Source organism: Bradyrhizobium sp. STM 3562, assembly GCF_045571435.1.
In the GTDB taxonomy this organism is placed as follows: Bacteria; Pseudomonadota; Alphaproteobacteria; order Rhizobiales; family Xanthobacteraceae; genus Bradyrhizobium.
In genome coordinates, this window is sequence record NZ_CP120694.1 from 6,514,827 (window position 1) to 6,974,897 (window position 460,071).

410 protein-coding genes, 1 tRNA gene, 20 pseudogenes and 1 riboswitch (2 of these 432 running past the window's edge) are annotated in these 460,071 nt (G+C 62.3%); of the genes and pseudogenes, 177 read left to right on the plus strand and 254 right to left on the minus strand.

Going from position 1 to position 460,071, the window contains the following annotated elements; genetic code table 11:
* From P6U23_RS30015 to P6U23_RS30025, 3 genes are all read right to left on the minus strand, one after another.
* Nucleotides 1–480, minus strand: partial view of an ABC transporter permease gene (locus tag P6U23_RS30015; protein WP_407181631.1) — the 5' portion only. It extends 303 nt beyond the left edge of the window; the window shows 480 of its 783 coding nt (coding positions 1–480); its start codon is at nt 478–480; its stop codon lies off the left edge, out of view.
* 261 nt (nt 481–741) lie between these two features.
* A complete protein-coding gene (locus P6U23_RS30020; protein ID WP_407175999.1) occupies nt 742–1,449 on the minus strand; it encodes a TetR/AcrR family transcriptional regulator in 708 nt (235 codons plus the stop codon).
* A 73-nt stretch (nt 1,450–1,522) separates the two neighbouring features.
* Entirely contained in the window at nt 1,523–2,368 is an 846-nt protein-coding gene (locus P6U23_RS30025; RefSeq protein ID WP_407176000.1) for a VOC family protein, read from the minus strand.
* A gap of 243 nt (nt 2,369–2,611) precedes the next feature.
* Here P6U23_RS30025 and P6U23_RS30030 point away from each other — a divergent pair, with 243 nt between their 5' ends.
* Nucleotides 2,612–3,505, plus strand: a complete 894-nt coding sequence (locus P6U23_RS30030; protein ID WP_407176001.1) for a sugar kinase — start codon at nt 2,612–2,614, stop codon at nt 3,503–3,505.
* 17 nt (nt 3,506–3,522) lie between these two features.
* Nucleotides 3,523–4,440 (plus strand): ribokinase, encoded by a 918-nt coding sequence (locus P6U23_RS30035; RefSeq protein WP_407176002.1) that lies wholly within the window; start codon nt 3,523–3,525, stop codon nt 4,438–4,440.
* 89 nt (nt 4,441–4,529) lie between these two features.
* On the opposite strand, the gene P6U23_RS30040 is transcribed toward P6U23_RS30035, so the two are convergent.
* Nucleotides 4,530–5,750, minus strand: a complete 1,221-nt coding sequence (locus tag P6U23_RS30040) for an NAD(P)/FAD-dependent oxidoreductase (protein WP_407176003.1) — start codon at nt 5,748–5,750, stop codon at nt 4,530–4,532.
* Between the two features lie 250 nt (nt 5,751–6,000).
* On the opposite strand from P6U23_RS30040, the gene P6U23_RS30045 reads away from it, so the two are divergent.
* Nucleotides 6,001–6,801: an enoyl-CoA hydratase/isomerase family protein gene (locus P6U23_RS30045; protein ID WP_407176004.1), complete on the plus strand. Its 801-nt coding sequence runs from the start codon at nt 6,001–6,003 to the stop codon at nt 6,799–6,801.
* A 44-nt stretch (nt 6,802–6,845) separates the two neighbouring features.
* Here P6U23_RS30045 and P6U23_RS30050 read toward each other — a convergent pair whose 3' ends face one another.
* From P6U23_RS30050 to P6U23_RS30070, 5 genes are all read right to left on the minus strand, one after another.
* Nucleotides 6,846–8,186: a TRAP transporter large permease gene (locus tag P6U23_RS30050; protein ID WP_407176005.1), complete on the minus strand. Its 1,341-nt coding sequence runs from the start codon at nt 8,184–8,186 to the stop codon at nt 6,846–6,848.
* On the minus strand, nt 8,183–8,770 hold the full coding sequence (locus P6U23_RS30055) for a TRAP transporter small permease (protein ID WP_407176006.1): 588 nt from the start codon (nt 8,768–8,770) through the stop codon (nt 8,183–8,185). Before P6U23_RS30055 ends, P6U23_RS30050 begins: the two co-directional genes overlap by 4 nt.
* Nucleotides 8,771–8,898: 128 nt before the next feature.
* Nucleotides 8,899–9,903 (minus strand): TRAP transporter substrate-binding protein, encoded by a 1,005-nt coding sequence (locus P6U23_RS30060; RefSeq protein ID WP_407176007.1) that lies wholly within the window; start codon nt 9,901–9,903, stop codon nt 8,899–8,901.
* A 103-nt stretch (nt 9,904–10,006) separates the two neighbouring features.
* The gene (locus P6U23_RS30065; RefSeq protein WP_407176008.1) at nt 10,007–11,710 is read right to left on the minus strand and encodes an IlvD/Edd family dehydratase; all 1,704 of its coding nucleotides are present in this window, start codon (nt 11,708–11,710) and stop codon (nt 10,007–10,009) included.
* 146 nt (nt 11,711–11,856) lie between these two features.
* Nucleotides 11,857–12,669, minus strand: a complete 813-nt coding sequence (locus tag P6U23_RS30070) for an NAD-dependent epimerase/dehydratase family protein (RefSeq protein ID WP_407176009.1) — start codon at nt 12,667–12,669, stop codon at nt 11,857–11,859.
* 106 nt (nt 12,670–12,775) lie between these two features.
* Here P6U23_RS30070 and P6U23_RS30075 point away from each other — a divergent pair, with 106 nt between their 5' ends.
* Entirely contained in the window at nt 12,776–13,762 is a 987-nt protein-coding gene (locus P6U23_RS30075; RefSeq protein WP_407176010.1) for an SMP-30/gluconolactonase/LRE family protein, read from the plus strand.
* Nucleotides 13,763–13,924: 162 nt separating this feature from the next.
* On the opposite strand, the gene P6U23_RS30080 is transcribed toward P6U23_RS30075, so the two are convergent.
* Entirely contained in the window at nt 13,925–15,355 is a 1,431-nt protein-coding gene (locus P6U23_RS30080; RefSeq protein ID WP_407176011.1) for an aldehyde dehydrogenase family protein, read from the minus strand.
* Nucleotides 15,356–15,900: 545 nt separating this feature from the next.
* On the minus strand, nt 15,901–18,267 hold the full coding sequence (locus P6U23_RS30085) for a transketolase (protein ID WP_407176012.1): 2,367 nt from the start codon (nt 18,265–18,267) through the stop codon (nt 15,901–15,903).
* A 137-nt stretch (nt 18,268–18,404) separates the two neighbouring features.
* Here P6U23_RS30085 and P6U23_RS30090 point away from each other — a divergent pair, with 137 nt between their 5' ends.
* Nucleotides 18,405–18,866, plus strand: coding sequence for an Lrp/AsnC family transcriptional regulator (locus P6U23_RS30090; protein ID WP_407176013.1), 462 nt, complete (start codon nt 18,405–18,407; stop codon nt 18,864–18,866).
* Between the two features lie 838 nt (nt 18,867–19,704).
* On the opposite strand, the gene P6U23_RS30095 is transcribed toward P6U23_RS30090, so the two are convergent.
* The 9 genes from P6U23_RS30095 to P6U23_RS30135 all read right to left on the minus strand — a co-directional run bounded on the left by P6U23_RS30095 (nt 19,705) and on the right by P6U23_RS30135 (nt 31,519).
* On the minus strand, nt 19,705–20,877 hold the full coding sequence (locus tag P6U23_RS30095) for a fumarylacetoacetate hydrolase family protein (protein WP_407176014.1): 1,173 nt from the start codon (nt 20,875–20,877) through the stop codon (nt 19,705–19,707).
* Between the two features lie 118 nt (nt 20,878–20,995).
* Entirely contained in the window at nt 20,996–21,952 is a 957-nt protein-coding gene (locus P6U23_RS30100; RefSeq protein ID WP_407181632.1) for a DMT family transporter, read from the minus strand.
* Nucleotides 21,953–22,164: 212 nt separating this feature from the next.
* Nucleotides 22,165–23,004, minus strand: a complete 840-nt coding sequence (locus P6U23_RS30105) for an aldo/keto reductase (RefSeq protein WP_407176015.1) — start codon at nt 23,002–23,004, stop codon at nt 22,165–22,167.
* Nucleotides 23,005–23,207: 203 nt separating this feature from the next.
* Nucleotides 23,208–24,107, minus strand: coding sequence for an SMP-30/gluconolactonase/LRE family protein (locus tag P6U23_RS30110; RefSeq protein WP_407181634.1), 900 nt, complete (start codon nt 24,105–24,107; stop codon nt 23,208–23,210).
* A gap of 191 nt (nt 24,108–24,298) precedes the next feature.
* Nucleotides 24,299–27,004, minus strand: a complete 2,706-nt coding sequence (locus P6U23_RS30115; protein WP_407176016.1) for a molybdopterin-dependent oxidoreductase — start codon at nt 27,002–27,004, stop codon at nt 24,299–24,301.
* A 13-nt stretch (nt 27,005–27,017) separates the two neighbouring features.
* Nucleotides 27,018–28,202 carry an NAD(P)/FAD-dependent oxidoreductase gene (locus P6U23_RS30120; protein ID WP_407181635.1) on the minus strand — a complete coding sequence of 395 codons (1,185 nt, stop codon included), beginning with the start codon at nt 28,200–28,202 and terminating at the stop codon, nt 27,018–27,020.
* Nucleotides 28,203–28,244: 42 nt separating this feature from the next.
* Nucleotides 28,245–28,670 carry a globin family protein gene (locus tag P6U23_RS30125; RefSeq protein ID WP_407176017.1) on the minus strand — a complete coding sequence of 142 codons (426 nt, stop codon included), beginning with the start codon at nt 28,668–28,670 and terminating at the stop codon, nt 28,245–28,247.
* 78 nt (nt 28,671–28,748) lie between these two features.
* Nucleotides 28,749–30,131 (minus strand): MFS transporter, encoded by a 1,383-nt coding sequence (locus P6U23_RS30130; RefSeq protein WP_407176018.1) that lies wholly within the window; start codon nt 30,129–30,131, stop codon nt 28,749–28,751.
* 473 nt (nt 30,132–30,604) lie between these two features.
* Complete coding sequence (locus tag P6U23_RS30135; RefSeq protein WP_407176019.1) at nt 30,605–31,519, minus strand: intradiol ring-cleavage dioxygenase; 915 nt, start codon at nt 31,517–31,519, stop codon at nt 30,605–30,607.
* A gap of 143 nt (nt 31,520–31,662) precedes the next feature.
* Between P6U23_RS30135 and P6U23_RS30140 the strand changes: the two genes are divergently transcribed.
* Nucleotides 31,663–32,937, plus strand: coding sequence for a serine hydrolase domain-containing protein (locus P6U23_RS30140; RefSeq protein WP_407176020.1), 1,275 nt, complete (start codon nt 31,663–31,665; stop codon nt 32,935–32,937).
* Between the two features lie 141 nt (nt 32,938–33,078).
* Nucleotides 33,079–34,587, plus strand: a complete 1,509-nt coding sequence (locus P6U23_RS30145; protein WP_407176021.1) for a sensor histidine kinase — start codon at nt 33,079–33,081, stop codon at nt 34,585–34,587.
* Nucleotides 34,588–34,642: 55 nt separating this feature from the next.
* Here the strand turns inward: P6U23_RS30145 and P6U23_RS30150 are convergent, their stop codons facing one another.
* The gene (locus P6U23_RS30150) at nt 34,643–35,377 is read right to left on the minus strand and encodes a cytochrome c biogenesis CcdA family protein (RefSeq protein WP_407176022.1); all 735 of its coding nucleotides are present in this window, start codon (nt 35,375–35,377) and stop codon (nt 34,643–34,645) included.
* 245 nt (nt 35,378–35,622) lie between these two features.
* Entirely contained in the window at nt 35,623–35,850 is a 228-nt protein-coding gene (locus P6U23_RS30155) for a hypothetical protein (protein WP_407176023.1), read from the minus strand.
* Nucleotides 35,851–36,556: 706 nt separating this feature from the next.
* Here P6U23_RS30155 and P6U23_RS30160 point away from each other — a divergent pair.
* From P6U23_RS30160 to P6U23_RS30180, 5 genes are all read left to right on the plus strand, one after another.
* The gene (locus P6U23_RS30160) at nt 36,557–36,952 is read left to right on the plus strand and encodes a helix-turn-helix domain-containing protein (RefSeq protein ID WP_024511487.1); all 396 of its coding nucleotides are present in this window, start codon (nt 36,557–36,559) and stop codon (nt 36,950–36,952) included.
* Nucleotides 36,953–37,242: 290 nt separating this feature from the next.
* Entirely contained in the window at nt 37,243–38,190 is a 948-nt protein-coding gene (locus P6U23_RS30165; RefSeq protein ID WP_407176024.1) for an IS630 family transposase, read from the plus strand.
* 325 nt (nt 38,191–38,515) lie between these two features.
* Nucleotides 38,516–39,334 (plus strand): enoyl-CoA hydratase, encoded by an 819-nt coding sequence (locus tag P6U23_RS30170; protein WP_407176025.1) that lies wholly within the window; start codon nt 38,516–38,518, stop codon nt 39,332–39,334.
* 139 nt (nt 39,335–39,473) lie between these two features.
* Nucleotides 39,474–39,737: a hypothetical protein gene (locus P6U23_RS30175; protein ID WP_407176026.1), complete on the plus strand. Its 264-nt coding sequence runs from the start codon at nt 39,474–39,476 to the stop codon at nt 39,735–39,737.
* Between the two features lie 134 nt (nt 39,738–39,871).
* The gene (locus P6U23_RS30180) at nt 39,872–40,255 is read left to right on the plus strand and encodes a hypothetical protein (protein WP_407176027.1); all 384 of its coding nucleotides are present in this window, start codon (nt 39,872–39,874) and stop codon (nt 40,253–40,255) included.
* 39 nt (nt 40,256–40,294) lie between these two features.
* Here P6U23_RS30180 and P6U23_RS30185 read toward each other — a convergent pair whose 3' ends face one another.
* The 4 genes from P6U23_RS30185 to P6U23_RS30200 form a co-directional block, all read right to left on the minus strand.
* Nucleotides 40,295–41,374, minus strand: a complete 1,080-nt coding sequence (locus tag P6U23_RS30185) for an isocitrate/isopropylmalate dehydrogenase family protein (RefSeq protein WP_407176028.1) — start codon at nt 41,372–41,374, stop codon at nt 40,295–40,297.
* 83 nt (nt 41,375–41,457) lie between these two features.
* Entirely contained in the window at nt 41,458–42,603 is a 1,146-nt protein-coding gene (locus tag P6U23_RS30190) for an IS4 family transposase (RefSeq protein WP_407176029.1), read from the minus strand.
* A gap of 201 nt (nt 42,604–42,804) precedes the next feature.
* The gene (locus tag P6U23_RS30195) at nt 42,805–43,872 is read right to left on the minus strand and encodes an alcohol dehydrogenase (protein WP_407176030.1); all 1,068 of its coding nucleotides are present in this window, start codon (nt 43,870–43,872) and stop codon (nt 42,805–42,807) included.
* Nucleotides 43,873–44,008: 136 nt separating this feature from the next.
* A complete protein-coding gene (locus P6U23_RS30200) occupies nt 44,009–45,208 on the minus strand; it encodes a CaiB/BaiF CoA transferase family protein (RefSeq protein ID WP_407176031.1) in 1,200 nt (399 codons plus the stop codon).
* A 230-nt stretch (nt 45,209–45,438) separates the two neighbouring features.
* On the opposite strand from P6U23_RS30200, the gene glgA reads away from it, so the two are divergent.
* Nucleotides 45,439–46,827 carry a glycogen synthase GlgA gene (gene glgA / locus P6U23_RS30205; protein ID WP_407181636.1) on the plus strand — a complete coding sequence of 463 codons (1,389 nt, stop codon included), beginning with the start codon at nt 45,439–45,441 and terminating at the stop codon, nt 46,825–46,827.
* Nucleotides 46,828–46,853: 26 nt separating this feature from the next.
* On the opposite strand, the gene P6U23_RS30210 is transcribed toward glgA, so the two are convergent.
* The 14 genes from P6U23_RS30210 to P6U23_RS30275 form a co-directional block, all read right to left on the minus strand.
* Nucleotides 46,854–47,372, minus strand: coding sequence for a DoxX family protein (locus P6U23_RS30210; RefSeq protein WP_407181637.1), 519 nt, complete (start codon nt 47,370–47,372; stop codon nt 46,854–46,856).
* Nucleotides 47,372–48,160 (minus strand): putative DNA-binding domain-containing protein, encoded by a 789-nt coding sequence (locus P6U23_RS30215; protein ID WP_407176032.1) that lies wholly within the window; start codon nt 48,158–48,160, stop codon nt 47,372–47,374. The genes P6U23_RS30210 and P6U23_RS30215 overlap by 1 nt, the downstream gene beginning before the upstream one ends.
* Complete coding sequence (locus tag P6U23_RS30220) at nt 48,147–49,067, minus strand: DUF692 domain-containing protein (RefSeq protein ID WP_407176033.1); 921 nt, start codon at nt 49,065–49,067, stop codon at nt 48,147–48,149. Before P6U23_RS30220 ends, P6U23_RS30215 begins: the two co-directional genes overlap by 14 nt.
* A 49-nt stretch (nt 49,068–49,116) precedes the next feature.
* Nucleotides 49,117–49,422 carry a DUF2282 domain-containing protein gene (locus tag P6U23_RS30225; protein ID WP_024511498.1) on the minus strand — a complete coding sequence of 102 codons (306 nt, stop codon included), beginning with the start codon at nt 49,420–49,422 and terminating at the stop codon, nt 49,117–49,119.
* A gap of 367 nt (nt 49,423–49,789) precedes the next feature.
* On the minus strand, nt 49,790–49,972 hold the full coding sequence (gene ccoS / locus P6U23_RS30230; RefSeq protein ID WP_407176034.1) for a cbb3-type cytochrome oxidase assembly protein CcoS: 183 nt from the start codon (nt 49,970–49,972) through the stop codon (nt 49,790–49,792).
* Nucleotides 49,972–52,221: a cation-translocating P-type ATPase gene (locus P6U23_RS30235; protein ID WP_407176035.1), complete on the minus strand. Its 2,250-nt coding sequence runs from the start codon at nt 52,219–52,221 to the stop codon at nt 49,972–49,974. The genes ccoS and P6U23_RS30235 overlap by 1 nt, the downstream gene beginning before the upstream one ends.
* Before the next feature lie 12 nt (nt 52,222–52,233).
* On the minus strand, nt 52,234–52,680 hold the full coding sequence (locus P6U23_RS30240) for a FixH family protein (RefSeq protein WP_407181638.1): 447 nt from the start codon (nt 52,678–52,680) through the stop codon (nt 52,234–52,236).
* Between the two features lie 70 nt (nt 52,681–52,750).
* Nucleotides 52,751–54,214, minus strand: coding sequence for a cytochrome c oxidase accessory protein CcoG (gene ccoG, locus P6U23_RS30245; protein ID WP_407176036.1), 1,464 nt, complete (start codon nt 54,212–54,214; stop codon nt 52,751–52,753).
* 101 nt (nt 54,215–54,315) lie between these two features.
* Nucleotides 54,316–55,188: a cytochrome-c oxidase, cbb3-type subunit III gene (gene ccoP / locus P6U23_RS30250; protein WP_407176037.1), complete on the minus strand. Its 873-nt coding sequence runs from the start codon at nt 55,186–55,188 to the stop codon at nt 54,316–54,318.
* Nucleotides 55,189–55,191: 3 nt separating this feature from the next.
* Nucleotides 55,192–55,356 carry a cbb3-type cytochrome oxidase subunit 3 gene (locus P6U23_RS30255; RefSeq protein WP_407176038.1) on the minus strand — a complete coding sequence of 55 codons (165 nt, stop codon included), beginning with the start codon at nt 55,354–55,356 and terminating at the stop codon, nt 55,192–55,194.
* A 13-nt stretch (nt 55,357–55,369) separates the two neighbouring features.
* Nucleotides 55,370–56,104, minus strand: coding sequence for a cytochrome-c oxidase, cbb3-type subunit II (gene ccoO, locus P6U23_RS30260; protein WP_407176039.1), 735 nt, complete (start codon nt 56,102–56,104; stop codon nt 55,370–55,372).
* Between the two features lie 11 nt (nt 56,105–56,115).
* Nucleotides 56,116–57,765 carry a cytochrome-c oxidase, cbb3-type subunit I gene (gene ccoN / locus P6U23_RS30265; protein WP_407176040.1) on the minus strand — a complete coding sequence of 550 codons (1,650 nt, stop codon included), beginning with the start codon at nt 57,763–57,765 and terminating at the stop codon, nt 56,116–56,118.
* A 143-nt stretch (nt 57,766–57,908) separates the two neighbouring features.
* Complete coding sequence (locus P6U23_RS30270) at nt 57,909–58,337, minus strand: HPP family protein (RefSeq protein WP_407176041.1); 429 nt, start codon at nt 58,335–58,337, stop codon at nt 57,909–57,911.
* Nucleotides 58,338–58,365: 28 nt separating this feature from the next.
* Nucleotides 58,366–58,710 (minus strand): hypothetical protein, encoded by a 345-nt coding sequence (locus P6U23_RS30275; protein WP_407176042.1) that lies wholly within the window; start codon nt 58,708–58,710, stop codon nt 58,366–58,368.
* A 271-nt stretch (nt 58,711–58,981) separates the two neighbouring features.
* On the opposite strand from P6U23_RS30275, the gene fixL reads away from it, so the two are divergent.
* From fixL to P6U23_RS30295, 4 genes are all read left to right on the plus strand, one after another.
* The gene (fixL, locus tag P6U23_RS30280; protein ID WP_407176043.1) at nt 58,982–60,484 is read left to right on the plus strand and encodes a sensor protein FixL; all 1,503 of its coding nucleotides are present in this window, start codon (nt 58,982–58,984) and stop codon (nt 60,482–60,484) included.
* A 10-nt stretch (nt 60,485–60,494) separates the two neighbouring features.
* Complete coding sequence (gene fixJ / locus P6U23_RS30285; RefSeq protein ID WP_407176044.1) at nt 60,495–61,112, plus strand: response regulator FixJ; 618 nt, start codon at nt 60,495–60,497, stop codon at nt 61,110–61,112.
* 44 nt (nt 61,113–61,156) lie between these two features.
* A complete protein-coding gene (locus P6U23_RS30290; RefSeq protein ID WP_407176045.1) occupies nt 61,157–61,582 on the plus strand; it encodes a response regulator transcription factor in 426 nt (141 codons plus the stop codon).
* 139 nt (nt 61,583–61,721) lie between these two features.
* Entirely contained in the window at nt 61,722–62,420 is a 699-nt protein-coding gene (locus P6U23_RS30295; RefSeq protein WP_407176046.1) for a helix-turn-helix domain-containing protein, read from the plus strand.
* Between the two features lie 25 nt (nt 62,421–62,445).
* On the opposite strand, the gene P6U23_RS30300 is transcribed toward P6U23_RS30295, so the two are convergent.
* The 4 genes from P6U23_RS30300 to P6U23_RS30315 form a co-directional block, all read right to left on the minus strand.
* Nucleotides 62,446–63,756 carry an MFS transporter gene (locus P6U23_RS30300; RefSeq protein WP_407181639.1) on the minus strand — a complete coding sequence of 437 codons (1,311 nt, stop codon included), beginning with the start codon at nt 63,754–63,756 and terminating at the stop codon, nt 62,446–62,448.
* 23 nt (nt 63,757–63,779) lie between these two features.
* Nucleotides 63,780–64,250 carry a PRC-barrel domain-containing protein gene (locus P6U23_RS30305; RefSeq protein WP_407176047.1) on the minus strand — a complete coding sequence of 157 codons (471 nt, stop codon included), beginning with the start codon at nt 64,248–64,250 and terminating at the stop codon, nt 63,780–63,782.
* A gap of 30 nt (nt 64,251–64,280) precedes the next feature.
* A complete protein-coding gene (locus tag P6U23_RS30310; protein ID WP_407176048.1) occupies nt 64,281–66,488 on the minus strand; it encodes a glycogen debranching N-terminal domain-containing protein in 2,208 nt (735 codons plus the stop codon).
* Between the two features lie 69 nt (nt 66,489–66,557).
* A complete protein-coding gene (locus tag P6U23_RS30315) occupies nt 66,558–68,321 on the minus strand; it encodes an ABC transporter ATP-binding protein (RefSeq protein ID WP_407176049.1) in 1,764 nt (587 codons plus the stop codon).
* Between the two features lie 321 nt (nt 68,322–68,642).
* On the opposite strand from P6U23_RS30315, the gene P6U23_RS30320 reads away from it, so the two are divergent.
* Nucleotides 68,643–69,713 carry a glycosyltransferase family 4 protein gene (locus P6U23_RS30320; RefSeq protein ID WP_407176050.1) on the plus strand — a complete coding sequence of 357 codons (1,071 nt, stop codon included), beginning with the start codon at nt 68,643–68,645 and terminating at the stop codon, nt 69,711–69,713.
* Nucleotides 69,714–69,734: 21 nt separating this feature from the next.
* On the opposite strand, the gene P6U23_RS30325 is transcribed toward P6U23_RS30320, so the two are convergent.
* Nucleotides 69,735–70,484: a GntR family transcriptional regulator gene (locus tag P6U23_RS30325; protein ID WP_407176051.1), complete on the minus strand. Its 750-nt coding sequence runs from the start codon at nt 70,482–70,484 to the stop codon at nt 69,735–69,737.
* Nucleotides 70,485–70,663: 179 nt separating this feature from the next.
* Between P6U23_RS30325 and P6U23_RS30330 the strand changes: the two genes are divergently transcribed.
* From P6U23_RS30330 to P6U23_RS30350, 5 genes are read left to right on the plus strand one after another with little or no spacing between them, the layout of a single operon-like run.
* Nucleotides 70,664–71,920, plus strand: a complete 1,257-nt coding sequence (locus P6U23_RS30330) for an ABC transporter substrate-binding protein (protein WP_407176052.1) — start codon at nt 70,664–70,666, stop codon at nt 71,918–71,920.
* Nucleotides 71,921–71,935: 15 nt separating this feature from the next.
* Nucleotides 71,936–72,805 carry a branched-chain amino acid ABC transporter permease gene (locus tag P6U23_RS30335; RefSeq protein ID WP_407176053.1) on the plus strand — a complete coding sequence of 290 codons (870 nt, stop codon included), beginning with the start codon at nt 71,936–71,938 and terminating at the stop codon, nt 72,803–72,805.
* Nucleotides 72,805–73,815 carry a branched-chain amino acid ABC transporter permease gene (locus tag P6U23_RS30340; protein ID WP_407176054.1) on the plus strand — a complete coding sequence of 337 codons (1,011 nt, stop codon included), beginning with the start codon at nt 72,805–72,807 and terminating at the stop codon, nt 73,813–73,815. Before P6U23_RS30335 ends, P6U23_RS30340 begins: the two co-directional genes overlap by 1 nt.
* Nucleotides 73,812–74,564: an ABC transporter ATP-binding protein gene (locus P6U23_RS30345; protein ID WP_407176055.1), complete on the plus strand. Its 753-nt coding sequence runs from the start codon at nt 73,812–73,814 to the stop codon at nt 74,562–74,564. Before P6U23_RS30340 ends, P6U23_RS30345 begins: the two co-directional genes overlap by 4 nt.
* Nucleotides 74,557–75,261: an ABC transporter ATP-binding protein gene (locus tag P6U23_RS30350; protein ID WP_407176056.1), complete on the plus strand. Its 705-nt coding sequence runs from the start codon at nt 74,557–74,559 to the stop codon at nt 75,259–75,261. Before P6U23_RS30345 ends, P6U23_RS30350 begins: the two co-directional genes overlap by 8 nt.
* Nucleotides 75,262–75,363: 102 nt before the next feature.
* Here P6U23_RS30350 and P6U23_RS30355 read toward each other — a convergent pair whose 3' ends face one another.
* The 5 genes from P6U23_RS30355 to P6U23_RS30375 all read right to left on the minus strand — a co-directional run bounded on the left by P6U23_RS30355 (nt 75,364) and on the right by P6U23_RS30375 (nt 82,524).
* Nucleotides 75,364–77,310: an alkyl/aryl-sulfatase gene (locus P6U23_RS30355; RefSeq protein WP_407176057.1), complete on the minus strand. Its 1,947-nt coding sequence runs from the start codon at nt 77,308–77,310 to the stop codon at nt 75,364–75,366.
* A gap of 39 nt (nt 77,311–77,349) precedes the next feature.
* The gene (locus P6U23_RS30360) at nt 77,350–78,408 is read right to left on the minus strand and encodes an isocitrate/isopropylmalate dehydrogenase family protein (RefSeq protein ID WP_407176058.1); all 1,059 of its coding nucleotides are present in this window, start codon (nt 78,406–78,408) and stop codon (nt 77,350–77,352) included.
* 160 nt (nt 78,409–78,568) lie between these two features.
* A complete protein-coding gene (locus P6U23_RS30365) occupies nt 78,569–79,672 on the minus strand; it encodes an ABC transporter ATP-binding protein (RefSeq protein WP_407176059.1) in 1,104 nt (367 codons plus the stop codon).
* A 22-nt stretch (nt 79,673–79,694) separates the two neighbouring features.
* Entirely contained in the window at nt 79,695–80,723 is a 1,029-nt protein-coding gene (locus tag P6U23_RS30370; protein ID WP_407176060.1) for an ABC transporter substrate-binding protein, read from the minus strand.
* A gap of 25 nt (nt 80,724–80,748) precedes the next feature.
* Nucleotides 80,749–82,524 (minus strand): ABC transporter permease, encoded by a 1,776-nt coding sequence (locus tag P6U23_RS30375; RefSeq protein ID WP_407176061.1) that lies wholly within the window; start codon nt 82,522–82,524, stop codon nt 80,749–80,751.
* Nucleotides 82,525–82,746: 222 nt separating this feature from the next.
* On the opposite strand from P6U23_RS30375, the gene P6U23_RS30380 reads away from it, so the two are divergent.
* The 8 genes from P6U23_RS30380 to soxA all read left to right on the plus strand — a co-directional run bounded on the left by P6U23_RS30380 (nt 82,747) and on the right by soxA (nt 90,320).
* Nucleotides 82,747–84,147, plus strand: a complete 1,401-nt coding sequence (locus P6U23_RS30380; RefSeq protein WP_407176062.1) for an MFS transporter — start codon at nt 82,747–82,749, stop codon at nt 84,145–84,147.
* Between the two features lie 166 nt (nt 84,148–84,313).
* A complete protein-coding gene (locus P6U23_RS30385; RefSeq protein WP_407176063.1) occupies nt 84,314–84,763 on the plus strand; it encodes a (2Fe-2S)-binding protein in 450 nt (149 codons plus the stop codon).
* 10 nt (nt 84,764–84,773) lie between these two features.
* Nucleotides 84,774–86,957 (plus strand): molybdopterin cofactor-binding domain-containing protein, encoded by a 2,184-nt coding sequence (locus P6U23_RS30390; RefSeq protein WP_407176064.1) that lies wholly within the window; start codon nt 84,774–84,776, stop codon nt 86,955–86,957.
* Nucleotides 86,958–87,011: 54 nt separating this feature from the next.
* On the plus strand, nt 87,012–88,289 hold the full coding sequence (locus P6U23_RS30395; protein WP_407176065.1) for an FCSD flavin-binding domain-containing protein: 1,278 nt from the start codon (nt 87,012–87,014) through the stop codon (nt 88,287–88,289).
* A 52-nt stretch (nt 88,290–88,341) separates the two neighbouring features.
* The gene (gene soxX, locus P6U23_RS30400; protein WP_407176066.1) at nt 88,342–88,734 is read left to right on the plus strand and encodes a sulfur oxidation c-type cytochrome SoxX; all 393 of its coding nucleotides are present in this window, start codon (nt 88,342–88,344) and stop codon (nt 88,732–88,734) included.
* 13 nt (nt 88,735–88,747) lie between these two features.
* The gene (locus tag P6U23_RS30405) at nt 88,748–89,224 is read left to right on the plus strand and encodes a SoxY-related AACIE arm protein (protein ID WP_407176067.1); all 477 of its coding nucleotides are present in this window, start codon (nt 88,748–88,750) and stop codon (nt 89,222–89,224) included.
* The gene (soxZ, locus tag P6U23_RS30410) at nt 89,224–89,544 is read left to right on the plus strand and encodes a thiosulfate oxidation carrier complex protein SoxZ (protein ID WP_407176068.1); all 321 of its coding nucleotides are present in this window, start codon (nt 89,224–89,226) and stop codon (nt 89,542–89,544) included. Before P6U23_RS30405 ends, soxZ begins: the two co-directional genes overlap by 1 nt.
* Complete coding sequence (gene soxA, locus P6U23_RS30415; RefSeq protein ID WP_407176069.1) at nt 89,541–90,320, plus strand: sulfur oxidation c-type cytochrome SoxA; 780 nt, start codon at nt 89,541–89,543, stop codon at nt 90,318–90,320. The genes soxZ and soxA overlap by 4 nt, the downstream gene beginning before the upstream one ends.
* Nucleotides 90,321–90,354: 34 nt before the next feature.
* On the opposite strand, the gene P6U23_RS30420 is transcribed toward soxA, so the two are convergent.
* Entirely contained in the window at nt 90,355–91,062 is a 708-nt protein-coding gene (locus P6U23_RS30420; protein ID WP_407176070.1) for a cysteine hydrolase family protein, read from the minus strand.
* Nucleotides 91,063–91,284: 222 nt separating this feature from the next.
* Here P6U23_RS30420 and P6U23_RS30425 point away from each other — a divergent pair, with 222 nt between their 5' ends.
* Nucleotides 91,285–94,761: an indolepyruvate ferredoxin oxidoreductase family protein gene (locus P6U23_RS30425; RefSeq protein WP_407176071.1), complete on the plus strand. Its 3,477-nt coding sequence runs from the start codon at nt 91,285–91,287 to the stop codon at nt 94,759–94,761.
* A gap of 707 nt (nt 94,762–95,468) precedes the next feature.
* Here the strand turns inward: P6U23_RS30425 and P6U23_RS30430 are convergent.
* A pseudogene (locus tag P6U23_RS30430) lies at nt 95,469–96,415 on the minus strand (IS630 family transposase).
* 221 nt (nt 96,416–96,636) lie between these two features.
* Between P6U23_RS30430 and P6U23_RS30435 the strand changes: the two are divergent.
* The gene (locus P6U23_RS30435; protein WP_407176072.1) at nt 96,637–97,626 is read left to right on the plus strand and encodes an alpha/beta hydrolase family protein; all 990 of its coding nucleotides are present in this window, start codon (nt 96,637–96,639) and stop codon (nt 97,624–97,626) included.
* 59 nt (nt 97,627–97,685) lie between these two features.
* On the opposite strand, the gene P6U23_RS30440 is transcribed toward P6U23_RS30435, so the two are convergent.
* The 7 genes and pseudogenes from P6U23_RS30440 to P6U23_RS30470 form a co-directional block, all read right to left on the minus strand.
* On the minus strand, nt 97,686–98,222 hold the full coding sequence (locus P6U23_RS30440; protein WP_407176073.1) for a sugar O-acetyltransferase: 537 nt from the start codon (nt 98,220–98,222) through the stop codon (nt 97,686–97,688).
* A 177-nt stretch (nt 98,223–98,399) separates the two neighbouring features.
* Nucleotides 98,400–99,422 carry a S1C family serine protease gene (locus tag P6U23_RS30445; RefSeq protein ID WP_407176074.1) on the minus strand — a complete coding sequence of 341 codons (1,023 nt, stop codon included), beginning with the start codon at nt 99,420–99,422 and terminating at the stop codon, nt 98,400–98,402.
* Nucleotides 99,423–99,814: 392 nt separating this feature from the next.
* Nucleotides 99,815–101,053 carry a cytochrome c gene (locus P6U23_RS30450; RefSeq protein WP_407176075.1) on the minus strand — a complete coding sequence of 413 codons (1,239 nt, stop codon included), beginning with the start codon at nt 101,051–101,053 and terminating at the stop codon, nt 99,815–99,817.
* A gap of 8 nt (nt 101,054–101,061) precedes the next feature.
* Nucleotides 101,062–102,825 (minus strand): GMC family oxidoreductase, encoded by a 1,764-nt coding sequence (locus P6U23_RS30455; protein ID WP_407176076.1) that lies wholly within the window; start codon nt 102,823–102,825, stop codon nt 101,062–101,064.
* Complete coding sequence (locus tag P6U23_RS30460) at nt 102,825–103,616, minus strand: gluconate 2-dehydrogenase subunit 3 family protein (RefSeq protein ID WP_407176077.1); 792 nt, start codon at nt 103,614–103,616, stop codon at nt 102,825–102,827. Before P6U23_RS30460 ends, P6U23_RS30455 begins: the two co-directional genes overlap by 1 nt.
* Nucleotides 103,617–103,703: 87 nt before the next feature.
* Nucleotides 103,704–104,174 carry a hypothetical protein gene (locus tag P6U23_RS30465; RefSeq protein WP_407176078.1) on the minus strand — a complete coding sequence of 157 codons (471 nt, stop codon included), beginning with the start codon at nt 104,172–104,174 and terminating at the stop codon, nt 103,704–103,706.
* 7 nt (nt 104,175–104,181) lie between these two features.
* Nucleotides 104,182–105,783, minus strand: a pseudogene (locus P6U23_RS30470) (GMC family oxidoreductase).
* Nucleotides 105,784–106,058: 275 nt separating this feature from the next.
* Here P6U23_RS30470 and P6U23_RS30475 point away from each other — a divergent pair.
* A complete protein-coding gene (locus P6U23_RS30475; RefSeq protein WP_407181640.1) occupies nt 106,059–106,772 on the plus strand; it encodes a thermonuclease family protein in 714 nt (237 codons plus the stop codon).
* An 89-nt stretch (nt 106,773–106,861) separates the two neighbouring features.
* Here P6U23_RS30475 and cyoD read toward each other — a convergent pair whose 3' ends face one another.
* The 4 genes from cyoD to P6U23_RS30495 are packed head-to-tail and all read right to left on the minus strand — an operon-like array spanning nt 106,862 to nt 110,718.
* The gene (gene cyoD, locus P6U23_RS30480) at nt 106,862–107,254 is read right to left on the minus strand and encodes a cytochrome o ubiquinol oxidase subunit IV (protein WP_407176079.1); all 393 of its coding nucleotides are present in this window, start codon (nt 107,252–107,254) and stop codon (nt 106,862–106,864) included.
* On the minus strand, nt 107,251–107,889 hold the full coding sequence (locus tag P6U23_RS30485) for a cytochrome (ubi)quinol oxidase subunit III (RefSeq protein WP_407176080.1): 639 nt from the start codon (nt 107,887–107,889) through the stop codon (nt 107,251–107,253). Before P6U23_RS30485 ends, cyoD begins: the two co-directional genes overlap by 4 nt.
* Nucleotides 107,886–109,892, minus strand: a complete 2,007-nt coding sequence (locus P6U23_RS30490) for a cbb3-type cytochrome c oxidase subunit I (RefSeq protein WP_407176081.1) — start codon at nt 109,890–109,892, stop codon at nt 107,886–107,888. The genes P6U23_RS30485 and P6U23_RS30490 overlap by 4 nt, the downstream gene beginning before the upstream one ends.
* The gene (locus P6U23_RS30495) at nt 109,882–110,718 is read right to left on the minus strand and encodes a cytochrome ubiquinol oxidase subunit II (protein ID WP_407176082.1); all 837 of its coding nucleotides are present in this window, start codon (nt 110,716–110,718) and stop codon (nt 109,882–109,884) included. The genes P6U23_RS30490 and P6U23_RS30495 overlap by 11 nt, the downstream gene beginning before the upstream one ends.
* 216 nt (nt 110,719–110,934) lie before the next feature.
* Between P6U23_RS30495 and P6U23_RS30500 the strand changes: the two genes are divergently transcribed.
* Nucleotides 110,935–111,735 carry an SDR family NAD(P)-dependent oxidoreductase gene (locus tag P6U23_RS30500; protein ID WP_407176083.1) on the plus strand — a complete coding sequence of 267 codons (801 nt, stop codon included), beginning with the start codon at nt 110,935–110,937 and terminating at the stop codon, nt 111,733–111,735.
* A gap of 273 nt (nt 111,736–112,008) precedes the next feature.
* On the opposite strand, the gene P6U23_RS30505 is transcribed toward P6U23_RS30500, so the two are convergent.
* Complete coding sequence (locus P6U23_RS30505) at nt 112,009–113,490, minus strand: amino acid permease (RefSeq protein WP_407176084.1); 1,482 nt, start codon at nt 113,488–113,490, stop codon at nt 112,009–112,011.
* A 76-nt stretch (nt 113,491–113,566) separates the two neighbouring features.
* Nucleotides 113,567–114,904, minus strand: coding sequence for a PQQ-dependent sugar dehydrogenase (locus P6U23_RS30510; protein ID WP_407176085.1), 1,338 nt, complete (start codon nt 114,902–114,904; stop codon nt 113,567–113,569).
* A gap of 306 nt (nt 114,905–115,210) precedes the next feature.
* Here P6U23_RS30510 and P6U23_RS30515 point away from each other — a divergent pair, with 306 nt between their 5' ends.
* On the plus strand, nt 115,211–116,404 hold the full coding sequence (locus tag P6U23_RS30515; RefSeq protein WP_407176086.1) for a urate hydroxylase PuuD: 1,194 nt from the start codon (nt 115,211–115,213) through the stop codon (nt 116,402–116,404).
* Between the two features lie 15 nt (nt 116,405–116,419).
* Here P6U23_RS30515 and P6U23_RS30520 read toward each other — a convergent pair whose 3' ends face one another.
* From P6U23_RS30520 to P6U23_RS30545, 6 genes are all read right to left on the minus strand, one after another.
* On the minus strand, nt 116,420–116,761 hold the full coding sequence (locus P6U23_RS30520; RefSeq protein ID WP_407176087.1) for a hypothetical protein: 342 nt from the start codon (nt 116,759–116,761) through the stop codon (nt 116,420–116,422).
* Between the two features lie 129 nt (nt 116,762–116,890).
* Nucleotides 116,891–118,684, minus strand: a complete 1,794-nt coding sequence (locus P6U23_RS30525; RefSeq protein ID WP_407176088.1) for a chloride channel protein — start codon at nt 118,682–118,684, stop codon at nt 116,891–116,893.
* Between the two features lie 9 nt (nt 118,685–118,693).
* Nucleotides 118,694–119,299 (minus strand): class II aldolase/adducin family protein, encoded by a 606-nt coding sequence (locus P6U23_RS30530; RefSeq protein WP_407181641.1) that lies wholly within the window; start codon nt 119,297–119,299, stop codon nt 118,694–118,696.
* Between the two features lie 252 nt (nt 119,300–119,551).
* A complete protein-coding gene (locus P6U23_RS30535; RefSeq protein WP_407176089.1) occupies nt 119,552–119,851 on the minus strand; it encodes a DUF1330 domain-containing protein in 300 nt (99 codons plus the stop codon).
* Nucleotides 119,852–119,907: 56 nt separating this feature from the next.
* Nucleotides 119,908–121,029, minus strand: coding sequence for an amino acid ABC transporter permease (locus P6U23_RS30540; protein ID WP_407176090.1), 1,122 nt, complete (start codon nt 121,027–121,029; stop codon nt 119,908–119,910).
* A gap of 2 nt (nt 121,030–121,031) precedes the next feature.
* Complete coding sequence (locus P6U23_RS30545; protein WP_407176091.1) at nt 121,032–122,219, minus strand: amino acid ABC transporter permease; 1,188 nt, start codon at nt 122,217–122,219, stop codon at nt 121,032–121,034.
* 96 nt (nt 122,220–122,315) lie between these two features.
* Here P6U23_RS30545 and P6U23_RS30550 point away from each other — a divergent pair, with 96 nt between their 5' ends.
* The 4 genes from P6U23_RS30550 to P6U23_RS30565 are packed head-to-tail and all read left to right on the plus strand — an operon-like array spanning nt 122,316 to nt 126,292.
* Entirely contained in the window at nt 122,316–123,203 is an 888-nt protein-coding gene (locus P6U23_RS30550) for a MurR/RpiR family transcriptional regulator (protein WP_407176092.1), read from the plus strand.
* A gap of 2 nt (nt 123,204–123,205) precedes the next feature.
* Nucleotides 123,206–124,555, plus strand: a complete 1,350-nt coding sequence (locus P6U23_RS30555; RefSeq protein ID WP_407176093.1) for an aspartate aminotransferase family protein — start codon at nt 123,206–123,208, stop codon at nt 124,553–124,555.
* A 24-nt stretch (nt 124,556–124,579) separates the two neighbouring features.
* Nucleotides 124,580–125,596, plus strand: coding sequence for an amino acid ABC transporter substrate-binding protein (locus P6U23_RS30560; protein ID WP_407176094.1), 1,017 nt, complete (start codon nt 124,580–124,582; stop codon nt 125,594–125,596).
* 54 nt (nt 125,597–125,650) lie between these two features.
* The gene (locus tag P6U23_RS30565; RefSeq protein ID WP_407176095.1) at nt 125,651–126,292 is read left to right on the plus strand and encodes an aspartate/glutamate racemase family protein; all 642 of its coding nucleotides are present in this window, start codon (nt 125,651–125,653) and stop codon (nt 126,290–126,292) included.
* A gap of 175 nt (nt 126,293–126,467) precedes the next feature.
* On the opposite strand, the gene P6U23_RS30570 is transcribed toward P6U23_RS30565, so the two are convergent.
* Nucleotides 126,468–127,172 (minus strand): TetR/AcrR family transcriptional regulator, encoded by a 705-nt coding sequence (locus P6U23_RS30570; protein ID WP_407176096.1) that lies wholly within the window; start codon nt 127,170–127,172, stop codon nt 126,468–126,470.
* A gap of 101 nt (nt 127,173–127,273) precedes the next feature.
* Here P6U23_RS30570 and P6U23_RS30575 point away from each other — a divergent pair, with 101 nt between their 5' ends.
* The 4 genes from P6U23_RS30575 (at nt 127,274) to P6U23_RS30590 (ending at nt 131,375) form a co-directional block, all read left to right on the plus strand.
* A complete protein-coding gene (locus P6U23_RS30575) occupies nt 127,274–128,506 on the plus strand; it encodes an HlyD family secretion protein (protein ID WP_407176097.1) in 1,233 nt (410 codons plus the stop codon).
* 4 nt (nt 128,507–128,510) lie between these two features.
* Nucleotides 128,511–130,136 carry a DHA2 family efflux MFS transporter permease subunit gene (locus tag P6U23_RS30580; RefSeq protein ID WP_407176098.1) on the plus strand — a complete coding sequence of 542 codons (1,626 nt, stop codon included), beginning with the start codon at nt 128,511–128,513 and terminating at the stop codon, nt 130,134–130,136.
* Between the two features lie 246 nt (nt 130,137–130,382).
* Nucleotides 130,383–130,835 (plus strand): Hsp20 family protein, encoded by a 453-nt coding sequence (locus tag P6U23_RS30585; protein WP_407176099.1) that lies wholly within the window; start codon nt 130,383–130,385, stop codon nt 130,833–130,835.
* A 99-nt stretch (nt 130,836–130,934) separates the two neighbouring features.
* Nucleotides 130,935–131,375 (plus strand): hypothetical protein, encoded by a 441-nt coding sequence (locus P6U23_RS30590; RefSeq protein ID WP_407176100.1) that lies wholly within the window; start codon nt 130,935–130,937, stop codon nt 131,373–131,375.
* Between the two features lie 144 nt (nt 131,376–131,519).
* Here P6U23_RS30590 and P6U23_RS30595 read toward each other — a convergent pair whose 3' ends face one another.
* The gene (locus tag P6U23_RS30595; RefSeq protein ID WP_407176101.1) at nt 131,520–133,139 is read right to left on the minus strand and encodes a DHA2 family efflux MFS transporter permease subunit; all 1,620 of its coding nucleotides are present in this window, start codon (nt 133,137–133,139) and stop codon (nt 131,520–131,522) included.
* On the minus strand, nt 133,136–134,308 hold the full coding sequence (locus tag P6U23_RS30600) for an HlyD family secretion protein (protein ID WP_407176102.1): 1,173 nt from the start codon (nt 134,306–134,308) through the stop codon (nt 133,136–133,138). The genes P6U23_RS30595 and P6U23_RS30600 overlap by 4 nt, the downstream gene beginning before the upstream one ends.
* A 174-nt stretch (nt 134,309–134,482) precedes the next feature.
* Here P6U23_RS30600 and P6U23_RS30605 point away from each other — a divergent pair, with 174 nt between their 5' ends.
* Nucleotides 134,483–136,270: a thiamine pyrophosphate-requiring protein gene (locus P6U23_RS30605; RefSeq protein ID WP_407176103.1), complete on the plus strand. Its 1,788-nt coding sequence runs from the start codon at nt 134,483–134,485 to the stop codon at nt 136,268–136,270.
* A 61-nt stretch (nt 136,271–136,331) separates the two neighbouring features.
* Here P6U23_RS30605 and P6U23_RS30610 read toward each other — a convergent pair whose 3' ends face one another.
* The 6 genes from P6U23_RS30610 to P6U23_RS30635 form a co-directional block, all read right to left on the minus strand.
* Nucleotides 136,332–137,558, minus strand: coding sequence for a c-type cytochrome (locus tag P6U23_RS30610; RefSeq protein ID WP_407176104.1), 1,227 nt, complete (start codon nt 137,556–137,558; stop codon nt 136,332–136,334).
* Complete coding sequence (locus P6U23_RS30615) at nt 137,551–139,329, minus strand: GMC family oxidoreductase (RefSeq protein ID WP_407176105.1); 1,779 nt, start codon at nt 139,327–139,329, stop codon at nt 137,551–137,553. The genes P6U23_RS30610 and P6U23_RS30615 overlap by 8 nt, the downstream gene beginning before the upstream one ends.
* Before the next feature lie 8 nt (nt 139,330–139,337).
* Nucleotides 139,338–140,066, minus strand: a complete 729-nt coding sequence (locus tag P6U23_RS30620; protein ID WP_407176106.1) for a gluconate 2-dehydrogenase subunit 3 family protein — start codon at nt 140,064–140,066, stop codon at nt 139,338–139,340.
* Nucleotides 140,067–140,137: 71 nt separating this feature from the next.
* Entirely contained in the window at nt 140,138–140,572 is a 435-nt protein-coding gene (locus P6U23_RS30625) for a PPC domain-containing DNA-binding protein (protein WP_407176107.1), read from the minus strand.
* A 78-nt stretch (nt 140,573–140,650) separates the two neighbouring features.
* Nucleotides 140,651–142,000 carry a sensor histidine kinase gene (locus P6U23_RS30630; protein WP_407176108.1) on the minus strand — a complete coding sequence of 450 codons (1,350 nt, stop codon included), beginning with the start codon at nt 141,998–142,000 and terminating at the stop codon, nt 140,651–140,653.
* A gap of 48 nt (nt 142,001–142,048) precedes the next feature.
* The gene (locus P6U23_RS30635) at nt 142,049–142,786 is read right to left on the minus strand and encodes a Crp/Fnr family transcriptional regulator (RefSeq protein ID WP_407176109.1); all 738 of its coding nucleotides are present in this window, start codon (nt 142,784–142,786) and stop codon (nt 142,049–142,051) included.
* A gap of 160 nt (nt 142,787–142,946) precedes the next feature.
* Between P6U23_RS30635 and P6U23_RS30640 the strand changes: the two genes are divergently transcribed.
* Nucleotides 142,947–143,273, plus strand: coding sequence for a response regulator (locus P6U23_RS30640; RefSeq protein WP_407176110.1), 327 nt, complete (start codon nt 142,947–142,949; stop codon nt 143,271–143,273).
* Between the two features lie 119 nt (nt 143,274–143,392).
* The gene (locus P6U23_RS30645; RefSeq protein ID WP_407176111.1) at nt 143,393–143,650 is read left to right on the plus strand and encodes a hypothetical protein; all 258 of its coding nucleotides are present in this window, start codon (nt 143,393–143,395) and stop codon (nt 143,648–143,650) included.
* Between the two features lie 326 nt (nt 143,651–143,976).
* On the opposite strand, the gene P6U23_RS30650 is transcribed toward P6U23_RS30645, so the two are convergent.
* A complete protein-coding gene (locus tag P6U23_RS30650) occupies nt 143,977–144,339 on the minus strand; it encodes a PRC-barrel domain-containing protein (RefSeq protein ID WP_407176112.1) in 363 nt (120 codons plus the stop codon).
* Between the two features lie 150 nt (nt 144,340–144,489).
* On the opposite strand from P6U23_RS30650, the gene P6U23_RS30655 reads away from it, so the two are divergent.
* Complete coding sequence (locus P6U23_RS30655; protein WP_407176113.1) at nt 144,490–144,756, plus strand: hypothetical protein; 267 nt, start codon at nt 144,490–144,492, stop codon at nt 144,754–144,756.
* Between the two features lie 5 nt (nt 144,757–144,761).
* Here the strand turns inward: P6U23_RS30655 and P6U23_RS30660 are convergent, their stop codons facing one another.
* Both P6U23_RS30660 and P6U23_RS30665 read right to left on the minus strand, forming a co-directional pair.
* Nucleotides 144,762–144,965, minus strand: coding sequence for a hypothetical protein (locus tag P6U23_RS30660; protein WP_407176114.1), 204 nt, complete (start codon nt 144,963–144,965; stop codon nt 144,762–144,764).
* Nucleotides 144,966–144,991: 26 nt separating this feature from the next.
* Nucleotides 144,992–145,210: a DUF6894 family protein gene (locus tag P6U23_RS30665; RefSeq protein ID WP_024507829.1), complete on the minus strand. Its 219-nt coding sequence runs from the start codon at nt 145,208–145,210 to the stop codon at nt 144,992–144,994.
* A 177-nt stretch (nt 145,211–145,387) separates the two neighbouring features.
* Between P6U23_RS30665 and P6U23_RS30670 the strand changes: the two genes are divergently transcribed.
* Both P6U23_RS30670 and P6U23_RS30675 read left to right on the plus strand, forming a co-directional pair.
* The gene (locus P6U23_RS30670) at nt 145,388–145,627 is read left to right on the plus strand and encodes a hypothetical protein (RefSeq protein ID WP_407176115.1); all 240 of its coding nucleotides are present in this window, start codon (nt 145,388–145,390) and stop codon (nt 145,625–145,627) included.
* A gap of 477 nt (nt 145,628–146,104) precedes the next feature.
* Entirely contained in the window at nt 146,105–146,995 is an 891-nt protein-coding gene (locus P6U23_RS30675) for an SDR family oxidoreductase (protein ID WP_407176116.1), read from the plus strand.
* A 3-nt stretch (nt 146,996–146,998) separates the two neighbouring features.
* Here the strand turns inward: P6U23_RS30675 and P6U23_RS30680 are convergent, their stop codons facing one another.
* From P6U23_RS30680 to P6U23_RS30695, 4 genes are all read right to left on the minus strand, one after another.
* The gene (locus P6U23_RS30680; protein ID WP_407176117.1) at nt 146,999–148,075 is read right to left on the minus strand and encodes a flavodoxin family protein; all 1,077 of its coding nucleotides are present in this window, start codon (nt 148,073–148,075) and stop codon (nt 146,999–147,001) included.
* Between the two features lie 47 nt (nt 148,076–148,122).
* Nucleotides 148,123–148,668, minus strand: a complete 546-nt coding sequence (locus tag P6U23_RS30685; protein WP_407176118.1) for a DUF4142 domain-containing protein — start codon at nt 148,666–148,668, stop codon at nt 148,123–148,125.
* Nucleotides 148,669–148,850: 182 nt separating this feature from the next.
* On the minus strand, nt 148,851–148,985 hold the full coding sequence (locus tag P6U23_RS30690) for a hypothetical protein (RefSeq protein ID WP_407176119.1): 135 nt from the start codon (nt 148,983–148,985) through the stop codon (nt 148,851–148,853).
* Complete coding sequence (locus tag P6U23_RS30695) at nt 148,982–149,170, minus strand: hypothetical protein (RefSeq protein ID WP_407181642.1); 189 nt, start codon at nt 149,168–149,170, stop codon at nt 148,982–148,984. Before P6U23_RS30695 ends, P6U23_RS30690 begins: the two co-directional genes overlap by 4 nt.
* A gap of 55 nt (nt 149,171–149,225) precedes the next feature.
* On the opposite strand from P6U23_RS30695, the gene P6U23_RS30700 reads away from it, so the two are divergent.
* On the plus strand, nt 149,226–149,792 hold the full coding sequence (locus tag P6U23_RS30700; RefSeq protein ID WP_407176120.1) for a DUF4142 domain-containing protein: 567 nt from the start codon (nt 149,226–149,228) through the stop codon (nt 149,790–149,792).
* A gap of 87 nt (nt 149,793–149,879) precedes the next feature.
* Here the strand turns inward: P6U23_RS30700 and P6U23_RS30705 are convergent, their stop codons facing one another.
* Complete coding sequence (locus P6U23_RS30705) at nt 149,880–150,182, minus strand: hypothetical protein (protein ID WP_407176121.1); 303 nt, start codon at nt 150,180–150,182, stop codon at nt 149,880–149,882.
* A 196-nt stretch (nt 150,183–150,378) separates the two neighbouring features.
* Between P6U23_RS30705 and fdhD the strand changes: the two genes are divergently transcribed.
* Together fdhD and P6U23_RS30715 are read left to right on the plus strand one after the other, a co-directional pair.
* Nucleotides 150,379–151,149 carry a formate dehydrogenase accessory sulfurtransferase FdhD gene (gene fdhD / locus P6U23_RS30710; RefSeq protein ID WP_407181643.1) on the plus strand — a complete coding sequence of 257 codons (771 nt, stop codon included), beginning with the start codon at nt 150,379–150,381 and terminating at the stop codon, nt 151,147–151,149.
* Between the two features lie 37 nt (nt 151,150–151,186).
* Nucleotides 151,187–151,894: an MgtC/SapB family protein gene (locus P6U23_RS30715; RefSeq protein WP_407176122.1), complete on the plus strand. Its 708-nt coding sequence runs from the start codon at nt 151,187–151,189 to the stop codon at nt 151,892–151,894.
* A 7-nt stretch (nt 151,895–151,901) separates the two neighbouring features.
* On the opposite strand, the gene P6U23_RS30720 is transcribed toward P6U23_RS30715, so the two are convergent.
* The 5 genes from P6U23_RS30720 to P6U23_RS30740 form a co-directional block, all read right to left on the minus strand.
* Nucleotides 151,902–152,060: a hypothetical protein gene (locus P6U23_RS30720; protein WP_407176123.1), complete on the minus strand. Its 159-nt coding sequence runs from the start codon at nt 152,058–152,060 to the stop codon at nt 151,902–151,904.
* A 732-nt stretch (nt 152,061–152,792) separates the two neighbouring features.
* Entirely contained in the window at nt 152,793–152,999 is a 207-nt protein-coding gene (locus tag P6U23_RS30725) for a hypothetical protein (protein ID WP_407176124.1), read from the minus strand.
* 56 nt (nt 153,000–153,055) lie between these two features.
* Nucleotides 153,056–153,991, minus strand: a complete 936-nt coding sequence (locus tag P6U23_RS30730) for an NADP-dependent oxidoreductase (protein WP_407176125.1) — start codon at nt 153,989–153,991, stop codon at nt 153,056–153,058.
* A gap of 154 nt (nt 153,992–154,145) precedes the next feature.
* Nucleotides 154,146–154,706 (minus strand): type 1 glutamine amidotransferase domain-containing protein, encoded by a 561-nt coding sequence (locus P6U23_RS30735; RefSeq protein ID WP_407176126.1) that lies wholly within the window; start codon nt 154,704–154,706, stop codon nt 154,146–154,148.
* Between the two features lie 75 nt (nt 154,707–154,781).
* Nucleotides 154,782–154,991 (minus strand): hypothetical protein, encoded by a 210-nt coding sequence (locus tag P6U23_RS30740; RefSeq protein ID WP_407176127.1) that lies wholly within the window; start codon nt 154,989–154,991, stop codon nt 154,782–154,784.
* Between the two features lie 179 nt (nt 154,992–155,170).
* Here P6U23_RS30740 and P6U23_RS30745 point away from each other — a divergent pair, with 179 nt between their 5' ends.
* Nucleotides 155,171–155,377 carry a hypothetical protein gene (locus P6U23_RS30745; protein ID WP_407176128.1) on the plus strand — a complete coding sequence of 69 codons (207 nt, stop codon included), beginning with the start codon at nt 155,171–155,173 and terminating at the stop codon, nt 155,375–155,377.
* 236 nt (nt 155,378–155,613) lie between these two features.
* Here the strand turns inward: P6U23_RS30745 and P6U23_RS30750 are convergent, their stop codons facing one another.
* A complete protein-coding gene (locus P6U23_RS30750; RefSeq protein WP_407176129.1) occupies nt 155,614–157,449 on the minus strand; it encodes a thiamine pyrophosphate-dependent enzyme in 1,836 nt (611 codons plus the stop codon).
* A 138-nt stretch (nt 157,450–157,587) separates the two neighbouring features.
* On the opposite strand from P6U23_RS30750, the gene P6U23_RS30755 reads away from it, so the two are divergent.
* From P6U23_RS30755 to P6U23_RS30770, 4 genes are all read left to right on the plus strand, one after another.
* Entirely contained in the window at nt 157,588–158,787 is a 1,200-nt protein-coding gene (locus P6U23_RS30755) for an oxalate decarboxylase family bicupin (RefSeq protein ID WP_407176130.1), read from the plus strand.
* 73 nt (nt 158,788–158,860) lie between these two features.
* Nucleotides 158,861–159,112 carry a hypothetical protein gene (locus P6U23_RS30760; protein WP_407176131.1) on the plus strand — a complete coding sequence of 84 codons (252 nt, stop codon included), beginning with the start codon at nt 158,861–158,863 and terminating at the stop codon, nt 159,110–159,112.
* Nucleotides 159,113–159,341: 229 nt separating this feature from the next.
* Nucleotides 159,342–160,406: a YeiH family protein gene (locus P6U23_RS30765; protein ID WP_407176132.1), complete on the plus strand. Its 1,065-nt coding sequence runs from the start codon at nt 159,342–159,344 to the stop codon at nt 160,404–160,406.
* A gap of 51 nt (nt 160,407–160,457) precedes the next feature.
* On the plus strand, nt 160,458–161,363 hold the full coding sequence (locus P6U23_RS30770) for a LysR substrate-binding domain-containing protein (protein ID WP_407176133.1): 906 nt from the start codon (nt 160,458–160,460) through the stop codon (nt 161,361–161,363).
* On the opposite strand, the pseudogene P6U23_RS30775 reads toward P6U23_RS30770, so the two are convergent.
* Nucleotides 161,364–161,852 (minus strand): annotated as a pseudogene (locus P6U23_RS30775) (NuoB/complex I 20 kDa subunit family protein); the annotation flags it as partial. It lies immediately after the preceding gene.
* A 315-nt stretch (nt 161,853–162,167) separates the two neighbouring features.
* Here P6U23_RS30775 and P6U23_RS30780 point away from each other — a divergent pair.
* From P6U23_RS30780 to P6U23_RS30800, 5 genes and pseudogenes are all read left to right on the plus strand, one after another.
* The gene (locus P6U23_RS30780; protein WP_407181644.1) at nt 162,168–163,313 is read left to right on the plus strand and encodes an MFS transporter; all 1,146 of its coding nucleotides are present in this window, start codon (nt 162,168–162,170) and stop codon (nt 163,311–163,313) included.
* Nucleotides 163,314–163,409: 96 nt separating this feature from the next.
* A complete protein-coding gene (locus tag P6U23_RS30785) occupies nt 163,410–163,661 on the plus strand; it encodes a hypothetical protein (protein WP_407176134.1) in 252 nt (83 codons plus the stop codon).
* Nucleotides 163,662–163,733: 72 nt separating this feature from the next.
* Nucleotides 163,734–163,979, plus strand: a complete 246-nt coding sequence (locus P6U23_RS30790; protein WP_407176135.1) for a hypothetical protein — start codon at nt 163,734–163,736, stop codon at nt 163,977–163,979.
* Between the two features lie 288 nt (nt 163,980–164,267).
* On the plus strand, nt 164,268–164,684 hold the full coding sequence (locus tag P6U23_RS30795; protein ID WP_407176136.1) for a hypothetical protein: 417 nt from the start codon (nt 164,268–164,270) through the stop codon (nt 164,682–164,684).
* Nucleotides 164,685–164,901: 217 nt separating this feature from the next.
* A pseudogene (locus tag P6U23_RS30800) lies at nt 164,902–165,129 on the plus strand (MFS transporter); the annotation flags it as partial.
* Nucleotides 165,130–165,198: 69 nt separating this feature from the next.
* Here the strand turns inward: P6U23_RS30800 and P6U23_RS30805 are convergent.
* Together P6U23_RS30805 and P6U23_RS30810 are read right to left on the minus strand one after the other, a co-directional pair.
* Nucleotides 165,199–165,489: a hypothetical protein gene (locus P6U23_RS30805; protein WP_407176137.1), complete on the minus strand. Its 291-nt coding sequence runs from the start codon at nt 165,487–165,489 to the stop codon at nt 165,199–165,201.
* Between the two features lie 88 nt (nt 165,490–165,577).
* Nucleotides 165,578–165,799, minus strand: a complete 222-nt coding sequence (locus P6U23_RS30810; protein WP_407176138.1) for a hypothetical protein — start codon at nt 165,797–165,799, stop codon at nt 165,578–165,580.
* A gap of 30 nt (nt 165,800–165,829) precedes the next feature.
* Here P6U23_RS30810 and P6U23_RS30815 point away from each other — a divergent pair, with 30 nt between their 5' ends.
* Together P6U23_RS30815 and P6U23_RS30820 are read left to right on the plus strand one after the other, a co-directional pair.
* Complete coding sequence (locus P6U23_RS30815) at nt 165,830–165,994, plus strand: hypothetical protein (protein ID WP_407176139.1); 165 nt, start codon at nt 165,830–165,832, stop codon at nt 165,992–165,994.
* A 120-nt stretch (nt 165,995–166,114) separates the two neighbouring features.
* A pseudogene (locus P6U23_RS30820) lies at nt 166,115–167,715 on the plus strand (alpha-amylase family glycosyl hydrolase).
* A gap of 55 nt (nt 167,716–167,770) precedes the next feature.
* On the opposite strand, the gene P6U23_RS30825 reads toward P6U23_RS30820, so the two are convergent.
* The 8 genes and pseudogenes from P6U23_RS30825 to P6U23_RS30860 all read right to left on the minus strand — a co-directional run bounded on the left by P6U23_RS30825 (nt 167,771) and on the right by P6U23_RS30860 (nt 171,600).
* Nucleotides 167,771–167,992 carry a hypothetical protein gene (locus tag P6U23_RS30825; RefSeq protein ID WP_407176140.1) on the minus strand — a complete coding sequence of 74 codons (222 nt, stop codon included), beginning with the start codon at nt 167,990–167,992 and terminating at the stop codon, nt 167,771–167,773.
* A gap of 31 nt (nt 167,993–168,023) precedes the next feature.
* Nucleotides 168,024–168,506 (minus strand): hypothetical protein, encoded by a 483-nt coding sequence (locus P6U23_RS30830; RefSeq protein WP_407176141.1) that lies wholly within the window; start codon nt 168,504–168,506, stop codon nt 168,024–168,026.
* Nucleotides 168,503–168,727 carry a hypothetical protein gene (locus P6U23_RS30835; RefSeq protein ID WP_407176142.1) on the minus strand — a complete coding sequence of 75 codons (225 nt, stop codon included), beginning with the start codon at nt 168,725–168,727 and terminating at the stop codon, nt 168,503–168,505. Before P6U23_RS30835 ends, P6U23_RS30830 begins: the two co-directional genes overlap by 4 nt.
* 4 nt (nt 168,728–168,731) lie before the next feature.
* The gene (locus P6U23_RS30840; RefSeq protein WP_407176143.1) at nt 168,732–168,914 is read right to left on the minus strand and encodes a hypothetical protein; all 183 of its coding nucleotides are present in this window, start codon (nt 168,912–168,914) and stop codon (nt 168,732–168,734) included.
* Between the two features lie 16 nt (nt 168,915–168,930).
* The gene (locus tag P6U23_RS30845) at nt 168,931–169,383 is read right to left on the minus strand and encodes a DUF2267 domain-containing protein (RefSeq protein ID WP_407176144.1); all 453 of its coding nucleotides are present in this window, start codon (nt 169,381–169,383) and stop codon (nt 168,931–168,933) included.
* A gap of 119 nt (nt 169,384–169,502) precedes the next feature.
* Nucleotides 169,503–169,909: pseudogene (locus tag P6U23_RS30850) on the minus strand (DUF302 domain-containing protein).
* A gap of 74 nt (nt 169,910–169,983) precedes the next feature.
* Nucleotides 169,984–170,316 (minus strand): cytochrome c, encoded by a 333-nt coding sequence (locus P6U23_RS30855; protein WP_407176145.1) that lies wholly within the window; start codon nt 170,314–170,316, stop codon nt 169,984–169,986.
* 9 nt (nt 170,317–170,325) lie between these two features.
* Nucleotides 170,326–171,600, minus strand: coding sequence for a molybdopterin-dependent oxidoreductase (locus P6U23_RS30860; RefSeq protein ID WP_407176146.1), 1,275 nt, complete (start codon nt 171,598–171,600; stop codon nt 170,326–170,328).
* Nucleotides 171,601–172,576: 976 nt separating this feature from the next.
* On the opposite strand from P6U23_RS30860, the gene P6U23_RS30865 reads away from it, so the two are divergent.
* The 3 genes from P6U23_RS30865 to poxB all read left to right on the plus strand — a co-directional run bounded on the left by P6U23_RS30865 (nt 172,577) and on the right by poxB (nt 177,622).
* Nucleotides 172,577–173,725, plus strand: a complete 1,149-nt coding sequence (locus P6U23_RS30865) for a Spy/CpxP family protein refolding chaperone (RefSeq protein WP_407176147.1) — start codon at nt 172,577–172,579, stop codon at nt 173,723–173,725.
* 134 nt (nt 173,726–173,859) lie between these two features.
* Nucleotides 173,860–175,644 carry a metallophosphoesterase family protein gene (locus tag P6U23_RS30870; protein ID WP_407176148.1) on the plus strand — a complete coding sequence of 595 codons (1,785 nt, stop codon included), beginning with the start codon at nt 173,860–173,862 and terminating at the stop codon, nt 175,642–175,644.
* 247 nt (nt 175,645–175,891) lie between these two features.
* Complete coding sequence (gene poxB, locus P6U23_RS30875; RefSeq protein ID WP_407176149.1) at nt 175,892–177,622, plus strand: ubiquinone-dependent pyruvate dehydrogenase; 1,731 nt, start codon at nt 175,892–175,894, stop codon at nt 177,620–177,622.
* Nucleotides 177,623–177,803: 181 nt separating this feature from the next.
* Here the strand turns inward: poxB and P6U23_RS30880 are convergent, their stop codons facing one another.
* Complete coding sequence (locus P6U23_RS30880; RefSeq protein ID WP_407176150.1) at nt 177,804–178,577, minus strand: ferredoxin--NADP reductase; 774 nt, start codon at nt 178,575–178,577, stop codon at nt 177,804–177,806.
* 146 nt (nt 178,578–178,723) lie between these two features.
* On the opposite strand from P6U23_RS30880, the gene P6U23_RS30885 reads away from it, so the two are divergent.
* Entirely contained in the window at nt 178,724–179,920 is a 1,197-nt protein-coding gene (locus P6U23_RS30885; RefSeq protein WP_407176151.1) for an amidohydrolase family protein, read from the plus strand.
* 194 nt (nt 179,921–180,114) lie between these two features.
* Here the strand turns inward: P6U23_RS30885 and P6U23_RS30890 are convergent, their stop codons facing one another.
* The 8 genes from P6U23_RS30890 to P6U23_RS30925 form a co-directional block, all read right to left on the minus strand.
* Complete coding sequence (locus P6U23_RS30890; RefSeq protein WP_407176152.1) at nt 180,115–180,570, minus strand: MarR family winged helix-turn-helix transcriptional regulator; 456 nt, start codon at nt 180,568–180,570, stop codon at nt 180,115–180,117.
* Nucleotides 180,571–180,598: 28 nt separating this feature from the next.
* Nucleotides 180,599–181,303, minus strand: a complete 705-nt coding sequence (locus tag P6U23_RS30895) for an ABC transporter ATP-binding protein (protein WP_407176153.1) — start codon at nt 181,301–181,303, stop codon at nt 180,599–180,601.
* Nucleotides 181,300–182,091 carry an ABC transporter ATP-binding protein gene (locus P6U23_RS30900; RefSeq protein ID WP_407176154.1) on the minus strand — a complete coding sequence of 264 codons (792 nt, stop codon included), beginning with the start codon at nt 182,089–182,091 and terminating at the stop codon, nt 181,300–181,302. The genes P6U23_RS30895 and P6U23_RS30900 overlap by 4 nt, the downstream gene beginning before the upstream one ends.
* Nucleotides 182,088–183,977, minus strand: coding sequence for an ABC transporter permease (locus tag P6U23_RS30905; RefSeq protein ID WP_407176155.1), 1,890 nt, complete (start codon nt 183,975–183,977; stop codon nt 182,088–182,090). Before P6U23_RS30905 ends, P6U23_RS30900 begins: the two co-directional genes overlap by 4 nt.
* A 67-nt stretch (nt 183,978–184,044) precedes the next feature.
* Nucleotides 184,045–185,250: an ABC transporter substrate-binding protein gene (locus P6U23_RS30910; protein ID WP_407176156.1), complete on the minus strand. Its 1,206-nt coding sequence runs from the start codon at nt 185,248–185,250 to the stop codon at nt 184,045–184,047.
* Between the two features lie 27 nt (nt 185,251–185,277).
* Nucleotides 185,278–185,862 (minus strand): amino acid synthesis family protein, encoded by a 585-nt coding sequence (locus tag P6U23_RS30915; protein WP_407176157.1) that lies wholly within the window; start codon nt 185,860–185,862, stop codon nt 185,278–185,280.
* Nucleotides 185,863–185,883: 21 nt separating this feature from the next.
* Nucleotides 185,884–186,780 carry a UPF0280 family protein gene (locus P6U23_RS30920; RefSeq protein ID WP_407176158.1) on the minus strand — a complete coding sequence of 299 codons (897 nt, stop codon included), beginning with the start codon at nt 186,778–186,780 and terminating at the stop codon, nt 185,884–185,886.
* A complete protein-coding gene (locus P6U23_RS30925; protein ID WP_407176159.1) occupies nt 186,777–188,225 on the minus strand; it encodes a 6-hydroxynicotinate reductase in 1,449 nt (482 codons plus the stop codon). The genes P6U23_RS30920 and P6U23_RS30925 overlap by 4 nt, the downstream gene beginning before the upstream one ends.
* A 269-nt stretch (nt 188,226–188,494) precedes the next feature.
* On the opposite strand from P6U23_RS30925, the gene P6U23_RS30930 reads away from it, so the two are divergent.
* The 6 genes from P6U23_RS30930 (at nt 188,495) to pncB (ending at nt 196,843) form a co-directional block, all read left to right on the plus strand.
* A complete protein-coding gene (locus P6U23_RS30930; RefSeq protein WP_407176160.1) occupies nt 188,495–188,977 on the plus strand; it encodes a (2Fe-2S)-binding protein in 483 nt (160 codons plus the stop codon).
* Nucleotides 188,978–189,000: 23 nt separating this feature from the next.
* Nucleotides 189,001–192,519: a molybdopterin cofactor-binding domain-containing protein gene (locus P6U23_RS30935; RefSeq protein WP_407176161.1), complete on the plus strand. Its 3,519-nt coding sequence runs from the start codon at nt 189,001–189,003 to the stop codon at nt 192,517–192,519.
* Nucleotides 192,520–192,745: 226 nt separating this feature from the next.
* Entirely contained in the window at nt 192,746–193,528 is a 783-nt protein-coding gene (locus P6U23_RS30940) for an ABC transporter ATP-binding protein (RefSeq protein ID WP_407176162.1), read from the plus strand.
* On the plus strand, nt 193,525–194,376 hold the full coding sequence (locus P6U23_RS30945) for an ABC transporter permease (RefSeq protein ID WP_407176163.1): 852 nt from the start codon (nt 193,525–193,527) through the stop codon (nt 194,374–194,376). Before P6U23_RS30940 ends, P6U23_RS30945 begins: the two co-directional genes overlap by 4 nt.
* Nucleotides 194,377–194,398: 22 nt before the next feature.
* Complete coding sequence (locus tag P6U23_RS30950; protein ID WP_407176164.1) at nt 194,399–195,367, plus strand: ABC transporter substrate-binding protein; 969 nt, start codon at nt 194,399–194,401, stop codon at nt 195,365–195,367.
* A gap of 168 nt (nt 195,368–195,535) precedes the next feature.
* A complete protein-coding gene (pncB, locus tag P6U23_RS30955) occupies nt 195,536–196,843 on the plus strand; it encodes a nicotinate phosphoribosyltransferase (RefSeq protein ID WP_407176165.1) in 1,308 nt (435 codons plus the stop codon).
* A gap of 92 nt (nt 196,844–196,935) precedes the next feature.
* On the opposite strand, the gene P6U23_RS30960 is transcribed toward pncB, so the two are convergent.
* The 6 genes from P6U23_RS30960 to P6U23_RS30985 are packed head-to-tail and all read right to left on the minus strand — an operon-like array spanning nt 196,936 to nt 203,510.
* On the minus strand, nt 196,936–197,475 hold the full coding sequence (locus tag P6U23_RS30960) for a VOC family protein (RefSeq protein WP_407176166.1): 540 nt from the start codon (nt 197,473–197,475) through the stop codon (nt 196,936–196,938).
* Nucleotides 197,472–198,692 carry an FAD-dependent oxidoreductase gene (locus P6U23_RS30965; protein WP_407176167.1) on the minus strand — a complete coding sequence of 407 codons (1,221 nt, stop codon included), beginning with the start codon at nt 198,690–198,692 and terminating at the stop codon, nt 197,472–197,474. Before P6U23_RS30965 ends, P6U23_RS30960 begins: the two co-directional genes overlap by 4 nt.
* Before the next feature lie 10 nt (nt 198,693–198,702).
* Nucleotides 198,703–199,809: a ring-opening amidohydrolase gene (locus P6U23_RS30970; RefSeq protein ID WP_407176168.1), complete on the minus strand. Its 1,107-nt coding sequence runs from the start codon at nt 199,807–199,809 to the stop codon at nt 198,703–198,705.
* On the minus strand, nt 199,806–202,154 hold the full coding sequence (locus P6U23_RS30975) for a molybdopterin cofactor-binding domain-containing protein (RefSeq protein ID WP_407176169.1): 2,349 nt from the start codon (nt 202,152–202,154) through the stop codon (nt 199,806–199,808). Before P6U23_RS30975 ends, P6U23_RS30970 begins: the two co-directional genes overlap by 4 nt.
* Nucleotides 202,151–202,642: a (2Fe-2S)-binding protein gene (locus P6U23_RS30980; RefSeq protein WP_407176170.1), complete on the minus strand. Its 492-nt coding sequence runs from the start codon at nt 202,640–202,642 to the stop codon at nt 202,151–202,153. Before P6U23_RS30980 ends, P6U23_RS30975 begins: the two co-directional genes overlap by 4 nt.
* Nucleotides 202,632–203,510, minus strand: coding sequence for an FAD binding domain-containing protein (locus P6U23_RS30985; protein WP_407176171.1), 879 nt, complete (start codon nt 203,508–203,510; stop codon nt 202,632–202,634). The genes P6U23_RS30980 and P6U23_RS30985 overlap by 11 nt, the downstream gene beginning before the upstream one ends.
* A gap of 386 nt (nt 203,511–203,896) precedes the next feature.
* Between P6U23_RS30985 and P6U23_RS30990 the strand changes: the two are divergent.
* The 4 genes and pseudogenes from P6U23_RS30990 to P6U23_RS31005 form a co-directional block, all read left to right on the plus strand.
* Nucleotides 203,897–204,064: pseudogene (locus P6U23_RS30990) on the plus strand (ABC transporter permease); the annotation flags it as partial.
* Between the two features lie 287 nt (nt 204,065–204,351).
* Complete coding sequence (locus tag P6U23_RS30995; protein ID WP_407176172.1) at nt 204,352–205,242, plus strand: TauD/TfdA dioxygenase family protein; 891 nt, start codon at nt 204,352–204,354, stop codon at nt 205,240–205,242.
* Nucleotides 205,242–206,504, plus strand: a complete 1,263-nt coding sequence (locus P6U23_RS31000; protein ID WP_407176173.1) for an MFS transporter — start codon at nt 205,242–205,244, stop codon at nt 206,502–206,504. Before P6U23_RS30995 ends, P6U23_RS31000 begins: the two co-directional genes overlap by 1 nt.
* Nucleotides 206,505–206,842: 338 nt before the next feature.
* Entirely contained in the window at nt 206,843–209,668 is a 2,826-nt protein-coding gene (locus tag P6U23_RS31005; protein WP_407176174.1) for a PAS-domain containing protein, read from the plus strand.
* Nucleotides 209,669–209,748: 80 nt separating this feature from the next.
* On the opposite strand, the gene P6U23_RS31010 is transcribed toward P6U23_RS31005, so the two are convergent.
* From P6U23_RS31010 to P6U23_RS31060, 11 genes are all read right to left on the minus strand, one after another.
* Nucleotides 209,749–210,669: a DUF1932 domain-containing protein gene (locus tag P6U23_RS31010; protein WP_407181645.1), complete on the minus strand. Its 921-nt coding sequence runs from the start codon at nt 210,667–210,669 to the stop codon at nt 209,749–209,751.
* 5 nt (nt 210,670–210,674) lie between these two features.
* Entirely contained in the window at nt 210,675–211,544 is an 870-nt protein-coding gene (locus P6U23_RS31015; RefSeq protein ID WP_407176175.1) for a hypothetical protein, read from the minus strand.
* A 44-nt stretch (nt 211,545–211,588) separates the two neighbouring features.
* Entirely contained in the window at nt 211,589–211,711 is a 123-nt protein-coding gene (locus P6U23_RS31020) for a hypothetical protein (protein WP_407176176.1), read from the minus strand.
* Nucleotides 211,708–212,421, minus strand: a complete 714-nt coding sequence (locus tag P6U23_RS31025) for a PIG-L deacetylase family protein (protein WP_407176177.1) — start codon at nt 212,419–212,421, stop codon at nt 211,708–211,710. Before P6U23_RS31025 ends, P6U23_RS31020 begins: the two co-directional genes overlap by 4 nt.
* A gap of 44 nt (nt 212,422–212,465) precedes the next feature.
* Nucleotides 212,466–213,764: a C4-dicarboxylate transporter DctA gene (dctA, locus tag P6U23_RS31030; RefSeq protein ID WP_407176178.1), complete on the minus strand. Its 1,299-nt coding sequence runs from the start codon at nt 213,762–213,764 to the stop codon at nt 212,466–212,468.
* Between the two features lie 34 nt (nt 213,765–213,798).
* Nucleotides 213,799–214,680: an amidohydrolase family protein gene (locus P6U23_RS31035; RefSeq protein ID WP_407176179.1), complete on the minus strand. Its 882-nt coding sequence runs from the start codon at nt 214,678–214,680 to the stop codon at nt 213,799–213,801.
* Nucleotides 214,681–214,867: 187 nt separating this feature from the next.
* Nucleotides 214,868–215,581 (minus strand): TetR/AcrR family transcriptional regulator, encoded by a 714-nt coding sequence (locus tag P6U23_RS31040; RefSeq protein WP_407176180.1) that lies wholly within the window; start codon nt 215,579–215,581, stop codon nt 214,868–214,870.
* A gap of 122 nt (nt 215,582–215,703) precedes the next feature.
* Nucleotides 215,704–216,669: a catechol 2,3-dioxygenase gene (locus P6U23_RS31045; RefSeq protein WP_407176181.1), complete on the minus strand. Its 966-nt coding sequence runs from the start codon at nt 216,667–216,669 to the stop codon at nt 215,704–215,706.
* 141 nt (nt 216,670–216,810) lie between these two features.
* Nucleotides 216,811–217,668 carry a 3-hydroxybutyryl-CoA dehydrogenase gene (locus tag P6U23_RS31050; RefSeq protein WP_407176182.1) on the minus strand — a complete coding sequence of 286 codons (858 nt, stop codon included), beginning with the start codon at nt 217,666–217,668 and terminating at the stop codon, nt 216,811–216,813.
* Entirely contained in the window at nt 217,661–217,798 is a 138-nt protein-coding gene (locus tag P6U23_RS31055) for a hypothetical protein (RefSeq protein WP_407176183.1), read from the minus strand. The genes P6U23_RS31050 and P6U23_RS31055 overlap by 8 nt, the downstream gene beginning before the upstream one ends.
* Nucleotides 217,799–217,841: 43 nt before the next feature.
* A tRNA-Gln gene (locus P6U23_RS31060) sits at nt 217,842–217,916 on the minus strand.
* 257 nt (nt 217,917–218,173) lie between these two features.
* Here P6U23_RS31060 and P6U23_RS31065 point away from each other — a divergent pair.
* The gene (locus tag P6U23_RS31065) at nt 218,174–219,955 is read left to right on the plus strand and encodes an acyl-CoA dehydrogenase (RefSeq protein ID WP_407176184.1); all 1,782 of its coding nucleotides are present in this window, start codon (nt 218,174–218,176) and stop codon (nt 219,953–219,955) included.
* Nucleotides 219,956–220,911: 956 nt separating this feature from the next.
* Here P6U23_RS31065 and P6U23_RS31070 read toward each other — a convergent pair.
* Entirely contained in the window at nt 220,912–221,772 is an 861-nt protein-coding gene (locus tag P6U23_RS31070; RefSeq protein WP_407176185.1) for a helix-turn-helix transcriptional regulator, read from the minus strand.
* Nucleotides 221,773–221,868: 96 nt separating this feature from the next.
* Here P6U23_RS31070 and P6U23_RS31075 point away from each other — a divergent pair, with 96 nt between their 5' ends.
* On the plus strand, nt 221,869–222,753 hold the full coding sequence (locus P6U23_RS31075) for an SDR family oxidoreductase (RefSeq protein ID WP_407176186.1): 885 nt from the start codon (nt 221,869–221,871) through the stop codon (nt 222,751–222,753).
* Between the two features lie 88 nt (nt 222,754–222,841).
* Here the strand turns inward: P6U23_RS31075 and P6U23_RS31080 are convergent, their stop codons facing one another.
* A complete protein-coding gene (locus tag P6U23_RS31080) occupies nt 222,842–223,465 on the minus strand; it encodes a CGNR zinc finger domain-containing protein (protein WP_407176187.1) in 624 nt (207 codons plus the stop codon).
* 150 nt (nt 223,466–223,615) lie between these two features.
* On the opposite strand from P6U23_RS31080, the gene P6U23_RS31085 reads away from it, so the two are divergent.
* On the plus strand, nt 223,616–224,482 hold the full coding sequence (locus tag P6U23_RS31085) for an alpha/beta fold hydrolase (RefSeq protein WP_407176188.1): 867 nt from the start codon (nt 223,616–223,618) through the stop codon (nt 224,480–224,482).
* Between the two features lie 202 nt (nt 224,483–224,684).
* Here P6U23_RS31085 and P6U23_RS31090 read toward each other — a convergent pair whose 3' ends face one another.
* A complete protein-coding gene (locus tag P6U23_RS31090; protein ID WP_407176189.1) occupies nt 224,685–225,257 on the minus strand; it encodes a TetR/AcrR family transcriptional regulator in 573 nt (190 codons plus the stop codon).
* Between the two features lie 383 nt (nt 225,258–225,640).
* Here P6U23_RS31090 and P6U23_RS31095 point away from each other — a divergent pair, with 383 nt between their 5' ends.
* Nucleotides 225,641–226,273 carry a PepSY domain-containing protein gene (locus tag P6U23_RS31095; RefSeq protein WP_407176190.1) on the plus strand — a complete coding sequence of 211 codons (633 nt, stop codon included), beginning with the start codon at nt 225,641–225,643 and terminating at the stop codon, nt 226,271–226,273.
* Between the two features lie 12 nt (nt 226,274–226,285).
* On the opposite strand, the gene P6U23_RS31100 is transcribed toward P6U23_RS31095, so the two are convergent.
* Complete coding sequence (locus P6U23_RS31100) at nt 226,286–226,486, minus strand: DUF2905 domain-containing protein (RefSeq protein ID WP_407176191.1); 201 nt, start codon at nt 226,484–226,486, stop codon at nt 226,286–226,288.
* Nucleotides 226,487–226,742: 256 nt separating this feature from the next.
* Between P6U23_RS31100 and P6U23_RS31105 the strand changes: the two genes are divergently transcribed.
* Entirely contained in the window at nt 226,743–227,360 is a 618-nt protein-coding gene (locus P6U23_RS31105; RefSeq protein WP_407176192.1) for a TetR/AcrR family transcriptional regulator, read from the plus strand.
* Between the two features lie 130 nt (nt 227,361–227,490).
* Here P6U23_RS31105 and P6U23_RS31110 read toward each other — a convergent pair whose 3' ends face one another.
* Complete coding sequence (locus P6U23_RS31110) at nt 227,491–228,285, minus strand: transglutaminase-like cysteine peptidase (RefSeq protein ID WP_407176193.1); 795 nt, start codon at nt 228,283–228,285, stop codon at nt 227,491–227,493.
* An 88-nt stretch (nt 228,286–228,373) separates the two neighbouring features.
* Here P6U23_RS31110 and P6U23_RS31115 point away from each other — a divergent pair, with 88 nt between their 5' ends.
* On the plus strand, nt 228,374–228,604 hold the full coding sequence (locus P6U23_RS31115) for a hypothetical protein (protein ID WP_407176194.1): 231 nt from the start codon (nt 228,374–228,376) through the stop codon (nt 228,602–228,604).
* Nucleotides 228,605–228,728: 124 nt separating this feature from the next.
* On the opposite strand, the gene P6U23_RS31120 is transcribed toward P6U23_RS31115, so the two are convergent.
* From P6U23_RS31120 to P6U23_RS31130, 3 genes are all read right to left on the minus strand, one after another.
* The gene (locus P6U23_RS31120; protein WP_407176195.1) at nt 228,729–230,333 is read right to left on the minus strand and encodes a DHA2 family efflux MFS transporter permease subunit; all 1,605 of its coding nucleotides are present in this window, start codon (nt 230,331–230,333) and stop codon (nt 228,729–228,731) included.
* Nucleotides 230,330–231,631 (minus strand): HlyD family secretion protein, encoded by a 1,302-nt coding sequence (locus P6U23_RS31125; RefSeq protein WP_407176196.1) that lies wholly within the window; start codon nt 231,629–231,631, stop codon nt 230,330–230,332. Before P6U23_RS31125 ends, P6U23_RS31120 begins: the two co-directional genes overlap by 4 nt.
* A gap of 231 nt (nt 231,632–231,862) precedes the next feature.
* Entirely contained in the window at nt 231,863–232,066 is a 204-nt protein-coding gene (locus tag P6U23_RS31130; protein WP_407176197.1) for a hypothetical protein, read from the minus strand.
* A gap of 51 nt (nt 232,067–232,117) precedes the next feature.
* On the opposite strand from P6U23_RS31130, the pseudogene P6U23_RS31135 reads away from it, so the two are divergent.
* A pseudogene (locus P6U23_RS31135) lies at nt 232,118–232,282 on the plus strand (LysR substrate-binding domain-containing protein); the annotation flags it as partial.
* 20 nt (nt 232,283–232,302) lie between these two features.
* Here the strand turns inward: P6U23_RS31135 and P6U23_RS31140 are convergent.
* Nucleotides 232,303–233,436, minus strand: a complete 1,134-nt coding sequence (locus P6U23_RS31140; RefSeq protein WP_407176198.1) for a mandelate racemase/muconate lactonizing enzyme family protein — start codon at nt 233,434–233,436, stop codon at nt 232,303–232,305.
* A 144-nt stretch (nt 233,437–233,580) separates the two neighbouring features.
* Between P6U23_RS31140 and P6U23_RS31145 the strand changes: the two genes are divergently transcribed.
* The 10 genes and pseudogenes from P6U23_RS31145 to P6U23_RS31190 all read left to right on the plus strand — a co-directional run bounded on the left by P6U23_RS31145 (nt 233,581) and on the right by P6U23_RS31190 (nt 243,896).
* Entirely contained in the window at nt 233,581–235,251 is a 1,671-nt protein-coding gene (locus P6U23_RS31145) for a bifunctional metallophosphatase/5'-nucleotidase (protein ID WP_407176199.1), read from the plus strand.
* Between the two features lie 125 nt (nt 235,252–235,376).
* On the plus strand, nt 235,377–236,306 hold the full coding sequence (locus P6U23_RS31150) for a histone deacetylase family protein (protein WP_407176200.1): 930 nt from the start codon (nt 235,377–235,379) through the stop codon (nt 236,304–236,306).
* A 78-nt stretch (nt 236,307–236,384) separates the two neighbouring features.
* Nucleotides 236,385–236,636 (plus strand): exodeoxyribonuclease VII small subunit, encoded by a 252-nt coding sequence (locus P6U23_RS31155; protein WP_024510348.1) that lies wholly within the window; start codon nt 236,385–236,387, stop codon nt 236,634–236,636.
* A gap of 175 nt (nt 236,637–236,811) precedes the next feature.
* Complete coding sequence (locus tag P6U23_RS31160) at nt 236,812–238,167, plus strand: hypothetical protein (RefSeq protein ID WP_407176201.1); 1,356 nt, start codon at nt 236,812–236,814, stop codon at nt 238,165–238,167.
* Between the two features lie 319 nt (nt 238,168–238,486).
* Complete coding sequence (gene dxs / locus P6U23_RS31165) at nt 238,487–240,436, plus strand: 1-deoxy-D-xylulose-5-phosphate synthase (RefSeq protein ID WP_407176202.1); 1,950 nt, start codon at nt 238,487–238,489, stop codon at nt 240,434–240,436.
* A gap of 16 nt (nt 240,437–240,452) precedes the next feature.
* Nucleotides 240,453–240,998, plus strand: a complete 546-nt coding sequence (locus P6U23_RS31170; RefSeq protein ID WP_407176203.1) for a nucleoside 2-deoxyribosyltransferase — start codon at nt 240,453–240,455, stop codon at nt 240,996–240,998.
* A gap of 35 nt (nt 240,999–241,033) precedes the next feature.
* Complete coding sequence (locus tag P6U23_RS31175; protein ID WP_407176204.1) at nt 241,034–241,768, plus strand: TlyA family RNA methyltransferase; 735 nt, start codon at nt 241,034–241,036, stop codon at nt 241,766–241,768.
* Complete coding sequence (locus P6U23_RS31180; protein WP_407181646.1) at nt 241,761–242,996, plus strand: class I SAM-dependent RNA methyltransferase; 1,236 nt, start codon at nt 241,761–241,763, stop codon at nt 242,994–242,996. Before P6U23_RS31175 ends, P6U23_RS31180 begins: the two co-directional genes overlap by 8 nt.
* 72 nt (nt 242,997–243,068) lie before the next feature.
* Nucleotides 243,069–243,191, plus strand: a pseudogene (locus tag P6U23_RS31185) (nucleotidyltransferase domain-containing protein); the annotation flags it as partial.
* A 93-nt stretch (nt 243,192–243,284) separates the two neighbouring features.
* The gene (locus tag P6U23_RS31190; RefSeq protein WP_407181647.1) at nt 243,285–243,896 is read left to right on the plus strand and encodes a DNA polymerase subunit beta; all 612 of its coding nucleotides are present in this window, start codon (nt 243,285–243,287) and stop codon (nt 243,894–243,896) included.
* 22 nt (nt 243,897–243,918) lie between these two features.
* Here P6U23_RS31190 and P6U23_RS31195 read toward each other — a convergent pair whose 3' ends face one another.
* Nucleotides 243,919–244,551, minus strand: a complete 633-nt coding sequence (locus P6U23_RS31195) for a hypothetical protein (protein WP_407176205.1) — start codon at nt 244,549–244,551, stop codon at nt 243,919–243,921.
* 172 nt (nt 244,552–244,723) lie between these two features.
* Nucleotides 244,724–245,575 carry a DUF1194 domain-containing protein gene (locus P6U23_RS31200; RefSeq protein ID WP_407176206.1) on the minus strand — a complete coding sequence of 284 codons (852 nt, stop codon included), beginning with the start codon at nt 245,573–245,575 and terminating at the stop codon, nt 244,724–244,726.
* A 255-nt stretch (nt 245,576–245,830) separates the two neighbouring features.
* On the opposite strand from P6U23_RS31200, the gene clpS reads away from it, so the two are divergent.
* A complete protein-coding gene (gene clpS, locus P6U23_RS31205; RefSeq protein WP_407176207.1) occupies nt 245,831–246,136 on the plus strand; it encodes an ATP-dependent Clp protease adapter ClpS in 306 nt (101 codons plus the stop codon).
* 48 nt (nt 246,137–246,184) lie between these two features.
* On the opposite strand, the gene P6U23_RS31210 is transcribed toward clpS, so the two are convergent.
* The 5 genes from P6U23_RS31210 to fabI form a co-directional block, all read right to left on the minus strand.
* Nucleotides 246,185–246,673 (minus strand): DUF4399 domain-containing protein, encoded by a 489-nt coding sequence (locus tag P6U23_RS31210; protein WP_407176208.1) that lies wholly within the window; start codon nt 246,671–246,673, stop codon nt 246,185–246,187.
* 21 nt (nt 246,674–246,694) lie between these two features.
* Nucleotides 246,695–248,224: an SUMF1/EgtB/PvdO family nonheme iron enzyme gene (locus tag P6U23_RS31215; RefSeq protein ID WP_407181648.1), complete on the minus strand. Its 1,530-nt coding sequence runs from the start codon at nt 248,222–248,224 to the stop codon at nt 246,695–246,697.
* Between the two features lie 447 nt (nt 248,225–248,671).
* A complete protein-coding gene (gene aroC / locus P6U23_RS31220) occupies nt 248,672–249,760 on the minus strand; it encodes a chorismate synthase (RefSeq protein ID WP_407176209.1) in 1,089 nt (362 codons plus the stop codon).
* Between the two features lie 192 nt (nt 249,761–249,952).
* Nucleotides 249,953–250,552, minus strand: coding sequence for a histidine phosphatase family protein (locus P6U23_RS31225; RefSeq protein ID WP_407176210.1), 600 nt, complete (start codon nt 250,550–250,552; stop codon nt 249,953–249,955).
* A gap of 12 nt (nt 250,553–250,564) precedes the next feature.
* Complete coding sequence (gene fabI / locus P6U23_RS31230; RefSeq protein WP_407176211.1) at nt 250,565–251,383, minus strand: enoyl-ACP reductase FabI; 819 nt, start codon at nt 251,381–251,383, stop codon at nt 250,565–250,567.
* Nucleotides 251,384–251,583: 200 nt separating this feature from the next.
* Between fabI and P6U23_RS31235 the strand changes: the two genes are divergently transcribed.
* Nucleotides 251,584–252,072 (plus strand): sigma-70 family RNA polymerase sigma factor, encoded by a 489-nt coding sequence (locus P6U23_RS31235; protein WP_024510363.1) that lies wholly within the window; start codon nt 251,584–251,586, stop codon nt 252,070–252,072.
* 40 nt (nt 252,073–252,112) lie between these two features.
* Nucleotides 252,113–252,883, plus strand: a complete 771-nt coding sequence (locus P6U23_RS31240) for an anti-sigma factor family protein (RefSeq protein WP_407176212.1) — start codon at nt 252,113–252,115, stop codon at nt 252,881–252,883.
* 410 nt (nt 252,884–253,293) lie between these two features.
* On the opposite strand, the gene P6U23_RS31245 is transcribed toward P6U23_RS31240, so the two are convergent.
* Nucleotides 253,294–254,277, minus strand: coding sequence for a DnaJ C-terminal domain-containing protein (locus tag P6U23_RS31245; protein ID WP_407176213.1), 984 nt, complete (start codon nt 254,275–254,277; stop codon nt 253,294–253,296).
* A 174-nt stretch (nt 254,278–254,451) separates the two neighbouring features.
* Nucleotides 254,452–254,820, minus strand: coding sequence for an RT0821/Lpp0805 family surface protein (locus tag P6U23_RS31250; protein ID WP_407176214.1), 369 nt, complete (start codon nt 254,818–254,820; stop codon nt 254,452–254,454).
* Nucleotides 254,821–254,980: 160 nt separating this feature from the next.
* Between P6U23_RS31250 and pdxH the strand changes: the two genes are divergently transcribed.
* Together pdxH and P6U23_RS31260 are read left to right on the plus strand one after the other, a co-directional pair.
* Nucleotides 254,981–255,622, plus strand: coding sequence for a pyridoxamine 5'-phosphate oxidase (pdxH, locus tag P6U23_RS31255; RefSeq protein ID WP_407176215.1), 642 nt, complete (start codon nt 254,981–254,983; stop codon nt 255,620–255,622).
* A 192-nt stretch (nt 255,623–255,814) separates the two neighbouring features.
* Nucleotides 255,815–256,567, plus strand: a complete 753-nt coding sequence (locus P6U23_RS31260; protein WP_024510368.1) for an SDR family NAD(P)-dependent oxidoreductase — start codon at nt 255,815–255,817, stop codon at nt 256,565–256,567.
* 137 nt (nt 256,568–256,704) lie between these two features.
* Here P6U23_RS31260 and P6U23_RS31265 read toward each other — a convergent pair whose 3' ends face one another.
* Nucleotides 256,705–257,646, minus strand: coding sequence for a LysR substrate-binding domain-containing protein (locus P6U23_RS31265; protein ID WP_407176216.1), 942 nt, complete (start codon nt 257,644–257,646; stop codon nt 256,705–256,707).
* A gap of 111 nt (nt 257,647–257,757) precedes the next feature.
* On the opposite strand from P6U23_RS31265, the gene P6U23_RS31270 reads away from it, so the two are divergent.
* Both P6U23_RS31270 and P6U23_RS31275 read left to right on the plus strand, forming a co-directional pair.
* A complete protein-coding gene (locus P6U23_RS31270; RefSeq protein WP_407176217.1) occupies nt 257,758–258,306 on the plus strand; it encodes a hypothetical protein in 549 nt (182 codons plus the stop codon).
* A gap of 27 nt (nt 258,307–258,333) precedes the next feature.
* Nucleotides 258,334–258,657, plus strand: a complete 324-nt coding sequence (locus P6U23_RS31275) for a carboxymuconolactone decarboxylase family protein (RefSeq protein ID WP_407176218.1) — start codon at nt 258,334–258,336, stop codon at nt 258,655–258,657.
* 207 nt (nt 258,658–258,864) lie between these two features.
* Here P6U23_RS31275 and P6U23_RS31280 read toward each other — a convergent pair whose 3' ends face one another.
* The 4 genes from P6U23_RS31280 to P6U23_RS31295 all read right to left on the minus strand — a co-directional run bounded on the left by P6U23_RS31280 (nt 258,865) and on the right by P6U23_RS31295 (nt 262,882).
* Nucleotides 258,865–259,206 carry a hypothetical protein gene (locus P6U23_RS31280; protein WP_407176219.1) on the minus strand — a complete coding sequence of 114 codons (342 nt, stop codon included), beginning with the start codon at nt 259,204–259,206 and terminating at the stop codon, nt 258,865–258,867.
* Between the two features lie 208 nt (nt 259,207–259,414).
* Nucleotides 259,415–261,100 carry a methyl-accepting chemotaxis protein gene (locus P6U23_RS31285; protein WP_407176220.1) on the minus strand — a complete coding sequence of 562 codons (1,686 nt, stop codon included), beginning with the start codon at nt 261,098–261,100 and terminating at the stop codon, nt 259,415–259,417.
* Nucleotides 261,101–261,424: 324 nt separating this feature from the next.
* Entirely contained in the window at nt 261,425–261,655 is a 231-nt protein-coding gene (locus tag P6U23_RS31290; protein ID WP_407176221.1) for a hypothetical protein, read from the minus strand.
* A 249-nt stretch (nt 261,656–261,904) separates the two neighbouring features.
* Complete coding sequence (locus P6U23_RS31295; RefSeq protein WP_407176222.1) at nt 261,905–262,882, minus strand: magnesium transporter CorA family protein; 978 nt, start codon at nt 262,880–262,882, stop codon at nt 261,905–261,907.
* A 369-nt stretch (nt 262,883–263,251) separates the two neighbouring features.
* Here P6U23_RS31295 and P6U23_RS31300 point away from each other — a divergent pair, with 369 nt between their 5' ends.
* On the plus strand, nt 263,252–263,938 hold the full coding sequence (locus tag P6U23_RS31300) for a L,D-transpeptidase (RefSeq protein ID WP_407176223.1): 687 nt from the start codon (nt 263,252–263,254) through the stop codon (nt 263,936–263,938).
* Between the two features lie 199 nt (nt 263,939–264,137).
* Here the strand turns inward: P6U23_RS31300 and P6U23_RS31305 are convergent, their stop codons facing one another.
* Nucleotides 264,138–265,211, minus strand: coding sequence for an extensin family protein (locus tag P6U23_RS31305; protein WP_407176224.1), 1,074 nt, complete (start codon nt 265,209–265,211; stop codon nt 264,138–264,140).
* A gap of 93 nt (nt 265,212–265,304) precedes the next feature.
* Between P6U23_RS31305 and P6U23_RS31310 the strand changes: the two genes are divergently transcribed.
* The 3 genes from P6U23_RS31310 (at nt 265,305) to P6U23_RS31320 (ending at nt 269,489) form a co-directional block, all read left to right on the plus strand.
* Nucleotides 265,305–266,933: a fatty-acid--CoA ligase gene (locus P6U23_RS31310; RefSeq protein ID WP_407176225.1), complete on the plus strand. Its 1,629-nt coding sequence runs from the start codon at nt 265,305–265,307 to the stop codon at nt 266,931–266,933.
* 324 nt (nt 266,934–267,257) lie between these two features.
* Complete coding sequence (locus P6U23_RS31315) at nt 267,258–268,466, plus strand: ABC transporter substrate-binding protein (RefSeq protein ID WP_407176226.1); 1,209 nt, start codon at nt 267,258–267,260, stop codon at nt 268,464–268,466.
* A 165-nt stretch (nt 268,467–268,631) separates the two neighbouring features.
* On the plus strand, nt 268,632–269,489 hold the full coding sequence (locus P6U23_RS31320) for a DUF1499 domain-containing protein (protein ID WP_407176227.1): 858 nt from the start codon (nt 268,632–268,634) through the stop codon (nt 269,487–269,489).
* Between the two features lie 210 nt (nt 269,490–269,699).
* On the opposite strand, the gene P6U23_RS31325 is transcribed toward P6U23_RS31320, so the two are convergent.
* The 3 genes from P6U23_RS31325 to ribB all read right to left on the minus strand — a co-directional run bounded on the left by P6U23_RS31325 (nt 269,700) and on the right by ribB (nt 273,256).
* Nucleotides 269,700–270,620 carry an MBL fold metallo-hydrolase gene (locus P6U23_RS31325; protein WP_407176228.1) on the minus strand — a complete coding sequence of 307 codons (921 nt, stop codon included), beginning with the start codon at nt 270,618–270,620 and terminating at the stop codon, nt 269,700–269,702.
* 153 nt (nt 270,621–270,773) lie between these two features.
* Nucleotides 270,774–271,988 carry an acyl-CoA dehydrogenase gene (locus P6U23_RS31330; protein ID WP_407176229.1) on the minus strand — a complete coding sequence of 405 codons (1,215 nt, stop codon included), beginning with the start codon at nt 271,986–271,988 and terminating at the stop codon, nt 270,774–270,776.
* A 191-nt stretch (nt 271,989–272,179) separates the two neighbouring features.
* Entirely contained in the window at nt 272,180–273,256 is a 1,077-nt protein-coding gene (ribB, locus tag P6U23_RS31335; RefSeq protein WP_407176230.1) for a 3,4-dihydroxy-2-butanone-4-phosphate synthase, read from the minus strand.
* Nucleotides 273,257–273,462: 206 nt separating this feature from the next.
* Here ribB and P6U23_RS31340 point away from each other — a divergent pair, with 206 nt between their 5' ends.
* Entirely contained in the window at nt 273,463–274,701 is a 1,239-nt protein-coding gene (locus tag P6U23_RS31340) for a PLP-dependent aminotransferase family protein (RefSeq protein ID WP_407176231.1), read from the plus strand.
* Between the two features lie 125 nt (nt 274,702–274,826).
* Nucleotides 274,827–275,468 (plus strand): HAD family hydrolase, encoded by a 642-nt coding sequence (locus P6U23_RS31345; protein WP_407176232.1) that lies wholly within the window; start codon nt 274,827–274,829, stop codon nt 275,466–275,468.
* A 71-nt stretch (nt 275,469–275,539) separates the two neighbouring features.
* Here P6U23_RS31345 and P6U23_RS31350 read toward each other — a convergent pair whose 3' ends face one another.
* Nucleotides 275,540–275,869, minus strand: a complete 330-nt coding sequence (locus P6U23_RS31350) for a helix-turn-helix domain-containing protein (protein WP_407181649.1) — start codon at nt 275,867–275,869, stop codon at nt 275,540–275,542.
* Between the two features lie 282 nt (nt 275,870–276,151).
* On the opposite strand from P6U23_RS31350, the gene P6U23_RS31355 reads away from it, so the two are divergent.
* Nucleotides 276,152–277,426 carry a serine hydrolase domain-containing protein gene (locus P6U23_RS31355; RefSeq protein ID WP_407176233.1) on the plus strand — a complete coding sequence of 425 codons (1,275 nt, stop codon included), beginning with the start codon at nt 276,152–276,154 and terminating at the stop codon, nt 277,424–277,426.
* 182 nt (nt 277,427–277,608) lie between these two features.
* Entirely contained in the window at nt 277,609–277,815 is a 207-nt protein-coding gene (locus P6U23_RS31360; protein ID WP_407176234.1) for a hypothetical protein, read from the plus strand.
* A 79-nt stretch (nt 277,816–277,894) separates the two neighbouring features.
* Here P6U23_RS31360 and P6U23_RS31365 read toward each other — a convergent pair whose 3' ends face one another.
* The 14 genes from P6U23_RS31365 to cbiE form a co-directional block, all read right to left on the minus strand.
* Complete coding sequence (locus P6U23_RS31365; RefSeq protein ID WP_407176235.1) at nt 277,895–278,713, minus strand: aldo/keto reductase; 819 nt, start codon at nt 278,711–278,713, stop codon at nt 277,895–277,897.
* A 325-nt stretch (nt 278,714–279,038) separates the two neighbouring features.
* Nucleotides 279,039–279,488 carry a hypothetical protein gene (locus tag P6U23_RS31370; protein ID WP_407176236.1) on the minus strand — a complete coding sequence of 150 codons (450 nt, stop codon included), beginning with the start codon at nt 279,486–279,488 and terminating at the stop codon, nt 279,039–279,041.
* 161 nt (nt 279,489–279,649) lie between these two features.
* Nucleotides 279,650–280,891, minus strand: a complete 1,242-nt coding sequence (locus P6U23_RS31375; RefSeq protein WP_407176237.1) for an ABC transporter substrate-binding protein — start codon at nt 280,889–280,891, stop codon at nt 279,650–279,652.
* Nucleotides 280,892–280,953: 62 nt separating this feature from the next.
* The gene (locus P6U23_RS31380) at nt 280,954–282,372 is read right to left on the minus strand and encodes a M20/M25/M40 family metallo-hydrolase (RefSeq protein WP_407176238.1); all 1,419 of its coding nucleotides are present in this window, start codon (nt 282,370–282,372) and stop codon (nt 280,954–280,956) included.
* A gap of 224 nt (nt 282,373–282,596) precedes the next feature.
* Nucleotides 282,597–283,545 (minus strand): IS630 family transposase gene (locus tag P6U23_RS31385; RefSeq protein ID WP_407176239.1). Its coding sequence is split into 2 segments (ribosomal slippage): nt 282,597–283,208 and nt 283,210–283,545, totalling 948 coding nucleotides; the frame shifts between segments, so codons are not numbered across the junction.
* Between the two features lie 346 nt (nt 283,546–283,891).
* Nucleotides 283,892–284,329: a c-type cytochrome gene (locus tag P6U23_RS31390; protein ID WP_407176240.1), complete on the minus strand. Its 438-nt coding sequence runs from the start codon at nt 284,327–284,329 to the stop codon at nt 283,892–283,894.
* Nucleotides 284,326–285,921 (minus strand): NAD(P)/FAD-dependent oxidoreductase, encoded by a 1,596-nt coding sequence (locus P6U23_RS31395; RefSeq protein WP_407176241.1) that lies wholly within the window; start codon nt 285,919–285,921, stop codon nt 284,326–284,328. The genes P6U23_RS31390 and P6U23_RS31395 overlap by 4 nt, the downstream gene beginning before the upstream one ends.
* 123 nt (nt 285,922–286,044) lie before the next feature.
* Nucleotides 286,045–287,100: a nicotinate-nucleotide--dimethylbenzimidazole phosphoribosyltransferase gene (gene cobT, locus P6U23_RS31400; protein WP_407181650.1), complete on the minus strand. Its 1,056-nt coding sequence runs from the start codon at nt 287,098–287,100 to the stop codon at nt 286,045–286,047.
* Nucleotides 287,101–287,122: 22 nt separating this feature from the next.
* Nucleotides 287,123–287,872, minus strand: coding sequence for a precorrin-6A synthase (deacetylating) (gene cobF / locus P6U23_RS31405; RefSeq protein ID WP_407176242.1), 750 nt, complete (start codon nt 287,870–287,872; stop codon nt 287,123–287,125).
* Between the two features lie 47 nt (nt 287,873–287,919).
* Complete coding sequence (locus P6U23_RS31410) at nt 287,920–288,597, minus strand: energy-coupling factor ABC transporter permease (protein WP_407176243.1); 678 nt, start codon at nt 288,595–288,597, stop codon at nt 287,920–287,922.
* Nucleotides 288,598–288,636: 39 nt separating this feature from the next.
* Entirely contained in the window at nt 288,637–289,362 is a 726-nt protein-coding gene (gene cobA / locus P6U23_RS31415; protein WP_407176244.1) for a uroporphyrinogen-III C-methyltransferase, read from the minus strand.
* A complete protein-coding gene (locus P6U23_RS31420) occupies nt 289,359–290,696 on the minus strand; it encodes a cobyrinate a,c-diamide synthase (RefSeq protein WP_407181651.1) in 1,338 nt (445 codons plus the stop codon). The genes cobA and P6U23_RS31420 overlap by 4 nt, the downstream gene beginning before the upstream one ends.
* Nucleotides 290,696–291,478, minus strand: a complete 783-nt coding sequence (cobM, locus tag P6U23_RS31425; RefSeq protein WP_407176245.1) for a precorrin-4 C(11)-methyltransferase — start codon at nt 291,476–291,478, stop codon at nt 290,696–290,698. The genes P6U23_RS31420 and cobM overlap by 1 nt, the downstream gene beginning before the upstream one ends.
* Entirely contained in the window at nt 291,475–292,668 is a 1,194-nt protein-coding gene (gene cbiE / locus P6U23_RS31430) for a precorrin-6y C5,15-methyltransferase (decarboxylating) subunit CbiE (RefSeq protein WP_407176246.1), read from the minus strand. The genes cobM and cbiE overlap by 4 nt, the downstream gene beginning before the upstream one ends.
* On the opposite strand from cbiE, the gene P6U23_RS31435 reads away from it, so the two are divergent.
* Nucleotides 292,667–293,416, plus strand: a complete 750-nt coding sequence (locus P6U23_RS31435; protein ID WP_407176247.1) for a cobalt-precorrin-6A reductase — start codon at nt 292,667–292,669, stop codon at nt 293,414–293,416. The genes cbiE and P6U23_RS31435 overlap by 2 nt on opposite strands.
* Here the strand turns inward: P6U23_RS31435 and cobJ are convergent.
* From cobJ to P6U23_RS31470, 7 genes are read right to left on the minus strand one after another with little or no spacing between them, the layout of a single operon-like run.
* Complete coding sequence (gene cobJ / locus P6U23_RS31440) at nt 293,392–294,123, minus strand: precorrin-3B C(17)-methyltransferase (RefSeq protein ID WP_407176248.1); 732 nt, start codon at nt 294,121–294,123, stop codon at nt 293,392–293,394. The genes P6U23_RS31435 and cobJ overlap by 25 nt on opposite strands.
* Nucleotides 294,120–294,851, minus strand: a complete 732-nt coding sequence (locus P6U23_RS31445) for a precorrin-2 C(20)-methyltransferase (RefSeq protein ID WP_407176249.1) — start codon at nt 294,849–294,851, stop codon at nt 294,120–294,122. The genes cobJ and P6U23_RS31445 overlap by 4 nt, the downstream gene beginning before the upstream one ends.
* 2 nt (nt 294,852–294,853) lie before the next feature.
* Nucleotides 294,854–295,483: a precorrin-8X methylmutase gene (locus tag P6U23_RS31450; protein WP_407176250.1), complete on the minus strand. Its 630-nt coding sequence runs from the start codon at nt 295,481–295,483 to the stop codon at nt 294,854–294,856.
* Nucleotides 295,483–296,646, minus strand: coding sequence for a precorrin-3B synthase (gene cobG, locus P6U23_RS31455; RefSeq protein WP_407176251.1), 1,164 nt, complete (start codon nt 296,644–296,646; stop codon nt 295,483–295,485). The genes P6U23_RS31450 and cobG overlap by 1 nt, the downstream gene beginning before the upstream one ends.
* Nucleotides 296,643–299,891 (minus strand): cobaltochelatase subunit CobN, encoded by a 3,249-nt coding sequence (gene cobN, locus P6U23_RS31460; RefSeq protein ID WP_407176252.1) that lies wholly within the window; start codon nt 299,889–299,891, stop codon nt 296,643–296,645. The genes cobG and cobN overlap by 4 nt, the downstream gene beginning before the upstream one ends.
* Complete coding sequence (gene cobW / locus P6U23_RS31465; protein ID WP_407176253.1) at nt 299,891–300,940, minus strand: cobalamin biosynthesis protein CobW; 1,050 nt, start codon at nt 300,938–300,940, stop codon at nt 299,891–299,893. Before cobW ends, cobN begins: the two co-directional genes overlap by 1 nt.
* The gene (locus P6U23_RS31470; RefSeq protein ID WP_407176254.1) at nt 300,937–301,311 is read right to left on the minus strand and encodes a DUF1636 family protein; all 375 of its coding nucleotides are present in this window, start codon (nt 301,309–301,311) and stop codon (nt 300,937–300,939) included. Before P6U23_RS31470 ends, cobW begins: the two co-directional genes overlap by 4 nt.
* 93 nt (nt 301,312–301,404) lie before the next feature.
* A riboswitch (cobalamin riboswitch) is annotated at nt 301,405–301,628 on the minus strand.
* Between the two features lie 39 nt (nt 301,629–301,667).
* Here P6U23_RS31470 and cobO point away from each other — a divergent pair.
* Together cobO and P6U23_RS31480 are read left to right on the plus strand one after the other, a co-directional pair.
* Nucleotides 301,668–302,324 (plus strand): cob(I)yrinic acid a,c-diamide adenosyltransferase, encoded by a 657-nt coding sequence (cobO, locus tag P6U23_RS31475; protein ID WP_407176255.1) that lies wholly within the window; start codon nt 301,668–301,670, stop codon nt 302,322–302,324.
* A gap of 7 nt (nt 302,325–302,331) precedes the next feature.
* Nucleotides 302,332–303,780 (plus strand): cobyric acid synthase, encoded by a 1,449-nt coding sequence (locus P6U23_RS31480; RefSeq protein ID WP_407176256.1) that lies wholly within the window; start codon nt 302,332–302,334, stop codon nt 303,778–303,780.
* Between the two features lie 68 nt (nt 303,781–303,848).
* Here P6U23_RS31480 and cobD read toward each other — a convergent pair whose 3' ends face one another.
* Nucleotides 303,849–304,814: a threonine-phosphate decarboxylase CobD gene (cobD, locus tag P6U23_RS31485; RefSeq protein WP_407176257.1), complete on the minus strand. Its 966-nt coding sequence runs from the start codon at nt 304,812–304,814 to the stop codon at nt 303,849–303,851.
* A 10-nt stretch (nt 304,815–304,824) separates the two neighbouring features.
* Complete coding sequence (gene cbiB, locus P6U23_RS31490; RefSeq protein WP_407176258.1) at nt 304,825–305,748, minus strand: adenosylcobinamide-phosphate synthase CbiB; 924 nt, start codon at nt 305,746–305,748, stop codon at nt 304,825–304,827.
* A gap of 148 nt (nt 305,749–305,896) precedes the next feature.
* On the opposite strand from cbiB, the gene cobU reads away from it, so the two are divergent.
* From cobU to P6U23_RS31505, 3 genes are read left to right on the plus strand one after another with little or no spacing between them, the layout of a single operon-like run.
* The gene (gene cobU / locus P6U23_RS31495) at nt 305,897–306,400 is read left to right on the plus strand and encodes a bifunctional adenosylcobinamide kinase/adenosylcobinamide-phosphate guanylyltransferase (RefSeq protein ID WP_407176259.1); all 504 of its coding nucleotides are present in this window, start codon (nt 305,897–305,899) and stop codon (nt 306,398–306,400) included.
* 13 nt (nt 306,401–306,413) lie between these two features.
* Nucleotides 306,414–307,184, plus strand: coding sequence for an adenosylcobinamide-GDP ribazoletransferase (gene cobS, locus P6U23_RS31500; protein ID WP_407176260.1), 771 nt, complete (start codon nt 306,414–306,416; stop codon nt 307,182–307,184).
* Nucleotides 307,185–307,191: 7 nt separating this feature from the next.
* Complete coding sequence (locus P6U23_RS31505; RefSeq protein WP_407176261.1) at nt 307,192–308,778, plus strand: AMP-binding protein; 1,587 nt, start codon at nt 307,192–307,194, stop codon at nt 308,776–308,778.
* Nucleotides 308,779–308,863: 85 nt separating this feature from the next.
* Here P6U23_RS31505 and P6U23_RS31510 read toward each other — a convergent pair whose 3' ends face one another.
* Nucleotides 308,864–310,429 (minus strand): winged helix-turn-helix domain-containing tetratricopeptide repeat protein, encoded by a 1,566-nt coding sequence (locus P6U23_RS31510; protein ID WP_407176262.1) that lies wholly within the window; start codon nt 310,427–310,429, stop codon nt 308,864–308,866.
* Nucleotides 310,430–310,577: 148 nt separating this feature from the next.
* Here P6U23_RS31510 and mddA point away from each other — a divergent pair, with 148 nt between their 5' ends.
* Entirely contained in the window at nt 310,578–311,354 is a 777-nt protein-coding gene (gene mddA, locus P6U23_RS31515; protein WP_407176263.1) for a methanethiol S-methyltransferase, read from the plus strand.
* Between the two features lie 53 nt (nt 311,355–311,407).
* Nucleotides 311,408–311,830, plus strand: a complete 423-nt coding sequence (locus P6U23_RS31520) for a GFA family protein (RefSeq protein WP_407176264.1) — start codon at nt 311,408–311,410, stop codon at nt 311,828–311,830.
* A 24-nt stretch (nt 311,831–311,854) separates the two neighbouring features.
* Here the strand turns inward: P6U23_RS31520 and P6U23_RS31525 are convergent, their stop codons facing one another.
* Nucleotides 311,855–313,423: a winged helix-turn-helix domain-containing tetratricopeptide repeat protein gene (locus P6U23_RS31525; RefSeq protein ID WP_407176265.1), complete on the minus strand. Its 1,569-nt coding sequence runs from the start codon at nt 313,421–313,423 to the stop codon at nt 311,855–311,857.
* 335 nt (nt 313,424–313,758) lie between these two features.
* Here P6U23_RS31525 and P6U23_RS31530 point away from each other — a divergent pair, with 335 nt between their 5' ends.
* Nucleotides 313,759–313,965 (plus strand): hypothetical protein, encoded by a 207-nt coding sequence (locus tag P6U23_RS31530; protein ID WP_407176266.1) that lies wholly within the window; start codon nt 313,759–313,761, stop codon nt 313,963–313,965.
* 11 nt (nt 313,966–313,976) lie between these two features.
* Nucleotides 313,977–314,867 carry an alpha/beta fold hydrolase gene (locus tag P6U23_RS31535; protein WP_407176267.1) on the plus strand — a complete coding sequence of 297 codons (891 nt, stop codon included), beginning with the start codon at nt 313,977–313,979 and terminating at the stop codon, nt 314,865–314,867.
* On the opposite strand, the gene P6U23_RS31540 is transcribed toward P6U23_RS31535, so the two are convergent.
* A complete protein-coding gene (locus P6U23_RS31540; RefSeq protein WP_407176268.1) occupies nt 314,816–316,993 on the minus strand; it encodes a transglycosylase SLT domain-containing protein in 2,178 nt (725 codons plus the stop codon). The genes P6U23_RS31535 and P6U23_RS31540 overlap by 52 nt on opposite strands.
* A 663-nt stretch (nt 316,994–317,656) precedes the next feature.
* Here P6U23_RS31540 and P6U23_RS31545 point away from each other — a divergent pair.
* The 4 genes from P6U23_RS31545 to P6U23_RS31560 all read left to right on the plus strand — a co-directional run bounded on the left by P6U23_RS31545 (nt 317,657) and on the right by P6U23_RS31560 (nt 323,001).
* Complete coding sequence (locus tag P6U23_RS31545; RefSeq protein ID WP_407176269.1) at nt 317,657–319,723, plus strand: ATP-dependent helicase; 2,067 nt, start codon at nt 317,657–317,659, stop codon at nt 319,721–319,723.
* A gap of 129 nt (nt 319,724–319,852) precedes the next feature.
* The gene (locus tag P6U23_RS31550) at nt 319,853–320,587 is read left to right on the plus strand and encodes an SDR family NAD(P)-dependent oxidoreductase (RefSeq protein ID WP_407176270.1); all 735 of its coding nucleotides are present in this window, start codon (nt 319,853–319,855) and stop codon (nt 320,585–320,587) included.
* Between the two features lie 231 nt (nt 320,588–320,818).
* On the plus strand, nt 320,819–322,549 hold the full coding sequence (locus tag P6U23_RS31555) for a peroxidase family protein (RefSeq protein ID WP_407176271.1): 1,731 nt from the start codon (nt 320,819–320,821) through the stop codon (nt 322,547–322,549).
* Between the two features lie 41 nt (nt 322,550–322,590).
* Complete coding sequence (locus tag P6U23_RS31560; RefSeq protein WP_024508196.1) at nt 322,591–323,001, plus strand: hypothetical protein; 411 nt, start codon at nt 322,591–322,593, stop codon at nt 322,999–323,001.
* Nucleotides 323,002–323,010: 9 nt separating this feature from the next.
* Here the strand turns inward: P6U23_RS31560 and P6U23_RS31565 are convergent, their stop codons facing one another.
* Both P6U23_RS31565 and P6U23_RS31570 read right to left on the minus strand, forming a co-directional pair.
* Complete coding sequence (locus tag P6U23_RS31565; RefSeq protein ID WP_407176272.1) at nt 323,011–325,116, minus strand: BTAD domain-containing putative transcriptional regulator; 2,106 nt, start codon at nt 325,114–325,116, stop codon at nt 323,011–323,013.
* Between the two features lie 36 nt (nt 325,117–325,152).
* A complete protein-coding gene (locus P6U23_RS31570) occupies nt 325,153–326,487 on the minus strand; it encodes a YcaO-like family protein (RefSeq protein WP_407176273.1) in 1,335 nt (444 codons plus the stop codon).
* An 81-nt stretch (nt 326,488–326,568) separates the two neighbouring features.
* Between P6U23_RS31570 and P6U23_RS31575 the strand changes: the two genes are divergently transcribed.
* Entirely contained in the window at nt 326,569–327,123 is a 555-nt protein-coding gene (locus tag P6U23_RS31575) for a hypothetical protein (RefSeq protein WP_407176274.1), read from the plus strand.
* A gap of 250 nt (nt 327,124–327,373) precedes the next feature.
* Here P6U23_RS31575 and P6U23_RS31580 read toward each other — a convergent pair whose 3' ends face one another.
* From P6U23_RS31580 to P6U23_RS31620, 9 genes are all read right to left on the minus strand, one after another.
* Nucleotides 327,374–327,727, minus strand: a complete 354-nt coding sequence (locus P6U23_RS31580; RefSeq protein WP_407176275.1) for a hypothetical protein — start codon at nt 327,725–327,727, stop codon at nt 327,374–327,376.
* Between the two features lie 466 nt (nt 327,728–328,193).
* Nucleotides 328,194–328,565 (minus strand): hypothetical protein, encoded by a 372-nt coding sequence (locus P6U23_RS31585; RefSeq protein ID WP_407176276.1) that lies wholly within the window; start codon nt 328,563–328,565, stop codon nt 328,194–328,196.
* A 912-nt stretch (nt 328,566–329,477) separates the two neighbouring features.
* Nucleotides 329,478–329,936, minus strand: coding sequence for a DUF3788 domain-containing protein (locus P6U23_RS31590; RefSeq protein ID WP_407176277.1), 459 nt, complete (start codon nt 329,934–329,936; stop codon nt 329,478–329,480).
* A gap of 157 nt (nt 329,937–330,093) precedes the next feature.
* Entirely contained in the window at nt 330,094–330,756 is a 663-nt protein-coding gene (locus P6U23_RS31595; protein WP_407176278.1) for an FMN-dependent NADH-azoreductase, read from the minus strand.
* A gap of 47 nt (nt 330,757–330,803) precedes the next feature.
* On the minus strand, nt 330,804–331,349 hold the full coding sequence (locus P6U23_RS31600; RefSeq protein ID WP_407176279.1) for a carboxymuconolactone decarboxylase family protein: 546 nt from the start codon (nt 331,347–331,349) through the stop codon (nt 330,804–330,806).
* A 35-nt stretch (nt 331,350–331,384) separates the two neighbouring features.
* A complete protein-coding gene (locus tag P6U23_RS31605; RefSeq protein ID WP_407176280.1) occupies nt 331,385–332,065 on the minus strand; it encodes a nitroreductase family protein in 681 nt (226 codons plus the stop codon).
* A gap of 94 nt (nt 332,066–332,159) precedes the next feature.
* Nucleotides 332,160–333,137, minus strand: coding sequence for an AraC family transcriptional regulator (locus P6U23_RS31610; RefSeq protein ID WP_407176281.1), 978 nt, complete (start codon nt 333,135–333,137; stop codon nt 332,160–332,162).
* Nucleotides 333,138–333,572: 435 nt separating this feature from the next.
* Nucleotides 333,573–334,061 carry a bacterioferritin gene (bfr, locus tag P6U23_RS31615; protein ID WP_407176282.1) on the minus strand — a complete coding sequence of 163 codons (489 nt, stop codon included), beginning with the start codon at nt 334,059–334,061 and terminating at the stop codon, nt 333,573–333,575.
* A gap of 160 nt (nt 334,062–334,221) precedes the next feature.
* Complete coding sequence (locus P6U23_RS31620; protein WP_407176283.1) at nt 334,222–334,512, minus strand: hypothetical protein; 291 nt, start codon at nt 334,510–334,512, stop codon at nt 334,222–334,224.
* A gap of 227 nt (nt 334,513–334,739) precedes the next feature.
* Here P6U23_RS31620 and P6U23_RS31625 point away from each other — a divergent pair, with 227 nt between their 5' ends.
* The 5 genes from P6U23_RS31625 to P6U23_RS31645 all read left to right on the plus strand — a co-directional run bounded on the left by P6U23_RS31625 (nt 334,740) and on the right by P6U23_RS31645 (nt 338,954).
* Entirely contained in the window at nt 334,740–335,171 is a 432-nt protein-coding gene (locus P6U23_RS31625) for a hypothetical protein (RefSeq protein WP_407176284.1), read from the plus strand.
* A 71-nt stretch (nt 335,172–335,242) separates the two neighbouring features.
* Nucleotides 335,243–336,520, plus strand: coding sequence for an MFS transporter (locus tag P6U23_RS31630; protein ID WP_407176285.1), 1,278 nt, complete (start codon nt 335,243–335,245; stop codon nt 336,518–336,520).
* 100 nt (nt 336,521–336,620) lie between these two features.
* Nucleotides 336,621–337,538 carry an NADP-dependent oxidoreductase gene (locus tag P6U23_RS31635; protein WP_407176286.1) on the plus strand — a complete coding sequence of 306 codons (918 nt, stop codon included), beginning with the start codon at nt 336,621–336,623 and terminating at the stop codon, nt 337,536–337,538.
* Nucleotides 337,539–337,755: 217 nt separating this feature from the next.
* Nucleotides 337,756–338,451, plus strand: a complete 696-nt coding sequence (locus P6U23_RS31640) for a glutathione S-transferase N-terminal domain-containing protein (RefSeq protein ID WP_407181652.1) — start codon at nt 337,756–337,758, stop codon at nt 338,449–338,451.
* A gap of 32 nt (nt 338,452–338,483) precedes the next feature.
* Complete coding sequence (locus P6U23_RS31645) at nt 338,484–338,954, plus strand: pyridoxamine 5'-phosphate oxidase family protein (protein ID WP_122401530.1); 471 nt, start codon at nt 338,484–338,486, stop codon at nt 338,952–338,954.
* A 774-nt stretch (nt 338,955–339,728) separates the two neighbouring features.
* Here P6U23_RS31645 and P6U23_RS31650 read toward each other — a convergent pair.
* The 4 genes from P6U23_RS31650 to P6U23_RS31665 form a co-directional block, all read right to left on the minus strand.
* Nucleotides 339,729–339,938, minus strand: coding sequence for a hypothetical protein (locus tag P6U23_RS31650; protein ID WP_271587717.1), 210 nt, complete (start codon nt 339,936–339,938; stop codon nt 339,729–339,731).
* Nucleotides 339,939–340,269: 331 nt separating this feature from the next.
* Nucleotides 340,270–341,505, minus strand: coding sequence for an ATP-dependent Clp protease ATP-binding subunit ClpX (gene clpX / locus P6U23_RS31655; protein WP_407176287.1), 1,236 nt, complete (start codon nt 341,503–341,505; stop codon nt 340,270–340,272).
* A 91-nt stretch (nt 341,506–341,596) separates the two neighbouring features.
* A complete protein-coding gene (locus P6U23_RS31660) occupies nt 341,597–342,184 on the minus strand; it encodes a hypothetical protein (protein WP_407176288.1) in 588 nt (195 codons plus the stop codon).
* A 795-nt stretch (nt 342,185–342,979) separates the two neighbouring features.
* Nucleotides 342,980–344,245: an IS256 family transposase gene (locus P6U23_RS31665; protein WP_407176289.1), complete on the minus strand. Its 1,266-nt coding sequence runs from the start codon at nt 344,243–344,245 to the stop codon at nt 342,980–342,982.
* Nucleotides 344,246–344,517: 272 nt separating this feature from the next.
* On the opposite strand from P6U23_RS31665, the gene P6U23_RS31670 reads away from it, so the two are divergent.
* Entirely contained in the window at nt 344,518–345,570 is a 1,053-nt protein-coding gene (locus P6U23_RS31670; RefSeq protein WP_407176290.1) for a LysR family transcriptional regulator, read from the plus strand.
* 80 nt (nt 345,571–345,650) lie between these two features.
* Here the strand turns inward: P6U23_RS31670 and P6U23_RS31675 are convergent, their stop codons facing one another.
* On the minus strand, nt 345,651–346,604 hold the full coding sequence (locus tag P6U23_RS31675; protein ID WP_407176291.1) for an AraC family transcriptional regulator: 954 nt from the start codon (nt 346,602–346,604) through the stop codon (nt 345,651–345,653).
* A 507-nt stretch (nt 346,605–347,111) separates the two neighbouring features.
* Here P6U23_RS31675 and P6U23_RS31680 point away from each other — a divergent pair.
* From P6U23_RS31680 to P6U23_RS31690, 3 genes are all read left to right on the plus strand, one after another.
* Nucleotides 347,112–347,420: a hypothetical protein gene (locus P6U23_RS31680; protein WP_407176292.1), complete on the plus strand. Its 309-nt coding sequence runs from the start codon at nt 347,112–347,114 to the stop codon at nt 347,418–347,420.
* Between the two features lie 347 nt (nt 347,421–347,767).
* The gene (locus P6U23_RS31685) at nt 347,768–348,145 is read left to right on the plus strand and encodes a c-type cytochrome (RefSeq protein ID WP_407176293.1); all 378 of its coding nucleotides are present in this window, start codon (nt 347,768–347,770) and stop codon (nt 348,143–348,145) included.
* A 684-nt stretch (nt 348,146–348,829) separates the two neighbouring features.
* Nucleotides 348,830–349,363 carry a DUF1993 family protein gene (locus P6U23_RS31690; protein WP_407176294.1) on the plus strand — a complete coding sequence of 178 codons (534 nt, stop codon included), beginning with the start codon at nt 348,830–348,832 and terminating at the stop codon, nt 349,361–349,363.
* 941 nt (nt 349,364–350,304) lie between these two features.
* Here the strand turns inward: P6U23_RS31690 and P6U23_RS31695 are convergent.
* From P6U23_RS31695 to P6U23_RS31720, 6 genes and pseudogenes are all read right to left on the minus strand, one after another.
* Nucleotides 350,305–352,509, minus strand: a complete 2,205-nt coding sequence (locus P6U23_RS31695; protein ID WP_407176295.1) for a molybdopterin cofactor-binding domain-containing protein — start codon at nt 352,507–352,509, stop codon at nt 350,305–350,307.
* Between the two features lie 4 nt (nt 352,510–352,513).
* Entirely contained in the window at nt 352,514–352,969 is a 456-nt protein-coding gene (locus P6U23_RS31700) for a (2Fe-2S)-binding protein (RefSeq protein WP_407176296.1), read from the minus strand.
* Nucleotides 352,970–353,058: 89 nt separating this feature from the next.
* Nucleotides 353,059–353,954, minus strand: a pseudogene (locus P6U23_RS31705) (NADP-dependent oxidoreductase).
* Between the two features lie 75 nt (nt 353,955–354,029).
* Nucleotides 354,030–357,203, minus strand: a complete 3,174-nt coding sequence (locus P6U23_RS31710) for an efflux RND transporter permease subunit (protein ID WP_407176297.1) — start codon at nt 357,201–357,203, stop codon at nt 354,030–354,032.
* Nucleotides 357,200–358,321 carry an efflux RND transporter periplasmic adaptor subunit gene (locus P6U23_RS31715; protein ID WP_407181653.1) on the minus strand — a complete coding sequence of 374 codons (1,122 nt, stop codon included), beginning with the start codon at nt 358,319–358,321 and terminating at the stop codon, nt 357,200–357,202. Before P6U23_RS31715 ends, P6U23_RS31710 begins: the two co-directional genes overlap by 4 nt.
* A gap of 146 nt (nt 358,322–358,467) precedes the next feature.
* The gene (locus tag P6U23_RS31720) at nt 358,468–358,617 is read right to left on the minus strand and encodes a hypothetical protein (RefSeq protein ID WP_407176298.1); all 150 of its coding nucleotides are present in this window, start codon (nt 358,615–358,617) and stop codon (nt 358,468–358,470) included.
* Nucleotides 358,618–359,312: 695 nt separating this feature from the next.
* On the opposite strand from P6U23_RS31720, the gene P6U23_RS31725 reads away from it, so the two are divergent.
* Nucleotides 359,313–360,353: a hypothetical protein gene (locus P6U23_RS31725; RefSeq protein ID WP_407176299.1), complete on the plus strand. Its 1,041-nt coding sequence runs from the start codon at nt 359,313–359,315 to the stop codon at nt 360,351–360,353.
* A gap of 716 nt (nt 360,354–361,069) precedes the next feature.
* On the opposite strand, the gene P6U23_RS31730 is transcribed toward P6U23_RS31725, so the two are convergent.
* Nucleotides 361,070–361,549, minus strand: coding sequence for a redoxin domain-containing protein (locus tag P6U23_RS31730; protein WP_407176300.1), 480 nt, complete (start codon nt 361,547–361,549; stop codon nt 361,070–361,072).
* A gap of 735 nt (nt 361,550–362,284) precedes the next feature.
* Here P6U23_RS31730 and P6U23_RS31735 point away from each other — a divergent pair.
* Nucleotides 362,285–362,701 carry a cupin domain-containing protein gene (locus P6U23_RS31735; RefSeq protein ID WP_407176301.1) on the plus strand — a complete coding sequence of 139 codons (417 nt, stop codon included), beginning with the start codon at nt 362,285–362,287 and terminating at the stop codon, nt 362,699–362,701.
* A gap of 501 nt (nt 362,702–363,202) precedes the next feature.
* On the opposite strand, the gene P6U23_RS31740 is transcribed toward P6U23_RS31735, so the two are convergent.
* Both P6U23_RS31740 and P6U23_RS31745 read right to left on the minus strand, forming a co-directional pair.
* Complete coding sequence (locus tag P6U23_RS31740; protein ID WP_407176302.1) at nt 363,203–363,676, minus strand: cytochrome b; 474 nt, start codon at nt 363,674–363,676, stop codon at nt 363,203–363,205.
* A gap of 65 nt (nt 363,677–363,741) precedes the next feature.
* The gene (locus P6U23_RS31745) at nt 363,742–364,032 is read right to left on the minus strand and encodes a hypothetical protein (RefSeq protein WP_407176303.1); all 291 of its coding nucleotides are present in this window, start codon (nt 364,030–364,032) and stop codon (nt 363,742–363,744) included.
* Between the two features lie 616 nt (nt 364,033–364,648).
* Here P6U23_RS31745 and P6U23_RS31750 point away from each other — a divergent pair.
* From P6U23_RS31750 to hemC, 6 genes are all read left to right on the plus strand, one after another.
* Nucleotides 364,649–364,888 (plus strand): hypothetical protein, encoded by a 240-nt coding sequence (locus tag P6U23_RS31750; RefSeq protein ID WP_407176304.1) that lies wholly within the window; start codon nt 364,649–364,651, stop codon nt 364,886–364,888.
* A gap of 24 nt (nt 364,889–364,912) precedes the next feature.
* Complete coding sequence (locus tag P6U23_RS31755) at nt 364,913–366,310, plus strand: cbb3-type cytochrome c oxidase subunit I (RefSeq protein ID WP_407181654.1); 1,398 nt, start codon at nt 364,913–364,915, stop codon at nt 366,308–366,310.
* Nucleotides 366,307–367,635, plus strand: a complete 1,329-nt coding sequence (locus P6U23_RS31760; RefSeq protein WP_407176305.1) for a c-type cytochrome — start codon at nt 366,307–366,309, stop codon at nt 367,633–367,635. The genes P6U23_RS31755 and P6U23_RS31760 overlap by 4 nt, the downstream gene beginning before the upstream one ends.
* A 9-nt stretch (nt 367,636–367,644) precedes the next feature.
* Nucleotides 367,645–367,887, plus strand: a complete 243-nt coding sequence (locus P6U23_RS31765) for a hypothetical protein (RefSeq protein WP_128956830.1) — start codon at nt 367,645–367,647, stop codon at nt 367,885–367,887.
* Between the two features lie 4 nt (nt 367,888–367,891).
* Nucleotides 367,892–368,347 carry a cytochrome C gene (locus P6U23_RS31770; protein ID WP_407176306.1) on the plus strand — a complete coding sequence of 152 codons (456 nt, stop codon included), beginning with the start codon at nt 367,892–367,894 and terminating at the stop codon, nt 368,345–368,347.
* Between the two features lie 594 nt (nt 368,348–368,941).
* On the plus strand, nt 368,942–369,877 hold the full coding sequence (gene hemC, locus P6U23_RS31775) for a hydroxymethylbilane synthase (protein ID WP_407176307.1): 936 nt from the start codon (nt 368,942–368,944) through the stop codon (nt 369,875–369,877).
* 291 nt (nt 369,878–370,168) lie between these two features.
* Here the strand turns inward: hemC and P6U23_RS31780 are convergent, their stop codons facing one another.
* The 3 genes from P6U23_RS31780 to P6U23_RS31790 all read right to left on the minus strand — a co-directional run bounded on the left by P6U23_RS31780 (nt 370,169) and on the right by P6U23_RS31790 (nt 372,773).
* Nucleotides 370,169–370,489, minus strand: a complete 321-nt coding sequence (locus P6U23_RS31780; protein WP_407176308.1) for a DUF6894 family protein — start codon at nt 370,487–370,489, stop codon at nt 370,169–370,171.
* A 98-nt stretch (nt 370,490–370,587) separates the two neighbouring features.
* Nucleotides 370,588–372,453, minus strand: a complete 1,866-nt coding sequence (gene nhaA / locus P6U23_RS31785) for a Na+/H+ antiporter NhaA (protein WP_407176309.1) — start codon at nt 372,451–372,453, stop codon at nt 370,588–370,590.
* On the minus strand, nt 372,450–372,773 hold the full coding sequence (locus tag P6U23_RS31790; RefSeq protein ID WP_407176310.1) for a hypothetical protein: 324 nt from the start codon (nt 372,771–372,773) through the stop codon (nt 372,450–372,452). Before P6U23_RS31790 ends, nhaA begins: the two co-directional genes overlap by 4 nt.
* 966 nt (nt 372,774–373,739) lie before the next feature.
* On the opposite strand from P6U23_RS31790, the gene P6U23_RS31795 reads away from it, so the two are divergent.
* The 4 genes and pseudogenes from P6U23_RS31795 to P6U23_RS31810 form a co-directional block, all read left to right on the plus strand.
* Nucleotides 373,740–374,219 (plus strand): hypothetical protein, encoded by a 480-nt coding sequence (locus P6U23_RS31795; RefSeq protein WP_407176311.1) that lies wholly within the window; start codon nt 373,740–373,742, stop codon nt 374,217–374,219.
* A 195-nt stretch (nt 374,220–374,414) separates the two neighbouring features.
* The gene (locus tag P6U23_RS31800) at nt 374,415–375,128 is read left to right on the plus strand and encodes a caspase domain-containing protein (RefSeq protein ID WP_407176312.1); all 714 of its coding nucleotides are present in this window, start codon (nt 374,415–374,417) and stop codon (nt 375,126–375,128) included.
* Nucleotides 375,129–375,290: 162 nt separating this feature from the next.
* A complete protein-coding gene (locus P6U23_RS31805) occupies nt 375,291–375,575 on the plus strand; it encodes a bacterioferritin-associated ferredoxin (RefSeq protein ID WP_407176313.1) in 285 nt (94 codons plus the stop codon).
* Between the two features lie 99 nt (nt 375,576–375,674).
* Nucleotides 375,675–375,855: pseudogene (locus tag P6U23_RS31810) on the plus strand (bacterioferritin); the annotation flags it as partial.
* 25 nt (nt 375,856–375,880) lie between these two features.
* Here P6U23_RS31810 and hemE read toward each other — a convergent pair.
* Complete coding sequence (gene hemE, locus P6U23_RS31815; RefSeq protein ID WP_407176314.1) at nt 375,881–376,915, minus strand: uroporphyrinogen decarboxylase; 1,035 nt, start codon at nt 376,913–376,915, stop codon at nt 375,881–375,883.
* A 111-nt stretch (nt 376,916–377,026) separates the two neighbouring features.
* On the opposite strand from hemE, the pseudogene P6U23_RS31820 reads away from it, so the two are divergent.
* A pseudogene (locus tag P6U23_RS31820) lies at nt 377,027–377,223 on the plus strand (hypothetical protein).
* A 494-nt stretch (nt 377,224–377,717) separates the two neighbouring features.
* On the opposite strand, the gene P6U23_RS31825 reads toward P6U23_RS31820, so the two are convergent.
* From P6U23_RS31825 to P6U23_RS31835, 3 genes are all read right to left on the minus strand, one after another.
* Nucleotides 377,718–378,812 (minus strand): hypothetical protein, encoded by a 1,095-nt coding sequence (locus P6U23_RS31825; RefSeq protein ID WP_407176315.1) that lies wholly within the window; start codon nt 378,810–378,812, stop codon nt 377,718–377,720.
* A 69-nt stretch (nt 378,813–378,881) separates the two neighbouring features.
* Nucleotides 378,882–379,451 (minus strand): cytochrome P460 family protein, encoded by a 570-nt coding sequence (locus P6U23_RS31830; RefSeq protein ID WP_407176316.1) that lies wholly within the window; start codon nt 379,449–379,451, stop codon nt 378,882–378,884.
* A gap of 11 nt (nt 379,452–379,462) precedes the next feature.
* Nucleotides 379,463–380,137, minus strand: coding sequence for a cytochrome P460 family protein (locus P6U23_RS31835; protein WP_407176317.1), 675 nt, complete (start codon nt 380,135–380,137; stop codon nt 379,463–379,465).
* Between the two features lie 1,019 nt (nt 380,138–381,156).
* Here P6U23_RS31835 and hemA point away from each other — a divergent pair.
* From hemA to ccmB, 3 genes are all read left to right on the plus strand, one after another.
* The gene (gene hemA, locus P6U23_RS31840) at nt 381,157–382,422 is read left to right on the plus strand and encodes a 5-aminolevulinate synthase (protein WP_407176318.1); all 1,266 of its coding nucleotides are present in this window, start codon (nt 381,157–381,159) and stop codon (nt 382,420–382,422) included.
* Nucleotides 382,423–382,797: 375 nt separating this feature from the next.
* Complete coding sequence (gene ccmA / locus P6U23_RS31845) at nt 382,798–383,424, plus strand: heme ABC exporter ATP-binding protein CcmA (protein ID WP_141934459.1); 627 nt, start codon at nt 382,798–382,800, stop codon at nt 383,422–383,424.
* Nucleotides 383,425–383,554: 130 nt separating this feature from the next.
* Nucleotides 383,555–384,217, plus strand: coding sequence for a heme exporter protein CcmB (gene ccmB / locus P6U23_RS31850; protein WP_407176319.1), 663 nt, complete (start codon nt 383,555–383,557; stop codon nt 384,215–384,217).
* An 82-nt stretch (nt 384,218–384,299) separates the two neighbouring features.
* On the opposite strand, the gene P6U23_RS31855 is transcribed toward ccmB, so the two are convergent.
* The 6 genes from P6U23_RS31855 to P6U23_RS31880 form a co-directional block, all read right to left on the minus strand.
* Complete coding sequence (locus P6U23_RS31855) at nt 384,300–384,776, minus strand: cytochrome c-type biogenesis protein CcmH (protein WP_407176320.1); 477 nt, start codon at nt 384,774–384,776, stop codon at nt 384,300–384,302.
* Nucleotides 384,773–386,770, minus strand: coding sequence for a heme lyase CcmF/NrfE family subunit (locus tag P6U23_RS31860; RefSeq protein WP_407176321.1), 1,998 nt, complete (start codon nt 386,768–386,770; stop codon nt 384,773–384,775). The genes P6U23_RS31855 and P6U23_RS31860 overlap by 4 nt, the downstream gene beginning before the upstream one ends.
* 40 nt (nt 386,771–386,810) lie before the next feature.
* Nucleotides 386,811–387,263, minus strand: coding sequence for a cytochrome c maturation protein CcmE (gene ccmE / locus P6U23_RS31865; protein ID WP_370988350.1), 453 nt, complete (start codon nt 387,261–387,263; stop codon nt 386,811–386,813).
* A 3-nt stretch (nt 387,264–387,266) separates the two neighbouring features.
* Nucleotides 387,267–387,965: a c-type cytochrome biogenesis protein CcmI gene (ccmI, locus tag P6U23_RS31870; RefSeq protein ID WP_407176322.1), complete on the minus strand. Its 699-nt coding sequence runs from the start codon at nt 387,963–387,965 to the stop codon at nt 387,267–387,269.
* Nucleotides 387,966–388,177: 212 nt separating this feature from the next.
* Nucleotides 388,178–388,801, minus strand: coding sequence for a DsbE family thiol:disulfide interchange protein (locus P6U23_RS31875; protein ID WP_407176323.1), 624 nt, complete (start codon nt 388,799–388,801; stop codon nt 388,178–388,180).
* A gap of 153 nt (nt 388,802–388,954) precedes the next feature.
* Nucleotides 388,955–389,728, minus strand: coding sequence for a heme ABC transporter permease (locus tag P6U23_RS31880; protein ID WP_407176324.1), 774 nt, complete (start codon nt 389,726–389,728; stop codon nt 388,955–388,957).
* Nucleotides 389,729–390,768: 1,040 nt separating this feature from the next.
* Between P6U23_RS31880 and tnpA (P6U23_RS31885) the strand changes: the two genes are divergently transcribed.
* From tnpA (P6U23_RS31885) to tnpC (P6U23_RS31895), 3 genes and pseudogenes are all read left to right on the plus strand, one after another.
* Entirely contained in the window at nt 390,769–391,221 is a 453-nt protein-coding gene (tnpA, locus tag P6U23_RS31885) for an IS66-like element accessory protein TnpA (protein WP_407175595.1), read from the plus strand.
* On the plus strand, nt 391,218–391,568 hold the full coding sequence (gene tnpB, locus P6U23_RS31890; protein ID WP_407175594.1) for an IS66 family insertion sequence element accessory protein TnpB: 351 nt from the start codon (nt 391,218–391,220) through the stop codon (nt 391,566–391,568). The genes tnpA (P6U23_RS31885) and tnpB (P6U23_RS31890) overlap by 4 nt, the downstream gene beginning before the upstream one ends.
* A gap of 53 nt (nt 391,569–391,621) precedes the next feature.
* Nucleotides 391,622–393,245, plus strand: a pseudogene (tnpC, locus tag P6U23_RS31895) (IS66 family transposase).
* On the opposite strand, the gene P6U23_RS31900 reads toward tnpC (P6U23_RS31895), so the two are convergent.
* Nucleotides 393,246–393,683, minus strand: a complete 438-nt coding sequence (locus P6U23_RS31900) for a hypothetical protein (RefSeq protein WP_074279456.1) — start codon at nt 393,681–393,683, stop codon at nt 393,246–393,248.
* A gap of 1,435 nt (nt 393,684–395,118) precedes the next feature.
* Between P6U23_RS31900 and P6U23_RS31905 the strand changes: the two genes are divergently transcribed.
* On the plus strand, nt 395,119–396,018 hold the full coding sequence (locus P6U23_RS31905) for a helix-turn-helix domain-containing protein (protein ID WP_407176325.1): 900 nt from the start codon (nt 395,119–395,121) through the stop codon (nt 396,016–396,018).
* 581 nt (nt 396,019–396,599) lie between these two features.
* Here P6U23_RS31905 and P6U23_RS31910 read toward each other — a convergent pair.
* From P6U23_RS31910 to P6U23_RS31925, 4 genes are all read right to left on the minus strand, one after another.
* Nucleotides 396,600–396,992, minus strand: a complete 393-nt coding sequence (locus P6U23_RS31910) for a response regulator transcription factor (RefSeq protein ID WP_407176326.1) — start codon at nt 396,990–396,992, stop codon at nt 396,600–396,602.
* A gap of 341 nt (nt 396,993–397,333) precedes the next feature.
* A complete protein-coding gene (locus tag P6U23_RS31915; RefSeq protein WP_407176327.1) occupies nt 397,334–397,990 on the minus strand; it encodes a response regulator transcription factor in 657 nt (218 codons plus the stop codon).
* A 64-nt stretch (nt 397,991–398,054) separates the two neighbouring features.
* A complete protein-coding gene (locus tag P6U23_RS31920) occupies nt 398,055–398,567 on the minus strand; it encodes a molybdopterin-dependent oxidoreductase (protein WP_407176328.1) in 513 nt (170 codons plus the stop codon).
* A 277-nt stretch (nt 398,568–398,844) separates the two neighbouring features.
* Nucleotides 398,845–399,381 (minus strand): PAS domain-containing protein, encoded by a 537-nt coding sequence (locus P6U23_RS31925; protein WP_407176329.1) that lies wholly within the window; start codon nt 399,379–399,381, stop codon nt 398,845–398,847.
* Nucleotides 399,382–399,712: 331 nt separating this feature from the next.
* On the opposite strand from P6U23_RS31925, the gene P6U23_RS31930 reads away from it, so the two are divergent.
* A complete protein-coding gene (locus P6U23_RS31930) occupies nt 399,713–400,717 on the plus strand; it encodes a helix-turn-helix domain-containing protein (protein ID WP_407176330.1) in 1,005 nt (334 codons plus the stop codon).
* 223 nt (nt 400,718–400,940) lie between these two features.
* The gene (locus P6U23_RS31935) at nt 400,941–401,348 is read left to right on the plus strand and encodes a globin domain-containing protein (RefSeq protein WP_407176331.1); all 408 of its coding nucleotides are present in this window, start codon (nt 400,941–400,943) and stop codon (nt 401,346–401,348) included.
* 121 nt (nt 401,349–401,469) lie between these two features.
* Here P6U23_RS31935 and P6U23_RS31940 read toward each other — a convergent pair.
* Nucleotides 401,470–401,620 (minus strand): annotated as a pseudogene (locus tag P6U23_RS31940) (IS5/IS1182 family transposase); the annotation flags it as partial.
* Between the two features lie 161 nt (nt 401,621–401,781).
* Between P6U23_RS31940 and P6U23_RS31945 the strand changes: the two are divergent.
* Nucleotides 401,782–406,593 carry an AAA family ATPase gene (locus P6U23_RS31945; protein ID WP_407181655.1) on the plus strand — a complete coding sequence of 1,604 codons (4,812 nt, stop codon included), beginning with the start codon at nt 401,782–401,784 and terminating at the stop codon, nt 406,591–406,593.
* A gap of 844 nt (nt 406,594–407,437) precedes the next feature.
* A complete protein-coding gene (locus P6U23_RS31950) occupies nt 407,438–408,493 on the plus strand; it encodes a LysR family transcriptional regulator (RefSeq protein ID WP_407176332.1) in 1,056 nt (351 codons plus the stop codon).
* Between the two features lie 97 nt (nt 408,494–408,590).
* Here the strand turns inward: P6U23_RS31950 and P6U23_RS31955 are convergent.
* Nucleotides 408,591–408,647, minus strand: a pseudogene (locus P6U23_RS31955) (hypothetical protein); the annotation flags it as partial.
* A 325-nt stretch (nt 408,648–408,972) separates the two neighbouring features.
* On the opposite strand from P6U23_RS31955, the gene P6U23_RS31960 reads away from it, so the two are divergent.
* Nucleotides 408,973–409,386 (plus strand): hypothetical protein, encoded by a 414-nt coding sequence (locus P6U23_RS31960; protein WP_407176333.1) that lies wholly within the window; start codon nt 408,973–408,975, stop codon nt 409,384–409,386.
* A gap of 895 nt (nt 409,387–410,281) precedes the next feature.
* Here P6U23_RS31960 and P6U23_RS31965 read toward each other — a convergent pair.
* Nucleotides 410,282–411,199 (minus strand): NADP-dependent oxidoreductase, encoded by a 918-nt coding sequence (locus P6U23_RS31965; protein ID WP_407176334.1) that lies wholly within the window; start codon nt 411,197–411,199, stop codon nt 410,282–410,284.
* Nucleotides 411,200–411,778: 579 nt separating this feature from the next.
* Between P6U23_RS31965 and P6U23_RS31970 the strand changes: the two genes are divergently transcribed.
* Nucleotides 411,779–412,462 (plus strand): antibiotic biosynthesis monooxygenase family protein, encoded by a 684-nt coding sequence (locus P6U23_RS31970; protein WP_407176335.1) that lies wholly within the window; start codon nt 411,779–411,781, stop codon nt 412,460–412,462.
* 535 nt (nt 412,463–412,997) lie between these two features.
* Here the strand turns inward: P6U23_RS31970 and P6U23_RS31975 are convergent.
* Nucleotides 412,998–413,545: pseudogene (locus tag P6U23_RS31975) on the minus strand (carboxymuconolactone decarboxylase family protein).
* A 17-nt stretch (nt 413,546–413,562) separates the two neighbouring features.
* Nucleotides 413,563–413,736, minus strand: a pseudogene (locus P6U23_RS31980) (nitroreductase family protein); the annotation flags it as partial.
* A 230-nt stretch (nt 413,737–413,966) separates the two neighbouring features.
* On the opposite strand from P6U23_RS31980, the gene P6U23_RS31985 reads away from it, so the two are divergent.
* Entirely contained in the window at nt 413,967–414,365 is a 399-nt protein-coding gene (locus P6U23_RS31985) for a hypothetical protein (protein WP_407176336.1), read from the plus strand.
* A gap of 1,128 nt (nt 414,366–415,493) precedes the next feature.
* On the opposite strand, the gene P6U23_RS31990 is transcribed toward P6U23_RS31985, so the two are convergent.
* The 5 genes and pseudogenes from P6U23_RS31990 to tnpA (P6U23_RS32010) all read right to left on the minus strand — a co-directional run bounded on the left by P6U23_RS31990 (nt 415,494) and on the right by tnpA (P6U23_RS32010) (nt 420,149).
* Nucleotides 415,494–416,234, minus strand: coding sequence for a Crp/Fnr family transcriptional regulator (locus tag P6U23_RS31990; protein WP_407176337.1), 741 nt, complete (start codon nt 416,232–416,234; stop codon nt 415,494–415,496).
* Between the two features lie 847 nt (nt 416,235–417,081).
* Nucleotides 417,082–417,717, minus strand: coding sequence for a UPF0149 family protein (locus P6U23_RS31995; protein ID WP_407174545.1), 636 nt, complete (start codon nt 417,715–417,717; stop codon nt 417,082–417,084).
* Nucleotides 417,714–419,272: pseudogene (gene tnpC, locus P6U23_RS32000) on the minus strand (IS66 family transposase). The gene P6U23_RS31995 and the pseudogene tnpC (P6U23_RS32000) overlap by 4 nt, the downstream one beginning before the upstream one ends.
* A 50-nt stretch (nt 419,273–419,322) precedes the next feature.
* Nucleotides 419,323–419,676: an IS66 family insertion sequence element accessory protein TnpB gene (gene tnpB, locus P6U23_RS32005; protein ID WP_407174547.1), complete on the minus strand. Its 354-nt coding sequence runs from the start codon at nt 419,674–419,676 to the stop codon at nt 419,323–419,325.
* Entirely contained in the window at nt 419,673–420,149 is a 477-nt protein-coding gene (gene tnpA / locus P6U23_RS32010) for an IS66-like element accessory protein TnpA (protein WP_407174548.1), read from the minus strand. Before tnpA (P6U23_RS32010) ends, tnpB (P6U23_RS32005) begins: the two co-directional genes overlap by 4 nt.
* Nucleotides 420,150–420,684: 535 nt before the next feature.
* Between tnpA (P6U23_RS32010) and P6U23_RS32015 the strand changes: the two genes are divergently transcribed.
* Nucleotides 420,685–421,503: a YiiX/YebB-like N1pC/P60 family cysteine hydrolase gene (locus P6U23_RS32015; protein WP_407176338.1), complete on the plus strand. Its 819-nt coding sequence runs from the start codon at nt 420,685–420,687 to the stop codon at nt 421,501–421,503.
* 447 nt (nt 421,504–421,950) lie between these two features.
* Nucleotides 421,951–422,838 (plus strand): LysR family transcriptional regulator, encoded by an 888-nt coding sequence (locus tag P6U23_RS32020; protein WP_271587663.1) that lies wholly within the window; start codon nt 421,951–421,953, stop codon nt 422,836–422,838.
* Nucleotides 422,839–423,243: 405 nt separating this feature from the next.
* Here P6U23_RS32020 and P6U23_RS32025 read toward each other — a convergent pair whose 3' ends face one another.
* From P6U23_RS32025 to P6U23_RS32050, 6 genes are all read right to left on the minus strand, one after another.
* Nucleotides 423,244–423,657, minus strand: coding sequence for a cupin domain-containing protein (locus P6U23_RS32025; RefSeq protein ID WP_407176339.1), 414 nt, complete (start codon nt 423,655–423,657; stop codon nt 423,244–423,246).
* 348 nt (nt 423,658–424,005) lie between these two features.
* Entirely contained in the window at nt 424,006–429,531 is a 5,526-nt protein-coding gene (locus tag P6U23_RS32030; RefSeq protein ID WP_407176340.1) for an AAA family ATPase, read from the minus strand.
* Between the two features lie 16 nt (nt 429,532–429,547).
* Nucleotides 429,548–429,994, minus strand: coding sequence for a hypothetical protein (locus P6U23_RS32035; protein ID WP_407176341.1), 447 nt, complete (start codon nt 429,992–429,994; stop codon nt 429,548–429,550).
* An 837-nt stretch (nt 429,995–430,831) separates the two neighbouring features.
* Nucleotides 430,832–431,809, minus strand: a complete 978-nt coding sequence (locus tag P6U23_RS32040) for a LysR family transcriptional regulator (RefSeq protein ID WP_407176342.1) — start codon at nt 431,807–431,809, stop codon at nt 430,832–430,834.
* Between the two features lie 89 nt (nt 431,810–431,898).
* On the minus strand, nt 431,899–432,267 hold the full coding sequence (locus P6U23_RS32045; RefSeq protein ID WP_407176343.1) for a response regulator transcription factor: 369 nt from the start codon (nt 432,265–432,267) through the stop codon (nt 431,899–431,901).
* A gap of 88 nt (nt 432,268–432,355) precedes the next feature.
* Entirely contained in the window at nt 432,356–432,925 is a 570-nt protein-coding gene (locus P6U23_RS32050) for a response regulator transcription factor (protein WP_407176344.1), read from the minus strand.
* Between the two features lie 721 nt (nt 432,926–433,646).
* On the opposite strand from P6U23_RS32050, the gene P6U23_RS32055 reads away from it, so the two are divergent.
* Nucleotides 433,647–434,552 carry a sensor histidine kinase gene (locus P6U23_RS32055; protein ID WP_407176345.1) on the plus strand — a complete coding sequence of 302 codons (906 nt, stop codon included), beginning with the start codon at nt 433,647–433,649 and terminating at the stop codon, nt 434,550–434,552.
* 332 nt (nt 434,553–434,884) lie between these two features.
* Here the strand turns inward: P6U23_RS32055 and P6U23_RS32060 are convergent, their stop codons facing one another.
* Nucleotides 434,885–436,291 (minus strand): MEDS domain-containing protein, encoded by a 1,407-nt coding sequence (locus P6U23_RS32060; protein WP_407176346.1) that lies wholly within the window; start codon nt 436,289–436,291, stop codon nt 434,885–434,887.
* 256 nt (nt 436,292–436,547) lie between these two features.
* Here P6U23_RS32060 and P6U23_RS32065 point away from each other — a divergent pair, with 256 nt between their 5' ends.
* From P6U23_RS32065 to P6U23_RS32080, 4 genes and pseudogenes are all read left to right on the plus strand, one after another.
* Complete coding sequence (locus P6U23_RS32065) at nt 436,548–436,997, plus strand: transposase (RefSeq protein WP_407176347.1); 450 nt, start codon at nt 436,548–436,550, stop codon at nt 436,995–436,997.
* 25 nt (nt 436,998–437,022) lie between these two features.
* Nucleotides 437,023–437,640 (plus strand): annotated as a pseudogene (trbF, locus tag P6U23_RS32070) (conjugal transfer protein TrbF); the annotation flags it as partial.
* Between the two features lie 566 nt (nt 437,641–438,206).
* Entirely contained in the window at nt 438,207–439,010 is an 804-nt protein-coding gene (locus tag P6U23_RS32075) for a tyrosine-type recombinase/integrase (RefSeq protein ID WP_407176348.1), read from the plus strand.
* Nucleotides 439,011–439,148: 138 nt separating this feature from the next.
* Nucleotides 439,149–440,360, plus strand: a complete 1,212-nt coding sequence (locus P6U23_RS32080; protein WP_407176349.1) for an IS91 family transposase — start codon at nt 439,149–439,151, stop codon at nt 440,358–440,360.
* Nucleotides 440,361–440,748: 388 nt separating this feature from the next.
* On the opposite strand, the gene P6U23_RS32085 is transcribed toward P6U23_RS32080, so the two are convergent.
* Nucleotides 440,749–441,732, minus strand: coding sequence for an ABC transporter substrate-binding protein (locus P6U23_RS32085; protein WP_407176350.1), 984 nt, complete (start codon nt 441,730–441,732; stop codon nt 440,749–440,751).
* A 256-nt stretch (nt 441,733–441,988) separates the two neighbouring features.
* On the opposite strand from P6U23_RS32085, the pseudogene P6U23_RS32090 reads away from it, so the two are divergent.
* Nucleotides 441,989–442,942: pseudogene (locus tag P6U23_RS32090) on the plus strand (IS110 family transposase); the annotation flags it as partial.
* Nucleotides 442,943–443,362: 420 nt separating this feature from the next.
* On the opposite strand, the gene P6U23_RS32095 reads toward P6U23_RS32090, so the two are convergent.
* On the minus strand, nt 443,363–444,361 hold the full coding sequence (locus P6U23_RS32095; RefSeq protein ID WP_407176351.1) for an ABC transporter substrate-binding protein: 999 nt from the start codon (nt 444,359–444,361) through the stop codon (nt 443,363–443,365).
* 424 nt (nt 444,362–444,785) lie between these two features.
* On the opposite strand from P6U23_RS32095, the gene P6U23_RS32100 reads away from it, so the two are divergent.
* Complete coding sequence (locus P6U23_RS32100; protein WP_407176352.1) at nt 444,786–445,808, plus strand: alpha/beta hydrolase family protein; 1,023 nt, start codon at nt 444,786–444,788, stop codon at nt 445,806–445,808.
* Nucleotides 445,809–446,077: 269 nt separating this feature from the next.
* On the opposite strand, the gene P6U23_RS32105 is transcribed toward P6U23_RS32100, so the two are convergent.
* The 3 genes from P6U23_RS32105 to P6U23_RS32115 all read right to left on the minus strand — a co-directional run bounded on the left by P6U23_RS32105 (nt 446,078) and on the right by P6U23_RS32115 (nt 450,071).
* The gene (locus P6U23_RS32105; protein WP_407176353.1) at nt 446,078–447,142 is read right to left on the minus strand and encodes a Cache 3/Cache 2 fusion domain-containing protein; all 1,065 of its coding nucleotides are present in this window, start codon (nt 447,140–447,142) and stop codon (nt 446,078–446,080) included.
* A 364-nt stretch (nt 447,143–447,506) separates the two neighbouring features.
* Nucleotides 447,507–448,469 carry an ABC transporter substrate-binding protein gene (locus tag P6U23_RS32110; protein WP_407176354.1) on the minus strand — a complete coding sequence of 321 codons (963 nt, stop codon included), beginning with the start codon at nt 448,467–448,469 and terminating at the stop codon, nt 447,507–447,509.
* Nucleotides 448,470–448,649: 180 nt separating this feature from the next.
* Entirely contained in the window at nt 448,650–450,071 is a 1,422-nt protein-coding gene (locus tag P6U23_RS32115; protein WP_407176355.1) for a DUF1254 domain-containing protein, read from the minus strand.
* A gap of 349 nt (nt 450,072–450,420) precedes the next feature.
* Between P6U23_RS32115 and P6U23_RS32120 the strand changes: the two genes are divergently transcribed.
* The 3 genes from P6U23_RS32120 to P6U23_RS32130 are packed head-to-tail and all read left to right on the plus strand — an operon-like array spanning nt 450,421 to nt 452,809.
* Nucleotides 450,421–451,347, plus strand: a complete 927-nt coding sequence (locus P6U23_RS32120; protein ID WP_407176356.1) for a tyrosine-type recombinase/integrase — start codon at nt 450,421–450,423, stop codon at nt 451,345–451,347.
* Nucleotides 451,348–451,358: 11 nt separating this feature from the next.
* Nucleotides 451,359–452,570: an IS91 family transposase gene (locus tag P6U23_RS32125; RefSeq protein ID WP_407176357.1), complete on the plus strand. Its 1,212-nt coding sequence runs from the start codon at nt 451,359–451,361 to the stop codon at nt 452,568–452,570.
* Complete coding sequence (locus P6U23_RS32130; protein ID WP_407176359.1) at nt 452,567–452,809, plus strand: hypothetical protein; 243 nt, start codon at nt 452,567–452,569, stop codon at nt 452,807–452,809. The genes P6U23_RS32125 and P6U23_RS32130 overlap by 4 nt, the downstream gene beginning before the upstream one ends.
* 125 nt (nt 452,810–452,934) lie before the next feature.
* Here the strand turns inward: P6U23_RS32130 and P6U23_RS32135 are convergent, their stop codons facing one another.
* Entirely contained in the window at nt 452,935–453,960 is a 1,026-nt protein-coding gene (locus P6U23_RS32135; RefSeq protein WP_407176360.1) for a helix-turn-helix domain-containing protein, read from the minus strand.
* A 53-nt stretch (nt 453,961–454,013) separates the two neighbouring features.
* On the opposite strand from P6U23_RS32135, the gene P6U23_RS32140 reads away from it, so the two are divergent.
* Nucleotides 454,014–454,457 carry a hypothetical protein gene (locus P6U23_RS32140; protein ID WP_407176361.1) on the plus strand — a complete coding sequence of 148 codons (444 nt, stop codon included), beginning with the start codon at nt 454,014–454,016 and terminating at the stop codon, nt 454,455–454,457.
* Nucleotides 454,458–454,899: 442 nt separating this feature from the next.
* Nucleotides 454,900–455,172 carry an adenylate/guanylate cyclase domain-containing protein gene (locus P6U23_RS32145; protein WP_407176362.1) on the plus strand — a complete coding sequence of 91 codons (273 nt, stop codon included), beginning with the start codon at nt 454,900–454,902 and terminating at the stop codon, nt 455,170–455,172.
* A gap of 1,043 nt (nt 455,173–456,215) precedes the next feature.
* Here the strand turns inward: P6U23_RS32145 and P6U23_RS32150 are convergent.
* Together P6U23_RS32150 and P6U23_RS32155 are read right to left on the minus strand one after the other, a co-directional pair.
* Nucleotides 456,216–457,919 (minus strand): amidohydrolase, encoded by a 1,704-nt coding sequence (locus P6U23_RS32150; protein ID WP_407176363.1) that lies wholly within the window; start codon nt 457,917–457,919, stop codon nt 456,216–456,218.
* 89 nt (nt 457,920–458,008) lie between these two features.
* Nucleotides 458,009–459,190, minus strand: coding sequence for an ABC transporter substrate-binding protein (locus P6U23_RS32155; protein WP_407176364.1), 1,182 nt, complete (start codon nt 459,188–459,190; stop codon nt 458,009–458,011).
* A gap of 212 nt (nt 459,191–459,402) precedes the next feature.
* Here P6U23_RS32155 and P6U23_RS32160 point away from each other — a divergent pair, with 212 nt between their 5' ends.
* Nucleotides 459,403–459,996 (plus strand): MarR family winged helix-turn-helix transcriptional regulator, encoded by a 594-nt coding sequence (locus P6U23_RS32160; RefSeq protein ID WP_407176365.1) that lies wholly within the window; start codon nt 459,403–459,405, stop codon nt 459,994–459,996.
* A gap of 12 nt (nt 459,997–460,008) precedes the next feature.
* Here the strand turns inward: P6U23_RS32160 and P6U23_RS32165 are convergent, their stop codons facing one another.
* Nucleotides 460,009–460,071: the end of an NAD(P)/FAD-dependent oxidoreductase gene (locus P6U23_RS32165; protein WP_407176366.1), read on the minus strand. It continues 1,176 nt past the right edge of the window; only the last 63 of its 1,239 coding nucleotides appear in the window; its start codon lies beyond the right edge, outside the window — the gene reads right to left on this strand; the stop codon is at nt 460,009–460,011.

Sequence of the window (460,071 nt, forward strand, 5' to 3'; positions counted from 1 at the left end):
GCTGCCCTGCATCGCGCGGGCGAGATCGACCATGTCAGGGTCGACCGACTTGAATCCCTGCACCGCCGAAACAACGACGGGAAAAAATCCGAGCAGGAAGGCGGAAATCACCTTTGGAATGATGCCGAAGCCGAACCACACGACGAACAGCGGCGCGATCGCGACCTTCGGGACCGACTGCGAAAACACCAGCAGCGGATAGATATAGCTCTCGACGGTTTTCGAGCCGGCAATCAGCATGGCCACGGGGATGCCGAATGCAGCCGACAGCACGAAACCATAGATCGTCGCATACGTCGTGGGCCAAGCTTGGCCCAGGAGTTCCGGCCAGTCGTTCCACAATACCGCGACGACATCGGCGGGCGCAGGAATCTGATAGGCTGGAATCTTGAAGATCCGGATCGCCAGGTCCCAGGCGACCACGATGAAGATCAGAAACAAAAACGGCCGCACCCAGGCGGCGTTCAGCGCCTTCGCCATAGCGCCTTGGGCTCTCGCCTCCGCCACGTGTCTCTCCCCGGCTTTTTTCTCTATTCGGCAAGAAATTAACCCGCTGGATAAATACTGTCTAGCGACAATTGCGCGCGGTGCCGCGCGGTCTGACCGGTGCATCCATATCCACCGTCATTCCGGGATGGTCCGAAGGACCAGACCCGGAATCTCGAGATTCCGGGTTCGCTGCTTCGCACCGCCCCGGAATGACGGTGGTAAATGAGAGAAGCTCGGCTTGTCTCGCGACGCTCAAACCGTCTGCGGCAGCGGAACGCGCAGCTTTGCCTGCTTGTTCCGGCCGAAAATGGCGAATGATTTTCCGGTCAGGGCCGCGAGCACGAGGCCGACCATGTGGTCGAGCCGCTCCTCCTTGGCCTGCTGGGACAGCAGGTCGCGGCCGAAGATCACGCTCAAGGTCGCGCTGTTGGAAAGATAGAAGAAGGCGAGCGCAGCGATCGAAATATAGAGCTGCACCGGGTCAACCGCGACCTGGAAATCGCCGCTCTCGACGCCGCGAGTGACCACCGTGCGGATCATCTCGACGAAGGGCGAGTGCAGCGACTTGACGTTGGTCGAGCGCTTCAGATGCCGCGCCCGTTGCAGGTTCTCGGTGTTGAGCAGCGCAAGGAATTCCGGGTTGCGCAAAAAGTAGTTCCAGGTGAACTCGATGAGCCGCTTGATCGCCTCGGGCGGATCGAGATGTTCGAGATCAAGCCCGCGTTCCTCGGCACGGATTTTCTCATACGCGCCCTCCAGCACCGCGAGATACAGGTTCTCCTTGTTGCCGACATGGTAGTACAGCATGCGCTTGTTGGCGCCGGCGTTGGCCGCGATGCGGTCGACACGGGCGCCGGCAAGGCCGTGCGCGGCAAATTCCTGCTTGGCGGCCTCGAGTATGCGAAGCCGCATACCCTCAGGGTCGCGCTGCCATTTCAAGATGCGTTTTGCCTTGGCCAAAACGATCGCTCAAATCTGTTCGCACGACGCATGTAGCATGCTCACCCGCCTTTGTCCTGCCGCGCGCGGCGTCTCACGGCTCCCGCGGCGTTTGTTCCAGGAACAGCGTATTGATGCCGCAAGTGCCTGAGCGCAGGTTCATCACCCGCGTGCCCGGCTTGCGGCCGTCGCGCACCTCCGAGACATCGATGCCGCAAGCCACCAGTCGTTCCCGCACCGCCTCGATGTCAGCCACACGCCAGCTCAATCCCCACAATTTGTCGTGCAGCCGATCGCCGCTTGTCCCCGGGCGGCGCACGAGTTCGACGATGAGATCGCCGCAGCGGAAGAACATCAACTGCCCCCAGTCCGCATGCGTGCGGTCGAGCGCCATGTCGAGCCCAAGCCGCGCACCATAGAGTGCGGCCGCCCGCTCGGACTCCTCGGTCGCGATCACGACGTGGTCGAGCCCGAGCACGGGCGTCGGCACGGTCGCGACCGAGCGGGGGCGCTCGCCTGCAAGCTCAAGAAAGAACATCCGCACGCCGCGGGTCAGATCGGTCGCGGCACGGGTGCGCCTCCAGCGCAAGGTCGCGCCCGAGACGGAATCGCGGTTTTCAAGCTCCGCGATCGGCTCCGGCCTGAGCGCGACACGATCGAGCCTGCGATGCATCTTGGCGATATCGGGGGTACGGAAACAGATGCTGGCGAGGCCCTCACCCGAACCCTTAATCACGCTGCGGATGCGGTCGGCCTCGGCGCTGGAGCCGTGCGGCGCCATCAATTCCAGGCTCATATTGTCGAGCGTGAACAGCACGCGATCGGCGCCGTCGCCACTGTTTTGCCACGACGGCGCGCGACCGAACAGCACTTCGTAGGCCGCTGTCCCTGCCTTGACATCCTCGAGCAGGACGACGATGTGGTCGAGACCGGTGATCACGGCCAAAATCCCACTTGGAAGTAGACGGTCATTGATCCCTCCCTGTAAGCGCGCGTCCGGAACCCGGCTCTGCCGGCGGCCGTTGACGGGCTGCTCGGCAAGTCGACGATGCCCGGGGATGGTCGTGACCTCAAGCGATCGAGACGGCACAATTGCGAATAATTTCAGCGTTTGAAGTATATTTGCAGTGCTAATCTCGGGCGGCGGCCGGGACCACCCATCAGCGCATGACGGATAAGCTAAATGCAGGCCCTCTTTATCGGACAAACCTATATCGACGTCACCTTCATCACCGACCATTTGCCGACCGGCGATGAGAAGCACGTCGCGGAAGCTTACGCGGTCTCGTTCGGCGGCAACGCGGTCACCGCCGCCTTCTGCTGCGCCAAGCTCGGCATCGTGCCCGACCTGATCGCGACCGTCGCCAATGACTGGCTGGGGCGGATGTTTCAGGACATGTGCGCGAAATACGGAATTTCCCTGCACGGGCGCAAGGTCAACTCCTCCTCGCTGTCCTTCATCATGCCGAAGGACGGCAAGCGCGCGATCGTGCGCTGCCGCGACGACAAGCACATCCATCCCTTTCCGCATCTCAATCTCGGCAATTGTCGCGCGCTGCATATCGACGGTCACCAGCCGGATGCCGCGATCTATTATGCCAAGCTGTGCCGCGAGGCCGGCATTCTGACCTCACTTGACGGCGGCGGCTTGCGCACCAACACCCATGAACTTCTGCAGTTCATCGACGTCGCTATCGTCGCCGAGCGGCTATGCGAGCAGATGGACCTGACGCCGGAGAAGATGCTCGATTACCTGAAAAGCCGCGGCGTCCGGGTCGGCGGGGTCACCATGGGCGAGAAAGGCCTGCTCTGGTACGACGAGACCGGCGCGGTCCAGGCCATGCCGGCATTGCCGATCCCGCGCGAGCGCGTCATCGACACCAATGGCGCGGGCGACGTCTTTCACGGCGCCTATGTCTACTCCTACCTCGCCAATCCCGGCAAAAGCTGGCAGGATCATTTCGACTTCGCCCGCGCGGCGTCCACCTACAAGATTCAGCGCCTCGGCAATGAGGCGGGCCTGCCGACACTTGCGGATATCGAGCAGGTGCGGCAAGAATTCGAGGTTCGGGTTTAGCCTATTGGAATCAGCACATGGGGCGCGTCTTCGTCGCGGGTAGCATCAACATGGATGTGGTGGCGACGGCGGAGCGCCACCCGCAGGTCGGCGAAACGGTTGCCGGGAGCGCGGTGCTCTATTTCCCTGGCGGCAAGGGCGCCAATCAGGCGGTCGCCGCCGCCAATCTCGGTGCAAAGACGACGCTGATCGGCCGGCTCGGCAACGATGCCTTTGGCGCGGAGCTGAGGGGCTTTCTTCAGGCCCAAGATGTCGATGTGAGCCTGATTGCCCAGACGGGGCAGCATACCGGGACGGCGATCATCACGCTCGCCAATGCCGACAACACCATCGTCGTGATACCCGGCGCCAACGGCCTGGTCAGTCCCGACGACGTCACCCAGGCAGCGCTGGCCGAGGGCGACGTCGCGGTCAGCCAGTTCGAGATTCCGTTGCCGGCCATCAAGGCCTTTTTCCGCAAAGCGCGCGTCGCAGGTAGCCTCACCATCCTCAATCCGGCGCCGGCACGCGCTTGCGACTGGGAGCTGCTTGACCTGGTCGACATCCTCGTGCTCAACGAAACCGAACTTGGTTTGCTTGCGAACATCAAGCTGCGCGAGGATGATGAGATCGCGCATATCATCGATGCGGCCAGGACACTGGAAACAGATCGCGCCAGGGTCATCTGCGTGACCCTCGGCAGCCGCGGCGTGGTGGCGCTCGCGGGTGGCGAGCACCATGTGATTGCCGGACGCAAGGTGAAGGCGGTCGATACCACCGGCGCAGGCGATTGCTTTGTCGGCGCGTTGGCCGCCCAACTCGCGAGCGAGGCCACGCTCCACGATGCCCTGGTTTACGCGAACGCGGCCGCGTCGGTCTGCGTGCAACGAATGGGCGCCGCGCCGTCGATGCCGACGGTCATGGATGTGAACGAGGCTCTCCGTCCAGAATTGTAGGGTGGACAAACGCCGCGCACGCGCCGTTGCTTACCGTTCTTCACGCTCGTGGGCACGTCTTGCCTTGCTCGCCTGACGAATTCCTCGGGCTACGCCAACGCCTTCTTTAGATCAAAACCCTGATCCGCCGCCTGCTCGGGCGCAATCGAACGGTCCATCCCGAGCAACCGCCGACCGAACATGTGGTCGCCGGCGCGGTTGATGGACTCGATGCCGAGAAGTTTGTCGCCCTTGTAACAGAATGCCGAGAACGCTTTTTGCGCCGGCTCGCCGCGCAGCACCACGCGATCGTAACCGGTGGTGAGGCCTGCGATCTGCAGCTTGTCGTCGCCCTGATCGCTCCAGAACCAGGGCTGGCCGTCGTAGGGCTCATCGTCGCCGGTCAGCCGTGCGGCCACGCAGCGGGCGTGGTCGGTGGCATTCTGCACCGACTCCAGCCGCAGCGAACCGCCGAAGCGCGGGCTTGCGAACAACGCGCAATCGCCGATCGCCGAGATGTTGGGATCGGCAGTCAGCAGATGCTCGTTGACGATAATGCCGGACGCAACCGGCAGGCCGGCCTCCGCCGCAAGTTCGACGTTCGGCAGCACCCCGACGCCGACCACCACAAGGTCGGCCGGCAGATGGCGGCCGTCGCTGAGGCTGACGCCCGTGACTTTGCCATTCGTGGCCTCGATGCTGGTCGCCTGCACGCCGAGATGGATGCGGATACCGGCCGCGCGATGGCGTTCCTGGAAATAGTCCGAGACTTCCGCAGTCACCGCGCGCGCCATGACGCGGCTGGCGAGCTCGATGACATCGACCTCAAGCCCCTTGATGCGTGCGGTTGCGGCAAACTCCAGCCCGATGAAGCCGGCGCCGATAATCACGACGCGCTGGTGCGAGGGAAGGCAGGCGCGCAACGCATCGCTTTCGTCGAGGATGCGCAAATACTTCACATCAGGCAGGCTCGCGTTGGGCAGATCGAGCAGTCGATTGCGGGCGCCGGTCGCGAGCACCAGATGGCCGTAACCGAGCGAGCGGCCTGAGGCGAGTTTGAGCTTGCGCGCGGCGCGGTCGATCGCGACGGCACGATCGGAGACCAGCTCGATCTTCTGGTCGGCATAGAATTTCTCCGGCCGGAAGAACAGGCTGTCCGGGCCGACGGCGCCCTTGATATAGGCCTTGGACAAAGGCGGCCGCTGATAGGGCAGATGCGCTTCGTCGTTGATCAGAAAGACAGGCTCGGCGAAACCGAGCTGGCGCAGGGAGGCCGCGACCTGAAAGCCCGCATGCCCGGCGCCCACGATCAGAACCGGTCCTTGTGTCATCGGGACAGCCCAATTGCTAGGGCACAGGAATTACCCATGTCGTATCCTCTCACCGATTTTGGCTGGCTATCCTCGCCCGACAGAGCGGCGCTCGTGTCCGTCCCGAACGATGATCGTTCCATTTGGCCCCATAATTCGGGCGGACGCAAGAGCGCTTGCCGGCGGAAACCCATCGGCGGGACTGGTGGGGATTGTCACCCCGCGCCTTCTGCGATCTATTTGCAGCACAATCTCATGCCGGGATTTCACCATGCCGACACCAGCCCCCACGTCCCTGCCCGATGATCCCGCACTCTTGAGCATCGATGGCGCGATCGCCACCATCACGCTCAACCGCCCCGCGGCCTTCAATTCGATCGATCTGTCGATCGCCAGGAAGCTCGAACAGTTGGGCGCCCATGTCGAAGCGTCCGACGATATCAGGGTGCTGGTGATCCAGGGCGAAGGCCGCGCCTTCTGCGCCGGCGGCGATTTGCAGACCATCGGCGCGGCGGCCGCCGCGGACAATATCGCGCCCGTCGTCGGGGAGATGCTGGCGCATTATCACGCCTTCATCACCGGCCTGCGGCGGATGCCGAAGATCGTGCTCTCGAGCGTGCATGGCTCGGCGGCCGGCGCCGGATTGTCGCTCGCCTTCGTCGCCGATCTCTGCATCGCGGCCGACGATGCCCGCTTCACGCCGGCCTATGGGAAGATCGGCGTGTCGCCCGACGGCGGCGGCACCGTCGGCGTGGTCGCCAGCGTCGGCGTGCGCCGCGCGCTCCAGATCTTTCTCGCAGAGGACAGTTTTACCGCGCAGCAGGCTTATGAATGGGGACTGGTCGCAAAGGTCGTTCCCGCGACCGAACTGAAGGCGGCAACCCGCGAACTGGCGCTGCGCCTGGCGCAAAACGCGCCGGCGGGGTTGGCTGCGACGAAAGCGCTGATCTATCGCTCACCCGCGACGCCGATCGAACAGCAGCTCAACGCCGAGCGCGACGCGATCATCGACTGCATGCAAACCGAAGACTTTCGCCTCGCGGTGAAGAAGTTTCTGAGCAAGGGGAAGTGATGTAGTCGTCCCTGCGAAAGCAGGAGCCCATACCGCGAAATCTGTCAATTCGGGCAAATGTACCCCGTCCCTGCCGGTGATTTGAAACATCCCACCGATTCCGGGATCACATGCTTGGGCAGCCACAGCACCACGTTCGGGAAGTAGATCGTGAAGGTGATCGTTGCCAGGAACACCACATAGATCGGAAGCGCGGCGCGCAACGCCTTGCTGAAGCTGATGCCGACGAATTTCGAGGCCATCAACAGCACAAGACCATAAGGCGGCGTGATCAGACCGAAGGCGAGCGTTGCGATCAACACCACGCCCATATGCACGCCGTTGATGTCGCCGGCCTGCGTCAACGCATTCACCAGCGGCATGAAGATGATGATGGTCGGCACCGGCTCGATGAAGTCGCCCACGACCGTGAACAACGCCACCATCAGCAGCATGATATAATGCGGATCGTTACCGGCGATCGAGGTGATCCAGTCGGCAATCACCATGGCGCCGCGCAGGTAAGCCAGCATCCAGCCGAAGGCGTTGGCTGCACCGATCGTGATCAGCGGCAGCGAGAAGATCAATCCGGCGAGGCAAAAGTCATAAGGGATCTTCTTCAGATGCCCGCGGTTGAGCACGGGAATCACGACCAGGATGATCCAGACCACAGCGACCACGCCGGCTTCAGTCGGCGTGAACCAGCCGGTCAGGATACCGCCGAGCAGGATCACCGGGATCATCAGCGGCAGCGCCGCGTCCGCTGTTGCGAAAGCCACCTGTTTGAAGGTGGCGCGCGGCTTGCGTAACCCCGAGGGGCCGAAGAAATAGCAATAGATCATCAGCCCGAAGCCGATCATGAAGCCGGGCACGACGCCCGCCATGAACAGGCCGGCGATGGAGACATTGCCGACGGCGCCATAAACGACAGCGGTGATGCTCGGCGGCACCAGGGCCGCGATGGTCGACGCGGAGGCGATGATCGCCGCGATGAAGGCGGACTCGTAGCCCTCGCGCCGCATCGGCCCGCCGAGTGCCCGGCTCATCACCGCGACGTCAGCGGTGGTCGATCCCGACATTTCCGAGAAGAACATGCTGAAGACGACAACGACCTGCGACAGCCCACCTCTAATATGGCCGACCAGCGAGACCGACAGATTGGCGATCCGCACCACCACATTGGCCGAGCTCATGAGCTCGCCGACCAGGAGGAAGAAGGGAATCGCGAGCAAGGCCTCGGAGTCCACGCCGTCAAAGATCTTCTGGATAATTGCGGCGAGCGACACGTCCGCCAAGGTGGCCCCGACGAACACGCCGGCCATCAGCGAGAACGGTACGGGCACGCCGAGATAGCCGAAGAAAAGGAAGCAGAACGACATCAGCGCCAGGATGGCAGGCGCGCTCACGGGCCCGATCTCCGCCGAATGCCGGCCTCGATCGGCGACGTGGTGGCGTCATCGTCGTCCGCGGGCTCCGGATGATCGAAACCGTTGATGACGCCGTTGACGAGCTGCTCGACCGTGAACAGCGCGATCAACAGGCCTGAGATCGGGATCACCGCATAAAGCGAGGCGATCGGTGTACCCGACGGCAAGCGAAAGCTGCCGAAGCCGCGGAGATAATTGAGATAGCCATACCAGATCAGGCACGCCGCGACGCCGAGCACCGCGATGCGGATCGCGATCTCGACGACCAGGCGCGGCGTGCCATGCATCGCCTCCGAAATCGCGGTGAGATAGAGGTGATCGTTGCGCCGCGTGGCCACTGCAGCACCGATGAAGATCGCGTAGATGAAGAGCGTCGAGGTGACTTCCTGCAGCCACAGCCAGGGATGGCCGCTGGTTCGCGTCACGATGTCGGCGGTGACCGACAGCGAAAAGCCGAAGCAGAGCACGCCGCACAGGATCATCAGCACCAGTTCGAGCCGATCCAGCGCCCGCCATTTCAAATGACGCTGCCGCTGCAACACCAGTCTGTCGGCGATGGACATTCCCTAAGCGCTCCCCCACCGCATCCGCTTTCGTCATGGCCGGGCTTGTCCCGGCCATCCACGCATTCGTGCTCGGGTGAAGCTACGTGGATGCCCGGGACAAGCCCCCGGGCATGACGGCCTTCGCGTCAATTAATCGACCGGATCAGGTCCTTGATCTTTTCCGCATGCGGCCCGAGATCGTGCGCGAGCTTGTCGAGATAGGGATCGGCGATCTTCCGAAAGCCGGCCTTGTCGACATCCTTGACGATCTTGACGCCCATCTTCTCGAGCTTGGCGCCTGCCGCATGTTCCAGCTCGAAGCCGCGCTTGGGCTCCTGCGTGCTGACATCGCGCGCCGCCGTCACCACCCATTGCTTCTGCTCGACCGACAAGCTCTGCCAGAGTTTGTCGCTGATCCAGAGGATGGCATTATTGGCTTCGTGCTCGGTGAGCGACAGCACCGGTGCGACTTCATAATGTCGGTTGATCAGATAGACATTCTCGCCGTTCTCGGCGAAATCCACGACGCCGGTCTGCAGCGAGGTGTAGACGCTGCCGAAAGGCATGTGCACCGTCTGCGCGCCATAGGCCGGGAACATGGTGTCCTCGGTGGCGGTCGCCTGGACGCGGACCTTATATCCTTTCACGTCATCGACCCTGTGCACCTCCTTCCGGCCGTACATGTAGCGAAAGCCCTGGGTGCCGAGCCCGATGGCGTGAATGCCCTGCACCGTCTGGTCGATCATGTCGCGGATCGCGGCAAACACCTTCTCGTCGCCGAGCGCCTTGACGATGTGGTCCTCGTCGCGAAACAGGAAGTGCAGCGACATCACGCCGGCCTGAGGCGAGATGGTCGAGGTGTTGGCGGAGGAGACGATTGCGAAATCGATATCGCCAGACTTGACAAGTTGCAGGATCTGCGGCTCCTGCCCGAGCTGCGCGCCGGGATACTGGTCGACCAGCACGGTGCCCTTGCTCAACTCTTTGAGCTTTGCGGAGAAGATGTCGTAGGCGATGCTGTAGCCGGAATTGAGCTGCTGATCGTGGGCGAAGCGGTAGTGCTTCACATCCTGCGCATTTGCGCCCGCAGCGAAACACACCGCCGCGAGCGCGATCAGCCCACGGACGAGCTTGGCCGCAATAGCCATCATTCCCTCCCCGGTTTTGATTTTTCGCGATCATCCCATCGTGTTTGCCGGATTGTCAATTGACCATCCGGAATCTCCCCGAGAGGGAAGCGAGATCCGCCGCCAGCTATTTTCCGCTGCGCCGCATGAAATCGAAGTCACAGCCCTCGTCGGCCTGCAGGATCGTTTCATTGAACAGGTGCGCATAGCCGCGCCGGGCCCAGTCGGGCGTCACAGCAGGCTTCAGCGCCCCGCGACGCCGTTCCAGTTCGGCAGGCTCGACCAGCAGATCAATGCTGCGGGACGCGACATCGAGCCGGATCATGTCGCCGGTCCTCACCAGCGCCAGCGGACCGCCGACCGCGGCTTCCGGCGTAATGTGCAGCACGATAGTGCCGAAGGCCGTGCCGCTCATGCGCGCATCCGAAATGCGCACCATGTCCTTCACCCCACCGCGCGCGAGCTTTTTCGGGATCGGCAGATAGCCCGCTTCCGGCATGCCCGGCGCGCCCTTCGGCCCGGCATTGCGTAGCACCAGGATATCATCCGCGCTGACGTCGAGATCGGGATCATCGACGCGCAGCGCCATGTCCTCGACGGATTCGAATACCACCGCGCGCCCGGTGTGCTGCAACAGTTTCGGCGTTGCGGCGGCATGCTTGATCACCGCCCCGCGCGGCGCAAGATTGCCGTGCAGGACGGCGAGCCCGCCTTCCGGCTTGATCGGGTCATCACGCCCGCGGATCGCATCCTGTCCGGGGACCTCTTCCGCCGCGGCGACCACGTCGCGCAGCGTCCCGCCCGCGATCGTCCTCGCATCGAGGTCGATCAGGTCTCCGAGTTGCTTCATCAGTTTTGGCACGCCGCCGGCGTGGTGGAAATGCTCCATGTAATGCTCGCCTGACGGCTTGAGATCGACCAGCACCGGCACCTCGCGGCCGATCCTGTCAAAGGCGTCGAGATCGATGCGATGCGGCGTGCGGTTGGCGATCGCGGTCAGATGGATGAGCCCGTTGGTCGAGCCGCCGATCGCCTGCAGCACGACTTGCGCATTGCGGAACGAGGCTTCGGTGAGGATTTCGCTCGGCCGCGGCCCTTTCGTAGCCGCCATCGCGGCCGCGACCTTGCCGCTGGCCTCGGCCAGACGGAAGCGTTCGGCATGGGGCGCGGGGATGGTCGCGCTCATCGGCAGCGACAGGCCGAGCGCCTCGGTGATGCAGGCCATGGTGGAGGCCGTGCCCATCACCATGCAGGTGCCGACCGACGGCGCGAGCCGCCCGTTCACCGCCTCGATTTCCTGGTCGTCGATCTCGCCGGCGCGGTATTTCGCCCACAGCCTGCGGCAATCGGTGCAGGCGCCCAGCACCTCGCCCTTGTGATGCCCGACCACCATCGGACCGACCGGGATAACCACGGTCGGCAGATCGGCCGAGACCGCAGCCATGATTTGCGCCGGCAGCGTCTTGTCGCAGCCGCCGATCACGATCACGGCATCCATCGGCTGCGCCCGGATCATCTCTTCGGTATCCATCGCCATCAGGTTGCGCAGGTACATCGAGGTCGGATGCGCAAAGCTTTCCGCAATCGAGATGGTCGGGAACACGAACGGCGTGGCGCCCGAGAGCATCACCCCGCGCTTGGCGGCTTCGATGATGTCAGGCACATTGCCGTGACAGGGATTGTAGTCGCTATAAGTGTTGGTGATGCCGACGATCGGGCGATCCAGCGCGTCGTCGGAATAGCCCATGGCCTTGATGAAGGCCTTGCGCAGGAACAGCGAGAATCCGGCATCGCCATAGCTGGTCAGTCCCTTGCGCAATCCGTCGGTCATTGTCTTTTTCCTTTTCACTCCGTCATTCCGGGGCGCCTCGGAGAGGCGAACCCGGAATCTCGAGATTCCGCGTTCGCGCCTATTGGCGCGCCCCGGAATGACAACCTGGGTTAGCAGTCCCGCGGCGACGTAAACAACTGATCATTTCAATCGAAGATCCGGCGCATGTCGCCGGAGAACTCCATGCCGCAGAACGCTCCGCCCTGGTAAAAGTCGCCGACCGGGTCGGGCGGCAGCTTCGCCTGCTCGGCAAAGGCATGCGCGGCGAAATCCTCCGCGCGCCCTGTGGGTCGATAGCCGAGATCGTAGGCGCGGTGATTGTCCCACCAGGAGCGCTCGTTGTGGGACGCCCCGTACAGAATTTCGAAATGGATATCGGCATGTTCGAGCCCGATGCGGCAGAGCTGCACCAGATCCTCGGGCTTGAGCCAGATCGACAGGCGCCGATGGTCGATCGGCTTGTCGCCGAAATTACCGATGCGGATGCAGGTCACCTTGATCCCGTGCTTGTCGGCATAGAGCGCGCCGACCGCCTCGCCGAAGGCCTTGCTCACCCCATAACGACTATCGGGCCGCGTGGTCACGTCGGTGCCGATGCGGTGATAGCGCGGATAGAAGCCGACGGCGTGATTGGATGAGGCGAACACCACGCGCTTGATGCCCTTTTTGCGGGCGGCTTCGAAAAGGTTGTAGCAGCCGATGATGTTCGACTGCAGGATAGCATCCCAGGGCCCCTCGACCGAATAGCCGCCGAAGTGCAGGATGCCGTCGATGCCTTCGCAGATCGCCTCGACTTGCGCGGGGTCGGACAGATCCGCCGCCTTGAATGTCTCGTTGGGAGAGAGATCCGCGGGCTTGTTGATGTCACTGAGCACAAGGTCTGGATAGATCGGCGGCAACAGCTTGCGCAGTGACGTGCCGATTCCCCCCGCAGCGCCGGTCATCAAAATACGTGGCATTTCTTCCCTCGCCTTCCCTCATTGTTGACGGCGACCGGTTTGCGGTCGTCCGCCGACGATGATAGCAAACTCAACGCTCGAGGAAACGCAACAACGAGAATTGCAAATGTCCGATGCAACGTCCCACGCCGAAGCTTCTTCTCATGGACAAGGCTGGCGGCCGGCAACCTGTTATCCCGACCCGGCCATCCATGCGCTCGACCCCCGGTTCGAAAAATACTGGCTGAAATTGTCGGCTGTCGAACGGCTGACCACCGGCCTGCGCTGGGCCGAGGGCCCGGTCTGGTTCGGCGACGGCCGCTATCTGTTGTGCAGCGACATTCCCAACCAGCGCATCATCAAGTGGGAAGAGGAGACCGGCGCGGTCAGCATCTTCCGCAAGCCCTCCAATTTCGCCAACGGCAATACCCGCGACCGCCAGGGGCGGCTGATCACCTGCGAGCATGGCGGCCGCCGCGTCGTGCGCACCGAATATGACGGTTCCATCACCGTGCTGATGGATGCTTTTGACGGCAAGCGGCTGAACTCGCCCAATGACGTCGTGGTCAAGTCCGACGGCTCGATCTGGTTCACCGACCCCATCTTCGGCCTGCTCGGCAATTACGAGGGCTACAAGGCGGAGCAGGAGATCGATGCCAATGTCTACCGCATCGATGGTGATACCGGCAAAGCCGCGATCGTCGCGGAAGGCGTGCTCGGGCCCAACGGGCTCTGCTTCTCGCCTGACGAAAGAGTCCTCTACGTCGTGGAATCCCGCGGCGTGCCGAACCGCAAGATTCTGGCCTACGACGTCTCGCCTTCCGGCGACAGGCTCAGCAACAAGCGCGTGCTGATCGATGCCGGTCCCGGCACGCCCGACGGCATGCGCTGCGATGTCGACGGCAATCTCTGGTGCGGCTGGGGCATGGGCACGGCGGAGCTCGATGGCGTCATGGTGTTCGCGCCCGACGGCGCGCCGATCGGCCGCATCGCCCTGCCCGAACGCTGCGCCAATGTCTGCTTCGGCGGCTTGAAGCGCAACCGCCTGTTCATGGCGGCGAGCCAGTCGATCTACGCGCTCTATGTGAACACGCAAGGTGCGCTGGGGGGATGACCAACCATAGCCGTCGTCCCGGCCAAGCGAAGCGCGAGCCGGGAGACCCATACCACGGAGGCTCTCGATAAGCTCCACTGGCCGACGTTCCTCGCAGGAACGCCGGCCTGTGGTTATGGGTCCGAGCTTTCGCCAGGACGACAGTCTCTATTTGGCTGCCGCTTACGCCGCGTTGTAACCCGCAACCGCCTTCGCCTCGAGATATTCCTCGAGACCATACTTGCCCCATTCACGGCCGTTGCCGGACTGTTTGTAGCCGCCGAACGGCGCGGTGCGGTCGTTGGGCGAGCCCTGCAGGTTGACGTTGCCGGCGCGGATCTGCCGGGCCACCTTGCGCGCATGCTCGACCGTGCCGGCGGAGACGTAGCCGGCAAGCCCGTACGGCGTGTCGTTGGCAATGCGCACTGCGTCGGCTTCGTCCTTGGCGCCGATGATGGTGAGCACCGGCCCAAAGATCTCCTCGCGCGCAATCGTCATCTCGTTGGTGACATCGGCGAAGATGGTCGGGCGCACGTAGAAGCCCTTGTTGACGCCTTCGGGCAGGCCCGGGCCGCCGGCGACCAGGGTTGCGCCCTCGTCAATGCCCTTCTTGATCAAGGCCTGGATCTTGTCCCACTGCGTGCGGTTCACCACCGGACCGATGGTGGTGCCCTCGCCGCGCGGATCGCCGGCCTTGGTCTTGTCCGCCACCGCCTTCGCGATCGCGGCCACTTCCTTCATCTTCGACAGCGGCACGATCATGCGCGAGGGCGCGTTGCAGGACTGTCCGGAATTGTTGAACATGTGCGCCACACCGCCGGTCACGGCCTTGGCGAGGTCCGCATCCTCCAGGATGATGTTCGGCGACTTGCCGCCGAGTTCCTGGCTGACGCGCTTCACAGTCGGTGCCGCGCGCTTGGCGACATCGATGCCTGCCCGCGTCGAGCCGGTGAACGAGATCATGTCGATGTCAGGGTGTTCGCTCATGGCGGCGCCGACCTCGGGGCCGAGGCCGTTGACCAGGTTGAACACGCCCTTCGGCACGCCGGCCTCATGCAGGATCTCGGCGAAGATCAGCGCGCAGGTCGGCGTGAACTCGGACGGCTTCAAGATCATGGTGCAGCCCGCGGCGAGCGCGGGGGCGACCTTGCAGGCGATCTGGTTCATCGGCCAGTTCCAGGGAGTGATCATGCCGACCACGCCGACCGGCTCGCGCAGCACCACGGCGGTGCCGACCGGCTCCTCGAAGTGATAGTTCTTCAGGACCTCGAGGGTGGAGGCGAAATGGCCGAGCCCAGCGCCGGCCTGCAGCCGCTCCGCCATCGGCAGCGGCGCGCCCATCTCGTCGGAAATGGCGGCGCCGATCTCTTTGGCACGGCCCTTGTAAATTTCGATGATCTTCGAGAGCAGCGCGACGCGCTCTTCCTTGCTGGTCTGCGAATAAGTCTCGAACGCGCGTTTTGCCGCGGCTACCGCCTTGTCGACGTCGGCCTTCGAGCCGAGCGCGACCTCATACATCGCCTCTTCGGTGGCCGGGTTGACGACGGGCGTGGACTTCTTGACGGCGGGATCCACCCAGGCGCCATCGATATAGAACTGGAGACGGTTGACCATCGAAAACCTCGTGATTTCAGTGCGAACGGATGGGAAGCTAAAGCGTTCGGCAACTATCCTTGCACGAAAGCCAGGCCAGTTGAACCCGCCATATGCGGACGCCTGCGATGCCGCAGGTGCTGGATATAAGAGCGGGAACGCGATGGTGGCAAGATGACTTGGCTCCCTTTCACCTTACGCTGGAAGTTCGATTGGCTAACCATGAGCACAACAGGGTTGCAAGAAGACCTGCAATGCCGGATAGCCACGAGCGTAAGACGAGCACGCACAACAGATAGCCAGAGAGAGATGCGTATCCCAGCCGCCAGCGATCGTGTCTGAGAAGGTAATCGACTCCTGCGGTCGGGAGCGCAAGCATCATCCCCACGGGATAAGCGAACCACAACACCTTCGTTAGGTCCACGGAAGCCTGAAATACCGTACCAAGCCAGCCAGCATGGCGCGGGTCACTATACAACAACAAGAAAGTCCATCCCCCAATCAAGGGTCCCAGCATAAGAAAGATCAGGAATCGCCTCATCTTGGAGAATGCCTTTGAGCAGCTCTCAGACGGCCATTTTGCGGTGCATCACGGGCGCCCCGGCGGTGAGGCTTTCGGCCGCATCGATGATGGCATTCGCATCGATGCCATAGGCCCGGTAGAGCTCATCGATCGAGCCGGTCTGGCCGAAATGCTCGACCCCGAGCGCCTCGACCCTGTGGCCACGGACGCTGCCGAGCCAGCCGAGCGCGGCCGGATGGCCATCGATCACGGTGACGATGCCGCAATCGCGCGGCAGCGGCGCGAGCAGCTTTTCGACATGGCTCAGATGCTGCACGCCGCGGCGGTCACGTCGCAAATTCCGTGCGGCGGTCCACCCCGAATGCAGACGGTCGACCGAGGTGATCGCGAGCAGCCCGATGTCGCGGCGGCTCTCGCCGATGAAGCCGGTCGCCTCGATCGCTTCAGGCGCGACCGCGCCGGTGTAGGCGACCACGACCTCGGCATTAGGGCCGGGCTTGCGCAACCAATAGGCGCCTTCGGTGATGGCCTCCCGCAGTTCGGGACCCAAGAGCCGCTGCGGCTGTTCGATCGTGCGCGTCGACAGCCGCAAGTAGACCGAACCGCCCTCGCCACCTTCACGCTGCATGTGCTTAAAGCCCCAGGCCATGATCGCGGCGAGCTCATCGACAAAGGCAGGCTCGAACGACGCGAGCCCGTCCTGCGCCATGCCGATCAAGGGCGTTGCGATCGACTGATGCGCACCGCCTTCAGGGGCGAGCGTGATGCCCGACGGCGTCGCCGCCAGCATGAAGCGCGCATCCTGGTAACAGGCATAGTTTAGCGCATCGAGGCCGCGCTCGATGAAGGGATCATAGAGCGTGCCGACCGGCAGCAGCCGCTCGCCATTGATGTGGTGCGAGAGCCCGAGCGCCGACAACAGGATGAACAGGTTCATCTCGGCAATGCCGAGCTCGATGTGCTGGCCCTTTGGCGAGGCGTCCCAATTATAGGTCGATGGGATTTTCTCGCTGCGGAAGGTGTCGGCCTTCTCCGCGCGCGCGAACAGGCCACGACGGTTGACCCAGGCACCGAGATTGGTCGACACGGTTACGTCGGGTGAGGCGGTCACGATGCGCGCGGCGAGCGCGCTGTCATCGCGCGCGATCTCGTTGAGCACGAGGCCAAAGCCTTGCTGCGTCGACATCTGTGCCGCAGGCTTGAACGCAAGCTCGCGCGGCACCTCGACCGTAGGCGCGCTGAGGCGGCGCTGGCTGTCGCGATTGAATGGCACATCTTGCAGGAATGCCTCAAGCACGGCCGGCTCCTGCGCCAGGCCCTCGAACCTGTCCCACTCGTGGCCGGGCCGGATGTTCTGGCTGCTGCGCCATTTCTCCATCTGCGCCACCGTCATCAGGCCTGCGTGATTATCCTTGTGACCCTGGAACGGCAGGCCGACGCCCTTGATGGTGTAGGCGATGAAGCAGACCGGGCGATCGTGGTCGATCGCCTCGAACGCCTCGATCATGCTCGCCATGTCGTGGCCGCCGAGATTGGACATCAGCGCGAGCAGTTCATCATCGCTGCGGCGATCGATCAGCGCCGACACGACGCCCTGATCACCGATCTCATCTTGAAGATGCTTGCGGAAGGCGGCACCGCCCTGGAAGCACAAAGCCGAATAGAGCGCGTTCGGGCAATTGTCGATCCAGCGCTTGAGCGCCTCGCCGCCGGGCTCGGCAAAGGCCCGCCGCATCAGGTTGCCGTATTTAACGATCACCACGTCCCAGCCGAAATTGCGGAACATGGTCTCGAACTTTTCCCACAAGCCCTCGCGCACCACGGCGTCCAGGCTCTGGCGGTTGTAGTCGACCACCCACCAGGTGTTGCGCAGGCCGTGCTTCCAGCCCTCGAGCAGCGCCTCGAAGATGTTGCCTTCGTCCATCTCGGCGTCGCCGACCAGCGCGATCATACGCCCCTCGCGGCGATCCTTCATCCAGCCATGCGCCTTGACGTAATCCTGCACCAGCGAGGCGAACAGCGTCTGTGCGACCCCGAGCCCCACCGAGCCGGTGGAGAAATCGACATCGTCGGTGTCCTTGGTGCGCGAGGGATAGGACTGCGCGCCCTTGAAGCCGCGAAAATTCTCCAGCTTGTCGCGGGTCTGGCGTCCGAACAGATATTGAATGGCGTGAAAGATCGGGCTCGCATGCGGCTTCACCGCGACACGGTCCTCCGGCCGCAGCACCGAGAAATAGAGCGCCGACATGATCGTGGCGAGCGAGGCGGACGAGGCCTGATGCCCGCCGACCTTTAAGCCGTCCTTGTTGGGGCGGATATGATTGGCGTGATGAATGGTCCAGGACGACAGCCACAGCACCTTGCGGGCCAGTGCCGACAACATTTCCAGACGTGCGGGTTCGATGGCCATGGCGTCGCCTCCGGGACTCAAGTGATGGCGCCATGTTAGTCCTGGAACGGGCAGGAAAATTCTCAATTTTTCGCGCATAGGCCGATCTAATTAGTATAAATTCCCAACCTGCCCTCCATTTAATCGAGTTCATCCCAATGTCCGCCCTCGACGCCATCGACCGAAAAATCCTCTCGCTTCTGCAAACCGACGGCCGCATGACCATGCAGGAGCTGGCCGACAAGGTCGGGCTTTCCGTCTCGCCCTGTCACCGCCGAGTGAAGCTCTTGGAAGAGCGCGGCGTGATCACGCGCTACATTGCAACCGTCGACCAAAAATCGGTTGGCCTCCATGTCAGCGTCTTCATCTCCATCAAGCTTGCGCGTCAGAAGGAGGAGGATCTCTTGCGCTTCGAACGAGCGATCTCGAAATGGGACGAAATCCTCGAATGCTACCTGATGACCGGCAACCGCGACTACCTGCTCCGCGTGGTCGCCGCCGACCTGTCCTCGTATGAAGCATTCCTGAAGAACAAGCTGACCCGCCTCGACGGCATCGCCTCGATCGAGTCCAGCTTCGCGCTGAGCCAAGTGAAATACTCCATCGCGCTGCCGGTGTGATGCTTGTTGTCGCGCGCTCGCCTCACACTCAGTCGTCATACCCCGCGAAAGCGGGGTATCCAGTAAGCCGTGCTCTCTCGATTCAGTCACTGACGTCTCTGGAATACTTCATCGCCCGCCTTCGCGGGCGATGACGGCGGAGGTTATGGGCCCGCTCTCATCGGATACACCGTCCCGTTCTCGCGGCGCGATTGGCGCCCGAGTTTTGCTCTCTATCACCCTCCAAAAATACAGAGGGCGCAGGGAAGGCCGGGTGGCCGCTGCACCCGGGGCCCTCGCGCCAGAAAAGATGCGCAAAGGGCGCGTGACCACAGGTACAGGCGGAGACACACCGGCCTTCCCTGCGCAGTGGTTTACGGCTTACTTCGGGCTCTCCCCGGTGAACCAGCTTGATTGCCACCGTCGCCGGCGCGAGCATTGAGCATCGTCGCCAACTTGGCGCCTGCATGGGCGCGCCAGGACCACACGACTTCGCCGTCCGCGATCAGTGCTGCTCGTCCATCAGCACCATCACGGCCACCGCACCCTGCCCCACGTTTCGTGACGATCGGCCGTAACGCCCCTCTTGCCGGGACAGGATGCGCGGGACGATGGCGGTGATTTGCCCGACGGCGCAAGGCGACGGCATGCGACAGATTAACGCGACGGGCAAAATCACTCCTCTTGATCGGGACGCCCCTGGCCGCCAGATAAAGACCCGTCATGCCGGGCTCGACCCGGGCATCCACGCCTTTCCTTTCGCGCCTGCCAAGGAGTGGATGGCCTGGCCTTCGCCCCGCCGTAGCCCGGCCACGACGCTGTGGTGCAGCCCCGCAGAACTCCGCTAGAGACGCGCGGGTCAGAGAAGCTTCCGCTCCGCCAAACTCCTCATCAACGCCCCGACGCCGAACGTCCACGGCTCGCATTCGTCGCTGGGCCGCATGCGGTTGACGAGCTTGCCGAGCTGCGGCGCGGCGATGGTGACGATGTCGTCGCGCTTGTGCGTAAAGCCCTGCCCCGGCGCATCGCGGTCCTTTACAGGCGCGAACATGGTGCCGAGGAACAGCGCAAAGCCGTCCGGGTATTGATGCACGGGCCCGATGGTCTGCGCCACGAGATCGGTGGGATCGCGGCTGATCTTGGCTATTGAGGAATGACCGTCGAGCACAAACCCGTCCTGCCCGGTCACGGTCAGTCCCACGTCCATCTTGCGCACATCGTCGAGCGAGAAGGTCGCGTCGAACAGGCGCAACAAGGGGCCGACGGCGCACGAGGCGTTGTTGTCCTTGGCCTTGGACAGAAGCAGCGCCGAGCGGCCCTCGAAGTCGCGCAGATTGACGTCATTGCCGAGCGTCGCACCGACGATCTGGCCGCGGCTCGACACCGCGAGCACGACCTCCGGTTCCGGATTGTTCCAGGTCGATTTCGGATGCAGCCCGGCATCCATGCCGGTGCCGACCGAGGACAGGACCGGCGCCTTGGTGAAGACCTCCGCATCGGGACCGATGCCGACCTCCAGATACTGGCTCCAGGCATTGTGCTCGATCAGCGCCTGCTTCAGCCGCATCGCCTCGGCCGATCCCGGCTTAAGCTTTGAAAGGTCGTCGCCGACCAGCCGCACGACTTCCTGGCGAATGGCCTCGGCGGAGGCCGGGTTGCCGCGCGCCCGCTCCTCGATCACGCGCTCCAGCATCGAGATGGCGAAGGTCACGCCGGCGGCTTTCAAGACCTGTAGGTCGACGGGCGCAAGCAGCCAGGGTTTCTGCGGGTCGCGGCGGTCGGGCGGCGTATTGGCCAGCAGCTCATCGAGCTGCCCGATGCGCTCGCCCTTAAAGCCGCGCAGCGCCCGCGCCGGATCTTCATCATCGCACAGCGCGCTCACGGTCGGAAATCGCGCAGTGACGTCGAACACGCCGTCATCGCGAACCGCCACCACGGCCGGACCGCCGACCCGCGGCAACCAAACGCGCCCCACGAGTGTACCGCGGGTGCCGTCCTCAGGCAGGACGTCTTTTTGTGTGAGTGTTATCATGGACCGATCTCCTCCAATGTTCTTGTTATAGCGGATCGGATACGTTGAACCAACGTGTCGCGCGAACGCGCGCCCGATGACAGGCTCCGTGAAACCCACGTGGGACCATCGTGATGGTTTACGCGTTTGGCGCCGGCTCGGCCGCGGTCAGCAGGACTTGCGAGCGCCGCACGCGCTCGCGATGGGCGGTGTAGAGGCCGCTGGCGACAATGCAGGCCGCGCCGATCACGGTCCAGATATCGGGCACCTCCCCGAAGACAAGAAAACCGAGAAAGCTGACCCACACGAGTTGGGTGTAGGAAAACGGCGCCAGCACTGACGCATTGGCATAGCGAAAGGCCAGCACGACGATCCATTGGCCGGCTGTCGAGGCGAGGCCAATGATGATGCCGAACAGAATGTCGTGCCAGCTTGGCGTAACCCAGACGAACGGGACCAGCGCGGTGAGGATGGCGAGCCCCGAAAGCGCCGAATAGGTCATGGTGGTGATGGCATGCTCGCGGCCGCTCATCATGCGCGTCATGACCAGCGTCAGCGCCCAGCACAGCGCCGAGACGATCGGAAAGAACGCCGCCACGTTGAAGGCGCTTGTCCCCGGCCGCAGAACGATTAGCACGCCGATCAGGCCGAATGCGGTCGCGAGCCAGCGGCGCAGGCCGACACGCTCGGACAGGAAAATGATCGACAGCGCCGTGACGAAGAGCGGCGACACGAAGCTGGTGGCGGAGGCCACCGCCATCGGCAGATAGCGCAGGCCCGAGATGAAGAGCAGCGACGAGCCGAGCAGAGCTGCGCCTCGCAGCAATTGCAGATCAAGCCGCTCGGTCTTGAGCGCATAAAGCGGCGTGCCCGGCAGCATCGCCGGTACCATGATCAGCACGAAGACGACAAAGCGGATCCAGGTGATCTCGACCGAGGGCAAAGTGGCCGACAGATATTTTGACGTGACGTCGGAGGTGCCGAGAAAAACCGTCGACAGCAGGATCAGCGCGATGCCCTTGAAGGGATGGTCCGCACGCGCCGGCGCGCGAGCCCGCGCGGCGGTTCCCTGTTTGGGCAAGGTCTTTTCCGGCAAGGCAATGGATGCACTGTCGCGCCTTGCGGCAACGGCGGGCGGCGGCGTCACGGCGAAACTCGGCGAGGGAACAAACGAATCGAGAAGGTCTGACAAAACGCCAATTGGCGCGCATCGACAACACCTGAAAACAGGACGCCGATATGCGCCAGCCGTTGAAAGGTTTCGTTAAGAAACGTGTGTTGCGCATGCGCGAGGAATGACCGAGCCCATCACAACATCGGCAGGCTGCGCGGTTTCGGCCCAAGCGGAAAGGCGCGATCCAGCGCCGCAATCTCGCTTTCGCTCAAGGCGAGATCGACGGCGGCGGCATTGTCCGCCGCATGCTCCGCGCTTGAGGCCTTCGGGATCGCAAACACCGTAGGTTTACGGGTGAGGAACGCGAGCGCGACCTGGCGCGGCGTTGCGCCGTGCGCCTGTGCAATCTGTCGCAGCACCTCGCCGCCCTTGCTCCCTGGCGTCGGAAAATCATCGTGGCCGAATGGGGAATAGGCGACGACGGCCACCTGATGCTTTTCGCACCAGGGCACCACTGCATGCTCGATCGCACGTTCTTTCAAGTGATAGAGCACCTGGTTGCAGGCGATCTTGCCTTCACCCGCGACACCAAGCATCTCGTCGAGATCGCCTTCATCGAAATTGCTGACGCCCCAGCTTCGGATCTTTCCGGCGCGCACGAGTTCCTCGAACGCTGCGACCGTCTCGGCAAGCGGGTAAGAGCCGCGCCAGTGCAGGAGATAGCAATCGAGATAATCTGTTCTCAGACGCTTGAGTGAGCGCTCGCAGGCGGTGATGGTGCCCTTGCGCGAGGCGTTGCTCGGCAGCACTTTCGAGACCAGAAACAATCCGTCCCGCTGGCCGGCGATGGCTTCCGCAATCACCAGCTCCGCATCGCCATACATTTCGGCGGTGTCGATATGGGTCATGCCGAGCTCGACGCCGCGGCGGAGCGCGGCCACCGCCGCCTTGCGGTCGCCGCTATCGATGTACCAGGTGCCTTGTCCGATGACGGACACGCTGGAGCGAGTGCTGCCGAAGACATGGGATCTCATGGTGACGTCGAGCTCCGTTCAGCTCTCCCGTTGGGAGAGCTCGGATCGCATCGCGTGATGCGATCCGGGTGAGTGGTTAAAGTCCATCGTGCAGATACGGCCCCTCACCCGGCGCTGCGCGCCGACCTCCCCCCGTCGGGGAGAGGTGGACCGAACCCGCGGTCGACCAATTTCGGCACGAGCCATGCGCTAACGCGCCTCTCTCAATTCAGTTCATTGAGGTCCGCGACCAGCACCGTACCGCTCGCGGATTCGGTGATGTAGAGGCGGTCGCGGTTCGGCCCGCCGATCGCGACATTGGTGCAGCTATGGCCGGCGCAGGATTTGATGCGCGCAACCATCTCGCCATTCGCCGCGAACACGAAGACATGGCCGAGCGAGGCATGCGCCACGAACAGGCGGCCCGCTTTGTCCATGGTTATGCCGTCGGGCCCACTGGTGCCGAACATCGAGCAGAAGCGGCCGACCTTGGAGACGCTGCCGTCCTTCATGAAGGGCAGCCGCCACACCGCGTTGTCGCGCGTCATCGCCACGAACAGCACCGTTTCGCTCGGATCGAGCACCAGCCCGTTCGGGCTGATGCCGGTGTTGAGCAGGCAATCGAGCCGGCCGCTGGCTGCGAGGCGATAGACGCGCCCGCTCGGATCGTGCAAGCCGGTCTGGCCCTGATCGGTGAAATAGATGTCGCCATTGGAAGCGATGTGCAGATCGTTGCAGCCGCGGAATGATTCCGAATTGCGCGAGCGCAACAACGGCAGCATGCGCCCGGCTTTCGCATCGAGCTGCATCAGCCCGTGCCGGTAGTCGGCAACGAGAATACGGCCGCCCGCGTCGATCTTCAGCCCGTTCGGCCAGCCGTCATATTCGGCCACCAGCGTCCATGCGCCGCCCGGCGAAATTCTGAAGACACGGCCGAAGGGAATGTCGACGATGTAGAGGTTGCCTGCCGCGTCGAATGACGGGCCCTCGATGAAGCAATCCGTGGCAAGGCCGGGACGATTGGCATCGGCCCATTCGGTCGCTTCCTTGCGGCGAAATTCCTGCGGCATCGCCGAGAACACGCGCGTCTCGATCAGCCGCGGCGGCGTTTCCAGATAGAGCATTTTTGTTGGGTCACCTGCATTTCGAGCAGGCGCACCATAGAGCAGTTCGTTCAGCGCGTCGATTAGCGAACTTCCGCAGCCCATGCACCGTCATTCCAGGGCGCCTCGAGGAGCCGAACCCGGAATCTAGAGGTGCGGCGCGAGATTCCGGGTTCAGTCGCGTCGCGACTGCCCCGGAATGACGGGACAAATCAACCAGCCGCGCTGGCGAGGCGGGCCTTTTCCGAACCTGCCCCCGCCTGCGCAATCAGGCGCTTCAGTTCGGGGACGCAGGAGCCGCAATTGGTGCCAGCTTTCAGCTTTGTGCCGATCTCCGCCGCGGTGGCTGCACCGCCTGCGATCGTATCGCAGATAGTGGCGCGGCCGACGCCGAAGCAGGCACAGACGATCGGGCCCGTGCTGGCAAGCCCCTCGCTGGAATGCCCCGAGAGCAGCATGGCGCGCGCGGCGTCACTGAGCGCAGCTTGCGCGAACATGGTCTTGACCACATCCCAATCGCCGGCGTCATGCGCAGGACCGACGAACAGGCAGGTATCGATCCGCTCGCCGGCAAAGCATGCCGCACGGTAAACGCCGCCTCCAAAATCCCTGTAGTCGGCAAGATCATCGCCGGCGATGTCGCGCAGCCAGGCCGGCCAGCGGGTCAGATCGCCATTGTCGGCGAACAGATAGCCATACCCGCCGGTCACCGCCGCGCGCGCCCACCAGACATTGTCCGGCAGCGTGATCTCCTTGCGCGACAGCACAAAGCCGCGGAAGACATATTCGTAGGGAGCAATCGAAACCGGCGTCGATTTCGATTCCGGCTGACCCGAATAAGGATCGGTGAAGGGCGCGACCAGCGCGCCGACCCGCGCCCCCGAGGTCGTCGCCGCGCTCCAATGGATCGGCGCAAACAGCATGCCGCGCTGCTGCCGCTCGCTGACGACAACTTTCAAGATGCACTGACCGTAGTCGGTGGTCACACGTGCAAAACTGTCATCGATGATGCCGAACCTGCTGGCGTCATCAGGATGAATCTCAACGAACGGCTCCGCCAGGTGCGACCCCAAGCGCGGGCTCAGACCGCTGCGGGTCATGGTGTGCCACTGGTCGCGAATGCGCCCGGTGTTGAGCCGCAATGGCCGGCCGGCACTGGTTTCGGTGCGCAGCGCCGGCACTTCCGGCGCGACGAATCGCGCCTTGTGGTCGGTCGCATAAAACCGGCCGTCCGCGAAAAACCGACGCCGCGGCTCGAGTTCGCCCCAGCGCAGCGGCCAGTGCATGGGCGACATCGTATCGAACGCTTCGTCCGAGATCTCCTTCAGGCCGCCGATGTCGAAATCGCGGCTGCCATCGTTCTCGAAGGCGGAGAGCGCCGCATGCTCGCGGAAAATCTCGGCGGCCGATTTGAAGTCGAAAGCCGCGGCGAAGCCGAGGCGCTTGGCGACCTCGCACATGATCCACCAGTCGGGCCTCGCCTCGCCGGGCGCGGGCAGGAAGGCGCGCTGGCGCGAGATGCGCCGCTCGGAATTGGTGACCGTGCCCGATTTCTCGCCCCAGGCCAGCGCCGGCAGCAGGACCTGCACGCCGGCCGTGACGGTGTCATTCTCGCGAACGTTTTCCGAGACGATGAAAAGCTCGAGCTTCTTCAGGGCCTCGCGCACGACATCGGCGTCGGGCAGCGAGACTGCCGGGTTGGTGCCCATCACCCACAGCGCCTTGATCTCGCCGCGCGCGATCGCCTCGAACATCTGCACCGCCTTCAGCCCCTCATGGGTGGCGATGCGCGGCGCCTGCCAGAACCGCCGCACGCGATCGATGTCCGGCGGCGTAAAACCCATGTGGGCGGCGAGCTGATTGGCGAGACCACCGACCTCGCGCCCGCCCATCGCATTGGGCTGGCCGGTCAGCGAGAACGGCGAGGCGCCGATCTTGCCGATCCGCCCCGTCGCGAGATGGCAATTGAGGATGGCGTTGACCTTGTCGGTGCCCTGCGCCGATTGGTTCACCCCTTGCGAATAGAGCGTGACCACGCGCTCGGTCTTCGCGAACATCTGGAAGAATGCCGCGACATCACCTTCCGGCAAGCCCGTCGCGAGCGCGGTCGCCGCAACGCCGCCGGCGATGGCGCGCGCGCGCACCAAGGCCTCGTCAAAGCCCACCGTGTGAGATTCGATGTAGCTCTTGTCGAGCGCGCCGTTGTCGGCGAGATGCACGAACAGCCCGCAGAACAGCGCGGTGTCGGTGCCGGGCCTCACCCCTAAGAACAGGTCGGCCTCGCTTGCGCTGTCGGTGCGGCGCGGATCGATCACCACCATCCGCGCGCCGCGCTTCTGCTTGTTCGCGAGCATGCGCTGATGGAGGATCGGGTGGCACCAGGCGGCGTTGGAGCCGACCAGCACCAGAAGATCGGCCTGGTCGAGGTCTTCATAGCAGCCGGGCACGGTGTCGGCGCCGAAGGCGCGGCGGTGGCCGGCGACGGACGATGCCATGCACAGGCGCGAATTGGTGTCGACATTGGCCGAGCCGATGAATCCCTTCATCAGCTTGTTGGCGACGTAATAGTCCTCGGTCAGGAGCTGACCCGAGAGATAGAAGGCGACGGCATCGGCGCCGTCGCGGGCGATGATGTGCTTGAGCCGATGGGCGACATGATCGAGCGCATCGGGCCAGGCGACGCGCTCGAGCGAGCCCTTGCAGCGGATCATCGGATGGAGCAAGCGGCTCTCCAGCCCGATCGTCTCGCCGAGCGCTGAGCCCTTGGAGCAGAGCCGGCCGAAATTGGCGGGATGCTCGCCATCGCCCGCGATGGTCGCGCCGCCCTTGCCGTCGGGCGTCGCCAGCACGCCGCAGCCGACGCCGCAATAGGGACAGGTGGTGCGCGTGGCGGATAACGTTGGATCGGTCGATGTCATCGCAGTCGGGGCTTCATGCGGCTTTGGCGGCCAGCGCCAGCGCGCGGCCGAACATCATGGCTTTGCGGATCCGCGCGACCGGCTCGCGCGAGCGGATCAGTTCGAGATACCAGAGCGCATCGGTGACATCGCCGATCAGCACCGCGCCGGTCAGCCGGCCATCGGCGATGACGAGCTTCTTGTAGGTGCCGCGCCTCGCGTCGCTCAGCACGATGCTTTCGCTGCCTTCCGCTCCCAGAAAATCGCCCGCGGAGAACACGCTGACACCTGATACTTTCAGGTTCGTCGCAACCACGCTGCCCTCATAGGCGACCTCGCGGCCGGCAAGATGCCGCGCCAGCATGCGCGCCTGCTCATAGGCCGGCTCGACCAGGCCGTAGCAGATGCCGCGATGCTCGGCGCATTCGCCAAGCGCGAAAACACCTTCCGCGCTGGTCTGCAGGCAATCGTCGACCACGATGCCGCGATTGACCGAGATGCCTGCTTCTTTCGCGAGCGTCACGTTCGGCCTGATGCCGGCGGCGAAGATCACCGCATCCGCCTCGATCCGGCGGCCATCGGCCAGTTCGACGCCTTCGACGCAGGCTTCTCCGAGAATGCGCGCGGTGCTGGCGTTGAGCAGGATGTCGATGCCCTTGCGCTCGACCAGCGATTTCAAGAGCTGAGCTGCCGGCGCATCGAGCTGGCGCTCCATCAGGCGGTCCATCAGATGCACCAGCGTCACCGGCGCGCCCGCCTTGGCGAGACCATAGGCCGCCTCCAGCCCGAGCAAGCCGCCCCCGATCACGACCACGCGCTTCTTGTTCGCGGCGAGCGTCAGCAGGAGATCGACATCGCGGCTGTCGCGGAAGGTGTTGACCCCTGGCAGATCGGCGCCGGGCACGTTGAGGCGGATGGCGGTCGAGCCGGTCGCCAGCACCAGTTTGGAGAACTCGACGCTCTCGTCATTCTCGATCTTGAGCTCGCGCCGCCCGATGTCGATCTCGGTGACGCGCGAGCCGTATTTCAGGGTGACACCGCGCTCGCGCCACCAGGACGCAGGCTTGAGCTCGATGTCGTGGGAGGCGGTCTCGCCGGCGAGCACCGACGACAGCAGCACGCGGTTATAGGCAAGCCGTGGCTCCTCGCCGATGACGGCGATGGCATAACGGCCAAGCGCGGATTTGACGAGCTCGTCGACCAGGCGCGCGGCCGCCATTCCGTTGCCGACGATGACCAGCGGTTCGCTCACGAGAGGCTCCTATTCCGCGGCTTCACGCCGGCCATAGGCCTGTTCGATCATGAAGGCGGAGAGCGTGCCATAGGCAGCGCTCCAGGCCTCGGCGACATCGCTCGTCCAGGCCTCGCCGAGCCCCTTCTCCAGCGTCCACAGCAGCGCGGAGCCGACCACCGGATAATGCTCGGGCTTGGCCCCATAGGCGACGTGGCGCTGGGCCAGAGCGGCGGCCGCCGGGAGAACCGCTTCCAGGTTTGACAGGCCGTTCACCACCACGGCCAACGTCGCCATCAGCTTCTTGCGCTGCTCGCTCATGTCGCCCGGAAACATCGCCCTCACCTGCGGCGCGACCTCGAACAGGCGGTCATAAAACATCACCGCGGCCTGGTCGGCGATCGGCGCCACCTTGGAAAAGCTCTGCTGCACGAGTGTGACCTGCTCCGGTGTCATCTTGTTCTCCTGCTTGGTTGGTCTCCCTCGCCCGACCAGCCGGGCGAGGGCAACGATCGAACGATGACGCGCGGCGGCTTACACGCGCGCCTCGGCAAGGCTGGTTGCGCCGGCGGCCGCGGGCGAGCGGCGCAGGTAGTACCACCAGGTCAGCGCCAGGCATGCCGCGTAGAAGCCGAGATAGATGACGAGCGCGAGCTGCGGGCCGCCGGTCAGCGCGATCGACTTGCCGAAGCCGCTCGGGATCAGATAGCCGCCGCAGGCGCCGATCGCGCCAATGAAGCCGAGCGCGGCGCCGCTTTCGATGCTGGCCGCCTTGAGCGCGGCAGCACGGGCCGCATCGCCCTGTCCTTTCACCTTCTGCAGGTTCTGCTCGCGGAAGATCGAGGGGATCATGCGGTAGGTCGAGCCGTTGCCGACGCCGGTGGTGACGAACAGGATCAGGAACGACGCGAGGAAGCCGGCGAAATCCTTGTTGCCGACGAAGTACAACACGCCGATCGTCGCCGCCGCCATGACGATAAAATTCCAGAAGGTGATGATCGCGCCGCCGACCTTGTCGGCGAGCAGACCGCCGATGGGGCGCGCCAGCGAACCCACGAGCGGTCCAAGAAATGCGATTCCGATGGTGACGGCCGGGAATTGCGTCTTGAGCAGCAGCGGGAACGCCGCGGAATAGCCGATGAAGGAGCCGAACGTCCCGATATAGATGAAGGACATGATCCAGGTATGCTTGCGCTTGACGATCGCAAGCTGGTTCTTGATCGAGGCCTTCGCGGTGGTCAGGTTGTTCATGAAGAAGGTGGCGCCGAACACCGCGATCGCGATCGGCAGCACCCACATCAGGCCGGCATTCTGCAGGTACACGCCGCCGACCGGGGTGGCCTGATAGAGATTGATGATGCCGAGCCCCATCAGGATGGGCGTTAGAAGCTGCACGCTGGAGACGCCGATATTGCCGCCGGCGGCATTCAAGCCGAGCGCCCAGCCCTTCATCCTGTCCGGATAGAAGAAGGAGATGTTGGTCATGCTGGAGGCGAAATTGCCGCCGCCGAGTCCGGCGGTGGAGGCGACCAGCAGCATCAGCCAGAACGGCGTCTCCGGATGACTGACGAAATAGGCGAGCGCGAGCGTCGGAATGAAGAGAACGGAGGCACTGAAGATGGTCCAGTTGCGGCCGCCGAAGGTGGTGACCGCAAACGTATAGGGAAAGCGCATGAAGGAGCCGATGAGGCCCGGCAGCGCCACCAATTGAAACAGCTCGTCGGTGGAATAATGGAAGCCGGCCTGCGGCAGCTTGGTCGCGACGATGCTCCAGATCAGCCAGACCGAGAACCCGATATGCTCGGCAACGATCGACCAGATGAGATTGCGGCGGGCAACGAGCTTGCCCTTTGAGTTCCAGAACGTTTCGTCTTCAGGATTCCAGTCCGATATCCAGGTCGGGTTCTGATCGCTCATAAATCTTCCTTTCATCGTGCGGCAATGCACGAGCGCGCGCCCTGGGGAGGCCCCAGTCGTGGCGGTGTCACAATTCGGATGAGGTTTTGCGAAGGACGGCGTCGGTGGCGTCAGAAGCTCTATTTCAAGCTTCGTGCCAAACCAGACCAACCGGAAATCATCAACAAATACAGAGCATTACTTGATATGCACAAGCATTGTGCAGGCCTAATTTCGCATCAAAAATTGGCGCCACGCTTATTTCTTGAATGCCGATTCGCTCATTTCTTGTGCGGCGCACAACAAATGGGCATCGACTCCGACCCAACACCGACCGGTCTCTCTCCGTCACCCCTCAAGGACGCGAGCGCAGCGCGCCTCGAAGGATGAGCGGGCCGTTTATTCTTCGAGGCTCGCTTCGCGAGCGCCTCAGGATAACGGAGAGAGTGTGTGTCTGTGTGGTGTCCGCCTCAGTGCAAAGGGCGGACGAACCGTTAGGCCGGCTCAGCGACCTTCGCACCCAGCGGCTTGGGCGCGAGGCCCTCGCCCGGCTTGAGATGGAAGTCGTAAGTCATCAGGTGCCACGGCCCGGTCGCCTTCGTGCCATCCGGCATCGCGGCGTCGCTGCGGGTCTCGACCTGAGCCACCAGTTCATCCTTCACGCCGAACACCACGTCGGAATCGAGATATTTGTCGCCGCCGATGAAGACGTGGGTGATCAGCGGCTCGTATCCGGGCGCGTTGACCAGGAAATGGACATGGGCAGGCCGCATTGGGTGGCGGCGGGTCTGCATGATCATCTCGCCGACAGGACCATCGGTCGGGATCGGATAGCTGCACGGCAGGATGGTGCGGAAGAAAAAACGGCCATCGGCGTCGGTGATGAAGCGCGCCCGCGACGAGGCCCCTTCCGTGGCGAAGGAGGGTTTTTGCGAATCGTAAAAGCCGTCGCCGTCGGCATGCCAGACGTCGACGGGAACGTTCGCCAGCGGCCTGCCGGCGAGATCCGTGACCCGGCTTTGCACGAACATCCGCTCGCCCTCGAGCTTGGCCGAGATGTCGGTGCCGTGCGGCGTCACCTTGTGCTCGCCGACATAGAACGGGCCGAGCACCGTGGTCTCGGTTGCGCCGTCGCGGTCGCGGTGATTGACCGCATCGACCAGCATGGACACGCCCAGCACGTCTGACAACAGGATGAACTCCTGGCGGATGTCGGAGCATTTCTGTCCGGTGCGGGTCAGGAAATCGATGGCATATTCCCATTCCGCGAAGGTCAGGTCGGTCCTGCGGACATAGTCATGCAGCGACTTCACCAATTCCTGCAGGAGGAATTTCGCGCGCGGGTTCGGCGTCTGCTCGAAGCTCTTCACGACGGCGGCGGTCAGTTCGGTTTCGTTGAATTGCGCCATTTTGATTTCCTACCCGGGATCTTTTTAGGTTACGTCGTAGCCCCAACCTACACCAGTTGTGCAGCTTCGTAAGCAGCCGGTTGGAGTGAGAGCCGGTTTCGGCTATCAAATCCATGTATCCAGCTTCCGCGACAAGAGGTCCGATGCTAGCCCCGCCCCTCGTCTCGCCCGAATCCGCCGGCATGTCCGGCGCCGCCCTCGCCCGCCTCGAAGCGCATCTGAAGCAGCGCTATGTCGACGCCGGCCGTTTTCCCGGAACCCAGCTCCTGGTCTATCGCCGGGGCAAGTTGGTGCACTCGACCGTGCAGGGCTATGCCGACATCGAGCGCAAGGTGCCGGTCAAGGACGACACCATCTTCCGCATCTATTCCATGACCAAGCCGATCACCTCGGTCGCCTTCATGATGCTGCTTGAGGAAGGCCGCGTCGCGCTGGACGAGCCGGTCGTCAAATACATTCCGGAATGGAAGGATCTCGGCGTGTTCGTGGCCGGCACGCCGCCCGCTTTCCTGACCCGCCCGCCATCGCGACCGATGCTGATCGTGGACCTTTTGCGGCATACCTCCGGGCTTACTTACGGATTTCAGCAGCGCTCCAACATCGACGCGGCCTATCGCGCCGGCAAAATCGGCGAGATCGAAAAGGCCGGAACGCTGCAATCGATGATCGAGGCGCTGGCCAGCATTCCGTTGGAGTTCTCGCCGGGCGAGGCCTGGAATTACTCCGTCTCCACCGACGTGGTGGGCTATCTCATTGAAAAGATCGCCGACCGGCCTTTCGAGCAATTCCTGAAGGAGCGGATTTTCGATCCGCTCGGCATGAACGACACCGATTTCTACGTACCGGCCGAGAAGGCGCATCGACTTGCTGCCTGCTATTCGGCCGATCCCCAGGGCGGCATGACCTTCCACGCCGGCCAACGCCGAAACGGGCTGACGCTGCAAGACGATCCGGCCACCAGCTCTTTCCTGCAGCCCCCTTCCCTGATCTCCGGCGGCGGCGGATTGTGCTCCACGGCTTCCGATTATCTGATTTTCTGCCGCGCCCTGCTGAACGGCGGTGAGCTCGGCGGAGTGAGGCTGATCGGGCCGAAGACGCTGGCGCTGATGACATCAAATCATCTGCCGAATGGGCTCGATCTGCCGAGCATGTCGCGCTCACTGTTTTCGGAAGCAACCTACAACGGCATCGGGTTTGGGCTCGGCTTTTCGGTGACGCTCGACCCTGCCAAGACGCTGATCCCGGGCAGCCGCGGCGAATATTCCTGGGGCGGCGCGGCGACGACCTCGTTCTGGATCGATCCGGCTGAAGAGTTGATTACAATTTTCATGACCCAGGTGTTGCCCTCGAGCGCCTACCCGCTGAGACGGGAGCTGCGCACCATGGTCTATGCGGCCATTACCGAGAGCAATCTCTAGGGTGGAACTCCGCAAACCCAGTTGCGTCGCGCCGACGAACCGCGCGGCGCAATCCGGGCCGGCCTGTTGCGCAAAATGTTTGGCCGAGTCGGCGCGGTTCTCCTATGCTACCAGTGGTTGGGCGGCCAATCTGGGGCGCTTGTGTCAAAGCTCTCACTGCCAGTGCGTCTTGTCCTTCTGGTCGCGGGCACCACGCTGCCGCTGATCCTGTTTGCGGTCGGCATCGTCTATCACGATTACGAGAAGGACCGCAGAGAGGCGACCCAGCGCGTGCTGGAGACGGCGCGCAGCATCCGCATCACGCTCGACGCCGAGATGCGTCGCATGACGGGCGGATTGCAGGTGCTGGCATTGACCAACGCGCTGCGAAGCGGCGATTTCGCCAATTTCGGGGCGATGGCCTCGGGCTTTCTCGACCAATACGCCAAGGACGGCGTCATCCTGGTCGCGGACCGCAACGGCCAGCTCGTGTTTTCGTCGCGCAAGCTCGACACGCTCAACTTGCCGGTGCGCAACAACCGCGAGATGGTCGATCAGGTGTTTGCGAGCAGGCAACCGCAATATTCAAACCTGTTCGAAGGCGTGGTGAAAAAGCGGACGGTGTTGACAGTCGAGGTGCCGGTGTTTCGCGACGGCACGGTGGTTTACGACATCTCCTTCAGCCCGCCGCTCGAGGTATTCCAGGGCATCATCGAGAAGCAGCGCCCGAGCGCCGACTGGACCGTCACGATGCTCGACCGCGAAGGCAAGGTCTTCGCGCGGATCCCGAACCCGGCGGCGACTTTCGGAAAACGCGCAACGTCGTCACTCTATGACCAGATGTTCCAGACGAACGAAGCCACGCTGACGAGCACCTCGCTGGAGGGCGTGCCGCTCATCACCGCCTACTCCCGCTCTCCGCTCACGGGTTGGACGGTCGCGGCCGGCGTTTCCGAGGGCTCGCTGGTCGCCCCGCTCTGGCGTGACCTTGCGATCACGAGCCTCACCGGCCTCCTGCTGCTTCTCGTCGGCCTCGCCTTTGCGGTGCGGATGGCCACTACAATCGCGCGCGGTGAAATGCTGCACAACCTTCTGATCGAGGAACTCAACCACCGCGTCAAGAACACGCTGGCGATCCTGCAGGCGATCGCGGTGCAGACCTTCCGCGGCGCCACCAAGACCGAGCGCGAGAAATTCGAGGGCAGACTCGGCGCTCTGGCCGAAGCGCATAACCTGCTCTCGAGCGAGAAATGGCAGGGCTCGGAGCTCAAGGACGTGCTCGAGCGCGTGCTGCAGCCCTATCTGATCAGCGGTCCCGACCGGATCAGGATGGTTGGCCCGCGCGTGCCCCTGCCGCCACGGGTCGCGGTCGTGCTTTCGATGATCGTGCACGAGATCGCGACCAATGCCGCCAAATATGGCGCGCTGTCCAATGACACCGGCACGGTTGCGGTCGAGTGGGAGATCTTGAGCGAGAACAACAATCCCCAGCTCAGGCTGATCTGGAGGGAGAGCGGCGGACCTCCGGTCACCGCACCGGTGCAGCGCGGCTTCGGCTCACGGCTGATCGAGCGCAGCGCCCGCGACCAACTCGGCGGCGAGGCCACCGTGGATTTTCTGCCGCGCGGCGTGGTCTGTACGATCACCTGCGCGCTGGCGGACACGGAGTAGAGCGAATGAGGTTCGCTCGAGTCCGCTGAAGGTGGCTCTGCCAAACGTCACAGCTTCAGCCGATGTTCTGCAGCATCGGGAAGGTTTCCAGAAGCCAGATGCTGACGCTCGACACCGCACCGGTCAGAAAACCGATGCCGGTGATGATCATCAGGACTCCCATCGCGCGCTCGACCGTGACGAGGTGCTTCTTCATGCGCGCAAACAGCGCCGAGAATTGCTCGACCATCAGGGCCGCGATCAGGAAGGGAATGCCGAGGCCGGCGGAATAGACCGCCAGCAGGCCGGCGCCCTTGGTCACCGTGGCTTCGGCCGCTGCAATCGACAGGATCGCCGCGAGGATCGGACCGATGCAGGGCGTCCAGCCGAAGGCAAAGGCGAGCCCCATCACATAGGCGCCCCACAGCCCGACCGGCTTTGGGATGGGCAGACGGCCTTCCCGCATCAAGAGCCCGATCCGGGTCAGCCCGAGGAAATGCAGCCCCATAAGGATGATCACGATGCCGGCCAGGATCGAAAGCTGCGCCGACCAGGCGCGGATCAGTGCGCCGATCAGGGAGGCGCTGGCGCCAAGCAGGATGAAGACCGTGGAGAAGCCGAGCACGAAGAGGGCGGCGGACAACATCACCGCGCGCCGTGAGCTCGATGCCGGCTCGTCGCTTTCGATATGCTCGATGGTGGCGCCGGTGAGATAGACCAGGTAGGGCGGCACCAGCGGCAACACGCAGGGCGAAAGGAAGCTGACCAAGCCCGCGATCAGCGCCGCCGGGATCGTGACATTCTGGATCATGCGCTTGTCGATGTCTCCTGCCCGATTCCTGAAGGCTCTTGCCTGGAGGGTTCAAGCCTTGAGGTGGAGCAATTCGGCTTCATGTAACGGATAAAGATAGTTGCGCAACGAACGCCGTTGTCGGCTACTCGCCAGAGCTACCGAAGCAACGGGGCGAGCTCCAGCGCATGGGGACCTCACATTCGGGATGTCGGGATCACAAATGCGGCATCGCGCCCGCCCGCCGCGCTCAACAGGAGTCTCAACTACTTCACGACGCGCAGCAGCGGCCGCCCATGCAACCCCTGAGCTTGCTCCGCCTCGCGCGATCCCCCTTCCGTGTTCGCCGCCATCTCTTCGCACAACGCCTTCAGCTCGGCGTCGCCGATATGGTAAAGCCGCATCCGAAGATCGAGAATGGCGACAGAGACCAGGTTGGCCGTATCGCGCTTCCCGCCCGCGGCGAGCATGCCGCGGCACTCCTCGAGCTTCACGAGAGCCGCAAGCAATTGTTCGTCTGAATTCGCCACCGTCTTTGTTTCCATTCCCGGGCTTGCGAGATGTGGTCGAAGCCTCCGCAACGATAACATGAGCGACAGGAGGATTCGAATACCATTTCGCTGCGACGCAGCCTGCGCGCCTGATCCTTTCGACCAAGGGCCTGTCTGAGGGGCCTAACGCCCGACGTGGAATAACGACGCACCCCCACGTCCACGAATCCACCGTAAAATCATGGCGATAACTTCCCAAAACCGACCGTAAGACTACGGATGGGCGATGAAATGGCGACGACAGAGACCCGTTCAGGTTGTGATTTGCGCAGTATTCTGCCAATTTAGCAGTTCGAGACGATGATGCGGTTGCTGATGGAACGAGGCGGTTCGCAACGGAAACACACGCTCACGCCGGTGGGTCACACTGACCGGCATGTCACCATCAACGCTGTACCGCACAAGAAAATAATACCACTGAGGCGCAAGCCGAGTTGGTCCGACACTTGGTCCTACTACCATCGCACCAATATGCACAGCCTTAAGCTGCGCTACATTGTTGTATGGACAAGTAGAGCCTCCAATCCCGCTGAAGACCCGTGATTTGGAAACAAATTCATACATTCACGGGAACTCAAAGCGGTATATATGGGTGCACCCCTGACCCATTGATCCAGGGGCTTTTCGACCGAAGGACGGTAACACCAGAATGAACAAATCAGCGGCGAAGAAGATGAAGCAGCGCAGTGCCGGCAAACCCGACATTGAGCTTGGTAAGCGAATCCGGTTGCGGCGCGTCGAACAGAAGATCTCGCAGGCGGAGCTGGGCGAAAAGCTCGGCGTCAGCTTCCAGCAGGTGCAGAAGTACGAGAAGGGCGTTAATCGCGTCGGCGCCGCTCGCCTTCAGCAGATCGCAGCCGCGCTCGATGTGCCCGTCACGTTCTTCTATGACGGCGACAACAAGTCGCGGGAAGTTGAGAGCCTGCTGTTTCTCGACAGCGCATTCAGCCTGAGGCTGCTCCGGGCCTACAGCAAGATCAAGGATCAGACGGTTCAGCGCCAGCTCGTGTCCTTGATGGAATCGATCGCGGCCAACGAAGAGTAAGCCTCGCAGCGAGCGGCCGATGGCCCCGGGTGCGAGCATGATCCTCTGCGCCATGATGGCGATTGACCAAGGCTGCCCGACCAGCCAGCAAACGATCGCATCGCCAGGCCACATATCCGCCCGGCGGAGTCCTTAGTGGCCTGCCGCGAGCGAGCGTGACGGCTTCGAGCTGTCCAACCAATAGAACTTTTCAGCGCTAGAGCAATTCATGGCTAGGCTGAATCGGGAGGGATTCCCCTGAGGGTTGGTTTGTGATTCAAGATGCTGGCTGGGCTGGGGGCCAGCATCTGATGAGCCGACCTCTTTCCAATGATCTGCGAGAGCGAGTGGTGGCGGCGGTGGCAGCTGGCGAGAGCTGCCGTACGGTAGCGGCACGGTTTGGTGTTGCAGTGTCGTCGGTGGTGAAGTGGTCGCAGCGCCATCGGGCGACCGGCTCGGTGAGCCCGGGCAAAATGGGCGGGCATCGCAAGCCGGTGCTGGAACCACACCGCGCTTTCATCAAAGAGCGGATCCGACAGACGCCGCATCTGACGCTGCACAAGCTGAAGGACGAACTCGCCGCGCGCGGGGTCAAGGTCTCGCACAATGCGGTCTGGACATTCCTGCGGCGCGAAGGACTGCGATTCAAAAAAACGCTGTTCGCCCTCGAGCAAGGCCGCGCTGACGTTGCGCGTCGGCGGCGACGCTGGCGGTCATGGCAGGCCAGCTTGGATCCCCAGCGCCTGGTTTTCATCGACGAGACCTGGATCAAAACCAGCATGGCCCCGCTGCGCGGATGGGGACCGAAGGGCGAGCGGGTGCGAGGTTTTGCCCCGCACGGCCACTGGCGAACGCTGACTTTTCTCGGCGCTCTGCGCTGCAATGGTCTCACGGCCCCTTGCGTCTTCGACGGGCCGATCAACGGCGAGTGCTTCCGAGCTTATGTCGAACAGCAACTCGTTCCCGTTCTCAAGCCCGGCGACATCGTCATCATGGACAATCTCGGCAGCCATAAGTCGGCCGCTCTGCGCCGCATCATCCGCGGCGCCGGCGCCAGGCTCTGGTACCTGCCGCCTTACTCACCAGATCTCAATCCGATCGAGCAGGCCTTTGCCAAGATCAAGCATTGGATGCGCATCGCCCAGAAGCGCACCATCGAAGACACTTGGCGTTGCATCGGCGACCTCGTCACAACTATCCAGCCCCGCGAATGCAGCAACTATTTCGCCAACGCAGGTTACGCTTCCGCCAAATCGTGAAACGCTCTAGCCGCTCTCGCGCGCCGCAGCGTTATGCGCGGCCGCAAATTTATGATCACGCAACAGTGTGAGCCCGGCCATCGTCGGCGCATTTGGTGCGGCAGGATTCGGGACGTTATGCCTAGCCTGCATGCGCAACGCGGCCATCCTCGCCAAGCATCTTTCGGTGGTCCGCTGACCGCATCTGGCGCGGTCGATGCAAGCTCCCTCGCGAGGACGGCAGCTCAGCGGTGCATATAAATCATCCCTGGCCCGGCGGCCGATGAGCTAAGCTTCGGCTGGCCTTCACTGAGGGCCGGCCCTTCCTTTAGCGAAAGCCGCTTTCATGCTGGATACGCCCCACAAGTCCAAGTCCTACGCCGACGGCAAGATCCTGCAGGAGATCACGGGCGGCATCGGCGTCATCACCTTCAACAATCCGGACAAGCGCAATGCGATGTCGCTTGCGATGTGGGAGGGGCTCGGCCTCGCGCTGACCGAATTGCGCGATGATCCTGACGTGCGCGTCGTGATCCTCACCGGCGCCGGCGACAAGGCGTTTGTCTCCGGCGCCGACATCAGCCAGTTCGAGAAGGAGCGGCACAACGCGCAAGCCTCGGAGGAATATTCCAGGCGCAGCGCCGCACAAAGGGCCCTGCTCGCCGACTACCCGAAGCCGACGATCGCGTGCATCCGCGGGTTCTGCCTCGGCGGCGGCATGCTGGTGGCGATGCTCGCCGACATCCGCATCGCCGCGGACGACAGCCAGTTCGGCATTCCCGCGGCCAAGCTCGGCATCGCCTATGGCTATGATGGGCTCAAGCATCTGGTCTCGCTGGTGGGGCCGTCCTGGGCGCGGCTTCTGATGTACACGGGCATGCGGATCGATGCTTCGGAGGCGCTGCGCATCGGCCTGGTCGAGCGCGTGCTCCCCGACGGCGAGCTGTGGAATGCGACCATGGAGATCGCGCGCGCCATCTCCCACAATGCGCCGCTGGCGATCAAGGCCGCTAAGATCACCATTGCGCAAGTGCTGAAGGACTCCGGCGATCGCGACATGGCGGCGATCAAGGACATCGGCATCGCCTGCATGGATAGCGAGGATTTTCGCGAAGGCCGCCGCGCTTTCATGGAAAAGCGCAAGCCGCAATTCCAGGGACGGTAGCGGCGCGATGCACTCGAAAAGCCTGAACCGCGCTTGGCTGAACCGATGTTCAGGTAGATTAAATCGCGGACAGTATCGCGACAGCACCGCAACTAACTGATCTCGCAGAAGTTCTGGAGTCTCGGAGGAGGAGACATCCATGAACGTGAAATCTGCTTTCATTGCTTTGGCCGCACTTGGCGGCGTCGCATTCAGTGCAGGTTCGGCTTTCGCCATGCCAAATGGCATTCCGCAAGCCGGCCAGATCATCGGCCAGAGCGCAAACATCCAGGAGGCCCGCTGGGTCTGCAATCCTTGGGGCCGCTGCTTCTGGCGTCCGAACTGGTATGGCGCCTACGGCTACTACGGTCCACGCCCGTACTGGCGGTGGCACCGCTGGCATCGTTGGCACCACTGGTATTAGAACGTGAGGGGGCGCAAGCCCCCTCTCTTTTTGACGCAAGCGGACTGGAGTGCGAGCAGCGCTTTCGCAACGTCGGCGCTGCAACCAAAAGCTGTTTTGCTGGTTCTTGGAGTCTCCAACAAGGGAGACAGCCCATGAAACTGAAAGCTGTTGTTGTTGGCTTGACCGCGCTCGGCGGCGTCGCGCTCACCGCCGGTCCGGCTGCCGCCGCGATGCCAAACGGCCTTCCTCAGGCCAAGCAGATCACCGGCCAGACTGCAAACGTCGAACAGGTCCGCTTGGTCTGCAATCGCTTTGGTCGCTGCTGGCGTACCGGTCCGCGCGTGGCCTGGGGTCCGCGCCGCGTGTGGCGTCCCGGCTGGCGCCGCACCTATGCCTTGGGGCCGGGCTGGCGCCGCTCCTATGCCTTCGCTCCGGGCCCGGCGTGGGGCCCACGCCCAGCCTGGGGTCCGCGGCCGGTCTGGGGCCCGCAGCCAGGTTGGGGCTGGGGTGGCGGCTGGAATAGTTGGGGCTGGTGATCAGATCGGGCGCCAAGCCCCTTTCGATCGCCGCTCACGCTACAGCGCCGCCAGCACCGCTTCGGCAATATCGGCCGTTCCGTTGCTGCCGCCAAATTCAATGGGCTTGATGCCATCGGCATAGGCCTTGTCGACCGCGCGCTCGATACGTTCGCCCGCATCGGCCGCGCTCGTGAGGCCATGCCTGTCCGCAAGCCAGTCCAGCATCATCGCGGCTGAGAGGATCATCGCGGTGGGGTTGGCCTTGCCCTGCCCCATGATGTCGGGCGCGGTGCCGTGACACGGCTGGAACACCGCATGGCGATCGCCGATGTCGGCTGACGGCGCCATGCCCATGCCACCGATGAGGCCGGCGGTGAGATCGGAGAGGATGTCGCCGAACATGTTCTCCGTCACCATGACGTCGAAATCCCAGGGCCGCTTGACCAGCATGGCCGAGCAAGCATCGACATAGAGGTGTTCGGCTTTCACTTGCCGATGACGTTGAGCCGCCTCATCGAACATCTCGCGAAAGAAGGCGAAGGCCTTGAACACATTGGCCTTGTCGACGCAGGTCAAGATCCCGCCACGCCCCCGCGCGCGCCGCCGCTCGGCGAGCTTGAAGGAAAACTCGAACAGTCGCTCCGAGGTCTTGCGCGTGATGAGAAGCGTCTCACGGGCCTCATCATACGTGACCACGCCCTTGCCCATCGACGCGAACAGTCCTTCCGTGGACTCGCGGATCAGCACCAGGTCGATGCCGCGCGCATCCGCGCCGAGGATCGGGCTGGGTACGCCCGGAATGAGCCGCGCCGGACGCACGCCGGCATAGAGATCGAAGTGAAAGCGCAGCTCGATCTGCGGCGCGATCTCGGTATTGTCGGGATAGCGCACCGATGGCAGCCCGCAGGCGCCGAGCAGGATCGCGTCCGCCTCCTCGCACAGCTTGAGGGTGGAATCCGGCATCGACTTGCCGGTTTCGCGATAATGGTTGGCTCCGGCCGGCGCCTCGGTGAAGCGAAATTTCAGATCCGATTTCGCCGCGACCTTGCGCAAGACCTCCAGAGCGGGCGCCATCACTTCGGGCCCGATGCCGTCACCAGGCAGCACGGCGATATGGAGCGCGTTGTTGGCGGACATGGGATTCCTCAGGAGATATTGTTCGAACGAAGTTGGAGGCCTCCGTCATGCCCGGGCTTGTCCCACGGCTGTCCGGTTGAGAGTTAGCATAGAGCAAGGCTCATCTGTTGCTGATCTTGAAGGAGCGGTGGCGGATCGAGCAGATTGTGGATTGATCTGCGGTGCAAGAGGTTGGCGCGGACCAACCTGGCGAAGACGAGCGGGCTTCGGACGGCTTTTTGGGCAGCTTGAGCCAGACGTAGCAGCAGGAAGGCGATCAGAGCGACGGCGATCTGGATGCGCACCGCATTCTCGGAGGTGCCGACGAAGCGGGTGATCTTCAAGGTTTGCTTGACCCAGCGGAAGAACAGCTCGATGGCCCAGCGCCGGCGATAGAGCTCGGCGATTTCCTCGGCGGGGGCATCGAGATCGTTCGACAGGATGCGCAGGACCTTGCCGGTGTCGGTCCTGACCCGCACCTCGCGCACGGCATCCTGCATCGGATTGCGGCGGCTCTTGGCCTGGCGCGCGGGCAAGAAGCCGATACGGTCGGAGAGGATGTTGCTGGTGGGAACGACCGCAAGCTCCTCGATGACGTCCAGCGGCGTATTGGATTTGAAGCGGGTGACGATCCGGCATCCGGCGGCATCAAGCGCGGCCCACCAAAGATAGTCGTAATAGCCGAGATCGAAGACATAGGTCGCACCCGGCTCGACCGGCATCTGATGGGCTGCCGTGATATCGTTGACATTGGCCGCGGTGACCGCCGCATAGATCGGCTGATCGGCGTCGGCGTCGTAGATCACATGCACCTTGGCGCCGCAGACGCCGGCCGAAAACTGCGCCCAGTCGGCACTATATCTGTTCAGCCGCACGCTGGTGGCATCGATCAGATAGACCGCCTCGGCCATATTGCGGCGCAAGCCACGGTGGGCCTGCTTCATCATCAACTCCAGCAGCCCGGTAAACACCGTGAAAGGCCGGTTGGCGTTGGCGTCGGACAAAGTTGATCGCCGGACCGGCGCTGCGCCAAGGTGGTAGAGCCGCGCCTCATGGCTCGAAAGAGCCGTCACAATCTCGCGCAGCCCCGCCGCCCCCGAAAGTTGGCCGTACAGCAATGCCAGGAACTGCACCTTGGTCGGCAGCCGCCGCACGCGCGCATCCGCATCATGTCCTTCCACAAGCGCTTCAAACCGATGCCACGGCACGAGCTTCAGAACCTCGCGGAATACTGTATTGTGATGCGGCATGGCGCTGATCTCCTGTCGTGTCCCGGAACGCTTGCAGACGTCCAGAACAGACTAGAATCAACGCCATGCGCCTTGTCCACAAATTCTAAACCGGACAGCCGTGGGCTTGTCCCGGGCACCCACGTATTACCACGGGCTCGCCGAGAAGACGTGGATGGCCGGGTCAAGCCCGGCCATGATGTTAAGGCGGCAGCGGAAGCCCTAAGGCACCAACACCGCGCGGCCGACCAGGCGTCCCTTCTGCAAATCGACCAGCGCATCGTTGGCCTTGGCGAGCGGCAGCGTCGTCACCGGGATCGGCGGGATCTTCTTGGCGCGGACGAGATCGAGCAATTCCTGCGTCTCGCGCAGGTTTCCGACGTAGCTGCCCTGGATGGTGATCGCCTTGATCGGAATCAGCGGCAGCGCCCACGGCGCGCCGCCGCCGAACAGGCCGACGATCACGAGCTTGCCGCCCTTGGTCAGGCAGTCAAAGCCGAGCTGGGTGGTGGCGGCATTGCCGACAAGATCGATCACCGCGCGGATCGGCTCGCCCGCCTTTTTCGTCAATTGCTCTAGCGCATCCGGGGCGCTGCCGTCGACGGTCGCGAGCGCGCCGGCCTTCTCCGCCGCCTCGCGCTTGCGCGCGTCGATATCGACGACGATGGCGCCTCTGCCCCCCATCGCCTTCAATAGCGACAGCGCCATCAGGCCGAGCCCGCCGGCGCCGAAGATCACGATCGGCGTATTGAAGTCTTTCTCGACCTTTTTCAGCGCGCTGTAGGTGGTCACGCCCGAGCAGGCGTAGGGCGCGGTGGTGACGGGATCGAGGCCCTTCAGGTTCAACAGATACTTTGGATGCCGCACCGTCATGTGATCGGCATAGCCGCCGTCGCAATAGACGCCGAGCGATTGCGGCCGCAGGCACATGTTCTCGTCGCCGGCAACACAGGTCGTGCATTGGCCGCAGCCGAGCCAGGGATAGACCAGCGCGATATCGCCGACCTTCAGATCGCCCTTGTCGGCCTCCTTCACATCCGGCCCGAAGGCGAGGATCTCGCCGACCGTCTCATGGCCCATGGTACGCGGCAGCGACACGCCGCGATCCTTCAAGGACAGCGGCTTGCGGCCGTGGCCGAGATCGTAGCCGCCTTCCCAGATGTGCAGATCGCTGTGGCAGACGCCGGCCGCCTTGACCTTGATCAGCACCTGCGTCCCCGAGGGCTGCGGCGTCGGCTGCTCCACCTCTTTTAGGGGCGCGTGGAAATCGGCAACCTGGAAACTCCTCATGATTCCTCTCCCGTCTTCTTGCTCTTTTGCTTTAAAGCCACTGCGCCGACGGCGCTGACCGCGCGAACCTGCTTATTGAGAACAAAGCCCCGTGGCAAGGCAAGGGCCGTATTGCCTCCCATGCGGGCCTGCGCCGCTATTCGGCCGCAGCCTGCTTGCCTGAAAGGGCCGCAATCTTCTGTTCGGAAAGGCCGGCCTCCTGGAGCAGTAGGCTCGTGTGCTCGCCAAGCGCGGCGATCCGCCGGCCGGCCGCGACCCTCGCACCCGACATCCGGAACGGCAGGTTGAGCACCTTGAAGGCACCGCCGCCATCCTCCACCTCCGCCAGCGCGCCGCGATGGGCAAGCTGCGGATCGGCCAAGGCTTGCGCGACGGTGCGGTAGGCGGATGAGGGGACGCCTTCCTTGTTCAACTCGGCCAGGCATTGTTCCGTCGTCACGGTGCGCGACCAGGCCTCCACGCCGTCCATCAAATCGGCCCAGTTGTTGCGGCGATCGGCGTAGAGCGCAAAGCGGGGATCGCCGACCCATTCGGGGTGGCCGATCACCTTCACGAGGCTCTGAAAGGTTTTTTCGCTGGCGACCGCGACCATGACATAGCCGTCCGCCGTTTCGATCGGCCCGAACAGCGGACGCGAAGTCTGCTTCACCGGGAATTGCGACCACTGCACCTCGTTGAGCGTCAGGCTCAGCATCGATTCCAGCATCGACACGTCGATATGCTGGCCGCGCCCGGTCTGGCTGCGCTGGTACAGCGCCGCCGAAATCGCTCCGAAGGCATAGACGCCGGTCAAGACATCGGCATGGTAGATGCCGCAATAGTCCGGCCGCTCGCGGCCGGGCTGATAGGCCAGATGCGCCATGTCATAGCCGGACGCGGCATGGATGACCGGCGCATAGGCTGGCAGTTCGGCCGATGGCCCATTCTGGCCATAGCCGGAGATCGAGCAATAGATCAGCCGCTCGTTGAGCTGATGTAGCGCATCGTAATCGAGCCTGAGCCGCCGCATCACGCCCGGCCGGAAATTCTCGACCAGGATATCGGCGCTTGCGACCAGCCGCCGCACCGCCTCGATGCCTTCGGGCGACTTCAGGTCCAGCACCAGGCTCTTCTTGCCCGCATTGAGCTGACCGAACGCGGTCGAGTATCCGTTGCGCACGGGAGGACGACTGCGCATGGTCTCGCCTTCGACCGCTTCGATCTTGATCACCTCGGCGCCCATGTCGGCAAGCATGCGCGCACAATGCGGGCCTGCGATCGTGGTCGAAAAATCGAGAACGCGAAGGCCGGCAAGGCAACCTGTCAAATGGCCCTCATCGTTTTTCGTTATGGTCATTCTCAAGTCTCCCTAGACTCAAAACGCTCGCCTTCGAGGCGCGCGGCGCAAGCGACCCTAAGGCTTGAAATCCTGTTGGGGAAGCTTTCCGCCGCACGGGCTTTCGGCGCGCAGCTTTGAATTGAGAGAAACTGGACCTTTTCTTGCATGGCAGCATCTGACAGCGCGACCCTCGGCAACGGGGCACTCGTACGGGGCATTGTTTGAAGGTCCTTTTTGTCACGACGGAGATGGACGACTTCGTCCGCGTAGGCGGACTGGCCGCCGTTTCCGCCGCCCTTCCCCGGGCGCTGCGCCCGTGGAGCGACGTGCGCATCCTCCTTCCGGGATACCGGGACGTCGTCGAACAGTTCACGCATATTCAGATCGTTGGCCAGTGCGCTCCGTTCGCACAGATGCCGGCCTGCACGCTCGGCCGTTCGTCGACCAAGGACGGCCTGCCGATCTACCTGCTGCTTTGCCCGGAGCTCTACGATCGGCCGGGCAATCCTTACGGCGACGAACAAGGGCGCGACTGGCCGGACAACGACATCCGTTTCGGTCGCCTCGCCTCCGCCGCTGCCGAACTTGCGATGGGCAAGCTGGACAAGAATTGGGCAGCCGACCTCGTCCACGCCAATGATTGGCAGGCTGCGCTGGTGCCGGCCTATCTCGCCTGGCGCAGCGCCGGGATCCCCACCATTCTGACCATTCATAACCTCGCCTATCAGGGTCTCTTCCCGAAGGAATCGTTGCGCCGGATCGGCGCACCCGACAACGTCTTCCATATCGACGGGCTCGAGTTCTACGACAAGCTGTCCTTCCTCAAGGGCGGCCTCGTCTACGCCTCGCATTTGACGACGGTCAGCGCGACCTATGCGAAGGAGATCACGAGCGCCGAGTTCGGCTGCGGATTGGAAGGCCTGTTGCGCATCCGCTCGGAGGCCGCGCAGCTCACCGGTATTCTCAACGGCATCGACGAAAGCTGGGATCCGCGCTTCTGCGCGCAACTGGCGCAACCGTTCGGCGCCGGCGACTGGGAGGGCAAGCAGGCCAATGCCGACTATGTGCGCAAGCAGTTCGGGCTCGCCGTCTCGCGCGGCCCGATGTTTGGCCTGGTCGCGCGGCTCGTGCACCAGAAGGGCATCGACCTCGTGCTCTCGGCCGCCGACGAAATCGTCGAAGCCGGCGGCCAGATCGTGGTGACAGGCTCCGGCGAGATGCAATTCGAGCAGGCGCTGGTGGATGCGCATCGGCGCAGGCCGGATGCAATCGCGGTCGCGATCGGCTTTAACGATGCGCAGGCCCGACGCATCTTTGCCGGCAGCGATTTCACCCTGATGCCGTCGCGCTTCGAACCTTGCGGACTGAGCCAGATGTATGCGCAGCGTTTCGGCTCGCTGCCGATCGGCCGCCAGACCGGCGGGCTCGCCGAAACCATCACCGACGGCGAAACCGGATTCTTGTTCGAACAGCCGTCGGCCGAGTCGTTTCTCGGCGGCATCCGCCGGGCGTTTGCCGCCTTCACCGCCAAAGACCGCCTCGACTCCATGCGCCGCAGCGCCATGGCACGCAGTTTCAGTTGGAGCCTGTCGGCCGCCTGCTACAGCGCGCTGTACCGAAAGCTGGTGTTGCCGTAAGGCGGCGCCTGCCTTTCGCCGCGCGCCTAATGGCGATCCTCCGGTAGCTGCAGGAACCGGCGCAGCAGATAGTCGATGGAGATCCGGCCCGGTCCCCACACCATGATGCCGAGCGCCATCGCCGCCCATGTAAGATGGATCGGCCAGCCATCGGGCACCGTGAGTTCGACAATGGCCGTCATCAGCAGCAATCCGAGCCCGGCAAAGCGGGTGGCAAGCCCGAGCACCAGTAGAACCGGAAACACGATCTCCCCCGATCCCGAGAGAAAGGCCACCACGGTCGGTGCCGGAAAATGGTAGGGGCCGCCCGGCAGGTGCAGCATGAACTCGTCGGTAAACAGCGTCACGGCGGTGTCGCTCAACCGCAGAAAACCGTCCCATTTGAGGATGCCGGAGCGCCAGAACGGCACCGCGAGTGCCACGCGCATCACGAGCTGAACCAGGGAAGGCGATGCCACCGTCTGCACTACGCCGCTCGCTCTGTCGACCAGTCCTACCACCAATTGCAACGGCTCGACAGCGGCAGTTCGTTGATCACTGAGCATCATGCGTCTCCAAGGGTGGCCATGGTGAATGCGCCGGCCTCGATCATCCCTGCGATGGCGGAAGCGATATCGAACGAGGGCGACACCTGCAGCGCCGAAGCAGCCGCTTCGCCGAGCGGTCGTCCGGAGATCAGGTCCAACAGCAATACGGCCCCACCCGGCGGCAGGCGCCTGACGACGACATCGATATCGGGTCTTGTAATCAGGGCATCTTCCGGCGAAGAGGCATCGATCGCGCCTACAGGATCGTCGCCGCGGTTGGCGGCGAAGATCGTCAGCGCCGAGAAACGCGACCGAACGATCCGGGTTGCCGGGTGGACGGTAAAGACAACATCGGCCGTGCGATCCGACGGGAGCACGGCCAACGCAGCCGGCGACAGCGGCGCGGCATCGGCGGCATGATAGGCGTCGAGCCAGGCCCGTTCGATCCGCGCGGTGTCGGCAAGCCATGGCATCGCGCGGGCATATTCGTACTCATCGATGAAGGCCGGGAAATCACGTCCATATTCGAACAGCAGCGGCGAGGTCGGCGGATTTCTGCGAATATGGACGCGCGCCATGGCGCGGAAGAAGTCGACGCCGGTGATACGCTGGACCGCGGGATAGATCGCAGCGAGTGCGTCGATGAGGCTGACCGTGACATTGTTGCGGTAGACGTTGTAACGCCTGGCTGCAGCCTTGCCACCAGGACCGGTAACGGCGAGCGGCGTTGGCTGGCCCGGATCGAGGAGCCCCAGCGTCAAGGCGCTCGCGTAGCTTGGCTCGCGAGCGTCTTCAAGCGACAGCATGGCGATCCTTCCGCGCGATGGCTGCGTAACGGTCAATGATTGCCTGAGCTGCAGCAGACTCGGCCTTCAGGATCGGCCAGTCGGGAATGTTGCTATCCCACTCGATCAATGTCGGAACGGGTCCACACCGTCCGATGACGATCTCAAACAGCTTCCATACCGCGTCCCCAACAGGCGCATCATGGCTGTCGATCAGCAGCAGGGCGCCTTCATCGTCACCCTGCTCGGCATGACCGGCCAGATGTATCTCGCCGACGAACGCGAGCGGAAAGGCGGAGAGATAGTCCAGTGCTGAGAAGCCGTGATTGGTCGCGGAGACGAAGACGTTGTTGATATCGAGCAGCAGGCCGCAACCGGTGCGCTGGGCGATGCGGCGGATGAATTCGGACTCGCCCATGGTCGATTCGCGGAAAGCGAGATAGGTAGCGGGGTTTTCGAGCAGCAAGGGCCTGCGGATCGCCTCCTGCACCTCGTCGATGTGGTCACAGACCAGGCGTAGCGTGGCCTCGGTGTAGGGCAGCGGCAGGAGATCGTTGAAATAGGTGGTCTGGTGCGTCGACCACGCCAGATGCTCGGAGACCAGAGCCGGCTCATAGCGCTCGACAAGCGTTCGGAAGCGCGCCAAATGCTTCCTGTCGAGCGGTTGCGGTCCGCCGATGGACATGCAGACGCCGTGCAGCGAGACCGGATGGTCGCGACGCACCGCTTCCAGCGCCCGATGAGGAGCTCCGCCCTCCCCCATATAATTTTCGGCGTGAATTTCGAAGAAGCCGCGCTGTTTGCCCTCGCCAAGGATTGCGGAGAGGTGCTGGGGCTTGAAGCTCGTCCCTGCAAGGCCATCGACTGAAAAAGCCGGAAAGCGGAGAGGAGTAGGCGCAAACGCCGAAGGACTGACCGTTAAGCTCATATCCGTCTCCGCTTTCCAGCAACCGCCGCTTCTAATTCAGCCAGCCCGATCAGATCGGCTTGAGGGAGCCGTGCTTGCCGTTCGGCAGCTCGATGCTGGCGCAGGTGCCGCCCTGAACGAACTTCCACGCGTTGCCCTGGAAGTCGACCGTCGAGGTGCCTTGACAGGTGGTGCCCGGACCCGCCGCGCAATCGTTCTGGCCTTTCAGCGCGACGCCGAAGCACTTCTCCTTGTGGGCGGCGACGGCGGCGTCCGCCTCGGCCTTGGTCAGCGGAGCGGCCGCGGCCATCGTCGCAAGCGCCGTGCTGACGGCGCCGGCGAGAACAAGCGAACTGACGGTATTTTTCACAGACATGGTTTCTCTCCAGACATTGGCATCGCCGTCTTCGGCGAGGTGCAATGTCTCCTTCGTCGGCGCGCAGCCGCCCATTACGTCTCGGCTTGTCACGAATCCGTGACAGCCCGGCGAATGATCTCGGGAGAGAGGCAATCGTTGTTTCAGATCGAGCGCTGTAAGAGGCGAAGAGCGATTCGCGCCTCTCCACGGTCACTGCGAGCAGCGAAAGCGACGAAACAATCCAGAGTGCATCTGCGGAGAAAGTCTGGATTGCTTCGCTTGCGCTCGCCATGACGGCGTGCGCTGCTTGAAAATTGAATCGGAATGTCTCACGCCGCCGTCCCGGCGAAGGCCAGCACGACACAGACACACAACACGCGTCGCCTTACGCCCGCCCTGCCGCTTTTCCGGACGGCGTTGGCTCCGGCGGATCGTCGTCGGTGATGGCACGCCAGGCGGCGCCGTCGAGATCCTCGTATTGGCCGCTCTTCAGCGACCACAGGAAGGCGAGCAGGCCCGCAAGCCCGAGACAAAGCGCAAGCGGCACGAGAATGACCATCACTTCCATCAGGAATCCCCGTAGCTCAAGGCGCGCGCTTGCGCAAAACCGCGGATCGCGCGTGCCGACCGCACTCGATCATCTGCGCGGCGCGCTCGCAGCGCATTCAGCATCACCAGAATCGACGAGCCAGACATCGCGGCCGCCGCGATCAAGGGCGTCACGAATCCGAGAATGGCGATCGGCACCGCGAGCACATTGTAGCCGACGGCGAGATAGAGGTTCTCCCGCATCAGATGCAGCGCCTTGCGCGCATAGTCGATCGCCGAAACGACAGGTGCAAGCGGCTTGCCGAGAAAGACGAGATCGGCGGTCGACTGGCTCAAATGCGCGGCGCTGATCGGCGACATCGAGACGTGGGCGGCGGCGAGCGAGGGCGCGTCGTTGATGCCATCGCCCACCATCATGACCTTGAAGCCGCGCCGCTTCAGCGCCTCGATCCGCGCGATCTTGTCGGCGGGCGTCACGCCTGCGCGCCAGGAATTGACGCCGAGCGCATCGGCCGCAGCCCGCACCGCCGCCTCGCGGTCGCCAGACAGGATTTCGACTTCAATGCCGCGCTCCTGCAACGCCGTGACCACGGCCTTGGCGTCGGGACGCAGGCCTTGGCGAACCGAAAACAGATATCTTTCCTCGCCCCGGCTGAACGCCACGATCGAGGCTTCCGGATCGATGACCGCGCTGTTTTCGACCAGTTGCTCTGCACCGCAGAAGGACGGCTTGCCCAGCCTGATCTCGATGCCGTCGATCTTTCCGCGCACGCCCTGCCCCGGCTCCTCGACCGCGCCGACCACGGGCGCTTTTGCTCCAGCGGCCTGCGCCACCGCGGCAGCCACCGGATGATGGCTCGACAAGGCAAGCTGACCGGCGAGCGCGAAGACGTCAGGCGGAATCTCGGCTGCATTCGTCACCTCGAGCTCAGGCAGCGTGAGCGTGCCGGTCTTGTCGAAAATCACATGGTCGACTTCGGCAAGCCGCTCGATGGCATCGCCCGCATTGAGCAGCACGCCCGCCTTGAACAGCGCGCCGGATGCGACCGTCTGCACGGTCGGGATTGCCAGACCCAGCGCGCAGGGGCAGGTGATGATGAGCACCGCGACGCCGGTGACGATGGCGTCATGCCAGCTCGCGCCAAGAAAAACCCAGCCGAGAACCGTCAGCAGCGCGGTGGCGTGCACGACCGGCGCATAGAGCCGCGACGCACGATCCGCGAGCCGCATGTAACGCGAGCGTGTCTGCAGCGCATTCTCGAGCAGTCTCGTGATCTCCGCAAGCAGCGTGCCTTCGGACGCCGCGAACACCCGCACCCGCAGCGTTCCGTCGATGTTGAGCGAGCCGGCGTAGATCGGGCTGCCCGGGTCGACCGCGGCGTAAAGCGTCTCGCCGGTGATCAGGCTCTGGTCGACCTGGGATTGTCCCTCGATGACGGTGCCGTCGACGGCGCAGCGCTCGCCGGGCCTGAGCAGAACAATGTCGCCAGGCGCAATCGCCGCGACCGGCACGTCGCGAACTTCGCCCCCGCCGACGAATTTGGTCGCGGTTTCCGCCTTCAGCGCGGCGAGATTGGCGGCAACGGCGCGGGTTTTGCGCCGCATGCTCTGATCGAGATAGCGGCCGACCAGAAGAAAGGTGAGCAGCATGATCGCCGCATCGAAATAGGCGTGCTCGGCGTGGTTGATGGTCTCGATCATGCTCATGCCGAGCGCCAGGATCACGCCGATCGAGATCGGCACATCCATATTGACCCCGCCGGCCTTCAGCGCGCGAAGCGCGGAGCGGAGGAACGGCTGGCCGGCATAGGCCGCTGCCGGCAAGGCGATCAGCGCCGACAGCCAATGGAAGAAATCGCGCTGCTCGGGCAGCATGTCGCTGACATTGCCGGACCACACCGGGATCGACAGCATCATCACGTTCATGGTGGCGAACGCCGCAACGCCAAGGCAGCGCAGAAGAAAACGCGTGTGCTCGGCTTCGGAGTTCTCGGCGCTGGCCTTCTCGAACGGATAAGCCTTGTAGCCAAGCTCGGCGAGACGATCGATGAAGCGAGCGGGATCGAGCGTGCCTTCCTTCCATTCCACCGCGACGCGGCGGTCGGTCAGATTGACGCGTGCCAGCGTGACGTCGGACAGCGCGGAAAGCCCGCGCTCGATCTTGGCCATGCAACCGGCGCAGTTCACCCCTTCGACCGCAAGGTCGATGTGCGCAAGGCCAGGACCTGCGTGTCTGACGTAATGCGAGAAGTCGCGCGTGGCCTGCATGATGCGCCCCCTTCAGTTAAGGACCACGCGGTTCTTCGACAGGAACATGCGCCGTCCCTTCGCGTCACCTTCCAGCACCAGGTCCCATTGCCCCGGCGCGATCGCCTCGGCCTGCCCGCGATAAATGCCGATGCCGACCTCCTCGAGCGTCACGGCGAGATCCGCGCGCTTGTCGGTCGGCCGTTCGAAACGGCCCTCGAACTTCAATCCCGTGACCGGCCGGCCCGCCTTGTCGCGCGCCTCCACCTGCAATACGGCCGCACCATCTGCGACGCGCTCGATATGGACGTCGACCTCCCACTTCCGTCCGTCCTGGTCGCGGGCGGCGGCGATCTCCTTCTCATAGCCGAGGCTCGCGCTGTAGGCGCTGTCGACCTCGGTTCCCGGCAGGGTCGCGATCGCAAGCTTCACCATGGTGACGTTGACGGCGATCACGATGCCGAAAAACGCCACCAGCATGAGAAGCACGTGAACTCCGGTGAGCTGGCTGGGCGGGACGCTTGTCGACATGAACGAAACTCCGAAAATGCTAAGGCGCCACGAAGTTGTCGGTGGCGGAGGCCATCACGCCAAGCCCGATATCGGTGACGTGGAAGTTGACCGGTGTCGACTTCTCCGGATTGCTCTCTTCCGGCGCGGTGACGAGCAGGCGCAGCTCGGTCGTGGTGTCGCGCGGGATCACGATCTGCGGCCGGTCGGGGGTCACCGAATCGGCACCGACCACGTGCACGGCGGCATTGACCGGACCGTCGACGTCGAACGCGATGACACGATCAAAGCCGCTCTTGTTGAGCAGGCGAACCGTATAGGCGTTGCGGATCGAGCCGTCGCTGAGCTTGATCGCAACCGGGTTGCGGTCGTGCAGCACGTTGACGTCGAGCAGCGAGCGCGTGGCCAGCGTGTACAGCATGATGCCGCCAACCGCCGCGATGATCGCGCTGTAGGCGAGCGTGCGTGGCCGGACGATCCGGTAAATCGGGGCCTTGCCTTCCTGACGGAGGTGGATGTTGATGTCATTGTCGTAGCCGATCAGGCCGGTGGGGCGGCCGATCTTCTTCATCACGGTGTCGCAGGCATCGATGCACAGGCCGCATTGGATGCATTCGAGCTGCGGGCCGTTGCGGATGTCGATGCCGGTGGGGCAGACGGCGACGCATTGATTGCAATCAACGCAGTCGCCGGCATGTTCCCCGAGCGCGCGCAATTCGGCCGCCTTCTTCACCGAGCAGCGCTTCTCGCCACGGTCATAGCGGTAGGTGACGTTGAGCGCCCATTCGTCGGTGAGCGATGCCTGGATGCGCGGCCACGGGCACATATAGACGCAGACCTGCTCGCGCATGTAGCCGGCCAGCAGATAGGTCGTCGTGGTCAGGATGCCGATCCAGACATAGGCGAGCAGCGGCGCCTGAAACGTAGCAAGATCCTTCACCAGCGTCGGCGCATCGCTGAAATACAAGACCCAGGCGCCGCCGGTCCACCAGGCGATCATGAGCCAGATCGAGTGCTTCAGCACGACTTCAGAGATGCGCCTGGCCGTCCATTTGTGTGCCGCGGCATCCTTCTTCATGCGCTCGCGGCGGTCGCCTTCGACCAGACGCTCGACGGCGTAGAACAGATCGGTCCAGACGGTTTGCGGGCAGAGATAGCCGCACCAGATGCGGCCGCCGATCGAGTTCATCAGGAACAGGATGACGGCGGCGAGAATCAGAAGGCCGGTGAAGTAATAGACCTCCTGCGGCCACAGCTCGATGAAAAAGAAATAGAAGCGCCGATTGGGGAAATCGAGCAGCACCGCCTGGTCGGGTGCGCCAAGCCCCCTATTCCAGCGCACGAAAGGCAGGAAGTAATAGACGCCGAGGCAGGCCGCCATCAGCGCCCATTTGATGCGGCGGAAGGTCCCGGAAACGCTCTGCGGATAGACCTTCTTACGAGCCGCATAAAGCGGCCCGTAGTTGTCGTATTGCAGCTCTTCGGGGGTCACGGGCTTGTTCATGGCTGGTTGCCGTCTCGCTTCTGCAGCTTAAACCTAGTGCAGGCACCAAGGCCGCAGTTGATCCAGCTCAAACACCGTCCAGCTTTTCGCCCGCCTTCCGGCTATTTTCCTCCACCCAGCGAGTGGACGTAGACCGCCATCGCCTTCAGCGTCACCGGATCGAGGCGTCCCTCCCAGGCGGGCATGACGCCGGCCCGGCCGTTGGTGATGGTCTCGATGATGGTTGCCTCGTCGGAGCCATAGAGCCAAATCCTGTCGGTGAGATTGGGCGCACCGAGCTCCGGATTTCCCTTGGCGTTCTCCCCGTGGCAGGCGACGCAGTTCTCGGCAAAGATCTTCGCGCCCGCGGCGGCATCATATCCGGGACGCGTGGGCAAGCCAGATAGCGAGCGGACGTAGTTCGCGACCGTGACGATCTCGTCCGGCTTCAGCGTGCCGTCCTTGCCGAAGGCGAGCATCTGGCCCTGGTGGCCGTTGTCATTGCCCGAGCGCGCGCCGTAGCGAATCGTCTGCTCGATCTGCTCGAGGGTGCCGCCCCACAGCCAGTCGTCGTCGTTGAGGTTGGGGAAGCCCTTCGAGCCGGCGGCACCCGAGCCGTGACACGGCGCGCAATTGTCGCCGAATACGGTCCTGCCGCGGGCGCGTGCCAGCGCGAGCAGGGCCGGATCCTTCTCGATGTCGGCGAGCGATGCCGCCCCGAGCGCCGCCATCTTGTCACCGCGGATCCTGTCGAGATTGGCAAGCTCGACAGCAACGTTGGCGCGCGAGGAGTAGCCCAGCAGGCCCCGCGTATTGCTCGTGATCAGCGGCCAGGCCGGATAGAGGACCCAGTAGCCGATCGCCCAGACGATGGTGAGATAGAAGGTATAGACCCACCAGCGCGGCAGCGGCGTGTTCAACTCCTTGATGCCGTCCCACTCATGCCCGGTCGTGGCGGTGCCGGAGACGCTGTCGATTTCGCTATAATCGGTCATGATTCAATCCTCTCGCAAGGGCAAGCGCGCCGCTTCGTCGAAAGCGGCCCTGTTGCGAGGCCAGAGGGCGTAAGTCACGATCCCGACAAAGATCGCGACGAAGAGCGGCGTCCAGAGAGTCGTCACCAGGTCGGATGCGATGTTCTGGATGGTGATGATGGCTTGCATGGTCAAAGCCTTCTCAACGCAGGTTGGCTTTTTCGTTGTAGAGCTTGAAATCGACCAGCGTGCCGAGCATCTGCAGGTACGCGATCAGGGCGTCCATTTCGGTGGGCGCACCGCCGTTGCCATCGAAATTGCGCACCGCCGCCTTCGGATAGCGCTTGGCGAAGGCATCCGCGCCCGCGCTGTCCGGATCGTCCTGGGTCTTCAGATCCGCAACCGCATTGGCGATCTGCTCGTCGGTGTAGGGCACGCCCACGTCGCGCAGCGTACGCATGTTGTCGGCGACCATCGCCGGATCGATTTCGGTCTTGGCGAGGAAGGAATAGGCCGGCATCACCGATTGCGGCACGATGGAGCGCGGATCGGTCAGATGCCGCACATGCCAATCGTCGGAATATTTGCCGCCGACCCGGGCAAGATCGGGCCCGGTCCGCTTCGATCCCCACTGGAAGGGATGGTCGTACATGCTTTCGGCTGCGAGCGAGAAGTGGCCGTAACGCTCGACCTCGTCGCGCAGCGGGCGGATCATCTGCGAGTGGCAGAGATAGCAGCCTTCGCGGACATAGATGTTGCGGCCCGTGAGCTCGAGCGGCGTGTACGGCCTGACGCCGTCGACCACCTCGATGGTGCTCTTCAAGTAGAACAGCGGAGTGATCTCGACCAGACCACCGATCGCAATCACGACAAGGATGCCGACGATCAGGATGATCGAGTTCTTTTCGAAGACTTGGTGGCGTGTCCAGAATGACATTGAAGAGCTCCTCACTCCGCCGGCTGAAGAGCGACGGGCGCCTGCACTTCGGCCTCACCGACGCGTACGGTCATCCAGAGATTGTACGCCATGATCAGTGAGCCGATCAGGAACAGCGCTCCTCCCGCGGCACGGATGATGTAGAAGGGATGCATCGCCTCGACGGTCTCGATGAAGGAATATTCGAGGAAGCCGAGCGATGTGTAGGACCGCCACATCAGGCCCTGCAGGATTCCGGACACCCACATCGCGGAGATGTAGAGCACGATGCCGAGGGTGGCGGTCCAGAAATGCCAGTTGACGAGCTTGAGACTGTAGAGACCCTTGCGATTCCACAGCCAGGGCACGAGGCAGTACAGCGCGCCGAAGGAGACGAAGCCGACCCAGCCCAACGCGCCGGAGTGGACGTGACCGATGGTCCAGTCCGTGTAGTGGCTGAGCGAGTTCACCACCTTCACCGACATCATCGGACCCTCGAAGGTGGACATGCCGTAGAAAGCAACCGACACCACCAGCATGCGCAGCACCGGATCGGTCCGCAGCTTGTCCCAGGCGCCCGAGAGCGTCATCAAGCCGTTGATCATGCCGCCCCACGAGGGCATCCAGAGCATGACGGAGAATGTCATGCCGAGCGTCTGCGCCCAATCGGGCAGCGCCGTGTAGTGCAGGTGATGCGGGCCGGCCCAGATATAAAGGAAGATCAACGCCCAGAAATGCACAATGGAGAGCCGGTAGGAATAGACCGGCCGCTCGGCGCGCTTCGGCACGAAATAATACATGAGGGCCAGGAAGCCGGCGGTCAGGAAGAAGCCGACCGCGTTATGGCCGTACCACCACTGGAACATCGCGTCCTGCACGCCGCCCCAGACGATGTACGACTTGGAGCCGAACACCGACACCGGCAACGCAGGGTTATTGCCGAGATGCAGCACAGCGATGGTGATGATGAAGGCGAGATAGAACCAGTTGGCGACGTAAATGTGCGGCTCCTTGCGCTTCATGATCGTCGCCAGGAAGACGAGGAGGTAGGTTACCCAGACGATGGTCAGCCACAGGTCGGAGTACCATTCCGGCTCCGCATATTCCTTGCTCTGGGTGACGCCGAGCAGATAACCCGTGCCGGCGATGACGATGAAGAAATTGTAGCCGAGCACGACGAACCAGGGCGCGAGATCTCCGGCGAGCCGGGTGCGGCAGGTTTTCTGCACCACATAAAACGAGGTGGCGATCAACACATTGCCGCCGAAGGCAAAGATCACGGCCGATGTGTGCAGCGGCCGCATCCGGCCGAAGCTCGTCCACGGCAGGTCGAAATTCAGCGCCGGCCAGGCCAACTGAGACGCGATGAGCAAGCCGACGGTGAAGCCGGCGATCCCCCAGAACATCGCCATCACGGAGGCGAACTTGATCGGGCCCACATTGTAATTCGGCCGGCCGTTGATCTCCTGCGGCGGCAGTTCGGCGGGACGATCGAAGTAGCGGTTGAGGATCGCAAACACCGCCGCGACGCTGGCCGCAGCCGCGAGAGAGGCATGGAAAGCGAAGGGCGCATCGACGGCTTTGGCCGCGCCGACCATGCAGAGAAAGGCGCTCGCGGCGAAGATGAGCGCCAAGCCGCTCTCACCGATGGTCATGGACTTGGAAATTGATGGCTGGCTCATGCGAATTCTCGCTGGAGGGATACGCGCTCACCAACCACATTCCGCCACAATGTGAATTGATCTCGATCAAGGCTGACCACTTCTGGGGCGCGGCCAGGACGTGCGATGATGCTCAGAAGATTCTTGGCACGGCGGCGAGGCCGTTACGGATCGAGCGCCGCGACCGCAAGCGCCTTGAGCACATCCTCGCGCGAAATGATGCCCGCGAGATGCTGGTCGAAATCGATCACCGGAATACTACGGATGCGATGCTGAACCATGAGCTGCAGCACCCGCGTCAATTTGGTGTCGGGACGCACGTAGATGAACTCCGTGGTCATGATGTCGGCGACGGTCCTCACCATCAGCTCGGCATAGCGCGGCACCATCTGGTTCGGCGTGAAGGCAAAGCACTTCAACAGGTCGAACTTGGTGATGATGCCGACCGCCTGCCCGTCCTCCTCGACCGGATAGGTGTTGAAGTCATCGCGCGCGAACATGCCGTTGACCTCGTCGATGGTGAGGTCACGCGTCACCGTCTTGACCTCGCGCGTCATGTAGGTTCCGGCGGTCTCCTCGAGAAATCTGTACATCGGATCCGTCCCACTATTTTCGGGCGCGTCAGTGCGACAGCCGCACGCAGCGCATGGACTGGGTCAATAGATGTTGCGTCATTCCGCCAACAATCAGCTCGCGGAAGCGCGAATGGCCGCAGGCGCCTGCCGCGATCAGGCCGGCCCCGACGGCACCCGCGATCTCGTCGAGCGCGGCCGCGGCTCCGCCCTGGCGCTTCGGCTCGCCGATCCGCTCGGATGCGGTCATGCCGTGACGCGCCAACCAGGCAACCACGTCGCGCAGGCGGGATCGCGCGGCGTCGTAGCCGTCGCCCTCCTCCACAATTTCGGCGAGCCGGGCCTGGTTGGGCTGGTCAAGGGCCAGGCAAACCATGACGGTCTCAATTGTCATCGTGCTCTCCGCTCCGTGGCAGTCACTCGCCCTTCTAGGCGCGGCGAGGAGCGGCAGGATGAGTTAGATCAAAGCGGGTTTAAACTCCGGAACATCCCTGAGGTCCGGCCGGCAGGAAGATCGGCCCAAATATCGGAGGCGGCGAGGCGCCCGGAGCTTGCACCGGGATCGCCCATAGGCGAAATTGCGGCGCCGGCAACTTGTCGTATTGATCGTATTGAGCCTGGCTGCGAGTGAGCCCGGAATTGAAGATTTGGACGTGACCAGCCTGATGCGCCCTTCCAAAGATGAAGCACTCCGGGATGAGCATTACCGCCTGCGGATCGAAGGATTCGGCGTCGGCACCTGGGATCTGGATGTTACCACGCGCGAATTGGAGTGGTCCGAGACCGCGCGCAGCCTGTTCGGCGTCCCGCGCAACCAGCCGGTGACCTACGAGCTGTTCGTTTCTCTGCTCGAACCGCCAGACCGCGACCGCATCGAGGCGGCCATCAAGCGAGTTGCGGAGGGTCAAGGCAACCTCGATGTCTCCTTCAAAATCCCCCTCGCCGCCGGGCGCATGCAATGGATTCGGGCCCGCGGCGGCCTGATCAGGGACGATGCCGGCGTTGCCAGTCACATCAGCGGGATCTTTCTCGACATCGGCGAGATGAAGCTGCTCGAGGAGGCGCTGCGCACGCGGGAAAGTCACCTCCGCTCGATTCTCGACACCATCCCCGATGCCATGATCGTGATCAACAGCCGCGGCATCATGCAATTCTTCAGCAGCGCTGCGGAGCGGCTGTTCGGCTATACCGAGCGTGAGGCGATCGGGCAGAACGTCAGTATATTGATGCCCGAGCCGGATCGCTCGCGCCACGACGGCTACATCGCGCGCTACCGCTCGAGCCGAGAGCCGCACATTATCGGCATTGGCCGGATCGTGACCGGAAAACGCAGGGACGGAACGACCTTCCCGATGCATCTTTCGGTCGGCGAGATGCAGTCGGCCGGAGAGCCCTATTTCACCGGCTTTGTGCGCGACCTCACCGAGCATCAGCAGACCCAGGCACGCTTGCAACAGCTCCAGTCCGAACTGGTCCACATTTCGCGCCTGAGCGCGATGGGCGAGATGGCGTCTGCGCTTGCGCATGAACTCAATCAGCCGCTCGCCGCTATCAGCAATTACATGAAGGGCTCGCGCCGCCTGCTCGAGGGCAGCACCGATGCCAATGCGGCCAAGATCGAGAATGCCATGGACCGCGCCGCCGAGCAGGCGTTGCGCGCGGGCCAGATCATCCGCCGCCTGCGCGACTTTGTCTCGCGCGGCGAATCGGAAAAGCGCGTCGAAAGCCTGTCCAAGCTGATCGAGGAAGCGGGCGCGCTGGGGCTAGCCGGTGCGCGCGAGCAGAACGTGCAACTTCGCTTCAATCTGAACCCGGACGCCGACCTGGTGCTGGCGGATCGCGTGCAAATTCAGCAGGTTCTGGTCAACCTGTTTCGCAATGCGCTGGAGGCGATGGCGCAATCGGAGCGACGAGAGTTGGTGGCGGTCAACCGCAAGGTGGCGGACGACATGATCGAGATCGAAGTCTCCGACACCGGCCCCGGTTTTCCGGACGACGTGTTGCCAAACCTGTTCCAAACCTTTTTCACGACCAAAGAGACGGGCATGGGGGTTGGCCTCTCCATCAGCCGTTCGATCGTCGAGGCCCATGGCGGCCGGATGTGGGCCGAGAACAATGCAGCCGGCGGCGCGACCTTCCGTTTCACTCTGCCGGCGGCGACGAACTGAGAGTTGAGAGATGTCTGCAAAAGGAAAGGTTTACGTCATCGACGACGACGAGGCGATGCGGGAATCGCTCGATTTTCTGCTGAATTCCGCAGGCTACGACGTTTCGCTGTTCGAGACCGGGATAAACTTCCTTAAAGCGCTGCCGCAGCTTGAATTCGGCTGCGTCGTTTCCGACGTGCGGATGCCTGGGCTCGACGGAATCGAGTTGCTGAAGCGCGTGAAAGCCGATCACAGCTCCTTTCCGGTTCTGATCATGACAGGTCACGGTGACGTGCCGCTCGCGGTCGAAGCCATGAAGCTCGGCGCCGTCGATTTTCTCGAAAAGCCGTTTGAGGACGACCGCCTGATCGCGATGATCGATACGGCGCTTCGACAGGCGGAGCCCGCGGCCAGGAACGAGGCACTCACACAGGAAATCGCTACGCGGATCGCCACCTTGAGCCCAAGGGAACGCCAGGTCATGGAGGGGCTGGTCGCCGGGCTCTCCAACAAGCTGATTGCCAGGGAATATGACATCAGTCCCCGTACCATCGAGGTTTACCGAGCCAACGTCATGACAAAGATGCAGGCAAACAGCCTGTCGGAACTGGTGCGGCTGGCCATGCGTGCCGGCCTGCTCAACGATTGAGCTACATCAACGCCGCTTTTGCCATCCTTGCTACATGAGGGCCGATGATTCAGATCGGCTCACAAACCGCACCGGCTGTGACCGCGGCTGCCGCCAAACCAACAATCTATGTGGTTGACGACGATGTCGGCGTGCTCGGCTCGCTGCGCTTTCTCCTGGAGACGGACGGCTTTTCCGTCCGGACCTTCCGGAGTGGCGGTGCGCTGCTGAACGTGCCCGCGCGGGGCGAGATCGATTGCTTCGTGATCGACTATAAGATGCCCGACATCAACGGCATCGATCTGGTAACAGAATTGCGAAAACGAGGCGAGGATGCGCCCGTCGTTCTGATTACCGGCTATCCCGACAAGAACATCGCCGCTCGAGCCGCCGCCGCCGGCGTGAAGCATGTGATGCGCAAGCCGCTGCTGGAGGACAGCTTGATCAAGCAGATCCGAGGCGCAATCGACGCGCATCGGCCGAGCACGTGACGGCTGGTCTTCGAGCCGTCGTCGAATCCGTCCTGACCTCCGGGAATCTACGTAGGTAAAGGCCCTTAAGATACCGCACGAATTTTCAGCCGAGCGGTTAAGTCGTACCAAGTCGCCATCCGCCGCACAGGAGATGGCCATGTTGAACGCCTCGCTCACTCCCCTCAACACCGTCGTTATTGGGAATAAGGCACCACCCGTCGCTCCCGCCTCGATGGATCCGTTCGCGGCCGTTACCGGCCATGCGGGGCTGGTGGCGAGCGAGTTCACCTATCGGAAGGACGAGGAAATCTACGGCGAGGACGAACCGGCCGAATACGTCTACCAGGTCGTTTCCGGTGCAGTACGCACCTACAAAATGCTATCCGATGGGCGCCGCCAGATCGGCGCCTTCCACCTTCCCGGCGACGTGTTCGGCCTCGAGTCGGGCCCCTCGCATCGGCTGGCGGCGGAGGCCATCATCGATACCACCGTTCGCCTGGTGAAGCGCAAGAGCCTCGAACACGCCGCGGGCGTTGATGTCCAGGTCGCGCGCAAACTCTGGGCGATGACCGCCGGCGAGCTTCGTCACGCCGAAGACCACATGCTGCTGCTCGGACGCAAAACCGCGATGGAGCGGGTCGCCACCTTCCTGCTGGAAATGGATCGCCGCCTCGCCGTCGCCGGCATGATGGCGCTCCCGATGTGCCGCCGCGATATCGGGGATTATCTGGGTCTCACGCTTGAGACGGTCTCCCGCGCGCTGTCGCAGCTTCATGCGGAGGGGATCCTCGGCTTCTCAGGCGCCCGCCAAATCGTTCTGCGCAACCGCCAGCGCCTGCGTAACATGGATGCCTGACAAGCTTCGCTTGCTTTCGGTGCCCTCAATATGCGCTGCGCCGCGTCTCCGGCATGATCAGGGCGATCAGGGCCAGGCCGAGCGCGGCAATGCAAGCCAGGCTCATGAAGGCAACGGAGCTTCCGAACTTGTCGCTGATATAGCCGGCAAGCACGGTCGAGAGCGAGGCACCGATCCCGGTTGCGGTGCCAACGATCCCTTGCGCCAGATTGAAATGGCCGGTTCCGAACGCAACATCGGCCACGATCAACGGCACCATCACGCTGAAGACCGCCGCGGTGACGCCATCGAAGATCTGCACCGCGACCAGCAGGTATGGATCATGCACGACGGCGAACAGCAGTCCGCGCACGGTCAGCGCCGCAAGACCCAAGAGCAGGATCGGCCGGCGGCCCCAAGCCTGCGCTTTGGCGCCGACCGAAGGCGATACCAGCGCAACGATCGCCTGCGGCACGATGATGCAGGCGGCGATCAAGACCGGCGCCCACTGGCTTGACCGCGTCGTAACCACGCCCGCCATCAGCGGAAGCATTGCCGCATTGGCGAGCTGGAGCAACAGCACGCTGCTCGCAAAGATCAGCAGCGGACGCTGGCGCATCAGGCTGAAAACGCTGGTCGCCTTTGCCTCCGGCGCCTCGCGCGGAACGCTGCCATGGCAACGCGAAGCATCAACCTCCTCTTCCCGGATGCGCGCGAGCGCCAACAAAGCCGGAACCGCCAGCGCGAAGGTGACGAGGAAGACCGAGCGGCTGGAGATCAGATAGCCGGCGGTGCCCATCACCGCCGCGGCGACGCCGTTGCCGAGCGACGCAAAGCGGGCGTTGCGGCCGAGTCGTTCGCCCATGGCCACCGGCCCGACCAGGCCCAAGGTGATGGCCGCGATCGCCGGCCCCAGCACGCAGCTTGCGGCCGCATGCAACACCGCAGCCGTGATCACCACCGGGAAAATGGGCAACGCCGCATAGCAGAGCGCGGCGAAGGCGATGGTCGTGACCGCGAGCGCGGCAACCAGCCGTTCGGAACGAGCTGCGTCCACGATCGCGCCGCCCGGCATTTGCCCGAGCAGGCCGACTACGCCGCCGATCGACAGCACCAGACCAATCTGCGCTTGGGTCCATTTCTGCGTGGTCAAATAGACCGCAATGAACGGGCCGAACCCGGTCTGGACGTCGGCCAGGAAGAAGATGAACCAGTCCAATCCGCGCAGGCTTTGGCGCGACGGTGCAGGCATCATCGTCACGGCCGTGCCCGGTGCGCGTGGCGCGGCATCGCCGCCGCCGAACGCCCCTTCGCGACGGTTCTTATCGGTACGATCGAGCGAATGCGACAACAGCATCACCGCACGATTCCCTGCCCCGCTCAGTGATCTTCCAGCGGCTGCAAATTGCCGGCCGCCCCCAAAACCACGATCGGCTTGTCCTCCTTGTATTCGGGTGCCGCAGCGACCTGCGCTTTGCTCAATTCGAGCGTTATGGCCTCGGTATTGTTGCCGAGCCGCCCGAAATGCAGCGCGTTCCAATCGACGACGATCTTCCGGCTGCCGACGCCGAGGAAACCGCCGAAATCGATCACCGCGGCGCGCACGGTTCCGGTACGATCGACGATGACATCGACGATATGGCCCATGTCCTCATTCGTGGGACTGCGAACATCCTTGCCGAGCACGCCACGCGCGTCCTTTGGGCCGATGATGGTGACGGAGGGCGGCGGCGCGTGCTCATCCGTGGCGGCGGGCGGCTTGGCTTGCGGCTCGTCCGCCGCGTAGGACCGCGCGCCGTTAAGGGACGCGAGCGCGACCGCAAGCAGGATCACCGATGCTCTGCAACGCATACGCCCTCCTTACGTATCGAAGGCCGCGCGTCAATGCGCCAAAACGATCGATACCTGAATTTGCCCGCGCCGGCGCAGCACCTCCATCGACACGTCCTCGCCATGACGGCGCATGTGCAGGTCGACGCTCGACGGGCCCAATCGCAGTTCGCGCAGGATGACCTCGTTGAGGAAAGCCGGGAGTCGCGGATTGCGCAACCGTATCTCGTTACGATCGACATCGAACTCGATGCCGAGCGCCGCTTCCAGCAAGGTGAAGGGTGTCGCGCTGGCCCAGGCCTGCGGCGCGCAAGCGACCGGATAGAGCGTCGGCCCACGACTCCTTTCGCGGCGGAAGCCGCAGAACAGTTCCGGCAGCCTGCGCAGGTCCATATAGGTCGCCGCGTCGAACAGACCCTTGAAGACCTGCTCGACCGAATGTTTCAAGCCGTAGCGCGCCAGCCCCGCCGCGATCAGCGCATTGTCATGCGGCCAGATCGAACCGTTGTGATAGGACATCGGATTGTAGCGCGCCTCGCCGAGCGCGATGGTGCGGATGCCCCAGCCGGTAAAGAAATGCGGCCGCATCAGGTCGGCCGCGACCCTGCGCGCCCGGTCCTCGCGCACCATTCCGCTGAACAGAAGCTGTCCCGCATTGGAACTACGCACCTTGCACGGACGCTTGTTCCCGTCCAGCGCCAGCGCATACGTACCGAGATCCTCGCACCAGAAGGCCTCCTCAAATCGCTCGGCGAGCCGCAGCGCTTCCAGCTCCAGCTTTTGCGCGACTTCACGCCGGCCGAGCCGCAGCGCGCAGCGCGCCGCCATCCGTTTGGCGGCGAACACATAACCCTGCACCTCGGCGAGCGCGATATGACCTTCGGCTAACTTGCCATCCGCATGGAAGATCGCGTCGTAAGAATCCTTCCAGCCCTGGTTGGCCAGGCCCTGCTCGGAGGCGCGCAAGTATTCGACAAAGCCGTCGCCATCGGGATCAGCGGCGCCGTCGATCCAGCGTAGCGCCAGTTCGATCGCCGGCCACAATTCAGCTAATGTTTCCTCGTCGCCCGTGCGCTCGACATAGAGCCCCGCCAAAAGGACGAAAAGCGGCGTCGCATCGACGCTGCCGTAATATTGCGCAAACGGCACCTCGCGCAGCGCGGCCATCTCGCCACCGCGCATTTCATGCAAGACCTTTCCGGGCTCCGCGTCGGCGAGAGGATCGGTCGCGTGCGCCTGATAATGAGCGAGCCGTCGCAGCACGCCGCGCGCGACCCGCGGGTCGATCCACAACATCTGCAACGCGGTGATGATGCCGTCGCGGCCGAAGGTCGTGGAATACCAGGGTATCCCGGCATAGGGATATCGTCCCTGCGGCGTCTCGGTCATGAGCATGTTGAGGTCGGCCATCGCCTGACACAACACCTCATTGAAGATGTCGTTGGAGGTTTCGATGCTCGCGGCGCTCGCGGCCGAGCAGCGCATCTCCCGGCGATGCGCCAGCAGCGCCGGGAAGAACCGCGCCGGCCGGAAACTCATGGGCTTGTTGCAGGATGCCGCAACGAACAGCGAACTCGTCTGCTGCGGGCCGAGTTCGAAATGATACGTCGCAGAGTTGACTGCAAGCCGCGTGGGCCGCGGATCAAAATGCAGCGCAGTGCAACGGCCGGCGCCGTCGAGGCCCCTGTATTCGAAGATCACATCGGAGGGACTGAGCAATTTCGCCGAGCCGACGCCACGCCGCGCACGCTTCTCGCCACGCACCTCGAACAGATCGGCAAAATCGTTGTCGAACAGGAAGGTCAGATCGAAGCTCGCCGGATAATCGCCATGGTTTTGCAGGCCGACGCGCTGATAGGCAGTGCCGTGCCAGAGAAAGATCGTGCGCACGATGTGCAGCACGTCCTTTGGCAGGACGATGCGGCCCTGCCGATAGACGTCGGGATTGGTCAGATCAACCGTGAGGGCCGAGTTGTCGTCGCGCAGATTGGAGCCCAGCAGCAACGGCTGCACGTCATCGAGCACAAGCTCGAGGCGCGCCAGATAACGCGTGTCGTGGTTGAACAAGCCATCTGGTCCGCCGGCGGAAGCACCGATGTCGCCATGGCTGTCGAGCACGATGAACGTATCGTCATGCTTGAGCGAGCGCCGCGGCCGCGCCGCGGGCCCCGTCATCGGGATATAAAAGGCCTGTTCCGCAACGAAGGTTTCGGACGTGCGGGAGGTTGCAACGACCTGGGTGACGACTTCGGCTGCCATGTTGACCTCGTGCGAATCCGCTCACGCCCGCCCCACGATACGCAACCGGACCTGTACGCCAATGGGCTATTATGCCGCGAATCTTGCCAGTCGCATCATTTCTTGCGTGACCAGCTCGCGATAAGGGCCCTGCCCCTGCATCAGGCGATCCGGCGAACCATCTTCGATGATCTTGCCGGCTTTCAGCACCACGACGCGATCGAAATTGCGCAAAGTGGCAAGGCGGTGGGCAATCGCAATCACGGTGCGCCCTCGCATCAAGCGGCCAAGCGCTTCGCGGATAGCTTCCTCCGATTCACTATCAAGAGCCGCGGTGGCCTCGTCGAGCAGCAGGATCGGCGCGTCCTTGAGGAACGCGCGCGCAATGGCGATGCGCTGACGCTGCCCGCCAGAGAGCTTGACGCCGCGGTCGCCCACCATCGTATCGAGCCCGGCGGGCAAGGTCTCGACGAAATCGCAACGCGCCGCGATCGCCGCGCGCAGCACCTCGTCGTCGGTGGCGTTCGGCCGTCCGTAGCGGATATTCTCCAGAATCGAGCGGTGGAATAGCGAGATGTCCTGCGGGACGACCGAGATCGCCTCGCGCAGGCTCTGCTGGGTGACGCGCGAAATATCCTGGCCGTCAATGGTGATGCTGCCTTCCTGGACGTCGTAGAAACGCTGCAGCAGTACGAACAGCGTGGACTTGCCGCCGCCGGACTGGCCGACCAGGCCGACGCGCTGCCCCGGCTGCAGCCGCAGGCTGAAGCGCTCGAACACCGTGTGCCCGCCGGGATATTGGAAGGTGATGTTGTTGAACGCGATCGCGGCACCGCTCCTGACCAGCGGCTCCGCCTCCGGATGATCGCGCATCTCGTGCGGCATCAGCAGCGTCGCAATCGCTTCCGTCAGTCGCGCGACATGTTGCGTGACGTCGACGAGCGCGACAGCCAGATCGCGCGTAGCGCTCAGGATGGAGATGCCCAATGTACAGACCAGAACGACGTCACCAGTGGTCGCGTTTCCATTTTGCCACAGCATGATCACCCATGCGAGCAACGCGATCGTCAGCAGCAGCGTGACCGCGGCATGGATCAGCCGCAGCTTTTCCAGATAACGCAGGCTGCGGCCGCGCGCCACCAATTCGCGGGCAACGGTGGCATCAAACCGCTGGTGTTCGTGCGCCAGCCCGCAGAATGCCCGAACCAACGGCATGTTGCTGATGACGTCGACCATCTCGCCGTCGACGACAGCCGCCTTGTCGGCAAAGTCGTCGTGCAGGGGCTTGCCGGCGGCTGCCAGGCGAAACATCGCGACGACCATCGTTCCGGCAATCACAATCATCGCGGCCGACATCGTCAGGCTGACGGTTCCGATCAAGGCAATCGCCGCAACCGTGGCGATGCATGGCGGCAGCACATTCCAGACGAACATGTTCTCGACCGTGAACACCGCGTTCGACGTCGCCGTGATGCGACTCGTCAGCATGCCGGGCAACCGGTCGGAGAAGTAGCTTGGCGCATGACCGGTCAGATGGCGGAACATGTCGCGCCGCAAATCGCCGGTCACGCCGACAAACGTGAAGCTCGCGATCCAGCTTGCGATGCGCCACAGAAAGTTATCGGCGGCGATCAACGACATGAGAAATGCGAATGCCAGCCATACGCCGCCCGCGCGAGCGGGCCCTCCGGCAAGACAGTCGACCAGAAATTTCACGCCGTATTGGGTGCCTACAGAGCAGGCAACGGCAGCCATGACCGCCATCAAAATGGCGAGATGTGAGGCCGGTCGCTGACGCAGATAGCGCAACACGAACGGAAAGGGACGGTGCGCGTATCCTGAAAGCTGATCCATTTCTATGCAAACCCCTGTCGGTTGGTGATGAGAGCCTCAGCGGCCTGCGCGCCCCGGCCTTTTTGAACGGTTGAGCGCCGATCCGGTTCCCGCGACCCACCATGCGCGCGCCGCATTCCGAGGGCACGCATGCGCAAAAAATCTGCTCCGGACTGATGGCATCATCAAGTCCGCATCAAGTCCGCCGGGCGGAGATGGCGAAGAAGTAACGTTCGGCACTGGGAACTTCGCAGATGGGGGAACGTTCCCTCTTCCGGCATGCCAGTGCCTACTCGAAGCAGGGGGCTAATACTTCCATGATCGCAGACAGGAGAAAGTGAGATGCGCATCGCGCAGGTTGCTCCGTTGACGGAGGCTGTTCCCCCGAAGCTCTATGGCGGCACGGAACGGGTCGTGCACTGGCTGACCGAGGAGCTCGTGGCTTTGGGGCACGATGTGACACTATTTGCGAGCGGGGATTCGCGGACCTCGGCGAAGCTGGAAGCGACCTGGCCGAAGGCGCTGCGGCTCGACGGCTCGGTGCGCGATCCCTATGCACTGCACATGGTGATGCTGGAGCGGGTACGACGGAAATGTGACGACGAGGAATTCGACTTCCTGCACTTTCATCTGGACTACTATCCCTGGTCGCTGTTCATGCGGCAGCCCACACCCTTTGTGACGACCTTGCACGGCCGTCTCGACCTGCCCGAACATCAGCCGGTGTTCGATACCTTTTCGACGCCTCCGGTGATCTCGATCTCGAATGCCCAGCGGCGGCCGGTGCCGCAGGCCAATTGGGTGCGCACCATCCATCACGGCCTCCCGGAAAATCTGCTGACTCCGAGGCCATGCAGCCAGGACTATCTGGCGGTGCTTGGTCGGATCGCGCCGGAAAAAGGCGTCGATCGCGCCATCAAGATCGCAGCGCGCTGCGGTATTCCGCTAAAGATCGCGGCAAAGGTCGATCGGGCCGATCAGGATTACTATGATCAGGTCATCAGCCCATTGATCACGGGCAACCCGCTGGTCGACTATATCGGCGAGATCACCGACAACGAGAAGTCGGAATTTCTGAGCGGCGCTCTGGCGCTGCTCGTTCCCATTGATTGGCCCGAGCCGTTCGGGCTTGTCATGATCGAGGCCATGGCCTGCGGCACGCCGGTCATTGCGTATAATCGTGGCTCGGTGCCCGAGATCATCGAGGACGGCCTGACCGGCTTCATCGTCGAGGACGAGACCAGCGCGGTCGCGGTCGTCAGTAAGGTCCCGCAGCTATCGAGGGCCGTGATCAGGCAGCAGTTCGAGGCACGCTTTACCGCACGCCGCATGGCCTTGGACTATCTCGCAACCTACCGCGGCCTCATGGAGGCGACGGAGCCGCGGATCAAGCTCGTAAGCAGCGCCGAATAGGCGCACCCACCACGCGCCCCCTCAGGCGCCAGTCGGCGTGGATTTGCCGAAGCGCAGTTCGTAGGCCTTGATGTAGGCTTCGGGCGAGGGCTTGAGATGCCGCCGCGTGAGCGCGATCAGCTCGTCGCGGCGGCCGCCGCGCAGCGCCTTGATCATCTCCAGATGATCGCGCCGCGCGCGGTCGAGCGATTGCGGAAATGCATTGGCATAGAAACGAATGCCGTGGACCTTCTGCGCCAAAAGCTCGATGGTCTCGATCAGACAGGGATTTCCGCAGAGGCCGAACAGCACCTGATGAAAGCGCAGGTTGCTGTAGAACACGGTGAGCAAATCGCCCGCCGCGACGGCCGCACCATGCTGCCGCTGGAGCTCTTCGAGGCGGCCGATATCGCGTGCGCCGACCGGAAACGGAATGATGCGCACCGCCATCACCTCGAGTTCCTCGCGCACCGCGTAAATCGCCCTCACCTCCCCGGGCGTCAATCCGCGCACCATCGCGCCGCGATTGGGAATGCGCTCGATCAGCCCCTTTCTCTCCAATTCAGACAGCGCAAGGCGCACGTCGCCGCGATGGGTCTGGAAGAGATCGCAGAGGTCCTGCTCGATCAGGCGCTCGCGTGGATGGCGCCGCCCCAGCACGATGTCTTCCTCGATGCGCCTGGCGATGATCTCAGCCGCGACCGCCTGGCGCACGGAGCCGGCCGCGCCGTCGACCGCCCTTGCAGCGGATTTCGCGCCTGACCTGATCTGCTTAACAGCCTTTGCAGCCATTGCTCCCGACCTGTCCGCGCCGTGCCCGACGCAACCGACGGGCGCAGCGGCCAATCCCTGATCGCGATCATAAGATTGCAGACGATATTGTAAACAATCTTCGGAGGCGCTACGCTCCCGCTTCATAAGGCGGACGGCAGGCGAAAGCTCAGCGACAGATCCGCTCGGGAGGAAACGGCATGAGCAAACGTCGCCACAGATCCGTTCGCGAGTCCGGGAACGGCGCGAATTCAATTCTCTCCAAGCAACAGAGCCGCCGCAAATTTCTCGCAAACGCGAGCGGCGCGCTGGCCGCTTCCGCCTTTGGCGCCGTGCCGCTGCGCGGCCTTGCCGCCGAGCCGGTCAATATCGGCGCGCTCTATCCGACGACCGGCAGCATGGCCCAGATCGGCGTCGGCTGCGTGGCCGCAGCCAAGCTCGCCGTCGAGATGATCAACGAGGCCGGCGGCATCAAATCGCTCGGCGGCGCCAAGCTCAACCTCATCGTCTCGGACGTGCAGAGCGACACCACGGTCACCCGTACCGAGACCGATCGCCTGATCACCGGCAACAAGCTGTCGGCCATTCACGGCTGCTACGCCAGCGCACTGACGCTGATCGCAAGCGAAGTCTGCGAGCGCGCGAAAGTGCCGATCATCACCGGGTCGAGTTCGGACCAGCTCAACAAGGGGCGCAGTTATACCTTCACGCCGTTCGCCCGCGCCTCGCAGTTTGCCAAGACGCAGCTCCAGATGTCGAAACTGGTCAGCGACAAGCCGAAGGTCGCCGTGATCTTCGAAAATACCGCGTTCGGCACCTCCACCTCGAATGGATTGAAGGAACTCGCGCCTGGTGAAGGCGTCGAGATCGTCATGTTCGAGCCCTACTCGGCCGGCTTCACCGACGCGAGCCCGCTGATCAACAAGGTGAAGGCGTCGGGCGCCAACATGCTGTTCTCGGTTTCCTATCTCAACGATCTCATCCTGATCGTCCGCACCGTGAAGCAGGTCGGCCTCGACATCGGGATCAACGGCGGCTCTGGCGGCTTCGTGATGCCGGACTTCTACAAGAACGTCGGCAAGCTCGCCGAGGGCCTGCAAGGTGTCGCGCATTGGAACCATGACATCGACGCCAACGCACAGAAGGTCAACGAGGAATACAAGAAGCGCACCGGCGAGTTCCTGTTCGAATATGCGGGCGGCCTCGTGGCGCAGACCTTCATGCTGGCCGACGCGCTGGAGCGGGCCGGCTCGGCCGATCCGAAGAAGGTGCGTGACGCGCTCGCTGCCCTCGATGTGTCCTCGGGTTACGCCGCGATGGCGCCGGGCGGGAAAGTGAAGTTCGGGCCCGACGGCAAGAACGTCTACGGCCGCCCCGTCGGCGTGCAGTGGCAGGACGGCGATCTCGTCAGCGTCTTCCCGAAGGAAGATGCCCGCAAGCCCCTGCTCAAGACCTGAACGCTGGTAGATCCGATGCTGGAAACTGTGGTCCAGGCCGTCATCAACGGCCTGCTCATCGGCGGCATCTACGCGCTCGTCTCCATCGGAGTGACGCTGATCTTCGGCGTGGTCAAGATCGTCAACTTCGCTCAGGGCGAATTCGTGATGATCGGCATGTATATCAGCTATTTCCTCGCCACTTATCTCGGCATCGACCCGATCGTCTCGCTGCTCATGTCGATGCCGACGCTGTTCGTGGTCGGGGTGCTGGTCCAGCATTTCCTGATCCGCAGGGTGCTGGGGCCGAACGACATGCCTCAGATATTCCTGACCTTCGCGCTGTCGCTGCTCCTGCTCAATCTCGCGCTGCTCCTGTTCACCGCGAACTACCGGACAGTTCACACCTTCTATTCGGACGAGGCGCTCCATCTCGGAGGCCTCTATATTCCGGTGGCAAAACTGATCGCCTTCGTGGTCGCGATGATCTTGAGCGGCGCACTTTGGCTTTTCCTGCACACCACCGACCTCGGCAAGGCGATGCGAGCTGCGGCGCAAAACCGGGACGTCGCGACCTTGATGGGCATCAACCCGAACCGCGTATTCTGCGTCGCCTTCGGCGCGGCACTGGCGCTTGCCGGGGCTGCGGGCTCGCTCTTGATGCCTTTCTATTCGGCCTATCCCTTTGTCGGCCAGGTTTTCGTGCTGATGGCCTTCGTCGCGGTGGTTTTGGGCACGCTGGGCAATGTGCTCGGCGCGCTGGTGGCCAGCCTGATGATGGGCATTGCGGAATCGCTCGGCATTCAGTTCGTCGGCGCCGATTCCGGGCTGATCGTGGTGTTTGCCATGCTGCTGCTGACCCTAGCGTTCAGGCCGCAGGGCCTTGGCGGCGGGAGAATGCGCTGATGGGCAAGATCACGACCGAGGTCGCCAAATGGAAATTGCCGGCGCTCGCCGCGCTTGTCGTCGTCGTGCTCCTGCTTCCGCAATTTGTCGACAATGCCTTCGCGCTCGACATCTTCATCCGCATCCTCCTGTTCTCGTTCATCGGTGTCGCCTGGAACCTGATGGGCGGTTATGCCAAGCAGCTATCGCTGGGACACGCGGCCTATTTCGGCCTGGGCGCCTACACCTCCACCCTGATGCAGATCGATTTTGGCATCTCGCCCTGGATCGGCATGGTGGCGGGCGGGATCGTCGCGATGCTGGCGAGCCTGCCGATCGGCTGGCTCTGCTTCCGCCTGCGCGGTCCCTACTTCACCATTGCCACCATCGCGACCGCGCAGGCCTTGATGCTGATCTTCCTGAAATTCCGCGATTTCGCCTGGGGCGCCGAAGGGACGACGATTCCCAACCTCGGCAGCTCGCCGCTGATGATGCAGTTCGAGAGCAAGGCAGCATATTATTACGTGGTGCTCGGCCTGCTTGCGCTCGCGCTTCTCATCACCTGGCGTATCGAGCGGTCCTGGATCGGCTATTATCTCGTCGCTATCGGCGAGGACGAAGATGCGGCAGAGGCGATCGGCGTCAACGCGCCGCGCATGAAGCGCGACATCTATATGCTGAGTGCGTTCCTCACCGCGCTGGCCGGCACCTTCTATGTCCAGTACATCTACTTCATCGATCCCGCGACCGCGTTCAACTTCAACATCTCGATCGAGGCCGCGCTGGTCTCGATCGTTGGCGGCATCGGCACGCTGTGGGGCCCGGTGATCGGCACCGTGCTGCTCGAGACGACATCGGCGTTGTTGCAGAGCTGGCTCGGCTCCTCGACCGGCGGCATTCAGCTCACCGTTTACAGCCTGATCCTGATGGCGGTGATCCTGTGGCGGCCGACCGGGCTGATGGGCCTGTTCAACGAAGCCTGGCAGCGTCACCTCGATCGCAAACCGGCGCGCGTGAGGACATCGTCATGACGGACGCGCTGGTGGTCAAAGGCCTGAGCAAGCGTTTTGGCGGCCTGCGCGCCGTGCAGGATGTCAGCTTCACCGTGAAGGAGAACGAGACGGTGGCGCTGATCGGCCCGAACGGCGCGGGCAAGACGACGAGCTTTCATCTCATCACCGGATTTCATCGCGCCGATTCCGGCTCGGTCCTGGCGTTCGGGCAGGAGATTGTCGGCCTCGAGCCGCACGATGTCTGCGCACTCGGGCTGGCCCGCACCTTCCAGGTGGCAAAACCGTTTGGCGCGATGACCGTGCTCGCCAATGTCATGACCGGCGCCTTCTTGCGCGATCGCCATGTCGCCGCCGCCCGCGAGCGGGCACGTGAGGCGATCGACTTTGTGGGCCTGTCGGCTCGCGAACGGACGGCGGCAAAGGATCTGACCACGATCGACCAGCGCCGGCTGGAAATGGCGCGTGCGCTCGCGACCCAGCCGCGCATCCTGCTGCTCGACGAGGTGATGGCCGGGCTCAATCCGGCGGAGATCGATCAGGCAGTGGCGCTGGTCGGCAAGCTGTCGCAGCGCGGACTGACCATCGTCATCGTCGAGCATGTGATGCGGGCGATCATGGCGGTCGCGCGCCACATCGTGGTGCTCGATCACGGCCAGAAGATCGCTGAAGGCCCGCCCAAGGAGGTGGTCCAGAATCCGGAGGTGGTCCGCGCCTATCTGGGCTCGGGCTATGCGCATGCGGCCGTGGGCGGAGGTGGGCATGCTTGAGCTCAAGGGCGTCAGCGCCGCCTACGGGTCGGTGCCTGCCATCTCCCAGGTCAGCATCAATATCAATGCGGGGGAAGCGGTCGGCCTGCTCGGCGCCAACGGCGCCGGCAAGAGCACGACGTTGCGCGCGATCTCGGGCCTCGTCGGACTGACGTCCGGTTCGATCAGCTTCGACGGCATCGATGTCGCTTCGCTGCCGCCTTACAAGATTCCGGAATTGGGCATCGCCCACGTGCCCGAGGGCCGGCAGGTCTTTCCGGAAATGACCGTGCAGGAGAATCTCGAAATCGGCGCCTTCGTGCCGAAAGCCAAGGCGGAACGCGCGCGCACCATGGAGCTGGTCTACGACATCTTCCCGCGCCTGGCCGAACGCAAAAAGCAGCTCGCCGGCACCATGAGCGGCGGCGAGCAGCAGATGCTCGCGGTCGGCCGCGGGCTGATGCTGAAGCCAAGGCTGCTGATGCTGGACGAGCCCTCGCTCGGACTTGCTCCCGTGATGACCGACGTGACCTTCGAGAAGATCGCAGAGATCCACAAGATGGGCACGGCGATCCTGCTGGTCGAACAGAATGTCGGCCGCGCGTTGTCGCTGGTCGATCGCGCCTATGTGCTGGAGAGCGGTCGCGTCATCATGCAGGGAAAGAGCGAGGAGCTCGCCAACAACAAGCAGGTGCAGGCGGCGTATCTGGGGATATAGCCGTCATTGCGAGCGAAGCGAAGCAATCCAGGCTCCCACCGCATCGGCGGTCTGGCTTGCGTCGCTTCGCTCCTGGCAATGACGACCAACTGCACCAGCGTGCTACGTAATAAGCGTCCGCTTCGGCTCGATGATCTCGAACATGCGCGGAAACTCGTCCATAAGCCCCATCAGCTCGGCAAGCCGCATCGGATCGCCGCTGACCTCTATCTTTCCGGCCGCGACTGCTTCCGGGAAGCTGGTCTGCTTGGCGATCACTTCGTCCAGGGTGCTGCGTGCCAGCACGAAACCGGCATCGGCCGACGGCGCCTGCGCCCCTTCGCTATAGGTCAGCGTGCAATTCTCCAGCGTCAGCACAAAGTCCTCGGCCGTGTCGGTGAACCTCCAGTTCAGCACGATATGTTTGCCTTCCGCTTTCGGGCCGTTCAGCCGTACGCCGAGCACGTCCCATAACTGCTCCGTGCGCAGCGCCGCCAGTGTTTCGCGCGGCATCGGCGGCCGCGGCGGCGCTTTCGGCATGCCCTGCCGCAGCTCCTGCGCGCCGAACAGATAGGCGTTGCGCCAGGTCGCGCTTTCGGCGGCATAGCCGAGCTGCTCGAAAGTGTCCGCAAGCAAGGCGCGCGCCGCCTGGTTGTCGGGATCGGCAAAGACCAGATGGCTCACGGCCTGCGCGACGAAACGGAATTCGCCCTTGGCGAAGTCGGTTTTCGCCCGCGCCAGCAGCGCCTCGGCGCCGCCCATATACTCGACATATTTCTTGCCGGCCTCGACCGGCGGCAGCGGATCCAGATTGACGGGATTGGCGTCGTACCAGCCGAGATATTTCTGATAGATCGCCTTCACATTGTGCCTGATGTGGCCGTAATAGCCGCGGGCATGCCACGCGCCTTCCAGGCTCTTGGGCAGGCGAATGGTCTCGGCAATCTCACTGGCCGTCAGTCCGTGGTTCATCAGGCGAACGGTCTGATCATGGGCGAACTTATAGAGATCGCGCTGCTGCCGGATCATGGTGCCGATGCGCTCGCGCCCCCACACCGGCCAGTGATGCTGGCCGCACATCACTTGCGCCTTGCCGCCCCATAGCCGCAGCGCCTCGTTGAGGTATTTGGACCAGGCCAGCGCATCGCGCACGTCGGCGCCACGGAAGGGCAGAAGATTGTGGAAGTTGTGCGTGCAGTTTTCCGCGAGGTTCAGCAGCTTGTAGCGGGGCACGTAAAAGTGCATCTCCGCCGGCGCCTCGCTGTTCGGTGCCATCTGGAATTCGAACTCGACCCCGTCGATCACGCGCGTGTCGCCGGTCGCCATGACCAGATCGGTCGGCCGCAGCAGCGCCACCGCTCCCGCAGCCATGGATTTGCCCAAGCCACAATCGACCTGACCGCGCGGCCCTTTGGCGAGGAACGGCCCGAACTGATATTGCGCGCGGCGGATCATCGCGGGACCTGCGATGATGTTCTCCGACACCGCGTGCTCCATGAGCAGATTCGGCGCGATAATCGGAACCTTCCCGCTCGCGAGCACATCTTCATCCAGCACACCGCGCGCACCGCCCCAATGGTCGGTATGGGTGTGGGTAAAAATGACTGCAACGACGGGCCGCGCGCCGCGATGTTTGAAGTACAGCTCCATTGCCGCGCGCGCCCCTTCGATCGAGGTCAGCGTGTCCACCACGATGACGCCGCTGTCGCCCTCGATCAGCGTCATGTTGGCGATATCCAGTCCGCGCACCTGGTAAACGCCGGGTACGACCTCGAACAGGCCATGCTGCATGTTGAGCCGCGCCTGCCGCCACAGGCTGGGATTCACCGTAGCCGGCGCCACGGCGTCCGACAGAAAGCCATAAGCTTCGAGGCTCCAGACCACCCTGCCCTGGGGCGAGGTGATCCTGGCGTTCTCGATCGTGCCGAGGAAGCCGCGAGAGGCATCGTCGAAATCGGCGGTGTCCTCGAACGGCAGCGCCTCGAGCATTGCCTGGTGCTGTGCGATGACCGCACTCGATGCCTGCTTGGGAGTCTCGCTGGATGGTTCGCTGGCGACGGGCTCGTTCATGGATTCTGCCCTCGAAAACCGGATACGACGATTTTTCAACTATTCGTTCAAATTGTCGGCGATCGCCTGGCCGGTTGCGGCCGTGCCGCGGCTGCCCCCGACGTCGCGCGTCACCTGCCCGTCTCGCATCGCGGCGGCAACGGCGCTTTCGATCGCGCGGGCGGCTTCCTCGAATCGCGGAGCGCCTGCGCGTTCGCCATGCCAGGAGAGCAGCAGCGCCATCGATAGGATGAGCGAGATCGGATTGGCGATGTCCTTTCCGGCGATATCGGGCGCCGATCCATGCGCCGCCTGCGCCATCGCATAGTGCGCCCCTATATTGAGCGAGCCGCCAAGGCCAAGGCTTCCCGAAAGCTCGGCGGTGAGATCGGAGAGGATGTCGCCGAACATGTTGGTCGCGACGATGACGTCAAAGCGTTCCGGCTGCCGCACCACATGCGCCATCATGGCGTCCACCAGCACATCGTCGATAGCCAATCCGGAATAGCTCCGCGCCACCTCGCGGCAGACGTCCAGAAACAGGCCATCGCCAATCTTGAGCACGTTGGCCTTGTGCACGATGGTGAGATGCCTGCGCCGCTTCATCGCCAGTTTGCAGGCTGCGTGCGCAATGCGCTCGCAGCACGGCCGCGTGATCCGCCGCAGCGAGATTGCGACATCGGGCGTGACCAGGAGCTCGGCATTGCCCTGCTCCATATTCCGGTCGGCATAGAAACCTTCAGTGTTCTCGCGCACCACGACCAGGTCGAACGCGCCGAACCGCGTCGAACGGCCGGGATAGGTGCGCGCCGGTCGGACATTGGCGAACAGGTCCAGATTTCTGCGAAAGTATCTGGACGGATTGATCTCGCCGCGCGCCTCGTCCTTGAAGTCGAATGTGGCGGTGGGCCCGAGGATCAGGCCATCTGCCGTGCGCACGCTGTCCAGCAATTCGGGACGGACCGTGGTGCCGAACTGCTCGAGGCTCGCGTGCCCCACCGCGTGTTCCTCGACGGACACCCCGAGCTGAAATCGTTCGGAAGCGGCCCGCAGCACGACCGAAGTTGCGGCTGTAATCTCCGGTCCGATCCCGTCGCCGGGCAGAACGACAATGCGCATGATGGTTCCTTGAGCTCCTGTATTAGTCCGTCACGCTGAGGAGCGCGCATCGCGCGCGTCTCGAAGGGCAACGGCCCGGCTCTCGCACCGGGGCCGTTCGTCCTTCGAGGCTCGCTGACGCAAGCACCGCAGGATGACGCATATCGCAGCTTATGTCTCGCTAGTCGTACGACGAAGGCCCAGTGTCGCGATAGGCCCAGCAGGCCTGCGGCGGCAGTGTCACCGGCGCTTCCACGCCGACCGTATGCCGCGCCGCGGTGCCGAGCTCAAGGACCTCGAGATGGTGTCCGAACAAATTGATGTCATAGACGGTTTGCGTCCCCTGATAGCGCCGATCCGTCACCGTTGCGGTAAAGGAATTGGCGCCCTCCTGCCGGCCGATGGCAATATTTTCCGGACGCAGCGCGATCCGCACCTTCTCGCCCACCTCGAGCTGCTGCAGCAGCGCGGCTTCGGCGCGGCGTCCATCGCCAAAATCGATCACGCCGAATTTTCCGTTGCGCGAAACCAGCGTGCCCGCGAGCTCATTGGTAGCGCCGGTGAAGTTGGCAACGAACAGATCAGCCGGCCGGTTATAGATCTCGTCCGGCGTGCCGATCTGCAACAGCCTGCCGTCGCGCATCACCCCGATGCGATCGCCGAGCACGACGGCTTCGGCCTGGTCGTGGGTGACGTAAAGCGCCGTCATCCCGGTCTGCTTCAGGATCAGGCGGAGATCGTCACGCAGGCGCAACCGCAACTTGGCATCGAGATTCGATAAGGGTTCGTCCAGCAGCAAGAGCTGAGGCCGATAGACGATGCTGCGCGCCAGCGCCACGCGCTGCATCTGCCCACCAGACAGCGCCACCACCGGCCGCTCGGCATATTCCGACAGGCCCACAAGCGCCAACGCTTCGTCGACCTTCTTGTTGGCCTCATCGCGCGCTATCTTGCGATGTTTCAACGGGTAGATCACGTTCTGCCGCACCGTCATATGCGGCCAGACCGCATAGGACTGGAACACCATGCCGAGGTCGCGGGCGCGCGGCGGCACCAGCACGCCACGCGCTGGTGAGGACACCAATTTGCCGCCGATCGAGATCTCGCCGCCGGTCGGATGTTCAAGTCCGGCGACACATCGCAAAGTCGTCGTCTTGCCGCAGCCGGACGGCCCGAGCAGCACCAGGATCTCGCCGCCCGGCACGGCAAAGCTGACGCCGTCGATTGCCGGTCGGCCGATCGCAAACTGCTTGCACAGGTCGGAGACCTCAAGCGTTGCGGTCATCCTTCAAAACTCCACGCCCGGATCACTGCCGATAGCCGTAGATCTTGTCCCAGTCGGCGACCCAGACGGCATGCAGCTTCACATACTGATCGAAGTTAGGATACCAGACCTTGACCACCTTGGGATCAAAGCCCTCGGGGTAGACCGGCGCCACCTTCAGCGAGGTGAGATTGCCGAGCTCCTTGATCATGAAGGTCTGGCCCTCCTTCGAGAGGCACCAGTTCAAAAACAGTTTTGCCGCGTTGGGATGCGCGGCGGTCTTCGGGATGCCGGTCGCGTAAGGATTGACCGGCGCACCCTCGGGCGGAAAGAAAATCTGGATCGGCGCGCCTTCCTTCTGCTTCGGATAGATCGCGTTATAGAGCAGCGGCGCAATCGCGACCTCGCCGCGCACCAGAGCATCGGACGTCGGCGCGCCCGAAGGGTAAAGGACCGGATGGGTCGCGGCCTGCTTGGCCCAATAGTCTTCGCCGAGCACCTGGCGCTCGAACATGATGCGGGTCCAGGTCGTGCCGCCGGATTCGGCAAAGACCTGGCCGATCATCTTGTCATATTGCGGCTTTGTCAGATCCATCCAGCTTTTCGGCGGATCTTTGACCAGCTCGGTGTTGTACGCAATCGACCACACCAGCGTGGCGCGCGGCCAAAGTTTGGGTGAGATCTGTGCGGCCGGGTTGTAATCGGCGGCGTTCGGCGGCGTGTAGTCCTGGAACAAATCGGTGAGTTCAGCCATCAGCGCGCGGTCGGAATGATCGACCACGTCGGCGATCAGCTTGCCCGCGGCGGCTTCCGTTTTCACGCGGGTGATGAGCTGGCCGCCGGGCGCGCGGACCATCTCGACCTTAATCTCCGGAAAGTGCTTGTTGAACTCCTTGATCACCTGCTGTTCGACTTCAGCGAAATTCGCGGTGTAATAGACAAGCCTGCCTTCCGCCTTTGCAGCGGCGATCAATTCGGGCGAACCAAAATTTTCTTCCGCCTTCGCGGGCACCTGGGCGAGCGCGGCGGCCAAGCCGATCATGGCGGCCATTGCCGCGACCTTTCCCTTCATGGCGATCCTCCTTCTTGCTGCTTTATCATCTGATCCGTTGCGCAACGGTGCCTTGCGATGCGCCGCGCGCCAGCCAGTTGGCGCCGCCGATCAGCAAGCCGAGCAAGACCGTCTGCACCAGGCTGAACGCCGCAGTCTTTCCGATATTGCCGCCCTCGTAATAATCGAGCAGCAGCACCGACATCACCATGGTGTCGCTGGTGTAGAGAAACAGCGACGAGCCGAGTTCGCGGATCGCCAACACGAACAGCAGTGTCATCGAGGCGATCACGCCGGGTCGCGCAAGCGGCAGCACCACGGTTCCGATTGTCCCCAGCGTGCCCTTGCCGCAGACCCAGGCGGCTTCCTCGAGCTCGCGGTGGATTTGCAGGAACGAGGTCGATAGCGACTTCACTGTATCCGGCATGAAGCGCGCGATAAACGCCAGCGCTAAAATCCAGATCGTGCCATAGAGACCGCCCGGAATGCCGATCCACGCCCACAAATACGCAACACCGATCACGAGCCCTGGGATCGCCACGGGCAGGGTCGCAATCAAATCGATGGCGCGCCGGCCCGGCACGCGCGTGCGATGGATGGTGTAGCCGATCGCAAAGGCAAGCCCGCCTCCGATCACGGCCGTGATGATGCCGACCTCGACCGCGTTGTAGATCGACTTGAAAGTCAGCGGATTGTCGAAGATGCTGTTGAAATGCATAAGGGAATATTGCCGCGCGTCGAACAGGCTCGCGACGTCGCGGATGAACATGAATTTTCGAAACGCCGCCACGATCAGCGCCAGCATCGGCAGGGCCACGACGACCAGCAAATAAAAGAGGCCGAGCGCGAAGGTGACCCAGCGCCAGGGACCGAGATCGAGGCTGCGCGGCCGAAACGCCTTGCCGGCGACGGTGGTGAAGCTGCGCCCGCTCAAGACCTTCTGCTGCAGGTAAACCAGCAGGCCGGTGACAAGCATCAACAGCATCGCGACCGCTGCGGCCGTATTGTAGAGCGGCGGCGACCAGTTGGTGAGCTTGAAAATATAGGTCGTCAGCACGTTGATGTTGCTGGGCGCTCCGAGCACGGCCGGTATGCCATAGATGCCGAGCATCACGATGAAGGACAGCAGCATGCCGGAAACGATCGCCGGCATGATCAGGGGGAACGTCACCGAGAACAAGGTCGAGAAGGCGCTGGCGCCGGAAATCTCCGCCGCCTCCTCCAGACTCGGGTCCATGTTGCGCAGCGCGGACGCCGCGAACATGTAGACATAGGGCGCGTAATAAATACCGAACACGAACACCAATCCCGGCATCGAGTAGAAATCGACATGCCAGTCGAGGCCACCCCATTTGAAGACGGTATTGATCAGACCTGTCTTCGGTGAGCCGAGGATGGACCAGGCGACACCCGCAACCAGCGGCGGCGCGAACAGCGGCAGAATGCTTGCCGCGGCGATGAAGCCCTTGAACGGCGTGTTGGTGCGGACCACGATCCAGGAAAAGAGCAGCCCGATTGCGACCGCGATGAGCGTGCCGCCGCCGCAGGCGATCAACGTATTCAGCAGCGCTTCCGCAACATTGGGATTGGCGAGCACGGCAAGGAAATTGGCGACTGACAGGTGCTGCAGGCTGAGACCGTCCACCACGGGATTGGCGTCGGTGAGCGCGCCAAATAAAAGCGTCAGCACGGGATAAATCACAAGAAAGGTGAGGATCGCCAGCAACAGCGCGACCCACAGCTCGGCCATGACGCCGCTCCGGCGCTTTGCCTCAATGCCGACGGTGGCGGCCTCGATGCGCCGGACTGCCTGGGCTTTCAAGCGCGTTTCCCCTCAAGAGCGGCTTGTTTTATGGCCGCCATTGCGGACAAGGCTAGTCGATCAGCCTGCGGGCGGGAAGTAGCCGAAAGTCGCCCAAAAAAACCGATGCAGAGGCGATCGCATGCCCATCATGCATCCGCACGGCTGTGGTGCGCCGCACAGGCGTATTAAATGGCGGGGACTACCGCCCACCCAGCCTCCGACGCGGAGAGATTTTCAAGCATGTACGTCGATCGCAACGCCGCGAAAGCTCCCGCGACACCGGTGACCGACGGCTTGCCATGGGAGCGCAGGCGCTGGGCAGTTGCCGCAATTTTCACCGCCTTGGCGATGGCCTCGCTCGACACCGCCATTGCGAACGTCGCCCTGCCCGCGATCTCCGCCGAACTCCATGTCAGCCCCGCGGAAGTTGTCTGGGTGGTGAATGTCTACCAGATCGCGCTGGTGGCGACTTTGCTGCCGCTGGGCGCGCTCGGCGAAATCGTCGGCCATGAGCGAATCTATCTCGGCGGACTCGTGCTGTTTACACTGGCGTCCCTCGGCTGCGCCTTGGCGTGGTCGCTGCCGAGCCTGTTGGTGGCGCGCGCCCTGCAAGGATTAGGGGCGAGCGGCGTCATGAGCGTGAACACTGCGCTGGTCCGCTTCGTCTATCCAAGCCGCATGCATGGCCGCGGCTTCGGCCATAATGCGCTGGTGGTGGCGACCGCCTTCACCTTCGGCCCGACCATTGCGTCCGGAATCCTGTCGATCGGCTCGTGGCCATGGCTGTTTGCGATCAACATTCCCTTTGGCCTCACCGCGATCCTGATCGGACTGCGGACCTTGCCGCCGACACCGCGGGCCAAGCATGATTTCGATTTCCCCGGCGCGATCCTGGCCTCCGCCTGCCTCGGCCTGTTCATCATCGGGATCGGCAGCGCGGCGCATCAGGCCTGGCCGACGCTGGTCGTGATCGAACTTGTTGCCGCGTTCTTGCTCGGCTGGCTGTTGACCCGGCGGCAAGCGGATCATCCCGCACCGATGCTGCCGACGGATCTGGTCCGCCGACCGCTGTTTGCGCTCTCGGCGGCGACCGCGGTCTGCTCATTTGCCGTGCAAGGCCTGGCCTTCGTCTCCCTGCCCTTCTACTTCGAGGATGTCTTATTACGATCGCAGGTGGAGACTGGCTTCTTTATGACGCCGTGGCCGCTGGTGGTCGCCATCATGGCGCCGATCGGCGGACGGCTGTCCGATTGCTTTCCCGCCGGCCTGCTGGGCGGCCTTGGCCTGATGCTGCTTGGCGTCGGAATGCTCCTGCTCGCGATGCTGCCCGCAAGCCCGAGCATCCCCAATATCGTCTGGCGCATGGTGATTTGCGGCATTGGATTTGGTTTCTTCCAGACCCCGAACATGAAAGCCATCATGTCCAGCGCGCCGCCCCACCGCAGCGGCGGTGCCAGTGGCATTGTCGCCACCGCTCGCCTGATCGGACAAACGACCGGCGCGGCGCTGGCCGCCTTATGCTTCAGCCTGGCAGGGCGGAACGGTGCGACCGTGGCGCTGGCTCTCGGCGCCGGATTTGCCGGAATTGGCTGCGTGATGAGCTTTCTGCGCCTGGCGGTCGACCCAAAGCGCGCGACTTGAAGTCGCGATTGCGGCGTAACACCAACAAGTCAATTTTCTTCCGCTCTTGCCCATTTTTTTCTTTGGCCGTGCAAGCGCGGAATATTGATTTGAACCATTCAAAATTTGGCGCTCAAACGTCGCGGCGAAGTCCAATCGGTGGGTTGGACCAATCAGGGGATCTGCGATGGCAAACCTCAATATCAATGGCAAAGTTTTCACAATCGATGTCGAGCCGGATACGCCGCTGCTCTGGGCAATCAGAGAGAATGTCGGACTCACCGGCACCAAATATGGCTGCGGCATCGCACAATGTGGCGCCTGCACCGTCCATATCGACGGGGTCGCGACGCGCTCCTGCGGCGTCGCGGTGAGTGAAGCCGAGGGCAAGCAGATCACGACCATCGAAGGCCTGGCCAACGACGGAACCCTGAACAAGGTGCAGCAGGCCTGGATCGATAACGACGTCCCGCAATGCGGCTATTGCCAGAGCGGGATGATCATGGCGGTGGCGGCGCTGCTGAAGGACAATCCCAAGCCCACCGACCAGGACATCAACGACAACGTCACGAATATCTGCCGATGCGGCACCTTCCAGCAGGTGCGCGAGGCGATCCACGCGATCGCAAACGCATGAGGAGTGATCCATGAACAAGCATGTCGCTCCCCAACTCAACCGCCGCGCCTTTGTCATCGGCAGCGCCGCGCTCGGTGCCGGCCTCGCGCTCGGCTTCGATCTCCCCTTTGGCGGACCGCGCGTCGTTCGTGCCGCCGACGGCTCACCCGAAGTCAACGCCTGGGTCGTGGTGCGTCCCGACGACACCGTCGTGATCCGCGTCGCCCGATCGGAAATGGGCCAGGGGACGTTGACCGGTCTCGCCCAACTCGTCGCCGAAGAGCTGGAATGCAATTGGTCGAAGGTCACGACCGAATTTCCGTCGCCCGGACAGAACGTCGCCCGCAAGCGCGTCTGGGGGGATTATTCGACCGGCGGCAGCCGCGGCATCCGTACCTCGCAGGATTATGTGCGTAAGGGCGGCGCAACCGCGCGCATGATGCTGATCCAGGCCGCGGCCAACGAATGGAAGGTGCCGGTCGCCGAGTGCACCGCTGCCAACAGCATTATCACGCATCAGCCTTCGGGCAGGACCACGACGTATGGCAAGGTGGCCGAGGCCGCCGCCAGGCTGCAACCGCCAACCGACGTCAAGCTCAAGGATCCGAAAGACTGGAAGCTCATCGGCAAGGCCGTCAAGCGGCTCGATACCGCCGACAAGACCACCGGCGCATTGGTCTACAGCATCGATCTGAAACTGCCCGGCATGCTCAACGCCGCGATCAAGGATTGTCCGGTCACGGGCGGCAAGCTGAAGAGCTACGACGAAGCCAAGATCGCCAACATGAAAGGCGTGAAGAAGGTGGTGCGTGTCGGCGATTCCGCCGTCGCCGTCGTCGCTGATACCTGGTGGCACGCCAAGACCGCGCTCGATGCCCTGCCGATCGTCTGGGACGAAGGCGAGAATGCGAAGGTTTCCAGCGCCTCGATCGCCAAATGGCTGGCGGAAGGCCTGGAGTCCGGACCGGCTTATGTCGGCAACCAGAGCGGCGACATCAATACGGCCCTTGCCGGCGCCGTCAAAAAGGTCGAAGCCGTCTATAACTATCCCTACCAGAACCACGCTACGCTGGAGCCGTTGAACGCGACGGCGCTCTATACGGCCGACAAATGCGAAGTCTGGTGCGGCACGCAGAACGGCGAAGCGGCTCTTGCGGCCGTGCTGGAAGGATCCGGCCTTCCGGCTGAAAAATGCGACGTGCACAAGCATCTCGTCGGCGGCGGCTTTGGACGCCGCGGCCAGACCGATTATGTCCGGCAGGCGGTCGATATCGCCAAGCAGATGCCGGGCACGCCCATAAAACTGTTGTGGTCGCGCGAAGAGGACATGACGCACGGCCGCTACCACCCCATCACGCAATGCAAGCTGACCGCCGGCCTCGACGCCGATAACAACCTGACGGCGCTGCATATGCGCATCTCCGGCCAATCCATCCTGTTCAGCCTGCGTCCCGAAGCGCTGGTCAACGGCAAGGATCCAGCCACCTTCGCAGGCCTCAACTCGTCTGGCGAAGCTGCGATCGGCTATTCAATCCCGAATGTGCTGATCGAGCACTCGATGCGCAATCCGCACATCATCCCGGGCTTCTGGCGCGGCGTGAATGTCAATCACAACGCGATCTACCTCGAATGCTTCATGGATGAGCTCGCGCATGCCGTGAATGAAGATCCCCTCGCCTTCCGTCGCAAGCTGATGGCGCAGCATCCGAAGCACCTTGCGGTGCTCAATGCGGTGGCGGAAAAGATCGGCTGGGAGCAGCCTGCCCCGCAAGGGGTTTTCCGGGGCATCGCGCAGTTCGCAAGCTACGGCAGCTACGTCGCGGGCGCGGCGGAAATTTCCGTCGTCGATGGCAAGAACATCAAGGTGCATCGCGTGGTCGCCGCCATCGACCCCGGCTATGCCGTCAACCCGGCGCAGATCGAACGGCAGACCGCCGGCTCCTTCGTCTACGGCTTGAGCGCGCTGGTCTATGGCGGCTGCACCGTGAAGGACGGCCGCATCGAGCAGACCAACTTCGACACTTACAATTCGATGCGGATCAGCGAGATGCCGAAGGTCGAGGCGATCGTGATGCCGAGCGGCGGGTTCTGGGGCGGCGTCGGCGAGCCGACGATCGGGGTTGCCGCGCCCGCGGTGCTGAACGCCTATTTCGCAGCGACGGGTAAGCGTCTGCGCTCGGTGCCGCTGCGCGACCAGAACATCACCTTTGCCTAGGGGATCAGCGGCGGCTCCAAGCGAGCCGCCGCTTTCGTTGTTCGGATCATGCTCATGAACACGCTGCGGCAGGTCGGGCGAAGAGACGCCCTTCGCGGCGTCGCGGCGCTCGCAGCTTCCCTGGCGCTGCCATCCATTGCGCATGCGCAGCCAGCCGCGCGCATCATCGTCGTTGGCGGCGGATTTGGCGGCGCGGCCTGCGCGCGGGCCTTGAAGCGGATCGATGCGAAGCTAGAGGTGACGCTGATCGAGCCGAACAAGACATTCACGGCTTGTCCGTTCAGCAACGAGGTCATTGCCGGCTTGCGGAACATCGAGGCCCAACAATTCGGTTACGGCAAGATTGTCGCTGGTGGGATCAATGTCGTGGCGCAAGCCGCGGAGGCGATCGATCCGCAACGGCGCACTGTGATGCTCGCGGACGGCACGAGCCTTTCCTACGACCGCCTGGTGCTCGCGCCCGGGATCGAGCTGCGCTTCGACGCCCTGCCCGGCTACGACGAACAGGCAGCCCAAAAGATGCCGCATGCCTGGCAGGCCGGCGAACAGACACTGCTGTTGCGCCGGCAGATCGAGGCCATGGAGGATGGCGGCCTGGTCGCGATCGCCGTGCCTGCCAACCCCTCGCGCTGCCCGCCCGCGCCTTACGAGCGCGCCAGCCTGATTGCGCATTATCTGAAGTCGCGAAAGCCGCGCTCGAAGGTGCTCATCCTGGATGCGAAGGACAATTTCTCGCAGCAGCGGCTGTTCGAGAAGGCCTGGAGCGAGCTCTATGACGGCATGATCGAGCGGATAGCGCTGTCGGACGGCGGCCGCGTCACCTCGGTCGATCCCTCAACCAACACCATCATCACCGAATTTGGCGATCATAGCGCGGCGGTCGCCAATATCATCCCGCCGCAGCGCGCCGGCCGCATTGCGGCGATCGCGGGCGCTGCGGACAAGACCGGCTGGTGCCCGATCGATCCGGTAAGCTTCGCGTCGAAACTTCTGCCTGACGTCCACGTGATCGGCGACGCCTGCCTCGGCGGCGCCATTCCGAAATCGGCCTCTGCCGCGAGTGCGCAAGGCAAAGCCTGCGCCAGGGCGATTTTCGATCTGCTGTCCGGCAGGGCACCTGAGGCGCCCAAGCTGAGGGGCATCTGCTACGACACGGTTGCTCCCGGCTATGCGTTCTCGCTTGCCGGTCTCTATCAGCCGAAAGACGACATTTTCGCCGAGGTCGAAGGCGGCGGCAGCAGCTCGGTCGATGCGCCGCGCGAGGTGCGGGCGCGCGAGGCGGAGGCCGCGCGGAACTGGTACACGACGATCACGGAGGAGACGTTTGGCTAATTCGCTCGTCTCTGTTGTCCTGGCAGCGGCAGGCGCCTTGGCGATCACATCCATGGCCACGGCGGATGCGCTCGTGCCTTACGCCGTGATCGGCGACGGCATCCCCGAATCGCTGACAGGCAGCCCCGGCGATGCAGCACACGGCCGCGCGCTGGTGGTGGATCGCACCAGCACCTGCATCCTTTGCCACTCCGGACCGTTTCCGAACGTGAAGTTCCAGGGCGATCTGGCGCCCAATCTCGCCGGCGCCGGCAGCCGCTGGAGTGCAAGTCAGCTCCGCCTGCGTCTGGTCGACGCCGCGCGCTTCAATCCGGCGACCATCATGCCGTCCTTTTACCGCGTGGACGGGCTGGTGCGCGTCGGCCAGAACTGGCGCGACAAGCCGATCCTGTCGGCGGAACAAATCGAGGATATCGTGGCCTATCTGGCAACGCTGCGCGACTAGAGAGCAAGAGATCATGCCGAACCAGGATCCATCCACGCGCCGCAATTTCCTGAAAGTTGCAGGCAGCGCCGCCGTTCTCGGCGCGATGTCGCGCGTGACGCTGCGGCCTGCCGAAGCAACGCCCGCGATGCTCAATTCCGCCATTCGCAACATCGTCGGCGAAGCGCAGGTGCAGACCGGCAGGGTCAAGCTCGAGATCCCGCCCCTGGTCGAAAACGGCAATGCGGTGCCGATGACCGTGAGCGTCGCGAGCCCGATGACGGCGGACGATTACGTGAAGAGCATTCATGTCTTCAACGAGAAGAATCCGCAGCCCTACATCGGCAATTTTTATCTCACCCCCGCATCCGGCCGCGCCCAGGTCTCGACCCGCATCCGGCTTGCCGACAGCCAGAAGGTGGTGGCGATCGCGCAGATGTCGGACGGCTCGTTCTGGTCGGCCAGCGTGGACGTCGTGGTGACGCTGGCAGCCTGCACGGAGGAGCTGTGATGGCTTCCGCTCTGATCAACGTTCCCAAACGGGCGAAGCGCGGCGACCTCATCGAGATCCGGGCGCTGACCTCGCATATCATGGAAACCGGATACCGCCGCAAGGCCAGCGGCGAGATCGTTCCACGCGACATCATCACGAGCTTCACCTGCCGCTTCAACGGCCAGGAAATCTTCCGCGCCGATCTGTTCCCGGCCATCGCCGCCAATCCCTATTTCTCCTTTTTCACGACCGCGACCGAGAGCGGCAAGTTCGAGTTCGAATGGACCGGCGACAACGGCTTTTCCCAGACCGCATCCGCCGCGATCACCGTCGAATGAGATACGCCTGCGCGATCCTCGTTGCGGCACTAGTGGTCGCGGCCGCGCCGCTGCACGCTGGCGAGATTCCGCCGGACCAGCGCCGCTCCGGCTACAGCTTCATGGGACCCGACAGCAAGGCCATGCAGGACGACGACAGCACCAATCCCGGCATGCTCTGGGTGCTCGACGGCGAAGCGCTCTGGAACGAGAGGCTTGGCACCGCGAACAAGTCCTGCGCCGATTGCCACGGCGACGCGCGCGCCAGCATGAAAGGTGTCGCGGCCCGCTATCCCGCCTTCGACAAGGCGCTCGGCCGTCCCGTGGATCTCGAGCAGCGCATCAATCTCTGCCGCGCGCGGCACCAACAGGCGCCTGCGCTCGACTATGAAGGCCACGACCTGCTGGCCTTGAGCGCCTTCGTCGCCAACCAGTCGCGCGGCATGCCGATTACGCCCGACGGCGATCCGCAACTCGCGCCATTCATCGCCAGAGGGCACGAGCTTTTCATGCAGCGGCAGGGACAGCTCAATCTTGCCTGCGCCAACTGCCATGACGACAATTGGGACAAGCATCTGGCGGGCGCCGCGATCACGCAAGGACAGCCGACCGGCTACCCGATGTATCGACTGGAGTGGCAGACGCTGGGCTCGCTGCAGCGCCGCCTGCGCGGCTGCATGACCGGCATCCGCGCGCAGACCTATAATTATGGCGCGCCCGAACTGGTCGAGCTCGAGCTTTATTTGATGTCGCGCGCGGCCGGCATGCCGATTGAGACTCCGGCGGTCAGGCCTTGACCGCAGGCGCCGTTCATCTCCCACGCTCCCGCTGTCACACGATGTTGGTCGTCTCCGCTTGCATTGCCTTGAGAACCGCGGCCGAGTCGGCGACCCAGCCGAAGATGCCACCCTGGGCCTTGATCATTTTCAGGCCCATGTCGTGGAATTCGGGGAAGTAGGAGGCGCAGCCGTCGGCGATGACGACGCAGCGATAGCCGCGGTCATTGGCCTCGCGCACCGTGGTGTTGACACAGACCTCGGTGGTGACCCCGCACACCAGCAGATTTTCGATGCCGCCTTTCCGCAAGATATCGCCGAGTTCGGTGGCGTAGAATGCGCCCTTGCCGGCTTTGTCGATGACGATCTCGCCATCGAGCGGATAGAGCTCGGAAATGATGTCGTGTCCCGGCTCGCCGCGAATCAGAATGCGTCCCATCGGGCCGGGATCGCCGATGCGCAAGGATGGCGCGCCGCGCCTAAGCTTGGCACGCGGCACGTCCGAGAGATCAGGCAGATGCCCCTCGCGCGTATGAATGACCAGCATTCCCATCGCGCGCGCGGCGGCCAGCACCGAAGCGATCGGCCCGACCGCGGAGCCAAGCCGGGAGACGTCATTGCCCAGCGACTCGCCGAAGCCGCCAGGCTCGAGAAAATCACGCTGCATGTCGATGACGACGAGCGCGGTCGTCGACCAGTTGAGCTCGATCGGCTCCGGCTCGGCAACGACCGTACCCGTTGAGGCTTGATTTGAGTCCATCATGAACGACGCGGCCCCCACACTCCAGAAAGGCTAAGCAAGCACCGTGCCATCAAGACCCCGTCCAACATCCTCTAACGCAGCCATGTCATGAAATTCTTCCACAGCGGCTATGCCGCGCCCTCCGAAATAAGCCAGCGATATTGACTTTAGCGGCGCATCCTTTTCACTGGCTTGCCGCATCGATCCGCCGAGCGCCAAGAAAACCAAACGGAGCAAACCCAAATGACGCTGCTGCAGGTTGAGCTGGAGGACAAATACCGGCTCGAGGCCAAGCGGATCTATCTCTCCGGCGTCCAGGCTCTGGTGCGGCTCCCGATGTTGCAGCGCGAAATTGATCGCGCGGCCGGCCTCAACACCGCGGGCTTCATCTCCGGCTATCGCGGCTCGCCGCTTGGCATGTACGACCACGCGCTGTGGCGGGCCAAATCGCACCTCAAGGCGCACGATATCGCCTTTGTGCCCGGCCTGAACGAAGACCTCGCGGCGACCGCGGTGTGGGGCAGCCAGCAGGTTGGGCTGTTCCCGGGCGCCAAGGTCGATGGCGTGTTCGGCATCTGGTACGGCAAGGGACCGGGCCTCGATCGCTCGGTCGATGCGCTCAAGCATGCCAATTCCGCCGGCACCTCGCGCCATGGCGGCGTGCTGGCGCTCGCCGGCGACGACCACGGCTGCCAATCGTCCACGCTGGCCCATCAGAGCGAGCAGGTGTTCGCCGCGGCGCTGATGCCGATCATCAATCCCGCGACGCTGCAGGACTATCTCGACCTCGGCCTCTACGGCTTTGCGCTGTCGCGCTATTCCGGCTGCTGGGTCGGTTTCAAGGCGATCGGCGAAACCGTGGAGAGCTCGGCCTCGGTCTACAGCGATTCCGCGCGCGTGCAGATCGTGCTGCCTTCCGATTTCGAAATGCCGCCGGGCGGGCTGAATATCCGCTGGCCCGATCCGCCGATGGAGCAGGAGAAGCGGCTGTTCGGCCCGAAGATGGAAGCCGTCGGCGCCTTCGTGCGCGCCAACAAGCTCGATAAGATCGTGCTCGACGGCAAGCCGGCGCGGCTCGGCATCATCACGACGGGCAAGGCCTATCTCGATCTGCGCCAGGCGCTTGCCGATCTCGGGATAACCGATCGCGATGCGCAGGCGCTGGGCTTGCGCATCTACAAGGTCGCGCTGACCTGGCCGCTCGAGGAAGAGGGCGCCAAGCGCTTCGCCGAGGGCCTGCAGGACGTGCTGGTGGTCGAGGAGAAGCGCGGCTTCATCGAGGACCAGCTCAAGCGCATCCTCTACAACATGGATGCATGGAATCGTCCTGCCGTCGTCGGCAAGCGCGACGAAGCAGGCAAGGTCCTGTTGCCGAGCGAGGGCGAACTCACCCCGACGATCGTCGCCTCGGCCTTGGTCGCACGGCTGCGCAGGCTCGGCCACCATAGCCCGGTGCCGGAGCAACGGTTGGCGCGGCTGGAAGCGTTCGAACGGCCCGCCCCGGCACAGGCGCCGATCACACTGCAGCGCACGCCGTTCTTCTGCTCGGGCTGTCCGCACAACACCTCGACCAAGATCCCCGAAGGCAGCCGCGCCATGGCCGGCATCGGCTGTCACGGCATGGCGCTCAACGTGCCGGCGCGGCGCACCGCGACCATCACGCATATGGGCGGCGAAGGCGCGAACTGGATCGGGCAAGCGCCCTTCACGAGCGAGCAGCACATTTTCCAGAATCTCGGCGACGGCACCTACACCCATTCGGGCCTGCTCGCGCTGCGCGCGGCGGCCGCCTCCGGCGTCAACATCACCTACAAGATCCTCTATAACGATGCCGTCGCGATGACCGGCGGCCAGCCGGCCGAAGGCAGCTTTACGGTTTCGCAGATCGCACATCAGGTGTGGGCCGAAGGCGTCAAGCGTCTGGCCATCGTCTCCGACGCCCCCGGCAAATACCCGCCCTCCGGCTATTTCCCGCCTGGTACGACGGTGCATCATCGCCGCGAGATGGACCAGGTGCAGCGCGAGCTGCGCGAGATCAAGGGCCTGACGGTCCTCATCTATGATCAGACTTGCGCCGCCGAAAAGCGCCGGCGCCGCAAGCGCGGGCTCTATCCCGATCCGCCCAAGCGGGTCTTCATCAACGATCTCGTCTGCGAGGGCTGCGGCGACTGCTCGCAAGCCTCCAACTGCGTCTCGGTGCAGCCGCTCGATACGGAGTTCGGCCGCAAACGCCAGATCGATCAATCCAACTGCAACAAGGATTTTTCCTGCATCGAGGGCTTCTGCCCGAGCTTCGTCACCGTTCATGGCGGCAAACTGAAGCGCATCGAATCCTCCGCGATCGATTCCGGCCAGCTCTTCGCTGACCTGCCTTTGCCTGTGACACCCAAGCTGGACGCCCCCTACAACATCCTCGTCACCGGCATTGGCGGCACCGGCGTCATCACCATCGGCGCGCTGCTCGGCATGGCCGCCCATGTCGACGGCCGCGGCTGCTCGGCACTGGACTTCACCGGTCTTTCGCAGAAGAACGGCGCGGTGATGAGCCACGTCCGCATTGCCCCCAAGCCCGAAGATATCGCGGCGGTGCGCATCACGACCGGCGGCGCAGACCTGATCCTCGGTTGCGATATCGTCGTCTCCACCAGCGCAAGCGCGCTCAGCCGCGTCGAACGCGGGGCCACAAGAGCGTTCGTCAATGCGGACCTGCAGCCGACCGCAAGCTTCGTGCAGAACCCGGACCTCGATTTCGAGATGGGCGCGATGCAAACGACGTTGCGTGACGCGATCGGCGAACGCAATCTCGACATCATCGACGCGACCGGAATTGCCTCGACCCTGATGGGCGACAGCATCGCCACCAACTCCTTCATGCTCGGCTTCGCCTTCCAGAAGGGCGCGATTCCGCTGTCCCTGGACGCCATCCTGCGCGCGATCGAGATCAACGGCGCGGCGGTCGAGATGAACAAGCAGGCCTTCACCTGGGGCCGGCTCGCCGCGCACGACATGGCGCGCGTGCGCAGCGTGATCCAGTTCCGCAACCGCGCCGCGCAGCCGACCCGGACGCTTGACGACATCATCGACGTCAGGGCGAGGTTCCTTACCGATTATCAGGACAAGGCCTATGCGGCGCGCTATCTCGCGGCGCTCGACAAGGTGCGAAAGGCGGAGGCGGCTGCCTCGCCCGCATCGACCGAGCTGACCGAGGCGGTCGCGAAAAACCTGTTCAAGCTGATGGCCTACAAGGACGAATACGAGGTCGCGCGGCTCTACAGCGACGGCAGCTTTGCAAAAAAACTGTCGGAGAAGTTCGATGGCGACTACCAGCTCAAATTCTATCTCGCGCCGCCGATCTTCGCCCGCCGCGATAAGGCGACCGGCCATTTGCAGAAGAAGGAGTTCGGCGGCTGGACCATCCACGCCTTCCGCCTGCTCGCCCGCCTGAAATTCTTGCGCGGCACTGCGTTCGACCCATTCGGGCGCACGGCTGAGCGTAAGGCCGAGCGCAAGCTGATCGAGGATTATCTTGCGATGCTCGATGAGCGCATTGCGGATTTGCGACCCGAACGGATTCCGCTGCTCATAAAACTCGCGCGGATCCCCGAGACGATCCGTGGCTATGGGCACATCAAGGAAGCGAGCCTGGTCAAGGCGATGGCGGAGAAGGCTCGCCTTGAGGCGGAGCTTGAGAACACCCGCTTCGCGGCAGCAGCGGAATGAGTTGTGCTTTGGTGCCATTGGCCTGTATTAAGTTGCGCCGCCCGGTCCACGACAGGTCGTCATACCCCGCGCATGCGGGGTATCCAGTACGCCGCGCTGTCTCGGATTGATCACTAAGGTCTCTGGAATATTGGATGCCCGCCTTCGCGGGCATGACGAAGAGAGGGTGCGACCCCGCCTTCCCGCGGCGCGATGAGCGTCCGAGTCTTGCATCATCCTTGTCCCTCGACATACAAGGGCGCAGGGAAGACCAGGTGCCCGCGTGCACCCATGGGCCTCCGCGCAAAAAGGTTGCGCAAAGGCGCGAAGACCACAGGTGAGCGCGGAATCACTCCGGCCTTCCCTGCGCAGTGGTTTACGGCTTACTTCGCGCTCTCCTCGGTGAACCAGCTTCTTGCCACCGTCGTCTCGCGGATCATCACGTCCGCAGGACTTGGCGCCTGCATGGGCGGGCCAGGACCACACGACTTCGCCATCCGCAAAGGCGCCGCTCGTCAGTCAGCGCCTTCGCGTCCACCGCATTCCGCTCCACGTTCGTGACGACGCGTACGCCCCTTGTGTAGGCGCGGAACGGGCGTGACTGTATTTCTGATTTCCAGAAATTGCAAGAGGGCCCGCTGCGGCGGATTGGCGCGACGGGCAATTTGCGGCTGGCTGGTATGCCGAAAACAACACGATGCTGCAGCAGTAGCGGCCGCTAGAGCGTTTCACGATTTGGCGGAAGCGTAACCTGCGTTGGCGAAATAGTTGCTGCATTCGCGGGGCTGGATAGTTGTGACGAGGTCGCCGATGCAACGCCAAGTGTCTTCGATGGTGCGCTTCTGGGCGATGCGCATCCAATGCTTGATCTTGGCAAAGGCCTGCTCGATCGGATTGAGATCTGGTGAGTAAGGCGGCAGGTACCAGAGCCTGGCGCCGCGCCGCGGATGATGCGGCGCAGAGCGGCCGACTTATGGCTGCCGAGATTGTCCATGATGACGATGTCGCCGGGCTTGAGAACGGGAACGAGTTGCTGTTCGACATAAGCTCGGAAGCACTCGCCGTTGATCGGCCCGTCGAAGACGCAAGGGGCCGTGAGACATTGCAGCGCAGAGCGCCGAGAAAAGTCAGCGTTCGCCAGTGGCCGTGCGGGGCAAAACCTCGCACCCGCTCGCCCTTCGGTCCCCATCCGCGCAGCGGGGCCATGCTGGTTTTGATCCAGGTCTCGTCGATGAAAACCAGGCGCTGGGGATCCAAGCTGGCCTGCCATGACCGCCAGCGTCGCCGCCGACGCGCAACGTCAGCGCGGCCTTGCTCGAGGGCGAACAGCGTTTTTTTTGAATCGCAGTCCTTCGCGCCGCAGGAATGTCCAGACCGCATTGTGCGAGACCTTGACCCCGCGCGCGGCGAGTTCGTCCTTCAGCTTGTGCAGCGTCAGATGCGGCGTCTGTCGGATCCGCTCTTTGATGAAAGCGCGGTGTGGTTCCAGCACCGGCTTGCGATGCCCGCCCATTTTGCCCGGGCTCACCGAGCCGGTCGCCCGATGGCGCTGCGACCACTTCACCACCGACGACACTGCAACACCAAACCGTGCCGCTACCGTACGGCAGCTCTCGCCAGCTGCCACCGCCGCCACCACTCGCTCTCGCAGATCATTGGAAAGAGGTCGGCTCATCAGATGCTGGCCCCCAGCCCAGCCAGCATCTTGAATCACAAACCAACCCTCAGGGGAATCCCTCCCGATTCAGCCTAGCCATGAATTGCTCTAGAGTTGCCTGGGCGCCTCCGCCCGGATTTCTCTTGTGGCGCGGTGAGGCGGGATCAAAGGGCGGTGTGAATTCGACACAATTCTGTTGTCATTCTTCGGTTTTCCGCCGCTTGGCGATGGGGAGGTTGATGGTGCTTAGGGCGTTCTGGGCTTACGCCATCATCTTCTGTTGCTTGGGCTCGCCGGTCGAGGCCGCGGGCATCCAGCTTCTCGATTCCGACGAAGGCTTGGCAGGTGCCATCTGGTATCCATGCGCAGAGGAACCGAAGGATGTCCCGCTCGGCGATCTTGCAGCAATCCCCGAAATTCGACTGATGGGTGTGAAGGACTGCCCCGTAACAGGGACGAAGCTGCCATTGGTTATTTTCTCGCACGGTCGGGGCGGATGGTTCACCATGCATCATGACACCGCAGAGGCGTTGGCTGATGCCGGATTTGTCGTCGCGGCGATCAACCACCCGGGCGACAACGGCAACGACTCCTCGCAGCGCGATAAAATGTCCGTCTGGGCGTCGCATCCGGTGGATATGGTTCGATTGCTCGATTTCATGCTGCACGGCTGGAAAGACAAAGATGTCATCGATCCCGGCGGGGTCGGGTTCTTCGGCTTTTCCTTGGGCGGATACACGGGGCTTGTTCTCGTGGGGGCCCATGCAGATTTCCGCAGGCTGGCTTTGTTCTGCAAGGAGGCAGACAAGACGGAGAATTGCGAGAGAGCGCGCAGCGGCGATGTCCCGCCTAGCCCGCAGCCTGATCAACGCATCAGAGCCGCTGTCCTGGCCGACGCTGCAATGACATTCGCCTTTACACCCGAAGGCTTGAGCGGCATCAAAATCCCGCTACAGATTTGGCGGTCGGAGCTTGGCGGCAACGGCGTCGGCGCAGCGAGCACCGCGCTCACTGCCAGCCAACTGCCCGGTTCGCCCGAAATCCACACCATTCCAGCCGGCCACTACGCATTCCTGGCGCCCTGCTCAAAGCAACTCGCGACTGCCATTCCGCGCATTTGCACTGATAATCCGCCGGGCTTCGATAGAGCAGCCTTTCACCGCGAGTTTGATGCGAGCGTTGTACGCTTTTTTCGAGAGCATCTTGTCAGTGACGGCAAGACCCGCTGAGTCTGCCGCGCCGCTGGTTTGCTTCCCACCGGCTGAACGTGGATCGATAGGCAACCCACCTACTCGGTGATCTCGCGGATCACGCGACAGGGATTGCCCGCGGCGAACACGCCCTCCGGAATATCTCGGGTCACAACGCTGCCGGCGCCGATCACCGCCCGCGATCCGATCCGGACACCCGGCATGATGAGCGCCCCTCCACCTACCCATACATCGGATCCGATCTCCACCGGCTTGCCGCACTCCTCTCGCCGACGCAATTCAGCGTTGAGCGGATGCAGAGGCGTGTAGATCTGCACCGCCGGACCGAAGAGCGTGAAGCTGCCAATGCGCACCGGGCACACGTCGAGCACGACGCAGTTGAGGTTGAAGAACACCCGCTCCCCGAGCTCGATGTTTGAGCCGTAGTCGCAGAAGAAGGGCGGCTGCATCCACACCGTGTCGCCGCCCGCACCAAACAGCTCACGTAGAATGCGCCTGCGTTCTTCCTGCTCCGCTTCGCGCGTGCTGTTCAGAGCCTGGCAGAGATCTCGCGCACGTTCGCGGGCGGCGACGAGCTCAGGATCCATCGGATCGTAAAGTTCGCCGCCAAGCATCTTGGCCCTCTCAGTACGTCCGCCCTGCTCTCCCATCGAACCCGCTTCCCTCGCTCAACCCCACTTGGGCAATGGTCGCGACAAACACGCCTTTTCGGGCCTGCCCTCGACGATGCAAAGCCCCTCATTGGGCGCGTTCGCGCGACTCATTGCTATCGCCAGAAGCAATCGGACGCCTTACCGCCCCGCCGGCTTGCGCTCCACGGGATGGATATCGATCGCCCGCAGCCGCCCCATGCGCAGCACGTCCATGGCGAGCGTACGGCCGATGCGGTCGCGGTCGAGCACGCGGATCAGGTCGTCGACGCCGTTGATCTCGACGCCATCGAGCTTGATCACGACGTCACCCGGCAGAAGCCCGGCCTTGGCCGCCGGCCCGTCCGGCTCGATCTGCGCGACCAGCGCGCCCATCTTGTTGTCGACGCCGGCGAGCACCGCGTGCCGGCGCGGGATCGGCGCGGTCTGGCCGGAGACGCCGATATAGGCGCGCCGGACGTAGCCGTGCCGAATGATCTCGGACAGCACGAATTGCGCGGTGTTGGAGGCAACCGCAAAGCAGATGCCTTGCGCGCCGTTGATGATAGCGGTGTTGATGCCGATCACCTCGGCTTTCGACGAGACCAGCGGCCCGCCGGAGTTGCCCGGGTTGAGCGCGGCGTCGGTCTGGATCACGTCCTCGATGGTACGCCCCGAGACCGAGCGGATCGAACGGCCGAGCGCGGAGACGACGCCCGCGGTGACTGTCGATTCAAAGCCGAGCGGATTGCCGATCGCGACCACGAGCTGGCCGCGGCGCAGCGTCTTGGAATTGCCGAGCGCGGCGTAGCGCAGGTCACGCGCGCCGTTGGCGCGGAGCAGCGCCAGATCGGTGTCGGGATCGACGCCCAGCACACGCGCGTCGGTGACAACGCCCTCGATATCGCGGAGGCGAATCTCCTTCGCCGATCCCACGACATGGCTGTTGGTCAGCACGAGTCCATCAGGCGAAATCACAATGCCTGAGCCGAGCCCGCCGCGCTCGCCCGGAGTGCGCACTTTCGGCCCCGTCTCGACGCGGACCACGGCCGGGCCGACCCGCTCCGTCACGCCGATCACGGCGTTGGAGTAGGCATCCAGCAGGATCTGGTCGTCGACGGGTGTTTGTTCGGTCGCCTTCGATGACAGGCCGTGATCGAAGGTATCGGAGGTAAAATCCAACATGGCAGGTTCCTCAAGGCCATGTCAGATGGTCATCCAGCGGGCGCTGCGCAAGGCCGGCCGCGGGGGCCTCTGGAGCGGGATGAGATCAAGCAATCGCTGCAGCGATTCACCTCTCCCATTGGGAGAGGTCGGATCGCATCGAATGATGCGATCCGGGTGAGGGGTTACGGTCCCTCGAGAGAGCAGCGCCCTCACCCGGATTACATCTGACGATGTAATCCGACCTCTCCCCGCTGGGGAGAGGTGATGCGCAGCAAATCGGGTGAGGGGTTACGGTCTCGTGAGAGCTGCGGCCCCTCACCCGGATTGCATCTGACGATGCAATCCGACCTCTCCCCGCTGGGGAGAGGTCGACCGAGTTCGCGGCCCGATTGACCGATCATCATCCCGCTTCAGTCCGCGGCGCCGGTCACGCGGTTACGCAGAGCCTTGACGGTGTCGGCCGTCACCGGCGATGCGGCATTACCCCAGGAATTGCGGACGTAGGTCACGACGGCGGCGACCTGCGCATCATTGAGGCGGAAGCCGAGCGAAGGCATCGCAGGCCCTGTCGGCCGCTCGTTCGTCGCCGCCGCGCGCCCGCCCGCGATGATAATGCGGATCAGCGATGCCGGATCGTCCTGCGTGGCGATGGCATTGCCGGCGAGCTTGGGGAAGATATGTTCGACGCCGCCGCCATTGCTGGTGTGGCAGGCCGAGCAGGTATCGGCAAAGATCGCTTCGCCCGCCTGCATGCGCGGATCGGAGGCGGAGAGCGGCGCGGGCGGCGGAGAGCCTGCGGCGCCGCGCTCCTTCAAATAGACCGCGATAGCGCGGAGATCGGCATCCGGCATCTTCGATGTCGAATTCTCGATCACGTCCTTCATCGGCCCGCTGGCGAGCGTTGTCGCAGTCTGTCCGGTCTTCAGATAGTGCACGATGTCGTCGACCGACCATTTGCCCAGACCCGTGTGCATATCATTGGTGATGTTGGGCGCGGTCCAGTTGTCGATCTGGCTCCCTTCGAGATAGCGGTCGGCCTTGGCTGCGCCGAACGAATTGAGCGGCGTGTGGCAGGCGCCGCAATGGCCGAGGCCTTCGACGAGATAGGCGCCGCGATTGTATTCGTCCGAGCGTTTCGGATCCGGCACGAAGACGCCCGGCGTAAAGAACAGCCTGTTCCATCCCAGCATCGACTCGCGGATGCTGAAGGGAAACGGCAGCGTGCTGCGGTTCACGGCGTTCGTGACTGGCGCAAGCGTCCGCAAGTAAGCGTAGATCGCGTCCAAGTCGGCGCGTGTCACCTTGCTGTAATAGGGATAGGGAAAGGCCGGATAGAGATAGGCGCCGCCGGGCCGCCTGCCCTCATGCATCGCACGGGCGAAATCGTCCGCTGACCAGCTCCCGATGCCGGTCACGCTGTCAGGGGTGATGTTCGGCGTCATGATCGCGCCGAACGGCGTCTGCAGCGCAAGCCCGCCCGCGAACGGCGCACCGCCGCTGGCCGTGTGGCAGGTGATGCAGTCTCCGGCGGTCGCCAGCGCCTTGCCGCGGGCGATCTCGACGTAATTATCGGGTTCAGCGGCTGCTCCGCTTGCAAGCAGCGGCAGCAGCAGCAGAGCGTGGCGCAGCCGCGCCCATCCACCGTTCACGACGCGCCTCATGACTGCACCAGCGCGCGCGGCGATTTCAGGTAATCGAAGATCGCGTCCAGCGCCCAATAGGTCAGCGCGCCGACGGTGCCCGTCGGATTGTAGCCCGCGTTCTGCGGAAAAGCGGACGCGCCCATCACGAAGACATTATGGACGTCCCAGGACTGCAGATAACGGTTGAGCACGCTGGTCTTGGGATCGTTGCCGAACACGGCCCCGCCGGTGTTGTGCGTGGTCTGGTAAGGAATCACCGACCAGGGACCATTCAGGCGATTGATCTGGGTCGTCTTGGCGCCCATCGCTTTCGCAATCTCCTCGCAGCGCTCGGCCATCCAATTCGCCATCTTGCGCTCGTTGTCCTGATAATCGAACGTCATGCGCATCAGCGGCCGACCGAGCGGATCCTTATAGGTCGGATCGAGGTCGAGATAGTTGTTGCGATAGCTCATGACGCTGCCTTGCGCGCCGACATTGGTGACCTTTTGATAATTTTCATGGACGGCCTTCTTCCAGGTGCTGCCCCAGGTGGGCGTGCCCTTCGGCGTCGGGTGATAGAGGATCGGCCGTCCGTTGGTGTAGGCGCAGGTGATGCTGGCGCCGCCGACAAAGCCGTGCGGGCCGTGATCGAAATTGTCGCTGTTGTAGTCATCCAGCGCGGCGCCGAGCGAACCGGCGGCGGCGAACGGATTGAACTTCACGTCGGCGAAAAAGCCGGTCGCGCCGGACCCGGTCTGATAGGCGTAGTTGCGGCCGACCACGCCTTCATCCCTGACCGGATCGTAGGGCTTGCCGATGCCCGACAACAGCAAAAGCCGCACGTTGAACAGGCTGAACGCGCACACCAGCACCAGATCGGCCGGCTGCTCCCATTCCTCGCCGTTGGCATCGACATAGGTGACGCCGGTCGCCGTCTTGCCGTCGCCCGAAAGGTTCACTTTCGTCACTTCGCACTCGGTGCGGGCCTCGAACGTCGGCTCGCGGACCAACGCCGGCAGCACGCAGGTCTGCGGCGAGGATTTCGAATAATTCGCGCAGCCGAACCGCTCGCAGAAGCCGCAATAGGTGCAAGGCGCCATGGTGCAGCCGTAAGGGTTGGTGTAGGCCACCGAGATGTTCGCCGAGGGCCGCGGAAACGGATGCAGCCCGAGGCTGGTCGCAGCCTTCGTGAACAGCTCCTGCGCATAGCCCTGTGTCATTGGCGGCGTCGGATACTCGTTCGAGCGCGCGCCCTCGAACGGATTGCCGCCGGGCTGGATCTTGCCCTTGAGATTGCCGGCCTTGCCGGAAATGCCCAAGACCCGCTCGAACTTGTCATAGTAGGGCTCGAGCTCGTCGTAGGAGACCGGCCAATCCTGGATGTGATTGCCTTCAGGCAGGATCTTCTCGCCGTAGCGCTCGATCATGTGGCTGCGGATGCGGAAATCGTCGGGCAGGAAGCGCCAGGTCTGGCCGTTCCAATGCACGCCGGCGCCACCGACGCCGTTGCCGGGGAGAAAGCTGCCCCATTTGCGGATCGGCAGCGCCGTCTGCGAGGGGTTGTTGCGCATCGTCAACGTTTCCTGCCGCGGGCGGAGGAAGACGTCGTGGCGGACGCCGTAACGCAATTCGTCCGGCGCGGTGCCGATGTTGAAGTCGGTGGCGGTGTCGCGCCACGGGCCGCGCTCGATCGCGACGACTTCAAGTCCGGTGCGCGAGAGCTCGTAAGCCAGGATCGATCCGGTCCAGCCGAGACCGACGATGACGACATCCTTGCGGGGGAGACGGCGAGCCATCAGCGTCCTCCCCAGGCCGCGCGGCCCTGCAGGCCGACGGGCGGCAGCGTATAAGCCTGGTTGGGCTTTGCCATCACGTCGCGGAAATCGTAACGCGCGCCCGGAAAGCCGACGAGCTTCCAGCCGACCATGTCGCGATTGCCGCCATAGATCGGGTCGGCGAAATAGCCTTCCATCGTGTTGGCATAGATCGCCGAGAACAGCATCCGGCTGCTGAAGCCCTGGAACTGGGCTTCGCCCTTTTCCATCGCGCCGATCAGCTTGTCCTGCTCGTCCCCCTTGAGCTCCACAAAACCGCGCCCGCCATAATTCGCCTTGCAATAGGCCTCCAGCGCCGCGAGCCCCGAGCGATATTGCTGACGCGGCGTCAGCGGCGACTGCAGGCCTTGGCTCGGCAACGGCTTGTCGGAGAACGGCCCCTGCATATAGAGCCAGTCGTGACCGCCGTAGGGGCCGGTCAACTGCCGGTCGATGAAGGTGGTTACGCCTGCATCTTTGGCGCCCGCACCGAGATCATCGGTCGGGATCAGGCGCTCGACGAAGGCATCGACGATCGCGGCCTCTTGAGCTGTGAAGAACAGATATCCGCCGGGAACGACCGGCGTCACCGGATAAGCCTCGTTCGGCTTCCAGGGCAGCACTTTTGTGACCACCCCTGCCCCGGCACCGCTTGCGGTAAACAAGAGCGCTGCGCTTGCGAGCAGACTCCGGCGCGTTACGCCAGCGTGCTTACGCTTCGCCGCCGCGGCGGCATCTCCGCCCCGCGGCAAACGACCATTCATATCTGTCATCGTACCCTCAGCCGAACCCCAGTGCCCGGTGAGAGCTTCTTTAGACAGATTCGTAAAGAAATCTGTACTCGTTCTAATGCAAATCGCTCATGGCGCTCTGCGCCACATCGGCGGCTTGGCCTTCACCGGTTCCAGCAGCGACCAGTCGCCCTGCTCCAACGCATGGCCTTTCGGAAAAGGCGGCCGCTGTTCCAGTCCCAACGAGCGCAGCACGCGATCGTCGCGGTAGTAGCACTGCAATACAACGCGGACGAGCGTTGCCGCCGCAACGCCTCCGCTCGCACGAAACTCCTTCGCCACCGCATCGCGCCTGATTGGATCGAGAGCAGCAAGCGGGGAGCCTGCGAGCCGCGCGATGCGATCGAGCGCCTCGCGAACGCGCATCGTATCGCGGCCGAGCGTCGCCAGGATATCGGCCTGAATGGCAGGATCGTCGGCGCCGGGGACGCCATATTCGGCGCTCGCCGGGATCATCGTGGCGGCGATGACGCGCAGGTCGTCGCGCTGTGCGGGAGTGAGGCCGCTCTCGGCTGTTGCTCTGGTCTCGACGATGCTCATTGCGGTCTCAATCAAACAGGTTGGCGAGGCGCTGTTTCATCTGGTCGGCGATGTAGAGTGCAATCGCCTGGATGGTGGAGGTCGGATTCACGCCGCCGGAGGTGACGAATACGCTGCCATCGACGATGAACAGATTTTTCACGTCATGCGAGCGGCCCCATTCGTTCACCACGGAACGTTCGGGGTCCGTGCCCATCCGCGCGGTGCCGAGCAGATGCCAGCCGCCGTAAAGGATCGGACTGCTGACGCAGATGTCGGTCGCACCGGCCGCGGCCAGAATCTCCCTGGCGCGCGCGATGCCGTGCTCCATCATCTTCGCGCTGTTCTCGCTGATCGTGTAATCCACGCGCGGCGCCGGAATGCCGTGGCTGTCCTTCAGCACGGGATCCAGCGTCACGCGATTATGCTCCTCCGGCAGATCCTCGCAGATCGCGGCCAGCGCCAGCCGATGGCCGTTGAGCTTGCGAAAGACGCGGTGATGATCGGCGCCCCAGGGCAGGACGCCCTTGGCCTCGCTCATGACCGCTTCCATGATGGGACCGGCGCCGCGACCAAACTGGATCGCGTAGCCGCGGACAAAGCCGCGCGAGAGGTCGGTCTCGTAGAATTCCTTGCTCCACAGGCAGGTCGGCGGCGCGCGGTTGCTGTCGGTTTCCTCCTCGACATAGCCGTAGACCTGGGCATAGGGGTGAAACATCAGGTTCTTGCCGACGAGCCCTGACGCGTTCGCAAGGCCGTTGGGAAAGCGCCTGGAAGCGGAATTGAGCAACAGACGCGGCGTGCCGATGCCGTTGCAGGCGATCACGACAACTTCGGCCGGCTGGAATTGCTCGACGCCATCCTTGTCGTAATAGACGACGCCGGACGCCATGCCATGCTCGTTGGTGGTGATCTCGCGCACCCGGCAATGCGTGCGCAGCTCGACGCCGGCGCGCAGCGCGGCGGGCCAATAGGTGATGTCGGTGGACGCCTTGGCGCCTTGCGCGCAGCCGGGCGTGCAATGGCCGAGATTGATGCAACGCGCCCGGCCCTCGTAATCGAGCGTGGCAACCGTCGTATCCGACGGCCATCAGTGCCAGCCGAGCTTGTTCATCGCCTTGGCCAACAGCACGCCGGATTTGCCGAGCGGCAAAGGCGGCATCGGCGGCGGCTCGCGCTGCGGAAAAGCGGGATCGCCAGCGAGACCGGAGACGCCCATCATGCGGTCGTTCTCGGCGAAGAACGGCGCAAGCGTCCCGTAATCGATCGGCCAGTCGTCGGCGACGCCGTCCAGCGTCTTGACGCGAAAATCGGAAGGATGCAGGCGCGGGAAATGCGCCGTGTACATGACGGTCGAGCCGCCGACGCCGTTGAAGTTCACCACCTTGATCGGCGAGTTGTCGTCGTTGATCGGATAGTCCTCGGGGCGGGCGCGGATATTGGGGCTCGGCGAATAGTCGCCGTAAAAGCGCGCCTCCCAATCCCGCCCGGTGGAAGGATAGGCGGCCGGATTCATCCAGCCGCCCTGCTCCAGACAGAGGATGTGCATCCTGGTCTCGGCCAGACTCCAGGCGACCGCGGCGCCGGACGCGCCGGCGCCGATGATCAGAACGTCGACAGGATCGTTCATTTCAGACGTTTCACTCCCGCAGGCCGCCGCCACTTGCGGGCGATCGGCCCCCCGCCGGCGGCCTCACGGGCCACCCCGGCAGACTAGACGATAGGATCAGACCAGGCGGCGAGTAAAGCCACCGGAAAGCGGGGACATCCATGCGAAGCATGCGTGCAAGGCGCGCAGTTTTGTGACATGCCGTTGTCCGGCGAAATCCCTCCCCCGCGCTTCCGGTCATGCGACGACATAACCCGCTTTTTCCGATCTGGTCGGTCTTCATCCTTCTTGCTCTCATGCTCGGCCCGGCACACGCCGCGACCGTCATGGTTCGGGACGGCGACACCATCCAAGTTGGGGACGTCACCTATCACCTCGATGGCGTCGATGCGCCCGAGCTCGACCAGATGTGCATCGACGACCATGCCGATCCCTGGAGCTGCGGCATCGATGCGCGCGACCGCCTGTCGAAGTTGATCGCCGGACGCGCCGTCCATTGCGACGATCTGGGACCCGACAAGACCTTCAGGACCAGGCGCGCCGGCATCTGCCGCGTGGACGGCGATACGGCGAGCCTCAACCAGCAGCTCGTGCGCGAGGGTCTCGCCGCGAGCATCGAGCCGGCGATGAGGCTGCATCTGAACGATGATGCCGCGGCCGCCAGGGCCGACAACAAAGGCCTTTGGAAAGGCTGTTTCGTCGCGCCGCAGGATTTTCGCACCGGCAAGAAGGACAGCGCGCTCCTAGGCGCAGCATGCCGCGCCGACCGCGACCGCGAAATCCGCGCCATCCTGTTTCCGGAGGATCCCGCCATGCCTCCAAGCTGCAGCATCAAGGGCAAGTTCGCGGTCCGCGCACGCGTGACCGGCAATCTCGGGATCTATCATTTGCGGGGCTGCAGCAGCTATGCCGGCCTGACCAGGCCCGATCGCTGGTTCTGCTCGGAGGATGACGCGCGGGCCGCCGGCTTCCGCCGCGCCTACAACTGCCGCGCCAGTCGCGGCAAGTGAGCGAAACGAACCCGGGCTGACGCATGACGAGATTCGAGCTGCTGCCGCATCGACGGTACATCACCTCTCCTGAGGGAGAGGTGAACAAATCAGCGCTGCATCTGCATGATCTGATCCATCGGCGGCATGTTCTGGTTGAGGTTGCTCATGATCCAGAGCGATCCGCCGATCACCAGGAATACGATCAACAGCCCGAAGGCGAGCGCCATCACGTTGTTGGTGTTGTCGGGCCCCGTGGTGATGTGCAGGAAGAACACGAGATGCACGCCCATCTGGGCGATCGCCAGCACGACGAGCGCCACGGGAATCGAGGGCTGCCAGACGAGGTTCGTACCGGCGACAAAGAAGGAGGTTGCGGTCAGCAGGATCGCAAGGCCGAGACCCACGACATATCCGAGCAGCCGCGGACCGATGCGGACTTCCTCTTCCTCGCCGGGCGCAAGGTCGGCCGGATGATGCAAGTCGTGACTCTGATCGCTCATGCGGCACTCCCGATGAGATAGACGACAGAGAAGATCGCGACCCAGATGATGTCAAGCGCATGCCAGAACAGCGCGAAGCAAACCAGGCGGCGCATGATGTCGGCGCGAAAGCCCTTGGCAAAAACCTGTGCCATCATGGTCAGCAGCCAGAGAATGCCCGCCGAGACATGCGCGCCATGGCAGCCGACCAAGGTGAAGAAGGCGGTGAGAAACGCGCTGCGCGTCGGACCTGCATCGCGCGAGACGAGGTCGGCAAATTCGCGTGCCTCCAGCGCAAGAAAGCCGAGCCCGAACAGGCAGGTCACCGCCATGCCCGCCTGGAACCAGAACGCGTTGCGCACGTCTGCGGCGATCATAGCGAGCCCGCACACGAAGCTCGATATCAATAGAAACGCCGTCTCGGCCGCGACGCTTCTGAGGTCGAACAGTTCTGCGCCCGTCGGCCCGCCCGCGGTCTGCCCTAGCAGCACCGCATAGGCCGCGAAGAAGCACGAGAACATCACGATGTCGCTGAGCAGGAAAATCCAGAAGCCATAGGCGGTGACGATGCGCTTGGGCGCCGGCCCCTCGTGGACCGCGGCCACACGAATATGGTGAGGATCGCCGTGAGCGTAGGCCAGTGCCGCGTCGCTCATGCCGCAGCCTCCGTGAGGTTCATTGCGGCCCGCCGTTCCGCCAGAATGGCGCGATCGATCCGGGCGACCTCCGCGGCGGGAATGACGTATTCCTCATGGTCGCGCCAGGCGAAGGCAACAAAGGTCGCGAACGCGCCGACGCCGCCGAGCGCGACCATCCACCAGATATTCCAGATCAGCGCGAATCCCATGATGGTCGCGAAGAAGGCGCAGACGAATCCGGTCGGCGAGTTGCGCGGCATTTCGATGTCCGTGTACTCGCGTTCCTCGTGCTCGGCGGTCTGCTGCTGCTTCGCATGGGCCTTGATCAGCCAATAAGCATCCTCGCCACGAACATCCGGCGGGATGGCAAAATTGAACACGGGCGGTGGCGACGATGTCGCCCATTCCAGCGATCGTCCGTCCCAGGGATCGCCCGTCAGGTCGCGCAACTCTTCGCGACGACGAATGCTGACAGCAAGCTGCAGGACCTGAGCGAGAACGCCGATTGTCATCAAGATGGTGCCGATGCCCGCGGCAATCATCCATGGCCGCCACGCCGCAACATCGTAGTGCTGCATGCGTCGCGTCATGCCCAGGATGCCCGCCGCATAGAGCGGGATGAACGTGACCCAGAAGCCGATGAAAGTGAACCAGAACGCGGTCTTGCCAAGGCCCTCGTGCAGGCGGAAGCCGAAGGCTTTCGGAAACCAGTAGGTGTACCCGGCGAACGCGCCGAACAGCACGCCGCCGATGATGACGTTGTGGAAATGCGCAACCAGGAACAGACTGTTGTGCAACAGGAAGTCCGCAGGCGGCACCGCGACCAGAACGCCGGTGAGGCCGCCGATGATGAAGGTCACCATGAAGCCGACCGACCACAGCATCGGCGTCTCGAACCGAACGCGGCCGCCATACATCGTGAACAGCCAATTGTAGATCTTCACGCCCGTAGGCACCGCAATGATCATGCTGGCAATTCCGAAGATCGCGTTCACGTTCGGACCGGCGCCCATCGTGAAGAAATGGTGCAGCCAAACCATGAACGAAATGATGCAGATCGCCATTGTTGCAAGCACCATTGAACGATAGCCGAACAGCGGCTTGCAGGAGAAGGTGGGGACGATTTCGGAGAAGATGCCGAAGGCGGGCAGGACGAGGATGTAGACCTCCGGATGACCCCATGCCCAGATCAGGTTCATGAACATCATCACGTTGCCGCCGGCCTCGTTGGTGAAGAAATGGAAGCCGAAATAACGGTCCAGCATGAGCATCGTCAGCGTCGCGGTCAGGATCGGGAACGCCGCAATGATCAACAGATTCGACGCAAGCGTGGTCCAGCAGAACATCGGCATGCGCAGATAGGTCATGCCCTTGGTGCGCAGCTTGAGTACCGTGGTGACCAGGTTGATGCCTGCGACAAGCGTGCCGACGCCCGAGATCAGCAATGACCAGAGATAATAGTCGACCCCGACGCCGGGCGTGTACCTCAATTCCGAGAGCGGAGGATAGGGAAGCCAGCCCGTGCGCGCGAATTCCCCGACGACGAGAGAGATGTTGACCAGGAGCGCGCCTGTGGCTGTGAGCCAGAAGCCCACCGAGTTCAGCGTCGGAAACGCGACGTCACGCACGCCGAGTTGCAGCGGCACCACGAGGTTCATCAGCCCGATCACGAACGGCATGCCAACGAAGAAGATCATGATGGTGCCGTGGGCGGAGAATATCTGGTTGAAATGCTCGGGCGGCAGATAGCCATCGGACCGATATGCGATCGCCTGCTGCGCCCGCATCATGATGGCGTCGCTGCCGCCGCGCAGCAGCATCACCAGCGCAAGCAGCGTGTACATGACGCCGATCCGCTTGTGATCGACGCTGGTGATCCATTCATGCCAGAGATACGGCAGATGACCGGCGATGACGATCCAGGCGAGCACCGCCAGGATGACCACCAGCACCACGGCGCCCACAATCAGCGGGATCGGCTGATCGAGCGGAATCGCCTGCAAAGTCAGCTTACCGAACATTGCCCACTCCGGTTTGCGGTCTCGCCAAATTGCTGCTGGTCAATTGCGGTCCCGGTCCCGGCGGGATGCGTAGCGTTGCAATGTCGTCGAACAGCCTCGGATCATCCAGACGATAGGTCGGCCGGCCGGTTTCGATCGACTGCTCCGCCAGTTTCTTGTAGCTGTCCTCGTTCAGCACATTGCCGCTTCGCGCGGTCGCCGCGACCCAGTTCGGAAAGTCGAGCGGGGAGATGACGTGAACGTCGAACAGCATATTTGGAAAGCCGTCACCGCTGAAATGCGCGGAGAGGCCCTGGAGATCGCCCTCCTGATCGGCGCGCAGGTTGAGGCGCGTGACCATGCCGTTCATGGTGTAGATCATGCTGCCGAGCTGCGGGATGAAAAACACGTTCATCACGCTCGATGAGGTGAGCTGAAGCTCGAGCGGCGCGCCGACCGGAACGGTCAGGCTGTTGACGGTTGCAATGCGCTGGTCCGGATAGATGAAGAGCCACTTCCAATCGAGCGAGACGACCTGGATCCGGACGGGACTTCCGGTGCCCGCGACAGGGACCCTCGGATCCAACTGGTGCGAGCCGATCCAGGCCACGCCGCCGAGCAGAATGATGGTGAGCGCAGGTATCGACCAGACAACGAGTTCAAGGCGGCCGGAATAGGCGAAATCCGGAAGATAGAATGCGCGGTGATTTGACTGGCGAAAGTAGAACGCGAAAGCGAGAATGGCGACGATCGTCGGCACCACAATCGCCAACATGATCGCGATGGAATCGATCAGAATGGTGCTGTTGGCGGCTGCAATCGGACCTTGCGGCTCGAGGATATTCATTCCGCGCTTCCCCTTCGGCCAACCCAAAACGCGCCGCGTCAGGTGTGGTTCCAAAGAAGCCTTCTGCAGCCTACGGTCGGCCTCGCCCCCCCGATATCAAATTCGCACGATCCGTCATGCCGCAGCAGCGGTCGCTCGCGCGCTTAACTTCCAGCCGTCACGCTGCTAACGTGCCCTGCTATAAAGGAAAAAAACTGCCGAAGGGAGCGAAGTGACATGCGCCTGAAGGATCGCGTCGCCATCATTATCGGCGCCGGGCAAAGCCCTGGTGAAGGTATCGGCAACGGCCGCGCCACCGCACTCACCTTTGCGCGCGAGGGCGCCAAAGTGTTGTGCGTCGATCACAATCTCGCCTCTGCTCAGGAGACGGTCGATATGATCGCGGCGAAGGGCGGAACGGCAGCCGCGTTCAGGGCCGACGTGACAAAGGAGGTCGAGATCAAGGCGATGGCGGCGGATGCGCTGGGCCGTTGGGGCCGCGTCGACGTGCTTCACAATAATGTCGGCGTCAGCCTCGCCGGAGGCGATGCCGAATTGCTGGCGATCACCGAAGACGCATTCGACCGCTGTGTGGCGATCAACCTGAAGAGTTGTATCCTCGCCGCCAAACATGTGATCCCGATCATGCGGCAGCAGAAGAGCGGCGCCATCATCAACATCTCCTCGATGGCGGCGATCACGACCTATCCTTACGTCGCCTACAAGGCGACCAAGTCGGCGATGATCGCATTCACCGAGCAGCTCGCTTACCAGAACGCCGAGTACGGCATTCGCGCCAATGTCATCCTTCCCGGCTTGATGGACACGCCAATGGCAGTCGACACGCGTGCCCGCGAATTTGGCAAAAGCCGCGCGGAGATCGCCGCCGAGCGCGACAGCAAGGTGCCGCTGCGGCACAAAATGGGCACCGCCTGGGATGTCGCCAACGCCGCGCTGTTTCTGGCGTCCGACGAGGCCAATTTCATCACCGGCGTGACGCTGCCGGTTGATGGTGGCGCCAGCGTGCGACGGGGATAGGCCGGGCGATCAGGGCAGTCGCGCTGAGGGAAACGGCGGGCGCGCGCCCAAGCTCCGCCGCCATTGCGAGGGAAGTGATCCAGCGTCGCCCAACATGTCGTTCCGGGGCGCGCGTTAGCGTGAACCCGGAACCTCGATATTCCGGGTTCGCCTCTGTCGAGGCGCCCCGGAATGACGAACGGGACTCTGGAATGCTTCGGGGAGCCTGTCATCGGGGGCGCGTTCGCGCGACCCGTTGGCTCGCACGGCGGAGGTTTGGCGCCTCTCGGTGTCCTATCCCGCGAGCGCGAGGCGGCTGCGCTTTGCGCCGTAGCCGAAATAGATCACAAGCCCGATCACGAGCCAGATGGCGAGCCGCACCCAGGTGTCGACCGGCAGACCAAACATCAGGAAGATCGCGGTGGCTGCGCCCAAGGGCGCCACGATCCAGATCGCGGGCGCCCTGAACGGCCGATTCAATTCGGGATCGACGATGCGCAGCACCAGCGTGCCGATCGATACCACCGCAAACGCAAACAGCGTCCCGATGCTGACGAGTTCGCCGACCAGCCCGATCGGCAACAGCCCGGCGAGAACGGCAACGACGGCGCCGGAAGCGATGGTCGCCACATGGGGAGTGTGGAAGCGCGGATGGATTCTGGCCGCGGCCGACGGCAGCAGCCCGTCATAGGCCATGGCGCGGAAGATGCGGGGTTGCCCGAGCAGCAGCACCAGAATGACCGAGGTCAGGCCGAAGACGATGCCGAGCTTGATCAGCGGCGCGAGCCAGCCGACGCCGGCATTGTCGATGCCGACCGCAATGGGGTCCGGCACGTTCAGCCGATCGAAGGGCACGATCCCCGTCAGCACGACACCGACCGCGACATAAAGGATGGTGCACACGACGAGCGAGCCCAAAATGCCGATCGGCATGTCGCGGTTTGGTGCGTTTGCTTCCTGCGCTGCGGTGGAGACCGCATCGAAACCGATATAGGCGAAGAACACCACGGCAGCGCCGCGGATCACGCCCGACCAGCCATAGACGCCCTGGCCCGCATTCGGCGGGATGAAGTAGCCCTGCGGATTGCTCGCTGTGATCCAGTTCGACGTGCTGAAATGCGGCGCGCAAAAGATGATGAAGAGAAAAATCACCGTAAGCTTCACCGCGACGATGAAATTGTTGAACCGCGCCGATTCCCTGATGCCGATCACGAGCAGCCAGGTGACGACGACGACGATCGCCACGGCCGGCGCGTTGACAATGGCGCCGGTCGCCGACCAGGCATGGCGGCTGGAGTCGTAGACCAGCGGGGACGAGGCAAATTCGGGGGGAATGTTCACCCCAAAATCCCTGGCGAAGCTGACGGCATAGCCGGACCATCCGATCGCCACCGCAATGGCGCCGACGGCATATTCGAGGATCAGGTCCCAGCCGATGATCCAGGCGACGAGTTCGCCGAGTGTGGCATAGGCATAGGTATAGGCGCTGCCGCTGATCGGCACGGTCGAGGACATCTCGGCATAGCAGAGGCCGGCGAAAGCGCAGGCCACCGCGCCCAGCACAAAGGACAGCGAGACGGCGGGACCGGCATTCGCGGCAGCGGCATGGCCGGTCAGGACAAAAATGCCGGCACCGATGATGCCGCCAATGCCGAGCGCGACGAGATTGAGAGCCGACAAGGTCCGCCTCAGCGGCCGAACCTCACTGCTGGGGTCGCTATGGGCCGCTTCCTTGGCCAGTTCGTCCGTCGACTTCCGCGCCCAGATCTTTGCCAAATCAGCCCGCCTTTCGAAGTCGCCCCGCTGCGAACGTTTGAAAACTGCCGCTTTAGCTCGCCTCCCGCAAGCAAATTCAGTGACTGACCCGCCAGATCGTTCCGTTGCCATCCTCCGCGATCAGAAGCGCGCCGTCCTTCGCAACTGCAATGCCGACAGGGCGTCCCCAAACTTCGCGATCGTTGACGACAAAACCGGTGACAAAATCCTCGTACTCGCCGCTCGGCACACCGTCCTTCAGGCGAATGCGGATCACCTTGTAGCCGGTGCGCTTCGACCTGTTCCACGAGCCATGCTCGGCCGCGAAGGCATCGCCGCGATACTCCGATGGGAAATTGTTGCCGTCGTAGAATGTCAGGGCCATCGAGGCCGAATGCGCTTCGATCAGCACGTCGGGGATTGTGACCTTCTCCTTCAGGTCATCGCGTTCGCCGGCGTGGTGCGGATCTGGATGGCCGCCGATGTAAAACCACGGCCAGCCATAGAAAGCCCCTTCGCGCACGCGCGTGACGTAATCCGGTACCAGATCGTCGCCGAGCCCGTCGCGCTCGTTGGTCGAGCACCAGGGCATACCCGTCGCCGGCTGGATGGCGAGGCCGACGCAGTTGCGAATGCCCGTTGCGAACAACTTTCGGTCCTTCCCATCGGGATCAAAGGAAAGCACCGCCGCGCGATCGGTCTCCTCGCCCCAGGCCGCCCCGAGTGGATGGCGCTTGATCCATGCCTCCAATCCGCCCGGCGGGGTATCCATTCCCTCGCCATCATTGCCCGCAGAGCCGACCGAGACCAGCATGCGTCTGTTATCGGGCGTGAACACGATGTCGCGGGTGGAATGCCCGTAGCCGCGCGCGAGATTGGGCACCACCGTTTCGGGCCGTGCCGTCGCGCGCAGATCGCCGAAATGATAGGGAAAGCGGACCACGCTATCGGTGTTGGCGACGTATATCCATCGCGGGTCATCGCCCGTGGGGAAGAACGCAATGCCGAACGGGCGATTGAGGCCGCTGGCGAAAACCTCTTTCTGAATCGGCTGCGACGGGCCGTGCGCCGCACGAAGCACGCGAATGCGCCCGGCCCGCGTCTCCGCAACGAAGATATCGCCGTTCGGCGCGACTCTGATCGTACGCGGGCCGCTTAAGCCTGCCGCAAACGGTTCGATCTTGAAGCCGGGCGGCACCTGCAGCTCCGCGCCGGGAGGTTTTGCGACAACGCGCGACACGTTGGCGACCGAGCGCGTCGCCCCGGGCGCCGGCAGATCCTGCGGCCTGATCAAGCGGACCGTCCCGGGCTTGTCAGCCTGCCAACCGCCGAACGCGTCCTTGCCTTGCAGGACGGTGGGCTCGGCGCCGGCCGCTGCGATGAATGCAGCCATCATCATGACGAACGCCGCGCTCCGCAGCGAGGGCTTTGGCATGACCGGCCGTCCTCCATTTGCACTTCCGCCCATGGCTCGCGATCATAATGTCGGATCATTGCAAATTGTTCGGTCGGTCGCGATCAATTTGCCTCCGGCCAAACGTGAGCCGTGCGCTGTCGCGCAGGCTCTTTTGCCGGCCCAAACATGACTTGGACTGCCTCAAAGCTGTGCAGAGCTTGCCCCTCAGAAGCGCTGGAAAACCAAAACGATCGATGCAACAGATGAGTTTGGGGCCGCAAACGCCCATTTGCAGGCATCTCGGGCGCAAGCCTCGATCGCAAAAGAAGACATGTGGAAGCGGGAATGTGGGAATCCATATTGACGGAGTGGCTGAGCCTGATCTTCCGCTGGCTGCATGTGGTGGCCGCGATCGCATGGATCGGCAGCTCGTTCTACTTCATCCATCTCGACCTCGGCCTGAAGCCCAGCGCTGACCTGCCGGGCGGCGTCCAGGGCGAGGCATGGCAAGTCCATGGCGGCGGCTTCTATCGCATCGTCAAATATCTGGTCGCGCCGGCAAAGCTGCCGGACGAACTGACCTGGTTCAAATGGGAAGCCTATACGACCTGGCTGTCGGGCTTCGCGCTGATGGTCGTGGTCTACTATTTCAATGCCGATCTGTTTCTGGTCGACAAATCCGTTCTCGACCTCACGCCGCTGCAAGCCGGCCTGTTCAGTTTCGCAAGTCTCGTGCTCGCCTGGCTGCTCTATGAAGGCGCCTGTCGCTCGGGGCTCGCCAGGCATGAGCTTGCGTTTGCGCTGGGCGGCTATGTTTTCCTGGTGGCATTGACTTACGCCTTTACCCACGTCTTGAGCGGGCGCGGCGCCTTCAACCAGATCGGCGCGATCATCGGCACCATCATGGTCGCGAACGTCTTTCTGGTGATCATTCCGAACCAGAAGAAGATCGTGGCGGCGCTCTTGGCGGGAGGGTCGCCTGATCCCAGGCTCGGCAAGGCTGGCAAGGAGCGCAGTGTCCACAACAACTATCTGACATTGCCGGTCCTGGTGCTGATGATCAGCAACCACTATCCGCTGCTGTTCGCCACGCGTTACAACTGGCTGATTGTCGCGATCGTGCTCGCGCTCGGTCCGATCATCCGCCACTTCTTCAACGAGCGGCACGCCGGGCGCGCATCGCCATGGTGGGTGTGGGGCGTCGCCGCGGTCGGAATGATCGCCATCGGATTGTTGTCGGCGGCCGGGCCGCGCCAGCTCACGACGGGCGCTGTCTCGGCCGAACCCAGCTTTGCCAACGCCCAGGAGATCATCCTGTCGCGCTGCAGCATGTGCCACGCCGCCGAGCCGGTGTGGGCGGGCATCACAACCGCGCCGAAAGGCATTTTGCTCGACGATGCCGATCACATCCGCCGCAACGCCCGGCTGATCGGCCGCAATGCCGCTTGGGCGAGCGCGATGCCGCCCGGCAATGTCACGGAGATGACGGCGGACGAGCGCGCCCTGCTTGCGGCCTGGATCGCATCTGACGTCCGCTGACGGCGGTCCATCAACTCACTTGCGGGATTTTCCCACGGTTTGGGAATTTCCACTCTCCCCTTGCGCGTTTCGCGCGTCGCGCGCCATCTCAAGGCAGGTCAAGTACTCGACATAGCTCCCGGTGCCGTCCATCGTGGTTTCCGACAGGCAACGTTGCCTGTCGCCCGCGGTGAACTGCGACCACTGCTTGTGCACCTGCTGAAGAGCCTGATTCTCATCGTCCTTGCAGTGGTCCTGGTTGGCACCGGTCCCACCCTCCAGGGAGCACTCGCGCGCAATGTCGAATTTCGGCACATTGTCGGCAACAGGGCTGACGGGCAAGGCCGTGAGAATGACGATCGGAAGGTGCATCAGCATAGCTTCCTCCATGTCGAAAGCGCGTTCCGGATCGCAAAAGGCCCGGGAAGTCAGCGGCAAAGGCTCACGCGAAAAAAAATCCGGCCGACGGTTATCGGTTCCATCTTCGGGGATTTGAACGGTTCAATTCTATGACAGCGCGCCCAGCACGCCGCGCGTGGCCTGGTCGATTTCCTCGACATAACGGCGCCGCGCATAGGATTCCGTCAGGAAGCCGATCACCTTGCGGCTGTTTTCCGACTCCAGCACGGCCAGCACCTCGGCCTCGGCGTCGTCGAAGATCTTCATCGCGGTCTTGACGTTCATTTCCGGCAATAGGCTGACATCGGCGTAACGCGCAAGCTCCACCACCTGGATCTCGTCCGCGATGGAATCGAGCTCGCCCGAAAACAGCTCCGGCAGCAGCACCAGGCCGCAATAATCATCGGAATTGTTGACCACCACGATCGCCGGCCGCGATCCCAGCACGAACTCGCGCCGGCAGGCCGCGATGCTGGTGGTGCTAGGGACCTTGCCGACGTCGGCGCGCATCATGCGCTCCACCGTGAGATTGCGCAGCCAGCCCACGTCGTTCGCGCTGCGGATGGTCTCGCCGCGAAGATGAAGGCGCCAGGTGGAGAATGAGTGGCCGAACATGAAGCGGACGAAGATGCTGGTGACGATGCAGGCGGCCAGCACGACCGCGGTGACATCGACGCTGCGCGTCATCTCCAAGACCAGGAACGACATCGTGAGCGGACCGCCCACGATCGCCACGCCCAGGGTCGCCATCCCCGTCAGCATGGCGACCAGGGGATCGACCGCGATGTCCAGCCCCGAAGCCTGCACCACCGCGGCATAGAACTTTCCGAGCAGGCTGCCGACGAACAGCGAGGCAAAGAACAGGCCGCCGCGGAAGCCCGATGACAGCGAAATCAGGCAGGCGATCACCTTCAGAGCGATCACGGTGGCGATGAAGCCGATCGCCATCTCGCGATGCAGATCCAGCACCATGGCGCCGTGGCCGGCCGCCAGCACTTGCGGCGTCACGATGGCAAGCCCGCCGACGCACAAGCCCCCGATCACGGGCCGGATCCAGACCGGCAGCTTCGGATGCGCAAAGATGCGCTCGAACCACACCGAGCTGCGCATGACGGCAATTCCGATCGCCGCGGAAATCAAGGCCAGCGCGATCAGTGCCAAATATTGTTCGAGGCCGACGCTGTTGACGTGGGGCACTTCCAACGAATACGGCGCGCCCCCGAGATACTGCGCGGTCAGGGCCGCCGACAACGATGCCGCAAGGATCGGCGCGGCGCTGCCGACCGAATAGACCCCGACGATCAGCTCGCAGGCGTAGAAGGCGCCGGTGATCGGCGCACCGAATGCCGCCGCGATGGCGCCCGCCGCACCGCAACCGACGATCAGGCGGAGGTCGTTGCGGCGCAAATTGAGGACCTGCCCGAGCAGCGAGGCCGCGCCGGAGCCGATCTGGGTGTAACCGGCCTCCAATCCAACCGATGCGCCGCAGCCGTTGGAGACCAGGGTCTGACCGCTCACCACCATGCTGTCGCGCAGCGACAGCCGGCCGCCACGCAGCGCGTTGGCCTCGATTGGGTCGACCGCATTGGCGATCTTCCAGCGCCGCCGCAGCCATTCCATGATACCGAGCGAGAGCCCCCCGATGGCCGGCGCGATCATGGCAGTGGCCGGGTTGACCCAGGCGTTCGCGCTCAGGCGCACGTCGATCGGGATGCCGTAGATCAGGACATGGGCGATCTGGGCGATCTCGCTCATCAAGGTCACGATGGCGCCGGCGACAACCCCGACCACCAGCGCCAGCGGGATCAGATAGAATTCATTGCTGCGCAGAAGCGCGCGCAGGCGTGTCAGCACCCGGTTCGAGCTCTTCCGATCGATGATTTGCGCGATCTGTGCGAGCACCGGGGCGTCCTATTGGTCCGAATTGCGGTCCGTATGTCCGTAGCCAACCATCTTCTGCCGAACCCGTTCGATCTCATCGCTATCGAGTAGCGGCGGCTTTCCGATCTGCAAGCACCCATGATACTGCCGCGCCAGCGTCTCGACCTCCACGGCCAGCCAAAGCGCGCGATCGAGCGAGGGGCCGATCGCAATCATGCCGTGGTGGTCGAGCAGGCAGGCGAGCCGGCCTTCCAGGGCCTTGACCGCATGTTCCGACAACTCTGGCGTGCCGAACGTGGCGTATGGCGCGCAACGGATGTTGTCGCCGCCGGCGGCAGCGATCATGTAATGGACCGGCGGGATGTCCAAACCCATGATCGCCAGGATCGTCGCATAGGTCGGATGGGCGTGGACCACCGCGTGAACTTCCGGCCGGGCGCGCAGGATGTCGAGATGAAAGCGCCATTCGCTGGAAGGCCGCTGGCCTTCCGCGAACGAGCCGTCGATCGTCATGAACACCATCTGTTCCGGCGTCATCCAGTCGTAGGGCACGCTGGTCGGCGTGATCAGCATGCCCTCGCCGTGACGGACACTGATGTTGCCTGACGTGCCCTGGTTGATGCCGAGCGCATTCATCCGGCGGCAAGCATCGATGATGGCCTGCCGCTTCTCATTCTCGGCCCCGCTGATCGCATACCCTAATTTGGTCGCGCCGCGGGCCCTTTTTGAGGCGGAAATCTTGGGGCTCATTGCCGCAGATAATGGTGCAACGCGGTGCGGGTCAAGCCGCATAAAACAAGCGAGAATTCAAAAAGCCGAAGCGTTCATCAGCCATTCAGGATGCTGTGCGACGCACGGCGAACCGTCTCCTTTCGGCCCTCGAGCCTGTCATGATTTGTGGCCGAAGCCGCGCGCCAATATCACCACCGCATCAGCGCCGGCTTTGCGGTCCGCGGCAATCTCGACATATTCGGGCGACTCCTGAAACTCCAGCGCCGCGGCACTGTCCGGAAACTCGAGCACGACCACCTTGTCGCGCTCGAAGGCTCCTTCCAGCACCTGCGGCTGTTCATCGGCGACCACCACTCTGCCCTTGAACTTGCGAAAGACGTCGAAGAAGCGCGACTGGTAGCGATCGTAAAGCTCGCGGCGGGTGAATTTGAGTTGCGCGATGATGTAGACGGCCATGACGTTTCCAATCGAATAGTTAAGTTGTCGTCAGTTGGACGAGAGCGGGCAACCCGTCAGGCCTTCCTGCCCTGCGCCTCCAGATGCCGGCTGTAGCGCGACATCGCAAAGCAGAACGCGAAATAGATTATCCCGACGAAAACATAGACCTCGACGCTGAACGACTGCCAGGCCGGATCGATGATCGCGGTCTTGGCGGTCGTGAGCAGATCGAAAATGCCGATGATCAGCACCAGGCTGGTGTCCTTGAAAAAGGCGATGAACGTATTCACCAGGGGCGGGATCACGTGGCGGATCGCCTGCGGCAGGATGATGAGGCGATGCTTCCGCCAATAGGACAGGCCGAGCGCGTCGGCGGCCTCGTGCTGGCCCCGCGGCACCGCCTGCAAGCCGCCGCGAATGACTTCGGCAAGGTAGGCGCCGGCGTAGAGCACGATCGCGATTTGTGCCCGCAAGAGCTTGTCGATGTTAACGCCATCAGGCATGAACAGCGGAAACATCACGCTGGCCATGAACAACAGGCTGATCAGCGGCACGCCGCGGATCAGCTCGACATAAAGCACGCAGAGCGAGCGGATCGCCGGCAGCTTTGAGCGCCGGCCCAGCGCCACGACGATCCCGAGCGGAAAGCCGAAGGCGAGCCCGAAGGTCGCCAGGATCAGCGTCACCGGAAGACCGCCCCAGCGGTCCTGCGAGACGAAAGGCATGCCAAGCACGCCGCCCCACATCAGAACGCCGATGAGAACCAGTGCCGCCACCCAGATATAAACCAGCTCGCGCCGCCAGAAGCCGCGGCGGCTCGACACATAGAACAGCGCGATGAACACCAGTGTCGCGGCCGCCGGCCGCCACTGCTGGTCGAACGGATAGGTGCCGAACAGGATGAAACGATATTTCTCGGGGATGACAGCCCAGCAGGCGCCGAGCCCACGCGCCGCGCGGCACGCGCTGGTGTTGTTGCCGGGCACCGTCCAGACGGCATCCCAAAGGCCCCATTGCACGAAGCTGATCAGCGCCTTGGCGAGCAGCACGATCAGCAGCAGCGTGATGATGCTCGAGGCGATCGAGGAGAACAGATTGGCGCGCAGCCAGCGCAGTGCGCGCTGCCCTGCTCCCCAGCCCGATTGCACCTGGCCGAGCGAGCGAGGATTTCGCGGGGCTTCCAGCGCCGAGCTCATGGTCAGCGCTCCACCAGCGCGATGCGCGCGTTGTACCAGTTCATGAACAGGCTGATGCCGAGGCTAATGGTCAGGAACACCGCCATGATCAGCGCAATCGCCTCGATTGCCTGTCCCGTCTGGTTGAGCGTCGTGTTCGCGATCGAGACGATGTCCTGATAGCCGATTGCGACGGCAAGCGAGGAATTCTTGGTCAGATTGAGATACTGGCTGGTCATGGGCGGCACGATGACGCGCAGCGCCTGGGGCAGGACAATGTGCTGGAGCACAAAGCTGCGGCGCAAGCCGAGCGCGAGCGCGGCGTCCCATTGGCCCCTCGGGACGGCCTGAATGCCGCTGCGAACGATCTCGGCGATGAAGGCCGACGTGTAGGTGACAAGCGCGATCAGCAACGCGAAATATTCCGGCGCCAGCGTCAGCCCGCCGACGAAGTTGAATCCGCGCAGCTCCGGCAATGTCACCGTCCAGGACACGCCGAGAGCCCATGACACGAGAGCCGGCCCGGCGATGACCAGAACGAGGCCGTAGGGCCAGACGTAACGCGGCTTGCCGTCCTGCATCTGTCGCGCGATCAGATAACGGCGCAGCAAATAGAACACGAGGAGGCCGGCCGCGGCCGTGCCGAGCAACCAAAGCTGCCCCTCTCCGATCGGGATCGACGGCAACATCAGTCCGCGGTTGGAAAGATAGACGCCTTCGATCGGTCTCCAGGCGGCGCGCGCGCCCGGAAGGCCCTGCATCAGCACGTACCAGAACAGGAGCTGCAGCAGCAGCGGAACGTCGCGCAGTACCTCGACGTAGACCGCGGCCAGGCGGGACAGCAGCCAGTTGGCCGACAGCCGCGCGATGCCGATCATCGTGCCGAGCACTGTCGCGAGCACGATCCCGATCACCGCGACGCGCAGCGTATTGACGATGCCGACCATGAAGGCGCGCAGGTAGGTGTCCTTCGGACTGTAGGACAGCCAGGTGTCGGCAATCGGCATGCCGGCCTCACGGCCGAGAAAGGCAAAGCCGGTCGAGATGCGGCGCACCGAGAGATTGTGAGCGGCGTTCGACCAGAGCCAGGCCACCACGGCAATCGCGATCCCGACCACCAGGATCTGCCAGAGCAGGCCAGTGAGCGCCTCGCGGCGCAGCGAGATGCGCAAGCCCTTCCGGGGCGGCAGTTTGGGCGTGGCGGTCGTCACAGCACAGGAATCCTCTTGAAGCAGCGATTTCCGGCCATGCGCTTGCGGCGCGCATCATATGTTGCACCGTTCCCGCAATCATGCAACAAATGTTTCATGATCGGCCTGCTGAAATCCCAGCCCTCACGCCCCTCGCCGCTGAGCGAACTCTGCAGCGCATTGCCCTCGCTCCCGCTGCGGCTGCAGGAGGTCGGACGGTTCGTCGCCGCCAACGATTACGACGCCACCACCCGCTCGATGCGCGATCTCGCGGCGGAGGCCGGCGCCGATCCCGCCGCCTTCACGCGACTCGCCAAGGCGCTGGGCTATTCGGGGTGGGACCAGCTTCGCGCCGCGCTGACCGAGGCGCGGCGGCCGTCGCAAGCCTCGCCGTTCTCGGGCCGCGCCAAGGGGCGCCGCTACGGCCCCGATTCCGACGTCGCACTGATCAATGCGAAGCTCGAAGCCGAAGCGGCAGGCCTCGCGCGCATCTCGGCCGTTTCGATTGCAGACGCGGCCAAGGCGCTGCACGCAGCCAGGCGCATCTGGATCGCCGGCTTCCGAAGCTGTCGCAGCGTTGCGGAACTGCTCAATTATGAGCTGCGGCTGTTTCGCCCGGACAGGGTGCAATTGGTCGGCGGTTCGGGGCCGGAGGATCTCGACCTCGGCGCGTTTCATGCTGGCGAGGCCGTCGTGGTGATCGGCTTTGCGCCCTACTCTCGCGCCAGCGTATTGTCCGCGCGCGCCGCGCATGGTGCCGGCGCCACGCTGATCGCGATTGCGGATTCGCCCGCCGCACCGATGACGGAAGGCGCCGATCATGTCCTGCTCTACGAGGCCGCCGCTTCGCCCGGATTTTTTCCCAGCCTCACCGGCGCCATCGCAATTGCGCAATCGCTTGCGGCGGTGACGTTTTCGCTCGGCGGGGCAAGCACACGAAAGCGCCTTCGGGAGACCGAGGTGCGCCTTGCCGCGACCTCGCAATATGTCGCGGAGAAAGGTTGACCATGGCCGCTCGCAACAGCCGCGTGCTGCACCGAAGCCTGCGCGAAACCCCGCCGCTAGCGATCGGCGGCGAGGGCGCCTGGCTGATCGCCAGGGATGGCCGACGGGTTCTCGATGCCTCGGGCGGCGCGGCTGTTTCGTGCCTGGGTCATCAGCATCCGCGCGTGCTCGACGCGATCGCGCGGCAGGCTTCAAAGCTCGCCTATGCACACACCGCGTTCTTCTCCTCCGAGCCCGCGGAGGAATTGGCCGATCTTCTCGTCGGCCACGAGCCCGGCGGCCTCGCTTGCGCCTATTTCGTCAGCGGCGGGTCGGAAGCGATCGAGGCCGGCATCAAGCTGGCGCGGCAATATTTCATCGAGCGCGGCGAGGCGCAGCGGCGCCACTTCATCGCGCGTCGACAGAGCTATCACGGCAATACGTTGGGCGCGCTCGCCGCAGGAGGCAATGCCTGGCGTCGCGAACCCTATGCACCGCTGTTGTCGTCCGCATTCAGCCACGTAACGCCGGCCTTCGCCTATCACGAGCGGCGCGACAGCGAGACGGATGCTGATTTTGTCGCACGTCTCGCGGCCGAGCTCGAAGCCGAATTCCAGCGGCTCGGACCTGAGACGGTGGCTGCCTTCATCGCCGAGCCGGTCGTCGGCGCCACCGCCGGCTGCGTGCCGGCGCCGGAGGGCTATTTTCGGCGCGTCCGCGAGATCTGCGACCGTCATGGTGCGCTCCTTGTCCTGGATGAAGTGATGTGCGGCATGGGCCGCACCGGCACGACGCATGCCTGGGAGCAGGAAGGCGTCGCGCCCGACATTCAGGCAATCGCCAAGGGACTCGGCGGCGGCTACCAGCCAATCGGCGCGATGCTCGCGCGCGGCGAGCTCGTCGAGACGATCCGCCAAGGCTCCGGCGCGTTCCAGCATGGTCACACCTATCTGGCGCATCCGCTCGCCTGCGCGGCGGCGCTCGAAGTGCAGCGCGTCATCCACGACGAAAACCTGCTGGATCAGGTCAGAGAGCGCGGCAAGCAGCTTGAACGGCGCCTGACCGAACGCTTCGGCAACCACCGCCATGTCGGAGATATCCGCGGCCGCGGCCTGTTCCAGGCCATCGAGCTGGTGGCCGATCGCGCAACAAAGGCGCCGTTCGATCCCGCGCTCAAGCTGCACCAGAAGATCAAGGCGGCCGCACTCGCGGAAGGACTTGCCTGCTATCCGGGCGGCGGGACCGTGGACGGCCGCAGCGGCGATCACGTGCTGCTGGCACCGCCCTACATTGCGACGCACGACGACATCGACATAATCGTCGACCGCCTCGGGGCCGCCGTCGACACGGCATTGCAAAGCATCAATCAATAATCAATCGCTTGAGGGGAGACGCCAATGAAGGGAACAGTGCTTATCGCTCTCGGCCTGCTCGCCGCGCCGACCTACGCGGCATCGGCTGCGACGCTGGATGCGGTCAAACAACGCGGCACGCTGGTGTGCGGCGTGAGCACCGGCTTTGCCGGCTTCTCCGCACCGGACTCGCAGGGCAATTTTAGGGGGCTCGACGTTGATTATTGTCGGGCGTTGGCCTCGGGCGTGCTCGGCGACCCCAACAAGGTCCGCTATGTCGCGCTGACCGCGCAGAACCGCTTTACCGCCCTGCAATCGGGCGAGATCGACGTGCTCTACCGCAATTCGACCCAGACATACTTGCGCGGAACGACGCTCGGCCTGCGGCAGGGTCCGATCAATTTCTACGACGGTCAGGGATTTGTGGTCCGCAAGGACGCCGGCGTGAAGGACATCAGGGCGCTCAACGGCGCCACGGTCTGCGTTGCGCAGGGCACCACGCACGAGGTGACGCTCGGCGACTATGGTCGTGCCAACAATATCGACTGGAAGCCGCTGGTGTTCGACCGTGTCGACACCATGTACCAGACCTTCTTCGGCGGCCGCTGCGATGCCATGACCCAGGACGCTTCCGCACTGGCCGGCGCAGTCGCTACCGCCGCCCCGAATGCGGCCGACTATATCGTGCTGCCGCAAACCATCAGCAAGGAGCCGCTCGGACCGTTCACGCGCAACGGCGATGAGGTGTGGAGCGACATCATCACCTGGCTGCACTACGGGCTGATCGAGGCGGAAGAGCTCGGCGTGACCCAGGCCAATGCCGAGGAGATGGCGAAGTCGAGCGCTTCGCCGGCGATCCAGCGCCTGCTGGGCACATCGGGCGATCTGGGCTCGCGGCTCGGGCTCGACAACAAATGGTTGCTGCTGGCGATCAAGGCCGGCGGCAATTACGGCGAGATCTTCGAGCGCAATGTCGGCCAGCAAGGTCCGCTGAAGCTCGAGCGCGGCCTCAACGCGCTCTGGAGCAAGGGCGGCTTGATGTACGCCCTTCCGTTCAAGTAACAGGAGCTGGCGTGGCGCCGGTTGTTGCCGCCGCGCCAGCTTGAGACGGATCCAATGCGCATCGCCCTCATTCATGCCTTAAAGCATTCGCCCGCGCCGATCGCGGCCGCCTTCGCAAGACTTTGGCCACAGGCGCGGCTGATGAACCTGCTCGACGACAGCCTGTCGGCCGATCTGGCGCAGGAGGGCCGGCTGACCGATCGCATGACCGAACGCTTTCTCACGCTCGGCCGCTACGTGGCCGGGACCGGCGCCGACGCGATCCTGTTTACCTGCTCGGCCTTCGGCCCGTGCATCGAGGCGGTGGCCCGCGCGCATGCGCCGATGCCGGTACTCAAGCCGAATGAGGCCATGATCGAGCAGGCTATCGGAAAAGGCCGCAAGATCGGCCTGCTCTCGACCTTTGCGCCGACGCTGGCGTCGATGCCGCGCGAATTCCCGGCTTCCGTGGAGATCGTGCCGAAGCTCGCCGCAGGCGCGCTGGCCGCGCTCGATCGGGGCGAGCGCGAGCAACACGATCGCCTGGTCGCGGAAGCCGCGATAGATCTGCGCGGCTGCGATGTGATCGCGCTCGCCCAATACAGCATGGCGCCCGCGGCCCCGCTGGTTGCGGAAGCCACGGGCCGGCCGGTGCTGACGACGCCGGACAGCGCGGTCGAGAAGCTGAAGCGATTGCTTACGGCTGAGCGCATCTAGCGCAGTCACCGCTCCGAGCGCGCGAGCGCGCTAAACCCGACCCGTCATTGCGAGGAGCGAAAGCAACGAAGAAATCCAGACTATATCCGCGGAGAAAGTCTGGATTGCTTCGCTTCGCTCGCAATGACGGCGGAGAGGCTGGACGCTCCCCGATTCGCTCAGCTTGGCTGATGACTCAGTGCGCGTACCCTCGCAGAAACAGTATGGCGCAAGCCTGCGCGCGCCGCATGATGTCCTCGCGGCCCGGCGGCGGCGCGTGGCCGAACATCACCGCGCGTTGCGGCTGGAAGGCGAGCATGCCGAGCAACATGCCGGCGGCTGCGTCCGCATCATCGACCGCGACGAGGCCGCGCTTGTGCTGCGCCCGCAGCCATGAGGCGAGCGTGCTTTCGGTACGCTTGATCGCCTTGTGATAAAATGTCTCCGCGACATCCGGAAACTTGTCGCTCTCTCCCAGGATCATCCGCTGAAGCGCAATCACGTCGGCATCGAGGATCAACTCGCCGCAAACCAGAAGCGCCTCGCACAAGGCGGCCTCAATGTCGGTCCCATCGCAGGCGCGCAAGCGCACGACGGAGGCGAACCGGTCGATGCGATCGGTAATCATCGCCTCGAACAGCGCCGCTTTGTTCGGAATCAAGCGGTAGAGCGTTTTCGTTGACACCCTGGCACGCCGCGCCACGCTATCCATGCTCGTTGCCGCGTAACCGTTTGAAGCGAACTCGCCGCGCGCCGCATCCAGAATGAGTGCGCGCGTCTCCTCGTCCGATCGGGCCTGCGGCCGGCCGCGGCGCACCTCCGAGACTTCCCCCTCGCTCTGCACTTTCGGCGTCCTGGTCGTCATGCCCTTCGAGCCATGCTTTTGGATGATGACTGTCATTCCATTGACAGAAGCAATATGCGATCTATTTTGGAAAACGTCAAGTTTCCTAATTTCACATCCGGCCTGGCGACACCCGATCCGGGTGTCGGGGCAAGAGGATGAACAAGAACGAGGTCGCCATGAGCCTGCAGTCCACGACTTTCGAGGCCGAACGCCAGCTCCCGGCTGGAACTGTCCAGGAGCTGGTGCCCTCTTCCTCTCCTGCCAAGGAAGCGGTTCCTCTGGCGGCCAAGACCGCGAAAGCGGGCGCGTTTCGCCGGCTGCTGATGATCGGAACCGCGGTCGCGCTGCTTGCCGGGGCATCGTGGTATGGCTGGGACTACTGGACCGTGGGCCGTTTCGAGGTTTCGACCGACGACGCCTATGTGAAGGCGGACAACACCACCATCGCGCCCAAGGTCTCCGGCTATCTCAGCGCGGTTCTGGTCGGCGATAACGAGCATGTGAAAACCGGCCAGGTGCTGGCGCGGATCGACGATCGCGACTTCAAGGTGGCGCTCGACCAGGCCAAGGCCGACGTCGCGGCGGCGCAAGCCGCGGTCGCGAGCAAGCAGGCCCAGCTCGACGTGCAGGGGGCCGTCATTGAAGCGGCCAGGGCAACGCTGGACGTCGACACCGCGGCGGAGACGTTCGCGAAGCAGGAGAACAAACGCTACACCGACCTTGCCGCCACCGGTTTCGGCAGCCTGCAAAATGCGCAAGCAGCGCAATCGCGCGACGCGAGCGCGGTCGCAGCCATCGCGCGCGACAGGGCGAATCTCGCATCCGCGATCAAGCAGCAGGAGTTGCTCAAGGCGGAGATCGCGCAAGCCGTCGCTGCGGCGGCCCGCGCCACTGCGCTTCGGCAGCAGGCCGAACTCAATCTCTCCTACACCACCATCGTGGCGCCGATCGACGGCGTCGCCGGAAATCGCACCTTGCGCACCGGCCAGTTCGTCCAGGCCGGGACGCAATTGATGTCGCTGGTCCCCTCGAGCGGCGCCTACGTGATCGCAAACTACAAGGAGACCCAGCTCACCGACGTGCATCGAGGACAGCGGGTCGATATCGAGGTCGACATGTTTCCGGGCAGGATCGTCCACGGGCATGTCGACAGCCTTGCTCCGGCGAGCGGCCAGGAGTTCGCCCTGCTGCCGCCGGACAACGCCACCGGCAATTTCACCAAAGTGGTGCAGCGCATACCCGTGAAGATCGCACTCGACAGCCCGGATGTTGAGCTGCGGCCTGGCATGTCGGTGATCCCCACCATCCAGACCAAGGCGGACACTCGCGACGTTCCGCAGCATCGGAGCGCCGAACCCAGCGTCGCGCTGCTCGCCTCGCAAAGGTGATGTCATGTCAGACCTTGCGCTCTCCACCTCGACGCCGGCGGGTGCCGCGATCCGCAACGCCTCCGCGCAGGTCACGCCGTCACCGGCGCGCGCCAGCGCCACCGTCTGGATCTCGATCCTTGCCGCCATGATCGGAGCGTTCATGGCCATCCTGAACATCCAGATCACCAATGCCTCTCTGCTCAACATCGAGGGCGGCATCGGGACGGGCGTCGACAACGGCTCGTGGATTTCCACGTCATACCTGATCGGCGAAATCGTGGTGATACCGCTCACCGACTATCTCAGCCGGGTGTTTTCCTTCCGCAACATCATCATCTCATTCGCGAGCCTGTTTGCGGCCTTCTCCGTCGCCTGTGCCTTCACCCATGACCTGCCCTCGATGATCGCGATGCGCGCACTGCAAGGTTTCTTCGGTGGCGTGCTGATCCCAATGGCGTTCACGCTTGTGTTCACCAAGCTACCGAAGCCGCAGCAGCCGATCGGGCTCGCGATGTTCTCGCTGGCCGTGACCTTCGCGCCAGCGATCGGCCCGACCATCGGCGGCTACCTCACCGAGAACTACGGCTGGCAGGCCATCTTCTTCGTCAACGTGGTGCCGACGGCCGTGATGGTCACGATGCTCTATGTCACACTCGAGCAACAGCCGCTGCAGCTCGGCCTGCTCCGCGAGGGCGACTGGTTCGGCATTGCCACCATGGCGGTCGGACTTGCCGCATTGCAGTCCGTGCTGGAGGAAGGCAACAAGGACGATTGGTTCGGCTCGCCCTTCATCGTGAAGCTGGCGATTGTCGCCGCAATCGGCCTCTCGCTTTTCATCGTCAACGAGCTCCTGGTCGAAAAGCCTCTGGTTCGCCTGCGGCTGCTGACGCAGCGCAGCTTCGGGCTGGGCACCATCGCCGCCGTCTTCCTCGGCTTCGCCCTGTTCGGCTCGGTGTATCTGCTGCCGGCGTATCTCGGACAGGTGCAGGGCTACAATGCCGAGCAGATCGGCAATGTGCTAGCCTGGACCGGGCTGCCGCAGCTCATCCTGATCCCGCTGGTGCCAAGACTGATGCAACGGATCGACATCCGCTATATCGCCTTCGCGGGCCTTGGCATCTTCGCGCTCAGCTCCTTCATGAACACGGCGATGTCGCTCGACTATTCCGGCGACCAGCTCTTCGCCCCCAATATCGTGCGCGCGGTCGGCCAGGCGCTGACGCTGGCGCCCTTGAGCGCCATCTCGCTCGGCAGCGTGGCGCCGCAGGACGCCGCCGCGGCCTCGGGTATCTCCAACATGATGCGCAACCTTGGCGGCGCGATCGGCACCGCCCTGCTCTCCACTATCGTCACCAAGCGCGAGCAGTTTCATTCCAACATCATCGGCCAGGCCGTCGACCTCGGACGTGACGAGGTGCGCGAGCGCATCGCGCGGCTGACCGATTATTTCATGGCTCACGGCGTGACCGACGCCGCCGGCGCGCATCACCAGGCGATCATCGCGCTCGGCAAGATCGTAAAGCGCCAGGCCATGGTGATGGGCTTCAGTGACACTTTTGCGGTCATCGGGATCGTGCTGGTCCTCGCCGGCATTGCCATCCTCTTGACCGGGAAGCCGAAGGGCGCGGCGGCCGGCGGCGGGCATTGAGGCGCGGCGGCCGGACCGCACGCGGGGATCGGCGGCGGGTCGGCGCCCCTCGCAGACTTAACCCGTCTTACGCCATCCTAGATTTTTTTCGTGCCCCCTCTTGAAAGCGGGAGCCTTGCTTCTAAGTGGATTTTCGCCGCCGAGCAGCGGTGCCGGGCGCCAATTTCGGGTCCGGCGAGCCAAGCGGGCGCCGGCCAGGTCTCCGACGCCCCTTCGTATCCATTTTGCTCTTAGGAGGACATGGTTATGAGGACCTACGACTTCGCTCCCCTGTGGCGTTCGACCATCGGCTTCGACCGCCTGTTCGATCTCCTCGACGACACCCAGCGGGCGACCGAGGACAACTATCCGCCCTACAATATCGAGCGGCTTGGCGAGGATCGCTACCAGATTTCGCTCGCGCTCGCCGGTTTCAACCCGGATGAGATCGCCATCACGGCGGAGCAGAATGTGCTGACGGTGGAGGGCCGCAAGGCCGACAAGGAGCAGCACGAATATCTCTATCAGGGCATTTCGGCCCGGCCGTTCAAGCGGCAATTCAACCTCGCGGATTATGTCCAGGTGAAAGGCGCGTCGTTCGACAACGGCCTCCTCCGTGTCGAACTCTTCCGCGAGATCCCCGAGGCAATGAAGCCCCGCCGTATCCCGATCGGCGACGGCGCGCCTGCCCAGCAAATCGAGCAGAAGAAGGCCGCCTAGAGCGGCTTCGGGCAATCAGCCAGCTTGGAGGGAGACGGCAATCCGGCCGTCTCCCTCCAGTAACCGATTTTCGAGAAAGGAGCAGCGAGGAATTTCGACATGAGCCAGGCTGAACGCGCATCCCACGGTCTTGATGCTCTGTTTCATTCTGTATCCCACTACGACTCACCCTCGGAGGTCCTGCTCGATCCCGAGCTTTCGGCCCCTGAGAAACGGGCCATCCTCTCGTCGTGGGCTTCCGACATGTATGCCGTGGAATCCCAACCCGCGCTGCGCAAGATTCCGGGCATCGCACGGCAAATGCGTCTTGGCGAGATTCTCTCCGCGCTGAGACAGCTCGATGGGGGAGATGAGGCGCGATCCGACGCCTCGCGCGCAACCGACATCCGTCTGCGGTCGCTTCCGCCGCTCGCGTTCAACCGGGCGCGCTGGAGCCGGGAGGCCAACGTCAGGCGGTACCGCAAGTTGCTCCGCACGCGTCTCACCGACCACGAGCGTCGGTTCGTCGAGCAGCGGCTCGCCGAAGAGCTGCAGAGCTGAAAAAGACAGGCCCGGAAGACGGTGCAGTCGCGGCAGCGCGCTCCTCGAGCATGATCCGGAAAAGTGGGAAGCGGTTTTCCGAAAAGATCATGCTCAAGCAACGATCTAAAGCGCGATGGCGCTTCAACCTAATCCCATCGCGCTTTAGTGCGCCGCCCTCGCAGCGGCCGGGTCGACCCGCCTGAGGATCAGCGCGGTCGGAATCATCGCGACGCCCACCATGGCGAGCGCCCAGAACACGTCGATATAGGCCAACAGATCGATCTGGTGCTGCAGGGTCTGGCCGACCCAGGCGACCGCCTGGCCGGCCGCATCCGAGGCGTTCGACCCTTGTGCCTCAAAGAAGCGCGTCATTGCATCGACCGTCTGTTGATAGCCGATGTCGGACGGCGCGAGATGCTCGACCAGCCGGCTCTGGTGGAATTGCTGGCGCTGCGCAAACAGCGTTTGCGCGAGCGCAACGCCCATTGAACCGCCGAGATTGCGCGCGACGTTGATCAGCGCCGACGCCTGGTTGGTCTTCTCCGGCGGCATGCCCTCGTAAGAGGCGGTCGTGACCGGCAGAAACAGCAGGGGAAGGCCGACCGCCAGATAGATGCGCGCCATCGCGGCATAACCGTAGGAGACGTCGCCGGTGAGCCCGGTGAGGTGCCACATCGAAAGCGCCGCGATCGTTGCACCGGCCATGATCAGATATTTCGGCTGCACCATTCCGATCAACTGTCCGGTGATCGGCATCATGACCATCGTCACCAGACCGCCCGGCGACAAGGCCAGCCCCGCCAGCATCGCCGTGTAACCCATGTCCGTCTGCAGGAATTGCGGCAGGATCTGCGTCGTGGCGATGACGATCGCACCGGTGCCGAGCATGAGCAGGAAGCAGCAGCCGAACTGGCGCTGGCCCAACAGACGGATGTCGACGATGGGATCGTCGTGGATCAGCTCCCAGACGACAAACGTGACGAGGCAGAACGCCGACGTCAGCGCGAAGCCCAGGATCATGCTCGATCCGAACCAGTCATTGCGCTGGCCTTCGTCGAGCACGAATTCGAGCGAGCCGAGCCCGGCCGCGATCAACAGAAAACCGACATAGTCGACGCGCAGGCCGTTCTTCAGCAGCTCTCTGCGCTCCTCCTCCGCGCCCGACGGCTCGCTGACGAGTGTTCCGACCAGAAACAGCGAGATCACGCCCATCGGCACGTTGATCAGGAACACCCAATGCCAGGAATAGGTGTCGCTGATCCAGCCGCCCAGCGTCGGGCCGATCACCGGCGCAACCACCACGGCGATGCCATAGATCGCGAATGCCTGGCCACGTTTCTCCGGCGGGAAGGAATCGGCGAGGATCGCCTGCTCGCTGGTCGCCATGCCGCCACCGCCAAGTCCCTGCAGAATGCGGAACAGCACCAGCGCCTCCAGGCTCCAGGCGAAGCCGCACAACAGCGAGGCGAAGGCGAAGGTCGCAACGCAGATCATGTAGAAGCGCTTGCGGCCGATCACGGTCGAAAGCCAGCCCGAGATCGACAACACGATCGCGTTGGCGACGAGATAGCTGGTCACGATGTAGGTGCTTTCGTCGAGACCGACCGCCAACCCGCCGGCGATGTAGCGCAGCGCGACATTGGCGATCGTCGTATCGAGCACCTCCATGAAGGTCGCGATCGAGACGACGAAGGCGATCAGATACGGATTGTGTCCACCGGCCGCCGAACGCTCCGGCGACCAGCCGCGTGATGCACCGCCGCCTTCTGCAAGGTCCGTCATCGCACTTTGGTCCAGGGCACGACCGACATGCCGGGCCCGATCGCCACGTCGCTCGGCCATTGATCGACGACGATCTTCACCGGCACGCGCTGCACCACCTTGACGTAGTTGCCAGTGGCGTTTTCGGCGGGCAGCAGGCTGAAGGCGGTGCCGGAGCCGGGCTGCACCGAATCCACATGACCGGTCAGCTTGCGGTTCGGATAAGCGTCGATGGTGAACTCGACCGGCTGGCCCGGGCGCATGTCTCTGAGCTGCGTCTCCTTATAGTTCGCGACGATCCAGACATCGTCCGGCACGAACATCATCAGGCTCTGTCCCGCGGTGGCAAAAGTTCCGACCGCGCCGGTGAGCCTCACGACACGCCCGGACTGGGCCGCCTTGACCTCGGTATATTGAAGGTTGAGCTTCGCCTGATCGAGCTGGGCCTGCGCCTGCTGCAGGTTGGCGCGTGCACTTTCGAGCTGTGCTTGAAGCGTCTTGATACCGAGTTCGGCCGCGATCAAGCCGGCCTTGGCGCGCGCGGTGTTGGCCTGCTGCGACTGCAGGTCGGACCGCGTCTGCTGCTCGCGCTGCACGGTGCCGGCACCCTTTTTCACCAGGTCCAGCGCGCGGTTCTCCTCCTGCTGCGCGAATTGCAGTTGCGCCTGGGCCTGATCGAGCTGGGCCTTGGCCTGGTTGATCTGCTCGCGCTGGCTGTCGATCTGCGCCTGGATATTGTCGATGTTGGCTTGGGCCACCGCGACCTGCGCTTGGCTCTGGTCGAGCGCGTTCTTGTAGTCGCGATCGTCGATCCGGGCCAGCAGGTCACCGGCATTGACATGCTGGTTGTCGGTCACGGGGACAGCGGTGACGTAGCCGCCGACCTTCGGCGCGACCGAAAAGCTCCGCGCGGCGATGAAGGCGTCGTCGGTCGACTCGTAGTTGCGCACCTCGAGCCAATAGGCGGTGCCGCCAATCAGCGCGGTCAGGAACAGAATAGCCGCGACGGATACGGCCATCCAGTGCTCGCGCAACCGGTCGCGCAGCGAAGGCGGCGCCTTGTCGCCCGCATCATGCGCGCCGGCGCCTGTTTTTCGATTCTGTTCTCGCGCGGGCGCCTGATCGGAACGGCGCTCAAGCTGCTCCGGCCTTTCCGCCGATGGCCCACGCTCTTTTGCGTGCGCGTCCAATTCCATCACCTCGGGCAGTGGTTGATGGCATCCCTGCACCTCAACCCCTCAGGGCCTAATTGCAACTGCGAAACATGGTTCCCGCAGAGGCGGACGATTGATCGAAATGGTGACGGAACTGCCTTCCAAAGCCGTCGTTGAGCCGCTGTCATCCCTGCAAAGCGAGCTCACACAATGTCTCAGACCGTCGGCGACTTTCTTGTTCAACGGCTGCACGAATGGGGCGTGCGGCACATGTTTGGTTATCCCGGTGACGGCATCAATGGCGTGTTCGGCGCGCTCAATCGCGCCAACGGCAAGATCCGTTTCATTCAGACCCGCCACGAGGAAATGGCCGCCTTCATGGCCTCCGCTTACGCGAAATTCACCGGACGGCTCGGCGTCTGCATCGCAACGTCGGGGCCGGGTGCGTCTCACCTCATCACCGGTCTCTACGACGCGCTGCTGGATCACCAGCCGGTGCTCGCCATCGTCGGACAACAGGCGCGCAATGCGCTGGGCGGACAATATCAGCAGGAGCTCGACCTCTGCTCGATGTTCAAGGACGTCGCAGGTGCCTATGTCGAGCAGGCCGCCTCTCCCGCCCAGGTCCGCCACCTGATCGATCGCGCCGCACGCATCGCGCTCGCGCGCCGTGCCCCGACCGCCGTCGTGCTGCCCAACGACCTCCAGGACGAGACCTACAGCGATCCGCCTCGTGCACATGGCACATTGCGGTCAGGCATCGGCTACAGCATGCCGAAGATCAGGCCGAGCGACGACGATCTCGACCGCGCCGCCGATGTCCTCAACGCAGGCAAGAAGGTTGCCATGCTGGTCGGCGCCGGCGCCCTTGGCGCCACCGACGAAGTCATCGCGGTTGCCGATTGCCTCGCCGCCGGTTGCGCCAAGGCGCTGCTGGGCAAGGCAGTGCTGCCGGACGATCTGCCCTGGGTCACCGGCTCCATCGGCCTGCTCGGAACCGAGCCGAGCTGGAAGCTGATGACCGAATGCGACACGCTGCTGATGATCGGCTCCGGATTCCCCTATTCGGAATTCCTGCCGAAGGAAGGCCAGGCCCGCGGCGTGCAGATCGACATCGATGCCGGCATGCTGTCGATCCGCTACCCCATGGAAGTGGGACTCGTCGGCGACACCGCGGAAACCCTGCGCGCGCTGTTGCCGCGACTGAAGCAGAAATCCGACCGTGGCTGGCGCGACGGCATCGAAGCCGGCCTCAAGGACTGGTGGAAGACGCTCGAGGAACGCGCGAAGCAGCCTGCCAACCCGGTCAATCCGCAGCGTGTGGCCTGGGAATTGTCGCCGCTGCTCCCGGACCGCGCGGTCATCACCAGCGACTCCGGCTCATGCGCGAACTGGTACGCCCGCGACCTGAAAATGCGGCGCGGCATGAAGGCGTCGCTCTCCGGCGGGCTCGCCTCGATGGGCGCGGCCGTTCCTTACGCGATCGCCGCCAAGTTCGCCAATCCCGACCGCCCCGTGATCGCGCTCGTCGGCGATGGCGCCATGCAGATGAACAACATGGCCGAGCTGATCACGGTGGCCAAATACTGGCGCGACTGGCCGGATCGCCGCTGGATCGTCTGCGTCTTCAACAATGAAGATCTCAACCAGGTCACCTGGGAGCAGCGGGTCATGAACGGCGACCCCAAGTTCGAGGCATCGCAGACGATCCCGAATGTTCCTTATTCGCGCTTTGCCGAGATGATCGGACTGCGCGGCATCTACGTCGACAATCCCGACTCGCTCGCCTCGGCCTGGCAGCAGGCGCTGGCAAGCGACGCTCCGGTGGTTCTCGAAGTCAAGACCGATCCGGAAGTGCCGCCGCTGCCGCCGCACATCAAGTTCGAGCAGGCGAAGGCATTCTCGACCGCGTTGCTGAAGGGCGACCCGAACGAGGCAAGCGTCATCAAGGGGACCGCGCGACAGGTGCTTGAATCGGTATTGCCCGGCAAAAAGTGAAGCGAGAAGCAGTAGGGAAGCTGGAGATGACCGGCGCGAAAGTGCCGGTCATCTCGTCTCTTCATTCCGTTTTTGCAAGCGTTGCGCGCATCTTCCGCACCTGCTCTGCGGTGACCGCGGGCGCGTGAGCGAAATGACTGCGCACGTAGGTCGCAACCGCCGCGACCTGCTCGTCGTCAAGCTGCCAGCCGAAGGCCGGCATGCCGGGTCCGGTCGGTTCGCGGTCGGTGGCGACGGTTGGTGTTCCCTGCAGGATCACACGCAACACCGTGGTGGGATCCGGCGTCGCAACGGTGGCGGCATCCGAGAGCCTCGGAAACAGGTGCGGGATTCCCTGGCCGTCCTGGCGATGGCAGGCCGCGCAGAGATCCTGGAAGATCGCGCCGCCCGCGGTGAGCACGTTCTGGTCGACCGAGCCCGGCCCCGGAGACGCCGCGCCCTGAATGTCCTTCAGATACACCGCCATCGCGCGCACGTCCTCCTCGGTCATGTTCGAAGTCGAGAGCTGAACGACCTCCGCCATCAGGCCGGCGGCGGCGGCGTATTTGTTATGGCCGGTTTTCAGATATTCGGCGATGTCATCGACCGACCAATCGCCGAGCGGCCCCTGTCCGCTGGTGATGTCGGGGGCGACCCAGCCCTGCAAGGTGTAACCGCGCAGCGCGTCCGAACTCTTGTCTCCGCCGAGCAGAGTCTTCGGCGTATGACAAGCCCCGCAATGCGCCGGTCCTTCCACGAGATAGGCGCCGCGATTCCACTCCGCCGATTTCGAAGGGTCGGGGCGGAACTCGCCGGGTTTGAAATAGAGCCGGTCCCACACGATCATGGAGGAGCGCAGATCGAACGGGAACGGCAGTGTGTCCGATGTTACCGCATTGTGGACCGGCGGGACCGTGCTGAGATAGGCGCGGATAGCTTTCACGTCCTCGCGCGACATGCGGCTGTAGTAGGGAAACGGCATTGCGGGGTAGAGCCGCGCCCCACCGCGCTGCCGCCCTCCCCGCACTGCGGCGTCGAATTCCTCGTCGGTCCAGGTGCCGATGCCTGTGTCGCGGTCCGGCGTGATGTTCGGGGAAACCAGATTGCCGAACGGCGTCTCAATCGGCCGTCCACCGGCAAAAGGCTGATTGCTGCCTGGAACGGTGTGACAACTGGCGCAATCCGCCGCATTGGCGAGATAGCGGCCGCGCTCGATCTCAGCAAAATCCTGCAGGCTGGCGCTGCGGCTCGCGCCGACAGTTGCGGTCAGCGCAAACAAGGCGATCGCAATCGTCGACCGCTTACGCATTGATCAACTGCCCGGGATTTTTCAGATAGTGGGTGCGAACGGCATTCGCCGCCCAGAAGGCAAGTGCCGCGAGCGTGCCGGTCGGATTGTAGCCGGCGTTTTGCGGGAAACCGCTGGCGCCGGTCACGAACAGGTTTGGCACATCCCAGCACTGCAGATAGCGGTTGATGGCGCTGGTGTTGCGATCGGTGCCCATGACGGCACCGCCGCACAGATGGGTCGTTTGATATTGCGTGACGTCGTAAGGACCCTTGCGATAGTGCTTGACCACCTGCTTGGCGCCCATCGCCTGGAAGATTTCCGCAAATTTATCGGTCAGGAAGGCGTTCTGCTTGATCTCGTTGTCATGGAAATCCATCGTGATGCGCGCCAGCGGCCGGCCGAAGCGATCCTTGTAGGTGGGATCGAGATCCATGTAGACGTCGCGATAGCTATACATGCTGCCATGCACGCCGGTGCCCGGCTTCAGCGCGCTCAGGTAATTTTCCTTGACCGCCTTCTTCCACGCAGCCCCCCAGCGCGGCGTGCCCGGCGGCACCGGCGTGGTCTCGATAGGGCGGCCGTTGGTCTGCACCTGGCCCATGTAAGCGCCGCCGACGAAGCCGTGCGGCCCGTGATCGAAATTGTCGCCGTTGAACTCGTCGATACACATCCCGATCGCGCCGGATGCGATGAAGGGGTTGAAGATGAACTTGCCGGGCTCGAAGAAGCTGTCGACGCTCGAGATCGTCTGGTGAGAGAAATTACGCCCGATCACGCCGGTGTTGGCGACAGGATCGTAGGGCTTGCCGATGCCCGAGAGCAGCAAGAGTTGGACGTTGAAGATCGTATAGGCCGAGAGAATGACGAGATCGGCCGGCTGCTCCCATTCGTTGCCCTCGGCATCGACGAAGGTGACGCCGGTGGCGCGCTTGCCGGTGCTATCGAGGTTGATGCGCGTGACCTCGCTGTTGTCGCGCGCCGAAAAGGTCGGCTTGCGCAGCAGCGCCGGCAGGATCGTCGTCTGGGGCGATGCCTTGGAATAATTGCCGCAGCCGAACCATTCGCAGAAGCCGCAGAAGGTGCACGGGCCAAGCCGGACGCCGAGCGGATTTTGATAGGGTCGGGACAGATTTCCCGAGGGCTGCGGAAACGGCTTATAGCCGAGATCACGCGCCGCCTTGGCGAAGAGCGTGTGGCTGAACGGCTGATCCTGGGCCGGCGTGGGATAGGGGCGCGAGCGCGGGCCCTCAAAAGGATTGCCGCCGTCGATGATCTTGCCCTTGATATTGCCGGCCTGCCCCGATGTGCCACAAAGATATTCGAAGCGGTCGTAATAGGGCTCGATCTCGTCGTAAGTGACGCCCCAATCCTGAATGGTCATATCCTCAGGCAGAAAGCCTGCGCCATAGCGCTGAGTCAGATGCGTGCGCAGCTCGAAGTCGGACGGCAGGAACCGCCAGGTTTCGGCGTTCCAATGCACGCCACCGCCTCCGACGCCGTTGGGCGGCATGAACGCGCCCCAGGTGCGGATCGGCAGCGCCGTCTGATTCATCTTGTTGCGAAACGTGAACGTGGTCTGCTCGGGACGCAGGAAGAGCTCGTGGCGAATCCTGTAGCGCAGTTCGTCGGGCGCGAAGTTGGGTGGGAAATCGGTCGGCGTGTTGCGCCATGGACCGCGCTCGATCGCGACCACCTCGAGCCCCGCATCGGCGAGTTCGTAGGCCATGATGGACCCGGTCCAGCCGAGTCCTATGATTGCCACGTCCTTTGCCGGCAGCTTGCGGGCCATTGCAGCATTCAGCCTTTGCGTGGAGTCCAGTCGCTTCGCCCGCCGATGCTGACGGGCGGATAAGGATAGCGCTCGTTGTGGCGGTTGACCCAATCACGGTAATCGTAACGAATTCCGGGAAATCCAATCATCTTCCAGCCGACCATGTCGCGATTGCCGCCATGGATCGGATCGGAGAAAAACCCTTCGGGAACATTTTGCAGAAGCGCGCTGAAGAAGCCCTCCGCATCGACCTCCTCGAACTTGATCTTGCCGGCTTCGATTTGCTTCAGGACATCATCCTGCTCGTCGCTGGAAAGGTCCGCAAATGCCTTGCCGCCGCGGTTGGTCCTGCAATACGCGTCGAGCGCGGCCAATCCCTTGCGGTACAGTTCGGCGGGCGTCAGCGAGGACTGCGGGCCCTGCTCTTTCGTGCCCTTGACGAAGGGCCCGCGCATGTAGAGCCCTTCGGACGATCCATACGGTCCCTTCAATTGCCGGTCGATGAAGACCGCGCATCCCGCGTCTTTTCCACCAGGCGTCTCCGGATCGGGCGGAATGATGCGATCGACGATCGCTTCCATCGCCTTCGCCTCGTCCGCGGTAAAGAATTGCCACGGGCCCGGCCGTTCCATGTGCGGTGCCGATGACGGGAAAGGCTCCCAAGGCATGTCAGTGCTGATGATGGTCGCGCGCGTCAGCGACGTTCCGGCAAGCCAAATCGCTGTCGAGACCAGGAATTTGCGGCGATGGATCATGCGGCGGCCCTATGACCCTCAACGCGAGGCAAGGTACAATGGTTCCTACGGGCGGAATGGCGCCGCTATCTCTATATGTTGATTAAAGCGATGCCGAGATCGGCACGCTTCTTGCGGCGCAGATATTGCACCGTTTCCCTGATGGTGACTTCAAGCGTCGGCCGCACCACACCCGACATCAAGTGGCCGCCGCGGACGCGGCCGTCCCGCAATCCCAGCACGGCATGAAGATGCAGGCTTGCCTTGCCGTCATCACCTTCCGCAACATCGCCCAGGAGACTGAGAACCTCGCATTGCTCGTCGACGGTGATCGGCCTGTAAGTCCTGGCTTCGAGATCGAACCATCCGAGGTCGGCCTGCTCAAACGCTCCGATGGCCGCGACGGACGCACCCGTGATGCGCTCCTTGTTCGCGAAATCCGCAATGGTCTTGAATGCCTCCTCACCCTGGTCAAGGATCAGGACAAATACCCGTTCGGGCCCCTCGACAACGGATTCAGCGCGCATCTTGGAATCCCAAAGCCGAATTGACCGACGCTAACGAAAGCACGGTCGCGCAGTTCCTACTTAGTGCGAGGCGGAAGATCATGTCGATCTGTTTCGCCGCAGCGGAAACGCGATTTCGCAGCGGTAGCCGCTCGGCTCAAAGGCCTGCGTCACCTCGGCGCCGAGATCGTATTGCAACATCTGCTGCAGCAGGATCGAACCGAACCCTTCTCGTGTCTGTTTCACGGGCCGGCCTGCCATTCCACTCTCTTTCCAGTGCAGGCACAGCCACTCGCTATCGGCCCGCTGCTGCGTCCACCAATTGACCTCGATGCGTCCGCGCTGCGCGGTGAAGGCGCCGTGCTTGACCGCGTTGGTTGCGAGTTCGTGGATCGCCAGCCCAATGTTCTCGGCGGCCTTGGGATTTAAGTGCACCTGAGGTCCGCTCAGCTCGAATTGCTCGCCCTCGCGGGCCGCGCAGGCGCACAATTCGTCAGAGAGCAACGCGGCGAGATCGAAGCCGGCAAGCGGATCGCGGGCGACCGCGAGCTGGACGCGCGATATCGCGCCGATTCGTCCATCCAAATGGTTGGCGAAATCCTCGGTGGTCTCGCTGGTTTCCGCGGTGCGACGCACGATGGATCGAATCACGGCCAACGTATTGCGTGTCCGGTGCTGCAATTCGCTCAAGAGCCGCGCGTTCTGATCTTCATCGACTCTACTCGGCGCGACGTTCGGGCCATCGCTGCTGATACGCCGTATGGTTTCCTGCGCGCGTTGGGCCTCATTTGCGTCCGGCATCAGTGCCGCGAGTTCGGGGTGTTCACGCAGCAGGGCCGTAATGTCGGGCTCGTAGCCGAGATCGGGGTGCGTTTCGCTCCAGTAATGGATCATACGAATGAAAGCGAGCAGCACGGTGAGCAGTTCGAGCTTGGTATCGCCCCAGGCGTTACGAATGGCGAGCCGAGCCCGCTCGGACTGGCGGGGCGCAACGAACAAGACGCTCGCCGCGTCGAACAGATCAGCCTCCATCTGCGAGCGCGGAGCCGGACTTTCCGCGGGCTGACGCAGCGCTTCCAAGCGCACCAGAGCCTGGTCGAGTGTTCCCGCATTCGGCAGGGGACGGGCCAAGAGCTCGCCGGCCTCTTGCAGGGTTTCCGGCGCCGCCCTTGCGTCGCCTGCGGGTCGTCCCTTCCCCAGCAGAAAGCCGATGTGCCGCGCGAGGCAGTACGGCACTCCGCAGAAGCGGGAGAGATGGACGAACAAACGCTCCTTCAGCAGCGACGGCAAGGGATTGTCGAGATAGGCGGATTTGCCAAAGATCCATATCTCTTCGATCAGGCCGGGCGCTGCAGGCGCGGAACGGAAAAGATTCGGCAGCAGGCCAAAGCGGTCGGCGACTTCACGTTCGAACGCCGCTCTGCTAACGGTCTCGCCGTTCACCATCATCGGCCGTTCTTTCTCGGCGGCTCAATCCCCGGTCGCACCGAGGCGCCATCAGTCGTTAGCATCAAGCTGGCGTCCCTCGCGTTCCAGATGCAGGTAGTTGGCATTGAACAGGCCTGCATTCATCAGCCGCTCAAGGTTGGGCACGACCAGCGTCTTTCCCTTGAGCACAATGAGTCCAGTCGAGCGTAGTTCCTGCAGCGTGCGATTGACATGCACCTTCGAAAGCCCGGTGGCATCGGCGAGATCCGCCTGGGTCAGAGGAAACTCGCAACTGTCCTCGTGCGTGAGCCCGGCCACCCTCAACCGAAAGAACAACTCGCACAATAGATGCGCCATCCGCTCGGACGCGGTGCGCTGGCCGAGATTCATGGTCCACTCGCGTTGGATTGCCGCGTTGACCAGGCTCTCCCACCACAACGCGGCGATGATGCGCGGATAGCGCGTGCTGATCTCGTCAAAGAACTCGCGCGACAGGTCAGCGATGTTGACCGACGTTATAGTGCCGATCGAGTGGTCCATTTCTCGCAGGATGAAAATGTTGAGATCGCAAAGATCGCCCGGCAGGAAGAAGGAGACCACCTGCCGGCGCCCGTCCTCGAGCTGCTTGTAGCGGCAGGCCCACCCCGAAAGAACCAAGTGAACGTCCTTCGGCCTGTCTCCCTCCCGCGCGATGTCGACACGCGGCCCGAACTTGCGGACGCGCTCGGACCCTGCGCGATCGAGGATGGCTCGATCGGCCTCGGAGAGCCGCGCGAAATGTTCCAATTTTCGAATAAGTGAACTCAAGGGTCGTCTCCCCAAGCGTTAATCCAGCGCGTGGGGAACCAAATTCAATAACCTATGTTAGTCCCCGCGATTGAAGTTCCCTGGTTCTATGAATTCCGTGGTTAGATCCTGCATGGGCAATGCGACTGAAGGCGTGCTCGCCGGACGGCGGATCCTCGTCGTGGAGGACGAGTATTTCCTCGCCGATGATTTGAAGCGCCTGCTGGTCCAAGAGCGCGCGCAGGTGCTTGGACCCGTACCCACATTGGCCCAAGGGCTTTGCACGATCGAGGCGGAGTCGCAAATCGATTGCGCCGTCCTCGACATTGGTCTCGGTGGAGACAACGTGTTCGCCATCTGCAGCGCGCTGGCCGAACGGGACATCCCTTTCCTCTTTGCCACCGGCTTCGGGCGTCCGCACATTCCCAGCGAGTTTGAAAATATCTTGCGGCTGGAGAAACCGATTGAGCCGACAGGATTGATCGCTGCGCTGCGCGCGTTGGTCTAACCCTCGCAAGCCAGAGCCGCGGCTTCGCCCCAGTTCCCTCGCGCGGTCATTTCTGCGCCGGAACGAAAGCATGTCTGTCGTGTTGGCCAGCGGGCAATGATCAGGAGAAGGAGGACAACATGAAGCTGGTAGGCAAGACCCTTGCAAGCGCGGCAGCGGTTGCGGGGTTGCTGGCCATCTCGAGCGTAAGCGCGTCAGCCGCGATCGCCTGCAGCGGCAACGTGTGCTGGCACACGCATGAAACCTATCGCTATCCGCCGGATGCGAGGGTCATCATCCATGATGATGATTGGCGGTGGGGCCCCAACGAGCATTACGTTTTCCGCGAGCATGAGGGCCGTGGCTATTGGCGTGGCGATAATTGGGAATCCTGGTAAGGCTCCCTTACGCGAAAGCCTTCGAGGAGGCCGCCCATCGGCGGCCTTTTTCATTCGCGAGCCCAGACTGACGGCTCCGGCGTGAAGCGCCGGAGCCGTCGTCTTTGGATGCAACCGGCGTCCGGGAGGATGAAGCCGGTTGCGCAAAGACGACGTTGCGCGGCGGCGATCGTTCCTAGCGGCGCCCGTTGTCCGTCGTCGAGCTTTGTGGGCGACCTCTCGTCCATCGAGCGGTCTCAAGACCGACGAGACAGTCGCGATGAGTGCTCTCGAAGCGGCGCGTCGCCAATCTCGCATTCCCGATGCGCCGGCGCACAAGCCCGCCATCAGGCCACTGGCACGCCATAATAGGCGTTGAGCGCCCTGTTCCTCGCGGCATCGCTCCAGTTCCAATCGCTGCCCTCGCTATACTTCGGCGCGCCGCGCAACTGCTGCTCGGTGATGCCGGTGACATAGCCGCCAAGCCGCGTATCGTATTTGAGCGACTGCCATGGCAGGGGATAATGATCGTTTCCAAGCCCCAGAAAACCGCCGAACCCGAGCACCGCGTAAGACACCCTCCCGCTGACCTTGTCGATCATCACTCGTTCGATCGCGCCGATCCTGCTGTCGTCGGCGCCGTACACGGCGGTCCCCTCGACCTTGTCGCTGCCGATCAGATTGCCGGTTTCGCGTTCGTCGATACTCATTGCAGCCTCCATGCAAATCATTGATTCGAGCAACGAGGCGCAGTGCCGCCGGTTCCGGGCCGCTTTCACGATCATCGCATGAATTTAGGAACCAATGCTTGTTGGGCGGAGTTCGCGGTTCGCGAGAGACCGGAAATCCGGAAGACTGTCATGTCCGCCTGGTTCAACGACCACGACGCTCCTCTGCTATTGGAGGAGGCGGTCCAGATCGCGTTCAACTTCCTCGCGCGTTCCGGCGAAATCGACGATCCTGCGGAAGCGGTCGGCTTCCTGGCGGACAAGGTCCAATTCATGATCGGCCAGGGTCAGCGCAACAAACTCGCATTGGCCAACCGGGCCATTGCCGCCTTTCAACGCTACCGCCAAGCTCGCACCATAGAATTATCACTGCTGTTCGGTCAGGGTCGCCTGCCCTAATACGCTCAGCCCGTCGGGGCATCTCCGCTTTCGTCCGCCGTCATGCCGGATCCGGGCGTCTTCTCAGCATCATTCAATTTTGGATCGCGCGTCGCTTCGCGCGAGACCGACTTTTGCGGATTGGCCTTGTGGACCGTCTGCGCGCGCTTCTTGTCAGCCGGCTGTTCTTCCGCCTTATCGCGGACAATTCCTTGACCGGATTTCTTCATCGCTTCGCCTTTTCCTCGATGACTCTCTAATGAATGATCTCGAGCGGTAGTCGAAAGACCTCTTCGCCATCCTCGTTGGTGACGAGAATGAAATAGTGCCGGCCTTTCAACTCGGGCCGCTCGTCCAATATCCGCCGCGCGATGTCATCCGCGGAGTCCAGCGCCTCGATGTCGTCATGCAGCTCTGCGCCGCCCTCATCCAGGATGGTCTTTGTATTCACGAGATCGAAATGATAGAGCGGCATTCTCTCCTCCCTGACCCCGGCGACGTTCTCTTGATTGGCCGCTTTGATCGGAACTGCGCCATCGCACCTGAGAGAGAAGGCGGCGCCGGAAGTCCTATGCTTACGCTGCACGCCGGCAAACGTTCCCGCACCTACCCCTGTCATAGGTTAACGACGGATACCTCCGGAGTGCCTAGCATGCCCGGCTATCAATCACGCCGGGTACAACCTATGCAAAAAAAGAAGAGAAACAGGTCTCGGCCCACCGAGTCTTTCGAAATGCGCCTGGAGAGATACGCGGACAACGCGCGGGCGACCGCGCGTCGGATGCCTCCGGGGAAAGAGCGCGACGCGCTGATGAAGAAGGCGGTGCAGGTCGACAACGTGCTGGCCGTCACCGAATGGCTAGCAACGCGGAATGATCAAAGCTCGAAATAAAGGCAAGAAGAACGGGGAGATGATCGAAGACAGGATTGATCAAACACGCTGACCTACATGAGGCTTGCACTGGATCGCGTTCTACGAAAACGCGGCGAATGGCGAAATCCACGGCGGTCCAGGCGTATCGCAAGAGAGACCATCAAATCTGCAGGCAGCGAGCAAGCGGCGCTGAGCAAATCGACCGCCGCCCATCGTACCAGAGCACCACGATCAACAGCTTCTTTTGGCGCTCCGCGCGCCAAAGTGCGTCATCGCGGCGTGAGCCGCGTCACGTTTTTGCTTCGCAGCAATCTGCCGACCTTTACGTCTGCAACCGAAACGTTCGGCGGCTTAGCCTGTTGATCCCCTCAACAGATGGAGAAGCGAATGGCACGCAGCGCGTATCCCTCAGTGTCCCGCCGACAGGTCGTGGGCGGCGGCGCGACGTTGGCGGCTGCTTCCGCTCTTTCTCCAAGCGCGAAGGGAGACCAAGGAATGGCCGCCCAGGAACTCAGCAATCCAACCGACAAATACCCGAAGCCGCCGTTCAAGCGACAGTCACAGCCGTGGCCCGGCCTCGCCAGCCAGATGGATCCGCGCCCCGACCATGGCGAATACAGCTACCGCGGCTCCGGCCGGCTGGCCGGCCGCAAGGCGCTGATCACCGGCGGCGATTCCGGAATGGGACGCGCCGCCGCGATTGCCTTTGCGCGCGAGGGAGCCGACGTCGCCATCAACTATTACCCGACCGAAGAGCCGGATGCCCAGGAGGTGATCGCATTGATCCGCGCCGAAGAGCGCAATGGCCTCGCCATTCCCGGCGACATCAGGGCTGAGCAATTCTGCCAGGAACTGGTGCGGCGTGCGGTCGACGGGCTCGGCGGCCTCGACATCGTCGTCAACAATGCTGCCCGGCAGCAGGCGCGCGCGTCGATCCTCGATCTCACGACCGAGGATTTCGATGCGACGATGAAGACCAACATCTACGCGCCCTTCTGGATTATCAAAGCGGCGCTGCCGCACCTGAAGCCCGGCTCCGTGATCATCGGCACGACATCCGAGCAGGCCTATGATCCGTCACCTGATATCTACGACTACGCGCAGACCAAGGCTGCCACGATGAACTACGTCAAGTCCCTCGCCAAGCAGCTCGGCCCTAAGGGCATCCGCGTCAATGGCGTGGCGCCGGGGCCGATCTGGACACCGCTGCAGGTGTCCGGAGGCGCTCCAATGGAGAAGCTGGAAAAATTCGGCGGTCAGACGCCGCTCGGGCGTCCGGGGCAACCCGCCGAGCTTGGCTCGATCTATGTGCAGCTCGCCGCGGCCGATGCGAGCTACGCCAACGGCCAAATTTACGGCTCGGCCGGCGGCTCCGGTCAGCCCTGATCGTCATTTTTGCGCGGGATCGAGCAGACCCGCGTCCGGATTGTCGAGCTTGCCGCCGCGATGCAGTTGCACCGCCCCGCCGAGGGCGCGGGCGACGTTCTGCACCTCCTGCTGGAATACCTCATCCTCGTCCAGCGCCTGGTGCGACGTCGCATAGGGCTGCATGTAGCCGATATAGCCATCGACCTCGGCCGTACGGCCTGCCGAGATCAACCCCATGTCGGTCAGCCAATCGGACAACGATCGGCGCAGCGTCTCCGCCCCGACAGCATCGCCGTGGGCGACGATGCCAAAGTAACGTCCCGCAAGGTGTCGCGGATAGGGCCAGCCCTTCAGCTCCAGCGCCTTCGCCTCCCCGGCATGCTTGCCATGCGTCGAAGAAGGATCCGGGTTACCTCCGTCTGCGCAAACCAGCCGATCCATCATGGATTTCAATCCGGCCGGTGCGTGATACCAGTTCACGGGCGCGACAAGCAGGATGCCGTGGGCGGCGACCCACAGCGGATAGATTTCGCTCATCCAGTCGTCGGTCTGGCCCAGCGAGTAGTTCGGATAGCAACTGCAGGGCCAGTGACACAGCGCCATCGAGGTTGCGACACAGGACTTGCAGGGATGAATCTGCTTCCCGAACTCGGACGCAAGACGCGACAGATCCAGGATGTCGGTCGCAAAACCCATTTCGTTGAACACGGGCTCGGCGAATTTCACCAGTCGCCACGTCTTCGACATCTCGCCCGGACAAGTGTGCTCGCTGCGCGAGGAGCCGTTGATGAGCAGAATGCGTGGATTTTCGTGCAAGTCATCGTGCCGCCGCTGCGCTTCCAGCACAGCTTCTCGCGCGGCGAGCCAATCCACCGCGATTTCGTAATCCGGATCGGCAAAGCCGGGTCCGGCCCTGCGCGTGACCGGCGCCTTGCGCGAATGGCTGTAGGCGTCCCAGGCCGCAGCAATGATTGCATCAAGCTCGTGTTGCAGAGGACCAAACACCGGGTCGATGAAACGGCGCCGATAACGACGCTCGAATTCCTCACGCGACAGTTTGACGGGCGGCATGCCCTTGCGGACGTCAGGATCACTCATGCTCTATCGTATCCGCGCGCAGGATTACCCGCCGCCTGAACCGCCAATCAATCCCGCTTCTTGTTGTCCAGCGCCTCGGCCATGTCGAGATGATGCTGAAGGGTCGGAAGCGTCTTGCCGGCCCAGTCCTTCAGCTTGGCATTGTCGCCGGATTTCGAGTAGCGCTGGAACAGCGACACCGCGTCCTTGTGCGCGCTCACCTGCATCGAATCATATTCATTGGCGAAATCGGCAGGCTTGGTGTCGCGCAGCTTGTCGAGCTTCTTCTGGTAGGACGAATCCATCGCGCCCGGGATCTGCGCCTTGACGTCGCCGCTGTTGACCAGTCCCTTCAGCTCGGACGTGGTCTTGGTGTGATCGGTGATCATCTGCTGCGCGAACTTCTTTTCGTCGGCGTTGCCCTTATCCTCTGCGATCTTGGCCGTTGCGATTTCGAGCATGTCGCTGTTCGCGACCTCCTTGACGAAATCATCCGTGCTAGGGCTGACACCGAGCACGGAATTGACGCCGGTCTTTTCGCCCACCGATTGGGCGAGAACCGCAGGCACGGCAAGCATCGTGGCAACCGCAGCCGAAACAATTAACTTACGCATCTTGGTCCTCCAGAAGGGATTGTCGCCACCCAATTCTGGAGTCGCGGCCTTAGTTCCTATAGCCGACCGGGTCGCACGGCGCGCCGCAGCGCAACCACCTGGTATGCGCCGTATGCGCCGTCAAGGAAAGCTCGCGCCGGTCATCCGATCCCGCGGCTTACTGCCCCCGGCGATGAGCCGAGCTAGATCCGCGTGACCGGCGGCGATGCCGATGATGAGGCCATGTGCACTTGCCTGATCGTCGTCACCGCCGCGATCGCCGCGGAAATGCCGAACGCAATCATGAAGCCTATAAGGGCGCGCCGTACTCCCGTCATGCGGCCTCCTTCGGACCGGGAGGCAGCGGAGGAATCTCTCCGTCCAACCAATCCTGCTCATCTGCCAAGGCCGTCCATGCCTGCGCCATGCGCATATAGCGTCTATATGCCGGCCGGCCCTCCGCGCGTTCCGCAAGCTGCAGGCAGTTTTCGGCGTTCTCTCGGAATATGTCTGACTGTTTCATAGACAAAGAGGTGGTAACGAACCTCGCAACCTCAACCATCCCTTACGCGATCGTAATGCACCGGAACCTGCGGCGACGCCTCCGGTTGATTCGGATGTTCAAGATCCCTTTCGCGCTTCTTTTCCTTGCCGGTGCCACCGTGCTTGCGACAAGCCGCGCCGAGAGTGACGCCGCTTTTGCTGCGGAAGCGACGCCGGCCGCGGCGGAGGTGATTGGAGAACTCTACGAGTTCGACCGGTTCCAGCAGGACGCGATCGAGAGTGCAGATGCACGGGGCAACGAGGAGATCAGGGCTTTTGCACTTGCACACGCCGATGCCGCACAGAAGCGTGACAAAGCGCTCACCAAGATTCAGGAAGAGGTGAACACCGATCCCGCGTTTGACTGCCAAGCGAGGCCGAGGCGCGCAGATCGATTGACAGCTTTGCAGACCTTCGACGGGCCGGACTACGTTCGCAATTTCTACACCGTCGAGGTCGCCGAACACAGGTCCGCGATCGCTCTGCTGCAGCGCTACCTGGCATCACCTGATAGCGAAACCGTGCGTGCGTTCGTGGCCGAACAGCTATCGACGCTTCGCGCGGCCCTGGAAGACGCCGAGGCTGGGCTGGGCGACGAATAGCTGCTCGCGCGCGATGATCGTGATCGCACCTCCGTTTAAGCCTGATCTGATTGGGAAGAACCGCTGTGCGCTTCTCCGCATCATCCTCTAACGCCCGACAGCGGGCTTGTTCTGCTCGTCGAGCGGAATGGTCGGGCGATTGCGCGTCTGTGGCATTGTGTCCCTGCCCTGATCGCCATTGGCGTCGCTGCCGCCCGACGTCGAGGTGCCGCTATCGCTCCGGCTCGATTTCGCGGCGCTTCCGGTGGTCGGCGAAGTGACGGGCGTTGCCGAGCTTGCCGCAGGGTCGCCGGTCACCGAGCCTCGCCCGCTCGGAATCTGCGATTGCGCCAGGGCCAGGCCGCCAGCCAGCGTCAGCAATGCCGCGAGTGAAATCGCTGTCGCTCTCATAACGTCTCCTTCGATTTGGTGCGAGGACACGAATTTTCGGCTGCAGCAGAAACCGGCGATTCGGCACGAAGTTCCCGCAGCAGACGGAACCTTGCGCGCGCCCGCGCGTCGAATGAGCGTCACAAGGAGAAAAGCATTGCATGGCTCGCAGTTCGGTCAGCGCGACGCGGTAAGGCTGCCGCCGGCAGCGGTCGACATGTCGAGAGTAGATCACCTCCGCAAGCCCGGCGCCCGGACCGTCGCCGAGGAATGTCCGGTTGCCTTCGTCTACCACGGCACGACGACCGCGGTGGTGATGGCGACGCCCGCGAACCTGACTGATCTCGCGATCGGCTTCAGCCTGACCGAAGGCATCATCGCCAGCCCCGCCGAGATCGAGGACCTGGATATCGTTCCGCACGCCGACGGCGTCGAGCTGCGGATGTGGCTTGCCACGGAGAGCGAACGAAAGCTGCAGTCGAGGCGACGACGTCTTGTCGGCCCGACCGGCTGCGGACTTTGCGGGATCGAGAGCCTGAGCGAGGCGGCGCGCCCGATTCCGGAATTGCGTCACGCTATGACCTTGACGCGGCGCCAGGTCAGCCACGCCGTCGAGATGCTGACGCTGGCGCAGAGCCTCAACATGGCGACGCGAGCGACGCATGCCGCAGGCTTTTACCTGCCCGAGGGCCGGTTGGTCGCGCTGCGCGAAGACGTCGGCCGCCACAATGCGCTGGACAAGCTTGCGGGTGCGCTCGCCACCGACAATCGCGATGGCAGCACAGGTGCCATCGTCCTGACCAGCCGTGTCTCCGTGGAGATGGTGCAAAAGGCGGCGGCGATCGGGGCCGGCGTGCTGATCGCGATTTCGGCACCGACCGCGCTTGCGGTGCGAACGGCAACGGCCTGCGGCATGTGTCTTGTCGGCATTGCGCGCGGCTCCGCGTTCGAGGTTTTCAGTCGCCCGGAGGCGATCGGCCCGGACTGAGCGACCCGTTGCCGCACCGGTGGTTCTGGATGCTGCGATGAACATACCACTGCAACCATCGTGGACCGACATTGCAGTCCGGCTGGCGCTGACCATGCTGGCGGGAGCGATCATCGGCTTCAACCGCGGCGCGCGGGGTCACGCGGCCGGCTTCCGGACCACGATCCTTGTCGGGCTGGCGGCCTCGGTCGCCATGATCCAGGCCAATATTCTGCTATCGGTGAGCGGCAAGACACCGCAGTCCTTTGCGATCATGGATCTGATGCGGCTTCCCTTGGGGATACTGACCGGCGTCGGATTCATCGGCGGCGGCGCCATCCTCAAGAGGGGCGATCTGATCACCGGCGTCACGACCGCCGCGACCCTGTGGCTGATGACGGTGATTGGCCTCTGCCTCGGCGGCGGACAGTTGCTGCTGGGAACGGCCGCGACAGTGCTCGCGGTGCTCACGCTTTGGATCCTGAAATGGGTGGATGGCGCAATTCCGCGCGAACATCACGCCCGTCTGGTCGTGACCTGCGAGACGAACTGGAATGTCGTTGAGCGGGTGTCAAATCTGGTCGAGCCTATGAAATATCGCGCCCACTTCCAGGGCCAGAAACATCATTCAAACTCGAACCAGACGGATTACGCATTCGAATTGTCCTGGCACCGGCCGGACCGGACGTCTTCGCCACTCGATGTACTACACGTCCTGGACCAGGACTATCGGATCACGCTGTTTGAGCTCATGACCGATCGCTAGCGAGCCCTCAATGCGTGTCGGTCTCCCGCCACTTCTCGAGATCGGATTTCCGCACGCTTGTGCTCTGTTCCTTTTCCAGCGGCTTCTTCCAAGGCTCATCGGTCTGCTTGAACGAACGCTTGTCTGTCTTTTCCCGGGGATCGTCGGTCGGCTTCTCGCGGCTCATGGCGTCTCCTGGATAAGGTTCACGTGACACCAATCTCACCGGCGCGGGCTGGTTCCTGCCGTCACGGGTTAAAGCCGGGCCATTGATTGGGCAGACTCGAGGAACCATCTGGCCGACCGAGAGTCTTGATAATGCTTCCGGCGCCGATCCCCCCTGTCACGTCGGGAGCACTCCGTGTGGAATGGCGGTCTCGGCGTTCGGCCCCTTGAACGCTGGGACCGTCGGCGGAGCTGCTATCGACTTTCCCCGGTAAATGATGGCCGATCGAGATGGCTGCGCCTCTTAAGGCCAATTGCGCGCCGCGGCATCGCCCTTTGTCTTGACGGACTCACGCGTCCATGCCGGTGCAAGCAAGCCGCATGGCTCCAGGCCCCAAATCCGCCTCGGCGGATTCCCACCAATCGTCCTTACCGCGGCGACTGCAGCCCCGGGGAGCTCAACCATCGATTGATGCGAACGGCGGTCTCCGCTTGACTCGCCTTGTTCAACAGCATATCGCGCTCTGGCCCTTGCGGAAGTTTCTCGGCAGCCTGGCGCGCGTCATCGGCGGCCCTTTGCAGGCGCTCGTCGAACGAAGCCGTGGGCTTGCGCCTGTTTCTCCTCATCATGGAAGCCTCCTGCTTCGAGACTTCCACAGAGTCTGCTCCAGAGGCGGCGCATCGTCGCTAACCTAATTTACCGCGCTGATGCAAATAAAACGACACTTGCTTGGAACGAATTCTCCATCGCGCGCTAAAGCTGCTGCCGGTTTGCCTTATCCTGCTCACCTCCGGGCACGCTCAAATGCACTTCATGCCCTTGGCGGATCGCAAGCGAGGCCGCGGCCGCGGCGGATTCGAAAGCCGATTCCTTGGTGGCATATTCGCCCTTGATGTCGCCGTCATGGAGGACACCCCATTGGTCTCCCACCGCGACGATCGCATATTGAGCAAGACCCATTTTACGATCTCCTTTGATGCCCGGAAGAAAGAACGTGCGCGTCGCTTGTCCGGTTCTCACGCGAGGCTCAGCACGACCTTCCCAACTGAATGCCCCTGCTCGACCGAGCCCATGGCGTCAGCCGCGGCATCGAGCGGGAACGTCTTTTGGACATGAGGCTTGACCTTTCCGGCCTCGATGAGCGCGGCGATTTCGGCAAGCTCATCGCCATTGGCTTCCACCGTATAGCGCAGCGCACGCACACCGCGTTCTCTCGCCTTCTCCTGCGAGGCCTCGGTCAAGGTCGAAACCAGCACCCCGCCTTTCTTCAGCAACTGCCAGGAACGCTCGCGCGTTTCGCCGTCGATCAGATCGAACACCATGTCGAGGTCGGAGGCGACCTCCTCAAAACGCTGCTTCTTGTAATCGATGACGACATCGGCGCCGAGGCCGCGCGCAAACTCGACGTTGTCGGTTGAGACCGTCGTAAGCACGCGCGCGCCGCGTGCCTTGGCGAATTGCACCGCGAAATGGCCAACCCCGCCCGAACCGCCGTGGATCAAGACAGATTGTCCCGCCTTCAGGCCGCCATGCCGGAACAGTCCCTGCCAGGCGGTCTGCCCCGCCAGCGGAACGCCGGCGGCATACAGGTGGTCCAGCCCGGACGGTTTCACCGCAACCGCCCTTTCATCCAACACGACCTGCTGCGCATAGCCGCCGCCATAAACCGGCACCAACCCGAAGACCTCGTCGCCGGTCTTGAAGCGGGTCGCCTGCGCGCCGCATTTCGCGACCACGCCAGAGACGTCGCGGCCCGGCGTATATGGCAGACGATCCTCTTGCACGGATGGGTATTTGCCCAGGCGGATCTTGAAATCGACGGGGTTGATGCTGGCCGCGCGCACCACGACCAGGAGCTGCCCGGCATCCGGCTGCGACTGCTCGAGCTCCTCGAGCTGCAGCACATCCTTTGCGCCGAAACGATGAAACCTGACTTTGCGGATTTTGCTCATGGGTGCGCCTCCTGGGTTCGAGGGCAACCCGGCACGGCACCGCCTCGTTCCTCGGTACGCGTCGTGCGCCTTGCACGCATAGAGTGAAAAGGGGCGGGCTCTTTCGAACCCTACCCCTTGGCCTTCCAGGGCCGTCCGGCTGGCTGTTCGATGATCAAGCGGCGCTACGCTGGGTGTGGCGGCCTTCCCTAAGCTCTTCGATGATCTTCTTGCTAAAGGCTTCGAGATCGCCCGGATTACGCGAGGTGATCACCCCCTGGTCGACGACCACCTGCGAATCCTCCCACTTCGCACCGGCATTCACGACATCGGTCTTGATCGATTTGTACGACGTCATCCTCCGTCCCTTCGCGATGCCGGTTTCGATCAGCAGCCAGGGCGCGTGGCAGACGGCGGCGACCACCTTCTTGGCATCGAAAATGTCCTTGATGAACTTCAATGCCTTGGGTTCGACCCGCAGCAGGTCCGGGTTGATCTGACCGCCCGGCAATACGATCGCCTCGTAGTCGGAGGGCGAGGCCTGGTCCAGCGTCTTGTCCACCTTGACCGGCCGCCCCCAGTCCTTCATGTCCCAGCCTTTGATCTCGCCGGCCGAAAGCGAGATGATCTCCACGATGGCACCGGCCTGCTTCAGCCTGTCGCGGGGCACCTCCAGCTCGGACTGCTCGAAACCGTTGGTTGCCAGAATGGCGATCTTCTTGCCGTTCAATTCCATGGGACACTCCTTTGCAAAAGCGTGTCCGCGTCAATCGGCAATTGCCGGCATCGTTCCGTGGCAGGGGGCTTCGGTCTAGCGCTTGGCGAAGTTCTGCTTCAGAAACACCAGCCCGTTATAGGTCAGCCGCGTTTCGCTGGTCTCCCCCGCCGCCACCTCGCCTTCGAGATAGGTCTCGAGGTCCGGAAGGGCCTGGTCGAATTTTTCCGCAATGCCCATCATCTCGCACGTCTCCTTGATACGCGCGATGGGCTTTTCCAGAACAGTGATTGTGGTGGTTGCCATGCCCCCATAATTCGGCCCCCGAGCAACCGTTCCGCATCCATCACGGGGAACAGGAGGCAGATGGCGGAATTGTTCGCCGGAGCCTGGAAAATTTCGCAAGGAGAGATCCAGCCGAAGAGAGTAGCTCGAAGCCCCGTCTTCGGCCTTCGAAAAAGGACGGGGTTTGTTAGGAGGGCGCCATGCCCTACGCCCTGTATGAAGAGAATGAGCGGCTGACACGCAGCTTCCCGACGGAGCAAGAGGTCTGGGCGGCTGCAGAACGCGCCGGCCTGGTCGAGACCCGACCTAGTGGCGAGAAGGTCCTGGACGGCAATCTCAAGATCAAATTTTGCGAATCGAGTCCGGACGAGGTGAGTGATCCGGACTCCGATTTCACTTTCTCCTGAGAGGCGCCGGAGGTATCGCAAGGTCTGGCGCTGCCAAAGCGCCAAGAGGATTAGATTCACTTGGTTGCCGCGGCCGTTCACCTCTCCCCAGCAGCGGCAGGGCCATCGCATATGCGGATCGCGCTGCAGGATCGGTGCGCCTTATCTGGTCGGTTGGCCCACAAATTCGTCATGCCCGGCCCGGTGCCGGGCATCCACGTCTTGCTTTCCGCGTGAAGAGAGACGTGGATGCCGGGTCAAGCCCGGCCATGACGAACCGAGCTTGAGACCTTCAGTTCGTTGGGTTTGGTCGGCTTCTCTTCCGCATCAACCACGGCCTCCACCAGGACCGGCTTCGATGAAGCCAGCGCTGCGCGGATCGCGGGCCCGATGTCATCCGGCTTCTCGCAACGGAATGCATCCGCGCCGCAGGCCTTCGCGAACGCCACGAAGTCGATCGGCGGTAGGTCGCAACCGAAGGGCGGGTTGCCAATGTCCTGCTGCTCGAATTTCACCTCGGCAAGGCTGTTGTTCTTGAGAAGGATGATTTTGACGGGCAGGTTTTGTGCGACCGCGGTCGACAACTCCGCCATCAGCATGGCAAATCCGCCGTCGCCGACCACGGTCACCGCCTGCCGTTTCGGAAAGGCCAATTGCGCCGCGATCGCAAAGGGCAGCCCGGGTGCCATGCTGGCCAGCATGCCGGTTCCGGTCAGGCGCTGGTTCTCCTTAAGGCGCAGGCAGCGTGCCGCAAAATGCGTGTTCGCCCCGCAATCCAGGCAAATGACCGCGTCATCAGCCAGGAGGTCGCTGAGCGCACGCACCACCATCTGTGGACGCAACGGGCTGCGCGCGCTGCCCTCGACATTATCGAGCAGCGTGTTCCAATCGGCTACGCGATGCTGCGCTTCAGTAAGGAACGAACGGTCCTGCTTGGGAGTGATCAACGGCAACAGCGTCATCAACGTTGCCTTGACATCAGCCACCAGACCGACTTCCACGGGATACCGCAGGCCGATGCGATCGGCCTTGAGATCGATTTGGACACCGCGCGCCTGCCCGGGCGAGGGATAGTACTCTTCCCATGGCATGGTCGAACCAAGGATCAAGACCGTGTCACAATTCTTCATGATCCATGACGACGGTGCGGTGCCGAGATCACCGATCCCGCCCGTGGTCAATGGAGAATCATCGGCCAGCACCGCCCTGCCCAGCAGCGACTTTGCAACCGGCGCGCCGAGCGCGTCCGCAAGCCTCGTCACTTCCTCGCGAGCATGCAGCGCGCCCTGCCCGGCGAGAATGGCGACCCGCCGTCCGGAATTGAGAATGTCGGCCGCGGCGCGAACCTCATCGGCAGGCGCTGCTGCCAGCGGCGTGGTCCAGGACGAGGACGTGCGAACGCCCGGATTGCGCATCGAGCGCTTGCCGGCGGAAAGCCGCATCATCTGCACGTCCTTGGAGATGGTCAGATGCGCCACCCCACGCTCACCCAGCGCCGCTCTGCAGGCCCGGTTTGCGACGATCACGGCATGCTCCGGTCCGGTCACCTCCTCGTTGTAGAGCGCGACGCCGCGCATCAGCCCGACGGTATCAACGCTTTGCTGATAGCGCAGGCCGGTGAGGTCGTGAAAGGTCAGGCCGGTCAGCGCCACGACCGGCGCGCCGTCGAGGGCGGCATCGTAAAGCCCGTTGAGGAGATGAATCGCACCTGGCCCCGTGGTGCCGACGCACACGCCGAGTTGCCCCGTATGCTTGGCAAAGCCCGAGGCCATGAAAGCCGCGGCTTCTTCATGGCGCACGCCGATGTAACGGATCTTGTCCTGCCGCTTGCGCAGGGCCTCGATCACCGAATTGATGCCGTCGCCGACGACACCGAATGCGTGCGTGGCGCCCCAGGCGACCAATGTGTCGACGATGATGTCCGCAGTCGTCTCGTCCGCGCCGAATGACGGCGCCGGCTGCGGCGACATAGCGGACGTGACTTCACTCGGTTCCGCAGCCGCGGACGGACTTGCATTGATGCTCGCGAGCGCCAATCCGGTGGTTGCGATTGAAATGAAGTCCCGGCGATCAAGGTCCGACTTCTGCGGCATGGCGCAGCTCCCGACTTGCGAATGCGGGACAAACCGCAGCGCTCCGTTAGGTTGCAGAACTGCCGCCATAAGCTTTGCGTGACGTACGCACTAGGAACTTTCACAACCGGCTCGCGTTCGGCCAGCGGTGGTGAACGCATGAATTTCCCGAGCCGACGAACCCTGCTTGCGGCCGCGGCCGCCTTGGGCACCAACGCTGCGATGGCCAGTGAAAGTAACGAGCCTGTTATCGGCAACAAGGGCGCCCCGATCATCGGTCCGCGCAACCACGATCGCGAGCGGCAAAACCCCGACATCCTGCGGCCGCCGTCCACCGATCACGGCACGTTGCCGAATTTGCGATTCTCGTTCGCCGACGCGCACGTGAAGATGCGTGACGGCGGCTGGTCGCGCGAGGTGACGCAGCGCGAGCTGCCGATCTCGACCACGATGGCCGGCGTCAATATGCGCTTGAAGTCGGGCGCGGTGCGCGAGCTGCATTGGCACAAGCAGGCCGAGTGGGCCTTCATGCTCGCCGGAAACGCGCGGATCACCGCGGTCGACAACGACGGACACAACTTCATCGCCGATGTGCGGGAGGGCGATCTCTGGTACTTTCCATCCGGGATCCCCCACTCGATCCAGGGACTAGCCAACGACGGCTGCGAATTTCTGCTGGCGTTTCCCGATGGCCAGTTCTCCGAGGACTCCACCTTCGCCATCACCGATCTCTTTGCGCATACCGACCGTGAGGTCCTGGCCAGGAATTTCGGCGTCGACGCAAAGGCGTTCGATCATATTCCAAAGCAGGAGTTGTTCATCTTCCAGGCCGAGCCGCCACCGCCTCTGAACACCGACAGCATCAAGGACCCGCTCGGGGCGGTGCCACAAAACATGATGTTCAAGTTGATGGAACAGCAGCCGACCACCTCGCCCGGCGGGCGCGTGCGCATCGCCGATACGCGCAACTTCCCGATCGCCACCGACGTCGCGGCAGCTCTGGTGGAGGTCGATCCCGGCCATATGCGCGAGATCCATTGGCATCCGAATGCGGACGAGTGGCAATATTACATTTCCGGTAAAAGCCGGATGACGGTGTTCGCCGCAGAGGCCAACGCACGGACATTCGACTTCCAGGCCGGCGATGTCGGTTACGTGCCGATGTCGATGAGTCACTTCATCGAGAATACCGGCAATGAACAGCTCCGTTTCCTCGAGTTGTTCAGATCACCGCGATTCATGGACGTTTCGCTCGCGCAATGGATGGCGTTGACGCCACGTGAACTGCTCGAGGCGCATCTGAAGATCGAACGCAGCCTCCTTGATGGTATCCGAAAGGACAAGCAGCCGGTGGTTTGAGCGGTAAGGCGGGAACCGTTCCCAAGGAAAGAAGTTTCCCACGCGTGTCATCCAACAAAGGGAGTTCCCGTTCATGATGAAGACCAGACTGGCAATTGCCGTACTGCTCGCAGCGGGCTTGGCCGCCTCGCCTCTTACCGTGCAAGCGAAGTCGTACAAGCACACCAGGCATTCGCACACCTCGTCGATGACGACCGGCTCTAATATGAAGTCATCAGGTGGCACGACCGGCATGAGCCGCAGCACGAGGGGCAACACCTCGAGCGAAGGCAATGTCGGCCCGGGCACGACCAATAACAACGGTCCGGCTCCCGGCGGCCGCTGACCGCATCGACTGGCTCAGCGCCCAGAACAGAAAGAGCCCCGCATCTTTGCGGGGCTTTTTTCGTATCGCGCGACCAGCCTCCCCGTGAGGGCGGCGCACGACTGCCCGTTCCTGCCAAAATGGCGGGCGATGACTGATCGGAAAAACCGAATATTTTGACATAAACGATCTGTTAGATTAATTGATCACAGGGATCGATATTTGGGCGAGCCCAATTGAGGAGCCGCCCATGACGATCCCGCCCGAGAACCGAGTTGCATCTCCCGCCACCCATTGCAGCGCGGCTTATGCAGGACTTCCATTTCACCCGCCCGCCGCGCTGGAGGCAGCACCGGGCGCGTTGCTTGCTGGAGCCATCGCGGTGAGCGCATTTCTCGCACATGCCGTTCCGGGAATGACTGCGTTAAGTCCGATGATCCTTGCCATTGTGCTCGGAATGGCCTTCCACAATTTCATCGGCACGCCAGCAATCGCAAAACCCGGTATCACCTTCAGCCTGCGGCGGCTGCTTCGCATTGCGATCGTCCTGCTTGGCTTTCAATTGACGGTGGGCCAAGTCCTTGACGTCGGAGGACGCGGATTGATCATCGTCGCGGCGAGCTTGACCGCGACGTTCCTGTTCACCGTCTGGCTCGGTCGCCTCCTGAAGGTCGATCGCAAGCTGACGCAGCTCATTGCCGCCGGGACATCGATCTGCGGCGCTTCCGCGATCATCGCGACGAATACAGTTACCGAAGCCCATGATGAGGACGTCGCCTATGCCGTCGCGTGCGTGACCGTGTTCGGATCTGTCGCGATGTTTGCCTATCCCCTTCTGCCCCGGCTGCTGCATCTCGATCCGCATGCCTACGGCCTGTGGAGCGGCGCTTCGATCCATGAAATCGCGCAAGTCGTCGCGGCAAGCTTCCAGAACGGCCAGCGCGCCGGCGAATTCGGCACCATCGTCAAGCTGGCCCGGGTAATGCTGCTTGCTCCTGTCGTCTTCGCCCTGAGCATCATGCAGCGCCTCGCGGCCGGCCGCAGCGCGGCCAGGACGGCACGGCCGCCGCTGCCCTGGTTCGTTCTCGGCTTCACCGCCGTTGTTGCGCTCAACAGCGCGATGCGGATTCCACCGGAGGTCAGCAAGGAGATCGCGCTCGTCACGACGTTCCTGCTATCGGTCGCGCTCGCAGCCATGGGCCTGGAGACCGACGTGTCGAAAATCCGGGCGAAGGGACTGCGGCCGGCGGTTCTGGGCGCGATTTCCTTTCTTTTCATAGCAAGCTTCAGCCTGGCCCTCATTAAACTCGTCTAACCATTCGTTCAGTCCAGCTCGTCCAGTCCAACTTTCTTGGGGTGATTCGTCATGACGCTCGAACAGCTCCGGATCTTCGTTGCGGTCGCAGAGAAGCAACATGTCACGCAGGCCGCGCGCGAGCTCAACCTAACGCAATCCGCCACGAGCGCGGCGGTGGCGGCGCTGGAGGCGCGTTACGGCATCAGGCTGTTCGATCGCGTCGGACGCGGCATCGTTCTGACGCAGACGGGCCACATCTTCCTCGGTGAAGCACGTGGCGTGCTCGCAAGGGCCCGCTCCGCCGAACAGGCCCTTCACGATCTCGCAGGATTGAAGACCGGGAAGTTGACGCTCGCTTCCAGTCAGACCGTCGCCAACTATTGGCTGCCGCCGAGGCTGCAGGCGTTTCAGGCGGCTTATCCCGGCATCGAGGTCAGCGTCAGGATCTCCAATACCGAACGGGTCGCAAGCGATGTGCGCGACGGCACGGCCGATATCGGCTTCGTCGAGGGGGAGATCGATGACGGCGCGCTGGCCGTGCGCCGTCTCGACGGCGACGCCCTGGTCATCGTCGTCGGTCCGCGCCATCCCTTCGCCAGGCAGCGGAAGCTGCCTCCGGATTGGATGACCCGCACGAGCTGGATACTGCGCGAATCCGGTTCCGGCACACGCGCGATGCTCGAGGCAGCCCTGAAGAAGCGCGGGCTGAAGCTCGCGGACCTCAATGTGCAGCTCGTGCTCGCCTCAAATGAGGCGATCCGCAGCGCCGTTGAAGCCGGCACCAGCGCGGCCGCCATTTCCAACCTCGTGGTCGAAAAAGCCATCGCGACCAAGACCCTGTTCAGGCTGGAAGGCGAGTTCGCCCAGCGCTCGTTCTACGCGATCAGACACAAGGAACGCCACGTGAGCAAGGCGGAAGCCGCCTTGATGTCGCGCGTTGTCGGCCAGCGCGCCGCCTCGCCTCAGGTGTTGTGATTATCGTTCGATCGATCCGGTCTGCCGGATCTTCTGCTGCAGCAGCATCACGCCGTAGAGCAAGGCTTCTGCGGTCGGCGGGCATCCCGGGACATAGATGTCCACGGGGAGGATGCGGTCGCAGCTACGCACGACCGAGTAGGAGTAATGGTAGTAGCCGCCGCCATTGGCGCATGAGCCCATCGAGATCACATAACGGGGTTCCGGCATCTGGTCGTAGATCTTGCGCAGGGCCGGCGCCATCTTGTTGCAGACCGTACCGGCGACGATCAGCACGTCCGACTGGCGAGGCGAAGCGCGCGGCGCAAAGCCGAAGCGCTCGGCATCGTAGCGCGGCATCGACATCTGCATCATTTCGATGGCACAGCAGGCAAGCCCGAAGGTCATCCACATCAGCGAGCCTGTGCGGGCCCAGGTGACGAGTTCATCGATCGAGGCGATCATGAAACCCTTGTCGCCGAACTGCGTGCTGATCGACGCAAACGGCGGCGGGACCTCCCGCCGGTGAGGAGAATAAAGCGGCTCAGTGGACTGAAGCATGCTGTTGCTCGCGCTTGGAGCTTTCAGGCGCTCAACCGGCTGCGCGCGAACTCGTTCCTCCGGCCCTCGCTTCATGCCGCCGCGACCGGCGCGGTAAAATACACGATCGTATGATGAACTCTGCGAATGAGCCGCCCGTTATAGGGATGACGCTCTCGAGCGTCCGGGTGTTGACGGAACTTGCAAGGAATGGCCGACAAGCCGCTGCGACGACACAAAACAACAGCGACGCGCCTCTGGCCTCTGCTCGCTATAAACTTCTTCATGGCCGACATGCAGTCCGGCATCGGCCCGTTCGTCGGCGTGTTCCTGCTGCAGCACGGCTGGGCCAGCGGCATGATCGGGACAGCCATGACCGTCGGCAATGTAGCCGGCATGCTGATCACGACGCCAGTGGGCGCGGCTATCGACGCATCAACCCGTAAGCGCTTATGGGTCATCATCCCGGGCATGACCGTGGTCGCCGCGTCCTCGATCATCTTGCTTCGGCAAAGCTTCTGGGCCGTGACGGTGTCGCAAATCGCGACCTCGATTGCGGGCGCCGCGATCGTGCCGGCCGTCACCGGTATCACCCTCGGCATCGTCCGGCAGCGTGGCTTCAATCGCCAAAACGGCCTCAACCAGGCTTTCAATCATGCCGGCAACATGGCAGGGGCCGCGCTGTCGGGATACCTGGGGTGGCAGTTCGGTTACGTTGCCGTCTTTCTGCTCTCGGCCCTGTTCGGCGTGATCACGATCGCCTGTGTGCTGATGATACCGCCTCGCTCGATCAATGACCGCGCCGCACGCGGCAGCAAGGAGGATGATCCCGAAAGCCGCCCGAGCGCCCTGCGGGTGCTGCTCAAGCACAAGCCGCTGCTGGTCCTCGCATTGGCGCTGGCGGCGTTTCACCTCGGAAGCGCCGCGATCGTTCCCCTCTACGGCATGGCAGCGGTGTCGGACGGTCATACGACGAATGGTCCGAGCTTCGTCGCCGCCACCATCGTGATTGCGCAAGGCGTGATGATCGTCGCCTCCGTGCTCGGCATGCGAGCGGCGGAGGGCCGGAACTACTGGCCCATCCTTCTGGTCTCGTTCCTGGCTTTGCCATTACGCGGCGTCCTCGCATTTTTCCTGACGGGCTGGTGGGGCGTCGTTCCCGTCCAGATCCTGGACGGCGTCGGTGCCGGTCTGCAGAGCGTCGCCGTGCCAGGCATGGTGGCGCGCTCGCTGAACGGAACCGGTCGCGTCAACCTCGCACAAGGCGCCGTGATCACGATCCAGGGTGCGGGTGCAGCACTCAGCCCAGCCCTCGGTGGCTGGATCGCGCAATGGATCGGCTTTGCCCCGACCTTCCTTCTGCTCGGCGGATTGGGGCTGCTCTCGGTCGCGTTATGGGTCGCGTTTGGCGCGGCCGTCAAACATTACTGAGCGTTCAATGCCCGGCGCGGCGAGCCCGGAACGAATCCCCGCATGCCGATTATCGTTGGAGCACGGCCAAGGATTCCGTGAACAAGGATTCTTCGCATGAACAAGAGAGACAGCTTTGCAGGCACCGATTTCCGGGACGTCCGTTCCGGGAGTTACGACGCCATCAATGATGCAGGCCGGCCGCAGCCGGACCAGGTCCATGAAGCGATCACGCCGCACGAAGCGGCGCAGGACGGCGCCGACGTGCGGCCCGAGCCGATGCCAAGCCAAGAAGAGATCTTGCCGGAAGGCCTGAGACGCCCGCCCATGGGTCCCTATAGCTCCAAGACGGGTCGCCGCGCCACGTAGCGCGCGCGAGGATTGCCTCGCTCGGACTGGAACGACAGTGCAAGGCAGGCGTTCGCTTCATGAGGAGGACGCATGTTTTTGCCGTATCCCAGCGACCAGACCAAGGTGTTATATGCGGCGCTCGATATTGCGACGCGATACTTGGTGCTGCGCGGCTATGATCGTCTCGGCGCGCAGGAGAAAGCCGCGCGACGCATTCTGACCATGTTCAATTCGGGCGAACACCGCCCCTTGATGCTCGCCAACAAGGCGATCGCGGCCGTCGAGAAAGAGGAAGCGGAGCAGCCCGCCACGACTTTTCCGCAGTTCATTTGCTGAAGCTGCCTCGTCGCGCGAGGCGCGGCTGCCAGCCCCCGGTCGACTGTTCGTTCAATCCGCCGGCGGGTGCGAGCTGCATCGCAGGAAGATTGTCATTGCGCTCATCCCGGTTCTCGCGTTTGCGGCAGGAAGCGCCCGCCGCGGGCGAAGCCGCGCCGCCCATTCCGATTGCGCAAGACGCAGATTGACGCCCAACTCATCACTTTCGTCCTTGCGCGGCGCTACAGAGGAACAAGTAAGTGAGTCCGAAGTTGCGGCCTTGGTGCTGATGACAATTAGGAGTTCGTCATGTGCGACTATAGCCTGCATGCCGTGGCCTCGCGACCGGCGGAAGCCTCGGAAGTCCTGGTGTCCACCAAGTTCCTGGGCACCCATACCAGAGGGTTCGCCTCGCCTGCCGATCCGACGGTCGCTGTTTGCCTGCGTCCCGGGACCGAGATCGCCTTCGAACACAACGCTTTTGCCGAGGGGACGATCTTCCGCAAGAGTATCGGCGCGAGGCTCGCGCGCTTCCGGCAGATCGACCTGGACAAGCCCGCGCAACACCATGACGCGCTTGAGTTCTCGAACGGCAAGATCGTGAAGGTGACGGACCTTGTCCTCGGCCAGCGGATGCGGATCGTCCAGATGCCGGCTGACCCCGTCAGCAAGCGCACGGCAACCGAGCGGACCATCGAAGCCGACCGGCCGGTGCCGGTGACCTGACTGGCGTCCGCACTTTACCGCGACGCAATTTTCACCAATCGACGAGCCGCCGAGTCTCGGCGGTTCGTTCCGTCAAACCCATATTTGCGGCAGCATGCGGCTTTGCTGCCAACGAAGGATGGTTACCGAAGAATCGGCGCGGCCTGCGAGCGCACGTGAGCAAGCCCCGGGTCCGGTTGCATCTACTCTCCGGACCCGGCGCCGCGGGAGGCGATAGCTGGTGACCATTCGTGCGCTTTCGGGCTGGACAAGCGAGCAAAGACACGTCGTCGCGGCAAGCTTCCTCGGATGGTCTCTCGATACGTTCGATTTCTTCCTGCTCGTCTTCGTACTGAAGGATATCGCGGCCGAGTTCAACACCGACATCTCCCACGTCAGCATTACGATTCTCGTCACCCTCGCCATGCGCCCGGTCGGCGCCTTTCTGTTCGGCCGCGCCGCCGAGAGCGCGGTACCCCCGAACGCCAGCCGAGGCAGGCGTCCGGATTCGTGTGAAACACAGCCAAGATCACCCTTACCTGCCGCCCGGCTGCGGACCGCTGTTGTTATTGGTGCCGGGACCGACATTGCCTTCGCTTGAGGTGTCGCCGAACGTATTGCGGCCCATGCCGACCGTTCCGTCCGGCACGACGCGACGGCCACGCTCACGCACATAGCCGCCATCCATGGGGGCAGGACCGTAGATCGTCACTCCACTATTGTCACTATTGTCGTGATAGCCCCGCCTGCTCTCAACGGCCTGCGCCGAAGCTGAAGCCGCCGAAAGAGCGAGTACGCCTGCCGCAGCCAACATCAATGTCTTCATCACTGGCTCCTGGAGGTTTCGAAGACCTGCCAACCAGCGGGCCACGCAAGCGTTCCCGGCGTTGTACGATTTTGAATGATGGCAGCGGCTATGCAGGCGACTGTCGCAGCACGACCACGCCTTCGTTCGCGCGAAGCAAGATCGGGCCCTCGACCGGATCCTCCGAGCGGTCCAGATACGTCGAGATCAGTCGCAGCCCGCGGCCCTCCCACTCCCATTGCCTCGGCTCGTTGGCGATGTTCAAGCCGACCAGCACTTTGGCGCGGCCCAATGTGCGGCAATAGGATAGGACGTCATTGCGCGAGCGCATTGGCTGGTAGGCGCCTTCGACGAGACACGCATGTTGCCGCCGCAACGCGACCAGCTTACGATAGAGCTGCAGCAGGGATCGCTCATCGCTCCGCTGTCGCTCGACATTGCGCGTCCGATCGTCGGGAAGCGGCAGCCACGGCCTGCCGGTGGTGAAGCCACGGGATCGAGCAGGGCCTGCATCGGGCTCTTGTAGATTGGCGTCATGCTTTGCGCCGTCTGATTGTTCCTAGAGCAGTTTGTCAGGACATCGGCGGTATAGAACCCCCTGACGCTTGCCGCGAACCACAGATCCAGTTTCAATGGATGCTTTGATATGGAAATGAAGGACACACTATGGTGGCAACGTGGGATTTTCTATCAGATCTATCCTCGCAGTTTTCAGGATTCCAATTTTGACGGCGTCGGCGATCTGCCGGGCATCATCCGTCGGCTTGCTTATCTGAAGTCTCTCGGCGTGAATGCGGTCTGGCTCTCGCCGATCTTTCTCTCGCCGATGGCGGACTTCGGTTACGATATCTCCGACTATACCGCTATCGACCCGCTGTTCGGCACGATGGCCGATTTCGACGCACTGCTTGCGGCCGTGCATGCAAACGGCTTGAAGCTCATCCTCGATCTGGTGCCGAACCACACGTCCGACCAGCATCCCTGATTCATCGAAAGCCGCAGTTCGCGCGACAATCCGAAGCGCGACTGGTACATTTGGCGCGATGGCCGGCCTGGAGGCCAGCCAGCCAACAACTGGCTCTCAGATTTCGGCGGCAGCGCCTGGCAATACGATGCAGCGAGCGGCCAATATTCCCATCATGCATTCCTGGCCCAGCAGCCGGATCTGAACTGGCGCAATCCGGCGGTATGCAAGGCCATCTATGACGTCATGCGGTTCTGGCTGCGCAAGGGCGTCGACGGCTTCCGCGTCGACGTAATCTGGCATCAGGATGCAGAGTTTCGCGACAATCCACCAAATGCAAATTTTCGCGAGGGCCAGCCGCCGCACCAGAGATTTCTGCCGCTGTACTCGACCGACCGGCCCGAAGTTCACGAGGTCATCGCTGAAATGCGCCGCGTGATCGACGAATTCGACGCGCGGGTGCTGATCGGGGAGATCTATCTGCCGATCGAGCGGCTGGTCGCCTACTATGGCAAGGATCTCCTTGGCGCACACCTGCCCTTCAATTTCACCCTGCTTTCGGCGACATGGAATGCCCGCGGCATCGAAAAACTGATCGCCGAATATGAGCGAGCACCGCCGGTGGGCGCCTGGCCCAACTGGGTGCTGAGTAACCACGATCGTCCCCGGGTCGCGAGCCGGGTGGCACAGACCAGGCGCGCATCGCAGCGATGCTGCTGCTGACCTTGCGCGGTACACCGACGCTCTATTACGGCGACGAGATCGGCCTGCGTCAGGTCGCGATCGCGCCGGAGCAGGTGCGCGATCCCTTTGAGAAGAACGTGCCGGGACTAGGCTCGGCCGCGACGGCTGCCGCACGCCGATGCAATGGGAGGCGACAACCAATGCCCGGCTTCTCCACCGCACCGCCATGGCTGCCGCTCGCCGATGATTTCATGCACGAGAATGTCGCCAATCTCGACGCGGATCCGCAGTCGATCCTCAGCCTCTACAAGGCGCTCATCCGACTGAGACAAGAACGGCCACCGCTGGTCATCGGCAGCTATGAGCCGATCGCCGCGCACGACGATCTCCTGATCTACCGACGCCGCTGCGAGGGCGCTTCGCTGACGGAGGTTTTGAACCTGGGGCCCGATCCAGTGTCACTTGGCTCCGACGCCATTGAGCTCGAGGGCGAAATCCTGCTCTCGACGTTCATGGACCGCGCCGGAGAGGCCATCTCCGGCGCGGTCGATCTGCGCGGCAATGAAGGCGTGATTACCGGCGCTTCCGTGCGTGATTAGGCGCTCGTCCGGTTCTGCAAGCTCGCACTTGCACCGCTCGCCACTTGCACGTGCCCTATCCCCGCCCCTTGTTGGCTGCGTGATCGTGCCGCTGTTCAGTCTCCAGCCATTTCCGATCCTGGCCGCGATCGCGCGAATGCTCGGCCTTATCGCGGTTGGACAGCACCATGTTCTCGCCGACGAGATCGTCCTGAAGGTCCGTCATCCCGCCGGTCCCCGCGCCCTTGCCTTTGTCCGCAGCGCTGCCGCCAAAATGCTTGCCTGCTCTGTTGGCCATAGTCGATCCTTTCCAGCGAACGCGTTGTTCGTCACGGGCGTCCCTTCGCAGTCGGACGGTTATGCTTGTTGTGCCGGCTCTCCTGATTGAGCCCACCGCGGCTTACCGGAAATTCGGATTGCCGCCCCTCGTGCCTGGCAAGACGCGCGCCGCCGTTCGCCTGCAGGCGCGCGATATCTTGCTCGACCTGTCGCGCGTCGGGAACATCGGGCTTTCGCTCCAGTATCCGCAGTTGCTGCTCATGGGTCTTCTTGCCCTGTAGCTGCATCCTTCGCGATGGGCCGCCGTGGTCGCCGCCGCGATGGATCCGCCCCTGCAGGCGCGGTCCCTCGTCGATGCCGCCCTGAGGGTTGGTATCATTCTCCACGTCACCTTCGATGGTGTTTTCGCCCACGATCTCGTCGAGGTCCTCAGGCGCGGCTTGCGCCATGGTCAGGCCCTTCGAACCACCGATCAGAGGATTGCGGAGGAGATCGGTATTGGTGGGCCTGTTCAACTTCGGATGCTTGGTCATGATTTCCCCTTCTCGGCTGGATGGCTGCCACCGCCCTTCTGTTCCGGCTGGTGTGCATGATGGCTGTCGTGCTCGCCGCCGCCGCCCGATACATGGCTGTGCCTGCGCTGCGGGTCATCGGCCGTCGGTTTCTTGGTGTCCCGCGGCGCCTTGGCATTTTCATGCGCGGCGCCGGGACCACCCTGGCGGATACTCGCGGGCGTCTTGGTCGAAGTGGACATGATCCTAACGGTCCTGCTGGTAGCCCTGATTGGTCGTGTTCTGCTTAATATTGCCTTGCTGGCCCTGCTCATCGGGATTGGTTACGCGCGTCGACGAGCGCTGGACCTGGTGTGCGTTTCCGGACTTGGCGTCGCCGGTACCCTTATGGCTTTGGTTGTCCGGCGGCACAGGAGGCGTCTTTGTCATGATCGGCTCCGTCTGATCAGGCGGCTGAAGACTGTTGCGCGTTGTTCGCCGGCCAGAGGGAACGAACTTCCTCCGGCAGCGCGTGCTTGATCTTCTCCACCTGGTTGGGATCGACATGATGGTTCAACACTCGGAACACCGCGCGAGACGCATCGACCACGTCAATGGGTTTCACGGATCCGAGCTGCGCGGAAACCAGGGCGAAGAATTCCTCCGCCGACCGCCAGTTCTGCGGCGTGTCGCTCGGCCGCCACTGATCGTAATATGTGCCGCGGACGAGCAGCGGCAACTGTGCACCAAGATGCGCCGCAAGATTGATCGGAACCCGGTCACGCACCGTCCGCAACACCGCACCGAGGGCATGCCAAGCTAACTGCTTGTCGCGCGGCAGGCTTGCCATCATTTCGTCGAGCCAGGTGTTGGTGAGATGGATTGTCCTGTCGAATACGTCTAGACCCGTTGCACTCATGGAAACCATCCGTCGTGCTTGTTCGAGACAAGGACAACGGCGTTTCGGTCGATCGGTTCGTGCCGACAGCGAGCTTATTGCTTGTAGCGCGTTGCCTTGCAACGTAAGAACGAGAACCCTTATTCCTCGTTCGATGTCGCTGCGCTCGCAACTGCCTTGAGCACACTGATCATGGGGTGAATGGCCGCTCCTGCGCCGGGCGCACCGCCGTGCCGCTGCACCAGCCATGCCGGGTCATTGTACGAGAGCCAGGTCGCGCCCCTCTCGTCCTGCCACACCAGACCCTTGAGCGGCAGGTCGATGCCGATGGTTTGCACGGATTGCATCAGGGGCGTGCCCCCCTCGGTGCTCCAAAGATCAACAGATCGGTCGGGCGCAACGATAATCCCACTTGGGCAGCGCCGACTGCGTGGTCGATTTGGGCAAATATGGTCATGCCCTTCGCTTCGACCGCGGCCTTCAGCCTCTGCATGGTCTCTTTTGGCCCGTAGTGACTTTGGATCGTGATCAACCCGTCCGCACTCATGACCGTTTGCTCCAGCATCCCTGGCGCTCTGCAAGGCAGCGATTATGGTGCAGGCACACCGCTCGCTCCCTGCGTCAATTCGTCCCTTTGGTGTTCGCCAGATAATCGATGATGCGCGCCGCGTCGGCTTCATCGATCGGCGCCCGATAAACCTTGATCATCTTGTGTACCTCGGCGTCCCAAACTGCCCTCGGGAATGAGGGCTGGTTCAACACCATATCGGCGGAGTGACAGGCGAGACAATTATTGTTGATTGCATCGGCCTCCGGCCCGCCTCGAAATTGCGCGTCTCCGCTTGGCAGATCAACGCTGAGTGATTTGAACGTCGGCGCCTCCTGAACGTGCGCCGGCGCTGACCAGAACACGGCGACGGCCAGGAGGCGGATGCAGGGCGTTGCTCTAAACATCACCAGCTCCTAGATCGCTCTGACCTGCGTCGGCTCGACGACGTTGCGCATGAAGCCGCTGTTGTTCCAGTTTGCCGTGCTCGGCTGCACGACGTTCTGCGCATTCGTGCAGCGTGCCATCAGCGTGTGACTGCCCGCCTGGCTGAGCGAGAGATCGGTCTCCCATTGCCGGAAACTGTATTTGCCGTAATCCCTGCCCAGCCGCGCCTCACGCCAGGACATGCCGCCATCGGCGGAAAATTCCACCTTGCTCACACCCGCATCGCCACCGAAGGCGATGCCGCGTACTATGGTGCCGGCGCCGACGTGGATGGATGCGCCGGTCTCGATATTGGTGATGAATGATCGCGGCACCATGCGGTTGATCGGGACCATCTTCACCCCGGTCTGGCCAGGCGTGATGCTCGCGTATGGCGTGTCGGGAATCGTGTAGGCCGTCGTCATCCAGTAGTTGTCGTCGGGCCTATCCAGCACCTCGATGTCGCTGAGCATCTTGACCCAGTAGGTCGAGTACCAGCCGGGCACGATCAAGCGCAGTGGAAAGCCGTTGAGGAGCGGCAATTGCTCGCCGTTCATCGCATAAGCGATCATCACCTCGCCATCTCGGGCATGATCGATCAGCAGCGACTTCTTGAAGTCGGGCGCATCCGGCACAACCGGCTCGTCCAGACCATCAAAGCGAACTGCGATCGCACCCGCCTTGACGCCGGCACGATCCAGCACGTCCTTCAGCCGCACGCCGGTCCAGCGCGCATTGCCCATGGCGCCGTGCGCCCATTGCGCCCCGGCTACGCGCGGCATGAACAGCCCGCGCGAATTGCCGGAGCACTGATTGACGGCGGCCAGCTCAACGCGCGGCATCCGGGCCAGTTCGTCCAATGACAGCGAAAGAACCTGGTTGACGTGGCCGCGGACCGCAAGGCGGAAGGCGCTGACATCGACGGAGGTCGGAATCACCGCCCAGTGCCAGCGCACATAAAACCGCTCGTTCGGCGTGAACACACCGCGATCGAACACTTCGAGCGGCGTTTCCAGGAGCGGCGGACGTGTGCGCTGCAGGATCATGCTGCCCTTTTGGGGAAAGTCATTGGTGACCGGCCGCTCCCGAGGTTCGCCGGCGAGCGGCAGCTTGATCATATCGTCGGCCAAAGCCGGCCCTGCAGACAGGGCGACCCCGGCGAGAGCGGCCTGCGCAAGAAAGTGCCGGCGGGTCAGCCGTTCGGCTGATCCCGCCCGATCCGCGAGTCGAAGCGACCGCTCCGCGCTGGATCCCCGATTATTCATGAAGCCCTCCTCGTGGTCGGTGACATCTCCGAAGCGATAGGTCGCTTTGGTCTACCGATCCAACGCATCGTCTTGTTCGAAATGAACGATGCAATCGATCGATTGCGAAGCCCGCAGTGACAAGCGGGCGATATTGCAAGCGGGCGATATTGAATGACATCGGGTCGGCTGCGAGAGCCGGCCCCGTCTTTCGAGCCCGCCGCTTCGCGATGCCCTCCAATGACGGGATGCGGCGAATGCGCTTCGATGCGATCCTTAAGAGCGTCACGCGCCTTCACCCGATGGGAACAATTGCGCCTGCGCAAGCGTTTGATGCTGGGCGCAATGTGGAGTACTGACCATGTCGTGCCGTGTGCACCGTATCGTGGTATGCGCGCTGTTGTCGGCGCCACTCGCTCTTGCCGTACAAGTCGTACACGTAAGGGCACAGCCGGGACATCCGGGGCGTGGCGGCCCGCCGGCAATGGGAGGTGCTCCGCATATCGCGGCCCCCCACCCGACTCCACAGATGGCGGCGCCACATCCCGCGCCGCAAATGGCAGCTCCTCATTTCGCGGCCCCGCATATGGCGGCACCGGCGCCTCACTTCGCTGCCCCGCATGTGGCCGCGCCGGCGCCTCACTTCGCTCCGCATGCGGCCGCACCGCATTTCGCCGCACCGCACATCTCGCCGCGCAATTTTGGGGGAGTGCACGCTGCTCCGCACTTTGCCGCGCCGCGCGCGGCGCCCCACAATGCGTTCGCCCACGCGCCCCACGCACCCGGCGGACCGCATCCTGGGAGGATCGTATCGGGCCAACCGCAACACTTCGGCGCGGCGCATGGTCCACAGCCAAACCGGCACGCATTGTCCAATCTGCCACCTTCACGACCCGCGGTGGTGAGCCAGGGGCCGGGCCCCGCCGCAAACCGGGCTGAGCGGCAGCAGCACCTCCCCGCTCCCGGTCAGACCATTGGTGCCACCGCGCATCCAAACATGGCCCCGGGCCAGACGGTGGGACGCGGCCAGGCCGCGCCGGATCAGGCGCGACTGGCGCAAGCGCGACGCGCGCCGATCCTGCAAAATCCCGTATTCGCCAGCCAGGCTGCAGGCAGGGTTGGTCGGACAGCGGCGAGCGCGGCGCAACCGACTTTCCGCGGCCGCTTCACGCAATCAGCCTGGGCGGAGGATTGGCGTCGTCACCATCATCACCACCTCGCGGTGCTGGGGTTCGTCGGTCCGCTGTTCTGGCCCTACGCCTATGACGACTTCATCGACTACACCTTCGCGCCCTATGCCTACGACACGTTCTGGCCCTACGCCTTCGACGATGTCTATGCCGGCATCTATGGCGGCTATGCACCCGAATATTACGCGCCGGAAGACGCTTATGCCTACGCGGGCTCAGCAGCCTCGCAACGGGTTTACGCGCGAACAGCCAATGCAACGACGACCAACAGCTTTGGCGGCAACTCGCGGATCTGCTCGGGTGAAGCCCAGGGCGTGACGGATTTCTCGATCCAGAAGATCGCGCAGCAGGTCAATCCCGATCAGCAGCAGCAAGCGCTGCTTGATGATCTGAAATCCGCATCGATCGAGGCGGTAAAAGTCCTGCAGGCGGCATGCCCCACCGAACTGCCGAGCACGCCGACTGGCCGGCTCGCCGCAATGCGCGCGCGGGTGGATGCGATGCTGAAAGCGGTGCAGATCGTGCGGCCGGCGCTCGACAAATTCTATCAATCACTCAATGACGAGCAGCGCGAGCGCTTCAATGCGCTGGACCAGGGTGCGCAGGCGGCAGCCGCACAACCTGCCGATATCGAGCGCGTCTGCAAGTCGCAGGACGCCGGCTCGCAAGCCCTGCCCATCGATAAGATCGTGCGCAGCCTGCATCTCAACCCCGATCAGGAGGACGGCCTGAAAGCCCTCGATGACGCCACAGCGAAAGCCGCGCAAATCATGCAGGCGAAATGCCAGCCGGCGCAGACCTTGACGCCGACCGGCCGCCTTGCCGCGATGGAGGAACGCCTGAGCGCGATGTCGGATGCGCTCCACACCACCGAAGCCGCGCTGACGAAGTTCTATGGCTCCCTGACAGACGAGCAGAAGGCGCAGTTCGACCGGCTCAATGTCCGCGCGAGCTAGGTTGGGAGTCGTTCACGAGGCCTGCAGAGCGGATCGCGCGCAATCGTCCGCTGGCATTCCGCCAGGAGATTGATACTCTTTGCTGAACAGAGGAACAATTCCTCCACGTTCGATGCGGGGCATGGGCCTGGACCATGACGCGGCCGATCACGGAATCCGGCGCATCGGAGGATGCCGGCGATCTCGAGCGCCGGCTCATCGATCCGCGTGACGGCGACGTCGAGGACGATGCCGCCAGCCCGGCGCAAAGATCGCTGCTCGCGATCGCGAGCAGCATGCTGGTGGAAATCAGCCTGCCCAAATTGCTGTTCGCCTGGTTCATGTCGCTGGTGCTCCCGGCCGTGCTGCTCGGCCTTGCACCGCTGGCGGTTGCGGTGTGGTTCGCAAGCATCTCTGCACACGTCAAGACGCTGACGGAAATCGGTGCCGGCCTCGTGCTCGCCGCTATCGTGGCGATCGGATGGCTCGCATGGCGGCCGCTCCTGCGCGTCGCCGAGAGCAACTTCTGGGCGCTCAACGCGCTGGTCGTGCAGCCCGGCTATCTCCTCGGCGCCGAACTGCTCCGGCATCTCGCCGAGCGAGCCTTCGCCGGCCACATGACCGATATCCGGCGCACACGGCTGCGTGCGGCAAGCTCGGCCGCCGCCGGCGTCATCATGTGCGCATGCGCGATTGTGGTCCTTTTGCTGGTCTGGCCGTACTCGCGCTGGACCGGAACGGTCGCTGAACTTGCGTTGGTGCATCGCCTGATCGTGCCGATGATCGCGAACGCCGTCGTCCTGATTATGGGTTATCTTGCGGCCGCCTCGCTGGTCTGGGGCTTCGCGGACGCCATGATGGACCAGCCGGCCGATTTTTCCGCATTCGATGTCGCCCCCGCCGGCCGCCGCTTTCGTATCGCGCATCTTTCGGATCTGCACGCGGTCGGAGAGAGATATGGCTTTCGCATCGAAAGCGGCCGCCGTGGTCCGCGCGGCAACGCGCGCCTCCGCCAGGCTCTCGAGCGCCTCGCGGAGATCCATGCGGCGCGCCCTCTGGATCTCATCCTCATCAGCGGTGACATGACGGATGCCGGCCGCGCCACCGAGTGGGCCGAATTCCTCGACGCGATCGCCCGTTATCCAGCCCTCATCGCGCGCATGATCGTGTTGCCGGGCAATCACGATTTGAACATCGTCGACCGGGCCAACCCGGCGCGGCTCGATCTGCCCTTCAGCCCCGGCAAGCGCCTGCGGCAGATGCGCACGCTATCTGCGATTGCAGCGGTGCAGGGCGATCGCGTCCACATTGCCAACCTCGACGACAAACCAATGCGCAGCCTCAACGAGGCGCTGGCGCCCTATCGCAGGCCGATTGCGCACTTCGCGGAACATGGCGGCTTGCGTCTCGCCATGGGCCTCGGCCATATCTTCGGTGATCAATTTCCCATGCTTGTGCTGCCTGACGAGCCGGATGGCCTCGGCGTTGCGATTCTCAATTCCAACACCGAAAGCCATTTTTCCTTCACGAACGCACTGGGCGTCATATCCGCCGAACAGGCGCGCCGTCTTGTCGCCGCTCTCGGCAAATTCCCCGACGCGGCGTGGATCATCGCGCTGCATCACCACCTCCTGGAATATCCGATGCCCGTCGCGTTTTCCGAGCGCGTCGGAACCGCCCTCGTCAACGGCAGTTGGTTCCTGCGCAAGCTCAAGCCCTTCGCCTCGCGCATCGTGGTGATGCACGGCCACCGTCATACCGATTGGATCGGCACCTGCGGCTCGATGAAAATCATATCGGCTCCCTCGCCCGTGATGGGCGCGGACGATAATGCGTCCACGCATTTTTACATCCACACGCTGGTCAGGGGCATCGATGGGCGGCTCCGCCTGATCGCACCCGAGCGGGTCGAAATATCCCGCCCGATGCCAAGCGCGTGACGTGCCGAAAGCAAATCCAGCCTCAATCCGGTTTGATATGCTCCTGTATCTGCCGCAAAATTGATGACGGCATCGTACTTGTGAAGCTTTCCGGAGATGCACTCTCCGTGCGCTGTTCTGATAAAATCCCTCGGTGCCCTTGTCGAGAATGCACGAAAATCTGGACCGGTGCATGGGCGAACAAATGCTCAAGTCGTAGATTTGTTTTCCGAAAGAGACGACTAGTCATCAATTAAGGAAAGACATCATGACCACGGTTGCAGACCAGTTCGCCGAAACCTTGGCCGCTTCGGGCGTGAAGCGCATCTACGGAATCGTAGGCGATAGCCTGAACGGTTTCACGGACTCCATCCGCCGCCAGGGTAAGATCGAGTGGATCCACGTCCGCCACGAAGAAGTCGCGGCCTTTGCGGCGGGCGCCGAGGCGCATCTCACGGACAGTCTCGCGGTGTGCGCGGGAAGCTGCGGCCCCGGCAATCTCCATCTCATCAACGGTCTGTTCGATTGCCACCGCTCGCGCGTTCCGGTGCTGGCGATCGCCGCCCACATCCCCTCGGCCGAGATCGGCTCCGGCTATTTCCAGGAGACTCACCCCGAGAATCTGTTTCGCGAATGCAGCCATTTCTGCGAGCTGATCTCCAATGCCAACCAGATGCCGCGCGCCGTCGAGATCGGCATTCGCGAAGCGATCGGAAAGCGCGGCGTTTCGGTCATCGTGATCCCCGGCGACGTCGCACTGCAGTCCGCGACCACGGCGGCGAACGCGTCAGCCATCGACCTGGTCCCGCACCCGCCGATCGTGGTCCCCAAGGCCGACCACATCAAGGCGCTCGCCCATCTCTTGAACGGCGCACAACGCGTCACCCTGCTTTGCGGCGCCGGCTGTGCCGGCGCGCATGACGAGCTGATTGCGCTAGGCGAGAAGCTGAAGTCCCCGATGGTGCACAGCATGCGCGGCAAGGAGCATGTCGAATGGGACAACCCGTATGATGTCGGCATGACCGGGCTGATCGGCTTTGCCTCCGGCTATTATGCCATGAACGACTGTGATGCGCTGCTCCTGCTCGGGACCGATTTTCCCTACCGCCAGTTTTATCCGCAAGGCGGCGCCCGCATCGCGCAGATCGATATCCGGCCCGAGAATCTCGGCCGGCGCACACCGATCGAGCTCGGCCTGGTCGGCGACATCGGCGCGACGCTGCGCGCGCTGCTCCCGCTTCTGACCAAAAAGAAGGATCGCGGATATCTCGACAAGGCGTTGGCGCATTACGCGAGGAGCCGCGCCGCACTGGATGAGCTTGCGACCGGCGCGCCGGGCCGCAAGCCGGTACACCCGCAGCAGATCGCAAAGGCGCTGAGCGATTTCGCCGCAGAGGATGCGATCTTCACCTGCGATGTCGGCCTGCCGACGGTGTGGGCGGCGCGCTATCTCGCGATGAACGGCAAACGGCGCTTGTTGGGATCGTTCTGGCACGGCTCGATGGCCAATGCGATGGCCCAGGCCATTGGGGCGCAGGCGGCATTTCCCAAACGGCAGGTGATTTCGCTGTCGGGCGACGGCGGCTTCACGATGTTGATGGGCGACTTTCTCAGCCTGGCGCAGCTCGGCTTGCCCGTGAAGGTCGTGGTCTTCAACAACGGCGCGCTCGGTTTCATCGAGCTCGAGCAGAAATCGACCGGCTTTCTCGACTTCGGCACGGAATTCAAGAATCCCAATTTCGCCGCGATGGCGGAAGCGACAGGCATCCGCGGCGTCCGGATCGAAGATCCCGGCGAGGTCGACACCAAGCTCCGCGAGGCGCTCGCACATAACGGGCCGGTCTTGATCGACGCGGTGGTGAACCGCCAGGAACTGGCGATCCCGCCCAAGATCACCACCGAGATGGCCAGGGGTTTTACCCTTTACATGGTCAAGGCGGTGCTCAGTGGGCGGACGGACGAAGTCCTCGAACTCGCGCGCACCAATTTGTGGCGATGAGCGCCCGGCCGGGGCCGCGAGACCACCCGCCAAGTTGCAGAGCCGAACGGTAGCGTTTCCTCCGGCCCGTCATTGCGAGGAGCGAAAGCGACGAAGCAAATCCAGACTGCATCCACGGAGAAAGTCTGGATTGCTTCGCTTCGCTCGCAATGACGGCGGATGCTGAGCGCACGGCAGCCACTCACCGCTCCGCAAACGCCTTCTCGACCACGAACTGCGCCGGCTCGCCGTGGTTGCCCTCCACGAACCCCTTGCCCACCAGCAGCTCACGGGAATCCCGCACCAGGGCCGGGCTGCCGCAGATCATGACGCGATCATGCTGCGGTTCCAGCTCCGGCAGGCCGATGTCGGCGAACAGCTTGCCTGACATGATCAGGTCCGTGATCCGGCCGCGATTGCGGAAGGGATCGCGCGTCACGGTCGGATAGTAGATCATTTGGTTACGCACGAGCTCGCCGAGCAGTTCGTCGTTCGGCAGCCTTTCCGTGATCATCTCGCCATAGGCGAGCTCGGCCACGCGGCGGCAGCCATGCAGCAGCACCACCTTCTCGAACCGCTCGTAGACTTCCGGATCCTTGATCACACTCAGGAACGGCGCAAGTCCGGTACCGGTGCCGATCAGATATAGGTTGCGCCCATCTTCGAGATTGTCGATGACCAGCGTGCCCGTCGCCTTTCGGCTGACGATGATCTCGTCGCCCTCCTTCAGGTGCTGGAGCCGCGAGGTGAGCGGACCATCCGGCACCTTGATCGAGAAGAATTCGAGCCGATCTTCGTAATGGGCGCTGGCGAGGCTGTAGGCGCGCAGCAGCGGCCGGTGGTCGACCTCGAGGCCGATCATGGTGAACTCGCCGCTGCGGAAACGGAACGACGGATTGCGGGTGGTGGTGAAGCTGAAGAGATTGTCGGTCCAGTGATGGACGCTCAGCACGCTTTCCTGGTTGAAATTGCTCATCTCGCCCTTTCGAAGGATGCGATTGACCCGGCAATTTGTTCGTCTACGATCGTTTGTATACAAATGAATAATCCGGCTTGATCCTTTCGTCAAGCCGGGCTCAAATTTGCAAACGCTCGCGAGTCCAACAGAAGGAAACAGCCGCCATGGCCCATGACGCGCCCCAAGCCACCGGTCCCAGCAAGCTGGTCATCCGCAACATCGGGCTGATGCTGTCAGGCGCGCTGGAAAAGCCGATCCTGGACGCCGACACCATCGTCGCGGAGAACGGCAAGATCACCGCCATCGGCCGCCTCAAGGACGTCGACACCGCGGGCGCCACCACCATCGTCGATGCCAACGGCACGACGGTGGCGCCCGGCCTGATCGACAGCCATGTCCACCCGGTGGCGGGCGACTGGACGCCGCGGCAGAACCAGATCGGCTGGATCGACAGTTTCCTGCATGGCGGGGTCACCACCATGATCTCGGCCGGCGAGGTGCACATGCCGGGCCGGCCGCGCGATGTCGTGGGGCTGAAGGCGATGGCGATTTTCGCCCAGCGCGCGTTCTGGACGCTGCGTCCCGGCGGCGTGAAGGTGCATGCCGGCGCGCCCGTGATCGAATGCGAGATGGTGGAAGACGATTTCAAGGAGCTCGCCGCAGCGGGCGTCAAGCTGCTGGGCGAGGTAGGCTTGGGCGGCGTCAAGGACGGCCCCACTGCGCGCAAGATGGTCGGCTGGGCGCGCAAATACGGCATCCAGAGCACCATCCATACCGGGGGCCCCTCGATCCCCGGCTCCGGTTTGATCGACAAGGACGTGGTGCTGGAAGCCGACACCGACGTGGTCGGGCACATCAATGGCGGTCACACCGCCCTGCCCGATGACCAGATCCGCTGCATCTGCGAGGGCTGCAAGCGGGGACTGGAGCTCGTTCACAATGGCAATGAGCGTTCCGCGCTGTTTACGCTGCGCACCGCACGCGAGATGGGTGACCTGGGGCGCATCATTCTGGGTACCGACGCACCGGCCGGCTCCGGCGTGCAGCCGCTCGGCATCCTGCGCATGATCTCGATGCTGTCGTCGCTCGGCGAGGTGCCGGCGGAGATCGCCTTCTGCTTCGCCACCGGCAACACCGCCCGCATGCGCCAGCTAGACTGTGGCCTGATCGAGCCCGGGCGCTCCGCCGATTTCGTCATCATGGACAAGGCCCAACACTCGCCCGGCAAGAACCTCTTGGACAGCGTGCAGCTCGGCGACCTCCCGGGTGTCGGCATGACCATCATCGATGGCATCGTCCGCACCCAGCGCAGCCGCAACACCCCGCCCGCAACCAAGGTGCCGGAGATCATTGCGCGATAGTGTCAGGGCGAGAGATGCCGTAGCGTGGGCAAAGCGAAGCGTGCCTACCGCTTTTGCAGAGGATGACGGGTTAGTGCTTTGGCCAACCGAGCCTGCAATCCCGGAATCTACGACCTGGAGGACGCGCGCAGGCCAATGTCGAGATTCCGGGTTCGACGCCAACGCGTCGCCCCGGAATGACAGTGCGCGTGGGCTCAGCGCAGCTTGCTGAGTAGCGCGAGCAGCGTTTCGCGCTCTTTGGCATCCAGCGGCGCCAGCGTCTCCTTCGAGACCGCAAGAGCGCTCGGCGCGACCTTGTCGGCCAGTTGCTGGCCGGCGCGCGTGAGGCTCACCAGCAGGCGTCGGCCATCCTCGGGATCAGGGCTGGTCTCCGTCAACCCGCGCGCGGTCAGGCGATCGATCACGCCCTTGATGGTTGCGACATCCATGGCGGTCAGCCGTCCGAGCTGGTTCTGCGAGCAAGGCCCGGTCTCGGCGAGCTTCGACAGCGCCGCCCATTGCGTCGGCGTCAAGTTGGTGCCGATGTCGCGCGCGAAGATCGCGGTGTGGCGCTGCCAGACCAGGCGCAGGATGAAGCCGATCTGCTCATCGAGGATATAGGCCGGCCGCGCGGCTTTCGCGTTCTTCCTCGCCGCTGCTCCCCTCGCCATTGTTGCCCGCCCTCTCAACGACCGCCGATCACAGGGAAAGATGCGCGTCTCGAATATCGGGACGCGCGTCGAGTTCGGCCATGGTGCCGCCGAAGCAGATCCGGCCGCGCTCGATGATGTAGGCACGATCAGAGATCAATCTTGCAAAATGCAGGTTCTGCTCGGAGACGATCATGCTGACGCCTTCGCGTTTCATGGTCTCGATGGCCGCGACCATCTGCTCGACGATTTTTGGCGACAGGCCCTCAGACGGCTCGTCGAGCAACACCAGCGAAGGATTGCCCATCAAGGTGCGCGCGATCGTCAGCATCTGCTGCTCGCCGCCGCTCATCCGCCCTCCCGGACGGTGGCGCATCTCGCCGAGATTGGGAAACAGCGCGAACAGTTTCTCACGCGTCCAATAAGGCGCGTTCGCTCGCTTCGGCTGGCGGCCAACTTCCAGATTTTCTTCAACCGTCAGGTCGGTGAAGATGCGCCGCTCCTCCGGCACATAGCCCAATCCGCCGCGGACGATCTCGTGCGTCGGCCGACTGGAGACGTCCCTTCCCTCGAATTCGATGCGGCCCGAGCGTTGCGCGACCAGCCCCACGATGGAGCGGAAGGTGGTCGACTTTCCGGCCCCGTTGCGCCCAAGCAGCGCCACCACCTCGCCCGCGCCGACCTCGAGCGCAATGTCGAACAGGATATGCGCCGGACCATAGTAGCTGTTGAGGTTTTGCACGGACAGCTTCATGAAGCCGCTCCCTCGCGATGCCGGGCATCATAGACCAGGCCTTCGCCAAGATAGATCGCCCGGACTTCGCTGTTGCGGCGCACCTCGGCCGGAGAGCCCTGCGCGATCAGGGTGCCACGGTTGAGCACCAGGATGCGGTCGGCATGCTCGAATACCACGTCCATATCATGCTCGGTGAAGAGCACGCCGATCGACTGCTCCCGCGCGATGCGCGCGGTCAACCGCATCAATTCGATGCGCTCACGCGGTGCCATGCCCGCGGTCGGCTCATCCATCAACAGCAGTGTTGGCTTGTTGGCGAGCGCGATTGCAAGCTCCAGCCGCTTGAGATCGCCATAGGCCAATTCGCCGCAAGGGCGATCGGCGTAGCCGCCCATGCCGACCAATTCGAGTAGACCGCCCGCCTCTGCTCTCGCAAAGTTCTGTATCGCGGTCCAGACATTGAAGAGATGTCTGCCATGGGACACCAATGCGACCTGCACATTCTCGCGCACGGTCATGGTCGGAAAGGTCGCGGTGATCTGGAAGGTTCGCCCGACCCCAAGGCGCCAGATCGCCCGCGGCGGCTGGCCGGTGGTATCTTCGCCGAGCAGGCGGATGCGGCCGCTATCGGGCGTGATCTGGCCGTTGAGCATGTCGAAGCACGTGCTCTTGCCCGCGCCGTTCGGGCCGATCAGCGCCAGGATCTCGCCGGCCTGAAGCGAGAACGAGACGCCGCGCACGGCATGTACCCCGCCGTAGGATTTGGTCAGGCCTTCGACCGACAGCAATGTGGGCGCGGTACTCATTCGGCGGTCTCGATCCGTGAAGCAATGAGCGAGGTCGCCTTGGGCGTGCCGTCACCATGACGATGCCGGATCATCTCCAGCATGCCGACGATGCCCTTCGGGAACGCGACCACGATCAGCACGATGAAAGCGCCAAGCACGAGTTTCGACAAATCCGTCTGACTCACCAGCCAGATGTTGAGCGCTTTGTACACGATGGCGCCGACGATGCCGCCGGAGACCGTCTCGACGCCGCCGAGCAGCACCATCACCAGCGCATCGACCGACAGCGGAATGCCCAGGCTATCGGGAAACACGCTGCCCTTCAGGTACGCAAATAGCGCGCCGGCAACCCCGGCGACCGTGCCGCTGATCACAAACGCCGTCCATTGCATGCGCTTGCCGTTGATGCCGATCGCTTCGCTTCGCAGTGGCGAATCCCGCATCGCGCGCAGCGCAAAGCCGAATGGAGAGAACACGAGCATACGCAAGCCGCCGGCCGCCAGCGCCGCGACGCCGAGGGTAAGCCAATAGAAATGCGACGGACTCGCCGCCCATCGCTCCGGCCACACGCCCAGGATGCCGTTGTCGCCCCCCGTGACCTCCACCCATTGGAAGGCAACCGACCAGACGATCTGCGCAAAGGCTAGCGTCAGCATCGCGAAATAGACGCCAGACAATTGCACCGCGAAGAAGCCGAACACGGCCGCGCCGAGACAGCCGAGCAGCGGGCCCAGCAGCAAACAAGCGATCATGGGCAGGCCCGCCATCTTGGCCAGGAACGCGACGCCGTAGGCGCCGAGCCCGAAATAGGCGGCGTGGCCAAAGGAAGCGAGACCACCGACGGCCATCAGCACATGCAGGCTGATCGCGAAGATCACGAAGATCGCGATTTCCGAGCCGACCGAGACGGCGTAATTGCCGCCGACCAAGGGCAGCGCGGCCGCACAGAGAAGCATCGCGCAGGCGGCGAGCCGCTCATTTGCCGTCAGCGGCCGCCAGGGGTCGACGGTAATCCCCGGCGTGCGGCGCGCCGGCGCCTCGCGCTTGCCGAACAGACCCCAGGGGCGCACGATCAGCACCACCGCCATCACCAGGAACACGAGGATGATCGAGATCTTGGGGAAGATGAGGATGCCGAAGGCATTGAGCTCGGAGACCAGCACCGCCGCGACAAAAGCGCCGAGAATGCTGCCGAGCCCGCCGATGACGACCACGACGAACACGTCGACAATGACGCGCAGATCCATCGCATGATTGACCGCATCGCGCGGGATCTGCAGCGCCCCGCCTAGTGCCGCGAGAAAAACGCCGACCGCGAACACGCTGGTGAACAGCCATTTCTGATTGACGCCGAGCGCCGCCACCATATCGCGATCCTGCGTCGCCGCGCGGACCAAGACTCCCCAGCGGGTGCGCTGGAACAGCAGCCAGAGGACGCCGAGCACGACGGGACCGAAGACGATCAGGAACAGGTCGTAACTCGGGACGCTCTGACCGAAAAAGTCGACTGCGCCCTTGAAGCCCGGGGCTCGGCGACCAAGCAGATCATTCGGCCCCCAAATCAGCACCACGAGATCCTCGACCATCAGGGTCAGGCCGAAGGTGGCGAGCAGTTGGAACAGCTCCGGCGCATGATAGATGCGCCGCAGCAGCACGATCTCGACCACCGCGCCGATGACCGCGACCACGATCGCTGCGGCAACGATGCCGCCCCAAAATCCGAATGCGCCGGCGAAGCGTTCCGTCAGCGTGTAGGCGACATAGGCGCCCAGCATGTAGAAGGCGCCATGGGCGAAATTCACGATCCGCGTCACGCCGAATATGATCGACAGACCCGACGCCACCAGAAACAGCGACGCTGCACTGGCGAGACCGGTCAGGAACTGAGCGACATAAAAGGCCATGGATGGTCCGCGGTACGTTGTTCCAAGTCCCCTCTCCCCGCGCGCGGGGAGAGGGAGAAGACACTAGTCACTCTTTCGGGCGCATCTTTTCGACTTCGGCATCACTGGGCAGGTAGTCGGCGCCGTTGCGATACACCGAATCGACCATCACACCCTTGCCGTCCTTCAGCGCGGTCTTGCCGACGAAGGCCCCAAGCGTCGATTGGTGATCGATCTTGCGGAAAGTGATCTCGCCGAAGGGCGAGGACACTTTCAAGCCTTCCGCCGCGGCGATCAGCTTCTCCGGATCGGTCGAACCCGCCTTGGTGAGGATCGCGGCGGCCGCCTTGATCGTCTCGTAGCCGACGATGGAGCCGAGCCGTGGATAGTCGTTGTACTTCGTCTGATAGGCCTTCAGAAACGCCGCATGTTCCGGGGTCTTGATGTCGTACCAGGGATAGCCGGTCACGATCCAGCCCTCGGGCGTCTCGTCCTTCAGCGGATCAAGATATTCGGGCTCGCCGGTAAGGAACGACACCACCGCGCGGTTCTTGAACAGGCCGCGCGTGTTGCCTTCGCGCACGAGCTTGACGAGATCGGCGCCGAAGGTGACGTTGAGGATGGCTTCCGGATTGGCAGCGGCCACTGCCTGCACCACAGGACCTGCATCGATCTTGCCCTGCGGCGGCCACTGCTCGTCGACCCACTGGATATCGGGCCGCTTCTCCGACATCAGTTTCTTGAACACGGCAACCGCCGACTGGCCATATTCATAGTTCGGCGCGATCGTCGCCCAGCGCTTGGCCGGCAGCTTCGCCGCGGCCTCGACCAGCATCGCCGCCTGCATGTAGTTGGAGGGGCGCAGGCGGAAGGTGTAGCGATTGCCCTTGCTCCAGGTGATCGCATCCGTGAGAGGCTCCGCAGCCAGGAAAAAAACCTTCTTCTGGTTGGCGAAGTCGCTGACAGCAAGACCGATATTCGACAGGAACGTGCCTGCGAGCATCGCGACGTTCTCGCTCGAGACCAGCTCGTTGGCCGCGGTCTGCGCGTCTGCCGGCTTGCCGCTATCATCCTTGGAGATGACGACCAGCTTCTTGCCGTTGATGCCGCCGGCCGCGTTGATCTCCTCGACTGCGAGCTGCCAGCCCTTGCGATAGGGTTCGGTGAAGGCCGGGAGCAGTGAGTAGCTGTTGATCTCGCCGATCTTGATCTCGGTCTGCGCCATGGCCGTATTTGCCATACTGGCCAAGATAACCGCGAGCCCCGCGCTTAAGATAAATCTGCCTCGTCGCATCCGTTGCCTCCACTCCTCCAAAGAAGACTACCGCAAGCCGTCTTCGCCCTTGACCTCCGCAACCGTCAACCCGCCAACGCGGGGAAGCGGCCGACCACTGTCGGTGACCGCCAGGGCGACCATGATCTCGTTGGCACGCGGCGCGTCATTGATCTGCACTTCCATGCCATCGAAATGGCTGCGCACGAAGGCTGCATCCTTATGGCCGAGCGGGATGTCGAGCGTCGTCCCCGGGCCGCCGCGCTTCTTCGACGAGGGAATGAGGGCCGCTCCCTTGCTCAAAGCCTTGCGCACCGGCGCACCCATTTTGGGATGCAAGATTGCTGCCGCGTGTTCGAGTTCACCGTTCTCGCCGACGGCCGCCGCTTTGCCGTAGCTGTGCGCCTTCGCCCCCTCGATGCCGAGGGCCGCAACCGCCCGTTTTGCCAACAACTCGCCAAGTTCTTCGCCAATGGCAATCAGAGGCGACAGATCTTCGACATAGCGCCCGGCGAAGGGGTTTTCGATGACGGCGATCGCCGCCGCGCGGCGCGTCGGTGGCGAGACGGATTTTCCCATCTCCATATGCGTTTCCTCGACCACCGTGACGATCTTGCGAATGATGGCGCTCATTGCTTTCCGTCCTGTTTCCGCTCAAGCTGCCGCGAGTTCATGAAGCGCGTTTGGTCCACTCTGCGCAACCTCTCGCGTTCCCACAACAATCATTTCTCCGGACAAGCACAGCGCCGCCCCTTCGATCAATCCCCTGCCCAGGAGCTCTCGGGCGCAACGTGCGCCGGCCTCAAGCGCCTCCGCAATTTCGGCAGCGGACAATTCCCCGACGTCGCGGGTGACCAGGCGCGGGCCGAGGTCACTGTCAGGCTGCAGGCTGTCGGCGGGACAGCGCTTGATAGCAGGATGTCCGGGCAGATCGACGGCATTACCAATAACGGTCGCCGCTGCATCGGCTTGCGCGGCCGTGCGCGCCAGCACGGTCACGGCGTCGGCTATCCCGAGCGAAAAGCTGCGCCCGTGCCGGCCGCTGGTCGCAAGTCCGCGAGCCGGTTGGCCAGCATCGATGACCATGGTGTGCATGACGCCGTTCCCGTCAGGACGATCCATCAGGCCGACGGTGAAGTGTTCGCCAGCCGCGAGATGAAGCGCAATGTCGCCGCCGTTATTGACATAGGCGCGATCAAGTGGCGCGGCGGCGGCGAGCATCGCACCGAGAATTTCTTCGGCGACGCTGCCCGCCACCGCCGCCATCGGCGTAATGAATTGATTGGCCGCAAAAGGCGCGACGGCAGCATGCATGCGGCGGGCCACAACGCCAGAAACCAAACAATATTGCGGATCGGCCGCTTCGCGCAGCTCAGTCAATTCGGCGCAGAGTTCATCGAGCAGACCGGTGAACCGGCGCGCCGCGGCCTCATAGGCCGCGCGCACATTGGCCGGTTCGCCTGTCGCTTCGATGATCAGGTCAATCGGGCCGTCCTGCAGATGCAGCCGCCGGCCATCGGCAAGGAACGCGATCTGCGGCCGCCTCGTCATGCCCGCCGCCCCGAGATCGGCCACGGGATGGGTCGAATCTCCCCGTTCTGTCTCAGCGAGGCCAGCGGGCGCACATAATCCATATGTCCGCCAAGCGCGGCATAGTCCGACAGTTTCAGCGTGAATTCGATGGGCGCGACCAGGGCCGGCGTCGGCACATAGCCGAAAGCACCGGCGGGCATTTGCGTCACATCCACCATGAAGGTGATGCCCCCGCCCGGCCAGACATAGACCGGCGCGCCGCCGCTGGTCACCCGCGTCAACGCATCCTTCACCGAACGCGTCAGCCGCACGGGATTGTCGGTCACGCCGGCCCGCAGCGATCCGCCGGCGCCGGCCATGAACAGCACGGTGCACAGCGCCGGCTCGCAATTCTCCTGGATGCGCTCGACCGAGTGGCGAAGCGATGGCGGCATCTCCTGCTCGACGGCCCGCAATGCCTCATCGAGCACGTAATAGGAGGCGTGCTCTCCGGTCGTGGAGACCATCAACAGGCTCATGCCCGGCCTTGCCACCTTGGGATCGAACGAGCCAAGAATGGAGAGCGGATCGGAGATGTTGGTCCCTCCCCACCCGGTGCCGGGATCGGCGACCTGGAAATAGCGGCCGGGCGTCGAGCGACGCCCCTTCATCTTGATGCCGGTATCGGGAATGTCGAGCAGCTTGCCGGCCTGGTGCTCGCTGAGCACGCCGGTGATGTGATCATCGACGACGACGACCTCATCGACCTTGCCATGCCATTGCTTGGCGAACATGCCGATGGTCGCCGAGCCGCAGCCGACCCGCATGCGCTCTTCACGCACACCATTGACCACAGGCGGCTCTCCGGCCTGGACGATGACGGTCGCACCGCCATCGATGGTGAGCTCGACCGGCTTGCAGTTGCTCAAATCCATCAACGTGTCGCAGGTGACCCGCCCCTCTTTCTTGGAGCCACCCGTCAAATGATGCACGCCCCCGAGTGAGAGCATCTGCGAGCCATATTCGCTGGTCGTAACGTGACCGACCGCCTCGCCCTGCGCGCGTACCGTTGCAGTCTCTGCGCCGAGATAGCGGTCGGTATCGATCTTCAGCTTGACACCGCAGTAGCTGAAAATGCCTTCGGTGACGACCGTGACCATGTCGACGCCGTCGACTTCCGACGACACGATGAACGGCGCCGGCTTGTAGTCGGGATATGTGGTGCCGGCTCCGATGGCAGTGACAAAGGTCTCGGGCTGGTGGACGATCTTACCGTCCCAATCGCCGCCGGCCTGAAAGGGAACCAGGCGGCCGCCATGCTCGACCGTCCGCTCCAGGATGATGTGCGGATCGACGCGGACGAGCTTACCATCGTGATTGGCATAGCGATCGCAGGCACCGGCCGCCCCCGGCTTGATGTAGCACATTACCGGGCAGGCATCGCAGCGGATCTTGTCGGTGGCGGCAGTCGCTTCAGTCACCATCTCAAAGCCTGCAAGCGGTTGACGCTGAACGGCGGGCGATAACCCGCTCATCATTCGTATACGAACGATCTTGCGCGCGGCTCCAGGAGCTGTCAAGCGGCGCTACGCGCGAAAAGCCGTCACTGCCGAATAATAGCTCAATTGCCTAGGCCCGTTGTTCATAAAGCAAGCAGACGCGTGCAGTGCGGCATGCACGGCTTGCACGTTTGTGTACAAACGGTAGTCTCGAATGATGATTGCAGCGCAGCCGCAGGAGCGGGATTACCGAGATGGCGCAGACGAAGCTCCGTTTGATCGTCAACGGCAAGACTTGCGAAGTGGAGGCGGCGCCGGATACGCCGCTGCTTTATGTTCTACGCAACGACCTCGAACTGAAGAGCCCGAAGTTCGGCTGCGGGCTTGGCGAATGCGGCACCTGCACGGTGCTAATCGACGGTACTGCTGCACGGGCCTGCGTGATCCCGATCGAGGGCTGCGTCGGGCGCGAGATCGTGACGCTGGAAGGTCTCGGTTCGCGCGACAGACCGGACCCCGTCCAGCAAGCCTTCATCACGGAGCAGGCCGCACAATGCGGCTATTGCCTCAACGGCATGATCATGACCACCAAGGCGTTGTTGAACATCAACGCGCATCCGTCTGAAGCGGAGATCACGCAAGCGCTGCGGTACAATTTGTGCCGCTGCGGCGCCCATGTCGAAATCCTGCGCGCCGCTCTGCGTGCGGCGGGCCAACTTGCCGAGGTCGGCGATTGACCGCCTCGTTGAATAGCGCCGACATGCGTTCGCAGCGGCAGGGATCACTATCCGTGGTCCAGGCCGCCAACGCGGGCTCGATCGGCCTTGAGACCTTCATCAAGATCACGGCGGATGGCTCGGTTACCGCCTATAATGGTCATGTCGATCTGGGGACCGGGATTCGCACCGCGCTGGGACAGATCGTCGCCGAGGAACTGGACGTCTCTTTTGCGCGCGTGGTGGTGGTGCTCGGCGACACCTCGCTCGTGCCGAACCAGGGCGCCACGATCGCAAGCGAGACCATCCAGATCACGGCAGTCCCCTTGCGCAAGGCTGCAGCGCAGGCCCGGCAATTTCTGTTTTCGCGCGCGGCGGAGCGGCTGGAGGTGCCGAGCGCCGATCTCACCATTGAGGACGGTCTGATCCGCGGCAAGGATAACCGCAGTGTCAGCTATGGCGAACTGATCGGCGACGAGTGCATCCGGCTCGATCTCGCCGAAGACGTGCCGCTCAAGCCGACAGGCAGCTACAGCATCGTCGGGCAATCCGTGCCTCGCGTCGACCTTCCGGCCAAGGCGACGGGCGAGCTCGTCTATGTCCACGACATCCGTGTGCCCGGCATGCTGCACGGCCGTGTGGTGCGCCCGCCTTATGCCGGCGTCGACGCCGGGCCGTTCGTCGGCAATAGCCTCATCGCCGTCGATGAAGATTCAGTGGCTGATATTCCCGGCCTGGTCGCGGTCGTAACGATCGGCGATTTCGTTGGCGTGATCGCCGAGCGCGAGGAGAACGCGGTCAAAGCAGCGGCGCGGCTAAGGGTGAGCTGGAAGCCTGTTCCCACCCTGCCCGAGCTGGACGACCTGGACACTGCACTTCGCGCCAACCCATCGACGCCGCGCACGCTGATCGACAAGGGCAATGTCGAAGGCGCGCTGGCGGGCGCCGCCAAGCCGATGCGGCGCACCTACACCTGGCCCTATCAGATGCATGCGTCGATGGGGCCGTCTTGCGCAGTCGCCGACTATCGGGAAGCCCGCATCCAGGTGTGGTCGGGCACGCAGAACCCGCACGTTTTGCGCAGCGACCTCGCGCTGCTGATGGATCGGCCGGAGGCCGATATCGAAGTGATCCGGCTTGAGGCCGCTGGCTGCTACGGCCGTAACTGCGCCGATGACGTCAGTGCGGACGCGCTGCTGTTGTCGCGCGCGGTCGGCCGTCCCGTCCGCGTGCAACTGACCCGCGAGCAGGAGCATGCCTGGGAGCCCAAAGGCACGGCGCAGCTCATTGATGTCAACGGCGGGCTCAACGCCGACGGCACCGTCGCCGGTTACGATTTTGCCACCCGCTATCCGTCAAATGGCGCACCGACCCTGGCGCTGCTGCTGACCGGCAAGCTTGCGCCGATCCCCGCCGTCTACGAAATGGGCGACCGCACCGCGATCCCGCCCTACGACTACGACCACATGCGGGTCGTTGCCCATGACATGCCGCCGATCGTGCGCGCGTCCTGGCTTCGCGGCGTCTCGGCGCTGCCGAACAGCTTTGCGCATGAATCCTACATCGACGAGCTGGCGACGGAGGCAGGTGTCGACCCGATCGAGTATCGCTTGCGTTACCTCAAGGACAAGCGCGCCATCGATCTCGTCAATGCGGTGGCGGAACGCGCCGGCTGGACGCCACGCCCGGTCCGCGAAGAAAAAGAAGGCGACGTCGTGCACGGGCGCGGCTTCGCCTATGCGCTCTATGTGCACAGCAAATTCCCCGGCTATGGCGCGGCGTGGTCGGCCTGGGTTGCCGATGTCGCAGTGGACAAAACGAGCGGCGAGGTCAGCGTCACCCGCGTCGTGGCGGGCCAGGATTCCGGATTGATGATCAATCCTGACGGCGTGCGCCATCAGATCCAGGGCAACGTCATCCAATCGACCAGCCGCGCGCTGATGGAGCAGGTCTCGTTCGAACGCGGCACGGTGGCGACGCGGGAATGGGGCGCCTATCCGATCATCAAGTTTCCGGACCTTCCGAAGATCGATGTCTTGATGCTGCCGCGCCAGGATCAGCCGCCGCTTGGGGTTGGCGAATCCGCCTCCGTTCCAAGCGCAGCCGCGATCGCAAACGCGATTTTTGATGCGACCGGCGTGCGCTTTCGCGAGCCGCCTTTTACGCCGGAGCGCATCCTGAAGGGCTTGCGCGGCGATGTGCCAACGAAGCCGGAGACGCTGCCGCCGCCGACCAGGGCGCAGTCATCGAAGAACTGGCGAAGCCCGTTTTCGGGAAGGAGCGGCATCTTCGCAACGATCGCCGCTCTCTGCACGGCTGCCCTCGGCCTTGGTGCGGCGGTGCTGCCGGGACGCGCCATCGCGCCGATCGCGCGGCCGGATCCGTCCGTCTATTCGGCAGCGACGATCGCTCGTGGCGAGCAGCTCGCGGCACTCGGCAATTGCGCAGTTTGTCATACTACAGTGGACGGCGCTGTGAACGCCGGCGGGCGACCGATCGAGACGCCGTTCGGAACGATCTACAGCACCAACATCACCCCTGATGTCGAGACCGGCATCGGCGCCTGGTCCTATCCCGCCTTCGAGCGCGCCATGCGCGAAGGCATCCATCGCGATGGGAGTCATCTCTATCCGGCTTTTCCCTTCACGCATTTTGCCAAGGCCAGCGAAGCCGATCTGCAGGCGCTCTATGCCTATCTGATCGCGCAGGCGCCCGTGCGCGCGTCGATTCCGCAAAACAAGCTCGCGTTTCCCTTCAACCTGCGCCCATTGCTCGCGGGATGGAATGCGCTTTTCCATCAGCCTGGTGTGTTCAAGCCCAACCCGGCGAAATCGGAGCTGTGGAATCGCGGCGCCTATCTCGTCGAAAGCCTCGGCCATTGCAGCGCCTGCCATTCGCCGCGCAACGCGCTCGGCGCCGAGAGAGCCGATGCCTATCTCGCCGGCGGGCTTGCCGAGCGCTGGGAGGCACCGCCGCTGACCTCGCTCTCGCACGCTCCGATCCCATGGAGCGAGGACGAGTTTTATTCCTATCTGCGGACCGGCGAATCCCGCTTTCACGGCGTTGCCGCCGGGCCCATGGCGCCGATCGTGAAGGATCTTGCTACCCTGCCCGATCAGGACATTCGCGCGATGGCGGCTTATCTTGCGTCCTTCAACGAAACGGCTCTCGAGGCGGACGCGCAGCAAGCGCTCGCCACAAAGCTTGAAAACGAAACGCGCGCTGTGCTCGCTTCCTCGACTGGCGCACGCCTTTACCAAGGCGCCTGCGCGGTTTGCCATGAGGTCGGAGGGCTGCCATTGTTCGGCAGCCGACCGTCGCTGGCGTTGAACAGCAATCTCCACAGTGCGATTCCGGACAATCTGATCCAGGTGATCCTGCACGGCATTATCCAGCCGGCTTCCAGCGATCTCGGCTATATGCCCGCTTTCAAGGACGCCATGAGCGACGATCAGATCGCCGAACTCGTCGCCTATCTGCGGCGGCAATTCGCCCCCGACAAGCCGCAATGGCGCGATGTGCGCGACGCCGTCAGCCGGCTCCGGGCGTCAGCGCTGCATTGAACGCCTCTGCCTAAAGAGGCGGCACCGCGCCCAGTAAACCCTCATGGTGAGGAGGCGCGAATGCGCCCCGATGCCGGTCTCATCCGTCGAGACGCTTGGCTCGCGCAAGCTCCTCAGGATAGAGCCCTCCATGACGCGGTAGGACTATGCGGCCTTCACTTTGACATTGACGAATAAGTGAGTCTGACCGCGTCGGTCTGGCATGCAAGTTGCGTGTATGCAGGCCATGATACCGGCCCCGATCCAGCTCAGTGTTCGCAACGTCCGCAAATCCTTCCACGGCAAAGCCGGCGAAGTGCGCGTGCTCGACGATCTCTCCTTCGATATCAACGCCCGCGATTTCGTCAGCATTATCGGGCCAAGCGGCTGCGGCAAGACGACCATCTTCAACATCATCGCCGGCCTGATCGAGCCTGATGCCGGCTCCATGCACTATCTCGGCCAGGAGATCGAAAGCCTGCGCGGCCGCGTCGGCTACATGATGCAGAAGGACCTGCTGTTTCCGTGGCGAACAGTGCTCGGCAATGTGTTGCTGGGGCTCGAGACGCGCGGCGTCGACCGTGGCGAGGCCGAAGGCAAGGCGCGTGAGTATCTGAAAGCGTTCGGGCTGGGCGGCTTCGAGAATGCTTACCCGAAGATGCTGTCCGGCGGCATGCGGCAACGCGTGGCATTGATCCGAACGCTGATCATGGATCCAGACATCCTGCTGCTGGACGAGCCGTTCTCGGCGCTTGACTACCAGACCCGGCTTTACCTCGAAGGCGTGCTGAAGGAAGCCGTGGAGACCTATCACAAGACCGTCATCCTGGTCACGCATGACATCGATGAAGCGGTCGCGCTGTCCAAGCGCGTCGTGGTGCTGAGCGGCCGCCCGGCGCGTGTGAAGATCGTGCACGACATCGACATTGCCGCCGCCTCGCCAATTGCGGCCCGCAGCGACAGCCGGTTCTCCGGCTATTTCCACGCGCTCTGCGCCGAGCTCGACATTCAAACCGAGAAAACGACGTGACCCTTACCCTGCCCGGCGCGGACCGGCTTCCGAAGCGGAAAGCACGCGCGCCCAAACGCCCCGCCTTCGACACGGCCGTCGGCCGCTCATTGCTGCAGGCGCTTGCCGTGATTGCCTTCTTTGCGCTGTGGGAAGCCGGCGTGCGGATGGGGTGGATCTCGGCATTCCTGGTCGGCTCTCCGCTCGGCATCTTCACGGTCGCCTGGAAAATGATCGCCAGCGGTGAATTGCTGGCGGACACCTGGTTCACCCTGTTCGAGGCCATTCTCGGCTTTGTCATCGGCACCATCGTCGGATCGTTGGTGGGTCTCGCGCTCTGGTATTCGGTTTTCGTGGCGCGGCTGGTCGAACCTTTCATCGTCGCCATCAACAGCGTGCCGAAAATCGCGCTGGCGCCGATCGTTGTGCTTTGGTTCGGCACCGGCCTGATCTCGAAGGTGGCGCTGTCGGTGTCGCTGACTGCGATCGTGGCGCTGATCGCGGCCTACCAGGCGGCCAAGGACGCCGATGTCGACCTGCAATCGCTGTTGATCTCGATGGGCGCTAGCAAGCACCAGGTGTTCTTCAAGGCCGTGGCGCCGTCGACGTTGCCTGCGATCATCGCGACCTTCCGCATCAATATCGGCTTCGGGCTGGTCGGCGCTGTCGTGGGGGAGTTCATCTCCTCGCAACGCGGGCTCGGTCACCTGATCTACACGGCGTCCAGCCTCTACGACCTCGACACGGTTTGGGCCGGCCTGTTCACGCTGATGATCATGGGATTTGCGCTCTATTACGTGATCGATCTGGTCGAGCGGACGAGCCTGCCTTGGAAGCAGGCCAGCACAACCCATCAGGTCCGGGTTTAATCGCAGACACGGAGAATGTGAGATGTCGTTGTTGAAGCGGATTGCCGGCGTCACGGCACTTGTCTCGGTGCTGCTCGCCGCACCCGCACAAGCCGAGAACAAGAAGGTGACGCTGTCGCAAGCGTTCCAATCGATGCTCTATCTGCCGCTCTATGTCGCGATCGATGAGGGGTTCTTCACGCAACAGGGCCTTGATCTCACCAAGGAGACCGCCGGTGCGCCGACCGTCGCACTCTCGGCTGTGATCTCCGGCAGCGCCCAATTCTCGATCCATGGGCCGGAATGGACTGCGATCGCGGCGTCAAAAGGAGCGCCCGTCGGCATCGTCGCGAATGTCGTGAACGGCGCCGCCGTGTGGATCGCAACCGCGCCCGATTTCAAGTTCGACAGCGTCAAGGATCTTAAGGGCCAGAAGGTCGTCACCGGGCTGATGCCGACCACCAGCACCTCGCTGTTCATGAAGCTCCTCAAGGAGAACGGCATGGATGCAAAGTCGGATGTCGAGATGATCCAGGTCGCGATCGGCAGTGAGCCGGGCCCATTCCTTGCGAAGCAGGCCAATGTCGCCGTGATGTATGAGCCGGGCCTCGACCAGGTCGTCGCCAAGGGGATGAGGGTGGTGTTCGGTTTTCCGAAGGCCTATGGCCCGTACGCCTTCTCGGCCGTCACCGCCCGCAACGATGTGGATCCCGATTTGGCACAGCGGGTCGTGAACGGCATGGAAATGGCGATGCGCTTCATGGCCAAGAACGAAGCGAAAACGGTGGAGATCGCCAAGACGGAATTTCCCACTCTCGACCCGGCCGTGGTGGAGGCGGCGGTCAAGCGCATGCTCGCCGAGGGCGTCTACCCGCCGAGCGTCGACATCACCCCGGACGCGCTGAAAGTGGCGATGGATACGCAAATCGCGCTCGGCAACCTCGCGAGCCAGCCGGACTACAAGAGCTTTGTGGTGAAGAAATACATCGATCAGGCGCTGACGATGAAATAGGCCGTGAAATAAACCGTCCCGGGCGGCTCGGGCGCGCTGGCACCCGGCAATCCCTCCGGGATATGCGGACATACCGCAATCCTTGCGGGCGTGGCCTGCCAAAATCGCAGGCTGCTCGACCGCACCGGGTACTGGTTAGCGCTGTCCCGACGCGATAAGTTCGCCGCCATGACAGCGGTAACCGATATTGCGACCCGAACCTATAACCACGGCTGGCGGCTCGACCCGATCGTGCGCAGCCTGCTCGACACCGATTTTTACAAGCTGCTGATGCAGCAGATGATCCGGGACTTCTACCCGGATACAAGGACGACCTTTTCGGTGATCAACCGCTCGACCCATGTGCGGCTCGCCGATGTGATCGACGAGGGCGAACTGCGCGCCCAACTCGATCACGCCCGCACTATCCGCTTTTCCAAGAAGGAGCTGATCTGGCTCGCCGGTAACACGTTCTACGGCAAGACCCAGATGTTCTCGCCGGATTTTATCAATTGGCTCTCCACCTTTCAGCTCCCCGAATATGAGTTGCGCAAGGTGGAGGGCCAGTATGAGCTGCATTTCCACGGCAAGTGGGCTTACACCACGATGTGGGAGATCCCAGCGCTCGCGATCATGAACGAACTCCGCTCGCGCGCGGCAATGAAGGGGCTCGGCCGGTTTGCGCTCGACGTTCTCTATGCCCGCGCCAAGGCCAAGTTGTGGGCCAAGGTCGAGCGGCTGAAAAGGCTGGAGGGCTTGCGCCTGTCCGATTTCGGCACGCGGCGTCGTCATGGCTTTCTCTGGCAGCGCTGGTGCGTCGAAGCCGTCAAGGAAGGACTTGGGCCCTCCTTCACCGGCACATCGAACGTGCTGCTCGCGATGGACAACGATCTCGAGGCGATCGGTACTAACGCGCATGAGTTGCCGATGGTGGCGGCGGCGCTCGCCAATGACGACAACGAGCTGCGCTGGGCGCCCTATCGCATCCTCGATCAATGGCGCCACACCTACGGCGGCAATCTGCTGGTCGCGCTGCCCGACGCGTTCGGCACCAGGGCCTTCCTGCGCGATGCACCGGAATGGGTGGCGGACTGGACCGGCTTTCGCCCCGACAGCGCGCCGCCGATCGAAGCAGGCGAAGACATCATCAAGTGGTGGAAGCAGAAAGGCCGCGACCCCAAGGAAAAGCTGCTGGTCTTCTCCGACGCCATGGACGTGGAGTCGATCGAGGAGACCTATCACCATTTCGGCGGCCGGGTCCGACTCAGCTTCGGCTGGGGCACCAACCTGACCAATGACTTCGTCGCCTGCGCGCCAGACCCTTCGGTCAATCTCGATCCGATCTCCATTGTCTGTAAGGTGTCCTCGGTGGACGGCCGGCCGGCCGTCAAGCTGTCGGATAATCCGGAAAAGGCGACCGGCATTCCTTCCGAGGTCGAACGCTATTTGCGTGTGTTCGGCAGCGCGGGTCGTGTTCGCACGCCCGTGCATGTTTGACCGCGGGCGCGACGCGCCTGTCCTCTCGACGTCATTGCGATCGTAAGCGACGGAAAAGCGACCACAACGGACGATCGACATCCCGCATCGGATCAGGCGAGCTTGGGATAGGTCGCCTTGTCGAAGAAGCTCGAGCCCGCAACATATTTGCGACCCGGAGACATATCCGGTCTCTCCTCGCCCTCGCCGCCGGATTCGAAGGTCAATTCGAGCTGCACGCCACTCGGATCGTAGACGAACAATTGCCAAAGCGAGGTGCCGGGCACGATGAACTCGCGCCAGTCCAGCCCCGCGGCCTTGAAGCGCGAAATGTAGGAGCGATAGCCGGAGCAGGACAGCGAGACGTGGTCGATCGCGGCGGTGCCCGCCTGCGCCTTGCCCTCGGGCCCGAGTGCCGGTCCGCCGGCATAGATGTGGATGATGGCAAGGCCGCCCGGCTGGGTACAGCCGAGCCAGGCACCGGGATAACCGAAATCCGGCCGCGGAAATTCGCGCAAGCCGATAATCTCGGTCCAGAACCTTCGCGTCGCCGCCAAATCATCAGTCTTGATCGCGATGTGAAAGAGCCCGTGCACCGTGGCAAGCGGCAGCGTGATCTCGGCGGCCCCGGTCTTTTCAGCGGCTGCGGTCATTGCGTTATCTCCTCTTTCCTCGTGTCCAACAGCGACCCCACATTCCGATAGAGCTCCGCCAAGCGCTTGCGGAAGGGCGCTTCATTCTTTTGCTTTGTTCCCTTTACCGGATCGGCGCCAGCCAACATGGTATCGGTGGCCTCAAGCGATAACTCCATGACGAAGCGCAGGCGCTCCTTCCGCAGCGCCTCGATCTCCTTCAGCCAATCCGCGACATCGCGCTGTCCATGGCCGTAGCGGCGCGCGATCAACGCCGCCGCGCTGGCCGCATCTTCAATGGCCTGAGTTGCGCCCTGGCCGAGCGTCGGCACCATGCCGTGGGCGGCGTCGCCAAGGTAAAGCACGTTGCTGTCGGCGCCGCGGTAGAGGATATCGTGCTCCTGCATCCTCGCCCAATGGGTGTCGTGCACATTGGCGCAGACCGTGTCGATCATCCATTGCGCTTGCGCGCTGGGCGCGGCATCAGGCGGGGTATAGGCGGCGCGCAGCGCTCCCGCGGTTTTCAGATGCGGGGGGAAATCCGCCTGCGGCGGAATGGGAAAGGCACAAGCGATATAGATATGGTTCGGCGGCACGCGGAACGACAGCAGGCGATTGGGTCCATTGAACCACTGTTCGTAATCGTCGATCAGACCGTTCGACGTGTCCGGCACCAGCACGCGCGAGATCGCGACACCAACTTGACGCACCTCGACCTCACCGGAAATGGCGCGCCGGACGCTCGAATAGCGCCCGTCACTCGCGATCAGGAGATCGATGCCGTCGCGCCGAAATTGCTTGCCGTCTTGCGTCCACGCGACTGACGTCTTTCGCGGATCCGCAGCGTCACGCGATATGCTGGTGATGTCGCAGCCATAGGATACGCTTGAGCCGGCCGCCTCGCGCAGCACGCGATAAAGCTCCGACCATCTGATGCGCCAGCCCGGCCCTTCCGCGACTTCGGACAGCGGCAGATCGAACAGCACGGTGCCGTCGGTCAGCGAAATGCGCCAATTGCGCCACGGAAAGCTGGCCTTGGTGATGCTCTCGGTCAGTTCGGGATCAACTGCCCGCAAGGCCTTCACCGCGTTCGGACCGATATTGAGGCCGGTGCCGGCCTCGGAGTGGTCATCCGCGCTGACGCGCTCGAGGCATGTCACCTCGACGCCATCCAGCAGCGACAGCCTGCGTGCCATCACGCATCCGGCAACGCCTGCCCCGACAATGACAACCCGCATCAGGAGCACCTCATTGCTCGGCGATCACCGCGATCAGACCGCCACCATCCGGCCCCTGATGCTCCGCGCCGCCGGAGACGAAAATCCGGCCATCACCGATCACGCCGGCAACGAGGCCGGCGACCGCTCCCCGGATGTGCCGCTGTGCGTTGATGTCGGTGTCGTCGAGCATCGTATGGCGATGGCCGCGGATCTTGCCGCGCCGGTCGGGCTCGCATTTCACCAGCACGGAACGAATGCGCGCCGCATCGCCCGCGGATACCTGCGGTTTCGCCGCAATGTCGAGATCGGCCAGCACATCCACCACCGCGCCGATGTCGAGCGCGTCGATCATCGGCCGATGCGCGATGTGCAAAGACCCCGCCCAGTTCGGGCTGTTGCCGAGCACGACGACCTCGTTGCTCTCGACCTCCACGCCCGACGAAATGCTGGCGCGCGGCGATTGGATGAAGAAATCGCTGAGCAGCGAGGCGTCGGTGAAATCGCTCGGCCCGATTTCGCCGAGCGCCAACGCGACGCCAAGGGCACCAGCCGCGCGCGCAAAGGCCATGGATTTGTTGGGATCGCTGGTGAGCGGTTGCTTGTCCATGGCGATCGCAGCGGCGGCGCGCGCCACCGTCACACACGGACACTTCACCTGCACGAAATGCACGTCATCGAGCCGTTCGATTGCCGCATTGGCGATGGCCTTGCGAACCGCGTTCGCGACGCTCTCGACATGGGCGCGCCGGCCGACCTCCTCCGCCGGGACGGGCTCGCTGAAGGCGGTGCCGATTGCAAGCGCCGAGCGCGCGCTGCGCAAGGCGGGTTTGGCCTCCCTGCTGCAAAACACACTATAATGCGGGCTCATCACGCCCTCCGTGCCGCCCGAGAGCACGCAAGGGATTTCCCGGATCAATTGCGCTGGCGGCCTGTTCAAGTGCTGCGACAGCAGTGTCATCAAGGTCTGGGTGAAATAGCCGCGGGTGAAATCGTTGACCCCGCCATTGCCCTCGGTCTTGCCGATGATCGCGACGATATCCGCCGCGCGGACCGTACCATCGACGATCAGGCGATCTAGCTCGGAAAGATCCCCCGGATGTGCCATCGACAGCCTGAACACCTGCGCCAGCTTCATGGCTTGCTGCCCTCGCGGATCAATTCGAACAATCGGCTCGGGCTCAAGGGGATCTCCAATAGCTCGACCCCGTTCTGCTTCAGCTCAAGCGCATTCTCGATCGCCTGCGCAAACAACGGACCGACGGGAATGGCTCCCGCCTCGCCCGCGCCCTTGATCCCCAGAGGATTGAGCGGCGAGGGCGTGGTGGTGTGGTCGAGCTGCATCCGCGGCACTTCGAGCGCGGTGGGCAGCAGATAGTCGGCAAGCGAGGCATTGAGGAGCTGGCCGTGCTCGTCGAACGATACCTTTTCGTAGAACGCATTGCCGATCCCCTGCGCTACCCCGCCGTGGATCTGGCCGGCGAGGATCATCGGATTGATCACGGTGCCGCAGTCGTGCACGACGACATATTTGAGGATCGTCAGCTCAAAGGTGAGCGGATCCATTTCGACGATCGCGGCATGCACGCCATTGGCCGTGGAGCCGCTCGGCGGTCCGAAATATTGCGTCGACTCCAACCCCGGCTCGGTGCCGGGCTTGACCGCGCCGCGCATCGGGTTGGCACGTTGCGCGAGTTCGCCAAGACGGATGAATTTTCCGGGAATGCCGATGATCGAGACCTTACCGTCAGCAAGAACCAGATCCTCTTCGGCGCATTCGAAAGCATCGCTGGCCAGTTTGAGCGCTTTTTTCCGCACCGCGCGCGAGGCTTCGTTGATGGCATTGCCGGCCACCACAGCACCGCGACTGGCAAAAGTGCCGGCGCCCCAATAGAACTGATCGGTATCGCCGGTGACGATCTCGACGTCGGTGACATCGACGCCAAGCTGATCGGCTACGATCTGGGCAAAGCTTGTGAAATGCCCCTGCCCCTGCGTGCCGATGCCGGTGGCGACGCTCACTTTTCCGTTGGCCTGCACCTGCACCTTGGCGCCCTCATAGGGCCCGATGCCGGTGCCCTCGACGTAACACGCAATGCCGATGCCGACATAGCGGCCTTGCGCGCGCAGCTTCGGCTGCTCCTTCGTGACGAAATCGGCATAGCCGATCGCCTCCAGCGCCTTGTCGAGCACGGGCTCATAATTGCCGCTGTCATATTCGAGCGGCTGAAAATCCTGATAGATGATCTCGTTCCGATACGGGAAGGCATCGCTTGGGATCAGATTGCGCCGGCGGATCTCGGCCGGATCGATATCGAGCTCATGCGCGGCAAGGTCGAGCAGGCGCTCGATCACGAACACGCCGTGCTGGCGCCCGGCGCCGCGATACGGCGTCACAATCGGAAGGTTCGTGAACACAGACGTAAAGCTGCTGTCATAGGCCGGGATCACGTAGGGCCCCAGCAGCGTGCACTGGCTGTTGATCGGCACCGTCAGCCCGTAAGGGTTATAGGCGCCGTTGTCGTGCAGGAAGACGTCCTTCACCCCGAGGATGCGGCCGTCGCGCGTCAGCGCGATCTCGGCGTCGTGGATCTGGCCGCGCTCGTGCGTCGTCGCGACGAAATGCTCGAACCGGTCCTCGATCCATTTCACCGGGCGATTGAGCCGCATCGATATCCAAGGCAGCGTCGCCTCTTCCGGATACAGCATCATGATCTTCGGCCCGAACCCGCCACCGACGAAGGGGGCGATCACCCGCACCTGGCGTTCGCCGAGACCGAGCGCGCTGGCAAGAGCGTTACGCACGAAGACCGGCGCCTGCGTGGTGTCCCAGACCGTCATGTGCTGGGCCCGTGCGTTCCACTGCGCCACAACGCCGCGCGTCTCGATCGGTGATGATATGCCGTGCTCGTAACGGAAACGGCGCTTGAGGATCAGGTCCGCTTGTGCGGCGGCACTCCGATAGTTGCCTTTGGCTTGATGGACATGCGCGGCGACATTGGTGCCGAGATCGCCGTGAACAGGGATTGCGTCTTTGTCCAGGGCTTTCTCGAGATCGACGACCGCCGGAAGGATCTCCAGATCCACTGAAATGTCGTCGAGCGCATCCTCCGCGATGTAGCGACTTTCCGCAACGACGATCGCCAGCGGCTCACCGGCATAGCGGACAGTGTCTTTGGCAAGCGGCACGTGGCTGCGCAGGTTGAAGACGAGTCCCGGCACGGGCGGCGGGGGCACCAGCAATGGTCCTGGTTGCCAATAGGCGCCGAGGTCGGCCGCGGTATAGACGGCGACCACGCCGGCGCGTTTCAACGCCTTGGACGGATCAATCCCTTTCACGCGGGCATGCGCCACCTGGCTGCGCAGAAACGCTGCGTGCAGCATGCCCGGCAGCTCCACATCGTCGATGAACAGCGCCTGCCCGGTGAGGAGCTTCTTGTCCTCGTTGCGCTTGACGGCGGCACCGAAGAAACGCGTGGTCATGGCGCCCTCGCCTGCATTGTCTTGGCTGCGACCAGCATCGCGTCAACGATGTTCTGATAGCCCGTGCAGCGGCACAGATTGCCCGACAGCGCCTCCCTCACCTCCTGTTCCGAAGGCGCGGGATTCTCCCGCAAGAACGCGATCATGGTCATCAAGATACCGGGGGTGCAATAGCCGCATTGCAGGCCGTGATGCTCGTGCATGGCCTGCTGAAGCGGATGCAACTCGCCAGTCTCTGGAGCAAGACCCTCGATCGTCGAGAGCTCATGGCCGTTGGCCTGGACCGCGAGCATCAGGCATGAACGGACGGGCTCGCCATCCAGCAAGACCGTGCAAGCACCGCAGACGCCGTGCTCGCAGCCGACATGAGTGCCGGCCAGCAGCAGTTCATGGCGCAGGAAATCGCTGAGCAGCATCCGCGATTCGACGTCACGACGATATGAGGTGCCGTTGACGGAGACTTCGACCTCGTGCCGGTCAGGCTGCATGGGCGGCCCGCTCGAGGGCTTTGCGCAGCGCGCGAGCCGATAGAACGCCCGCCAGATGGCGTTGGTAATCGGGGCTGGCGTGGACGTTGCCTGCCGGCGCGATGCACCGCTGCACGTCCGCCGCGACCGCGTCGATCAGCTTATCGCTGCCCTTTTCATCGATCAGAGCGGCCGCGGCGCCGCTTGCATCCACCGGCGTCTCGCCCACTCCGCAAAGCGCCAGCCGCGCATCTATGCAGCGACCCTCGTCATCCAGCGTGATGACGGCGGCGCAACCCGCCAGCGCGAAATCGCCGCGCCGTCGCGCCACCTCCAGAAAGCAGCTTCCGCTGCGCGGCTTTTGCACCGGCAAAATGACGTCGATCAGGATTTCGTCCGACCGAAGATCGGTGGTGAGAAGCCCGACAAAGAAGTCCGCAGCATCCATTTCACGCTTGCCGGCCTCGGATTTGACGCGCATGCGCGCTCGCATTGCAACAGTGACCGCCGGCAATTCGGAGGCAGGATCCGCATGGGAGAGGTTGCCGCCGACGGTACCGCGATTGCGGATTTGCGGGTGGGCAATATGCGGAAGCGCATCCGCGAACAGCGGGCAAGCCCTTAAAAAATCGCCGTTCCGTTCGAGCGTCCGATAACGCGTCAGCGCGCCGAGCCGCAGCTTTCCGTCTTCGAGGCAGTCGCAGGCCTCAAGCTCGGCCAAGCCGTTGATGTCGATCAGCACCGCAGGTCGCGCCAGGCGAAAATTCAATGCCGGGATCAAGCTCTGACCGCCCGCCAGAAAGCGGCTGTCGTCGCCGTATTCGGACTTCAGTGACAGAGCATGCGCGAGCGACGAAGCTTTGATGTATTTGAAAGGTGCGGGCTTCATCTGGGTCCGTTTTGACGCGTGCATTCGCAATCGACATGGCGACGCAACACGAAACTATCTTCGGCCCGGTCAACAAGTCAAAAGCCACTTGCTGCGACCTGCTCCATTTCTGCATGGAGATGCAGCAAAATCCTGCTCATTATTCTTTCTGCGTGCTCAAAGAATCAGCGCCACTCCAAATCGCTTTTGACAATATCCCGACATGGCATCACCCAGGCCAAGCATTTCGATTGTGAGCGGAGCGACCGCTGAAACTGACTGCGGCGAAGGCGCCTCTCACGCCAACTTTCTCAGCTCACCTGACCAGTCTCCGTCGCAAGGCACCGGAGCGGCTCGTGGTGGACGCACGGAATATGTCCCGCATCGTCGAGGCCGCCGACTGGCCGGCGACACCACACCAGGTGCTCTGGAAGTTGCGCTGGCCGGCGTCGATCATCTATCGCTTCACGAGTCAGAAGGTGGCGATGAGCATTTCGCTGGTCGGCGCGATCGTCGCGGACTTGCCGACCGGGGCGGAAGCCGGCATCGGCGCGCGCCTCCTGTCCGGCTCCTATCGGATTCCGGTTCCGTTCCTTCTTCCCTCGACGGATCGCCATTTACGGATCGCCATTTTAAGGCGCGCATTTGAGGCGCCGCACTACTTAAATATCAAACATCACCGCCGTACAACCAGTTCATTTTCCCTCCCGAACCGTCTAAATTTTGACGCGGGCCCGGCCGACGCTTCGTGGATGTGGCGATGCGCGCCATAGCTCCGGCGGCAGGTTGTCGCCGAACAGAAACAATAAATGCGTAAGGTCGACCTTGCGCGTGATCGAGAATGCTGGGGAGGTCGGTTACGATGACTGTCGAAAGCACAATTGCGCGCGGCGCGGTTCACGATGCAATCGAGATCATTCCGACCGGCGCTGCGCTCGGCGCGGAGGTGCGGGGCGTCGACTTGCGGTCGCTCGATGATCGGCAGTTTGCCGCACTCAAGCGCGCCTGGCACCAGCATCAAGTGCTTCTCGTTCGCGGCCAGACGCTGAGCGATCAGGATCTCGTCGCATTCAGCCGCCGCTTCGGAGATCTCGATTGGGCTCCCGTACAGGAAACCGGCCGGCGCTTTGTCGAGGGCATACCCGAAATCTATATCGTGTCCAACGTGAAGGTGAATGGCGAGCCGATCGGCAGCCTCGGCGCGGGCGAAGCCGTGTGGCACACCGACATGTCCTATCTCGATGTGCCGCCGATGGCGAGCATGCTCTATGCGATCGAGGTGCCGCCGGTCGGCGGCAATACGTCGTTCTGCAGCATGTACGCGATCTACGATGCGCTCCCTGCGGAGACGAAACGGCGGATCGCGACGCTCAAGATCAAGCACGACGGCACTTACAACAGCGGCGGTTATGTCCGTCAGGGCGTCACCCCGACCGATGATCCCAGAACCTCGCCCGGCGCCGTGCATCCCCTGGTCTGCATCCATCCGGACACCGGCCGGCAGATGCTTTATCTCGGCAGGCGTCGCAACGCCTATCTGCTCGGACTTGAGCTTGCGGAATCGGAAGCCTTGCTCGATGAGCTCTGGACTTACATCGAGCGAGCGGAATTTTCCTGGGAGCATGTCTGGCGGATCGGCGATCTCGTGATGTGGGACAACCGCTGCACCATGCATCGGCGTGATCCGTTCGACGACTTGAGCCGACGGATCATGCACCGCACCCAGATTAAGGGTCATGCGAGACCGGCCTGATGCGCAGGTTCGGCGCATCCAACTGGATTTTGCTGCTGCTGTGTCTGATGTACATGATCTTGTACGTCGACAGGGTCAACATCTCGACCGCAGCTCCACTGATCAAGGCAAATCTGGGCTTAAGCAACACGCAGCTTGGTCTCGCCTTCTCCGCCTTCGCCTATCCTTACGCGCTGTTTCAATTGATCGGCGGCTATTTCGGCGACAAGTTCGGGGCGCGGCTCACGCTTTGCGTCAGCGGTCTGATTGTTTGCATTTCGACTGCGGCGACCGGATTGGTCGACAGTCTCGTGACGCTGGTCGCCGCTCGCCTGGCACTCGGGATCGGTGAAGGCGCGACCTTTCCCACCGCAACCCGCGCCATGGCGGTGTGGACGCCCGAACGAAACTGGGCCTTTGCCCAAGGCATCACCCACTCCTTCGCGCGCATCGGCAATGCCGTCACACCGCCTCTCATCGCCCTTTTGATCGAGCTGGTCTCATGGCGCGGCTCTTTTGTGGTGCTGGCGCTGGCAAGCCTGACGTGGGTTGTGCTGTGGACCTGGTATTTCCGGGATGTGCCGACGGCCCCGCCGCTGAGCAAGGAGGAGTTCGCCGCGCTGCCGACCCGAAGCCGTAACAATGCCAGGGAGCCGGTGCCCTGGCTCAAACTGTTCCAGCGCATGTTGCCGGTCACAATGGTTGACTTCTGCTACGGATGGACGCTGTGGCTGTTCGTGAGCTGGATTCCATCTTTCTTCTACCAGAACTACCATCAGGATCTAAGACAGTCGGCGCTTTATTCCGCCGGCGTGTTTGTGGGCGGCGTGATCGGCGACACGCTCGGCGGCACGGTGAGCGATCGGATCCTGCAGCGGACCGGGGACAGGGTCGCCGCGCGGCGCAATGTCATCGTGGCCGGCCTGCTTGGCGGCTTCGTATTCCTGCTTCCGGTCATCCTGATTCACGACATCAATATCGCCGCGGTTTCGCTTGCCGCGGCCTTCTTCTGCATCGAGCTTATTGTCGGTCCGATCTGGGCCGTGCCGATGGATATTGCACCGAAGTACTCGGGGTCCGCGAGCGGAATGATGAATTTCGGCTTCGGCACCGCCGGCATCATTTCGCCACTCGTATTTGGCTATCTCGTCGACCGCACCGGAAGCTGGACGCTGCCGTTCACGGGCTCGATCTGCCTGTTGCTGCTGGGCGCAGCCCTGGCGTTTCGCATGCACCCCGACAAGCCGTTTGAGACCGCACCGCTCAAAGCAGTTCGCGCATAGAGGCCGAGCCCAAGGTCTTCAAGCCACCGGCTTTCAGCGACTGCTCCGAATGGGCGCCCGCGCCCCGGTCGTGAAAATGACGTGACGCGAGTGGAAGTATTAAAATACCTCAGACGGAATTGCATCGTCTTTGCACCGATGCGGGCCGCAAAACTGCTGCCTCGCAAAAGCGAACGAGTGCGGTCACGCTCCGTAAACTACCCTCCTTAAGACAATCTTCCCGCCTCACCGTTAGCCTCAAAGGGTCACCAGACATCATGCATTGAATTTTTTGGACTTCTGAACAGCCGATGGCTGCGCCTCGCAAGAAAAATACCCGCCCGCACAGAAGGCCCCCGATGTCAGCACTGCTCGCGCTCAGCCAAGCCGCGCTCGACGGCGTGGCCGAGGGCGTGTGTGTTTATGATGCGGACAATCGCGTCGTTCTATTCAACCGCCGCTATCTCGAACTGTTCGACATGTCACCGGACGTGATCCGGACCGGGATCACCTACCGACAAGTACTCGAACACAGCGCCTCACGCGGGAATTTTCCCACCGACAGATTCGAACAGATCTGGCGCGCCCGCGCTGAGCTCCTCTCCGCAAGAAAACCATTCAGCACGGAGCAGGCTTTGCCGAGCGGCGTCGTCATGACGCTCAACATTCAGCCGCTGTCCGATGGCGGCTGGCTCACCGTTTGCGACGACATCACGCGGCGGGCGAAGCTCGAGAGTGCCTTGCGGGTGCAGACCGAACGCATCGAGCATGCGTTCGCCCATATGTCCCACGGCCTGACGATGTTCGATCGCGACGAGCGGATGATCATCTGCAATAGCCAGTACCTCGAGGTTTACGGATTTGATGCCGGCGTGATCAAGCCGGGCGTCAGCTACCGCGAGATCGTGGAGCATTGGGTGTCCAGGGGTAACGCCAGCGGAGTCTCCGCGGAGCAGCTCTACGACATGCAGATGAGCGAAATCCGTGGCGGAAATTCCCAACCTACATTCCTGACCCGCGCCGACGGCCGCGTCGTCCAGGCCATCTCACGGCTGATGCCGAATGGCGGTTGGGTCACCGCGTGCGAGGACGTAACCGAGCGGTTGCGCGCGGAAGAAGCGCTGAAACGACAGAACTTTCTTTTCGATGCCGCACTCGAGAACATGGCAAACGGCCTGTGCGTCTACGATGAACATTTTCGGCTCCTGGTTTGTAACAGCAACTATCTCAAGATCTACGGTCTCGCCCCGCACGAGGCGAAGCCCGGCACGCATTTGTCCGACCTGATCCGCACGGTGATGGGGCACGGCGTCTACCCCGACGACTTCCCAATCGACGCTCTGTTCGAAGAATTGCGTCAGCGGCTTTCCCAAATGAAGGACCTGACGGTTCAGCGCCGCATGTGCGACGGGCGGCTGCTTGCCGTGCGCTATCGCCCGCTATCGGACGGCAACTGCGTCGCTACCTATGAAGACATCACCGAGCGTGAACGGGCGCATGAGGAGCTAGGCGAGCAATATCGTCGTTTCGATGCGGCGCTGAACAACATGACGCAAGGTCTCGTCATGCTCGACAGCAATTTGCACGTCATCGTCTGCAACAGGCGCTATATTGACATGTATCGCTTGTCGCCGGACGTGGTGAAGCCCGGCGTCGCCATGCGCGAGATCATGGAGCATAGCTGCGCCATCGGCAATCATCCGACCACCACGCCGCAGCAGCTCTATGACGACTATGTCGAGAAGCTCAGGAGGGGCGGACATATCCTGCATCGTCACCTGGGTGACGGCCGCATCATCAAGCTCACGCATCGCCCGATGGAGCACGGCGGCGGCTGGGTCATCACCTACGAGGACGTGACCGAGCATCGCAAGGCCGAGGCGCGCGTGGCCCACATGGCCCAGCACGATCCGCTGACCGATCTGTCAAATCGCGTTCTGTTTCGTGAGAAGATGAGCGGAGGCCTGGCGGAGATTGCGGCGCGCGGCGGCAAGATGGCGGTGTTGTGCCTCGATCTCGACAACTTCAAGACCGTCAACGACCGGCTCGGACACGCGATCGGCGATCAATTGCTGCGATGGGTCGCCGCGCGCATTAGGGAATGCGTGGGTGAGAATGATACGGTCGCGCGTCTCGGCGGCGACGAGTTCGCCGTGCTGCAACGCGGGCCGCAACCGCAATCGGCCGAACAGCTTGCCCGCCGCCTGGTCGAGGTCATCGGCCACCCACCGCCGCTGGAGAGCCACGTTATCCACACCGGCGTCAGCGTCGGCATTGCGATCGCGCCCGACGACGGGCTTGATCCGGATGAGCTGATGAAGTGCGCCGACCTCGCGCTTTACCAGGCCAAGGCGCAGGGACGAGGCGCGTATGAATTGTTCCGGCCCGAAATGGAGGCGCAGGCCCGGGCGCGGCACATTCTGGAGAACGACCTGCGCTGCGCGCTGGAAGCCGGCGAGTTTCATCTTGCCTTCCAGCCACAAATTCGTCTGGGCACCGGAGAGCTGACCGGCTTCGAAGCGTTGCTACGCTGGAATAGCGCCGCGCGCGGCCTGGTTTCGCCGGCCGATTTCATCCCGATCGCGGAAGAGACAGGCTTGATCGTTCCGCTCGGCGAATGGGTGCTGCGCACGGCCTGCGCGACGGCGGCCGGCTGGCCGGATAACATCAAGATCGCGGTGAACCTGTCGCCGGTGCAGTTTCGCGCCCGCGGTCTTGTGGCGATGGTCACCAGCGCGCTTGCTGCCGCCGGGCTGGACCCGAAGCGGCTCGAGCTTGAAGTCACCGAAACCGCATTGCTTCAAGATGACGAAGCGACGGTCGCCATCCTGCACCAGCTTCGCAAGCTCGGCGTCCGCGTCAGCCTCGACGACTTCGGCGTCGGCTATTCTTCGCTCGGCTACTTGCGCAAATTTCCCTTCGATACCATCAAGATCGACCGTTCCTTCGTCGGCTCTCTCGGCGAATCCCATGAGAGCGGCGCGATCGTTCGCACGATCGCGAGCTTGGGCGCCAATCTCGGCGTCGAGACGACCGCGGAAGGCGTCGAAACCGCCGAACAGCTCGAGCTGGTGCGTCAGGCTGGCTGCACCGCAGTCCAGGGCTTTTACTTCAGCAAGCCATGCTCCGCCGGCGACGTCGGCCACATCATTGAGCAGATGAATCCAGTGCACCGCGTAGCGTGAGTTGTCGTAGGGTGAGTTGAGCGCAGCGAAAACCCACCGTGTTCGCGGTGTTGATGGGTTTCGCTGCCGCTCAACCCATCCTACACTTTCTTGAGCTCTTCCAAGATCCGGTCGGCCTCGGTCCGCCAGTCGGGACTGCGCGCGAACGCCTTGCTCTCTCTCGTCCCAAACACGCCGGCATCGGCGAGATCGGCCATCCAGGCTTGCCGCTCCGCCGTTCCTTGCGAGGACCAGGGCGTGAGCCCGACCTCGCGGACGGTCTCCGCGACCTCGCGCACTTCCTCGGCACGCCGCCTGCCATGCTCGATCACGCGCTGGAAGAAGTAAGCGCCCTGCCTCTCCCAATTGATGGCGGGAAACGTCTGTGCAAGCGAGGCCAGCACCGCATCCTCCACACCATAGGCCCGCGCGGTCGTAAAACTCTCGATGACCATGGCTTCCATGCCCTTGATGATGATGCTGCGGCACATCTTCACGGCCGAGGCCACACCCAGTTCCTCGCTGGCAACCTTCGCATCGAACCCGAGAGCAGCCAGGAGCGGCGCCAATTCCCGCGCACCGCCGCCACCAAGGAGGAGCGGCACCTTGATCCGATAGGGCGGCACCGAGGTCATGACGGCACCTTCCCCGTAGCGGCCGCCTGCGCCATCGATCATCGCCGCTGCCCGTCGCTTGGCACCAGGCGAAGCAGAATTGAAATCCAGGAACCAGCAGCCGTTCCTGATTGCGGGCGCGCAGGCCTGCGCAACCGCGACGGCCTGGCTCGCCGTAACGGCGGAAACGATAAAATCGGCATCAGCAGCCAAGGCCGCGTGCGAAGGAGCGAGCGCAACACCGAACCGTTCAGCATGCGCACGCAACGGCGCCGATTGCCCGCCGCCGAGCTTGATGTCGTAAGCGTAAACCTTGACATCTTGCTTCCGTAGATCCTCGGCGAGGATTCGCCCGACCTCGCCATAACCGATAAGGCCGATCTGCCAACGTTTCGGATCAGTAGGCATCGTCATCAATTCAGCTCCCGTGTCGTCTCGTCAAAGAGGTCATCGACGGTGAAGCGTCGAGGGATCAGCGATTGCTGGGCGGCGTAGTCTATGATCAGCTCAAGCGATTTCCTATTGGCTTCGACGCCAAAGGGAACGGGGTCGGGAACCGCCGCCTGCCCCGCCTTGGCTTTGCTTTGCTTGAGCAGGCGATAGACTTCGCGCACGATGTCGGGCCGCTCGCGCGCAAGCTTTTCGGTCACGACCACGAGATGATTGACAGGGAAAACGCCATGTTTGACAAACCATCGCGCGGCCTCCGCCGCGGGATCAGAGAATAGCGGCTTGAGGCGGGGATCGCTGGAGGTCTCGCCAAGCACGGCATCGAGTTCGCCGTTCAAGAGCATCTGGATGATGCTCTTGCCCTCCGCTGCGCGCTCGGTCATGTCGCGATATTCGGCGACATGCGGATCCTCGAAAGTGACCCAATGGATTTCATCGAGGTCGACGCCGTAATCATTGGTAAGGATTCCGCGGATCCAGGCGCCGGTCGTCGTGGTGAAGGAACGGATGCCGACGCGCTTGCCCTGCAGATCGCCCGATCCGATCGTCCCGCGTTCGCTGTTGTAGATCGCGTAGGCGTGCTGAAACCGTCCGAGCATCACGGCCGGAAGCAACACCAGCGGCTTGCGATGCGCTTTGGCCATCAGATAGGTGACGATCGCCATTTCGCAGACGTCAAACGCCTGCTCGCGCACCATCGGCTTGAAAGCCGCGTTGGTCGGCGTGTAGTCGATGAAATCCAGATCAACGAGGTCGGAGCGAACCTCGCCGCGCTTGAGCGGATGAACATGCGCATGATTGCCGAGGACGATGCGCAACCGGGGAATATCCATCGCAGCCAACTCCAGTGACAAGGTCCATGCGAAACGCCGGACGCCTAAGCCTGCTCGGAATGATCGACATAGGCCAGGCCTGCCTTGGCCAGCGCCTCGCGCCTCCTGTACATGTCCATCCCGCTCGCATCGGCACGCTTGATGTTCCTGACCATGACAGGCTTCATTGCAGGATCTCCTCCACGGTCGGAAACAGGCGCTGATAGGCTTCGCCATAGGTCATGGGAACGCCGGTGTTGCGGCTGCCCTGGATGCCGCGGTTGAGCGCCACGCGCTCATAATATCCCCAGAGATGTTTTTGCGCCGCCAGGATCTGGAACGCCTCGTATTTCTGGTTCCAGACCTCGTCGATCTTGAGGATCAGGCTGGGCTTGAAGTTACACATCTCCGGCTGATGGGGCTCGAACAGAAACACCGGCGGCGCGGCGTATTTGTATTTCGCGTCGGGCTTATGGCCCATCGCCTGCGCGACCACGCGAGTCTGCTGCGCGAAATGCGCCGCATCGGGGTGATCGAAATTGTAGGGATCCTCGAGCGCATGCGTCAGCACGAAGCTCGGATTGAGCTCCCGATAGATGTCGACCATGCGGTCGAAATGCGCCTCGTTGAGCTTGAGCGGATAGTCGCCGCAATCAAAGAACTCGATTTCAGCGCCGAGCAATTTTGCCGCCCGCTCCGCCTCATCCCTTCGCCCGGCCTTGACAGACTCCAGCGTCGCGCCCGCCTCCTTCCAGGCGAATTGGCTTTCGCCGCGCTCGCCGAAGGACAGGCAGACGATCTTGACCCGGTACCCCTTCTTTGCGTGGAGCGCGATAGCGCCTCCGGCGCGCCAGACGAAGTCTCCGGGGTGGGCTGTGATCACAAGACCGGTTTTCATTTTTGGCACTCCATTCTATTTGCCGAATGCGTCACGAGGTTCCGTCACGTCATTGCAGCCGCCGTTTCGCCGTCGAGCACCCGCTTGAGCCGACCTTCATCGAGAGCCCGCTCCCATTTGGCGATGGCGATGGTCGCAACCGCATTGCCAACGAGATTTGTCGGGGTCAGCGCCTGCGACATCAGGCGGTGGATACCCAGCACCAGCGCCACGCTCGCTACGGGAATGCTGCCCGTCGCCGCAAGCGTTGCCGCCAGCACAACGAAGGCCGCACCTGCGACGCCGGCGGCCCCCTTGGAGGTCACCAGCAAGATCAGGAGAAGTGCGACCTGCTGCTCCAGATCCAGCGGCGTGTTGGTCGCCTGGGCCAGGAACACGCTGGTCGCAGCCAGATAGAGACAGGTGCCGTCGAGATTGAAGGAATAGCCGGTGGGGATCACGAGCCCGACCACGCTCCGCTCGCATCCAAGGACCTCAAGCTTTGAAATTATCCGCGGCAGCACCGTCTCGGAGGACGTCGTCGCGATACAGATCAAGAGTTCACCCCAGATGTAGCGGATCAGTTTCACCAGACTGAAGCCACAAATCCGCGCGACCGCGCCAAGCGCAACAATGATGAAAACAACGCAGGTGAGATAGAAGCCCGCCAGCAGCTTGCCGAGCGAAGCCAGCGACCCGACGCCGAACTTGCCGACAGTGAATGCGATCGCGCCGAAAGCCCCGATCGGCGCCGCCCACATGATGATGCCGACCACAGCAAAGATCATTTTCGCGGCGATATCGATGAGATCGACGAGCGGCTTTCCTCGTTCGCCCAATTGCACCAGCGCGAAACCGCAAATGACAGAAATGAACAGCACCTGCAGGATGTTGCCTTCGGCAAAGGCGCCGACGAATGTGCCGGGAATGATGTTCAGCAGAAACGGCAGGAAGCCTACGGCGGCTGTCTGCTTGATATAGGGCTCGATAGCGCTGGTGTTGATGGCGGCCGGATCGATGTTCATCCCGGCGCCCGGTTTCAAGAGATTGACTGCGATCAAGCCGATGATGAGTGCGATCGTCGTCATGATCTCGAAGTAGGCGATCGCCTTCAGCGCGACGCGCCCTACCCGCGCGACGTCAGCCATATGAGCGATGCCGTGCACGACGGTGCAGAAGAGGATCGGCGCGATCAGCATGCGGATCGCCTTGATGAAGGCGTCGCCCAGCGGCTGCATGCCGGTGGCAAGCTCGGGCTGAAAAACGCCAAGCGCGATGCCGAGCGCCATGGCAATCAGCACCTGGACCCAGAGCTCCTTCCACCACGCTCTCATGCGCGGCTTCTCGATGGTCAGCGTCGTCATCTTCAGCCTGGGCCTTGGTGCGGCGCGCCCCTTCTCACGAGCTGCCAAACTCGAACAATCGAGCCGGGTTGCTCACCAATATCTTCTGCTGCAGTTCCGCCTCCGGCGCGAACAGCGGCACCAGATCGACCAGATCGCCGTCGTTCGGCATCACCTTCACATTGGGATGCGGCCAATCCGTGCCCCAGATCACGCGATCGGGTGCGGTCTCGACGATCTTGCGCGCGAACGGCACCGCATCCTTGAAAGGCGGCCCTGCCGAAGAGACCCGCTCGCAGCCGCAAACTTTGACCCAACATTTCTCATCGCGCTGCAGCAGCTCGATGAGCGTGCGGAACGGAAGCTGGTCGAGGCCATCGGCCGCTTTCACCCGGCCCATGTGATCGATGGTATAGCGCACCGGCAGTTGCGCCAGCATGCCGGCATATTCAGGGATGTCGATGGCATCGAAATGCAGATCGACGTGCCAGCCAAGCGGCGCGATCATCTCGACCACGCGTTCGAACACCCGCTTGTCCGGGACACCGCCGAGGTGGCGAACGAAATTGAAGCGGCAGCCCCGAAAGCCGCCTTCATGCAAAGCGTGCAGCTCCCGCTCGCTGATCTTGTCATCGATGTTCGCGACGGCGCGATATGCGCCGTTGCTCACGGCGATCGCATCCAGCGCGACGCGATTGTCCGTGCCATGGACGCTGGCATTGACGATGACGGCGCGCCCGACGCCGAGCTTGGCATGCAGCGCCCTGAAGTCTTCCAGCGGCGCATCCGGCGGCGTATAGGGCCGGTCCGGTGCGTAAGGGTATCTCGAGCCCGGCCCGAAGATATGGCAATGCGCATCGCAGGCGAGCGGCGGCAGCTTGAATTTCGGGATCTTGGTGTTGCCATCAGGACCCGGAATGGTCGGCGTGAACGTCATCGCTGGGTAAGCCTGAACAGGGCTGGATTTTGGACGAGAAGCTTATGCTGGATCGCCGGATCAGGCGCATAGAGTGGAATTCAGCTCGACGATCTCGCCGTGGTTGGGCCCATTCATTTCCTCCTCCCTGAACGTTTCGGGACAACGCCGGACCGCGATCGCTCAGCGCGCGGCGGTCGGTGCCGTCTTATGCTTTTGTGTGTGCCGCGGCCCGCCGGCGCGGCCGCACCGGCTCGTCCAGCGCAGGCGCCTGCAACGAGGCGACGGTTGCACGGACAAGCTGCTCGATCGCGTTGCCCGCGTCGGCCCCATCCGCCTCGCCCCGCGAGAGGCGCGAGACGCGTTCGGGCGTGACCAGCGAATAGTAAAGCGCGCCAAGCAGGAAGTGGCAGCGCCAGACGATTTCGGTGCGCGGGATGTGCGGCAGGGTTTCGTGGATCGCGTCGATGAACGCGTGGCTGGTATCATCGAAAGTCTGGGCGATAATCCGCCGCGCGACTTCGTTGCCCTCAGCCGACATCACCGCACGCAAGCGCGTGAAGCGTGCGCCGCCGCCGGCCACGTCGCTGCCGGACGAAAATGCCGGCAGCACATAGGCGCGCACGATCGCCTCGAGCCGATCCTCCAGGTCACGCACGCGCCTGGCCGCCGCGAGCAGTTCCGAGCGGCGGAGGTTCATCGGACCGCAGTGCCGCCGGTAGATTTCCAGCAGCAGACCGTCCTTGGTCTTGAAATGATAGGTGACGCTGCCGGGATTGGCGCCTGCGGCTTGCGCAATATCGCGGACCGACACGGCATTGAAGCCATTGGTCGAGAACAGCTCTTCCGCCGCGCACAAGATCGCCTCGCGCATGTTGGGCTTGCGCGCCGCGGCGGTCTTGGCTGGAGACTTAGGGACCATGCTATTTGTACTAATGTACAAAAGATTAGGCCCGGTCAACAAGAAACATGGGCGTCAGTACTGTAGCCGAAAGGCGCCCAATCGATCCTCCCGTTCGGGCGACCCCGCGCTCGCTTGCAAGTTCACGAATGCTTCACCTCGAGCGGCGGCGTGCCGTGGGTGTGGAAGGACTCGATGGTCTTCAGGCCCCAGGCCTGTCCCTTCTTGCGTTCGGTCTCGGTCCAGACGATCGGCTTCCAGTCCGGCGCCAGCACGAGGCGGGCGCCGGCATTCGCGACCTCGACGCGATTGCCGCCCGGCTCATAGACATAAAGAAAGAAGGTCTGCTGAACCGCGTGCTTGTGCGGGCCGGTTTCGATGTAGATGCCGTTCTCCAGGAAAATATCGGCGGCACGCAGGATCTCCTCGCGGCTGTCGAGCGCGAAGGTCACATGATGGAAGCGGCCTTTGGTGCCGGTATGATCGCGCGTATAGGCGAAGTCATAGCTCTTGTTGGTGAAGGTCAGCCACATCCCGGCCTCCGTGCCGTCATCGAGCACGATCTGCTCTGTCAAGCGCGCGCCCAGATATTGTTCGAAGAAACGCCGGTTCGCCGACACGTCGGCGGCAAGGCCGTTGAAATGATCGAGCCGTCGCACATTGACGCCGCGCGCGGGAAACCGCTGGGCTTGGTTCTTCAGCGCCGGCGTCTGTTCCGGCGCGGGCTTGAACCATTCGGTCTCATAATAGAGCTCGAGCAAATGGCCATCGGGGTCGCGGAATTGAAACGCTGGCCCATGCCCGATGTCGCCATCGCTCCAGCCGATGTCAAAACCTGATCCCTTGAGCGCAGCGACACGGCGCTCGAGCGCTTGCGGGCTGCGCGCCCGAAATGCCGCGTGCCCGAGGCCCGATGTCTTCGATCCCGTCAGCTTCAGCGAGTACCGCTCATAGTCGTCCCAGCCGCGCAGGTAGACGGAATCGCCCTTGCTGCCACTGACGGTCATGCCGAGGACATCGACAAAGAACGACAGGCTTTTGTCCGGTACCGGCGAGAAAATCTCGACATGGCCGAGATGGGCCACGTCCATGATCGGTTCGTCTTGCATCGTGTTGACCTCCCTGCCTCATTCCATCCGCGCCAGGTGCTTGCCGGCCATGTGACCAAAACTCATCACCCGACCATCATCGTCGATCGCAAACGGATTGCCCTGGCTCTGACGACAGCCGGTGACGCACCAATTCGCGTCTTAAGAAGACGCGCCGTAGTCGTAGAACCCTTTCCCGGTCTTGCGGCCAAGCCGGCCGGCGTCCACCATCTCCTTGAGCAAGGGGGCCGGACGATATTTCGGATCATTAAAGCCCTTGTAGAAGACCTCCATCACCGACAGCATGGTGTCGAGGCCAATCAGATCGGCCAAGGCCAGCGGTCCGATCGGGTGATTGCAGCCCAGCTTCATGCCCTCGTCGATATCGGCGGCGGTGGCGAGCCCCTCCTGAAGCGCGAAGATCGCTTCGTTGATCATCGGACACAGAATGCGATTGACGGCGAAGCCCGGGCTGTTCTTGGCGGTGATCGGCACTTTGCCGACGCGCTTTGCGAACGCCACGGCTTTCGCATGCGTGTCGTCGGAGGTCTGCAAGCCGCGGATCAGTTCCAGCAGCGCCATCATCGGCACCGGGTTGAAGAAATGCATGCCGATGAATCGATCGGGACGGTCCGTGGCAGTCGCGAGCTTGGTGATCGAGATCGACGAGGTATTGGTCGCGATCAGCGCCTCCGGCTTCAGCGTCGGGCACAGGTCCTTGAGGATCTTGACCTTCAGCTCCTCGTTCTCGGTCGCCGCCTCGATGACGAGATCACAACCGGCCAGCTTGCTCTTATCGGTCGTACCGGTGATGCGCGACAATGTCGCCTCACGGTCGGCGACGGTCATCTTCTCCTTCTTGACCAGGCGGTCCAGGCTATTGCCCACCGTTGTGAGCCCACGCGCCACTGCCGCGTCGGAGATGTCGACCATGGTGATTTTCAGCCCGGCCGCGGCACAGACCTGGGCGATGCCATTGCCCATCGTGCCCGCCCCGATAATGCCAACCGTTTCAATCATCGTTCGTCTCCTTCCATTTGCCGAGCGCCTCGTGGCCGGGCGCAAACCGTTCGCCGCCCTTACGAGGGCTGCCGATGCACCTGCTTATCAGGAGGTTTTGGCCGCCGATATGCAAATCGGGCAGGAACACGCTGCCTTCCCACGCGCTAGTCCGTTGTCCTGACCGGACTTTTTGGCTGGGGCGGGAGGATTCGAACCTCCGCATGGTGGAATCAAAATCCACTGCCTTACCACTTGGCGACGCCCCAAAACAACGTGACGGAAAGGCCGGACAAGGGTCCAAACCGTTTCGCGCCGGCACCGTCGGTCTATAGAGACAAGCGAGCCATTTCAACAGGGTAGACGGCATTATTCGCGGCAAATTCTCATCCCCTGACCTAAGGTGCGAACGCGGCTTTTCGTCTCCCGACCCCGCTGCCGGCGCTTTGAGAAGAGAGTTGAGGGGCTTGCGGTTTCGTGGGAAGACGGCAGCCAATTCGAGGCCGAAACCAGCGGGATGACGCTCATGACCTACCAGGCGCCGATCAAGGACATGCTGCTTGCGCTCAACCATGGCGCGGGGCTGAAGGCCGCCGTGGAGGCTGGCCATTACGGCGATTTCGACGCCGACCTGACCGCCGCGGTGCTGGAGGAAGCCGGCAAGTTCGCCTCCGACGTGCTGGCGCCGCTCAACCGCGTCGGCGACCAGAACGGCATCAAGCTTCAGGACGGCAAGGTCACCACCGCTCCCGGCTGGCCCGACGCCTATAAGCGCTGGACGGAAGGTGGCTGGAACGCAGTCTCGGGCCCGGAATCTTTCGGCGGTCAGGGTCTGCCGCTCGCGATCAACGCCGCATGCACCGAAATCTGGAGCGCATCCAACGTCGCCTTCGGCCTCTGTCCGCTGCTCACGCTCTCGGCGATCGAGGCGCTGGATGCGCACGGCAGCGACGAGCTGAAGGAGATCTACCTCGGCAAGCTGGTCTCGGGCGAATGGACCGGAACCATGCAGCTCACCGAGCCGCAGGCCGGCTCCGACGTCGGCGCGCTGCGCACCCGCGCCGACCGCGCTGCCGACGGCACCTACCGTCTGAAGGGCAGCAAGATCTTCATCACCTATGGCGATCACGACATGACCGACAACATCGTGCATTTCGTGCTCGCGCGCCTGCCCGATGCGCCCGCCGGCACCAAGGGCATCTCGCTGTTCCTGGTGCCGAAATTTTTGGTCAATGCCGACGGCTCGCTGGGCGCGCGCAACGACATCTATCCAAGCGGCGTCGAGCACAAGCTCGGCATGCACGCCTCGCCCACCTGCACCATGACGATGGGCGACCACGGCGGCGCGATCGGTTACCTGATCGGCGAGGAAAATCGCGGCATGCATTGCATGTTCACGATGATGAATCAGGCCCGGCTCGGCGTCGGCCTCGAAGGCGTCGGCATCGCCGACCGCGCCTATCAGCAGGCGCTTGGCTACGCGCTGGAACGGCGCCAGGGCCGCGCGGTGGGCAAATCCGCCGATGGCGGCTCCGATCCGATCATCGTGCATCCCGACGTCAAGCGCATGCTGATGCAGATGCGCTGCCTCACTGCGGCCGCGCGCACCATCTGCTATGCCACGGCGGTCGCGCTCGATGTCGCGGTGCGCGCCAAGGATGCGAAAGTCCGCGGCGAGGCCGCCGCCCGCGGCGCGCTGCTCACGCCGATCGCAAAAGCCTTCTCCACCGATGTCGGCAACGAGGTCGCCTATCTCGGCGTGCAGATCCACGGCGGCATGGGGTTCATCGAGGAGACCGGCGCCGCGCAGCATTACCGCGACGCGCGCATCACCCCGATCTACGAGGGCACCAACGGCATCCAGGCCATCGACCTGGTGACGCGCAAGCTCGCCGCCAATGGCGGCGCCGCTGTGTGGGCTCTGCTCGACGAGCTCGGAGAGACCGTCAAGCAGGTTGAGGGTTCGAACGATCCCGCCTTCGGCGCCACCGGCCAGAAACTGCGCGACGCGCTCGCTTCGCTGACGCGTACGAGCCGCTGGCTGCTCGAGCGCGTCGGCAGCGCCCCTAACGATGCGTTGGCCGGCGCGACGCCCTATTTGCGGCTGTTCGGGGCAACGGTCGGCGGCTGCTATCTGGCATCCGAAGCACTCGCCGCACGCAATGGGAAGTTTGGCGAGCCGCAACGCTACGTGGCGCTGGCCCGCTTCTTTGCGGAGAACATCGCGGTGCAGGCGCCGTCGCTGGAGAAGAGCGTGACCGACGGCGCAGAGATGGTGAACGGCGCGGACGCGGTGCTGTTGGGGTAAGTCTTCTATCATCGTCTCGGCGAACTCCCGGACCCATAGCGCGGAACGCATCTCCGTCATTGCGAACGCAAGCGAAGCGATCCCAAGCCACGGTTACGGCTCTGAGTTCGTAGGGTGGGCGGAGCCATCGGGCCGCGCGAACGCGCGCCGGATGACAGGCTCCGCGAAACACATCACGCCACACACTCTACTGATAGGTTGATGGGTTTCGCTTCGCTCTACCCATCCTACGACGTAAATTCGCGTTCTCGCGACGCCTTGCGTCCGAGTTTCGCATCGACTCGCCCCTCTCCGAAATCAGAGGGCGCAGGGAAGGCCGGGTGCCCGCCGCACCCGCGGCCCCGTGTGCGCAAAATTGCGCAAAAAAGCACACGGGAGCAACTACAGGTACAGCCGGGTTCACTCCGGCCTTCCCTGCGCAGTGGTTTACGGCTTACTTCGCGCTCTCCTCGGTGAGCCAGACTTTGTTGTCACCGTCATCAGCGAGATGCGGCAACGCATCTTCGCGAAACTTAGCGCCAGCCTTGGGGCGCCAGGACCACACGACTTCGCCGTCCGCGAGGGGTACCGTTCGTCTTGCGACACCTTCGCGTCCACCGCATCCCGCGCTCAACGTCCGTGACGACGCGTACGCCCCTCAGCGAGGCGGGACGCCGAGGAGGATGCGACTGATTTGGGGCAATCACAAAGCGAATTATTTTTGGCGTCAGATCTGGACCACCCAAATCACATTGAAACGCCTCGCGAAATTAGTTTTTATGCGCACGCGTCTTCGGGCGCAAAGAGTACGCACGAGCGCAGTTCGTAGGATGGGTTGAACGCAGTGAAACCCATCGGAGCGTGTGAGGTGATGCGTTTCGCGGAGCCTGTCATCGGGCGCGCGTTCGCGCGACCCGGTGGCTCAACCCATCCTACCAATTGACGGGCGCATCAAGCGGATCGCGATCGGTGAGCGCTTATGCCCGCATCTGCCGCTGCTCGCCCGCTCTCTCCTGCGCGTTGATGAGCGACCTGATCCGCTCGGCGTCCGCGGGCGTTGCCGGATTGTAGACCACCATGGCGAGATCCGGCCGGCCGTCGACGGCAAAGGCTGAATATTCCAGCCCGAGCATCCCGACATCGGGATGCCGCAGATGTTTCGTGCCCTCGCCATGCGCGTTGACGTCGTTGGCACGCCACATCGCTTCGAATTCGGGGCTCAGGCGACAGAGCTCATCGACCAAGCCCTTGACGTTATCACCGGCGCCTGCTCGCGCCGTATCAGCCCTGAACGCTGCCACGACAAAATGGGCGACGCTTTCCCAATGAGGCTGCGCGGCGCGCACCCGCGGATTCAGGAAGAAGAGACGGAGGATGTTGCGCTCGTCGGCGGCGAGCGAGCTGTAGTCCGTGAACACCGCCGTGGCCGCGCGGTTCCAGGCAACGACATCCCATGTCGCGGTTCTCACAAGCGCCGGGCTGAGCTCCAGCGCGTCGAGCACACGTTGCAGCCGCGGCGAAATCCCCTCAGTCGCCTGATAACGACGAATCTCGGGCGGCCGGCCCAATGCAAGCAGAAACAGGTGCTCGCGCTCGATCTCGGTGAGCATCAGGGCGCGGGCAATGCGATCGAGCACGTCGGCCGATGGCGCACCGCCCCGGCCCTGCTCAAGCCATGTGTACCAGGTCGCACTGACATTGGCGCGTTGCGCCACTTCTTCCCTCCGCAGGCCAGGCGTTCGGCGGCGCGCCAACGGAAAGCCGAGAGCCGCCGGATCGAGTTTGGCGCGGCGATCTCTCAAATAGGCTCCAAGCAAGTTGTCATTGCCGGTCGGCATGCTGATCCTGTTAGTCGTTATACCTGTATAAGCTCACTACTTTACCGGGATAGGCGATGCGCCGAAATAGCCTCCGCTCAACGTGGAGAATTCTTCATGCGCGTCTTCGTGACCGGTGCAACGGGATTTGTCGGCTCTGCCGTCGTCAAGGAATTGATCGGTGCGGGACATCAGGTGCTGGGTCTCGCCAGATCGGAGACGGGCGCGGCAACGATTGCGGCGACAGGCGCGGACGTCCATCGCGGCTCGCTGGAAGACGTCGATAGCTTGAAGACCGGCGCGGCCGCAGTGGACGCCGTGATCCACACCGCCTTCAACCACGACTTCTCGAAGTTTTCGGACAATTGCGCGATCGAAGGGCGCGCCATCGAGGCGCTCGGCAGCGTGCTGGAAGGCTCCGACCGGCCGCTGATCGTCACCGGCGGGGTTGCGCTGTTGGCGCCAGGCCGCATTGCGACCGAGGAAGATGTGCGTGCGGCCGGCTTTCCCCGCGTGTCGGAAGGGCTGGCCTCCGCGCTCGCGGCCCGTGGCGTGCGCGCGGCGGCAATCCGTCTTGCCCCCTCGGTCCACGGCATCGGCGATCACGGTTTTGTGCCGCGCCTCATCACCATTGCGCGCGCAAAGGGCGTCTCTGCGTATGTGGGTGAAGGGCTCAACCGCTGGCCCGCCGTGCATCGGCTCGATGCCGCCCGCGTCTATCGCCTCGCGCTGGAGCGGGGCGCCGCGGCAGGCCCGTATCATGCGATCGCCGAACAGGGCGTCCCCTTCAAGGAAATCGCCGCTGTGATCGGCCGCCGATTGAACCTGCCCGTCGTGTCCAAGTCTCCTGAAGAGGCGGCCGAGCATTTCGGCTGGTTCGCAACGTTCGTGAGCGCAGACGTGCCGACATCGAGCGAGCGGACGCGAAAACTGCTGGATTGGGAGCCGAAGCAGCCGGGGCTCATCGCCGATATCGACCAGCCGAGCTATTTTGAAAGCTAAATGGGTCGGCGCGAGCAAGAGACCCGGTCTTTCCAGAACAAAGACAAAGGTCTTGCGCAGCAATCCTGCGCAAACGCCGGCGTCGGCCTTAACGCTTCTCCTTGAGACGATTTCGGTGAGCGGCCTGTTTGGCGCGGTTGCCGCAGATGGCCATGCTGCACCATCGTCGCCCGCGGCCGCGGGTGCGATCGACGAACATGAGGGTGCAGCTATGCCCCTCGCATGCCTTCACGTCGGAAAAGTCTTCTTTACAGACGAATTTGGCCAGCGCCTCGCCGATCGGCAGCAGCAATGACTCGGGCGAACGCCAGCGCCGCATGTGTTGCAGGTGCAAGCGATCGCCGCCATCCGCGCGACGCGGGACGACCTGGCTGAAAGCCTCGTCACGTTCGAGCAGCCTGTTGAGCGGCTCCAGTTCGCGCGCTGCCTTGGCCGTCAACGGACGGCTCATGTGCTTGCGGACGAATCCTCTGAACCACTCGCGTAAGTCCCGCGCCTGATCGGCCACCTGATCCAGTTCGCCCGGCATCGCCCGCGCCTTCAGCGCGTCGAGTTCATCGGCCGGTACCAGCCCGGCTTGCGCGAGCCAGTCGAGGAATCCATCGCCGTCAGCGATCCAGTCGACCGGCGTATCGGTCGGCGTCGCGATCGAATTGAGGAAATCCAGGCCGGGGGAGTCGGCAATGAATATTGCGGGAGAATGAGATTGCATCTGGGGCCTTCCCGCAGCCGGGTCGTTCCAACGGGCAGATAAGTAACCCCTCTAATGGCTCTTGACAAGTTACTACATCGGCACGATAAGTGGCATAACCTGATAAACGCCGTTTTACGGGTTACAACTTCACCGCCGGGAGCAACGCCCATGTCCGCTGTGAAATACCGGTTTGCCGATGTCGATGGCTTCAAAGTCTTCTATCGCGAGGCCGGCTCATCCGATGCGCCGAAGCTGCTGCTTCTCCACGGCTTCCCGAGTGCGGGCCACATGTTCCGCGATCTCATTCCCCCGCTTGCGGACAAATTCCATATCGTGGCTCCCGACCTTCCGGGCTTCGGTCAGTCGGACATGCCGGCGCGGGGAAAGTTCACTTACACATTCGACAATATCGCCGGCGTCATCGACCGCTTCACCGAAGTGATCGGGTTCGACCGCTTCGCGATCTATGTCTTCGACTATGGCGCACCGACCGGCTTCCGGATTGCCGTTCGGCATCCGGAACGCATTACAGCGATCATTTCGCAGAACGGAAACGCCTATGAGCAGGGCCTCAGCGACGGCTGGAATCCGATCCGCACCTATTGGCAGGACCCCTCGCCGAAAAATCGCGAGGCACTCCGCGCGTTCCTCTCTCCCGAGGCGACCCGATGGCAGTATACGCATGGGGTTGCCGACGCAGACGCGGTGTCGGCGGACGGCCAAAACCTCGACAATTTCTATCTGGCGCGTCCCGGCGCCGACGAGGTGCAACTGGATCTGTTCGGGGACTACAAGAGCAACGTCGCGCTCTATCCGTCATTCCAGCAATATTTCCGGACTCATCGCCCGCCGTTCCTGGCCGTCTGGGGAAAGAACGATCCTTTCTTTCTCCCGCCAGGAGCGCAGGCCTTCAAGCACGACATTCCGGATGCCGAGGTCCATTTCCTCGACACCGGCCACTTCGCGCTCGAAACGCATGCTGGTGAGATCGCCGAACGGATCCGCGATTTCCTTGGGCGCAACACGCGCGCTTAGAGCACAGCCCGGCCGCGAAAAGCGGCTTCTCGCAGCGACGCAGCGATGACGTGCGATGGCTCATAGCAATCCCGTAGATGCCTCTCGAAAAATGGAGCCGCCAGCGGGGCAACTGGCGGCTCCAAGCCAGACGACGGCTTACCGGATAAGCAACGACGTCTGACAACAAGAGCCGGAGCAAATGCGCCCGCCCCTGCGTCGTTCAAAACATTCCTCCTCCCAACAGCGCAATGGCATGCCGGGCCAGGCGGTCGGGGCTGACGGAATTGGTCCCCTTTACCCCCGCGGCGAGCGGCAGCAGGACGAGGGCCATGATGGAGGTGAAGACCAGTTCTGGCTCGATGGTCTCGCCCAGCTTTCCCTGCTGCTTCCACCGCTCGATGCAGCGCGAGGCCTTCTCTCGCTTGGTTTCCGCGAGCCGCCTCTCGACGTGCTCGGTCAGCGCCCCGCCTTCGCTCAGACCTTCACGCAACCAGAGCGGAGCAAGCCAGGGGTATTGCGCCGCGGCTTCGAGCAGACGCGCGACGAAGGTCGAGATCACCGTCATGGGATCATCGCCTTCCGCGCCGAACGTCTCTTCGATACTGGTGCAAATCGGAAGCAGGCGCTCTTCGACGAGAGCGTCGATCAGTTGCTCCCTGCTGTTGAAGTAATAATGCGCCATCGCGGGCGTCAGGCCCACCTGGTCGGCGATCATCCGCAACGTCGTGTTCTGCACGCCCTGTTCGGCGAACAGCACGAGGGCCGCATCCAGCAGCAGCGTGCGCCGGTCCAACTTTCCCGTAGGCCGTCCCGGCGGACGCCGGGTGACGTCGCTAGCCCTTGGTAATCTCGCTGTCCGAGCCGTGCGGCCCGCCGGTTGCGCCAAATGCCTTGACACACTTCGTCCCAGAGAATTAATTAACTCGGTGATTAATACATCGTACGAGTGAGCTGAGCAATGGCCGCCGAAGAGAAAATGCCATCGAGGCCCACGTCCTTGATTCGGCGCAAGACGCCTCTTTTCGGCCGCTCGTTTGGGGCGCGCCCAGCGGACACGAGCCGCCGCGCAGCGGGGAACCGGCGTTGATTGCCGTCACGATGGCCAAGTTGTGTGTTTAGAGACGAGTGAACAAGGACGGCGCGTGAGCCGAGAACGCGACCGGCAGTGGGTCCCCAATGTGGAAAATCTATGTAAGCGCAGCGATGTTGTGGCTGGTGCTGTCGCCGTCTCATTTGACCGCGACCGCGCTTTCAGACACCGCCCCCTCCATTGCGCGCAACGACGCCGGAACCGGCGCCAACGTTGACGACCAGACGATCGACCGCGAGCTTGCGCTGTTTCGCACGGCACAGATCTCGCTCTGTCAGGCGCTGGTCAGGGCCGAAAAACTGCACCCGGGCTCGAAAACCTGGGACATCGGCTTCGACGGCAGCCCGGCTTCGCCGGTCTACAGGGTGAAGACGATGGCGAGCGATCGCATCTGGGAAAACGCCATCGATGCCCAAAGCGGAGACGTTGCGGGCGAAGAGGCTGTCTCGTTCGTCAAGGATCTGAATGCGGAAAATCAGCACAATGTCGACGCGCTCAAAAGCGTGCGCCAGGATCTCTTCGACGCCGTGCTCGTTGCAGAACGCGCCGCGAAGGGCAAAGCGATCGGTGGAACCCTGCTCAGGGACAGCGGGCGATTGAGCTTCGTCGTCGTCATCGTGAGCGGCGATGACCTCAAGCAGGTCACGCTCGATCCGCCCAGAGCGGGCCGCGGCGGACGGAGTACGCGGCAGGGCGCCGCGGTGCGGCGGTGCAATTAGTCTCATGCGAGCCTACCGGTTCACCAGCCACAGGACGAGGCTCAGCACGATGCTGATGATGAGCGAGGTCATCAGCGGAAAATAGAGGGAAAATCCCGGACGCTCGATGATGATGTCGCCGGGCAGCCGGCCCAGCCCCAGCCTGCCGATGAGCGGCCACAGCAAGCCGGCGGCGACCAGGACAAGTCCGAAGATGATGAGCGCGCGCGACATCCTGCATCTCGACCGATCGTGAGCCATCTTAGGGCGGCAACTCCAAGGTAGGGACCGACGCGGCGGTGCGGCAAGACCGGCGGGTCCTTCCCCCGCGCCCAATGTTACCGCTGAAACGCGATCGTTCAGTTTTATTGAACAATCGCCCGCCCTGTGCCAGAACGGGCCCGGGGAGCCTCATGGCTGATTCAATCAGGGCGCGGCTGATCAGATGGTTGCTTCCAAACGGGCACATAGCAGAGGCGGCCGACCTCCTTTGGAGCGTGCGGGCGAAGTCGAGGAGCGCATCCTCGACGCCGCCGAAAAGATTTTTCTGCAGCGCGGCTTCGACGGCGCGAGCGTCGACGAAATCGCCCAGACGGCGCGCGCGGGCAAGCCGACCATCTATGCCAGGTATCCGGGCAAGGAGTCGCTGTTCGCGGCGGTGATGGCGCGCCAGGTCGCGCGGAACACGCAATTCGAAAATCTGGCGCCGCATGGACGGACGTTTCAGGCCAAGCTGATCAACCTCGGCATGGCCCTGGCCGAGCGGATGCTCAACGACGACACGATCGGGCTGTTGCGCTCGGCCATCGCCGAGGCACAGCGCTTCCCGGAATTGACCCGCGGCGTCAACGAGATGGCGCGCAAGCGCGCCGCCGCCAACCTCGCCAAGGTGTTCGCTGAACTCGCGCGCGAGGAAGGGATCGAAGCCAAGGGCGCCTTTGCCCCGGAGCGGATCGCGGATACGGCGCGCAGCTTCCTCGACCTCGTGCTATTCGGCGTGCTGATGCGCCGCCTGATGGGCGAAGACGCCAAGGTGCTGCGGAAAGAATTGCCCGATCACGTACGCCAACGCGTCGAATTCTTCCTCGGCGCCTGCGCCAGGAACTAGAGTAGCCGCCGAGTTGCGCGAATTGAGCGTAAGCACGCCAGCCTCCGGGGTCACTGCGAGCGCAAGCGAAGCAAATCCAGACTTTCTCCGCGGACGCAGTCTGGATTGCTTGCGCCTACGCGCAAAGCCCCTACCCCGCCCGCGTCGATGGAAGGAAGCGGCGGGCGCCGCTTTCATCGAGCACAAATTTCGGGACCGCGCCGACGATGGCGGTATCGCGCACCAGCGCGAGCTTGCGGTTGTCCAGGATCAGCCACGCTCCCTCGACGCGCGCGGCGACCGCGGCATGGTCTTCAACCGGCGCGAGATTTTTCAAGATGACGATCTTCACATCGGCCGGCGAAAGCCCCGCCTGCAGCAGTGCGAGGTATTTGACGATCGCATAATCTTCGCAGTCGCCGCGGCGGGTCTGCAGCGTCTCGAATGGCGAGCTCCAATGGTCCTCAACGCCCCATTGCGCCTGGTCGCTGGCCGGCGCGATGGCGAGATCGACCGCCCTGTTGATGCGGCCGACGCGGGCGAGCCCGCTGCGACCTGAGCCTTCGGCGACGATATCAAGCAAGCTTTGCGCGGCGGCCGGGCAAGAGGCCTGCCTGCGACAGCGCGCCAGCACCTCTTGTTCGCGCGCGATATCGTCTTCGATCGTGCGCCATTTCGCCGTGACCTCGCCTGCCGCAACCGGTTCGCTATCCATGCCGAACAGCGGCCTCACTTGTGGACCGGCTTGAAGCGCGGCGAGGCGCACGGCGGATGCTGCATTGTCGGCCGCGGCGGCCGCTCCGCGATCACCGGCGGCCCGGACGACTTCGTCCGCGCCGGCCGAAGTGCGAGACAGGACCAGCGCGGCCAAAACAAGACCCACAGCAGCGGCCAGGCGCACTGCGCCAAGATGCCGCTTCACACCGCCCTGCCTTGCACTTGCCATGTTTTGCCGGCCATAACTAAACGATACCGTGCCGTTTAATTGGTGCGCCCACCGCTTTATCAACCATCGCTTGGTCAAGAAGGCTGCCATGCCGATCGCCCGCTACTTCGTTGTCGTCGGAGGCGCGCTGCTTGCGCTGCTGTTCGCGGCGAACTGGTATTTCGTGGACGCACCAGGCTCCTCGACGCTGCCGATCGAATATTCTCCGCTGACACCGCAGGCCGACGATCTGAACATCCGCATTCATTCCGAGCAGAAATGGCCGGAGAAGCTGATGTTCGATACCAACCTGCCGCGGATCGCCACGCCCGACCCTTGAGCCACGGCCGCGCGCGGCAGGCATTAGTCGCCAGATAGTCACGAAGGCGGATTTGCCAGCGCTCACGCCGCTCAGACCTGCAGCGTCGCAGGCGCATGGCTCCACGGCGCGGCATGAGCCGATCTTAATGCGCCATGGTGGGACCGCCGCCAAGTTTCACGCTGCGCAGCGTTAGCGCGAGCGGAATCGCGGCGAGCGAGATCAGCATCAAGGCCCAGTAGACGTCGATATAGGCGAGCAGCGCCGCCTGGCTCTGCGCCGCTTGGCCGATCCAGGCGACCGCCTGCTGCTGCGCCTGCGCGAGCGAAGCGCCGTGCGCGGTAAAACAGTTCGTCACCTGCTGCAGCGTGTCCTGGTACTGCGTGCTGGAGGGGATCGCGTGCTCGATCAGCCGGCTCTGGTGAAACTGCTCCCGATGCGCCAGCACGTTCGCCGCCAGCGACACGCCGATCGAGCCGCCGGTGTTGCGCGCCGCGTTGATCAGGGCCGAAGCCTGGTCGGTCTTGTCGGGCGGAATGCCGTCATAGGACGCGGTCGTGATCGAGAGGAAGATCAGCGGCAATCCGACGCCGAGCAGCATGCGCGACATCGCGAAGAACCAGAAGCCGACATCGGCATAGACGCGCGTCAGGTCGTACATGGCGCCCGCCACCACGATCGCACCGGCGATGATCATGTATTTCGGCTGCACCCTGCCGGAGAGGCGCCCGACCACGAACATCATCAGCATGGTGATGAGGCCGCCCGGCGACAGCACGAGGCCGGCCCAGGTCGCGGTGTAACCGAAGTTCTGCTGCACCATCTGCGGCAGGAATTGGGTGGTGGCGAGCAGGATCGCGCCGGTCGCCAGCATCACCAGGAAGCTCGCGCCGAACTGGCGCGAGGCGACCATGCGCACGTCGATCATCGGATTTCTACGGCTCATCTCCCAGGGGATCATCGCGACGAACGCGGCCGCGCAGACGGCCGCGACGGTGACGATGAAGCGCGAGGAAAACCAGTCATCCTCCAGCCCGCGGTCGAGCATGAGTTCGAGCGAGCCGAGGAAGGTCGCAACCAGCACGAAGCCGACGAGATCGAAACTGTGGCCTTGCGCAAGCAGGCGCCGCCGCTCGGTGGCCGCCGATGCCGGCTCCTGCAGGATCAGCGCAATCACCGCGATCGCTGCCACGCCGACCGGGCCGTTGATCAGGAAACACCAGTGCCAGGAGAAATTGTCGGAGAGCCAGCCGCCGAGCGTTGGGCCCACGACCGGCGCGACCACGACGGCGACGCCGAACAGCGCGAAGGCCTGGCCGCGTTTGGCCGGCGGAAAAGAATCGGCCAGGATCGATTGCGAGACCGGCACCATGCCGCCGCCGCCGAGCCCCTGCAGGATACGGAACAACAGCAGCGACTGCAGATTCCAGGCAAAGCCGCAGAGCACGGAGCTGACCGTGAACAGCGCAAGGCACATCAAAAAGAACGCCTTGCGGCCGAACCGCTTGGCGAGAAAGCTCGAGGCAGTCAGGATGATGGCGTTGGAAACCAGATAGGTCGTCACCACCCAGGAGGCTTCGTCCTCGCTCACGCCCATGCCGCCGGCAATATAGGGCAGCGCCACGTTGGCGATGGTGGTGTCGAGCACTTCCATGAAGGTCGCAACCGCGACCAGGATGGCGATCAGCCAGGGATTGGTCCCGGCGAGCGGTGCGGCGGGAGCGCCGCCTTTTGCCACGGCGGCGCTCATAGCCACGCCCTCAAGCGCTCATAGAGGGAGGGTGCGGAATTGATCCGCACGGTCGGCACCACGGACATGCCCGGGCCGAGCGCGACATCGGTCGGCGGATTATCCATGACGATCTTGACCGGTACGCGCTGCACGATCTTCACATAGTTGCCGGTCGCGTTCTCCGGCGGCAGCAGCGAGAAGGCGGGACCGGAGCCCGGCTGGACGCTCGCGATATGGCCGCGGATTTCGCGTTCCGGATAGGCGTCGATCCTGAGCGTCACCGGCTCGCCGGACCGCATGCGGTCGAGCTGGGTCTCCTTGAAATTCGCGGTCACCCAGACATCATCGGGTACGAACTGGGTCAGCGCCGTGCCCTGCGCGGCGAACTGGCCCTTTGCGGCGCCGAGATTGACGACGCGCCCGGACTGCGCGGCCGTGACGGTCGTGTAGGACAGATTGAGCTGGGCCTGGTCGCGCTGGGCTTCGGCTTGGGCGAGATTCGCCGCGGCGCTCTCCTGCTGTGCCTTGAGCGACTCGAGCTGCCGCTGCGCAACCTTCAGATTGGCCTGGGCACTGGCCAGCGCCGCCTGCGACTGGCGAAGCTGCGAATTGTATTGCTGCTCGTTCTGGACCGTGCCCGAACCGGTGCGCGCCAGATCCTGGTAACGCTGCGCCTGCTGCTGGGCGAAGACGAGCCCGGCCTGCGCCTGCTCGACCTGGGCCTCCCCGGCGTTGATCTGCGCCTGCTGGACGTCGATCTGGGCCTCGATATTCTTGATGCTGGCCTGCGCCGCGTTGACCTGCGCCTGCGCTTGCGCCAGCGCGGTGCGATAATCGCGATCGTCGATGCGCGCGATCACCTGCCCGGCCGCGACGTGCTCGTTATCGGTGACGGGAACGTCGGCGATATAGCCGGAGACTTTCGGCGCGATGGCGAATTGCCGCGCGGCGATGAAGGCGTCGTCGGTGCTCTCGAAATGCGCCGCATAGTCGTAATAGAGATAGCCGAGCGCGCCGGCCGCGAGCAGCGCCAGCACGCCAAGCATGGAAATGAACGGACGCCGCCGCAACAGGCCCTTGCGCGGCCGCTCCTCCTCCCGTTGCTCGGGCGGCGGAGCTTCCTGCGGCCGTTCGACCACACGCAGCTCGGACGGAGCTTCCTGCGGAACCGACTTCTGGCCGCGCCAGAACCCCTTTCGGGCTTGCGCCGGATGCTCACTGCCGCGCCATTGCTCCAGCGCGCGCTCGCGCGCCGGTGAGGGAACTTCCGCGGCTTGAGGGGACGGAGCCTCGTCGGTGACTGCTGGTTCGGCCATGGCCGCACTCCAAAAAGAACAGAACAGAACCGTTTCGTTTTATGAACATAAGCGCGGCTGGCTGCGATGCAATAGGCGTCGTTTGGCAGATTTCTAAACTCGCGGTCACGAATTGCGCCTGGCGCGCGAAATTCGGCGCCGTTCGGCCCGGTGCGCGCGAACTGTGGCGTCGTTCACGAGTTTTTGCAGTTTGCGTGAATAGAGGGGACGACGAGGGAAGGATCGCTTCCCTCATCGCCCGGTGCTCGGACTGGCAGACCGCCCGGCGTAGCGGCCGACCAGCGCCTGCAGGTGCTCCGGATAACGGGCGCCCTGCACGTCGACCTTGGCAACGGCGCGCGCGATGTCGGCAAGATCCGCCTCGGTCAGCGTGAGGTCGGCGGCCTTAAGATTCTCCTGGAGACGATGCAGCTTGGTGGTGCCGGGGATCGGCACGATCCACGGCCTTTGCGCGAGCAGCCATGCAAGCGCGATCTGTGCCGCCGTCTGCCGGAGGACGAGGTGGAGCGGCAGCTTTCTGAGGGGCGGCTGGTCCAGGTGCTGGACGACTGGTGCGCTCCCTTTCCGGGCTACCACCTCTATTATCCGAGCCGCCGTCAGATCGCACCGGCGCTTGCTGTGCTGGTCGATGCATTGCGCTATCGGGGATAAGCGGCATGTTGCCCTGCCGGTCACGCGGCAGCAAAACGCGCCAGCGCCTTGCGGTCGATCTCGATCCCGAGCCCCGGCCCATCGGGCACGCGGACCATGCCGCGCGCATGCTCGATCGGCGCGGTGAGAATCGCCTGCCGGATCGGATGCTCGGTGCGGTCGAACTCGAGTATCGGCGCAAGCGGGTCGAGCGAGGGCGGCGTGTGGGGCGGCAGCATGGCCAGTAGCTGCAGCGAGGCCGCAATCGCAATGCCGGTGCCCCAGACATGGGGGTTGTAGCGCACGGCGAACGCCTCGGCCATGTCCGCGATCTTCTTGCATTCGGACAAGCCGCCGGCCGCGCAGGTGTCCGGCTGAATGATATCGAGCGCATGCGAGACCAGAAGCTCGCGGAAACCGAAGCGGGTGAACTCGCATTCGCCCCCTGCGATCGGTATGGACAGCGCCGCTTTCACCGCCCGATGGCCGGCAACATCCTCCGGTAGTACCGGCTCCTCGAACCAGCCGATGTCGTATTGTTCGATCATCCGTCCCAGACGGATTGCGGCGACGGAATCATAGGCATGGTTGGCATCGATCATCAGCGCGATCCCGCCTCCGATGGCGTCACGCACTGCGCGCGTGACCTCGGCATCTTCTTCCACGCCGAAGCCGACCTTGAGCTTCACGGCTTTGAAGCCTTCGGCGACATAGCCTGCGGCCTCCTCCGGCAAGTAGCGGAGCGGATCGCCCGACTTGCGCCTGTAAAGGCCGGTCGCATAGGCCCGGACCTCGCTGCGCAGCGCCCCGCCCAAGAGCTGGTGAATAGGCACGCCAAAATGCTTGCCCTTTATATCCCAGAGCGCGATGTCGATGCCGCTCAAGCCCTGGATCACAACGCCCTTCTGGCCGTGATCGCGCAAGTTTGCGTAAATCGTCCGCCAGAGAGCGTCGGTGCGCAGCGGATCCTGGCCGATCAGCCAGGGCGCCATCGTTTCGACGACGGCGGCGGTGATCCGCGCCGGACCGTAGCATTCGCCCCATCCGGTCACCCCCTGATCGGTCTCGATCTCGACCACCATGGCCGTGCGGGTGTCGTACCAGGCACGCGAATAGGCAAAGGGCTGCGACAGTGCGGCCTGGAGCACATGGGTGTGCACGTTCGCGATCTTCATCGGCTTTGTTCTCGTTGTTTTGATTCCGCGGCACAAGACGAATATGGAAGATACGTCGCACCGCGAGGCGCCTCCCGCGCCGGCATAATACAGCAGGCCGCCAAGCTTCGTGAAATCGTTGCGGGCGCGTTCTATGATGGTGCCATGAGAAAATTCGCCAATGCGGCGCTGGCCGCCCTTGCGCTGGCTTGCGCCTCCGCCTCTTCCCTGCCCGCGCGCGCCGAGAACACGGCGGTCGACTTGCGCATCCTTGCGATCAACGACTTCCACGGCAATTTGAAGCCGCCGCCCGGCGGCATCAGGATTACCGACCCCAACGATGCGAGCAAAAGGATTGCGGTGCCCGCCGGCGGTTCGGAAACCATGGCGACGCTGGTGAAGCAACTGCGCGAGGGTCACAAGAACACGATCTTCGTCGCCGCGGGAGACCTGATCGGCGCGAGCCCGTTTCTGTCGGCCATGTTTCACGACGAGCCGACCATCGAATCGCTGTCGATGATGGGGCTCGCCATCTCCTCGGTCGGCAATCACGAATTCGACGAAGGCAAGGATGAACTCTTGCGCATGCAGAATGGCGGCTGCCATCCGACCGAAAATTGCCGCGGCCCGCATCCGTTCGAAGGCGCCAAATTCCATTATCTCGCCGCCTCCACCATCGACAAGGCGACCGGCAAGACCGTGTTTCCGCCTTACGAGATCAGAGAGTTCGACGGCATCCCGGTCGCGTTCATCGGGCTCGCGCTGAAGGGAACGCCGCAGATCATTTCACCGGCCGCCGCCAGCGGCCTCGAATTCCGCGACGAAGCCGAGACTGTCAACGCACTCATCCCCGAGCTGAAGGCGCGCGGGGTGGAGGCCATCGTGGTGCTGATCCATGAAGGCGGCTTTCCGAGCGGCGACTATAACGAGTGCCCCGGCATTTCCGGGCCGATCGTCGACATCGTTGGGAAGCTCGATCGTGCCGTTGATGTCGTGATCAGCGGCCACACCCATCAGGCCTATGCCTGCAACATCGACGGGCGGCTGGTCACGTCCGCCGACAAGTTCGGCACGCTGGTCACCGCGATCGATGTGAAGCTCGATCCGCAGAGCCGCGACATCGTCAGCGCCAAAGCGAACAACGTCATCGTGCGCACCGGCGCGCATCCGAAGGATCCCGAGCAGACCGCGCTGATCTCGTCTTACGAGACGGTCGCCGCTCCCATCGCGAACCGCCGCGCCGGCACCATCACCGAGACGCTGTCGCGCGCGCCGAACGCGGCCGGTGAGAGCGCGCTCGGCGATGTCGTCGCCGATGCGCAACTGGCCGCCACCTCCAGCGAGGCCAAAGGCGGTGCGGTCATCGCCTTCACCAATCCGGGCGGCATTCGCACCGATATCAACAAGCGCGACGATGGTGCCGTGACCTATGCCGATGTGTTCGCGAGCCAGCCGTTCCGCAATCAGCTCGTGACGCTGACGCTCACCGGGGCGCAGATCAAGGACATGCTCGAACAGCAATGGCTCGATCCGAAGCGGCCGCGCATCCTCCCCGTATCGAAGGGGTTTCGCTATAGCTGGGACGCTGCCAAACCCTATGGCGAGCGTGTGGTCGCGGCTTCCATGATGCTGAACGGCAAGCCGATCGAGCCCGCCGCGAGCTACCGCGTCACCGTCAATAATTACCTTGCGCTCGGCGGCGACGGTTTCACGGTGTTGAAGGGCGGAACGAACCCGCAATTCGGCTCCTATGACGACGAGGCGCTGTTCGCCTATTTTCAGGCGAGCAGTCCGATTGCGCCTCCCGCCGCCGATCGCATCGCCCAGACAAACTGAACAAATTGAACTGTCAGGCCGTTTCGGCGGAAGGCGCCCTTTCCGAGCGCCCCACGACCCCTTAAGTTAGCCGTTTGTTGCAAGCGCGCCCTCGCCCCCGCCGCGCTTGCCGGATAGGGTACGGCATGAGCACGCTTCTTCTGACCCACTCGGCCTGTCTCAAGCATGCGACGCCGCCGGGACATCCCGAGCGCGCCGACCGGCTGCGCGTGGTCAACGAGGTGCTCTCGGACGAGCGCTTCAGCGAACTGGCGCGCGGCGAGGCGCCCGAAGGCAATCTCGATCTGGTCACGCTCTGCCACAGCGAACACTATGCGACGGAACTGCGCCACGTCGCGCCGACCAGCGGTACCATTTACCTCGATGGCGACACCTCGATGTCGCCGGGCACCTGGGAAGCCGTGATGCGCGGCGTCGGCGGCGCGGTTGCGGCGACCGATGCCGTGATGAACGGGCAGTATGACAATGCGTTCGTCGCGGTCCGCCCGCCGGGCCATCACGCCGAAAAGGCGACGCCGATGGGCTTTTGCTTTTTCGACAATGTCGCGATCGCCGCGCGTCACGCGCAGCGCAAGTACGGCATTGGCCGTGCGGCGATCGTGGACTTCGACGTGCATCACGGCAATGGCACGCAGGACATCTTCTGGTCGGACGCCAGCGTGATGTATTGCTCCACGCACCAGATGCCGCTGTTTCCGGGCACGGGCGCAACCGGCGAGCGCGGCGAGCATGACACGATCGTCAACGCGCCGCTCGCGCCCGAGGACGGCAGCCTGCAATTCCGCGCCGCGTTCGAGAACCGCATCCTGCCGCGGCTGCAGAAGTTCGCCCCCGAGCTCCTCATCGTTTCCGCCGGCTTTGATGCGCATCATCGCGATCCGCTCGCTTCCATCAATCTGAGAGGGGAGGATTTCGGCTGGGTCACGCGCAAGCTGATGGAGGTCGCGGATGCGAGTGCGGAGGGACGAATTGTTTCGGTGCTCGAGGGCGGTTATGATCTGCAAGGCTTGATGGAATCGGTGGCAGCCCATGTCACCGCGCTGATGGGCCATTAGGGTCTCGCCACATTCCGTCCGCAGTGATCCCCTTAACTCCGCAGGCAGACCCCGCGCGTATTCTTTGGGAAAGGCAGCATGGCCGAAAATAGCCAGGTAGATGTGAAACAGCTCAGCTTCGAGCGCGCGATCGATGAGCTTGAATCGATCGTCAAGCGGCTCGAGGAAGGTAAGGTCCCGCTCGAGGAATCGGTCGCCATCTATGAACGCGGCGAGGCCTTGAAGCGGCGCTGCGAAGAGCTGTTGCGGCAGGCCGAGGCGCGCGTCGAGAAGATCACGACCGATAGCAGTGGACAGGTCACCGGCGCCGAGCCGCTGGATGTGCAATAGCGCGCATGGCTTCTCGACGTCCCTCGACGCTGCCCTGCGGCACAATCGAAACGGTTGGGCAAATTCGGCCCCACGGACCGAAATAGCTCTTGGCGCATGACGCGCGCTGCGATAGTCCCCAGCATCAGCCACGTTGAGCTGTCGCGGCAACGGTTCACCTCTCCCGAAGAGAGAGGTGAGCCGCGTAGCCGGTGGTTCAACCGAGGTGAACGTCGGGGGACTAGCCGGGCACGTGCGCGTTCATAATCGCCACATCATCTATGTGCAGGGGTACGATCCGCGCGGGCTTGCGCAATATTACCGCATGTTCCGGACCGAGCTCCGCAAGTTCGCGCGGCTCTATCAGCTTTCCTCGACGATCGGCCGCCCCCAGAGTAGCTCCGATGGCGAGATCGCGTCTTGGACCATCCAGACCAAGGCCGACGGCTGGCAGACCCACACCACCTACGATTTCCTGCGCTTCGAGGATTTCATCCAGCGCGACCTCGCGTCCCCGATCTGGCGCACGGTGTTTCACGCCGTCTTCATCTATTGGCGGCTCGTCTTCAACGGCACCATCGCCCGCTTCACCAAGGCCAATTGGCGCTTCGCGACCTTCATCACCTACCCGCATTTCATCCTGCTGCTGGAGGCCTTGTGCGCCGCGGCATTTGCCTTCGTCTTCGAAAAGGGCCTCGACGCCCTGGGCGTGCCCACGGTGCTGCGCGTGCCCGCAGCGCTGGCTCTCTTTGTCGCGGCGCTCACCAGCGCGCTGAAATATACCGAGAGCCGCACCTACGTTCTCTATCTCCTCTGCGACTGGATCTGGACCTGGGAATTCGCGCATCGGCAGCGCCCGGCCTGGGATGAGCGGATCGATCGCTTTGCCGCCTATCTCTGCAAGGTCGCCCGGACCAGCGAAGCCGACGAGATCGTGCTGGTCGGCCACAGTTCGGGATCGTTCTTAGGGACCGAAATCCTGGCGCGCGCGCTCAAGCTCGACCCCTCGCTCGGCAAGCGCGGGCCCCGCGTCGTGCTCCTGACGCTGGGCGGGAACTATCCGATCGTCGGCTTCCACAAATGCGCGCAGCATTTCCGCGATCATCTGCGCGAGCTGGCGATCGAGCCCTCGGTCGACTGGATCGAGTGCCAGGCGCGCAAGGACGTGATGAATTTCTTCCGGCTGGATCCGATCGCGAGCCACGGCATCCATGTCGGCGAGCTCCGGCGCAACCCGACCATCATCCCGGTGCGGTTCCGCGAGATGATCAGACCGGAACATTACAATCTCTGGCGCTGGCAGTTCTTCCGGGTCCACTTCCAGTTCGTCATGGCCAACGAGCTGCCGCACGCCTACGATTTCTTCATGATCGTCTGCGGCCCGGTGGCCTTACGCACGCGGATGTGCCATCCCGATACCGCATTGGTGCTTGCGACTGGGGACGCGGAAGCGCGGGAACAGGCTTGGAAAAGCCTCGAATCCGCCACAACTGGCGGTGCAAATGCCGCTGATTTGAGTGCTATGGAACCATCCGCCCGGCGCAGCGGTTGAGCTCTCGCGTTTGTAGGCCAGCCCCTCCGGTCGCCCTCTTGGGTTGGCTTTAGCGGCAGCTTTAGTGTAAAGCTTTGGGCAATATGGGCTGAGGGAAGGGAGGCGCGACCGCCGTATGGCAGCGCTAAGTCTTTCTAAATGCTTGAGAAAATGGACGAGACGGGTAAGCCACCCAACGTGACCGATATCACACTGACCGTTCCGGAGCACAGCTAGGCCTGAATCCGGACTACCGCCGAGGGGACGAAGACCGGGTAGTCCACGCCTTTGCTGCGCTGATACCGTGCAACCCATCTCCTGTCGGGACGAAAGTTCCGGCATGCAAAATTGGAATAACGCCGTGACCGTATTTAGTAAAACGCCGCTTCTCGACACGATTCGGACACCAGAAGACCTGCGCCGGCTCAAGGTGGAACAGCTCCGGCAGGTCGCCGACGAACTGCGTCAGGAAACCATCGATGCCGTCTCGGTAACGGGCGGGCATTTCGGCGCGGGCCTCGGCGTGGTCGAACTGACCACCGCGATCCACTATGTCTTCGATACGCCGCGTGATCGTCTGATCTGGGACGTCGGCCATCAGGCCTATCCGCACAAGATCCTCACCGGCCGCCGCGACCGTATCCGCACGCTGCGCACCGGCGGCGGCCTTTCCGGCTTCACCAAGCGTTCCGAGAGCGACTACGATCCGTTCGGCGCCGCCCACTCCTCCACCTCGATCTCGGCAGGGCTCGGCATGGCGGTGGCGCGCGACCTCTCCGGCGGCAAGAACAACGTCATTGCCGTGATCGGCGACGGCGCGATGTCTGCGGGCATGGCCTATGAGGCGATGAACAATGCGGGCGCAATGAACTCGCGCCTGATCGTCATCCTCAACGACAACGACATGTCGATCGCCCCGCCGGTCGGCGCGATGTCGGCCTACCTGTCCCGCCTCTATTCCGGCAAGACCTACCGCACGCTGCGCGAGGCCGCCAAACAGATCAACAAGCGCCTGCCGAAAGTGCTGGCGAACCGCGCCAACCGCGTCGAGGAATACTCCCGCGGCTTCATGATGGACGGCGGCACGCTGTTCGAGGAGCTCGGCTTCTACTACGTCGGCCCGATCGACGGCCACAATCTCGACCACCTGCTGCCCGTCCTGAAGAACGTGCGCGACATGGAGACCGGGCCGATCCTGGTCCATGTCGTGACGCAAAAGGGCAAGGGTTATCCGCCGGCGGAAGCCTCCGCCGACAAATACCATGCGGTGGTCAAGTTCGACGTCGCGACCGGCGCGCAAGCCAAGGCCAAGCCGAACGCGCCCGCCTATCAGAACGTGTTCGGCCAGAGCCTGGTGAAGGAAGCCCAGAAGGACGACAAGATCGTCGGCATCACCGCCGCCATGCCATCGGGCACCGGCATCGACATTTTCGCCAAGGCTTTTCCGAACCGCACCTTCGACGTCGGCATCGCCGAACAGCATGCGGTGACCTTCGCGGCGGGGCTGGCGTCTGAAGGCTACAAGCCGTTCTGCGCGATCTATTCCACCTTCCTGCAGCGCGGCTATGACCAGGTCGTCCACGACGTGGCGATCCAGAGCCTGCCGGTTCGCTTTGCCATCGACCGCGCCGGTCTCGTCGGCGCCGACGGCGCGACCCATGCCGGCTCGTTCGACAACGCCTATCTCGGCTGCCTGCCAAATTTCGTCATCATGGCGGCCGCCGACGAGGCCGAGCTCGTGCACATGGTGGCGACCCAGGTCGCGATCAACGACCGTCCGAGCTCGTTGCGCTATCCGCGCGGCGAAGGCCGTGGCGTGGAAATGCCGGAAGTCGGCGTTCCCCTCGAGATCGGCAAGGGCCGCATCATCCGCCAAGGCTCCAAGATCGCGCTCTTGTCCTTCGGTACCCGGCTTGGCGAATGCGAAAAGGCGGCCGACGAACTTGCCGCGCACGGTCTCTCGACCACGGTCGCGGATGCGCGCTTCATGAAGCCGCTCGATGTCGACCTGGTGCTGAAGCTGGCGCGCGACCACGAGATCCTGATCACCATCGAGGAAGGCTCGATCGGCGGTTTCGGCTCCCATGTCATGCAGACGCTCGCCGACCACGGCGTGCTGGATTCGGGCGCGGTGCGGGTGCGCTCGATGGTGCTGCCCGACGTGTTCCTGGACCACGACACGCCGACGGCGATGTATGCGCGCGCGGGCCTCGATTCCAAGTCCATCGTCAAGAAGGTGTTCGAGGCGCTGGGCAAGGATTTTGCCACCGAGGCGGTGAAGCTCGCCTAAGCAAGGCTGCTTTACGATGAAGATCTATCTGGCAGGTCCCGACGTGTTCCTGCCGGATGCTCTTGCGATCGGCCGGCGCAAGGCGGACATCTGCACCCGCCATGGCCTGCGCGGCCTCTATCCGCTCGACAATAGCGTCGACCTTGCCGCCGGAGCCGCCTCCCGCGCTATTTTCGCCGGCAATGAAGCCATGATGGATGCGGCGGACGCCATCATCGCCAATCTCACCCCGTTTCGCGGCCACGGTGCCGACCCCGGTACCGTCTACGAACTCGGCTACATGGCGGGTCGTCGCAAGCTCTGCCTCGGCTATTCCAATGATCCCTCGACCTATGCCGAGCGGGTGCGCCGGTCGACCGAGGTGAAGGAGGCGAACGGCCGCCTGGTCGATCCGCAAGGGCTGACGGTTGAAGATTTCGGTCTCAGCGACAATCTGATGATGATCCACGCGCTCGAGCGCTATGGTTGCGCGCTGGTGAGGCCGCGGCTAAGGCCCGACGATCTCTGGCACGACCTCACTGCCTTCGAGACCTGCGTGCGGCTCGCGGCCGAGCGGCTTTGAAGGCCAGCGGCCGGATCATTCGGATTGAAGAGAAGATGCCCACGTCCCGCAAACGCGCAGATACGCTTCTGGTCGAGCGTGGCCTGTTCGAAAGTCGGGCGCGGGCGCGCGCCGCGATCGAAGCGGGCCTTGTCACCGCCAATGACAAGCCGGTGGCCAAACCCTCCGAAACCGTTCCGCTCGATGCGGTGCTGCAGGCGCAGCCCGCGCACCCTTACGTCTCGCGCGGCGGGGTCAAGCTGGCGAGCGCGCTCGAGCAGTATCCGATCGACGTCGAAGGCCATGTGTGCCTCGACGTCGGCGCCTCCACAGGCGGCTTCACCGAAGTGCTGCTCGCCAATGGTGCGAGCCTCGTCTTTGCGGTCGATGTCGGGCGCGACCAGTTGCACCCCTCCTTGCGCGATCACCCCAAGATCGTCTCGCTGGAGCAGACCGACATCCGCGGTTTCGAAGGCAAGCGCCTGCCGGCGCGCCCGGATGTCGTGACCATCGATGTGAGCTTCATTTCGCTGAAGCTTGTGCTGCCGGTCGCGCTGTCCCTGGCTGCCGCGCCGATGCAGCTCCTGGCGCTGATCAAGCCGCAGTTCGAGGCGCAGGGCAAGCATGGCAAGGGCGGGATCATCCGCGATGCGGCCGTGCACAAGCAGGTGTGCGACGACATCGCGGCCTTTGCCGCCTCGCTCGGCTGCGCGGACATCAAGGTGTTTCCTTCCGCCATTGCCGGCGGCGACGGCAATGCCGAATTTTTTCTCGGCGCGCGGCGTGGCTGAAATCCTGCTCATCGATCATGTCGGCCATCGCGGCGATGGCGTCGCGCTTGTCGAGGGACAGGCGGTCTACGTGCCCTATGCGCTTGCCGGCGAGACCGTCGAGGTCGGGGACGTTCACGGCCACCCCGACCGCCGCCGCCTGCTTGCCGTCGAGTCCCCAAGCCCGGAGCGTATCGCGCCGTTCTGCAAGCATTTCGGCGTCTGCGGCGGCTGCGCCATCCAGCACTGGCAAATGGAGCGCTATCGCGCCTGGAAGCATGCGCTCGTGGTGGAGACGCTCCGTCACGCAAAACTGGACTGCGAGGTCGCGCCGCTGATCGACGCCCATGGCAACGGCCGCCGCCGCATCACGCTGCATGCGCGGATGGGCACGCATGAGGTGATGAAGGTCGGCTACGCCGCCGCGAGCACGCACGACATCATCCCGATCGACCACTGCCCGATCCTCGACCCCGCGCTCGAGGGCGCGCTCGATGCCGCGTGGGCGCTCTCCGAGCCGCTGATTGCAACCGGCAAGCCGCTCGACATCCAGGCGACCGCAACCGACAACGGGCTCGATGTCGATATCCGCGGCTCCGGCCCGCTGCAGCCGAAATCGATCGCGGCGCTGTCGCGCCTCGCCGAGCAACATCGGCTGGCGCGCCTGACGCGGCACGGCGAATTGGTGCTGCTGCGCGCCCAACCAACCATCGCGATCGGCAAAGCCACGGTCACTCTGCCTCCGGGCTCGTTCCTGCAGGCGACGGTGGCGGGCGAGGAAACGCTGGCCGCGCTGGTGAAGGATCATTGCGGGCGCGCCAAGCATATCGCGGACCTGTTTTGCGGCGTCGGTCCGTTTGCCTTGCGGCTGGCCGAGCGCGCGCGCATCGCTGCTTTCGATGCCGATGCGCCCGCCGTCGCCGCGCTGGCAAAGGCCGCGCATACGCCGGGCTTGAAGCCGATCAAGGCGGAAGCGCGCGACCTGTTTCGCCGTCCGCTGGTGCCGCAGGAATTGCGCGACTACGAGGCCGTGGTGTTCGATCCGCCGCGTCAGGGCGCGCAGGCGCAGGCGCAAAAGCTCGCGGCAAGCAGGGTGCCCGTCATCGTCGCCGTGTCCTGCAACGCCGCGACCTTCGCGCGCGACGCGCGTATTTTGATCGATGGCGGCTATCGACTGGAAGGCGTCACGCCCGTCGATCAATTCCGCTACACCCCGCATATCGAACTGGTGGGGCGGTTTACGCGCTGACCTACGAGTCTTGCGCTCCTAGACTAATGCTGCCCGCGTAGATTCATCGTGACCACTGGAGACACTCCCGAGATGCATCTCGATCGGTTCCTGGACAAGCTGGTATCGAGGGTTGCCGAGGTTCCTGGCGTCGACGCAATCGCGCTCGGCGGATCGCGCGCGCGTGGAACGGCCAGCGAATCCTCCGATTACGACGTTGGCCTGTACTATTCGGCGGCTCGCGAGTTGGACACCGAGCGGTTGTCGGAGGTCGTGAAGACGCTTGTCAACGAAGCCGATGCGATCGAAGTGACGCCGATCGGCGGCTGGGGGCCATGGATCGTCGGCGGCGCGTGGCTCTCGATCCAAGGGCGCAAGGTCGACCTGCTGTATCGCAACGTCGAAGCAGTCGCACAGGTGATTGGGGATTGCCGGGCAGGCAACATCAGCATGCATTATCAGCCCGGGCACCCGCATGGCTTCTGCTCCGCCATCTGGATGGGCGAAATCGCATTGTGCCGGCCGTTGCATGATCCGCGGGGAACGATAGCCAAACTGAAGGCGAGCGCCCTGCCCTATCCGCGGTCGCTCGCCGAGGCGTTGGTCCGCCGCTTTCAGTGGGAAATCCTGTTCAGCATCGAAAACGCCGCCCTGGCCGTCTCTCGCGGCGAACAGACGCACGTCGCGGGCTGCGTCTACCGCGCCCTGGCCTGCGCCGCCCAGATGCTGTTTGCGCTCAATCGGCGCTACCTCATCAACGAAAAGGGCGCCTTGCCGGAGGCGGCAGGATTTCCGCTGTCGATCCCGGCATTGATGCCGCGTGTCACCGAGATCTGGAAGTTCATTGGCGAGCGGAAATTCGAGGCCGCGCTGACGATTTTGCGCAGCTTGGAACAGGACTTGAAGAGTTTATCGACGTAGGCGTCCGTCCCGGACGTGCTGATCACGCCAGCTTGTTCACCGAGGATGAATCGTCTTGCGGCTGAAGCTTTGTCACCGGTACGGCGAAGGTCTGTCGTCCCACCTGCAACATGGCCTTTCCATTCCGTCCATCGTCGGTCGAAACCTGTGCTTTGCCGAACATCACGACGTTCTTGTACACGGTACCCGTGCCTTGGTAGGTAACACCGTTGGCTGTATATCTCACCTGCGCGTCGTTTCCGTCGACAGACAAGACCTGAAAGGTGACGGCCTGTCCGTTGTCAGGCGACGCACCGCTCCAGTTTCCGATCAGCTTGTTGTCGTCTGCGGGCGCGGCCTGCTTGTTGAGGAGCGCGGTCTGTGTGGCGCCGCCCGCGGAAAATTGCAGCCCCGCCACCCCTCCGTCGCGGGTCGCGATCATGACGTTGCCGTAGCTGATCGTACTGCCGTTGACGACGCCGATCCCTCTCTCGGTGCGCCCGTTATGCGTATATTCGACCTGCGCCCTGTTGCCCCTGATGTTGAGAACCTTGAACTCGACGGTCTGGTTATTCTTGGTCCACGAACCCTTCCAGTCGCCCAGCAGGTAGCTTTGATGATAAACCCTCTCGCTCGCGGGTGATATCTGGTTGGTGGTGCTCTGGATTGTTGTCATCGCCGGCTCCATTCCTCGTCCTGCAGAACACGTGCTGCGCAATCGCGCATTCGAATGCCGCAGCGTGTTCTCTGGCGCTCGCAGAACCTGAGGTAGAATAGGCCGTTCGCTTGGTTAATGAACAGTTAAAGGGCTGGCGAGGAAGGTCGCGACAAATCGCCTCGACCCCGCGCTATCTTCCCCAGCGGTCCTGCCAGATCTTCTCCCCGATCATGCAGGACACCCGCGGCTCCTTCTCCGCGACCCTCACCACGGGATGAGCGGGCGCTCGGCTGGCCACTTCCTGGATCAGCTTGGTGCGGATCGCTTCCTTGAATTTCTCGCGGTCCTTGATCGGCACCACGAAGGAGCCCGGACCGCCGATCACGCAGTCCTCGTAATACCAATCGAGATTATCGATATCCATGGTCGAATAGGACGGCTCCTTGACCATGATCGGCAGCCCGTTGATGACGATGCCCTTGGACAAGGCTTCATCACGCGCGGGGGTGATGGGGGCGCCGTTGTTGTTCGGGCCGTCGCCGGAAATATCGACCACGCGCCGCAGGCCGCGATAGGGATCCTCGTCGAACAGCGGCATGGCAAAGTAGATGGCGCCGGAGATGGAGGTGCGCGAGGCGCGGCGGATCGGCGTCTTGAGGATCTCGTTGGCGACCGCATCCGCGCTCTCCGGACCGTCGATGAGCCGCCAGGGAATGATGATCTTCTGGTCGTTGGAAGCGGCCCATTCGAAATAGGTGATCGAGATCTTGCCGTTCGGACCGGTCTTGAGGGCCTGCAGGAACTCTTTCGACACGATCGCCTGCGCATAGCCCTCCCGCTGCACCGCGAGTTCGTCCATGTCCATGGAATAGGAGACGTCCACTGCAAGGATCAGTTCGATGTCGACCGACGGAGTGGCCTCCTTGTCGGCGAGCTGTCGCGGGGCTTCGGATGTTGGGCCCGGCGTCGCAGCGCTTGCGGCATCTCCGCCGGCCAGCACGCCGGCGATCAGCACAGCCCCCATCGAAGCAAACCAGCGCATGAGCCGCCCTCCAATGATGTGACGTGATGGTGACATGCAAATGCGGCCACGCAAAGCCGGAACAGCAACGTGCCTTCACATTCGAGTTAGCGGCCGAGTTAGCGGCATTGTGCGACCGCGCTCGGCGCGCCAACCTGGCGGCAGAGCGGCTTTGCGTGCTGCTCATGCAGGCAAGGCATCGCAAAACAGCCGGTTCCGCGAGCGGCCCGAAGACGATATTCTCTGGCAGGAGGACAGCCAGAAGGTGCCGCCGCAATGAACGACGCCGTCACCAAACCCCGGACCAAGGTGCGGACCAAGGTCGAACGGCCGCGCATGCACAAGGTCATTCTGGTCAACGACGACTACACGCCGCGCGAATTCGTCGTTACGGTTCTCAAAGCCGAATTCCGCATGACCGAGGACGAGGCGTACAAGGTGATGATCACGGCGCATCGCCGTGGCGTCTGCGTGGTGGCCGTCTTCACCAAGGATGTCGCGGAAACCAAGGCAACACGTGCCACCGATGCGGGCCGCGCCAAAGGTTATCCGCTGCTGTTCACCACCGAGCCCGAGGAATAGGTGTCTGGCACGCGCGATCATCGCATCGCGCGTCGAACTCGCCGCCTGCTAGTGATGGTGGGCGCCTGCGCCCGGCTCAAGACCGGCGACGGATCCGCGGCTGGACGGGCCCTCCTTCACCGTGATGGTGATCTTCTCCGACACGAGCGGCGGACTGAACGGATAGTGCTTGGCATCGCCCAGCACGAGCTGCAGCGTGTGTTTGCCCGGCGGCAACTCAAGACGCGCCTCGGTCTGGCCCGCGCCATAATGAAGATGGTTCTTGTCCTGCGGGATCGGCTCGTTCGCGTTGAGCGGTTCATTGACGTCGACCAGCAAGTGATGATGGCCGCTGTTCTGATAATCATCGCCGGCGTGAGTGACGCCCATGTTCCGCAGGCCAAAGCGGCACCAGAACCCGCCTTTGATGACCGCGCCGTTCTGCGGCCAGATGAAATACAGAAGCGCATCCTTGGCGGCAGGCTTGCCTTGGGCATGAGCGGCGCATGAAATGGACGCCAAAACTGCTGATAGCGCGATAAGCCGGACGATCCTCATGATGATCCCCCTTTGAAACGTTCAAGGAGAGAGAGCGACGCGAAATCCGTGTGTGGGATATCGAACGTTGGTATCGTAGCTGTCGCGGTTCGCCGGCCGAACGTAGCGCTGATCATTCTTCCATGAACCGGACCGGATGACATGCGAGCTGCAGTCGCCGTCGACCCAGGCTGAACCGTCCGAGGGCGCACCGTGATAGCTCCTGTGCCAGCAATCTTCGACCCATTGATCGACGCCGCCGCCCATGTCGTACAGCCCGAATGGATTGGGCTTGAAACTGCCGACCTTGATGGGCTGCTGGGCGGCCGCGACATCCGCGCAATTCTTGCAATTGGCCATGCCGGCCTGAAACTCGTCGCCCCACCAGTACCTGGTTTGCGTTCCGCCGCGGGCGGCATATTCCCATTCGGCTTCGCTTGGCAGCCGGTATGCTTTGTGCGTGACGCCCGCAAGCCAGGCCGCGAATTGCTTCGCATCGCTCCAGCTCACATTGGTAACGGGCGCATCATCGTTCCCGGTTGCGACGAAGGAACAGGCATTGGCCGCGGCACATTGGTTCCACTCGCGAACGGAAATCGGATAGCGACTGATCGCGAAAGGCTTGATCGTCACCTGGTGAACGGGCTTCTCGGTGAAGTCCTCATTGCTGCCCATCATGAAGACGCCGCCGCGAAGCATGCTCATCTCGGGCTCTCGCGGCGATGGTGCCGGCGGGGCCTGGAGGGCGGCCTCCTTGGTCGTGCGCGCAGCCGGGCCGACGCCGACCGAGGCGGAGGGTTGAGTTTGCGGCGCCGACGGCTGATCGGTCGCGGCGGGCGAAGGCGGCGCTGGTTGCGTCGCTTCTTTCTTTAGCGCCACCCGTGGTGCGGTATCCGCAATCTGCGGCGGAGCCTGCGCCGACAATCGATCTGTCGCGGTTTGATAGGGCAGCCGAAGCAGGTACCAAAGCGTACCTCCGGCGCCTCCCAGCAAAATCAGACTGAGCAGGATGATCAGGATGGTCTCGCGCCGCGTCCGCGCCCTGCTGAGAGCGCCCGGATCCGGAAGCACGCGATAGACCCGCACCGGATCGGTGATGTTCTTGACCTTGCGGTCTCCAAGCGATTCATATCCGCAAACCAGCTTGTGCTTGATCTGCTCGTAAATGCCGCCGGAGATATAAACCTCGCCGGGATCGGCGATGCTCTCGAGACGGACCGCAACATTGACGCCGTCGCCATAGATGTCGTCATCTTCGATGATCACATCGCCCAAATTGACGCCGATCCGATATTCGATCCAATGATCCTTCGGCAGCGAGGCATTGCGTCCGGACATGTTCTGCTGAATGACGATGCCGCAGCGCACGGCTTCGACGGGACTGTCAAAAATTGCAATGAACCCGTCGCCCGTCGTCTTGACGAGCCGGCCGTGGTGCTCGGCAATGCTGGGCTCGATCAAGTCGCGCTGGATCCGCTTCATGCGGATATGCGTGCCCTCTTCATCGATCTCCATCAGGCGACTGTAGCCGACGATGTCGCCTGCAACGATCGCGGCGAGACGGCGCGGCATCAATCCGCGCGGCGGCACGTCTTCGTTCCTGGTAGAATTGACGTCGCGAAACTTCTCGCGCATGGCGTCACACTCTGCGCCGCTTAAAATCGACTTGCTTTTGCCGAGTCGAATGACAGTTGTTCAGACCAAATCAGCAGAGAAAATTCTTTGGTTTCGCGCATTAGCGCGCGACAAATTTTCTAAAGAACGTGCTCAATACAGGATGCACGATAGCAAAAAACCCTAATTGTTGCCAGCAGCTACGCCGTTTGCCGGCGATGGCGCCGGAACATGGCAGGTATCCTGACACTCGCAGAAGCCCTAGCAGAATTCCGATCGCGCCCGGTATGAACTGACGCACAGTTCGGGCGTCACGATGACGACGACCGCGTGGCAAAGTGGCGCGCCCGCTCCAAGCTTGAGCTATCGACACCAAGGGTGATGATGGAGCCCGCGTGTGCGCCGTTAGCGGCCCACCTGGCCGCGATGGCGCAGGAAATGATCGGCGAGCACGCAGGCCATCATGGCCTCGCCGACAGGGACGGCGCGGATTCCGACACAGGGGTCATGCCGCCCTTTGGTCAGGATCTCCGTTTCCTGCCCCTTGCGGTCGATGGTCTGCCGCGGCGTGAGGATCGACGAGGTCGGCTTCACGGCAAAGCGCGCGACGACCGGCTGTCCGGTCGAGATGCCGCCCAAGATGCCGCCGGCATGATTGGAGAGAAAGCGCGCGCCGTCATTGCCGGTCCGCATCTCGTCCGCGTTCTCTTCGCCCGACAACTCCGCAGCCCCGAAGCCCGAACCGATCTCGACGCCCTTCACCGCGTTGATGCTCATCAGCGCCGCCGCGAGATCGGAATCGAGCTTGGCATAGATCGGCGCCCCCAGGCCGGGCGGCACGCCTTCGGCGATGATTTCGATCACGGCGCCGATCGAAGAGCCCTTCTTTCTGACGCCGTCGAGATAGTCCTCGAAAAAGGCGGCCTTGTCCTTGTCCGGGCAGAAGAACGGATTGCGCGCGACTTCGTCCCAATCCCACCTGTCGCGATCGATCTTGTACGGCCCCATCTGCACCAGCGCACCGCGCACTTGCACATCGGGCAAGACCTTTCGCGCGATGGCCCCGGCGGCAACGCGCATCGCGGTCTCGCGCGCCGATGAGCGGCCGCCGCCCCGATAGTCGCGCAGGCCGTATTTCGCCTCATAGGTGAAGTCGGCATGTCCGGGGCGAAACTTGTCCTTGATGTCGGAATAATCCTTGGAGCGCTGATCGGTGTTCTCGATCAGAAGCGCGATCGGCGTGCCCGTCGTCACCTGCACGCCCGTATCGGGATGCGGCATCACGCCGGACAGGATCTTGACCGCATCGGGCTCCTGACGCTGGGTGGTGAAGCGCGACTGTCCGGGCCGGCGGCGATCGAGATCGCGCTGGATGTCCTCACTGGTGAGGGGGATCAGCGGCGGGCAGCCGTCGACCACGCAGCCGATCGCGACCCCATGGCTCTCGCCAAAGGTGGTGACGCGGAACATGTGGCCGAAAGTGTTGAAGGACATGATGCCCGTTAATGGTGCGCGCTTTTGCCTGATGTCAACATTTCGTAGCGCTGCCGGATGAATGGGTCAAATGCTCCATGCTCTCGTCATGGAGGGGCTTGTCCCGGTCATTCACGCTGTGGCCGCCGGAAAGAAAGACGTGGATGCCCGGGGTCAAGCCCGGGCATGACGACCGAGACCGTAGTTACGCGGTCAACCGTACTTCTTCAGCCTGCCCTCGCTGAAGACGTAGACCACCCCCTGCTCGATATAAAGGTCCGCGGCGCTTTGCGGCGTCTCGAAACCCAGCGCCACCATGAGCGCCCGCGCCGTGCCGCCATGCGCCACGGCGACGGTATCGACCAGCAGCGAATCGTACCAATCGCGAACACGGAGCTGCACCGACGCATAGGTCTCGCCGCCGGGCGCGCCGACCGTCCATTTGTCGAACTGCCGCCGCGCGAACAGCTCCGGGTCCAAGGTCTCGCTCTCGGCGAGCGTGCGACCTTCCCACGCGCCATAACCGATCTCGCGCAGGCGTTCGTCCAGCCCGTAGTCGCCGGGCACTAGGTCCAGCTCGCCGCGCGCGAGCTCCATGGTCGTGCGCGCGCGGCCCAGCGGGCTTGCGACGAAAGCCAGCCGGTGCTTGTCATGCCCGTTGCGCCGAATGAGATCGGAGAGGATGCGGCCGGCCTGCACCGCCTGCCTGCGCCCGAGCTCGTTCAATGGAATGTCGAGCGTGCCCTGCAGCCGGCCGGTCCGGTTCCAATCGGTCTCGCCGTGGCGGAGATAGTAAATTGTCGGCGTCGGCATTGCGGCGCTTGGCTATTCCTTCGCCAACGAAATATCCGGGGCATCCGGCCGCTTCATGCCGACCACGTGATAGCCGGAATCGACGTGATGCACCTCGCCGGTGACGCCGCGCGACAGATCGGACAGCAGATAGAGCGCGCTGTTGCCGACCTCCTCGATCGTCACCGTGCGGCGCATCGGCGCGTTATATTCGTTCCATTTGAGGATGTAGCGGAAATCGCCGATGCCGGAGGCCGCCAGCGTCTTGATCGGCCCGGCGGAGATTGCGTTGACGCGGATGTTGTTCTCGCCGAGATCGGCGGCGAGATAGCGCACGCTGGCTTCCAGCGCCGCCTTGGCGACGCCCATGACGTTGTAATGCGGCATCCACTTCTCGGCGCCGTAATAGGTCAGCGTCAGAATCGAGCCGCCGTCGGCCATGAGCTTTTCCGCGCGCTGGGCAATGGCGGTGAGCGAGTAGCAACTGATCAGCATGGTCTTGGAGAAATTGTCCGCCGTGGTCTCCAGATAGCGGCCGTCGAGCTGGTCCTTGTCGGAGAAAGCGATCGCATGCACGACGAAGTCGATCTTGCCCCACTTCTCCTTCAGTCCATCGAATACGGCGTCGATGGTTGCGGGGTCGGTGACGTCGCAATGGCCAAGCAGCAGTGCGCCGATTTCGCCCGCCAGAGGCTCGACGCGCTTCTTCAGCGCGTCGCCTTGCCAGGTCAGTGCGATCTCCGCACCGGCCGCATGGCAGGCTTTCGCGATACCCCAGGCAATGGAGCGATTATTGGCGACGCCGAGCACGACGCCGCGCTTGCCCTGCATCAGACCTGAACTTTGCGCCATCCGCTTTCTCGCTTCGAATTGAGGGGGTTTGGAGGTACACCAGCCCTCCGCCGCGGTACAGCCTTAAATCCGACGCCGGCGTGGGTCGATCTTAACTCCCGGAATAGCCAAGGCATTTGGGGGTTAGCCTGAATGGGGCGATCGCGCGCTTGCGGTGGCCTGCCGCAACAAGTTGAGACCGAGCCGCCAAGCGAACCACCATGAGCGCGTTCCGCCAGAGCGTCGAAGCCATGATTCCGGCCCTGCGCCGCTATGCCCGCGCGCTTGCGCGCGATGCCGATATCGCCGACGACCTCGTCCAGGATACCTTGGTGCGGGCATTGCGTTCGGAACGGCTGTTTCTTGGCGGCGACTTGAGGAGCTGGCTCTACACCATCCTGACCAACCTGAACAAAAATCGCAGGCGCTCGCTGGCGCGGCGGCCGCAATTCATGCCGCTCCTGGACAACAACCCTGACGCCAGCGGCACCGAGGCTGAAGGGCGCGATATCGAGCGCGCACTGTCGACGCTGGTCGAGGAGCAGCGCGCGGTGCTGCTGCTCGTGGTGCTGGAGGGGATGAGTTATCGCGAGGTCGCGGACATTCAGGGCGTGCCGATCGGCACCGTGATGTCCCGCCTTGCGAGGGCGCGTGCGCATGTGAAAGCCTCGATCGAGGGCGAACGGCCATCGCTGCGCCGAGTGAAATAATGCGAAATTTTTCGAATTTGATTGGTACGAGACCACGAAAATGACCGAGCGCAACATTCCCGTCACCGAGGACGAGCTCCACGCCTATGTCGACGGCGAGCTGCCGGCGGAACGTCGCGGCGATGTCGAAGCCTGGCTCGCCACGCATCCTGCGGACGCCGAGCGGGTGCAGTCGTGGCGCGCGATGGCCGAGGCGCTCCATCTGCGGTACGACTCCGTCGTCAACGAGCCGGTGCCGAGGCAATTGGAGCTTGAGCGCCTGGTGCGACAGCCGCGCCGCTGGATCTATGGCTCGGTTGCAGCCGCACTGGCCGCCTTCGTCGCCGGCGGCGGCGTCGGCTGGGTGGTCCGCGGAGCGACGTCCAAACCCTCGCCGGTCCAGAACTTCATGCTGGACGCGCTGGATGCGCACCGGCTCTACGTCGTGGAGGTCCGCCACCCCGTCGAAGTGCCCGGCAGCGAGCGGGCGCACCTGCAGGCGTGGCTGACCAAACGCTGCGGTCGGGAGGTGCGCGCACCGGAATTGGCATCGGCCGGGCTGAAACTCGTCGGCGGCCGGCTGTTGCCGGGGCCGAGCGGGCCGGCGTCGTTCCTGATGTATGAAAGCGCCTCCGGCGAGCGCTTCACGGTCTATGCCGCCAAGGCCTCCACCGAGACCGCGCATATGCGCTACACGACCATGGATGATGAGGGCGCCATGTTCTGGGCCGACCGCGGCGTCGGCTATGTCGTGAGCGGCGGCAATGACCGCGAGCGGCTCGCCCAGGTGGCGCGGGCGGTCTATGACCAGGTCGAAAAGAGCGGCGGCTAGCACACGGGTTGCCGCGGCCGGTCACCTCTTCCCGGCGGGGAGAGGTGAGCGGAGGTCGCGGTCGATGCATATTCAACCACGACTCATCGACTCATCGCGCTTGAGCGCCCGATAAGCCGGGCCATCTTTGCGCCGCAAGCAGCCCCGCCGATCCCGATCCAGGCGCCGGAACAACCTGTCGGTGTGAGGTTCCAGTGCCTCGCCTTTGGCGCGCGCACGCCAAAGTTCCGACATCGAAAATCTGGAATGAAGTCATGGGTGCGTCTCAATATCGCACCGGATACTCACCAGAAAATGAACATGCGTTCGATCCGCCGATCGACGCAAGCGGCCTCGCAGTGGGGTTTGGTACCGCGCTGGTCCCTCACGCGAGGCCGCACCATTTTTCCTTCAAATCGTCTTCCGATGCGTCAAGTGAGGTCGCTGCGCGGATTGTAAGGACGGGCGTCCTTCCATTTCTGCATCAACGTCTCGAGTTCGGCATCGTTCCCATCCGGTAGCATGATCCGGGTCGTCACAAAGAGATCGCCATTCGCCCCCCCGGTCTTGGGCAAACCCTTGCCCTTCAGTCGGAAGGTGCGGCCGGACGACGTGTTCTTCGGGATCGACAGTTCGACCGCGCCGGTCAGTGTCGGCACCCGGACCTTGCCGCCCAGCACCGCCTCATAGAGCGTCACCGGCAGATCGAGCCGCAGGTCGCTGCCCTCGACCTTGAAGTGCGGGTGCGGGGCGATGTTGATGGTGATCAGGAGATCGCCGGGGGGATGGCCGGGCGCGGTTTCGCCCTGGCCCTTCAGGCGGATCTGCTGGCCGGCGGTGACGCCCGCCGGCACCTTGACATTGAGCTCCTTGCCGGTCGGCAGCCGGACGCGCTTTTCGGCGCCCCGCACGGCCTCTTCCAGCGACACCGTCATCGAGACGTTGAGGTCGAGATCAACCCCGACGCCGCCCCCGCCCATCTCGAATTCGAACGGACCCGCGCCAGCACCGGCGCCGGCGCGGCCGGCTCGCGCGCCACCGCCGGCGAACATGCTGTTGAGGATGTCCTCGAACGCACCGCCGCCAAAGCCGCCGGGCCCGCCGCCGCCCGAGCGGAAGGTATAGGTTTCGAAGCCGCCGGGACCGGTGCGGCCGCGTGCGCCGCCGCCACCGGGAAAACCGGTAAAGCGGGGCTTGCCTTCCGCATCGATCTCGCCGCGATCGAACTGCTTTCGCTTTTCCTCGTCGCCCAGGATCTCGTTGGCGGAATTGATCTCGGCGAAACGTGCCGCTGCCTTCGGATCGTTCTTGTTCGAATCGGGGTGGTGTTTCTTCGCGAGCTTGCGATAGGCGCTCTTGATGGCCGCAGCGCTTGCATTCCGCGGCACCCCCAAGACCTCATAGGGGTCGCGCATCCGTCACGTCTCCTTCAGGAAAAATCAGATTATACCCCAAGGGCTGATAGCCCAGTTGGGTTTCATCTGGGGTTTTCGTTGCATTTTTGCAACGTCCCGGTTCGCCTCTCCCTCCGGGCGAGATGAACCGAGTTCGCAAGCGGATCCCTTGAAATGTGGTCGCTCGCAAGTACCTCACCCCTGCGCCCAGGGTTTCAGCGTCTGAATCTCCCATCGGCCGTCGCCGGCCTTGCAGGCGGCGCCCTGCAGCCAGCTTTGGGTGTCGCCGTTGACGTAGCTTGCCAGGAAATCGCGGCAGGTCCTGCCGTCATCGCCGGCATAGGCCGAAGCCAACGGCGTCACCGAGCCGCGTGCCCCGGTTTGGGGATTTTCCCAGGGCTGGCTTGCGCCCTTGCTCCCCTTGGCCAGCACGTCGGACGCGGCATTGCGGGCAAGAACGAGGTCACTTTCGGTCGGCTCTTTCGCCTTGAGATGCTTGGCCGGGATCGAGCCGGTGACGTCGTCGTCGGTGAACTTCGCGAAGATCCCGCCGGAACGCGACATGCTGCAGCCGCCGGCGCCTAACCCGATAAGAATCAGTGTAAGTGCCGCGCCCTTGGCCGACATCGCCAATAGGCCAATGCGGCCCCATGCCCTATATAGGGCGAGGCCCCATCGCGGCTGGCTTTGGCCCGCAGGCGGACGCAACATCGGCTCCAGTCAAATGAACGACACCACCTCCATCAAACACCCGACACCCTTAACATCCGGTGATTTCACCGAGGCCCACGAGCCGTTCGCCCTGTTCGCGGAATGGTTTGCGGAAGCGACCAGGTCTGAGCCCAACGATCCCAACGCCATGGCCCTTGCCACCGTCGATGCGGATGGGCTTCCCGACGTGCGCATGGTGCTGATGAAGGGCTATGACACCGACGGCTTTGTCTTCTACAGCCACATTGCGAGCCAGAAAGGCCGCGAGCTCGCCGCAAATCCTAAGGCCGCTTTACTCTTCCATTGGAAATCGTTGCGCCGGCAGGTGCGCATCCGGGGAATTGTCTCGCCCGTGACCGATGTGGAGGCCGACGCCTATTTCGCAACCCGACCGAAGCAGGCGCAGATCGGCGCCTGGGCATCGAAACAATCGCAACCCTTGGAAAGCCGCTTCGCCTTCGAACAGGCGATCGCCAAGGTCGCGGCAAAGTACGTGATCAGCGAGGTGCCGCGGCCGCCGGGCTGGAGCGGCTGGCGCATCGCGCCGCTGCGAATCGAGTTCTGGCACGACCGCCCGTTCCGCCTGCACGACCGCATCGAATTCCGCCGCGACGCGCCCGAGGGCGCGTGGACGAAGGTGAGGATGTATCCTTAATTGACGCTGTCAGCGCCGGACGAACTCCCGGCAATCCGCGATTGAGTTCGTCCTTCCGGGGCGGTGCGTAGCACCGAACCCGGAATCTCGAGATTCCGGGTTCGCCTCTTTCGAGGCGTCCCGGAATGACGGTGCAAGACAACGTGGATGCCCGGGTCGAGCCCGGGCATGACCGAGAAGAGAGAGTAGTTCATGCCCACCACATCCAACATGCCGCGGCGGACGCTGCTGCTCACCGGGGCCAGCCGCGGCATCGGCCACGCGACGGTGATCCGCTTTTCATCCGCCGGCTGGCGCGTCATCACCTGCTCGCGGCATCCGTTTCCGGAGGAATGTCCTTGGGACGCGGGGCCGGAGGATCACATCCAGGTCGACCTCGGCAATCCCGACGACACGCTGCGCGCGGTGGCCGAGATCAGGAAGCGGCTCGAAGGCGGCCAGTTGCACGCGCTGGTCAACAATGCCGCGATCTCGCCCAAGGGTCCCGGCGGCTCGCGGATGGGGACCATGGATACCGAGCTCGACACCTGGACGCATGTGTTCCAGGTGAATTTCTTCGCGCCGATCATGCTCGCGCGCGGGCTGATCGAGGAATTGAAGAAGGTGAAGGGCAGCGTCGTGAACGTGACCTCGATCGCAGGCTCGCGCGTGCATCCCTTTGCCGGCGCGGCCTACGCGACCTCGAAGGCGGCGCTCGCCGCGCTGACGCGCGAGATGGCCTCCGATTTCGGCCGCGTCGGCGTGCGCGTCAATTCGATCGCTCCGGGCGAGATCGACACCTCTATTCTCTCGCCGGGGACCGAGAAGATCGTGAAGGAGCAGATCCCGATGCACCGTCTGGGCACGCCGGACGAGGTGGCGAAGATCATCTACGTGCTGTGCACGGAGACGAGCTCTTACGTGAACGGCGCGGAGATCCACATCAACGGCGGGCAGCATGTGTAATCCATCGGCCCCATGGAGCTCGTCATGCCACGCGAATGCTGGGTATGAGGTGGGCCGCGCCGTCTCGATTTGACGACTGACGGTTCTGGAATACGGGATGGTCCCGCTTTCGCGGACAATGACAGCGGCTGCCGATTTCACTTCGTTTCCCGACCTACCGCCGCTCGAAGTGCCCGGTCCCATTTCTCCGAGGCGAGTTCCTGCTTCAGCGCGACGACAAACGCGCGATAGGTCGCGCTCGGCTTGGGTAGCGAGCGCAGCGCGAAAATCCCCTGCTCGCCGCCCTTGATGAGACGCGCAGGAATCGGCACGAGCCGGCCGCGTTCGATGTCGCTCCAAACGATCCATGACGCCAGACGCGCGATTCCCAGCCCGCGGCAGGCGGCGTCGCGCAGGGCTTCGAAATCGTCGCAGCGGAAGACCACTTGCCGGTCGATCTCACTCCGCTCAGCAGCCAGCGCCTCGCGCCAGCCAAGGAGATCGTCGCCATGGAGCTTGTCGAGGAGGCGGTGCTGCGCAAGCGTCGCCTTGCAAAAGGGCAGCGCGGCCTGCTTCAGATAATCCGGGCTCGCGCACATCAGCATGCGCTGCACGCCGAGTTTTGTCGCGATCAGCGAGGAGTCGGTGAGCGCACCGACCCGAATTACCGCATCCATGCGGTCGCTGACGGGATCGGCGAGACGTTCGGTGAAATCGACCTCGACCCGCAGGCCGGGATGGCTGCGCATCAGCCGCTCGGAAGCCGGGATCACACAACGCTTGCCGAGCGTCGGCTGGCAGGCGACGCGAAAGGTACCGGAGACCACGCCATCGAGTGAGGCGATCTCAGCTCGCAAATCCACCAGCGCGTCGAGGATGGGCGAGGCGCGGTCGAGCAGCAGCCGTCCCGCCTCCGTCAGCCGCACCATGCGGGTGGAGCGGATGAACAGCGCCGCTCCAAGATGCTCCTCCAGCGCATCGATCTGCCGCGTCACCGAGGACGGCGTCGAGGCCCGCGCCCGCGCCGCGGCGGAAAAACTGCCCGCGCGCGCGGCGGCGACAAAGGCGGCGAGATGCTCTGCGAAGCGATAGTCCTGCATCTTTGCACGATACGCAAAAGCATTTTGCGCCGCAACACGCTACAGGCACGCGCGATCATCGGCATTATCGCCGCGCAAGAGCCGCCCTCAACGAAACACGGTGATCGCGCCATGAGCGAAGTCGTTTCCAACCTCACGCTGTCCTCGTCTGCTTTCAGTCATGTCATCGACATTCCAATCGAGCAGATCGACATTGCAGATTGGCTGTTCAACCTGCCCGAGGCCGAATATCAGCGCTGCTGCCCGCCGGATCACATCTCTGCTGGCGCGACCTGGACCGATGACGGCAAGCCAATGTCGATCAATGTCGAGATGATCGGCCAGACCCTGATGGTCCAGCACTATGTCGGCGAGATCGCCGAGAAGCACCACTGCCGTATGGTGTCGATCTCTGACGCGTTCACGCCCAACGGGCGCACCCGCGTGCAGGTGATCTGGGATTTGAGCGTGACTGAGATCGACGACAAGATTTGCGAGTATACCAACAGCGTGGTCGCGCATCCGACCAAGGAATTTTTGGAGTTCATCAAGAAGCACAATATTCGTTTCGAGGACGCGGCCACCGCGCGGCAGCGCGACGGCGGCGACCATAACCGGCGCGAGACGCCGCTATTTGCGGAAAGCATAAAGCGGCGCGCTCTGACGCGGAGCAAGATGTAGCCCAGCAGGATAGATTAAGGAGGCCGGATGGCCGAGCCGGATTTCTCAAGCCCGCGCGAGGCCGCGCGGGCGTTTACGCCGAAGCTTTCGCAGCTCGTGGAAACCCCGCTGTTCGATCAGGTGTGGGCCGACCCGGCCCTCTTGCCCCGCGATCGCTCGATCGCCACCGTGGCGGCGCTGATAGCGACCGCTGCTTTCGAGGAATTACCGGCACATCTTCACCGCGCGGCGCAGAACGGGCTCACTCGCAACGAGCTGTCGGCGCTGATCACGCACCTCGCCTTCTATGTCGGTTTTCCGCACGCGATCACGGCCTCCGCCGTCGCGCAGCGGACGCTGGGGGAGGAGTGAGTGCGCCTCACTGCCGTGAGATACAGCCCGTAGGCGCTCGCCGGGGGACAATGCCGCGCGTTGCTGGCGCGCGGGCTGATCGCTGAATCCGGCCATCCACGTTTTGCCTGGGAAAAAGTAAGACGTGGATGCCCGGGACAAGCCCCGGGCATGACGAGTCAAACAACTGCTATCACGACGAAGCCGTGAAACGCTCGTCTCACCGCATCAATAGCGGCGATAGTGATGATGGTGGTGATGGTGATGATGATGATGATAGAAGCGACGGTGCGGCTGGACCACCAGGATCGGCGCGCGGCGCCAGTGGTGGTGATGGTGATGGTGGCGATAGTACTGCGCGAGTTGCACGCGCGCTTCACCGCTGCCCGCGGCCTGCTGCTCGTCCATCGCCTGCAGCACCTCGGCGGCGTTCGGAATGGGCTCCAACAGCTCGGCATAGGAATTAGCCTGCAGCACGTCGACATGAGCCGGCGCAGGCGCCGCCTGAGCCGACGAAATCGTTCCGAGCGCAGCCACCGCGCCCAACAGTCCGGCAATCTTCTTTTCCAAGTTCTTTCTCCTTGACCCTCCGGCCCCGCGAGCAAACTTCGACTTGGAACGATGGTTCCGGTGTGAGGAGGTGCCATGCGCGCGAATAGCCGCGCAGTGTCGCCCATTGGCAACACCGCAATGACGAGCAAGCCCAACGAGAGGCGTCATTGATAACGCCATCGCCGGGCTTGTCCGACCATCCACGTGTTCGCAACCGCAACGGCCTCTACGCTGCCCGCATCGCCGCGAGAAACTTGTCCACTTCCATCTTCAGCCGGTTGCTGTCGCCGGCCAACAACTGCGCGGCTGAGAGCACCTGTGCTGACGCCGAGCCGGTCTCGTTCGCGCCCTGTTGCACGTCGGTGATGTTGGACGAGACCTGCTGCGTGCCGTGTGCGGCCTGCTGCACATTGCGGGAGATTTCCTGGGTGGCGGCGCCCTGCTCTTCCACGGCGGCCGCAATGGCGGAAGAAATCTCGGAAAGGCGTTCGATCGTCTCGCCGATTTCCCGGATAGCAGCGACCGACTCCTGCGTCGCGCCCTGCACGCCGGCGATCTGCTGATTGATCTCGCCGGTCGCCTTCGCGGTCTGCTCGGCCAGCGCCTTCACCTCGGAGGCGACCACCGCGAAGCCGCGGCCGGCTTCTCCGGCGCGCGCGGCCTCGATGGTGGCATTGAGCGCAAGCAGGTTGGTCTGGCCGGCAATGGTGCTGATGAGCTCGACCACGTCGCCGATGCGCGAAGCGGCCTTGGAGAGCTCGGCGACGCGCTCATTGGTGCGCCGCGCCTGGTCGACGGCCTCGCCCGCCATGCGCGCCGATTCCTGCACCTGGCGGCTGATCTCGGTCACCGATGAAGACAATTCCTCCGTCGCCGAGGCCACCGACTGCACATTGGTGGACGCTTCCTCGGACGCGGCCGCCACCGTCGTGGTGAGCTCCTGCGCACGGCCGGCCGTCGCCGTGAGCGTGCCGGCGGAAGCCTCGAGCTCGGTCGAGGCGGAGGACACGGTCTCCACGATCTCGCCGATCATGGTTTCGAAATTGCGGGTGATGGCATCGACGCGGCGGCCGCGCTCGATCTTGGCTTCCGCATCGCGCGCCGCGGCCTCGTCAGCCGCTTTTTTCGCGATCAGTGCCTCCTTGAAGACCTGCAGCGCATCGGCCATGGCGCCCATTTCGGTGACCTCGCCGCGATGCGGGATCTCGGCGGCAAGATCGCCGGCACCGAGCGACTGCATCGGCTTGATGATCGAGGCGATGCCCTGCGACACATCGCGGATCAGGTAGAACCCCGCGGTGAGGCCGCCGAGCAAAGCGAGCACGATGATACCGATGATCACCTCGATTGCCGTGCTGTAGCCATCGGCAGCGGCCTTGGTCTCGTTCTCCGCGCCGCGGTCGTTCAGATCGATGTCCTTCTGCAGAGCCTCGTCGGCCCGCGCGCCGTTCGCCTGATTCTTCATCAGGACAGCACGGGCCTCCACGGCGGTGCGGCCCACACTGTCGCGCGAAAGCTTGATCGCCTCCTGCGCGCCATTGAAATAGTCGCCCCACGCGCGCGACCAGTCGTCATACAGCGCACGCTCCTCGGGCGATGTGATCATGGGTTCGTAGGATTTGCGATCCTTGGCCACACGTTCGAGAGCCGCAGCCAATTTCTTCTCGGTCTGCACCTTCTCCTCGGCGGTCTCGCCCATCAGATGATCGCGCAAGGCGGAGCGGTAGCTCAATACGTCTGCGCGTAGCTGACCGACGACACGCACGCTGGGCAGCCAGTTCGTGCTGATCTCCACCGTGTGGCCGTTGATGGCCTGCATGTAGTGGACCGCCATCGCGCCCATGGCGCCCGACATGATCAGCAGGAACGCAATGACCGCGATCATCTTCCAGCGAATCGAAAGCTTCGACATTGGAAATTTTCCTCAAAACCAGAGCGCCGTTGCCCGCGCGATATCTGGCAAAATCAAAAAACAAATGCATTTGCGCACGATTGAATCGGTTTAGACCGACAGCGCGAAGAAAGGATTAAGGATGAAATCCGGAAATCTACTGAGAGACGAAGCGGCAGGCTGGATGCGCTATCGGCGCTTTGCTTACAACAACCTTACGCCGCTTTGAGCGCCACTGACGCCGCGCATGCGTCGCATCGGCGATGCCGATGTTCGCGCCCGCTCTGTCCTCTCGGTTATGGGTGCCGATTGGTTCGGCCGGCGCTCGGAACGACAACGCGCTCTTCAACTCAGGCTGCGCAAGATCTGTGCGGCCTGCCAGCGCAGGCGTTGGTCGGCGACATCGACGGCGAACGCGCCGGAGCATTCTTCCTCGCGCTCGCCCTCGCTCAGCGCCGCGCCGCAATGGCGGCAGATGCGCGGGGAGAGCGCAGGCGCGCGACAGTCTTCGGCGCACCCGCGGTAGCGCGCGAGGTCAACGACGTTCGGAGACGGTGTTCTCAGTTTCTCAACCATTGGGTCCTCACGCCGCAAGCGCGTCAGCCGATCGCGACAGGCGCTTATGCTTAACTGTTCGCGCATGGTCGCCGCGCAAACGTTCTCGTTTGCTCGCCAAGGGAAAACCGGCTGCTCGCACCGCGCTTCACCAAGCCTCCGGCTCCAGATCATGCTGGCGGGACCCTAGCCAACAAATTTCGCTCAAATCTTCAGCGCACCGCTCAAATTTTACGGGTGGGATTGGGGCAGAGGAAACGGCGAGCTGAGCTACAGCCACTTCTTCAATTTGAAGATGTAGTACGGCACCACCGCGGCCGCGACCATGGCGACGATCGCGAGCGGGTAGCCAAGGTGCCATTGCAGCTCCGGCATGTCCTTGAAGTTCATGCCGTAAATCGAGGCGATCAGCGTCGGCGGCATCAACACCACGGCCATCACCGAGAACAGCTTGATGATGTTGTTCTGCTCAAGGTTGACGACGCCGAGCATGGCATCGAGCACGAAGGTAATCTTGTTGGAAAGATAGGAGGCGTGATCGGTGAGCGAGCCGACGTCGCGCTGCATGGTCTTGAGCTGCTCGCGCATGTCCTTCGACCATTTCACGCCTTCGACCACCGCGGACAGGAAGGTGACGAGGCGACCGATCGACACCAGGCTTTCACGCACCTTGGAGGTCAGGTCCCCCTTGCGGCCGATCGCGATCAGGATGCGCGAATATTGCTTGGCATGGCCGTGGCGCTCGCTGTCGGGCTCGAAGATGTCGTGAGAGACCTGGTCGATGTCGGCGCCGACGCGCTCCAGAATGTCGGCGCAGCGGTCGATCACGGCATCCAGCAATTCCATCAGCACCTGCTCGCCGGTGATCGCGGGCGAACAGGAGCGCGCGAGCTTGTATTCCACGACGGCAAAGGGCTTTGGCGTGTCATAGCGCACCGTGACCAGGCGATGGCCGGCGAGGATGAAGGTCACCGCCGTGGTGCGCGGCATGTCGGTGTCGGACTGGCACATCAACGTCGCCGTCATGTAGCGCGCGCCGTTCTCGATATAGAGGCGGCTGGAGATCTCGATTTCCTGCATGTCCTCCCGCGTCGGCACCGCGATCCCGGCGAGCCGCTCGACCGCCTTGTCCTCGGCCATGGTCGGGTTGACCAGATCGATCCACACCGCGTTGTCCGGCAGCGCGGCAAAATCCGTGATGGTGGCCTTCTTCAGGGCGGACTCGGAGGGGACAAACACGGAAAACATCAGGAACTCCAGAGACTCCGGGACGGCGTGACCTGCCCTACGGGACTTGGACGCATTATGCCAGTCACCAAGTGACGGCCGCGTTAACCATGGCGGCCCTTGTTGTGCACAAGCCTCCGGTGTGGAGATTTCGGCGTCGCCTGACCGCAAAGCGGCGCAAACGCGGCCGCTGTTGCCCAAAAATCAGCTTCACGCCGCCGTGATTGCGGCAAAAAAGCCACAACCGAGCTCTCGCATCGCGGCGAATCGTTCTCAATGCTGGAATTGTGGCGCGCTTCGACGGTATTGTGACTTAGCTGAATCGTGGCGTTTGCGGCGCAAACTTGGCGTTCAAGCTACGCTTGTGCCTTCAGAATCCGGAAGTGAACCATGCCGTCGCTGAAAGTGAAACTGGCCGTATTGGCCGCCGGCCTGTTGTTGTCGGGCTGTATGCAGGCCACGACTTACGAAGCCACCAACACCGCCAATTTCAAGCCGCACGACAAGGAGCTTCTGTCGAAGATCCGCTATACCAACGTACCGGTGCCGGAGCCGTTCCGCCGGGCGATCGTGGAATACCACCGCAAGGAAGCGCCCGGTTCGATCGTGGTCGATTCCGACAACCACTACCTCTATTACGTGCTCGATGGCGGCAAGGCGATCCGCTACGGCATCACCGTGGGCGAAGAAGCGATGGCCTGGTCCGGCATCGCCAAGGTCGGCGCGATGACGGAATGGCCGGCCTGGCACCCGACCAAGGGCGAGATCGAGCGACTGGGCGTGCCGACATATGTCGCGCCCGGTCCCGACAACCCGATGGGCTCGCGGGCGATGTATCTCTATGCCAACGGAAAGGACACGCTGTTCCGCATCCACGGCACCAACCAACCGGAATATATCGGCGCCTCGATCTCGTCGGGCTGCATCCGCCTGACCAACGAGGACGCGATCGACCTCTATAATCGGGTGAAGGTCGGCACCATCGTGGTGGTGCTCGAGCCCCATAAGGGCGACTCCCCGTACAATTCGACGCTCGCATTGCAAGGTGGCAGCAGCAGTTTCCCGCTGTTCCAGTGAGGGGGGCGTCAAGCTTGGGGTGAAAAAGCGCCGGTACAGCCGGCGCTTTTTTATTGGGGCTCTCGCCTTCACTTCGCCCCGCTTGCGGCAAGGGGCGAAGATGCCGCCTCGTTACAAACTATTTTCTAGGCTTCGTACTTTGTAGGGTGGGCAAAGGCGCATTTGCGCCGTGCCCACCACCCCACATTCATTCAAATGCCTATCGGTGGGCACGCTTCGCTTTGCCCACCCTACGAAGCTCCTGCGCGGTTGGCTTCGGCGTCCCGGCCGCGGGCTTCGCCTCCTCCGGCTTTCCCGCCTCGTCCTTGGTCCGCGCCTCTGCCTTGCTCTCCTCCTTCGTCGCGACCTGCCGCGGCGGGGCTTCCGCGGGGCGCTCGGACGGCATCAGCGGGGCGACCTTCGGCAGCGGGTCCAGCACGTCCCATTGGCAGATGCGGTAGTTGTTGTGGCGCTCCATCAGGTCGAGATGGATGTGGTCCTCGTGATGGAAGTCGGAGTCCGGCCCCAGCACGGTGGTGAAGCGCGTGCAGGCCGAATGCAGCATGTCCTCGCGCAACGACCGCGGCTCGTCGCGGTCGGTCAGCACGATCTCGCGGCCGTCGGCGAGCTTGAAGCCGTGCACGTCGAGCGCGTTGGCATGCCCATGCTCGGACAAATGCGCGCCCTTCACGCCGTTGAAGTTACGGCACTCGTAGGACTCGAAATTGTCGAGCCCGGCAAGACGGCTGCCGAGCTCTTGCGCAAGCGGCGCGATGTCGGTGCGGACCCAGTCGGCGATCGCCGTGGCCATCGGGCAGCGCAGCGTCGCCGCGGGCGACACCGCCACGCGGTGCTTGTCCGGCAGCACGATTGCCTCCAGCCGCACCAGATCCTCACCACCGCAGCCGCCCGGGTCATGGATCGGGGGAAGCGACGGCGCAATCGCAACGTCCTCGGTCAGTGCCTGCCGGCACGCCGAGGGTTCGGGAGCAGCCGGCGCTGTCGCCTGCTCGGACGGCTTGTGTTCAGACGAAGCCGCCGGCGGCGGGGCTGGCGGCTGGATCGCCGGTGGTATTTCGGGCTCGCCCCTGGCCTCGGTTGCCGCTTCGGCCTTCGGCGCCTCGGGCGGACGTGGCTTTGGCAGCGGCACCTTCACCGCATGGGCGATGCGGCGCGGCTTGGGCGGGCCTCCAAACAGATCGCCCCAGAACGCATGGGACAACTTGCGTGCAGACGCTGGCGCCGGCTGGGCCAAGCTGCCGATTAACGCCAGTGCGGCTACAGCGGTAACCATTATGCCGCGCCTTCGCCATTTGCGCACCTCTTGGCCCGCGCTAAGTTTCGTGGCAGTCCTTGGCAAGAGGGGAAACACTGGAGGAACGTCCGAATGCTTGGTTTGATGCAAGACTGGCCCTTGCTGTGCCACCGCATTATCGAACACGCGGCGACCATTCACGGCACTCAAGAGGTCGTCACACGATCGGTCGAAGGGCCTATCCACCGCACCAATTACAAAGAGATCCACGATCGTGCGCTGAAGGTCTCGCAGGCGCTCACGCGCGACGGCATCAGGTTCGGCGACCGCATCGCCACAATTGCCTGGAACACCTGGCGGCATCTCGAATGCTGGTACGGCATCATGGGCATGGGCGCGATCTGCCATACCGTCAATCCGCGCCTGTTTCCCGACCAGATCGCCTGGATCATCAATCACGCGCAAGACCGCATCGTGCTGACCGATCTCACCTTCGTGCCGATGCTGGAGAAGATCGACGACAAGATGGCGAGCGTCGAGCGCTATGTGGTGCTCACCGACAAGGCGCATATGCCGGAGACATCGCTGAAGAACGCGATTGCTTACGAGGACTGGATCGGCAGTTGCGACGGCGATTTCGCCTGGAAGAGCTTCGACGAGAACACCGCCGCCGCCATGTGCTACACCTCGGGCACGACGGGCGATCCCAAGGGCGTTCTGTATTCGCACCGGTCCAACGTGTTGCATGCGCTGATGGCCAACTCCAAGGACGCGCTCGGCACGTCCGCCTCCGACACCATGCTTCCCGTCGTACCTTTGTTCCATGCCAATAGCTGGGGCATCGCCTTTTCCGCGCCCTCGATGGGCACCAAGCTGGTGATGCCGGGCCCGAAGCTCGACGGCGCCTCGGTCTTCGAGCTCCTGGATACGGAGCAAGTCAGCCACACCGCGGGCGTGCCGACCGTCTGGCTGATGTTGCTCAACTACATGAGCAGCAACAACCTCAAGCTGCCGCATCTGAAGATGGTGGTCTGCGGCGGCTCGGCGATGCCGCGCTCGATGATCAAGGCCTTCGTCGATATGGGGGTGCAGGTGCGCCATGCCTGGGGCATGACCGAGATGAGCCCGCTCGGCACGCTGGCCACGCTGAAGCCGCCGTTTGCGAAAACCACCGGCGAGGAGCGTCTCGACGTCCTGCAGTTGCAGGGCTATCCGCCGTTCGGTGTGCAGATGAAGATCACCGACGATAGCGGCAAAAAATTGCCCTGGGATGGCAAGACCTTCGGCCGGCTGAAGGTGAGCGGCCCGGCGGTTTCGAAGGCCTACTATCACGTCGACACCAACATCCTCGACGAGGAGGGCTATTTCGATACCGGCGACGTCGCGACCATCGACGCGCACGGCTACATGCGCATCACCGACCGTTCCAAGGACGTGATCAAGTCCGGCGGCGAGTGGATTTCCTCTATTGACCTGGAGAATCTCGCGGTCGCCCATCCGGCGGTGGCGGAAGCCGCTGTGATCGGCGTTCATCATCCCAAATGGGACGAACGGCCGCTTCTGATCGTGCAGTTGAAGCAGGGTCAGAAGGCGACGCGCGAGGACATCTTAAAGTTCATGGAAGGCAAGATCGCCAAATGGTGGATGCCTGACGATGTCGCCTTCGTGGACGGCATTCCCCACACCGCCACCGGCAAGATCCTCAAGACCGCGCTGCGCGAGCAGTTCAGGAACTACAGCTTCCCGAACGCCGCCGCCTGACGCCCGAAACATCCGGCATGAAGCGGCCTCCGCCCCTCGCGGGCGGAGGCCGTGTCATTGCGGGCTGGGTCCACCCACTCGGCGGTCGTCGTCTCGACCGAACGATCCAGTATTCCAGAGGCGGCAGAGATCGAGCCGAAACAAGGCCGATTACTGGACACCCCGTTTTCGCCGCATCCGGGCATGACGGACAGCAAGATGGTCCAGATCGGTTAACGCTAGCGGCGGCTGGGCCTGAAACAGCGACGAAAGGCGAATTGGAACCAGGGGGCCGTCTTCCTAATTTCCCGCCGGTTTAGAACCAGAAGCCCAGGGAACGCCCATATGACAGGATCGATCGCGAGACGGACTTTGCCGTGGCTGCTTTTCGCAGCGCTTGCCACGAGCGCGCACGCGGCCGGAAACAAGGTGGTGATCGGCGATATCGACGACATGTCCGGCCTCTATGCCGACGTGATCGGCCCCGGCGGTGTCGTGGCCGCCAAGATGGCGATTGAGGATTTCGGCGGCAGCGTGCTCGGCAACAAGATCGAGTTCATGGAGACCGACCATCAGAACAAGCCTGACGTGGGCGCGCAGAAATTCCGCGAATGGGCCGACCGGGACGGCGCGACCATGATCCTCGGCGGCTCGAACACCGGCGTCAGCCTCGCCATGGCAAACGCCGCCAAGGAAAAGAAGGTACCGTTCATCGCGATCGGCGCCGCCGGCGCATCGCTCACGGGCAAGGACTGCACGCCCTACACCGTGCACTACGCCTACGACACCACCTCGCTCGCCAACGGTACGGCGAAGACCATGATGAACCAGGGCGGCAAGACCTGGTTCTTCCTCACCGCCGACTATGCGTTCGGCACACAGCTACAGGAAGCCGCCGCCAAAGTGGTCGAAGCCAGCGGCGGCAAGGTCGTCGGCGCGGTGCGCGTGCCGCTCTCGACCTCGGATTTCTCGAGCTATCTCTTGCAGGCGCAGAACTCCGGCGCCCAGGTGCTCGGTTTAGCCAATGCCGGCAACGACTTCACCAACTCGATCAAGGCGGCCGACGAGTTCGGCATCGCCAACTCAATGAAGCCCGCGGCGCTGCTTGCCTTCATCAGCGACATCCACAGCCTGGGCTTGAGCACCGCCAAGGGGCTTTATCTCACCACCGGCTGGTACTGGGACCTCAACGACAAGACCCGCGCCTTCGCAAAGCGGTATTTTGCGAAGACCCAGCGCGAGCCGACCATGAACCAGGCGGCATACTACTCCGCCACGCTGGCCTATCTGAACGCAGTGAAGGCCGCGGGCACCACCGATTCCGACAAGGTGATGTCCGAGTTGCACAAGATGAAGATCGACGACATGTTCACCAGCAACGGCAAGATCCGCGCCGACGGCTTGATGGAACATGAGATGTACATCATGCAGGTGAAGAAGCCGGAAGAGTCCAAATATCCTTGGGACTATTACAAGCTGGTCCAGACCATGTCGGGCGAGGAAGCGTTCGGAAAATTGTCCGATTCCGCCTGCCCACTGGCGACGACGCATTGAGGCAAGAGCGCGTCCGGCTTCAAAGCCGGGCGCGCTTTTCCGCTTACCACCGCGGCCGAAACCGCGTATGAAGCCCCTTCCCTGCGGACCAAAAAGTGCGCTAGGCAGCTAGCGCTCGAGCCGCCCGCCGACCGGGACGGGTGGCCATCCGCAGTGGATTAGACGATGGCCCGCAGGTTCTCCGCCCCCTATCTCTCGGAGCCCATCTCCAGCCTGGCGAGCTGGGCGCGCAACCTCGCGGTATTCTCCATCGTCGCGGTGCTGGTCTCGATTGTCATCGTCCGCTTCGGCTTTCTGGAGGTGAAGCCGGCGCTCGCGACCTTCTTCGGCGCGCTCGCCCTTGCGGGACTTTCCATCCTGATCGGGTTCGCCGGTTTCGCCGCGATCTGGCAGAACGGCACCCGCGGCATGAGCCGTATCCTGCTGGCGTTCCTGATCGACGCCCTGGTGCTCGCCTACCCCGCCTATCTCGTGTTCCAATATCGCAGGCTACCGCCGATCCATGACATCACCACAGACCCAATCGATCCGCCGCGTTTCGAGGCGCTGAGCCGGCTGCGCACCGGCGAGGACACCAATCCTGCCGGCTACGCGGGGCTTTACTCCGCCGAGCAGCAGCGCAAGGCCTATCCCGACATCGAGCCGGTCAGTCTGGAGATTCCGGTCGATCGCGCCTATGCGCTCGCGCTGCGGCTCGCCAACAAACGCAAATGGCTGATCATCGACGAACGTCCGCCGCAGCCGCCGCGCGGCATCGGCCGTATCGAGGCGGTGGCACGCACGCCGATCATGGGTTTTCGCGAGGACGTCTCGATCCGGGTGCAACCGGACGGCGAGGACTCGCGCGTCGATATCCGCTCATCATCGCGCTATTTCCAGAGCGATCTCGGCAGCAACGCCGCGCGCATCTCCAAGTTCATCGATGATCTCAATGCCGCGGCGGAAGCGGACAGCCAGAAACCGGCCAAGAAACCGCCGCCGCCACCGCCCCCGAAGTCACCGGCAAAGACAGTGAAGAAATGACGTCGTGAGAAGTCGTCATTGCGAGCGAAGCGAAGCAATCCAGGCTTTCTCCGCGGATGCAGTCTGCATTGCTTCGTCGCTTCGCTCCTCGCAATGACGACGTTGAGAGATTCCGGGTTCGCATCCAACTCGGCTACTGCCGACTTGGACAATGAAAGCTGACGAACTCGGGGACACCCGAGTTCGGCGCGCGCGTCCCGGAATGACGGATCATGTGGCGAGGCGATATGTCCCGCCGATCACCGGATCGCCTTCGGTTGTGACCACGCCGCGCGCGACCAGATCTTCCAGATGCGCCAGCACCGAATAGCCGGCGGCGGTGATGAGGCGAGGATCGATGCCGATATAGATCGCGCGCACCAGGGTCGGAATGTCCGCCTCGCCCTTGCCGAGGCGATGCAGGATCGAGGCCTCGCGCGCCTTGCGGTGGCGGATCAGGAAGCGCACATAGCGCGGCCCTTCCGGAATTTCCGGTCCATGGCCGGAGAAATAAAGCTCCTCCTCGCGGCTCGCGAGCCGCTCCAGGGAGGCCATGTAATCGACCATCGAGCCATCCGGCGGCGCGACGATCGAGGTCGACCAGCCCATCACATGGTCGCCGACAAAATTGACCTTCTGCTCCGGCCAGGCGAAAGCCATGTGATTGGCGGTATGGCCGGGTGTGGCCACCGCCTCGAGCCGCCACCCCGCTCCTTCGATGACCTCGCCATGGGCCAGCGCAACGTCCGGCGCAAATTCGCGGTCGGCGCCGGATTCCGGATTGTGCTTCTCGCTCTCATAGCGCGGGCGCGAAGCGCGATGCGGGCCTTCTGCATAGACGGTGGCGCCGGTCGCCTGCTTGATGCGGCCGGTGTTCGGCGAATGATCGCGATGGGTGTGGGTGACGATGATATGCGTCACGGTCTCGCCGCGCACGGCATCAAGCAGCGCCTTCGCATGCGCCTCATTGTCCGGACCGGGATCGAGGATCGCGACCTTGCCTTTGCCGATAATGTAGCTGACCGTGCCGGTGAAGGTGAACGGGCTCGGATTGTCGCACAGCACCCGCCGCACGCCCGGCCGCACTTCCTCGACCACGCCGGGTTTTAAGGGGAAGTTGCGGTTGAAGGGAATGTCGTCGTTATCGGCCATGGGAGTCACTCGTGACTTTGCGTTTTGGCCCGTCATGCCCGGGCCTGACCCGGGCATCCACGTCTTTCTTTCTAGACGCCAAGACGTGGATGGCCGGGACAAGCCCGGCCATGACGGAGTTCGTTACTAAGACCGTACCACACGGCCCAAATCTCACGAAAACGCCTGGATCCCGGTAATCGCGCGGCCGAGGATCAGCGCGTGCACATCATGGGTGCCTTCGTAGGTGTTGACGGTTTCCAGGTTCGCAACATGGCGCATCACGTGATATTCGATCTGGATGCCGTTGCCGCCATGCATGTCGCGGCAGGTCCGCGCGATATCGAGCGCCTTGCCGCAATTGTTGCGCTTGACGATCGAGATCATCTCCGGCGCCATCTTGCCCTCGTCCATCAGACGGCCGACGCGCAAGGAGCCCTGCAGGCCGAGCGCGATCTCCGTCTCCATATCCGCGAGCTTCTTCTGGACGAGCTGCGTCGCCGCCAGCGGACGGCCAAACTGCTTGCGGTCCAGCGTGTATTGCCGCGCGCGGTGCATGCAGTCTTCCGCGGCGCCCATGGCGCCCCAGGAAATGCCGTAGCGGGCACGGTTGAGGCAGCCGAACGGGCCCTTCAGCCCCGACACATTCGGCAACAAAGCGCTTTCCGGCACCACCACACCGTCCATGACCACCTCGCCCGTGATGGAGGCGCGCAACGACAGCTTGCCGCCGATCTTCGGCGCCGACAAGCCCTTCATGCCCTTCTCGAGAATGAAGCCGCGGATCTGGTTGTTGTGCTCGGCCGACTTGGCCCAGACCACGAAGACATCAGCGATCGGAGCATTGGAGATCCACATCTTGCTGCCGGTCAGGCGGTAGCCGTCCGACACTTTCTCGGCACGGGTTTTCATGCCGCCGGGGTCGGAACCGGCATCGGGCTCGGTGAGCCCGAAGCAGCCGACCCATTCGCCGGTCGCGAGCTTGGGCAGGTATTTCTTGCGCTGGGTCTCATCGCCATAGGCGTAGATCGGATACATGACCAGCGAGGACTGCACCGAGTTCATCGAGCGATAGCCGCTATCGACGCGTTCGATTTCGCGCGCCACCAGGCCGTAGGCCACATAGCTCGCATTGGCGCAGCCATAGTCCTCCGGCAGCGTAACGCCGATCAGGCCGAGCTCGCCCATCTCGTTGAAGATCTCGCGATCGGTCTTTTCCTCCAGATAGGCCTTGATGACGCGAGGCAGCAACTTCTCCTGCGCATAGGCGCGCGCAGTGTCGCGGATCATGCGTTCGTCTTCTGTGAGCTGCTCGTCAAGCAGGAACGGATCGTCCCACTTGAAAGATGCCGCGGACGGCTTGTCCTTGGCCTGAGGGCGCACGCTCATGAGAAATCCTTTCGCATCAGACTTAACGGAATTGGCTTACAAATTAGAACGCCATCGCGCCAAGCGCAATTGCGTTGGGAACATCCCGTCATTCCGGCGTCGCGCTAACGACGAACCCGGACTCTCGCCACAACGTCGAGATTCCGGGCTCGCGCTGATGCGCGCCCCGGAATGACGGCGCTTGGGGGCAATTAAATCTCAAGGCGCTCGTTGGCGACGATCTCGATACCGAAGCCGGACAATCCCTTGTAGTCATGCACGGACGAGGTGAGATTGACGATCGAGGTGACGCCGAGATCACGCAGGATCTGCGCCCCGACGCCGACCTCGCGCCACTGTCTGTGACGATCGGCTTCCGCGGTTTTGGTTTCGCCGACAGGCTCAACGGGAACACCGGCCGCGCCGTCGCGCAAATAGACCAGGACACCGCGTCCGGCGCGTTTGAAATGCTGCAGAACCACCCGCATGCGCTCCGATCCGGTGAACAGGTCCTTGACGATGTTCGGCTTGTGCAGCCGGGTCAGCACCCGTCGACCATCGCCGATCCCGTTATAGACGAAAGCGGCATGGGTGATCTCATCGAACGGCGAGCGATAGGCATAGCCCTGCAACGGACCGATCGGGCTTTCCATCGTGAAGGTCGAGACCCGCTCGATCAGCTTCTCGCGGGCTTGGCGATAGGCGATCAGGTCGGCGATGGTGACATGCTTCAGCTTGTTGGCGGCGGCGAAGCGGGCGACCTGCTCGCCCTTCATCACCGTCCCGTCATCGTTCATCAGTTCACTGATGACGCCGACCGGCGGCAGGCCGGACAGCTTGCAGAGATCGACCGCCGCCTCGGTGTGGCCGGAACGCAGGAGCACCCCGCCCTCGCGGGCGATCAGCGGGAACACATGTCCCGGCCGCGCAAAATCGTCGGCGCCGACATTCGGGTTGGCGAGCGCCCGACAGCAGGAAGCGCGTTCCTCCGCCGAAATTCCGGTGCCGCCATCGGGCTTATAGTCGATCGACACCGTAAATGCCGTCGTGTGCGCCGAGTCGTTGTGCGCGACCATCGGATCGAGCCGCAGCCGGCGCGCATCCTCCTGGGTGATCGGCGCGCAGACGATCCCTGAGGTGTGACGGATGATGAAGGCCATCTTTTCCGGCGTGCACAACGAGGCAGCGACGATCAGATCGCCCTCGCCCTCGCGGTCATCATCGTCGGTGACGACGACGAGTTCGCCCTTGGCAAATGCTTCCAGAACTTCCTGAATCGTATCGGCCATCTCTCTAAGATCTCACGTTTTCGAGCGAGCATTAGCCGGAATGGGAACCCTATGCCAGCATTATGATGCAGGGCAGAACCTCGCTTCCAGGCAGCTTTGAAGCATCGTCTGCAGCTCAGGGATGCGCCGCATTCCGGAAAAACCATTGACGGGCCCGCGTCTCCATCGCCAAGGTCGGTACAACCAAAACAGGGAGACGCCCGTCCATGACCCCGGCCGCATTCGATTTTGCTCCGCTCTTCCCGGCAGGCCTGCCGCAGCCTGCGGCGAAATGGACGGGCCTTGCCAAATACAGCTTCGTCGGCGGCAACAACGACCCCGACCAGGTGCCGGTCGATGGTTTGATCGCGGCGGTCGATGCGGTGCTCCGCCGCGAAGGCAAAGGGCTCGCCACCTACAATCTCGCCCACGGTCCGCAGGGCTATCGGCCGCTCCGTGAATTTCTCACCGCGAAATTGCAGCGCGATGCCGGCATCGCGGCCAGCCCCGACGACATCCTGATCGTCTCCGGCTCGCTGCAAGCACTCGACCTCGTCAACCACACATTGCTGGCGCGCGGCGACACCGTCATCGTCGAGCAGGAGACCTATCAGGGATCGCTGAACCGGTTGACGCGGCTCGGCGTCAATGTGGTCGGTATCCCGCTCGACCAGGACGGCATGCGCATGGATGCGCTCGCCGCGGCGCTGGCCGATCTCAAGGCCCGCGGCATCCGGCCCAAATATATCTATACCATTCCGACCGTGCAAAACCCGACCGGCAGCATCATGCCGGAGTCGCGCCGTGCCGAACTGCTGCGGCTGTCGGAGACTTACGGCGTGCCGATCTTCGAGGACGACTGCTATGCCGACCTGATCTGGGACGGCAAGCGGCCGCCTGCGATCCATGCGATGGCCAGGAATGGCGGGGTGATCCATATCGGCTCGTTCTCAAAATCGATCGCGCCGGCGCTGCGCGTCGGATTCGTGGTGGCGCCCTGGGAGATCATGTCGCGCATGCTGGCGCTCAAGACCGATGCCGGCTCCGGTGCACTGGAACAGATGGTGCTCGCCGAATATTGCGCGCCGCATTTTGCCTCGCATGTTCCCGAGCTCCGCCGTGCGCTGCGCAAGAAGCTCGACACGCTCATGGAGGCGCTGAATGAGCAGTTCGGAACCGCTGCCGAGTTCGAGGAGCCGAAGGGCGGCATCTTTCTCTGGGTCAAGCTTCCCGACAATGTCGACACGCTAAAGCTCTATCAATCGGCGCTCGCCGCCGGCGTCTCGATCAACCCGGGGCCGGAATGGTCGACCGACGGCGGGCATTCCAAGAGCCGTCTGCGGCTGTGCTTCGCCAGTCCCTCGCATCAGCAGATCCGCGAAGGCGTCGCGGTGCTCGCCGATGTCTGCCGGCGCGAATTCGGCGTGCCGGTCCGCATCGCCAATGTGGAGAAGGCGCGGGCTTAGAGAGACCTGCACGCAGTGCCCTCTCTTTCCGGCGCGGAGAGGCAGGGGGGCCTGCCGCCGCCAGGATGGAGGTTCGTGCGAGAGATAGCTAGACAGGCCGCGCCCGGCCGACTAGCACAATCCACATGAAGACGATTTTCTTCGACCTCGACGGAACGCTGACCGATCCCAAGATCGGCATCACGCGCTCGATCCGATATGCGCTCGAACAACTCGGCCGCGAGGCGCCCAGCGAAGATGACCTGACCTGGTGCATCGGGCCGCCCCTGCACGCGAGCCTGCTGCGGCTGCTCGGCGAGCCTCATCTCGCGGATCGCGCATTGCTGCTCTATCGCGAGCGCTTCAGCGACATCGGGCTGTACGAGAACGCCGTCTATGCCGGCATCGAGGAGACGCTGGCTGCGCTTGCCGACGGTTCCCGCCGGCTCTTCGTCGCCACCAGCAAGGCCCGCGTCTATGCGATGCGCATCATCGAACATTTCAAGCTGGGTGCGTATTTCGAGCACGTGTTCGGCTCGGAATTGGACGGCGCGCGAACCGACAAGACCGAGCTGTTGAAATACGCGCTCGACACCACACGCGTCGATCCGGCCGACGCGCTGATGGTGGGGGACCGCAGCTACGATATCGTGGGCGCGCGCAATAACCGCATGCGCGCGCTGGGCGTGCTCTATGGTTACGGCACGCGAGATGAGCTGACGCAGGCCGGCGCGCATGGGCTTTGTACCAAGCCTGTGGAAATACCAGGGCTCGCGGTCCGGCCCTGAGCGCGCAAGCCTCGCTTCTCCCGGCTTGCGGGCCGGGGTAAGGCGCGTGTCGCCCGTGCCGCCCCTCGCGGCTAGAACAAGCTCTCCCAAAGGCGATCTCCCGTCGTGGCCATCCGTTCGGCATCAGGCATCTGCTCGCCGGCGAGAGCTTGGGCCAGGCGAAGCAGCAGCACGATCGAAACGTTGCCTGTGCCACCCTCGATCCGGGCGATGTAGCGCTCGGAGATCTGAGATCTGCGCGACAGCTCGCGCCGCGACAGCCTGCGGCAGAGTCGCATGACGCGCAACCGATCGCCCATCTGCTTGAGAAAGTCGCTTTCGGCACACGACAACAGACGACCGTCGAGCGTTGCCCGAACGGTTGGGCCGGCGAGCGCCGGCGCGGACGATAGCATTTCCATGTTTGCCACGTTTGGGATCCCAATGGTTTTGCCATCGTCGCCAAGCAGCCGCAGCATCGCATTGACACAGATCAATTGCCTCGGCACAGCCAGACCGTGCTGCCGGACGGTACTAGGCTCGCGATGTCTAACAAGCCGACAGCATCCGCGACAACGCGGCTGAGTGCATCCTCGAAGACATGGCCGCCCAACCCAAAACGCATCTGGCCCGGTGCAATGCGCGCCGGTAGTCTTCAGCGAAGAATAAACACGCGCCGACAAGGCCGAAAAGGGGAGACGCCCATGGGACCGATGCGAACGCTCGTCGCAGCACTCTGCTTGTTTGCTTGCACATCGGCATTTGCTGGAGACCCCCTGCCCCGCGCGAGGCCCGAAGACGTCGGCTTCTCCGCCGAGAGGCTGGGGCGGATCGGGGCGGCGATCCAGGCGGATGTCGACGCCGGCAGAATTCCCGGCGCGGTGATCGCGATCGCCCGTCGCGGCAGGCTTGTGATGTTCGACGCCTATGGCTACCGCGACAAGGCGGCCAATGCGGCGATGACCACCGATACCATCTTCAACATCGCCTCCATGACCAAGCCGATGACGACGGTGGGCGCGCTGATGCTCTACGAGCAAGGCAAGCTCCTGATCGGCGATCCCCTGTCGAAATACTTTCCGAAATTCGCCGAGATGCACGTGGCCAAGCGCGACGGCTATGGCGAGCCGACGACCGACACGGTACCGGCCATTCGCCCGATCCTGATCCAGGATCTGATGCGCCATACCTCGGGCCTGATCTATGGCGGCCGCGGCACCACCCTCATCCACAAGATGTATCCGGCGGGCAGCGCGGATGCCGCGCGCGAGTACGATGGCGCCGCCTTCATGGACAAGCTCGCATCGCTGCCGCTTTTGTATCAGCCGGCCTCCGTCTGGGATTACGGCTTTGGCCTGGACGTGCTCGGCCTCACCATCGAGAAGATCACCGGCCAGTCGCTCGGAGGGTACCTGCAGGCCAATCTATTCGCGCCCTTGGGGATGACCGACACCGGCTTTGCGATCTCGCCTGAAAAGGCCGCGCGCTATGCGAGGCCGCTGCCGGCCGACCCCGACACCGGCAAGCCGCAGGCACGCAGTCCGGAGTTGACCGAGCCGCTCAAATTCGAATGCGGCGGCGGCTGCGCGGCATCGACCGCGTCGGACTATTTGCGCTTCGCGACCATGCTGATGAATGGCGGACGCTTTGGCGAGGCACGCCTGCTCGGGCCGAGGACGGTCGCCTATATGCTCTCGGACCAGCTTGGGCCCAACATCAAGAACCTGATCGGCAATGCAGATCCCACCCGCGCCGATTACGGCTTCGGGCTTGGCCTCGCCGTGCGGACTACGCCAGGTGTCGTCAAGATGATGGGATCGGTCGGGCAGTTCTCCTGGCCCGGTGCAAGCGGCACGGATTGGTGGGTCGACCCGAAGGAAGAGCTCGTCGTGGTCTATCTCTCGGCCGCACCGGGACCGATCCGCTGGTACTACCGGCAGAAGATCAACGCGCTGGTGTATCAGGCGATCGTTGATTAGGGCAGGCGCCGAAGCACGCGCGTCCGCTTCGCGCAAGCGTTAAGCTGAGCGGATCAGGCGACGTGTGTCCGGCGCGCGAAGCTGAACGGCTGTTCAGAATTCTCTTGCAGTTTCATCGGAACGTTCGGCCGCAGGCGAAGTTTTAAACTGCGTTCAATCGGAGGAGGACAGTATGAGGAAGATTGGACTCGCCGCTCTTGCCTTCGGCGCTGGCGGTTGCTCTGCCGACGGTTGCGAGCGCCGACACGGTGGTGATCAAGAGGCACCATCATCCGTTCGACGCACGCGCCGAATACCGCATGCATCGCGACTACGGCCTGCACGAGGGTTGGTACCATCACCGCCCCGACCGGACGGTCGTGATCAAGCGCCACTACGAAAGTTACTGAGGCACGACACGAGAATGGCCCCGCAAGGGGCCATTCTTTTTTGCCCTTTCCCGTCATTCGCCATGACGATTCTTGGCGGTCAATCCCACGCTGGCGCGAAGCCGGGACTCACAAGACGCTTGTCCTTGGGCAAGGCCGCGATCGCCTTGCGATCCTCGTCGTCCAGAGTCAGCTTCAGCGCGTCGAGATTGGCCCTCTGGCTTTCGCTGCCCGAGGCCTTCGGGATCGCGGCGACGCCGTTCTGGTCGAGCAGCCATTTCAGCGCCACTTGTGCGGCGGTCGCATTGTGCTTTCTGCCGATCCTCATCAGCGTCTCGTCGCTCGCGGCGCGGCCCTGCGCCAGCGGGCAATAGGCCACCAGCGGAATGCCTTTGGCGTCGAGATAGTTTTTGACTTTCGACTGATCGAGCATCACGTGATACTCGATCTGGTTGCACGCGATCGGCGCCTTGATGTCCTCGACCGTGGTCTTGAGCAGCGCAAGGGTGAAATTGGCGACCCCGATCGCGCGGGTGCGCCCTTCCTCTTTCAGCTTCATCAGCGTCTCGAACACCGCCGTCAGGTTCATGCTACGCGACGGCCAGTGCACGAGATAGAGATCGGCGAAGTCGAGCCTGAGCTTTTTCAGGCTGGCATCGAACGCCCTGCGGATCGCATCCGGCGCGAGATTCTCGTGCCAGACCTTAGTGGTGACATGCAGCTCGTTGCGGGCGATGCCGGCACCCGCAATGGCGGGCCCGATCGCGTCCTCGTTGGCGTACATTTCCGCGGTGTCGATATGGCGATAGCCGAGTGCGAGCGCGCTCTCGACCGCGGCGCGGCAGACGTCGCCCTGCATGCGATACGTGCCGAGCCCGAGCCGCGGCAGGCTGATGCCCTGGGTTTGCAGATGGTCCATGTAAACTCCTGAAGCGATGCTGGCGGGCGCGAGCCGCCGCCGACGGGCAAACGAATATTGGGTGAAAGCATCGAGATGGCGGAACCGCCGCAGGCAGATTGCCCGGCGGATCGGCCGCAAAGCAAGACAGCCGGTTTCAAGATGTCGCGACTGCTTTGCTCAACCCGTCATCCTGAGGAGGCCGCGAACTGCGGCCGTCTCGAAGGATGCACGGCCCATCTGCTGCAGCGGGGCCGTTCATCCTTCGAGGCGAGCTCCGCTCGCGCCTCAGGATGACGGATCAACTTTGTCGCTTGCCTCAAACTGCGCGGACGCGCGCGATCTATCAGCGCCAGGCGCAGATGCCGCCGTTGTCGGGGTTGCAAGGCCATTTCTGGATGCGCGTATCCATGGCTTGTGCGTTCAACGGATTGCCATGGCGCTGGGCGAGGTGAGCGCGACCCGCGTCGCGCGGCTTGCTACGTGCCTGGGCAACCCGGCTCGCGCGATGCGCAGGCGACTTCAGCTCGGCGCGAACGGGCGCGCTCTGGACGGGCTCGACCGCCACTTTCCTCGGCTGGGCGTTTCGCGAGACGATACCGGAGGGCTCGCTCCTGGCCTCGACCGGGACTTGCGCGAACTCGCCTGGCGGCCCGAGCCGCTTCGGTGACAGCACGGCCTTGGACAGATCGAGGCTCAGGAACTCGTCGGGCCGATAATCGGCCGCGCCAGCGGCGCTGCCACCAAGCAGCAGCGCGGTGCCGACGAGAACCGGGACAACAGCTTTCAGGACCATCCTGGCCTCCCGAAACACGGCAAATACGGGCATAGAGACTATGCCCTATCTAGGGACCTAAACGCCCATTTCCAGCCGGTGGATTGGCCGCTAAGGTTTTCCGCGCGCTGTCGTTGCAGCCCTTCATTACACGCATTGTCCCACCGAAATGCGGGCAACGATCAGTTCGGTCGATCCTGACCCGTGGTCCCCACGAAGGCGCTCTCGATCACCTCGCCTATCGGTTGCCAGGTATAGCCGTCGAATTGCACGAGCCGCATCTGTTCGATCGGACGGTAATCGCTTGGCCCGGTGTTGATGGCGATGCCCGGCAGCAGCACCGAGCTTTGAAAGCGATTGAGCGAAGCCGCCTGGTGCATGATGTTCTCGCGCGAAAGATCGTCGCCGCATTGTCGCAAGACCTGCGCCATGGTCTCGGCCGCCGCATAGCCGAACACGGCGTTGCCGTCGGCCTTGTCGCCATCGGGATAATATTTGTCCATGAAGGCCGACCAGGCTTTCATGCCCGCATCGTCCTTCCAGGCGGGATCGCTGGCGTCTTTCAGGAAAGCCGTCGAGATCACCCCGATCGAATTCTCAAGCCCTCCAGGCCTCAGCGCGTTGGCGATCGAGGCCGACGCGTTGTCGAGCAGCAGCACCGGATGCCAGCCGATGTCGTTCATGCGCCGGATCGCCAGCGCGGCGATTGGTGGCGCCACATCGAGCAGCACGATTTCCGCGCCCGAGCTCTGCAGCACCTCGATCTGCGCATCGACCGATTTCTCCGACCCGTCGACGGCGATATCGGAGACGATCATGCGCGCGGTATCGCCCAGCCCCTCCTGCAGCCCGCGAAACATATCGCGGCCGAACTGGTCGTTCTGCCAGAGCACGGCGATCCTGCGCTCCGCATAGGAGGCCTGGATGTAGTTGGCATAGATGCGCCCCTCGGCGCGGAAGGTCGGCGGAAAACCCATGGTCCAGGGGAAGGATTTTGGCCGGCTCCATTCCTCGTCACCGGAGGCGATAAAGAGCTGCGGAATCTTGCGCTCGTTAAGATAGGGGCGGACCGCGAGGTTTTGCGGCGTGCCGAACGAGCCGAACATCAGCCAGACCTTGTCGTTCTCCACCAGCTTGCGGGTCTGCTCCCGCGTCGTCACCGGATCGGCGCTGTCGTCATAGGAAATGAAGCGCACCTTGCGGCCGTTGATGCCGCCGTGCTCGTTGATCATGTCGAAATAGGCGGCTTCCGCGCGGCCGATACTGCCGAACGCCGCGAGCGGCCCGGTATAGGGCATGACATTGCCGATACGGATCTCGTTGTCTGCAGCGGCACCGGCGGGGGCCTCCTCGGCCATCGGGGCGCCCGAAGGCGAGGCCACGAGCAGCAGCATCGCCGCGATTTTCTTCAGATTGAGCCGCATCGCCGCCAACCTCTGTCCGGCCTTTCGACCGGACCACGAAAGAGTTCCGCCGCATCGGCGATTTAAGATACGCCACCCGACAACATTTTGACCAGGCGATAGAGATATTCCTCGCCCTCGTAGAAGGATTTGACGGGAACCCGCTCATCCCGACCGTGGGCCCTGATGTCGTTGATGTCATTCGCCATGCCGGAATGGCCATAAGTGGGGATACCGGCGTTGCGTAAGTAGCTACCGTCCGTGGCGCCCGTGCTCATCACCGGCAGTACCATCGCGCCGGGCCAAAACTCGCCCGAGAGCTTGGCGATCGCGCCCATGATGTCCTCGTTCATCGGCGACGGGGCGCTGAGCACGGCCTTGTCGGCCTGGACGACGGTGATCTGGTCGTCCGCAAGCACGCGCTCTAACGTTGTCTTGACCTCCTCTACCGCTTCGCCCGGCATGATGCGGCAATTGACCTTTGCCGTGGCCAGTTGCGGCAGCGCGTTCACCGCGTGACCGCCTTGCAGCATGGTCGCGACGCAAGTGGTGCGAAGCTGGGCGTTATAGGCCGGATTGGCCGAGAGCCGTCCGACCGCCCCGGGATCCGGTTGATCCGCCAGCAGCGTCCGCATGTCGGCGGCGGTCTGCCCGCCTTCGATCTGCGCGAGCCCCTTGAAATAGGCGCGCGTGGTCTCGTTGAGTTTGACCGGAAACGAAAACTTCGACAGCCGCACCAGTCCTTCGGCGAGCCGATAGATCGCATTGTCCTTACGCGGCACCGAAGAGTGACCGCCGCGGTCGCGGACCTCAAGCTGATAGCTGACGGAGACCTTTTCGCTGGTCTGCACCGCGTTCCGGATCGCCTTGCCGTCCTTGAGGCCGACGCCGCCACCTTCATTCAGCGCGAATTCCGCATCGATGAGGTCGCGATGGTTCTTGAGCAGCCATTGGATGCCGAGCGCATTGCTATCGAGGATCTCCTCGTCCGTCTCAAGCGCGACGATGATGTCGCGATCGGGCTTGAATCCCTCCTGCCTGTAGCGGATCAGATTGGTGACGAAGGCCGCCGCCATGTATTTGTCGTCGCTGCTGCCGCGAGCGTAAAAATAGCCGTCTTTTTCGGTGAGCGTGAATGGGTCCACCGACCAGTCCTCGCGCAGCGCCGGCACGACGTCGATGTGAGCCAGGAGCAGGATCGGCTTGCGCTTGCCGGTGCCGCGCAGCCGCGCCACCAGATTGCCCTTGTGCGGCGCCGGATAGAACACATGCACGTCCTCATCCGGAAAACCCGCCGCCTTGAGCCGCGCCGCCATCGCTTCCGCCGCCTTCGCGGTATCCCCGGTCGCGGTCGTGGTATCGATCTCAACCAGCTCCTTGTAGACCTCGCGGGCGAATTGCTGCTGCGGGGTCAGTTCGTCCGCATAGACGGCCCCGGCAAAGCAGAGTGCAAGCACAGCGGTGCAGACAAAAGCGAGCTTCTCATGGCCTGATCGATACATTCCGCTCTCCGGCGTTTGGATTTTCTGGTCGTATTCAGACCCACTGAGCCGGCTTTAGCAAGACAGGTTTTCATGGGAGCAGCCGGCGATTGCGCGTCCGCACGAAGGCGCGCCGGTGAGCCGCGCCCGCGCCGACCTCGTGATCGAAGAGGCCAGGCAATGGCTTCCTCGGGGCCAACCGGGGGCCGGCTGGGGCCCGTGCGATTACCAAGCGCTAGAGCGTTTCACGTTTTGATGGAAGCGTATCCGGCGTTTTCGAAGTAGTTGCTGCATTCGTTGGGCTGGATGGTTGTGACGAGGCTGCCGATATGGCGGCAAATCTCGTCGATGGTGCGCTTCTGGGCGGTGCGCATCCAGTGCTTGATCTTGGCGAAGGTCTGTTCGATCGGATTGAGGTCCGGCGAGTATGGCGGCAGATACCAGAGCCTTGCGCCGGCGGCTTTGATCAGGCCGCGCAGGGCCGCCGACTTGTGGTTGCCGAGATTGTCCATGATGACGATGTCGCCTGGCCGGAGCTGGGGGACGAGAAGCTGCTGAACATAGGCACGGAAACATTCGCCGTTGATTGGGCCGTCGAACAAGCAAGGTGCGGTGAGGCGGTCGCAGCGCAAGGCGCCGACAAAAGTCAGGGTGCGCCAGTGGCCATGTGGCGTGAAGCTCCGCACCCGCGCGCCTTTTGGCCCCCATCCGCGCAATGGGGCCATGTTGGTCTTGATCCAGGTCTCGTCGATAAAGACCAGGCGCCGAGGGTCGAGCTTGGCCTGCCATGAGCGCCAGCGCTGGCGTCTACGCGCGACGTCGGAGCGAGCCCGCTCGAGGGCGAGCAGCGTTTTTTTTGAACCGCAGCCCTTCGCGGCGCAGAAACAGCCAAACTGCATTGTGGGAGACCTTAACCCCTCGCGCGGCGAGTTCGTCCTTCAAGGCATGCAGCGTCAAATGCGGCGTCTGGCTAATCCGTTCCCTGATGAAGGCGCGATGCGGTTCAAGCACCGGCTTACGGTGGCCGCCTATCTTGCCAGGCGCTACCGAGCCGGTCTGGCGATGACGCTGCGACCACTTCACCACGGACGACACCGCAACGCCAAACCTCGCTGCGACCGAACGACAGCTCTCACCCTTCGCAACCGCCGCAACAACACGCTTACGCAGGTCATTGGAAATTGGTCGAACCATCGGATGCTGGCCTCCAGTCCCAGCCAGCATCTTGAATCACATTCGCCCCAAAACCGGAATCCCTCCCGATTCAATTAAGCTGTGAACCGCTCTAACTCTGCCGCGCGAATCCGATTGCGGTGCCTGCGCCCAAGTGATCGCATCCGTCCATTTCAAATCGATCGATTGCAGTGAGGTTATTACGATGCTTGCCGAGAAGTTTTTCCTCGTGCTGGAAACCCTCCGAAGCCACGCCGACGACCGGTCCGTGGTCGTCAACCCCGCTTCGCGGTACATTCCAATCAAGCTGCCGCCCGCGAAATAGGGCGAAGGCGAGTTTCTCGGTCCAGGTTGCGCCGAGTTGCGGCTAGCGCCGCGCGCTGTGCACGTCCGCGGGCGCGACCGCATCCTGATAATTGTTGCCGAAATGCGTGCGCAGATAATTCACGACCGCCGCAATCTGGTCGTCGCTCATCATGTCCGCAAAGGACGGCATGCCGCGGCGACCATTGACGACGAGATCCACCGCGTAGCCGCCGGCCTCGAGATTGCGGTCGGAGGCGAGCGATGGATAAGCGCCCGCTCCGGTCGCGCCCAGGGCATCTCCCATGTGGCAACCGCGGCAGACATTGACGTACAACTCCTCGCCGCTCATCTCGACAAAGCGATAGCCTGAGCTGAATGTACGGTTCTTGAGAATGGGCCCATCGTCCTCGGCGCGTGTGCCCTGACCGCGCAGCAGCACGAGCAGCGCGATCGTCGCCAGAGCAGCATGCGGCAGCGCCTTGGCGCTCGAACGCCTCATGTCTTCACCACCCGCTCGTGCAGCCGGGTAATGGCATCGAGCGAGGACAGGATCGCTCCCTCCTGCCACGCCGGCAGCGCGGAGGCGTGCTCGCCCGCAAGCACGATGCGGCCGTCCATCTCGCACAGATTGCGGTAGTGCTGGGTGCGCGCATCGTCCGACCAATCACCGCTGCAGCCCAGCGTGAAGGGTACGCGATGCCAGGCCACCGCGATGCCGTTCTCGAATTCGGATTTGTACTGCGGGTGGATCATCGTACCGAACTCGACCGCGCGCGCCACCCGCTCATCCGGCGGCATCGCGGTGAATTCGTAAGTGTTGGCTCCGTCGAACAGATAGGCACCGAGCAGCACGCCCGGCCCGATCCTGTTATAGCCGCTATTGGGATAACCGATTTGCCGGATCGGTAAGTCGGTGTAGCTGATGCCGCCATAGATGGCATCGTCCTCCTCCCAGAAACGCCGCCTGAACTGCAGCCCGATCTTCACCGAGCCGGCATAGGGGACCGCATCGATGGCCGCTTTCATCGCCGCGCCGGCATTGACCTTGAGCTGGCTCAGGATCGACAGCGGAATCGTGCACACGCACCAGTCGGCACGCGCCTGCAACGGGCTCTTCGGGTTTTTCGTATCGACATAGGTCACGGTGACACCGCGATCGTCCTGAAGAATTTCCGTCACCCGGGCGTTGTAGCGGATGAGGTCGCCGACCTGCTTCGCGAACGCCTTGCCGATCATGTCCATCCCGCCGACGGGCTGGAACATGGTGGTCTGGAAATTGTAGTTGGCGAAATTGTGCAGATAGCGCCAGAGCTGCGACTTCAAGATGTCCGACAAGCCCACGGGATCGCTCGGCAGCGGCATTGCCGTAAGCCCGCCGCCGGGCGCCTCGGCATAGCCGCGATATTCGGACGAGACCAGGCTCGCGCGATAACGGTAGTCGCGGTCGAGCGCGCCCCATGAACGCAGCGCCTGCAGGAGAATGTCCTGATCCTGCTTGGAGACCACTTCATCCAGCTTGCCCTGGCTCGTCACCTTCGCCAGCAACTCCGAGACCTGCCCCTGGAAATCGGCCTTCACCCAGCGAATCCGCTGCGGCACGCCGCCGAACGCGCGCGAGGCATGAAGATAAGCGTTGTGATTGAGCTGGATGAAGGGCTCCAGGGCCACGTTGAAGCGCTTGCAGTAATCGAGCAGCGCCCGGTGGTGATAGGGAATGCGCCACGGCCCCGGATTGAGATAGAGACCATCGTCGAATTTACAGGTCTGCTTGAAGCCGCCGAGCTCGACGAAGCTGTCGCCGCCGCGCAAGGACCAGTTGCGGCCGCCGGCGCGATCATTGAACTCCAGCACCTGCACCTTATAGCCGACCTTGCGCAGCTCGAACGCAGCGGTCATCCCGGCAAGTCCCGCACCGAGAATGAGCACGGAGGCGCCCTTGGGATCGCCTTGCAGCCTGATCGGCCCCTGGTAGCGGGATTCGGAGGCAAACCCCAGCGCCGTCATCGCGTGATACATCGCGGCGCTGCCGGCCATCGCTCCGATGAGCGAGAGCAGATCGCGTCGTCTCACCCTGAGAGGCTCGTCCGGCATCCTCGTGATCGCCCCCGCTTCCGGGCGACAAAGGAAACGACTGACATGGCCGCTGTCAAGAAAGCGGATGATGCGTGCCCCGCATAACACGCGTTGTTGATCTCACGAGAGCGGCCCGCGACGTCAGGCTTTGCGGTCAGGGACTGCAGCTTCGGCAAAGGTCGCCATGCCGTTATGCAGGGCACAGGCGAGCCGCAGGATCGGCAACGCGAGCGCGGCGCCTGAGCCCTCGCCAAGTCGCAAATCGAGATCGAGGAGCGGGCGCGCTTCCAAGGCGTCCAGCACCAATCGATGCCCCTGCTCGGCCGAACGGTGGGAAAATATCAGATAGGGTCGGCAGGATGGATTCAACCGCGATGCCGCCAGTGCTGCGACGGAGACGATGAAGCCGTCGACCAGCACCGGAATACGCTCTCGCGCGGCGGCGATGATGGCACCGGCGATGGCGGCGATCTCAAGACCACCAACCGCGCACAGGACGCGCTCGGGAGAGCTGCCCGCTGCTAGCCCATGCAGCGCGATCGCGGCGTCGATCGCGCGCGCCTTGCGCGCGCGGCCCTCAGCATCGACACCAGTGCCGCTACCGGCGATCATGTCGGCGCTTATCCGCAGCAGCGCGGCGGCAATTGCCGCTGCGCTCGTGGTGTTGCCGATGCCCATTTCGCCGAGAATGAGCATGTCAGGTTCGCCGCTCGCCGCACGCGCCACCGCGCGCCTGCCGCAATCGAAGGCGAAGGCGAGGTCCGAAAGGTCAAGCGCGGCCTGTCTGCTGAAATCGCGGCTGCCGCGCCGCGGCTTATCGGTGACAATGCCCGGCATCGGCGTCTCTGCGAGCGTGCCGGCATCGACGACTTCCAGATGCGAGCCCAATTCGCGCGCCAGCACCGAAATTGCCGCGCCGCCGCCGGCAAAATTGGCCATCATCGCAATCGTGACTTCTTGCGGATAGGCCGAGACGCCCTGCGCGGCGATGCCATGATCGCCGGCAAAGACGATGATCGGCACGCGCGCGGCGCGTGGTCGCTCCGTGCGCTGCAGAGCGGCAAGGTCGATCGCCAGCGTCTCGATTCGGCCAAGCGCGCCACGCGGCTTCGTTAGCTGGTCCTGACGGGCGCGGGCGGACTCTCGATGGCTCGCCGAGACATCGGGGCATTTTTCGTAAACCCATTCAGGAAGCATATCGTCCCGCATTCGAAAGCCCTCAGCCCACACGCTTCAAAATGTAGCTATCCATGATCCAGCCATGCCGCTCCCGCGCTTGCCGCCGTGCGGCAACGATGGTTGCCCCCACCTCCGCGAGCGCGCCCGACAAAATGATCTGGCCCGGCATGCCGAGATAGGCGCCCCACCAGATATGGAGGCCCTCAGGTTCAAGCGTCTGGAACGCGGTGCCGCCGTCGAGCATGACGACGACGGTATCGACGCCCGCCGGCCAGCCGCCTTCGCGCAAACGCCGTCCCGTGGTGACCAGAAACGGCGCACCGATCTCGTTGAGCGGCAGTGCATGCGCGGCGCACAGCGACTGAATAGCCGTGATGCCCGGCACCACCTCGATGTCAGGCAGCGGATCGAGACGGCGCGCGATGCGCAGGCTCGAATCGTAGAGCGAGGGATCGCCCCAGATCAGAAGTGCAACGCGTCCCTCTCCGCTCAGATGACGGTCGATCTCGCGCGACCACGCCTGCGCGACCGCGTCATGCCAGGCATCGACGCCGCCGCGGTAATCCTCCCGCGCGCTGTCGCGCATCGGCAGATCGAACTCGACCACCTGCGTCCCGCGGTTGGTCAGCACATCGGCGCAAATCGCGCGCCGCAAGTCCGCAAGTTCGGATTTTTCTTCGCCCTTGCGCGGAATGAGGATGAGATCGGCGGCGTTGATCGCACCGATCGCCTTGCGCGTCAGATGCGCAGGGTCGCCGCAGCCGATACCAATGAGGGAGAGCGTGAGCATGGCGGCTTAGAAGGGCGGCCGCATTCGCGGGCCGCCCTTCCCGTTTTCTAGCCGGCGTGATGCAGGCGCGGCGTGACCAGCGCACCGTCCAAGATGCCGCGCAGCGATTTTGCCAGTGCCAGCACCGCGAGATCCACCAGCGGCTCGACCACGATCACCAGCGCGTAGGACGCTCCGAATGTGGCAATCGACTTCAAATTCTCGACGCCAAAGCCAGCACCGTAGAGCGCCCAGAACGCAACCCAGGCGATGATGCCCGCCTGATAGGCACTGGAGAGCGACAGCGCCTGGCCGTAGCGCAGGTCGACATAGGCCGTGTGGCGCGGGATGATGCGTTCGGCCAGCGCGCCGATGGCAAAGAGCGGCACCAACAGCGTTGTCACGTTCATGCCGTATTGCGGCAGGTCGGTCGGCACGAAGAATAGGCCCTGCAACAGGAGGCCCAGCGCAAGGCCGAGCGCAGCCGGCGCGGCGCCAAAAATCAGGAACAGCGTCGAACCGAAGATGAAATGCACTTCCGATACGCCGACCGGAAAATGCGGGAGTATCTGGAAGAAAGTGAACACCGATAACGTGGTCGCGGCCGTGCGCAGCGCAAGCGAGCCCGCGCCCTGCTTGCGCACCGTGTCGGCCGCAAGCCTGAAGGCATAACCCCCGGCGCCCGCGGCTGTGGCATAACTCAACACGATCTTCGCGCCGTTCACGACGCCGGGTTCGATATGCATGGTCCAGTCTCCTTTTGGTGCGGTGGGTTGGTTGAAACGTCAGGACTCTTCAGCGGCGAGCGAGCCGAAGAGAATGATGGCGGTCGCGGTGACGCCCTCCTGCTTGAGCTGCTCGGCGAGCTCTGCAACGCTCGTGCGGACGAACCGCTGATCGGCGTGGCCGATGGATTCCGCCAGCAGCGCCGGCGTGTCGGGCGACAGGCCTTGCGCGATCAGCTTGGCCGCGAGCGCTGGAAAGGTACGCTTGCCCATATAGACGGCGGTTGTGGAATTGGGGTCGGTCAACGCCGCCCAATTGAGATCCTCGGGCAGTTCGCCGCGCACATCGGCGCCGGTGATGAACTGCACGCGGCGCGAGGTGTGGCGGCGCGTGAGCGGAATTCCCGCCGCCGCCGCGGCCGCACAGCCGGCCGTGACGCCGGGGATGATCTCATAGGCAATGCCGGCAGCGCGCAGCGCCTCGATCTCCTCTTCGAGTCGGCCGAAGATGCCGGCATCACCCGATTTCAGCCGCACCACGGCAGCGCCCGTCGCGGCATAATCGACCAGCAGCCGGCTGACATGCTCCTGCTTGGCCGAGGGCCGCCCGGCGCGCTTGCCGACCGAGACCAGCCGCGCGCCTTCGCGGGCGTGATCCAGAATGGCTCCGGAGGCGAGGTCGTCATAGAGCACGACATCGGCCGCGCGCAGCCGCGCCGCGGCTTTCAGCGTCAGAAGCTCGGGATCGCCAGGCCCCGCCGAGACAAAGGAAACAAAGCCGCTCACCTGTCCTCCGCGATGAGATGAAAGAATGTGCCACTGACGTTGCCGCGCCGCGAGCCGGTCTCGGTGACCTCCGCGCCGTTGGCGTCGCGCACGATCGCCAGCGGCGTGTCGGGCTGGGCGAGAATCGTCGCGTAGTGAAACTCGTGCCCGCGGAGCCGCGCGCCGGCAGCAAAGCCCGGCATCGGCGCATGCAAGGCGGCCTTGCGGTAGCCGAGATGCATTTTGCGCTTGGCAAAACTGGTCTCAAGACCGAGCAGCCCCGTCATGTCGTGGCGCATCCCCTCCTTGTCGGTCAAAGCGCGACCCAACACCATATAGCCCCCGCATTCGCCATGCACGGGGCGCGTTTCGGCAAAATTGCGCAAGCGTTTCCGGAAGCGCAGATTCGCGGCAATCTTGCCAGCATGCAATTCCGGATAGCCACCGGGCAGCCAGCAGACATCGGCGCTCTCATCGGGTCCTTCATCGGCCAGTGGCGAAAACGGCACGATTTCGGCGCCGGCCGCGCGCCAGCCCTCGAGAATGTGCGGATAGATGAAAGAGAAGGCGGCATCGCGCGCCAGCGCAACGCGCTTGCCGGGCGGGATGGCGTCGCCTTTGTAGGATGGGTTGAGCGCGGCGAAGCCCATCGCCTTCGGCGTGAGCGCCGCCTCCCCGGCGAGCCTGAGCAATCCATCAAGATCGACGCGCTCGGCAACCAGCCGCGCGGCTTCGCCGATCAACTCGTCTAGTCGCGAAAACTCTTCCGCCTGCACCAGGCCAAGGTGACGCTCCGGCAGCGCAATCGGCGCATGTCGCGGCAACGCGCCGAGCACAGGAATATTGGCGGCCTCCATCGCATGCCGGATCAGGGTCTCATGGCGCGGGCTGGCGATGCGATTGAGAATGACACCGGCGATGCGCACGCCGGGCCGGAAATCACGCAAGCCGCTCGCGACCGCCGCTGCGGTCTGGGCCTGACCTGCGGGATCGAGCACCAGCAGCACCGGCCAACCCATCATCTCCGCAATATCCGCGCTGGCGCCGGTGCCGGACCGGCCCGGCGTCGCCACGCCATCGAACAGGCCCATCGAGCCCTCGGCCAGCACCAGATCCGCATCCTGACCGCGAGCGATGAGCCCCTCAATGGTCTCGCGCGACATCGCCCAGCTATCGACATTGACCGAGGTCCGCCCCGTTGCTGCGGCATGAAAAGCGGGATCGATATAGTCGGGGCCGCTCTTGAAACATTGCACGGCGATCCCGCGGTCGCGAAAGGCGCGCGCCAGCGCCAGGGTCAGCGTGGTCTTGCCGGTGCCGGAGGCGGGCGCGGAGATGACAAGCGCGCGCGGCATCATGCACCTTCCGGAAAGCGCGGCGCGGTGCCGACGGGCCGGTAGCGGCGGTCATAGTCGGCCGCATAGAGCCGGCTCTCGGCAAAATCCTGTGCTTGCAGCGTGCGGCCAACCAGGATGATGGCGGTGCGCTCGAGCTTTTCGCCAATTGCTGCGTCGAGCGTGCCCAAGGTGGCGCGCACGATCGTCTCATCGGGCCAGCTCGCCCGCCAGACCACGGCCACCGGACAGTCCGCGCCATAATACGGCAACAGCTCCGCGATGACCTTGCCCAGCACATGCACCGAGAGGTGGATCGCCAGCACCGCGCCGGTCGCCGCGAAGGCCGCCAGCTTTTCTCCATCCGGCATCGCGCTCGCACGCCCCGAGGTGCGCGTCAGCACCACCGATTGCGCAAGCCCCGGCAGCGTCAGCTCGGCCTCTAGCGCGGCCGCGGCGGCGGCGAACGACGGCACGCCCGGCGTGACGGTGAAGGGAATGCCGAGCTCGCGCAGCCGGCGGAGTTGCTCGCCCATCGCCGACCACACCGAGAGATCGCCGGAATGCAGCCGCGCGACGTCCTTGCCTTGCCCATGCGCGGACCTGATTTCATCGATGATGGCATCGAGCGACAGCGGCGCGGTGTTGACGATGCGCGCGCCTTCCGGGCAGTGCGCCAGAATTTCCTGCGGCACCAGGGAGCCCGCATAGAGGCAGACCGGACAGGCCGCGATCAGGTCGCGGCCGCGCAGGGTAATGAGATCGGGCGCGCCGGGGCCTGCGCCGATGAAATGCACGGTCATGCGCCCTCTCCCTTTACTGCGCGCCATTGCACGATCGGCCGCGACGCTTCCCAGGAACGCAAGCGGCCGAGCGGCGCGGCATGCGAAATCTCGATCCGCATCAGATCACCGCCATGCCTGCCGTGTAATTCCGTAAGCAGCGCCTCGGTGTCCAGCGTCACGGAATGCGCCACGATACGGGCGCCGTTTGCCATCAGCGGCCAGATGGCACGGAACATCACCGCATCCAGCCCGCCGCCAAGAAAAATCGCGTCCGGCTTTTCCAGACCTGTCAGGAACGCGGGCGCGCGGCCCGTAACGATCTTGATCCGGTGCGCGAGGCCAAAGCCATCGACATTGCTGCGGATGTTCGCGACGCGATCCTCACGCTGTTCGATGGCAATCGCAGTTCCGCCGGCCAAGGCCCATTCGACCGAGATCGAGCCGGAACCGGCGCCGATGTCCCATAGCAATTCGCCGCTCCGCGGCGCCAATGCCGAAAGCGCGAGCGCGCGTATCGGCCGCTTGGTGATCTGCCCGTCATGGACAAAGAGATCGTCGGGCAGGCCGGAACAGCGCGGCAATCCGATTCCACCGTCCGCCTCCAGCGCGATCGCGAGCGGGCTCGACATGGACGCACCGACATAGTCCTTCGCCAGAGATTCAGCGATACGCTCGCGCGGCCCGCCAAGCGCCGACAGCGACCATAGGCGCGAGGTGCCCCATCCCCGTGCAGTCAGCCACGCCGCGAGACCGCCGCCCGCTTTGGCGTCACGCACCAGGCAGATGATGCGCGCGCCGCGCGAAAGCACCGGCATCAGCCGCTCGAACGGCGTCGCATGCAGCCCGAGGCAGATCGTCTGCTCCAACGGCCAGCCCAGCCGCGCCGCCACGAGCGAAAATGTCGACGGCGCAGGATGCGCGATCCATTCGTTGCCGGACAAATGCGCGGCCAGACTCCCGCCCGCACCGTGCCAGAACGGATCGCCGGAGGCGAGCACCACGGTCGGGCGTCCACGGCATGCGAGCACGGGTGCGATGTCGAACGGGATGGGCCACGGCTTTCCACGCGCGCCAATATCGGCGAGCCCAAGATGCCGCTCACCGCCGAACACGACCTCAGCCGTCGCAAGCGCCTTTCGGCTTGCTTCCGACAGCCCGGCAAGGCCATCTTCGCCGATACCGATGATCGTCAACCAGGGATCAGACATGACGCGCGCGCTCATTCTGGGCGGAACAGGCCACGCGAACCGGCTCGCGGAGCTTTTCGCGCGCACGCGGATCGATGCCATTTACTCCTACGCCGGCCGCACCAGGATCCCGCTGCCGCACGCGCTGCCGACCCGGATCGGCGGCTTTGGCGGGCCGGAGGGGCTTGCGGACTTCATCATCGCCGAGCGGATCACGCATGTGATCGATGCGACCCATCCCTTTGCCGCCGAGATGAGCCGCAATGCCGTCACGGCCTGTGCCGCGACGGACACGCCGCTGATCGCGCTGGAGCGCGCGCCATGGGCGGCGGTCGCCGGTGACAATTGGATCGAGGCGGCCGACGAGCCTGCCGCCGCGGCCGCGCTGCCCGAGGCGCCCGCCCGGGTGTTCCTCGCCATCGGCCGCCAACATCTCGCCGCCTTCGCCGCAAAGCCGCAGCATGCCTACACGCTGCGCTTTGTCGATGCGCCGGACGGGCCACTGCCGCTGCCCAATGCCGAGGTGATCGTCTCCCGCGGGCCGTTCACCCGCGAAGATGATCGCGAGCTGATGCGTGCGCGTGGCGTCCAGTGGCTTGTGTCGCGCAACGCGGGCGGGGACGGCGCACGTGCCAAGATCGACGCCGCGCGCGAGCTCGGCTTGCCGGTGATCATGATCGCGCGGCCGGCGCTGCCGGAGCGGCGGCGGGTCGAGCGCGCCGAGGATGTGCTGGCCTGGCTTGGTCATGACGCGCGCCTCGGGGCATAGACCCAGCGGCCGACGCGGCGCGTCGCCGAATTGCCGATGATGACCAGCGTCGCCATGTCGGCCATCTCAGGCCTCGCATCGCGCAGCAGCACGGTCTCGATACGCTCCTTGGGCGTCGTCACCGCACGGGCAAAGATGACGATGCGCTCGCCGCAGCCGGCCTCGCGCAATACCTCGAGTGCACGACGAAAGCCGTCGGGCCGGCTCGCCGAGCTCGGATTATAAAGCGCGATGGAAAAGTCGGCTTCGGCCGCGAGCAGCAAGCGCCTTTCGATCACTTCCCGCGGCTTGAGATTATCGGACAGATTGATCGCGCAAAAATCGTGGCCCAGCGGCGCGCCGGCGCGCGCGGCCGCAGCTAACATGGCAGTCACCCCGGGCAACACGCGGATCGTCACATCCTTCGCCGGCGAAGCCTCCAGCGCCTCGAACACCGCGGCCGCCATCGCGAATACGCCGGGATCGCCGGAGGAGACGATCACCACGTTGCGCCCCTCAGCAGCGAGTTTGAGCGCTTCGCCGGCGCGCTGGAGCTCCATGCGATTATCCGATGGATGCAGCCTTAAGCCCTCGCGTACCGGCACGCGCGCGACATAGGGCGCATAGCCCACCACGTCGGTCGCTTCGGCAAGCGCAGCCGAGACTTCCGGCGTGACCAGCGCCGCATCGCCCGGGCCGAGACCAGCGATGGCGAGCGAGCCCGTCATTCGCAAAGCTCCCGGCGCCGCCCGCGCCCATGCACCAGCACGATCGCAAAATAGGGACAATCGTCCGGCTCGATATTCCCGAGCCGCGCAACGCGTTCGCCCGGCATCGTGCCGCGCTCGATCAGCCAGGCTTCCTGCAGCCGGCCGGCAGCGGCGAGCGCGCGGCGGATCTTTGCGAGATTGCGCCCGGTCTTCATGATTACCAGTGCATCCTCGTTGTTGACGCGCCGGGAAAGCTCCTCCTCCGGCAGCGTGCCCATCAGGATCGTCATGACGTCGTCGCCAAGCGCAATCGGCCGCCCCACCACGTTCCAGCAGCCGGCCATGCCGGGAATGCCGGCGATGACGTCGATCTCGGCGCGACCCTGCAACCGCGAATGGAGATGCATGAAGGAGCCATAGAAAAAAGGATCGCCTTCGCAGAGCACGACGACATTGTCTTCGCGTGCGAGCCGTGCGAGCCGGTCGGCCCACGCGTCGTAGAAATCCGCGAGCAGGCGGGCATATTCCTCGCTGTCGAACGCAAGCTCAGTGGTGACAGGATATTCCATCGGATACTCGCAGACGCCTCGCGCCAGCATGCCGTCGACGATCCGCCGCGCCTGGCCCGGCCGTCCCTTCTTGCGGAAATAGGCGACTTGCGTGGCGGCGCGGATTTCGCGATCGGCGCGCACGCTCATCAGATCGGGATCGCCTGGGCCCAAGCCGCAGCAGATGATCCGCCCCATGACTACTCGCTCCTGCTTGCAAGCGCATTCACGGCGGCAACCGTGATCGCCGAGCCGCCGAGCCGCCCCTCGACCGTGAGCGCCGGCGCCGGCAGCGCCGCCATCAACGCGGCCTTCGATTCCGCGGCACCGACGAAGCCGACCGGGCAGCCGATGATCGCCGCCGGCCGCGGACAGGTCTTGTCCTCGAGCATGTTCAGCAGATGGAACAGCGCCGTCGGTGCATTACCGATCGCCACCACCGCACCCTCCAGATGAGGCCGCCACAGTTCGAGCGCAGCGGCCGAACGGGTGTTGCGCATGGATTGCGCGAGATGAGGCACGGCGGCATCGTCCAGCGTGCAGATCACGGCATTGCTCTTTGCCAGGCGCGCCCGCGTGATACCTTCGGACACCATCCGCGCATCGCAAAGAATGGGCGCGCCGCTCGCAAGCGCTTCGCGCGCCGCGACCGCCATGCCGGGCGAAAAGCGGATGTGGCGCTCCAGCCCGACCATCCCCGCGGCATGGATCATGCGCACCACAACAGGCTCCTCGTCGGGCGAAAAGCGCGCAAGATCGGCCTCGGCCCGGATGGTCGCGAAAGACTTCCTGTAGATGGCCGCGCCATCGGTTTCGTAAGTGTACGGCATCAGCGATCCCCCAGAACCGCAGGCGGATCGGCCAGCAGCTCGGCGCGTGTCAGGCCACGCAGCGCCGGCGCATCGCCCGTCGAACCATTGCGGACGAGGTCGAAGCCGTCGGCGGTGGCGACCAGCGTGACGGCGGCCGGGCCCGGATGCGCGCAACCTTTGGCGCAGCCGGAAACGTGGAGATGCGCGCCTGCCGCCATATGAGGCGCCAGCGCGGCCGCAAGCGCGCGCGTCTCGGCATAAGCAGCTTCGCAAGCGGGTGCGCCGCTGCAGGCGGAAACGCGTAGCAGCGGATCATCGGCGTGACCGAGGATGCCGTCATGCTCGGGGATTTCGCGCACGCCCTCGACATAGATCATGCGCCACGGCGTCATGCGTAAGCCACTCGCGCCCTCGGCGAGAACTCTAAGCCTCGCGCTCTGCATCTGGCCGAAGGCGATGCCGACCAGCGCGCCGCCTGCACGCACGCCTGGATGCGGCAGCGGCGCGGCGCGCGCCGGCACCGCGCCATCGTCCACTGCATGCGGTGGTCTCGCGCCGCTTTCGATATGGGCTGCCATGCGCCCTCGCCCGCCGTTCGCTCCGCCCGAGGCCAAGAACCACTTTGCCAGCGCCAGCGCGGCCGGAACGGCCTCGCGCCTTGTGACAAAGCGGCCATTCGACGAACCGTCCGGGCGAACCATCAACCCGCCACTCGCGCTGCGCTCGATGCGGATGTCGGCGGAATTCTGTGCCAGCAGGCGCTCGTTGCCGCAATCGACAGCAAAGCCGAATTTGGCGGGCAGGCCGAGCGGACGCTCGCCGAGCGCTCGCTCCAGCGCGGTCGCCAGCATGTGCGTGTCGTCGCCTTCGCTCCAGAGCGGCGCAACCAGGATGTTACGCTGGCTTTCCGTCTCGGCATCCGCATCGAGCAGGGCGAGTTGCGCCAGTGCCGCGAGCAGCGGTTCGTGGGCTTGCGCGCGCAGCCCGCGAATCTGCAAGTTGGCGCGGCCGGTCAGATCGATCAGCCCGTTGCCATGTCGGTCGGCAAGATCGGCGATGGCCAGCGCCTGCGCCGCCGAGAGGCGGCCCCCGCGCGGCCGGATACGCGCCACCAGCCCGTCCCCCGACGGCATCGGGCGGTGCGCGCTCGGACACCAGCCTTTGATCGCAACAGAGCTCATGAGGCCTTCCTCAAGCCGGCCGCAATGGAGTTGCGGCGCGTCACCCAAAGCGAGGCGTCGTGCAGGCGGCCAAAACAGCCTTCGATCGCTGCCAGCGCGGCGGGATTTTCGCGTGCAAGAAAGTCGCGAACCTCGTCGTTGCCGAGCGTCGCATCGTAATAGAGGTCGAAGAGATGCGCAGGAACCGCGTCGGCAAGATGGGCAAAGGCCGCCATGTGCTCGAGCGTCGCGGCGATCTCGGCCGCGCCGCGGAAGCCGTGGCGCATCATGCCCGCGGTCCACTTCGGATCGGCCGCGCGCGCACGTACCACGCGCGAAATCTCCTCCGTCAGCGATCGTGCGCGTGGGCCTTCCGGCCTTGTGGCGTCGAGATGATAGAGCGCTTGCAAGGGGGCATCCAGGCTTGCCGCAGCGGCGGCCACGCCGCCCTCATGCGCGGCATAGTCGGCGGCCAGCAACAGATCGGTTTCGGACAGATCCTGCACATGCACGAACGCATCAGCGGCCCCGAGCCGCGCTTCGATCGCGGCACGGTCCGGCTTCATCTCGCCACTCGCCGAGAACGACCATGACGATGCTGCAAGCCACGCCTCGCCGGCCGCCTGCCGCGCCTCGCGCGTCAACGCATCGCGCGCGGCGAAGCCGCCGACGCCGTAGTGGCCGGGCTGCGGGCCGAACACACGCGGCGCGCGCTGCGCGTAGGGATTTTCCGCGCCCTCGAAGTCGCGCCGGGAGAGCGCTTCCGACGCGGCCTCGAACAATTGCGCAAGATTGCCGAAGACGTCACGAAACAGGCCGGAGACGCGCAGCGTCACATCGATGCGCGGACGGCCAAGCTGGGCAAGCGGGATAATCTCGAATCCGGTAACGCGGCCGCTCGCCCCGTCCCAGCGCGGCGACAGGCCCGCGAGGTGCAGCGCCATTGCAAATTCCTCGCCTGCGGTACGCATCGTCGCCGAGCCCCAGAGATCGACCAACAGGCCCTTCGGCCAATCGCCATGATCCTGCAGATGCCGCCGCAGCAGTTCTTCGGCGAGCTTGATGCCTTGCGCATGCGCGGCGCGCGTCGGCACCGCGCGCGGATCGACCGCGAACAGATTGCGCCCGGTGGGCAGCACGTCGCGCCGTCCGCGGAACGGCGAACCCGCCGGTCCCGGCGCGACACGTTTACCAGCGAGCGCATCGAGCAGCGCGCGGCGCTCTTGATCTGCGCAAGCACCGCGGCCGAAAATATGCAGGCCGTCGCCGAACTGGCTTTCCTTGAGGTCGCAAACGAAGCGATCGATGCGTGCAATGGCTTCAGCCGCCGAGGCGGAAGTGGCGAGCCCAAGATCCTGCTCAACGCCCGCGGCGCGTGCCTCGTCGCGGATCGCGGCGACGAGGCGCCGGCGGCGCGCGGGATCGAGACCGTCAGCGGTGGAATATTCATCGAGCAATTGCTCGAGCCGCACGAGATTTTCCGGCAGCCGGCTCGCCGCGAGCGGCGGCGGCAAATGGCCGATCGTGACGGCGCTCAGGCGACGCTTGGCCTGCGCCGCCTCGCCGGGATCGTTGACGATGAACGGATAGATGACCGGGACGTCGCCGGTCAGCGCCTCCGGCCAGCAAGCATCCGAAAGCGCCACGGACTTGCCGGGCAGCCATTCCAGCGTGCCATGCGCACCCATGTGGATGATGGCGCGAATGCCCTGAGCGCGAAGCCAGAGATAGAACGCGACATAGGCGTGGCGCGGCACGCGCGTGAGATCGTGGTATTCGGCGGCGCGGTTAGCGATGTCGCCGCGTTCGGGTTGTACGGCGATGATGACGTTGCCGCGTATTACGGCCGCAAACTGAAACCGACCGTCGCAGACTTGCGGATCGTCCTCCGGCGCGCCCCAGGCGGCGGCGAGATCGTCCTGCAATTGACGCGGCAGCCTTGCCAACGCGGCGCGATAGTCGGCGACGCTCCAGGCCAGCTTCTCCCGCTGCAAGCCCTGCGCCAATGCCGCACCGCTCGCGACATCGAAATCGGCATCAGCAAGATCCGACAGCAGAACGTCGGTCGAGGCCAGTGCATCCAGCCCGACCGCGTGCGCGATCTGATGCGAGCGGCCAGGATAGCTCGAAAGGATAATGACAAGCCGTTTATCGCGGTTTGGCAGCGCTGCAAGACGCGACCATGCCGCCACGCGATCGACCGCGGCATTGACACGCGTTGCGTCGGGCTGATGCGAGGCTAGCGCAATCTGCAGATCGCCGTCGCGAGCGCCTTGGGACTTGAAGCTGACAACGCCAAGAAAGATCCGGCCGTCGACCTCAGGCAGCACCACATGCATCGCAAGGTCTGCCGCCGACAGCCCGCGCAGCGAGGCCGCCCAGTCCTCGCTGCGCGCGGTGGACAGTGCCACCTGGAAAACCGGGCAGGAGGCGGCATCGAACGGCGTCGTGCCGTCATCGGCCATTGCCGAGAACGCGGTTGCATTGATGATCGCCGCAGGCGCACGCCCGGCGAAGTGACGCTTCAGCCAGTCGGCGACGCCCCTGCCCTTCAGCGACGGCACAAAGGCGCCATAGGCCTCAAAGCCCTTGTCCCGGAGCGCAGTGATCAGCGCGTCCACCGGCGCGGTATCCGCCGCCGTCACATAGGCGCGATAGAAGGTGACCAGCGCATGCGGCTTCCCCTCCGATTCCGGCAGCGACAACAGCACGCCCCGCGCGGGATCGTAAAAGCCCATCTCCGGAATTTTCACTTCTCCCGGCACGGGCCCGGCGTAGAGACCAGCGGCCAGCGCAAGCTGGGCAATCGCGGCCTGCGCCGCCACCGCACCGCCGGTGTCGCACAGCGCCTTGAGCTGCCGAAGCGTCGAGCGCGGCAAGGTCGAGAGCGCATCCAGCCGCGGATCATCTCGCCCATCCGCCGGCAACACGGCGAGCGCGATGCCCTTCTTGCTTGCAAGCTCATGCAGCGCGGCAAGACCATAGCTCCAGTAGGATTCCCCGCCGATCAGCCGCACCAACACGCCGCGCGCATGGCTGAGCGTTCGTTCGATGTAAGTATCGACGGACAGCGGATGGCGCAGGCCGGCAAGATTGGCGAGCCGCAGCGAGGGCAGGCTTTCCCGCCCGCGCCGCCACCCCGCGGCAAAGGCCGCAAGATCGCTGTCGGAGAACGAGAGCATGACGAGATCGCCCGGCTCCTGCGCGAGATCGACAGGAACGGCGGTCTCCTCAAGCCCGTGGCTCTCGCGAAAGACGACGTGCATCAGACGGCAAATCCCGAAAGGCCGAGCCCCGCCTTGATCGCGGCTTCATCTATGTCGCCCTGCTCGCCGATCAGGACCAGCTTCGAGCGCCGCGGCGCTGTGCCCCAGGGACGATCGAACTGATGGCGCACGCGCTCGCCGACCGCCTGCAGGAGCAGGCGCATCGGCTTGCCCGCAATGGCGAGATAGCCCTTGGCGCGCAGCACGTTCTGTTCACGTGCGAGATGCCCGACCGCGCGCACCAGCGCGTCGATGTCGGTGATTTCTGGCAGTTCGACGACAACCGAGGCGAAATCATCGTGCTCGTGCTCCTCCTCGCCGTCATGATGCGAGGGGCGCGCGGCGAGATCGTCTTCCGCCGCCGCATTCAAGCCGAGAACGACCTGCGGATCGATCGCACCATCGGTGACGGGCAGCATCGGCAGCGGCCGCGGCGCTTCCGCCGCAATGAGCTGCTTTGCCGCAGCAACACCGGCTTCGCCGGCGAGGTCGGCCTTGGTGAGCAGCACGATGTCGGCGCAGGCGATCTGGTCCTCGAAGACTTCCGACAGCGGCGTCTCATGATCGAGGCTTTCATCCGCCGCCCGCTGCGCATCGACTGCGGCCGGATCCGGCGCGAAACGCCCAGCCGCCACCGCCTCCGCATCGGCGAGCGCGATCACGCCATCGACCGTGATGCGCGACTTGATCTCGGGCCAGTCGAACGCCTTCAGAAGCGGCTTCGGCAGCGCGAGCCCTGACGTTTCGATCAGGATGTGATCCGGTTGCACGTCGCGCGCCAGCAGGCTCTGCATGGTCGGGATGAACTCGTCCGCCACCGTGCAGCAGATGCAGCCATTGGCGAGTTCGACAATATTCTCCTCGGGACAATTCGCGTCCGCGCAGGATTTCAGGATTTCACCGTCGACGCCTTCGCTGCCGAACTCGTTGACCAGCACGGCAAGCTTCTTGCCATTCGGATTGGCCATGAGATGCCGGATCAGCGTGGTCTTGCCCGAGCCGAGAAAGCCCGTGATCACGGTGACGGGGATTTTGGCGAGCGACGTCATTCGGCGGCCTCCGGCAAGCTCACGATCGGGGGAATACGGGCAAGCGACTGCTTGCGGAAAACCTCGGGCCGCGACCGCCAGGGCACGATGCCGTCCGCGGCCGCCGCATAGGCCGCGGCGCCCGCGATCACGTCCCGTGCATTGGCATGCGACAGGCGGCCATACACATAAGACCAGCGGCCAGGCGCGCTGAGCGCGACCGAACAGCCTTGGCTGCAGGCGGAAAGACACTCGACCGGCACGAGGTTGACGCCCTCAGGCACACCTGCCTCAAGGATGGCGTCGCGCAGCCGCGCGCCGGGCGTCGGCTCGTCCTCCGGTAAGGTTTGACCTGCGCGGCAGGTGATACAGACATGAAGCGTGACGGCCATCGCCTTCCCTTTACGTTCCGGCGGAGGCGATGAGGCGCACGAACCAACGGCAGAGGGTTCGCTCCCCGTCGCGGAACACCCCGTCCGCCGGTCTTCGAAAACACAAGCGCTGGCAGGTCTCCCGGCTTGCGGAGCAGGACTCTTGGATCAGGTCCTCCGATCCCCGCCTTCCCGATTCTCGGGAAGAGAATCAGTGGCAATTGGGGACCTCTCCGGTCACGGTCGCGGGGGCGGCTGCGCTTCGGGCCAAATTTTTAACCCTATCGCATTCCCTCTTCGCCTGTCGTAGGACAGGAACCAGCGCGGGCGGAGCATTTGCTCAAGCGCGCCGCTTGTCAAGCCGAAGGAGTGAATCGATGGCTTCGGAACATGATTTGGCCGAGAGTACACGAGAAACCGCCGCCGACGCCGACCTCGACGCGCGCCACGCCACCAAGATGGCCAAGAAGAAAGCCGCCCGCGATCGCATGATGGCGGAGAAAAGCGGCGAGAAAGGCCTGATCATCGTTCACACCGGCGCGGGCAAGGGAAAATCCTCCTCCGCCTTCGGCATGATCGTGCGCGGCGTGGCGCATGGATTGCCTTGCGCGGTCGTGCAGTTCATCAAGGGTGCGTGGGATACGGGCGAACGGCGGCTCCTTGCCGGCCATTTCGGCGAGTTGTGCCAGTTCTACGCCATGGGCGAGGGCTTTACCTGGGAAACCCAGGACCGCGCACGGGACATCGCCGCCGCGAAGGCCGGTTGGGAAAAGGCCAAGCAATTGATCCGCGACGAGCGGCTGCGCATGGTCGTGCTCGACGAGATCAACATCGCGCTGCGCTACGACTATCTCGACATCAACGAGGTCGTGGAATTCCTGCGCGATTCGAAACCGCCGCTGACGCATGTCGTGCTCACCGGGCGCAACGCCAAGCAGGAGCTGATCGATCTCGCCGATCTCGTCACCGAGATGACGCTGGTGAAACATCCCTTCCGCTCCGGCATCAAGGCGCAGCCGGGCGTCGAGTTCTAGGCTTCGCATGGCGCGCGCATTGATGATCCAGGGCGCGGGCTCCGACGTGGGCAAGTCGCTCATCGTCGCCGGGCTCGCGCGGGCAGCGAAGCGCCGCGGTTTGCGCGTTCGCCCCTTCAAGCCGCAGAACATGTCGAACAACGCCGCGGTCACGACGGACGGTGGCGAGATCGGCCGCGCGCAGGCATTGCAGGCGCTGGCCGCCGGGATCGATCCGCAGACCGATATGAATCCGGTGCTGCTCAAGCCGGAAACCGATGTCGGCGCGCAGGTGATCGTGCAAGGCCGCCGCATCGCGACCTTGCGCGCGCGCGACTATGCCAGGCTGAAGCCTTCGCTGATGCCGGCAGTGCTGGAGAGTTTTGGCCGGCTGAAGCGGGAGGCCGATCTGGTGCTGGTGGAAGGCGCCGGCAGCCCCGCGGAAGTCAACCTGCGCGCCAACGACATTGCCAATATGGGCTTTGCGTGCCGCGCCGACGTTCCGGTCGTGCTGGTCGGCGACATCGACCGCGGCGGGGTGATCGCGCAGCTCGTCGGCACCAAGGCGGTGCTCGAACCGGGCGATGCGGCGATGATCTCAGGCTTCATCATCAACAAATTCCGCGGCGATCCCACCCTGTTCGATGACGGTTATCGACTGATCGAAGAGCGCACCGCCTGGCGCGGCTTCGGCGTCCTGCCCTATTTTGCCCGCGCGCGCGAGCTGCCGGCGGAAGATGCGCTCGGCCTTGGCGAAGCGCGCAAGCCGGGGCGCACAAAAATCGCCTTTCTGGCGCTGTCGCGTATCGCCAATTTCGACGACCTCGATCCGCTCAAGCTCGAGCCCGAGATCGATCTCGTCATGGTGCGCCCTGGCGAAGCCATTCCGGGCGATACAAAGCTCGTGATCCTGCCAGGAGCCAAATCGACGCGCGGCGATCTCGATTTCTTGCGCGCGCATGGCTGGGACATCGACCTGCTGGCGCATCATCGCCGCGGCGGCCATGTGCTCGGCATCTGCGGCGGCTACCAGATGCTCGGCAAAAGCGTTGCCGATCCCGAAGGCATCGAAGGGCCTGCCGGCGAGACGCCGGGGCTCGGATTGTTGGACGTCACCACCGTCATGACGCCGGAAAAGGCGCTCACCCGCGTCAAGGCCGTGCATGCGGCGACTGGTCAAGGGCTTGATGCTTACGAAATCCATATCGGCCGCACCGAGGGGCCAGACCTCGCGCGGCCCTTCTCCTTCGTGAACGGCGCGCCGGAGGGCGCGGTCTCTGCCGATGGACTCGTCCACGGCACTTACCTGCATGGCCTCTTTACAGCGGATGCATTCCGCCGTGCTTTTCTCGCAGGACTCGGGATCGAGGCTTCAGGCGAACAGTACCGGGCGCGAATCGAGAGCGCGCTAGACGCGCTGGCCGATCACATCGAGCGTCATCTCGATGTCGATGGTTTGCTACGGCTTGCGCGGTGATGGCTTGACCGTCTTGAGCTGAGCCCATTGCATCTCTCGCCGTCATCCCTGAGGTGCCGTAGCGCGCTTTAGCGCGCAAGCGCCGCGGAAAGTCGCTGCCATTCCGCCTCATCACCCGGCAAGCCAAGCCGCAGCCAGGACGGCCTATCCTTGAAGACGCGCGACCAGATGCGCGCGCGCGCAAGCCGCTCTTGAGCGAGCAGACCATCGCCAGTCTCATAAAGGCGGAACAGCGGCGTGCCGCCGAGAAGTGCCCACCCCACCCCGCGCGCTAGCTCATCCAGGCGAGCGGCGTCCCGAACGAGGCGCGCACGCGTCGCGTCGGCCCATTGCCGATCCAACAGCGCGCGCCGCCCGATCTCGATGGCGACGCCCGAGACCGGCCACGGCCCCGACATGCCGGCGAGTGTCGCAATATCAGCCTCGCAACCCAGCACGAAACCGAGTCGCAAGCCGGCCAGGCCATAGAATTTGCCGAAGGAGCGCAGCACCAGAAGCCCGCGCTGTCCGGCGCGCGGCGCCAGCGAGAGTTCCGGCATCACGTCGCCAAAGCTCTCATCGACAACAAGCCGGCCGACGCGCACCGCCAAGGCCGACAATGTGCTTGGATCATGTCGGCGTCCGTCCGGATTGTTCGGATTGACGATGATGGCGAGATCGGCGCCGTCGAGCGCTTCGAGATCCGAGACAGCTTCCACCTCCCAACCCGCCATCCGCAGCACGTGGCCAAACTCGCCATAGGTGGGGCTGAGAATTTTTGCGCAGCCAGGCGGCGCGAGCCGCGGCAATAGCTGGATCGCCGCTTGCGCGCCGGCCGTCGCGATCATGGGCGCGGTGGTGTCATACGCCTGCCGCGCGGCCTCATGCAGCGATTCGATCTGGGCGCGCGAAGGCAGCGCGTTCCAGAGCTGCGGCGACAATTCCGGAATCGGATAGGGCAGACGATTGATCCCGGTGGAGAGATCGGTCCAATCCGCGAGCTCGCCGCCGAAGCGCGCGCGCGCGAGATCAAGATTTCCGCCGTGGTCGATCATGCGAACAGGCTTACACCAAGGCGACAACGACAAGAAGCCCCGCGCAGCCAATCAAGGCGCGAACATAGAGCCTTAGAGCGGAGGCAACGTCATCGGGTCGGGGATCCCGCGCCCCGCCGTTCAACCAGGGTTCATCGGCAAGTACGCCGTGATAGATGCGTGGCCCGCACAGCCGCACGCCGAGCCCGCCTGCGACCGCCGCTTCCGGCCAGCCCGCATTGATCGAGCGGTGATGGCGCGCATCCCGCCCCATACAGCCCAGCGCCTCGGCCGGTCGCGCCGAGAGCAGCGCAAACAGCACAGCGGTGAGGCGCGCCGGCACGAGATTGGCGATATCGTCGATGCGCGCCGCGGCCCAGCCGAACCATTCGTGCCGCTGATCGCGATGGCCGATCATGGAATCCAGCGTGTTGATCGCCTTGTAGGCGACGATGCCGGGCAGCCCGAACAGCGCGCCCCAGAAGATCGGCGCCACCACAGCATCGCTGGTGTTTTCCGCCAGGCTCTCGATCGCGGCCCGGGCGATCCCCGCCTCATCCAGCTTGCTCGGATCGCGCCCGACGATCATCGACACGGCTTGGCGCGCGGCGGCGACATCGCCGGCCTGCAAGGGTCCTGCGACCGCGGCCACATGCTCGTGGAGCGAGCGCAATGCAACGAAGGGCCAGGCGAGCACGCCCACCAGCAACACCTGACGCCAGCCCGAGCCGATCGCGATCTGCAGCGCGAACGCGAGCGCGCCGGCCAGACCGACGACGAAAAGAGCGGCGAAGACGCCCGCAATGCGTCGCCTCCAGGGCGGGTCATGGTCCCTGTTCCAGGACTTATCGAGCGCGGCGATCAGCCGGCCGAGCCAGGTGACGGGATGACCGATACGCGCGTAGAGGCTGCCGGGCCAACCCAGCACGCCATCGATCGCCATTGCAACCAGCATTGCTCCCGCAAAACCCACTTCGGTCCCCCGCGTTGCCTCCCACTGATGCGCAAGAATGCTTGTCTTCCGCAAGCCCCATGGCTTCCGAATTAGGCCTTTGTCATCGGGGCAGGATTGGATTACTGCGATGGCGGACGCGGAGGGCCAGATGCCAATCATCCTCATCACCGGCGGTGCACGATCGGGCAAGAGCACGCGGGCGGAACAGCGCGCGCTCTCCTTCCCCGGCAAGCCGGTCTGTATCGCCACCGCCGAAGGGCTGGATGAGGAGATGCGCGCGCGCATCGCAAGACACCGCGCCCGGCGCGGCAACGACTGGATCGAGCGCGAAGTCCCGATCGAGCTGGCGGCTGCGCTCGAGGGCTCCGACGGCGCCGGCGCACGCCTGATCGATTGCCTGACGCTATGGCTCTCCAATCTCATGCACGCGCAGCGCGATTGGCGCATCGAGGGCGACATGCTCGCAGCCGCGCTCTCGCGACAGCGCAGCCCGGTCGTGCTGGTGACCAATGAAGTGGGGCTGGGCATCGTGCCCGACAATGCGTTGGCGCGCGAATTTCGCGACGCGGCCGGGCTCCTCAACCAGGTCATCGCGCGTGTCGCCGATGAGGTGGAGTTCGTCGTGGCCGGCTTGCCGATGCGGGTGAAATAGCGAGGCAGCGAGCATGGAGCGCGAAGAGGGGCTGCGAAGTTTTGTCCAGGATTTGCGGATCGCCGTCACGCTTTGCACCCGACTGCCGGTCGGATCGCTCGTATCGGTTGCGGACGGCGAAGTGGCGCGGGCAAGCTGGGCCTTCCCGGTCGCCGGGCTGCTCATCGGCCTGCTCGGGGCCGTGACCTATTGGCTCGCGAGCCGTCTGCACATCCCGCCGCAGTCCGCCTCAGTGCTGGCGCTTGCCGCAACCATCTCGTTCACCGGCGCGATGCATGAGGACGGGCTGGCCGACACCGCCGACGGTTTTGGCGGCGGCAAGACGCGCGAGCGCAAGCTGGAGATCATGCGCGACAGCCGCATCGGCACGTTCGGCGCCTGCGCGCTCGGCGTGTCGCTGCTGCTCCGCTGGAGTGCGATCGCGAGCTTCGATGACTGGCATTCGGTGGCGGTTGCGCTTGTGGTCGCGCACGGCGCAGGGCGTGCGGGGCTACCGGCCTTCATGCGCTTGCTGCCGCCGGCGCGCGCGGACGGGCTTTCGAGCGGCGCCGGCCAGCCGCCGATACAGAGCGTTGTGATCGCGCTTGGCCTTGGCGTCATCGTGCTGCTGATCGGCTTTGGCACAGGAGCGACGCTGATCGGCTGCCTCGCGGTGGCGGCGATCGGGCTGCTGCTCGCGCGGCTCTCGCGGTCCCAGATCGGCGGCCAGACCGGCGACGTGATCGGCACCTTCGAACAGATGGCCGAGGCCGCACTTCTCCTGACGGGCGCCGCGCTGTTATAAACGCTTCATGTCGAGCGCCCCTCCGTCCCTGACCGCGTTTTTGGAAAACGCCGCGCCCGCCGAACCCGCTTTCGTGTTCGACGGCAAAGCCGTTTCTCATGGGGAGTTCGCGCAGCGCGTGGAACAAACGGTTGCCTGGCTGGCCGCGCAAGGCATCGGCCGCGGCGACGTGATCGCGGTATGGCTGGTCAATCGCCTGGAATGGCTGGCTCTGTTGTTTGCCGCGGCAAAGCTCGGCGCGATCGTTGCGGCCCTCAACACGCGCTATCGCAGCGCCGAGGTCGCGCATGTGCTCGCCCTCTCCGGCGCAAAACTGCTCGTCAGCGAGGCCTCGTTCCGCTCGATCGACTTTGCCGCGATCCTCGGCGGGATCGACAAAGCCGCCGTGCCGGAGCTTGCCCGCATTACAGTGGTCGGCGCGGGAGAACTGGAGAGCGCCTGGCCGTGCCTGCGCTTCGATGCGTTCGAGAGGCCGTATCCGGCAGCCCCATTGCCGCCGCCGGATGTCGATGCGCCGGTGCTGCTTTACACCACCTCCGGCACGACCAGGGGACCCAAGCTGGTCGCGCATTCGCAACGCACCCTCGCCAGCCACGCCCGCGCGGTCGCAACGGCACTCGCGCTGGTGCCGAAAAAGCATTCGCTGCTGGCGATGCTGCCGTTCTGCGGAACTTTCGGCATGACCGGCGTGCTCGCCGCCTTCGCGGCCGGCATAACGGCCCATGTGCTCGATGCGTTCGAGCCGGCAGCGGCACTGCGGGTGCTCGCGGAGGCTAAGATCACACACAGTTTCGGCTCGGACGAGATGTTCCGCCGCATCCTGGCGCTGACAGACATGCCGCGTCCTTTCCCAACCGCGCGGCTTTTCGGCTTTGCGGCGTTCCAGCCCGGCTGGCGCGAATTCGCCGAAGCCGCCGCAGCGCGCGGGCTGCCGCTCTACGGGCTCTACGGCTCGAGCGAGCTGCAGGCACTGTTCTCGATCGGCCGCAACAACGCGCCATTCGCCGAGCGCATCGAATGCGGCGGCTGGCCGATGTCGCCCGACGCCATCGTCCGCGTGCGCGATCCGGAGGGCGGCGGGCTCGCCGCGCCCGGCGTCTCCGGCGAACTCGAGATCAAAGCGCCCTCGCGCTTTCTCGGCTACTTCCGCAATCCGGACGCCACGCGTGAGGCGATCACCGCGGACGGCTTCTTCCGCACCGGCGATGTCGGCCGGCTGCGCGGCGATGGTTCGTTCATCTACGAGACGCGGGGCGGCGACGCCATGCGGCTCGGCGGCTTCCTGGTCGCCCCCGGCGAAATCGAGGACGAGCTCAAGGCCTGCGCCGGGGTTGCGGACGCGCAGGTCGTCGGCGTCGAGATCGGCGGCCAGCCCCGCTGCGCAGCCTTTGTCATTGCCGAGGGCGATACGCCTCCGCAGCCGGAAGCCTTGACCGCGCGTTTGCGCGAGCGGCTCGCGGGCTACAAGGTTCCGGCCCGCATCTTCTTCATCGACGCCTTCCCCGTCACCGAAAGCGCCAACGGCGTGAAGATCCAGCGCAACAAGCTGCGCGCGCTCGCAATGGAGCAAATCGCGAGCGTGCCATCGCGCTAAGGAGCATCCGCCGATCAAATTGCGGAGCCGGACGAGCGCCGTCAACCAAGCCCGCCAAATGAGCCGACTTGCCGGGCGGTGCTGTTCAAGTCAGCCCGGCACGGCGGAAGCCTTCGAGATAGTGCTGTCGATCGGCATCGAACTTCCATGGCAGCTCGTTTGCGATCCAGGCGAGCGAGATATTTGGCTGGGAGCGACGCAGTTCCTGCAACGCGGCGCGTGCCGCGTCGAGATCCCCTGCCATTCCGGCAGCGACCGTCAGAACCCGGTACGCGCCCGTAAGATCACCGCGCTGACGGACGGCCTCGCGCGCAAGGGCGATTGCTTCGTCATACCTGTTCTCCACAAAACGTGCATAAGCGGCGATCCCATGGTAGATCGCAAGCGACGGATCGCGCGGGCTATGCCGGATCGCGCGCTGCGCCGCTTCGTAAGCGTGTCCCGGCCGTCCGCAATAGCATAGCGCAAGCGCGTAATATCCGTGCGCCATCGAGAAGTTCGGGTTTAGCTGAAGCGCAAGCTCGAACTCGCTGATGGCATCCGCAAGCCGCCGGGTCGAGAAATAGACGCTGCCCAGCGCCGTGCGGGCCCACGCATCGTCTCCGGCCACTTCGACGGCCTTGAGCGCTGCACGTTCGGCCACCGGCGCCACTGTCGCAAGATCCGTCCAACCGAGATGAACGCCGCGCATGTGGCTGGTGGCGAGCACCGACAAGGCCTGACCATAGTTCGGATCGATCGCGATGGCCTGCTCCAAGAGCGCCTGCGCGATCGACTGGTCATGCCGCGTGACGCGCCAGTAATGAGACAGCGCCCGCATGACGAGATCCCAGGCGTCCAGGTTGTGAGGCGGCTTGCGCCTGGCGCGAAAATTCTCGGCGGCGTAGATCTGCGGCTCGATGGCGGCGACGATGGCCGTCGTGATTTCGTCCTGGACGGCGAAGACGTCGGTCAGATCGCGATCGTAGCGCTCGGCCCAGACGTGACTGCCGGTCGCGACGTCATTGAGCTGAGCGGTGATGCGAACACGCCCACTGTCTTTGCGCACGCTGCCTTCAAGGACGTAGCGCACGGACAACTCTTCGGCAATCTGGTTGATATGGACCGCCCTGCCCTTGTAGCTGAAGGACGAGTTGCGGGCGATCACGAAGAACCACTTCACCTTCGACAGCGCGGTGAGGATGTCCTCGCTGATCCCGTCGCAAAAATACTCCTGCTCCGGATCTTCGCTCATATTCTCGAAGGCGAGCACGGCGATCGCCGGCCGGTCGGGTACCGCCATTTCCCGTTGCGCCGAATGGCCGCGCTGCGGCGACGCATCTGCGGCCGAAGCGCTCACGGGTTGCTTCCGCACTTCGCCGATGAAGCGGAAGCCCTTGCGGGCGACGGTGCGGATCAGCCTCTGCGCCTTGCCGCTGTCCCCGACGGCCGTTCGCGCCGCATTGATACGGCTGGTCAGCGTGGAGTCGGACACGGTCCGGCCAGCCCAGACCAAGGAAATCAAATCCTCCTTGGTGACGACGCGGTCTCGATTCTCGATCAGATGGGTCAGCAGATCGAAGACCTGCGGCTGCACGGCGATGTGAACGCCACCGCGCAGCAATTCGCGGCGGTCAATATCAAGCACATGGTCTTCGAAGACAAATTGCACGGCCCAACCCGGCTCGCATCCGGCCTCAAGAAAAAATCAGTGTCGCCTCACGAAAAAATCAAGCCCCGGCCAAAGCCCTGGCCGCGCGCTTTCGGCATTCTGCCGCAATTCATAGGGGGGCCTGACCACTGTTGTTAGCGGATCGACCATGACCCACATTCAGTCTACTGAACCAGCCGTTTCACCATATCGCATTGCAAAGATCGTTGTCTTTCTTTACGGCATCCTCGCCTATTTCGCATTCTGCGCGACAATTCTTTACGCCATCGGTTTCACCATGGGCGCCGTCGTGCCCAAAACCATTGACAGCGGCCCCGAGACGCCGGTCATCGAGGCCGTTATCGTAAACCTGCTCTTGATGTCCCTGTTCGCCGTGCAACATAGCGTGATGGCGCGCAGAGGCTTCAAGGAATGGTGGACGCAATACGTACCGAAGTCAGCCGAGCGAAGCACCTATGTGCTGCTGGCGAGCCTGTGCCTCATGCTGCTGTTCTGGCAGTGGCGCCCGATGCCGGCAATTGTTTGGCAAGCCGAGGACCCTGATCTCGCAGCGGCGATTGCGACAATATCATTTATCGGCTGGGTGATCGTGTTCACCAGCACTTTCCTGATCAATCACTTTGAATTGTTCGGCTTGCGCCAGGTCGTGGCGAACCTCGCAGGTCGCGAGATGCCGCCGCCCGAGTTCCGAACGCCGATCTACTACAAGCTCGTGCGGCATCCGATCTATCTCGGCTTCATTATCGCCTTCTGGGCCACGCCGGTGATGACGGCCGGACATCTGTTGTTCGCGGCGGTGACAACGTCCTACATTTTCGTCGGCATCTTCTTCGAGGAGCGCGACCTGGTCGAACTGTATGGCGATCAATATCGCCAATACAGAAGGCGCGTCGCGATGCTCATTCCCTGGCGCAAGTCAACGTGACGGCGATCGAAATTGGAGGGAATGGAAGATGAAGCAATCGAGAGGAAACAAGGATGAAGCACTTCGGCAACTGTTTCTGCGGCGCCGTCGAACTCGAAGTTGCCGGGGCGCCAGAAGCCGCGGGCTACTGCCATTGCCGTTCCTGCCGCTCCTGGTCCGGCAGCCCGGTCAACGCCTTCAGTCTCTGGAAGCCGGAGGCGGTGCGGATCATTGCGGGGGCGGAGCATGTGGCGACATTCATGAAGTCCGCGATGAGCCAACGCAAATATTGCAGGAAATGCGGCGGCCATTTGATGACTAATCATCCCTCGCTTGGCCTGGTCGACGTATTCACCGCGACCATTCCGACGCTCGCCTTCGCGCCGGGTGTTCACGTCAACTACGGCGAGACGGTGCTGCCGATGCGGGATGGGTTGCCGAAATTCAGGGATTTTCCGGCCGAATTCGGCGGCTCCGGCACAATGGTTGAGGAATGAGACGGGCGCGCTGAGCTCGCGACGTCACGTCAGCCCTGCGCGGCGAAAGCCCTCGAGATAGTGTTCGCGGTCCGCGCAACGCTTCATCGGCATCTCGCTCGCGACCCAGGCGAGCGAGATATTCGGCTGAGCGCGGCGAAGCTCCCGCAACGCCGCCTTCGCCATTTCATCATATCCCGCCATGCCGGCCGCCGCGGTCAGAACACGGTGCCCACCGACGAAGTCGCCGCGCTGGCGCAGCGACTCCCGTGCAAGCCGGATCGCCTCGTCGTAGTGGCGGCCGATGAACTGGGCATAGGCGGCAATGCCGTAATACAGCGTCGAAGAGGGATCGCGCGGGCTGAGCCGCAGCGCCCGGCGCACCGCAAGATCCCCCTCCTCCCAGTGCCCGGAATAGCATAGCGTCACGCCGTAAAAGGCTTGGGCAAGGGAAAAATTCGGGTTGAGCCGCAGGGCTAGTTCGAACTCCGCGATCGCATCGTCGAAGCGTCTCGCGAACAGATAGGTATAGGCCAGCCCATGATGGGCCCATGCATCCTCGGTGTCGGCCTCCACCGCCGCCAGCGCCGCGCGTTCGGCGATCGGGACGACGGCGCGCATGTCCGCCCATCCCATGTGAGCGCCGAAGATGTGGCTTGTGGCGAGCACGCCGAGCGCCTGACCATAGTGCGGGTCGATGGCGATGGCCTTTTCCAGCAGCGCCTGGGTCGCCACATTGTCCTCTCGCGTGATCCGCCAGAAGTGCGACAGCGCGCGCATGACCAGATCCCAGGCGTCCAGGCTTCCGGGCGGCTTGCGCTGCGCGCGGAAGTTTTCCGCGGCGTAGAGCTGCGGCTCGATCGCCGCAACGATCGATTCCGTGATCTCGTCCTGCACCGCGAAGACGTCGGCCAGGCTCCGGTCGTAGCGTTCGGCCCAGAGGTGGCTGCCAGTCGACGCGTCGTTGAGCTGTGCCGAGATCCGCACCTGATCGCCGCTCTTGCGCACACTGCCTTCGAGAACGTAGCGGACGCCGAGTTCCTGGGCGATCTGATTGATGTGCACCGCCCTGCCCTTGTAGATGAAGGACGAGTTGCGCGCGATCACGAAGAACCAGCGCAGCTTGGACAGCGCGGTGATGATGTCCTCGCTGATTCCATCGGAGAAATAGTCCTGGTCGCGGTCGCCGCTCATATTGGTGAAGGGCAACACCGCGATCGCCGGGCGGTCGGGAAGCGGCAGGCTCGGTTGCGCCGGCCTGACCTGCTCGGGCGCAGCCGCTTGGTCCGCGCGCGCGCCGCTGAGCTGCGTTCGCACGGCTCCGACAAAGCGCAGCCCCTTGCGCGGCACCGTTCGGATCAGGTTCTGCTCGGCGCCGCTGTCGCCGATCGCTTTCCGCGCGGCGTTGATGCGGCTCGTCAGCGTTGAGTCCGACACGATCCGTCCACCCCAGACCTTGTCGATCAGGTCATCCTTGCTGACCACCCGCTCTCGATTTTCGAGCAGGTAGACCAGAAGATCAAACACCTGAGGCTCGACCGCGATCGCGCGGCCATCGCAGCTCAGTTCGTGACGGTCCGTATCAAGCACATGATTGGAAAAGACAAATTGCACGTCAATCTGGGCCTCATGAAACAATCAAGCTGATCTAAAGGTAAAATCAAGTCGTCCTCGGAGTCTTTAGGTCAAACGACTGGCATGTTTGGTTCACCGCAGCCTGCCGATGAGGCTGCTCTGGAACCGAAGAAGGATGCAGATGGTCGCTACAAGCTCTGCAAGACAGATCGAAAGTTCCGCCCGCCGCGCAGCAACTCACGTTCCTGCGACGAGGCTCCTTGGACATCCCAAATTCCTCAAGGGCTAGTCCTGCCCAGCAAACCCCTTTTTCACAACATTCGTTCTGCTCCGGGTTCGCAGCCCGGATCGCTTACCCATGACAGAGATCTTTGATGTTCACCCATTCCGACTCGACACATTTTCGTACAGCCGGGCTGTCCACCGTTATGGCGATCGCGTTGTTCGGCCTCATCAGGATCGCCGCGGCACTATCCCATGCCTCGCACGGCGCCTCGATGCCGGCCGGCTCCCTCGTGCTCCTTGGCATCGCTCACCTGATGTCGCTGGCCGCCGCGGGCCTCGGCTTCACCTTCAGCTAGGAAACGCTTCGATGATCAATTCCATTCAGCTCTCACCCGCGCAAACGCCGAAAAGCTGCGTCCTGGCGCTACATTGCTCGCTGGGATCAGGCCGCCAATGGACACGGTTGGCCGAGGCACTCGCCGGCAGATATCGGCTGTGCGCGCCTGACCTTGTCAGGCACGACAAGCATCGCGATGTGTTCAGTCCCCCGGCGACGCTCGCGGAGGAAGTCGAGCTGCTGAGCGAGGCTTTCGAAGCGACGAGCGGCCCGATCCATCTCGTCGGGCACTCCTATGGCGGTGCAATCGCATTCAAGATTGCGACTGCTTCGCCGCTTGCGAGCCGGATACGCAGCCTGACCTTGATCGAACCCGTGCTGCCGACACTGCTGCGCGACAACGAAGTCGACCGGCGGCTGCACGACCGCTTCGAGACATTCGCCGTAAGCCTTTACGCCGATCTCTGGAACGGCCAATTCATGGAGGCCATCGACAAATTCATTGCGTTCTGGAATGGCTCTGGACCGGCGGAGCAGCCGTCGGCCGAAGCGCGCCTGCGCATGATCGAGCAGGCCGAAGAACTGGCGTTCAACTTCCATGCGGTTCTGGCGGAAGACAATATCGCGACCGCGGCGGCCGCCATCCGTGTCCCGACGCTGCTGATGTCCGGTGGCTTGTCGCCCTACGTCACCCAGCGCATCGTCACGCGGCTTGCCGCTCTGATTGCGGGCTCCCAAGTGACGCACTTGCCGAAGGCTGGTCACATGCTGCCGCAGACCCATCGCAGCACGGTCACGGCGGAGATCATCAGGCACATCACCCGCGCCGACGATCTCGCCGAGATTTCCGCGCTTCCGCGCTCAGGCCCTCACGGAACCGGCACCGCGCTGGTGGTTTCCTGCCCGATCGCGGACGGATGATCGGACGCGATCAACGGCTCCTCGCTGCCGAAGCGCGCACGATAGACCAGCAAGTTCTCCATCACGCGCTGGACATAATTGCGCGTCTCGGCGAAGGGGATGCGCTCCACCCAATCGACCGGATCGACATTGGGGTCGCGCGGATCGCCATAGGCTTTCACCCAGTCGCGCACGCGGCCGCGCCCGGCATTGTAGCCGGCAAAGGTCATGATGTGCGAACCCTTGTATTCCTGCAGGAGCGCGCTGAGCTCTGCCGCACCCATCTGCGTGTTGTAGACGGGATCGGAGACCATCCTGTCCCAGTCATATTCGACGCCGAATCTCTTGGCGGTGTCGCGCCCGGCCTCGGGGGTGACCTGCATCAGGCCGACCGCGTTGGCCGCCGACTTGTCGCGCTGATTGAACTCGCTTTCCGTGCGCGCCACCGAGTAAATCACGCTACGGTCGATGGGGGGCCCGATCGGGCTGTGCGGCGGAATGCCGATGGTCGGAAAAGCGTAGGCGTCCAGCGCGAGGCCGCGTCCCAATGCCGTCTTGCCAAGGTCCAACATGGCGCGCGCGTCGTTGTGACGGCCGGTCACCTCGGCGACCGCCGCAAGCGTGGCAACATCCCTGCTGTCATCGGCGAGATCGGAGACGAAGCTGACCACGGTGTCGCGCTCGCCCAGCGAGTAAAGCATCTCGGCGGCGCGCACGACCTCGTCCGCGGATTTGGATGTGCCGGCCGGAGCGATTTGCTGCACGGTGCGCAATTCGATCTGTCTCATGCCGAGCTTGGCGCGCGCCAATTGCCCGTAATAGGCGGTGGGATAATGCGCGGCCGTTTCATAGTTGAGCCGCATGATCCGCTTGTCGCCGAGCGCTTCGGCGGCGCGACCGCGCCAATAAGCCGCGCGTGCCAGCGTAATCGGGTTGGAACAGCCCTCGTCGATATGGACGAAGTGCGCCATCGCCGTCTTGGCATCGTCGAGATAACGCAGCGCGATCCAGCCCTGCAGGAAATGGAATTCGGCGCGGTAGTTCTCGCTGTCCGGCTGCGCGGCGCCGTGCACAATGTCGTAGGCGCTCTGGTAATTGCCGTCGTCGAGCAGCTTGCGCGCCAGCACGCGCCGCACCCGCCACCATTCGTCCGTGTCCTGCAGCGGCATGGTTGCCGCCGGCGCGGCGAGCACAAGCCGCGTTGCATCCGCAATCTTGTCCTTGCGCATCAGCCACTGGACGCGGCACAGCACGTAGCCGAGATCCTGGCGGGCGTCGGCCGCTACGGAATCGAGTTTATCGGATGCCTTGTCGTCATTGCCTTTGACGGCGCTGCACGCCTTCACGATCGAAACCGCATCATCGCCGATGCGATGCGCAGCGCGCATCGCGCCTGCAATATCCTTGGCGCCGATGCGCTTGTCCATGCGCGCCCAATGGTCGTCAATCGTGAGAAGATCACTAAAGGCGTCGAGCACGTCCGATTCAGTGCGCTCCGACAAATCCTCCGAACGCCACGCGTCGCGAACCAGCCGCTGCGCGCCGTCACGGTCGCCCTCACCGAGCTGCACGCGGGCGAGCGCAAAGCGGCCCTTCGCAGTCAAGGGATGCTCGCCGATGAAGTTGCGCACCGTGGCGGCATCGCCCTTCTCCTGCCACAGCCGCGCCTCCGCACGGCGGCGCATCAAGGTGACGCCCGGCCAGTCCGGATTGTCGGACACGAAAGAGGCATAGCGGCTAAAATTGGCTTGCGACTCCGGATGACGCAGGATGAACCATTCGGCAAGCTTCTGCCCCGCCGGATCGCCGATCGTCTTTTCGGCCGTCGTGGCGTCGCCGGTCTTACCCTGCCGTGCCAGATCGATCACATTCTTCAAGATGGCAAGGTCGCCGGTGAGGGCGGGCTCGGCCGGCTTCTCGCTCGCGGGCGCCTTCTTGTGCCGCTTCTCGGCGATGCGCTCACTGCGCTTGCTCTTGGCATCCTTCTTCGGCGCGGTCTTGCCGTCATCTCGCGACGCGCTTGCTGCCTCGGTCTTCTTTTCATGCTGAACTTGCTTGTGACGAGCGCTGGCGAGCGCGTCGCTCGACGTCCCCGAGAGAACGGCCAGGACGAAGAGACACGGCAAAGGCCGGAACAAGTGATGCATTCCGTGATCCCCCCTGCGAAGGACCGGCACGAACCGCGAGATCACACGATCCGTCCGGTTGAGCTGAAGTCAGAGTAGCACGACGCCAATTCACAACTGTCGCGCTGCCGCAACACGAAGCAGGCAAATTGTGGCGCAAGAGTGAGAACAAAGGCTCCCCCCGTGAAGACACGGTGAAGGAACGTGCACATACGTGTTGGCGGCGCGCAGGCTGGAACTCAGCGCAAGCGATGTTTGCCTTCAGGATGTTTTCGGTTCCAGCTTTGAGCGAACACGCCGCGAAAGTTCCAAGCCGCGCAAAGCGCAATAGCGCGGCCCGAACTTATCTCGATACCAGCAGAGCTCGTGCCTGGAACTTTTCAAAGCACAACGACGACCCCGCGGACGATCAGGTGACGGAGCCGGTGGCAAGCGCAAACGTGCGGCACCAGCCGCGCATTTCGCCTATGCAAAATCGCGCGCGATCGTTGCAGGACCGAGCAGCGATCGATGAACTGCGCACCCGCGAGATAAGCCCTCCAGCTCGCGCCAGTGCCGGAGAGTGCCTTTCTTGCCTGCCTTCGTCGGGCGATCATCCCCCGAAAGGCGTTGCCCCGTGAGACCGCGCGCCCAGCGCGTTGCACAATCAGACGAAATCGCTGATTCTGTCTCGAGGGGCGATTCGTGCTGACAGCCGCTGCGACATATCTCGATCAACTCAATCCGGAGCAGCGCCGTGCCGTCGAGCATGGCGTGGAGCCGCAGGGCACGGCTGGGCCGCCGCTTCTGGTCATCGCCGGCGCCGGATCGGGAAAAACCAACACGCTCGCGCATCGGGTTGCGCATCTGATCGCCAACGGCGCCGATCCGCGCCGGATCCTGTTGATGACCTTCTCGCGCCGCGCAGCCGGCGAAATGAAGGCGCGCGTCGAGCGCATCGCGCGCAAGGTGATCGGCGAAAATTCCGCCCTAATGACCGACGCGCTGACCTGGGCCGGAACTTTCCACGGCATCGGCGCGCGGCTGTTGCGGGAATATGCCGAACGCATCGGGCTCGATCCCGCCTTCACCATCCATGATCGCGAGGACTCGGCCGACCTGATGAACCTGGTCCGCCATGAGCTCGGATTTTCCAAGACCGAGCGCCGCTTTCCGGCCAAGGGCACCTGCCTTTCCATCTATTCCCGCTGCGTCAATGCGGATGCCTCGCTGGAGCAGGTGCTTGGCCTCGCCTATCCCTGGTGCGCCGGCTGGGCGGGCGAGTTGAAGGCGCTGTTCGCAGCCTATGTCGAAGCCAAGCAGGCGCAGAACGTGCTCGATTACGATGATCTCTTGCTGTACTGGGCGCAGATGGTCTCGGATGCCGCCCTGGCCGTCGAGATCGGCTCGCACTTCGACCATGTGCTGGTCGACGAATATCAGGACACCAACCGCCTGCAATCTTCGATTTTGCTCGCGCTCAAGCCGCAAGGCGCCGGCCTCACCGTCGTCGGCGACGACGCGCAATCGATCTATTCCTTTCGCGCGGCCACCGTGCGCAACATTCTCGATTTCCCGAGCCAGTTCTCGCCGCGTGCGGAAATCGTCACGCTCGATCGCAATTACCGCTCGACGCAGCCGATCCTCGCGGCGGCCAATGGCGTCATCAGTCTCGCCAGAGAACGCTTCACCAAAAATCTCTGGACCGAACGGTCATCGTCGCAAAAGCCGCTTCTGGTGGCGCTGCGCGACGAGGCGGACCAGGCGCGCTACGTGGTCGAGCAGGTGCTGGCAAACCGGGAGCAAGGCGCGCTGTTGAAGCAGCAGGCGGTGCTGTTCCGCACCTCCTCGCATAGCGGACCGCTCGAAATAGAGCTGACCCGCCGCAACATTCCCTTCGTCAAATTCGGCGGGCTGAAATTCCTGGATGCGGCCCATGTCAAGGACATCCTGGCGCTGCTGCGCTTTGTCGAAAACCCGCGCGATCGCGTCGCCGGTTTTCGCGTCCTGCATCTGTTGCCGGGCGTTGGCCCGGCCACCGCCCAGCGCGTGCTCGATGCGATCGCGGACGCCGCCGAGCCGGTCACGGCGCTCTCCAGCCTGCCCGCACCTCCCCGGTCCGGCCGAGACTGGACCGCCTTCGTCGAGACGATCAGCGACTTACGCGCCTGCCGATGGCCCACTGATCTCGAACTTGCCCGCGCCTGGTATCTACCGCATCTCGAGCGCGTTCATGAAGATGCGGAGGTTCGCCGCGCCGATCTCATCCAGCTCGAGCAGATCGCCGGCGGCTATGCCTCGCGCGAGCGTTTCCTGACCGAACTCACACTCGATCCGCCCGATGCCACCAGCGACCAAGCGGGCGTGCCCTTGCTCGACGAGGATTATCTGATCCTCTCGACCATCCATTCCGCTAAGGGCCAGGAGTGGAAGTCGGTATTCGTGCTCAACGTCGTCGACGGCTGTATTCCCTCCGACCTCGGCGTGGGCACCTCGGCCGAACTGGAAGAGGAGCGCCGCCTGCTCTATGTCGCGATGACCCGCGCCAAGGACGATCTGCATCTGATGGTGCCGCAACGCTTCTTCACGCATGGCCAGAACGCGCAAGGCGATCGCCACCTCTATGCGTCGCGGACGCGCTTCATTCCGGAAGCGTTGCTGACGCTATTCGAGCGCACGAGCTGGCCGAAGGCCACCGACGCCGCGGCAAGACTCGCAAGCCAAGGTCCGCGCATCGACATCGCCGCCCGCATGCGCGACAGGTGGCGATAGCCGCGAACGAATTGCCAAAGCCAGGACGGAGCGCGGCTGCGCGCCGACATCTCGGCCCCTTGCCGACAGGTGCGGCCGACCTAGATTCATCAGCGCTTTTGACGACAGACACTCGATCGGAGGTCGGCGATGGTGACACAAAAGTTGCGTGGACGAGTGGCATTGGTGACCGGCGGCTCGCGCGGGATTGGCGCGGCCATCGTGAAGGAGTTGGCTGCCGCTGGCGCCGCCGTCGCCATCAACTACCGATCCCATGCTGAGCAGGCCGACGCCTTGGCCGAAGCAATCCGCAGCGCGGGCGGCAAGGCCGTCGCAGTCCAGGCTGACGTCTCGCAGGCGGAAGCCGTTACAAAGATGATGGAACGCGTGAAGTCCGAGCTCGGGCCGATCGACATCCTCGTCAACAATGCCGGCGTCGCGATCGTCCGCGGCGTCGATGATCTCTCCGAAGCCGACTTCGACGAAACCATCGCCGTCAATTTAAAGTCCGTCTTCCTGTGCACGCAAGGGGTGTTGCCGATGATGCGTGCGAAGAGATGGGGCCGCATCGTCAACATTTCCTCGGGCGCGGCACGCGGCGCCGGGTCGATCGGCCCTCACTACAATGCGTCCAAGGCCGGAATGGAAGGATTGACGCGCGGCTATGCGGCGCGCCTCGTCAAGGAAGGCATCACCGTCAACGCGGTGGCGCCTTCGCTGATCGAAACCGACATGATGAAAGGCCAGGAGGGCCTCGTCGCTCGCATACCTCTCGGACGATTTGGCGAACCCGAAGAGGTTGCCACGGCGGTGATGATGCTCATCAACAATCCCTACATGACCGGCCAGACCATCGCCATGAGCGGAGGCATGGCGTTCAATTGAAATTTCAGAAGCAGGTGCTTGGGTCGGCGAAAGCGCATGGCGCGCATCAAGCGAACTAAGCGTCGCGCTCCTTTTTGACAGTCGAGATCAAGCGCGCCGCGAACGGAGATCGTGGCGGGATGCACCATCGATGGCGCGATGGCGACGACATCCAATGTCATCACCAGATCACGATAATTTCACGGCAAGCTCATCAGTCTTGTGACCGAAACGCAAGATGAGAAACCTCAGATGGCCGCACGCAGCGCTGATGCATCTCGCCGGGCTTGCAGTATCGCGCGAGCCGGCAACATCACACCAAGCGATGCAGCTCCGGGTTTCCGTCACTTCCTCGGCAATCCGCAACCGTCACAGCGCTTCCGCGTCTTCGGTATCGATCCACTTAATTCGCCGGAACATCTGCCGCGCGTGCGGGCGTTGATGAACCGCCTGTCGCGGCGCATGGATGCCGAAATACGCTGGCCGGCGCACGCCGACGGCTCGATCGCGCGTTGGGAAAATCCCTCGATCCCGTCCGGCTACACCTACCTGCTGCAATTTGTGGCGCACGATCTGGTTCACTCCACGATGCCGCTGTCCATCGTGGGCGAACTCGGCAGCGCCGTTGCGAATGCCCGGCGCGCCCCGCTCCTGCTCGAAAGCCTTTACGGCCATGGCCCGGTCGGATCGCCGCATCTCTACGCGCTCGATGCGCCGAGCGACGACCGGCGAACCAAGCTCCGGCTCGGGCGTATGCGCTGGAAGGAGGCAAACGGCCAAACCGGCTGTCCGTTTCGCGACATCGCACGCACATACGCCGAAAATCTGACGGGCATTGAACGCAACGTTCGCGGACGCGCGGCGCTGACCGACACGGTGCTCGCCGATGCACGCAACGACGACCATGCCATCATCTCACAGTTGACGGCGCTGTTGGCAACGCTGCACAACGGCCTGGTTGATCTTGCCCGCCGCGGTGAGCCCGTAAGCGAAGCGAACGGCCGCTTCGCCGCGGCCTTCAAGCGCTTCCTGTGCGCGCGCGATGCACTGATCGCGATCTACCACAACATCGTCCGCAATGACCTGATGCGGCGCGTCATCCATCCGGAGATCTACGCTGCCTATTCGAGCGAGGTCCCGCCCTTGATGGATCAAAGCCACGGCGAAGACGACTGGCGAATTCCGCTGGAGTTTTCGCATGGCGCATTTCGCTTCGGCCATGCCATGGTGCGCCCCGAATATCGCATCAACGATCTCTCGACCCACGATCTCAACAACACGCTGGAAAAGACCTCCACGAACGATCCGGTCAACATGCCGCTCGACGAAACGTGGATGGTGCAATGGTCCCGCTTCTTCGAGATCCGCGGGTCGAGACCGAATTTCAGCAGGCGCATCGGACCCTATCTCAGCGATGCGCTGGGCCACGATCAGATATTTTCATCCTTCGACGAAACCGATCGCGTCGGCCTCCTCTATCGCGACCTCTTGGGCGCATCGCTTGCAGGCCTGTGGTCGGTCGACGCCTTGGTTGCGGAGATCGCGGCCAGGAGGCCGCATTTCGTCAACCCGTCGCGGCTGCTTTCCGATCAAACTTACCGAAAAAGCCAGCTCCGGGAGTGGTTAGCGGCCGCACCCGCTTATGGAGCGTTGAGGCCAGAGGACATCGATACGCTCGCGAGCGATCCGCCGCTGCCGTTTTTCGTCCTGTTCGAAGCGATGCAGGAGCCGCAGGAGGGTTTTTGTCTCGGCCGGCTCGGCTCGATCATCGTCTCGGAAGTCGTCTTTGCCGCGCTCGCAGGCGCACGAGGCTCGCTCGGATGCGAACACGACGCACTGACCGATCAGCTCGCCCATTTTTCCAGACGCTACTACGTAAGGAACGTTTTTTCGGAAATCCCCGAGATTCAAAGCATGGCGCAGCTCGTGGAGTTTACCGCCGGCATTGCCGGCCTCGAGCACGCCGTGCCCGCATTTCTGTGAACGGAATTGTTCCGATTCACTTAAAAGCAGGAGGAGCAAAGATGCGGATCGAAAGGCTGCAAATCACCAATCACGAGCGGTGGGGGAAGCTGGTGAAGACCTGGTCGACGGGCAAGAATTATCTCGAGGACGACAATGAATACCCCGTGCCCACCACGGTCGAGGAATTCAAGGAGCAACTCGCCAAGGCTCAGGTGTTTGCGACGGTGCCGGAGCGCTTCAAGCACATCCAGTTCGTGACCTCGGACCAGGAGACCCTGCTGTTGAAATTGCCGCCCAAAGTCATGATCGAGGATTCCGAGGCAATGCTCAGCGAGCCGGGATCCACCTACCCGATTCCGCCGTTCTACAAGCGCCTCTTCAACGGCGTTGATCCGGTGATCCCCGAAAGCGAAAAGTTCAAGGTGCACGCCGAGCGCATCGGCGATTACACGATGAGCCTGTGCGCCTGAAAGCCCAACTCACGCGGCCAGTTGGACGATGCCTTTGACAGGAAGCCCGGCGCCACCGAGCCCGTCGCGCAGGGCTTCCCATCGTGCAGATATGCTGATCGGATGGGCCTGCAGCACCCAGCGTGCAATGGCTTCGTCCGTTGGTGCAACGGGCCCAACCCAGAACGAACGTATGCCGTTCAGAAAGCGCGTTGCCGCTTCCCGGGCGAGGTCCGGCCGCCCGAGATGGAAGAGCGCCGCCGCCCGCCACGCAAGCAGAATCTTGACGACATCATTGGCGCGATCGCTGGCCTCCACCGCGGCGGCATAATCGCCGCAGAGGAAACCGATGATGCTGTGGTACGCCCATTCGAGATAGGACGGCACCGGAGAAAGCGAAAGCGCCTGGTCGGCGCGCAGCCGGGCCTCCTCGATCGAGCCGCAAAAAGCCCAATAATGCGCGGCCGACAGTAACGTCCAGGGATCGTTGTCGTTCAGCTCGCAGGCGAGCTCCATATGCGGCGCCGCCTCGGCCTCGCGCAGCGCCATCGCATAAGACCAGCCGCAGCACAGATGCGCCCTGGAGTCGACGGGATCGAGCTGGACCGCGATCTTCGCGAGCTCGAGAGTGGTCTTCGCCTTCTCGATATCCCGGAAGACGCCAGGATGGACGAAATGCTCGATGTTGTTCATCTGCACGAGGCTGGAGTAGCAGGGCGAAAAGGACGGGCTCTCGCGGATGCCGTCGCGAAAGATGGCGACGGCGCGATGCCAGCTTTCGGAGTCGAATTTCGCGATGAGATTTTGCCCGCGGAGCCAGCGGTCGTAGATGTCGAGCGACACGTCGGGCTCGCCGGCGAGCCGTTTCAGCCGTTCGGCGGACAACTGCACGTTCAACGCGGCCGCGATGCGGCGGATAATGCGCTGCTGCGCCTCGAACCAGTTGCCAAGACTTAAGCGAAAGCTCTCGCTCCAGACGAAGAGGCCGCTGGCATCGTCCTTGAGCACCATCACGATGTTGACTTCATTGCCGGCCTGATAGGCGGTGGTCTCGATGCTGTATTGCGGCGCCGAGTCGGATTTGGGGACGACAACGGCGGCCGGCGGGCGATCGACGACGCTCCATTCGCGGAAACGCACCAGCGAGGCGGCAAGGTGCAGGCTGAATCCCTGCACGAGATGGGCGTGATCGGCATCGACGCCGTGCATGCCGAACGGACGCAGCACGAGGCGAGCTTTCGGAAGCGCATTGACTGCCGGAAATGACGAAACGGCAGGCCGGCTTGCCGGTCGCTCAATCGAGCGGACAAGCTGCCCGCCTTCGCGGTGGGGGGCCTGATCGACGCCCACCCGCTCGAACGCACCGAGCTTGATGCTCGCGACAAGCTCCTGCGTCGGCCTCGACGGCTCCATGCCGTAGTCGCGATCGAGCAGATCCCACAGAGCTTTGTAGATGCGGAGCGCGCCCGCGACGTCTCCTTCTTCGGCATGCGCCTGCATCAGATGGCAGCAGGCCTGCTCATGGGTCGGGTCGAGATTGACGATGGCGGACGCGACGTCTTTCCTCGCCTCCGCCGTGAGATTTTCCGCCGCGAATGCCGCACTGAGGCTGCGCATCAGCCGCTCATGGACGGTCTGACGCTTGGCGAGCACCCAGACCCGAAACGATGGGTCGAGGTCGTCCATCCCCTCGAGCAGCCTTTCATCGAGCCGCGAGATATCGAGAAGCAGCGGATGCACCCGCCCCTCTTCGGCAAGCCGCAGCACGCTCTCGATATCGATGTCGAGTTGTTCCGGTTCGATGCCGATGGAGAGGCGGCCTGCCGCGAAGCCGGCAAATCCGGCCTCCTCGAGGATGGATCGCAATTCGCGGACCACCTGGCGCAGCGAGGCGCGGGCCTTTTCTTCATCCGACCGGCTCCACAACAGCCCGACCAGGCGTTCCCGGCTCTCCTGCTTCGTCTCGCATAAGGCAAGATAACCGAGCACGGCGGCCGCCTTGCGAGTCCGCAACTCGATCGGCCGTCCGTTCAAGCGAATGGCGCAGCGTCCGACCAGCGAAACGGACAGGCGTGGTGCGCCGTCCGCCGCGCCAGCCAATTCCCGCGTATTCGGGAGACTAGCCGTACCTTCCATCACGCATTTCTCGTCATGCCGCGCATGCCGCCCAAACTATAGCAAAGGAATGCCGCCAGTATAAGCAGCGCCGCCGCCGGTCCGTGCAATCGTTTCCGCAAGCCGCGGCGTGACGATTTCCGACGGTTCGAGCTGGAGCGAAGGCGCAATGATACGGGCCACCGGCACCGAGAACAGCGAACGCGTCAAATCAAGGCAATATGCTTCGATCGCGCGCGCTTGGAGGTGCCGGGCAATCGCCGCCAGGGCGGCACGCGGAGTGCTTCCGTCAATTCCGATATGTTCCGCATGCGCGGCAATTGGCTGCAGCAATATGCATTGGTCCGCATTGATTGCCGTGGCGCGCTGCAGATGGATGAGATCCCTGGCATTGAGCCCGGCGTCTCCGCGCTCTCTTCGCTTGGCGTCAACGACGACAGCGGCGAGTTCGACCTGGCACATCTCGAAAATCGCGGGGCGGATCGCGGCAGCTAGCGTCGGCCGCGCGGCGAGCCCGAAGGCAAAGCCAAATCCATCCCGCCGGCATGAAACTGCAGCGACCACGGGAATGCCGATGTCCGTCGTGATGTCCAAGAGCCAGGTGCGTCGCGACGTTGCGCCGGTCGGACGGAGTTGCCCTAGCAGCGCTTCAATCTCGGCTGTGTGCTGCGGCGGGACGGCGCGGCCGCGGCTTCCGCCACGCCACCAGAGGCTCGCCGCGTCACGCTCGATCAATTCCAGCAGGCCATGCAGCGCCGCCCCCTCCCAGGAGGTGCCGGCGGCCGATCCGATGCTCAGCGGAAATGGCGGCACGAAATCCTGCCGCGCCGGCGGTCGGCGCAAGCACAAATCTGCGGGCAGCCAGATCTCGCTGCCGTCGCCGAGCCGCTTTGCCGGATGCCAGGAAAGCTCCGCATCCGCGTCAGTGCGGGTTGCGACCAGGCTTCGGCTCTGCGGATCGAGCGAGTCGATGTGCTCGCCGCGACCGGATTGGAGCAGCGCGTCATTGCTGGTCTGGAGCTGCGAGAGATATTCGATCGCTTCGCCGATGCACCTTTCAAACGCCTGCTGCAGTGACAAGCCCACGCCGGAGACGCCGATCACAGGGCTACCCTGGTGCAAAGGATCGGCCAGGCCAGGATCGAATTCCGCGCCCAGGGTGACGAGACCGGGCGCGTCGGGCGCGCTCAGCTCAAAAATCCGGACAGCGCGCGAGGCCGTTCGGAGCAGACGGGCGCGATGGCGCGTCTCGGCGTCAATATCCGCCGCGCCGGCCGCCCCTGGGGGCGCGTAGCCGAGCGCTTCCAACAAACCCTGTGCCGGACGGCCAAGCTCGCCTTCTGGTTGTTTTCCCTCCAGCGACAAGGCGGCGCTTGTAAACACATCGGTCATTGGCGCTCGCTCACGGTAGTCTCACGGCAGGCGAAGACTCTTGCGATGGCGCTCGTCTTTGTTCGTGCTTCGGAGGAACGTATGCCCGCAAAAGCCTTCGCCATCGCCTTGGCTGCCGATATTGCCCGGTCGGACTACGCAAAGCCAACCCTGATCCGAAGCCGCAGCCGCGAGTGGCTGATTGCCTGCCGGTGGGGACCGGAAGGCGAATATCTGTCGATCGCCACCACCGGAACCAGCCTGGATCCCGGCGGCCACCACGCGCCGGAGGTGATCAGGCCGGTTCACACCATGGTTGGGGTGCTGGCGTCGGAATCCGAGAAGGAAGACACCTCCACCTTTCTGCTGGTGCGCCAGCTACCTACGCCGATCGAACTCGCCGGCACCTTCTTTCCTGCCGACGGCTACGCGGTATTACAGCAACGGGACGATATCCGTCTCATCTGCAAGACGCGCTATTCGCATAGCTGCGGCTGGCTGGATGGCAGGGAGATCCGCAAGGACATTCCCGACCCCGCGCCGGCCTCGGCTGAAGCGATGGCCTGGCACATCGAAGCCATGCGCGCCAATTGGATCGGCGAGTTCTTCCCCGCCAGCGAACCAAAGCAAAGGACGCCGTTGCGCGCCACGGCCTGAGCACTGCAGGCCGTTCCTCTCGAACAGGCAGCGGCGTCAGCGCAAGGCGAAACAAAAATCCGACAAACGCGAACGCATCACACTCCAAGGGACATGGATGGAGCCGAAGCGCTATTGCGGGCCTCGGGCATGATCCGGACCCGAAGCCGCCGCGTTAGCGCAAAATGTGCGGCGGCTCTTCCGAAAAATCGTGGTCAAACAAGAACCTCAGAAGCGCGATAACGGTTCAACCTGATCTTATCGTGCTTCTTTAGGAGACGATCTTGAGCGGCGGTTTCGCCTTTGGCTCGAGCGTGTCGCGATGAAGGATGCATCTGCCGTCGGCGTCGATCGTCACCCTGGTGGAGCGGGGATCGGTCGCGGTCAGGAAAGACTGTAGAGCAGCCCGACTGCCATCGGAGAGCCCAAACAGTCCGCGCATCAGTTCAAAGAAATCCGGCTCCTGCGCGACATAAAGCAGCTCACGCAGTTCCGCACCGGTGTATTGCCCCAAAGCCGAAAAAAGCCACTCCGTTTCCTCGACCGGATCCTCTTCCGGCTGACGGTTCAAATAGTAAATGACCGACTCAGCACTCATTTTTTGTCTTCTTTCCCCCTGCATCAAACGGCAAAAATACCCTCAATGCGGGATCATGCGCAGACCAGCGTGATTTCAGCGTGAGGAGCCACATCGCGTTACCAGCGGCGCCGACCCGGGGAAGCGAGCCGCTCGCAAAAGACGCGAGCGCGCGCGGAAAGATGCAGTCACACCCGGCCTCCAACGTGATTTGCTTGGCCGGGCGCGGTGCCCCCACGGACCGATCCGCCGATGCGGGACCATGATCAAGACGGCTGGGGGCACCCGATGGTCCGGTAACGAAATAACGGCGTGCTCGCACCAATTCGGCGGGCAGCCTTCGCCTACGTAGTACTCGCCTGCGTTTATTCCAGATTTATACTAATAATTTAATGGATAACCGGGAATCTCTTCTTTACCTTACACGGCCAATACTTGATTTAGCTTGATCTCGAACGGAATTCGAGCAACTCGCGGATCGCGTAAAAGCGCGCAAAGGGGGACTTGGCCCCAGTTACTTCGTTCTTCGGTCCTTGCTCGGTGCTTTGGACGCCGTGGCAGGTGCTGGTTTTTTGAGATCGTCGGCCATTTGGATGCAGGTGAGAAGATCAAGGTAGCTGAGGCTGCCCAACGCGACCGCTTCACTGTGGCAGCGGTTGCGAACCGCACCGGAAGCTCCTCGCCAGATCGTGTTGAGTTTCTCCCTGGCCGCCGTTTCGTCGCGAATACAATCCGCAACGCTCTGCACCTCGGAAATCCGCATGGCTTTGTCCTCGGCCGACCTGCCCTTGCACAGCGCGTCCACGTTCAATTTCGGGAATCGATCGGCGACCGGTATTGCCAATTCCGCCCCAAGCAGTGCCAGCGATAACAGCGCCACCTTCATCCGGGCCTCCCGTAACCTGACAGGCTCTCGTCGATTGAACCTCGCGCGCCACGACAGAGTTCAACGCCAGAGGAGAAGTTCTCAACCTGGCGCTTGAAGCCGGTCTCGCGACCGGCGTTAGGGCCAACGCGGATCGTCCGAATATGGCCGCGCCCCGATGCGGCGCGGGGGAAGCGCTTTCGCAAGCTCCCGGGTTCTTGGATCCGGGTTCCTGGACATGGCCGCGGGGGTTCCCGCGCGACGCCTTTGCCCCGGGGCGTGGCGGCCACCTCGGCCAAAGGGACCGGTATGCTGGGATGCTTGGATCGGTGGTTGACTCGGGACCAGCCAGCGATCAGAAAAAACCCAATGATTACTGGTCGGAGTGGTAGGATTCGAACCTACGATCCCTGCGTCCCGAACGTAAATAGCGGCCGAAAAGATCAACAAAAACAATGAAAGTTGCTCGCGATTGACCACCTTTATCGCCGTTTGTTCCCGTCGTTTCGGTGGTCAATCGGTGGTCAGATCCCGCGACCATCTCGCCCTGTCGACCGGTCGTGGGTTCGAGTCACAGCGGGGGTATGTCGACGCCCGAGCATCGCAATTTTCTTGGCACGAGCCACGCCGGCCCGCTGTGCGAGCCGGACTTCGACTTCCTGAGCCAATTTGCTCCGGGCGTTCCAATCATTCTGTATCGGCACGCATGAGCCAATCAGTGAGCGTCTAACAGGCAATGCTGGTCGCGAAGTCTGCCTAGCCGCCAGGAGCCCTCCAGCCGGCTGCAGGAGCCTGCGACGGGCGTGAAGGCAGGCGGCGTTGGGCTGCTGCTTGGCGCGGGGGCGGCGCGGCAGACTCCGATTGAAGCAGAAAGACTCATATACTCTTCGTATCCTTGGAGCTATCGCCGGCAAACCAGCATTCCTGTGACCTTCAACCGCGCGACTTTTGCGGGCGCTTCATAGTCAGAAGGTTCGTCACATCATGCAGATCATCTGCCGATGCGACAGCAATCGTTAGCCATTTTCCGTCGATGTATGTTTTCGCGTCATCGTAGAGTTTGATCAATTGCGGGTGCCAAACATAGCGCCGCTCCTCAAACTTTTCTCGCTCTGCTCTACCCATGACCACCACAGCTGAAACTCGTCGGAATTCCGGCACCAGGTGGCAGAACGCCTTGGTCTTCTTGTAACGCAGGGACCAACCGCGGTTCTTTCCACCGTAGAGCCAATCCGGCGCGAAAACTTCGGGGTAGGATTCATCGATCCAGGACCGCAGCTTGGCCGAGTATTCGAAGCCATCTGCTCCGATCCAGTCTCGAACGGTGCTTTCATCGGGCGATGCTGATTTGTCGGTGATCCTGTCGCCGATTTGCGGAAGCGTACTAATCATCGGAAGACTCGTGTTGATAGTCCCGCGGGGGAGAGCCGGAGATTAAACGGGCGCTCGTCAAGCTTGCCATGGGCCCTCAGAATGCCGCCGGTGCGACTTAGTCCAGAGCACGGAGAGCATTGCGATACGGTCTGGCGATACTCGAGAGCACGGCTGATCAAGCAGCGACGTCTCGAAGCTCTCGCACGACTGTCAAGTCGATAGCGTCAATTACCTTCTCGCTCGCTAGCGGAGCTTGGCCCTCTTCAATAAACGCGGTGGCCTGCAGCGGAAGGAATAGCAGCGTCTTTAGCCCAATAGAGTTCAGTGCCAGCGTCAGATAGGGCGTGAGAAAATCAGGCTGATTTCCTCGCTCTCCGGTAAAGACGCCGCCGGAAGCGACGCCGATAAAAACCGGACGATCCGGAAGCATTCCCACCTTCCCAACGGGCGTTGACTCCATTGTGCGGCCGACGCGCAGGACCTGGTCGATCCACGCTTTGAGAACCGAAGGGATGGTGAAGTTGTGCATTGGCGTTCCAATGACAATCACATCAGCCGCCTCGACTTCCCGAATGAGCGTTTCGGCAAGGTCCAAAGCGCCCTTCAGCGGTGCCGCCAGTGTGGCCGGCGATGACAGCGTATCCGCGTAGTCAGCCGTGGCGTGAGGCAGAGGATCAGCTCCAAGATCACGCCGCCTGATGCTCGCATCGGGCGCAACCTGAAGAAGCTTCTTGACGATCGCCGCCGAAAGCTCACGGCTATGCGATTTCGGGCGAGGACTGCTATCAATATGGAGGATATTCATGCGAGGGATCCAAATGGCTAGAAGCTCTTGCATCAACCGCCTCCATAGCTCCTTGGAGGCGATTGATACCACTGGCAGACTCAGATCGACCCGGCCGGTGCGACGGCGGGGAAGTCCTTGTCGGGATGGAACACGTTGTTGAAGAAGTTCGTCAGCGAGTACATGGCCACGAGCGCGACGATCTCCATGATATTCGCATCCGTGTAGCCAGCATCGCGGACGGCTTGCAGATCGGCGTCTGTGACATGACCACGGCTCTCGATGATCTTGCGTGCAAACTGGACGGCGGCATCCCGCTTCGGGTCGGTTGCGTGACCCTTTCGCGCGAGAATGATGTCGTCGGCCGGTAGCTTGGCCATATGCTCCGCAGTGAAGCTGTGCACCGTCAGGCAGTAGTTGCAGCCGTTCACCTCGGAGACGGCGAGGCCGATGCTGTCGCGTGTCTTGACGTCGAGCGCCTTGCTCAATGAGCCGAGCAGAGCGGCCCATGCGTTGAACGCGATCGGGCTTTGCGCGAAGGTCGCCATCATGTTTGGCGTGAACCCGATGTTCTTGGTGAAGATATCGAGGGTTGGTTTCGAATCGGCCGGCACGTGTTCCGGCTTCAGAGCAGCAGCTCTGGCCATGATATTTCTCCTTGAATGATTCACTGCGGGGTTGGTTATGCGAAGTGCAGCACATCGGCCACGGGCAGGCGCGGCTTCTGCGGCCAGTTGCCAGGACGCTCCGGCCCGACGGTCAGCAGCATGACGGGGACTTCGTCTTCGGCCAGGCCGAACTCTTTGTGCACGGCCTCTGCATCGAAGCCGATCATCGGTGTCGACCCCAGGCCCAGCGAGCGGGCTGCATAGATGATGGCTGCGGCCCCGAAGGTTGCGGAGCGTACGGCCTCATCGCGCTGGCGCTGCGGATGATCGTCGTACAGGCCGCGCGCAGGCCCCTCCCATTCCGGCACCAGATGCGCCGACATGATTCCGGCTTCCACGACGGGCGCCAGGCGCGCAGGCACGGTGCTGGCATCAGCCAATTGGCCGATGATGATGAAGGTCACGGCTGCTTCGGTGATCGCGGGCTGATTCCAGGCGATCGGAAGCAGCCGCGCTTTTGCTTCGGGTGAGCGCACGGCGACGAAGCGCCAGTTCTGCAGATGGAAGGAAGTCGGGGCTGAAGTACCGATCCGCACCAGGTCGCGGATCTGATCATCGCTCAGGGTAGCGGTCGAGTCATGGTACTTCGCCGCACTGCGGCTCAGTATGGTTTCGATGACGGCATTTGTCGGCAGCGGGCCCGCGAGCCAGCGGGTGTTTTCGTGATAGGCAGCGGTTGTAGCGGTGTTGTTCATTGGGGTGCTCCGTTATCAAGTGATGACGGAGCCAATTTACCGCTGGGTTTGATCGTTTCGAGCCTCTATTGGCTCAAATTGATGCTCAAAAGGATCATTCTGGTGACGACCCAGACTCATCGCCATTGTGCGCCAGTCGGCGCCATTCCCCTGGCGTCATCCCCATCCTCTCCGCAAACACACGCCGGAATGCCGAAACGGATTGATACCCGACCGTCTCAGCCACAGCTTCGGTGCTGATCCCTGGCTTCTTGAGCTCGTTGGCGGCCATGCTCATGCGAAGGTCGGTCAACAAGTCGAGGGCGGAGCGACCTAACTTATCCTGAAACTGGCGCATGAATGTCGCGCGTGACATGCCGCATAGATCGGCTAGGTCGGGAAGCTTCCAAGGTCGCGCCGGATCAGCGAACATCGCCGTAATGGCCGGTGCCAATCTCGGATGGCCAGCAAGGGCCAACAAGCCTTCACTGGATTTTCCGGCTTCGCTCGCGGCGCGTAGAACGAGCGTGAATAGGACCGAAGACAGCGCGTTGAGAATGGCGCGTCCTCCCGCTCTGTCGCCTGAGGACTCCATTCGCATTAGAGCGACCAGCCCAGAAAGTTGACTCGATGCCGACGGGATGTCCTGTTCTCCGTCGCTTTTCAGAGCCCGCACGACTAGGTTTGCCGGCAGGTAGTTGCGGACCAATCGATCATGCGGTGGCACGACGAAAAATCTTCCGCACAGCAGATCGAGTCGCTCACCCGCTTCATCGTTCTCGCTCAACATCCATCCTGCGGAAGCCCTGCTTTGGTGCGTCCTGATCGGCGTTTCGCCGCTGCCGTCGTGCAGCACATGCGCCGAACCGTGAGGGAGCAGCACGATATCCCCGCTCCCAAGCTCCTGCACCGTCCTCGAATCAGGATCTTCGAAAATGGCGCGGCCCTTGACTATGACATGGTACGGGATCTCGTTCGCCGCTGCCCTGGGCCAGATAATTCGCCATGGTGCGCCGTAGGCGCAGCGGACCTCAAGTTGGCCGGTAACGGTGATGATTTGCAGGAGATGACTCAACCAGTCGACTTGAGACATAAGACCTCGAAAACCTGAATTGCCACGCAGCATACCGTATTGCGCCGAGAGCGCTTCTGATTACTACGGCCCGGAGATCAGCTCGTATTTCCCACGATATGTGTTCCTGATCTCATCCTGGCTCCCAAGGCGGACCAGCAAAGACATGAGTGGAGAAAGAAGCCGTGAAATTGAAGTGGTTTCAATTCTGACGAGAGGATGGACGGAATACCCCGGGGCCATTCGTCGCACGGACCCGGTCGACAATCATGGAAAACTCATCATTTGCCGGTGGCGAAACCAAGTCCCCGATGAACCGGCATCCGCGGCGCTGGAACGTCGTGCTCGCTAAAGCGCACGGTCGCGTGCGATCGAGCACAACTGAAGCGCGAGCCGCACCAATCGCTACAGCTGCTCGTCGCCACACTCTTCGATTGCCGTGGACGGCGCAGCAATTCAGTGCCCTTCGGTCTTGAGCCCGCCGACGTGCTTCTGCGTGTAGAGCTCGAGGCCGATGCGGCCGATTAGATCGAGCTGGGTTTCGAGGAAGTCGATGTGATGTTCTTCATCGCTCATCAGCTCCTCGAAGAGGTCGCGCGTGACGTAGTCCTTTACGCTGTGGCAATAGGTCGCCGCTTCCTCATAGAGGGCACGCGCGCTCATCTCCGCGGCGAGATCGCACTCGATAATCTCCTTGACGTTCTGGCCGATGCGCAGGGGATCGAGCACCTGCATGTTTGGGAAACCATCGAAGAAGATGATGCGGTCGGTGAGCTTGTCAGCGTGCTCCATCTCCTCGATGGACTCCTTGCGCCAGACCTTAGCCATCTCTAGGAGACCCCAATTATTCAGGAAGCGGTAGTGCAGCCAGTACTGATTAACTGCCGTGAGCTCGTGACGCAGTGCCTTGTTGAGATACTCGATGACTTTCGGGTCGCCCTGCATGATGAACTCCAAGACTTGGGGCCCGTTCTTGACCCTCGCAAGTTTAGAACGATTCCGACGAAGAACAAGCAGACAGGCATTTTCTGGGCATGAAACCGAGAGGCGCCTGTCCAGCAAATCAAGGGAACCTAGGCTATTTTCGACGCGAGTTTGGGCTCATTCATCCTTGGTCCCACACCGCGTTTCGGGTGTTGTTGAAGGCCCCCTCGATCCCCTTCGCTGAATCCATCTGCGCAAGAAGAGCCGTCATCAGCTGACTATGTGGTTCAGCCAGATCTTGGACGACCTGGCCAGGCGCTGCTGAGCTCAGGATGAGCGCGTTCTCACTCGTTTTAATAGGGGCAATCCAATCGACGACCGCGTCGACAGCTCCGGAGTCATCGATCGCAATCGCGTCAACCTGTCCGGAGAGCAGGATCTCTCTGCCTTCGTGGGTCTGGCTTCCGAACAACGGGGTAGCTCGGGGACGAAGCGCGGCCGTAGCGTCGCGACGTCAGCTAAGCGACTTGCCTTGATCTAAGAACGGGATTGAGGACTGTCGCCGCACAATTCTCCCCGCTATGGAAACCATAAGTACTGGCTATTGGAAACTTTCGTGCCGCGCTGCGACTTTGACAGCCACTCAGTCGAATAACGACCAGGACAATCGTTTCAGCCAACACGAGCAGGAGACCCCTGATGTCCGGATCCAATCCGCTCGCTTCCAAACCTGACGACATTCTCACGTCGCTGCTTGAGCGTTTTCACTCCGACAAGGTCAGCGCGATGATGCCAGTACGTGACCCAAAGCCCATTCTCATCACGAGTGAAGGACGAACTACTACCACCGAAATCGCTGCCCGACTCGAGTGCGATCTCAAGCACGGTTTGCCGCTCAAGGCCAGCGCGCGTCATGTGTACGTTGCCGGCGATTTCGCCTTGATCGTGCTGGATCGGTCAATTGATGGCAAAGGTCTAAGTCGCAAATACGTTGGAGGCTCAGCGAGCGGCGTCGTACGCCGCGCGGATCGACGATGGCAGTACCTGATCGACAATAACCAAAGGACGGCTGTGGCAGCTCTCAGCGATGAAGCCACTCGTCAGCTTGGCGCCGATATCACCGCCAACTAGTGAAGCAAACCAACCGGAGAACTCGGACCTGCGCGCCCGAATTCTTTGGAAGACGATCGATTCGCTACTCGATGCAAAACTTGCCACCAGTGATCAGCCAGTCTCACCGGAGCGGAATGCTCCCGCTGGCATTTTTATCAGCGGTAGTTTCCTTGGTGGTCTCATTCGCTGCTGCGGCCGCTCCGATCCCCCTTTACAACACCTACCGAACAGAAGATGGGTTCACTAACGCCGGTATTTCGATGGCCGTCGTCGCGTACGCCGTCGGCACCATAACCGCACTGTTGGTACTGGGACGGCTTTCCAATCATCTGGGCCGCCGGGTCACTGCGATCACTAGCCTCGGTCTTCTCCTGCTGGGGTGTCTGCTGTTGCTGAATGTGCACGACATCGACACCCTGCTGGCCGGTCGGCTCCTCGTGGGCCTCGGCACCGGGTTGGCTGGCAGCAGCCTGACCTCCTACATCGTCGATGCAGCACCCAGCAGACCGGAATGGTTGGCGTCCGTTGTCACCAGCCAAGGACCGATGCTCGGCGTCGCTATCGGCGCCATAGCATCCGGCGCGCTTGTTGAGTTCGGCCCCTGGCCGCGCGAACTCATCTATTTCGTCTGCGTTTGCCTCCTATTACTGTCTGTTGCACTCGTCGCAATCAGTCCGGAAACAGCAACTCCGACTCCGGGCGCTTGGCGATCGCTGTTACCCCAGGTCAGCGTACCGGCGCGGGTTAGGCATCTGCTCCCTGTCGCGGCGGCGGTGTTTCTGGCTACTTGGGCCAGCGGGGGTTTCTACCAAGCGTTCATGCCTGCGCTTGTACAAGATGAACTCCACACCCGCAGCCCGTTGATCCTCGGGCTAGTGTTCGCTGCCTATATGACCCCCAGCGTTCTCGGCGCTCCCATAGGTGGCTGGTTCACATCCGCGGTAGCCCAACGCGTCGGTATGATCACCTTCGTGGCCGGAATGATCGGCATCAGCACTGCAATCTTAGCCGGCAGACTGGTGTTGTTCATCACCGCGACCATGGTCGCCGGTGCCGGCCAGGGCATCGCCATCAGCGCCGCCACACGCGGCTTGCTGCACGGCAGCACGCTCGCCGAACGGGCACCAATCTTCAGCGCAATCTACCTTCTCTGCTACAGCGGCGCCGCCTTTCCGAGCCTCATCTCCGGGCAACTTTCTAACCTGCTCTCGCTTCCGCAGATCACGCTCGGATACGCCGGACTTGCCGCCGTGGCCACCCTGTTTACCCTTCTCGGTGCACGCAATCCGCACACCGACAGGACCGGGAAAAGCGCGTCCGACGGCTCGACCGCTAGCGGTTCACCAGTACAGGGAACAGTGTCATGAGAATCGTCGCTGTCCTGGGCGCCGCTTTATCCGGATTGAAGCGCAGATTATCGCCGCAACATACCCAGCAATGAGACGAATGACAGAGGAGATCATTCCCATGAAAGCGATCGTTGTGACGGACCAGGCTGCCGGAACGGCCGGGATGAAGCTGGTGGAGCGACCCGAGCCGCAGGCAGCGATAAATGACGTCGTCGTTCAGGTTCATGCGTCTGGATTCACCTCGGGCGAGCTGACGTGGCCTTCGACCTGGACCGATCGCCTCGACCGTGACCGGTCGCCGATAATTCCCGGCCAGGAGCTGGCAGGTATTGTCACCGCTCTCGGCTATGGCACGACCGGACTGTCGGTAGGACAACGGGTGTTCGGTCTCTCGGACTCGTATCGCGGCGGCACCCTGGCTGAGTATGTGGCAGTGGAGGCACGCAATCTCGCACCGCTGCCAGGCGACGTCGAGTTCTCGGTGGGGGCGGCCGTGGCGATGCCAGGCCTGACTGCTTGGCAGGGACTGTTCGAGCACGGTCGCCTTCAGGCGGGGCAGAGCGTTCTCGTCCACGGCGCGGCCGGCGCGGTCGGCTCGATGGCGACGCAGCTCGCACGAGAGGCCGGTGCCTACGTCATCGGCACGGGACGTGCCGCCGACCGTCAGAAAGCGCTCGACTTCGGCGCGCAGGAGTTCGTCGACCTCGAGAACGACGATCTCGAAGGCGTCGGCGGAGTCCATCTGGTTTTCGACGTCATCGGGGGCGAGATCGGTAAGCGGTCCGCCGGCCTGGTTCGAGCCGGAGGAACGTTGGTAACCATCGCCGGGCCGACCGAAGCGCGGCCCGCCGACGGCTTGGCGATCGACTTTGTTCTGGTATCCGATCGCGCGCAACTGGGTGAGATCGTCCAGCGGGTACGGGACGGACGACTGCGTACAAACATCGGCCACATCGCGACCCTTGACGAGGCAGTCGCCGCCTTCAATCCGACGCGGCGGATCAGCGGGAAAACGATCATCCGAGTTCGTCCGTGAGGAAGCAGCGAAGGCGAGCGGTTCTCCCCTCACACATGCATTGTCGGCGCTTTCCCCGCGGGCCGGTGCGTGGGGCAAGCAGTGCCCATCCATCCCGTCGTCTCTCAGCTGATGTCCAAAGTCGTGCCTGGGTACCCATGCTAGCTCGGCTCGCCTCCTGGCGGAGGATTCGCCTTTGCCCCGGCCCGGCGCGGCCCGCTTATCTAGGAGGAAGAAAGTGACCGTTGATCATGCAATCTTTGCGCGCTGGCCGGCGCAGTATCCCGATCGGCTCCAACTCTTTTCCACTTCCACGCCCAACGGAGTGAAGGTCGGCATCATGCTTGAGGAAACGAGCCTTCCTTACGAGCCGCACCGGATCGACATCATGGCGAACGAAACCCACGACCCGGCCTTTCTCGCGCTCAACCCCAACGGAAAGATTCCCGCAATCTACGACCCTGATGGGCCTAGCGGAACACCGCTCGCGCTGTTCGAATCGGGCGCGATCCTCCTCTACCTTGCCGACAAGACCGGACAATTCATCTCGGCCGATCCAAACACCCGTTATGAAACGATCCAGTGGGTGATGTGGCAGATGGGCGGAGTCGGGCCGATGTTCGGCCAAGTCGGGTTCTTCAACAAATTCGCCGGTAAGGCCTATGAAGACAAGCGCCCGCGCGACCGCTACGCGACCGAATCAGCGCGGCTGCTTGGTGTCCTGAACCAACGGCTCGCGGACCGGAACTGGGTGATGGGGGCCGACTACAGCATCGCCGACATTTCGCTGCTCGGCTGGGTGCGCAATTTGATCGGCTTCTACGAAGCACGCGATCTCGTCGGCTTCGACCGCTTTCTTCATGTGCAGGCGTGGCTCACCCGTGGCCTCGCTCGGCCGGCGGTGCAACGCGGGCTGCAAGTGACAGCTGGCTAGAAGCGCTCGCGAAGAACAAGGAGATGGTATCTATGATTGAAATCACTGCCGACATGGAGGCAATCATCAAGCAGGCGATATTGTCGTTTGTGGCGACAGTCAACGAGGATGGAACGCCAAATCTTTCCCCGAAGGCGTCTTTGACGGTAAGAAACGGCGTTCTGTACTTCGCTGACATCGCCTCGCCTCGGACGATATTGAACTTGGAGCGCAATCCCGCTGTCGAAATTAACGTAGTCGACATCTTCCAGAGGCGCGGCTACCGATTCAAGGGCCGTGCGTTGATACTGCCGCCAGAAGATGGCGAGTCCTTGATGATCGCCGACTGGGTTCGGGCGACGAATGGCCTAGAGTATCCTGTCGATCACGTTGTCAAAATCGAAACCACTTCAATCAGCCCGTTGCTATCTCCAGCCCATGTCTTCGCTCGCCCTCCTCGAAGTCAGGATGAAATCAGGAGCACCTACTATCAAAAGTACGGTGTGAAGCCCATCGGGGCATAAGTGCGGGCTCCGCAAAAAAGACCGGTCGGTACCCAGAGGTAGAAAGTCCGCGAACATCCGAACCACTATCTCGATCGCCCACCCAGCGCAGCCTTATCGATGGCCGCCCCACGCTGATGTGAGTTCGGGCGCGAGGCTGCTCGCTGTCTACTGCCTCGACACCGATGACAAGGCGCTTAGCGCGCTCATCAAATGCCCTTAGGACTTAAGAGGAGCGAAGGTCTTTCGTCGTAGGGCGGAAGCGGTCCATGCCGTCGAATTTAACCTGCGACGCCTCAATCGCGACGGTGGGAGCTTCCATGGGCGCGTTTACGAAGTTTCTTTCTTTACTTTCTACTGGACGTGCTTGCAGCTCCTCGGTGGCGTTTCGAAACAATATGACCGTCCCGCGACCGTCGAGGAAAAGTAACCTGTGGAGATAGTGATCGGCGGCATAGGCATCATTAGCTCGAAGATCGTTCTATTCCAGGGCATGACATCGTCGCGGCGTCGTGGGCATCCACATCGTCACTGGAGATGGCCAAAGAGCCACGGCGGGCGCACAGGTGGTCATCTGTATGTCGCTGACGTGACAGCTTAGCTGCCGCCTACGGCGAATACTTCGCTCCGACCAGAAAACTGATCATGACCGCCTTGGTCGAGCTCGGCCGCGCTTATCTCATCCCAGTCCTGGCGAGTTTCCTCATGCCGGCCTGGACCCAAGCAAATTGACTCCTCGCGGATCGAGCGCGGAGTCGCGAAACTATTTGAGGAACAAAATCGGCCCCGGGGACCCTAAGCGCCCCTGCCATCCCTTTTACCGAGCACGCAGCGCCATGCTGCGAGGCGCTCGGTCGGATGCTGATTCATCCAGTCGGCAAGCTGCGGTGCGCCCATCAGGCAGGACTGCATCGAGATGTCAGCGAAGTTCGAGGTGGTGACGGTCTGCTCGTGGCAATTTGCGGGAGAAGACAAGCTGCAGAGTACGGCGATGATCGCGATCATGATGCGCCCCCATCCCGTGATCGATGTCTGCGTCCACGCGCATGTGGCTTGCGCATGCATTGTCCGGCTGGTCGCAGGCGCATTCAGACGGCGGGAAGACGCTGTCATAAATCGCTCGAGCTTCTCGAACAAAGCGAGCTCGCTCTCGCTCCGACTTTGGTGCAAATCGAATGACATCACCCATGTTTCACTCCTATCACAGTACATTATCGTACTATTTAGCGATTTAGGTTCGTTGACGTCGATTTGGGCACCGGAGCAGTAGCAAACGAGGGGGAAGAACAAGTAACGGATCGGATGTTGTAGGCGTCAGTCGTTTGGCCCGGTCGAGTTAGTACGCTATAGCGCTGCTTCCCACCGTGCGCCCCGAGCGATCCGCGTAGATGTAGAGCGGCCGCGCCGTGCCCTCCACGACCTCGCGGGAAATCACGACTTCTTCCACACCTTCCAGGCCCGGCAGGTCGAACATGGTCTCGAGCAGGATCGCTTCGAGGATCGAACGCAGACCACGCGCGCCGGTCTTGCGCTCGATCGCCTTGCGGGCGACCGCGCCAAGCGCCTCGTCGGCGAAGGTCAGCTCGATGTTCTCCATCTCGAACAGCCGCTGGTACTGTTTCACCAGCGCGTTCTTCGGCTCGGTCAGGATCTTCTTCAGCGAGGTCTCGTCCAGATCCTCGAGCCTCGCCACGACGGGCATGCGGCCGACGAACTCAGGGATGAGGCCGTACTTCAGGAGATCCTCAGGCTCGACGTGACGGAAGATCTCGCCCGTCCGGCGATCTTCCGGCGCCATCACCTGGGCGGCGAAACCGATCGAGGTCGACCGGCCGCGGGCCGAGATGATCTTCTCGAGGCCAGCGAACGCACCGCCGCAGATGAACAGGATGTTGGTGGTATCCACCTGCAGGAATTCCTGCTGGGGATGCTTGCGGCCGCCCTGCGGCGGGACCGAAGCCACCGTGCCTTCCATGATCTTCAGCAGCGCCTGCTGCACGCCCTCACCGGACACGTCGCGCGTGATCGAGGGATTGTCGGACTTGCGACTGATCTTGTCGATTTCGTCGATATAGACGATGCCGCGCTGGGCGCGCTCGACATTGTAGTCGGCGGCCTGGAGCAGCTTCAGGATGATGTTCTCGACGTCCTCACCGACATAGCCGGCTTCGGTCAGCGTGGTCGCATCAGCCATCGTGAACGGCACGTCCAGGATGCGGGCGAGCGTCTGCGCGAGCAGCGTCTTGCCCGAGCCGGTCGGACCGACCAGCAGGATGTTCGACTTCGCGAGCTCGACGTCGTTGTGCTTGGTCTGGTGATTGAGGCGCTTGTAGTGGTTGTGCACCGCGACCGACAGGACCTTCTTCGCATGGCTCTGCCCGATGACGTAGTCATCAACCACCTTGCAGATTTCCTTCGGCGTCGGAATGCCGTCGCGCGACTTGACCAGCGAGGACTTGTGCTCCTCGCGGATAATGTCCCTGCAGAGATCGACGCACTCATCGCAGATAAAGATCGTGGGACCTGCCACCAAATTGTGGAGTGTAGTGTTGGTGATTGAGTGAACTGCCATGGCGGCCTCAAACCATATCCAGGGGGTTGTCAACGGGAATACGATCATCTGCCGCCCCGCGCCCATTGTCCTTGCCAGAGAACAGTGAGGGTCAACCGCCGCATTTCGGCGCCAACAGATCGTTGAAAATATTGATCACGGAATCGAGCGCAGTTAACACCCTCGCGCCGTCGACGCCGCCAGCAGCGGCTTGCCGCAGCACCGCGGACTGATAGAATGAGGCGACGTAGACGCGGCAAGACTCGTCTTTGTCGGCCGCATTGGCGGGTTTGCTGTGCACCGTCGCCAAGGCCGCGCGAGCGGTGTTAACATCCTTGTTTAAGTTGGACTCTGCGGCAGGCCCGGCATTAGTAGATGCAATGATCAGAGCAGAGGCGACGAGAACAGTGATTCTTCTCATGATCAGGCTCCAGAATGGCAGGTGTTGCGAGGGACTTACATTTCGGCCGGGCGATAACGCATCCAGGTCTTTCTTTGATCTCCGTTGCGCCAAGCCTAAGGCGATTGTCACGAGCGGCTCAATTGAGCGCCGGTTGAGCTCGGGCACCCAAAAGGGCGCGGGACGACGATCCGAAGGTTTAATGCACTCGAACAAATCGTAGAGTTCGTCCGCTTCGACATCCTGCGACTGCTTTCCTTCCGTCGGACGCCCGCAATCCATGCGGGATTTGCTTCGCAATCAGGCTCGCACCTTCGCGCGAAACCGATTTTCGGCCCGTGCACGATGAGCGGACGATGATAGGTTCCATATTTTCGATGAGGCCGGTTGAAAGAAAAACTACATTTCGTCTTGGAGTTGCCAGCCGACCGTCGCTGGAAGGGCTGAGGCACGCCTTCCCGCGGGGAGAGGGCGCACTCGTCGATGAGGATCGGCCAAATGGAACTTTCGGATCAGATTCGTGACGCGGATTTTCGCCTCTAGCTGGCCCTTAAGCGGCGGCCGCCGTGGCGGGTACGGCGGGCAAATCCCTCATTCTTCCTAAAATGTAGAAGGATCAATCATACAGCTTCCGAGGGTACTCGTGGCCCCTCTGGACTACGAGAGCACGCGCGCCCGACACGCTCTCGGACCTCACGCACCACTCGGTGATCGTCAGTCCGGCGCACTCATCGCCGACTTCTCCTTACGAAAAGACGGCCGTGTCGCCTCCGAGCGCGTTGAGAGTCAGCTCGCGATCACCACCAGCGAAGGAGCCACAGCAAGCGCCGTCGCCGGGCTAGGGATTGCCGCGTCGAGCGAAATCAGCGTGCGAGCAGCTGGAGACTGGGCAGCTCGGTACGGGTGCTGCCTGAATGGGGTTTCGGCTCGATCGAACTGAATGCGCTCTTCGTGAGGGGAAAAAGACCATAAAGCCTGCCGCAGGGCATTTGCCGATTCCTCGTCAGGGAGCTCCGCCCACCTCGCTGCGGGTGCCGTCCGGGATGTGGTTGGAATGTGGAGTGGCGCAGCCTCCGACATCGTGAAGCTATCTGATTACGCGGCGAGGTCAATTGGCTGATCGATGGGCTTTGTGGCAAGTGTTTTCCAGCCATCGACCTTGCGCATGTTGATCTGGCCGGAGGCGAGCAAGGCCCAGAACAACATTGCCGCGGTGTCCGCTGATGGCAACACGGTCTGCGTCTTGATCCGTCGCTTGAACTCCTCGTGCAGCCGCTCGATGGCGTTCGTTGTGCGTGCGCTCTTCCACTGACTTGGCGGCAGTCGGGTGAAGGTGAAGAGACGGTCGCCGACTTCCTGCAGGCTGTCGGCCACCGCACGATGCTTGAGCCGCCATTTGCGGATGAAGGCCTTGCGTCGCGCCTCGATCTCCTCACGCGTCGCCGCGTAGATCATGTCATTGTAGTCGGCGGTGATCTCCTCGTGCAGGCGCTCGGGCGCATGCGCCAGCAGGTTCCTGTGCTTGTGCACGGTACAGCGCTGCACCGGCACGCCATCCCACACGGCGGCAATTGCAGTCTCAAGCCCGGGCGCGCCGTCGACAATGAGGAATTCGGGACGGCGCAGCCCACGGCGGATGAGATCGTCGAGCACAGCACGCCAGGCTTCGGTGCTCTCGCTGCCCATACTCTTGATCGCGAGCAACACCTTCTGACCGTCCGCATGCACCCCGATGACGACCAGCAGCGAGATGGCTGTCGCCTTGCGGTCGAGCCGTACTCGCACCACGGTGCCGTCGAGGATCAATCGCACGATCGGTTCTTCGGCCAGCGAGCGGGCATTCCAGGCGTCCCAATCGCTCTTCACCTTGCGCCACACCCGGCTCACCGTGTCCTTGCCGACGGCGCCGGCGAACAGAGCGCTGAGCGCGCGGCGCACACGGCGCGTGTTGGTGCCGGCCAGGCAGCAGCTGGCGATCAGCGCATCGGCGGCCAGCGTGCGGCGCTGGTAGGCCCGTAGCGACTGGCTCTTCCACTCGGTGGTCTTACCGTCGGCCGTGTTGAGCCGCGCCCGCGGGACCGCGATCTCAATCGGCCCGAAACTGCCGATCAGCGATCGCGGCCGGCTGCCGTGCCGATGACCCGCCATGCCGGGCTTTCCCTCATGGCCGACCTTCCTGGTGCGTTCGTAGCGCGGACGGGCAAGGGCCGCATCAAGCTCACCGCGGATCAATTCCTCAATAAATTCCCGCGCTCGTTCTCGCACAGCAGTTTCAATCGGATCGAACCAATCGTCGAAAAGCTGGGGAGCCGTCTCTCCTTCACACTGCGGGGCATGCGACTTCGTGATATTGCTGCTCATGGCGTGGTCTCCGGTCCGGCGCTCTAACGCCGGATGATTCGAGGTTGATCACCTCGGAGACTACGCCACCCTCAATTCCTACCAACCCCGCGACGGGACCTCGCTGCGCACTAGCCCGGCTCTCAGAGCCTCCAGAAAGCGTGTCCGTGCGTCCAAACCAATAGACTGGGCCGTTCCAACGTGTGCATGCAAGTGGCATCCATATGCCGTCATTTCGACGGCCCCCCGTCACGGCGTCATGTGCAAAGACAGGAGCAAGTTATCGGAGACCCATGGAGCTTCATCAAGTTCGCTATTTCCTCGCGGTCGCGTCCACGCTTAACTTCACCCGCGCGGCCGAGCAGTGCAATGTAACACAGCCCGCTTTGACCAAGGGGATCCAGAAGCTGGAGCAGGCACTCGGGGGCCCGTTGATTTATCGTGAGCGCCAGCTGACGCAGCTCACCGACCTCGGGAAGGAGATTCTTCCGATGCTGGCGCGCACACTGGCGTCGGCAGAAACGGCACGTCGCAGAGCTAAAGAATTTCAACGCAAGGAGATCGCGCCACTCAAGATCGGCCTCGCCCCCTCTATCTCGCCTTCGCTCATTGTCGATCTGATCACTGAGATTGCAAAGTTCGTCGCAGGACTTAATGTCGAGCTGCGCGAGGGCACGGCGGAGAAGCTCATCGACCTGCTGCTTGAGGGGAAGATCAACGCCGCAATCGTCGGGGACGTGCAGGACATACCCGCCCGCATCGACGACTGGTTGCTCTTCGAAGAGCGTTACGTCGCGGTTCTGGCGCCGACACACCAGCTCGCAAATCGTCCCACGATTGGAATTGACGACCTCCGCGAGACCGTCTTGCTGGAGCGCGTCGGATGCGATGTCGCCCCAAAGATTCAACGGTCGTATTTCCCCAAGGAACCGCCGCATCTGGGCCACTGCAGCGGTCACGACTTGCACCTCCAGTACCTGGCCGCCGCTGGCTTCGGCGTGGTACTCGCGCCCGAGCACATGCCATGCCTTCCGACGCTCAAGACTATTCCGCTCGAAGGCGACCCGATTTCGCGGGAGGTGCGGCTGCTGGCCGTGCAGGGGCGCCGCTACTCGCCGGCGCTGGACGCTTTTATCAAAGTCGCGAGGTTTCGAGACTGGTCGATCGAAGTCCGCCAGAATGAAATGCCGCATGTAAGGCTCCCAGAGGTGGCGAGCGCGCCCGCACCGGCGAGCACGCAGAAGGCGAGCGGCTTACAGCGCATCGATCCCACAGCCAGAGACCTTACGCGGTGCAAACGAGCTAAGACGCTCGCCTGCGTCCGCACCGACCCGAGAGGGCACTGAGTTGATCGAGCTCGGGTGTCATCACAAGGCCGCGATGAGCTCGCCGGCGGCGGCGCCAACGCTCTTGCGGACGAAGATTCTCACGCGGCATCGGATTGCTCGATCGTATCTTCAGTTGGAGCAGCCCTTGAGGACCGTGCGCTCTGCGCTTTGGAGCGGTATTCTGAAGGGTCGCTGCCGTAGTACCGACGAAAATTGCGCGTAAAGCTGCTCCGGCTTAGGTAGCCGACGTTTAGGGCGACTTGGTCGATCGATAGCGCGTTGGCTGAGAGCAGGTCAGCAGCGAGGCGCATCCTAAGGCGGCGCAGGAGTGACATGGGCGCCTCACCGAAGGCAGCGGAGAACCGCGCCATGAAAGCTGAGCGGCTGAGACCGACGGCCTGCGATAGATTTTGTACGGTGTGCGGAAAGGAGGGGCGCGAGGCCATCTCGGCGAAAGCTCGTGCGATCGGCGGGTCGCTTAAGATCGCGAAGCGCTCCACCCAGGTTTTCTTCGAGACTAAGGAACGTCGAAGCAGCGCGAGCAACACGAGCTTCAGCAGCACCGCCGACATTGGTCCCACACCGACGTCCTGGGCCGCGAGCTCGGCTATTGCGCAGGCTATCACCTGGTCGAGTTGGTCATGTGCCTCGAACGTCTCGACAATGGGCGTTGCAAGGGATGCGAACAAGTCCAGTGCCGGGCCGTAGGTGGCTCGAAACATGCCGCACGCAAGCACCAGTGTCGGCTTGCCATCGCCGATGGTGTGCCGGTACGACGAGCCGGGCGTGAAGAGGCCGTCGCCGCCCTTGCCGACCTTCCGTAGTGTGGTCGGGCGCTCCGTGGCGACAATTGTCATTGCTCGTCCAGCTGGGACTATCACCAGTGTATGCGGCGTCAGGCGGATGGGCGTTTCGCCGTCCAGGACAATGAACCCGACGCCTCGAAGACAGTAGTGGATGGTGGTGGCATCCCCGCAGGCGACGGCCAGGTGAGCCCCCGTCGCAAGCACGCATTGCGATAGCCTGACGAAGGTGACGTCCAATGTGGCCATCAACTTGTCGAGGTCTTGTCGCGATATACGCCAGAATGGCTCACCTGCCACGTCCAAAACGCCTTTATGTTGCTCAGGTTCATGAGCTCAGCTCGCCACGGCGAGAGAACACATCTCGCAAGCAGCCAATCTCGCGACCGAGCGAAGGGTCCTTCCGCGCTTAACCTGATCTGGGATTTTGATTGGTTCGGTCTTGGTTGCCTTCGACTGAACACGCAGGACAAATAGCCACTTGCGGCTGACCCAGTAGGGGTGACAGCCGAATTAGATATATTCATCCGTAACATGAATGAGCCCGCTGGGCGTCTCAACGATTTGAGATATACTTTATGAATTCACGCGAAAGCACGCCCACGCACGTCAGGAAGCCCCGAACCGCCATCGCCCAGATGGCTTCGTCACGGGCCGATCGTACGCACGGGTTGTCGGACCCGCACGTCGTGCTGTCACCGCGGACTGCTTGGTCCCCCTCGCAACGCGTACGCGACGAATCGTAAGGCGAGTAGGATGAGCGCGTTCCAGATCAAAAGCCGCGCGCGGGTGAGTATTACCGTGGTTAAAGGCGCGCACTTGTCGCGATCTCGTCGTTTCGGCCGCGACCGTCACCGAAGCCAATCCGGGCCGATTTGGTGCTTTCCTACCTGTTTCCCCGCGAAGCGCTGGATCCGGATCCATTATCTGAAGCGCGAGCTGGAAGGAGTGCTCGCGCATGACGTTTTGAAGCAGCCCCGACGGGAAAGAGTGATCGCGAATTGCTCTTTTTATGTCGTCCTACGTCACGGCACCTCGAGTACCAGCACATTCTTTGACGGCTGATCGCTGTCGGGCCCGACCGCAGGCGCCCACAGGCCTCTTGGACGATATCTCACGCCTATCGAATGCATGTCCAAAAGGAATTTCTCATTTTGTCCCCTGTATCCGATCCTTCGGTGTGGCGGGCGGCCGAGCGCACGCGGCCGTCCCGTTAAGGACTGAAACTATCGCGCGATTCGCCGTGACGCCCGCGGGCGGCGAAGGATGCGCAATGAAAGTACCCATTTAGGCCTGGCTGTAGCCGCGCCTATTGGTCCACTAGGCGCACCACCCGCTTCGACTCGGAGACGATCTCAACGAATTCGCGCAGCCGCGCCACCTCTGATCCCGATCAAAAAAGGATGTTCGTAATGAACAGCGCAGGAACACTTCGTGCGATTCTCGCGGCTCTCTTGTTTGCGGGAGCCGCCGCCAATCCAGGCCACGCGCAGGACGCCGCGCACGGAAAGACCATCTTCCAAGCTTGCGCAACGTGCCACGCTACCGATCAGGCCAATCGTGTCGGGCCTGGCCTGGGAGGAATCATCGGCAGAAAGGCGGGTACGGCTCCCGGGTTCCCCTACAGTGACGCGATGAGGAAGTCCGATATTGTCTGGGATACGAAGATCCTCGATGCGTATCTGGAATCACCCCAGAAGGTAGTTCCCGGAAACAAGATGCCCTACGCCGGGCTGAAGAACCCGACGGACCGGGCTGACCTCGATGCCTATCTTGCGACGTTGAAGTAGCGGATCGTTGGGCGAGACCCTTGGCAGGGCACGGCCCACTTGAACGTCTAAGCATCTTTTTACTGCCGCCTCGTCTGCGCAGGCATCCGAATTGCCTGATCCCATGTCTGCTGAGCAAAGGAGACGGTACGTGGAAGAAACAAGCGGCCATGAGCCGCTTTGAAATGCTCTCGGCGACGGTGGCCTCGCAGTGGCCTACCACAAACTCGAAAGATAGGCGCATCGTTCTGCTCCACACCCGCAGGAGCTAAATGGCCTGGGACACGTATCACGATAGGCGGGTGGCGTTTTCGAAGTGTTGCGAGTCGACGGAAACCAGTGATCACGAAGCGCCCCTTCATGTCTTTCTACGCCGCCCTACACCGCGAGTATAGCGCACTTCTCGCTCGCTGATCGATAAGGGCAAGATGCGCGCGCGTGTGTTCGGATCGCGACTATTTCCCTTAATCATGAAATGCATGCCCAAAGGGTATTTCCAATTACGCCGGCCCCGTCCGATGTTGAGATCCGCTACGCAGGCCGAACAAGCGCGGAGGCTCCAAGACGTTGCGCCTCGCCGCGCGATAGCAAAGGCTACGATTTCATTGAGCGGCCGCATGCGCAGAGTGGTAACCACTCACTTCGCTTATCGAGCTATCGGGTCCGACTGACGTGCGGACTACAAACGAGCGCGAGAAAATCAGCGTGTCATTCTCGGTCTACGAAATCACAGTTCCCGTCATGGTACATGGACTGAACGTGATGGACGATTATCTCGATGACGCTAAGGCGCTTGAATTGTTCAAGGGGTTTGAGGCGGGACGAATTCTTGGCGAGCGTCTCGCGCCCGACATGCTCACATTCGGAGAGCAATTCTCCGTAAGCTGTAACAAGGTCGAGAGGCATATGGCGAATTTGATGCAGCACGATCGACCGGCATTCCGTAACACCCCGATAGTGTATCCCGCGTTGAAGGAACGTCTCACTGAGACTCGAGCCTTCCTGCAAAATGTTCAGCCGAATGAGATGGCCGGTGCGCAGTCCCACACATACGAACTTACGCCGCCTATTGCTCGCGGCTGGTTCGGCGGCGACGACTATATCCGGCACCTCGTGCTACCGGACTTCTTTTTCCACATCTCGATTGCGCACGCGATTCTGCGGCAACTCGGAGCGAAGATCGGGAAGCGAGACTATCTCGGCAACCTCTCTCAGCAGAGCGGTGGTGACTACTCGTGAGAGGCGGGCGCAATGTGCGGCACGGGCCGGAGCCCTTCAAGGCAGGAAAGCACGTTTACGGGATGCCGATGGTGAGCGAGTTACATAGGTCGTCGGCGAACTGCAAGCGAAGTTGAATTCGAGGCTACTGTAAGCGAGTTGGGAGCCACGAGAATTGATCTCACTAAGCGTCTTGGCACAGGTGCAAATTGCGGCGTCCTGTTCGGGGGCCGTCGGCTGCGACATCAAACGGCTGCCCAGCGTCGAGATTGGCTTGAGCGACGACCGGCAGCAGGTTCGAACGCTTGCGACCTCGCTTGCGGCCACTGTAGCGTCGTTCCCGTGCGCCAGTGCCTTTTTGACAGCGAAACGGTCGACGAAGCGAGCCAGACTTGCACTGCGGTACCATCCGCCGCCGAGCTTTTCGAAATCTCCCCTGCCTGAACTGCTTCGTCTAAAAACCTAACTATGCTCCAAATGGGCTAATGACAAAATCGGCGAGCCAGTTCGCCAGTTCATACTGAAGCGTTTCATTGATTGGAAACCACTCCCCTCTTCGTGGTTCGTAAGGCGCTCGGAACAACTATCGTTAAGCTGATAGATCCCATGGAGCCCGGAGTGGGCTAGCCTACAAACCGCTCATCCAGCAACTTTTGGACATTGTGCAGACGAGACCTGATCGTCTGGGATCTGAGGGCAGAGTTGACAAGTCAGCTCTCGCTTTATATGTCAACAACGCTTGCCATCAGTGCGGTGCGTAGCCCATGGGGGCAACGCGCCCGTCGACCGTTGCAAGATCCATCCAGCGCTCCTGCAGCCACTTCTTGCTACCATTCTCGCAGCGCCGTACCATCTGAGCCAAGCCCTTGAATGGTGCATTCCACGGAATCGTCTCGTTTGGGCCCACTCGGCTCTGCACCGTCGTCCCCGCGCACGCTGCGGCGCGCCGGGATAGGCAAGGACTATGACGACGACTTCAGCGAATCCGTATCGATCGGCAGGCTGCGTACACGTTTGCCGGTGGCGGCGAAGATCGCATTAGTCACGGCAGCACTGACAATGGCCGTCGGAGCTTCACCGATGCCACCTGGAGCTTCTGCGTTCCTAATCAAGTGCGTCTCCACCACCGGCACTTCGTCGATGCGCATCGGCAGATAGCTATCGAAGTTGCTCTGCTCGACGCGCCCATCCTTGAAAGTGATCGAGCCATGAAGCGCGGCGCTTAGCCCGAAAATCGTTCCACCCTGAACCTGTGCTTCGACCGTATCGGGATTGACGCACATGCCACAATCAACCGCACAGACGATCCGCTTGACTTTGACGGAGCCGTCGGCCGCCACTTCCACCTCGGCGACCGCCGACAAGTAACTTCCGAATGCGAATTGTACCGAAATCCCGCGGCCATTCCGGGCTGGAAGTTGCGATCCCCAGCCTGCTTTTTCCGCGGCAAGGGACAGAACAGCAAGCGCTCGCGGATTGTGACTAAGCAATTCTTTGCGATAAGCGACAGGATCCTGTTTCGCGGCATGCGAGAGCTCATCCATGAAGCTTTCGACTACAAAGACATTGTGAGTCGGTCCGACACCGCGCCAGAAAGCAGTCCGAACACCAGGGGGTTCGACCCGGACATAGTCCACATGGATATTGGGCAGCGCATAAGGCCCGACCGCGCATTCTACGGCATCGAGGTCTACTCCATCCTTGAACCAAGAGGGAATATATCGAGCGGTAATCGAGGAGCCGGCGATCCGATGCGTCCAAGCGATTGGCTTGCCGGCCGCATCAAGTGCAGCCGATAGCCGATCGAAGTAGTAGGGCCGATACATGTCGTGCTGGATGTCTTCCTCGCGGCTCCAGATCACCTTCACTGGGCCATCGACGTGCTTGGCGATCTTGACGGCCAGCACCGTGCCATCCGCCTCCAGCCGTCGGCCGAAGCCACCGCCAATCAGATGATTGTGAATTTTGATCGCATCCTTTGACAGGCCGGTGAGTTCGACGACCAGAGACTGTGTGAGCGCCATCGCCTGCGTCCCAACCCAGATGTCGCAACGATGCTTCTGCAGATGAACGGTGCAATTCATCGGCTCCATCGCCGCGTGGGCGAGGAAAGGTACCTGATAAATGGCGTCAAGCCGTTGCGCCGCCTTCGCAAGAGCCTTCCCTGCATCGCCATCATTGCGGGCAACCGCGCCCGGCTTTTGGGATTCTTCCTCCAATTGTTTGACGATGTCGGCGTTGCTGATCTTGCCATTCGGCCCATCGTCCCACGTGATGATGGCAGCCTTGAGCCCCTTCTTCGCCGCACCGAAGTGATCCGCCACCACGGCAACTGCTTCATCGATATTGATCACCTGTCGGACGCCCTTCACCGCCAGTGCTGCCTTCTCGTCCACGGTTTTCGCCTTGCCACCGAGTACGGGCGAAATAGCAACCGCAGCAACCTTCATTCCCGGCAATCGCGTGTCGATGCCGTAGAGCGCGCGCCCATCGACCTTTATAGATGAATCCACGCGCTTGGCACGCGTGCCGATCAGGGCGAAGTCCTTCGGATCCTTTAATTTCACGTTTGCCGCAGGCGGAACGGGCAATTTCGCCGCAGCTTTTGCAAGCGCGCCGTAGGTCAGATGCTTCGAGGCCGAGGCATCGAAAACGACGCCATCCTTGGCTCGGCAAGTCGCTGGATCGACATTCCAGCACTTTGCGGCAGCGGCAATCAGCAGATTGCGGCCCACCGCCCCTGCCTGACGCAGCGGCGTCCAGAAGGCACGTACAGAGGAGGAAGCACCTGTAGTTTGAATGTGCAGGAACGAGTTGGCGTAAAGCGTATCATTTGCCGGCGCATGCTGGACCTGAATTTGGTCAAGCTTCACTTCCAGTTCTTCAGCCAGAAGCATCGAGAGCGCAGTGTAAACCCCCTGTCCCATCTCGGCCATCGGCATGACCAGGGTCACGCCGCCGGTTGGATTGATCCGTATAAATCCATTCGGCGCGAACGCACCCGTGACCTCATTTTCGACCACCCGCGAAGCAGGCGCCGCGAAGACGGATTCCGTGCTTGCACCGGTCAGCGCAAAACCGAGCAGCAAGCCTGCGCCCTGTAGAAGAGCGCGCCGCGACATCGCCGTTCCATCGACGATCTGCTCTCTCGTAATAGGTCCTTTCATGATCTCAAACTCCCGCAGCGTGCCTTATCGCAGCCCGGATGCGCTGATAGGTGCCGCATCGGCAGACGTTTCCCGACATGGCGGCGTCAATGTCGTTATTCGTCGGCTTCGGCGTATCCTTCAGGAGCGCAGCCGCCGACATGATCTGGCCGGACTGACAGTAGCCGCACTGCGCCACCTCCAACTCCACCCATGCCTTATGTAAGGCCGCACCCTGCGGCGCCTGGCCGATCGCCTCGATCGTGGTGACCGCGCTGTCGCCAACGCTGTCGACGAGTGTTTGGCAGGAGCGGACCGGCTGGCCGTCGACATGCACGGTGCAGGCGCCGCACAGCGCCTGGCCGCAGCCGAACTTGGTCCCGGTCATACCGAGCACATCGCGGAGCACCCACAGCAGCGGGGTGTCGCCGTCGACATCGACCTCATGGGGTGTGCCGTTGATCTTTAACGTGAAAACCATGGATACCTCGTGGTGGCTAGGGCTGATACGACGCAGGCGGTCGACCCGGACCGCGTCGGCCGACTGCATGCATCAAGGGGCACGGGTCCCTACTGACGAACGCGGATGATAGTCTTCCCCTTGCGTCGCTCGGTCCGGTTGAAAGAAGCGACGGCATCGTCGAGGGTCGCGATGTTGCCGATGTTCGTCCGCAGTCGCCCGTCCCGTACTCGCTGGACGATCTCACGCAGCTGGGCACGATCGGACTCGACGACGAAATCGACCGCCAGGCCGTTGGCGGGCCGTTCCTCGCTTGGCCCGACGATTGAAACAAGCGTTCCTCCGGCTCGAACAAGCCGCGCCGACCGCTTTCCGATGTCGCCGCCGAAGACATCGAAAACCAGATCGACTTGGCCGACGTCTTCCAAAACATCGTTATCGAGGTCGACGAACTCCTGAGCGCCGAAGTCGAGCGCCTTCTGACGGTCGGCAGCGCGTCCGGTGCCGATGACGTAGGCGCCGGCCTCTCGCGCGAGCTGAGTCACCATCGAACCGACTACGCCAGCCGCGCCGTGCGCCAGGACGCTCTGCCCCGCCTGAAGGCGGCCGTGCTCGAACAGTCCCTGCCACGCGGTCAGGCCCGGCATCGGCAGGCTCGCGCCCACGGTGAAATCGACGTCGCCCGGGAGCGCCGCGAGGTTGCGCGCCTCGACCGCGACATACTCAGCCAGTGTGCCGTCGCGATACCAGTCCGTGAGGCCGAACACCCGCTGTCCCACTCGAGCGCGGTGACCACTCCGGCCAACTCGTGCCCAGGGATCGACGGTGTTCGGTCATGATCGAGGCGATCGGTCCAGGTCGGGGGCCACGTCAGCTCATCCCACGTGAAACCCGACGCACGAACCTGAACGACGACGTCATTTATCGCTGCCTGTGGCTCGGGCTGCTCCACCAGCTTCATAGCGGCCGTTCCCGTAGCCCGGTCCATCACAATGATCGCCTTCATGGGAATTCTCTCCTCGGTCATTTGCCTCTTCGGCAGCGGCTGTTCTGGCTTCATCTCGATCGGCGTAACCGCAACTCACTCCGCCGCGGCGGCCATTGCGTGGGTCGGCTTGCGCTCATCCTTTCCTTCCGCGAGGTTGCGCACGACCATGTAGAAGATCGGCGTGAAAATTAGGCCGAACAACGTAACTCCGAGCATACCGAAGAACACGGCGACGCCGACGGCCTGGCGCATCTCCGATCCCGGACCGGTGGAGACGACGAGCGGCAGCACGCCGAGGATGAAGGCGAACGAGGTCATCAAGATCGGCCGTAGTCGCAACCGGCAGGCCTCGATCACCGCCTCCAGGCGCGGTTTGCCTTCAAGCTCGATGTCCCGCGCGAACTCGACGATCAGGATCGCGTTTTTGGCCGCAAGTCCCACCAGCACCACGAAGCCGATCTGGGTCAGGATGTTAATGTCCTCGCCCATGATGCGCACGCCGATGGTGGCCGCGAAAAGGCACATCGGCACGATCAGGATCACCGCGAGTGGCAGGGTCCAGCTACCGTACTGTGCCGCGAGGACCAGATAGACGAACAGCACGCAGATCGGGAACACATACAGTCCGGCATTGCCACCCGTCACCTGTTGATAGGACAGATCGGTCCATTCGAAAGAAAAGCCGCTCGGTAATGTTTTGTCGGCCAATTGCTTGATGGTGTTGAGCGCTGTCTTCGAGCTCACGCCCGGTGCCGGCTCGCCCTGCAGCTCGGATGCTGAGTAGAGATTGTAGCGCGCGACACGATCGGGCCCGGAGATATCCTTGAAGTCCACTACGCTCCCCAGCATAACCATGTCACCGGCCGCGTTGCGGGTACGCAGCCGCGCCAAATCAGAGGCCTCTCTTCGGAATGGCAGATCGGCCTGCGCGGTGACATGATAGGTGCGCCCAAACAGGTTGAAATCGTTGACATAGGTCGAACCGAAGTAGGTTTGGATCGTGTCGTTAATGCTGGCGATGGGAACACCGAGCTTCTGCGCCCTCACGCGATCGATGTCGACGAATAGCTGCGGCGTATTCGCCGTGAACGGCGAGAACACCGACGTTAGGCTTGGCGACTTCCGCGCGGTGGCCACGAGCTCGTCCGTGGCAGCTCCGAGCAGCTCGGGACCGCGCCCCTGTCGATCCTGAATGCGGATGGCGAAGCCGCCGCCGGTGCCGATGCCTGGCACCGCAGGCGGTGGAATGACGATGATGAAGGCGCCCTGGATCGCCGACAGCCGCTTTCGCAGATCAGCAGTGATCACGCTGGCAGTCAGGCCCTTCTTAACTCGCGCCTCGGGGTCGTCGAAGACGGGGAACAGTGCCGCGGCGTTGCCCGCCTGCGTGCGGGTCGCGCCGGAGAAGCCAGCAAACGCCGCGACACGGATGATCCCTGGCGTATCCAGCGCAATTCGCTCGATTTCCCGCACCGCCGCGGTGGTCCGCACCAGCGACGCGGCGCCCGGCAATTGCACCGAGATGATCAGGTAACCACGATCCTGCGCCGGGATGAAGCCCTGAGAAGTGGTGGCGAGCAGCCAGCCAGCACCGCCGATCAGCGCGAGGTAGATTGCCAGCATCACCACCGTGTGTCGGATCACGAAGGCGGCGGCGGCCGCGTAGCCGTGCGATAGGCGATCGAAGATGCAATTGAAAAGCGCCGTGAAGCCGTCCCAACCACGTGCAACGATGTTCCAGCGCGCCGTTGGACGTTTCTGCTCATGCGGAGTAAGAATCCGCGAGGCCAGTGCTGGCGACAGCGTTAGCGAACAGAAGCAAGAGATCGCGGTCGCGACCGCGATTGTGACGGCGAATTGCTGGAAGAATCGCCCGGAAATGCCGCCGAGGAACGCGGTCGGCACGAACACCGCGCAGAGCACAAGGGCGATCGAGACCAGCGCGCCGCCGACCTCCTCCATCGTCTTGAGAGCCGCCTCGCGCCGGCTCATACCTGCCTGGAGATGTCGCTCGACATTCTCCACAACCACGATGGCGTCGTCTACCACGATGCCGACCGCAAGTACGAGGCCAAACAGCGTAAGGTTATTGATGCCGAATCCGAGCGCAGCCATCGCTGCAAATGTACCGACCAGCGACACCGGGATCGCGACAATTGGGATGATCGCAGGCCGCCAACCTTGAAGGAACGCCAGCACCACGATGACCACGAGCGCCATCGCCTCGTAAATCGTCTTGATCAGCTCGTGCACCGATTGGGCGATGAACTCGGTGGGGTTGTAGCCGATATTGTAGTCGAGCCCCTTTGGGAAGCTCGTCTTGAGCTGCGCCATCGTGTCGGAGATATGTTTCGCGGTGGCGAGCGCGTTCGATCCGGGCCGCTGCGTCACCACCATCGCAACGGCTGACTTTCGTAGTATGAAGCTGTTGGTGGTGTAGGCCAGCGCGCCAAGCTCGATGCGCGCAACGTCACGCAGCCGTACGACACGGCCGTCGGGGCCAGCCTTCACAACGATGCCCTCGAACTGCCTGATATCTTTGAGGCGGCCAGTGAAGACGAGGTTCGGTTGGAATGCGCGATCCGCAATCGGTGGCTCTGCGATCTGGCCGCCGGCGATCTGCAGGTTTTGGGCCCGGACCGCGGCAATGACGTCGCTTGAGGTCATGCCGAGATTGGCGATCCGGTCAGGATCGAGCCACAACCGCATCGAATAGTCGCGCGCGCCAAACATCTGGATGTCGCCAATGCCATCGAGCCGCAGAAGCTGGTCGCGCACCTGCAACAGCGTGTAATTCGATATGTAGAGCTGGTCGAAGCTATCGTCGGGCGACAGCATGAACACGACCATCAGGATGTCGGGTGAGTTCTTACGGGTGACTACTCCGTTGCGCTGCACCTCCTCCGGCAGCCGCGGCTGCGCGATCGCGACGCGGTTCTGCACCAGGACTTGGGCCTTGTCGAGATCGGTGCCAAGCTTGAAAGTCACGGTTATCGTGAGCTGGCCGTTGGAGGTCGCCTGGCTGTACAAGTACAGCATGTCCTCGACCCCATTGATCTCCTGCTCGATGGGAGCTGCGACGGTGTCGGACACAGTCTGTGCCGAGGCGCCGGGATATTGCGTGGTGACTGTAACCGTAGGCGGCACTACCTGCGGATATTCAGAGACGGGCAGTGTCTGGTACGCGATCGCGCCCACAATCAAGAGCACGATCGACAGCACCATCGCCAGAATGGGCTGATTGACGGAAAGACGTCCGAGATTCATGACTTACCGCCGCTGATCTCGGCGCTGCGCGGGCTCACCTTAGCGCCAACGCGTGCTCGCTGGAGGCCGTCGATGATGACACGATCCTCCGGCTTCAGCCCTGTGCGAACAACGCGCAGTCCCTGATCCAACGGACCGAGTTCGACCGCACGCGCTTCCACAGTGTTGTCATCCTTGACCACGAACACGATCTTGCGCGACTGATCGGTCGCGATCGCTACATCTGGCAAAAGAAGCGCCTCATAGGGCGAGGAGCCAATCAGCCGCACGCGGCCGAACTGGCCGGGCAGGATGGATAGGTCGTGGTTCGGGACGATCGCGCGGCTGCGAAGCGTGCCGGTGGAAACATCGAGCCGGTTGTCGATGAAATCCATATGGCCGTCGTGCGATGGTTTGGTCTCGCCGGTCAGCGCCACCTGCACTGGATTAGGCGTATCGCGTGAGCTCGGCCGCTTACCCTCGAACCACAGTTTGTTGTTCTTAAGATAGGTCGCCTCGTCAACGTCGAAATATACGTACATTGGGTCCATTGAAACAATCGTGGTAAGTAGCGTCGAGCCGCCATTATCGCTCCCCTGCACGAGGTTGCCGGCGCTCACGAAATGGCGGCTGACCCGGCCGGTTATCGGTGCCACCACATGCGTGAATTCGACATTAAGCTGGGCGGCCTTTAGCGCGCCTTCGGCGATAGTCTCAGCGGCGTGAGCGGCCTCCAAGGCCTCGCGACGCTGGTCGACGACTTGCTCGGAGACAGCACTGGTCTTTACGAGGGTGAGCCCGCGCTCAAGCTCGCGCTTGGCCAGCTCTGTCTTGGCGCGGGCATCGGCGAGCTGACCGTCCGCTTGGGTCGCCACCGCCTCGAACGGGCGAGGGTCGATGATGTAGAGCAGATCGCCGGCGTGCACCATATCGCCGTCTTTGAACTCGACACTGGTGACAAAACCACCGACGCGAGCACGGATTTGCACCTCCTGGATCGCTTCAAATCGGCCGGTGAACTCGTCCCAGTCGGTGACGGTCCGTTTGACCGGTTGTGCCACCGTCACCGACGGCGGAGGCGCGGCGACCTGCAACTGCGGCTTCTCATTGCAGCCAGCGAGCGCAAGCGCAAACAGCATACAGATCGATGCGCCGACGCATCGGCGAAAGCGACGAAACAGACGTCGGATGAACCGGATCGCCACAGCCATTTTGTGAGCCGCACTCACTTCCGACTCTCCCAAACGACCTAGAACGCCGCATTTACTGAGACAGGTCGACACTATCATCCTGCCGCCACGCGAAGTTTGCGGTCATGTTCGATCGATACAAATGCAATTACCGCAGGAACGGCAGCAATGTCTTGGAAGCAGATAACTTGGCTGACGGCACCGCCAAGAGACGCGACAGCCTCAATTGCGCCGCTGCATTGCATGTCGACTCTCCAATAGCATCGTGTTCCGCGTGTCGGTTCAACGTTGAAAGTTGCGGTACGAATATGCTTTAGAGAGTGACCCTGCAGCACGGCGAAGGGAAATTACAATTCGCCATGGACTTGATAAACGATTGTTATTGCTGCTTTCCGATTGGCATGATTACGTAGTCGGAATGAACGACCACATTGCACACTGAGCCCAGCGCTTCTTTTCAGCAGAGACATCTGAGATGCGTTGAGTCGCTGAATCCACAATGAACGCCGTCGCGACACGCACACCGTTGCCACTACTTAGGTCGCGAGCCCGGCGAGACGCTCATCAGTAACCTGACGAGCGGCACGCACTACGAACAGAAAGGTCAGCCATTCATGACGCGCATGAATAACTCAAATACATTTTGCCGGTTAGCAGCTCATCGGCGAATTGCGCATCTTTCGTGCTAGGATCCGCCGTTCTATCGGGACATTACTTGCCTTCGGCGGAAGCTTCGACCGACGCTACCTTCCGCTCTTGCTATGAAACCGGTCCAACATTTAAATAGCTCAATGAAGACGGTGATTGCTCGAAAGAGATACTTCGCCCAGCAATGAACGATTGATCGGAACCGATGCACGACGCAAGACAATCCTCGAAGGCCAGCCCCGTCTCGAGGTCGTCTCGTACCCGGTTTCTTAACCGCGACTCTGTAGGGTTGATGATGGACGCAATTGTTCGCGAGCAACATCGCAGGAGACGTCTCGAGAAGCGCTATAGCTATGTCGCCGTTGCGCCGGCGGCGGCGGCGATTTGTTATCCATTTCTGCTCAAAGCTTTTCATGCTATCGTCGGCACGCAAGCCGTAAGCCTGCCACCCTTCGCAATCGCCTGCGCGACCTGTGTTTTGATTGTTGCGTTCGTGGTGCCGTTCCTCGGGATCGCTCTGGCTTGTCGACCATCGTCCGATTCTGGTTCAAGACGCCTCGCCTATGCGAGCGTTGTGTCGCCGACGCTCTATGTGTTTCTCGGCGTTGTGCAAGCCCTAATCAAGAGCCCTATTCCCGATGAGGTCATCTGGTGCGCGATCTGGCTCGCAATCGCGAAATGGTCGCAGTCTGCACGAGGTCCGGTTGAATCAGCTGAGCTAGTGGTCGGAGGTTGGCGGGTTGTCCACGGAGTAACGGCCGTGGTCCTGAGCCTATATGTGGTGTTTCATCTCGCGAACCATCTTTTCGGCTTGATAGGTCCTGATGCGCACGCCGCAGTGATGAAGATCGGACGCGTGGTTTATCGCTCTGCCGTAGGTGAACCCTTGTTGGTTGCAACCATGCTTTTCCAGATAGGGACCGGCCTCCTTCTGGCGTGGCGCTGGAGCGCCTCGGCGCATGACTTCCAGAGGACCTATCAGGTCGCTTCGGGCGCCTATCTCTCAGTCTTCATTCTCGGCCACATGAATTCGGTCTTCGTCTACGCACGAAGCTTTCTCGGCATACCCACGGATTGGAACTTCGCGATCGGAGCTCCGACTGGGCTCATTCATGACGCTTGGAATATCCGTCTGCTCCCTCACTACGCTCTCGGCGTCTTCTTTGTCCTGAGCCACCTCGCTTCAGGATTAAGGGTGGTGCTGATCGCACACGGTGTCGATCAACGTACGGCCGGTCGACTTTGGGGTGTCTGCATCGGTATAAGCGCCGTCGTAGCGTCAGCGATAATCGCGGGAATGTCTGGAATCAGAATCGGTGCATTCGCTTCGTGAGTTTCGACCGCAAAATTGCCTGGCATACGCCTTTTTGGGCAAGGCTCGTGGATACTTAATTCTGCTTTTCTATCGAAGCTCCAAGAGAACCACACGTCTCATAGTGCGGCGCTGCCAAGCGATGACTACGATGCGGCGACCGCCGATGGGGACCTGGCGGGGAAGTCCCGACCCGCTTCCGTCTACGCTCCATCGCCCAGGTCAGCGGCTCTTGCGGTGCTACATCTACCCTATAACCAATCCAAGGGGTGCAGTCTGAAACGCATCTATTATGCCGCCGGTCTAACTATTTTTGTTCTCGCGCCGTTCGCCTGCGCGTTCGCTCCAACACTGCCGATGCTGATGAGACGTAGCGGGACCGCAAGTGGGATGAATGCTGCGGCTCGCTACGTCGGGTGGTCGCTGGGTTTCGCCTTTGGTTTCGCTGACCTTCGGCTTAGGCGGAGATCATAGCGCGACCTTTTGCTTGGTTGCAGGAATGACCTTCGCCCTGATGGGAGCTGCTACCAGCAGCGTTCGCCAACTCAGATAGCTTCCAAAAACCGGAATGTCAGCACTTCGTCGAAAGTGTTGCGGTATCTGACTGGGTGAGCCGCTGTTCGTGGCAGACCCTAACCACTCACGCAAAACATTCCTGAACCATGTCCCTGGCCAAGCGCCGTCCAGACACCTGCGCCATCCATCGATCTCCCAGCTAATCTCCCACTGCCTGCTTTTCAATTTTCGGTCAAAGATTTGAGGTGGCGGACAAAACCGAGCACATCGTCGGGCATCAGACGGCCGATCGCGCGGGTCGAATAGACGGCCGTCACCACTTGGCCTTCGGGGTTCAGGACGAAGCCGGTTGCCTGGAGACAGACGGGATCGTCATTAACGAAGGCGCCGGTCACCGCGGAAACCGCTCGCGCGTCAGCACCGTAAGCGACGGGGAAACCGATTTTGTGCTTTTCGACGAGCATCTCCGACTTTTCCCGGTCGTCTACCGATACCGAGACGACCTTGATGCCTTCACCGACGAATTTGTCTGCCGCTCGCGCGAAAGCGGCGAGCTGAGCGTTGCAGTACGGGCACCAGGAGCCACGATGGAATAAAACCACGCCGAACCAACCTGCAAGATCGGCAGGCAGGCTGATTTTTTCGCCCCCGACGCGAGCGAAGGTAAGAGATGGAAAGATGTCGCCGTTTTGCAGCATCATAATCGGCCTCACTGTTTGAACCGCAAGGCGCTCAAACCGCCCGCGGCTTCCTCAAGAACGGCCCCGCATCCGGTGACCAGGTCTCTTCGCTGATTCCATCTCCGGAAGGCGCGCCAATTCGATGAGGTCGTTGCTTCGCATTATCGAGCCGCCTAGCTTCTTAAGCCGACATTGTATGTCTGTCGCAGGATCGAATTATACGACGTTAGCTCGGAGATTGACCAAGGACGTGGGCAACGCAAAATTGATTGTCGCCATAAAATCAATAAACGATAGTTATGGTCACTCGCGCAATGCGTCGCCGAGCCAGATGCCAGTGGCCGCGTCTGCAGAAACTCGGCGCCTCGGCAATCGATCAGCGTCCCAGCCTGCGGGAAACGGCCGCCTATCCACTCCAGAACTGACATCGCATGGCGCCAATAACGTCATGTGTGGCGTTGACGTGGCACACCTAATTCTCCAGGTGCGTGCGGCACGCGGGCTCCTCTCGCGTCGGACCTCATCAGCACAATGGACGCGTTGGAATGGAAACCATAACAGTCAGACATTTTCCCGTGAGGTGACCTCAGCTTAGCATCGCTCAAGCGAGCCTAACGTTCCACCACGAGCTTCAGATAACATTTGAAATAGCCAGCCTCGTGACGACCTCTTCCCGCCCGTTATTACGGATACGATCGTGATTTTCCTATCGAGGATCATCATCTTTCCGACTTGTTGCTCAAAAGGACAAAGCCCATGAAGATCCGAACCATTATCGTCCTCAGCGCCGCTCTCGCCTTCTCGATGACCGGCCCTATTTGCGCCCATGATACCGGGGCGGAAACCGTCACGAAGAAATTCGAGGCCGCTATTCCCAATATCCCTGGCAAGTCGCTGATTGCTGTGGAAGTCGATTACGCACCGGGCGCGGCCTCTCCGCCCCACACCCACGCGAAATCGGCTTTTATCTATGCGTATGTGATCTCAGGCGCGATCGAGTCGAAGGTAAATGATAGCGAGACGCGCATCTATCGGACCGGCGAGAGCTGGTCTGAATCTCCGGGTTCGCACCACTCGATCAGCCGCAACGCGAGCAAGACCGAGCCGGCGACGCTGCTCGCCCTGTTCGTCCTTGACACCAATGACAGCCCGCTGACCACTCCTACCAACTGACGCTTCCGACCCAGTGAGCAACTAACGTCCTCAAGGAGCTTACGATAGACGAGTACAATGCGTTCACTCGGTCACCGGGCCTGCATCGCATCGAACGGATCTTAGCCACGCTCGCTAGCACATTCCACGACAAACCAACTGCCCGCGCCGTCGACTGTTTGCGGCAGGATCGGTAACCCCAACGCAGATCTTCACGTGCTACGATTGCGCAAACTACTTGCGCGACGTCGGAACAAACGCGCCTCAATGTCGCTAGACTTGTTTGGGTAATCGGCAATTCGGCGACTCAAATTGCACCAGCTAACAACGGCAGTATGAGGGCGACCTCGGCTTCCTGCAGGAGGCATGGACTTTGACATCATCTACCGTATTTGTGTCGGTACGCTGTCGCAAGGAACTCCTGTCAGTTGGAGCGGCAGCGCATGAGATTCAGTGAATTTGCAAGCAAACATCGCCATTTTCAGAGGGAACACGGCTCTCCGCGGTACTCGGACTAATCATTCATGCGCCGGGAATCATCGACTGAAACACTTCATCACGCAGATAAAAGTAGTGAAAGAGGGCCGCGGCTGTATGCACGCCGGCAACCCAGAGGATGGCGTTACCTAGCGTGGCATGTATTTCCATCATCAGATGACCCAGACCATGCGCTTTCGTGATCTGCGGAGCGATGTCGACTCCGGGAAGAGTGACGGGAATCCCCTCAAGCCAGGTACCAAGCACGGCCGTTGTTGGAATCGCAATGAGGAACAAATAAAGCACGAAGTGAACGAGCAGCGCGATCAGGGTCATCCATCGCGGCATCGGCTGCTTCGCTGGCGCGCTGTCGATCAGCCTCCATATCAACCGCAGTACGACGACACTGAAAACAAAAACCCCGAGTGTCTCGTGAATCCTCCGGAGCCCGTCCGCGGAGGCGGAATAGAGCGAGTAGCCATCGCCACTGCTCAGCACATAAGCGACAACAACCAGCATGACCGTCAGCCAATGGAATAATCGGGCGCCGGCGCCGTAGCGAGAGGAAGAGCTGCGCAAAGCGATTACCTAAGTTGGAAATTCACCACCGCGGCTTCGCCTCTGGCTCCGGGCAGCGTCACCCTGAAGGTGATTTCGACGAGCTGTTCAGGAAAGGCCAGTCTCGCCACACCGACCAGGTTGCTGGCGCATCGAGGCGTGCCGCACGCCTCCCTGCGCACGTTGCCCGCCGCGGCGAATGCGGCGACGACGAGGACATGAAGCCTCTGCTGAACGGCGGTGTCCAACGTTGCTCCGAAGCGCACTGAACTCTTGACGGCATTGGCGTCGGTCGCCCGCATCTGTCGTTCCATCATCGAGATCTCCGCGAGGCGACCGAATTCATCGAGAAGCAGGCGCTATCAGGTTGCGATTTTCGTGCCGGCTGAGTTGGCCCGAGACAAGGGTCGCATCACCGACCTCAAATTGTTGTCTTTCATATTGACCCTCGTTGCTTTTCACGCTGGTCGCGTCTCGTTGGCGGCATTTAGTATTTGAATGACGATAGTTGAAGAATGACCATGCAACTGCGCCGAGTGAAATCACCTTTCGCCATAGAGTCGATAGACGATCGTTATTGCAGCCTCCGCGGTGTGACGACGCCATAGCGTGGAATGCCTGCTGTCGCATATCCAAGCCACTGGCGCTCGCGCCTTTGGACAAATCGAGTTTTGCTCGTTCCATAGCGACTCCCGCTTTCCCGTGTCGCAACCTAGGCGATCAGCGTAGGGCGACCTGGATCTCTAGAGATGCGGCGGGTGGCATTCCTCACTACGACGCTGTTGGTCGGCGATAACGATCGTATATCGACTCTATATCGAAAGGTGATTTCCCTTGGCGGCCTTGCAAGCTCATTCTCAAACGCGTCGTCGTACCGCAGCTTTCAAATGACGTCACCAACACGCGATCAGATCGAGAAGCCAGGAGGTCGATATGCAAAGCAACGGCGTAAACCCGGCCTCAGTAAGTGGTAAAGCCACCGATTTCGGTGAACCATGGGAAGATGGCTACCGGTACGTAACGGCGGACAGAATTGGCGAAACGATCCATGTTTCCGACCAGCTCACCTACAAAAATAAGGACAACGTGATCGCGCCGGATTCTCCCGATAAAGCCGGCCTGGTTGCAATGCCGCTGACGTCACGCTTTTGGCGCGCATCAGGGCAACGCTGAACAACGTCGTCGAGGAGACGGATGATGTCCGATAGCGCTGCAGCCATTCCACTTCGCGCGCTCCCTCCGGATGACCGTGTTTTGGCGCGAGTGCTCGCGGCGTACGTGGCGTCGGCAACAATCTGGCTTGTATTCGCCACCGCCGTGGGGCTCCTCGTCAGCTTCAAATTCGCTTACCCGGATTTCGCGACCACGCCGGCGCTCTCGTTCGGTCGGCTGCGCGCGATACACACCAGCGGAACATTTTATGCCTGGGCGAGCCAGGCGCTGATTGGGCTTGCGCTGTTTGTCGCCGCGCGCAGTTCTGGCGCAAGGCTCTACAGCGAGCGCCTCGCATGGATCAGTCTTGCGCTCCTCAATGTCGCTGCCGTGCTGGGCACGGTCACACTCGATTTCGGCTTCACCTACGGCCAGGAGTATCGCGAATGGCTGTGGTGGATTCGCGTAATCCTTGGACTCGGCTTGATCACCGCGGTCTGGAATATGATCGGCACTGTCGAGCGCCGGGATGGCGAGCATATCTATATTTCTAACTGGTATACTGCCGGGGGCACGCTGTGGACGATTGTTATGGTCGTGGTGTCGATGTTGCCCTGGTATCAGTACGGACTGGGTCAGGTCGCGGTACAGGCCTTCTTCATGCATAACGCCGTCGGACTATGGTTCACGCCTCTATCGCTCGGTGTGTCCTACTATGCGCTGCCGAAGCTCCTGAACCGGCCGATCTATTCATATTCTCTCGGCGTCTTTGCATTCTGGACCAATCTCATCTTCTATCCGATCATCGGCGCTCATCATTTTGAATTCAGTCCACTACCATGGTGGCTGCAGACTACGGCCATCGTCTTCAGTGTTGCCATGCTGGTTCCAGTGCTGAGCGGCACCGCAAACTTCCTTCTCACCTTCCGGGGGACTCACGAATGGATATATCGCTCGCCCGCGATTTTCATCCTCGTTGGCGTCTACGGCTATCTACTGGGTTCGATACAAGGCACATTCGAGGCGTTTCGCTCGCTGCAGCAGCTTTGGCATCTGACCAATTACACGGTAGGGCACTCGCACCTGACGATGTATGGCTTCGTCACTTTCGCGATCTGGGGCGGCATCTATGCGCTGTTGCCGCGCGCCACTGGCAAGTATCCCTACAACCTGACCATGGGTATACATTTCTGGCTGTCCGCCGTCGGCGTTGTCATATACGTTGCGGCGCTATCGGCCGCCGGCACCGTTCAGGGGCTCGATTGGTTTCGAGGACTCACCTTCATCCAGTCGGTCGAAGATGCCGCGCCATACTGGCTGTGGCGCTCCGTCGGCGGCTCGCTGATGTTCGCCGGCCATCTTGTCTTCGCTTTCAACGTCTGGACAATGACGTACGGTAGGTCCTGCACCGAGCTTGCGGCAGCCAAGACGGTGCCGGCATGAACAGGACATTGGCCATTTCTGGCGGTTCAACGCTGATCTACACTGGACTGGCGATTCTTATGGGCGTGCTGCCGGGGATCTGGCTGTCGAAGGTGCCACCGACGCCGGGCCTTAAGCCACTAACCCCGATTGAGGCGCGGGGTCGAGATGTCTATGTCTCCGAAGGCTGCTTCTATTGCCATACCCAGCAAGTACGCCCGCTCTCCGGAGATAAGCCGTTTGGCCGCCCGTCTGCGCCGGGCGATTATGCCTACCAGACTACGGAATTACTAGGTTCGGAGCGCACTGGTCCAGACTTGAGCAATATCGGTACGCGGCAGTCGAGTAGCATATGGCAGTACATCCATCTCTATCAACCGCGTGCAGTTGTACCGCAATCGATCATGCCGGCCTTCCCCTGGCTGTTCAGGATTGTGGACAAACTACCTCCAGGAGAGAAAGCGGTGCCATTGCCGCCCCAGTTCGCGCCAGGCGGTACCGTCATCCCCAACGACGACGGCAAGGCGCTCGTAGCCTATTTGTTGTCGCTGAAGCAGCCCCCGCTCGTTCCGACGCAGTCCCGCGCCGCGACTGAGAGTCCTTCGAGCGGGTCCCCGGGGTTTGACGCCATCAAGGGTGCCGCATTGTTCGCCGACAACTGCGCATCCTGCCATGGCGCGGAAGGCAAGGGTGTGCCGGGAACGTTTCCGCCGCTCGCCGGAGATCCGGTGGTTAACGACGCCGATCCGACGGCACATATTGGCGCTGTGCTGCACGGACTTGGTGGGCGGGTAATCAATGGCCAGAGCTATGAAGCGCAAATGCCGGCGTTTGCCGATCAATTGTCTGATCAGCAGATCGCTGACATCATCAATCACGAGCGATCCTCGTGGGGCAATCGTGGTGCCTTAATCAGTGCGGCTGATGTCGTCGCGGCCCGCGCCAACGAACCACTGCAGAAGCAGGCAACGACGCCGAAGCAGGTCTCGCCAGTAGCGCCCCCGGCACCGACGTTCGATGCTGCGGAAGGATCGAAGCTCTTCGCCGACAACTGCGGCGTCTGTCACGGCGCCGAGGGCAAAGGCGTTCCTGGCACATTTCCGCCGCTTGCAGGCGATCCAGTCGTTAATGCCGCTGACCCTGCCGAACACATCACCACCATGCTGCGCGGCCTTAGCGGTAAGGCAATCGACGGCCAGAAGTACGAAGTAGAGATGCCGCCGTTCGCTGACCGACTGTCTGATCAGCAGATCGCCGATATCATCAATCACGAGCGCACGTCATGGGGTAATCACGGGCCGTTGGTGACGCCTGCCGAGATCACGAAGCTCCGCGCTGAAAAATAGGAGGCGACGATGACCGATACGATTACCGCCTGGATTCTCTCGGCGCTTGGCTACCTCTGCACTGCGCCTTCGATCGCTGGTGGCGCTGGCGGTCCTAGTCTTGCCGGACCACTACTCGGCAACGCGCTGGTGGCGGGTGGGGCCGGGCTCGTGACACTTAGCTGCATCGTGGCGGCGGTGTGGATGCTGGTCACCCCCGGCGAACGGGATCCCGATCATCCAAAATATCGCGTCCTGCATGCCGACCGTTAGAGGAATGCAACACGTGTCCGATCCGCGCATCCGCATCTATCTCGACGAAGCGACCGATCCCGTTACCGATCAGCGGCCACCGGCGCAGATAGCGCTCGACACCAAGAGCCTTGCCGACGGCGAACACGGCCTGCGCATCGAAGCCCAGGACGCTACTGGCCAAGTCGGCGTCCGACGCCTTCGGTTCCAGGTCCACAATGGGCCCGGGATCACACTCAGCGGGCTCGGTGATGGGGCCGTCGTTCACGGTACGCTGCGCTTCATGGTCAACGCGTTTGGAGCCGAAGAACCATTCGAGCCGCACCGGGCAGAATCGCCCTCGCCAATCCCTGTTTGGGTTTGGGTGCTAAGCCTGCTGATCGTTGCTTGGACCGCCTGGTATGTCGCGACGCTTTGGAACGTTCCCGCGAACTACGCCAAAACCCCGACCTATTCCACGTCAATGAATCCATTCAAATAGCGCGCCGCTAGAAAAGCGAGCTTAACAATGAGGGGCTTCGCCCCAGCATCAAGGATCAAGCTCACATGCCACGCACCATAGTCAACAAGCACGGCTTCCCCGGCGTCAGGAAGCGGTCGGACAGTGCTAGGCGGCGAAAACCCTACTACGCCCGCATCAGCAATGGTTGCGAAAACTTCATCTATAGCAAGAACTTCGCGACGGCCGGGGAGGCCGCTGCGGAATATCAGCGAATGAGGGCTGAAAAGTCATCGCCCCTATCATCGAAGGATTACCGGTGAGCATCCTGCCCGAAGTGACCACCCCGGCGGCACCGACCCATCCGGGTTTCCGCGACTCCGAGCGAATATGCGCGTTTACGACACAGTGCGTCGAGGCGACTAGAAAGCGACGCGATCCAATCGAGCGGCATCGGCTCTTGATCATGGAGGCTCCCCCTTGGCGTGGTATAATGGCCACAGGATTTTCGATCACCGTCCTACCTTTATCGCTTCGTTATGAACACAAGTGACGGCAGCCCACATGAAGCCTTGCAAGTCGATCCCTTCGCAGCGCTAGAAATCGGCGCGCTACACAACAATCAGAGCCTTGATCATGGAAATTCGCCTCGGCACCAGGCGAAGTGATTTGGCCCGCTGGCAAGCCAGTCACGTCGCCGCTCTTATTCATGGCGTCGAGCCGGCCGCCGAGGTAAGACTCGTTTTCACAAGTTCGGTTGGCGACAGAGATCGACGGTCGTCCTTTCAACAGTTTGGCGGCATCGGAGCATTCACGAAGGAGAGCGAAAACGCGCTTACGCACAAAGAAGTTGACTTGGTCGTTCACTCTCTCAAGGATCTTCCGACCAAATTGCAGCCCGGTTTGGTATTGGCGGCCGTTCCCAAAAGAGCGGATCCTCGTGACACAATTTGTGGCGTTACATTAGATCAGCTACGACCAGGGCTGCGCGTCGGCACTGGATCAATTCGCCGCAAAGCGCAACTTCTCGCTCTTTGCAGTGGTCTGGATGTTCGACCCATCCGTGGAAACGTTTTTCCAAGGCTTTGTAAGGCAAAGAACCGAGAGGGAATAGAAGCTACTCTATTGGCAGCGGCAGGGTTGTCACGGCTAGGATTGCTACATGAGGCCTCACAGATTCTAGATTCGAATGTTTTCCCGTATGCAGTCGGCCAAGGCGCCCTCGCGGTCGAAGCTCGCGAAGAAGATACGGCACTCATAGCACTGCTTCAAAAGATTCAAGATCGGAATTCGCGCACCGAAGTAGACGCAGAGCGCGCATTGATGAGAAGTCTCGATGCGGGTTGCAGCTTACCGCTCGGGGTTTCTGTCAGATGGGCCGGCGGGACATTAACGCTTCGAGGACAGGTGACTCATCCAGATGGCCACACGAAGATTGCTGATGAATGCGTTGGTACGGCCGATCAAGCCGACGCAATAGGCACACGTCTAGGAGACAAACTTCTTCAGCGAGGTGCGGAGGAGATATTGAAGGCTGTGCCTCGCATCATGGAAGAGCAAAGGCCAATCTGAATTCGATACCTGACGTGGCGAAGGACTTCGGGTCTTTGGACACCGCATTCGATTTCGGCGCGACCAGTTGCAAAGCCTCAAACCTGGCCCACCACCGAAACGCAAGGCTGGCGGCCGCGTTTGCTGCCCAGCGCGCGCAAGCACTCCTCCGCAATTCGTGTCGGCGCGTCAAGTCGATCTTGACCTTGCGGCGCTGACGCTGAAGATAGTCTTCGTTAGGGCACCAGCGGCCTTCTTTTCAAGTGGGACATATGCGCGTTGGTCCAAAGGATCGCTTGGAACACGGCGACCTCAATTCGGCTCTCCGAGCACGAAAGTGAAGGGCACAACGAAGAGCTCATCGCCCTGATCATCGCTGACATGCAGAACCCAGTCACGCCAATCCTCAAGGCTGCGCTCTTTGGTGAGGGACTGCACGATGCGGTTCGCATGATCCCGCGCTTGAGCAAGATCATCCACGACGGCGCCGCGGCGATCGACGAAAACCTTCTTGGTGTTCGCGCAGTGGAAATATACGTGCGTCATTTCGACTCCTTCAAATGCGACGGTTCGCCACGATAACTCTGCGTTGCTGGTGTCCTCGACGGCGGGATACCAGGAGATCTCGACCAAGTGCCCCTAAGTTTCACGCCTGCGATGTGGAACGGGCGGACCGCCTCGTCGCAGGTGGAATCATCTCCTTTTCACGGCCCGGCATAAGCGGCAGCAGGCTATGATTTCATGCCGGCGCTCTGCGGTGCATCTCCGATAAGCTCCTGACGCGAAGCTCCCCAGAGCAGGCTAGTCCCGACGACGGCAGAAAGACTCGAGGCGGCGAACACAGCGATTTTTGCGGCCGAGAAGTCGGTGGCGCTTGGAAATGCCTGTCCGGCGATGAAGAGCGACATCGTGAAGCCAATGCCAGCGAGGGCTCCTGCCCCGCCCAGCTGCCGCCACGTGTATTCGGCCGGCTTGACGGCAATGCCTGTGCGAACTGCCGCTGCGGCCGCGAGGAAGATGCCGAGCGGTTTTCCTATAGCGAGACTAGCGACGATCGCAGCCGTGAGACGGCCATGGCCAGCGAGGACGCCTGGGTTGATCGTCACTCCGGCATTCGCCAATGCGAAGATTGGGAGGACAGCGTAGCTCGATCGCGCGCCGGCGTGTCGTAGCAGTCGATCGGCGGGGGATTCAATTCTATCGTAGATTGCGTCGAGCGCCTGCAGGGCTGGTGTGGAGGGGCCGTGCCTGAGGACTTCGCCCTCATGCCGAGCCTCGGACGCGATGATGGTGCTCGCCTGCGTCATCAGGGCGGCCAGATTGGCGGGCGGTCGCGTCGGAATGAACAAGGCAAGTAACACGCCGGCCAATGTAGCGTGGAGACCGCCCGCGTGTACGAGGGCCCACAGCGCAGCACCCATCAGGATGTAGGGCGAGAGATGGTACACCCCAGATCGGCTCAACAGCACTAGCGCAACTACAACCATCGCCGCTGCAGCAAGGTAGGCCAGATGGATTTCGCCGGAGTAAAACACGGCGACGACGACAATCGCTCCGATGTCGTCAACGATGGCCGCCGCGGTGAGGAAGATACGCAGCTCGACGGGGACGCGGGAGCCCATCACTGCGATCAAGGCAATCGCGAACGCGGTGTCGGTCGCCATCGGAACGCCCCACCCGTACGACCACGGCCCCGCGGGGAGAACCAGCGAATACAGACACGCCGGCACAACCATGCCGCCGAGCGCGGCCGCGATCGGAAGCGCCGCGGAGCGACGGCTTGCGAGGTGTCCGACTGTCATCTCGCGCTTCACTTCCAATCCCACAACGAGGAAGAATAGCGTCAACAGCCCGTCGTTGACCCAATGGAGGATGGACATCCGAAAGGCTGCGCTGCCCAAGCTCACGCCGAACTCCCAGCGCCAGAGCGCCTCGAATGCCGGCCCGATCGGCGAGTTCGTCAAGACAATCGCCGCCACAGTAGCGATGACGAGCAAAATGCCGGCGGACGGGCCCCAGCTCGCGAAGTCTAGGGCAGCCGTACGGACGCGGTGGCCAAGCGTGCCAAGCATTGCATCAACGAGAGAGCTTTCGTCCCAGGGTCCATCGTAGCGCCGGCGGTTAATGTAAAATGTCGGCGTGAATCTCACGCCGCTCGCGCGTGCACTCGCAATGTCCGACTCCACCCTTGCCTTCGCGCGGCGAACCGCGTCGCTATCGCGAAGTGTGGGGTTGGCATGCACACCTAGGTCGGCGGCCACCGCCGAAAGGTCGTCCTCTGTGAGCTGCATCGACCTCGTCATCAGCTTGATGTGCGCGGACCAGAACGTCTCTGGCGTCTGAGCAAGCTCAGCGAGCTCCGCAGCACGGAAGGAAAGACTGTTGTCAGTGAGCGGCCTGTGGCGGAAGGCATAGCAAACGCGGTCGCCAAGTTGATCGCGCGCTAGAGCGATGCGCTCGTTGGCAGCCCTGCAGTGCGGACAGGCGTAGCTGCCGTACTCAACCAGCGAGATCTCGGCATCGGCGGGACCGAGCACGTGCTCTGTCTTGTGATCGACTGCACGATCGAGGCGGCCGGGCGGGATCATAAGCTTCATCGCTGAACGGAGCCCAAGTGTTCGCGCGCCATTCTCACCGGGGGCCGCTCGCCAGCAGCGACCGCGGCTCGCGCATCGAACGGATTGGTATGGCACAAGACGTCCGACACCTCGCCGTTGGATCCGACGACTGGGATCTCCATACATCTCGACGCGATGCAGCCGGTATCGTCGTCGCGAACGCAACTCATACTTGTGCTGAACGCACGCTCCAATCCGTTCGCAACACCCGCCTCCTCCACGAGCACGACGGCATTCTCCAACAGCGGATGTTCGACAGAGCGGGCCAAGGAAATGCGGGCCGTCTCTTCGATGTGCATGTCGGACCTCTTATGATCGTCCAACGGAAGGCCGACTTCGGCCGCAGCCGCGGGCGGGCGATGACGGACAAAGATTGGGTCAGCGACGGGGGAAAGGAAAATCACCTCTCGCCATGAAGTCGATAGCCAGCCGTTATCGGAACAGCTCAAAGGTGGTGCGTCACGTGCTGCGGGCCGGAGCGGGACTCTCGGCTGGCGCGAAGAGGTGTCACGCGCTCATACTTTCGGCGGAAGGATTATTTGCGCGGCTCAGCCGATCTCTTGGCAAAAACAGTGGTGCCGCGAGCACGGTCGTAAAGCCCAAGCGCCCGTACACCCCGCCGCAATCGGAGCTGCGAGTAAACCGTGACCCAGAGCATTGCAGAAAGACCGGTCCCTCACCTCGCGTCGCCCACCGCATCTATGCGGAGAGAAGAACCGCCTGTCGCTCTGAAGGCACACAGCCCGACATGGCTTTGCGCTTTCTACCCTGGAGCGGTGTCCGCCACTCGCACGGATTTCCAACACTCGAGGCGTCGGTTTAAGCAAGCTCCGCGCACCGAGGACGTCGGGGGCGCGGCCGTCCCGACCGGGTTCGAGGCTATCCACCGTCAATCCGCACAAAACCAGCGTCGCTATGGCGCCGGGGTCCCTTCGGCCACAAGAGCCCGTCGTCCACCGGCGTCCTTTACCACGATGGAACCTGGTTCTTCGAATGCATATCACTCGAAGTTGGTGCCATCACGTGCTAGCCCATGAGTTCTCCACGCCATGGGTGGTTACATGATTGTCTGCTCGCCACGTCCGCAGAGGCTCCTATAACTCGTCGTCGCCCTCGAACTACCCGATGATGGGCCTCCGCACTGTAGTCTCGCCCAGCAAAGCGGCAATAATGGTCGTCTATCGACTCCATGGCGAGAGGTGATTTCCCTCGACCGAGTTGCAAGGTCATTCTCGTTGCGTGGTTTAAAGCGAACAGGAGCTTCCATGAAGATTCAGGTCTGCAAGCTCGCGAGTGCGCTCGCAATTGCTGTTCCTATCGCGATCGCCGCCACGGCAAAATCGTCAGCCTCGCCGATCAATGGCACGTCGATCAGGGCGACGATACCAGATTTTACGACAGACGTGCACTTATTGGCACGGCGGAGTCACCACTCTGCACCGGCAGCATACGGTTCATCGTCCTTCGACGGCTCGTGGGACCTCGTCTTCGTGACGCAAAGTGGAACCTGCGATTCCACTTACAGCTTCACTGTCGATGTGACCAACGGAATTGTCACGCATCCCAATCTCGTGAAGTTTCGTGGATACGTCGCAAAAACGGGCGCGGTTCGCGCTTCCGTGACGGTCCAAGACAAATATGCCGCGGGCGCGGGCAAACTGTTTGCGACGTCCGGTCGAGGGACCTGGAGCGGCCACTCAGGATCAGCGCGCTGTTCAGGCTACTGGACGGCGCAACGGAATTGACGAGCGAGCGGAAAGGCGCGTTTCGTCGGAGACCATAATGGAATGAGATCTCCCAGACTAGTCGGCCTTGCAGTCTCGCTCAGCTTGCTCTCAACCAGTCTCGACGGGACAAGGCAGCGGGAGACGCCTCGGCCCATCAGCGATCCCATTTGGTCGGGCAACTCCGCGCCCCTCGATACTAGTCGACTGGCGCTGGTGATTGGCAATTCGGCCTATCCCGATGCTGACTCTCCTCTTCCCATAATGACACGCGACGCGGAAGGCCTGACAAATGCTCTTCGCGAGCACGGCTTTCTGGTCGATGCCATTGAAAATGCCACGGGCTCGGACATGACACACGCAATCGATCAACTAAGGGCAAGAGTACATGCGAACTCGACTGTGTTAGTTTATTTCGGAGGTTACGGAATCCAGTCTGACGGACACAATTATCTAATCCCAGTCGATGCGAAGATTTGGAGTGAAGAAGATATCCGTCTACAAGGGTTAAGCATTGACCATCTCCTCTCGCAACTCCAGACTTCCGGAGCACGCGTCAGGCTCCTAGTTGTTGAGGCTTCGCGCCGCAACCCTTACGAGCGACGCTTCAGGACTTATTCACATGGGCTTGCACCCATTCAAGGAGGTGAGAATGCGCTGATCCTGAGCTCAGCCGCGCCTGGTGTAATCGTCGAAGACCCTGATGAACTACATAGCCGGCTGATGACCGCTCTTCTTACGCAGATGGATTCTTCGAAGGGGATAGAGGAGGTCTTCAACAATACCCAAAATGCAGTGGTGACTGCAACTCAGGGCCACCAGACTCCAGTTGTGTCATCTACGCTAACCGAGAGTGTCGATCTTTGGGCGGAACGGAGCGGCGTTCCCGTGTCCTCGGCCGGATCTGCGGTTAGCGGTCGCAACGAGTGAGCATACAAAGTTCTGCTGATCTGCAAGGAACAAAGGTCAGGGAAGACTTCCAAGGGCGGGCCCCCACTCAATCATCTCCGTGTTCTTTGGAACATTCTACGCGCCCGACCGCCGTCCCATTGCGATCTCAACCGCTTTGCTGAAACGTCCTTTTAGGGTTTCATGATCGTTTGCTCCTGCAATGTCCTCACCGACCGCGATGTTCGCCACGCCGTGAACACGGCCGAGGATGGGCTGCGCAATGCCAAACAGATCTATGACTGTCTCGGCTGCAGCGCTGAGTGCGGCCGCTGCGCGCGAACCATCAAGACGATCATCGACGATGCGTATAGGGAATGTGCGCTAGCCTGTCAGGCCGACTGTCCGCATCGCCGGATCAAGGATGACGCGCAGGATGAGCCCAGAGTTGGACCCGCAGCGACCGACTTCCTTGGTTTTTCTCGGTAGGTGCCCCTCGGTTTCGTCTCGAGGATGCTTGCTTGTTTTCATCAGAAGCGTTCTAAACTAAGAAAGGCAAAGGCCCGACCTCAAGCCTTGAAGTTCATCATGCAGGGCGACCCCAGAGTCATCGAGTATCTTAACAAGGGACTGCGTCACGGGGCTCACTGCCATCAACCGATACTGGCTGCACTACCGGTTTTTGGGTAACTGGGGCCTGCTGGAAATGGCCAAGGCTTGGCGCAGGGAGTCGATCGAGGAGATGAAGCACGCCGACCGCTTCACCGATGTCGCGCCTGTCGGAGGATCACTCGCTAGCCACGTAGGCGTTTGATCATCTGTTCGACATGGGCGATCGGCGTCTCCGGCTGGATGCCGTGACCGAGATTGAAGATGAAGCGCCCTTGCGCAAAATTCGTCAGCACACTGTCGACCGCGCGGTCGAGCGCCGCGCCGCCCGTGATCAGCACCAGCGGATCGAGATTGCCCTGCACGGCGACCTTGCTCTGCACGCGCTCGCGGATGAAGGCGGGCTCGGCGGTCCAGTCGATGCTGACGGCGTTGACGCCGGTGGCCTCGATGTAACCAGGCAGCTGTGCGCCGGCCCCGCGCGGGAAGCCGATGATCTTGGCATCGGGCACTTTTGCGCGCACGCCTTCGACGATGCGTCGTGTCGGCTCGGTTGACCAGCGCGCGAATTCGGCGGGCGGCAGCACACCGGCCCAGGTGTCGAAGATCTGCAGCGCATTGGCGCCGGCCTCGAGTTGCGCCAGCAGATAGCGGATCGAGGTCTCGACCAGCACGTCGATGATTTTCGCAAACGCCTCGGGATGACGGTAGGCCATTATCCGCGCCGGCGCCTGGTCGGGCGTGCCGTGGCCCGCGACCATGTAGGTCGCGACCGTCCACGGCGCGCCGCAGAAGCCGATCAGCGCTACTTTTGGGTCGAGCGCGCTGCGCACGATCCTGAGCGCCTCGAATACCGGTGTGAGCTTGCCGAAGTCGGCCGGCGCGGCGAGCGTAGCGACTTTCGCGGGATCATCGAGTGGCTCGAGCCGCGGACCTTCGCGGACTTCGAACCGCACCGCGCGGCCGAGCGCATGGGGGATCACCAGGATGTCCGAGAAGATGATCGCCGCATCGAAGCTGAACCGGCGGATCGGCTGCAGCGTGACTTCGGCGGCGAGCTCCGGGTTGAAGCAGAGATCGAGGAAGTCGCCGGCCTTGGCGCGCACCTCGCGATATTCAGGCAGATAGCGGCCGGCCTGCCGCATCATCCACAGGGGCGGGGTGCTTTGCCTCTGGCCGGAGAGCACGTCGATGAAGGGCTTTGTCGCAGACTGGGGCACGAGAAATCCTGATGCAGAGTTGAGGTTCCTGATACACCGCCACGCGCAGAAGCGGAGCAGGGAAACCAGCGCAAATGCGCCGCGTTGGTTCAGTCAATGGAGGAGGAATCCATGACTCAGACCTTCAATCCCGCGCCGCACGACAAGCACGCCGAGGACTTGGGCCAAGCGCTCGCGGCCGATCGCCACCCCAAGCTCGACACCGGGTTGGAAGATAGCTTCCCGCCTCCGATCCCGTCAGCGCCACGCAGCCGACGCCATCGAAGGCCGACGCAGATGCCGACAATGTCAAGTCGATCTTCAGCTAGCGGCCGCCAGTTTCAGATAGGCTTGCTAGACCTTGCTAGTGATCTGCGGAAGACCGGGTCCGTAGGAGTACCCTGGTCCGTAGGAGTACCAAGCATCTTATCAACGTTGTCGAGGATCGGCTTTGAGCCCGCAGGAGCATCCTCGCGCCTCGGAATGGCAATACGGGGCACTTGATTCTCCTGCTGCGACCCGCAAATGATTATTCGGTTGGTGACAATGCGGCGCGTCATTGTGTCAGCCCGTGGTGGCCACTGGACTGGCTCGAAACATAGGGCCGATCGCGCCACGGCACTGAAGTGGACGGCAACCTGTCCTTCAACGCCGCAGCATCGGTCGCGATAGCCCGGCAGATTATCAAGGCCTACAAACAGAAGCGTCGGGTCCTAGCGCGTGCTCATCAAATTCGCATCGACGTGAGAGGGAAGCGTCGGTGGCTGAGAGACCGATTGCGCTTCCCGCATGAACGAGGGAAGCGCAGCTATGTGCCAGGAGATTATTCATTGGTGAAGCCTACAACCGGACAATTCACTAGATTTCCTGTCGTCTTCACCGGCCCTCCCGCAGGGCTCACCAGTAAGCCCGCCGCACTTTTGGATTCAAGATCGTCACCATCAGTGATCAGTTTTCTTTGATCCTTCACGATAGCTTCCTTGGTCCACTCGGCTAGTCGTACGTCCCACATCGGGGAGTATCCGGCGCTGATCTCAGTGAAGTGCGCGAGGATGTCGAGCGAAGGCCCCTCTCCCTTGATAGCACTGTTGAGTCCCTGGCGATTCGGATCATTCGTCCCCATGTTGCCATTCACAATCGTATAGATCACCTCGATCGCGCCGCTCTGAAGAATGTCGCTTTCCGCAGGCGCAAAGGTGGACGCCTCAAGGGTTGCCGACTCCTCGGAATTTGCGTCAAAACTAAGATAACGCAGGTGTTTTCCGTTCGCGAATCCAGACCGGAGTTTCAAGTCGACAGTGCCCTTATCAGGACAGATGCTTGCTACGGAATCCGTCACCACGGAATAGTCAGGGCTGCCGTTGCAGAATGAAATTTTGTCCGGCCCGACATCGAACGCGATGATCGGCGCATTGAAAACGATATTCATATTATTGGACACCCGCACAAGTGGGCTGTAGTGCGCATCCCCAATAGATCCGGCTCGGGCTGTCTTAGGAGGAAAGAAACTGGGCGCGTCCCCTCCGACCAACTTCTGCGAAGGTGAGAAATCGACCCGCCCTGATTTAAAGGTGAAGTTACCCGAGGCGTCCATTTCCGCAACCCGTGTGCTGTTCAGGTCCTTGGCATCAGTGAGACTCGGCGCCCACGTAAGTCCCATCTTTTGCGAAGTATCGTAATCGCTTACGTCGGTGAGAACGAACCAAACGGTCTCTCCCGAGGCAAGACGGCCGCGATGGAGCGGTAGCGTCACCACCTCTCGTACTAGGTCCACCTGGCCCGACGTAAGAAATTGCTTCGTGATCTTTTTGCCAGCAGCTGGATCGGCCGCTAGACTTACATGAGGGGTCGAAAACGACACCACAAACATCACCATCGATCCGCAAACGCATCTGACGAGCTTCCCGCTGGGCTTCATGACGCTACCTTCTTTGCATCCAGTCTGGTTTTGCACACGTGACATTGAAGCTAGTTCGCCGAGCCCCTGTCACTTTTTGAGTCCGGGATAGCCTTGAACATAAATCCAGTCAGTCGCTTTGGCAGGGATGTGGCAACCTAGACAATCTGAGCGGAAGTCGGTTGAGGTCGTTTTCACCGGGTCACCCGCGTCAAACCAGGACCAGCCCCACCCGTTGCCCCACAATTTATTATCGGGGTGACTGTTTTTCTCGTCCTTCACCATCATGAACCATCCTTTTAGGCTTTGTTGATGGCTGACGGTCCCAGTCGTCATTTCCGAAGTCGCCGCGGCGTACACTTCTTTCACCAGGATCGAACCGTCGGGAAATTTGCCAGTCGTCCGATAAGCTGCCGCAGTTCCGGGCGACCCATAGACCACGTGCATCTCCTTAGCACCTTTGTCGCCTGCAACAGACCAGCTCCCAAGGAATTCGTAGGTCGTTCGGTAGTTCTTCGGGACATGCATGTTGCCTGCCCCGTCGACGAGTTGTTCTTGCGCAGAGGCGGCTTGGCTAGGTACGACCTGCGATACTAGGCAGCCGACGCTCACAGCGATGAACGATGCGGACGCTATGGCCGCACTTCTGAGAATTTTCATCACGGTTGTCCCTACTTTTTGATAGACGGATTCTCGCTGGGCAGCATTTTCTTGGAGCCACTCTGGCCGGGCGGTAGCGGCACCTGGTCGAGCAGCGCGTAGAACTGCGTCCATACGTCATCCCGTTTCGCGCTTGCGATGTGGCAGTAGCCGCATTCCTCGACCGGCCGGACTTTGGCAGTGGCCGCTTTCGGTTCGTGGTGATTGAAGTTGAAATAGCCCCAACCGTCGCTTGCCTTATATCTCTCGGTGTCCTTGACGGTCACATCCGCTCCGTTGAACGCGCCCGGGAAAAATCCTTTTCCCGATGGCGCGGTACTCGAACCGTCCGGATTGGTGGCAGGCTGCATAAGCTGCAATTCCTTCACGAAGATTGTTCCTTCAGGAAAGACGCCCGTTTTCTTGTAAATATCGTAAGAACCGGGCTCGATATACACGTTATGAAATTCCGGGAAGTTTGCTTGAGGCGGGTTCAAAAAGTTGGGCGTCAGTGGCGATCCAACGTAAACCCATTCGTGAAAGTTTTTTGGCAGAATAAGGTCCCCGTCTTTCGTGTATTCAGGAAGATAGCGGCCGGTGGCGTGCCAATCGTCGGGTGGCGGAAGCTGTGGTTGCTGCGCGAAGGCTGCGGTTGCTAGAGCGCCAACGCCAAGGACCGCGGAAAGTGCCAGTACGGTGCGTCTCATAATCTCTCTCCTATGACAGCTCGGTATTGCCGATGAGGCAATGACTGCATTCTTGCGCAGGTGGTCTCATTAACTGCGCGCAGATCAGACTAGGCGTGGATGCCCAAGTGCGAAAGCAACAAGGGGACATGAAATCGATGCCCGATGGAAATGACGCACTCTCGGACTATTGCTGTTTGATCATCGAATCTTTCTGTTCCCTCGTAACGCGGCGCAGTGAGTTGCGACTAATGGCCATGTCCAGTCCTTGCTGATGAGCTAGACTCTTTGCTCATCTGCGGATTGGGCCATTGAGTGTCCAATTTTTGTTGTTCCAAATATCGCACGCGATCCCACGGAAGGGGCCAGTGCAGTTTCTCGGCCGATACCGAGCCCCGATCACTCAATCCCTTTTAGCGTGGTCCACTCGCTCGCTGCTTGCCTCTGCCTACTCCGAGCGATTGTCGCGTCACCGCAGCTTACGAGCTAATGTCCAGCGTGTTGGTGGAGGCACTTCGCGAGAAGGCATAGTGTCTCGACTGGGCGACACCTCACCGCGCCAGCGCTGAAGAGGCCTCCTGCTCAAACAATGGGTGCATGACACTACCAGTCGGCAGACGCTCTTTGTTCACTTCGACCCAATCTGGGCGGCATCTTAGAATGCGGTGAGCGACGAACCATCTCGCTGATCTGGTCGTACAGTTGACTTAGCTTCCGGTACCAAGTAGCGACCAGGGGGATTTTGCGTCCGGGCGGCGTGCGCACCATGCAAAAAAGGACAGGAGGCTAGCCTAAGTCTGAGCCGCCTCAGGCAGCGGCGCTCGATCATAACCGGAGGATTTTAAAATCATAACTGAGACGAGTGCGAAGCGCTCTGTGTGATGGGCTATGGTCGACCTATGCTCGAGCGACGGATAGGAAAGGTTGACATGGAAGATCTCAACATATCGGCTGAGCGTCAAGCGAAGCATCCAGCGCACGGAAGCTCCGGTAATGGACATTCGTGTACGAACACACATTCGTGTGCGGACATGTTGTGCATGAAACGAGCGTTGACGACGTCCACCGCAACCTTCGTTAAGGGCGCCGTCAATTGTGCGGCCGAAACATACGAACACCATTTTCTTGGCTCTCTTGAGCGCCTGCGCGAAGAACAACGTTATCGCGTCTTCGCTAACATCGAACGCGTCGCCGGTCGCTTCCCAACCGCCAAATGGCGCCGCCTCGACGGATCCGTTACTGAAATCACGGTTTGGTGCTCGAATGATTATCTGGGCATGGGACAACATCCGGAGGTCGTGAGCGCGCTGACCGCGACGGCACACCGCTGCGGTGCAGGAGCAGGTGGAACTCGCAACATCGCGGGAAATAGTTCGCCCTTGGTTGATTTAGAGGGCGAACTTGCTGATCTGCACGGCAAGGAGGCCAGTCTCGTCTTCACCTCCGGCTACGTATCGAACCAGGCCAGCATCTCCACGATCGGTAAGCTGATCCCAGAGTGCATAATCTTTTCTGATGCATTTAACCACAATTCGATTATCGAAGGCATCCGTCAATCAGGTTGCGAAAAGCGAATTTTCCGCCACAACGATCTTGGTCACCTTGAGGCCTTGCTTCGCGAGGCGGGAAGCCGCCCCAAGCTCGTCGTGTTCGAATCGGTCTACTCAATGGACGGCGATGTGGCGCCGATCGGCGCAATCTGCGACCTTGCCGAGCGGTATGGGGCGATGACCTACCTTGATGAGGTTCACGCCGTCGGCCTCTACGGCGCTCGCGGCGGCGGAATTAGCGAGCGCGAGGGTGTGATGCACCGCTTGACGGTGATCGAGGGTACTCTCGCCAAGGGATTTGGCTGCATTGGCGGCTATATCTCGGCGTCGCGATCTATTTGCGACGCGGTGCGCAGCTTCGCGCCCGGATTCATCTTCACGACCGCCCTCCCTCCACCGATTGCCGCCGCAGCGCGTGCATCTGTTCGCTATCTGAAACACTCGTCTGCCGAGCGCGAAGCACACCAACGACAGGCCGCTGCAACGAAAGAGGCGCTCCAAGCCGCCGGGCTTCCGGTTCTCCGGACCGGAACCCACATCGTGCCTGTGATCGTCGGCGATGCAGAATTGTGCAAGGCGGCAGCCGATCGCCTTCTACAGCGCCACGCCATCTATATCCAACCGATCAACTATCCGACGGTCCCCCGTGGGACAGAGCGGCTGCGCATCACGCCGTCGCCATACCACGCGGATACCCATATAGCTGAACTCGCAGCTGCGCTCGCTGAGACCTGGGAGGCCCTTTCTCTTTACTGAGAGCCGTGATTGGGAACGCTCCTGCGACCGCCTGCGGCTTCGTCGGCAGGGCGTCGGCTAACCGACGGCGCAGCGTACAAGAGAAGGGCGTCGGGCGTTCCCGGTGGCGCAGTCGAGGCAGCAAGCCGGGCAATGCAACATCGCTTTCACGTTTGTAGGGGCGATCGCGTGGCACATCCTGCCCTCAGCGTTCACAATCTGGCTCGCATCCGTTTAATGGGCAGCCCCGAAGAGCGAACCTCCTCGGCCTCCTGGGCTGTTCTCCGTCGCCGCTCGAACACGTTTGTCCCGAACCGTCGTTCATTTCGATAAACCCTCCAATTGAGGGTTCGTTGAAAACGACCACAACGAAACAACGGACAACGAGGACTGAACATGGATATTAGGCAGCGATCCCATCTGCTGATCGAAGATCTGTCGGTGGCGCGCGGCGAGCGCATCCTGCTCGACGGGATGTCTTTGCGACTAAGCGCGGGCCAAATCGCCGAAGTGACCGGTCCCAACGGAGTGGGCAAATCTACACTCTTGCGGGCGATCGCCGGATTTTTTCCACTAGGATCCGGCCGTATGTCCTGGGTGGAGTCCGAAGCCACGGATCCGGCGCCCCTGGCAGAACGCCTCCACTACGTGGGCCATCTCGACGGGTTGAAATCGTCGTTGACCGCCCGCGAGAACCTCGACATCGGCCTGGGATTTTTGGGGCGAGACCGCCGAACCCCGTTAGAGGCGCTGGACCGCATGGAGTTGGCCCACGTTCTCGACCTGCCTGTCGGCTATCTTTCCGCGGGGCAGCGTCGCCGTGTCGCATTGGCCCGACTCTTAATCGTCGATCGCCCTCTATGGTTACTCGACGAACCGCTAACAGCGCTCGACCGGCACGCGCGCGCCTTGCTGAAGACTATCGTCGCCAGCCATCTCGAAGGCGGAGGATTGACACTGGCCGCGACCCACGAACCTCTTGGTCTGCGAGGGACAGTCCAAGTCAGACTTGGAACCAGGTGATGGCCATTTCGCTGAAGTGCGGCGGCACCCCACATAGCGGTCTGTCTCGAGGTCGGGAAAGAAGAGATCACGCTGCTTTTCCGATTTCAGCGGAGCGGTCTCGACGCAGTGGCGATGCCGGATGGGCACCATGACCCGTATTCTCCTCGTCGTTTTTCTTCGCGACCTCGTGCTAGCCCGCCGCATCGGTGGAGGTGGGATTCTCGGTCTGGTCTTTTTCCTCAGCCTTGTGACGGTCGTACCTTTCGCGATCGGGCCTGACCTACGCTTGCTGTCGCGGATCGGCCCAGCAATTCTATGGATAGCAGCACTTCTCGCGAGTCTATTAGGCCTCGACCGTCTATTTCAGGCGGATCAAGAGGACGGTTCGCTGGACCAGATGTTCCTGTCGCCGGCGCCCCTAGAACTCATTGTTCTTGTGAAGTGCATCGCCCACTGGTTTGTGACGGGGCTACCGCTCGTTATGCTCTCGCCTCTGTTTGGCCTGATGTTGGATTTGGATGGTTCCGCCCTCCGATCGGTAGCAGCAACGTTGTTGGTTGGTACGCCGACGTTCACCTTTCTAGGGGCGATCGGGGCGGCCCTTACTGTCACCCTGCGGCGCGGCGGTCTGTTGCTATCGATCCTCGTCGTGCCACTAGCCGTACCGGTGCTGATCTTCGGTGTCTCCGCGGCGCAAAGTGCCACAATTCCCTTTTTGACACCGTTCCTGGTCCTCTGCGCACTCGGACTCGCGTCCATCGCGCTCGCTCCGATAGCTGCGGCCGCAGCTCTTCGTAGCGCAGGAGAATAATGAGCATGCAACGATTGAGTCTTCTGTCGGGCGCTCTTGTGGAACGACTTCGGCCTTGCCCGAACTTGACCTCAGAAGGAGCCTATAGCGGGCTATCGGAGTCAAACACAGCGGCAAGCTGATCCCGCTCGGCTTGGCTCAATGGTGCCGCTGGCGTGGAGGGCTGGCGGCGTAATCCGAACAGGAGAGCGATGGCGCCCGCTCCGAGTACCAAAGCCGGCATTCCCCAAAGGAGAGCGGTTTCTAAGTCGAGTGGCGGTTTCAGCAGGATAAAGTTTCCGTAACGCTTCACTAGAAAAGCGCGGGCCTGCTCATCACTCTCCCCGAGCTTAAGGCGCTCGCGCACCAGCAGGCGAAGGTCTCGCGCGAGCTCTGCCTTAGAATCGTCGATAGACTCATTTTGGCAGACCAGACAACGCAGTCCGGCGGAAATAGCGCGCGCGCGTGCCTCGAGTTTCGGGTTGGTCAGGATTTCATCCGGCTGAACCGCCCTCGCCAAGCTAGGGGCGACGCTTGCGAGTACGATCGAAAGCAGAAGAATGCGACGAAGCCACGTCATTCGGCGGGCTCCGGCGCTGCGGGGGTGTCGGCGACGCGGAGGCGAGCCGCGCGGCGCGCGAAGCCAATTCGGAGGCGTCTGTCGGACAAGGACACAATCCCTCCGAACGCCATAATGACTGCACCGATCCAGATGCTCGTCACGAGCGGCTTCCAGAACAGGCGCGCATCAACCGAACCATCCGCGTGGCGGTTCCCAAGCGAAACGTAGATCTGCCCAAAACTCAGCGTTACGATGCCTGCCTCGGTGACGGTTGTCTGTCGTGTGGGAAAGCTGCGCTTGGCTGGCTCGACGGCTGTCACGTATGCGCCGCCCTTGCTGATAACCGTATGGCCGACGAGCTCCGTGTAGTTCGGTCCCTGCCGCGATTGAAAATTCTCTATGGTGGCTTGATACGGGCCGAGATCGATCGTCTGACCTAACTTGACGGTCGCGATCCGCTCCACACCCCAACCCGTCGCCGCCAAGCCCATGAGTGTCAAGCCAAGGCCTGCGTGAGCGATCGCCCCACCCCACGCGGAGCGCGGCAGCCCGATCGCGCGGGCTAGCATAAGCCGGCCGCCTTGTCCTCTTGCCCAGATACGCGACGCCACATCGGTGAACGAACCGACGATGAGGTAGACGGCGAGGCCGAGACCGGCTGCTGCGAAGACGGAGCCGCCCCGGATGACGGCAACGAGCACAATTGAGACTACAAGACCACCCAGGGCTGCGACCGTTACCCGTTGCGCTGCGCCGAGCAGGTCACCGCGCTTCCAGGCGATCGACTGACCGAGCGGCATCAGCAGAACGATAGGCGCTACGAGCGGGCCGAGCGTTAAATTGAAAAACGGCGCGCCGACCGAGATCTTGTCTCCGGTCAGCGCCTCAAGCGCGAGCGGATAGAGCGTGCCGGTCAGAACCGTAACGCAGCAGGTGGTCAGCAGCAGGTTGTTGACTGCCAGCGCGCTCTCGCGTGAAACGGGTGCGAACACGCTACGCTCGCTCAGGGAGGGCGCGCGCCACGCGTAGAGCGCGAGTGGCCCGCCGATGAATACGGTCAGTATGACCAGGATGAAGACGCCGCGAGCCGGGTCACTGGCGAACGAATGGACGGAGGTCAGTACTCCGGAGCGCACGAGGAACGTACCCAGTAGCGACAGCGAGAACGTAAGTATCGCCAGAAACAGTGTCCAAATCTTGAGGGCTTCACGCTTCTCCATCACGGCAGCCGAATGGAGGAGCGCGGTGCCGGCAACCCAGGGCATCAGTGACGCGTTTTCGACCGGATCCCAGAACCAGAATCCGCCCCAGCCTAGGGTGTAATAGGCCCAGTACGACCCCATGGCGATGCCAAGCGTCAAAAAGATCCAGGCAATCAGTATCCAGGGCCGAACGTAGCGGGCCCAAGCGGCGTCTAGCCGCCCACTGATCAGCGCGGCTACCGCGAAGGAGAACACGATCGAAGAACCGACATAGCCGACGTAAAGGAGCGGCGGGTGTATGGCAAGACCCGGGTCTTGAAGCAGCGGATTAAGGTCCAGGCCCTCAAGCGGCGCCGGAAATCGTCGCAAGAAGGGATCGGAGGTGAACAGAATGAAACAGAGGAAGGCAAGCGAGATCCAGCCTTGGACGGCCAGCGTATTCGCGCGCAGTTCGTTTGCCACGGCGCGTTCGAAAATCGCTACAGCCGCTCCAAAAGCCGCGAGAATCAGAACCCAAAGCAGCATGGATCCTTCGTGATTGCCCCAGACGCCCGCGAATTTGTATATAAGCGGTTTGGTGGTGAGTGAGTTCTCGGCGACTGTCACGAGACTGAAGTCAGACGCCACATGGGCGTAAGTCAATGCTGCGAAGGCATAAGCTAAGAGCAGGAACTGGGTGATTGCGGCAGGGACCGCGATTGAAGTAAGTGCCGAATCCCTAGTCCGGGTTCCCCAGAGTGGCAGAATTGATTGAAGCAGCGCGACAGCGAGAGCCAAAGCGAGCGCGTAATGTCCGGTTTCAATGATCATCTTGTGGTCCCATCAGCTGGGATGTTTCGTGGGAGCGGCGCTATTGCGCTCGCGCAGATCTTTCGTTGCGCCAAGTGCCTTCTTGCTTGAGCTTGTCAGCTACCTCCTTGGGCATATATCGCTCGTCGTGTTTTGCTAGCACCGTGTCGGCATGAAAAAGGCTGGGTCCTTCCACGGTGCCCTCGGCGACGACGCCCTGCCCTTCACGGAAGAGATCCGGCAACAATCCGGTGTAGCTGACTTCGACATCGTGCTTTAGGTCTGTCACCGCGAAGATGACAGTCGACGAACCCTCATGAGTAAGTGATCCACGTTTCACTAGGCCGCCGATGCGCAGCCGGGTGCCCGGCGGCGGCGCCTTTGCGGCCAACTCGCTCGGGCCATAAAAGAAGACAATACTGTCTCGCAACGCGAACAGGATGAGCCCTATCGCGATCGTTAAAGTGACGCCAGCTGCGCTGATGATAGCGAGGCGCCTACCCTTTCGCGTCAAGATCTACTCCTCTAAACGAAGCTGTCTGACGAGTTCATCCACGCGAGCCGACGCTTGCGCATCGCCTGCTAGCTGAGCACGTGCGCTTGCGATAGCCGCCTCGGCCCTTTTGCGCTCACCCAATGCAGCGTAAGACCTAATAAGTTGTAGCCATCCTTGAAGGTGATGGCCGTCCTTCGAGAGCTTCTCGGCGAGCTCCGCTACCATTCCCCGGATCGCGCTGCTCCGTTGCTCTGGAGGAAGCCCTTCAATGTCAGCTCCGGCTTGGCTGGCGTGGATGTCAGGAACTGCGGCAGCGAGGCTAAAATCTGCATTGGACCGCCTCGATGCGATCGGCATGTCAGGCTGGCTGGGAGCGCCGACCTTGAGGTACGACGCGAGCGCGACAAGCGGCAGGACTAAGACGATCGCCAAAGCCGCTGCGGCGCGTCGCTGACCTCCGCGGCGCGACGTATGCGACCAGCCCTCGGATGCCGAGTTGAGTGACGCGAGCAGCCGGCGCTCGATTTCGGCGCGAGTCGTCACCGACTCCTCAGGTGCTAGCATTCCGCTGCGCACATCCTCATCCGCTTCGGACAGAAGATCGCGATAGAACGTCACATCCGGATCACGAGCGCGAACGGCCTCGCGCCGCTCAGAGAGCGACCGGGCCAGCACCAGCACGACTGACGACGTCATCATTGCAAAAATGACCCACAGCACGTTTTCAAAGACCTCCGTTCGTCCTCGCCACCGCATAGCGCACCGTCCGCCGGCATGCGCCACCAGTGAGGCTCGGGCCACCTGACTGTTCCGTCTTCATTGCCAACTCGGAATTCCCGAACAATGTATCGGACAGAGCACTACAACGTTGAGGCAAGAAACGATCCTTCTTGCATTCATCCCGGAAGGATGGAGAGCGTGCAATGCAGCCGTCATGGACGCTCAGCCTCGGCAATGGCGTCCATCAAACCAGGCCGGCTTGCGTCCGAGATGCCACCAACCAGCTTGTACACAATTGTGCCATCGCCCTTGATCACATACGTCTCGGGAACGCCATAGACACCGAAATCGATCCCCGTTCGGCCTGAGCGGTCAGTGCCGACCTGTGCGAACGGGTTGCCGTGAGCGGCAAGATAGGCCAGCGCTTTTCTAGGATCGTCTTTGTAGACAATGCCGGACAGTTTCACACCCAGTCGCTGCAGCGTAGGGTCGCTTGCCAACGCCATCAGGGCAGGTTGTTCTTCCCGACACTCAACACACCATGATGCGAACACGTTCAAGATCGTCACGTGCCCTCTCCGCAAATCTGCGCTCGACAAGCCAGGTGGACCGGATGTTGAAAGCCCTTCGAGCGGCATCAGCGCAAATTGCGGTACTGACCTGCCGATCAGAGCAGAGGGCACGAGTGAGGGGTCACCGGCCCCGAGCCGCACTAAAAGCAGTGCCGCAATTCCGCAGAAGACCAAAAAAGGGATAACCACCCACAAGCGGGCCAGTGCGCTTCGGCGCGTCGACGCGCTCAATGATAGGTGAGTTGAGGCCTGGATGTTGCTCATGCGCGACCGCGCCGATCCGAGTGATCAAGAAGGCGAGCCAACGTACGGTGCTGAAGGCCATAGTCGATAAGCACCGCCACGATCATTCCCGCCAGGACGGTGCCCGTCACCAGAAATGCCGCCATTATGAATCCGTCATGCCGCAACATATGCTCATGAACCTATTTCGGCCGTCAGCATGCGAGCCATCGCCGCTTCGCCATTAACGGCTCGCGTGATCGCAAGGCGCCGGGCTCGGCGTCGCATGATCTCGTTACGAACTGACATAACGTGGAGCGTCACGAACAAGAGCGTGTATGCGAGCGCCATAACGATCAGCGGCCAGAGCATCGAGCCAGCAATAGCCGAGCCCTCCATCCGGAACACCGATGCGGGTTGGTGAAGCGTATTCCACCAATCGACCGAGAATTTCACAATCGGTATGTCGATAAGACCCACGAGGGTCATAATCGAAACTGCTCGTGCCGCCCTACTCGGGTCCTCGATTGTCTGCCAGAGCGCGATGATACCGAGATAAATGAGGAGTAGAACCAGCATGGAGGTGAGCCGTGCGTCCCAGACCCAATAGGTGCCCCACATTGGTTTGCCCCACAACGAGCCCGTGACAAGGCAGATGAAAGTAAAAGCTGCGCCGAGGGGCGCTGCCGCCTTTTGAGCCGCATCGGCGAGTGGATGACGCCATACCAAGGATCCGAACGCAGACACCGCCATGAATGTATAGGCAAGCATTGCGGTCCAGGCGGCGGGGACGTGGATGTACATGATTCGCGCTGTCTCACCTTGCTGGTAGTCGGAGGGCGCGTCGAACGTTCCAAATAGACCAATCGCGAAGGCGACTGCTGTCGAACCCCAAAGCAAAGGCAGCAGCTTTGCGGCGACGCGCACGAAATTGCCTGGGTTGCTGTAGGCGCTAAAGCTCTGCTTCAACTCTCGATCTCCTCGAAGCCAACCAGTAGGCGGGGAATCGCTCGCTTCCTAACGCGGCTCGCGTAGGGACTCTGCTCTCATTTCGCCTGCAAAGCCGATGAGCATTGCATCACACGAGGCACGGGGTCGCAAATTACCCCCGGTTATCATTTCGATGCCCGAAGATCGGAGATTAGACATTTCTACCGAGTGGTCCGCCTTAGTCCACCACGCGGATTTTGCGCGAAGTGGATTTAGCCACTCTGAGCCTCGGTGTTATGTAGTCATCCAGCTGACAAGGAGGATGTGGATAGCGGGCGGAATCCGTGATCACCTGGAGAAACGGTCTCGCGTCTGACGCATGCATATCGTGTTAACGATCGAATCATGCAGTAGCTATTCGCACTCTCGCTCGCAGCGCTCGACTCGGAGGGGCAGTTATGGCCAGGCGGATAGCGAGTGCGGTAAAGCTGGCGGCTTAAGGCAGCAGAAGCGGTTCGTCGTGTGGAGCGCCTTAAGCTTACGTATAGGACCCTTGCTCCATTTGGATGACTGGTCCGTACTGGCGTTCAATTGAGCCGCCTATCGCGATCATCGTATGTATGAGGCCGCGATGGTCCTCCTCTCCCCCCGCCATCGCTGCCCACCTTGGGCGCCTCCCTAGACTTGGGCCGCTTGTGGCAACGCAGGCGGCCCTTCTTTTGCGTACTCTCATTCCGGATAGACCAGCGTTCTATTCAACCAATACCTCTGCACTGTCACTTGATACCTGCGCCCAATGGCGTCAATCACGCGCTCCGTGCTAGCTGTTGATACGAAATGAAACGCAACGGAACCGGCCCGCGAGCAGGCAGTTGCAGGATAAGGTCGGCGGCGTAGCGCCCGACCGACCCTTCCCCTGACCGAAACGTGCTTCGCCGATCCCGCAAGCCCTTAGTTCGACGGTTCGCTGCGGAGAGCCGGCCATGAAAAACATCGTGAGCGTCATCCAGGGACCACGGGCTGAGGGCTGATCTGGTCGGCTAGGAAGATCTCGTGGAATGATTTGTCACGAGGTCACCATGTCAAAGGATAGTCGTAAGGATGGCGATAAGGATAGGCATACGCCTATCCTCGAGGACGGCTCCGACACACTGCAGCGTGTCGAGATCATCACCGGGACCGGCCGGCGCCGGCGCTGGTCGACCGATGCGAAGGCGGCGATTGTCGCGGAGAGTTTTGCGCCGGGTGCAAGCGTGTCCGCGGTGGCACGACGACACGACATCAGCCCAAGCCTGTTGTTTCTGTGGCGTCGTCAGACAACGCGGGCGAAGGTCGCGGCGTGCGGGGACGGAGCCGTGCCACCTGGCTTTGTGCCGGTCGCGATCACCGGCTGCGGAGGCAAATTGCCGTCGTGCGAGGAGCAGGCGGCGATCGAGATCGAGGTCGGCGCGGTTCGCATCCGCGTCAGGGGGAGGGTCGACCGGCGGGCGCTGTGCGAGGTGCTGGCGGCAGTCGGGACGGTTGGCCGATGATCGGGCTGCGACCCGGGTTGTCGATCTGGATCGCGACGCAGCCGGTCGATTTCCGTCGCGGCATGGACTCGCTTGCGATGCTGGTGAGCGAGGCGTTTGGAGCCGATCCGTTCGACGGCGGACTTTACATCTTCCGCTCCAAGCGCCGAGATCGCGTGAAGATCCTGACCTGGGACGGAAGCGGCCTTGTCCTTTACTACAAGAGAATCGAGGGGCAGTTCACCTGGCCGCCGATCAAGCAAGGCGTCATGCCGCTATCTCATGCTCAGCTCTCGGTGCTGCTCGATGGCTCAGACTGGAAGCGTGTGCCGATGCGGGTTGTGGATCAGCCAGCACGAGCTGGTTGATCCGTATCAAAGTAGTTCGTCACTCATGCGGAGCTGTTGTAGAACCACTCTGCATGAGTGATTTGCCTTCCGATCCAGCATTGCTTCGACAAACCGTGACGACGCTGTCGTCACGGCTTGCGGCGTTGTCGGCGGAATGCAGCACGCTTTCGGCCGAGCGTGATGCGGCGATCGCCCAACGCGACGCTGCAGTCCAGGAGAACGACAAGCTTCTGATGATCCTGTCCCAGTACCAGCGCACGATCTTCGGTCCCCGCTCCGAGACACTGGATCCCGGACAACTGTCTCTCTTCACCATCACGGCACAGGTGGCTCGTGCCGCCAACGACGACGTGACCGGAGGCAGGCTGCCTGACGGAGCGGAGGGCCGTGGAAAGCGACCGGCGCGACGCAACCGGGGACGCTCCCGGAGCATTTGCCGCGCATCGATGTCGTGATCGATATCGAGAGCCACATCTGCCCCTGCTGCGGCGAGCGGCTGCACAAGATCGCGGAGACCGTCAAGGAAGCCTTCGACGTCATTCCGATGCAGTACCGGGTCAAGCGCATTGTGCGTCCGCGGTACGGCTGCCGGGGATGCCGCCAGGGTGTGCTGCAGGCACCCGCGCCGGCCCAGGCGATCGATGGCGGGATGGTGACGGAAGCCTTGCTGGCCCACATCGCGGTGATGAAATACGGCTACCAGCCGCCGCTGTATCGGCAGGAACAGATGTTCGCCGCGCAAGGCATCACGCTCGACCGGCAGACGCTGGCCTCGTGGATGGGCCGCGTTGCCTGGTGGCTGAAGCCGCTTCACGCGCTGTTGCGCGACACGATGATGTCCTATCCACGGCTGTTTGCCGATGAGACGCCGCTGCCGGTTCTCGATCCCGGCCGTGGCAGGACCAAAGTCTGCCAGTTCTGGGCAATCGCCATCGATGACCGGTCGTGGGGCGGCCCGGCACCGCCGGCGGTGGTCTACGTGTTTGCCGAGGATCGCAAGGCGATCCGCGCCAAGCAGCTGTTCGGGGACTACCACGGCATCCTGCAGGTCGATGGCTATGCCGCCTACAAGGGCCTGATCAAGAGCGGCGGCCGTCTGATGCAGCTGGCGTTCTGCTTCGCGCATGCGCGGCGGAAGTTCTGGGACGTTCACGTCGCGACCAAGTCGCCGATTGCCGCGGAAGCGCTGCAACGGATCGCGATGTTCTACGCTATCGAGGATCGCATCCGCGGTCTGCCGCGGCGCATCGGGCTGCAGTGCGGCAAAGCGATACCAGGCCGTTGATCGAGGACTTCAAACCCTGGCTCGAGGCGCGGCTGCTGGAAGTCTCGAAGAAATCCGGTCTGGGCAAAGCCATCCGCTACACCCTCAACCACTGGGACGGCCTGACGCGCTTCATCGATGACGGACGCATTGAAATAGACAACAATACGGTCGAGCGCAGCATCAAGCCGATAGGGCTTGGAAAGAAGAACTATTTGTTCGCGGGCAGCGAAGGCGGCGCCGAGACATGGGCCATTCTCGCGTCGCTCATCAACTCGGCAAAGCTGCAAGATATCGACCCACGGCACTATCTGACCGACGTTCTTGAGCGCATCGTCTCTGGACGCACAAAGATCAATCAGCTGCACACGCTGCTGCCGTGGAATTGGAAGGCCGAGCGCGATGGTTCGGAGACAAAGCTCGCCGCCTGATCAGTTCGACGGCAGAGCATCTGGAACTTCTTGCGCGTCGCTGGTGTCGTCATAGATTTCCTCGCGGATCACGCGCAGCGTCACCTCGTGTAGATAGACTTGCAGCGCCCTCTCCAGCTCGGTGAACTCCGGCAACAGAATCTTGTCGACGAAGCCCCGCGACGCGCGGACCATCACCGTGTTGCGTCGCTGGCGGTGGTAACGAAACGGCCGTAGCCCGTACCGGCGGCAAAGCGCCAGAAACAGATGCCGCGACCATTGGTCAGGAAGTGAGAATTGCTGCTCGATCGGCGGATCGTGACGCGCCAGCTCCTCGACCCGGGCGCGCACCCGCTGCAGCGCAGCTTCCGCCGCAAGGCGCTCACCAGCAGTTCCAGCACCCACGAACAACGCCTCGATCTTCCGAAGCTTCTCGCGCAGCTGAGAATCGCTGGTCATTCTGATGCCCCGTTGCCCGCTCCAACCCGGGATCACCCCATCACCGCGCAACGGTAGCGTCAATCACCCTGACTGCGCTATCCAGAGCATTCCGCGCTAGTCAAGGCCGGACACGGCGATCCTCCCATGACGCTCACAAAACATCGTGGATCTCCTAATCTGAGCCCGCCCCCGCCCAACACACAACTTGGGGCTATGGCCGAAAATCGAGACCAATCCAGCATGGCCGATTTTGTCCGCACCTTGCAGGCCTACGATCAAGACCAGTACGGAGGGAGTTAGGGGTGTCCGCGTAGCAATCGGTTTCGCGGGTCTCAGGGGCCGGGATAGAAAATGCGGGCCACGAGGAGCGCTATCAAGCGGTACGTTTCTAAACGGCCATCGCGGTACCAGTGCATCCTTCGACAATCGGCCACGCATCTTCAAAATCAAACCCGTGACCGAACTCGTGAGAACTATCTCGCACCAATCACGATAAGCGCATAGTGGCCTATGATGTTGTGACCGCGAAGATTAGGTACGCATTTCGATTGCACTCGCCACAAAGTCGCAAGCTCGGGCGGACGCGATGATCTACCACCTCCGAACGACTAATTTGCCGCGTCTGACGAGTTTGCTCGGCGACTGCATAGTTTGCCTCCGAGTAGGGCGTACGGAATTATTGATTTGCTACAGGCCTGACTAGCCGGCGCGGCAAACTAGAGCTGCACCAAAATTGGGTCCAGGCCAAACAATAGGCGCTTGAAGAACAGTCGTTCCAGGTTAGGACCCGCCGCCCGGTATTTCTGGTCTTGTGCTTCTCCGTAGCATGCGCTGGATCCTGAGGGACATCCAACCAACTCGGCGGCGCGCACGACGGTTCAGGACTCCGAGTTGGACATGTGAAGTTCCGCGTGAATTAAGTCAAAGCCTGGATATACGAAGGTCGCAGCTCGGCTCCGCGAAAGTTTATCCCCGTTTGGCCCTTCCTGTCAGACGCGCAAATGCGAGTGCAATTGAGGACCAAGGTATCACACGGCATGCTCACCTCGACCCGTTCGTCGCGGATTCGGGGAAGAAAGCCGGCGCTCGGCCTAGTGCCCACGCAGAAACACCGCGACAATGGAATTAAAGAGTCCTGAATAGGCACCCGGAGGTCGACCCCATGTGTCTAGCAAATGACGGTCAGTTGACAGCACGAACCCACTTTGAGCGAACAGGAGAAGCCATGCCAGAAGGCCCCCTACTGCTTCCGACCTCCAAACTGGGAGCCGAACTCCACCAAGTCCGTTTACGGGAGAATTCGACGACGCTACGCCGTTCGCCGCGTGGCCCTAACGATCTGCACCAGCTTTCAAGATCGCAAGCGTTGCTCCCGATAACCCCGTCCCGAAACTTTGAAGGCGACCATGACTGCTCCATTTTTGATACAATTCGCCAATCAGATGGACACCTCATGGCGGACGTGATCCATCCTGTCGTTGAAATCTCTCCTTCCGACACTGTGGCACGCTTCAAGGTAAATGGGCATGGCATGACGGCCGAATCCTTGCGATTCACCGGACGAGGTAGAATCCAGAATCATTTTCGGGCTCCAGTCCATATGCTCGTGATGTACGAGAAGGGAGAGCGCAGCGACGGAGAGACATTCGTGGAAGGTCTGCCGCGATCTGCGCTCCGAAACCTCGAGCGGAAACTGACATTCGTGCCGGCTGGCCGCAAATTTCACGATTGGCACGAGCTGCGCGGGTCGCAGATGCGGCTCATGTACTTCTACTTCGAACCTGAGAACCTGAAGGCTCTTTCTAAGCGTGGCATCACCGACCTACCGAACGCTCCGCGTATACTATTTGAAGACGAAACCCTCTGGCACACCGCGCTCAAGCTGAAGACGTTCGTCGAGAGCCGTGCAGGAGACCCGATGTACTTCGGGAGTCTCGGTACTCTGCTCATACATGAAATCGTGCGTTTCACTTGCGGGATGCCCAGCATTCAACCTCAACTCCAAGGCGGCCTTGCACCGTGGCAGCAACGACTCGTCAGCGCCTATATCCAGGAACATCTCAATGAGCGGATACCGATTGGCACGTTGGCGCAGCTCGTTCGTCTGAGCCCATATCATTTCTGCAGGGTATTCAAGCAATCTCTCGGAATGCCGCCACATCGGTACCAAACTAAGCTTCGTGTTGAGCACGCCAAGTTGCTGCTGGCAAAACGAGCGGGCTCGATGACGGAAATCGGTCTGGCGGTCGGCTTCAGCAGTCGTAGCGCGTTTGCCACGGCGTTCCGGAAGGCGACGGGAATTGCCCCCGCGGATTACCGCCGAAGCGTGGCTCCCCCTTTGACATATGAATGACCTGCGACGTCGCGACCAAGCTTGCTATCGGAAGGTGGAGGCTTCTCGGCCTCTCATTGCGTTGAGGCGGTCTCGCTTTCGGCGCGTTAGGAACGCAGCTCACGAGCCGGAAGAACACCTGTACGAGTGATGGCCTAGCAGCATCCGTTCGCGCGACCGCAACGGTGAGCACGATATCGCAGGTAAACGGATCATTTCGGTCTTAATCCGCCGAACCGGCTAACACGCCGCAAATCGGAGACCTCCCGTACTCGATGCTCGCCCCATAGCCCACCAGCAACCGGATAGGAGCCGGAAGAGTCGTGACGAACAGAACGCAGAAATCCCGCCGTGGGAGCTCAGCAAAGCGACCGAAAGCTGAAGCGGCGCAAAAAGGGACCGCCCCGCCCAAACGCCACCGAGTGATCCCGGGTTCCCTAAATCCGTCGCTGCTAACGGAGCGTGAAGGTGAGCTGACATTCATCGGGCGGCTACAGCATGGAGGTGAGGACATCAAACTGGCGAACTTCTCGTGGCCCACCGCGTTCCACGCTGGAACCCCTCTCATGTGTTGAACGGCCTTGGTGGAGATGATTTCGCGGTTATGATGGGTTTTCATCCGATTTTGCGCGCTGCAGAGCCGATTCGACGCATCCGAGCAGAATCTCTTCGTCAATGGGTTTGGTCAGGTAGCCAACGACGCCCTGACCCAGAGCTCGAGTTCGCGCGCCGTCATCGAGGTAAGCCGTGATCAGAATTGTTGGTATGTCATAGCCAGATCCTACCAAGCGGCTATGCAACTCAGTCCCAGTCATGCGCGGCATGTGGACATCAACGATCAAACAGGAGGTATGGCGGACGTTAGGAGACGCCAAGAAATCCATTGCGGATGCAAAGACCTCAGTCGTGAAGCCCACTGCCTGCATGAGACCCGCTAACGCCTCGCGAGATTGCTCATCATCATCGATGATCGAAATCTGAGTCTCGCTAGACATATCCCCGCCTTCTATGCTGGGGACGCGGACCGCCGCATTTCGCGTTCCGTATCTCAAGAAGCGCACCGCGCGGCTATCCAATCATCGTACTGTAACGACAAGCGTCTGGAGCCGCGATTATATTGTGGACGGCCGATGCCAGACCTCGGAATAATCGATGCTATACTTTGGACTAATTGATCCAGAACTTCTGAATAGGTCAACCCGATTTGGGCCACTTCCGAACGCGTGCGCTGATGTCAGGTCATTGCGCTCGACGCGTCAGGGGGCGCTTCCGGCATCAAAAGCTTCAGTTGGTTTGCGCCTAAACAATTTTCGCTGATGGAGCCACCACGAAGCGATTAGGACCGTGGCGACTTTATACCGAGCGTCTCCGCTATTCTGACAAGCTCGGCTAGCGATTGCGCACCCATCTTCTGCATCACGTGGCCGCGGTGCGCCTTCACAGTTATCTCAGCTACGCCTAGCTGGAAGGCGATCTGCTTGTTCTTTAATCCAGAGGTCACGAGAGCCAGCACCTCTCGCTCGCGCGGGCTTAAACGTTCGAGACGCGATTTCAGGTCCGTAAGCCGCTGCTCGACCTTTCGCCGCGTCCGATCGCGCTCCAGTGCAATCGTCACCGCATCCAGCATGTCCTGATCGCGGAACGGCTTCGTCAGAAAATCGACAGCGCCTGCCTTCATCGCCTTAACCGACATCGGAATGTCGCCGTGGCCGGTCATGAAGATGATGGGAATGGAAGCGTTCATTTTCGACAGCTCGGTTTGGAAGTCGAGACCGCCCAAGCCCGGCAATCTAACGTCAAGTACAAGGCAGCTCACCACGTCGTGTAATAATTCGCCTTCGAGCAGCTCCGCGGCCGACCCAAACAACTTGACCTTGAAGCCGACCGAGTTGAACAGATCTCCGAGTGAGTCGCGGAAGTCCCTGTCATCGTCAACGACGGCTATAGTTGGCTCCTCGGCTACTGCGCGCTTTTGAATAGAATGCTGCGCCACGAGATACTCTCCCAAGTTCGTGTAAAAATATCAGCTGCCGGCGCTCCAGGTTCGGTCCCGAGTTTCAGCTCGAAGATCGTTGCTCTTTGAATGGGTCGCCGTGGATGTGATATCCGTTAAATTCCCATAAGCCCGGCGATTCGCGATCCAAAAACTCGATCCCGCGTACCCACTTCACGCTCTTATACGCATAGAGGTGTGGCACCACGAGGCGCAGCGGGTAGCCATGCTCGGCCGTAAGGGGTTCGCCGTTATGCCGCAGGGCGAAGATCGTCGTCGGGCGCAGAAAATCCGAGATTGGCAGGTTTGCCGTGTGGTTATTCTCGCCATGGACCATCACATGCCGCGCCTCTGGCCGCAGCTTCACTCGCTTCATTAATTCTGTGGCGAGCAATCCTTCCCAATGGTTGTCGAACCGACTCCAGTGCACGACGCAGTGCATGTCCGCAAATACTTCGCTCTGCGGCAGATTGGAAAGTTCTTCCCACGAAAGCCGCAGTTGCTCCTCTACCAGGCCGAACACTCGAAAATCCCACGTCTTGGGACGAAAGACCGGCACCGGGCCCACATGCTTCACCGGCCACTCGAGCGTAAGCGACTGTCCTGGGGGCAGCCGCCCAGCGGCACGCAACTCACGCTCTCGTTCACGTCGCTCGTTCGATCGCACAGCTATCTCCATCGCAAATGTATGGCGCGCGCAAAAGCACCGCGCGCCTAAGTTAGCGTACCTTGTAATTTCCAGGGCCCGAAAACGCGGTCAGCCGGGTGTGGCGGACAAACATTGAGCTTCTGGTACGCCACATGCCGAGAAGGTCCCTATGAAGAAATACGGAACCCGAAGCGGCGAAGGAGCCTCACTGCTGCTCCCCCTCACCGATCTCGGAATCGGAATTATTTGCAGACTCGGAGAGTAAGCCAGGGACAGTCTTGCTGGTATTGTGACGGAAAATGTTGACGGCTCCGATCACTTCGTCGTCGTTGTCACGAATCGGAAAGACATTAACGAGCGCCAGGAGACGATTGCCGTTGGGATGCTCGCAAATCACATCGGCGTTGCGAACGGTGGCGCCGTTGTTGATCACCACGGATGGTGGTGCAAGTTCGTGCGGCATCACTTCTCCTGAAGGATAACGCAGAAGGTGTGACCCGCAATACTTCTCCGAGGCTCCCAGAGACGGCGTGCGTCCCCAACCCGCGATTGCAGCTTTGTTGCACTTGACGACAGTGGCATCCTTTTCGAGAACGTATATCCCTACTGGGATAGAATCCATTGCCGCTTGGTCTGCAAGAATTCCTTTTGTGACGAGGTGCCCGTCGACGACTTCTCCTCGGAAGTCGATTTTGTCGAAGTCGCCATCCAAAATCATCGTGCTTGTTGCGTTGGTTGCCATTTTCAACCTCCTTTTGCGTACCCACATTGTTCATAGGACCTATTCGGCCTTACACTCGAATTTGAGTAAGCATAGTCTCGCAAGTCACTACCGTCGTCTCACCGTGCGCCGCACGATGTCTCATTTTGCGCCGATCGCCATTCAGTTGTTGTTCGGTTAAGGCCGCGGAGAGGCGGGTGCGGTGATCAGCTCGCCCGCTGGAACCGGGACGCAAGGGAACTCTTCACATCCGGCTTAAAAAGTGGCAGCCCCAAAGTCTGGCACTCTCGCTTTGCCCATGTAACCGGTCTAAGTTACGTTCCAAGGCATTTGGTCGGCCCACGGGATGATCATGCAAGTCCATTTTTCCACGGACCATATTGCGCCGCGCGACCGCGTGAGGTTCTGGTGCGACTATTTCGCGAAGCAGGCCCATAGCATCACGCCGGGCGAGATTCCGGATCCCGCTGCCTTTCGCGCGGAAGCGAGTGGATCGATTGCAGGCGAATTTGCGCTGCTGGAGATAAGTTCGGGACTTGAGAGGGTCCAACGGACGGCGGCCGACGTTGCCAGGGACAAGATTGAAGCGTTCTTCGTCCGCCGATTTCGCGCGCCGGTCATCTGGAGGGCCGAGGCACGCAGCACGCCAGTCGACCTGATTCATGAGCCCGGTGATTTCTGCATAAGCTCGACCGAATGGCAATTCAACGCGGAATGGAAAGGCCCAGAGTCGTTCGACATGCTGATCATCCCGTGGGCTGCACTCTCGCCGATCATAACCGGGGGTCGACTGGGACGCCCGTTTCGGTTGGCCGGTGCCTCGCCGCTCGGGTCGCTGCTCGGCGCAGCTATTGATGCGGTGAAGGCGCAAGCCCCGCTGCTCTCCAACGAACACGGTGAAGCCGTGCTGCGCAATCTCTGCGGTCTCGTGGCACTGAGCTGTAACATCTCCAACGAAGGCATCAATCGGGGGCGGGATTCGCTACAATCGGCGCGGCTTGCGGCCGCCAAGCGTTACGTCGACCTGCATCTCGCCGATCCTTCCCTGACCGCCGCCAGCGCCGCGGCCGCACTCGGCATCTCGGCGCGCCAGTTGCATCGCCTGTTCGAGGCAAACAATGTCAGTTTCGCCCGATACGTTTCGCGCGAGCGACTGCTCCGGTGCCGCGACGCCATCGCCGACGCGACGGGAACCGGCCGATCGGTGATCGATATAGCTTTTGGCTGGGGGTTCAACAGTATGGCGACCTTTTATCGCACGTTCGCAAGCGAGTTCGGTAGCCCGCCCAGCATGCTGCGTGCGGCATCGCAAGGACGAGTGAATGGCCAGCGCACGACAGGAAAGGACACATCGTGAATGCTCGGGGCGATCTCCCGCTTGGCGCTAGATGAGACGTTGCCTGGCGCTAAATGAGACGACCTCGCAACTGCTTCCGTGTGAATGACCCACGGAAATCGCGCGCCAATGAGATGCGTCGGGTTGCACGACGTTCCTATGCGCCTGAGGTCTCGCGTCCGATTGCTATCATGTGTCGCGCGCAGCCGAGTGAGCCGCGCCCGCACGCAAAGGAAATGACATCGTGGATGCTGTGCAGCAGGAGCTTGTTCAGACCACCTTCGCTCGGCTGGCGGCGATGCCTGAGGTCGCTGCGGCGTTGTTCTACGAGCGGCTATTCGCCACCAATCCGAATTTCCGGCCGCTATTCAGAAGCAACATGCGTATTCAGGGCGTCAAGCTAATGACCATGCTCGCTATGGTCGTCTACAATCTACCCGCGCTGGATCAACTTTCGCCCGCGATCCATGACCTTGCCGTGCGCCATGTCGAGTACGGCGTTAAGCTCGCCGACTACGACGCGGTGCGGGAAGCGTTGCTCTGGACCCTCGAACAGGCGCTTGGAGAGGATCTCACGCCCGCCGTTCGTGAGGCGTGGACGGTCTGCTACGATGAACTCGCGGGTGAAATGAAGGCGGCGGCCGGCGTCTGATTTACGATCTCCCGCCTGGCACTAAGCGCCTTTTTTCCTCTCTGGAAGCGGTGATCCCGATATGTCCGTTCCGGGTCTTGGTTGTGTGCAAACAGATAGGATCGGCGCGCGGCCATTGTCGGCCGACGTTTATGATCTCGTGCGTAACAATCAGATGATGTCGCGGTGTCTACCGCGACCTGGACATTATAGCCGACGACACCCGATCCGCGTTCGCTGGTGGCCATCGAACGGGCATCCGGATCTGTCAGCGATATCTGTTGATCCGGCGTATTGCGCATCGTACGCATACGACGAAGACCGCCTGATTGACGCATGCGCGCGAGAGCCGGGTAACGCTATGATAGCGCTGCGTGAAGGTTAGGCAGCTTGCTGAAGTGGTGATGCTGTGGCAACAAGAATGTCACCTATCCCGGGGCTCTCGGGGTACGTGCTGGCGCCCCTGCGGGAAAGCGCGGACTTTACCCTTTACCGCGGCCGAAAGCACGACGCCCCCTCGCCGGTCCTAGCGATCGCACTCTTCGAACAGCCGTCGCCTCAGAGCATCAGGCGGCTCATGCACGAATACTCGCTCGGAGCCGAACTCGATCCCGCGTGGGCTGCCAAGCCTCTGGCCATTGCTCGTCACGAAGGGCGGATGATTCTCTTACTCAAGGACCCTGGCGGTCAGCCGCTGGATCGGATTCTTGAGCGTGACCAGGGGCAGCCGCTCGACCTGACTCGTTTCCTTAGCACCGCCATTGGGTTGGCAAGAGCACTCGGTCAAGTCCATCAGCAGGGCTTCATACATAAGGACATCAAGCCTGCGAATGTCCTCGTCGACGACACCGGCAACGCGTGGCTCACGGGATTCGGGATTGCCTCCAAACTTACGCGCGAGCGCCAGTCGCCCGAACCTCCAGAGTTCATCGCGGGAACGCTCGCCTACATGGCACCCGAGCAGACGGGACGAATGAACCGTTCGGTCGATTCTCGGAGCGACCTTTACTCGCTTGGGGTGACCTTTTACGAGATGCTGACCGGGAGTCTTCCATTCTCGGCCTCCGATCCGATGGAATGGGTGCACTGTCACATCGCGAAACAACCAGCCGCACCCAGCGAGCGCGTAGGAACCGTACCGGCCTCGGTCTCCGCGATCACGATGAAGTTGCTCTCCAAGACGGCGGAGGAGAGGTATCAGACAGCGGCGGGAGTTGAGAGCGATCTTCGGCGCTGCCTGTCCCAATGGGAGTCCCAGGGGTGGATCGATGACTTCACTCCTGGCGCTCACGACACCCCAGATCGCCTTATGATCCCCGAGAAGCTGTACGGGAGGGACCGCGAGGTTGACGCTCTGCTGACCGCCTTCGACCGCATCGTAGGCGGTGGCCGTGTAGAACTGGTGCTGGTCTCCGGATATTCCGGCATCGGCAAATCCGCAGTCGTCAATGAGCTCCACAAACCACTCGTGCCGCCACGCGGCTTGTTTGCATCAGGCAAGTCCGACCAATACAAGCGCGACATTCCGCATGCCTCGTTGGCCCAGGCGTTTCGGAGCCTCGTCCGCCGGCTCCTCAGCCAGAACGAGGAAGACCTGCGCAAATGGCAGGACGCACTTCGTGAGGCGCTGGGTCCCAACGGACTGCTCCTCGTCGATCTGGTCCCGGAATTGAGGCATGTCATTGGCGAACAGCCGCCAGTGCCCGAATTGCCGCCGCAGGAAGCGCAGAGACGTTTTCAGATCGTATTTCGACGGTTCATCGGCGTATTTGCGCGACCCGAACATCCGCTCGCGCTCTTCCTCGATGACATGCAATGGCTAGATGTCGCCACACTCGACCTCCTCGAAGACCTGTTGACCCGCAACGATTTTCAGCACTTGCTGCTCATTGGTGCGTACCGGGACAACGAGGTCAATGTCACCCACCCGCTCGTGCGTAAGCTGGAAGCGATCCGTCAGGCCGGAGCGGCAGTGCAGGACATCGTTCTCACACCACTCAGTCGCGACGATCTAGGCAAACTGATTGTGGACTCCCTTCACTGCCAACTGGAGCGCGGCGCCCCATTAGCAGACTTGATCCACGAAAAGACCTCGGGCAACCCGTTCTTCGCAATCCAGTTCATTTCTACTCTGGCGGACGATAGCCTACTGAAGTTCGATTATCGCGAGCGCCGTTGGGTATGGGACCTGCTTCGCATTCGTGACAAAGGCTTTACGGACAATGTCGTAGAGCTGATGGTCGAGAAGTTGAAGCGCCTTCCGCCAGAAACCCAGAAGGTACTCCAGCAGTTCGCCTGCATGGGCAACAGTGCAGAGTTCGAAATGCTGCGGATTGGGTATCAGGGCTCAATCGAGCACATCCACGACCATCTCTGGGAAGCCGTGCGATTGGGCCTCATCTTCCGTGCGGACAATTCCTACCGTTTCCTGCACGACCGCGTGCAGGAAGCCGCCTACTCGCTAATTCCGAAGGAGCTGCGTGCCGAGGCTCACCTGCGCATCGGAATGCTCCTCGCCGAGCACACGCCCGCTGAAAAACGTGAGGAGGCGATATTTGAGATCGTCAATCAACTCAACCGGGGCTCCCATCTCATCACCTTAGTCGAGGATCGCGAGCGCGTCGCGGAACTTAATCTGATCGCCGGCCGGCGCGCGAAGCTCTCGACAGCATACGACTCGGCGCTCAAGTATCTCAGAGCCGGCAGAGCCCTTCTTGAAGAAGAGACTTGGGAACGTAATCCCCAGCTCATCTTCTCGATCGAGTATCTGACAGCCGAGTGCGAGTTGCTCACTGTCACGGTTTGCCTCGCCGCCGGGGATCCACTCGCCGAAGTGCAAAAGGAATGCGAGAACGGCCTGGCATCCGCTAGGCGGGCGCGCTTCGGCCTAGCCATCGAGCGCTGCGAAGCACAACTCGGTTTGATCCTCACCTTGCGCGGGCTGACCGCAACTTTCGGATGCCTGGATCACGAGGGATACAGTGAAATCGATACCGAACGCCGCTTAGCCAAAAGCCCCGACTTGGTGCTCGCCGAGTTCTATTACTGGACGCGAAAGCTGCAGGCGCACTTTTTCGCCGGAGACCTTGCCTCGGCGGTTGACGCCTTGCTACACGCCGAACCGCTGCTTTGGACGTCGGCGGCAATGTTCGAGTCAGCGGAGTATCGACTCTATGGCGCGCTGGCGCATGCGGCGGTCTGTGATCGCGCCACACCGGAGGAGAAACCGAGGCATTTCGATTCTGTGCTGGACCACTACCGGGAGCTCCAAATGTGGACGGAGGCCAACCCCGAAACCTTCGAAGATCGCGCCACGTTGGTCGGCGCCGAAATCGCCCGCCTTGAGGGCCGGGTGCAGAACGCTCAGGAGCTGTACGACAAGGCCATCCACGAGGCTCACAAACACGGATTCGTGCACAACCAGGCAATTGCCAACGAGATTGCCGGGCGCTTCTACGCAGAGCGCGGTTACGAGAAGATCGCCGCGACCTATTTGCGGGCCGCGCGCACCTGCTACCTGCGCTGGGGAGCCGACGGAAAGGTCCGTCAACTTGAGGAGCTTTATCCGCACCTCAGCCTGGACAAGTCGATCCCGGATTCCGCGGCGACGATAGTGACACCCATCGAGCAGCTCGACTTGACTACCGTACTCAGAGTGTCAGAAGCAGTGTCAGGCGAGATCGTCTTCGAGAAGTTAATCAACACGCTGATGAGTTCGGCAATCGAACACGCGGGCGCCGATCGAGGTCTCTTGATACTTTCGCGAGACGACAAATATCAAATTGAAGCAGAAGCCACGACCAGCGGTGACAACGTGAACGTGGTCCTGAAACAGGCACGCGTCACGGCCGCTGATCTACCGGAGTCTGTGTTTCACTACGTCCTTCGGGCAAGAGAAAGCGTCCTCCTGCACGATGCATCCAGTCCGAGCTCGTTTTCCGCGGATGCCTATATTCGCGACCATCGCTCGCGGTCAGTGCTCTGTCTTCCGATACTTAAGCAGACCAGGTTGATTGGAATGCTGTACTTGGAGAACAACTTTGCGACTGACGTGTTTACTCCTGCTCGAATGGTGGTCCTCACACTGCTCGCTTCCCAGGCGGCTATCTCAATAGAGAATGCCAGCCTGTACCGCGAGCTAGCCGAGCGGGAGGCCAGGATCCGACGGCTAGTGGACGCCAACATCATCGGCATCTTCGTCTGGGATCGTGACGATCGGATCATCGATGCCAACGAAGCTTTTCTCCGCATCGTCGGATACGACCGCGACGATCTCGTCTCCGGTCGACTGCGCTGGCGAGATCTGACGCCTACCGAATGGCGCGATGCCGACGACCGACGCGTGGCCGAGCTGGAGGCGACCGGAACCGTGCAACCCTACGAGAAGGAGTACTTCCTGAAAAACGGCAGCCGCGTGCCGGTGCTGGTCGGGGCGGCGACGTTCGGCGGGCGACACGACCAGGGCGTTGCCTTCGTGGTAGACTTAACGCAGCGCAAGCGGGCAGAGGAGGAAATTCGCGAAAGCGAGCGGCGCTACAGCGAGGTGCAGATGGAGCTCGTGCACGCGAATCGAGTCGCAACAATGGGGCAGCTCTCTGCTTCGATTGCTCATGAAGTCAACCAGCCGATCGGCGCGACGCTCAACAATGCCTCAGCGGCGTTGCACTGGCTAAGCAAAGAACCGGCAGATCTGGAGAAAGCTCGTCAGGCTCTCAACCGGATCTTTGCAAACGGCAATCGCGTCAGCGAGGTCGTCGGCCGGATGCGCGCGCTTTTCAAAAAAGCACCTCTCCGGAAAGAAGAAGTGGACATCAACGGAGCAATCCTCGAGGTCATCGCGCTGACCCGTGGCGAAGTCGAGAAGAATGGCATTGTGGTACAGTCACACCTCGTGGACGGCTTGCCGCTCATTCAAGGAGATCGGGTCCAGGTGCAACAAGTGATTATGAACCTGATCATCAACGCGATCGAAGCCTTGAGCTCGATCTGTGAGGGGGCGCGAGAATTGGTGATTACCACCGATAAGACCGAGCCGGATGGCGTTCTTGTCGAGGTGCGGGATTCAGGTCCAGGCCTGAGCTCAGCGGATCTTGAGCGCGTCTTTGACGCCTTCAATACGACAAAGCCCGGAGGCTTGGGGATGGGTCTGTCGATCTGCCGCACCATCATCGAAGCGCACGGGGGACGACTGTGGGCCACGGCCGCCGAACCTCGGGGAGCAACTTTTCGATTCTCGTTGCCCGCGCGGTCAAATCGAGCCGCGTGAATCGAATATCCTACATCGAGCCAACAGCGGAGCGAATGTCTATCGACGGTGCGAATCTTGGTCTCTTTCGGCTTTTGCGATTTCAAGCACGTTCCCGTCGCTCAGGTGACAGAGCTGCACCAGTTATGAGTTCGCCCGTTGAGTCGCCTTGATGCAACGACAGATGCCGACCCCGGGGTGGCAAGCGCGCTTTAGTTGCTAATCCAAAAAAGGCAGCTACCAATCAACTAACCAAGGGCGACCTGTGCAATTTGTTCTCACTAGTAGGCCGCGACTGACTTTTAAGCCAACTTAGAGTGATAGGTGATCGAGACCACGGAGCTGCCGGGGCAGGCCAGAGACGAAGCGGAACTACTCACTCGATAAATCCGCAAGAATGAGAACGCCGCAACAAGAACCGAGCTTACCGTCACGCGCAATCTGCTCTATCTCTCGCGAGACATCAGGACAGCAGCGTCACGGATAACCAGGATGCGAACCATATTCCCAGCGTCAACTGTATTGCCCACCGGGGAAGTGACCGTGAGGATACTAAACGCTGCGCCCATAACGTCGACATCCAAGGTCGCTACCGGCATAGCGAGATCGGATCGACGCAATGCAAGCTTCATGATCCGGGGTTTTTTCCGGACCCTCGAATTGAGCTGATGTTATCCTCCGCGGCGTTAGCAGGAAACAGCGTCGGTAAGAGAACTTTTCGCACCAGGGATATCGAGAGCTCCGGGCCGATGCACAGCTCCCATTTCGTCGGAAACTCCACGACCATTCCTTTTGCCATCGCTCCTGCTTCCCATGGCGACGACCTGAAATCGTCCGGACCATGGCAAATCTCTCGAGTGTGAGCATGCATCTGCAGTTCCATCAGGTGCGATACTTCTTGGCCCTCGCAAGGACGCTCAATTTTACGCAAGCGGCAAAGCAATGCAATGTGACTCAGCCGGCACTGACAAAGGCGATTCACAAGCTGGAGGAAGAGCTCGGCGGAGCGTTGATTCACCGTGAACGTCGTTTCACCCAACTCACCGAGTTGGGCAAGATGATTTTGCCCACACTCGAGCAAGTATTTGCCGCCGCGGAGGCGGTGCGGCTTCAGGCGCGAAGCTATCAAAAGAAGACAATCGCCAGGCTCAAAATAGGACTGTCGCCGTCAATCTCGGCCGCACTCATTACGGAATTGCTCAGGGAGCTCACCACGACCATCCCTGACCTACGTTTCGATCTGCGCGAAGCCGATGCCAACGGGCTCGTTACGATGCTCTTGGATGGCGAAATCAATGCGGCACTCGTCGGCGACGCTGTGGAGCTGCCTGAGCGCATCGATCGCTGGCCGCTGTTCGAAGAGCGGTACATGCTCGTTCTCCCTCGGGAACATGTAATGGCGAGGAAATCCGTCATCCCGCTACACGACTTGCACGGGTTGATTTTTCTCGAAAGGGTCGGATGCGATGTCGCAAGTAGATTCGTGCAAGGTCCAAAAATTGTGCACAGCAGCGATCAGGAAAAGCATCTTCAGCAAATGGCATCCGCCGGTTTTGGAGCCATCCTAGCCCCAGAGCACGCTCCCAGGCTGCCATCGCTCGCCGCTATTCCGATTGAGGGCGATCCCGTCCGGTGCGAGGTGCAGCTCTTGGCCGTGGCGGGGAGGCGGTATTCGCCAGCGCTTGACGCCTTCATCAAAATTGCTCGTGCTCGCGATTGGACGGGTGTGCTGGACACAATCCGCAACGCATCTGCACCTGCCTCGAACAACGACAACATTCGCAAGCCCGACGCACAAGCTGCAAGCTCCCTGTTTGAGTCACGGCTCCGAGCCGATCGCTCACGAGATCCTCGGATAATTGGGAGCGAAGATCGGGAAGCACGGAAAGTCCCGCAACCTCATTCAGTCGAGCGGCGGTGACTACTCGCGAGAAACGAGCTAGCTGGGCTCGTGTGTCCCCTCCGGACCGAAGGATCTTGACCAGCTTGGCGCTCTTACCTCGGAACACATAGAGATCGCCGCCGTGCGGGTCTCGCCTGAAGGCTTCCTGCACCAGTAAGGCCAGCGAGTTCATGCCGCAGCGCGCGTCTGTATGGCGCCGGTGGCAATCTACACCCGTACGCGCGACGCAATAGAAGATCACCGCGGCCGTCCATCTGCCAGTGCCCGCAGACCGTTTGCGTCTGAAAGTTGTAGACGCACCACCGCCGGAGAGAATGAAAACGATAACGATACTGCATTTCTAACGGCGCGCGGACAAGAATACTGTCCTCATGCACCTCATCGATACTTGGTGGCAGCACGGGTCGCCCAAGCACAACGGCTGGTCTGGGGGCGCCGCCTCTACTCTCGATGTCCCAATAACTCGATCGAGCAGCCCAGCATGCAGGAGTTGCGTTATGCCCTTTTGCAACGTTACAAAGTCCATCTACACCTACCTAATCGACTATCCTGTAGCCATCGTCTTGATGGTCGCGCCGTTCCGGATAAACTTTGGCAAGAACAGTCCTGCCGCGCTCTGGTTTTGCGCGATGACCCGCGCCACGGCGCTGCTGCCGCCGGCTTTCGTGGACTACGCGACGGGGATCGTCCGGATCATTCGTTCCTGGCTGCATCTGTGGGTGGATAGCGCATTGAACGCGATTTTTATCACTGCCCCGTCTACCGCCCATTTTGGTGGGCCTTACGTCTGGTGCTGCTGGATTCTCGCGGTTGCGGTCTTGCTGACGACCTCAGTTCTCCGCGCGGTCGAAGTCGGATTGGTGGCCGACCTCGACACGCCGGCTATCAGGTGTCGATCGATTCGATTCTAACGCGGCATGCAGATTTGCCCAATAGGTACGTTACGCCGATCGTTGCTGAATAGATCGTAGCCGTCGAGACTACAATCGATACGGTTTATATGTCCTCAATCAAAGAAGAAGGCGGCGTGGGTCGGCCGAGATGGCTAGCGCCTACATCCTGCGCGCGGCGCCTTGCCCGACACCGAGCTGTTCGCTTCATCGGGACGTTGCTTACAACGCTTACGCAGTTGGCGGTTGGCCGATGATCAAGTAGTTGTCGATAGCGACTTTCTGGACTACCGGACTGATCAAGCGGTGAATTCCGTTCAGAACGGCTGGAGGACCGCCATTTGACTGGGCGGCATCCCATCAAGACTAATGTCGGTGGTTACCGACAGTATGTAAGTCGGAGCATGTTCTTGGATCCCCGATTGGCCGCGGTAGACTCCAGGGAAGTGAGGACGGTTTTTCAGCTCTACAATCGCTCCTTTCCAGATCGCAGCGCAGCCACTAAGGGCCGCCGCTCCACCCCGGACTTGACGTAACACCATACCACATTTTAGTTCTGCGATCGACAATGAGCGCACAGTAATCCGCGAGAGCCTGTCATGGCATTGGCTGGTTGACTTGCTCTGTCTAAGACCTTGCGCATTGATCGGTTCGCGCGGAAACTATTGGTCGCTTTCGACGAGACAATCTTCCGACTCCCACTATCAACGTCCCGTTCCGGTTCGCGAATGTCGTTTCTCATTCCGTCGGCGCTATAAGCTCAGGGGCACGCGATCTCGGCCCGATCCGTTCGACCGACGCAAGAAAGCCAATCCGCGCAGCGCGGCCGAACGGCCCACGTGCTTTCACTTCATCGAAGAGGGCAGCCTGAACTGGGCAATGCCGGTCGGCTCGTGCATCGATAGGCGCGTGCCGTTCACGGACGAACGCGGATGATTTTCTTCCCGGTGATCCGTTCGGTCTGATTAAAGGCGGCCACAGCGTCGTGGAGCGGCGAGACGATACCGATGTTCGTCCGCAGCCGTCCGTCTCGCACCCGCTGGACGATCTCACTTAGTTGGGCGCGATCGGACTCGACAACAAAGTCGATTGTCAAGACGTTGGCGGGCCGTGTCTCGCTCGGCCCGACAATGGACACCAGCGTCCCTCCGGCTCTAACCAGCCGCGCGGACCGCTTTCCGATGTCGCCGCCAATAAGATCGAATACCAGATCGACGTCGCCGACGTCTTCCAAGGCGTCGTTCTCGAGGTCGACGAACTCTTGCGCGCCGAAGTCGAGCGCTTTCTGACGATCCGCGGCGCGTCCGGTTCCGATGACGTAGGCACCGGCCTCGCGTGCGAGCTGGGTCACCATCGAACCGACTGCGCCGGCGGCGCCGTGCGCGAGGACGCTCTGGCCCGCCCTGAGGCGACCGTGATCGAACAGTCCCTGCCACGCAGTCAGGCCCGAGATCGGCAAGCTCGCGCCAACCGTGAAGTCCACGTCGCCCGGCAGCGGTGCGAGATTGCGTGCCTCGACCGCGACGTACTCCGCCAAGGTACCATCGCGGTACCAGTCGGCGAGGCCGAACACTCGCTGCCCGAGCGACAGCCCTGTCGTGCCATAGCCGACGGCGGTGACCACTCCGGCCAACTCGTGCCCGGGGACCGACGGCGTCCGGTCGCGGTCGCTGCGATCAGTCCAGGTCGAGGGCCACGCCAGCTCAGTCCCAACGAATCCTGACGCATGAACCTCAACGATAACGTCGTTTATCGCGGCCTGCGGCTCGGACCGCTCTCCCAGCTTCATTCCGGTCGCTCCCGCGGCCTGGTCGGTCACTATAATCGCTTTCATCGTCCACCTCTTCGAGTGTGGTATGTCATCATGATCCAATATTTTCGCAGAGGATCGAACATACGATGTGACACTCGGTGGTCCAATGACCTGTAGATATGGAATCGATGCCATCGATGCAGCGTGCGAGAAGTCAAAGGTGTGGTACGAGTAGAAACATCTGCTTCTTACGACGAAGCGAAATTGTGAGTGGTTGGGAAGATGATTTCCAGTCCGCATTGGCGTCTTCAGCCATAGGCCGGCACGCTGTGAAGGCCGGCGGGGCGTGGTGACGTCTGCCATAGATCGTCTGCAAGACGTGCGCCGGCGCTGGTGTCGAGGACCGTGTCGGAGCAGCTCTTCCTTCTCGACGAGTAGCCCGAGCGGAACTCTCGATAATCGCCAAAAGTGTTGACGCGAGTATCGAAACATCGCTTTGCGGTGGACTCTTCATCAATAACGCGATCGCGGTGGGCGCGGTCGTCAGGGTGTGGTCGAGAGCGTACAGCTTAGGACAGCTAGAATTGCGAGTGCGTTCATGGCCGGGGCACTCGACATCGAGATCGATTACGCGGCGGCACTGAAGGAGCGCGATACGACATGTTTTCAGTGATTTTCGAGACGCTGCCCAATAGAGAGAACTGGAATGACTATCTCCACAAAGTTAAGATACTGCGTCCCGAGCTTGAGCTGGTCGATGGCTTCGTCGACAACGTCCGTTACCGTAGCCTGACCCGCGAGGGCTGGATCCTTTCACTCTCGAACTGGCGGGATGAGAAGTCGCTCGTGCGCTGGCGCACCTGCAGGTCCCATCATGAGGTTCAGCAGGAGGGCCGCGACAAAATCCTTGCTGACTACCACCTGCGCATCGGCCAGATCACTGCTGACAATCAAGTGCCGCCGGGGTACGCCCTCTCCGAGCGAAGGCTCGATGAGACCGAAGTCGGCGAGGGAACGACGGTCACTCTGATTAACGCGACTCGCCCCGCGGAATGGAAGCGGACCAACAACGCCTACGAATGCGCCGAGCGGCTTGGCCTGAATCCATGGGCCGCCGAAAGCACGTCCTGGGATATCTTCGATGCTTTCACGCCCGGCGATCTGATTCTGCTCATGTCTTGGAAGAACGCGGCTGCAGCGCAGGCGTACGAAGACATTTCCGTGCTGGATGACAGCGCAAGGATTCGGAGAGTACGGATTGTACGCGACTACGGAAAGTACGACCGTCGCGAGGCGCCTCAGTATTTCTCAGAGGCCAAGGGCGGCGAGGCCATCCACCCCTGACATTGCTTCGTCCTGGAGCCCGAGCAAAGTGGATCGTGGATTAGGCTTCGACCAGCCTCTCGATGCTTACCCCCCGCTTTGTTGATCTCCGACGACTTGTTGCCAACCAGGTCCTGAATGGGGCGTTGGCTTCACCCGGCGTCGTTCCTTAGGAGGCCCTACCCGCCTTGACACGACTGACGAGGCGTCAAGTGCGTACAGAGCCATCTAATGCCAAGGATGGTGAGGGAACAGCCCTGCCCTGCGCGATCATTTTGGTCGGTGGCTTGCAACCGACACCCTCCCATCATTCGGTCCATAAGGACTGTAGCGAACGACCACCTTCGACTGAAATAACGGCGTGTGAAAGTGAGAGACGTGAACACGTCGCGATTGGTACCGGAAGACGAGTAGTCTCAAACGAGGGCTCAGCTCCAAGGTTTCGAAGCCACAGCCCGTTGCAAACTCGTTTGCGTCTCGCGGCTTGAGACAAGCCTGCTTGGATCACATGCAACCCCAAACGCCCCTCGGGATGGTAAATGCGACCGGATCGCGTTCAGAGCGAGCCGGCCGGCGTAACGGCGGGAAAGTCCTTCTCAGGGTCGAACACGTTATTGAAAAAGTTTCTCCAGAGAGTACATCGCTACGAGCGCGACAATCTCTATGACGTTCGCGTCCGTATAGCCGGCGTCGCGGACCGCTTTCAGATCGGCATCACTGACAGGGCCTCGTGTCTCAACGACCTTGCGCGCAAACTGGACGGCAGCGTCCCGCCTCGGATCAATGGCGTGCCCCTTCCGAGCGAGAGCTATTTCATCGGCCGGAAGCTTGGCCATATGCTCGGCCGTAAAGCTATGAACGGCTAGGCGGTAGTTGCAGCCGTTCACTTCAGAGACCGCGAGGCCGATGCTGTCCCGTGTCATCACCTCGAGCGCCCTTGCTCAAGGCCCCGAGCAGGGTAGCCCAGGCGTTAAACGCGATCGGGCTTTGCGCGAAGGTCGCCATCATGTTTGGGGTGAACCCGATGGTCTTGGCAAACGCGTCGAGGGTCAGTTTGCACTCGGCAGGTACCTGTTCCGGCTTTAGCACTGCAGTTCTTGGCACTAGTCTCCGAAATCATATCACACGAGTTCCAGCACGTCGCTCACCGGGCGGCGCGGCTTCTGCGGCCAATTTCCCGGGCGCTCCGGCCCGACGGACAACAGCATGACCGGTACTTCGTCCTTACTCAGCCCGAACTCGCGGTGCACTGCCTCAGCGTCGAAACCGATCATCGGCGTCGAACCCAGGGCGAGCAAGACCAGTCGCCATTTCGCTAGCCCATAGCGAGGCGCGAATGGAATGGAAACGATAACAATCCGCCGTTTCTAGTGTTTGGCGTTTCGGCTTACCTTTCGGTGCGTCTAACCGGACTCGCGGCGTTGTGCACAGTGCCCGCCGCCATGCGGAGGCCCCATCGTCCTCTTGGATGGAGGCAATCTCCGCGTCGCAAGGTCCGGCCCCAGCAATCGCGCAGGAGTCGTCGATGTCATTTCGCTTCATCACCAAAACTTTCCATGCCTATCTGATAGATTATCCCGTCGCGTTAGTCCTAATCGCGGCGCCGTTCGTGCTGAAGCTCGGCCAAAGCGGAGCGTTCGCAATGTGGCTTTCGGTTGTTGTCGGTGTCGTCGCGCTGCTCTTGGCCGCCATGACCGACCATCCCACCGGGCTGGTCCGCATCATTCCTTATTGGCTGCACCTTTGGGTCGATCGTGCAGTTGGCGTTGTATTTGCTATCGTGCCGTTTGCCTTTGAATTCGCTCAGCTAGATGCCCAGTACTACTGGCTTCTCGCCGCAGCTATCCTGCTCACGACTTCAGTTTTTAACGCGCCTGAGGAGCCAGTTGTGACGCCTTCGGGATCGTATCGGCACAACAGTTGAACTCCCCATCAAAGTCGAGGGGTAATAGCGGCATCTCCGTCGCAATGGGTCAGTACCTCGAAAATACAGGATCCGCCCCAGTTCGTTTTCTGGCAACGTTCAAGAGTAGCTACCTCACCGGATGTCAATGACGCGGCCGGAGCTTGTCATCATGCATCTGGAGTTGCTGACAAGCGATGGTACCCTTCTGAAGACCAAAGGCTCTCGTGGGGTTCCTAGATAGCGCAGCAAGCAACGCTATCCCTCCGCTCATCCGTTTGCGGCGGGTGCCCGGATCTCGGTTCATAAAGCGTTCGACGAGCTTCCATGATTTCACTTGAATTGCCGCGCGACTGTGGCGCGCGACATGCAGCACAGGTCTGCGAGATTGGGCAGCTACCATGCACTGACCGACAGATGTCGGTTAATCCGTTTCGAATTATTGACCCCTTCTTCTTAGGCGCAGCGTCGCTGGCAGCCTTCAGCCCCTAAGATTTGGCGGCATTCCACGACCGGTTCATTGAGATGTTGCTTCGCGGGTGCACTACGCAGATTGGGAGACACCCACAAGCTGCCCTGTTTAGATACATTAGATCGACTTCAGTTTTGACCTCGGGCCGATCATGGATCCTCTAGCAGCGATAAGTCCGGCCTGGGTGATCCGAAATCTCCCCCACCCACTCAGAACTATCCATCTTTGATCACCGGCAAACCCAATTCCGCGCTCAGATTCGTAATCGTTGAGACCTGCCTCTGTGAGCCACGACTGTGCCATAGCGTCAGCGATATCGATATCCGGCCCGCCCCCATGGTCGATGAGGACCCGCATCACACGCAAAGCTTCTTGTTCTTCCATTCCCCTGCTCCTAATTCCCGTGCGGTCGGGTACCGCCGGGTCGTGCGCCTGCCTTGCCACTTCGGACAGCGTAGTTCTGCAAAAGAGACACAAATGCGCCTCTCGTCTACCTGACCTGACGAATGTTGGACAAATTGAAGGATACCTAACTCGTCTCGTCTCCGCACGCGAAGTTAATGAAGGGCCCTCGAGGCCAATTGTGACGGCTTCGCTTGAACAAGCAGATCGAAGAGTTGGGGCCAACTGCAACAAACCTTGGCAACCAGCCATTTCTGGCTTGGCATAGCAGATAACTATCGATTCCCATGCACCAACGATTCGCTGTTCGGAGTGCCAATACTCAGCAGTTGTCGCTGGTTCTCGCGCTCGATCAAGCTCCAGCAATGGCAGGAGATCTGCGCCAGCCGAAAAGCGTTGCGGACGACGAGGCAGCCACGCATCATTTCGATAAGCCCATCCTCCCTGAGTTGAAGAAGGCAGTCCGTAACGCCTGCACGACGCACTCCGAGAAGCTGAGCAAGCACTTGGTGCGTAAGAGGGATCTCGTCAGATCCCAGGGCATTGCGAGCGATCAGGAGCCATCGCGCAAGGCGCTGCTGTAGTTGATGGGACGTATTACATGCCCCTGATTGAGCGGTCTGAATGAGCACGGAAGCGATGTAGGCATGCACCACGCTGCGGAAAGTCGGCAGACGAGCAATCGCCTCCTGAAAGCGATCCACCGTGAGTCGATTAGCCGCGCCGGCCACCTGTACCATTCGACGGTGCATCGGCTGCGTTTTTGCCGTCAACGCGAGATGTATTCCCGCAAGCCCTTCTGAACCGATCAGCCACACCTCGACGAACTCTTGCGGCCCCACCTTGGCACCGACCGACACAAGACCACTCTCAATGAAATAGACGTGTTGCATGCGAACGCCGTAGCGATGAAGAACTTGCCGCTTCGCAAGCGACACCTCTTCCGAGAGCAACAGAACGTGCTTGAGTTCATCAGGTGGGAGTAGACGTAGTAATCTGCTGCGCACTTCATACATCAGATTCTACGTTCTAATACTTTCTGAGCAACCGAGCTGTCCAACTGTATGTTTTCGTACCAAAAAAAATGAGACGGAAAGCGACGTAACGCGCTCGCCGGTCAGCTCGGATTTAGTGACGGGCCGGGGACTTGGATCGTGCCGCTACCAGACCTGAGTGTGGGAAGATGGTGCACGACAAGTCGACCGTAGCAGCTGCGTCATGATCAAGATGGTCTAGGTCAATGCAGCGGCACGCGCAACATCGATTGGTCCACGGTGGCAATGGAGTCTCTGCAGTTGGCGCCAGTTGAGTTCCTGGCTATGGCACCTGCCGATCGCGTCGGCAATAACGATCGTTTATCGACTCTATAGCGGGACGTGATTTCCCTCGCCAGCGCTAGAAGGTCATTCTCGTCGGTGGTGGACAGTCATTATCAACACGCGCTATTGGGCGCCGCGGGGTCATCCCGATGCTTCCTACTGAGGCTCTCGCCGATAGTTCGAGTTGGGGCAATCCAACGTACGATTCATATCATGGAGCAGACCGCTACCGATATTACACGTCAAAGCTTCCCGCACCACACCTCAGCGCTTTTGCGACGGCGTCCTGGACCGATACGCCGACGTGTCCGCCGTAAGGATAAACTTCCCCTGCGTTCTCCTGAGGAGAGATCCTGAAATGAACAAGGCTGCAGAACCCCAGCCGGCCAATCGACGGGATGTCGCATGGGCAATTTAGCGAACTGGCTTTATCTGATCGGGTCGCTGTGCTTTGTTCTTGGTACAGTGATCAACATGCTTCCGGTTTGAGGAAGGCGAACGTCTGTTTGAACGTAACCGGTATGAGCTTCCACGTCGGCGGTGATCAGCGCGCGCGAGCGTAGCGGGTCGGCATCCAATACTGGCGCATGGCCTCGACGACGGCTGGGATGTCGGCGTGGGCGTTGCGCAGGAACTCTTCGGTCTCGCGGCCCTTTCTTGGCGGTCCCAGCAGTGGACGCCTTTGATCGTCGACGCAATGCAGCAGGATGGGCAAGAGCAAGCCGTGGTGTATGTTGCTGATGTCAAGCAGCGGGGCCCAGGCCGATAGTCTCAGCTGCATGGCGGCATGGAATCCCTGGCACCACGGCCGCGCATCAACGTCGCCATTCGGCTTGCGGGCATGGGTCGGCGCGAACCGATGGGGTGCGGTGGAAAGACCGTTGCTGATGTCGTTGTGGCGCAGCGCGACGGCCGAGATCGCGGCGAACTCCGGCGTTCCGCCATGGTTGAATGCGTCGGCGTCGATGGCGAGTAGCGGACAGATCCAGTCGAGTGGACTCATCGACACCGGCCCGGCCACGATCGCGGCAACATAGCCGTCGAGCATGGGAAGACTCGTGGCGACGGGATGCCGCTCGGCGCGAGCCTGCAGCCAAGGCTCAAGTTTGTCGAGCGGCATCGCGGCTGCTGCCATCGATGATGAGGAAGATGATGATGACGAACGGTGGCGTCGGCTCATGCAGCCACCCGTGCGCTGAGCTCCTGGGCCGCCTTCCAGTTCCAGGCGAGAAGTTCGTGCAGCTGGTGGTTCTTGGTCTGACCGGAGACGATGCGCTCCAGCACATCGGCCAGATACGCCTGCGGATCGAGTTCGTGGAGCTTTGCCGTATTGACCAACGATGCAAGAATTGCCCAGCTCTCGGCGCCACCCTCGCTACCGCTGAACAATGAGTTCCGCCTTCCCATTGCAATCGGGCGCATGGAACGCTCGACGCTGTTGGAATCGACCTCGACGCGGCCATCGCGGAGGAACAGCGTCAGTCCGTCCCAGTGATTGAGCGTATAGTTGATGGCCTCAGTCAGCTTCGACTGGGAGAACAGCTGGTCGAGCATCGAGGTCAGCCGCGCCTTCAGCTGCTCCACCAGCGGTGCAGTCTTGGTGCGGCGGACGGCAAGCCGCTGTTCGGCGCTGGAGCCGCGGATCTCGGCCTCGATGGCGTAAACCGCCTGCAGGCGCTCGATCACCTCGTGGGCGAACGGCGACTGCATTGTCTTGTACACCTCGACGAATTTGCGTCGGGCATGCGCGAGACAAAAAGCGAGCTGGATCGCGCCGCCATGACCACGCGCAAGCGCTTTGTAGGCGGCATAGCCATCCACCTGCAGAATGCCGGAGAAGCCGGTCAATTGGCCGGCGATCTCCTCGGTGCCGCGGCCATCGGCAAACACATAGGCAACCGCCGGCGGCGATGGGCCGCCCCATGGGCGATCATCCATCGCATGCGCCCAGAACTGGCAAATACGGGCGCGATGTCGCCCGGGATCGAGCACCGGCATCGGCGTCTCGTCGCAGAACAGCCGCGGCGAAGCCTGGATCGTCCGCAACTGAAGCTCATAAAGGCTTTTGAGCCACCATGCCGCACGCTTCACCCAGCCGGCGAGCGTCGCGCGGTCGAGATGAATGCCCTGACCGGCCAGGATCTGCACTTGGCGGTACAGCGGCAGATACCAGGCAAACTTCGACACCACCACGTGGGTCACCAGCGCCGTCGAGGCCATGCCGCCCTCGATCAGGCGCGGCAGCACCTTCGCCTGGACCACGCCGTCGGTGCAGGCGCGGCAGCCATATTTGGGACGGATCGTGCGCAGCACGCGCAGGATCGCAGGGATGACGTCCAGCACTTCGCTGACGTCTTCGCCGATCCTGTGCAGAAGGCCCTGGCAGCACGGGCACGCTGTCGTCTCCGGCTCGAGCACCTGCTCGCAGCGCGGCAAATGCTTGGGCAGTGCGCCGATGTTGCGCCTCGCCTTTTTGCGCGGATCGCAGCCGGCTTCGTCGCAGACACATCGTCGTTGGCCGACGCAGGCGGTGTGACGTCGGTCGCGAGATCGTCCAGCTCGAGCGCGAGCTGCTCGGCCACGACCGCCGCCAGCCGCTCCGAGCGCTTGCCGAAGATCATCTCCTTCAGCGTCTGCATCGCCACACGCAGCTTCTCGTTCTCGGCGTCAAGCGCAAGCACCATCTCGGTCAGAGCCGCTGCGTCGGTCGGAAGAGCTTCGGGACGAATCGCCATGATCGAACGATATATCCGCGTATCACAGGCTCCAGCAAAATCTTCGTCTCTCAGCCGACAACGGTCGGCTGCTTCACAGGCTTGGGTGAAATACGCGTCCACTCAAGTCCGTCGAGAAGCATCGCGAGTTGTGTGGCACTTAGATGCACTACGCCGTCGCGGATCGGAGGCCAGGTGAAGTGTCCCTGGTGCAGCCACTTCGTCACCAGCACCATGCCGCTGCCATCCCATGCCAGAAGCTTCACTCTGTCCGCGCGCTTGCTGCGAAACACGAAGACGTCGCCGCAGTACGGGTTCGCACGCAGCGCTTCGCTCACCAGCGCCGACAGCGTGTGCACTGACTTGCGAAAGTCGACCGGCTGTGCCGCCAGCACCACCTTGAGGTCTGACCGTAATGCAATCAACGGATGCCCCGAAGCGCCGATAGCACCGTCGAAAGTGTCGCCAACTCCACTCCTGGCTCGACCCGGATGCGTGCCCCTCCCACCTCGATCTCGATCATCCCGCCAAGCTTGCCTCGGGGCGATGCCATCTGCGGCAGCTCCTTATGCGCGGACGCTAAGCGGTCCGGCTCCTCTGCTGTCGCCGCCGGACCGCTCTCGGATGTGATCTGGACCGGCACGAAGCCCGGCGCCTGAAGGCCCGCTGCCGTCGCGAACTTGTGCCGCCACACCGTCAGCAGCCCACGGACAACGCCATGGCGCCGAGCCACCTCAGAAACATTGGCCCCTTCCTCGAAGCTCTCCGCCACGATCCGCGCCTTCTCTTCCGCCGTCCACTGCCGTCGCCGACGCTGCCCCGTGATCACTTCGATCCGACGATAGGAGCCGCCTTCCTGCCTGGCATCAAGCATGGCTTCATGCATGGCATCTGCCATTGCCCACCTCCAAAAAACAGTTCATGCCACGATCTATCGCAGCTCAGTCGCGCGATGCCCAGGTGGGGGGCTCATGCCGGTTACGTTTGAACGGCTTTAACCTTCCGCGGTCATGCGCATTGGTTCTTGAGCCATTCTCGACGGAGCCAGGCGGTCCTGCCTGCCAATTGTTATCCACTGAAGCGACATGACCCTTGCACGTAGGTGAAACGCCGAAGGTCAAAACTCGAAATTAGCCCCAGTGCAAAGTCGATAGAGGCGTCGAGTGCCTTCATTGGTCACCTCGCTCCACCCCGCGATCTCGCACGTGCGCCCGATGAAGAGCAGCGTCGATAGCAGCCGCCGGACCAAGTGCGGCTTTCCCAACACTGGGAGTGGTCAATCGTATCCTTTGGTATGATCGTTTCAGACAAATGCATTGCGCAGATGGACCTCAGTGCAATGGTCCGGTCCGTCTTTCCTGAATAGGCTTGGCTAAGAGGGAGCAGTCGTCCGGAACTGCCATACGGGAACGGCCAAAAGAAAGGAAAGAGTGATGGGCTGGATGTTCGACAACGTCGAACGTTTGATCGCCCGGCTGCAGAAGCCGGCCAATCGGTCTGAGCCCCTCACTTCGGACGATGCAACGACCGCCCTACGCCACACTCTTCAACCCGGCGACGTCCTGCTGGTCGAGGGCAAAGGTCGTATTTCCAGCAGCATCAAATATATCACTCAGTCGACATGGTCGCATTCGGCGTTGTACGTCGGACCGATATCGGGCGCCACAAATGGCGGCGAGCCGCACGTCCTGATTGAAGCCAATATCGACGAAGGGGTCGTGTCGGCCCCTCTGTCGAAGTATTTGCATTGCCAAACCCGCATATGCCGGCCAGTCGGCCTGAGCGATGCGGACCGCGAGCAGGTCTGCCGCTACGCATTCGAACGGATAGGTCTCGGCTACGATTTCAAAAATGTCATCGACCTCATGCGCTATCTATTCCCTTGTCCATTCACGCAAGGTCGGCGTCGACGAAACATCGCGCTCGGCTCCGGCGATTCGCGTCGGATCATCTGTTCGTCTCTGATTGCGCAGGCATTCGACGCCGTGCGTTACCCGATCCTGCCCAACATCACGCACATGGAGAACAAGTCCGGGCGGTGCGAGATCGCCGAAATCCGTCATTCGTCTCTATATGCGCCGCGCGACTTCGATCTATCGCCCTACTTCATGGTGGTGAAGCCCACTCTACCCGCCGGCTTCAACTATAAAAAGATGCGCTGGGCAGATCTCCAAGTTGACGCCGCACAGGCCACACTTGCGCCCGAGATAGAAAGCGGGATCGCGGCAATGGTACAGCCCGACATTCCGTAAGGTGAGGGCCAGACTATTAACTTCGGAATCGGTTGTGCTGTTGTCATTAGTCGCCATCGTGCTCTTTCAATAGGCTTGAACTCCGACTACCACTCATCGGCAAATTCTTCGCTGCTCTCAAAGGTTCAAAGCAAGCAGCGACCGGTTCGGAATAGCGCGCCATGACCAGCGGCTACGGACGCGTCGGCAGCTCTTGACCCCGCGCCCGGAGAGAGCTGGGGTCTTTTCCGCTCGAAGGATTGGGGCGGCTTCAGCCGTTTTCGCCCACCGTGCGCCGTACGCCGCACGCCGTACGTTTCGACCGCCCTAGCCCTGATAGCCCTCGTCGGGCTATACACCGGGAGGCGTGAAGCTCACCGCCTTGTGACGCTCGCCACTCATTCGGTTTTCGCATAAGTTGGATCCGGGACTAAGCTCGAACATGACCAATCGCTGCGCAAAGACGAGATGACTGATCGCCTCCTTGCTCTAACACTCTTCGTCCGTGTCGCACATACCGGTAGCTTCTCGCGTGCCGGCAAGGATCTCGGACTTTCGCAACCTTCGGCGTCCCGACACATCGCGTCGCTCGAACGCGAGGTAGGCGCGGCCCTCTTCGCGAGATCGACAAGGGCCGTTGTGCTCACCGAAGCCGGGGCGGACTACCTCGCGAAGGTCGAGCCCGCGCTTGCCATTCTGGAAGAAGCGACCCAAGCCATTCACGGCAAGGGCGTACTTCGCGGCGTGCTCCGGATAGGGTTGTCGCCTAGCATGGCGATCCGGGAGGTCATACCGCGACTTCCCGCCTTCATTTCGAAGCACCCTGCGCTGCGGATCGATTTGGCGATGGACGACGGTCGCCAAGACCTTATCAGGAGCGCGATCGACGTCGCGATCCGGTCCGGAAAGTTGGAGGATTCCTCCGCGACTCTAAGACGGGTAGGATCAAATCCTCTACTCATCGCCGCCTCGCCGGCCTACCTGAAACGGGCTGGCTACCCGAAAACGCCGAACGATCTGTCCGGACATCCCGTGTTGATTGGTGTCCCGGGCTCGAATGGCATCTGTTGCTTCGAGAAGAACGGAAGAACCGTTTCCATAAAGGTGGAAGCTCCTCTGTCGGGGAACATCAACGAAGCGGCCGTGGCTGGCGGCGTCGCCGGAATCGGGATCGTGGCTTGCAGTCTCTGGGGCTGTCGCGCCGAACTCAAGTCGGGTGCGTTAGTGCAGATCCTTAAGGATTGGAACATGGGCGCCGCCGACGTAAACGCCATATTCCCGGCCGGACGTGGAGCGAAACTCGCGGCGCGCGCGTTCGTTGAACATTTTGCGAAGAGCCTCAAGACCAATCCGTGAGTCCCGCCGAGCGTCGGCCGCTCGTCGTTCGCATAGCGTGAAATCGTGGAATGCGCCCAGCATCCGACGAGAGCACGTGGCGCATGCGTTTCACTGTGACTCCTTCAAAAGCCACCTAAATGCGTTGCGCAGGTCAGCGGCGCCGTTTGCGTCGTGCCAACGGGCGTGCGCGAAGATAATGCGCTCGGGCTCCCAGGACAGCATCGTCTGGACCTCCACCTCCAGTTCATGCCGGTGCTGCCACGTGAAATTAGCCGCAGATCACGCGACACGCCGCTGTACGGCGGTGCGATGCCGCCGATCGGCGAGCGGGTGCAATCAATCATTTGGCGCGGTCGGGAGCGGCGGGCGTCCGGGCCCGCGCAGGCGCTCGATCGCGAACGCCGCGCGTCCCGGTCCACGCCCCTAGGGGAACGCCAGGCCGAAAGCGGCCGGATCCGGCTTCTCGCCGTCCCGGGGGACCAAGAAGCGCTCCAGCCCACCCGGCACGAAGCTGACCAGCAGGATCGCCTGATCGCCGACCACCTCGACCGTATGCGGCACATCGCGGGGAAGAGCCGCGTAGGCGCCCGGCCCCACCTCGACGCGGGCATCGCCGACCCGCGCGATTAGCTTCCCCTGCACCACGTAGAGCAGCTCGTCCTCGCGCGTGTGGGTGTGCAGCGGCGGCTCCTCACCGGCCCGCAGCGTCCACAAGACAGTGCCATATTCGCCTCCGGACTGGCTGCTCTCCACTTTCAGCTCGATGCTCGAACCCGCACTGGACTTCACCGTCTTGCCGCCCCCGGGCGGCGTGAGAACCGGCTGCTTTACTGGCATTTATGGCCTCCTGATTGTGGACCTTCTTCGAGTGTCGGAGTGGCGGCGTAGGCAGTGGCGCGCACACCGCGAACAAGTGGTGCCGCCGCCGCAGGATAAAGGGAAATGCCTTGTGATTATCTGTCCGATAACCATTTATCATTGATCTCATCAGATGCGGTCGCATCGCGGCGGTTTCGCCTGCTGCGGCTGCTGTGGCCACCTCGCGCATCTTCAATCAGAGTTCTGTCCATCACGCTCAGATTCTGCCGCGACCTATCCATGCACTAGCCGCCCGCCCGCTACGGCGCCATGGCAGCTTGGGAATGCGCAGGAGGGCGCTCGTGCGGACGGCTTTGCTCTACCGAGCTACACAATCACCGGGGACACGACCTTCTTCGAGGGTATGGAAGCTTCAAAAGTTACGCCTCGTCGCGCACTAGTGAATGCGCGCAACATTCCCCCGTGCGCCTCCACGATAGAGCGGCAAATTGACAGACCCATCCCCATGCCCGATGTTTTTGTCGTGTAGAAGGGCTCAAAGATCCGCTCAATGTCCGCTTGAGTGACACCGGGGCCCGTATCGCTCACAGCAACTGTAACACTTTCATCGTCGCTCCGACTGGTACTAATGACCAAATCCCTCGGACCGTCATAATTTTCGCCCATCGCCTCGATCGCATTGAACACGAGGTTTAGTACGACCTGTTGCAGTTGAACCCGATCTCCTTCAACGAGGGGTAGCGCCTCGCAGAGTTGCGTCTGCATAGTAACGCCCTTGCGACTCGCTTCCGCCCGTGAAAGGGCGACGACATCGTGAATTGCCGCATTAATATCAAGTGTCTCCTTTTGCTGCGGCGCTTTTTTGACCAGACTACGAATGCGATCAAGGACATCGTTCGCCCGAATTCCGCCCTGTCGGATACGCGAGAATACCTGTCGTGCCTCGTCGACTTTCGGATCGGCGCCATCCAAAAAGCGCTGCCCCGCGTCCGCAAGTGTGATAGTCGCGGCGAGAGGCTGCTTCACCTCGTGACTGATCATCGCCAGCAGTTGCCCCATTGTCGTCAGCCGGTTTGCATGGGCGAGCGCCGATTGCACTTCCCGGTATCGCGACTCGCTTTCGCTGGCTTCAGCTTCAGCGCGCTTTTGCTCAGTCAGGTCCAGCACGAAGGCAACACCTTCGTCCATACTCCCTTCGAAGTTGGCGATGCCCAGCAATACCGGGACACGGCGGCCGTCTTTGCGAAAAAGCTCCTTCTCGAATGGAGGTAACGTTCCGTCGCGTTTCAGCTTGGAATCCCAAATCTGCTCGTCACGTTCGGCCCAATCCAGAGGAGTCAGGTCTGTCCACCGCACTTCGCCGAACTGAAAGTCATCGCGGTCGCATCCGACAATCTGAAGAAATGCGTCATTGGCTTCAGTGATGGTGCCTTGGCTTCCGTAAATGAAAATTCCGATGATATTGGCGTCCACGAGACGCCGGATCCTGCTTTCGCGTTCGAACAAATCGCGGTACAGCCGGGCGTTCTCTAGCGTGATCGCCGCCTGCGATGCAAGCAGCTTGAGCATGGGAATCCGGCTAAATGCGAAGATTCCCGGGCCCAGGTGATTTTCGAGGTATATGGCTCCGATCAGATTGGCTTGGTTGACCAGCGGAAGGCACAACACCGAGCGTGCTTGGTGCGCGTTAACATAAGGGTCGGCGGAAAACGAAACGTCCGACACAGCATCGTCGAGTAAAACATTGCGCCTTGTGCGCGCAACGTAATTGAGAACCGATTCGGGCAAGGTCGTATCGTTTATGGGCTCATCACAGAGCCTGACCGTGACCGAGTCGCTCGAGGTGACGGCTTCGGCCTGGACATTTAAACCTGTCTTTCGCCAAAGCATCAGCAGACCACGTGCAGCACCGGTATGCTCCATGGCCATTCGCATGATCGTGTCGATCAACTTCTCGAAGTCCATTTCGGCTGATAGCGCTTTTGACATCTTAAGCACAGTGCCGAGATCCAGACTTTCGACAGTCGCGCCGAAAGTAGTGTCGGGTGAGGTGATGGTTTCGTGTGCAATTAGATGCGGATGCGACTCCTCGAGTTGCCGGACCTTGATGTTGGCACCCCAGCGAAGGTAGCAGCCGCGGGCGTTGCGCAAATAGGCGTGTGAGACAATCTCCACGCCGCGGTCAGTGTAAAAGCGCGCAGCGAGTTCGCTGGCAAGGCCCTCGTTGTGCGGAAAGCCGTTCAACTGCGCGGCGCGAATTGCCTTTTCAAAAAGGAGTTCCGCGTCGAGGTCTCGTCCCTCGAGGCGCGCTATTTCGGCGCCGACGAGCGCGACCCGATCCTCGAAGTTTTCCGGGCCATTCCGCGCCCAGATCTCGAGCTGTCGATGATGAGCAGCGATCGTTTCGCACAGCCGCTGACGTTCTTCGATCGGCTTACCGGTCAGCGATGCGCAGAGCGCAAGCGACGCATAAAAATGAAAGTCCGCTTCCTCGAGAAAAAGCGAGGATGTCCAGAGCAGCGTGCGTGCTTTCGATAGCGCATCGACCGCGGCCGGATAATCCCCGATCAGATAACGCAGCTGCAATTTGCGAATCCAGTACCAGCACTGAGCGATAGCCAAGCCAGGGCTGTTCGACAGGTATTGCTCGACCTGGTGCTCGTCCATGTCCTCATAGCCGAGGCAAGCAGGTTGTTTACCTGACGTACGTAACGCCTTGATCAATGCAAGTTGAGTCGCGATGATGTGTTCGACAAGCCCAAAGCGTGCGTTTCGTACGAAATGGAGTCCCCACTCGGCTTCGCGCTCGGCATGGTCCAATGGGTCGCCCGCAAAGAGAAGATGCGAATTCAGGTTGTTCCGAGCGTACGAGGCATACAGCAGGTCTCCAATATTGTTTGCATCCGTGAAACCGCGGTGGATCAACGCATTACTCGACCGAACGTGCTTGATCCAGCGGAGGCCGGTGAACACAAACACCAAAATCGTCGACGCACGGAATCGCCTGTTTTCCTGCCGTTCGATGAGGTCGAATCCTACTTGACCAAGCCGGAAACCCGCGTCGTACTGGCCGTAACGTGGGCCGGCAACGCGCGCGAACATTACATAGGCAAAACACGACGTATCACTATTGCCATGCGCGAGACTGATGCTTACTGCCCTGCAGACTGCTAGCGACGCGAGGTTCAGGTCCGTGAACATGGCAGGCGTCTGCGCCTTTATTAATACTTCCATGACAGCCAACGATGTTGGATCCTCCATGGATGGGGCCCTGAGGATCTCGTCAATCGGCCGGCTGTTCAGATTATGCAGGATCTGGTCGTACTCCCGGCGCACCTCCTCGTCCGCAGGATGGGCAGACCAGTGAATGCCTTCGTGCGCCAGGAAGTCCAGCGCGATAGCGATCGCACAATCACTCTGCCCATTTGCGGTGCAAATATCCATCCTCAGGCAGGTGACCGCGGCGCGCTCCTTTGTACCGACGGCAAGGGTGTACAGCCTCGCGAGGCGCGCGTCCGCGGCCAGTAATTCACCCGTCAGAAATTCGCATTCTGCACGCTCGAATTCGAGTGCGTATGTCAAATCGCGTAGACGAAGCTGACTATTCCCCTCTACTAGAGCGGCCCCCGCGATGAGGTATTTAAGTGCAGAACTGTGAGCTGACGATGCTTTGGCACGCCGGGCGGCGATCAGATTAAGGTTAGCCAGTCGCTCGCGTTCCTCGCCCGTCACGATATGACTGACGGCCCGATTGAGTTGCCCGACTATGTCGAAGATCGCTTTCTCGAGATGCGCCGCGGGAGTATGTGCAACGAGAAGTCTTCCTATTTGCAGGTGCTTTTGTGCGCGTATTTGCTCGGGTATGAGCGAGTACGCGGCCTCCTGTATCCGATCGTGGACAAACTGGTACTCATCCGGCAAGCGTTCTATAAGTTCCAACTGACATGCTTCCCATAGATCCGCATCCACATCTTTTTCAGTTGACTGTCGAATTCTGGAGATGACCAGAACATCTCCCCTGTTGCCCAGACATGCAAGCTCCTGTAGGGCCTCCTTGCACGCGTCCGGAAGACGCTTGATCTTTTCGACCAGCAGTTCAATGACGTTCTCCGTGTGCCGCGACGCCTGAATGTTTTCGGCATCCCAATGCCAACATCCCGAAGCGCGATCGGGAACAATCGCGTTGCGTTCGACCAGAGCATTCAAGAACTGACCCACGAAAAATGGATTACCATTAGTCTTCGTATGCACTAGCCGCGCAAGCGATGAGGCGCGTTCGAGACCGCAGTGCAGCGCATCCGCTATCAACTGCGCCAAATGATGGCGCTCAAGGGCATCGACACGAATCTCAGTGACTGCGGTTCCTGCATCTCTCATTAATTTCAGTGTCCGTGAAAGCGGATGAAGCGCATCGACCTCATTTTCGCGGAAGGCACCGATTAGAAGCATATGACGCGGGTCTAGCCGCATTGTCATATCCTCAATGACGTCCAGCGTTGCAGCATCGAGCCATTGCAGATCGTCGAGAAAAAGCACTAGCGGATGTTCCGGTCTCGCAAACACCGCGACGAACCGACGAAATACCAGCTGAAAGCGACCTTTTTCCTGTTGAGGAGGGAGTTCTGGTGCCACCGGTTGCTCACCGATAATGTGCTCGAGTTCAGGCACGAGGTCGGTAATGAGCCTGCCGTTTGGTCCGATTGATTCCAGAAAAGCGTTGCGCCATCCTCGTAACTCGTTCTCGTTTTTCCCGAGCAATTGGCGAACAAGCCCCTGGAAGGCCTGTGCCAATGTCGAGTACGGAATGTCTCCCCTCCGCTCGTCGAACTTTCCTGATGCAAATAGCGCGTGCGTTGGCATCAGCACCTTACGAAGTTCTCCAACAATCGCAGACTTGCCGATACCGGAGCCCCCGGATACCAGTACCAGCTCGGGAGTGCCGCTCCGGACGACGCGATCAAAAGCCGTCGTAAGCGTTCCGATCTGCTTCTCTCTGCCATATAACTTCTCAGGGATGAGCAGACGGTCTGATAAATCTAGCTCTGCTAGCGGAAACGGAACAACCTGGTAGTTCGTTTCAAATTCCACAAGACAGCGCCGCAGGTCATGTTCGAGACCGACTGCCGTCTGGTATCGATGCTCCGCGGGTTTCGCGAGCAGCTTCATGATGACATTCGACACTTGGGCCGGAATGTCAGCTAGTCCCTGTTCTGGCGGTACTGGCGTTCGCGCTATATGGCAATGAATCCACTCGCCAGGTTCTGACGCGTTAAATGGAAGCGTGCCCGTTAGCATGCGATAGAGGATCACACCGAGCGAGTACAAGTCGCTACGGGCATCTACGGAGCGATTCATGCGGCCAGTTTGTTCCGGCGCCATGTAGGCAAGAGTGCCCGCGACATATTCGGGCAGTCCGGACATACGCCGCATGCGCTGTAGCTGTGTCGCGATTCCGAATCCGGTCAACCGGACATGCTCCTCGCCGAGCGCAATGAAAATATGCACGGGCTTCAGGTCTCTATGGACGAGCCCCTGTTGATGAACACAGGCGAGCGCCTCAGTCAACTTGACGGCGAGCCTCAAGAAGCGGCCAAGCTCAAATGGTGTCCCGAGCAGAGCCTCGAGAGGTTCCTCGCCATTGTCCTCGAGGAGCAATGCAACGCGCCCACTTCGATTGACGAGCGAGAGAGGGCAAAGCGCCCATGCGCCGTGAAGCCGATCTTTTAATTCATATTCATGAGAGAGACGGGCCAGGCTGTCAGCGGATGGGATCGCAGCCAAGTTGCTGACGGTGAAAACCGTCGTTTGCTCGCCATTACTGTTTGTTCGCCATTCTCGACAGAATATGCGTTCGCCGTCTCTCCATAGGACATCTATTCCGTTGTTTCCCACTGTCGATCTCGTTCATTCAAGAGATTAACTCATCATAGGTCCACGGCCATTCGGAGGCGTTGCCGTAGAGGCCAAGCCAGAGCTGCACCCTGTAGGAGACGGCCAGGACGCCGGCAAAGCGCACCGCAAGTCCGAGGATCATCGATCCCGCAAACACCAGCTCGGCCAGAACAACAAGAGGCCCAAAGATCGTCATGTGAGGCCGCACGACATCCTTCAGGAACGTACGATGAAACTCGAATGCCACATTGGTTGACTCCTGCTCGATCCAGTATTGCAGTCCATCGGACGCCGGCAGCGGTAGCTTCCATAACATGCCCCGTAACCACAGGCTGCCGATGAGACCCTGACGACCCAGACACCCAGATGACGGCCGGTGCGTTGCGTCGGATCCTTCTGCCAATTTCGCTCGGCCATCCCCGATGGCGGCAATCGTGAGCACCCAGAACAGCGCCAGGATCACGTAGCGCTAGCCCCCCGATGCATATAGTCGTTGGTGTTTCCGGTCAGGAACGCCTGAGATCAATGAAGGGATTGGCGGGCATGCGCGGGCGCTCTGCTGATGGAGTAGTGTCTCTATGTGTCGCTTGATCAAATCGTTACTCCGCACATCGGTTGACTGGCAGCGCGCACCGTCGAAGGGCCCAGCTGGTGCGCCAAAACCCGGACCATCAATCACTCAAACGATGACCAATGTTCACTGCGCGTGCACCCAGTCTTCGGATCCCGTGAGTTTGCCAACACATCCGTCAAGGTAAGCCGGAACGATTTCCCATCGACCTCCAGGGACTGCAACTTCCCTTTGGTTATGGAATCGATGACAGGATGTTTCGCAAACCCGGCCGGTTGTTGGCTGACACACCCGGACCTCCTGCGATATTCTCTAGACCGATCCAGTTGCAAGAAGTCGGCGTTCCCGTGCTAAAACTTCATGGCAACAGAGTCGATGATCGGCGGGAACTCATCCGAGCTTCCACCTGATATCATCTGGGTCGATCTAGTAGTTTGCGAACCCACTGTTTCCGTCACATTTGAGGCCCTTTCCGCACCATCCACGGCCGTCGCCATGACAAGCCACGCAAGCAACGGCTTTCTATGACTTTTGAAAGCCGGACCTCCCCGAGCTACTCGCTGGGACAATTGAGGGGCCTCGTGGCGCGTCTACGCCGCAATCCGAACATGTGAGCGGGCGTTCGTACTCTGCCATTGGACGGAAGTCGGGAAATGGCCGCATGACGGGCAGTCGTATCGAAACGATAGCGACGAGGCTATAGCGCTAGAGGCCGTGCGTCGCTCCACCCTAAGCTGTGATGCGGACGACTTCCGCGTCACGTTGACGTCGGGGCATGGTGGTGAACGGATCTGTATTTGGCGCTATCCTCGCCTGCGCCTTTGTTAGCAGCGTCTGCCAATCGAATCGCCTGCAAATCTTTATAAAAGCCTCGAGCGCAGGCGAGTATTGGCGTCCACCGACAACAAAGAGCTCAACAGTGTGTTTGAAGTCGAGGTCCACGATAGGACGGACGACAGCATCCGGCAGTGCTGGCGCGTGCTCTGGGGTTAGCATAACGCCAAGGTTTGCGCTAACTAGGTGCTGCAGGTGCTGCAGCCCTTGCGCGCGGTGCCCGGGCTGTGCGACCTGCCCCTCGCACAGGTGCTCGCGGAACGCGCGGTAGATCTCGCAGTCAATCGCTTCGAGCCATTTTGCGGATCGCAGATCCTTCAGGCTAACGGTGGACTCCTCTGCCATCCGGCTTCCCTCGGCGCATGCGACAAAGACTCTTTCGCGGAACAAGCTGAAACGCTCGATGCGTTCGGGCGTTGGCCCAATGCAGCTGCTACCCAGGGCGGCGCTGACATCGCCGCTCAGTAAGCCTTCGAAGACGTTAGAGGAATCAGCGTCGACCAGATCGACTTGGAGGCCCGATAGCTGGGTCGTGAGCGCGGCGATCGGTTTCGCCAGGATCGACGCCGAGATCATCGGTGTCAGGGCCACCCGGAGTGTGGCGACGTTCTTCCGCTTGAATTTCTTAGCATTGGTGCGAGCCTCCTCGACGGCGAGCAGCGTCCGCTCCAGCGTTGGCAGCATTAGCTTTCCAAGGTCTGTTAACTGGCTGAGGTGCCTTTCACGGAAAACCAGTGCGCCACCAAGTTCGTACTCCAGCTTCTGAATTGACTTAGTCAGCGCGGGTTGGGAGACGTTGCACTGTTCGGCCGCCCGAGTAAAATTCATGCACTTAGCAAGGGCTACGAAATACCGAATTTGGTGGAATTCCATGGTGGCTCCTTCTTATTTCGTCAGCTAGCCCGTCAAGCGGGCTCTCGTCAGGGGACTTCGTTCGCCAACGAGATCCGGCTGGACGTCCGTTATGCGGCAACACTCCGTTGAACGATGTCGAGCAGCGATTGCGCCTCGATTGGCTTCCTGAAAAACCCGACCGCTCCGGAGTACATCGCGCGTTCGCGCCACGACTCTTCAGGGCGCCCGGTAATGAGAATGACCTTAGGTGGATCCGACATCTCGACGACGCGCTCGACGAGATCGATACCGGACAGCCCCGGCATATCGATGTCCGCGACCACGCAGTCACAGCGCTCGCTCTCCTCGGAATCGAGGAAGGACTCCGCGCTCCCGAAGCAGGCTACTTCGTGGCCAGCAGCACGCAGCAGGTAATTCAACGACTCCCGGAGGAGGGCATCGTCATCGACGACGCAGATGAGAGCTTTCTTGTTCATGAAGCGAAACTGCGCCTATTCGACGCGCTCGCCTACTCTCCCACGGCTGAGGTTAGACCTGTCCTTTTGGACAGGCTTCGATGAGCACCTACTCCTCGCCTTCCAGAAGTGCCGCCATCCGGGTCAATTCCGCGAGGCTGCTGGCCATCATCTTCGTCATGACCGCGCTCCGATGAAATTTCACGGTGGTCTCCTGGATCTCTAATGCGCCCGCGATTTGCTTGTTCATTTGGCCTGCACACACTAGCGCCATGACCTCGCGTTCACGTGCGGTCAGGCTTTCGTATCGTTTGCGCAATTCCGACAGCCGGTCCGGCGCCGCCGATGGCGGCGTCCACGTTCGGATCGCATTGGCAACTGCCTCCAACATCTCCTGATCGCGAAAAGGCTTTTCGATGAAGTCAACAGCGCCCGCCTTCATTGCCTGCACCGACATGCGGATATCGCCATAGCCGCTCATCAGGATAATTGGCAAACGGCTATTACGCTGAACGAGCAGCGCCTGCAGTTCGAGCCCGCTGGGCCCCGGCATCCTGACGTCGACGATCACGCATCCAGGCACATCAGCTGGATCGGCGGCAAGAAAATCCTCCGCACGACCGTAGAGCTTCACGGTGTAACCGACTGATCGCAGAAGGTCGCCGATCGAATGCCTCATGAGGTCGTCGTCGTCGACGACATGGACTATAGCATCCCCCAACATAGCTATTTCGTCGTCAGAGAAAGCAGTTGCCCTTCGGTCTCGTTCACGCTTCTGGTCTCCAAGCGTCGGCTTCCGGTCGATCCTACGCGCTCGTACCCTCTATCATTTTGCTGGGAAACATTGGTAGGCATCGATTCAATTCCCAATGGGAATGGATGTAGTGCCGCTGCTGACACGCGCATTGAGCGCAATTCCATCACCCCGCATCCCAATATCCCGGCGCTCTGCCACAGGACGTCCCCTTAGAGGATAGGGTTCCTAGGTCATTGCCTACAGCCATAGATGCAAAGAGAGTCACGTCCGAAGAGCTCGTGACCTGTTGACGACCGTCACAAAGCAACTGAGATCAACCTTGAAGATCACCGGGCTTCTGGTTTGGCGAGCCGAGCATCTTCGCCGCCGTTATCGCCGCGCTCGCGTGCGCTCCAACCTATCGCTCGCGATTCGAGGATACTGCGCTCGTCTGCCGTTTATCGGACGCGCCTGTTCCTTTCAAGTCGATTGACTGTAAGGTCCCCTTTGCGGGTGTCGCGCGGTGGGACCCGCGCCTCGCGAGGTGCCACGATAACGTAGAGATATAGAACTTATGTCGACCGATGTCTCCAAATCGGTCCAAGGTCGTTCTCGTCGAAGTGTCGCGTGTCGGCGCTGTGACGAGAACTTGATGGAGACGGGAATGTCGGTCGTGAGCTTGCGAGAAACGTTGAAGTCAGCATTGGGAGCTATTCTTTCGCTACCAGATGCGGCCCCTGTTCCTATGGGAGACGGAGCGTTCGCGATGGATCTCTCCGCCGTGACGGGGGCGACATCTGCAAATGTCCGTAATGGTCGGGCGGAGATCCCTTTGCAGGGAGCAGATGGAGAGATCACCGGTGTCCTGCGCAAGATCATTTCCATCGATATTCCGATCTGCGGGCCCGCAGACATCGATCGAGACACCACGAGGATCTTCGTCCATGACATCGCAAATCTCTTGGCAGTTATCGACGGAGGCCTGCGGCTGCTTGAGGCAAAGACCGACGCGCAAGATCGCGCTGTGATCGTTGAAAGGCTCCGCCGCGCAATCCAGCGCGGCGCGTCGCTCAGCCGCAAACTGCTCGATAGCAGTCGTCCGTATTGCAGCACATTTCGGCCGGTCTCCCATGACGATATCGTGGACATCGGTGATCTGGTCGACCAGGCGCTACGCGCTGACGTTGTTGTCGACACGCACATCGACCCGGGCCTCAGGCAATTCCAAGCTGATCCGGAGGAACTCCATCTTGCACTACTCAATCTCTGCAAGAATGCAAGCGACGCGATGCCCGAAGGTGGGACGATCAGTGTTTGCGCGCGGAACGTCTGCGTGCAGATAGATGCTCCCTGGGTCGAGATATCGGTTTCGGACGATGGGACCGGCATGAGCCCGGACGTGCTCGAACGAGCCTTCGAGTCCTACTTCACGACGAAGGAAATCGGCATAGGCACGGGGTTGGGTCTCACGCAAGTCAAACGCCTTGTCGAACGCTGCAATGGAACGATCAATATCCAGAGCGCGGAAAACAAGGGAACTACCGTGCGTATGCTATTCCCCTGCGCGTAGAATGGCATCAGCGCGGCCGATCCGCAGGGCAAGTGGAGGACGGTCACATGGGCAGCAAGATCGATATCGAAAGCCTCTCAAAAGGAGACCCTGGCCTGGGACCTGCTATCAGGATCGTGCGCGTCGCCAAAGACTCTTCCGACCGCCCCCTCCACGGATACTCCTTTCCAGGCACTCGTTCGGAACGTCAACTACCACGCGTATCCGAATCGGCCAGTGCGATCGTTTAATCGCGGCTGCAAAAGATCGCGGGCGGCAAGCTGACACCGCTTCGTATGCCGCGTCTGACAGTCGCAAAAATCGAAGACGAGTGCAATTTTGCGTTTACAGTCTCACCCCGTTGGCAGGGTAAATTGAAGGGCTGTACCCGGGCCGGCCGAACGAGCGGCCCATATTCGTCCCCCATGAGCTTCGACGATCGATCGGCAGATCGATAATCCCATGCCCATGCCACCGGGCTTGGTGGTGTAGAATGCGTCGAACAGGCGGTCAAAACTCTCCGGCTTCAGTCCCGGGCCCGAATCCCGCACGGCGACGAGCACCCCGCCCGACGCATCTTTTCCGGTGCTGATTAGCAACTCTCGCGCCCCTTCACTGACCGCGCTCATCGCTTCGACGGCGTTGATGATCAAGTTGAGGATCACTTGTTGCAGTTGGACTCGATCTCCTTGAATGAGCGGCAAGCCCTCCGCGAGTTGTGTCTGCACCGAGACGCCGTTCTTTAAAATTTCGCCCCGGGTCAAGGCAATGACCTCAAGGATTGCTCCGTTGATCTCCAAGGTATCCTTCAGTGGGGGCGCCTTCTTGATTAGGGCACGGATCCGGCCTATGACGTCGGTGGCTCGGTTGCCTGCCTTGACCGTGTTGCCGAGCGCCTCCCGGGCCCGCTCCAGATTTGGCGGCTGGGCATTTAGCCAGCGCAAGGCAGCTCCGGCATTGGTAACTGTCGCTGCGATTGGCTGCATGACTTCATGGGCAATCGAGGCCGACAGCTCTCCCATCGTTGCGACGCGATTGACGTGCGCGAGCTGCGTCTGCGCCTCACGCAACGCTTCCGACGCTAACATCAGCTGGTTGGTCCGTTCTACGACACGTTGTTCGAGTTCCTCATTGAGCCCCTTGATTTCGGCCTTGGCTCGCTTGAGCGCGGCGGTTTCGACAATGTCCCAATTCCCGTGTCGCCTTGCGAGGACAAACTGGTGTGTACGCACCACATCCAGGATTTCATGAGCTCCGCACGTCGCAAGCGGGTACGTGCACAGCAGGGCAAGGCTCTGATTGCCGATAACCTCGTTGAGACCATCTTCATAGTCGCAAAAGTGTCTCCAGAAGTCCTTCTTTGATAGCCAGGTGGTATCCGCGGTCGCTCTCATGCCGGCGTACCCTTTGGCCGATACGCGAGCGAACTTCTCATACAAAGCGTCTGTCACTCTCTTGCCATCAAACGTCCCGCCCTGGAGAAACCAATCGCTTGCCGACCCAATTTCCATCCTGGAGTCCGCCAGGTGGCGACCCAGGTCAGGCACCGCGGCTTTCAAAGCAGCTGTGGCTTCTTCGATCGTAAAAGGCGCGGCAACAACCCACAGGCAGTACTCCTCCCTTCCCAAACCCGACTTGAAGAATTCGATCAATGTGTCGAGGAGATCCTCTCTCGTCTCATAAAAGAGGCAAAAGTGGGCACCCCAGGCCACCATGTCGCCAACGACGTCGATACCGGTCTTCCGCATCTCTGTTGTCATTGGGGGCACCTCCAATTTCCAACGTTCTTGTTCCGCAGAACCAAAGTTCTACTGCGGCCGCAGCAGCAGTAGCGATTGGCGTTTTGATCATAATGGTGCTCTAGGTCCGAGCGGCCGAGAAGATAAACGGACTTCTCACTAAGAATTTCCTCCTCGGGATTGTGATAGCGCCAAAAAAGATTTTTTTGCTGCGGCACGTCAGTGATGCTGACAGCTTATCCATCGTCTGAGACGCATCGTCCCGCAGGTCGCCCAGATGTGCCTTGCTGCTCTTGGCGGTCAATTGCGCGCGCTGAAGGCCCAGATCCTGGAGTTCGACCGCCGCATCATCGCCTGGCATCGATCAAACACGACGAGCAAGCGGCTGGACGCGATCCCTGGCGTCGGTCCGGCGCTGGCAACAGCGCTGGTCGCCAGCATTGCCGATCCCAAAGCCTTCCGATCCGGGCGGGACTTCTCGGCCTGGGTTGGTCTCGTGCCAAAGCTGAGCTCGAGCGGGGGCAAAGACAAGCTTGGCAGCATCAGCAAGCAGGGCGATCGCTATTTGCGTAGCCTGTTCACGGCTGGCGCGCTCGCCGTAATCCGCTACGCCAAGATCCATGGCACTATCACCGGCCATGGCTCACGCGATTGTTGGCCCGGCGGCCCACCAAGGTCGCGGCCATCGCGCTTGCCAATAAGCTCGCCAGGATGGCCTGGGCGATGATGGCGAGGAACGAACGCTACCAGGAGCTGCGCAGGTCTGGGACGAGCGCATCGGATCCGCGCGGGTGCAGGCGCGCAACTGGCGGCTGATTGCGTTTGGCAATCTCACCCTCGCTGCGGGTCTCGCAGCCGCTCTCGTGTGGCAAGCCACGCGCGGCACGATCGTGCCGTGGGTGGTGCAGGTCGACAAGCTAGGCGAGGCGCAGGTGGTGGCGCCGGCGAGCGCCGATTATCGGCCGACGGACGTGCAGATCGCCTGGTATCTCGCGCAATTCATCGAGCAGGTGCGCTCGGTCGGGGTCGATCCCATCATCCTGCGGCAGAACTGGCTCAAGGCCTACGACTTCATCACCGACCGCGGCGCGCTGGCGCTGAACGATTATGCCCGCACCAACGATCCATTCGCCAGGATCGGCAAGGCTCAGGTCGCGGTCGACGTCTCCAGCGTGATCCGCGCGTCACCGGACTCGTTCCGGATCGCCTGGGTCGAACGACGCTATGAGAACAATAGCCTGGCGGCGACCGAGCGGTGGACCGCGATCGTCACAATCGCCATCGAGACCCCACACGACGCCGATCGGCTGCGCAAGAACCCGCTCGGGGTGTTCGTCCATGCCATCAACTGGTCGAAGGAGCTCGGCTGATGCGGCCGCCACACATTATAACTCTTTGTGCCCTCTCGCTCGCCGGCTGCACAGCCAACATTTGGAAGCCGCCGCAGATCAGCTACGACGAGCTCGAGCCGGCCGTGTTGGAGGCCGATCCGCCGAAGCCAATCGAGATCGTGGAGGTGCCGAAGCTGTTGCCCCTGCCCGGCCAGCTCAAGCCGATGCCCGGCAAGGCGACCGGCGCGCCGGAAGCGAAGGATCCGAAGGATGCGCTCCCCTGTCAACGCTTCGCCGAAACCCTGCGCATGACTCGGGGCCGATGTGGATCGCTAATCCTTCATCGTAAGAGACTTGCACTCTCTACTCCTTGCCGGTCTCCCGGCGCTTCGCATATCGGGTCCGCTTCACCCCCAGAGAGCAGACCTCGAACGGACATGCCGGGGCCGCCGCTTAGGGCCATTGCACAAAGTCGCTGCGCTCCAGCCCGCTGCGCGGGAGCAAGAGCCGAGGGGCGGTAGCCAGTTGAGAGGATAGTGGTAGCACTGGAGAGCCCCGTCCTGAGAATCGAGGTGTTGCAACCCTCACTCAGGAAGGAGCTCTCCGTGAGCGATACCAACACAGTCAGTCCGCTGCGTCAGCGTATGATCGAAGACATGGCTGCGCGCAAGCTCAACCCGCACACGCAGCGTGGCCACATTTACAGTTGCAAGCGGTTCGCCGCCTGGCTCAAACGCTCGCCAGATACGGCAACCGCCGACGAGGTGCGGCTATTTCAGCTGCATCTGATCGAGAGCGGCATGAGCATCTGCAACCGCAATCGGATCATGACCGGGGTGCGGTTCCTGTTCCGCGTCACGCTGCGTCGTCACGATCTGGCGGCCGAGGTCTGGCACATCAAGGAGCCCGAGAGGCTGCCGCCGGTGCTGAGCCCTGAGGAGGTCAAGCGTGTCCTGACCATGGCGACGAGCCTGAAGGCGCGAGCGATGCTCACGCTGGCCTATGGGTGCGGATTGCGCGCCGGCGAGGTGGTGCGACTGCGGGCGGGCGACATCGACAGCGCGCAGAAGATCATCCGCATTGTGCAGTCGAAGGGCCGCAAGGACCGGCACGTGATGCTGCCGCCGGAGGTCCTGAAGCTGTTGCGGCAATGGTGGAAGGCGGGGCCGACCGCGTCCAACAACGGCGTCGCGCCCGAACAGCGCTGGCTGTTTCCCGGTCGCAGTCAACGTCAGCCACTGACCACGCGTCAGTTCAGCCGGTTGTTCAAGGAGGCCGCCAAAGCCGCGGGGCTGCGCAAGACGGTCCCGCTGCATTCGCTTCGCCACAGCTTCGCGACCCACCTGCTCGCTCGAGCGCGGCAGGGACATTCGCGTGATCCAGGCGTTGCTCGGACATTCCAAGCTTGAGACGACAGCCCGCTACAGTCGCGTGGCGATCGGACTGATTGCCAAGATCGAGAGCCCGCTCGAGGGCCTAAGCGCGCCGCGCCGCCGCCGTGCGAAGCGAGGCAGTGAGGAGCCGCCAGCGCCGTAGCGCCGCCGGCCGTGGCTCGGCCAGCTCTGGAGGTCGCGGACATCCTCCGCGATCACGGCCCTGCTTGGCGTGACGCCAATCAGGGGCATGTGAGCCTCGGGCAATTGAAGGTGATGAGTGCGATCGAGCGCTGTCGTACGGCAGCGCTCGGCGGCCACGTCGCGCGCTGCGAGAACACAGCGTGCGGCCATACCGAGATCGCCTACAACTCCTGCCGCAACCGCCATTGCCCGAAATGCCAGGCTGCGGCGTCACGCCAATGGCTGGCCGACCGCGAAGCGGAGCTGCTGCCGGTGCCGTATTTTCACGTCGTCTACACGCTGCCCAGCGAGTTGCGTGACATCGCCTACCAGAACAAGCGCGTGATCTATAATCTGCTGATGAAGGCGGCTGCCGAGACAACGCTCGCCATCGCTGCCGATCCCAAGCGCCTCGGCGCACGGATCGGTATCACGGCCGTGCTGCACACCTGGGGCTCGGCGCTCACCCATCATCCGCACGTGCACATGATCATGCCGGGTGGAGGGCTCTCGCTCGATAACACGCGATGGATCGCCGCGCGCTCCGACTTCCTCGTCCATGTCAACGTGCTGGCGCGCCTGTTCCGCGGCAAGATGCTGGCGATGCTCATGCACGCGCACGCCGCCGGCGAGCTGAAGTTCTTCAGCACCCATGCCCGGCTCGCCGACAAGAGCACATTCAAGCGCTTCATTGCCCCGCTGCGGCGCATCAGATGGGTGGTCTACTGCAAGGCCCCGTTCGCGGGGCCCACGCAGGTGCTGCGCTATCTCTCCCGTTACACCCACCGGGTCGCCATCTCGAACCGCCGCCTCGTTGCAGCCGACGACGAGGCGATTGCGTTCCGCTGGAAGGACTATCGCGTCAGCGGCCCCGATCGCTGGAAGACGATGCGGCTTCACCCGCACGAGTTCATCAGGCGCTTCCTGCTGCACGTGCTGCCCACGGGTTTCCACCGCATCCGCCACTACGGGCTCTTTGCCTCCACCAACCGCGCCGAGAGCATCGCAACCGCCCGCGCACTCCTCAACGTCGTCCCGTCTGCCGCCAATCCCCAGCAAGAGCCGGATGTCGCGCCGGATACGCCGCGGGTGCTGCCGTGCCCATGTCGGCGCTGTGGCGCACGCATGATCGTCATCGAGACCTTCGCACGCGGCTGCGCGCCGAGCTGGCGACCAAAACCGATCAGGATCGACACGTCATGACCAACACCGCGTGTAAGCCTTGCAGTTTTCCCGGGCCGATCCGCTGGCTCCGCGCTGGCAGCGATCTCGCTCAACCCAATGGCATCCATCAGTGCGCGGATCGTGCGTCGATGCGCTCCGAACGGCCACCAAAATGCCTATTGCGCCCTGCCGATCTCCTGTCCGTGCAGACACGCAGGTCGAATCCTGCCGGCATCACCTCTATCATCGAGATCGGCGCCAGCATCAAATCCCCATAGCACTCGCTGCACGGCCAGTGCCAACTTCCCGCGACTTCGTGCCTTGGCGCTTTTTGGACGCCGGTCAGTTGAGCGTGCGGAGCCTCCTCGTTGCCGGCGTCCAAAAACCTGCACAGTTCCGGACTCTGGCACCGCGACAAACGGTCCGGCTACTCAATCACCTCGTCGGCGAGCGAGAGCAGGTCGGCGGAAATAGTGATGCCTTGCACCTTTGCCGCTTTGAGATTGATGACCAGCTCGAGCTTTTCCACCTGCTGCACCGGCAGATCGGCAGGCTTGGCTCCTTTGAGAACCTTGACGGTATATTGCCCGTTCTGTCGATAAATCTCGGCGAAGTTCTGGCCGTAACTCATCACACCACCGGCGAGCGCAAACTCCCGAAACTGGTAGATGGTCGGTAGCCGTCGCTGCGCGGCGAAGGCAACGATGCGATCGCGGTGGATATCGAAAAAGGGATCGGCCCCCACGAGCAACGCGCCAACGCGATCACGCACGAGTGAGGCAAACGCAGCCTCAAGCTCCTCGTCGGTGCTTGCCTTGGCGAAGATGATAGGTTGGCGGAGCGCGCGCGCCGCATCTTCAATCTCGCGCGCCTGACGTACCGCCGGTGGGAATTTTGGATTGATCAGCGCGCCGATCAGAACAACGCCCGGCGCAAGCTCGCGCAACAGACCCAACCGCTTGGGCTCCATCAGGTTGACCGACGTGCTGATCCCGGTGGCGTTGCCACCCGGTCGATTGAAGCTCGCGATGAGGCCTGCATGGACCGGATCGCCGCCGAAGTTGAAAATGATTGGGATGGTCGCGGTGGCGGCCTTGGCCGCGAGCGGCGAGAGGTCACCTCCGACCGCGCTGATCACGGTGACATTGCGGGTTACCAGATCGGCTGCGAGGGCGGGCAAGCGGCTGTAGTCGCCGAGCGCCCAGCGGAATTCGATCGTGAGGTTCTGACCTTCGACGAAGTCACCCTCTTTGAGGCCGCTGCGATAGGCCTCGACCAGATGGGCCGATTCCTCCTGCGCACGCCCGCTCAGAAAACCGATCACGGGCACGGCGTGTGGTTGCGTGAGCGCCGCGAGTGGCCAAGCACCGGCGGTACCACCGAGAATGATGATGAAATCGCGACGCTTCATTTGCGGCCCTCACGCCGAAGTCCGCTCACTTTACCACACCATCGCGTTCAAACGTCGTTGTGCAGCACAGCAGAATTGGCTGTTAAGTGGCTGATAAGAGTCAAGATGCGAAAGGCTCAATGTGAGTAAATCTAGCAAAGCGGACCTCAAGGAGGCGGGTTGCCACTTCGCTAAATGGGATGGACCGGCCGTGCTCCCGCCCCACAACCAGCGAGTATGCTTGTGGGGTACCCAAAACAAGGAGGCCACGCCATGCCGCGCAAAGTTGGCACTGCGCACCAAGATTGTGTCTCGGCTCGCGAATGTGCGGCCATGCCTGATCGGGATAGAGGCAGGCATGGGAACGCACTATGTGACCCGCGAACTGCTTGCCCTCGACCACGACGTGAGACAAGTGCCGCCGGTCTATGCCAAGCCCTTCCGGCAGACCCACAAGAATGACTTTCGAGATGCGCATGCGGTTGCTGAGGCCGTGCAGCGCCCCACGACACGTTGCGTGCCGCTAAAAAGGGACGAGCAGCTCGATCTGCAGGCATTGCATCGTGTGCGCTACCGCCTAGTGGGCGAGCGGACCGCGATCATCAATCAGATCCGCTGCTTTCTCCTGGAGCGCGGCCTCACGGTGAGGCAACAGCTCCACTGCTTGCGCCATGCGTTGCCGGACATCCTTGCCAAACGCACAGATGTCCTGTCGCCGCGGATGGTTCGCATCCTAGAAGATCTGGCTCAAGACTGGCGCCGTCTCGACGATCGCATCGAAGCTGTAACTGACGAAATCGATGCGCTTTCCAAGAACACAGAACCCTGTCGGCACTTGATGACAATCCCGGGCATCGGTCCGATCATCTCGAGCGCCGTCGTCGCTGCGATCGGCGATGGAGCTGCCTTCGCGCGTGGCCGCGATTTTGCTGCTTGGCTCGGCTTGGTACCCAAGCAGATATCCACAGGTGATCGAACGATTCTCGGACGCATCACCAAACGCGGCAATCGCTACCTTCGCACGCTCTTCCCGCAGGCAGCCAGCGTCGTTCTGCTTCGGCCAAAGAACTGGATGCAGCACGACTTTGGACCTTGGCTTGCCGCCGCGGTTCAACGGTTGCACCATAACGTGCTGGCTACGGCTCTAGCCAACAAGCTGGCCCGCATCGCATGGAGCGTCCTTGCACAACATCGTGAATACCAGCCGCGTCTCAGCACAGCAACGGTATGACATGAGCTCGCTCTGGTTCACCAAAGGGATGACCGCCACCCTTCTCCGCCATCGTCGCTCGCCCATCGGGGCGAGCGAGCGACGGTGGCTCCGAAGGGATGGCTTCAGTCAATCCTAGCGCTCCACTTGGTCGTAGGAGATAATCCCGCCGAGGTCTGCGAGGTTGAATTTTAAGAATGGAGAACGGGTCTCGCCGTCGCGTTCGTGATCTGGTGGCCCATCTGGCCTTCGAGGGCCGATCGCTGAATTGAGACCGAACGCGCGCGGATATCCATAATGGCCAAGGAGCGATCTGCTCCAAGGGCCGGATACAGAAGCGCAAGACCAACCACTACCATTCTGAAGATTCAGCTTGCAACGCGCGGCCGGTCCATACAGATGGGCCATTTCCGGACTCATGCTCCGCAGCAAGCGACATCACTATTCGATCACCTCGTCGGCGCGGGCGAGCAGCGCCGGCGGTACGGTCAGCCCGAGCGCGTTGGCGGTCTTGAGATTGATCACCAGCTCGTACTTGGTTGGCGCCTGCACCGGCAGGTCAGCCGGACTCTCTCCCTTGAGGATGCGGTCAACATAGGAGGCTGCGCGTCGAAACTGATCGACCAGATCCGTTCCGTAAGAGACGAGGCCACCATCGGCAACGAAGTAGCGCGCGAAATAGATTGCGGGCAGTCTGTACTTGGCCGCGAGAGAGATGAGCAAGTTCCGATGAGCGGCTGCGGCTGCACTCCCGGGCACGATCAAACCACCGTTAGGAGAGCGTGCGAAGGTTGCGACGGTGAGCTCCATCTCGTTAGGGTCGCGCGCCTCGACTGGGTTCAACTCCACACCGAATGAGGCTGCGACAGCCTGAATTGCCGCCAACTGACCGACGCCGGAGACCAAGGAGGGGTCCCTTATGACTGCCACCCGCGATACGTTGGGGGCGATCTGCTTGAGTAGCTCTAGCCATTTTGCGCTGATGCCATAGTCATAGAGAGCAAATCCTGTGAAGTTTCCGCCCGGCCGCGCCAAGTTAGAGACGAAACCTGCAGCGACAGGATCTAGGACGATCACGAAAATGATTGGTACTGTGCGGGTCGCCTGCTGCATCGCTGCCGCCCCGGGAGTCGTGGCGGTTACGATGGCGTCCGGTGCGAGCGCGACGAGTTCCTCGGCGTAGATGCGGTACCGGTCTGCCTTTGCCGCCGCCCAGCGAGTATCGATCCGCACGTTCTTGCCATCCGTCCAGCCTAATTCGCGCAAGCCCTCTAGCAATGCAGCGACCCGGGCCTGTCCCTCTGGATCGTCGGCGGCCAGGTTCATGAGCACGCCGATACGCCGCATCCGTTCGTTCTGCTGCGCGCCTGCCGCGAGCGGCCACACTACCGACGCGCCACAGAGCATCGTGATTAACTCGCGCCGTCTTATGCCGATCATGGGGACCTCCCCCTCGGCCTTGGTGCGCGAGGTGCCACCAGCATAATCCCCAGCAGGGCGACGGAGCCCTTGCGGAGTGGTCTGCTGGTCAGCTTAGCCACGGCGCAACCAGTACGTCCTTAGCTGTCCTGAACTGTTCTGAATAGAGCGGGGCGCTTCTAATCTGTTCCCGTGCTGCCAACCGAAGCATAGCACATGATGGTCCCGGCAGAAGACCATCGCACTGCGGGATTTCGATCCGGCCTACGTCAACTCGGGCCAGAAGCGGAAATCGAAGGGCTCCCCTTTCAGAGGAAATTGGGATAGCTTTGGCGCCGGAGCACCAGCATGAACTTTTCCCCTAGACAACTTCTGCGCGCCACCCAGTTGCTCCAAAGGCGATATCGTAAACTGGTCGCGATGATTCAATTCCGGGGAAGACCCAATGCCAAAGCGTTCATTCTCTCCCCTTTGGAGCCGTGCAGTCTTGTGTCTGGTGTTTGGCCTGACGCCGAGTAACGCAGCTCAAGTGGCCGCAGGTATCGAATATGAGACCGTCGTGCGCCCAGCTGACTTGCCGGACGATTTTCAACCACTGCCAGGTACATCCCTGAAATTCTTGTCGATCAAGACCATCGACGGCTTCATAGTTAAGGCCGCGCTTTGGCAACCGGAAGCCAAACCGCCTGCAGAGACGACACTCATCATCATGGTGCATGGCAGTGGTGGCAGTTACACCCGCGCGCCAAACAGCACTCTTAGTCGGAGCCTATCCGGCGATGGTTTTGCAGCTCTCGCCATCAACACGCGGCAGCATGATGACAAGCGTAACACCGACAATTTTTTCGATATCAGTCGCGATATCGACGCCTCCGTTCGGACCGCCCGAGCACTCGGGTATCGCTCTATCGTGCTGCAAGGTCATAGCCTCGGAACCATTCAAGTGCTGTTCTATGCCGCGACTAATTGGGAACACGACATCAAAGCCGTCGTTCAATTGAGTGCAATTGCAGATCTTCCATGGAGATCTCGCTACCTGCAGATACAGGACGAAGATAAATTCCGTGCACTATTCGACGCAGCCCTGAAATCGCTGCATGAAGGCAAGGAACGCGATGTGATGGCGTTGCGCATGCGCAGAACCGGCGCTGAGGAAGAGCTCCTGACTGGCGAACACTTCTTGACCTATCGTGCAGAGGCCTCAAGCAGCGCTAACGGAACCTACTGGATCAAGCGCGTCCCTCGCCCGATTCTCATGGTGCGTGACGCCGGTGACACAATAATCACTCCGTTCGAGCCCTATGTCTTGCTTTCTGCGGCCACATCCCCAGGCTCCCTGGTCCCCAGCATAAAATTCACGCTGCTGCCCGACCCGGCGGGGCCAAATCCCGGGGGCCATTTTTTTGCTGGCAACACGAAGCCGCTTTCTGAAACCATCACGAGCTGGCTGGCTGATCAACACCTGTAGAAAAGAACCGACAGTTCCTGGTGCCGCAAACCATGATGACCGTTTGGGCCATTCTCGTCAATTTGACCGCACGCCGGACCATTTCCGGTCTACCCCCTGAGAGCCGACATGAAGACGAGCGCTGGCTTGCGTCGGTACGAGCCCACGAGCGACCGATTGAGGTCGGACTGGGGGCGGCATGAGTCTTGTTCCGGTCACGGTTACGTTGCGCCCCTCACGCCGCCATGACGGTTTCAAATGACCGCCCCAGCTATCTCTCGGCGCCTTCGTCAATTCCGGTCGGTCGCGCGGCCGACAGTCTCCATTGGATAACCTACGTAGTAGACTCCGACCACGTTTTGCGACGAATCCCGTATCGGCTTGTAGCCGGCGACGTAAGGTTTTCCGAGAATGTCCACCTCGCCATAGAATGCTTCGCCTTTCCTGATGGACACTATCGCCTTGCCGTGGGGATCCAAAGCGGTTCCGGTCGCTCGCGAGCCATCGTCCTTCTTCACGTTGGTGGCTACGCGGACGTACTCATCACCGCTCTTCACGAAGATTGTGGCGGTACCCTGAGCTTGTTTCACGACCTCATCAACCAGGTCGAAATTGTTGTTCATCTTAGTTGAACCAAAATAAATGGCGGGCACCTCCTTGCCAGCGACCGCATCAGTCCCCTCGATCCTTGGCGGACCCAGTCTGTTCGCCAGTGACTCTAAGAGCTCCATCGCCGTCTTAACGTTCGCTTCCTGAGCTTGACCAACGTTCGCCGGAAGCATGCCCGTTCTCGATTCCGCCAACTTTTTCCCTGGCTGACCAATCGGGATCATGGCGTGCTCGTACGGCGTATTCGCCCACATCATGTACGGCCTGGTTGGATCGGGATCTGCGGCCTCCGTATACCCCAGCGCCTTGCTGGGAGGACCGAAGATCATAATGTGAGGGCCGGTGACAATCCAGTGATTGTCGGCAGCCTTTTCGGTGGCATAGGGGTCGGTATTGCTGGCACCATCATCACCGGCCAACATAAACGACATGCCCACCTTGTTCGGCGGCGACATGTGCTGCATTAGGGCATGGATGAACTCCATGCTGTTTTGATCGTTGCACATCTTGTCGGTGCCCATAATCAAACATGTGAAGCCGTTATTTCCTTCGCGAAGGGTACGCATAGTTTTTCCATCGCTTTCCACCCGAACGACTGCTGCTCCCTTTGCAACAGCTTCGGGTGCGGCGGAGAGGGCCTGGGTGATATACTCGGCATCCGACACCTGCTGATGCTCAGCATAGGCCGGGGTCCAGATTGCGAACAGCGATGCTGTAGCGACGACACTTGCTTTCAGTGCACGCATGTCTTCCTCCTCTGGCATAGAAAGAACCCAGAACCATCGACATCTGCGACGGGACTCGAATTCGCGGCACGGCCGCGAATGAGGACGAACTGTCATCTCTGGGAAACTAAAGAATAATCCGGTTCAGCGCGGGAGTCGAACGGAGATACAGGTGACCGTACGCATTTCAGGACCTCGGCGCTACCGGCGCACCGTCAAGATGTGTTTTGGCTCGGCGGTCGCCGCTGAACGTACGGCGGACAGACGGCTGCACGTCGACCCGCAATGAAGATTATGATTGGAAGCTGCGTTGCGCATCAAAGCAAAGCCAGACCGCGCGACTTCCGCAATGGGTCACAAACAGACGTATGCATTGCAGCATGCCCTATTCGATCACCCTGTCCGCCATCAGGAGCACCTGCTCCGGAATGCTCAATTCCAACGCTTTGGCGGTGCGGAGATTGACGACAAACACAAATTTCGTCGGCTGCTGGATCGGCAGCTCCGCCGGATTGGCACCCTTGAGGATAAGGTCGACGTAGTCGGCCGCCCGGATCAAGTGAGCCTTGATATCAGGCCCATACGCTATCAGCCCACCCAGATCGGGGTAAGTGCTGACCTGATACACTGTGGGCAATCGGTGTTCGAGCGCGATCGGCGGTAGAGCAGGTCGCGGCGGGTCGGCAAGCACGTACACGACATCACAAGCCGCTGCATTCATGTCAGCGAATGCCTTTTCGAGATCCTCGGGGTTCGGCGCAACGAACTGCTCGGCCCAAATGCCGACTGCTTCCGCTGTCTGAGTGGCGACTTTGATCAAAGCTGGATGGGTCGGATTGCTGGAAGCAAGGACCCCGATTTTCCGTGCCTTCGGGAAGACGAGACGAATAATGTCCAGGGTCTTTGCAGTCAGATCGCCGAACATGTTCGCCAGACCGGTAATGTTCCCGCCCGGCCGAGCGAAGCTTTTGGCGAACCCGGAGGCGACAGGATCGGTCGCCGGCGACATTACAATCGGGATCGTCGATGTCGCTCGCTGTGCCGCGGCAACAGCAGGCGTCGCTTCGGCGATGATTACGTCCGGCTTAAGTGCGACCAGCTCCGCAACCAACTCCGGCAGCAGTGAGTAGCGTCCCTTCGCCTCACGAAAGTCTATGATGAGGTTCTTGCCCTCCTGATATCCCAACGCTCTGAACTCTTCTCTCAGCCATTCGAGAAGCACGTCGCCGAGGCCGGAGGTAATCAGGCCCACGCGCCAGGGCCGCGAAGCATCGGCATTCGCGGTGGCGTTGATGGCAATCGAACAGGCCGCCACAAGGACTGTACGGCGCGTGACTGATCGATCCACGAACTTCTCCGCTTGCTTAAATGGTGCAACCCTAGCACAACCTGGCGAGGTCCGAATTGGGTCACGAGCGTCGTTTTCGGCCCGTTCGCTGGATGTCCGCTTACCCCCTAATTCCGGCGCGAGAGCAGACATTCAGAGAAGGCCGCCTCGGGCCCATTTGCGGACTCATGCACCGAGCGATCATGCCTTCTTGACCGGCGGGATTGTCCACGTCCCGTCGAGGATCGACGGCGCGTTTTCGTCCGGCCAGTACATGCGGAGCATGAGAACAAACTCGCCCGTCGGCGCCGGAAGCCAGTTCGACTCCTTGTCAGCGCCCGGTGATTCATTCTGGATGTAAAGATCGATTGAGCCATCCGAATTTGGTTTGAGGTTCTGTCGGGGGCTGATCGAGTAGCGATTGATGGGGTTGGCCACGAAGAAGTACTTGCTGTCGTACATCGTGAGGGACCAAAAGCCCTCTACCGGCGGAAACTCGCCCTTGGCGAAGTGCACCACGTACTTGTTGGCCCCGTCGTAAGTCCGGTCGTCAGCGCCCTTCAGCGAGGTCGGATAGACCGCATCTTGCGGGCGATTGGCGCCGAGACCAATAGCGGTGACAAGCGCGCGCATGAGATAGTCGGTGCCATAGAGGCCGGTCTTCGTGGTGTAGCTCCAGCCATTGACATCCTTTACGTCCTTGTTGATCTTGAATTGGAGCATGATACGGTCGAAGGCGATTTCCGGGATGCGCTTGGCAAAATCCGCGCGTAGTTTGCTCGCATCGAAATTCTTGCCGGGGACCAGGCCGATCTTGGCGTACTTGGCGACCGCCGGAGCATCGGCCGCCGACGGCGGATTGGTTTTCATGAGCTGCGAGAGCAGGCTAAAATAGGTCACCGCGTCCATGCGGTTGACTTGGTCGCGCACCGCCGTCTTCATGTCAATTGTGGGATCGATCTTTGCCTCTGGCGGCGTGTACGGCCTCCCATATGCGCTCAGGGGCACTAGCTTGCATTGATCCTGCAACTCGTGGACCGCCTTGTAATCTTCCGGTGTTCCAGTGCAGTAGATTCGGCCAAGCAGCCACACGATGTTGGTAGGCGATTTAAGCTGTTTAATGCCGTCCGGCAGCTTCCCGCTCCAACTCGGCCCGGTGATCGCGTAGGTCTGCGCGCCAGTACCAGTGGTGCGCTTGCCCGGTACCTGGAACACATTGGTCCAGCCGTCCAGCATTGGCATCAGGTAGTAGCGATCCTTCATGTCCGGGATGCTCAGAACCCACGGCTCTTTATCGACCTCGAAGAATGCAGTTGTGTAAAGCGTATCCGCATTGGGTGCGGTCACATCGCGGAAGGAGGCATTGGGATATTCACGCAGCTTAATCAGTTGCCCCATCGGGGCATGGGTGCCCTCGGGCTTGGCTACATTGGTAATAACCCTGCGCGTCATTTCCATGGTCACTAGCGGATAGCCGTAAATGTAGGCATCGGTGGCCAGCCAAAAGTCTTCAACTCCTTCGCCAAAGTTGAGTTCGCCCCAATCCGCTCTTGCAGAATTCATCCCAGGGCTGGCGATCAAGCTCAAACCAGCAAGTGTCACGGCCCGTCGGGTAAGATTCATCGAACATCTCCTATAGGCACCAAACACCCATGGCTGAGAGGTCGCATCCGCGCTATGCGATTTCGGCAGAAATCGGGAGAACCAGCTTTCATAATTTCCGAGTTGGGTTAGACCCGGAAGAACTCAGGTTGAGCAGATCAGGTCCGCTTTACCCCCAACGAGCAGACATTTAGCGCGCGTGCCCGGCCGGCCGCCACGAGCCAAGGCACAAAGTCGCTGCGCTCCAGCCCGCTGCGCGGGGGCAAGAGCCGAGGGGGCCCGGTAGCCAGTTGAGAGGATAGTGGTAGCACTAAAGAGCCCCGTCCTGAGAATCGAGGTGTTGCAACCCTCACTCAGGAAGGAGCTCTCCATGAGCGATACCAACACAGTCAGTCCGCTGCGTCAGCGTATGATCGAAGACATGGCTGCGCGCAAGCTCAACCCGCACACGCAGCGCGGCCACATTTACAGTTGCAAGCGGTTCGCCGCCTGGCTCAAACGCTCGCCGGATACAGCGACCGCCGACGAGGTGCGGCTATTTCAGCTGCACCTGATCGAGAGCGGGATGAGCATCTGCAACCGCAATCGGATCATGACCGGGGTGCGGTTCCTGTTCCGCGTCACGCTACGTCGTCACGATCTGGCGGCCGAGGTCTGGCACATCAAGGAGCCCGAGAGGCTGCCGCCGGTGCTGAGCCCTGAGGAGGTCAAGCGTGTCCTCACCATGGCGACGAGCCTGAAGGCGCGAGCGATGCTAACGCTGGCCTATGGTTGCGGATTGCGCGCCGGGGAGGTGGTGCGGCTGCGGGCGAGCGACATCGACAGCGCGCAGAAGATCATCCGCATCGTGCAGTCGAAGGGCCGCAAGGACCGGCACGTGATGCTGCCGCCGGAGGTCCTGAGGCTGTTGCGGCAATGGTGGAAGGCGGGGCCGACCGCATCCAACAACGGCGTCGCGCCCGAACAGCGCTGGCTGTTTCCCGGTCGCAGTCAACGTCAGCCACTGACCACGCGTCAGTTCAGCCGGTTGTTCAAGGAGGCCGCCAAAGCCGCGGGGCTGCGCAAGACGGTCCCGCTGCATTCGCTTCGCCACAGCTTCGCGACCCACCTGCTCGAGCGCGGCAGGGACATTCGCGTGATCCAGGCGTTGCTCGGACATTCCAAGCTTGAGACGACAGCCCGCTACAGTCGCGTGGCGATCGGACTGATTGCCAAGATCGAGAGCCCGCTCGAGGGCCTAAGCGCGCCGCGCCGCCGCCGTGCGAAGCGAGGCAGTGAGGAGCCGCCAGCGCCGTAGCGCCGCCGGCCGTGGCTCGGCCAGTTCTGGAGGTCGCGGATATCCTCCGCGACCACGGCCCTGCTTGGCGTGACGCCAATCAGGGGCATGTGAGCCTCGGGCAACTGAAGGTGATGAGTGCGATCGAGCGCTGTCGTACGGCAGCGCTCGGCGGCCACGTCGCGCGCTGCGAGAACACAGCGTGCGGCCACACCGAGATCGCCTACAACTCCTGCCGCAACCGGCATTGCCCGAAGTGCCAGGCTGCGGCGTCACGCCAATGGCTGGCCGACCGCGAAGCGGAGCTGCTGCCGGTGCCGTATTTTCATGTCGTCTACACGCTGCCGAGCGAGCTGCGTGACATCGCCTACCAGAACAAGCGTGTGATCTACAACCTGCTGATGAAGACGGCGGCCGAGACGACGCTCGCCATCGCAAGCGATCCCAAGCGCCTCGGCGCACGGATCGGTATCACGGCCGTGCTGCACACCTGGGGCTCGGCGCTCACCCATCATCCGCACGTGCACATGATCGTGCCGGGTGGCGGGCTCTCGCTCGATAACAGGCGATGGATCGCCGCGCGCTCCGACTTCCTCGTCCATGTCAACGTGCTGGCGCGCCTGTTCCGCGGCAAGATGCTGGCGATGCTCATGCAGGCGCACGCCGCCGGCGCGCTGAAGTTCTTCAACACCCATGCCGGGCTCGCCGACAAGACAACGTTCAAGCGCTTCATCGCGCCGCTGCGGCGCATCAGATGGGTGGTCTATTGCAAGGCCCCGTTCGCGGGGCCCGCGCAGGTGCTGCGCTATCTCTCCCGTTACACCCATCGTGTCGCCATCTCCAACCGCCGCCTCGTTGCAGCCGACGACGAGGCGATTGCGTTCCGCTGGAAGGACTATCGCGTCAGCGGCCCCGACCGCTGGAAGACGATGCGGCTTCACCCGCACGAGTTCATCAGGCGCTTCCTGCTGCACGTGCTGCCCACGGGTTTCCACCGCATCCGCCACTACGGGCTCTTTGCCTCCACCAACCGCGCCGAGAGCATCGCAACCGCCCGCGCACTCCTCAATGTCGCCCCGTCTGCCGCCGATCCCCAACAAGAGCCGGATGTTGCGCCGGATACGCCGCATGTGCTGCCGTGCCCTTGTCCCCGCTGTGGCGCACGCATGATCGTCATCGAGACCTTCGCACGCGGCTGCGCGCCGAGCTGGCGACCAACACCGATCAGGATCGACACGTCATGACCAACACCGCGTGTAAGCCCTGCAGTTTTCCCGGGCCGATCCGCTGGCTCCACGCCGGCAGCGATCTCGCTCAACCCAATGGCATCTATCAGTGCGCGGATCGTGCGTCGATGCGCTCCGAACAGCCACCAAAAAGCCTATTGCGCCCTGCCGATCTCCTGTCCGTGCAGACACCCTGGTCGAATCCTGCCGGCATCACCTCGACCATCGAGATCGGCGCCAACATCAAATCCCCATAGCACTCGCTGCCCGGCCAGTGCCCAACTTCCCGCGACTTCGTGCCTTGGCGCTTTTTGGACGCCGGTCAGTTGAGCGTGCGGAGCCTCCTCGTTGCCGGCGTCCAAAAACCTGCACACTTCCGGACTCATGCATCGCAGCAAATTGCGTCCCCTTTCGTGAAGTCCTTGGCACTGATGAGCAAAGGGCGACCCGGATGGACTTCAAATTGCTCCGAAGGGCGCTGCAACGTCTCCGATGGCGACTCCCCGAACAGTGCACGATAGGCGACCGAAAAGCGGCCGAGCTCCCAAAAGCCTTGATCAGTGACAATGCGAGTCACGGTTGACTTCGACGGATCCGCGCGCAGCAACGAGTGACGCACGAGGTGCATTCGACGGAGTGTGAGAAAACGGATCGGCCCCATGCCCAGATGCTCCTCACAGCAGGCGCGAAGTGTTCGCTCCGCGACGCCGATAGCTGCACAGATTTCGGCGAGATAAAGGGGGCGGTCGGGATTTGCCTCAAGAAACTCTTCGAACCGCGCGATGATTGCATCATGGCGTCGGCCGTGAGTGCTAGTCTTTGCGTCAACCGCATCGGCGAGCCATCTGACCATGACGTGCACGAGTTCGTTCTCCAGCGCGCGAAGCACCTCCGGCAGTTGGAAAATATCAGGAGTGTCGTGTGCGAGCTGCCCGATCGCCCGGTGTAACTTCAGCAGCCGTGACATCAATTGAGGATGCGGATGAAAAATGCGCCGTTCTGAGTCTTCCATCAACTCGCAGCCAATTATCGCCTCGACTGCATTATCAAATTCATCGGTTGGGATAGACATCGAGCCGTAGTCAAGGCCGGGGTCGCATCGTCGATGCTCAGCTTCAAGCGTGTTGACAATGATGTCGCCTGGCGTGACCTCAATTCCGCAGTGATGATACAATGACAAATTGGACTCGCTAAGAAAGCCGATCGATAGACGACCGGGCTTGCTTGTGGCCGTACTAACTGTTGGCGAGGATAAGCGAGTATGTTGCAACCAAAGCCGGCTCATGGCGACCTGGATCATCTCGATCCGAAACTCTTTCGTCGTGGGAAGTACTTCAATGTAAGAGTACGGAAAGGCTGCTTGGCACGGCAGCGGATCGGTAAAGGTAAGAACTCTACTCCACGCCACTTCCGCTCTCCCAAAAACAAAACTACGATTTCGCGGGCAACAAGCGTAATTGGTTGGTCAATAAATCTTCGGATCGCAAATGGTGGCAGCGATCGCAGTTGTATGCTAACTCTGCTATTACTTCTGATCAATATACCTATTTTGACGGCGGCGACATTGCCGAACGACATCCGGTGGCATCTTCATTCCTGGCATGCCAGCGCTTTCAAATTCACGCCGAGCAGCCGGTCGGACAATCCACCAGAACAGTTTTGATCAACGGAGGCATTGCTCTGCCGGACGACAACAGTATCGGTTCTTCGGAGCCTCCGAGGCCGATCGCTCATCATCGGCACAATCCCAAATCGACGAAGGTCACGACCGCTACACGTCCCAAGTCGGCGAAGGCAACTGTTGCCAAGCGAACTGCCATTTCCGCCAGCGATATCGAGCCCCATCGGCTCAAGGCATTTGGCCGCTTGCGTAGGGCTTTGAATTCGACGGACTGCGAAGTCTGAGGACGCTATGAGCACGGCAGATCGAAGTCGAACAATCTGTGTTCGTGGTCCGCTCCGGGTCATGCGCGTCGATTTGGCTGTACCAGAGCCATGTTCGGCTCTACCCCCTGACAGCAGACATGAAGAAGAGCGTTATTCGGTCGAAAAGGTCCAGGAACGGCCTTTACACCACTGGCGCTAAACGCTGCCTGATGCATTTGGCGGTCAGTGAGGCTACGATCGGATCGATGACCAACGGCAAGGTGAAGGGGCTGACCACCATGCTGTGTGCCGATGCGCACGGCTATTCTCGTTTCATGGGAGCAGACGAAGCGGGAACGTTGGACATGCTTCGCCGCTACCGCAGCACCATTGCAGGACCGGTCGAGCGCCATGACGGGCGGATCGTGAACACTTGGGGCGATGCGCGTGATCGCCGAGTTTCGCCGGCGTTGTCGAGGCCGTGCAGTGTGCGGTTGAGATTCAGCAGGAAATTTCCAAGCAGGAGTCGGACCCACCTCAGGCGCTCCAGATGCGGCTTCGCATCGGCATCAATTTAGGAGATGTGATGCTGGACGGTTCCGACATCTTTGGCGACGGTGTCAATGTCGCGGCGCGGCTGCAAAAACTGGCTGAGGCCGGTGGCGTCGTGGTCTTCGGTTCCGTCTACGATCAGGTGTACAATAAACTGTCCCTTCGCTTTTATAGTCTCGGCCGGCAACCGCCGTTGCAGTAACCCTCACCGTCTCGGGCTTTCTGATTCTGATGAATGTTTTCACCGGTCTGCACAGAATCTGGTTTCATTTGCCGGTCGTAGTACTGGCATCCAGCGGACACTGCGTCGGCACAGACCTGCTACGGACAGAAATGACGATCGTCGAATGCGTCGAGAGCGAGTGGCTCGGCTGTTGCAGAAGCTCCGCATCTTGCACGATGCCGAAGAGTCATCTTGTTCGAAAATGAGACACCCTCGCTCGCAGTTAACCATATTATTTGATTCTGGCGGGTAACCTTGTTCTTTGGTTAATGATCAGTAATCTTCGCGAGGGGCAGAGTAGCGTCGCAGGAGTACTGTCATCATGAAATACGGCATCTTTGTCCTTGCGCTTGGCCTTGTGTGGACATCGCAAGCTTCGGCGCAATCCGTTTATGTCGCGCCGGGAGGCGTCTACATCGCGTCTGCCAACGTTCATGTTGGGGCCGGAAACGGTTACCCAACTTCTTATGGCGCGCCTGGCGCCGCGTACTACGGGCCCTATGATACAGCACCCACATACGCGCCGGGTTATGTGCCCCCGGGACCGATATATAGAGCACCCGCCTTCTATGAGGGCGAAGGCTATGGATCAGTGTATTCGACACATCCGGGCTACATTGACCAGTTCTATATGGCCGCGGAGGAACTTCCGCCGCGGCCGCCCGCCCCTGTGCCCTACAACAACCGAGCGCGTTGTGGCTTCAATCAATCCTATGGTCGGTTGGGATACTGCGACTGATATTGCCGCGACAGAGGGCGGTTTAGCGGCGAGCCGTCCTTTGTCTTTCTTGGGGCGATGCGTGTTCGGCAGTCCGCAACTGCCGTCTGCGGCGCCATTCGCAAATCAGACTTTATGACATAACTCGGCCAATGACCAACTCGCCCGCACTCATCTTTCCATGGTGCGGGGCCCACCGACGGCACTCCAATCCTTCGCTATTGCCGCCGACACTCGGCACCGTTGGCAAACTGATAAGCTTTGCGACCAAACCTTATCAGTCGACGAACCGACTGCATCTGGGTCAGCGTTGAAAGACGAGTTTGCCTCCGACCAGCGTGACATCCGCCTTGATGTCTTTGATCTGCTCTTCCGGAATGGTCATGTAGTCCGCGGAAAGGACCGCGAGGTCTGCAAGCTTGCCCGGCTGTATCGTACCTTTGCGTGCTTCGTCGAACGTGTAGCGCGAAGCTGCCGACGTGTAGAGACGGAGCGCCTGTTCGCGAGTGATTGCTTCCGCGGGGCCGTACACGCTTCCATTGGGATCTTTCCGCGTCACCATGATGTACATGTTGAGGAACGGGTTGATCGGGTTGACGGGGAAGTCGGTTCCGGCGCCGAGGCTGTCCAGCCCCATTTTTTCGATCAAGGTCTTGGTCGGCACGGCGCGATCGGCGGTCGGCCGTCCCAGGAAGCGCTCGACGGTCGCGGCCTTATCCCACATGAAGACGTTCTGGAAATCGACCCTGACCCCCAGCTTGTGAGCGCGCTCCATCTGCTCGGGCCTGATCAGACTCGCGTGAATGAGAACGAAACGACGGTCCCGGATGGACCTTTCCTTGTCGGCAGCTTCGAAAGCATCGAGCACCTGGTCGATACCGAGATCGCCGACGACGTGCACGCCTACACGCCAGCCGTAGCGATTGCAGATCGAGACGAGCTGCATGAGCCGTTCGGGCGTTTGCTGGGCGATGCCATGGTAGTCATCGTGCGAGTCCGGATAGACATCGCGCATAAGCGCCGTCTTCAGGGTCATGCCGCCATCGTAGAAGATCTTGATGCCGGCGAACTTAACCCAGTCGTCGCCAAAGCCTGATGAAGCTCCGTTGCCCGACATGATCGCCTCCCAAGCGGTCAGCTCGGCGGGCGGCTCGGGTCTGAACATCAATCCCGTCCGCAACGTCGCCTGTCCGGACGCGGCGATCTTCTGCAGCGTGCGGACGTCGCGCGCTTCCGTGGCGCCTTCGACCGCGCTTGTGATCCCGAAACTGTTCAGTGCCCCCTCCGCGAGCGTGAACTGCCTGATTTCGTCGTCTTCGGTCCACGGCGGAACAGCGTTCTCGACCCGGTCGATCGCAGTCTCGACGAGGACGCCGGTCAGTTCACCGGCGGCGTCGCGCTCGAAGGAACCGCCGCTCGGGTTCGGGGTGGTCTTGTCAACCCCTGCCTTCTGCAGGGCCATCGTGTTCGCCATGGAGAAATGACCGACGGTCCGCAGATAGACGGGATTGTCGGGGGCGACGCGATCGATCTCCTGCCTTGTTAGATACCGTTTCTCGGCGAGTTGCGACGGCGGGTGCCACGCACCGCCCACAATCCAGTCGCCCGGCTTCTTCTTGGCCACGAACGTCTTGATCGCCTCGAGCGCTTCGGCCACCGTCTTCGCGCGGCTCATGTTGACGACATAGTCGGCGAGACCGGCCGCCTTGAAGTGAGCGTGAGTATCGATCAGGCCGGGAATCACGGTCTTGCCGGACACATCGAGCACTTGCGTGCGCGCTCCGGCGAGCGAGCGGATGTATGCGCTGCTACCGGTCGCGAGAATTTTTCCGTCCCGAACGGCGATCGCCTCGGTCACGCTGGATCGTTCATCGAGGGTCAGAACTTTTCCGTTGACGAGGACGAGATCGGGCGAGTTGACATCTCCTTGCTGGGCAGCAGCGGGCGCTGCACCCGCGAATAGAATTCCTGCACCGAGCATCGCGAGCGCCGCCGACCTGCAAATCATTTCAACCTCCCGATCGTTGTGTTCAATACCGGAGAGCTCAGGGACGGCCGCTAGCGGCCGGCCCCGCTTCGCCACACTATCGGTGGCCCTCATTGCGCGCCGATGGTACCGGACATCGGAACCCAGCGCTCGCCGTCGAAACGCTGCGGGCGCAGCGAGGTGATCAGGCGATAATCATCCGGGCTGATGTTGACGGTGATGCCCGGGATCAGGCCCGGCAGCGCCACGTTCTTCAGCGCAGTGGCCTGCTTCATGATGTTCTGCCGGGAGAGATCGTTACCGCAGGCCTCGATGACCTTGGTCATGAGAACAGCGACGTTCCATCCGGTGAAGTTGAGCTGATCCTCGATATCGCCCTCGGGATAATACTTCCTCATGAAAGCCAGCCACTCCAGATATGCGGGATCGTTGGCCCATTCGGGATCACCGACCGACTTGGTCGGCGTCGCCGAGATCGCCCCTTTGGCGTTGTCGAGCCCGGCCGGCTTGAGGATCGTCGGCACGAAGTTGCTGCCGATCGGCAGGAACTGCTGCGCGCGCCAGCCGAGCTCGCCCGCTTTGCGGATCGCCTGCGAGGTAAATTTGCTGGTCGACGCATTGAGGAAGACGTTGGCGTTGGTGCTCGCCAGCGCCACGACCTGCGAATCGACCGTGGGCGACGTGACTTCGTAAGGCGACGCCGCGACAATCTCGGCCTTGGGATCGAGCCGGGCCAGTTCGGTCTTGAAGCTGCGAAGATATTCGCGGCCGTAGTCGTCGTTCTGGTACAACACGGCCACGCGCGCACCGGGCGTGTGCTCGGCCACCAACCGCGCGTAGATCGCAGCCTCGGTGCTGAACAGCGTCATCCCCGAGACCGTATAAGGACTGGTCTTCGGATCGGCAAAGCGCTCGCTGGCCGCGAACACGAACAGCTGAGGGATCTTGGCGTTGAGATATTTCTGGACCGCGGCGTTCTGTGCGGTTCCCATGCTGCCGAAGATCGCGACCGCCTCGTCATTTTCAATCAGCCGGCGCGTCTGCTCTACCGCCTTCGGCGGACTATAGCCATCGTCAAGCGAGATCAGCTTGACCTTGTGGCCATTGATGCCGCCGCGATCGTTGATCATCTGGAAATAGCGGGTCTGCACCTTGCCGACGGCGCTCAGGGCCGACGCCGGCCCGCTATAGGGCATGGTCTGCCCGAGAACCAGTTCAGTCTCCGCCGCCCTGGCCGAAGCCCAAGCAGACAGTGCAACTGCCAACACCAATGTCGCACCAAGTCCGCGCATACGCTCCCTCCTCTAGTTTTCTTACCGGGAATATTCTTCCTAGGAAGGTATTTGTCAGCGACGCAAGTCGACAATTGGCCGCTGCGTTGTAGTCATGCACAGGGCCGGAGCGATACCGGAAACTGCGAGGCGACACCTGAATTTGGCGGTGCTAGATTGCTGCGACGCATGATGCCGGCGCGATCGCCCGCAGTGAAGGGGACTGGAAGGGAATGAAGAAGAGCAGCGTGTCACACCGCGCCGAACCCGCGATCAAGCAGTCGCCATCACCTGACAGCACCCTTTACGACGATATCGAGGCCGCGTGGTTGGAGCAACGGCCCGACCTCGACCTCGCCGCCGCCTGCACCTTGCTGCGGCTGGAGCGCGTCAACCAGCTCCACGAAATGCGCCTGCAGGACATAGCGAAGGCGGTCGGGCTGCAGATCGGCGAGCTGTATGTGCTGCTGGCGCTGCGGCGCTCGGGCAAACCGTACGAGCTGCGTCCCACCGACCTGTTCCGGGCCCTGCTCGTCACATCGGGCGCGATGACCAAGCGCGTCGCGCGGCTGCAGGAAGGCGGCTTCGTGCTGCGCGTCTCTGCCAACGACGACGGCCGCTCCGAGCTGGTCCGCCTCACCGCCAAGGGTCTCGCGACCGCCGACCGCGGCATCGCCGAGGTGGCAAGGGTCGTCGCGCGCACGATCGAGGCAAGCGGGCTGACCAAGGCGGAGATCGCGATGCTCGACCGCTGCCTGCGCAAGCTGCTGGCGGTGCGGACGACGAAAACGCCGAAGAAGTCCGGCCGGCTTACGGCGGTGGACTAACTGCGGTCCCCGCTACACGACGGCGCTGACACCCGCCTTCAGCAGTGATCTGAGATCGCATGAACTGTCCTCGGC

Bases quoted from the DNA above. Each gene is read 5' to 3' on its own strand.
- P6U23_RS30030 (WP_407176001.1), top strand. From the start codon at position 2,612: ATGCAGGCCCTCTTTATCGGACAAACCTATATCGACGTCACCTTCATC.
- P6U23_RS30035 (WP_407176002.1), top strand. From the start codon at position 3,523: ATGGGGCGCGTCTTCGTCGCGGGTAGCATCAACATGGATGTGGTGGCG.
- P6U23_RS30040 (WP_407176003.1), bottom strand. From the start codon at position 5,750: ATGACACAAGGACCGGTTCTGATCGTGGGCGCCGGGCATGCGGGCTTT.
- P6U23_RS30045 (WP_407176004.1), top strand. From the start codon at position 6,001: ATGCCGACACCAGCCCCCACGTCCCTGCCCGATGATCCCGCACTCTTG.
- P6U23_RS30055 (WP_407176006.1), bottom strand. From the start codon at position 8,770: ATGTCCATCGCCGACAGACTGGTGTTGCAGCGGCAGCGTCATTTGAAA.
- P6U23_RS30060 (WP_407176007.1), bottom strand. From the start codon at position 9,903: ATGATGGCTATTGCGGCCAAGCTCGTCCGTGGGCTGATCGCGCTCGCG.
- P6U23_RS30065 (WP_407176008.1), bottom strand. From the start codon at position 11,710: ATGACCGACGGATTGCGCAAGGGACTGACCAGCTATGGCGATGCCGGA.
- P6U23_RS30070 (WP_407176009.1), bottom strand. From the start codon at position 12,669: ATGCCACGTATTTTGATGACCGGCGCTGCGGGGGGAATCGGCACGTCA.
- P6U23_RS30075 (WP_407176010.1), top strand. From the start codon at position 12,776: ATGTCCGATGCAACGTCCCACGCCGAAGCTTCTTCTCATGGACAAGGC.
- P6U23_RS30080 (WP_407176011.1), bottom strand. From the start codon at position 15,355: ATGGTCAACCGTCTCCAGTTCTATATCGATGGCGCCTGGGTGGATCCC.
- P6U23_RS30085 (WP_407176012.1), bottom strand. From the start codon at position 18,267: ATGGCCATCGAACCCGCACGTCTGGAAATGTTGTCGGCACTGGCCCGC.
- P6U23_RS30090 (WP_407176013.1), top strand. From the start codon at position 18,405: ATGTCCGCCCTCGACGCCATCGACCGAAAAATCCTCTCGCTTCTGCAA.
- P6U23_RS30095 (WP_407176014.1), bottom strand. From the start codon at position 20,877: ATGATAACACTCACACAAAAAGACGTCCTGCCTGAGGACGGCACCCGC.
- P6U23_RS30105 (WP_407176015.1), bottom strand. From the start codon at position 23,004: ATGAGATCCCATGTCTTCGGCAGCACTCGCTCCAGCGTGTCCGTCATC.
- P6U23_RS30110 (WP_407181634.1), bottom strand. From the start codon at position 24,107: ATGCTCTATCTGGAAACGCCGCCGCGGCTGATCGAGACGCGCGTGTTC.
- P6U23_RS30115 (WP_407176016.1), bottom strand. From the start codon at position 27,004: ATGACATCGACCGATCCAACGTTATCCGCCACGCGCACCACCTGTCCC.
- P6U23_RS30120 (WP_407181635.1), bottom strand. From the start codon at position 28,202: ATGGCGGCCGCGCGCCTGGTCGACGAGCTCGTCAAATCCGCGCTTGGC.
- P6U23_RS30125 (WP_407176017.1), bottom strand. From the start codon at position 28,670: ATGACACCGGAGCAGGTCACACTCGTGCAGCAGAGCTTTTCCAAGGTG.
- P6U23_RS30130 (WP_407176018.1), bottom strand. From the start codon at position 30,131: ATGAGCGATCAGAACCCGACCTGGATATCGGACTGGAATCCTGAAGAC.
- P6U23_RS30135 (WP_407176019.1), bottom strand. From the start codon at position 31,519: ATGGCGCAATTCAACGAAACCGAACTGACCGCCGCCGTCGTGAAGAGC.
- P6U23_RS30140 (WP_407176020.1), top strand. From the start codon at position 31,663: ATGCTAGCCCCGCCCCTCGTCTCGCCCGAATCCGCCGGCATGTCCGGC.
- P6U23_RS30150 (WP_407176022.1), bottom strand. From the start codon at position 35,377: ATGATCCAGAATGTCACGATCCCGGCGGCGCTGATCGCGGGCTTGGTC.
- P6U23_RS30160 (WP_024511487.1), top strand. From the start codon at position 36,557: ATGAACAAATCAGCGGCGAAGAAGATGAAGCAGCGCAGTGCCGGCAAA.
- P6U23_RS30165 (WP_407176024.1), top strand. From the start codon at position 37,243: ATGAGCCGACCTCTTTCCAATGATCTGCGAGAGCGAGTGGTGGCGGCG.
- P6U23_RS30170 (WP_407176025.1), top strand. From the start codon at position 38,516: ATGCTGGATACGCCCCACAAGTCCAAGTCCTACGCCGACGGCAAGATC.
- P6U23_RS30175 (WP_407176026.1), top strand. From the start codon at position 39,474: ATGAACGTGAAATCTGCTTTCATTGCTTTGGCCGCACTTGGCGGCGTC.
- P6U23_RS30180 (WP_407176027.1), top strand. From the start codon at position 39,872: ATGAAACTGAAAGCTGTTGTTGTTGGCTTGACCGCGCTCGGCGGCGTC.
- P6U23_RS30185 (WP_407176028.1), bottom strand. From the start codon at position 41,374: ATGTCCGCCAACAACGCGCTCCATATCGCCGTGCTGCCTGGTGACGGC.
- P6U23_RS30190 (WP_407176029.1), bottom strand. From the start codon at position 42,603: ATGCCGCATCACAATACAGTATTCCGCGAGGTTCTGAAGCTCGTGCCG.
- P6U23_RS30195 (WP_407176030.1), bottom strand. From the start codon at position 43,872: ATGAGGAGTTTCCAGGTTGCCGATTTCCACGCGCCCCTAAAAGAGGTG.
- P6U23_RS30200 (WP_407176031.1), bottom strand. From the start codon at position 45,208: ATGACCATAACGAAAAACGATGAGGGCCATTTGACAGGTTGCCTTGCC.
- glgA (WP_407181636.1), top strand. From the start codon at position 45,439: ATGGACGACTTCGTCCGCGTAGGCGGACTGGCCGCCGTTTCCGCCGCC.
- P6U23_RS30210 (WP_407181637.1), bottom strand. From the start codon at position 47,372: ATGCTCAGTGATCAACGAACTGCCGCTGTCGAGCCGTTGCAATTGGTG.
- P6U23_RS30215 (WP_407176032.1), bottom strand. From the start codon at position 48,160: ATGCTGTCGCTTGAAGACGCTCGCGAGCCAAGCTACGCGAGCGCCTTG.
- P6U23_RS30220 (WP_407176033.1), bottom strand. From the start codon at position 49,067: ATGAGCTTAACGGTCAGTCCTTCGGCGTTTGCGCCTACTCCTCTCCGC.
- P6U23_RS30225 (WP_024511498.1), bottom strand. From the start codon at position 49,422: ATGTCTGTGAAAAATACCGTCAGTTCGCTTGTTCTCGCCGGCGCCGTC.
- ccoS (WP_407176034.1), bottom strand. From the start codon at position 49,972: ATGGAAGTGATGGTCATTCTCGTGCCGCTTGCGCTTTGTCTCGGGCTT.
- P6U23_RS30235 (WP_407176035.1), bottom strand. From the start codon at position 52,221: ATGCAGGCCACGCGCGACTTCTCGCATTACGTCAGACACGCAGGTCCT.
- P6U23_RS30240 (WP_407181638.1), bottom strand. From the start codon at position 52,680: ATGCTGGTGGCGTTTTTCGGCATCGTGATCGCCGTCAACGTCACCATG.
- ccoG (WP_407176036.1), bottom strand. From the start codon at position 54,214: ATGAACAAGCCCGTGACCCCCGAAGAGCTGCAATACGACAACTACGGG.
- ccoP (WP_407176037.1), bottom strand. From the start codon at position 55,188: ATGACCGATTATAGCGAAATCGACAGCGTCTCCGGCACCGCCACGACC.
- P6U23_RS30255 (WP_407176038.1), bottom strand. From the start codon at position 55,356: ATGCAAGCCATCATCACCATCCAGAACATCGCATCCGACCTGGTGACG.
- ccoO (WP_407176039.1), bottom strand. From the start codon at position 56,104: ATGTCATTCTGGACACGCCACCAAGTCTTCGAAAAGAACTCGATCATC.
- ccoN (WP_407176040.1), bottom strand. From the start codon at position 57,765: ATGAGCCAGCCATCAATTTCCAAGTCCATGACCATCGGTGAGAGCGGC.
- P6U23_RS30270 (WP_407176041.1), bottom strand. From the start codon at position 58,337: ATGTACAGATTTCTCGAGGAGACCGCCGGAACCTACATGACGCGCGAG.
- P6U23_RS30275 (WP_407176042.1), bottom strand. From the start codon at position 58,710: ATGACAATTGAGACCGTCATGGTTTGCCTGGCCCTTGACCAGCCCAAC.
- fixL (WP_407176043.1), top strand. From the start codon at position 58,982: ATGCGCCCTTCCAAAGATGAAGCACTCCGGGATGAGCATTACCGCCTG.
- fixJ (WP_407176044.1), top strand. From the start codon at position 60,495: ATGTCTGCAAAAGGAAAGGTTTACGTCATCGACGACGACGAGGCGATG.
- P6U23_RS30290 (WP_407176045.1), top strand. From the start codon at position 61,157: ATGATTCAGATCGGCTCACAAACCGCACCGGCTGTGACCGCGGCTGCC.
- P6U23_RS30295 (WP_407176046.1), top strand. From the start codon at position 61,722: ATGTTGAACGCCTCGCTCACTCCCCTCAACACCGTCGTTATTGGGAAT.
- P6U23_RS30300 (WP_407181639.1), bottom strand. From the start codon at position 63,756: ATGCTGTTGTCGCATTCGCTCGATCGTACCGATAAGAACCGTCGCGAA.
- P6U23_RS30305 (WP_407176047.1), bottom strand. From the start codon at position 64,250: ATGCGTTGCAGAGCATCGGTGATCCTGCTTGCGGTCGCGCTCGCGTCC.
- P6U23_RS30310 (WP_407176048.1), bottom strand. From the start codon at position 66,488: ATGGCAGCCGAAGTCGTCACCCAGGTCGTTGCAACCTCCCGCACGTCC.
- P6U23_RS30315 (WP_407176049.1), bottom strand. From the start codon at position 68,321: ATGGATCAGCTTTCAGGATACGCGCACCGTCCCTTTCCGTTCGTGTTG.
- P6U23_RS30320 (WP_407176050.1), top strand. From the start codon at position 68,643: ATGCGCATCGCGCAGGTTGCTCCGTTGACGGAGGCTGTTCCCCCGAAG.
- P6U23_RS30325 (WP_407176051.1), bottom strand. From the start codon at position 70,484: ATGGCTGCAAAGGCTGTTAAGCAGATCAGGTCAGGCGCGAAATCCGCT.
- P6U23_RS30330 (WP_407176052.1), top strand. From the start codon at position 70,664: ATGAGCAAACGTCGCCACAGATCCGTTCGCGAGTCCGGGAACGGCGCG.
- P6U23_RS30335 (WP_407176053.1), top strand. From the start codon at position 71,936: ATGCTGGAAACTGTGGTCCAGGCCGTCATCAACGGCCTGCTCATCGGC.
- P6U23_RS30340 (WP_407176054.1), top strand. From the start codon at position 72,805: ATGGGCAAGATCACGACCGAGGTCGCCAAATGGAAATTGCCGGCGCTC.
- P6U23_RS30345 (WP_407176055.1), top strand. From the start codon at position 73,812: ATGACGGACGCGCTGGTGGTCAAAGGCCTGAGCAAGCGTTTTGGCGGC.
- P6U23_RS30350 (WP_407176056.1), top strand. From the start codon at position 74,557: ATGCTTGAGCTCAAGGGCGTCAGCGCCGCCTACGGGTCGGTGCCTGCC.
- P6U23_RS30355 (WP_407176057.1), bottom strand. From the start codon at position 77,310: ATGAACGAGCCCGTCGCCAGCGAACCATCCAGCGAGACTCCCAAGCAG.
- P6U23_RS30360 (WP_407176058.1), bottom strand. From the start codon at position 78,408: ATGCGCATTGTCGTTCTGCCCGGCGACGGGATCGGACCGGAGATTACA.
- P6U23_RS30365 (WP_407176059.1), bottom strand. From the start codon at position 79,672: ATGACCGCAACGCTTGAGGTCTCCGACCTGTGCAAGCAGTTTGCGATC.
- P6U23_RS30370 (WP_407176060.1), bottom strand. From the start codon at position 80,723: ATGAAGGGAAAGGTCGCGGCAATGGCCGCCATGATCGGCTTGGCCGCC.
- P6U23_RS30380 (WP_407176062.1), top strand. From the start codon at position 82,747: ATGTACGTCGATCGCAACGCCGCGAAAGCTCCCGCGACACCGGTGACC.
- P6U23_RS30385 (WP_407176063.1), top strand. From the start codon at position 84,314: ATGGCAAACCTCAATATCAATGGCAAAGTTTTCACAATCGATGTCGAG.
- P6U23_RS30390 (WP_407176064.1), top strand. From the start codon at position 84,774: ATGAACAAGCATGTCGCTCCCCAACTCAACCGCCGCGCCTTTGTCATC.
- P6U23_RS30395 (WP_407176065.1), top strand. From the start codon at position 87,012: ATGAACACGCTGCGGCAGGTCGGGCGAAGAGACGCCCTTCGCGGCGTC.
- soxX (WP_407176066.1), top strand. From the start codon at position 88,342: ATGGCCACGGCGGATGCGCTCGTGCCTTACGCCGTGATCGGCGACGGC.
- P6U23_RS30405 (WP_407176067.1), top strand. From the start codon at position 88,748: ATGCCGAACCAGGATCCATCCACGCGCCGCAATTTCCTGAAAGTTGCA.
- soxZ (WP_407176068.1), top strand. From the start codon at position 89,224: ATGGCTTCCGCTCTGATCAACGTTCCCAAACGGGCGAAGCGCGGCGAC.
- soxA (WP_407176069.1), top strand. From the start codon at position 89,541: ATGAGATACGCCTGCGCGATCCTCGTTGCGGCACTAGTGGTCGCGGCC.
- P6U23_RS30420 (WP_407176070.1), bottom strand. From the start codon at position 91,062: ATGATGGACTCAAATCAAGCCTCAACGGGTACGGTCGTTGCCGAGCCG.
- P6U23_RS30425 (WP_407176071.1), top strand. From the start codon at position 91,285: ATGACGCTGCTGCAGGTTGAGCTGGAGGACAAATACCGGCTCGAGGCC.
- P6U23_RS30435 (WP_407176072.1), top strand. From the start codon at position 96,637: ATGGTGCTTAGGGCGTTCTGGGCTTACGCCATCATCTTCTGTTGCTTG.
- P6U23_RS30440 (WP_407176073.1), bottom strand. From the start codon at position 98,222: ATGCTTGGCGGCGAACTTTACGATCCGATGGATCCTGAGCTCGTCGCC.
- P6U23_RS30445 (WP_407176074.1), bottom strand. From the start codon at position 99,422: ATGTTGGATTTTACCTCCGATACCTTCGATCACGGCCTGTCATCGAAG.
- P6U23_RS30455 (WP_407176076.1), bottom strand. From the start codon at position 102,825: ATGGCTCGCCGTCTCCCCCGCAAGGATGTCGTCATCGTCGGTCTCGGC.
- P6U23_RS30460 (WP_407176077.1), bottom strand. From the start codon at position 103,616: ATGACAGATATGAATGGTCGTTTGCCGCGGGGCGGAGATGCCGCCGCG.
- P6U23_RS30465 (WP_407176078.1), bottom strand. From the start codon at position 104,174: ATGAGCATCGTCGAGACCAGAGCAACAGCCGAGAGCGGCCTCACTCCC.
- P6U23_RS30475 (WP_407181640.1), top strand. From the start codon at position 106,059: ATGCTCGGCCCGGCACACGCCGCGACCGTCATGGTTCGGGACGGCGAC.
- cyoD (WP_407176079.1), bottom strand. From the start codon at position 107,254: ATGAGCGATCAGAGTCACGACTTGCATCATCCGGCCGACCTTGCGCCC.
- P6U23_RS30485 (WP_407176080.1), bottom strand. From the start codon at position 107,889: ATGAGCGACGCGGCACTGGCCTACGCTCACGGCGATCCTCACCATATT.
- P6U23_RS30490 (WP_407176081.1), bottom strand. From the start codon at position 109,892: ATGTTCGGTAAGCTGACTTTGCAGGCGATTCCGCTCGATCAGCCGATC.
- P6U23_RS30495 (WP_407176082.1), bottom strand. From the start codon at position 110,718: ATGAATATCCTCGAGCCGCAAGGTCCGATTGCAGCCGCCAACAGCACC.
- P6U23_RS30500 (WP_407176083.1), top strand. From the start codon at position 110,935: ATGCGCCTGAAGGATCGCGTCGCCATCATTATCGGCGCCGGGCAAAGC.
- P6U23_RS30510 (WP_407176085.1), bottom strand. From the start codon at position 114,904: ATGCCAAAGCCCTCGCTGCGGAGCGCGGCGTTCGTCATGATGATGGCT.
- P6U23_RS30515 (WP_407176086.1), top strand. From the start codon at position 115,211: ATGTGGGAATCCATATTGACGGAGTGGCTGAGCCTGATCTTCCGCTGG.
- P6U23_RS30520 (WP_407176087.1), bottom strand. From the start codon at position 116,761: ATGCTGATGCACCTTCCGATCGTCATTCTCACGGCCTTGCCCGTCAGC.
- P6U23_RS30530 (WP_407181641.1), bottom strand. From the start codon at position 119,299: ATGAATGCGCTCGGCATCAACCAGGGCACGTCAGGCAACATCAGTGTC.
- P6U23_RS30535 (WP_407176089.1), bottom strand. From the start codon at position 119,851: ATGGCCGTCTACATCATCGCGCAACTCAAATTCACCCGCCGCGAGCTT.
- P6U23_RS30540 (WP_407176090.1), bottom strand. From the start codon at position 121,029: ATGAGCTCGGCGCTGGAAGCCCCGCGAAATCCTCGCTCGCTCGGCCAG.
- P6U23_RS30550 (WP_407176092.1), top strand. From the start codon at position 122,316: ATGATCGGCCTGCTGAAATCCCAGCCCTCACGCCCCTCGCCGCTGAGC.
- P6U23_RS30555 (WP_407176093.1), top strand. From the start codon at position 123,206: ATGGCCGCTCGCAACAGCCGCGTGCTGCACCGAAGCCTGCGCGAAACC.
- P6U23_RS30560 (WP_407176094.1), top strand. From the start codon at position 124,580: ATGAAGGGAACAGTGCTTATCGCTCTCGGCCTGCTCGCCGCGCCGACC.
- P6U23_RS30565 (WP_407176095.1), top strand. From the start codon at position 125,651: ATGCGCATCGCCCTCATTCATGCCTTAAAGCATTCGCCCGCGCCGATC.
- P6U23_RS30570 (WP_407176096.1), bottom strand. From the start codon at position 127,172: ATGACAGTCATCATCCAAAAGCATGGCTCGAAGGGCATGACGACCAGG.
- P6U23_RS30575 (WP_407176097.1), top strand. From the start codon at position 127,274: ATGAACAAGAACGAGGTCGCCATGAGCCTGCAGTCCACGACTTTCGAG.
- P6U23_RS30580 (WP_407176098.1), top strand. From the start codon at position 128,511: ATGTCAGACCTTGCGCTCTCCACCTCGACGCCGGCGGGTGCCGCGATC.
- P6U23_RS30585 (WP_407176099.1), top strand. From the start codon at position 130,383: ATGAGGACCTACGACTTCGCTCCCCTGTGGCGTTCGACCATCGGCTTC.
- P6U23_RS30590 (WP_407176100.1), top strand. From the start codon at position 130,935: ATGAGCCAGGCTGAACGCGCATCCCACGGTCTTGATGCTCTGTTTCAT.
- P6U23_RS30595 (WP_407176101.1), bottom strand. From the start codon at position 133,139: ATGACGGACCTTGCAGAAGGCGGCGGTGCATCACGCGGCTGGTCGCCG.
- P6U23_RS30605 (WP_407176103.1), top strand. From the start codon at position 134,483: ATGTCTCAGACCGTCGGCGACTTTCTTGTTCAACGGCTGCACGAATGG.
- P6U23_RS30610 (WP_407176104.1), bottom strand. From the start codon at position 137,558: ATGCGTAAGCGGTCGACGATTGCGATCGCCTTGTTTGCGCTGACCGCA.
- P6U23_RS30615 (WP_407176105.1), bottom strand. From the start codon at position 139,329: ATGGCCCGCAAGCTGCCGGCAAAGGACGTGGCAATCATAGGACTCGGC.
- P6U23_RS30620 (WP_407176106.1), bottom strand. From the start codon at position 140,066: ATGATCCATCGCCGCAAATTCCTGGTCTCGACAGCGATTTGGCTTGCC.
- P6U23_RS30625 (WP_407176107.1), bottom strand. From the start codon at position 140,572: ATGCGCGCTGAATCCGTTGTCGAGGGGCCCGAACGGGTATTTGTCCTG.
- P6U23_RS30630 (WP_407176108.1), bottom strand. From the start codon at position 142,000: ATGATGGTGAACGGCGAGACCGTTAGCAGAGCGGCGTTCGAACGTGAA.
- P6U23_RS30645 (WP_407176111.1), top strand. From the start codon at position 143,393: ATGAAGCTGGTAGGCAAGACCCTTGCAAGCGCGGCAGCGGTTGCGGGG.
- P6U23_RS30650 (WP_407176112.1), bottom strand. From the start codon at position 144,339: ATGAGTATCGACGAACGCGAAACCGGCAATCTGATCGGCAGCGACAAG.
- P6U23_RS30655 (WP_407176113.1), top strand. From the start codon at position 144,490: ATGTCCGCCTGGTTCAACGACCACGACGCTCCTCTGCTATTGGAGGAG.
- P6U23_RS30660 (WP_407176114.1), bottom strand. From the start codon at position 144,965: ATGAAGAAATCCGGTCAAGGAATTGTCCGCGATAAGGCGGAAGAACAG.
- P6U23_RS30665 (WP_024507829.1), bottom strand. From the start codon at position 145,210: ATGCCGCTCTATCATTTCGATCTCGTGAATACAAAGACCATCCTGGAT.
- P6U23_RS30670 (WP_407176115.1), top strand. From the start codon at position 145,388: ATGCCCGGCTATCAATCACGCCGGGTACAACCTATGCAAAAAAAGAAG.
- P6U23_RS30675 (WP_407176116.1), top strand. From the start codon at position 146,105: ATGGCCGCCCAGGAACTCAGCAATCCAACCGACAAATACCCGAAGCCG.
- P6U23_RS30680 (WP_407176117.1), bottom strand. From the start codon at position 148,075: ATGAGTGATCCTGACGTCCGCAAGGGCATGCCGCCCGTCAAACTGTCG.
- P6U23_RS30685 (WP_407176118.1), bottom strand. From the start codon at position 148,668: ATGCGTAAGTTAATTGTTTCGGCTGCGGTTGCCACGATGCTTGCCGTG.
- P6U23_RS30690 (WP_407176119.1), bottom strand. From the start codon at position 148,985: ATGACGGGAGTACGGCGCGCCCTTATAGGCTTCATGATTGCGTTCGGC.
- P6U23_RS30695 (WP_407181642.1), bottom strand. From the start codon at position 149,170: ATGAAACAGTCAGACATATTCCGAGAGAACGCCGAAAACTGCCTGCAG.
- P6U23_RS30700 (WP_407176120.1), top strand. From the start codon at position 149,226: ATGCACCGGAACCTGCGGCGACGCCTCCGGTTGATTCGGATGTTCAAG.
- P6U23_RS30705 (WP_407176121.1), bottom strand. From the start codon at position 150,182: ATGAGAGCGACAGCGATTTCACTCGCGGCATTGCTGACGCTGGCTGGC.
- fdhD (WP_407181643.1), top strand. From the start codon at position 150,379: ATGTCGAGAGTAGATCACCTCCGCAAGCCCGGCGCCCGGACCGTCGCC.
- P6U23_RS30715 (WP_407176122.1), top strand. From the start codon at position 151,187: ATGAACATACCACTGCAACCATCGTGGACCGACATTGCAGTCCGGCTG.
- P6U23_RS30720 (WP_407176123.1), bottom strand. From the start codon at position 152,060: ATGAGCCGCGAGAAGCCGACCGACGATCCCCGGGAAAAGACAGACAAG.
- P6U23_RS30725 (WP_407176124.1), bottom strand. From the start codon at position 152,999: ATGGGTCTTGCTCAATATGCGATCGTCGCGGTGGGAGACCAATGGGGT.
- P6U23_RS30730 (WP_407176125.1), bottom strand. From the start codon at position 153,991: ATGAGCAAAATCCGCAAAGTCAGGTTTCATCGTTTCGGCGCAAAGGAT.
- P6U23_RS30735 (WP_407176126.1), bottom strand. From the start codon at position 154,706: ATGGAATTGAACGGCAAGAAGATCGCCATTCTGGCAACCAACGGTTTC.
- P6U23_RS30740 (WP_407176127.1), bottom strand. From the start codon at position 154,991: ATGGCAACCACCACAATCACTGTTCTGGAAAAGCCCATCGCGCGTATC.
- P6U23_RS30745 (WP_407176128.1), top strand. From the start codon at position 155,171: ATGCCCTACGCCCTGTATGAAGAGAATGAGCGGCTGACACGCAGCTTC.
- P6U23_RS30750 (WP_407176129.1), bottom strand. From the start codon at position 157,449: ATGCCGCAGAAGTCGGACCTTGATCGCCGGGACTTCATTTCAATCGCA.
- P6U23_RS30755 (WP_407176130.1), top strand. From the start codon at position 157,588: ATGAATTTCCCGAGCCGACGAACCCTGCTTGCGGCCGCGGCCGCCTTG.
- P6U23_RS30760 (WP_407176131.1), top strand. From the start codon at position 158,861: ATGATGAAGACCAGACTGGCAATTGCCGTACTGCTCGCAGCGGGCTTG.
- P6U23_RS30765 (WP_407176132.1), top strand. From the start codon at position 159,342: ATGACGATCCCGCCCGAGAACCGAGTTGCATCTCCCGCCACCCATTGC.
- P6U23_RS30770 (WP_407176133.1), top strand. From the start codon at position 160,458: ATGACGCTCGAACAGCTCCGGATCTTCGTTGCGGTCGCAGAGAAGCAA.
- P6U23_RS30780 (WP_407181644.1), top strand. From the start codon at position 162,168: ATGGCCGACATGCAGTCCGGCATCGGCCCGTTCGTCGGCGTGTTCCTG.
- P6U23_RS30785 (WP_407176134.1), top strand. From the start codon at position 163,410: ATGAACAAGAGAGACAGCTTTGCAGGCACCGATTTCCGGGACGTCCGT.
- P6U23_RS30790 (WP_407176135.1), top strand. From the start codon at position 163,734: ATGTTTTTGCCGTATCCCAGCGACCAGACCAAGGTGTTATATGCGGCG.
- P6U23_RS30795 (WP_407176136.1), top strand. From the start codon at position 164,268: ATGTGCGACTATAGCCTGCATGCCGTGGCCTCGCGACCGGCGGAAGCC.
- P6U23_RS30805 (WP_407176137.1), bottom strand. From the start codon at position 165,489: ATGAAGACATTGATGTTGGCTGCGGCAGGCGTACTCGCTCTTTCGGCG.
- P6U23_RS30810 (WP_407176138.1), bottom strand. From the start codon at position 165,799: ATGCGCTCGCGCAATGACGTCCTATCCTATTGCCGCACATTGGGCCGC.
- P6U23_RS30815 (WP_407176139.1), top strand. From the start codon at position 165,830: ATGTTGCCGCCGCAACGCGACCAGCTTACGATAGAGCTGCAGCAGGGA.
- P6U23_RS30825 (WP_407176140.1), bottom strand. From the start codon at position 167,992: ATGGCCAACAGAGCAGGCAAGCATTTTGGCGGCAGCGCTGCGGACAAA.
- P6U23_RS30830 (WP_407176141.1), bottom strand. From the start codon at position 168,506: ATGACCAAGCATCCGAAGTTGAACAGGCCCACCAATACCGATCTCCTC.
- P6U23_RS30835 (WP_407176142.1), bottom strand. From the start codon at position 168,727: ATGTCCACTTCGACCAAGACGCCCGCGAGTATCCGCCAGGGTGGTCCC.
- P6U23_RS30840 (WP_407176143.1), bottom strand. From the start codon at position 168,914: ATGACAAAGACGCCTCCTGTGCCGCCGGACAACCAAAGCCATAAGGGT.
- P6U23_RS30845 (WP_407176144.1), bottom strand. From the start codon at position 169,383: ATGAGTGCAACGGGTCTAGACGTATTCGACAGGACAATCCATCTCACC.
- P6U23_RS30855 (WP_407176145.1), bottom strand. From the start codon at position 170,316: ATGTTTAGAGCAACGCCCTGCATCCGCCTCCTGGCCGTCGCCGTGTTC.
- P6U23_RS30860 (WP_407176146.1), bottom strand. From the start codon at position 171,600: ATGAATAATCGGGGATCCAGCGCGGAGCGGTCGCTTCGACTCGCGGAT.
- P6U23_RS30865 (WP_407176147.1), top strand. From the start codon at position 172,577: ATGGCCCCGGGCCAGACGGTGGGACGCGGCCAGGCCGCGCCGGATCAG.
- P6U23_RS30870 (WP_407176148.1), top strand. From the start codon at position 173,860: ATGACGCGGCCGATCACGGAATCCGGCGCATCGGAGGATGCCGGCGAT.
- poxB (WP_407176149.1), top strand. From the start codon at position 175,892: ATGACCACGGTTGCAGACCAGTTCGCCGAAACCTTGGCCGCTTCGGGC.
- P6U23_RS30880 (WP_407176150.1), bottom strand. From the start codon at position 178,577: ATGAGCAATTTCAACCAGGAAAGCGTGCTGAGCGTCCATCACTGGACC.
- P6U23_RS30885 (WP_407176151.1), top strand. From the start codon at position 178,724: ATGGCCCATGACGCGCCCCAAGCCACCGGTCCCAGCAAGCTGGTCATC.
- P6U23_RS30890 (WP_407176152.1), bottom strand. From the start codon at position 180,570: ATGGCGAGGGGAGCAGCGGCGAGGAAGAACGCGAAAGCCGCGCGGCCG.
- P6U23_RS30895 (WP_407176153.1), bottom strand. From the start codon at position 181,303: ATGAAGCTGTCCGTGCAAAACCTCAACAGCTACTATGGTCCGGCGCAT.
- P6U23_RS30900 (WP_407176154.1), bottom strand. From the start codon at position 182,091: ATGAGTACCGCGCCCACATTGCTGTCGGTCGAAGGCCTGACCAAATCC.
- P6U23_RS30905 (WP_407176155.1), bottom strand. From the start codon at position 183,977: ATGGCCTTTTATGTCGCTCAGTTCCTGACCGGTCTCGCCAGTGCAGCG.
- P6U23_RS30910 (WP_407176156.1), bottom strand. From the start codon at position 185,250: ATGCGACGAGGCAGATTTATCTTAAGCGCGGGGCTCGCGGTTATCTTG.
- P6U23_RS30915 (WP_407176157.1), bottom strand. From the start codon at position 185,862: ATGAGCGCCATCATTCGCAAGATCGTCACGGTGGTCGAGGAAACGCAT.
- P6U23_RS30920 (WP_407176158.1), bottom strand. From the start codon at position 186,780: ATGACGAGGCGGCCGCAGATCGCGTTCCTTGCCGATGGCCGGCGGCTG.
- P6U23_RS30925 (WP_407176159.1), bottom strand. From the start codon at position 188,225: ATGGTGACTGAAGCGACTGCCGCCACCGACAAGATCCGCTGCGATGCC.
- P6U23_RS30930 (WP_407176160.1), top strand. From the start codon at position 188,495: ATGGCGCAGACGAAGCTCCGTTTGATCGTCAACGGCAAGACTTGCGAA.
- P6U23_RS30935 (WP_407176161.1), top strand. From the start codon at position 189,001: ATGCGTTCGCAGCGGCAGGGATCACTATCCGTGGTCCAGGCCGCCAAC.
- P6U23_RS30940 (WP_407176162.1), top strand. From the start codon at position 192,746: ATGATACCGGCCCCGATCCAGCTCAGTGTTCGCAACGTCCGCAAATCC.
- P6U23_RS30950 (WP_407176164.1), top strand. From the start codon at position 194,399: ATGTCGTTGTTGAAGCGGATTGCCGGCGTCACGGCACTTGTCTCGGTG.
- pncB (WP_407176165.1), top strand. From the start codon at position 195,536: ATGACAGCGGTAACCGATATTGCGACCCGAACCTATAACCACGGCTGG.
- P6U23_RS30960 (WP_407176166.1), bottom strand. From the start codon at position 197,475: ATGACCGCAGCCGCTGAAAAGACCGGGGCCGCCGAGATCACGCTGCCG.
- P6U23_RS30965 (WP_407176167.1), bottom strand. From the start codon at position 198,692: ATGCGGGTTGTCATTGTCGGGGCAGGCGTTGCCGGATGCGTGATGGCA.
- P6U23_RS30970 (WP_407176168.1), bottom strand. From the start codon at position 199,809: ATGAAGCTGGCGCAGGTGTTCAGGCTGTCGATGGCACATCCGGGGGAT.
- P6U23_RS30975 (WP_407176169.1), bottom strand. From the start codon at position 202,154: ATGACCACGCGTTTCTTCGGTGCCGCCGTCAAGCGCAACGAGGACAAG.
- P6U23_RS30980 (WP_407176170.1), bottom strand. From the start codon at position 202,642: ATGCAGCCTGACCGGCACGAGGTCGAAGTCTCCGTCAACGGCACCTCA.
- P6U23_RS30985 (WP_407176171.1), bottom strand. From the start codon at position 203,510: ATGAAGCCCGCACCTTTCAAATACATCAAAGCTTCGTCGCTCGCGCAT.
- P6U23_RS30995 (WP_407176172.1), top strand. From the start codon at position 204,352: ATGACTGTCGAAAGCACAATTGCGCGCGGCGCGGTTCACGATGCAATC.
- P6U23_RS31000 (WP_407176173.1), top strand. From the start codon at position 205,242: ATGCGCAGGTTCGGCGCATCCAACTGGATTTTGCTGCTGCTGTGTCTG.
- P6U23_RS31005 (WP_407176174.1), top strand. From the start codon at position 206,843: ATGTCAGCACTGCTCGCGCTCAGCCAAGCCGCGCTCGACGGCGTGGCC.
- P6U23_RS31010 (WP_407181645.1), bottom strand. From the start codon at position 210,669: ATGCCTACTGATCCGAAACGTTGGCAGATCGGCCTTATCGGTTATGGC.
- P6U23_RS31015 (WP_407176175.1), bottom strand. From the start codon at position 211,544: ATGGATATTCCCCGGTTGCGCATCGTCCTCGGCAATCATGCGCATGTT.
- P6U23_RS31020 (WP_407176176.1), bottom strand. From the start codon at position 211,711: ATGAAGCCTGTCATGGTCAGGAACATCAAGCGTGCCGATGCGAGCGGG.
- P6U23_RS31025 (WP_407176177.1), bottom strand. From the start codon at position 212,421: ATGAAAACCGGTCTTGTGATCACAGCCCACCCCGGAGACTTCGTCTGG.
- dctA (WP_407176178.1), bottom strand. From the start codon at position 213,764: ATGACGACGCTGACCATCGAGAAGCCGCGCATGAGAGCGTGGTGGAAG.
- P6U23_RS31035 (WP_407176179.1), bottom strand. From the start codon at position 214,680: ATGACGTTCACGCCGACCATTCCGGGTCCTGATGGCAACACCAAGATC.
- P6U23_RS31040 (WP_407176180.1), bottom strand. From the start codon at position 215,581: ATGGTCCCTAAGTCTCCAGCCAAGACCGCCGCGGCGCGCAAGCCCAAC.
- P6U23_RS31045 (WP_407176181.1), bottom strand. From the start codon at position 216,669: ATGCAAGACGAACCGATCATGGACGTGGCCCATCTCGGCCATGTCGAG.
- P6U23_RS31050 (WP_407176182.1), bottom strand. From the start codon at position 217,668: ATGATTGAAACGGTTGGCATTATCGGGGCGGGCACGATGGGCAATGGC.
- P6U23_RS31065 (WP_407176184.1), top strand. From the start codon at position 218,174: ATGACCTACCAGGCGCCGATCAAGGACATGCTGCTTGCGCTCAACCAT.
- P6U23_RS31070 (WP_407176185.1), bottom strand. From the start codon at position 221,772: ATGCCGACCGGCAATGACAACTTGCTTGGAGCCTATTTGAGAGATCGC.
- P6U23_RS31075 (WP_407176186.1), top strand. From the start codon at position 221,869: ATGCGCGTCTTCGTGACCGGTGCAACGGGATTTGTCGGCTCTGCCGTC.
- P6U23_RS31080 (WP_407176187.1), bottom strand. From the start codon at position 223,465: ATGCAATCTCATTCTCCCGCAATATTCATTGCCGACTCCCCCGGCCTG.
- P6U23_RS31085 (WP_407176188.1), top strand. From the start codon at position 223,616: ATGTCCGCTGTGAAATACCGGTTTGCCGATGTCGATGGCTTCAAAGTC.
- P6U23_RS31095 (WP_407176190.1), top strand. From the start codon at position 225,641: ATGTGGAAAATCTATGTAAGCGCAGCGATGTTGTGGCTGGTGCTGTCG.
- P6U23_RS31100 (WP_407176191.1), bottom strand. From the start codon at position 226,486: ATGTCGCGCGCGCTCATCATCTTCGGACTTGTCCTGGTCGCCGCCGGC.
- P6U23_RS31110 (WP_407176193.1), bottom strand. From the start codon at position 228,285: ATGGCAAGTGCAAGGCAGGGCGGTGTGAAGCGGCATCTTGGCGCAGTG.
- P6U23_RS31115 (WP_407176194.1), top strand. From the start codon at position 228,374: ATGCCGATCGCCCGCTACTTCGTTGTCGTCGGAGGCGCGCTGCTTGCG.
- P6U23_RS31120 (WP_407176195.1), bottom strand. From the start codon at position 230,333: ATGAGCGCCGCCGTGGCAAAAGGCGGCGCTCCCGCCGCACCGCTCGCC.
- P6U23_RS31125 (WP_407176196.1), bottom strand. From the start codon at position 231,631: ATGGCCGAACCAGCAGTCACCGACGAGGCTCCGTCCCCTCAAGCCGCG.
- P6U23_RS31140 (WP_407176198.1), bottom strand. From the start codon at position 233,436: ATGAAGATCGCGAACGTGCACACCCATGTGCTCCAGGCCGCACTGTCG.
- P6U23_RS31145 (WP_407176199.1), top strand. From the start codon at position 233,581: ATGAGAAAATTCGCCAATGCGGCGCTGGCCGCCCTTGCGCTGGCTTGC.
- P6U23_RS31150 (WP_407176200.1), top strand. From the start codon at position 235,377: ATGAGCACGCTTCTTCTGACCCACTCGGCCTGTCTCAAGCATGCGACG.
- P6U23_RS31155 (WP_024510348.1), top strand. From the start codon at position 236,385: ATGGCCGAAAATAGCCAGGTAGATGTGAAACAGCTCAGCTTCGAGCGC.
- dxs (WP_407176202.1), top strand. From the start codon at position 238,487: ATGCAAAATTGGAATAACGCCGTGACCGTATTTAGTAAAACGCCGCTT.
- P6U23_RS31170 (WP_407176203.1), top strand. From the start codon at position 240,453: ATGAAGATCTATCTGGCAGGTCCCGACGTGTTCCTGCCGGATGCTCTT.
- P6U23_RS31175 (WP_407176204.1), top strand. From the start codon at position 241,034: ATGCCCACGTCCCGCAAACGCGCAGATACGCTTCTGGTCGAGCGTGGC.
- P6U23_RS31195 (WP_407176205.1), bottom strand. From the start codon at position 244,551: ATGACAACAATCCAGAGCACCACCAACCAGATATCACCCGCGAGCGAG.
- P6U23_RS31200 (WP_407176206.1), bottom strand. From the start codon at position 245,575: ATGCGCTGGTTTGCTTCGATGGGGGCTGTGCTGATCGCCGGCGTGCTG.
- clpS (WP_407176207.1), top strand. From the start codon at position 245,831: ATGAACGACGCCGTCACCAAACCCCGGACCAAGGTGCGGACCAAGGTC.
- P6U23_RS31210 (WP_407176208.1), bottom strand. From the start codon at position 246,673: ATGAGGATCGTCCGGCTTATCGCGCTATCAGCAGTTTTGGCGTCCATT.
- P6U23_RS31215 (WP_407181648.1), bottom strand. From the start codon at position 248,224: ATGCCGCGCCGTCTCGCCGCGATCGTTGCAGGCGACATCGTCGGCTAC.
- aroC (WP_407176209.1), bottom strand. From the start codon at position 249,760: ATGTCCTTCAACACTTTCGGCCACATGTTCCGCGTCACCACCTTTGGC.
- P6U23_RS31225 (WP_407176210.1), bottom strand. From the start codon at position 250,552: ATGCCGACGCCGACAATTTACTATCTCCGCCACGGCGAGACCGATTGG.
- fabI (WP_407176211.1), bottom strand. From the start codon at position 251,383: ATGGCGCAAAGTTCAGGTCTGATGCAGGGCAAGCGCGGCGTCGTGCTC.
- P6U23_RS31235 (WP_024510363.1), top strand. From the start codon at position 251,584: ATGAGCGCGTTCCGCCAGAGCGTCGAAGCCATGATTCCGGCCCTGCGC.
- P6U23_RS31240 (WP_407176212.1), top strand. From the start codon at position 252,113: ATGACCGAGCGCAACATTCCCGTCACCGAGGACGAGCTCCACGCCTAT.
- P6U23_RS31245 (WP_407176213.1), bottom strand. From the start codon at position 254,277: ATGCGCGACCCCTATGAGGTCTTGGGGGTGCCGCGGAATGCAAGCGCT.
- P6U23_RS31250 (WP_407176214.1), bottom strand. From the start codon at position 254,820: ATGTCGCGTTCCGGCGGGATCTTCGCGAAGTTCACCGACGACGACGTC.
- pdxH (WP_407176215.1), top strand. From the start codon at position 254,981: ATGAACGACACCACCTCCATCAAACACCCGACACCCTTAACATCCGGT.
- P6U23_RS31260 (WP_024510368.1), top strand. From the start codon at position 255,815: ATGCCCACCACATCCAACATGCCGCGGCGGACGCTGCTGCTCACCGGG.
- P6U23_RS31265 (WP_407176216.1), bottom strand. From the start codon at position 257,646: ATGCAGGACTATCGCTTCGCAGAGCATCTCGCCGCCTTTGTCGCCGCC.
- P6U23_RS31270 (WP_407176217.1), top strand. From the start codon at position 257,758: ATGAGCGAAGTCGTTTCCAACCTCACGCTGTCCTCGTCTGCTTTCAGT.
- P6U23_RS31275 (WP_407176218.1), top strand. From the start codon at position 258,334: ATGGCCGAGCCGGATTTCTCAAGCCCGCGCGAGGCCGCGCGGGCGTTT.
- P6U23_RS31285 (WP_407176220.1), bottom strand. From the start codon at position 261,100: ATGTCGAAGCTTTCGATTCGCTGGAAGATGATCGCGGTCATTGCGTTC.
- P6U23_RS31290 (WP_407176221.1), bottom strand. From the start codon at position 261,655: ATGGTTGAGAAACTGAGAACACCGTCTCCGAACGTCGTTGACCTCGCG.
- P6U23_RS31295 (WP_407176222.1), bottom strand. From the start codon at position 262,882: ATGTTTTCCGTGTTTGTCCCCTCCGAGTCCGCCCTGAAGAAGGCCACC.
- P6U23_RS31300 (WP_407176223.1), top strand. From the start codon at position 263,252: ATGCCGTCGCTGAAAGTGAAACTGGCCGTATTGGCCGCCGGCCTGTTG.
- P6U23_RS31305 (WP_407176224.1), bottom strand. From the start codon at position 265,211: ATGGTTACCGCTGTAGCCGCACTGGCGTTAATCGGCAGCTTGGCCCAG.
- P6U23_RS31310 (WP_407176225.1), top strand. From the start codon at position 265,305: ATGCTTGGTTTGATGCAAGACTGGCCCTTGCTGTGCCACCGCATTATC.
- P6U23_RS31315 (WP_407176226.1), top strand. From the start codon at position 267,258: ATGACAGGATCGATCGCGAGACGGACTTTGCCGTGGCTGCTTTTCGCA.
- P6U23_RS31320 (WP_407176227.1), top strand. From the start codon at position 268,632: ATGGCCCGCAGGTTCTCCGCCCCCTATCTCTCGGAGCCCATCTCCAGC.
- P6U23_RS31325 (WP_407176228.1), bottom strand. From the start codon at position 270,620: ATGGCCGATAACGACGACATTCCCTTCAACCGCAACTTCCCCTTAAAA.
- P6U23_RS31330 (WP_407176229.1), bottom strand. From the start codon at position 271,988: ATGAGCGTGCGCCCTCAGGCCAAGGACAAGCCGTCCGCGGCATCTTTC.
- ribB (WP_407176230.1), bottom strand. From the start codon at position 273,256: ATGGCCGATACGATTCAGGAAGTTCTGGAAGCATTTGCCAAGGGCGAA.
- P6U23_RS31340 (WP_407176231.1), top strand. From the start codon at position 273,463: ATGACCCCGGCCGCATTCGATTTTGCTCCGCTCTTCCCGGCAGGCCTG.
- P6U23_RS31345 (WP_407176232.1), top strand. From the start codon at position 274,827: ATGAAGACGATTTTCTTCGACCTCGACGGAACGCTGACCGATCCCAAG.
- P6U23_RS31350 (WP_407181649.1), bottom strand. From the start codon at position 275,869: ATGGAAATGCTATCGTCCGCGCCGGCGCTCGCCGGCCCAACCGTTCGG.
- P6U23_RS31355 (WP_407176233.1), top strand. From the start codon at position 276,152: ATGGGACCGATGCGAACGCTCGTCGCAGCACTCTGCTTGTTTGCTTGC.
- P6U23_RS31365 (WP_407176235.1), bottom strand. From the start codon at position 278,713: ATGGACCATCTGCAAACCCAGGGCATCAGCCTGCCGCGGCTCGGGCTC.
- P6U23_RS31370 (WP_407176236.1), bottom strand. From the start codon at position 279,488: ATGGTCCTGAAAGCTGTTGTCCCGGTTCTCGTCGGCACCGCGCTGCTG.
- P6U23_RS31375 (WP_407176237.1), bottom strand. From the start codon at position 280,891: ATGCGGCTCAATCTGAAGAAAATCGCGGCGATGCTGCTGCTCGTGGCC.
- P6U23_RS31380 (WP_407176238.1), bottom strand. From the start codon at position 282,372: ATGTATCGATCAGGCCATGAGAAGCTCGCTTTTGTCTGCACCGCTGTG.
- P6U23_RS31390 (WP_407176240.1), bottom strand. From the start codon at position 284,329: ATGAGGCGTTCGAGCGCCAAGGCGCTGCCGCATGCTGCTCTGGCGACG.
- P6U23_RS31395 (WP_407176241.1), bottom strand. From the start codon at position 285,921: ATGCCGGACGAGCCTCTCAGGGTGAGACGACGCGATCTGCTCTCGCTC.
- cobT (WP_407181650.1), bottom strand. From the start codon at position 287,100: ATGCTTCCTGAATGGGTTTACGAAAAATGCCCCGATGTCTCGGCGAGC.
- cobF (WP_407176242.1), bottom strand. From the start codon at position 287,872: ATGCTCACGCTCTCCCTCATTGGTATCGGCTGCGGCGACCCTGCGCAT.
- P6U23_RS31410 (WP_407176243.1), bottom strand. From the start codon at position 288,597: ATGCATATCGAACCCGGCGTCGTGAACGGCGCGAAGATCGTGTTGAGT.
- P6U23_RS31420 (WP_407181651.1), bottom strand. From the start codon at position 290,696: ATGCCGCGCGCGCTTGTCATCTCCGCGCCCGCCTCCGGCACCGGCAAG.
- cobM (WP_407176245.1), bottom strand. From the start codon at position 291,478: ATGACCGTGCATTTCATCGGCGCAGGCCCCGGCGCGCCCGATCTCATT.
- P6U23_RS31435 (WP_407176247.1), top strand. From the start codon at position 292,667: ATGACGCGCGCGCTCATTCTGGGCGGAACAGGCCACGCGAACCGGCTC.
- cbiE (WP_407176246.1), bottom strand. From the start codon at position 292,668: ATGTCTGATCCCTGGTTGACGATCATCGGTATCGGCGAAGATGGCCTT.
- cobJ (WP_407176248.1), bottom strand. From the start codon at position 294,123: ATGACGGGCTCGCTCGCCATCGCTGGTCTCGGCCCGGGCGATGCGGCG.
- P6U23_RS31445 (WP_407176249.1), bottom strand. From the start codon at position 294,851: ATGGGGCGGATCATCTGCTGCGGCTTGGGCCCAGGCGATCCCGATCTG.
- P6U23_RS31450 (WP_407176250.1), bottom strand. From the start codon at position 295,483: ATGCCGTACACTTACGAAACCGATGGCGCGGCCATCTACAGGAAGTCT.
- cobG (WP_407176251.1), bottom strand. From the start codon at position 296,646: ATGAGCTCTGTTGCGATCAAAGGCTGGTGTCCGAGCGCGCACCGCCCG.
- cobN (WP_407176252.1), bottom strand. From the start codon at position 299,891: ATGCACGTCGTCTTTCGCGAGAGCCACGGGCTTGAGGAGACCGCCGTT.
- cobW (WP_407176253.1), bottom strand. From the start codon at position 300,940: ATGACGTCGCTCGCCAAAATCCCCGTCACCGTGATCACGGGCTTTCTC.
- P6U23_RS31470 (WP_407176254.1), bottom strand. From the start codon at position 301,311: ATGGCCGTCACGCTTCATGTCTGTATCACCTGCCGCGCAGGTCAAACC.
- cobO (WP_407176255.1), top strand. From the start codon at position 301,668: ATGGCTTCGGAACATGATTTGGCCGAGAGTACACGAGAAACCGCCGCC.
- P6U23_RS31480 (WP_407176256.1), top strand. From the start codon at position 302,332: ATGGCGCGCGCATTGATGATCCAGGGCGCGGGCTCCGACGTGGGCAAG.
- cobD (WP_407176257.1), bottom strand. From the start codon at position 304,814: ATGATCGACCACGGCGGAAATCTTGATCTCGCGCGCGCGCGCTTCGGC.
- cbiB (WP_407176258.1), bottom strand. From the start codon at position 305,748: ATGCTGGTTGCAATGGCGATCGATGGCGTGCTGGGTTGGCCCGGCAGC.
- cobU (WP_407176259.1), top strand. From the start codon at position 305,897: ATGCCAATCATCCTCATCACCGGCGGTGCACGATCGGGCAAGAGCACG.
- cobS (WP_407176260.1), top strand. From the start codon at position 306,414: ATGGAGCGCGAAGAGGGGCTGCGAAGTTTTGTCCAGGATTTGCGGATC.
- P6U23_RS31505 (WP_407176261.1), top strand. From the start codon at position 307,192: ATGTCGAGCGCCCCTCCGTCCCTGACCGCGTTTTTGGAAAACGCCGCG.
- mddA (WP_407176263.1), top strand. From the start codon at position 310,578: ATGACCCACATTCAGTCTACTGAACCAGCCGTTTCACCATATCGCATT.
- P6U23_RS31520 (WP_407176264.1), top strand. From the start codon at position 311,408: ATGAAGCACTTCGGCAACTGTTTCTGCGGCGCCGTCGAACTCGAAGTT.
- P6U23_RS31530 (WP_407176266.1), top strand. From the start codon at position 313,759: ATGTTCACCCATTCCGACTCGACACATTTTCGTACAGCCGGGCTGTCC.
- P6U23_RS31535 (WP_407176267.1), top strand. From the start codon at position 313,977: ATGATCAATTCCATTCAGCTCTCACCCGCGCAAACGCCGAAAAGCTGC.
- P6U23_RS31540 (WP_407176268.1), bottom strand. From the start codon at position 316,993: ATGCATCACTTGTTCCGGCCTTTGCCGTGTCTCTTCGTCCTGGCCGTT.
- P6U23_RS31550 (WP_407176270.1), top strand. From the start codon at position 319,853: ATGGTGACACAAAAGTTGCGTGGACGAGTGGCATTGGTGACCGGCGGC.
- P6U23_RS31555 (WP_407176271.1), top strand. From the start codon at position 320,819: ATGGCCGCACGCAGCGCTGATGCATCTCGCCGGGCTTGCAGTATCGCG.
- P6U23_RS31560 (WP_024508196.1), top strand. From the start codon at position 322,591: ATGCGGATCGAAAGGCTGCAAATCACCAATCACGAGCGGTGGGGGAAG.
- P6U23_RS31565 (WP_407176272.1), bottom strand. From the start codon at position 325,116: ATGGAAGGTACGGCTAGTCTCCCGAATACGCGGGAATTGGCTGGCGCG.
- P6U23_RS31570 (WP_407176273.1), bottom strand. From the start codon at position 326,487: ATGACCGATGTGTTTACAAGCGCCGCCTTGTCGCTGGAGGGAAAACAA.
- P6U23_RS31575 (WP_407176274.1), top strand. From the start codon at position 326,569: ATGCCCGCAAAAGCCTTCGCCATCGCCTTGGCTGCCGATATTGCCCGG.
- P6U23_RS31585 (WP_407176276.1), bottom strand. From the start codon at position 328,565: ATGAAGGTGGCGCTGTTATCGCTGGCACTGCTTGGGGCGGAATTGGCA.
- P6U23_RS31590 (WP_407176277.1), bottom strand. From the start codon at position 329,936: ATGATTAGTACGCTTCCGCAAATCGGCGACAGGATCACCGACAAATCA.
- P6U23_RS31595 (WP_407176278.1), bottom strand. From the start codon at position 330,756: ATGCAAGAGCTTCTAGCCATTTGGATCCCTCGCATGAATATCCTCCAT.
- P6U23_RS31600 (WP_407176279.1), bottom strand. From the start codon at position 331,349: ATGGCCAGAGCTGCTGCTCTGAAGCCGGAACACGTGCCGGCCGATTCG.
- P6U23_RS31605 (WP_407176280.1), bottom strand. From the start codon at position 332,065: ATGAACAACACCGCTACAACCGCTGCCTATCACGAAAACACCCGCTGG.
- P6U23_RS31610 (WP_407176281.1), bottom strand. From the start codon at position 333,137: ATGTCTCAAGTCGACTGGTTGAGTCATCTCCTGCAAATCATCACCGTT.
- bfr (WP_407176282.1), bottom strand. From the start codon at position 334,061: ATGCAGGGCGACCCGAAAGTCATCGAGTATCTCAACAAGGCACTGCGT.
- P6U23_RS31625 (WP_407176284.1), top strand. From the start codon at position 334,740: ATGTCCGGATCCAATCCGCTCGCTTCCAAACCTGACGACATTCTCACG.
- P6U23_RS31630 (WP_407176285.1), top strand. From the start codon at position 335,243: ATGCAAAACTTGCCACCAGTGATCAGCCAGTCTCACCGGAGCGGAATG.
- P6U23_RS31635 (WP_407176286.1), top strand. From the start codon at position 336,621: ATGAAAGCGATCGTTGTGACGGACCAGGCTGCCGGAACGGCCGGGATG.
- P6U23_RS31645 (WP_122401530.1), top strand. From the start codon at position 338,484: ATGATTGAAATCACTGCCGACATGGAGGCAATCATCAAGCAGGCGATA.
- P6U23_RS31650 (WP_271587717.1), bottom strand. From the start codon at position 339,938: ATGATCGCGATCATCGCCGTACTCTGCAGCTTGTCTTCTCCCGCAAAT.
- clpX (WP_407176287.1), bottom strand. From the start codon at position 341,505: ATGGCAGTTCACTCAATCACCAACACTACACTCCACAATTTGGTGGCA.
- P6U23_RS31665 (WP_407176289.1), bottom strand. From the start codon at position 344,245: ATGAGCAGCAATATCACGAAGTCGCATGCCCCGCAGTGTGAAGGAGAG.
- P6U23_RS31670 (WP_407176290.1), top strand. From the start codon at position 344,518: ATGGAGCTTCATCAAGTTCGCTATTTCCTCGCGGTCGCGTCCACGCTT.
- P6U23_RS31675 (WP_407176291.1), bottom strand. From the start codon at position 346,604: ATGGCCACATTGGACGTCACCTTCGTCAGGCTATCGCAATGCGTGCTT.
- P6U23_RS31680 (WP_407176292.1), top strand. From the start codon at position 347,112: ATGAGCGCGTTCCAGATCAAAAGCCGCGCGCGGGTGAGTATTACCGTG.
- P6U23_RS31685 (WP_407176293.1), top strand. From the start codon at position 347,768: ATGAACAGCGCAGGAACACTTCGTGCGATTCTCGCGGCTCTCTTGTTT.
- P6U23_RS31695 (WP_407176295.1), bottom strand. From the start codon at position 352,509: ATGAAAGGACCTATTACGAGAGAGCAGATCGTCGATGGAACGGCGATG.
- P6U23_RS31700 (WP_407176296.1), bottom strand. From the start codon at position 352,969: ATGGTTTTCACGTTAAAGATCAACGGCACACCCCATGAGGTCGATGTC.
- P6U23_RS31710 (WP_407176297.1), bottom strand. From the start codon at position 357,203: ATGAATCTCGGACGTCTTTCCGTCAATCAGCCCATTCTGGCGATGGTG.
- P6U23_RS31715 (WP_407181653.1), bottom strand. From the start codon at position 358,321: ATGCTGTTTGCGCTTGCGCTCGCTGGCTGCAATGAGAAGCCGCAGTTG.
- P6U23_RS31720 (WP_407176298.1), bottom strand. From the start codon at position 358,617: ATGCAATGCAGCGGCGCAATTGAGGCTGTCGCGTCTCTTGGCGGTGCC.
- P6U23_RS31725 (WP_407176299.1), top strand. From the start codon at position 359,313: ATGATGGACGCAATTGTTCGCGAGCAACATCGCAGGAGACGTCTCGAG.
- P6U23_RS31730 (WP_407176300.1), bottom strand. From the start codon at position 361,549: ATGATGCTGCAAAACGGCGACATCTTTCCATCTCTTACCTTCGCTCGC.
- P6U23_RS31735 (WP_407176301.1), top strand. From the start codon at position 362,285: ATGAAGATCCGAACCATTATCGTCCTCAGCGCCGCTCTCGCCTTCTCG.
- P6U23_RS31740 (WP_407176302.1), bottom strand. From the start codon at position 363,676: ATGCTGGTTGTTGTCGCTTATGTGCTGAGCAGTGGCGATGGCTACTCG.
- P6U23_RS31745 (WP_407176303.1), bottom strand. From the start codon at position 364,032: ATGATGGAACGACAGATGCGGGCGACCGACGCCAATGCCGTCAAGAGT.
- P6U23_RS31750 (WP_407176304.1), top strand. From the start codon at position 364,649: ATGCAAAGCAACGGCGTAAACCCGGCCTCAGTAAGTGGTAAAGCCACC.
- P6U23_RS31755 (WP_407181654.1), top strand. From the start codon at position 364,913: ATGTCCGATAGCGCTGCAGCCATTCCACTTCGCGCGCTCCCTCCGGAT.
- P6U23_RS31760 (WP_407176305.1), top strand. From the start codon at position 366,307: ATGAACAGGACATTGGCCATTTCTGGCGGTTCAACGCTGATCTACACT.
- P6U23_RS31765 (WP_128956830.1), top strand. From the start codon at position 367,645: ATGACCGATACGATTACCGCCTGGATTCTCTCGGCGCTTGGCTACCTC.
- P6U23_RS31770 (WP_407176306.1), top strand. From the start codon at position 367,892: ATGCAACACGTGTCCGATCCGCGCATCCGCATCTATCTCGACGAAGCG.
- hemC (WP_407176307.1), top strand. From the start codon at position 368,942: ATGGAAATTCGCCTCGGCACCAGGCGAAGTGATTTGGCCCGCTGGCAA.
- nhaA (WP_407176309.1), bottom strand. From the start codon at position 372,453: ATGAAGCTTATGATCCCGCCCGGCCGCCTCGATCGTGCAGTCGATCAC.
- P6U23_RS31790 (WP_407176310.1), bottom strand. From the start codon at position 372,773: ATGCACATCGAAGAGACGGCCCGCATTTCCTTGGCCCGCTCTGTCGAA.
- P6U23_RS31795 (WP_407176311.1), top strand. From the start codon at position 373,740: ATGAAGATTCAGGTCTGCAAGCTCGCGAGTGCGCTCGCAATTGCTGTT.
- P6U23_RS31805 (WP_407176313.1), top strand. From the start codon at position 375,291: ATGATCGTTTGCTCCTGCAATGTCCTCACCGACCGCGATGTTCGCCAC.
- P6U23_RS31825 (WP_407176315.1), bottom strand. From the start codon at position 378,812: ATGAAGCCCAGCGGGAAGCTCGTCAGATGCGTTTGCGGATCGATGGTG.
- P6U23_RS31830 (WP_407176316.1), bottom strand. From the start codon at position 379,451: ATGAAAATTCTCAGAAGTGCGGCCATAGCGTCCGCATCGTTCATCGCT.
- P6U23_RS31835 (WP_407176317.1), bottom strand. From the start codon at position 380,137: ATGAGACGCACCGTACTGGCACTTTCCGCGGTCCTTGGCGTTGGCGCT.
- hemA (WP_407176318.1), top strand. From the start codon at position 381,157: ATGAAACGAGCGTTGACGACGTCCACCGCAACCTTCGTTAAGGGCGCC.
- ccmA (WP_141934459.1), top strand. From the start codon at position 382,798: ATGGATATTAGGCAGCGATCCCATCTGCTGATCGAAGATCTGTCGGTG.
- ccmB (WP_407176319.1), top strand. From the start codon at position 383,555: ATGACCCGTATTCTCCTCGTCGTTTTTCTTCGCGACCTCGTGCTAGCC.
- P6U23_RS31855 (WP_407176320.1), bottom strand. From the start codon at position 384,776: ATGACGTGGCTTCGTCGCATTCTTCTGCTTTCGATCGTACTCGCAAGC.
- P6U23_RS31860 (WP_407176321.1), bottom strand. From the start codon at position 386,770: ATGATCATTGAAACCGGACATTACGCGCTCGCTTTGGCTCTCGCTGTC.
- P6U23_RS31875 (WP_407176323.1), bottom strand. From the start codon at position 388,801: ATGAGCAACATCCAGGCCTCAACTCACCTATCATTGAGCGCGTCGACG.
- tnpA (WP_407175595.1), top strand. From the start codon at position 390,769: ATGTCAAAGGATAGTCGTAAGGATGGCGATAAGGATAGGCATACGCCT.
- tnpB (WP_407175594.1), top strand. From the start codon at position 391,218: ATGATCGGGCTGCGACCCGGGTTGTCGATCTGGATCGCGACGCAGCCG.
- P6U23_RS31900 (WP_074279456.1), bottom strand. From the start codon at position 393,683: ATGACCAGCGATTCTCAGCTGCGCGAGAAGCTTCGGAAGATCGAGGCG.
- P6U23_RS31905 (WP_407176325.1), top strand. From the start codon at position 395,119: ATGGCGGACGTGATCCATCCTGTCGTTGAAATCTCTCCTTCCGACACT.
- P6U23_RS31910 (WP_407176326.1), bottom strand. From the start codon at position 396,992: ATGTCTAGCGAGACTCAGATTTCGATCATCGATGATGATGAGCAATCT.
- P6U23_RS31925 (WP_407176329.1), bottom strand. From the start codon at position 399,381: ATGGCAACCAACGCAACAAGCACGATGATTTTGGATGGCGACTTCGAC.
- P6U23_RS31930 (WP_407176330.1), top strand. From the start codon at position 399,713: ATGCAAGTCCATTTTTCCACGGACCATATTGCGCCGCGCGACCGCGTG.
- P6U23_RS31950 (WP_407176332.1), top strand. From the start codon at position 407,438: ATGCATCTGCAGTTCCATCAGGTGCGATACTTCTTGGCCCTCGCAAGG.
- P6U23_RS31960 (WP_407176333.1), top strand. From the start codon at position 408,973: ATGCCCTTTTGCAACGTTACAAAGTCCATCTACACCTACCTAATCGAC.
- P6U23_RS31965 (WP_407176334.1), bottom strand. From the start codon at position 411,199: ATGAAAGCGATTATAGTGACCGACCAGGCCGCGGGAGCGACCGGAATG.
- P6U23_RS31970 (WP_407176335.1), top strand. From the start codon at position 411,779: ATGTTTTCAGTGATTTTCGAGACGCTGCCCAATAGAGAGAACTGGAAT.
- P6U23_RS31985 (WP_407176336.1), top strand. From the start codon at position 413,967: ATGTCATTTCGCTTCATCACCAAAACTTTCCATGCCTATCTGATAGAT.
- P6U23_RS31990 (WP_407176337.1), bottom strand. From the start codon at position 416,234: ATGTATGAAGTGCGCAGCAGATTACTACGTCTACTCCCACCTGATGAA.
- P6U23_RS31995 (WP_407174545.1), bottom strand. From the start codon at position 417,717: ATGAGCCGACGCCACCGTTCGTCATCATCATCTTCCTCATCATCGATG.
- tnpA (WP_407174548.1), bottom strand. From the start codon at position 420,149: ATGGCAGATGCCATGCATGAAGCCATGCTTGATGCCAGGCAGGAAGGC.
- P6U23_RS32015 (WP_407176338.1), top strand. From the start codon at position 420,685: ATGGGCTGGATGTTCGACAACGTCGAACGTTTGATCGCCCGGCTGCAG.
- P6U23_RS32020 (WP_271587663.1), top strand. From the start codon at position 421,951: ATGACTGATCGCCTCCTTGCTCTAACACTCTTCGTCCGTGTCGCACAT.
- P6U23_RS32025 (WP_407176339.1), bottom strand. From the start codon at position 423,657: ATGCCAGTAAAGCAGCCGGTTCTCACGCCGCCCGGGGGCGGCAAGACG.
- P6U23_RS32040 (WP_407176342.1), bottom strand. From the start codon at position 431,809: ATGGAATTCCACCAAATTCGGTATTTCGTAGCCCTTGCTAAGTGCATG.
- P6U23_RS32045 (WP_407176343.1), bottom strand. From the start codon at position 432,267: ATGAACAAGAAAGCTCTCATCTGCGTCGTCGATGACGATGCCCTCCTC.
- P6U23_RS32050 (WP_407176344.1), bottom strand. From the start codon at position 432,925: ATGAGGCATTCGATCGGCGACCTTCTGCGATCAGTCGGTTACACCGTG.
- P6U23_RS32055 (WP_407176345.1), top strand. From the start codon at position 433,647: ATGTCGGTCGTGAGCTTGCGAGAAACGTTGAAGTCAGCATTGGGAGCT.
- P6U23_RS32060 (WP_407176346.1), bottom strand. From the start codon at position 436,291: ATGACAACAGAGATGCGGAAGACCGGTATCGACGTCGTTGGCGACATG.
- P6U23_RS32065 (WP_407176347.1), top strand. From the start codon at position 436,548: ATGTGCCTTGCTGCTCTTGGCGGTCAATTGCGCGCGCTGAAGGCCCAG.
- P6U23_RS32085 (WP_407176350.1), bottom strand. From the start codon at position 441,732: ATGAAGCGTCGCGATTTCATCATCATTCTCGGTGGTACCGCCGGTGCT.
- P6U23_RS32095 (WP_407176351.1), bottom strand. From the start codon at position 444,361: ATGATCGGCATAAGACGGCGCGAGTTAATCACGATGCTCTGTGGCGCG.
- P6U23_RS32100 (WP_407176352.1), top strand. From the start codon at position 444,786: ATGCCAAAGCGTTCATTCTCTCCCCTTTGGAGCCGTGCAGTCTTGTGT.
- P6U23_RS32105 (WP_407176353.1), bottom strand. From the start codon at position 447,142: ATGCGTGCACTGAAAGCAAGTGTCGTCGCTACAGCATCGCTGTTCGCA.
- P6U23_RS32115 (WP_407176355.1), bottom strand. From the start codon at position 450,071: ATGAATCTTACCCGACGGGCCGTGACACTTGCTGGTTTGAGCTTGATC.
- P6U23_RS32120 (WP_407176356.1), top strand. From the start codon at position 450,421: ATGAGCGATACCAACACAGTCAGTCCGCTGCGTCAGCGTATGATCGAA.
- P6U23_RS32130 (WP_407176359.1), top strand. From the start codon at position 452,567: ATGACCAACACCGCGTGTAAGCCCTGCAGTTTTCCCGGGCCGATCCGC.
- P6U23_RS32150 (WP_407176363.1), bottom strand. From the start codon at position 457,919: ATGATTTGCAGGTCGGCGGCGCTCGCGATGCTCGGTGCAGGAATTCTA.
- P6U23_RS32155 (WP_407176364.1), bottom strand. From the start codon at position 459,190: ATGCGCGGACTTGGTGCGACATTGGTGTTGGCAGTTGCACTGTCTGCT.
- P6U23_RS32160 (WP_407176365.1), top strand. From the start codon at position 459,403: ATGAAGAAGAGCAGCGTGTCACACCGCGCCGAACCCGCGATCAAGCAG.